This window comes from Corynebacterium qintianiae (genome assembly GCF_011038645.2).
GTDB lineage: Bacteria > Actinomycetota > Actinomycetes > Mycobacteriales > Mycobacteriaceae > Corynebacterium > Corynebacterium qintianiae.
On the sequence record NZ_CP064955.1, the window covers coordinates 1,360,354 to 1,821,726 of the forward strand.

The window sequence follows — 461,373 nt, forward strand, 5'->3', positions numbered from 1 at the left end:
AGGCCGACCGTGGCCACGATCGTCGCCTCCGCCGCCACCGTCGTCATCGGCGTCCTCTGCTTGCTGCTCTCCCACACCCCCACCACCCGCGCGCTCGGGGCGGCGGCGGCCTACGGCGTGGCGGTGGCGCTGTTCTTCGGGGCATTCGTCCTGCCGGGCATCCTCGTCCTTTTCGGCCGCTGGATCTTCTGGCCGAAAACGCCGCGCGAGGGCGACACCACGGAGCACCGCGTGTTTGACGCGGTCGGCGCCTTCGTCGCGGCGCGCCCCGCTGCGGTCCTTACGTCCTCGCTCGCGGTGCTCGGCGTGATGTGCATCGGCGCGCTGCAGATCACCACCGGCTTGACCCAGTCGGACCAGTTCATCGACACGCCGGAATCCATCGCGGCGGCCGACACCCTGTCCGAGGCGTTTCCCGACATGTCGGCTACCCCGGCCATCGTCGCAACGGGCGACGCCGAGGCCGCTACCGCCGCACTGGAGAGTGCCGGCCTGAGCGTGATGGGCTCGGACGACGGGACGTTGCGGGTCTCCGGCGGCACGACCGAGGAGATCCGGGGCGCGCTCGGCGGCACGGATGCGAAGGTGGGCGGGCTCGACGCCGAGCTCTACGATACGGAGCAGGCCGCGGCCGAGGATCGCGCCCTGATCTTTCCCGTCGTCCTCGCGCTGATCTTGCTCTCTTTGATCGTCCTGCTGCGCTCCCTCGTCGCACCGCTGGTGATGACGGCGTCGGTGCTGCTGACCAACGTCGCGGCGCTCGGCATCGGATGGTGGGTCTCGCACCACGTCTTCGGCTTCGAGCGGTTCGACTCCACCACTCCGCTCTACGCGTTCGTGTTCCTCGTCGCGCTCGGCATCGACTACACCATCTTCCTGGTCACCCGGGCGCGCGAGGACTCCGACGAACTGGGGACGCGCCGCGGCATCCTGTCGGCGTTGTCCACCACGGGCGGGGTGATCACCTCCGCCGGGATCCTGCTCGCGGCCGTGTTTGCGGCCCTCGGCGTCCTGCCCCTGGTGGTTCTCGCGCAGATCGGAATCGTCATCTGCCTGGGCGTCCTCCTCGACACCCTCATCGTGCGCAGCCTCGTGGTGCCCGCGGTGGTGCAGCTGCTCGGAGAGAAGTTCTGGTGGCCGGCGGCGCGGCGCGCGGAGATTTAGGGAGATCTAGCTGGCGGGGGCGTCACCGGTCATGATCACGCGATGCTCCGCGTCGCTCCAGGTGAACGTCGCGTAGTTCCGGCCCTTCGGGTCCGCGTTGGTGTCGCCCGGCTCGGGGTGGCGGAAGACAACGTCGATCGTCGAATCGTCCACCTGCGTTACCCCGGGGGCAAAGCCGAAGGAGTCGAGGGTGGCGGTTCCGAGATAGTCGCCTTTGTGGAACAGCATGATCTGGTACGGCGAGGACGCCGTGCCTCCCTCGATGGTGACCACAGCCCACGACAGATTCGCGCAGGGGTCGTAGCCCGCAAACGCGGTATCGGGATCCCACGGATGTTGCTCCTGCGGGAGCTTGCCGATGTTCGACCGGATCGCCGTCTCAGCGTCGTCGGACCCGCACTCCGCCCCGCCGGGCGCGGCCGCGGCGGTGGGGGTTTCCGCCGAAGGCGTGCCGCCTGTGGTGGCGGGCACCGTAGTGAACTCCGTGGTGGTCTTCGTCGTCACCGTCGGTTCCGCAGCGGGTTGCGCCCCGTCCTGCGCGGCCGAACACCCCGCTACACCGAGAACTGCAACCAACGCGCACGCTGCAGCGGGGGCCTTACGCCCCCGGCGTTTCGTAAACCCCACGCTCATCTCCCCTTGAAAATCAGTGCCCTGCGGCGACCAAGTCCCGTACCTTGCCCACGATCTCGGCGGCGGGAACCTCCAGGGTTTCCCCGTCGCGGATGCGCAGCTCCACGATACCGTCCGCGAACGAGCGGCCGAGGATGACGATGAACGGCATGCCCAGCAGCTCGGCGTCCTTGAACTTGACTCCGGGAGACATCTTCGGGCGGTCGTCGAACAGCACCTCGAGACCGGCCTCGTCGAGCTCCGCGGCAATGGTCTCGCCGGCCTCGAGCGCTGCGGCGTCCTTGTTCGCCACCACGACGTGGACCTGGTACGGCGCGATGGCGACGGGCCAGACCAGGCCCTTGTCGTCGTGGCGCTGCTCGGCCACAACCGCCATCATCCGCGAGATGCCGATGCCGTAGGACCCCATCGTGGGCACGGCGCGCTTGCCGCTTTCGTCCAGGATCTGCACGTCCATCGCCTCGGTGTACTTCCGGCCCAGCTGGAAGATGTGGCCCAGCTCGATGCCGCGGGCGAGCTTCACGGTGCCGTTGCCCGACGGCGAGGGGTCACCTTCGCGCACCTCGGCGGCCTCGACGAATCCGTCCACCTCGAAGTCGCGGCCCGCGACGAGCCCGACCACGTGGCGCTGGCTCTCGTCCGCGCCCGTGATCCAGGCGGAGCCGTCCACGACGCGCGGGTCGGCGTACACCGGCACCCCGTTGGCGATCAGCGCGCGGGGGCCGACATACCCCTTGACCAAGAAAGCGGAGTTCTTGAAGTCCTCCTCGCTCGCCAGCTCGAAGGTTGCCGGGGCGAGGGAGGCCTCGAGGCGCTTCTCGTCCAGCTCGCGGTCGCCCGGGATCAACACACCTGCCAGGCGCGGGCCGACGGGCTCGCCATCGTCGCCCACCAGGCGCGGGTCGTCGACCTTGACCACCATGCACTTCAGGGTGTCGGCGGCGGTGACGGGGCGGCCGTCGACAAGCAGGCCCTCGCTGTTGGCCCAGTTGACCAGCGCCTCGATGGTCTCGGACTGCGGCGTCTCGTACACGCGCGCCTCCGGCTGGCCGTCGATCGGCTTCGCCGAGGGGGCGACGGTGACCACGGCCTCGACGTTGGCGGCGTAGTCCCCCGCCGAGGAAATGACGAAGGTGTCCTCGCCGTTGTCGGAGTACGCAAGGAACTCCTCGGACGCCGAACCACCCATCGCACCGGAGGTGGCCTTGCAAATCTCGTAACTGATCCCCACGCGGTCGAACACGCGCTGGTAGGCCGCGCGGTGCTTGGCGTAGGACTCCTCGAGGCCCGCGTCGGTCATGTCGAAGGAGTAGGAATCCTTCATCACGAACTCGCGGCCGCGCAGGATGCCCGCGCGGGGACGGGCCTCGTCGCGGTACTTCGTCTGGATCTGGTACAGCGTGACGGGAAAGTCCTTGTAGGAGGAGAACATCGACTTCACCGTGGACGTGAACATTTCCTCGTGCGTCGGGCCGAGCAGCATGTCCGCGCCCTTGCGGTCCTTCAGGCGGAACAGGTCGTCACCGTACTCGGCCCAACGGTTGGTCTGCTCGTATGGCTCGCGCGGCAGCAGCGCGGGGAACAGCAGCTCCTGGGCACCCATCGCGTCCATCTCCTCGCGCACGACCGCCTCGATCTTGCGTAGGGTGCGCAGCCCGAGCGGCAGCCAGGAGTAGACACCCGGCGCGGCGCGGCGCACGTAGCCTGCGCGCACGAGCAGCTTGTGGCTGGGCACCTCGGCGTCGGCGGGGTCTTCGCGCAGCGTGCGCAGGAACAGCTCGGTCAGGCGTGTGATCATGCGCAACATCATATCCTTTAGGGTGGTGCGCATGCTGATCGTGCTGCCGCCTTCCGAAACCAAAGCTCCCGGCGGGTCGCAGGGGCCCATGCAGGTCTCGTTCCCGTCGCTCGATCCTGTGCGCAGCTCGCTTCTCGACGACCTGTCCACGCTCTCCCTCCCCGACATGATGTCGTCGCTGAAGCTGCCCGCCTCCAAGATCGAGGAGGCTCGGGAGAACCTGACGCTGCGCTCCGCTCCCGTCATGCCGGCCCTGTTCCGCTACACCGGGGTGTTGTACGACGCTCTGGGAGCCGACTCGTTGCCGCCGGCGGCGTGGTCGCGCCTAGCTATCGGGTCCGCCCTGTTCGGCGTCGTGCGCGCGGGCGACCTGATCCCCCGCTACCGGCTCTCCGGCGGTTCTAAAGTGCCGGCCCCGGGCGGTTCGATGCCGACGATGAAAGCGCGCTGGGGCGAGTTGATCACCTCGGCCCTGTCTGCTGAGCCATTCGTGGTCGATCTGCGCTCCGGCACCTACGAGAAGCTCGGGCCCGTGCCCGGCGCGGTGACTGTGCGCGCGGAGTCCGTGCTTGATAACGGCACCCGGAAAGTCGTCAGCCACTTCAACAAGCACTACAAAGGTGAGCTGGCGCGTGTCCTCGCGCTGGGGCCCGCGGTCTCGTCGGTGGATGATGTCGCTGACGTCGCGCGAGACGCCGGGATGACCGTCGAGGTGGCGGGCGCCCAGGTCACGTTGGTTGTGTGACGGGTGCCCCGATGGCGGCAAGCGCACAGGCCGCCCGGATGTCTCCGACGTATTGAGCCTCGTTGTTGAGCACGTCGCTAGGGCTGTGGCGGCGTACGAGGTAGCCGTCGTTAAGCAACCGCTTTTCGCGAACCCGTTCTTTGCGCAGGACGTCGTCGGTGCGGCCGTACGTTGCGCCGTCGTATTTAACATCGCCGTCGATCTCAGAGACGACCCGGTCACCGATCAACATGTCGACCTCAAACTTACCCACTGGCGCATTGACCCGGATCGGCCCAATCCGGTTCTGAATCAGGATCGCGCGCGCGTAACTTTCATACGGCGACCGGACGTTGCCAACCGCATGCGCCAGCGCGGCCCGCGCCCACCCAATCCCCTTGCGCCTGCCCAGCCGCGCGATCTCGAACTGGACATTCGCGCGCGGATGACGCCCCAACAGCCAGTCCATGGCGACGAGTCCCTCACGAAAACCGTTTCGGATCGCGATATCGATCCCGGTGCGAATTTCCGCAGTCACCCGCAGGCCATCGACCGTCTCAAACTCATCTACGCGGTAACTACCGCCGACGTACACGCATCCGCTCGGCCATTTGCTTGTCGACGGCCTCTTGCCCGTCGCTGGGATCAATTCAACGTCCTCCTTTGTCGTTGCGAGGACCGGCATTCCGATGATCCGTGCCGCCGACCTGCCACCTAACACGGCCTTCCTCACTGAGTTTCCGACCGCCCAAGCCCTGAGCCATTCCCGCTCATGCCGTTTGAGCTCCTGGAATGTAGAGCGCCTGCACACAAACGCTGACGAGATTCTGACTAAGTCTCCCCGGGCGATGGCCCGTAGCGCCGCGTGGTCGCTGTTCTTCATCGTTCGCGTGAACCCGATTTCCCCGAGCAGCTCGGTCTTTCGTTTGTTGTCCATGGTTTCAGGCTGGCGCAGCGTGGGCGTGTTTGCTGCCTTGGTGGCGCGGGCTGTGGATTGCGCCGGGTCTATCCACAGTTTTGGAGGGTTTTGCTGGGCGTCGGGAACCTGGGCCGGCCTCGTGCGGTCTAATTGGGTTTGGGGTGCTGCGTCTGGGGTGCTGCGTCTGGGGTGCTTAACGAAGCATCTTCAGGTTTCCGCGACCTGGGGTTTTGCGCCACACGCTCATCAACCTGAGCACTGCAAAACGAGCACCGCGGCCGGGTCGGGCGACGGTGCAAGAAAGGTATTCCCCGCAGAGTCGAACCAGTGCCCGGTTTCGGGTGCTGCGTTTGCAGTGCTCAACGAAACATCTCCGGGTTTCCGCGACCTGGGGTTTTGCGCCACACGCTCATCAACCTGAGCACTACAAACTGAGCACCGCAAACCGAGCACCGCGGAAGGAACCGGAGGGGCGTAAGGGGCGTAAGGGGTAGGCAGGCCAGGCACCAACCGCGGGATTATCAAATTATCAACCCGCACGGTTTATCAATTTATCAATCAGGTAAACTTACCCACATGCCCAACCCCTTCCGCCCCACCTTCGGAGCCAGCCCCCGCGTCTGGGCCGGCCGCGAGGCCGTCATCGACGAATTCCACCGCGCTCTGAAAAACGGCCCCGGTGACCCGCACCGCAGCGTCATCATTTCCGGTTCCAGGGGAATCGGCAAGACAGTGCTGCTCACCGAGCTGGAGGACGAGGCAAAGCGGCAGGGCTGGATCGTGGTCCGGGCGTCCGGGCGCGAAGGTATGGCCGAGACCCTGACGAACTCCGCGATCCCAGAGGCGATCGAGCGGCTCGATCCCGAATCAGACCGCAAGCTGACCGGCTTCAACATCGCCGGCCTGGGCGGGGTGAGAAGCGAGCTGACCGAGAAGGACTCAACCCCGCGTCTGGTCACGCGGCTGCACGAGCTGCTGGGCAAGCTCCACGGCACGGGCGTGCTCCTGACCATCGACGAGGTCCAAGACGCGAACCCGGACGAGCTCACCCAGATCGCGGTGGCCTACCAAGACCTGGTTCGCGACGACGCCGAGATCGCGCTCGCCATGGCCGGCCTGACCCAGGGCGTCAACAAACTGCTCGACCTGCCCGGCGCGACGTTCCTGCGCCGCGCGCGCCACTACGAGCTCGGACCGCTCACTCTCGACAGCGCCACCACCACCCTGCTGCAGACGGCCGGAGACGCGGGTCGCGTGTTCGAACTCGACGCGGCCCAGGCCGCGAGCCGCATCACGCAGGGCTACCCCTACCTGGTGCAGCTCGTCGGTTACCTCGCATGGGAGGAGGCGGACGGGCCAATCACGCTCGACGCGGTCGAGGCGGTGCGCGGCGAGGCCATTGCCAGGCTGGGCACGCAGGTCCACCAGCCCTCGCTTCGCGACGTCCCCCCGCGCCAGCGCGAATACCTCGACGCCATGGCGCACATCGAGGCTCAGACGGGCCGCGCCCAGATCACGTCGAAGGATTTGGGGGTGGCGTTGGACAGGCCGTCGACAAGCTTGTCTGATACCCGGGGGAAGCTGATCGAGCGCGACCTGATTGTGCCGGCCGGGTGGGGCGAAGTTGAGTTCGCGCAGCCGTATCTGGGCGAGTACCTGCGCAACCAGCAGAAACCGCGGCGCATCAGCTAGCGCGCAGCACTGTGAACTTGTCGTTGCGCGCGGCCTGGGAGACGCGGGCGAATCGCTTCTCGACGTCCCCGCGGTAGCGCAGGTGCGAGTTGTGCACGAGGTAGAGGGTGCCGCCGGGGGCGAGCAGGCGCGCGGCGGCGTCGAGAAGGTGCTGGACGAGTGTGGAGTCGACGGTGGTGCCGTCGTGGAACGGCGGGTTCAGCGCGATGGTGTCGAAGGAGGCGTCCGGGAACTGCGAGCCCGCGTCGTCCCAGGTGCAGTTCAGACCCAGGGCGCGGGCGGAGAGCACAGCGTCAGCGTCTGAGTCGGTCGCCGTGATGTCCCCGGTCAGCGCGCGGGAAACGGAGCCGTTGCCGCAACCAAGGTCGAGGAAGCGGCCCAGCGCGGCGGGAAGCGTAGCGCGTAGCAGTTCTCCGCCGAAGTCGGGCTTGGCGCCCGAGAACACACCACCGACCGCGACAAGCCCGTTCGACTCCACCGGGGTGTAGTTAACCGCGCGTGGCTCGGTGGCGACGAGGCAGCGGAACTTTCCGCGGCCCAGCGACGCGGCGACGTCGGTGAAGGACTCCCCCAGCACGGCGTTCGTGGACCGCGTGAGGTGCTTGTTGTTCGCCCCGAGGACCAGCGTTGCCGAGGAGTACCCGGCCCCCGCGATGGAGCGCGCGAGGTAGTCGAGCCGGCCCAGGGACTTCGGCATCTCGCCGACGGCGACGGCTGAGCCGGAGGACCCGGCGAGGAACTCGTCGAGGCGGGTGTCCCCCGCAATGCGGGCCCCGGCGTCCCGGGCGGCCATGCTGCGGTGGTAGTCACCGTCTAGGAAGAGGACGGGTTTGCCGGTCGCAAGAGCTGCGGAGAGCAGGTCGCCGGTGGGGTCGTCGCACACCAGGATTACATCGGCGTCCAATGACGCGACGGACAGGATTAGGCTATCGAGCGCGCGCAAGGCCGGCCACCTCCCCGATGACGTAGACGGCGGGGGCGGCGACGTGGTTGGCGTCCATCACGTCCGCCAGCTCCCCTACGGTGCAATAGAACGCGCGCTGCGCGGCGGTCTCGCCCTCCTGGATCACAGCGGCGGGGGTGTCCGGGGCAAGGTCCGCGGCGACCAGCGCCTGCGTGATGGCGCCGGCGTTGCGCACCCCCATGATCACCACGATCGTCCCGCCCACGCGCGCCAGCGCCGGCCAGTCCACCAGTGACGAGGGGTGTGACGGCGGCAGGTGCCCCGAGACAACCGTGAACGCGTGCGTCATCCCCCGTTGAGTCACCGGGATGCCCGCGGCTGCGGGAACGGAGATAGCGCTGGTCACGCCCGGCACGACCGAGCACGGCACACCGGCTGTCGCACACGCAGAGACCTCCTCGAAGCCGCGGCCGAACACGTACGGGTCACCGCCTTTGAGGCGGACCACGTTCCGGCCAGCCAGCGCGTGCTCAACCAGAAGCTCGTTGATGCGCTCCTGCGCGACTTGTTTGCCGTAGGGCAGCTTGGAGACGTCGATAAGCTCCTTGCCCGACACGTCGAGAAACTCGTCCAGCTGCGCAGCTGGCCCGAGGTGGTCGGTGAGGATGACGTCCGCGGCTTCAAGCGCACGCAACCCCCGGATGGTCAGCAGGTCCCAGTCGCCCGGGCCGCCGCCGACGAGGGTGACTTCTCCTGTGCTCATGGCCACCAAGTCTAGGGTGGAGTCATGTCAGCCCCTACGCTTGCCCACACGTTCGCCGAGAAACTTCCCGAGATGGCCGTCGAGGCGCGCGCCGCCGACTTCGCCGCGCCGAGGCTGGTCGTGCTCAACGAACCGCTGGCACGCGAGCTCGGCCTCGACCCCGATTGGCTGCGCACCGACGACGGTGTGGCCTGGCTCGCTGGTGCTGCCGGAGGGCACGCCACTGCCTACGCGGGCCACCAGTTCGGCCAGTTCGTGCCTCTGCTGGGCGACGGCCGCGCGCTCCTGCTCGGCGACCTCGGCGGTCGCGAGATCCAGCTGAAGGGCTCCGGACCCACCCCGTTTTCCCGTCCCGGTTCCGACGGGTTCGGCGCGATCGGCCCGATGCTGCGCGAATACCTCGTATGCGAGTTCATGCAAGCTGTCGGCATCCCCACCACCCGCTCCCTGGCCGTGCTCGACACCGGCGAGCGGGTCCTGCGCCAGCAGGGTTACGTCCCCGGCGGGATTGTCGTCCGCGTCGCCGCCTCGCACCTGCGGGTCGGTTCTGTGCAGTACGCGGCCACGCAATCTGAAGATCTGATCGCCGCGGTCGTCGAAGCGGCGGGCTTTGCGACGCCCCTCCGCATGCTCTCGGAGGTCATGGACCGCCAGCTTGAACTGGTGGTGCGGTGGATGCGAATCGGATTCGTCCACGGTGTGATGAACACGGACAACACGGCACTGTCGGGCGAGACGATCGACTACGGCCCGTGCGCGTTCACCGAGCGCTTCGTCGGCAGCGCACGGTTTTCTTCCATCGACTCAGCCGGCCGCTACGCCTTCGGCAACCAGCCCAACATCATCGCCTGGAACCTCACGCGCCTCGCCGAGGCGCTACTGCCGCTGACGGGAGAAGACAGCGCCCGCGAGGTGCTCGGCAACATTCAAAACCGGTGGGATTACTACTGGGAGATGCATTTCGCGGGCGTCGATAAGCAGTTGGCGACCGCCACCGACATCACCACTTTCAACAGGCAGCACAGCGAGGGCCCAATCTTCATCCCTCGCAACCAGATGCTGCAGCGCGCCATCACCGACGCCGAGCGCGACGGCGACTACAACCGCTACTTTGAGCTCCTAAACGCAGTAACCGACCCCTTCAACCCCGAGGCGGGCCCATGGTGGATGAAGGGGTCGGAAGGTGATGATCCGTTCATCACCTACTGCGGAACGTAAGCGCTAGTTCTCCTCGAGCTGAAGCGCCTTCTGCGTGTGCTCCCACTGGGACTGGTATGCGGCAGCGTCGCGCTTGAGGGAGGTGCCGTAGGTCGGGAACATCTCGTGGAGCTGGTCAGCCCAGTCGATCATGTGCTCGCCGAAGCAGCGCTCGAGGAGCTCGAGCATTGCAGCTGGGGTGATCGACGCGCCTGGGGAGGCGCCGAGGATGCCGGCGATTGTTCCGTCCTGGTCATTGACCAGCGCGGTACCGAACTCAAGGGAACCGAATGCCGGGGCACCCGCGGGCTTGATCACCTGCACGCGCTGGCCGGCGACGACGGTGTCCCAGTCCTTCCCATCGGCGGCCGGGAAGTACTCGCGCAGCACCTCGAGGCGGCCGTCGAAGTCCTTGAACACCTCCTCGACCAAGTACTTGACCAGACCGACGTTGGTGGCGGCGACACCCAGGTAAGACGGGATGTTGTCCGGGCGGATCGACTTGAACAGGTCGAGGTAGGAACCCTTCTTCAAGAACTTCGGGCTCCAGCCGCCGTACGGGCCGAAGAGCAGGGACTGCTCGCCGTCGATAACGCGCAGGTCGAGGTGCGGCACGGACATCGGCGGGGCTCCCACCTTGGCCTTGCCGTACACCTTGGCCTGGTGCTGCGCAACCAGCTCCGGGTTGGTGGTGCGTAGCCACATACCGGAAATTGGGAAACCAGCGTAACCGCGAACTTCGGGCACGCCGGCCTTGCGCAGCAGGTCAAGGGCGTAACCGCCGGCGCCGACGAAGACGAAGCGGGCGCGGACAACGTGCTTGTCACCAGTGTGGACGTTACGGACGGTGACTTCCCAGAACTTGCCGTTGCGCTTAATGTTCTTGACCTCGTGACCGTAGCGGACCACGGTGCCCTCTTCCTCGGCAGCCTTGAGGAACTGCTTAGTCAAAGAGCCGTAATCGATGTCCGTGCCCGTGTCGGTCCACGAAATGGCGACCGGTTCCGCCTCGAAGTCGCGGCCGTCAGCCATGAGTGGCAGCTTCTCTGTGAACTCGGCCTCGTCGCGGGTGAAGTGCATCTCCGGGAACATGTGGTTCGCAGAGAGAATGTCGTAGCGGCGGCGCAGGTAGTCGATCTGCTCCTCACCCTGCGCGAAAGAGATGTGGGGAACGCGGTTGATGAAGTCGTTCGGGGACGTCAGCACTCCGTGGTCCAGCTGGTGGGACCAGAACTGGCGCGAAAGCTGGAACTTCTCGTTGATCGCCATCGCCTTGGAGACGTCGATCTTGCCGTTCTTCTCAGGCGTGTAGTTCAGCTCGCACAGCGCCGAGTGTCCCGTACCTGCGTTGTTGAGGGGGTAGGACGACTCTTGGGCGGGCCCGTCAAGGCGCTCGTACACAACCTGAGACCAGTTCGGTTCGAGTTGGCGAAGCATCGCACCCAGGGTCGCACTCATGATTCCGGCACCGATGAGCAGGACATCCGTCTCATCGCTAAACCTCTTATTGCCTTGTTCAGACATCCATTCATCCTCTTCGACTAGGGCTTCAGTTGTTGCAGTGGGCGGGCTCGACGCGCTCACACAATTGTTCCCGGCATTTCTGGGCGCCACGTCCGCGCCGACCACAAATCCCGGCTTGACCCACCACCTTACGCTTTCCGGTAGCCCTACCGGTAACGTGGCTCGCCCCTCTTAGTGCTCACGCACGGATGGCCATGAGGGCGAGGCGAACCGCCTACTATCGAGGGCATGGAGAGCAATCCTGGGAAGTTTGACAATCTGGAGTGGTCCGAGGATCTCCTCGGCGCCGGTTACGAATCCACTACCTTGCAGTTCGGTGACGGTCAGGCGGTCCTCGTCCGCGCGCTGCCCGACGAGCCGACCGGCAAACCCGCGCTACTGTGGGTGCACGGCATGTCCGACTACTTCTTCCAGACACACGTTGCCGAGCACTTCGTGCAACAGGGGTTTCCGTTTTATGCCCTCGATCTCCGCGGCTGCGGCCGCGCGCGCACAGGTGACGAACGGTGGCACTACGCCACTGATCTGAGCCAGTATTTCCCGGAGATCACGCTCGCTACCGAGTTGCTCACTTCCCGGCACGGTTCCGTTATCCCGTTCGCTCACTCCACCGGGGGACTCATCATTGCACTTTGGGCCGACGACGTCCGCCGGAATGACCCGGCAGCCCACGCGAAGATTGCCGGGATCATTCTCAACAGCCCCTGGCTGGACATGCAGTACCCGCGTCTCGCGGTGGCGGTCATGCGCCCGGTGGTGAATTTCCTGGGCAAGCGGCTGCCTTCGATCCTGCTGCCGAACGCCGGGGGCGGCACCTACGGCGAGTCAATTTCCGCCACCGCCCACGGCGAGTGGGCCTTCGACACCACCATGAAGCCGGTTGAGGGCCACCCCAAGTATCTGGGCTGGCTGCGAGCAATCTTCGAGGGCCACAAGCGCATCCACACCGGCGTCAACACCGGTGTACCCATGCTCACACTTGTGTCGTCGCATTCATACCTGAGCAAGCCTTACTCCCCCGCCGCCGACACGGCAGACACCGTCCTCGACGTAGCTCAGATCCGGCGCTGGGCGCCTACTCTGAGCCCGGACAGTACCGTGGGGGTCATCGACGGTGCCCGCCACGACGTGTTCCTCTCAGAGCGCCATGCCCGCGAAGCCGCCTTCGCTGCGGCGGATACGTGGCTGGGTGACCTCCGCACGAAAACCGAAGAGGAGAATTGATGGCTGCCAATTACACCGCGGACGCCCACTACGACCTGATTATCATCGGCGCCGGATCGGGCAACTCGATCCCGACCCCCGACTTCGACAACTGGTCCATCGCCATCATCGAGGAAGGCAGGTTCGGCGGCACATGCATGAACGTGGGTTGTATCCCGACGAAGATGTTCGTGCTTGCTGCTGACACCGCGTTCGACGCCGCGAATTCGGAGCGACTGGGACTGTACACCGAGTTCAGGAGCGCGAACTGGCAGGCGATAAAGGAGCGAATCTTCACCAACCGCATCGACCTCATCGCCGCGGGCGGTGAGGAGTATCGCCGCAGCGAAGCCAGCCGCAATGTAGAGGTATACGACCGGCACGCGTCCTTTATCGCCCCGAAGACCCTGAAAACCGGCCAGGGCGGCGAGGAGAAAGTTATCACCGGTGACACCATCATCATCGCCGCCGGTGCCCGCCCTTTCGTGCCCGACTGGGCCGCCGATGTCCCCGTACACACCAGCGACGACATCATGCGTCTCGAGCACCAGCCGGAGAGCCTGACAATCGTCGGCGGCGGCTTCATTGCCATGGAGTTCGCGCACATTTTCAACTCACTGGGCACGAAGGTGCGTATCGTCAACCGCTCTCCCTTCCTGCGCGCTCTCGACGCGGACATCACCGCGGCATTCAACAGGATCGCGGACGACACCTACGAGGTGCACAAGGGGCGGACCGTGGTCAAAGCCGAGGGTGATGACAGCTCGGCCACGCTCACGCTTGACGACGGCTCCACCGTCACGTCTGAGAAGCTCCTCATCGCCACGGGCCGCGTGCCGAATGGTGATCAGCTCAACCTGGGCGCGGCAGGCGTTGAAACGAACGGGACGCAGGTCGCCGTGGACGAGTTCGGCCGCACCTCGGCCGAGGGCGTGTGGGCGCTGGGTGACATTTCCTCGCCGTTCCAGCTCAAGCACGTCGCTAACGCGGAGACCCGCGCGGTCCGCCACAACATCCTCCACCCGGACGACATGGTTGCGATGCCGCACCAGAACGTGCCGTTTGCAGTGTTCACCCACCCACAGATAGCCACGGTGGGACTCACGCAACAGGAAGCGGTCGACGCGGGGTTCGACGTGACAGCGAAGATCCAGAATTACGGCGACGTGGCATACGGATGGGGACTCGAGGATTCCACCGGCATTGTGAAGCTAGTTGCAGACCGCTCAACTGGCAAACTGTTGGGGGCCCATTATATGGGTCCGCAGGCATCCACGCTCATCCAGCAGATGATCACGGTCCTCGCGCACGGTATTGACTTGCGCACGATGCCGCGCGGACAGTATTGGATTCACCCCGCACTACCTGAGGTGACGGAAAACGCGATTCTCGGCCTGGATCTCAAGTTCCCTGAAGTCTAGTCACCCGAATAGGGGTAGCAAAGGGTGCCATTATTATTCATAAGAGATTGGGGACCTCTAGCCACTTCACCTGCGGGTTGAGACGTGTGTGAGATCCTGTTTGAGAACCGCAACTCGGATTGTAGCTTCCTGCTAATGATATCGAATTTATCTTATGCGTCCCTGATAAATATCCGTTAAGGTTCATCACGACACCGGGACGGAGTCCACAGGCTCGCGTTCGGTTTCGGCCCCACCGGCCGGTAGCGGCAACGTTTTCGCCCCGAGTTGTCTCGACAGGAACTATCAGAAAAGGATTTCGTTTCATGCGTAATTTCCGCAAGGCAGCACTCGCCGGCGCAACCGCCGCTGCGATCGCATTCGGCACCACCGCCGTGGCAACCGCACAGACCGAAACGGCGACCCCGGCCGCCACCACCACCGCCACCCCAATCAAGGAAGTCGAGCGCCCCGACACCAAGGCCACTGGTGGTTCCTCGACCAAACTTGGTCACGACCTAGAAGCATGGACGGTTGATGAGGACGGCAATGTCGTCGCCAATGGTGCAGACGGTCGCGCTCTCTTCGGCTCTTCCGACAACGCCCAGGGTGTCCCTTCTTTCGAGTCCCAGCCCGCGTGGGCTAAGGCGTTCTTCGGAGTCTCAATCTTCGCCGCCGTTTCCGCCCTCATCGGCCTCGTTGTCGGCCCGGCGTACAACTTCGTCGTCTTCGGTCCGTTCTGAACCGCGGATTTCCGCTAAACTCCCCACACCTCCAGAAAGAAGGACAATCAATGCGCAATCTCCGCACCGCAGCCATCGCCACCGCGACGGCAATGACCGTCACCCTCGGTGGCGTCGCCGCCGCTTCCGCAAAGGACGCAGCAACCACCACCGCCGACTCTGTCGTGTTCGCTGGTGAGCAGGACGGCGATAAGGCCTCCAGCGAGGTTTCCTCCGACGGCTTCGCAGGCCTTTCTAGCAACAATGGTTCCTCTAAGTTCTTCGACGATGAGCAGGATCCGTTCTTTGCCACCGACGCCTTCGGCAAAGAGATCGACGTGGCAGCTGTTCCGCAGTGGGCTCGCTACTGGATCGACTCCACCGTCGTTGCTGGCATCGGCGCCCTGATCGGCCTCGTGATCGCGGGCTTCAACTGGGCAGCTTTCAACGGCATCATCAAGATGCCCGCTCTTTAAGTTTCATCCGGGATGTGAATTCCTGCAGTCCTCCCTCTTTCCGAGGGAGGCTTTCCATTTTCTACTGACCCGCGAGATCACTCGGCAGGGTCAGGATCTCATTGCCGTTCTCCGTGATTAGAATGGTGTGCTCGAACTGGGCGGTGAACTTGCCGTCGTTATTCTGCACGGTCCAGCCGTCGTCCCAGACGGTGTACGGCAATTCTCCGAGGTTGATCATTGGCTCGATGGTCAGGGTCATGCCGGGCTGGAGCACATCGCGGTAGGCGTCGGAATCGTAGTGCAGAACGACGAGACCGTTGTGGAAGGTGGTGCCGACACCGTGGCCGGTGAAGTCGGTGACCACGGTGTAGCCGAAGCGTTTGGCGTAGGACTCGATGACGCGGCCGATGACGTTGATCTCGCGGCCAGGCTTGGCGGCCTTGATGCCGCGCATCATGGCTTCCTCGGTGCGCTCCACAAGCAGGCGATGCTCCTCGCTTACGTCACCGGCGAGAAATGTGGCGTTGGTGTCACCGTGGACGCCGTTCTTGTAGGCGGTGACGTCGATATTGACGATATCCCCGTCCTCAATCACGGTGGTGTCCGGGATACCGTGGCAGACAATTTCGTTCAGCGAGACGCAGCAGGATTTCGTGTACCCGCGGTACCCCAGCGTCGATGGGTACGCGCCGTGGTCGAGCATGTACTCGTGCGCAACGCGGTCGATTTCGTCGGTGGTCACGCCGGGGGCCACCGCCGCGCCCGCAGCCTGAAGGGCGTTGGCGGCGATGGCACTCGCCTCACGCATGCGCTCGATGTTCTCGGGAGTCTGGACGTGCGGTTCGCCCACGTTCTCCTGCACGGAGTCCTTCCACGCGTACTCCGGTCGCTCAATCGCATCCGGCACGGTGCGGATCGGAGTGGGTTTGCCTGGGCGGATCATTGCGCGTTGACTCATGCGCACCATGGTAGTCCCCGCCACCGCGGGCTTTTAACCGCCCGCTCCCCTGGCCTCGTCGATGCTACGGAGCATTCGGTCGGTGGCGGCAACGGCGGATTGCGAACCACCGCCTAGAACGATAAGCGTGGCAAACGCAATGTCGTCGTCTGCTCGGTATCCGGTGAACCATGCGTGCGACCCCTGGTTGATCTCAGCCTCACCGGTCTTGCCGCGGATGTCCCCGCCGGCATGCATGCCCGCAGCTGTGCCACCTGGCGCGGTGACGGCCGACATCATCTGCCGCAGCTTGGCGACGGCCTCCGGATCGGGCGCAGCCACGTCCTCAGTCTCGGTTGTTTCACCATCGATGAGGTACGGCACCGGCATGGTCCCGCGCGCGGCGGTGGCGGACACCAGCGCCATTCCGAAGGGGCTGGCGAGGTCGTGGCCCTGGCCGTAACCGGCCTCGGTGCGGTCGAGCGGCTCCTCGCCGACGGGGATCGAACCCGTGATGGTGTCCAGGCCGGGAATTGTCATGTCCACGCCGAGTCCGAATCGCTTACCGACGTCCGCGAGCTGTCCCGGCTCAAGCTTCGTGGAGATATCGGCGAACGTGGTGTTGCACGAGCGGGCGAAGGCTGTTTCCAACGGAACGTTGCCCAGTGCGAACCCGGCGTAGTTGGTGACCACCCTGCCGTAAATGTTCATCGTGCCCGGACACGGAACCGTCGAACCGGGATCTAACCCCTGCAGCTGCAGACCCGCGGCGGCAGTGATGATTTTGAACGTCGAACCCGGAGGGTACTGGCCCATCGTGGCGAGGTTTCCCTCGCGGTCAGCCGCTGGGGTCTGCGCGACGGCGAGTACCCCGCCCGTCGACGGCCGAATGGCCACGATAATCGCCTGTTGCCCCGCCAGCGGCTCGAGCGCCTTCTCGGCGGCTCGCTGCACAGTGTGGTCAAGGCTGATTTTCAGCGCGGGCGACGGCTCCGGATCCTCGCCCGCGATCTGCTCGAGGGCCGCACCGTGCTCGTTGACCACGCTGACGTTCCAGCCGGCCGCGCCCTCGAGATCGTCGCGAACGAGCTCTCCGACACGCGCCATGATGTCCGGGGCGAAGGTCGGGTCCGCGTTGACCATCGCGGCCTCCTCGTTGAGACGTACACCGGCGACGTCATCCAGAGCGTCAGTGAGTCGGGGCTGCGCGGTTGCGGGAACCACCGCGACCGAGTAGGTGCCGGTCGCAGCCGCCAGCTCGTCAGCAAGCTGCACCGCGTCGCGGGTGGGCACGGCGGGGTCGGCGTCGTGGGCGGAAGCCAAAGCTGCGGCGATCCGGTTTGCGGTGTCGCGCTCTGTGGTCATCGCAGCGGTATCGACAAGGATGCGGTGCGCTACACCGGGCGAGAGAAGCTCCGCACCGTCGGAGGACACGACACTTGCCTGCTTCGCAGGCTCGGCACGAAGCTCGAGGTGTTGGTGGGCGCCGAGCCGCGGGTTGAGAACGGAGGGCTGCCAACGCACGGTCCACTCCCCGCCCGTCTGGGTGAGCGTCATCTGGGCGTCGTAGGAGAATGCGCGATCCCGCGGCAGATCCCAGTTCACCGAATACCGGGCGGTCGCGAGGTTTTCTTGCTGGCTAACCTCGGTCAACGTGATGTCTGCTCCCTCGGCCTGGAGTCCCTCCCACGTTGCGCGGATGGAATCGGTTGCGTTGGAGGGGTCGTCGATAAGCGTGGCGAGCTCGCCGTAATCCTGCGCTGCGAGGGCCTCGAGGAACGAGCTCGCGGTGGGCTCGGCATCGTTCGGGCGCGGCGTGCAGGCCACCAACCCAGCGGTGCCTACCGCGAGAGCGGCGATAAGCGGGGCGGCGCGATTCATGCCAAGAAAATAGCAGCGCCGGTGTCAAATCCGGCGCTGCGACGCGGGAGGCGCGAAAGGTCTAGCGGGTGACCTTGACCTCCGCTTTGGTGCCCGCGATCTCCTCGAGCCCCTCCTCCTCGGCGATGCGCATGGCGTGCGCGATGAGCGTCTCCACGATCTTGGACTCGGGCACGGTCTCCACGACCTCGCCCTTGACGAAAATCTGGCCCTTGCCGTTGCCGGACGCGACACCGAGATCGGCGTCGCGCGCCTCACCCGGGCCGTTGACGACGCAGCCCATGACGGCGACGCGCAGCGGGAACTCCATGCCTTCCAAGCCAGCCGTAACTTCCTCCGCAAGCGTGTAGACGTCCACCTGCGCGCGACCGCACGACGGGCAGGACACGATCTCAAGCTTGCGCGGACGCAGGTTCATCGACTGCAGGATCTGGTCGCCGACCTTGATCTCCTCGACGGGGTCCGCAGACAGGGAGACGCGGATAGTGTCACCGATACCCTGGGACAAAAGGGCACCGAACGCCACGGAGGACTTGATGGTGCCCATCATCAGCGGGCCCGCCTCTGTCACGCCGAGGTGCAGCGGATAGTCGGTGACCTCAGCGAGCTGGCGGTACGCCTCTACCATGAGAACCGGGTCCGAGTGCTTCACTGATATGGCGATATCACCGTAGCCGTGCTCCTCGAACAACCCAGCCTCGTAGACGGCCGACTCGACGAGTGCCTCCGGGGTGGCCTTGCCGTACTTCTCCAGGAGTCGCTTGTCCAGGGAACCTCCATTGACGCCGATGCGAATCGGGATGCCCGCGTCCCCGGCCGCCTTGGCGACCTCCTTCACGCGGCCGTCGAACTCCTTTATATTGCCCGGGTTGACGCGCACCGCGGCGCAGCCGGCATCGATCGCCGCGAAAATGTACTTCGGCTGGAAGTGGATGTCAGCGATGACCGGGATCGGGGACTTCGCCGCGATCGCCGGCAATGCCTCCGCATCCACGGTCTTCGGGCACGCGACACGCACGATATCGCAGCCGGAGGTGGCCAGCTGCGCGATCTGCTGCAGGGTGGCGTTGATGTCGTGGGTCTTCGTCGTGGTCATCGACTGCACCGTGATCGGGTGGTCGGAGCCGACCCCGACGTTGCCCACCATCAGCTGGCGGGTGATGCGGCGCGGGGCGAGAGTAGGCGGCGGACCTTCAGGGATACCGAGTCCAATGGGCACGTTCATGGTTGCCCACTCTAGCACCGCTACCCGAAAAGCCTGACCGGGTTGACCACGTCGGCGACCATCACAAACACGCCGACCACCAGCAGCAGGCTGGCCATGAAGTACGTCACTGGCATCAGCTTCTCGTAGTTGACGGGCCCGCCCGGGCCGAGGCCGCGCACACGCCGAAAGGCGTCGCGGATCTTCTCGAAGAAGATGACCGCGATGTGCCCGCCGTCAAGGGGTGGCAGCGGAACGAGGTTGAACAGCGCCAGGAAGATGTTGAGCGAGGCGAGCATCATCCAGAACATCTCCCACATGCTGCGCTCCACCAGCTCCCCGCCAGCCCGGGAGGCCCCGATCACGCTGACGGGGCCGCTGACGTCGCGCTCGGCACCGAAGATGGACGCGACAACACCCGGGATCTTCCCCGGGAACGCGACCAGCCCCTCCGCCGTAGCCCGCATCATCTGGCCCGTGAACCTCAACGAGGCGGGAGCCGCCTCCAGCGGCCCGAACGAGGCCATCGCATCGTTGGTCAGGCCGATTGCACCCGCGGCGAACGTCTGGCCGCTCGTTGGGTCGATGCGTTGCACGGAATCGAGCGCGACCGGGATCGACAATTCCTCCCGTCCGCGGCGCACCTCGAGGTTGACGGTCTCACCGGGGCGCTCCATGACGTAGTCCCGCAGGTCGTAGAAGCTGTCGACGCGCTGCCCGTCGACCGCGATGAGCTCGTCCCCGACATGGACGCCGGCTCGGCCCGCCGGGCCCGTTCCGGTGCAGTCCGCGACGTTTTCGGCGTCGACCTGGTCGGAGGTGCACGACAGCTCCCCCACACGCGGGGTGCGGTCGGCGTACGGGTTTGGAATCGCGGCGAGGACAGCGACGAAGTACGTGATCACAATCGCGATAAGGATGTTGACGACTATCCCGCCCGACATCACGGCCACACGTTGCCACCACGGCTTCTTGTACATGGCCAGCGGGAGCTCCTCCGCGGTGAGCGGGTCGGTGGCGGTCATGCCGGCGATGTCGCAGAACCCGCCGAACGGCAGCGCCGCAAGACCGTACTCCGTGTGGCCGCGCTTGGTGGACCACAACGTCGGGCCGAAGCCGATGAAGTAGCGGCGCACGCGCATACCGAAGACGCGAGCGGTCACCAAGTGACCCGCCTCGTGCAAAGCGATCGACACCGCGATGCCGAGCGCGAAGATGGTGACGCCGAGGATTCCCACTAGATTCCCCCGGCGAGCGCGTCGACGCGGGTGTTCGCGCGTGCGCGGGCCTGCTTTTCGACGCCCACAACGTCCTCGAAAGTCACTCCCCGGCCAACCGGGTAACTGGCGAACTCGGACGCGCTGTCCAAAACGTCGGCGATGACGTCTACGATCTGCGGTAACCGGATGCGCCCGGCGAGAAACGCCGCGGCCGCCTCCTCGTTCGCCGCGTTGTAGACCGCCGGGTAACCGTCGCCGGCCGCCGCAACCTCCCGCGCGAGGCGGACCGCGGGAAACGCGGCGTCGTCAAGCGGCTCGAACGTCCAGCTCATGCAATCGCGGAAATCCAGAGCGGGCTGCGCCCCAGGCACCCGGGAGGGCCACGCCAGGGCGTGGGCGATCGGCAGCTTCATCGACGGCGGGGATGCCTGCGCGATCGTCGCGCCGTCGCCGAAGGTGATCATCGAGTGGATGATGGATTGCGGGTGCACGGTGACGTCGATAAGCGCGGGCTCGACTCCGAACAGCAGCGAAGCCTCGATGAGCTCGAGGCCTTTATTCACCAGCGTCGCGGAGTTGAGCGTGTTCATCTGGCCCATCGACCACGTCGGGTGCGCGGCCGCCTGCTCGGGTGTGACATCCCACATCTGCTCGCGCGACCGGCCGCGGAACGGCCCACCCGAGGCTGTGAGGACAAAACGGGCCACCTCGCCGCGCTCGCCCGCGCGCAGGCACTGCGCCATCGCGGAGTGCTCCGAATCCACCGGCACGATCTGGCCTGGCGCAGCGCGATCCAGCACCATCTCACCGCCCGCGACCAGTGACTCCTTGTTCGCCAGCGCAAGCGTGGCCCCGGTGTCAAGCACCGCCAGCGTCGAGGCCAGGCCCAATGACCCGACCAGTGCGTTGAGCACAGTGTCAGCCCTCTGCGACGCCACGAGTTCGACCGGGCTGGTCAACACGTCGCCACCGAGCGCGGCCGACACCTCCCGCGCGGCCTCGGGCCGGGACACCGCGACCTGGTGCGGCTTCAGACCCAGAACCCGCGCCTGCTTGACGACGTTTGCGGGAACGCTTCCCCCAGCCGCAATGCCCACCACCGCGAACTTGTCCCGGTTCGCCGCCACCACCTCGAGGGCCTGAGTGCCGATGGAGCCGGTCGAACCCAGGATCACAATCTCTTTCACCGCAGACATGGTTAGTCATTGTGGCAAAGAACGCACGTTTTAGGGTATTCAATCGCCAACTCTCACCCTCATGTGAGATGATTGGGGGCAATATCAGCAACGTGTAAGGAGAAAGCTGTGGCCACCCACGCGAAGGATAAGGCACCCCAGGTCTACAACGGCGTTTCCGAGGCGGACGTCCCCTCCGCCAAGTTCGGCTGGAGTGAGCTGAGCTCCGGCGCGATCCAGATCGCAGGCTGGATCTCTGTCGCCTTCCTGGTCGCCTACAATTTCGGCAACCATCAGGGCCATGTCGAGACCATCTGGCTCATCACTCTCGCTGTGCTCATCGCCCTCGGCCTCATCCTCTTCGCGGTGCGCCCGCGCCTCAACCAGGTCCGCACCGTCACCGCCCGCAACAAGCCGGTCGGTTACAAGGAGCGTGACTGGGCCTACGACCAGCGCACCCTTTCCGGCGCCTACGCCGACCTCGAAGACGACCACCTTCGCGCGCTAAACATCGACCCGTCACGCGTGAGCCACCTGCGCGCCGTAAAGAACCCGAACAGCAACATCGTTGCCGTTGAGCGCGAGGTCAGCGTGGTCAAGGACCGCTAGGCCCCGTCAAACTAAAACCGGCGCCCGCGGGGCGCCGGTTTTTTGCTGCCTACAGGAACCCCTGCCGGGCAGCTAACCTGTCTTCTCTTCCGCGGCGAGCTGTCCGCAGGCCGCCGCGATCTCCTGGCCTTTGGTGTCGCGCACGGTGCAGGTGACGCCCTGAGCGATGACGCGACGGACGAACTCGTCCTGCCGGGCGCGCGGGGAAGCGTCCCATTTTGACCCCGGGGTCGGGTTGAGCGGGATCAGGTTGACGTGCACTTTCGAGCCGAGCGCGTCGTGCAGTTTCCTGCCCAGCATGTCTGCGCGGAAGTCATGGTCGTTGATGTCGCGGATCAGCGCATACTCGATGGATACACGGCGGCCGGTCTGATCGGCGTAATACGCGGCCGCGTCCAACACGTCGGCGACGGCGAAGCGGTTGTTCATCGGCACCAGCTCGTCGCGCAGCTCGTCGTCCGGCGTGTGAAGGGAAACGGCGAGGGTGCAGGACAGGCCCTCGTCCGCAAGCCTGCGGATCTGCGGTGCAAGGCCCACCGTGGAGACCGTGACGTTGCGCTGCGAGATGCCGAAGCCGTCCGGTGACGGCTGGGTAATCTGGCGCACCGCCGAGACGACGCGGTTGTAATTCGCCAGCGGCTCCCCCATGCCCATGAACACGATATTGGACAGGCGCGATCCCTCTGCTTGCATGCGCGCGGCGGCCGCGCGTACCTGGTCGACGATTTCTGCCGTGGACAGGTTGCGGTCCAGACCGCCCTGCCCGGTCGCGCAGAACGGGCACGCCATGCCGCAACCGGCCTGCGACGAGATACACAGGGTGGCGCGGTCCGGGTAGCGCATCAGCACGGACTCCAGGAGGATGCCGTCGTGCAGACGCCACAACGTCTTGGTGGTGTCACCCTCATCCGTCTCCAGCGTACGGATCTCCGTCAGCAGCGTCGGAAACAGCGCGTCCTTTACCAGCTGACGCTGGCTCTCCGGGAGGTCCGTCATGGTCAGCGGGTCCGCTTCAAACTTACCGTAGTAATGGCGCGCGATCTGGTCGGCGCGGAACTTCGGCAGGCCGAGTTCCTTGAGCGCCTCGACGCGCTCATCCTTGCCTAGGTCGGCGAAGTGCTTTGGCGGCATCCCCCGCTTGGGTGCCAGCAGCTGGATCTTGGGAAAGTCGCTCATAACGTGCCCCAGTGTCCCACGCCGGGCGGGACTTTACTAATTGGGGCGCACCACGCCACCGCTAGAAGGGGTTCAAGAGGGCTGCGGCGTTGAGCAGGATGTACGTCGCGGACGCCGCGGGTAGCATGCCGTCGAGACGGTCCATGATGCCGCCGTGGCCCGGGAGGAGGTTGGACATGTCCTTGATACCGAGTTCGCGCTTGAACTGGCTTTCCACGAGATCACCCATTGTGGCGCACACGACCAGGGCCGCGCCGAGGGCGATGCCAACCCACCACGGCCCCTTGATCAGGTACGTCACAGCGAGCCCACCGGTCACCACACCGAACGCCAGAGAGCCTGCAAATCCCTCCCACGACTTGCTCGGACTGACCGCCGGTGCCATCGGGTGGGTGCCGAACATGACGCCGGCGACGTAGCCGCCGACGTCGGATGCCACCACGCACAGCATGAAGGTGAGGATGAACATGCTGCCCGCCAGCCCACCCTCGTTGATAATCGAGATCATCGCCGCAAACGAGCCGAACAGGGGAATCCAAACCAGCACAAAAATGCCGACTGCGGTGTCGCGCAGGTAGTTCTCCGGCTTTGAGTCAGCGCCCTTGTGGAACAACCGGTGGTACATCAGCACCAACACGGCGAACGCGAATCCGCCGAGCGCACCACCGGAGGCGAAGGGGAAGGACGCCCACAGGATTACCTGGCCGAGGATAACCAGGAGCGTACGCGGCTGGGCGTATCCCGCCTCGCGCAGTCTGGTGAGAACCTCCCACATGGCCAGGCCCACGGCGACTGCCACCAGCGGATACCACGCCAGCGGTCCGACAAGCAGAGCGATGACGACGAGTGTGCCCAGCACGACACCTGTCGTGATCGCATCACGCAAGTCACGGCCGGCGCTGTTTTTCGGCTTGGGTGTCCGGATCCGGAGGGACGAACCGCTCCTGTGCGGCTGCTGCCCGCTTGTCGACGTCACAAAGTCGGCTTTCTCGTTGATGGGGTTTGTCGGGTGGAGCGGGAAGATCTAAACCTCCATCAGTTCCGCTTCCTTCTTGCATACGAGCTCATCGACCTGGGCAACGTACTGCGCGGTGGTCTTGTCCAAGGTTCCTTCAGCGGTCTTGACCTCGTCCTCGCCCGCATCACCGTCCTTCTGAATCTTCTTCAGAGATTCCATGCCGTGGCGGCGGACGTTGCGGATGGACACCTTGCCCTCCTCACCCTTCTGCTTCGCCTGCTTCACCAGGTCGCGGCGGCGCTCCTCGGTGAGCTGAGGGACGGTGACGCGGATGACTTGGCCGTCGTCGGTGGGGTTGACACCGAGGTCAGAGTTGCGTATTGCATTGAGGATCTCGTTGAGCGTCGACATGTCGAACGGCTTGATCAGCAGCATGCGCGGCTCCGGGACGGAGATGGTGGCCATCTGGTTAATCGGCGTCGGCGCGCCGTAGAAGTCGGCGACGACACCGTTGAACATAGCCGGGTTGGCGCGGCCTGTACGGATGGAGACGAGCTCCTCACGGCTGTGGTCCACAGCCTTGGTCATGCGCTCTTCGGCGTCAAGCAAAACGTCATCGATCATGTCATTCAATCCTTGATTCTTCCTTTTCGACTGTTTGTGCATCCTAATCTACCAGCGCACCCGGCTATCCCCGGCCCCGTCACACCCCGCAGCTGTCGGGGATGGACTTCTCGCCCGCGAAGGATTGTTCGAGGGCGTCGCGCACAGCGTTTGCGTACTTCACCGCGCCTGGCGGATCGGGGTGAATCATGTCTGCGCGCAACACGCTCGGGTCCTCACGCGCTGCCGTGCACCAATCGGCGACGTGCACGTTGTCGTGCTGTCGCGCCGCCTCGAGCACCTCCTCCTGGGCGTCAGGCATATACCAGCGGTCGCCGTACGGAAGCACAATCACCAGGGTTCGGTCCTCCCCGATCCGGTCGATGATCTTGCCCAAAAGCACGGTATCTCCCCCGCCGTCGGAGGGGCCGTTGGTTCCGAACCCGAGGACGACATAGTTGCGCAACAAGCCTGATGCGTCCGTCTCGTCGAGAATCTGCGGCACCGATTCGTAGTGGCGCGAGACTGCCCCGTCCACATAAATGCCCGGGAACTCGGTTCGGAGGGCATCCGAAGAGGCCAGCATCACTGAATCGCCGATGGCGACGATGTTCGTTCCCGTCAATTCGTCGCGGCGGCGTTGCTCCTCGGCCGCCTCCTGCTCCGCTAGCAGCGCGGCATCGCGTTGAGCCTGGAGCTGCGCTTGCTGCTCCTCCTGCACCCGCCGTAGATCCGCTTCCAGGGCCGTCATCGATGGTGCGCTCGCCGCCGCGAGGCTAGCACCAAGCATGGTGGCGACCGAGACTAGGAACACCCCAATTCCGACCAGGGGTCGGCGGGCGTGCGCAGAGAACAGGCGACGTCCCACCTCGACGTACCCTTTCGTCGGAACGGTTCCTCGACGCATCGAAACGACACCTCGGCGAGCACGAGAGACAGGGCGAGAGCAACAAGCCCGGCCAACGCGGCGTCGCTAATCGACGACCGGACGAACACATATACCGGCCAGTGCCACAGGTAGAGCGAGTACGAGACGGCGCCCAGCTTACGCATCGGCCACAGTGTAAACAGCGTCGTTATGACGGGGTTGGACTTGATGGCACCGTGCAACATTGCGATCATGCAGAGCGATGCGCAGAACAACCCACCCTGGTACGCCGCTGGGTTATCACCGCGCAGGCAGGTGATTAGCATCGCAAACCCGACGAGGCCCACGAGCTCCACGGTCGTGGCCGCCCAGCGGCCGGCACCGGTGTGCGGGCGGGGCTGCCAGACGCGCTCGTCGTCACGCGTGCGGATAAGCCACGCGGCGAGCGCAGCACCGAGAAGGAGCCCGAAAGCGTGGGTGTCTGTGCCGTAGTAGACGCGGGTTGGGTCATCACCCGGGGCATAAAGCGCAACCATTCGCGCTAGAGAGGAGACAGCGCCGACCGTGCACGCAACCACGACTATACCCATGCGCCTGACCCCGACAGCCGCCAAAAGTGAAACCAAAACAAGCGGCCAAAGGACGTAGAACTGTTCCTCCACCGACAACGACCAGAAGTGCGCGAAGAGCTCTGGGCCGGCAAAGTACGATTGCGAGGCCGCGATCTGGCCCCAGTTGTTGACGAACAGCAAGCCGGTGAGCACCTGGCGGCCCAAATCGACGGTCACGTCACCCTGGAAGAAGCCAGCCACGGCCGCACACACAAGGAGAACGGTCGCCGCGGCGGGCAGGATTCGGCGAGCCCGCTTCTTCCAAAACGTTTTTAGACTGATCGTCCCCGTCAGCACCTTCTCCCGCAGCATGAGGGATGTGATGAGGAACCCAGAGAGGACGAAGAACATGTCGACTCCGAGGTACCCGCCCACCAAAGTACCGGGAAACAGGTGGAATACGACGACCGATTAAATAGCCAACCCGCGCAGCCCGTCAAGAGCGGGAACACGCGGAATGAGCGCTGGACGCCGCTGAAAAGAGGTAAGCACGAGAAGAGTGCACTTCTCCGTTGAGCGACACTTGGTAATAAAATACTACTTCACGAGTGTGCCAATTCGCTCACCGGCGACGGCGCGCGCAATGTTGCCTTCCTTGAGCAGGTTGAAGACCAGAATGGGCATGTCGTTGTCCATGCACAGGGAGAACGCGGTGGCGTCGGCAACCTTCAACCCCTTTTCAATCACCTCGCGGGGACTGACCTCGCTGTATAGCTTCGCCTCCGGGTTGGTGCGCGGGTCGTCGTCGTACACGCCGTCCACAGCCTTAGCCATGAGGAGCACATCGCAGCCGATCTCCAGCGCGCGCTGGGCCGCTGTGGTGTCGGTGGAGAAATATGGCATGCCCATGCCGGCGCCGAAAATGACCACGCGGCCCTTCTCCAGATGGCGGGCAGCGCGAAGCGGCAGGTAGGGCTCTGCGATCTGCGCCATGTTGATGGCAGTCTGCACACGGCAGTCCACGCCCTTCTGCTGGAGGAAGTCCTGCAGCGCCAGGCAATTCATCACCGTACCGAGCATGCCCATGTAGTCGGAGCGGGCGCGGTCCATGCCCCGCTGCTGCAGCTGGGCGCCACGGAAGAAGTTTCCTCCGCCGATAACGACTGCCACCTCGGCCCCGGTTCGGGCAACCTCCGCGATCTGGACCGCCACACTCTCAACGACATCCGGATCGATGCCGACGTTGCCGCCGCCGAACATCTCACCGCCCAGTTTGAGCATCACTCGCTTGTACCCGCCGTCGCGGGTCGGGGTCGGGGTTGCGTCAGTCACCTTCGTGGCTCCTTAGAACGAGGTTGAGTACCTAGGAATCGGCCATCGACGATCATAGTCGGCGCCTTGCGCGCCAGTGCGCATCGGTTGTGTTGGCCGCAGAGCTCGGGGTTTGGTGGAGCGGGATAGTCAAAGGGGGGAGATCCAAAACGGCACATTTCGGAAGACAGGACGCCCTCCCCTGCTCGGCTCACCGAAATATCCCCAGTTGAGTAACCCGCTTTGGCGTACATAACCCGCGCAATGGAAAAGCCCCGCCGAAGCGGGGCTGGTAGCGCAGGCAATTACGCCTGGCCGACCTCGAAACGGACAAAGTCGGTGATCTCGATTCCGGACTCATCCGCGTACTTCTTCACGGACTTCTTGGAATCGGACAGGGACGGCTGGTCCAACAGGACGACGTCCTTGAAGAAGCCTCCCATGCGACCCTCGACGATCTTGGAGATAGCAGCCTCCGGCTTGCCCTCGTTGCGGGTGATCTCCTCCTGAACAGCGCGCTCCTTCTCGATCACGTCTGCCGGCACGTCCTCCTGCTTGAGGAAGCGCGCCTTCATTGCGGCGATCTGAAGCGCAACCTGGTGCGCTGCCTCGGCGTTGTCACCGGTGTAGGCGACGAGCACGCCGACAGCCGGCGGCAGGTCGGCAGAGCGCTGGTGCAGGTAGACCTCGACGTTGTCGCCTTCGAGGGTGCGAGCGCGGCGCAGCTCGAGCTTCTCGCCGATCTTGGCGGAAAGTCGCTCCAGAACGTCGTGGGCGGTCTCACCGGAGACGTCAGCGTTGGCCAGCTCCTCCTGGGAGTTCGCCTTGGCAGCGGAGGCAGCCTTGGCGATCTCCTGTGCGACGTCCTTGAACTCGGCGTTCTTGGCCACGAAGTCGGTCTCGGAGTTGATCTCGACGATGGTGTTCTCGTGAACGGCGACGAGGCCCTCAAGCGCGTTGCGCTCGGCACGCTTGCCCACGTCCTTCGCACCCTTGATGCGCAGAACCTCGACGGCCTTCTCGTAGTCGCCGTTGGTCTCCTCGAGCGCCTTCTTGCAGTCGAGCATGCCGGAGCCGGTGGCCTCGCGGAGCTTCTTGACATCTGCAGCGGTGTAGTTCGCCATAGCGGGCGATCCTCCTCGTATCGGAACGATTGTCGTACCCGCGCCCCGAGGCGCGGATAAGTAATGAACGGTTTTACAGACTAGCGGACTTCCATGCCGGGGGCATGTCCAGCTGAATGACGCACAAATCCCCGCGCCCGGCTCGCGCCCAGAGCACACCCGTGAGGGGCGCGGACGTGAACGGGACGCGGGGAATCTGCAGTTGTCGCGTCTTTGAAGGCAACCGTGACGGGTGCCCTCATCAGGCGTTATGCCTGGGTGGCACCTTCGGTGCCGGAGACCTGGGAGGGCTGCTGCGCGTCGGCCTGCTCGGCCGCGCGCACTGCGTGCGGCTGCTCGACCGGGGCGACGACCTGCTCCTTGGAAGCCTCGGCTGCCGCGGCTGCTGCTGCTGCGTCGGCTGCGGAGACATCGTCGCTGGAAGCTGCTGCGGCAGCGGCCTCGGAGGCCTCTGCCAGGCGCTTCGCGTCGGTGTCACCAGCGGCCTCGCGCGCTGCGGCGAGCTGGCGCTCCTCGCGCTGCTGCTTGCCCTGGACGACGGCCTCGCTGACAATGCGGGTGAGCAGCTTGACTGCGCGGATGGCGTCGTCGTTGCCCGGGATCGGGAAGTTGACCACGTCCGGGTCGCAGTTGGTGTCCAGCACGGCGACGACCGGGATGCGCAGCTTCTGCGCCTCGGAGATTGCGATGTGCTCCTTGTTGGTGTCCACGATCCAGAGTGCGGAGGGAGCCTTGGTCATGTCGGCGATGCCGCCGAGAACGCGCTCAAGCTTGATGCGCTCACGGTTGAGCATGAGGACTTCCTTCTTGCCGCGGCCGGCGTAGCCCTCTTCGGCAGCGTCCATTGCCTGGAGCTCCTTCATGCGGGCGATGCGCTTGGACACGGTCTGGAAGTTGGTGAGCATGCCACCGAGCCAGCGGTGGGTGACGTACGGCATGCCGACGCGCTCCGCCTCCTCCTGGATGGGCTCCTGCGCCTGCTTCTTGGTGCCGACGAACAGGATGGTGCCGCCGTGTGCGACGGTCTCCTTGACAAACTCGAACGCCTCGTCGATGTAGGTCAGGGTCTGCTGCAGGTCGATGATGTAGATGCCGTTGCGGTCGGTGAAGATGAAGCGGCGCATCTTCGGGTTCCAGCGACGCGTCTGGTGGCCAAAGTGGACACCTGCGTCGAGGAGTTCGCGCATGGTTACAACTGCCATGGGAAGTTCTCCTTCGGAGAGAGATAGTTCGGTTTCTTGACAAGTCTTATGTGGGTTTTTATCCCGCATCCTGGCACCGCACCTGCCCGGCACCCAAGACAGTGGGACCGTTGCTGAGCTGGTGTTATCCGGCGCGCGAAGTCAGTCTATGCAGACTGCGAGGACAAATATACGCCCATGCGCGCCAAAAGCCTAATTGAGCTGCGAAGTTATTCACACTTACCCCATTTATCCCCAGGCATGCCGCTTCTCGACGCCCAGCCGACGCCGCCGGGGTTTCATGATCACATGCGAACTCTTCAGACTGCCCTGTTCACCGCCGCCATCACTCTCACCGCCACAGCGCCCGCCACCGCCTACGTCGACCCGACCACCGGAAAACCCTACGCCACCCGCATCACCCGTTCCGCCGACATTCCCGAGAAAGACTGGCTGCCCGGCCACCGCGGTGTCGACCTGGCTCTCGACATGGGCGCGGACGTCCTGGCTGCGGCAGACGGCACGGTCGCCTTTGCCGGCGTGGTGGCTGGCACACCGGTCGTGTCTGTCGACCACGCCGACGGCATTCGCACCACATACCAGCCGGTCTACGCCCTCGTCTCGACCGGCGACGAGGTCACCGAGGGCACAGTAATCGGCCGCCTCGCAGCCTCGCGCGAGCACGACGGGTTGCACTGGGGTGCGCGCACGGGCGGGGACGCCTACATCAACCCGTTGACCTTGCTGGACACCCCGTCCATCCGGCTGAAGCCAATGGTTGGATCCGGCTAGTTTACGCCCGTGGGTGCGCCTGGTTGTAGACGTTTTTCAGGCGCTGGGCGGAGACGTGCGTGTACATCTGCGTGGTCTGCAGGCTCGAGTGCCCGAGCAATTCCTGCACCACGCGCAGGTCGGCCCCGCCCTCGATCATGTGCGTCGCAGCACTGTGGCGCAACGAGTGCGGGCTCACCTCCCCCGCACCCACGCTTTTCGACGCCCTCTCTACCACGCGCCGCACCTGTCGCTGGTCGATGCGCCCCCCTCGCGTACCCACGAACAGCGCGCCGGTCTCCCTCGCCAGTTCCGGTCGGCCGCGGTCAAGCCACGCGGTGACGGCCCGGGCGGCTGAGTCACCGAAAGGCACCACCCGCTGCTTGTTGCCCTTGCCCGTCACCCTCGCCAACCCGCGAGCGAGGTCAACGTCGCCCGCATCGAGACCGGTGAGTTCCGCGACCCGCATTCCAGTGGCGTAGAGCAACTCGAGCATCGCGCGGTCGCGCAAACCCTCGGCCCCGTGGTCGTCGTCGTTGATCTCCGCCTCTACGAGATCACCAGCGGCCTCAGCACTCACGACCGTGGGCAGGTGGCGGTTGACCTTCGGCGCCATCAGACGCGCGGCGGGGTCGGTGTCGAGGTAACCCTGGTTGTAGGCCCACGATGAGAAAGCCCGTACCGCGGCCGTGCGGCGCGCGAGGGTGGAGCGCGCCAACCCGCGGGAGACGGCGTCCGCGAGCCAGGCGCGTAGCGTGGGCAAGCTCAGCTCCCCCAAGGTTAGCGCGAACGGTTCGAGGGTGGCCAGGTCGGAGCGGTACGCCTTCACCGTCGCGGGCGAGCGGCCGAGGACCAGCTCGGCGTGCTCGGCGAAGTCCTCGATCGCCGCAGCGAGCTGGCCCGAACCTGAATCGCTCATGCATGGGAGTCTAGCGCCGGCCTGCCCCACAGCGCCCCCGACCTCGACACGAGCCCCCGGCCCAGCAGATCGACGAGGATGTGCACCGTCAACCCCACCTTCAGCCCGGCGCGGGCGGCGATGTCCTCGGCAGCGGCGCCGGTTGGGGCTCCGGTGTCGTTGGTGGGGGCGTCGATTAGCGGAACGGCGTCGAAGACGCGCAGCTCGTTGCGGCTGAGTTTCTGCACCTCGTCGGCGGCGAAGTCGATCTCCATCTGCTGGGCCGCATCAACCTCGCCGACGCGGCTGAGGTGCGCGTGGACCTGCTCGGCGTTGAGCACCATCTCCGCGCGCCGGTCTTGGATGGCTAGGTTGGTCCCCAGCGAGCTCGGCCCCAGGATGGGACCGGGCACGGCCATCACGCGTCGGTTGTAGTAATGAGCCCAGGCCAGGGTATTGAGCGCACCGGAGCGGAACGCCGCCTCGACGATGAGACTGCCCTGGCTCAGCGCGGCGACGAGCCGGTTGCGGGTGAGGAAGCGGTGGCGGTCGGGGGTGACACCTGGCGGGTATTCGGTGATCACGGCCGTGACCCGGTTAAACAACTCCGCGTTTCGGCGGGGGTAGACCACACCGGGCCCACACGCGGCGATAACAATGGTGGGAGCGCGGTTGGCCAGAGCCGTCTCGTGGGCGACGGTGTCGATGCCCAACGCGCCCCCCGAAACGACCGTGTACCCGTAACCCGCCAGGCCGCTCGCCAGGTCGGTGGTGGCGTGGTGGCCGTAGGCTGTCGACGCCCGCGTGCCCACAATCCCCACCGAGCGCACGAGCAACCCGTCGAGCTCGGTGTCACCCTTGACCCACAGGGCGTGGGGCGCGACTCCGTCGGTCTTCTCGTCGGCGTGGTTCGCCCGGCTGGCTGCCACCCCGTCGATGAACGAGCCGGTGATCGCGTCTGCCGGCCAGCGCTCCGAATCAGGTGTGAGCAGGGTATACCCAGCGGATTGGGCATCCTCGAGGTCGCGTGCGGGCTGGTCCCAAGCGTGCCGCGACTCCGTCTCCCCCGCTAGGCCGCCGAGCCAGCTAGCGCGGGAGCGCACGCCCGCGGCGATCTCGTCCGCGTCGCGCCCCGCCGCGAGTAGGGCCTGCAGGTGCCGCGACGGCCCCTCCACGACGCGGCTGAGGTACGCCCAGGATTCCGGCGAGCTCATGCCATCACCTCACTGGCGGCCGGAGCACGCAGCTCGGAGGCGGCGGCGACGTGACCGAGATCCGGAATGGCCGCCCCGTCGAGGTCGGCGAGCGTCCAGGCTAACTTGAGCACCCTGTCCACACCCCGCTGCGTGAGCCGCCCGCTGGAAAGGTAGGCGCTGATCAACGCCATCGCCGACTCGTCGGCCGGGTGATCGCGGCGGATCAGGGTGGCGTCGACGCGGGCGTTGACCCAGTGCTCCGCCCCGGTGGTGGACCAGCGGAACGCCGCGCGCTCCCGGGCTTCCATGACCCGCTGCGCAATCTCCACCGACGGTTCCGCGTCTCCCCCGCCAATGACAGAACCGAGGGAGGTAGTGGCCAGCGAGATGTCGATGCGGTCGCGCAGCGGGCCGGAAATATTGCGCAGGTGATTTATCCGCTGGTTGGGGGTGCAGCGGCACGCGGCCGAGTTCTCTGCGCCGCACTTGCACGGGTTCGCGGCCAGCACGAGCTGGAAATCGGCCGGGTACACCACCTCGCGGCGGGCGCGGGTCAAACGCACCGCGCCCTTCTCCAGCGGAATACGCAGCGCGTCGAGGGACGCCGCCGGGATCTCGCTGGCCTCGTCGAGGAACAGCACCCCTCGGTGCGCCTGACTCACGGCCCCCGGTCGCGGATGGCCCGAGCCTCCCCCGATCAGTGCCGCGCGGCTCAGCGACGGGTGCGGGGCCACGAACGGACGCGCCGCAACCACCGCGCCCGTCGACGCGCCCGTCACTGAATGGATCGCCGTGGCCTCAATCATCTCGTCGATGGTCATCGATGGCAGGATCGACGGCAGGCGCTCCGCCAGCATCGATTTGCCTGAACCGGGCGGGCCCACCATGAATACGTGGTGCCCGCCCGCTGCTGCGACCTCGAGGGCGAACTTGGCCTCGGCCTGTCCCGCGACGTCGCGGAAGTCGGGCGCGGCCGCTGGAACGACGATGTGAGTGCCCTCGGCAGCGTCCAGGTCCTTGATGCCGAGCGCCCAATTCCAGACGTCGAGAAGCGAATCGGCGACGAGGATGCGTCCGCGGTTGACCAGGGCGGCCTCGGCGGTGTTGGCGCGCGGGATGATCACGGTGCCGAAACTCCGGGTGGTGAGCATCGGCAGGATGCCCTCGACCCGCCGCAGCGTGCCGCCAAGGCCCAACTCCCCAAGCACCAGCGTGTCAGAGAGCGCCTTTTGCACGCGCGGGTCCAGGCTGGCGAGCACCGCGAGCGCGATGGGCAGATCGAAGTGCGAGCCGTGCTTCGGCAGGTGCGCCGGTGACAGCGAGACCATGATTTTCGTGCGCGGCCACGGCAGCGTCGAGTTGGCCACTGCGGTGCGGATGCGCTCGCGGGACTCCTTTACTGCGGCGTCGCCAAGCCCAACCATGTGCATGCCCGGCAGGCCCGGTCCGACGTTCGCCTCCACACCCACCACGTGAGCGGTGACCCCTTCAACGGTGGCGGCAAACGTGCTAGCAAGCGCCATCGTCGACATCCTCAAATACGCGGATCTGCATCTGCTCACCCGCGACAAGCACCTCGGCGACATCGAAACGCACCGCCGAGTAAGGCTTTTCCGCCAGCCACTCCGCGGCGCAGCGGCGCATCGTGCGCAGCTTCTTCGCCGTCACCGCCTCCGCCGCCCCGAAACCCCGGCCGCGACGCGACTTGACCTCCACGAACACAATGGTTCCGTCCGGGTCGCGCACGATCACGTCGATCTCCCCGCACTTCGTGCGCACGCGGTTGTCAATCAGCTCGTAACCAAGCCCCTCGTAGAATCCGGCGGCGAAGCCTTCGCCCGCCACCGCCAGCAGATAATTCTCGGCGTAGGTTGACTGCGCCATGTCTCCCCCTCCAATTCAAGCAAATCAACAGTTGCTTCATTGGACTGGGAAAACTGCGGCCAGGTTCCCTCCGGCGGGAAAGTCGCAGGTCTACCGCTCGGGGAACGTTAGGTCGGGCTTGTCCAGCTCCTCGATATTGACGTCTTTGTAGGTGATCACTCGGACGTAGCGCACGAAGCGCACCGCGCGGTACATGTCCCAAACCCAGCAGTCGGACATGCGGACCTCGTAGTAAACATCCTTGCCCTCGGTGTGCGGGATGAGCTCGACGGCGTTGGCGAGGTAGAAGCGGCGGTCCGTCTCCACCACGTAGGAGAACTGGCTGACCACGTCGCGGTACTCGCGGTACAGGGAGAGTTCGACCTCTGCCTCGTAGTTGTCCAGATCTTCAGCGCTCATTGTGACCTCGTAAAGTAATCGTGGGCGGTTCTCACGTTCGCATAACTATAACGATGCTCGCGGCTCGCACCGTGGCGGCGCACCGCATCCATGTGCGCGGCTGTGCCGTACCCCTTGTGCGTTTCCACGCCGTAGTGCGGGAACTGCAGGGCCATCTCGGCAACGAGCCGGTCGCGCGAGACTTTCGCCAGCACGCTGGCGGCGGCGATGCAGCGCGCGGTGTAGTCACCACCGACAATAGGCAGCTGCGGCGCGGTTAGCCCCGGTACGAGGAATGCGTCGACAAGCACGTACCCGGGCTCGAGCTCCAGCTTAGCGACAGCCCGCCTCGCGCCATCCAGATTTGCCACCTGAATTCCCCGGCGGTCGATCTCGGCGGCGGGGATGTGCACCACTGCAAAAGCCGCGGCAACTCCCCTGATGGCGTCGAAAAGCTGGGCACGCCGGAGAGCGGTGAGCTGCTTTGAGTCAGTGAGCTCCTCCAGCTGGGCGATCGGGTGCGGCGGGAGAACGCACGCGGCGACTGTGACCGGCCCGAAGCACGCGCCGCGGCCTGCCTCGTCCACCCCGGCGACGGGACCGAAACCCGCGTTGTGCAGCGCGACCTCGTGCGTGCGCAGCTGCTTCAGGCGTCTGACGCGGGGCACTTACTGCTGTCGCTGGATGTCCGGGTCATCGACGCCGCCGAAACGGCTCAGCGGGAAGACGATGGCCGCAACCTTGCCGCGGAGGTTCTCCTCGGGGATCGTGCCCTGCAGCTCGTCACCCATGTGCGCGCGGGAGTCCAGCGAGTTGGTGCGGTTATCGCCCATCATGAAGTAGTGCCCGTCGGGCACAGTGACCGGGCCGAAATAGTCGCCGCCGCATTCCTTGGAACCGGTGGCCTCGTTGATTGGGTTGGCGGGCGGCTGGAGGGTGTAGGACTGGTCGATCGGCAGCCCGTCCACCATCACAGCCGGATCACCCGGCTGGCACGAGACCGTCTGTCCACCGGTGGCGACAATGCGCTTGACCAGGTTGTTCTCGTCCGGCGGAACAAGGCCGACCCAGGACCCGACGGTCTGCAAGCCAGCGATCAACGGGTTGTGGGAGCGGTTGGACACGTATGTGGTGTTCCAGGCGTCGGTGCCCTCGAACACGACGACGTCACCGGGCTTCGGGTCGGAGAAGTAGTAGCTGACCTTCTCCACCGCCACGCGGTCGCCCGAGCCGTTGAAACCGTGCAGCGTCGGCTCCATCGACGCCGACGGGATCACGTACATGCGCCCGATGAATGTCTGGATGATGAAGATGAACACCAGGGTCAGCGCAATCACCACCGGGATCTCGATGTACCACGGCATCTGCTTCTCCCCGTCCGCCTCCCGTTCGGTCTCGGCGGGGTTGACGTCGTAGCGCTGGTTCTTGTTCGTCACCCGCAACACTGTAGCAGCGGGCCCCGACATGGCCGTCGAACGGCAAAACGACACCCCGCCCACCGGGTGCGGTGAACGGGGTGTCGACAGGCGGAAGCGAGCTAGAACTAGCGGCGCTCCTTGATGCGGGCAGCCTTGCCGCGCAGCTCGCGCATGTAGTACAGCTTCGCGCGGCGGACATCGCCCTTGCGCAGAACCTCGATCTTCTCGATGTTCGGGGAATGCACCGGGAAGGTACGCTCGACGCCGATGCCGAAGGAGATCTTGCGCACGGTGAAGGTCTCGCGGATGCCAGCGCCCTGACGACGGACGACGAAGCCCTCGAAAAGCTGGGTACGGGTTACGGAACCCTCGATAACCTTGACGTGAACGCCGAGGGTGTCACCCGGGCGGAAGTCGGGGATGTCGTCGCGCAGCTGACCTGCGTCGACAATGTCAATGATGCCATTGCTCATGGAAGCAATCCTTTACGTTTAAGGACAGAGGACCCTAGCGGCTTCCCCTGGTCAGGGTGCTCGACTGGTTCGTGTCGCCTACAACAACCTGAGTGAGTTTACACAGGTCAGCGCCCCCGGCCAAATCCCGCCTGCTTCAAGGCGTCCGCCATGGAACCTCCCGCGGGCTTCGCTTCTCGACGGCTCGCCGAACGCCCCGGATCCTTCCGGGCCTGCCGTGGCTTCCGGGATCTTTGCTTGTCGGCCCCCGGTTCGTCGTCAAGCCTCAGACTCAGCCCGATGCGCTGGCGCTGGATGTCGACATCCATCACCTTGACCTTGACAACTTGCCCGGAGCGCACAACGTCGTGCGGGTCGGAGATGAACTTGTCGCTCATGGCGGAAACGTGGACGAGGCCGTCTTGGTGCACTCCGATGTCGACGAACGCCCCGAACGCGGCGACGTTGGTCACGGTGCCCTCCAGGATCATCCCGGGCGCGAGGTCGGAGACCTTGTTCACGCCTTCCTTGAACGTGGCGGTGGTGAACTCCGGGCGCGGGTCGCGGCCCGGCTTCTCCAACTCGGAAATGATGTCGGTGACGGTGGGAACGCCGAAGGTGTCGTCGGCGAAGTCCGCGGCGCTCAATCGCGTAAGAACTGCGGTGTTGCCGATCAGCGCCTGGGTGTCCAGGCCCGTCGACGCGGCGATGCGCTCGACCACCGGGTACGCCTCCGGGTGCACAGCCGAGGCGTCGAGCGGGTTAGCGCCGCCCTGGATGCGCATGAACCCGGCCGCCTGCTCGAAGGCCTTCGGCCCGAGGCGCGGCACCTTGGACAGCTCCTTGCGCGTGGCAAAGGCGCCGTGCTCGTCGCGGTACTCGACAATGTTGCGCGCCAGCGTGGCGCTGACGCCGGCGACGCGCTCGAGCAGCGGCACCGAGGCGGTGTTGACGTCCACGCCCACGGCATTCACGGCGTCCTCCACCACCGCGTCGAGCGCCCGGGCAAGCTCGACCTGGTTGACGTCGTGCTGGTACTGCCCCACCCCGATCGACTTCGGGTCGACTTTGACCAGCTCGGCGAGCGGGTCTTGCAGCCTCCTCGCGATGGACACCGCCGAGCGCAGCGAGACGTCCATGTCTGGGAACTCGGCCGCCGCGAGCTCGGAGGCGGAATAGACCGAGGCGCCGGACTCGGACACCATCACCGGCGTCGGCCGCGTACCGCCGGCGCGGGCGATGAGATCCGCCACCTCGCCGGCGAGCTTTTCCGATTCGCGGCTCGCGGTGCCGTTGCCCACCGCGATGAGCTCCGCGCGGTGGGCCGCCGCCATGGTGGACAGCTTCTCGACGGCCTCCGCCCAGCGCTTCTGGGGCTGGTGCGGGTAGACGATCGTTGTGTCCAGCACCTTTCCCGTGCCGTCGACCACGGCGCACTTGACCCCGTTGCGGTAACCGGGGTCTAGCGCGAGCGTGACGCGCTGGCCCGCCGGGGCGGCGAGCAGCACGTCGCGCAAGTTGGTGGCGAACACCTCGAGGGCGCCGGCTTCGGCCCTTTCCCGCAACCGGGTGCGGGTATCGAGGTTCGAGGAGACTTGCAGCTTGGTCCGCCACCCCCAGCGCACCGCCTTCGCCAGCCAGTCACTTCGTTCCACTGCGAGGTTGAAACGCCGCGCGATCATGCCTTCGTACACTGATTCCTCACCCGGATCCATCTCGAGGGTGAGCACCCCCTCGGCCTCGCCGCGCAGCAGGGCGAGAATGCGGTGGCTGGGCAGGGTCTCGAAAGGCTCGGAGAACGCGAAGTAGTCGCGGTACTTCGCCCCCTCGTTTTCCTTGCCCTCGACCACGCCTGCGCGCATCGTGCCGGTGGCGAAGAAGTGCTCGCGCACCTCTCCGACGAGATCGGCGTCTGTGGTGAAGCGGTCCACCAGGATCGCGCGCGCACCGTCGAGCACGGCTTTCGTGTCGGCGAAGCCCTCGGTGACAAACCGCGCGGCGGCGTCCTCCGGGTCGGTGGAGGGGGCGTCGACAAGCAGCTGCGTCAACTCATCGAGCCCTGCCTCGCGCGCGATGTCCGCCTTTGTCTGGCGCCGCTTCTTATAAGGCAGGTAGAGATCCTCCACGCGGGCTTTTGAATCGGCCTGTTCGATGCGGCGGCGCAGGTCATCGCTGAGCTTTCCCTGCTCAGCGATGACCGCGAGAACGGCTTCCTTGCGCTCACCGAGCTCGATCAGGTAGGCGTTGCGCTCCTCAATGTGGCGCAGCTGAGCGTCGTCAAGGCCGCCCGTCACCTCCTTGCGGTACCGGGAGACGAACGGGACAGTGTTGCCCGCGGCCATGAGCTCGATCGCGGCGGTGACCTGCTTCGGCGTGACGGCCAGTTCTGTCGCGATGATGTCTGCGATAAACGTCATTCGTGCGAGTCTAGTTCGTCTCGCGCGAGTGCCCCTCCCAGGTCCCGGGCATGCGCGCGGCCTTCGCCACCGCTTCGGTTGCCTCGCCGAGGCCTAACGCCGTGCGCCCGGTGACGCGGATTTCGCCCTCCGATACCTCAACGGCAGGATCCACAAAGCCGGCCGTGCGCAGCTCCCTGCGCATCCGCTTCGCCAGGTCCTTCGTGCGCGGCACGCCGCCGCGCACCACGGTGGCCACGCCGCGGCCGTGCAGCGCCACGAGATCTACGGTGTCGAGCTCGACTTCCGCGAGCAGATCGGGGCGCACCCGGGCGGTGCGCTGCAGAGCCTGGTCGCGGCGCCACCGCTCGACCTTGGCGTGGTCGCCCGAAAACAGCACATCGGGGGCGTCGAGGCCGCGCCAGCTGCGCGGCTTGGTGTAACTCGGCCCCTCCAGCAGCCCGTCGGAGAAGCTGTCCTCCTCGTGGCTTTCGGTATTGCCGAGCACTCCCGGAATAAGGCGCGTCACCGCCTCGGCGATGACCAGGGCGGCCACCTCTCCCCCGATCAGCACATAGTCGCCGATGGAGACCTCGCGCACGCGGTAGCGCCGCTGCGCGTCCGTGAACACCCGCTGGTCGATGCCCTCGTAGCGGCCGCACGCGATCACGATGTGCTTCTCGCGCGACCAAGCACGGGCGTCTTGCTGGGTAAACGGCGTACCCGCGGGCGTGGGGACCACAAGAAGCGGCTTGTCGGAAGCCGTACCGGGGCTGCCGTAGGGCCGCGGGGTGACGGCCACGACATCGTCGTGGCGAGGTTTATCGTTGCGGTGCGGGCTGGCTGAGCGCAGCTCGAACCCGGCGCGTCCGCTGGCGACGTCGTCAAGCGCGGGCCCCCACACCTCGGGCTTCATCACCATCCCCGGCCCGCCGCCCAGCGGCGGTGCATCGACCGATTTGTGGTTGCCCGTGGCCCAGTCGCGCAGGTTGTGGATTCCCACCGACAAGATGCCCTGCTCGATTGCCTTGCCCAGCAGCGCGTGCCGGAGCGGCTCGAGATACTCGGGGAAGATCGTCAGCACGTCCAGGCGAAGCTGCAGCTCAGACATCCAGCAAACCTTCTGGCGGGGTAATGGTGAGCGTTTTGGCCTCCAGGTCGATCTCGGGAACGAAATCCATGATGAAGGGGACGAGCACCTCTTTCCCGGCGTAGTCGATCTCGAGGATCTTCCGGTTCGGCGCATCCATCACCCCGGTGACCTTTCCCACGCGGCTGGCCTCGTGGATGACCTCCAGGCCTATCAGCTCGTGGTCGTAGTACTCCTCGGAATCCTCCTCGCGCTCCAGCGGCGCGGCGAAGAACTGCATCCCGCGCAGGCTGTCGGCCTGGGTTCTGTCGGGAACCTCCTCAAAGCTGATCAGAAGACGGTTCTGGTGCGGGCGCAGCGTCTTGATGGTCAGGTCGCGGTCCTTGCCGGGCTGGCGCCCGTGCAGCACTTCCCCGACGGCGTAGCGCTGCTCTGGGTCATCCGTGAGTACCTCGACGGCGACCTCCCCCTTGATGCCGTGCGATTTGACGACCTTGCCAATCAAAAGCTCCATGGCCGCTCAATCTACCAGCGGCTGCGCTCCGCTATGTGGAGGGCCGAGACAGCAAAAACTGCCCGGGGTGCGCCCGGGCAGTTTTTCAAGGGTGAGACGGTGGGAAACCCGCCGGAGACGCTAGTTCTCCTCGGCCGGAGCTTCCTCAGCCGCAGCCTCCTCCTCACCGGCGTCGGCGGCAGCGGCCTCTGCCTCGGCCTTGGCGGCAGCCTCTGCTTCAGCCGCAGCCTTAGCCTCGGCCTCCTCCTTGGCCTTCTTGCGCTTTTCGGTGATGGCCTCCGCGCTCGGGCCGTTGTTTGCCTCTTCGAGGGCCTGGTTGAACAGCTCAAGCTTGGACGGCTTCTCCGGTGCAACCTTCAGCGTGCCCTCGGCACCGTCGAGGCCCTTGTGCTTCTGCCAATCGCCGGTCACCTTGAGCAGCGCGAGAACCGGCTCGGTCGGCTGGGCGCCGACGCCGAGCCAGTACTGTGCACGCTCGGAATTGATGCGGATCAGCGACGGCTCCTCCTTCGGGTGGTAGATGCCGATGTTCTCGATCACCTTGCCGTCGCGGCGGGCACGTGCGTCGGCGATGACGACGCGGTACTGGGCGTTGCGGATCTTGCCGAGACGCTGCAGCTTAATCTTGACAGCCATGAAAAGTCCTTCGTGGTCACTGGGCAGTTCAGACACCCGCAGCTTGTCTGCGGGCCGGTTCAACCCTTTGGATTTACTTGCGTGTGACGGGCCGGTCGAGCGTACTCGGGTCCGGCGCTAACGCAGGGTGTGCGCACGCAGAGCGCTGCGCAACCTGCATTACCTTACAACCGGTCGGTTTCAGAGTCCAAAACGGGCCGGAGTAGACTACCCGTTGCTTACCTGCGCGGGAAGGAGGACGGCGATGGACAGTGGGAGGGCAGCCAGTAGCACCCCCCAATTCCGCAACGACCTCGAAGGTTTGCGCGGCATCGCCATCGCCCTCGTCGTGGTGTTCCATATTTTCGTGGGGCGCGTATCCGGCGGTGTGGACGTGTTCCTTTTCCTCTCGGGGTACTTCTTCGTCGGGTCACAGGTGCGCTACGCGCTACGCGAGAACCCCCGCGTAAATCCGTGGTGGCCCATGTGGCGCACCGCCCGCCGTCTCATACCCTCGCTGGTGGTGGTACTGGCGGCGACCGTCATCCTCGTGTTCGCGCTCGTTCCGGGACTGGTGAGCGGAGAACTCCTGCGGCAGTTCACCGCCACCATCTTCTTCGCCCAGAACCGCGAGCTCGCCGCCCAGGGCTCTGATTACGCCGCTGTGAGCCCGGAAGCATCGCCGCTGCAGCACTTGTGGTCCATCAGCGTTCAGGGGCAGTTCTATCTCGCCGCCATCCTGCTCGGAACGGTCATCGCAGTGCTTGTCACTCGGACGGGCATATCCCGAACCTGGGTGCGACGCGGGACCATCGCGTTGCTCGTGGTGGTGACCGTGGCATCGTTGAGCTGGGCATCGCGCTTCGGCCTTTTCGGCACGGAACCGAGCTATTACTCCTTCTTTTCCCGCGCCTGGGAGCTGACGCTGGGAGGATTGCTCGCCCTGGCCGCACAGGTGCAGATTCCGAGGCGGTTCAGCGCCCTCACCGCCGGCAGCGGTCTCACACTGATAGCGTTGACCGGTGTTGTCATTCCCACAACCCTGGCATATCCCGGACCGCTCACCCTGATGCCGATTGGCGGGGCTGCACTGATTGTGCTGAGCAACCCGGCCAATCCCGTGTCATCGATTCTTTCGTCGCGGCCGATTACCTGGCTCGGTTCCGTCGCCTATCCCCTCTATCTATGGCACTGGCCACTGTTGATCATCGCCGTCACCATAGGCTCGCATACCATTCCACCCCTGTCCGTCGGCCTGGGAGTTATCGCGCTTTCCATTGTCCTTGCCCAGGCAACGCACACGGCGGTCGAGGAGCCCTTGCGCATGCACGGCAAGCGCCCGACGAAACAAGACGCACCCGTCACGGCAGCGCTGGGTTCTCTGCGGCGGCCCGCGGGTGCCGCGCGGGCGGCGGGCGGTGTCCTCATCGCCACCAGCACGGCAGCGATCCTGTCGCTGTCACCGATGTGGGAGCGAAACGTCACCATCGCCGATTCCCCCTCCAGTGCGGAGCAGAATCCGGGGGCAATGGCTCTGCGCGGCGCCTCAGTTCCGGATGTGCCTGCTCAGCCGGCACCCATGCTGGCCTCCAGCATCACCACCCACATCTTCCGCGACGGCTGCGTGATTTTCCAGGATGAGCCGGGGGATGCCGCGCCGGAAGCAGATTGCGTCTACGGAGACCCCGAGGCCGAAACAACCGTGGCTTTGGTCGGCGGCTCCCACGCCGAAACATACGGTGTGGCACTCGACGAGCTGGGCAAGAAACACGGGTTTAAGGTCATCACTTTCATCCGCCAGACGTGCCCGATGGTGTTTACCCCCGGAGACCTGGTCAGCCACCGGTGCGCGAAGTGGTCGCTCAACACATTCAACGAGCTCGCATCCCTCGACCCGGCCGTGGTGGTCTCTACCTCGACACGCCCGGCCGGCTCAGCCGGAGAAGTGAGCCCATCCACGGATTCCGTTCCCCCGGAGTACGTGGAGGTGTGGGATGCCTTCGCCGAGGCCGAGATCCCGTTTCTCGGGCTCAGAGACAACCCGTGGATTTTCGATGCCGACGGGACCCCCTTGAACCCCAACGGCTGTGTAGTCAACGGCGGCTCGGTCGCCGAATGCAGCATGCCCGCCACGACGATGTACTCGCCCGAAGACCCGGCCGCCGACTACTCCGATGCGGACGCCATGCGCCACATGGTGGACACCTCCGGCTGGTACTGTCCCGACGGACTGTGCCCGCCCGTGATCGGAAACGTCACCGTCTACCGGGACCAGAACCACATCTCCAACGCTTACTCTCTCACTCTGGCACCGCTTATCTGGCACCACCTCGGCCCCCTCTTGGAGGAGACGGCCGGGAGTTGACGCGCTGACTTCCGGAGCGCGCGTAGACCTACTTCCCTTTCTTCCCCAGATTCTTCATCGCCTGGGAGAAGTCGAGGTTATTCAGGTCGAGGCCTTCCATGCCGGGTGGCATCTTCCCACCACCGGGCATACCCGGCACACCGCCGCCCGCACCGCCGAGCTGCTCCTGCATCTTCTGCAACTCCGCCATGTTGGGCATACCGCCCGGCATACCCGGCATAGCGCCGCGGTTCTTCACCGGCTTGCGCTTGCCGTTCTTGCCCTTGCGACCCTTGGGCTTCTTCTTCGTCGCGCTGCGGCCGCCACCCATACCCGGCATTCCGGGCAGGCCGAACTGGCTGGCCATCTGCCCCATCATCTTCTTCGCCTCGAAAAAGCGCTCAACGAGCTGGTTGACATCGGCCACGGCAACGCCTGAGCCGTTGGCGATGCGCTTGCGTCGAGAGGCGTTGAGGATCTTCGGGTCCTCGCGCTCTGCTGGGGTCATACCGCGGATGATGGCCTGGATGCGGTCAAGCTGCTTCTCGTCGACCATGTCGGCCATCTCGTTCATCTGCTTGCCGCCGGGCATCATCTTCAACAGGTTGCCGATGGGCCCCATGCGGCGGACCATCAACAACTGGTCGAGGAAGTCCTCCAGCGTCAGCTCACCGGAGCCGAGGCGCGCGGCGGCTTTCTCTGCCTCCTGCTCGTCGAACATGGTCTCGGCCTGCTCGATGAGAGAAAGCAGGTCGCCCATACCGAGGATGCGGCTGGACATGCGGTCGGGGTGGAATACGTCGAAGTCGTCGAGCTTCTCGCCGGTGGACGCGAACAGGATGGGTTTGCCGGTTACCTCGCGGATGGACAGGGCTGCACCGCCGCGGGCGTCACCGTCGAGCTTGGTCAGCACCACGCCGGTGAAATCCACGCCGTCGGCGAAAGCCTGGGCGGTGGTGACCGCGTCCTGGCCGATCATGGCGTCAATGACGAAGAGGACTTCGTCCGGGTTGACAGCGTCGCGGATGTTGCGCGCCTGGGTCATCAGTGTCTCGTCGATGCCGAGGCGGCCCGCGGTGTCGATGATGACCACGTCGTTTTTGTTGCGGCTGGCGTGCTCGATACCCTCGCGCGCCACTGCCACAGGGTCGCCATGGGAAGTACCCATCTCGTGCTGGTGGGAGTCCACGGAGGTGCCCGGGTCCGGTGCGAAGGTGGGCACCCCCGCGCGCTCGCCGACAATCTGCAGCTGCTGCACCGCCCCGGGGCGCTGCAGGTCGCAGGCCACCAGCATCGGGGTGTGGCCCTGCTTGGTCAGGTGGTTCGCCAGCTTGCCGGCGAGCGTAGTCTTACCGGCGCCCTGCAGCCCGGCGAGCATGATCACGGTCGGCGGGTTCTTCGCCATGTTGAGGCGGCGGGTCTCGCCGCCGAGGATGGCAGTGAGCTCCTCGTCGACGATCTTGATCACTTGCTGCGCCGGGTTGAGGGCCTCGGAAACGTCGGCACCGAGTGCTCGCTCCTTGACCCTCTTGATGAAGGCGCGGACCACGGTGAGGGAGACGTCCGCCTCCAGCAGCGCGAGGCGGATCTCGCGGGCGGTGGCGTTGATGTCGGCCTCTGTGAGCTTGCCCTTGCCGCGCAAGCCACCTAGGGCAGTTTGTAGGCGGTCGGACAGTGACTCAAACACGCGGGGTACGCTCCTTGAGGTTTTCGGGCAATAGGCTCGTTACAGCCTAGCGCGTGCCGCGGACAATCAGAACTTTCCGCCTACCCCAGGATGGCGTCGTCGTCAGTCTCACCGGTTCGCACCCGCACGACGCCTTCGACCGCGGTGACCCACACTTTGCCGTCGCCGACCTCGCCCGTGTAGGCACTGCGCACGAGCGTATCGACGGCCCCCTCAACCTGACTGTCCGTCACCAAGACCTCGATCTTGACCTTGGCGACGAACGGGGACGAGTATTTGGCGCCTCGGTAGTACTCCACGTTCGCTCCCTGACGCCCGCGCCCCTGGGCCTCAGTCACCGTGATGCCGCAGACGCCGATGGATTCGAGGGCTTCCATGACGTCGCTGAGGGTGAAGGGTTTGACCACTGCTGTGATGAGTTTCATGACTTCTCCTTATACCTTCGTTTGGGATGTGGCGGCCGGAGCATGTTGGGTGTGATGGAGGTGATCTTCGCGGGCTGCGTTGAGGCCGAGCTCGGCTGCAGACTTGTTGCCCGCCGGAACGCCGCCGGGGCGCATGCCCGGGCCCCCAAGGTCGTAGCCCGTCTCGCGGTGGACGGAGTAGTCAATGCCGTCGAACTCCTGCTCGCGGGTGACCCTCCAACCGACCGTGTACTTGATCGCCAGCGCTATCACGAGGGTGAGCAGACCCGCGAAGACCACGGATACCAGAGCAATGACTACCTGCACGGCGAGCAGCTTCCAACCTTCCGCTCCCCCGCCCGTGAGGATGCCACGGTCGCCCGCAAAAAACGCCAATCCGATAGTGCCCCACAGGCCGGCGACAAGGTGGACGCCGACCACGTCGAGCGAGTCGTCGTAGTTGAAGATGTATTTCAAGCCCACGCCGACGCAGGCGAGGATTCCTCCGATGAAACCGAGGATGAGGGATGAGACGGGGGCGAGATCGCCGGCGGCTGGGGTGATGGCCACCAGGCCGGCGACGAGGCCGGAGGACGCGCCGAGCGAGGTGGCGTAGCCGTCGCGAAGCTTCTCAATGAGCAACCAGCCCAGCATCGCCGCAGCCGCCGCCGCGGTCGTGTTGATCCACGCCATCCCCGCCAGACCGTCGGCAGCAAAGGCGGACCCGCCGTTGAATCCGAACCAGCCGAACCACAGAAGCGCCGCGCCGATCATCACCAGCGGCAGGTTATGCGGCCTTGAGTTCGACTTCGGGAATCCCTGGCGCTGGCCAATAACGAGGGCGAGGACGAGGGCCGCGGTGCCGGCCGAGATGTGCACGACGGTTCCGCCGGCGAAGTCGATGGGCGCGACTGCCGCTTCACCGTCAGCGTCGCCGAACATGCGTGAGGCGATCGACCCTTCCGCGTGGCCGAGCAGGCCTCCGCCCCACACCATGTGCGCCAGGGGGAAGTAGACCAGGGTGACCCAGATCGCGGCGAACAGCACCCAGGATCCGATCTTCACACGGCTGGCGACTGCGCCGGAAATGATCGCGGTGGAGATGACGGCAAAGGTGAGCTGAAATCCGATGTCGATGACGTTGGCGTATCCGCTGGCGCCTTCGATGTAGTTTCCGCCTGCGTCCACGATCGAGTTGCGCAACCCGAAGAATTCAAAGGGGTTGGCGAAGACCCCGCCGATCGATTGGCTGCCGTAGGACATGGACCATCCCCACAGGACGTACACCACCGTGACAATGCCCAGGGATGTGAACGACATCATCATCATGTTCAGTACGCTGCGGCGCGAGGACATGCCTCCGTAAAAAAGCGCGAGCGCGGGGGTCATCAGCAGCACCAGGGATGCAGAGATCAACATCCAGCTCGAGTTACCTGCAACGACGGCCGTTTGGTCTGTTATCACCGTTATCACCTCTCAGAAACCTATCGGTCGACAGTTTTGACAGAATGACTATAGAACGACAGGTATATTCCGTAAAAGTGTTGGCAGGTATGTGGGACGAACATCACAAAAACCCGCCTTCCACGGGGGAAGGCGGGTCGTTAGGGTGTCGCTGAGCGACGGGCGGCTACCCCAGCAGAGCGTCGACGAAACTCTCCACCTCGAAGGGCGCGAGGTCGTCCGCCCCCTCGCCCAGGCCCACGAGCTTGACGGGCACCCCGAGCTCTTCCTGCACCTGAAAGACGATGCCACCCTTGGCGGTGCCGTCGAGCTTGGTCAGCACGACACCGGTGATATCTACAACCTCGCGGAACACGCGTGCCTGGGTGATGCCGTTCTGCCCGACAGTGGCGTCGAGGACCAGCAGCACCTCATCGACATGAGACTTTTTCTCCACCACGCGCTTGACCTTGCCCAGCTGGTCCATGAGGCCCGTCGCGGTATGGAGGCGACCGGCGGTGTCGACAAGTACGACATCTGCACCCTGATCCACGCCGGTAGCGACGGCATCGAAAGCGATAGAGGCCGGGTCTGCACCCTCCTTGCCGCGGACCGTGGCGGCGCCGACGCGGCGGCCCCACGTCTCCAGCTGGTCCGCGGCTGCGGCACGGAAAGTGTCGGCCGCGCCGAGCACCACCGAGTGGCCCATGGACACCAGGACGCGCGCGAGTTTGCCCGTGGTTGTCGTCTTACCAGTGCCGTTGACTCCGACGACGAGGATGACCGCGGGCTTACCGTCGTTGGGCATGGCCTTGATCGCCCGATCCATCTCGGGGCGGCCCGCCTCAACCAGGGTTTCGCGCAGCATGGCGCGCGCCTCGGCCTCGCTGGCGACGCCGCGCTCGGCAATCTTCCCGCGCAGCGACTCGGTGACCTTCAGCGTCAGCTGCGTGCCCAGGTCCGCCATGATGAGGGTGTCCTCGATCTCCTCCCAGGCGTCCTCGTCCAGGTCGCCCGCGGTCAGGATACCGAGCAGGCCCTGGCCGATGGCGTTCTGCGAACGCGACAGCCGTCCGCGCAGCTTGCCGATGCGCCCAGCTGCCGGGGCGATGTCGTCCAGCGGCTCGCTGGTGGGGGGTGTAGCGACGATCGCGTCATCAGAGGCAACCGCCCCCTCCTGGCGCGCGGATTCCGCGACCTCCGCGGTGACGGCTGCAATTCCGGCGGCCTCCTCGGCTTCTTCTTCGACGACAGCCTGGTTCACCGGCGTCTCCGCGTCTTCAGCTTCAAAGGCCTCCTCGACGATGTCGCGGCCTTGGGGCGACAGGCCCTCCCCCACGGCGGGCTCCTCCAGCGGCGCTTCCGCCAGCTCAGCCTCGGGCTCGGTCTCGTTCTCGGGCTCGGCGGGACCTTCGTTGAGTTCATCGACGACGTCCGCCGCGTCGTGAGTCAGTTCGACCTGCGGCTCTTCCGCAGCAGTCTGCTCAGCGGAATGCTGCGCGAGTTGCTCGTTTAGCTTCGACATGGCGGTCGAACCTCCGGCGGCGGCGCTGTCCGAGGCCCTGTCAACGCGGACCGGTTCCGGCTGCTCCTTTGCAGGGGCCGCCTCTGCAGGGGCGAACGAGAACCCGCCCTTAGCCTGGTAATTGCCCGATTTCTCCTGCTGCGTCAGCTCCTTCGGCGCCTCCGCTTCCGACTTTTCGAAGGAGACGGTCTTCGATTTCTTGCGGTTGTTGCCCACCACCACAACGCCGATAATGATCAGGGCGATCACGGCGACGGCGATCAGGATCCAGAGAAGAGTCGTGTTCATGCCCTCCATAGTGCCAGCCGTTTAGGTACTTTTGTGCATGGTGTCCGCGCCCACCCGGTGTTTGAATCGAAGCCATGAACAGCAACCGGAAACTTTCTTTGGCACTGGGTGCCGGTGTCGCCATCTTCCTCGGCACGTGCTCCCCCGTCAGCAACGCCTCCGCCAGCTCCAGCAGCACCAGCATTTTTGGAGGCTTAATGAACTCACAGTCCCCCACGCCTGCGATCGTTCCGCTGCCCGCGGACGCCGTTCCCGCCACCGGCGGGGTGCTCGCCCGGGTGATGGACACTGAGTGGGTCCCCCAGCCCGCACACGGCAAGACGCGGGTCAGCTTCGCACCGCAGCACGGAACGGAGGGATTCAGGGTCGAGGGCGGGCCGTGCAACGGCTACGGCACCGTCATCCACCCCGATGCAGATTCGGGCCGCTACACCACGACCCCGTTGCCCGTTACCCGAATGGCGTGCGACTCCTTCGAGTACGAGGGGGCCATCACGCAGGCTCTCCAGGACGCCAACGCCTTCTACGTTGCCGGCGACGACACCCTCTACCTCGCAGGCAACAACGGCGCGCTGAAACTGGTCCGCGCCGACTAGGAGGCTGCCGGAGACGGGTTCATCCGCTGGGAAATCACCCGCGTGACCCCGTCGCCACGCATCGTCACCCCGTAGAGCACGTTGGCCACGTCCATCGTCGGCTTCTGGTGGGTGATTACGATAAGCTGCGAGTCCCGCCGCAACTCCTCCAACAGGGCGATGAGCCGGCGCAGGTTGACGTCGTCAAGCGCGGCCTCGACCTCGTCGAGCACGTAGAACGGGCTGGGCCGGGCACGGAAGATCGCCACCAAAAATGCGAGGGCGGTCAGCGACTTCTCCCCGCCCGAGAGCAGCGACAGCCGCTTGACTTTCTTGCCCGGCGGGCGGGCCTCAATCTCGATGCCTGTGGTGAGCATGTCATCGGGATCGGTGAGCACGAGCCTCGCCTCCCCGCCAGGAAACAGCGTGTGGAACACCGCCGGGAACTCCGCCTCCGCGTCCGCCCAGGCGTCGGTGAACAGTTTCAGAATCTGATCGTCTACGTCGTTGATCACGCCCGTCAGGTCCTTGCGCGCCTGGATCACGTCGTCGAGCTGGGTGCTTAAAAAGGAGTAGCGCTCCTCCAGTGCCTTGTACTCCTCGAGCGCGAGGGGATTGACCTTGCCCAGCGCCCGCAGGTCCTTTTCCGCCTGGGCGAGGCGCGCCTGCTCCGCAGCGCGGTCGAAGCTCCCTTCCGGAGCGTACTGCGCGAGCAGGTCGCTCACGGCGATGCCGAGGGACTCCGAGGCTTTGGCCTCGGCCTCGTCGATGCGCACCTGCGCCTGTTCACGAGCGATATCGGCGCTGTGGGCGCTGTCTGTCAGCCGCGCCAGCTGCTGGCGCGTGGCACTCACCTGTTGGCGCGCCTGCTGCGCCTTCGCCCGCAGGGCCGTGACCTCGCCCGAGAGCCGGTCGCGCTCAGACGCCGCGCGGGTGAGGGCGTCAGCGACCCGCTCGGCCACGTTGCGCGCGTGCGCGGCGACACTCGCCGCCAGCTCCGCCTGGGCCTTCTGCTTGGCGACGCCCGCCTCGAACCGCGCCTTCGCCGCCCGCTCATGCTCTGCTTGGCGACGCAGCGCGTCTCCCCGGCCGGCCGCCGCCTCCGCCGACTGCTGGGCCGTGCGCGACGCAAGCGTGGCCTCCATTTCCATGGACTTGACCTGGTTCAGGGCCGCCTGTGCACGGTCGCGCTCGGCGGTCGACGGCTCGGCCGACTCTGCGGTGTCCGCGTCGACGCGGGAGAGTCTGTCGCGTGTCTCCGCCAGGTCCTCCTGCTTCTGGCGCAGCCGGGCGTCCGCCTCGGTAGCACGCTGGGCGGCGCGCTCGTGCTCCCGTTTTTGGGCGTCGCGCTGTTGTGTGAGGCGCGCGAGGTCGCGCCGCCACGCCTCGAGGTGTGTGTCGTGCTCGCGCAACGCAGCTTTCGCCGCGGCAGCCGCGACGCGGGCGTCCTCAGCGGCGAGCTTTGCTCCCTCGAGTGTGCCGGATAGCTCGTCTAGGCCTTCACGCGCGCGGTCCAGTTCGGTGGACGCGCGCTCAATCCGGGCGTTGACCTCCACGGTTGTGGTCTGGCCGGAACCGGCGGCGACCCAGCCCTCCCCCACGAGAACTCCCGAGCGTGTGACGGCCCGCAGGCGTGGGTCGTTGGCGACGATGCGTCGGGCCTCCGCGGCGGTGTCGGCCAAGGCGACGTCGACAAGCATGCGGGTGACGGGACCTGTGACAGACGCATCGATGCGCACGTGATCGAGCAACCAATCGACGGGCGCGTCCGAGTCTAGGCGCCACTCGCTGCCGCCGGCGCGGTCAATAACAATGGTCCGCTCGGCCTGGGTGAGGGCGTCCGTGACATCCCCCTGGCCGACGAACGCCTCGGCGAACGGCCCGAGAGCCGCGGCCAGCGCCTTGTCCGCGCCACTATCTGCGGAAATTAGTCCCGCCAGCGGGCCGAACCCATCGCCCAGTACAGCGGCGGCGTCCTTCTTCGGGGCCTGCTCGGAGAGAGTGGCGATACGCGATTCCAGCGTGAATACCGCACGCTCGCGCTCGCGCTGGGCCGCACGCAGTTGGTCGAGGCGCTTCTCAGCGGCGTCGGACTCGGCGGCCGAGCGCACGTGAGAGTCGCTGAGTGGCTTGCGGCCGGTCTCCATGTCGGCCACTTTCTGGGCGATCTCGGCCGCCTCCGCATCCGCGCTCCGCGCGCGTCCGCGGGTTTCCTCCAGGGTTTCCGCGAACCGGGCGATCTCCGCTTGAGCCGCGACAACCGCCGCCTGCTGGCTTTCCTCCTGCGCAAGAAGACGCACTACACCCTCGCGCCGGTCTGCGATGGCGCGGACCTGCGCCAAGTGCTCACGCTCGACGGCGTCGAATACTTCTTGGCGCTGCGCGATCTCCTCGCGGAAGGACTCCAGCTTTTCCGCGGCTTCCTCGGCGCGTTCGAGGGCGTCGGCGTACTGCTCGTCGGCGATGCTGGCGCGGGCCAGCAGGTCGTCCGGGTCCTGCCCTTGGTAGGTGACCTGCCCGCCTGTGTTGGCAGCACGCTCGGTGGCGATGCGCACCGTCGCACTCACCCGTTCCGCGAGCGTGGACAACGCGAACCAGAGCTGCTGCGCTTCCTCCGCGGCGGGCTCGGCCTCGCGCTGGCGTTCCTCGATCTCCTCCTGCTGTCTTACCGCTGCTTCGAGAGCTGCGGTGACGGTGTCGACCTTCTCTTTGACTAGGGCGGCGTTGGCGGAGGCGTCGCTAAGCTTTGCGCGGAGGGTGAGGATCTGGTCCGCCGCCAGCGTCAGCCGCGCGCTGCGCAGCGTGGCCTGAACCGTGGCCGCGCGCTGCGCCGCCTCCGCCTGCCGTGCCAACGGCTTGAGCTGCTTGCCCAGCTCCTCGGTGAGGTCGGTGAGCCGGTCGAGGTTCGCCTGCATTCCCGTGAGCTTGCGCTGCGCCTTCTCTTTGCGGCGGCGGTGCTTGAGCACGCCGGCCGCCTCCTCGATGAACGCGCGGCGCTCCTCTGGACGCGACTCAAGGATCTCCGCAAGCTTTCCCTGGCCCACGATGATATGCATTTCGCGACCGATGCCGGAATCCGATAAGAGCTCCTGGATGTCCATCAGGCGCGCCTTCGAACCGTTGATCTCGTATTCGGACGCACCGTCGCGGAACATGCGGCGCGTAATCGCCACCTCGGTGTACTCGATGGGCAGGTGCTTGTCGGAATTGTCGAAGGTCAGCGTGACCTCGGCGCGGCCCAAAGGCTTGCGGTCGCCGGCGCCGGCGAAGATCACGTCCTGCATCGAACCGCCGCGCAGGTTCTTCGCACCCTGCTCGCCCATCACCCACGACAGGGCGTCGACCACGTTCGACTTGCCCGATCCGTTTGGCCCGACCACCGCGCAGATGCCGGGCTCGAATTTCATCGTGGTCGCCGACGCGAAGGACTTGAAGCCCTTGAGGGTCAGCGATTTGAGGTGCATTGTTCGGATTCTAGGGCAGGTGTTGCGGTTGGCGGGGGTTAGGCGGTGCGGCGGGGTGGAGCGTGGTGCGAGATGTCACGGTGAAGCATTTCTCGACCGTGACCGCCTGGGGTTTTGCGGCGGCGGTTTCGTTCACTGTGACATCTCTGCCTTGGAATTCCGCAACGCACGCAGCCTAGGTTCGATGTCACGGTGAAGCATTTCTCGACCGTGACCACCTGGGGTTTTGCGGCGGCGGTTTCGTTCACTGTGACATCTCAGTACGACACAGACCGCCGCGGCTAGCGCTCCTCGAACCCCTTCACATCCTTTGGTTCGGAATACTGCTCCACGACGGTGTCCACGCGTCCGGGTCGACCGGAGCGAGTGGGTTGCTCACGAAGCAGTTCCAATAAAGCGTCGACGTTCCCCCGAATGCCCTCGGCGACCACCTCGACGCGGCCGTCGTCAAGGTTTTTGGCGTAGCCCGCGAGTCCCAGCTCGAGGGCGCGTGACCGGGTCCACCAGCGGAACCCCACGCCCTGCACGTGGCCGTGGACGTGCGCGGTGAGCCTGGTGTCAGGCATCGTTGTCGGCCAGGGTCACCCGGTCTTCAATGCTGCGGCGGGTGACCGGGTCGGAACCGTCCCAGTACTCCACATTCTTCAGCTCCGGGAGCATGTCGCGGTGGAATACCGGATCAACGCCCTGGCGGCGCTGCTCGTTGAAGTTGCTCAGCAGCTTGATGGCCACGCCGCCGAGCGGAACAATCGCGATGATGTTAATGATGGCCAGGGTGCCCGCCATGGTGTCGCCAAGCGCCCACACCAGCGGAATCGAACCGAAGGCGCCGAAGAACACGAAGCCGAGAACGAGTACGCGGAACACCGTCATGACGGTCTTCGACTTAGTCAGGTATTCCACGTTCGCCTGGGCGAGGTAGTAGTTGCCGATGACCGATGAGAACGCCAGGAAGAACAAGATGAACGTGATGGCGTGCGCTCCCCATGAACCGACGGAGTCTGCCAGGGCAGACTGTGTCAGCGAGGCGCCTTGGATGTCCTCCAAGCCGTAGGTGACCGGGGGGCCGAGCAGAACGATGAACGCGGTGATGGAGCAGACCAGCAGGGTGTCGAAGTACACGCCGAGGGTCTGCACGAGACCCTGTTTGACCGGGTGAGACACGGTAGCCGTCGCAGCGGCGTTCGGGGCGGAGCCCATGCCGGCCTCGTTGGAGAACAGGCCGCGGCGCATTCCGTGTGCGAACGCCGCCCCCACGGTCGCACCGGCGACCTGCTGGAATCCGAGGGCGCTGCCGACGATCTGCGAGATCATCCGCGGGACCTCCCCGATGTTGATGATGACGACGGCGAGGCCGATAAGAATGTACGCACCCGCCATGAACGGCACAATGACCTGGGTTGCGGAGGCAATGCGGGTTACACCGCCGAAGATGATCGCGGCGGTGAGCGCGGCGATCACAACGGCGACAACGCCTTTCAACGTGTTGCTGTCGTTGCCCAGGGAGCCGCCGACAGCTTCCACGATCGAGTTCGTCTGGATCGCGTTGTAGACGAAGCCGTAGGTGAGCGCGAGGAACACCGAAAAAATGGCAGCGACGGGCTTCCACCCCAGACCGCGCGTCATGTAATACGCCGGGCCGCCGTGGTAGTTGCCTTCCTCGTCCTTCGTTTTCCACAGCTGGGCGAGCGTGGATTCGATGAAGGATGTCGCGCCGCCGACGAGGGCGATGATCCACATCCAGAACACGGCACCCGGCCCGCCGATTGAGATGGCGAGCGCAACACCGGCGATGTTACCGGTGCCGACGCGCGATGCCGCAGAGATGGTGAAGGCCTTGAACGCGGAAATGCCTCCGTACTCGGCATCGAGGTCGCGGCCCTCCCGGTCTTTGCCCTTCGGTGTTTCGGCGACGGCCTTGAACATGTCCGGCAGGAGGCGGATTTGGACGAACAGCGTGCGGAGGCCGAAATAAATGCCCGCCGCGATGAGGAACCAGGGAACGATGTCCCAGATGAACCCGTTGATCGCCCCGTCGACGATCTCGTATGCTTTTTCCATGCGGGGAAGCTTAATAGAGAGCTGGAAAGTTCGTGAAATGAATCACAGCTAAAGCGTCTGGCAACCAGGGCAAAAGGTGCTCGAGCGTCCGTTAATCACGACTTTCCGCAGATCCTCGCCGCAACGCAGGCACGGATGTCCTGCCCGCCCGTAGGCGTTCAGGGAGCGCGAGAAGTACCCGCTGGACCCGTTGACTTTGACGTAGAGAGAGTCGAAGCTCGTCCCGCCCTGCTCGAGAGCGCGGGCCATGACGTCGTGCGACTCCTGGAGCAGGCGTACGGCGTCGGACTGCCGCAGGGAACGCGCGCGGCGCGTCGGCTTGATGCCTGCGGCCCACAGTGCCTCGTCCGCGTAAATTGAGCCAATACCGCTGACCACCGCCTGATTGAGTAGCACGGTTTTCACCGCAGAGCTCTTGGCCCGAATGAGACGCGCCCGCTCGACCATATTGAAGGAGCCCTCGAACGGGTCGGGGGCGATGTGGCCAATGGTGTCGGGCACGCCGTCCTCCCCTACCCCGACGTGCTGCCAGGACCCGAAAGTGCGCTGGTCCACGAATGCCAGCTCGAGGTCCCCGAGGGTTGCTCTGATCCGCAGGTGGGGGCTCGACACCGAGCCCGGCTGGCCGACGAGCATCTGCCCGCTCATGCGCAGGTGGACCATGAGCGCGGCGCCGTCGCTAAGCAGAAGCCACATGAATTTGCCGCGCCGGCCCGTGCCGGTCACGGTCAACCCAGGAAGAACAGAAGCGAGCTCGACGCTGCCGCCACGCACCGCACGCGGGTGCAGCACCTCAACCGACGTGAAAGTGCGTCCCACCAGGTGGGTGTCCAGGCCGCGGCGCACAACCTCGACCTCGGGGAGCTCGGGCACTACTAATGCTCCGTCGGCGAGGGCGCGACAATCGACTCGGCGGTGTAAGCGACGGCCTCGGGGTGGTCGCGCAGGAAAGCGACAGCCTCCCGTGCGGCCTCCTGCTCCGCGAGCTTTTTGTTCGGACCGACCCCGCGGCCGCGGGAGTGCGCGCCGACAAACACGTCGGCGGTGAAAGTCTGGTCGTGATCCGGGCCTACGGAGGTGGCGCGGTACTCCGCGGTCGGGGCCTTGAGCTCGGCCAAACGCTCCTGCAACGCGGTCTTCCAATCCTGGTGGCGGCCCGTCGCGGTGGCGCTTTCCAATTTCTCGGCGAACAGCCGCAGAATCACGCCGCGCGCGGGCTCGAACCCGTGCTGGCGGTAGATCGCACCGAACAGGGCCTCGGTGGTGTCCGCCAGGATGGAGTCCTTGTCGCGGCCGCCGGTGACCTCCTCACCTTTGCCCAGAAGCACATGGGCGCCCAACCCGATCTCGCGGGCGACGTCGGCGAGCCCGTAGCGCGAGACGATCGACGCCCGCATCTTCGAGATGTCGGACTCAGGGCGCGAGGGGAACTGCTCGTAGAGCTTGTTGGCCACAGACAGGCCCAGCACGGCATCGCCGAGAAACTCGAGGCGCTCGTTGTTGGGCAGCGGACCGTGCTCGTTGGCGAAGGAACGGTGAGTCAGTGCCAGACGGAGCAAGTCAGTGTCCAGCTCGACACCGAGCGCGGCCATAAGCGGGGCGTGGTCGACAGCGGTGTACGCCGTATCCCAGGCGTCCTCACCTGTAATTTTCTTGCGGCGGGAGCGGCTCACAGGAACTTCTCCAGCCCTGCCCAGCGGGGATCGACCCGGTCCTCCTCACCGGAGACACCGTCCGGGGCCGGTACCTCGTCAGCGTCGGCGCACTCGGGCTCACACACCGGGTTGAACGGCAGCGTCATGCCCATCTCGTCCACAAAGGCCTGCTCGAGATCGACCATGTCGTCCACGACTGCCATGATCTCGTCGCCTGAGCCCCTGTCTTCGTCGTCCAGTTCGGCACCTACGATGAAATCATCGTCAGCGGAAAACACCTGGCTGACGGTCGCGGAGAACTCCGGGGTCAACGTCGCCAGGCAGCGGACGCACTCGCCTCTGAGGGTTCCGTTCGCGGTGGCGTCGACAAGCACTCCCGATCCTAGCGGGGTGATGGTGGCCTCGACGGTGACCTCCGCACCCTCAGGCAGCGCGATCATTTCCGGCCCGATGCGCGAGGGCGAAGGCCCCGTCTGGGTGGTGGTCACCGGAAGGCCGTCACCGTGGACAGCCTCGGAGACGTTGACAACAAAAGGATTAGCCATAACAGCCCCAACCCTACCGCGATTGGCCGGAACTAGTAATCGGCGTCCGCGGCGGGGTTTTCAGTGCGGGGGCGACGAACGCGCTCTCGACGCTCACCCCTGTCGACGCGCTCACCGCGCGGGGCGCGATCGTAGCGCTCGCCTGCGTTGACACCGGATGCACCGGCACCACGGCGCAGGGCCGAGCGGTCCGAGGACACAGTGCGTAGGACCGACGAGAGGGACTCCTCGAACTCCGCCAGCTTGGAATCGACGTAGCTGTCGCACTCCGCGCGCAGGCGGGAGGACTCGGAGTGCGCCTGCTCGACTAGACGGTGGGCCTCCTCGTCGGCGCGTCGCATGACCTCGGACTCGGAGATGAGTCGCTCCTGCTCCGCCAGGCCCTGCTCCACGGAGCGCTGGTACTCCTGGTTGCCGTTCTGGATGAGACGCTCCGCCTCACGCTGCGCGCCGGTGACGGCTGCATCGGCTTCCTCGCGGGCGCGGCCGATGGTCATTTCGGCGTCTTCCTCGGCGTTGGCCACGAGGAGGGTCGCGCGGGCCTGAGCGTCGGAAAGCATGTCTTCGGTGCGCGTGTGCACGTCGGACATGATGCGCTGCGCGTCATCCTCCGCGTCGCCCACAATGACGTCGGCGCGCTCCTGCGCTCCGCGGAGGATTTCGTCCTGGTTGTCCAGCACGTCTTGGGCGTCGTCGATCTCATCGGGGTATGCGTTGCGGATGTCGTCGAGAAGAGCGAGCACTTCGTTTCGGGGCACCATGCAGTTGGAGGTCATCGGCACGCCGTAGGCCTGCTCCACAATGTGGACGAGTTCATCGAGGGCTTCGAATACGCGGTACATGGTTCCCCAGCGTACTTTGCGTATCGACGCGAAAAGGTTCGGCGCGCGGTCACCCGCGCACCGAACCTTCTCAAGGGTCGCCTCCGTCGAAGGGGGCTACCCGCTGTTCAGAGGTGTTAGATCACGCCCTGCGCCAGCATGGCGTCGGCGACCTTCTTGAAGCCGGCGATGTTGGAACCGACGATGTAGTCACCCTCGCGGTCGTATTCCTTCGCGGTCTCATCCGACATCTTGAAGATGTTGGACATGATCGTGTGGAGTCGGCCGTCGGTGTAGTCGAAAGTCCAGGAGTCGCGGGAAGCGTTCTGCTGCATCTCGAGTGCCGATGTAGCCACGCCGCCGGCGTTGGCAGCTTTGCCCGGTCCGAAGCTGACCTTGTTCTCGCGGAAGACCTCGACGGCCTCCGGGGTCGACGGCATGTTTGCGCCCTCGGCGACGTACTTCACGCCGTTGGCCACGAGTTTCTTGGCGTGCTCGCCACCCAGCTCGTTCTGCGTCGCGCACGGCAGCGCCACATCCGCGGACAGGTCCCAGATGCTGCCGGCGTCGTGGAAGGAAGCGCCCTGAGTCTCGTCGACGTAGGCGGAGACGCGCTCGCGGCGGTTCTCCTTGACGTCCTTGAGTAACTCAACGTCAACTCCGTTCGGGGTCTCGACCCAGCCGGAAGAGTCGGAGAATCCGACGACGGTGGCGCCGAGCTCCTGGGCCTTCTCGATGGCGTAGATAGCCACGTTGCCTGAGCCGGAGACGATGACCTTGGCACCGTCGAGAGACTCGCCGCGCGCCTTCATCATCTCGTCGGTGAAGTACACGCAGCCGTAACCGGTGGCCTCGGTACGCACGAGGGAGCCGCCCCAGGTCAGGCCCTTGCCGGTGAGGACGCCGGACTCGTGCTGGTTGGCCAGGCGGCGGTACTGGCCGAAGAGGAAGCCGATCTCCCGGCCACCGACGCCGATGTCGCCGGCGGGCACGTCACGGTACTCGCCGATGTGGCGCCACAGCTCGGTCATGAAGGACTGGCAGAAGCGCATGACTTCACCCTCGGACTTACCCTTGGGGTCGAAGTCGGAACCGCCCTTGCCGCCGCCGATGGGCAGACCGGTCAGGGAGTTCTTGAAGATCTGCTCGAAGCCCAGGAACTTGATGATGCCTAGGTTGACCGAGGGGTGGAAGCGCAGACCGCCCTTGTAGGGGCCGAGCGCGGAGTTGAACTGCACGCGGAAGCCGCGGTTGACGCGAACCTGGTTGTTGTCGTCGGTCCAAGGAACACGGAAGATGATCTGGCGCTCCGGCTCGCAGAGACGCTCGATGAGGCCGTAGTCGGCGTAGTAGTTGTCCTTCTCTAGGACGATCTTGAGCGAGTCCAGAACCTCGGCGACCGCCTGGTGGAACTCCGGCTCACCGGCGTTGCGCTTGAGAAGCTTGTCGTAGTAGCTAGCTACTTCCTGTTCGATGTTGGTCATGCGAATCCCTTTCCGTGGATGTTCAGCCGTCAGAGGCCGGCTGCGGGAACCGTCCGAGCAATACCTAGTGTTCGGCAGGTTTCTACGCGCCCAACAATACAACCCACACGCGGATACGCAATACCGATTGCCCGATAATTTTTGATCGGGCCCGGTTCGGACATCTAAGCCCGGCGGATAAAATGGGCTCTCATCACGAGTTTCCGACCACCTTCCTCACGACACCCGAGGTCAACTATGACGCGCATCACGCCCGATTCCACCCGCTCCGCAGGTTTTTCCGTCCCCGCTCCCCCGCCCACCGTGGTGATCGCTCCCGACGCTTTCAAGGGGACCGCTACCGCCCAGCAGGCCGCGCAGTGGCTTGGCGACGGCGTGCGCAGCGTGATCCGCGACGCCCGCGTCATCGCCGTGCCCATGGCCGATGGCGGCGAGGGCACCTCGAGTCTCTTCGAAGGTCAGCGGATCACCCTGCCTACCACCGACGCCGTCGGCCGCCTGACCGAAGCCACCTACACCTTCGACGCAGCCACCCAGACCGCATACATTGACGTTGCCGCTGCCACGGGGTTGCCCGCCGTGGCGGACTCCCCCGCGCCCATGACGGGAGACACCTACGGAACGGGCGTGCTCGTCGCAGACGCGGAAACCCGCGGTGCGCGACGTGTCGTGCTGGGCTTGGGCGGGTCGGCCACCGTCGACGGGGGCACTGGCATTCTCGTCGCTCTCGGCATAAATCCGCTCAACCAGCAGGGCTACACGCTGACACCCGGTGGAGGCGCCCTCGGCGACCTCGCCGACTTCGATACCGCAAAGATGAACATTCCCGCCGCCTCCATGGAATGGATCCTGCTTGCCGACGCCCTCGTTCCCGCCACCGGCGAGCGCGGGGCCGCCCGCGTCTTCGGCCCGCAGAAAGGAGCCAGCGAGGCGGAGGTCGAGGCGCTCGACCGCGCCTTGGCGAAGCTGTGCGAGGTCACAGGTGTGGACGGCACCACGCCCGGGTACGGCGCGGCCGGCGGCATCGCCATCGGCGTGAGCTGGGTGTCCACCCTCCTGCATGGCACCGGCGACCACGTCAGAGTTCTGCCCGGCGCGAAAGTGGTGGCCGAGGCCAACGACCTGGCCGAGAAGGTAGCGGACGCCTCACTGGTGATTACCGGCGAGGGCCGTTTCGACTCACAGACCGCCGAAGGCAAGGTCGTCTCCACCGTGCTCGACATCGCCGCCGGGACAGACGCTGCTGTCGCCGTCGTGGCGGGCTCCTTCGAGGCCAAGGTGGAGTCCAGAAACCCCCTCATCACGGTGGCACTGGAAGGCCTCTCAGGCGAGGGCGACGTCCAGGAGCAGCTCACCCGAGCCGGCGCCGCCGTCGCTACGGATTACCTGCGGATCTCCACAACCCAGGGGTAGATCGACGGCTGCTCGAAGCGCGACTCCTGCGCCAGCGCCGCCGGGTCGCGCGGCAAGTCCGCCTTCGGGGTGAGGATGCGCGACAGGCCCATCGCCAGCTGGTTATAACTGGATACGCCCTCGGCAGTGATCAGATAGCGGTGCGGGAGCGCGCCGGCCTCGTCCGGGTCCTCGCCGCGGTCTGTCCTGTAGACGTCTTTGAGCTGTGCGTTGGTGGAGGCGTCGATAAGCGCACTGCTGTCATGCTCGACTGAGGCCGACTCGAGCATGCCGCGACGCACAAGGATGTCGAGCGCGCGGGAAAACGCCTCGCCGACCTCGGCGGCGGCGGCATCGGGGACGAGGACGTCGAACTGGATCACGGGCATGGACACAGGTTAGCTAATACGCTTAACCTCCATGACCTTCCCCGTGCACTCCTACCGCGACGCCCTGTCCACGATGGCCGACGGGACGATCAAGCAGATCAACCCCTTCTCGGGAACCGAGGTGTGGACGGTACCGGGGCGCGGCAACCGGCCCCTGTCGAGCCCGCCCAAGGACCCGAAGCCGCTCGCGCCGGAGGATTTCACTCACGCCTGCAATTTCTGCGAGGCGCGTCCCCTGGCCACACCACCGGAGAAGTCGCGCATGGTGCTCGATGACAGCACCGAGCTCGGTTGGCGAATCGAACGCAATCTGTTGCCCCACCAGCTGGGCGATACTCGCGCCGAGTTCCGCCGCGTGCCCAACTTGTTCGAGATCGTCTCCTACGACTACTGGAACAAGAATTACGACTTCGTAATGCCGGACGAGCAGCAGGATCATATGGAGAATTACCTCGCTGATCCCGCGGGCCGTAACCACGTTTTCGACATCGTGCGCACGCGCCTCAAGGCCAGCGGCAAGAACCCGGACGTGAGCGAGGAAGAGCTGCTCGGACTCGCTCCGGCTTACTTCGGCGGCGGCCACGACGTCATCATCGCCAGGCGGCACTTTACCGACGGTGCCGACAACACCTCGCAACTCGCATCCTCGGGCACGCTCACCCCCGACGAGCATTATGGATTCATCGCGTTCACGATCGATGCCATGCACGACCTATACGACCGCAACCGCTACGCGCCGTACGTCGTGGTGTTCCAGAACTGGCTTTCCGCGGCCGGAGCCTCCTTCGACCATTTACACAAGCAACTTGTAGCCATCGACGAACGCGGGGTGCAGTCCGAGATGGAAGTGGCGAAGTTGCGCCAGAACCTGAACATGTACAACGAGTGGGGCGTGAACTACGCCTTCTACAACAACCTCGTCGTCGCGGAGAACGACCACGCGATCCTCATCGCGGGCATTGGCCACCGCTACCCCACCATGAGCGTCTACTCCAAGGCCGCCTCCCCCGAGCCCTGGAACCTCAGCGCGGAGGAGGTACGCGGGTTTTCCGACCTGCTCCACGCCGCCCACGCCGCGACCGGCCCTAATGTGGCCTGCAACGAGGAGTGGCACCACAAGCCCGTCGACCTGGATGTACCTATGCCGCTGCGCGTCAACCTGAAGTGGCGCGTGTCCACCCTCGCCGGGTTCGAGGGCGGCACGAAGATTTACGTGAACACGCTCTCCCCGCATGACATCCGCGACAAGCTGGTGGTCAATCTGTACAAGCTTCGTGATGAAGGCGCTATCGCCGACGGCATCCGAATCTCAACGGAGTGCACCCCGGCGCGTAACGTCCTGCGCTACAACCCCCGCCTCGCCTGACTCGCAACACTAGTGTGGGTGATGCGACACTTTATGTATCCAGGCACCGACGTTGAGGAGTGATCACCCGAATGAGCGCGATCAGCGCAATCATTGACGGCTACGAGGTCGACCCGGTCTGGCAGCGCCGACTGTACGAGCTGCTCCACGCAAACCCCGAGCTGTCGATGCAGGAGGAGGAGACCCACCGCCGGATCCTCCACGAGCTCAAGCGCTTCGACTGTGAGGTGATCGCCCCCGTCGGGACTTACGGTGTGGTCGCTCTCTTCCGCAACGGGGACGGCCCGACCGTTCTCTTCCGCGCGGACTTCGACGGACTTCCGGTCACCGAGGACACCGACGTGTCCTACGCGTCGCACAAGACGATGACGGGGCCTGACGGTAAAACCGTGGGCACTATGCACGCCTGCGGCCACGACGTGCACACAACCGCGCTCATGAGCCTGTGCGATTTCATGGACAACACCCGAGACTCCTGGTCCGGCACCTTCATCGCACTGTTCCAGCCAGGTGAGGAGACTTCGGAGGGCGCCATGGCCATGGTGGATGACGAGCTGACCACCCGCGTGCCCCGCCCCGACGTGTGCTTCGGCCAGCACGTGATGCCCGGCCGCGCGGGCCAGGTGATGTCCAAGGCAGGCCCGCAGTTCGCGGCCTGCGACTCCATCCGCGTCACCATCCCGGGCCGAAGCGCCCACGGTTCGATGCCCCACAACGCGGTCGATCCCACGTTCACGGCCGCCATGATCATTACGCGCCTGCAGGGCATCGTCGGCCGCGAGGTCGACCCTAGCGATTTCGCCGTGGTCACCGTCGGCACCATGCGCGCCGGGTCGGTGACCAACATCATCCCGGCGAGTGCGGAACTGACTCTGAACTGCCGCTTCTACTCCGACAAGACGAAGGCCAAGGTCTACGCCTCCATCGAACGCGTCGTGCACGCGGAAGTCCTCGCCTCCGGCATCACGGACAAACCCGGCATCGAGTACTTCGCGCACGGAGAACTGCTCTCGAACGATGCCACCGTGTACAACAAGGTCCGCCCCGCGTTCGACGAGGTTTTCGGCAGTGACTCCGTCAATTCGCCGCGCAAGACCGTTTCCGAGGACTTCCCGTTTATCCCCATCGCCTTCGGCGCGCCCTATTTCTTCTGGCTCATCGGCTGCACACCGCGCGAACAATGGGAGGCTGCGGTGGCCTCCGACCGCGTCACCGAGGACGTGCCTGTCAACCACATGTCGACCTTTTTGCCGGAGTACGAACCGACGGTCAGTTCCGCTACCCGCGCTGCTGCGGCTGCTGTGCTGACATATCTGGCGCAGTAGCGCCATCCCGGTAGGCTCGGGAAGCGATTCAACACCCGACAAAAACGTGAGGCTACGACGATGACTGATTCTGCCCAACCCTCATTCACGCAATCCGTGCCCGGCCACGTCCGCGGTTTCTCCGGCGCGCGCCCCGAAAACTCCACCGTGAAGAAGTACTGGACGGGCTTGTCCGCGGCCGTCCTCGAGCGGATCGCCGACGACTGGGACGCCACGCGCAAGGCGTACGCCGCGACGCGCCGCCAAGCTTATTTCTCCGCCGAGTTCCTGCAGGGCCGCGCGCTGCTGAACAACCTGACCAACCTCGGGCTTGTCGACGAAGCGAGGCAGGTGGCAGCCGAGCACGGTTTCGAACTCACGGATGTGCTCGAAGCCGAGCACGATGCCGCGCTGGGCAACGGCGGCCTGGGCCGTCTCGCCGCCTGCTTCCTCGATTCCGCCGTCACCCTCGACTACCCGTTGACCGGCTACGGCCTGCTCTACCGCTATGGCCTTTTCCGCCAGGAGTTCGTCGACGGCTTCCAGAAGGAGCACCCGGACGCCTGGAAGGAATCTTTCTACCCGTTCATCGTGCGCCGGGGCACCCAGCAGCGCGTTGTCAGATTCGACGACATGAGCGTGCGCGCAGTGCCCTACGACATGCCGATCACGGGTTACGGCACCCGCAACGTGGGCACCCTTCGCCTGTGGGACGCCAAGCCGATGCACGAGTTCGACTACAACGCGTTCAACTCGCAGCGCTTCTCCGACGCGATTCTGGAGCGCGAGGCCGTGCACGACCTGACCCGCGTGCTCTACCCGAACGACACCACGTTCGCCGGCAAAGTGCTGCGCGTGCGCCAGCAGTACTTCTTCGTCTCTGCCTCGCTGCAGGAGATGATTGACAACTACATCGAGCACCACGGTGAGGACCTCTCCGGCTTCCATGAGTACAACTCCGTGCAGCTCAACGACACCCACCCGGTGCTCGGCATCCCCGAGCTGATGCGCCTGCTCATGGATGAGCACGGCATGGGCTGGGAGGATGCGTGGGAAGTGACCACCAAGACCTTCGCCTACACCAACCACACTGTGCTGGAAGAGGCGCTGGAGAAGTGGGACACCGCCATATTCAAGCAGCTGTTCTGGCGCATTTGGGAGATCGTCGTCGAGATCGACCGCCGCTACCGCATCGACATGGAGTCCCGCGGCATGGCGCCGCAGGACGCGCACCACTTCTCCCCCGTCCACGATGGACAAGTGCACATGGCGTGGATTGCCTGCTACGGTTCCTACTCCGTCAACGGTGTAGCCGCGATGCACACCGAGATTCTCAAACGCGAGACTCTGAGCTACTGGTACGGGATGTACCCGGAGCGCTTCAACAACAAGACCAACGGCGTCACCCCGCGACGCTGGTTGCGCATGTGTAACCCGCGCCTGTCTGCCCTGCTGGACCGCCTCAGCGGCTCCGACGCTTGGGTGACGGACCTGCCGAGGCTCAAAGAGCTGCGCCGCTACGAGGACGACGAGTCGGTGCTGAACGAACTTCGCGAGATTAAGGCCGCCAACAAGCGCGACTTCGCCGCGTGGATCTACGAGCGCCAGGGCATCGAGATCGACCCCGACTCGATCTTCGACACCCAGATCAAGCGCCTCCACGAGTACAAGCGCCAGCTGATGAACGCGTTGTACATTCTCGATCTCTACTTCCGCATCAAGGACGACGGTGAGCGCGACTTGCCGAAGCGCACCTTCATTTTTGGCGCGAAGGCCGCACCGGGTTACACGCGCGCCAAGGGTATTATCAAGCTCATCAACGCCGTCGGTGAGCTGGTCAACAACGACCCGGATGTGTCGCGGTACCTCACGGTGGTGTTCGTGGAGAACTACAACGTTTCCCCCGCCGAACAGATCATCCCGGCCACTGACATCTCCGAGCAGATCTCCACTGCGGGCAAGGAGGCATCCGGCACGTCGAACATGAAGTTCATGATGAACGGCGCGCTCACCCTGGGCACCATGGACGGCGCGAACGTCGAGATCGTCGAAGCTGTCGGCGAGGAGAACGCCTATGTTTTCGGTGCCCGCGAGGAGGACTTGCCGGAGCTCACACGCAATTACAACCCCGCCGCGCTGTACGAGACCGTCCCGGGCCTCAAGCGCGTCCTGGATGCGCTCGTCGACGGCACGCTTGACGACGCCTCCACCGGCGCATTCCACGACATCCGCGGTTCCCTTCTCGAGGGCCACGGAACCGCTCCCGACGTGTACTACGTGCTAGGCGACTTCGCGGACTACCGCGCCACCCGCGACCGCATGAGCGAGGAGTTCTACGCCGACCCGCAACATTGGGCGCGCATGTGCTGGATCAACATATGCGAGTCCGGCCGCTTCTCCTCCGACCGCACGATCAACGATTACGCCACCGAGGTCTGGAACCTCCAGCCGACCCCGATTCATCAGGGAAAGTAGATGGCGCGCGATCTTTTGCAGCGCGCGATCGACATCGCGACAGAATCCGCGTCGACCGACGGCGGGCCGTTCGGCTGTGTCGTCGTGACGTCCAGCGGGGGCGTCTACGAGGGACGAAATGACGTCGTGGCCGCCGTAGACCCCACCGCTCACGCGGAGATCCAGGCCATCCGCAAAGCGTGCTGCGCGGAGAATACCCACGACCTTTCAGGTGCCGTCCTCTACGCTTCGGGTGAGCCGTGCCCGATGTGTTTCGCCGCCATTCACTGGGCGCGCATCGACGAGGTTTACTTCGCCGCCACCCACGACCAGGCCGCCGCAGCGGGTTTCGACGACTCCTTCATCTCCGACGTCGCCTGTGGCCGCGTCGCGGACCCGTTGCCTTTCACGCACATGCCGAACAACCGCGATAACGCCCCGTTTGAAGCCTGGGAGTGCAACCCGGACAGGGTCGAGTACTGAGTTGATCCTTCTCGTTGACAACAGGGACTCGTATACCTTTAACCTGGCCCACCTCATTGCCGCTGCAGCGGGCCGGGAACCGGTGGTGGTGCGGGCGGACGACGTGGAAGCGTCCGCAGTCTGCGACCGCATCCGGGCAGGCGAGTTCACCCACGTCGTCATTTCCCCCGGCCCCGGTACGCCGGAATCCGAGACCGATTTCGGCGGTTCCCGCGCCGTCATCGAAGCGGCGCGCGACATTCCTGTCCTCGGGGTCTGCCTCGGCCACCAGGGCCTAGCCTGCCTCGCCGGCGCTCGCGTCGGCCGAACCACACCGCGACACGGTTACCTCAGTCGCGTTTCACATTCCGGGGAGGGCATCTTCACCGGCCTGCCCCAGGAGTTCTCGGTGGTGCGCTACCACTCGCTGCACATCGAGACGGGGGCGGATGCGGGCGTTGACGCAGAGACAACCGCTGGCGGGATCCGCATCCACGCCCGCAGTGAGGACGGGGTTGTCCAGGGCCTGGAAGTGGTCGGTCGGCCGCATTGGGGAGTGCAGTTCCACCCCGAGTCCGTGCTCACGGAGTACGGCGAGAACCTCATGCGCAACTTCCTGGCACTGGCACCCGCGCCCACCACGTGGCGGGTCGCCCACCGGCAGGTGGAGATCGACTTGGACACCGAGGCGACGTTCCGGGCGCTGCGCGGTGGAAACGGCGACGCGTTCTGGCTGGACTCCGCCACCGGGACCGGTTTTACCGTCATGGGCACCACCGCCGGTTCGCTCTCCCGCGCCCTTTCGTACCGCCGCGGAGAGGTAGACATTCTGAACCAGCTCGACGCCGAGCTCCGTGACGGCATCCTCACCGAAGGCCTGCCCGACATCCCCTTCACCGGCGGATGGGTGGGTTACCTCGGTTACGAGTGCGCGGCGCTGACCCTGCCCGGATTTTCCCCCGGCCACGCCAGCGCGCACCCGGACGCCTTCTTCATCCGGCCCCAGTCGTTCCTCGTATACGACCACGCCGCATCTCGCGCGCACCTCCTGGTGCTGCACCACGGTCAGAACGAAGGGAACAGCGAAACAGCAGACCTGATGAGGATCTTGCGCTCTGCCCTGCGGACGGAGGCGGCGGCGGCGGCGGGGGCGTCGATAAGCCAAGGCGCCTGGCGGCTCACGCGCGGCGAGTACCGGGAGCGCTTCGAGCAAATTAAGCAGGCACTGGCCCGCGGCGACTCCTACGAGGTGTGCCTCACCGATACTCTCGAGGCCGCAACCGACGCGGACGGGCTCGACCTCTACGCGCGGCTGCGACGCGCCAACCCCGCCCCCTACGCGGCCTATCTCGCCCTCGGAAATCTGGAGGTGCTCTCCAGCTCGCCCGAACGCTTCCTCACCGTGCGCGAGGGCACCGTCGAGACCAAGCCCATCAAGGGGACCATCCCGCGCAGCCAGCCGCCGTCGTTGCTTCTCGACGACCCCAAGACGCGCGCCGAGAACCTCATGATCGTCGACCTGCTCCGCAACGACCTGGGGCGCGTGTGCTTGCCCGGCACGGTGCATGTGCCCACGCTCATGGCCGTGGAAACCTACGCCACCGTCCACCAGCTCGTCTCCACGGTAACCGGGAAACTACGGCCCGAGACGAGCCTTATTGATCTCTTGCGGGCGACGTTCCCTGGCGGGTCCATGACCGGGGCGCCAAAGGAGCGGACCTGCGAACTTATCGACGCCCTCGAGGCCGGTCCGCGCGGGATTTACTCCGGTTCAATCGGCTATCTGGGTTTAGACGGCTCCGCCGACCTCAGCGTCGTGATCCGCACCGCCGTCAAGCACGGTTCCACCGTGACCGTCGGCGCCGGCGGGGCGATTGTGTGGGATTCGGATCCGGACGCGGAGTACGCGGAAATGCAGCTGAAAGCCCGGGCGGTGTTGCGGGGGCTCGAATGAACTCTTATCTGTGGAACAGCGAGTGGGTGCCGACAGACGCGCCTGCGGGCACCTTCGACCGCGCGGAATCGTGGCGCCACCTGCACGGGCGAGCCAGCGGGCTGGACGCACACATCCGGCGCTTTGCCGGGGCACCGGTCCCCGTTCCGCCCGGCATGTGGGAGGCTGCCGTGGAGTTGCTCGACCCGGCCCAGGACCTCTTTCCACGCGTCACGGTGTCCGGCAAATTGTTCCGCCTCGACATCCGCCCCGCCCCGCCAGCCCGCGCCACGACCTCACTCACTGTCACCGGCGCCCCTGATCCACGGAGAACTCCCCTGGTCAAGGGCCCCGACCTGGTCCGGCTCGCCGATCACCGCGCCCGCTACCTCGTTTCCGGCACCGATGATGTTGTCCTCGGGCGGTACGCCGAAACGACGACCGGCGCACTTGTGGGTTGGGAAGGTGATGTACTGGTCGTGCCCCAGGCGGAGCACCTGCCGTCTGTTACTCAGGCACAGGTCATGGAGCGGGCACGCCACGTCGGTCTGCGAGTGCGCATTGGAAACCTGGGCCCCACGATGCCCCTGTGGTTTCTGAACTCGGTGCACGGGATCAGTCCCGTTGACTGGGTTGTCACCCAGGAAGCGCGCGTCCGCGTTCCCGCACGCCCGGATTCTCCAAGGTGGGCGGCGTGGTGGTGGGACAGTTTCCAGCGCCCCTGGCTTAAGGGTTGAGGGTGTCCTCGCCGAGCTGGTGAACATGGATCGTGTTCGTCGTCCCCGAAACTCCGGGCGGAGTGCCGGCGACAATGACCATGGTGTCGCCAACGTTGAAGGCGCCGGTATTGAGCAAGTACTCGTCGACAAGCTTCACCATCTCGTCGGTGTTGCTCACCGGCGGGCAGAGGAACGTCTCCGCACCCCACGTCAACGCCAGCTGAGAACGCACTTGCTGGACCGGCGTGAACACGAGTAGCGGATGCTCCGGGTGGAGGCGGGCGACGCGGCGGGCCGTGTCACCCGATGTGGTGAAAGTGACGATCGCACGGGCGTTGAGGCGGGTGGCAATGTCGTGCGCGGAGTACGAGATCACGCCGCGCTTGGTGCGCGGAATGTGGTTCAGCGGCGGAACGTTGCCCATGGTCTCCGCCACGCGGACGATACGTCCCATGGTGCTCACCACGTTATGCGGGTCGACGCCGATAGAGGTCTCACCCGAGAGCATGACGGCGTCCGCGCCGTCGAGCACGGCGTTGGCCACGTCGGAGGCCTCGGCGCGGGTCGGGCGGGAGTTCTCGATCATGGAATCGAGCATCTGGGTGGCCACGATGACCGGCTTAGCGTTCTCGCGCGCGATCTGGATCACACGCTTCTGCACGAGCGGGACCTGCTCGAGCGGAATCTCCACGCCGAGGTCACCGCGGGCGACCATGACGGCGTCGAATGCGAGGATGATCGACTCGAGTGAATCGACCGCCTCCGGCTTCTCCAGCTTAGCGATAACGGGTACGCGGCGGCCCACCTCGTCCATGACCTCGTGCACCAAGTCGACATCCGAGGGTGAGCGCACGAAGGACAGGGCGATGAAGTCGACACCCAAGTTGAGCGCGAAACGCAGATCCTCAATGTCCTTCTCGCTCAGCGCGGGAACGGAGATGTCCATACCCGGCAGAGAGACACCCTTGTTGTTGGACACAGGTCCGCCCTCGGTCACCCGTGCGACAACGTCGTTGCCGTCGACTTCGGTGACAACGAGGGCGACCTTGCCGTCGTCGACGAGCAGGCGGTCGCCCGGCTTCGCGTCCTGGGCCAATTGCTTATAGGTGGTGGAGACTCGGTCATGGGTGCCCTCGACATCATCGACGGTGATGCGGACTTCCTCACCTGTGTCCCACTGGGTTTTGCCCTCAGAGAAGCGGCCGAGGCGAATCTTCGGGCCCTGCAGATCGGCGAGGATGCCGACAGCGTGGCCGGTTTCGTCGGTGGCCTCACGAACCCACCGGTAGTTCTGCTCGTGGTCGGCGTGGTCGCCGTGGGAGAAGTTCAGGCGGGCCACATCCATGCCGTCGCGCACGAGGCCGACAATGGCGTCTTTGCTGGCCACAGCCGGGCCAAGGGTACAAACAATTTTGGTTCTTCTGTCCACTCTATCCACAACGTCCACCAGCTTCGCTTCGCTACGGGGTTTTTCCGGGTTACTTTTCGTGCGGCTCGGAGCCGTCTTGCGCTTCCCTACCGTACCGCTTTGCGGGTGTGTTCGCCGATGAGGAGGACGCGGAGGCTGGGGAGGTGGCTGTGGCGGCCACGTTCCCCTGGCGCACCGCGACGGAACTGCGCCGCGGATCCACCTCGGACGGGTCCTCCTGGCCGCGCGGCAGACGCAGGAAAACGATCAGGGCGACGATGAACAAGATGGCGGAGACCCAGGTGTTCACTCGCAGGCCGAGGATGTGGTTCGCCTCATCGGCGCGCATGAGCTCCACGAAGAATCGGCCAAGAGCGTACCCGGCGAGGTAGAGGGCGAAAACGCGGCCGTGGCCGAGCCGCCAGCGCTTCTCCGCCCACAGGAGGAACACGAACACCACCAGGTTCCACAGCAGTTCGTAGAGGAAGGTCGGGTGCACGCTGGCAACAATTTCCCCGGTGGAACGGCCCGTCAACGGGGCATACCGCCCTGCTGCATCGACCCGGTAATAGATGTCGAGGGCCCACGGAACGTCGGTGGGCCGGCCGTAGAGCTCCTGGTTGAACCAGTTGCCCAGGCGCCCAATCGCCTGGGCAAGGATGATGCCGGGGGCGATGGCGTCAGCAAACGGCGCCAGCGGAACCTTCTTGTAACGGAACAGGGCCCACACCGCGAAAAACCCCAGCGCCACGGCGCCGAGGATGCCGAGGCCGCCGCCGGCAACGTTGAACGCCTGCCAAGGGTCTCGCCCCGGCCCGAAGTATTTGTCGTAATCCGTGATCACATGGTACAACCGGCCGCCGATGATGCCGGCCGGAATGGCGACGATAGCGGCGTCCCACACCACGTCCGGGTCCCCGCCCTTCGCCTTGTAGCGGCGCAGCGTCAGCCACAGAGCAATAATGATGCCTGTGATGATGCAGAGCGAGTAGGCGCGGATCGGGACGGGCCCGATGTGCCACACGCCCTGCGGCGGGGAGGGGATGTTGGCCAGGATCATGGTTTCCACGACCCATAGTGTGCCCGACTACGGGGCAGAACGGGAATTGGAACGCGCTAGCTCCGGGAGGGGCAGGCTGGGTGCTGGCCGGCAGCAGCGAGCCGGCAGGTGGCGGACTCGACGTCCTCGGAACTCATCACAGCCTCCGCGGCGAGGACGGCGTCGGCGCCTGAGGACGCGGCGTCGATAAGATCGCGGGCGGTGCGCACGCCGCCGAGGCTGATTTTGATCACTTCAGACGGCAACCCCGGCGCGATCTCTGCGAATGCGTCGGGGTTGAGCGAGTTGGTGTCGAACGTCCAGGAGTTCACAGCGATGACGGTGGCGCCGGCGCACAGCGCTCGGTCGGCTTCCTCACCGGTGCGTACCTCCGCCATCACCTCCATTCCTAAAGATTCGGCTCGGTCTAACAGGGCTTCCAGCCTGTGCTGATCGAGGATGCCCACCTGCAGCGGGATCATGTCCGCGCCGTAGCAGCGGGCCTCGTGGATCTGGTACGGGTCGACGATGACGTCGCGGCACACCATGGGCAGCTCTACGGCGTCGCGGGCATCGGCCATGTCGTTGAGGGAGCCGTCGAAACGCAGGCGCTCGGTCTGGCACGCGATGAGGTGAGCCCCACCGGCCTCGATGGCGCGGGCGACGTCTTCTATCTGGGTCTCGCTTTGAGCGAAAGGCGCGGTTGGCCCAAAAACGGGCGAGTTACGCTTGATCTCGACAATCACTCCGCAGCCGTGGCGTAGCAGGGCGGCACGGGCGTCGCGCGTCGGAGCCATCGCGCGGGAGCGCGCCTTGATGTCCTGGAAAGAAATGACGGACTCCCGCTTCCCCACGTCGCGAAGCACGGCTGCGACGACGCCGTCAACCACTCGTGCAGTATGCATGGCGCTCTCCCTTCCACCTGTCCCCAAGATTAACCGTGCGCTGCCAGGTTCCGGAAATCGCGCTCCGCTTAGATTCGCGTACCGGCGTTGCCCCCGGCAGGGTTCGAACCATCCGGCGAGGGGTCTGTCGGATCAATGTCCGCGTCGAGCGCGTCCCACAGCACGCGGCCGGAATCGGGATTCTCCTCTAAATCGGTACCGATCTTCTGCTTGCGCACGGCCTCCGTTTCGTACTTGTTCAACTTGGCGGAATCCCTGCCAGGACGCAGAGCCACCGCCGCGCCGCCCGCGATGGCGAGCGCGAAACCGAGCGTGGTCAGCGCCAGGTTTGCGGAATTGAGTTCCACCGACGTCAGCTCCGCCATGCCTGAGACGGACCCCGCACGCGCCTGGACGTCCTCTGCACCTGCGGTGAGGAGGACCCGGACGCGCTCCGGATCGGCGCCGCCGGTAAGCAAAGTCATGGGGGAAACCACCGCGACGGCGGCGGCGAGGGCGCAGATGGCTCCAATGACGCGTCGGGGAAGCCGCCGCAAAGCGAGAACCGCGATTGCGGCGGCGACGAGCAGAAGCGACACGGCCGAGACCTCTGTCGACCACTGTGCACCCGACAGGTCGCGAACCCCTCCCCCGACGCGGTCGTCGAAGTAGCTGACGTGCATCCACGGCGCGCGGGAAAATAATGCGACCGTGACGCCGCCGAGTCCAAGGCCGGCCGCACCCAAGCGCGACAGGCCCTTATCCACGGTTTGCTGTGCCATGCCCCGATCCTAGAGCAGCTGGTCGGCGTCGAAGCACGTGCGGTCCCCGGTGTGGCAGGCGCCGCCGACCTGTTTGACAGTCACCAAAAGGGTGTCCCCGTCGCAGTCCAACCGGACACCGGTGACCTCCTGGATATTTCCTGAGGTCAGGCCCTTGACCCAGTATTCGCCTCGTGAGCGGGAATAGTAAGCGCCCCGGCGCGTGGCCAAGGTGTAGGCGAGAGCGTGATCGTCCATCCACGCCATCATGAGCACTTCACCGGTTCCGTCAGCCTGAACGACCGCCGGGACAAGTCCCGCGTCGTTTCGCTTGAGCCTCGCGGCGATCGCGGGGTCGAGCTGGTAATCCGCCGGGGTGCTCAACGTACGGCCTGACCGGCGCCGCGCAGCGCCTCCTTGACCTCCGCGATGGACACTTCTCCGAAGTGGAATATCGAGGCTGCGAGCACGGCATCTGCTCCCGCCTCCACGGCGGGCGGGAAGTGCGCCGCCTCCCCAGCACCGCCCGAGGCGATGACCGGGATAGAAACTGCCGAACGGACTTTTTCGATGAGCTCGATATCGAAACCGGCCTTGGTGCCGTCGCCATCCATGGAATTGAGCAGGATCTCACCAGCACCCATCCGCTCGCCGGTGCGGGCCCATTCCACAGCGTCGATGCCGGCCGAGCGGGTGCCTCCGTGCGTGGTGACCTCGAAACCGGACGGCTGCGGCACGCCGCCTTCCGGCACCCGGCGCGCGTCGACGGAGAGCACGACGCACTGCGCGCCGAATCGCTGAGAGAGCTCGCGCAGCAAATTGGGATCCGAGATCGCCGAGGTGTTTACGCTGACCTTGTCGGCACCGGCGCGCAGCAGCTCGCGGACATCGTCCACACTGCGCACTCCCCCGCCGACGGTGAGCGGGATGAAGACTTGCTCGGCGGTACGGCGCACCACGTCGAGCATCGTGCCGCGGTCCTGTTTGGAGGCGGTGACATCGAGGAACGTCAGCTCGTCGGCGCCCTCCGCCCCGTAGCGCTTGGCCAGTTCCACGGGGTCGCCCGCGTCGCGCAGGTTCTCGAAATTTACGCCCTTGACTACGCGCCCGTTGTCCACGTCGAGGCACGGAATAACTCTGATCGCGACACCCATGTTGCAGCGCCCTTTCACTTGGAGGAGACGGATCTCATCGTACTGAGGGCGATCTTGTGCGCCCGCCGGGTGCCCGCGATGGCGCCGACGGCATCCATCGTCCACGGCTCTCCGTCCGGCCCCGTGACCACCGCACCGGCGCAGCGCGCGAGCAGTATCCCGGCGGAGTTGTCCCACAGGTGCGGTGAGAAACTCACCGCTGCCTGGTAGATGCCCTGGGCGACGAAGGCGAAGTCGACACCGACGGAACCGGAGATGCGCGGGCGTAAATCCGTGTCGGCCAGAGTGGCGATCATGTTGAGCCGCACGTCCGCCGGGTAGCGTTCGGAATCGGGCGAGCGGACGGAGCCGACACCCACCTGAGAAGCCGCAGTGGTGTCGGAGCCGATCCGCGGCAGGGCTTGGCCGTTGAGGTGGACGGCGGAGCCCTCCACCCCGGTCAGCCGCATATCCATGAGCGGGATGTCGGTGATCGCCACCGCCGGCTGTCCGTCGCGGATCAGCGAGACCAAGATCGAACAGTTCGGATTACCCGATGAGTAGTTCGACGTACCGTCGATAGGGTCGACGATCCAGCAGGCCGAGGAGTTCAGATCGCCGCCCTGCTCCTCGCCGTAGACGGGGATGCCGGTCTCCTGGGACAGGCGGGTGCGCATGAGGGACTCGATCGCGATGTCCGCCTCCGTGGCGAAATCCCCGGATGCTTTGAACAGTGCGGGCGCCGCGCCGAGATGGGAAATGAATAGCTCGCGCGCCGAAGCGACGACAGACTCCGCAATCTCCAGGTACTGCTCGTTGCTATCCATATCGCTACTTTAGCCGTAGTAGAACTCGCGGGTATCAGAACTCGCCGCGCATCGCCGAGTCGGCTGCCGCGTCGACCGCTTGCAAAACCTCGCGCAGAGTGAAGCGGTGCTCGTACAGCGCCTTGCCGATAATGACGGAATCAATGCCTTCGTCCGCGCAGCGCGCAATCTCGAGAACGTCGTCGATCGTGGAGACCCCTCCGCTCGCGGTTACGGAAGCGTCGGTGGCCGCCGAGACGTCCCGGAGCAGCTCGACGTTGGGCCCGGTCAGCGTGCCGTCGCGGCTGACGTCAGTGACCACGAAGCGGGCGCACCCGGCCGCGTCGAAAAACTCGACCACCTCCCACAGGTCGCCGCCGTCGGACGTCCAGCCGTCACCCTTGGTACGCCACTGGCCGTTCTCCTCGCGCACCGCGATGTCGACGGCGATGGCGTCGCCGTAGCGCTTGATCGCGTCCACCGTCCACTCCGGGTTCTTCAGCGCGGCGGTGCCGATGTTCACACGCTTCGCACCGGTTGCCAGCGCCCGCTGCAGCGAGACGTCATCGCGGATTCCGCCGGTCAGTTCTACGTTGATGCCGAGCGCGCGGGTGATTTGCGCCATGAGCTCGTGGTTGGACCCGCGCCCGAAGGCGGCATCCAGGTCCACGAAATGCAGCCACTGTGCGCCCTCGTCGCGCCACCGTTCAGCGGCTTCAAGAGGCGCGCCGTAGCTCTTTTCGGTGCCGGCCTCGCCTTGGTCCAACCGCACCGCCTGACCGTTGACGACATCTACGGCGGGAAGAAGTGTGAAACTCATGCGAACGAGTCTAACGGAGCGTACGGACCCAGTTTCGCAGAAGAGCCAAGCCCGCCTCACCCGACTTCTCCGGGTGGAACTGGGTGGCCCACAGTGGGCCGTTCTCTACCGCCGCCACAAAGCGATCCCCACCGTGCTCGGCCCACGAGACCGCCGGAGGCGCGATGAACTCGTCGGCCTCCATGTCCCACGACCGCACACCGTAGGAGTGCACGAAGTAGAAGCGGGTCTCAGGATCGCACCCGGCAAACAGCTCGGAGCCATCCGCGGCATCCACCGTGTTCCATCCCATGTGGGGCAGCACGGGGGCCTTGAGCTTATCGACGACCCCCGGCCATTCGACGAGCCCCTCCGTGTCCACGCCATGCTCGACCCCGTGCTCGAACAGCACCTGGAAGCCGACGCAGATCCCCAGCACCGGGCGCCCGCCCGCGAGCCGCTGCCCGATGGCGCGCGGGCCGTTCACCGCCCGCAGGCCCTGCATGCAGGCGGCGTACGCGCCGACCCCCGGGACAACGAGCCCGTCGGCCTCGACGGCGAGCTTCGGGTCGTCAGTGACGGTGACGGCAGCTCCGACGTGCTCCAGCGCGCGCTGGGCGGAGCGGATGTTCCCGGCGCCGTAGTCAAGTAGCACAACGGTGGGTGAAGCGGTCGCAGTCATAGTTGACCAGTCTAGCGCCCGGGCCGTTTGTGCTTGACGTTTCTCCGCAGCGTCTGCACGGCTCTCAGACGCACCGCCAAGTTGTTGACCTCCGTGACGCGGTGGCGTCCCAGCCAGTAGTCCGCCAAGGTGATCGCGACACCGACCGAGACGACGACGCCGGCCACGCCGAACATGGGCGCCATCGACATCGAGGCCAGCATCATGCCGTAGATGGTCGAACCCAGGCCCGTTCCGCTGTCGAAGGAAACGTTCCACATGGCGGAGGCTTCCGACGCCTTGGACTTGGGAAGGCGGTAGAACAACATGGTCAAAGACTCGTTCTGCACCGCGCCGAAGCCCGCGCCGTAGAGGAACGCGGCGAGCAGGAGCCACCACACAGAGGCCTCCATCCACAGTACGGCGGCGATGGTGAAGATGCCGATCGCGGCGCACACCTGGAACGGAATGAGCACCGTGCCGGGGATGCCGCGGCGGTCGAGCACCACTCCGGCGTAGTAGCGCGAGATCATCGCGGCGAAGTTCATCACGGCGAGCAAGATTCCACCGAAAGCCGCACCTGCTGTCGGATCAAGGTCGCGCACACTGACGGGCAGGAAGTTGGTCACCGCGCCGTAGGCGGTGGTGACGAGCGTGAGCGCCAGCATGGGCACCGCGACGAGGCGCCACAGGGGCACGCGCACCGAGGTCAAGTCCGCCATGTCCGGGTCGGCCTGGGGTACTTCCGGGATCTGGAGGCACACCGCGAGGCCGGCGAGACCGATGACGGTGGCGAGGATGTAGACCGGCTCGTACCCGACTTGCTCCGCCAGCGCGAGCCCGGAGGGCAGCGCGACCATCTGGGAGAACCCGACGCTGAGCCCGAAGATGCCCGTGGTGCGGCCGAGCAGGCGCAGGGGCACGAGCTCGGTGATGATGGCGGCCTCTGCCACGGACAGCGCGCCGAAACCGATGCCACGCACGACGCTGACCGCGAGCACGATCACCGGATCCATCCCCAGCGCGTAACCTAGCGCCGGCAGGCCAAGGAGCAATGAGGCAACCGCGATGACGGCGCGGTAGCCGTAGCGGCGCAAAAGACGGGGCACGAACAGCTGGGTGATCACGGTCGCCGCCATGAACGCGCCCGTCGACCCACCGGCGAGTGTCTCCGATCCACCGGAGTCGAGTACCGCGGTGGGCACGACCGGAAGCAGCAGCGCCCACGCGCCGAATGCCGCGGCCACCGCGACAAGTGTCGCCACGAGCCCGCGCGCTCTCCAGGGTGAGGTGACCGCGTCGACTTCCTCAGGCGTAAGCACGCCCCGAGCACGCTCTCGCGCCATCTATCCCATCGCTCCCGTCATGGACACCAGAGCCAGGCATAGAGCGAGCGCGGCAGCGAGGCCGAGCACCACGGTCAACAGCGTGTTCCCGTTCCGGTAGGCGGACCACACGCCGCCGATCAGCAGCCCCGCGACGAGGAAACAGACCAAAACCCACATGCCGCCGGCGACGCTAAAACCCTGCGGCATCTAGAGGGCTCCCTTCGTGGACGGGACACCCGAGATGCGGCCGTCGCGCTCTGCAGCCTGGCGCAGGGCTCGGGCGACCGCCTTGTACTCGGCTTCGGTGATGTGGTGCGGGTCGCGCCCGTAGCGAACGTTGAGGTGGAGTGTGATCCGGGAGTTGTAGGCCAGCGTCTCAAAGAAGTGCCGGTTGATCACGGTGGCGTAGTGGCCTCCAACGACCTGCCACTGCATGTGATCCGGCTCACCGTTCATGACGAAGTACGGGCGACCGGAGAAGTCGACGACGGACTCCACCAGGGTCTCGTCCATCGGCAGCAGCGCGGAACCGAAACGGCGGATGCCCTCCTTGTCGCCGACCGCTTCGGCGAGCGCCCAACCGAGTGTGATCGCGGTGTCCTCGACGGTGTGGTGAGCGTCGATGTGCGTGTCCCCCGTTGCGTGGACTGTCAGATCAAATGCACCGTGGGTGGCGAAGGCGGTGAGCATGTGGTCGAAGAACGGCAATCCGGTGGACACATCGACCCGGCCGGTGCCGTCGAGGTTGATCTCGACGGTGATGTCGGACTCGCTCGTGGCCCGTGAGGCGCTGCCCCGCCTGCCGTCCACCCTGTCGCTCACCCTGTCAGTCACCGATGATCTCCTTCGCAGCCCGCAAAAATTCGTTGTTCTCCTCATCCAACCCGATGGTCACCCGCAAGTGTCCGTCGACCCCGACGTCGCGGATCAGCACACCGCGCTCGAGGAAGGTCTGCCACGCGGCATGGGTGTCGTCGAAGTGCCCGAAGAACAGAAAGTTCGACTCGCTCGGCACTACATCGTAGCCCATTTCGCCCAAGGCCGCCTCAACGCGGGCGCGCTCGCGCGCTAGCTTGTCGACGCCCGCGAGCGTCTCGCCCGAGTGTCGCAACGCCACCCGGGCGGCGGCCTGGGTGAGAACCGAAAGGTGGTACGGCAGGCGCACGAGCATGACGGCCTCGATGAACGCCGGCGCAGCAACGAAGTACCCGAGCCGGGCACCCGCGAAGTCGAACGCCTTCGACATGGTGCGGCTCACCACCAGCGCGGCCGGGTACTTCTCCACCAGGCTCACGGCCGAGGGCGACGGGGAAAACTCGGCGTACGCCTCATCGACGATCACAATGCCGGGCGCCGCAGCGATAATGCGCTCGATGTCCTCGAGCGGGGTCACATCGCCCGTCGGGTTGTTCGGGGTGGTCACGAACACAATGTCGGGGCGGCGCTCAGCGATCGCGTCGAGTGCCGTGTCCATGTCGATGCGGAAGTCTGCTCCGCGGGGTACGGCAATGAACTCGGTCTGGGTGCCAGAAGCGAGGATCGGGTGCATGGAGTAACTCGGGGTGAACCCCATAGCCGTGCGCCCAGGCCCGCCGAAGGCCTGGAGCAGCTGCTGCAGCACTTCGTTGGAGCCGTTGGCGGCCCAGAGGTTGTCGCGTGTGACGGTGACCCCAGTCTGGCGGGACACGTAGGCCGCGAGGTCGGTGCGCAGCTCGACAGCGTCCCTCTCCGGGTAGCGGTTGAGGGTAGCGCCAATTTTCGCGATCTCGCTGACAAGGTCGTCGATAAGCTCCTGCGAGGGCGGGTACGGGTTTTCGTTGGTGTTGAGCGCCACGGGCACCTCGAGCTGCGGCGCGCCGTAGGCGGCCTTGCCGCGCAGCTCTCCGCGCAGCGGCAGCTCTGCGATCCCCGTGGCCGCGGCTACGGTGTTGTCCTCGAAATTCATGGGGCGCTCCTTAGATTCCGCGGGCCTTGATGGCCTCGCCGTGCGCGGGCAGCTGCTCGTCCTCGGCGAGCACGACGATGTGGGGGCCGATGTCCCTAAGCGCCGCTTCGTCGTACTCGATGAGGTTGACGGGCTTGAGGAAGGTGTGGGTGGACAGTCCCGCCGAGAAGCGGGCCGTGCCCGAGGTGGGCAGCACGTGGTTGGATCCCGCGGCGTAGTCACCCAGCGGCACCGGCGAGAAGGGGCCGACGAAGATCGCGCCCGCGTTGGTCAGGCGCTCCGCCACCTCGCGGGCGTTGGCGGTGTGCACCTCGGTGTGCTCGGAGGCGTAGGCGTCTGTGACCGCGATGGCGGCCTCGAGATCGTCGACAAGCACGATGCCGGACTGCTTCCCGCCCAACGCGGAGGACGCGCGCTCGGCGTTGAGGGTTTCCCCCGCAAGGCGCTCGACCTCGCCGTCGACGGCGCGGGCCAGCTCAGCGGAGGGTGTGATGAGCACGCTCGCGGCGTTCTCGTCGTGCTCCGCCTGGGAGATCAGGTCGTAGGCGATGAGGGTGGCGTCGGCTGAGGCGTCGGCAAGCACCGCGATCTCGCTTGGACCTGCCTCGGCGTCAATGCCGACGACACCGTTAACCAAGCGCTTGGCGGCGGCTACGAAAACGTTACCGGGTCCGGTGACCATGTCCACCGGTTCGAGCCCGTACTCGTCGTCGCCGTAGGCCATCAGCGCCACAGCCTGCGCGCCGCCGACGGCCCACACCTCCGTCACACCGAGCAGCGCGCACGCCGCGAGGGTGGTCGGGTGCGGCCATCCCCCGAACTCCTCCTGCGGCGGAGTGCACACCACCATCGTCGACGCGCCCGCCTCCTGTGCCGGAATGACGTTCATGAGCACGCTTGACGGGTACACCGCCTTGCCGCCGGGGACGTACAGGCCCACGCGGGAGACGGGGATGAACTTCTCAGTCACCGTCGCCCCGGGGCCGAGTTCGACGGTGTTGGCGCTCGGCTTCTGGGCGGCGTGGACGGCGCGGATGCGGGCGATCGCCGCCTCGAGGGCCTCGCGCACCCGCGGCTCAAGGTCGCAGAGCGCGTCACGGAGGCGCTCGGCGGGCACCACGACGGTCGCGGGACGGACGCGGTCGAACTTCTCGCCGTATTCCAGCGCCGCGGCCGCGCCGCGTTCCCGGACGTCTTCGACGATCGGCGACACGGTCGGCAGTACCGCGTTGATGTCCACCCCACCCCTGGGAAGTACGCGGCGCAGCTCGGAGGTCGAGGGGGCCCGGCCCCGGAGGTCAGTCAAGTGCAGCATGGCGGTCTCCTTTCTGTCGCCCTATTGTATTCCCCGGTAGACGCGCACGGCGCTTTACCCGGCGCACCGCACGGCTTATGCTCGACCTACGCGGCGGCCGGCCACCACGGCCCGCCGTTTCCGACTTGAGTTAGGGAGGTAGCCGTGGGCAAGCACAGCGCGTCTGACCACCCGCAGGAGGGCACAGGCCAGCCCGGCGAGGTCACCCTCGACCGGGTCACCGCGGCCCTGACCAGCTTGGGCCTAGACGCGGTGGAGACCGTCAGCCACCCCGACCGAATCGTCGTCCCCGCCTACGCCTTCGTGGCCACGCTGTGGATCTCCTACGACAAACCTCTCATGCTTGTCGCCGACTTTGCCGAGCGCATCCCCACCGACTTCGCCCATTCCACCTCACTGGCCATGTTCATCAACGAGTGGAACCGCGACAAGGTCGGTCCCACCGCGTCATTCAGTCTCATGGACTCGGGTGACGTGGGGGTCAGCCTGCGCTACGGGGTGAGAATCCGGTGCGGTCTGACTGACGATCAGATCATGGCGGAGCTTGCCGACGCCTTCGAACACGCCGCAGCATTTTCCACCCAGCTGCGGGAGAAGTTCCTTCCCGTCGAGTTCGACCAGCCGCTGCCACCCGCCCTCGCCCGAGCTCAGGACGCGGAGGCGCTCCTCGGCCGCCATCCGGCGGAGCGCCACCTGCCGCGCGGTGAGCACCGGGAGTTCGCCGACATCCATGACGTGCCGGACTTGTATCAGGAGCGTGATTGCGACCCGGTGGAGCCCGTGGACCTCGAAGCCCTTGCGGACTCCCTCGAGATGCTCGACTTCACGTTTTCCCTGGCCACGGAAGACATCATCACCACCGGGGTCAACGGCATCGCGTTCGCCGTGTGCATCGATGCCGGCCACTACGCCCGGGTCACCGCCATGTGGGACACCGGAACCGACGCCGACGAGGGCTTCCTCCCCCTGTGGCTCGTATGCAACGACCTCAACGAGCAGTCGGCCGGGTTACGCGCCTACATCCTGGACAACGATGGCGACCTCCACCTCCACGTGGAGACGACCTGCCTTGCCAGCGAGGGCCTCTCCCCCGACCAAAGGCACAACTACGTGATCACGTCGTTCGTCTCCATTCTCGGCGCGGTGGACCACATCACGACGCAGATGAAGGGGGACTCGGCCGTCCGGTGGCCCGGCGCGGGCGAAAGTTAGCCCTCAATTAGCGACGTTTGCGTTTTGCGGATCTCCTGTAGTTCTGCAATGACTGTCAGTAGGTAGAACGTAAGAGCCGCCACGAACGGGCCCGCCAGCCACCCCACCCCGGGCCGCAGGGGTGGAACGAACGTGAACGCCGCACCCCCCGCAAAGGGCGAGTTGAGGGCTGGGGCGTGGGGCGAGGCGTGTAAAAGGTCCGCGGACCAGCCGCCGAAAGTGACCACGGCGAAAGCCGCAGCCCCCGCGCAGGCGCTGACCCACAATAGGGTAGGCAATCCCGTCAGGCCGCGAAGGTGAGCCGCGGCCGCGATCAGCATCCCGAGGGCGGCGCTCAACAGCGCGAACCCGCCGAACGACGCGAACTCGACGTTTGCGGGGCTGGCGATCTGGTCAACCAGGTAGGAGCCCTCTGCGAGCTCTCCGACGTATCCGGGGCGCGTCAAACCCCATAGGGCACCCGCAACGGATCCGGCCACCAGCGCGATCACAAGCAGCTGAGCCCACGCACCGGGAGTGGAGGCTATTTTCACCGGAATGCGGGCCCTAGCTGCAGAGCTTCCAGCGCCCGTCTTCGCGTTCGAAGATCTGGACTTGGGTGTCCGTCCCGTTCTCGTTAGTCACGGTGGCGTTGGCTGAGGCGCGGTTGCCGTCGATCTTCACGTCGGTCACGGAGACGTCGCTCTTCGGCAGGCTGATACCCTGGCCAGCCTGCGCCTGCATGCGAGCCGCCTGTTCAATCTGGTCCAAGGTGTAGCCGGAGCGCTTCATCTCCTCCTGTGCGGGCTCCGTGACCTTTCGACAGGAGTTCTCTAGGAGCACGCGGGTCCACTTCTCCGGGCTCGGCGGGTTTAGCGAGGCGTACATGGTGTCCTGCATCTGCTGCCTGTCCGCCTCGGTGCCCGCGGTGCCGCTCTGCAGCGGCTCGTGGTTCGGGGGCTGGAAGTTCGGGTCCTCGAAGGGGTTCGACAGCGTCGCACCCGCCGCCGCAGCTCCCGCCGCCGGATCCTGCGGTTTATCACCCGCAGTCGTCGGCTCGTCGGTGGGACTGACGGAAGGCGCCGGCTCTTGGGCGCTCGAGGTACTGGTGTGGGTGGAGGTTTCAGTTGCGGTCGCGTTGACCACCGTGGTGTCATCCTTGTCGGACCCGCAGGCGGTGAGTGACAGCGCAAATGCAACCGTCGATACCGCGGAAACCGTTCTAGCACCGGTAGAAAACTTCACAGCCCATACTCTCCTTCGAAGGGCTACGGCAGAATGCCACGCCCTATCGCTTTTTTAATTCCCTCAATAATAACAGTGGCCCCCTTGGCAGGCTGTTGTCTGCAGGTGCAAATCTTCTGGGTACTCGCTGTGAGAAACGCGGGACCTTCGCACCGGTATCACCCGGTAATGTCTCCCTTATGCAACTGTCACGCGAGTCCATCAGTCGGGCTGCCCTAGGCATCCTCGACGAGTACGGCCTCGCCGACGTGACGATGCGGCGCGTCGCCTCCACCCTCGGAGTCGCACCGGGGGCGCTCTATTGGCATATCGAGAACAAGCAGGAGCTCATCTCGGCCATCGCGTCGCTCATCGTCAGCCCGCTTATCGACGCACCCGCTCACTGCTCCCCCGCAGAGCTATGTACGCGCCTCAGAGACACCCTCCTCGGGCATCGGGACGGCGCAGAAGTGGTCATCACCGCAATGTCGCAGCCAGGATCGGCGGTCGCGGCGTCTCTGACGCATCTCATGCGGGCGGCGGTCGAGCGGGAGCTCGAGGGCGCGGAGATGGGGGCGTCGACAAGCGATCGCCGCTCGGCAGCGGACGGGTTGCTCTACATGACACTGGGCGCGACCACCGTCCACCAGTCCGCATCGCAACTCGCCGAGGCCACCGGGGAGCTGCCGGCGGCGGGGCGGGTGGCCGGGCCCGAGGTAGGCCCGGCAGTCTCCTTCCTCGTGGCGGGGCTGCGGGGCGGCTCCGCCTAGAGCGGAGTGCAGCACGGCGCGAGCTTGGGGCGGGCCTGCTATACGATTAGGCCCCATGACTGACGTGAACGCACAACCCAGTGCATCAAATGTCGTGGTGTGGCCGGGATCGGCCTACCCGCTCGGATCGACCTATGACGGCGCCGGCACCAATTTCGCCATATTCTCCGCCGTCGCCGACAAGGTCGAGCTCTGTCTGATCGACAAACAGGGCGTTGAAACCCGCGTCGAACTCGAAGAACTGGACAACTTCGTGTGGCACGCCTACTTGCCGGGTGTGACCCCCGGGCAGCGCTACGGCTACCGCATCCACGGCCCATGGGACCCGCAGAGCGGCAAGCGCTGCGACCCCAGCAAGCTGCTCGTCGACCCTTACGCCCGCGCGTTCGACGGCGAGTTCGACGGCCATTCCTCCCTCTTCTCCTACGACATCAATGCGACGGAGCCCGGCACCGGCCGCAACGAGGAGGACTCGCTCGGCCACACCATGCTGTCGGTGGTGATCAACCCCTTCTTCGACTGGGGCGACGACCGCTCCCCGCGCATCCCGGACGAGGAGACGGTGATCTACGAATGCCACGTCAAGGGTATGACCCAGACTCACCCGGACGTGCCGGAGAGCATGCGCGGCACCTACGCGGGCATGGCACATCCAGTGGTCATCGACTACCTCAAAGATCTCGGAGTCACCTCCGTCGAGCTTCTGCCTGTCCACCAGTTCCTGCAGGACGACCGCCTGCGCGACCTGGGCCTGCGCAACTACTGGGGCTACAACACGTTCGGGTTTTTCGCCCCGCAGCAGGACTACGCCTATTCGGAGAAACCGAGCGACGTCGTCGCCGAGTTCAAGGGCATGGTGCGCGCCTTCCACGAGGCCGGTATGGAGGTCATCCTCGACGTGGTTTACAACCACACCGCCGAGGGCAACCACCTGGGCCCGACCATCGCGTTCCGCGGCATCGACAACGAGGCGTACTACCGGCTTGTCGACGGTGACAAGTTCCACTACATGGACTACACCGGCACCGGTAACTCCTTCAACGTGCGCGACCCGCACTCCCTGCAGTTGATCATGGATTCGCTGCGCTACTGGGTCTCCGAAATGCACGTCGACGGCTTCCGCTTCGACCTCGCCTCCACCCTGGCCCGCGAGTTCTCCGACGTGGATCGCCTGGCAACCTTCTTCGACCTGGTCCAGCAGGACCCCGTCGTATCCCAGGTCAAGCTCATCGCCGAACCGTGGGACGTGGGTGAAAACGGTTACCAGGTGGGCAACTTCCCCGCCCTGTGGAGCGAGTGGAACGGCAAGTACCGCGACACCATGCGCGACTTCTGGCGCGGTGAGCCCTCCACCCTCGGCGAGTTCGCCTCGCGCCTGACCGGTTCCTCCGACCTGTACCAGCACAACGGCCGCCGCCCGACGGCGTCGATCAACTTCATCACCGCCCACGACGGCTTCACCCTCAACGATCTCGTGTCCTACAACGAGAAGCACAACGAGGCGAACATGGAGAACTCGCGCGACGGCGAGAGCCACAACCGCTCGTGGAACTGCGGCGTCGAGGGCCCGACAGACGACCCCGAGATCGCGCAGCTGCGCGCCCAGCAGCGACGCAACTTCCTCACGACCCTGCTGCTGTCCCAGGGCACGCCGATGATCGCTCACGGCGACGAGTTCGCCCGCACCCAGGGCGGCAACAACAACGTCTACTGCCAGGACAACGAGATCGGCTGGATGAACTGGGACCGGCTCGAGGAAGCGGAGGAGCTGCACGACTTCACCCGCCGCCTCATCGCCATCCGCAAACAGCACCCGGTGTTCCGCCGCCGCCGCTTCCTCGAGGGTGGCGCGCTGGGCAACGACGTCATGCACCGCGAGATCGCGTGGCTGGTGCCGTCCGGCAAGCTGATGAAACGCGAGGACTGGGACTTTGCCTTCGGCAAGGCGCTCATGGTTTACCTCAACGGCGACGCGATCTCGGAGCCGGACCGCCGCGGCCAGCGCGTATCGGACGACTCCTTCATCCTCATGTTCAACGCCCATTTCGAAGACATCGGGTTCACGCTTCCCGAGAAGTGGCTCGGGTCCAAGTGGGAGGTTCTGATCGACACCACGGAGCCTCTGGGATACCCGGTGGACAAGGACGCGGTCGAGGCGGGTGCGACTATCGACGTCCCGGCGCGCTCAACGATCGTGCTCAAGCAGATCGAGCCCCCGGTGCTCGACACCGATAGCGAGCGCGCAGAGGTTGCACTCTAGCGCTCAAGGAGAGTGAATAAGTGGTTTCAGCAATTGCTGCACATGGCGTGACGGTGACGGCTGAGGGCTCCGCGCTCGTACTGCACCCGTCGGCCCTGTCGGCAGCGTTATCGGGTTCGTCCGAGGACGTGCGCATCGAGGCCGCGTCGGTGACCGGCGTGAGTGTGACGGAGGTAGACCCTTGGCGCGGCGCCTCCTGCGCGGTCACCCATAAGGAGGGTGTGCAGGTGGTGCGGTTCGCGCCCGGTGACACCTCCGGCCCCGTGCAGCTGGAGGCGCTTATCGACGCCGCCCGGCGCGGCGAGGCGCCCGCCCCATCCTCCCCGGCGGATCAGGGTACCGGTATTTCGGGGTTCGACTTCGTCGGATTCGACGTGGAGACCGCGAACCCCGCATGGGGCTCCATTTGCCAGATCGGCCTGGTGAAGGTCATCGGCGGCGAGGAAGTTGAACGCGCCTCGTGGCTGTGCACTCCCCCTCCCGGGCTCGAGGATTTCGACCCCTACAACGTCTCCATCCACGGGATCTCAGCAGATGCCGTGGCGGGTGCCCCGCCAGTGGCGCAGCGGGTGGATGAGCTCGTCGAGTTCGTCGGGGATTTGCCGCTGGTGGCTCACAACGCACAGTTCGACGCCACCGCGCTGCGAGACGCCTGCCGGGCGGTCGGCCGCGCGATCCCGACCGTCATGTTCGCGTGCACGTTGGCGCAGGCCCGGGCCGTGAAGCTGGACGTGGCCAATCACCGTCTGCCCACCCTCGCCAAGCATTTCGGCGTCGCCTTGGATAACCACCACGACGCGTGCGAGGACGCCGCAGCATGCGCCGGCATCATGATCGGCCTAGCGCGCGAGGCCGGGCACGAGGGCAGCCTCATGAACTTCGTCCACTCCACGGGATTCTCCCTTGGTGTAATTGGTGAGCAGCGGGTCACGCCCGTGTTGCGCGACCGCTCCGGCGCAACGAGGGCCATGCAAGCGAAGCTGGCCGGAGAGGGCGTAGTTACGCCCCGCGGAAGCAACCAACACGAGTCGCCGGTACCGGCGGGCGAGCCAGAGCCGGGACCCGCCCAGCAGGAGTCCGCCCGCCGTGGCCCCGCGCCGTGGCAGTCGGTGGCGACACCGGACTCTATTCCGGACCCGAACCCGAAGGCTGATCCCAACTCCCCGCTGTACGGCCACAATGTCACCCTCACCGGTGAGTTCGAGCCCTTTGACAAGGGCACGTTGTGGTCTGGCATCGCCGAGCAGGGTGGCCAGGTGGGCAAGAACGTGACCAAGAAGACGACCATCCTGGTCACCGGGGAATGGGCGACGATGACGTCGAAGGAGAAGCGGGCCCGCGAATTGATGGACAAGGGCCAGGAGATCGACATCTGGACTGCAGAGCGTCTTCTGTCCGTTCTGGGGCTGGACGAGCAACCTCCGTTTTAGAGGGAACCGTCGGCGCCGCGAGGCAGTCTAAGTAGGCATGCCAACTGTCATCGCCACCCGCGCGCCGCACGCTTCCGTCCATACTGCAGCGCCACTGGGTGATCTTTCCCTCAGCCTCGTCAGCCGCGCCGGGTTCCATAGCGGATCCCACCTGTGGCCGAGCCCGGCGTTCGGCTCGTCCACCGCCTACATCACGTTATCGCCCCAGCTGGCGTGCGTGCTTGTCGACGGCCAAGGGTGCCCGGCCAGCCACCAGCGAATCGGCGCGGCGGGACGCAGCGTGCACGAGGCGTGGAACACGGCCGCGCGCACCGTCGTCGCTGAGGCTGTCTCCGACGGCCGCGCCGAATTTTGGGTGCGCGACGCCCGCCACGTGCTAGGTGTCGACGCCCCCCGAGGGCTGCAGCTGCGCGAAGACGGGATCGCGCCCGCCGCGTGGCTGTCCCACCCGCAGCTGTTCAGTATCGTCCACTCCCATTTTTCCCACGTGATGCGGCCCCGGCACGAGCTGGGGTACGTCACCCGGGACTTTCGGGAGCTGTTCGTGTTCGATGCTTCCGCCCGCTCCCTCGCCCGCCGGTTCCCGTCCGGCTGCGCGATGCGCTACTCGGTGGGTTTCCCGGTGGTGGAGTCGAACTGAGGCGCCGGGCTTAGGCGAAGATGATTACGCTTGGAATGCGGAACTTGTCCGACCACCTATTTCCGAAAGCCCCAGGAGCACCGATGCGACGCCCGATTACCTCGACCTACCGCCTCCAACTCCGTGGCCCCCACGCAGATCCGACGGGAAGGCAGTTCGGGTTCGCTGAGGCGGCGGAGCAAATCCCCTACCTTCGTTCCCTGGGAGTGTCGCACCTCTACCTCTCCCCGATATTCACGGCGGTTAAAGAGTCGAACCACAATTACGATGTCACCGACCCGACTGTGGTCAACCCCGAGCTCGGCGGCATTGATGGTCTGCGCGAGCTCTCTGCCGCCGCCCATGAGGCGGGCCTCGGCATCGTGCTCGACATCGTGCCCAACCACTTGGGAGTTGAGACGCCGCGGCTGAACCGCTGGTGGTGGGATGTGCTGAAACTCGGACGGGCATCCGAATACGAGTCCTACTTCGACATCGACTGGCACGAGGACAACGGAGCAGATGGCCGCCTCGGTCTGCCCGTGCTCGGCGCGGAGGGCGACGAGGGCAAGTTCGAGCTTGTCCACCTCCCGGAGGTTGGCGAAGACGTTCTTAAATACTACGACAAGTACTTCCCGCTCGACCCGGAAAGCTACTCCTCGCTTGATGACGACCCTGTCGACGTCTACTCCCGGCAGCACTACCGCCTAATGTTTTGGCGCGACGGAGTCATCTCGTACCGCCGCTTCTTCTCCGTCAACGGCCTGGCGGGTATCCGCCAAGAGGATCCCCTGGTGTTCGAGCAGACGCACCGCATCCTGCGCCAGTTGATTGCGGAAGACCTCATCGACGGTATCCGCGTCGACCACCCGGACGGGTTGGCGGATCCTTTCGACTATCTCACCCGCCTGCGCGACCTGATCGGCGACGACCGCTGGTTGGTCGTGGAGAAGATCCTCGGCGTCAACGAGCCGCTGGATCCGCGGTTGGCCGTTGACGGCACGACTGGTTATGACGCCATGCGCGAGTTCGACGGTGTCTTCATCTCCCGCGAGTCCGAGGACGCGCTAAGCATGCTCGCCCTTCAGCAGTCCGGTTCGACATGGGACGAAGCTGCCATAGAGGCTGCGGAACACCAGCTCAAGCGCGATGTGGCATCCTCCGAGCTCGGTGCGGAGATCCGCAGGCTCACCCGTGCGATCCGCCGGGACAACTTCTCCACGGCCGGCCACACCGTCTCTGACGACGACCTAACGACGACGGTCATCGAGCTGGTGGCCGCGATCCCCGTCTACCGCGCAGATTACATCTCCCTGTCGCGCATCACCTCCTCTGTGGTGGCAGAGATGGCGCGCCGCTTCCCATCGCGCCGCGACGCCCTCGACCTCATCACTGCGGCGCTGCTGGCCAACAGCGAGGCCAAAACGCGCTTCGCGCAGGTCTGCGGCGCGGTGATGGCGAAGGGCGTAGAAGATACTCTGTTTTACCGCGCGTGCAGGCTCGTCGCGCTTCAGGAAGTCGGCGGCGCCCCCGGACGCTTCGGAGTCTCGGCCGCGGAGTTCCACCTCCTGCAGCAGGAGCGCGCGACCCTGTGGCCCCACGCGATGACATCGCTGACCACCCACGACACCAAACGCACGGAAGACACCCGCGCCCGCATTATCGGGATCACTGAGACAGCGAGCGACTTCGCGGAACTCGTCCGCCAGGTTAACGCGATCGTGCCCCCGCCGGATTCCGCCACCGGGCACTTCCTCATCCAGAACATTGTGGGCGTGTGGCCGCACGACGGCGAGATCACGGAGTCCCTTCGCGAACGCCTGCACGACTACGCGATCAAGGCCGTGCGGGAAGCGGGCGTGAAAACGAGCTGGTTCGACCACGACCCGGGATTCGAGCAGGCTATCACCGACTGGATCGACGCCCTGTTGTTCGGCCCGGTTACTTCGGCGCTCACCTCGTTCGCCGGTCGCCTGCACAATGGCGCGATCCAGGTTTCCCTCGGCCGCAAAATGCTCCAACTTGTCGGCCCCGGCATTCCCGACACCTACCAGGGCCAGGAATACTTCGACCTGTCGCTAGTGGACCCAGACAACCGGCGTTTCGTGGACTACACCCGTCGCGCGCAGACTCTCGAGCAGTACCTCGATTTCAAGTCCGGCACCGACCGCTCGCTGGCAGCGTATCTCGCGCTGGGCACGGAGAACAGCGCCGACGAGAGCGCTGAAGCCCAGGACATCCCCGGCCCATCGCTGTACCCCCACCTGCCGCGCATTATTGACCGCGCCAAGCAGGCCGTTGTGCGGGAGGCGCTCATGCTCCGGCGCGAGTACCCGGACGTTTTCCTCTCCGGCGAGCACCAGCCCGTCTTCGGCGTGGGCGAGGCCGAGTGGCACCTTGTCGGCATCGCGCGCGGCGACGGGGACGTCCACGGTGCGGCTGGGCTATCCGTCATAGCGCTCGCGACCCGCAGGCCACTACTTCTGGAGCGAAACGGCGGCTGGGGCAACACCACCGTCACCCTTCCGCGGGGCACGTGGGTGGACCGCATGTCAGGCCGTACCTACGAGGGCACCGTGCCTGTCGCAGACGTGTTGGGGGTCCTGCCCACCGCGTTGCTCGTCTCTTCTCGGCTCATCAACTCCGTCGCCTTGTAGGGGTAGCCTTGACCCCCGTGAGAAAGGACACGATCGCGCGACTCGGTTCGACCTACCACGCATGGGTCAATGCGCACCCGGACGCGGCAACGTCGTTTCAGCAGGCTCTGGTCGAGCTGCTCGGCGACGCCGGTGTCAACTTCGATCGCGTCGACGTGCGCATCAAATCGTGGCCGTCGCTCAAAGCGAAGGCCCGCAAGCAACGCGACGGCGAGCCGGTCTACCCCGACCCGTGGACAGACATCCGCGATGTTGTCGGGGCGAGGATTACGGTGCTGCACTCCACCGAGATCCCAGCAGTGCTGACGCTGTTGGCGGACGAGTTCGAGGTTCTGCGCAGTGTCGATAAGGCTCAGGAGACCCGGGTGGCAGGCGGGTTCGGGTACGGCTCCCACCACGTCGTGTTGCGCGTGACAGAAAAGTCGGAAAACCTCGAGTCACACGTAGGCACCCAATTCGAGGTGCAAATCCGTACTGTGCTGCAGCACGCGTGGGCGGAGTTCGAGCACGACATCCGCTACAAGCGCTCCGGCGAGGCCCCCGATCCCCAGATCGATCGCGCCTTCACCCTCGCGGCCGGGCTCATCGAGCTCGCGGATCAGCAGTTCGACCAGATCGCCAGCATCAACAACCCGCAGCACACCGTGGACACGGCTGTCGACGCCGAGCTCGCCCCCGAAACCCTGCCGGGTGTGCTCACGGTTTTGCTCGGCAGCCGATTCCCCCTGTCACGCCCGGGCGACTACCGCTTCCTCATGGAACTTCTGCGGGCGCATGACATTGAGGCCGTCTCCTCGCTCGCGGAGCTGGTCAACTCTGCTGACTTGGAAGCGGTGGAGAACGTGATGAATTACGCTTTCGTGCCCGGCCAGGTCCGCATTATCGACGACATCCTGCTCAACCGCTTCGGCACCGAGCACATCGAGCGCACCGCCGAGGCGGGCAACCGTCCCAAGCTGCGCCGCTCCCGCCTGGGGACCAGGCTCACAGCGCTGCGGGCGGGCGGGGACTGAAGCACCGGATTAGAACCCGCGCAGCCGGTCGATGGCGCGGCGGTCCTTTTTCGTGGGACGGCCGGCACCACGGTCGCGCACCGGTAGGGTGGCAAAGATGTCGCGCGGTGGCGGCGGCGGGGATTTGTCGACGTACATTGTGCGTGCGACCGGGGCGCCAACCCGCTTGCGCACGGTGCCAGTGACCTCGAACTCGAGGTAGCGGTGGTCCTTCCATACGCGCAGGTGGTCGCCCGGGACCACCTGCGCGGCAGGTTTAGCAGCGACGTCGTTGAGTTTGACGTGGCCGGCGCGTACGGCCTCTGCGGACTGAGAGCGGGTTTTGAAGATGCGCACCGCCCAAAGCCACACGTCGAGTCGGACGGGCGCGCCGTCGGAGTCTGACATGCGAACCTAGTAGTTGTCCTGGTGGTTGATGATTTTCTGCACCTTGCTGTAGTTCATGTACCCCCCGACGACACCGATAATGAGGCCGAGGATGAGGATGGTGAAGGAGAACGGCGAACCGAGCAAGAGGCCGAGGGCGACGCCACCGACCGCACCGCCACCGGCCCATGCCACGGCGTTGCGAGAGTATTTGCGCACAGCCTGCTTGCGCGCTTCGATCGGATTGTTCGGGCGGGGCTGCAAAGTCATGGGCCAAGTTTAACCCCGCAGCTCCACCTCCACCCAGTCATGTCCGGCCGAGGCCGTTTCGCAGCTTCCGCGGGTGGCGGCGGCCAGGAGGGCGTCGACACGCTCGCGCTGTCCGGGCTCGAACGCGAGCGTGTAGTTCGCCAGAGAGTCGTACTCGATGCTGGCCACTTCGATGCCCGCGCGGCGCAACTCCGATTCGATTCGGCCGGCCTCGGCGTGCGGCAGAGACACAGTGGCTAGCTCCTTGACCTGGCGGCGCACGCGCGGCACGCGCTCGAGGGTGTCGGATACGGCGTTGGAGTAGGCGTGGACGAGCCCTCCAGCGCCGAGCTTCACCCCGCCGAAGTAGCGTGTGACCACCGCGGCGATGTCGCGCATGCCGGAGCCGCGCAGCACGTCGAGCATGGGAGTGCCCGCGGTGCCCGACGGCTCGCCGTCGTCGGAGGAGCGCTCCACCGGGTTAACCGCGCCGCCGTCGACAATGAACGCGCAACAGTGGTGGCGCGCGTCGGGGTAAGCGGCACGTGCCCGGTCGACGAGCCCGCGCGCCTCGCCCTCGTCACGCGCGCGGGCAATCCAGGTGATGAAGCGCGAGCGCTTGACCTCCAGCTCGTGGACGGTCGTGCCGCCGACGGCGGGTAGAACGTAGGACGTCGGGGTGCTTGGCATGTCGGCTTCCGATGTTACTACTGTTGTTTGCATGTCTTCATCCGCACAGTTCGAGGTCTGGGCACCATTCGCGCACGAGGTTCGCCTGGTTGTCAACGATTCAGAGCACCCGATGTCCGACGACCCGCACCGCAGCGGATGGTGGGTCATAGACCCCGATATCGTCGCGCCGTCGGCGGGCCAGCGCTACGCGTTCCGCCTTTTCGACGGCACCGACTGGTCCAAGCCCCTACCCGACCCGCGCACCCGCGCGCAGCCGGAGGGCGTGCACGGCAAGTCCGAGGTCGTTGACGCGGACTTCCCGTGGACGGACAGTGCCTGGAGGGGCCTGCACCTGCGCGGGCAGGTGATTTACGAGGTGCACGTGGGCACATTTTCGGAGGCTGGGACGTTTGAGGGGGTCGCGGAGAAGCTCGACTACCTCCTCGAGCTGGGGGTGACCACCATCGAGCTCATGCCCGTCCAGCCGTTCGGCGGTGAGCGCAACTGGGGTTACGACGGCGTCGATTGGTTCGCCGTCCAAGACTCCTACGGTGGGCCGCTCGGCCTGAAAAAGCTTGTCGACGCCGCGCACGCCAAGGGCCTCGCCGTCTTCCTCGACGTGGTGTACAACCACTTCGGACCCGACGGCAACTACAACGGCATGTTCGGTCCCTACCTGACGGCCGGGCACACCGACTGGGGTGACGTGGTTAACTTGTCGGGCCCCGCGTCCGACGAGGTGCGCGCCTTCATCCTCGATGCCGTGCGCCAGTGGCTCGACGAGTTCCACATCGACGGCCTGCGTCTCGACGCGGTCCACGCCTACGACGACCGCCGCGCCTTCTCCATCATGGAGGAAATCCGCCGAGTCTCGGACTCGGTCGCCGAGAAGACCGGTATTCCCCGCACCATCATCGGGGAGACCGACCAGAACGACCCCCGCATTGTCAACGACGAGTCCGTCGGCGGTTACGGGCTGTCCGCGCAGTGGCTTGACGACATCCACCACTGCATCCACACCCTCGTCAGCGGCGAGCGTCAGGCGTACTACGTGGACTTCGGCACTGTCGAAATCCTCGCCGACACGTTGCGCCACGCCTACCGCTTCCGCGACACGTGGTCGGAGTACCGCCGCCGCACCCACGGTCGGCCGCTGGACCTGGCCGCAATCGGACCGTGGCGGATGATCACCTACACCACCACCCACGACCAGACGGGCAACCGGGCCGCCGGCGACCGGCCGTCGCAAAGCCTCACGCCCACCCAGCAGGTGCTCAAGGCCGCGGTGGTGCTCTGCTCGCCGTTTACCCCGATGCTGTTCATGGGCGAAGAGTTCGGGGCGCGCACCCCCTTCCCCTTCTTCTGCTCGCACACCGACGACGAACTCAATCGCCTGACCCGCGAGGGCCGCTTCCACGAGTTCGCCCGCCTGGGATGGAACCCCGATGAGGTTGCCGACCCCTCCGACCCGGAAACCTACGCGTCGGCGAAGCTGTCGTGGGAGTTCGACCGCGACCAGGACGAGATCTTCGAGGCCTACCAGGCCCTTCTCGGCCTGCGCGAGCAGTACAACTTCGCTCGCGAGGACCTGCGCGAGCTGCAGGTGGAAAACTCAGACACGTGGCTGACCATGGGCTACGAGGACGTCGTGCTCGCCGCGAACTTCAGCGCTGAGACCGTGACCGTGCCGGTGGGCGGCACTCTCCTCTACTCCTTCGGGGACCCCGAGGTCGCAGCGGAGTCCACGACGCTGGGCCCCTGGGGTTTCGCGCTCATCGAGCGCTAGGCTCGTCCCGTCGGCTTAACCGGCGACGATGAAGTCGTACTCCTTGGTGCCCGGCATGAGACGGCGGCAGTCGATAGGTGAATCGTCCATCCGTTCCATCAGCGGCTCCAAGTCGCGCGCGCGGGACAGCTCCAGACCGACGAGCGCGGTGCCGGTCTCTCGGTTGTTCTTCTTCAGGTACTCGAACAAGACGATGTCGTCGTCGGGGCCGAGGATGTCGGTGAGGAACGTGCGCAGCTGACCCGGCTCCTGCGGGAAATTCACCAGGAAATAGTGCTTGAGGCCGCGGTGCACAAGCGAGCGCTCCATGATCTCCGCGTACCGCAGCACGTCGTTGTTGCCCCCGGAGATGATGCAGACTACGGTGCTGCCCGGCTCAAACTTCACTCCGCTCAGCCCCGCGACGGAGAGTGCGCCAGCGGGCTCGGCAATAATCCCCTCATTTTGGTACAACCCCAGCATCTCGGTGCAAACCGCGCCCTCGTCAGCTGTGACCATGTGGATCCGGCTCAGGTTGGCGTCGATCGTCTCATACGGGAACGCGCCGATGCGCTTGACGGCCGCACCGTCGACGAAGGGGTCGATCGTTTCCAGCGTGACCGGACCGCCGTTAGCCATTGCCGCGTGCAGCGAGGCCGCTCCCTTCGGCTCCACCGCAATTACTGAGGTCAGCGGCGACATGTCCGCCAGGTACGACGTCACGCCGGCGAGCAGGCCACCACCACCCACGGGCACTGACACGCTGCCGAGTTCGCGGCCCAGTACGGTGAGCTGGCTGAGGATCTCGGCGGCCACGGTGCCCTGGCCGGTCACGGTGGCTCGGGCGTCGAAAGGCTCGACGACGGTGGCACCGCGCTCGGCGGCGTCGACACGCGCGGCCTCGGCGGCCTCGTCGAAGGTGTTGCCAACCACGACCAGCTCGATGGCCTCACCGCCGTGCACGAGGATGCGGTCGCGCTTTTGCTTCGGGGTGGGCTTCGGCACGAAGATCTTGCCGCGGATACCCATCGCGCGGCAGGCGTAGGCCACCCCCTGGGCGTGGTTGCCTGCCGACGCCGCCACTACTCCCGCGGCTTTCTCCTCCGGCGTGAGGTTGGCGACGTTGTAGTAGGCGCCGCGGATCTTGTACGAGCGAACATCCTGCAAATCCTCGCGCTTGAGGTACACATCCACCCCATGCAGCTGAGACAGGCGCGGGCAGTACTGCAGCGGTGTGGGCTCGATGACAGACGAAATTCGGGCCTGCGCCGCCTGGATGTCGGCTGCGTGCACGGGCTGGAAGTTCGTTGCTGCGTTCATGGACAGCCAGTTTATCCCGCCGCAGGCGGGCCCCCGGTAAAGCATCCCACCGGAGCTTTGTTTACGTGTCCTTCATCAGAGCGTCACCTGACCCTGCACCCGATTCAACCTTTGGGTCACCTTGGGAGGTTAAGAATTGTCTGTCAAGAACCATCGCACATGTTGAAAGGGTTTTTCCCTGAACCTCTCCCGCAACGGATCCATCGGCGTCGCCGCGTCCATCGCTCTCGCCACCGCCATCTCGCTGGCCGCGCCTGCCCAAGCGGCGATTGTTGCCAACCCGACCCACGACCAGGCGGCGAACTCCTCGGTGTCCATCACGGCAATCGGCTCCTACGAAACCGGCGTGTTCGACAAATCCGCCGCCGAAATCGTCGCGTTCCACGCGGAAAGCAACCGCGTACTCACCGCTAACGCGCAAGCCGGTAAGATTGACGTTCTCGATGTCACCGACCCCACAGATCCGAAGCTGCTCTTCCCGACATGGTGACCATCACCACCGACGGCAAGTACGCGCTCGTAGCCAACGAGGGTGAGCCCGCCGAGGATTACACCGTGGACCCCGAGGGTTCCGTTTCTGTCATCGCGCTGGGAGGCGAGCTGAAGGCCTCGGCCCAGGCGGATGTCCGCACTGCGGACTTCACCCGCTTCAACGCCGAGGGCGTCCTACCGGAGGGGGTGCACGTCTTCGGCCAGGTGGGCGGTTCGACCACCGTCGCCCAGAACCTGGAACCGGAGTACATCACCGTCTCCGGCGGCAAAGCGTACGTGTCCTTGCAGGAGAACAACGCTATCGCCGTGATCGACATCGCGTCTGCGAACGTCGATGACATCTTCCCAATCGGTTACCAGGACCGCACGACAGTCGCGTTCGACTCCTCCGATAAGGACGGGGGCATCAACTTCCGTACCTGGCCGATCAAGGGCATCCTCCAACCCGACGCGGTCGCTTCCTACAGCACCGGCGGCCAAACCTTCATCGTCACCGCAAACGAGGGCGACGCCCGCGACTGGAAGGCCTATTCCGGGGAGGAGCGCCTGAAGAACTTCGGCGACGATGGAGTCGCACCCGTTTGCGAGGATTTCGGCGGGTTGAACACGGATGCGATCGCCTTCATGCTTTCCGACGGTGGCGCCGGACGCCTCAACGTAACCACCGCGTTCGGTCTCGATAAGGAGCGCACCTGCTACGAGGATCTCTACGCTTTCGGCGGCCGCAGCTTCTCCATCTTCTCCGCCGACGGCACGCGCGTCTTCGACTCCGCTGACGATTTCGAGCGCATCACCGCGCGCGTCAACCCGGAGTACTTCAATTCCAACCACAACAAGGCCGAATTCGACAGCCGCTCCGATGACAAGGGGCCAGAGCCCGAGGGTCTCGCCCTCGGCACGATCAACGGCCGCACCTACGCCTTTATCGGTTTCGAGCGCGTCGGCGGTGTTATCGTCTACGACATCACCGACCCCAACAACGCGACCTACCAGACCTACCTCAACAACCGCGACTTCTTGTCGAACACCGGTGATCTCGGGCCGGAGGGGCTGACCTTCATCCCAGCCGCGGACTCCCCGAACGGTGAAAACCTTCTCGTCGTGGGCAACGAGGTCTCCGGCACCACCACCGTTTTTCAGGTCGACTCGCTCATCAACCCTCCAGCCGACGGCGGATCCACCGGCTCGACCGGTTCCGCAGACTCCTCAACCGGCGGTTCATCCCAGGGCATTATCGGTTTCGTGCTCGGCATTCTCGCTTCCCTGCTTGCCGCGTTCGGCGCTATTGCAGGCGCGGTGAACATGGGGATCATCCCGAATCCCCTTAACGGCTTCGAGGCAATCATGACGAAGCTGCGAAACTAACCGCCGTAGGCTACTGTAAATGCGACACCTGTCCGGTGCCTTGATATGAACAACTGGTCTGGCACCGTACCTGCCCGCTGCTCTCGCATCTCAGGAGTGAATACATGAACCGCTTCACCACATCAGCTGTAGCTGTTGCCACCGCTTTCGCCCTCGCAGCGACGCCGCTTACTGCGGATGCGGCACCCGCCTCGAGCAACTCCTCGGCAAGCAACGATGGTTCCAGTTACAACCAGCGCGCAGCAGTAATCGCTGGCACCGCCATTCCGGCTGCAGTGTTGACCATCGCGATCATTGTGCTGGCCAACCCCTCTGGCATTGATAAGATTGCCAAGCTGCTCGGACTGCCTGGCGTCCAGCTTCCCTTCTAGAACTCGCCGCTGAAAAAATCCGAAGGATAACCGTGATTCGTCGCATCACCGCCGCCACCGTGGCAACCGCCCTCGCTCTGGGCCTCGCCGTGTCCCCGGCACACGCCCAGAGCTCTAACGGCAGCTCCTCGCAGACGGCGTCGCCCACTACGACCCCGACGGCCGAGCCGACCACGGGGCCGACCGTTTCCGCATCGCCGAACCCGACTGAGCCACCGACCAAGGACCCGGAAGCTCCGAAGCAGGATTCCTCCAGCCTGGTCGAAGCAAGCTCGCTGTCCGAGGACGGTAAGACCTTCTTCATGGTGGTCAACGTGATCATCGCGGTCCTCACGGGTGTCGTGCAGGCTGCGGGAATGATTATCTCCGTCTCGCCGACTGCGCAGGCAATGATCCGGGACTTCTTGGCCAAGTAACCGGGCTTTCCCGCACCCCGCTGCGGCCCCGCCGGCGTGAGCTGGCGGGGCCGCAGTCGTCGACAAGCGAGAAAGCTCTAGCCCAAGATCCCGACGCCCATATTGGCCTTGAGGTCACCCATTAAGCTGGCGGAGCGCTCGACGCGCAAGTGGTCCCCGAGGACCATGAGCTGCGACTGGTCGCCGTGCACAAGGTTGAGGTACACGTCCGAATCCCCCGGGTTGGCGGAGAGCACCCCCTTGAGCTTGCGGATGTTGTCAACGGTGCACTGCTCCGTGCGCAGGGTCAAGCGCAGCGGCAGGCCTGCCCCGTTGCCCGGGCCCAGCTCAGGGACCTTCACGTCATCGCCGAACAGGCTCGTTCGGTCGTCTCGGATGGAGACGTGCGCCTTCGCCAGGATGATGTTGTCCTCCACGATCTGCGGGGCGACAAGGGCGTAGACCTTGTTGAACAGCAGGACATCAACCTGCGCGCCATGGTGGTCCTCAACGGTGACGATCGCCCAAGGCGAACCGTCCTTTTTGGAAAACCTGCGGTCCACGCTTGAGATTAGGCCACCGATGGTCACCTCAGCGCCGTTGCGCAGCTCACCGGAAAGGATGTCGGTGAGCTGAGTGTCGGTCTGGGCATCGATTGCCTCCTCGTAACCGTCGAGCGGGTGGCCCGAGACGTAGAGGCCGAGCATCTCGCGCTCGAGAGCAAGCAGGTGCTTTCGGTCCCACTCGTCGTCCGGCACCTCGATGGAAAACGCACCCTGCTCCGAGCCGTCCTCGCCTCCGAAACCCGCGAACAGGTCGAACTGCCCCTTGTCGGCGGCTTTCTTGGTGGTCAACACCGAGTCCACCGCGTCCTCCTGAATGAGCATGAGGCCCTTTCGCGGGTGGCCGAGCGAATCGAACGCTCCCGCCTTGATCAGCGACTCCGTGATGCGTTTGTTGCACGCAAGGAGATCGATCTTGTCCAGGTAGTCCGAGAAGCTGGTGAACGCACCCTTGGTGCGGCGGGTCTCCTTGATCGACTCAACGACCTCCACACCCACGTTGCGCACGGCGGCGAGGCCGTAACGGATGTCGTCACCGACTGCCATGAAGTTTTCCTCGGACTCGTTGATGTCGGGTTGCAGCACGCTGATCCCGAGATGGCGGCAGTCGGATAGATAGATGGCGGACTTGTCCTTCTTGTCTCCCACCGACGTCAACAGCGCCGCCATGTATTCGGCGGTGTAGTTCGCTTTCAGGTATGCCGTCCAGTACGACACCAGCGCGTAACCGGCGGCGTGGGATTTGTTGAACGCGTAGGATGCGAACGGCTCAATGGTGCCCCACAGTGCGTCCACCGCGTCCTTGGAGAAACCGTTGGAGAACATGCCCTCGGAGAACTTGGAGTACTCCTTGGCCAGCACCTCGGGCTTTTTCTTGCCCATCGCCTTGCGGAAGCCGTCTGCCTCACCGGCAGTGTAATTCGCCACCTTCTGCGAGATCCTCATGATCTGCTCCTGGTAGACGATGAGGCCGTACGTCTCACCCAAAATCTCCCGGAGCGGCTCCTCCAGCTCCGGGTGGATTGGGGTGATCGGCTTACGGCCGTTTTTGCGGTCCGCGTAATCCCAGTGCGCGTTGACACCCATCGGGCCAGGACGGTACAGCGCCAGCGACGCGACAATGTCGTTGAAGCCCGTCGGCTTCATGCGCTTGAGCAGCTCCTGCATGCCACCGGAATCGAGCTGGAAGATGCCGAGGGTGTCACCGCGGGACAGGAGCTCGTACACGGGGGCGTCGTCAATCTCGAGGGTCTCCAGGTCGATAGTCTCACCGCGGTTCTTCTCGATGTTCTCCAGCGCGTCGCCGATGACGGTGAGGTTGCGCAAGCCGAGGAAATCCATCTTCAACAGACCGATCGCCTCGCACGCCGGGTAGTCCCAGCCGGTGATGAGGGCGCCATCGGCGGGGCGCTTCCACATCGGGATGTGGTCCATCAGCGGCACCGATGCCATGATCACCGCGCAGGCGTGCACTCCGGCCTGGCGGACAACCCCCTCTAGGCCGCGCGCGGTCTCGTAAATCTTGGCCACGTCCGGGTCCGTCTCAATGAGGGAGCGGACCTCGGCAGCCTCGGAGTAACGGGAGTGGTCCGGGTCGGTGATGCCGGAGAGCGGGATGTCCTTCGCCATGATGGCGGGCGGCAGCGCACCGTTGATCCGGTCCGCCATCTGGAAACCGGGCTGGCCGAAGTTCACCTTGGCTGCGTCTTTGATCGCCTGCTTCGTCTTCACCGTGCCGAAGGTGATCACCTGGGCGATCTTGTCCTCGCCCCACCGGTCCGCAGCGTAGGTAATCATCTCGCCGCGGCGACGGTCGTCGAAGTCGATATCGATATCGGGGGCCGACGGGCGCTCCGGGTTGAGGAATCGCTCGAACAGCAGTCCGTGCTCGATCGGATCGATGTTGGTGATCGTCAGCGCGTAGGCGACGAGTGCACCAGCGGCCGAACCACGGCCCGGTCCGACGCGGATGCCGATCTCACGTGCGTGCTTGATCAGCTCGGCGACGATGAGAAAGTACGAGGGGTAGCCCTTCATGTCGATGACGTCGACCTCGTAGTTCGCGCGGTCGATGTACTCCTGCGGCACGTCTTCGCCCGGGAAGCGGTCTTCCAGGCCGCGGACGACTTCCTTGCGCAGCCACGTCGTCGGAGTCTCCCCCTCGGGGACATCGGCGATCGGCATCCGGTCGTGCGGGTGCTCCTCCCACAACTCGCCGTAGTCGCCCACGCGCTCGGCGATCCACAGCGTGTTGTCGCACCCGCCGGGCACCGTGGAATCCCACGTCTGGCGCATCTGCTCCGCAGACTTGATGTAGTAACCGGTGCCGTCGAACTTGAAGCGGTCCGGGTCGAGCAGCGTCTTACCGGTTTGCACACACAGCATCGCCTCATGCGCCGGTGCCTGCGATTCGAGGACATAGTGGCAGTCGTTGGTCACCAGCGGCGGCAGCTCGAGCATTTCCCCGATCTTGAGCAGGTCGTCGCGCACCCGGCGCTCGATGTGCAGGCCGTGGTCCATCAGCTCGAGGAAATAGTTGTCCTTGCCGTAGATGTCCTGCCACATTGCGGCAGCCTCGAGTGCGGCATCGAACTGGCCGAGTCGCAGGCGCGTCTGCACGTCACCCGAGGGGCAACCGGTGGTGGCGATAATGCCGTCGGCGTGTTCGGCGATGAGCTCCGCGTCCATGCGCGGCCACTTGCCCAGCTGCCCCTCATAGGAGGCGAGGGTGGAGAGCTTGAACAGGTTGCGCAACCCGGTGGCGTTCTCCGCCAGCATCGTCTGGTGGAGGTAAGCGCCCGAAGCGGAGACATCGTCGCCTTTTTGGTCCGGGGTTCCCCACAGCACGCGCTTCTTGTTGAAGCGGGATTCCGGCGCCATGTACGCCTCGATGCCGATGATTGGCTTGATTCCCGCGTCCACCATGCGCCGGTAAAACGCGTTGGAGCCGAACATGTTGCCGTGGTCTGTCATCCCCACCGCCGGCATCCCCTGGCGGATGACCTCCTCAGCGAGCAGGTCCACCTTCGCCATACCGTCCAACATCGAAAACTCGGTGTGGTTGTGGAGGTGGACGAAGGAGGAGTTGTTGGCCATGACGGTCATCCTAGCCCGCAGCCCGACACGACAAAAGCGGGCGAATGACAGGCCTGTAACCCGCCGCCGCTACTCGTAGCGCAGGGCGTCGATAGGCTGCATTTTCGCCGCCTTAGACGCCGGATAAGCCCCGAAGAAAACGCCAGTAGCCAGGGAAAACCCGAGGGACATCAATACTGCACCCAACGGCGGCAGGACAAAGGCGTCGAAAGCTGATGTCGCGATCATGCCAATGACCGAACCGAGGATGATGCCGATCACCCCACCGATGAGGCAGACCAGGATCGCCTCCACGATGAACTGGGTGCGGATGTCGCGCTGTGTCGCACCGAGCGCCTTGCGGATGCCGATTTCACGGGTGCGCTCTGTCACGGTGATGAGCATGATGTTCATCACACCAATCCCGCCGACGAGGAGGGAAATTCCACCGATGGCGGAGAGCACGGTGGAGATGATGCCGAATACGCTGGTGAGCTGTTCCAGACCGGCAGAGAGGTCGACCACGGTGATCTCGTAGCTCTCGTTGCGGTCGTACCAGCGGTTCAGGTAGTTCTGCAGCTCGGTTTGGAACGCCGCGGTTTCCTCGCTGGGTGCGGATTGAACGGAGAAGCTGTTCAGCGCGTTGATCTGGGTGCCCAGACGGTCCGCGGCGCTTATCGGGATGTAGATGTCCGCGAACGACTGCGGCCCGGCGAACATTCCCGCGTTGCCCTGGTCCTCCAGCACACCGACGATGGTGAACACCGCGGTGTGGCTACCGACGGTGACATCGATGCGCTCCCCGAGCGCCGCTTGGGCGTCCGAGTCGAACAATGCCTCCACGAGCGAGGCAGTGACAACGGTGACCGGCCTACCCTGCGCAATATCGTCGGCGTTGAGGCCCCGTCCGAACTCCACCGTCTGGTTGCGCATCGACAGGCTGTCGGTCATGGACGGGTAGACGGTCGCTGAGGAGGTCTTCTCCCCGGCCGAAACATCGCCGCTGCTCGAAATCGTATTGGGCACGTCGACGCCCCTCACGCGCGGCCCGAAGTGGCCACGCAGCTCGTCGAGCTGATCGAAGGACACCTGGTCCTGCTCCTCCGTCGGCGGCGCTGAGTTCATCTCCGCGTACGGGTCATCCGGGTTCGCGGCGTCGTCGCCGCGCTCGTGCACCATCACGATGTGGTTCGTAGCACCGACGCCCTCGAGGGAAGACATGACCTGCTTCTGCAGACCGGCGCCGAGTGTCATGATGATGATCACTGCCATGATGCCGATGATGATGCCTAGCAGGGTCAGCAGGGAGCGCAGCTTGTTGTTGTTGAGGCTGGAGGCGGCTAAGCGAAGGGACTCTTGGAAATTCACGGTCTAGGCCTTCCCTGCTCGCGCGACGTCAGGTCGGCGAATCTTGGAGACGTGGCCGTCCATCATCTCCACCACACGGCCGGTCTCCTCGGCCAGGTCCGGGTTGTGGGTGATGAACACGATGGCCTTGCCCAACTCCTCGTGGAGTTCGTGGAAGAGGTCCATCACCATCCGCCCAGTCTTCGAGTCGAGGGCGCCGGTGGGCTCGTCCGCGAGCAGTAGGTCCGGATCATTTGCGAGGCTGCGCGCGATGGCCACGCGCTGCTTCTGGCCGCCGGAAAGTTCGTTAGGCAGGTGGTTGAGGCGGTCTCCCATCCCCATCTTCTCCAACAGCGCCGCCGCCAGCTCCTCGCGCTCCCGCTTGTCCACGCCCGCGTACATCATCGGCATGGCCACGTTCTGCAACGCGTTGATGCGACCGACGAGGTTGAAATTCTGAAAGATGAAGCCGATGTTCTGGCTGCGGTAAGCGGCCAGCTCCTTGTCCAGCTTGGCGTACACCGGCTCCCCGTTGAAGGCGTAGGCGCCTTCCGTCGGCCGATCGAGCATGCCGATGAGGTTCATCAGCGTCGACTTGCCGCAGCCGGACGGTCCGACGATGGAAACGAATTCGCTTTGCTCGGTGTAGAAATCTATGCCGTGAAGGACGCGCACTTCGCTGGGTTCACCGGGGTTGTAGGTTTTCACGATCCGGCGCATGTCAATCAGCAGGCCGGAATCGGCCATGCTGGTCGCGTCAACGCCCGGGCTCACGGGGGTGTTCACTGAATTAACCCTTGTTCTCCTCGCGGGCGGCAGCGACGTCATCGGGGTTGAACTTTGTGTCGGAGATCGACACGTTCTCGCCCAGGCGGTCGCGGTACTGGTCCGGCCAGTTAATGACGATGTCGCCCTTTGTGAGCTCCCCGCCGGTGACGGCGACGTCGACCTCGTTCGCGGCACCGGTTGTCACCTTGCGCTCCTCGACGGCCCCGCGGCGCTCCCCATCCTCGGTGCTCAGCACAAGAACCTTCTTTTGTCCGCCGTCCTCGAATACCGCGTCGAGCGGAACCGAGAGCGAGTCCGAGTCTTCCTCGGTGATGATTTCCGCACGGGCGCTGCCCCCGAGCAGGAGACCTTCCTTGTCACCGGTAACCTCGATGTCCACAGGGAATGTGACGGCGGCCTGGCCTCCCTGCGGGTTGCCCTCCCCGGTTTTTCCCTCACCTGAGTTCGCCACCGGGGACACCCAGGACACTCGGCCCTCGAACTCCTTGTTCCCCGTGGCTGTAGAGGTGAACTTCACGCGGTTCCCTGGCGCAATGTCAAGCACATCACCCTCCCGCACCTGCGAGCGGATCAACAGGCGGGAGTCGTCCGCGATGGTGAGAAGTTTGCCCTGGGGAATGTCCCCCTCCTGCACGTCCACGCTGGTAACCAGACCGGCCATCGGCGCGTACACGGTGGCGGACTGAACCTGGTATTCCAGGCTGCCGTCACCGCTAGCGTTGCCCGCCGTCTCCGCCTGACGCCACGCTGAATCAACCTGGCGCTGGAGTTGGTCGCGCTCCTGGGCGGCCTGTGCGTACGCGACGTCGAGCTGCGCGTACGCCTGCTGCAGCGCGGCGTACGCCTGGCCGACGGCGGCCTGGTCTGTGGCCTGCTGCTGTCCCTGGGCCTGCTGCTGCGCCTGCGCCATCTGCTGCTCGGCCACTCGCTGCTGGATCATCTGCTGCTCGCGCTGCTCGGGGGAAGGAGCGGGAGACGGGGCGGGTGCGGGGTGTCCCCCCGACAGGATGTCGCCGGAGCTGATGTCATTGATGATGCGCTTGACCTGGCTAGCAGACGCGTCCATGGCCACCGCACCTTGGCCGGCGACCGCGGCGTCGTAGGCCGCCTGCGCCTGATTCACTGCCGCCTGCGCCTGGCCAATCGCGGGGTGGACACCGCGGTTGATCTGGTCCTGCACCGTGTTGAGCTGGGCCTGCGCGGCTTCAACACCATCCATCGCCTCCGCTTGCGCGTTGGCCTGCTGCTGTTGCTGCTGCGCCAGCTGGCGTTCGGCGGCAGACGAGTCCATCTCCACCAAGAACTGGTCAACGCTGACGCGGTCGCCCGCGGCGACAGCGAGCTTCTCCACCTTGGACTGCAGCGGGGTGGTGATGCTCATGGACCGAGCGGGGCCGATGTTGCCGTTGACGATGATGCTGTTGGTCACGTCATCTTCGCGCACCACGGTGTAATCGCCCGCGGCGAGACCGTCCTTTTTCTCGTTTCCCCCGCCACCACCGCCGATTCCGCACGCCGACGCGAAGATTATCGCAGCCGAAGCAGCAGCTACCGTGGCCTTCTTCAGGCCAGAACGTCGCTTGTGACTTGGCTGGCTGGCCTGACGGCCGTAGGGGGTGTCGATTCCGGGGACGGAAACCAAAGTTGCTCCTCACGGGCGGTACGGATCTAACTCGGAAAACTATACACGCCGCCCCCGACTTCCCCCCTGACTTCAGCGCGGCTTACCGGCCGGGCCTAACGGGTGTGACAGGGGAGATTCCGAATGAACCCCACCGGGCGTCGTCCGGGAGCGCCTCGACCGCGAACACGTCACCGCGCGCGGCGATCTCCCGCAGCACCGCGGGTTCGTCCCGCACGACGGCCCCGACCGGTTCCGCGTTCCGCTTCCCGGTCGCCGCGTGGAGGCGTCCCGCCTCGCGCACAATCACGTCGGCCCTGCCCTCCCCCGCCACAGGCTCGGGGATCGGGCGGGCCGCGGCATCGGGAAACACGACGGCGCTCACACGGTCGGCCGGTTCGAGCACCGCAGCGGCTTCGGCGGGGCTGAGCGCGCCGGAAAACGTCACCAGGGCCCATACCGGCCCCGTCTCCCCCGCGTCCCCGCTTATCGACGCCTCCGCACGCGCCTCGTACACCTCCGGCGTCTCCCCGGACTCCATGCCTAGCTGGTCCCCCTGGTAGGTGGGCGCAGGCTGTACTACCGTACCGAGCGCCCACAACCCAGCGATTCCCGCCGCCACGGCAACGGCGACGAGGGGCAAAAGTGCGTGCCGCCTCACCCGCGCAGGACCTCCAGAGCGTGCTGCAGGTCGGCCGGATATGCAGACTGCACCTGCATGTAGTCCCCCGTGCGGGGATGCGTGAACCCGAGTGTGGTGGCGTGCAACCACTGGCGGATCAGCCCGACGCGCTTGGACAACGTGGGGTCGGAGCCGTACATCGGGTCGCCGACGCAGGGGTGCCCCACCGCTGACATGTGCACGCGGATCTGGTGCGTGCGCCCGGTTTCGAGGCGGACCTGAAGCAGGCTCGCGTCCCGGAAGGCTTCGACAAGCTCGTAGTGTGTCACCGCGTGGCGCCCGTCCGAGGTCACTGCGAACTTCCACCCGGAGGAGGGGTGGCGTCCGATCGGGGCGTCGATAGTCCCGACGATCGGGTCGGGTAACCCCTGCACGACCGCGTGGTAGGTCTTGTCGACGGTGCGCTCCTTGAAAGCCCGTTTGAGTACGGAATAACCCTGCACGCTGTTGGCTACCACCATGACACCGGACGTGCCGACGTCGAGACGCTGCACGATTCCTTTGCGCTCGGGCGGGCCAGCATCGGGAAGGGTGAAGCCCATGGCCTGCAGCCCGCCGACGACGGTCGGGCCTTCCCAGCCGAGCGTGGGGTGGGCAGCCACCCCGACGGGCTTGTCCACAGCAATGACGTCGTCGTCCTGGTAGATAATGCCCAGGCCCTCAACTAGTTCGGCCTTCGGCTCGGGCGCCAGCTTCGGCTCGGGCAGCGTCACCTCAAGCAACGCCCCGGCGCGCACGCGGTCGGATTTGGTGACCAGGGAGGCGTCGATAAGCACACTGCCCTCGGCCACGATGTCTGCGGCCACGGTGCGCGACAAGCCGAAAAGCTTGGACACCGCCTGGTCCACCCGCATCCCGTCGAGGCCCTCGGGCACCGGGAGTGCCCTGAACTCACCCGGCATGGGCGGCCTTGCGCTCTGACGCGAACACTGCGAGCACGAAAATTGCGACACCGACGGTGATAGAGGCGTCGGCGATGTTGAATACCGCGAAGCTGCCCACGGAGATGTAGTCCACCACGTGTCCGAACCAGAACCCCGGCTCGCGAAACAGCCGGTCGACGAGGTTGCCCAGCGCTCCCCCGGCGATCATCGCGATCCCCAGGGCCTCCCAGCGGTCGCGGATCCGCGGCGCCGCAATGAGCGCACCAGCGACGAACGCGAGCTGGATCGTGGTGAACAGCCAGGTGGAGTTCTGCCCCATGGAGAACGCCGCACCAGGGTTGAACAGCAGGTAGAGGCGGAAGAAGTCACCGATGACGGGGACGGGCACACCCGGCTGAAGGAAGCTGAGCATGATCTGCTTGACCACCTGGTCCACCGCGGCGACGGCAACCATAATTGCCACGATGAACCAGGTCCACCGGTTCATCGTCCTCTTTTCGGTTGTTCTGTTCTGCTCCATCGCCTGACAACTCTAGCCGGAGGGCGTGCGGTAGGTTCAAGGGGTGAATATTCGGCATCGACTCCTCACAGTGGCCGGTGTGGCCCTCGCGGGCGCTCTCGCCGCCGGTTGCGGCCGGGCTGAACCTGACCCGGTTGCAGGCGTACCCGCCTTCGCCGTGGACGCCCCCGCCGTTACCCTCGTCGAGCCGGGTGAGAACCCGCAGGTGCTCTCGTTCGCCACGCCGGCCGAGCAGGACCCGTGGGAGACCGAGGTCCGTGTCTTCGGCGGGATCGACCAATCCGTGCAGTCCGCGGCCCAGGTGTCGGAGGAAGCGCCGGCGGGAGGCGATGTCAACAGCACAACCCTGCCCTTGGCCGTCACTTCCCAGCCCGCACCGGCTCCCAATGACGGCGAGAACACCGCCGACCGCCGCGTGGACTTCACGGTCGGTTCCGGCAGGCATTCGAACCTGAAGCTGGGTCAGGAGGTCGCCTCGGCGGAGGGGTTTGCGATGTCATGGCGCGCGGAAAACTCGGGACGGGTAGACACACTCAAGCTGCTAGCCCCTCCCGAGTCATCCACCACCGGGCGGGGCATCGTGGAGTCTTCGCTTCTCACCCTCATGTCCACCAACGTGGTCTTCCCCGCGGAGCCGGTGGGCGTCGGAGGCAGCTGGACGGTCTCCGGCCGCGTCACGAGCGACGCCAGCATGCTGCGCACGACGACCTACACAGTCGCGGGTATCAGCGGCGACACCGTCACCCTCAACGTCAGCGTGGAGGAACGGCCCACGCAGCAGGAGCTAACTATCGACAACGAGATCGCGGGCGAGCTCAACGGCGCGAACCTGGCCGTGGAGCATTCCGCGACCACGTCGGAAGGCGGCATCACGGTGGATTTGCGCCGCCCGATCCCAGTCGACGGACGCGTTTCCGCCACCACCCGCGTCATCTACTCCGGCCCGCAGCCCGACGTGCGCGTCGTCCAAGACATCACCAACGCAGTCGAGTACGGAGGCTAAACCATGGTTGCACCCCTGCACATCGGTCTCGAGGGCATCTCGTTTTCGTACCCGGGCGGGCACCGCGTGCTCACCGACATCTCGTTCGCCGTCCCCTCCGGTTCGGTGACAGGACTGATCGGGGAAAACGGGGCGGGAAAGTCGACGCTTCTTGGCCTCATTTCGGGCGAGCTCGCTGCGGGTTCCGGCACGCTTATCACCCCACCCACCACCGGCTTTATCGCGCAGGAAACGTCCCTGCCGTTTACCGAGCCCGCCTCCACGCTTATCGACGCCGCCGTCAACGAACTGCGCCAAGTCGAACGCGACATCACCGTCTTCTCTGAGCGGATGGCCACGGAACCGGATGACGAGGCGCTCGCCGCCGACTTCGATCGCGCGCTGGCCCGCGCCGAGAACTCCGGAGTGTGGGAGCTCGATGCGCGCATTGCTTCCATTCTGGCCGGGCTGGGCTTGGCTAACGTCGCGCTGTCTACGCCCCTCGGCGAAATGTCGGGCGGGCAGCGCCGCCGCTTCGCGCTGGCCACGTTGCTGCTGCGCCCGGTGGACGCGATGGTGCTCGACGAGCCGACCAACCATTTGGACGATGAGGCCGTCGACTTCCTCATCGGGGAGCTACGCGTGTTTTCGGGCCCTGTGCTGGCGGCCTCCCACGACCGCTACTTCCTCGATGAGGCCTGCGACGGTTTGGTCGATCTCGACCCCTCCCTCGGTGCGGAAGGCGGCTTCGGCGAGGACACCCGCCAGGGCGCGCGCTTCTCCGGCTCCTTCAGCGACTACCTCAGGGCGCGCCAGTCGCGCCGCGATCGCTGGGCCAGCGACTACGCCGCACAGGAGCACGAGCGGGCGCGCCTGAGGGCAGCCGCCGAACAGAGCGCCGAGGACGTCTTCCATTCCCAGGAGAACAAAACTGAAACCCGCGCGGCCGCAAAATTCTACGCCGACCGTGCGGCCAAGACCGTGGGCAACCGGCGCCGCTCCGCCGAGAACCGTCTGGACGCTCTGGAACGTTCCGAGATCCCCGCTCCCCCGGCGCGCCTGGAATTTCGCGGCCTGCCGCCGCACACTGCGACGAGCCTGGGGTTGCCGGCGGTCGTCGCAAAGCAGCTCAGCGTCGACGACCGCCTTGCGCCGTTGGATCTAAAAGTCCAACCAGGGGAGCAACTGCTCGTGGAGGGCCCTAACGGCTCCGGCAAGTCGACGTTTTTGAAGATCCTGGACGGCACCCTTTCCGGGTTCGACGGCGAGCTGGTCATGCCGGAGGAAATGTCCGTCGCGCGGCTCGAGCAGGACGATTCCTGGCAGGACCTTTCGCGAACGGCCGAGGAGGTTTTCTCTACCTTGGTCCCGGCTGGCAGCCCAACCCTGGTGGAGATGGGCCTGATGAACGAGGATCAGGCGGCGACCCCGCTCGCGGACCTCTCGCTCGGGCAGCGCCGACGCGTCTCCCTCGGTGTGATCCTGGCATCCCCGCCCGACCTGCTGCTTCTCGACGAACCCACCAACCACCTCTCCCTCATTCTCGCAGAAGAACTGGAGACGGCACTGCTGGACTTCCAAGGAACCGTGATAATCACCAGCCACGACCGGTGGCTGCGGCGCCGGTGGCGCGAGCGGATGTCCCGCGGGGATTCGCGCGCGAAAATCCTCACCCTGTCCACGCTGTGGACGGATGAGGTGTGGCGCGACTAGGGCCCTTCTCACTCCTGCTGCAGTGACAAAAGTTGCGTCAAGACCGCCACATTTGTCACTTTTCCCAGGTCGCGAGACGGCACCGTGTCACATTTGTCACTGGGTTCCGGCAAGAGAGTGGTCTAGAGCGCGGGAGCCGGTGCCCCGGCGGGATTCTCGGCTGGCGCGGGTGCCTCAGCCGGAGCCTCGGCGGGTGCCGGCGCCTCGGCAGCCGGTGCGGCCTGGCACATCGCGGGCAGCTGTTCCGGCGGCAGGGTGTGGGTAACCAGCGTGCAGGCCCAGGTCTGAGACAGCTTCCAGTAACCGTTCTCGAAGACGAACTCCACGTTGTCGGCCAGCTCGGTCGCCTGGTTCGGCTGCGTGAAGCTCACGGTGGCCAGGACGGTGTTGGGCTCGTAACCCGGCAGCACGGGGTCGACGACCTGGAAGTTGGCGCCGGACTCCTGCTGGGACTGGGCCATGACGTCGAAAAGCTCGGGCGCGGTCTCGCCACCCTGAACGGTGTTGATTCGCTCCTCCATCGGCAGGCTCGGGTCGGTCGCGCGGGCGAGGACCCCGTTGAGCTCGGCGGCGGTCGGGAGCTGAGTTGCGGGAGCCGCCTCGGTGGAACCGGGCGCGGACTCAGCTGCGGCCGTGGTCTCCGTGGTGCTGGGGGCGGTGTCGCCCTCGTTCGAGCATGCTGCCAAGCTCAGGGCCGCACCGAATGCTGCGACTGCGGCGGCGAGTTTCCTTGCGTTCACTTTTCTCTCACGTCTCCTTTGTGGGGGTGTAACCTGGCCGAGGTTACCGTTTCATAACAACAAACCCCAACCGACACTCTGGTATTCATGACTGTTCCTCAGCCCGGCGAGCCCTTCGCCCTCGTCATCTCCACCGGCGGCACGATCGCCTCCACCACCGATCCGACCGGAGCGCGCGTGCCCACCCTCACTGCCGAGGACCTGGTCATCAGCTGCGGTACCGACGCACCGGTGCGTGTGTATGACTCGGTGAGCCTCGATTCCTCGTCTATGGGCCTCGGGGACGTCGATACGCTGATCCAGCTCGTCGGCAAGGCGCTTGCCGACGCCCTCGTCACCGGCATCGTCATCACCCATGGCACCGACTCCATGGCGGAGACCGCGCTCGCACTCGACCTGGTGCACTCGGATCCGCGGCCGGTAATCTTAACCGGGGCGCAGCGCCCCGCCGACCACCCGCACGCCGACGGCCCGGAGAACCTGCGCCGCTCGATCGAACTCGCCGCCGACCCGCTGGCCCGCGGCCGCGGAGTGACCGTCCACTTCGGCGGCGACACGCTCGCCGCGCGAGGGCTGATGAAGAACGACACCGAAGCGCTGTGGGCTTTCGCTCTGACGGCACCGCTCACCCTGCCGCGCCCAGCAGCCGTCGCTCCTGCGCAGCTGGAAGGTCTGAATGTCCCCATCCTGCGCGCCTGGCCCGGCGCGGACGCTTCACTGGTGGACCACGTGGCGTCTTTGAAACCCGACGGCATCGTCGTGGAAGGCCTCGGTTCAGGCAATGTGTCCGCCGAGATGGGCGAGGCACTCGCGCGCGCTGCGGAGGATGGTATCCCGGTGGTGCTGACCACCTCGGTCCCCTACGGCGAGGTGTCCTTCTCTTACGGCGGCGCTGGCGGCGGAGCAACGCTCGGCGAGAGGGGCGTGCTACCCGGCGGGTGGCTACGCGCCGGACAGGCCCGCATCGCGCTTCTCACCGCCATCGCCACCGGCACCGACCCGCGCGCGCTGTTCTAAGCGATGCTGCTCCCGGGCGCTCGGCCTACGCGTGCTCCCCTCGCCCCGCGTGCGCTCCGCCTAAACCCAGACACCTAAACCCGGACGCCTAAACTTTCGGGTATTGCGCCTAAACTTCGAGCAATTTCGGGGTGTTGAGGTTTAGGGCGAAGCGCAGGTGTGGCAGAAAGCGCAGGTGTGGCAGAAAGCGCCGGCTCGACCAGGGCAACTAGATGCTCCGGTGCAGCCAATCGCCCCAGGCTAGTGAGTCCACCGGGTCGGCCGGGCGCAAGAGAGGGTCGTCGACACGCAGGTTGACCGTGCGGCCTGGGCCGGTCGCCCGTGTCTCGAAACGCACCGTCACCCAGCCGTGGCCGGTCCCCTGCACCCAGCCGTGGCCGTGCTCAGGATGAAAGACGTCTTGCGTCGCCCGCCACACGCCGGGCTTCTCCCCCGCTTCCGCGGTGAATTCCACCCCGGCGGCGGCAGCGTGGTCGCTTACCCCGGTTTCGAAGTCGGTGGCCGCGGGCCCGGGTTTGACAATGCGCTGGTCCAACTCGGGAAACAGCACGTCCTGCAGTGCGTCCTCCAAACCGGAGTAGGACACTCCGACGAGCCGAATCGGCCCAACCTCGTCCGGGTAGCGGACCAGCTTGAAGGCGGTGGCGAGTAGAGTGTCGGCGTCATCGGTGGCGTAGGGCAACGTGGCGGAGCGCGACTCGATGCGGAAATCCGCCATGCGCAGTTTCACGCTCACCGTCCGCGCCCCGCGGCCGTCCTTGAGCAGGCGGCGGTGCGACTCCTCGGCGGCCCGCCGCAGGGCCGCATCTACTTCGGGGGGCGCGGTCAGGTCCTGCGGGTAGGTGTGCTCCGAGGAAATCTGCTTCGCCTCGGCGCGGGGAGCGACCTCGCGGTCATCCACGCCGCGGGCGAGCCACCACAGCTGTTTGGCCACGGCCCCTCCCAGCGAGATTTCCACCTCTTTCTCGCTCAGGCGCGCGAAGTCTCCGATTGTCTCGATTCCCGCCGTGGCGAGTTTGGCCTCGGTCACCGGACCTACTCCCCACAGTTCGTTGACCGGCAGGGGATGGAGGATGTCGAGCTGCTCGGCGTGCGGGATGACGAACACCCCGTCTGGTTTGGCAAGGCCCGAGCCGATCTTGGCGTACTGCTTGCCGGAGCCCGCGCCTATCGACGCCGGCAACCCGGTCTCCTCTTTAATCTCCGCCCGCAACCGGTTCGACCATTCCCGCACCTCCTCCGACGTCACCCCGGCCAGTTCGGCGGGTTCCATGAACGCCTCGTCGATGGAGAGCTGCTCCACAATGTCGACGCGGCGTGAGATCAGCTCGAAAACGCGCCGCGACGCGGTCGTGTACACCGCCCTGCGCGGAGCCACCAGCACCGCCCTGGGCCCGACGAGGCGCGCTGCGCGGTGGGTGGGCATGGCGGAGCGGGCGCCGTACTTGCGGGCCTCGTAGCTCGCACCCGCGACCACTCCGCGCCCGGAGACACCGGCCACGAGCACCGGGCGGCCTTTGAGCGTGGGGCGGGTGAGTTGCTCGCAGGAGGCGTAGAACGCATCCATGTCGATGTGTAAGACCCAGCGCCGCTGAGGAATTGCCATACGGGACCTTTATTCCGCTGGCTTGCGCAACGCCACCGCCGAGACGATGAGCACGATGCCGATCATTTCTGCCGGGCTGAGCCACTGGCGCAGCACCAGCGCTCCCACGGCAGTGGCCACCAACGGCAGAATCGCCTGGAGCAGCGCGAATCCAGCGGGCCCGGCGAGACGCATGACGACCTGGTCCAGGGAGTACGGCAGCGCGGCCGAGAAGAACCCGAGGCCGAGCCACATCAGTGCGAGACTTCCAACCCCGACCTGGGGGTGGTCCGGCCACAACCAGACTGCGGCCGGCAGCGCGAGAAACGCAGCCCAGGCGAAGCCGACCGCGGTCGACGACTTCGATGTCCCGGGATCGGACGCGATACGGGAACCCGCCACGATGTAGGCCGCCCACAGCACACCCGCAGCCAGCGCCAGAAGGATGCCCGCGGCGTTGTCGGACCACGTGGCACCCGAGATAACCAGCACGCCAGCGGTCGCGAGGCCCAGCGCCGCCCAGTCGCGGGCCGTGCGCGAGCCGACTGCGGCGACGGCGACGGGGCCGAGGAACTCGATCGCCACCGCGGTGCCCAGCGGGATGAGAGCGATGGCGGCGTAAAACGTCATGTTCATCGCCAGCGTCGCTGCACCGTAGATCGCCGCCGTCCTGCCCGCGGCTCCGACAAAGAGGCGCGGGTGGGGGCGTCGAAAAGCGAGCAGGAGAAGGGCGGCCGCGGAGATGCGGAACCACGCGACGAGCGCGGGCGGGAAGGCGCCGAAGAGCCCGACCGCCACCGCCGCGCCAGCGTAGAGGGAGGTGCCGGAGACCACCATCAGCCCCGGCGCGGCCCACCTCTCTGCCCGGCCCACGGGCTAGCCGTTCTTCACCACGGTAGCGGTGACCCCGTCGAGGACCTGGTGGCTGCCACCGACCGGTTCCGTGGTGACGTCGAAGGACGTCGCCAGGGTCTCCGCGGCGATGTGGTCGGCGTGGCGGCGCGCCCACTCCTGTTTCTCGGCGGGCACGGCGAGCACGACGGCGATGCGGTCGGACACGGCGAGGCCTTCCTGCTTGCGGGCATCCTGCAGGCCGCGGATCACATCCGCTGCCCAGCCCTCGGCCTCGAGCTCCTCGGTGACTTCGGTGTCGAGGACGACGAGGCCGTCTTGGTTGGCCAGGCCGTCGACACGCGCGGTCGACTCCGGGTTCACGGCCACGAGACGCTCGGTGTAGAGCTCGGGCGTGAGCACAATGTCGCCGTCGACAACGACGTCCTCGCCACGGCGCTCGTAGTTGCCAGCCTTGACGTTCTTGATTGCGCGCTGCACGTCGCGGCCGAGGACGGGGCCCGCCGCCTTCGCGTTGACAACGACCTCGAACGAGCCCGCGGAGGCGACGTCCGGGGTGAGCTCGACGTCCTTGACGTTGACCTCATCGCGGATCACCGACACGAAGTCCTCCAGCTGCGCGGCGTTCGGCAGCGCCACCGTCAGCTTCGGCAGGGGCAGGCGGTTACGCAGTTTGTTGGACTTGCGCACCGAGCTTGCCGCGGAGCACACCGCGCGCGTGGCGTCCATCGCCTCGACGAGGCCGTGGTCCGCCGGGATCTCCTCGGCGCGCGGGTAATCCGCCAGGTGCACAGAGCGCTCACCGGTCAGGCCCCGCCAGATGACCTCGGTGATGTACGGCAGCAGGGGTGCTGCGACACGGCAGGTGATCTCCAGCACCGTGTAGAGGGTGTTGAAGGCCTCCGGGTGCGCCTCTTGGCCCTCCCAGAAACGGTCGCGCGAGCGGCGCACGTACCAGTTGGTCAGGGTGTCGGCGAACTGGCGCACCTCGTCGCAGGCGTCCGCAATGCGCGTGTCCTCCAGCGCTGCACCGACGCGCGCCACCAGGTCGTGGGTCTTGGCCAGGATGTAGCGGTCGAGCACGTCCGTCGAGTCCACCGACCACTGCGCGTCCTGCGAGCTGTAGAGCTGCAGGAAGGTGTATGCGTTCCAGATCGGCAGCAGCGCCTGGCGCACGCCGTCGCGGATGCCCTGCTCGGTGACAATCAGGTTGCCGCCGCGCAGGATCGGGCTGGACATGAGGAACCAGCGCATCGCGTCGGAACCGTCGCGGTCGAAGACCTCGAAGACGTTCGGGTAGTTGCCCTTGGACTTCGACATCTTCAGCCCGTCGGAACCCAGCACGATGCCGTGCGCGACGACCTTCTTGAAGGCCGGGCGGTCGAACAGCGCGGTGGACAGCACGTGCTGGACGTAGAACCAGCCGCGCGACTGGCCGGAATACTCGACAATGAAGTCCGCCGGCTGGCGCGCGTCGTGCTCTGCGACGTTCTCGAACGGGTAGTGGTACTGCGCGAACGGCATGGAGCCGGACTCGAACCAGCAGTCCAGCACGTCCGGCACGCGGCGCATGGTGGACTGGCCCGTGGGATCGTCCGGGTTCGGGCGGGTCAGCTCGTCGATATGCGGGCGGTGCAAACTTTGCGGGCGCACGCCGAAGTCGCGCTCGAGCTCGTCGAGGGAGCCGTAGACGTCGACGCGCGGGTACTCGGGGTTGTCGGAGACCCACGCCGGCACGGGCGAACCCCAGTAGCGGGTGCGCGAGATGTTCCAGTCGCGGGCGCCCTCAAGCCACTTGCCGAACTGCCCGTCGCGGATGTGTCCCGGGATCCATTCGATCTCCTGATTAAGCTCGACCATGCGGTCGCGGAACTCGGAAACCTTGACGAACCACGCCGGCAGCGCCATGTAGATCAGCGGCTCACCCGAGCGCCAGGAGTGCGGGTAGGAGTGCACGATGGTCTGGTCGCGCACCACACGCCCGGCAGCCTTGAGGTCGCGGATGATGTCGCGGTTGGCGTCGAAGACAAGCGAGCCCTGGTACTCCGGCACCAGCGAGGTGAATTTGCCGTCGGCATCGACGGGGATGACCAGCGGGATGCCATACCTCTCGGTGGTGGCCATGTCGTCCTCGCCGAAGGCGGGGGCCTGGTGGACAACACCCGTGCCGTCCTCAGTGGTGACGTAATCGGCCACCAGCACCATGAAGGCGTTCTCGGTGTCGGCGAAGTGGTCGAACACCGGCGTGTACTCGAGACCCTCGAGCTCGGCGCCGGTAAACGTTTCCACGACCTCGGCATCGCCGCCGAGCTCCTTGGCGTACGCACCCACCAGGTTCGAGGCGAGCAGCAGTTTCTGGCCGGTAAACCCGGCGGCACCGTCGTCGGCGACGCGCACGAGCGAGTACTCCACCTCGGGGCCGACGGCGAGCGCCAGGTTCGACGGCAGCGTCCACGGGGTGGTCGTCCAGGCGATGGCGGCGGCGTCGTGGAGCTCGGGATGCTCGGCCCAGGTTGTCTCGGCGGGGAATCCGGACCGCGCGCCGGTGAACGGCATGGTCACCGTCACCGTCGGGTCCTGGCGCTCGCGATAGGAGTCATCGAGGCGGGTCTCCTGGTTCGACAGCGGGGTGTGCTCGGCCCAGGAGTACGGCAGAACCCTGAAGCCCTGGTAGATCAGGCCCTTGTCGTAGAGCTCCTTGAACGCCCACATGACGGACTCCATGAAGTCCGCATCCATCGTCTTGTAGCCGTTGCCAAAATCCACCCAGCGCGCCTGGCGGTTGACGTAGTCCTCCCACTCGTCCGCGTAGTGCATGACGGACTTCGCGCAGTACTCGTTGAACTTCTCCAGGCCCATGTCCTCGATCTGGGCCTTGTCGGTGATGCCGAGCTGCTTCTCCGCCTCCAGCTCCGCGGGCAGGCCGTGGCAGTCCCAACCGAACACGCGCGGGACGTAGCGGCCCGTCATGGTGCGGTAGCGCGGCACGATGTCTTTGACATAGCCCGTCAGAAGGTGTCCGTAGTGGGGCAGGCCGTTGGCGAACGGCGGGCCGTCGTTGAAGACGTACTCTTCGCAGCCCTCACGGTTGCTTAACGACGCCTGAAACGTGCCATCCTCATCCCAGTACGCGCCAACCACGCGCTCCATTGCGGGAAAGTTGCTGCTGCCCCCGGTCATATCGACCTTGGGGTACACACCGCCGACCTCGGTCATGTCTCCTACTCCTTCACTCACGTCAATGTCGCTGGTGCAGGGACGCGGGTTACCGCGCGGTACCACCCTGCTTGGAGCGGGCCGAAGCCGACTCCCACTTCGTTGTGGTGAAGGAAGTGACGTCTTCCCGTAGACGTCCGGTTCTACTGGGCCCATTGGTGGGCCTTTCTTCCGGAAACGCTCCCCGGTGATGGCCGGATCAACGCGCGCGTTCGATGCGTATTGGGTGCGACGCATCGGCGACGGGGTTTATTCTAACCCGTCGGCCCGTATCGCGCTCAAGCGGTGCCGTCACCCGCCACCCCGGGGCGGTGAAAGGCGAACGCCCCCGCATCCCGGTGCGGGACGAGGGGGCGTCGACAAGCGGAGGGCTACTTCTCGCCTGCGTCTCCGTTCGGTGCGGAGGTGCCGCGGGACTCGAGCTCCTCGAGCTGGGACTGCAGCAAAGTCTTCAGGCGCGTGCGGTATTCGCGCTCGAAGGTGCGAAGCTCCGCGATGCGGTTTTCCAGGGCGGTCTGCTGCTGCTTCACCGTGTTCATGATCTCGGTGTGCTTGCGCTCGGCGTCGGCCTGCAGCTTCTGGGCCTTCTCCTCAGCCTGGCGAACCTGAGCCTCAGCGCGGGAGTTCGCGTCGCTTGTGGTCTCTGCGGCCTTCTTTTCCGCGTCGGACACGAGCTTCTGCGCACGGGTCTCCGCCGTGCTGGTGGTCTCGTTCGCCTTGGACTCCGCTTCCTGCAGCTGGCGCTCGGCGGCGCCACGGGCCTCGTCGAGCATGGAACGAGCCTCAGCCTGGGCGTCAGAGGTCAGGCGGTCAGCCATCTCCTGCGCCAGGCCGAGGACCTTGGCGGCCTGGACGTGGGTGTCGGCGGACGCCTCGGTCTTCGGCGCCGGCTGCGCGGAGACTGCAGCGGCCTGGGTGCCCTTCGTGTCCTTGTTCTCCTGGGCTTCCTTCGCCTGCTTGACTGCGCGGTCAGCCTCTTCGCGGGCGCTGCGGGCCTCTGCCTCGGCGCGGTTCTTTGCCTCTTCGGCAGCGCGCACCTTCTTGTCGTACTCCCCGCGCAGCTCTGCCTCGAGCTTCTGGCGCAGGGCCTTCTCATCAACCTGGGGTGCGTCAACCTTTGCCGCGGCAGGGGCGGGAGCCTGAGCTGCGCCACCGCGGCTGAGCTCCTCCACCTGGGCGCGCAGGTCGTCGTTCTCGTCCAAGAGCTGGGCGAGGGTGTCCTCTACCAGGTCGAGGAACTGGTCGACCTCGTCCTCGTTGTAACCCCTCTTGCCGATCGGCGGCTTGTTGAAAGCGACTTTGTGCACGTCTGCTGGAGTCAGCGGCATTAGAGTTCCCTTCGCGTTGATGTCGAGCTCACCTGCGTGAGCGCTTGGGTGCCCGCCCTCTAAAAGCGAACTCCCAAAATATATGTACGTTTTTTAATGAGTTAACACAGTGAGTGTAACCGAAGCACTCCCACGTCAAGTCATTTATACCTTCAATCTACCCCTGACGTTGACCTGTTACGCGCCGTTACACGCGCACGGGGTAGGAATTCCCGCCGCTTAGCGCAGGAACGGCAGCACCAAGAAGGCGTGGATGATGAACTGCAGCAGCGCAAGAATGAGAAAGAGCGCGATGACGCTGATGTCGATCCCGATTCCGTTTCCCAAGCGCAGCGGCGGAATAAGGCGGCGCAGCGCCTTCACCGCCGGGTCCGTGGCCACGAAGATATACTCTGCGGCGATCATAAACCAGCGGGGCGGGTCGAAGTGCTTCGAGAAGGATTGAATCATCTCCACGATGATCCGGATGACCACCATGAGCGAGTACAACCCGACGAGCGCGAAAAGAATTGATCCGAACAGAGCCACGGGGTGAAGCCTACCGGTGCCGGCCCGCCACCACTAATGCCCCGGCTCCGTGCGAGACGGAACCGGGGCATTGGCGCTCGGTGCTCGGCGTGTCTAACGCAGGTGAGCGGCGCGCTCGAGCTCCAGCGGTGCGATGCCAGCGTTCTCTGGGGCGATGGCGAAGACGCGGCGGTCGGTGTCGATGTTGCGGGAGAGGTTGTGCATCTTGCCGCGCAAGGCGAAGCACAGGCCGGCGGCGAAGTCGACGAGACGCTTCGCGTCGGCCGCGTCAAGGTCTGTCAGGTCCATGATCACGGCGTCGCCGTCGCGGAACGGCTCGCCGATCTCGCGGGCGTCGTTGTAGTTGCGCGGCGTCACCGTCAACACTGCCGGGGTGTGCACGCGGGTGGAGCCGTACGCGCGGGTGTCGCGCTCCGCAACCTCCCTGTCAATCCTGTCACCCCGGCCGTAACCGGTGTCCGCTGCGGCGTAGCGGCGCTCGTCGTCGTAGTAGTAGGCGTCATCTGCCTCGTTGACGTCTTGGACGCCTAGGCCGAAAAATTCCTTTGCGCTGCCGATGAAAGACATAAGTGGGTGCTCCTGCGGGTAGTTGCCGTCCGATGGGGCTAGCCTACGGGCCGCGCCCCAAACACCCCGGTTCCGACACGCACGATGTCAGACCCGCAAGCGACGGCTTCTGCGAAGTCGCCGGACATACCCGCAGACAGGAGCATCGCGCGGCCGTGTTTCTCGCCGAGGGCGTCGGCGCGGGAACGGGCCTGCGCGAATACGGCCGCGGCGTCGGACCCGAGCGGCGGGACGACCATCAACCCCGCCAGCTGGAGGTGTTCGGCGCGCTCGATCGCCTCCGCGACGTTGTCCAGCTGCGCGTACGGGATTCCTCCGCGAGCGGTGTCACCGTCCGCGGATACCTGAACCAGGCACGGTAGCGGCGCGGCGGTGCGGACGCCACGTTCGAGCGCGAGCGCCATGCCCCGGTCGAGCCCCTCGGCGAGCTTCACCGAGTCCACCGAATGCACCTCAGCGGCCCACCGTGCCACGGCATTCGCCTTCTTCGACTGAATCTGACCGATCATCGCGATGCCTACCGCGCAGCCGGCGGCGGCTAATTCTTCGGCCTTGCCACGCGCCTCCTGCTCGCGGTTCTCCCCCACTAGCTCCACGCCAAGCTCACCGAGGGTGGCGATGTCATCTACCGTGTGGAACTTCGACACCGGAAGCAGGCGCACGCTGCCTGCTTCGCGCCCGGCAGCGCGCTCGGCGTCGCGGATCTCCCCGAGCACACGCTCGAGGTTGGCTTTCAGCTCGTCTTTCCTAGTCGGTGCCGTCACTGCCCACTCCCGTCAACCAGATCACACCGGCCTGCCTTCCCGTTTGGCCGTCACGACGGTAGGAAAAGAAGTCCCCGTCGGTGACCGTGTCACGCGGGTCCGCGTCGATGTGGGTCACTCCGAGCCCCATGAGCTGGCGCACCAGCCCGGCGCGGATGTCGACACCGTCGGTACCGGCGCGCGTTCGGGTCCTTGAACCGGGAAGATGCTTTTCGACGTCCGCAGCCATGCCACCGGGCACCTCGTACGACTCCCCTGCCGCTGCGGGCCCGAGGAGGGCCTGGATGTTGCCGGGCCGCGCACCCTGCTCCACCATCGTCTCCACCGTCTTGCGCACGATACCGTTGCGGGCGCCGACCCGCCCGGCGTGCACGGCGGCGGCGACACCCGCGCCGTGATCCGACAGCAGGACCGGAACGCAGTCGGCCACGAGAACGCAGAGGGCGAGACCCGGCGTGGTTGTCACCACCGCGTCGGTGGCCTCCACCGGCTCGGGCCGGGGGCCGTCGACCACGGTGACGGTGTTGGTGTGCAGCTGCTCCATCCACACGAAGTTTTCGGGCGCAACACCAGTCACCTCCGCCAGGCGCCGCCGGTTGGCGCGCACCGCCTCCGGGTCGTCGCCGACATGGTCGCCGAGGTTGAAGGAACCGTACGGGGATGAGGACACCCCGCCTGCACGGGTGGTGAACACCATGCGGACGGGGCGGTCGTGTGTCGTGCCATAAGCCATGGCACCCAGGCTAGCGCCCTGAGCGGCGTGCGCGTTAGCGCAGGAAATCGGGGACGTCGACGTCGTCGTGTCGGTCGTCGTTTCGGTTGTCGTAGCGATCGTCAAAGCGGTCACTGCGGCGGGCATCCCGGCGCTCGTCCCGGTCGGTGAAAAGGCCCGGGCGGCGGTCGTCAAAACGGTGCCGGGCTTCGTAAGACTCGTCGCGCTCCGTCCGGTCGTCGAAAAGCGAACCGCGCTGCGGCGCGGGGGTCGCGGTCTCCGAGACCGGGGCCTGGTCGACGGTGACTGCGCGGGTGGAACCCTCGGATTGTCCCTGCTCCACCTGTTGGGAGTGGTCGGCGTCGGGACGCACGTTGGCCTTCTCGTCGAAGCCGGTGGCAATGATGGTGACGCGGACTTCGTCACCCAGGTTGTCGTCGATGATGGTGCCGAAAATGATGTTGGCGTCGTCGTCAGCCTTTTCCTCGACGATCGAGGCCGCGTTGTTGACCTCCATCAGGCCGAGGTCGGAACCACCGGCGACGGAGATGAGCACACCCTTGGCACCCTCCATGGTGGCCTCGAGCAGCGGGGAGTTGATCGCCTGCTCGGTGGCGGCCATGACACGGTTGTCTCCGCGGGCGGAACCCACGCCCATGAGTGCGGAACCGGCGTCGGCCATGACGGAGCGGACGTCGGCGAAGTCGACGTTGATCATGCCCGGGATGGTGATCAGGTTCGTGATGCCCTGGACGCCGTTGTAGAGCACCTCGTCGGCGGCGCGGAAGGCTTCCATCATTGACAGCTCGGCGTCACCGAGCTGCAGCAGGCGGTCGTTGGGGATGACGATGACGGTGTCGCAGACCTCTTTTAGGTTGGCGATGCCCTCCATGGCCTGGCGGGTGCGGCGCTTGCCCTCGAAGGAGAAGGGACGGGTAACAACACCGATGGTCAGCGCGCCCATCTTCTTGGCGATACCTGCGACGACCGGGGCCGCGCCAGTACCGGTTCCGCCGCCCTCGCCGGCGGTGACGAACACCATGTCGGAGCCCTTGAGGGACTCCTCGATCTCCTGCTTGTGGTCCTCGGCGGAGGTGCGGCCGACCTCGGGATTCGCTCCGGCGCCGAGCCCGCGGGTCGCCTCCCGCCCGATGTCGAGCTTTGTGTCCGCGTCGGTGAACAGCAGCGCCTGGGAGTCGGTGTTGACAGCGACGAACTCGACGCCCTTCAACCCTTCTTCAATCATCCGGTTGACGGCGTTGACGCCGCCGCCGCCGACACCGACAACGCGGATCATGGCGAGGTAGTTAGCGGGAGAGGTCATGTGAGATGTCTCGCCTTTCAGGTAACTCATGATTAGTGGGCCTTACGTGGTCTCCATCATGGGCGAGAAATTCCGCAATTCATGTTTTTAGTCCGGCGTGTCACTACCCTCAACCTCAACTTTAGGGTTGTGACCTGGGGATTTAACGGACGGTGACCTGCTCTGGGTTCGTGACGTTGAACTCGCCGCCTTCGCGTTGCAAAACGACGTCGAGCGCCAGCGCCTTGTTCGCGTTGTCCTCGTTCGCCCCCCACACCACGGTTCGGTCGTCGGTCAGGTGCAGCACGAAGATGTGGGGTCCGCGCGCCTCGAGCGATCGCACCGCCTCGCGCCCCTTTTCGCTTATCGACGCCGCCACCTCGACCGCCGCAGCCAGAACCCCGTCTTCGCGCGCCGCGTCGCCGGTGATCTCCACCGCGCCGGCCGGCGGTTCGTCGACCGCGAAGACGTCTCCCGCTGAGTTGATGAGGTGGCTGCCTTCCCCATCCCTGACGAAGGCCACCGCGACGTGCTCGGTGATCTCGACCTCGATGGTCGAGGGCCAACTGCGAGACACCGTGGCGGTTTTCACCCACGGCACACCCGCCACACCCACGGCGGCGTCGTGGGTGTTGACCGCCCCCATGGGCATGCCCAGCGAGATCCCGGTTGCCGAGACGATTTGCTCGGGGGTGACCTGCTGCGCACCCTCGACGGCGATCGACTTGACGGGGACGGCCTGGGTCCGGGGCAACACGAGCGCGGCGACGATGAGGAGGATCACCGCCAGCAGGGCGCCGGCGGCGAGGCGGCGTTTGTTTCGGAGCATGGTCTAGCTCCCCGCCAGGGCGGCAAGGATGTCGTCACCGAGCATGGTCACCGTGCCGGCGCCCATTGTCAGTACGAGGTCCCCGGGCCGGGCCAGTTCCGCGACCGTCGCCGGCGCCGCGGAGAAGTCCGGTTCGTAGCGCACCTCGGTTGCCGCATCCATCTTCTCGATGATGATGCGCGAATCGACGCCCTCCACGGGTTCTTCGCGGGCGCCGAAGATGTCGAGGACGACGGCGGCGTCGGCAAGCGAGAGAGCAGTAGCGAACTCGTCGACGAACGCGAGGGTGCGCGAGTACAAATGCGGCTGGAAGCACGCAACTACGCGCCCACCGTTGCCCTCCGCACGCACCTTGTCGCGCGCGGCGGTGAGCACCGCGGTGACCTCTGTCGGGTGGTGTCCGTAGTCGTCGTACACACGGATGCCAGCGTAGGCGCCTTGTGTCACCTCGCCCTTGAGCTCGAAGCGGCGCCGCACGCCTGTGAAACCGGACAACCCTTCTGCGAGCTTTTCGGGGTCGGCGCCCGCGAGGGTTCCGGCAACCAGGGCCGCGGCCGAGTTGAGCACCATGTGGTGGCCCGGGATGGTCAGGCTGTAGCGCACCGTGCGCTCGACGTCGCCCACGCGCAGCTCCACCACGGCGGAGGTCGCGTCAGAGGATGCGACCACAGCAGCCGCCGGGATCCCGGGGTGGCGCGCGGCCGCATCCGCGGTTCCGTAGCCGACAACGTTGATCCCGCGCCGTTTGGCGCGCTCACCGCACGCGGCCGCGTTGTCGTCGTCGAGGCACACCACAAGATGACCGCCCGGTTGCACGCGGTCGGCGAAGTCGTCGAACACCTGGAAGTACGCCTCGTGCGTACCGAAGTAATCGAGGTGGTCGGGTTCGATGTTGGTGATGACGGCGATGTCCGGCTTGTAGCGCAGCAACGACGCGTCGGACTCGTCCGCTTCGGCGACGAAAGCGTCTCCGGCACCCTGGTGCGCATTCGTACCGGCCAGGTTGAGCTGGCCGCCGATGGCGAACGACGGGTCCTCCCCCGCGGCCTGCATGGCAACCACCGTCATCGACGTGGTTGACGTCTTACCGTGCGTGCCTGCGAGCAGGATCTGGGTCGATCCCTCCATCAGCTCGGCGAGCAGATCCGAGCGGCGGAGGACTGCGATGCCCTCCTCCGCGGCGCGCACCAGCTCCGGATTGTCTTTGGGGATGGCCGCGAAACTGGTCACCACCGCCGTCGGCAACTGCCCGGACAGCTCAAGGTTGGCCCGGTCGTGGCCAACGGCGATCGTCGCACCCTGGCTGCGTAGCGCGCGCACCGGCCTCGAATCCTTCACGTCGGAGCCGGTCACCACGGCGTGGCGGCTCAACAGGATGTGGGCGAGCCCGGACATGCCGGAACCGCCGATCCCAATCAGGTGGACGCGGGACAGGTCGGTGCTGGTCATGGCGGTGCTGTTTCCTCCGAAATGAGTGGGGCGGGTTAGCGGGAACGCGCGGAACGGGCGGTACGGACAATACGCTGCGCCAGTTCCCGGGCCACGTCCCCGGCGCCCGAATTCTTCAGCGCCGCGCGCATCGCGGCGTGGCGATTGGGGTTGCCGAGGATAGCGTCCACCTCCTGCACCAGACGGTCGGGTGTGAGCTCGGTGTCCTCAATACGCACCGCGGCTCCCGCGTCCACCAGGTGCGCGGAGTTCAGGCCCTGCTCACCGTTGCCGTGCGGCAGGGGAACGTAGATCGCGGACAGGCCTGCCGCGGCGTTCTCTGCCACCGTCATCGCACCCGAGCGGCACACCACAATGTCGGCGACGGCGTAGGCCGCCTCCATCTCGTCGATGTAGGGCACGGCGGTGTAGTGCTCGCGCGGCTGCGGCGCGTCGTTCTTGCGGCCGTAGGCGTGCAGCACCTGCCAGCCGCGCGCCGTGAGCTTGTCGACGGCACCCTCTAGCGCCGCGTTGATGCTCGCGGCGCCCTGGGATCCCCCGGTGACCAGAATTGTCGGGCGCGCGGGGTCCAGATCCCACATATTGTAGCCGTGGTCAGCTTTCTTGCCCTCGGGATCGTCACCCACGCCGGGGCGCACGGGGATGCCCACAACTTCACCGGCCATGCCTGAGTTGGCCACGGCGTTGAAGCCGGTTCCCCCGAGGCGCACTCCGAGTTTGTTGGCCATGCCAGCCAGCGCATTCGTTTCCAAAACGAAGAACGGGATGCCGAGTGACCGGGCGGCGAGGTAGGCGGAGGCGGCGACGTAGCCACCGGTGCCGAACACCGCGTCAGCGTTGCTCCGCTGCAGAGCGCGGCGGGTCTGCCGCACGGAATTGGCCAGCTTCAACGGCACCCCGGGCAGCAGCCACGGCTTCTTGCGCGGAATAGGGACCGGGTCGACGAGGTGGAGTTCGAAACCGCGGGCCGGGACAATGGCGGTCTCCAAACCCTTGTCCGTTCCGAGGGCGCAGACGGTCACCCCGAACTCGTCGCGCAGCACCTCCCCCACAGCCAGCGCGGGTTCAATGTGTCCGGCGGTCCCGCCGCCTGCGACGACGACACTCAACTGGTCAGCCATGCGGAAAGCGACTCCCTTCTAGCTGGCGCGTCGGCCGCCGCGCCAGGAACTGTCTCTCCGGACATCGTAGCGCGGGCGGGATTGCCCGCGGTTGCCGGTGACGGGGCGCTGGAACTCCCGATCCTCCCGGGGCTCGCGGGGCGCTGCGGGGCGGGCCGTGACCGGTGCGCCGAAGCGCTCACGTCGTCCGGCGGCGGTGCGGACGGAGCGGCGCCCGCGCACCATCTGGCCGGGGGACTTCGGCTCCCCGATACCCAGGACCCGGTCGAAGGCGGGGCGGCCGTAGTTCTGCATCGAGGACACCGCGTCAGGCTCATGGCGGGCGACGGAGGCGAGCATGCCCATCGCTCCGAGCGTGATTACCGCGGACGTGCCGCCCGCGGAAAGCATCGGCAGCTGAATACCGGTGACGGGCAGCAGGCCGAGGACATAGGCAATGTTGATGAACGCCTGGGAGACCACACCTGTGGTCAGCGCGGCGGCGAGGAGTGCCTGGAACTGGTTGCGGGCGCGGCGGGCTGCGCGCAGACCGAAGAAACCCAACAAACCGAACAGCACGATGACCAGCGCCCCGCCCCACAGCCCGAGCTCCTCGCCGATGACGGCGAAAATGAAGTCGTTGCGCGCCTCCGGCAGGTAGAACCACTTGGCGCGTGACTGGCCGAGGCCGACACCGAACAGGGAGCCGTCGGCAAGCGACAAGAAGCCCTGGTGGGATTGGAAGGCGATGCCGCGCGTGTCCTCGAACCGGCCGAACAGCGCGTCGAAGTACACGTGGAAGCGGTTGGATCGGTAACCGCCGGAGAGGAAGACGAACACCATTCCGACGAGAGCGACGGCGCCTGCAGCCGCGATGAGCCGCCAGGAAATTCCCGCGAACAGCAAGATGAAGGCGACGACAATAGAAAATGACACGGCCATGCCGTAGTCGCCCTGCAGTCCAATGAGGCCGAGGCAGAGCACCGCGACGGCGATAAACGGTGCGAAACCGTTATCCAGGCGCGAGGGACGGTTGTAGTCCTTGTTCGCCAGGATGCTCGCACCCCAGATGGCGATAGCCACGCGCGCGAGCTCCGACGGCTGCAGGCTGGCCGGGCCGAGCACCAGCCACGACTGGGAACCCACCTCCTCGCGCCCCGTGCCCAGCGGTGTGAGCACCACCACGAGAAGAAGGACCGAAATCCCCATGATGACGTGCGAGAACCTGCGCAGCCGATCGGGCGACATCCTGAGCAGAAGCCAGAAAAAGAACAGGCCTCCGGCGACCATGATCGTCTGTCGGATCGCCTGGGACCAGACGGAGGCCGAAGAAGCGAAGGACGACGCCATCGACGAACTCATCACCATGACCACACCCAGTCCGGCGAGGACGAGGACGATCGTGCGGATCATCGTGTAGTCGGTCAGCGGGCGCGCCTCCATCGCGGCATCCGCGCGGCGGATGAACCGGGCGAGTGCCGACGACGGCGCGGGCTGGGAGGGCTGGGGCGCTTTCCTCGGCACGTGTGCGGTTACAGGCGCAGCCCCCTGCCGCGCCCCCGGGTGTGGTGGACGTCCGCGCCCACCTCGAGTCACCGTCATGAAAGCAGCCCCTTCGCCTCGACCGTCCCAAAAAACACCATTATCACTACAGCCACATTAGCCCCGAGAAGCACTCCGGCGACTGTAGCAACACGGGGTCGCGCTCGAATTACACGCAGTGTCGCACTGCTGCGGCCGCGAACGCGTCGCCACGCGCGGACATCCCGGAAAACATATCCAAACTCGCGGCGGCCGGTGCGAGGACGACGGTGTCTCCCGGCCGAGCGTTCTCGGCGGCGAACCTGACACACTCGTCCATCGCCCCTTCGGGGTCGGTGGACTCGCTGACGAAGACGGGCACGTCGGGAACAAGGCGTCGCAAAGCGTCGTGGAAGAGGCCGCGATCCACGCCAAGGAGCGCGACCGCGCGGAACAGCTGACCGTGGTCCGCGATCAACTGGTCCACGCTCGCGCCCTTGAGCTGGCCGCCGGCGACCCACACCACCGTGCCGGGCGCGCCCGCTCCCGCCAGCGCCGAATCTGCCGCATGAGGGTTGGTCGCTTTCGAGTTGTCGATCCAGTCGACCCCGTTCGCGGAGTGCACGACAGCGCCACGGTGACCCTCGACCCGGTACCCGGACAAACCGTCCTGGATCCGCTGCGGTTCCACTCCCTGCGTTACCGCCACCGCGGCAGCCGCCAGCGCGTCCAGCACGCCCGCCACCCCGGCCGGCTCGATGCCGTCGGCGCTGGCGATGTCCTCGAGCACTCCTCCGCGGTTGAACACGATCCGCCCGCCTACGACCCCGAGCTCGCTTATCGACGGCTCGCCCAACGTGAACCCGACGATGTCATCGCGCCCGGTGAGCTGCGCCAAGCGGGCCACCTCGGCGTCGTCGACACCGGCGACGGTTGACGGTGCCGCCAGCACCTTCGCCTTCGCCTGCGCGTAGGCGGTGAAGGAACCGTGCCAGTCGATGTGGTCGTCGGCAAGGTTGAGGAGGACACCCGCATCCGGGACGAGCTGGCTCGACCAGTGCAGCTGGAAGCTCGACAGCTCGGCGACGAGGACGTCGACCCGGGGGGAGGCGACGAGCGCGTCGCTCACCGCAACCCCGATGTTGCCGCACGCCTGCGCGCGCAGACCAGTGTCCTTGCTGGACTCATCCATAATGGCTGCGAGCATGCCCGTCGTCGTTGTTTTTCCATTTGTGCCGGTAACGACGAGCCAGATGCGCGGCGCACCGAACACCCCGGCGCGGTCGAGGCGGAAGCACAGCTCAACGTCGCCGATGACGTCGATTCCGGTTTCGCGGGCGGCGAGGAGAAGCGGTGAGTCGGGGCGCCAACCGGGTGAGGTGACCACGATGCCGAACTCGGCCAGCCGTTCGGCCACCTCTGCGGTGCTGAATGCGGCAGCACCTGCTTCTTCCTTGGCTCGCGCACGGTTGGCTGGGTTGTCGTCCGCGACGGCGAAGCTGACGCCGAGGGTGCGAAGCAGCTTCGCGGCACCGAGACCGGACACGCCCGCACCGGCGACGAGGACACCGCCCCGCAGCTCCGCGGGGATGGCAGCGGTGTTGATCTGCGCCGTCACGGCAGCGTCGCCCCGACCCTGGTCAGCCACTCACCGTAGAACAGGGCAAGGCCCGTCGCGACAGACATCGCCGCGATCAGCCAGAAGCGGATGACCACGGTCGTCTCCGCCCACCCGCCGTTTTCAAAGTGGTGGTGGAACGGCGCCATGCGGAACACGCGCTTGCCGGTGGCCTTGAAGGAGACAACCTGGATCACCACTGACGCGGCCTCGATGACGAACAGAGCGCCGATAATAACCATCAGCAGCTCCGTCTTGGAGGTGACGGACAGGCCGGCCACGAGCCCGCCAAGGGCGAGGGAGCCGGTGTCACCCATGAAGATCTTCGCCGGGGAAGCGTTCCACCACAGGAAGCCGACGCACGCGCCGAAGCCCGCGGCGGCCAGCACCGCCAGGTCGAGGGGGTCGCGCACGTCGTAGCACCCGGGGCCCGGCGCGGCCGCGCAGGAGTTGCGGAACTGCCAGAACGTCACACCGGTGTAGGCCGCCATGACGAGTGCGGTGGTGCCCGCCGCGAGCCCGTCGAGGCCGTCGGTGAGGTTGACGGCGTTCGACCACGCGGCGAGGAGGAAGTAGGCGAAGATGAGGAACATGATCGTCCCCACGACGCCTCCGACGGCGGCGAAGTTGATCGTGTCCAAGTCGCGCACAAAGCTCAGGTTCGTCGATGCCGGCGTGAGGCCGCTGTCATCCGGGAACTGCAGAACGAGGATGCCGAACGCGAGGGCGATGCCTAGCTGGGCAACGAGCTTCGCGGTTTTGTTCAGGCCCAGGTTGCGCTTCATAAACAGCTTGATGCCGTCGTCAGCGAACCCGACGGCGCCCAGAGCGAGGGTGAGCCCGAGAACGATGAGGCCCGAGGCGCTGAAGACGCGGTGGCCCGTCGACAACGACCACAGCCCCGACGCGAGGTAACCGAGCGTGATTGCGACAAGAATGGCGATGCCGCCCATCGTGGGCGTGCCGCGCTTGCGCGCGTGCGACTTCGGCCCGTCCTCGCGAATCTCCTGGCCCAGAGCTCGCCGGTTGAAGTACCGGATGAGCAGCGGAGTCACAAAGATTGCCACGAGGAACGCAACCGCTCCCGCGATGAAGATTTGAACCATTGTGCTTTAACGCTCCCCGTCTCCGAAGTTGCTCTCGAGATTTTTGTCGCCCCTCATGCTATGCCCCTCGAGCAAGCTGCCGGCTACCGCCCAGAGGCCGAGGGCGTTGGAAGCCTTGACCAGCACCACGTCGCGGACGTCGCGGTCGTACCAGCCCTCCTCCCCTGCGGGCGGCGCAGACAAGATGCCGTTCACCAGATCCGCAGCCTCCTCCACGTCGGCCGCGGCTTCGACACGGATCCCGCGGTCGCGCGCCCGGTCCTTCAGGGCTGTCATGGCGTCGTTGTCACCGACCGCGACCAAGTGCGTCACGCGGTAGCGGGCCAGCTCGTTGCCCAGTTCGTGGTGGGCGCTGACGGAATCGCTCCCGAGCTCCCCCATCTCGCCCAACACGGCGATGGACCGCGCTCCCGGTCTACCTGCCGCGGTGAAGCCGAGGGCGGCGATCCCGGCGCGCATGGAGTCGGGGTTGGCGTTGTAGGCGTCGTTGATTACGGTCACACCGTCGGCGCGGGTCTGCACGTCCATCCGGTTCCCCGACACGCCGTGTGCGCTGCTCAGGGCGCGCGCCACCGTCGCAGCGTCGATCCCCGACTCGATGCCGACGGCCGCGGCCGCCAGAGCGTTGGAGACCTGGTGGGCGCCGAACACGTTGAGGTTGACCCGCTGCGGGGCGTTGCCCGGCGAATGCAGGGTGAACGAGGCGCGGGTGACGTCATCAAGCGAGACATCCGTGGCGTAGTAATCGGCGCTGTTGCCCTCGGCCGAGAAGCGCACCACCCGGGCACCGGTGCGTGAATCCATGGCGGTCACCAGCGGGTCATCGGCGTTGAGGATAGCCACCCCGCCATCGGCGGCGGCTGGCAGGGCTTCGACAAGCTCGCCCTTTGCCACGGCGATATTCTCCTTCGACCCGAATTCGCCCAGGTGGGCAGAGCCGATATTGAGGACAACGCCGAACGTCGGGGGCGCGATCGTCGCCAAGTGGGCGATATGGCCGATGCCACGCGCCGACATCTCCGCGACGAGGAACCGGGTGGACTCCGTGCAACGCAGCACCGTGTACGGGTGACCGATTTCGTTGTTGAACGAGCCCGGGGGCGCGACGGTTTCTCCCGCGGCGGAAAGAACGTTGGCGATGAGGTCCTTCGTTGAGGTCTTGCCGGCCGAGCCGGTGATGCCGACGATGGATAGCCCGTGGTTGTGGGTGAGATGGTTGGCTACATAGCTCGCCAGTTTGGACATTCCCGCGACGACCCCGGCGGCCGAACCATCCGGGTCGTTCGCGGCGAGGTCGGAGTTGTCGCCGTCGCGTTTCGCGGCCTTCGGCACAACCACGGCGGGGACTCCCACGTCCTTGGCCGCGAGGACGCCGGCAGCTCCTTGCTCCACGGCGGCCGCAGCGAAGCTGTGCCCGTCAACGTGTTTTCCGGGGAGCGCGATGAACAGCCCTCCCGGGGAGATCTTGCGCGAGTCGAACTCGACGAACCCGTCGACAATGGCGTGCGGGTTCGCGCCGTCACTCAGCCGTCCGCCGGTGATCTCAGCGATCGTGGCTAATTCCAGAGGGATCATGTGCGAGCTGTCCTTACCTGCTTAGCGGCCCACGTTGCCGTGGGCGTCGTTTTCACCGTAGCCGTTTTCGGTCAGCGCCCTCCGCATCTCTTCGCGGTCATCGAAGTGGTGTGTCGTGTCTCCCACGGTCTGGCCGACCTCGTGGCCTTTGCCCACCACGACGACCGCGTCACCGGGCCGCGCCCACGCGACGAGCTGGTCGATGGCGTCCGCCCGCGAGCCGCTCTCCCTGATTTCTGCGGGGCTGCCGGTGGAGCGCGCGCCGTCGAGCACCGCCGCGCGGATAGTGGCGGGGTCCTCGGTGCGGGGGTTGTCGTCGGTGACGATCACTAGGTCGGCGCGCTTGGCCGACTCAGCCCCCATGATGGCGCGCTTGGAGGTGTCGCGGTCGCCGCCCGCTCCGACGACGATGCCGATCCTGCCGTCGACCTGGCCGCGCAGCGTCTGCAGAACTGCCGCGATAGCGGCGGGCTTGTGCGCGTAATCGACAACGGCAACAAAGCCCTGGCCGGCGTCGATACGCTCCATCCGGCCCGGCACGGCCGCACCCTCGAGCCCGCCGATGAACTTGCTCACGTCCGCACCGGCCGCGCGCGCGAGAGCGGTGGCCAGTGCCGCGTTGGCCACGTTGAAGGCGCCTGGCAAGGGCAGCGTGAATTCGTGGGTCTCCCCACCGAGCGCTAGCACGATGTCCTGGGCGCCCGTCTCGTGCACACCGACCATGCGGGCGCTGCAGTCGAGCCCGTCCTGGCCGCGCGTACCCACGCGCAACGGCCGGGCCGCGCGCTCGGCCATGCGCTGGCCCCACTCGTCGTCGACGCAGATGACGCTTGTCGACGCCGCCACCGGCGAGGCCGGGTCGAAGAACGTCGCCTTGGCCTCAAAGTAGTCCTCCATCGTCGGGTGGAAGTCGAGGTGGTCTTGGCTGAGGTTGGTGAATCCGGCGAGGTCGAACTGGGTGCCGCTGACGCGCCCGAGCATCAGGGCGTGCGAGCTGACCTCCATGACAACGTGCGTCACACCAGCCGCGGCCATGCGCGCGAACAGCGCCTGCAACGTCGGGGCCTCGGGGGTGGTCAGCGATGTCGGAACTTCCCTGCCGCGGATGCGCGTGCCCGTCGTGCCGATGAGGCCGACCTCGGCGCCCGCGGCCATGAGGCCGCGCTCTAGGAGGTAGGTCGTCGTGGTCTTGCCCGACGTCCCCGTCACTCCAATCAGAGTCATGCGTTGCGACGGGTGCCCGTAAACCTCGGCGGAGACGTAACCCAGGATGGCGCGCACGTCGTCGACCACCAGCACGGGCCGGGTGTCCGCCGCGCCGCGGAGGATGGAGAGGCCCTCCTCGTCAGTAAGAACCGCACGGGCGGGCGACTCGGAGGCGTACTGCGCGCCGTGGACGCGGGTCCCCGGCAGGGCGGCGAACAGCCCGTCGGAGTCGACTTCGCGCGAGTTCAGGCCAACCGAGCTGACGGTAACGCTCTCGGCGGCGCCAGCGGTGGCGTTGACAATCTTCGCGCCCGCGATGCGCGCCAACCCCGCGAGTGAGACAGGCTCCGGCGTTGTTCGGGGGTCTGCGTCCTGGCTGTCGTGGTTCACCGTCGTCCTCGCATTCTTGATTGTGCTTTTTGGTCCAAAACTAAGGCCTGCGCTTTACCGCTGTTCCAGAACGAACGGCTCTGCCGGTGGGCTCTGCGCAATATTCTCGCGGTTGATCAGCCAGGACGAAATCTCCCGGAACACCGGCGCCGCGGACTGCCCGCCCGCCCCGCCCTCGAGTGGGCCGCGCTGCGGCTCGTCGAGCATCACCGCCACGACGAACCTCGGGTCGTCGGCGGGCGCGATTCCGGCAAACGTGATCCAGAACTGGCTCTGGGAGTACGCGCCGGTTTCGAGATTCACCTTCTGCGCGGTGCCCGTCTTGCCGGAAAGCTGGTAGCCCTCAATGCCGTTGCCCTGCGCGGTGCCCGAGTTCACCCCCATCGGGTCCTGCTGGAAGGTGGACCGGAACATGTCCACCGTGGTGCGGGCAGTCTCCTCGCTAACCACGCGGGTGCGCTTGGCCGGTTCAGCCGGGACTTCCTGCCCATCCGGGCCGACCACTTCCGAGATAATGCGGGGTTCTACGCGCTCACCTCCGTTGGCAAGCGCCTGGTACACGCTCGCCATCTGCAGCGTCGTCCAGCTCATGCCCTGGCCGATGGGCAGGTTGGCGAAGGTGCCCCCCGACCACTGCTCCACTACGGGCAGCAAGCCTGGGGATTCGTTGGGCAGCTCGATGCCCGTGGTCTGCCCGATGCCGAAGCGGTCGAGGTATTCGGCAAACTTTTCTTCACCGATGCGCTGCGCGAGCTGCAGAGTGCCCACGTTGGAGGACTTACCGAAGATGCCGGCAGTGGTGTAAGGCGCGACATCGTGCACCCAGGCGTCTTTGACGGTCACACCCGCCATGTCGATCGAACCCGGGACCTGGTGCACCTCTTGGGGGTTCGTCAGCCCCTCCTCGATCGCCGCGGCGGCGGTGATGATCTTCGCCACGGAGCCCGGTTCGTACGGGTGGGAAATGGCGTAGTTGTCGAAACTGCGCCCTTGAGCCAGCTGCTTCTCCAGGTTGCCGTTCGGGTCGACGGTCCCGGTATTCGCCATGGCGAGCACCTCACCGGTGTGGGCGTCGAGCACGACAGCCTCAGCATCCTTGGCCAGGGAGTTCGCCTTCGCCTGTTCGAGCGTGCGCTGCACGAATGTCTGAAGGTCGACGTCGATGGTGAGCTTGACATGGGACCCGTCGACGGCCGGGACGGCGTCGCGAAGCGTGCCCGGAATCGACTGTCCGTCGGCGGAGACGTCCTCGGTGGAGCGGCCGTTGATACCGGTGAGGACGCTGTCGCTGGACGCCTCGAGGCCGAACTGGCCCTGTCCGTCCATGGACACCTTGCCCACGATGTTCTCACCGACCGCGCCGTTCGGATACTGGCGGATGTCCTGGTGGTCAGCGGCCACGCCGTGGAAATCCTTGGCCACCTCAGCGGCGACATCGGGGTCGACGTTGCGGACGAGGACCTCGTAATTGCTGTCGGCGTGGAGCTTGTCAAGGATGTCCTTGGAGCTCACCCGGTTTTCGCGGGCCTTTTCCCCGTCCTCGTCCTGCGCCCCGTTGACGGCGTGGGCGCCCTCGATCATCTTTGGGATCTCGTTCGCCATGGTCCGCAGCACATCCTCGACGCGGGCGTCGACCTGGGCGTCGATAGCTTCACGGGACAGCCCATCGACACTCATCTGCAGCTCCTGCTGCTCACGCAACTCCTTGCGCAGCAGGACCGGGGATACCGTCAGAGACCTCGCCTGCATCGTGTACGCCAGCTGGTTGCCTGCGCGGTCAACGATGTCGCCGCGGCGTGCCGGTTCGACATACACACGGGCGCGCTGCGCCTCGGCCTGCTGCTGCAACTCCGGACCCCAGGCGATCTGCACCCACGCGAGCCTGCCCACCAGCAGTGTCGCCGCGGCGAGGAATGCGGCCGCGATCAGCCGCGACCGGCGCCTCGTGACTGCCTTTTGCGACTCCGCAACGCGGGTGCTGGAATTGTTCACGACCCTGAAGTCACCTGCCTCGCTGTACTTTTACGTCCCGGGGACGATACTTGACGCACTACATATTGCCCGCTAGCGGGACCCGTCCCTGTGTCCGCCACACCAGTGGCGGCGACAAAGGCCCACTACTGCGCGGACGGGATACGCGGGGCGTAGGGGGCGAGGTTCTCCACCGGGGCGCCGGAGTTCGCCGGCGCAGCGGTGTCCCCGTTCTCTTGCCCGAGCACGTTGCCGCCCGGCAACTCGGTGAGGTTGCGGCCCACCTGCGCGGTGGCCGCGCGGTCGCTCGTTGCGCGGTCTTCCCGTGCGCGCTCGCCCTCGGCCGCGGTCACATCGGTCATCTTCTGCGTCGCCTCGGGGTTGAAGGCCCGCTCCTCGTGCACCGTTCCCTCCGCGTCGACGGCGAGAATCCCCGGTACGTGGGAAACGACCATTCCGGCCTGCGCGGCCTGTTCGGCGATGCCGGCCGATGACTGCAGGTTTTCCAGGTCGCGGTTGAGGGTTTCGACCTCATTGTTCAGCTGGCGCTCGCGTGCCTGGAGCTCCTGAACGGCGAAGGACTGCGTCGTGGACAACCCCGAGAGGTACATCGCAATGATGACACCGAGGATGAGGAGAGGAATAGCTATTGCGGTGACCGCGGAGAACTTCCTTTTAACCTCGTTGACCTCACCCACGCGGCGTCCGCGGACCGAGACGACCTGCCTCGACCCGAGACGCCCGGAACCCTGCGTGTTGCGCGGGTGCAGCGCATGCGGCGCATAGCGCCGGGGCGCCTGAACGGGCTGGTCCACCCCTGGGGTGCGGGGTTGGGCGGGGCGCGTCCTGCGCACGGCGGGCCGCTCGAGGGTGGTCGTGCCCGAACGGGCGCCTGCGGTGAGGTCTCGGCTTGCTCCCATGGCGTGTGTGCCTTTCATTGTCTGCGTTCGCTGCGGGTCGGTTACGGGCTGGGGTGGGAAAGCTTCTCGACGCCCCGGACACGCACCGGGGCAGCTCGAGAGTTCTGCTCGATTTCGGCCTCCGAGGCCTTCTCTGCCCCGCTGGTGATAGACCGGAACCCGGCTGCGGTGCCGGGGAGATCCATTGGCAACCCGGCCGGCGTGGTCGAGGTGCTCAGGGCGTTCAGCGCGGTCTTGACGATCTTGTCTTCGAGCGACTGGTAACTCATAAACACCACACGGCCGGATGAGCCGAGCGCGTCCGTGATCACGGGGATGACGTTCTCAAGCGCGTCGAGCTCCTGGTTGACCTCGATGCGCAGGGCCTGGAACGTTCGCTTGGCCGGGTGGCCACCGGTACGGCGGGTAGCGGCCGGAATCGCCTGGTAGATGAGCTCAACCAGGCGCCCGCTTCGCGTAAACGGTTCTTTCTCTCGTTCCTTGAGGACGTGGGACGCGATCTTGCCGGCGAAGCGTTCGTCACCGTAGGTTTTGAGGATCCGCGCGAGGTCACCGTGACTGTAGGTGTTAAGCACGTCGGCGGCGGTGATTCCGGTTGTGGGATCCATCCGCATGTCGAGGGGCGCGTCGACCCGGTATGCGAAACCGCGTTCCTCTTGGTCCAGCTGCATCGAAGAAACACCGAGGTCGAACAGTGCACCCGCGATACCGGCGGTTCGCGCCTTGTCGAACACGGGCCCCTTTCCCTCATCGATCGCGTTGCCGATCTCGTCGAAACGCGCCTGCACTCCCACGAACCGATCGCCGAAACGGCCGAGCCTGTTCGACGCGTCTCGCAGGGCCGCTGGATCGCGGTCCACGCCGATAACGCAGGCGAGGGGAAACGTGTCGAGGAAATGCTCGGTGTGCCCGCCGGCACCGAGGGTGCCGTCGACGATCACGGCGTCAGCGCCGAACGCCTCAATCGCTGGGGCGAGGAGGTCTGCCATGCGGTCGCGCATGACGGGGACGTGCCCATGGTTGGGCTTCAGCCCGAAGTCCATGTCCGCAATGCCGGATGTCTTGGACGCATCGTTGCCTGCTTGTGCCACCGGATCCACCCCCTTCAGTGTGCCGCCGCGCGTTGTTGTCCATGTGGGGAACGTATAGGGCCCTGCCCGAGGCGGCTGTTCTGATGTCGGGGAAGTACACCAGAACGCTTCACGCCCCGGACAGAGTCCGTACACGCTCTCCGTAGTCGTGCCTGCTTGTCGGGTAGTCAGTCCTACAACAGACCGGAGAGAATGTCGTCGTCATCGGCCGCCGCGAAGGCGGCCTCGGTTTCTTGCTGGTAGTCGGCCCAGGACTGCGCGTCCCAGATCTCCAAAAAATCGACTGAACCGATGACCACGCACTCCTTTGACAGGTGCGCATAGTCGCGGTGCGCAGGTGACAGCGTGATGCGACCGGAACCGTCCAGCGTTTGCTCATCCGCACTGGCAGCCAGATTTCGGATAAAGGCGCGCGCCTTGGGGTTCGTGCGCGAAGCTGCGGCCGCCTTACGGGCGCGTGCCGCAAACTCCTCGCGGGGATAGACCGCCAACGAGTGGTCCTGCCCCTTGGTCACCATCAACCCGTCCGCCAGGTCCTCGCGGAACTTGGCGGGCAGCGTCAGGCGCCCCTTGTCGTCGAGCTTGGGAGTGTAGGTACCCAGAAACATCCGGAGCCCACCTTCCTTCACTCTGCGACTACGGTTGTTCAATTTTCCGGGCGGCGATTCGCGTCAGCACGTAGTCAGAATGCCTCCACGCCTCTCCGCTACGCCCCACTCTATCCCACTTTCCCCCACTTTTTCCACACTAGGGCACACGTGTCCCCCAAATTTTAGAAAAACCGCAGGTTAACTCGCAAAATACTTGTGGGAGGCCGAACCAACCAGTGCTGTTTTCCCGCCACTTCGCGCACATCATTAACCCCATCGCACGATTTTTTCCTCAGCTAATTACAGAAAAAACACGTCGGACTCCACCGAGCGCAGAACTTGGTCATGGGCACGTACAAAGTAGGTGAAAGTGGGAGCGTCGGGTGGCGGAAAGTGGGGCACAAAAATACCCGCCCAGCGATACCGGGCGGGTTTAAGAGTGTGGTGGGGCGCTACTGCCCCTCGAAGCGACGCTTGAAGTTCTCCTCCATCTTGGAGGTTCGGGCGGATCGCTCCACCCGAGGTGCCGGACGCCCGGAGACGACTGGTCCGCGCGACGGCGATTTGAGGGCCATGACGCCGCCTGCGAACATGACGGCGAACCCGATTACGCTGAGGGCGACCAACCACACGTTGACTGTCGCCAAGGCGACACCACCGATCAGTAGCGCTAACCCGAAGATCATAAGCGCCGCACTGCGCATCGTCAGCTGGCCACCACCGTTTGGACCCGCCAGGCCAGCGCCGCTCGGCACTCGGTTGCCAAACTTAGGGTCCTCAGCGAGGAGCGACTGCTCAATCTCGCGAAGGGTGCGCTGTTCCTGCTCCGAAAGGGACACTGTGTTTCTCTCCAGCTCTACCGTTGGGGTGACTCAAGCTTTCTCTACACCTTATATAACGGAGAGTGTATCCAGATTGTTCCTGACCGTCGCGCGCTTCCCCGCAGACAGCACACTTCCGATCACGCCACCAGCGTTACCCCGGTCACCCCAGGAGTCGAGTCCTCCAGGAACTGGCTCGTCAACTCGATGAGAGTCCGGACCGCGTGAGGGTCTGGGTTGGCCTCGATACCGGAGACAACGCGGCCGCGTTCCCGGGAGTACGCCGAGAACGCCGCCGCCCATTCCTTACCGCGGTCCGAGGTTAGGGCGAGCTTCTCCCACGCGCTCGTGGGTAACCGCTTTCGCTTCTGTATGACTGGCGAATCGGCGTTGACCGACCCTGCCACCCGCAATGCCGCGCGATACGAATTCTCCAGGGCCACATCGAACGCCCCTAGGTCGAAATCCTCCTTCGCCTGGGCGAGAAGAGCGTACGCGGAACTAAGAAATGCGTCGCGCTGCGACATGCCGGCGCCGGAACCGAGAACGGAGTTGGTGGTTGCTGACACGATGCTGTTCATGGGGTTGCCTCCCAGCTTGTAGGTTTACTCTTTTGTTGGCCACAGACTAAAACGCACGTTCGACATGCAACACTCAGCGTTAGAACATATGTTCGCCTTTAGGTCCGATTCGCTGGAATCCGCACACCTAGGCGAGCGCGCGTGGTTCCATAGAGGCGTGACTGTGTCCATTCGCCGCCTCAGCGGGCCCGAGTTCGTTCTCCTAGCCCCCGACCTCGTCGACATCTACCTCTCAGCAATGGGTTACAACCCCGAGATCCGGATGCAACGAATTGCGGTGTGGCGCAGGGAAATTGTCTGGCCGGGGTTCACGGCAGTGGTGGCCGTCGAGGTTGACGGTGGCGAGGAGCGCATCGTCGGTATCGCGTACGGTTTCCTCGGTAGCAGAGACCGTTGGTGGGACCAGCAGCTACTGCAGGGCCTACGCCGTCACGGCGGCCCGACTACCCAACACCGGGAGATGATGAACAATTACTTCGAGGTAGCGGAGGTGCATGTGGACCCCTCCCGCCAGGGGGCAGGCATCGGACGATCTCTGCTTACCGAGCTGCTATGGAACGCTCCTGCGCGGTGGGCCCTCCTCTCCACGCCCGAGGTCCCCAACGAATCCAATAACGCCTTCGGCCTGTACCGCAAGCTCGGTTTCGCGGACATCCTGCGCGACTTCCTATACACAGGCGATGCCCGCCCATTCGCCATTCTGGGCCGCGAATTGCCGCTCGATCCTGCCGGGTAGGGTTGGTGTGGAACAATTCTGACGCTTGAAGGCACGTGGAGGTAGTCGTGGCCGTGAATCCGAGTCAAACCACGGAGGGTGCGTCGCGTCTGTCTGACATCCCCGCCCAAGTCGAGCGCGCGCTGGAGACATTCCTCGACGAACGCCGGCCCGACGTGGAGAAGATCGGGGCGCCCGTCGCCGAATCGGCCGCGCACCTGCGCGATTTCGTCCTCGGCGGGGGAAAGCGTATCCGCCCGCTCTACGCGTGGGCAGGTTTCATCGGCGCCGGTGGCACACAGTCGGAGGATCCGGCAGCCGTCCTTCGTGCGGTCAGCTCGCTCGAACTCATCCAGGCCTGCGCGCTAATTCACGACGACATCATCGACGCCTCCGACACCCGCCGCGGCAACCCCACCGTGCACCGCGCTATCGAGGCCAGCCACCGCAGCAGCAACCTGTTCGGCGATGCCGCAGTTTACGGCCGCAACGCTTCCATCCTCATCGGCGATCTCGCCCTGATCTGGGCGGAGGACATGTGGCGCTACTCGGGTGTGAGCGAGGCGGCTCTGCACCGCGCTGCGGAGCCGTGGCGCGGTATGCGCACCGAGGTCATCGGGGGCCAGCTGCTGGACATCGCCCTCGAGGCGGCAGCCGACGAGTCCGTGGATATGGCAGACAAGGTCAACCGCTATAAAACCGCCGCGTACACCATCGAGCGCCCGCTCCACCTCGGCGCGGCGCTCGCCGGGGCACCTGCGGCGACGGTCGAAGCCTTCCGCGGGTACGGCCGCGACATCGGGATCGCCTTCCAGCTTCGCGACGACCTGCTTGGCGTGTTCGGTGACGAGACCGTGACCGGCAAACCCGCAGGCGACGACTTGCGGGAAGGCAAGCGCACCGTACTGTTCGCCACAGCCCTGGCCCGCCTCGACTCCACCAATCCCGAGGCGGCCGAGTTGCTGCGCTCGCGCGTCGGCCGCGCGACGGACCCGGATGAACTGAACCAGCTGGCGGCGCTGGTGGAATCCAGCGGCGCTGTGGAGGACGTCGAAAAGCGGATAACGAGCCTGACCGCATCTGGTCTCGCGCGGATCAGCGAGGCGGGAATCGACGGCGCGGTTGCGGAGACGCTGCGCGACCTGGCCATCCGCGCCACCAAGCGCCGTGCCTAGATCCGTCTGGCTCGGGTTCGTCGCCGGGCTCATGGTTGCCATCGGCTCCTTCGGCGCGGGTGCCACCCGCAACCGTGGCGGGGTCCTGCGCGAGCTCGGCCTGGGCCACCTCATGTTCGGCCACGGCCGCTCGATCATGGACGTGATACTCACGGTCGGAATCGGCGGGCTCGTTGGGGCGTGGGTATGGCTCGGGCGCGACCTGACACGGCAGCGCGCGGCTTCGACTGCGGTCGAGCGCGCGACGTGGCTGTGGACGCTGGCGCTTGCCTTCGCCGCGCCGGTGCTCTCCCGCGACGTGTACTCCTACCTCATGCAGGGCGCGATGCTTCGCGACGGCTTCGACCCCTACACCGAAGGGGCCGCGGTCAACCCCGGCCCGTACCTCTACGAGGTCAGCCACGACTGGCGCAACACCACAACGCCCTACGGCCCGCTGCACTTGTGGATCGGTGAACGGGTCACCGGCATCGTCGGTGACAACGTGACGCTCGGCCTCGTCGTGTACAAGTTCATCACCCTCGCCGGGTTCCTGGCCGTTATCTGGGCCGTGCCGCGCATCGCGACCTCCCTCGGCGGCAACCCGGCCCTCGCCCTGTGGCTCGGGGTGGCCAACCCGGTGATGCTTCTACACATGATCGGCGGGATGCACAACGAGGCGGTCATGGTGGGCCTCGTCAGCGTCGGGCTGGTGTTGTGCCTGCGCAACCGCTTCGTCGCGGGAATCGCGCTGATCAGCCTCGCGGTGTCGCTGAAAGCCACCGCAGCGATCGCGCTGCCGTTCGTCGTGTGGATGGCGTACAACCGCCGCCGCAGCGAGCAGCACAGCCGGGCCCGCAACTTCGGAGTGTTCCTGCTCGTCGGCGCCGGGTCCGTGGCGTTGACCATGCTCGTTTTGGCTGCCGTGACTCTGCTCTCCGGTTCGTCCTGGGGATGGGTTGCGGAAATCTCCGGCAACTCCAAAGTGGTCAACCCCCTCGCAGGGCCGACCCTCGTCGCAGATGCGTTCACTCCATTCGCCCAGCTTTTCAACGAACACTTCCGTTACAACGCCGCGCTCACGCTGGCGCGCACGATCGGTTCCGTGCTCATGCTCGCGGGGCTGGCTCTGACGTGGTTTGTGTTCCGGCGCAAAGACCGGGAGGCGGTCGCAGGCATCGCGTGCGCGTACGCGGTCGCCTTCGTCACCAACGCGGTGACGTTCCCGTGGTACTACGCTTCGCTGCTGACGCTGCTCGGCACCTTCAGCACCCCGACGTGGGTGCGCAGGCTAACCGTTTTCCTCTCAGTTGTCACCGCGCTCGCGTTCACCGGCGGCGGCAACCACCGCTTCTACGACGGCTGGTTTCTTCTCGTGGCAGCCGTGTCCGCGTGGGTGGCGGCGGAATGGGTATACCCGCGGGTGGCGGCGGGCGCTAAAACGCCATCGCCTGCGCGCGCCTGATCACTTCGCGTGCGCCGTGCCCGTGGAGCGCGTCCACGGGCCGCCCGGGAAGTGATTCGTCCGGGGTGAACAGGTAGTGGAGGATCTCGTCTTCACCGTAGCCGCCGTCGTGGAGCACCATGATTGCTCCCCCGACGAACTTGGATAGCTCACCGCCCTCGCCGAGCAGCAGAGAGGGGACGTACTTGACACCGTCCCTGCGGTAGACCAGCAGCTTGTGGGCGCCGATGAGGTCGTGCACCTTAGTGACGGGGACATCGAGGTATTCGGCGACATCCGGCAAGGGCATGAGCTCTTCGTCGGCAAGCAAGCTATCTAGGTCAATGTTCGGCGTAGTCACATAGGACACCTTACCCGCGCGACGAATGCGGGTTGGCCCCCAGTAGTGTGCGTCGACCATACTGGACTACATGACTCAGCTCGCCGTGGGTGACTACCTGGACAACCGCTACGTGATCGACCGCCCGATCGCCCGCGGCGGCATGTCCACGGTGTACCGCTGCCTCGACGCGCGCCTCGGCCGCGAGGTCGCCGCCAAGGTGATGGACGAGCGTTACGTGCACGACCGCATCTTTCTCAGCCGCTTTCAGCGCGAGGCGCGCGCGATGGCTCAGCTGTCGCACCCCAACCTGGTCAACGTCTACGACTTCTCACACGAGGGCGACCAGGTCTTTCTCATCATGGAGCTCATCACCGGCGGCACTTTGCGAGAGCTTCTCGCGGAGCGTGGCCCGATGCCACCCCACGCTGCGGCTGTGGTGATGCGTGCAACGCTGACCGGCCTGTCCATTGCGCACCGCAAGGGCATGGTTCACCGCGACATCAAGCCGGACAATATCCTGATCAACTCGGACCACCGGGTCAAGCTCGCGGACTTCGGCCTCGTGCGCGCCGCGGCTGACTCATCTCACTCGACGGACCAGATCGTCGGCACCGTCAGCTACCTCTCCCCCGAGCAGGTCGACGGCAGTTCCATGACGCAGGCGTCCGACGTCTACTCAGCCGGCATCGTTCTGTTCGAGCTGCTGACGGGCACCGTCCCGTTCTCCGGGGACACCCCTCTGGCCCACGCGTACGCGCGCTTGAGCCGGGATGTACCGGCGGCGTCGTCACGCATTGAGGGTGTGCCAAAGCTTTTCGACGAGCTGGTGGCCACCGCCACCTCCAGAAACCCCCGCGATCGGTTCGAGGACGCCGCCGAGTTCCTGGCCGCGCTCGACGACGTTGCCCGGGAGTTGAACCTCCCCGACTACGTCGTCCCCGTCCCCACCAATTCGGCGGCGAACCGGGCCGCCGCTTACCCGACGTCGGTGACCGCGCTGAATACACCCCCGCCCGAGCCGGCTGCACGAGCGTTCGAGGAGCGCTTGTTTCCCGATGAACCCGCGGGAAGCACCCGGGTGGTGGGCGCGACCCCCGCGCCGCTGGCACCCCCTGTGCGGCCGGTAACCGCTCCCCCGGTTCCCGCGCGCGTTGCTCCGCGCGATCCGGCTCAGCAGGTCGCCCCACGGCCGGCACCTCCCAAGCCTGTAAGTAACCGCAATGCGCTGGCCACGACAATCTTCGTGGCAATCGCGGCGCTGCTCGTCGCGGCAGTCGCCGTCGGATCGTGGTGGTTTGGCTCGGGCAAGTACGGCGAACTCCCCGCCCTCATCGTGTGAGGCGGGGAGTTAGCGGGACCCGTTAGGCGCTAGTAACGCAGCATCTCGGCAACGAGGAAGGCCAACTCGAGGGCCTGCTCGGTGTTGAGGCGCGGGTCACAGGCGGACTCGTAGCGGCCGGGCAGATCCAAGTCGGTGATGTCTTGAGCGCCGCCGAGGCATTCGGTGACGTTTTCGCCGGTGAGCTCGATGTGGATTCCACCCGGGTGCGTCCCCAGCTCGCGGTGGACCTCAAAGAAGCCCTGTGCCTCGTCGATGATCTTGTCGAAATGGCGGGTCTTGTACCCGTTCGAGGCGGTGAAGGTGTTGCCGTGCATCGGGTCGGACTGCCAGACCACCTTGTGGCCCGACGCCTCGACGGCGTTGACGATGCCCGGCAGCACGCGGCGGACATTGTCGTGGCCCATGCGGATCACCATGGTCAGTCGCCCCGGCTCGCGGTTCGGATCGAGCTTGTCCGCATAGGCCACGGCCTCTTCGGGCGTCACCTTCGGGCCGAGCTTGATTCCGATCGGGTTGTTGATCATGGCGGCGAAGTTGACGTGGAAGTCATCCATGCCGCGAGTGCGCTCGCCGATCCAGAGCTGGTGAGCGGAGAGGTCGTAGAGCTTGGTCTCGCCTTTGCTGTCCTCAGCCAGACGGAGCATGGCACGCTCGTAGTCAACAAGCAGCGCCTCGTGGGAAGCGTAAATCTCACTGGTGCGCAGATGCTCGTCGTTGACACCGCAGGCGTTCATGAACGCGAGTGAGCGGGAAATTTCCCGGGCAAGGGCCTCGTAGCGTGCCCCGGCCGGCGAGGCCGCGACGAATTGGCGGTTCCAATCGTTGATGTGGTTCAGGTCCGCTGTGCCCGAAGACGTCAGCGCTCGAACCAGGTTCATCGCCGCGGAGGCGTTTGCGTAGGCACGGACCATGCGCGCGGGGTCGTGGCGGCGGGCTTCCGGAGTCGGTTCGACCCCGTTGACAATGTCACCGCGGTAATTGGGAAGGCCGTTAGCGTCTAGGTCGGACGAGCGGGGCTTGGCGTACTGGCCCGCGATGCGGCCCAGTTTCACCACCGGCATCGACGCACCGTACGTCAGCACCGCCGCCATCTGCAGCAGCGTGCGCACGTTGGCGCGGATGTGAGGCTCGGTGTTGGACTCAAAGGTCTCGGCGCAGTCGCCTCCCTGGAGGAGGAACGCCCTGCCCAGGGCGACGTCGGCAAGCTGCTCTTTGAGCACCTCGATTTCGGGCGCGAGCACGACGGGCGGGACGGACTCGAGGATCTTGCGGACGTAACCGGCCTCGTTCGAGTCCCATGTCGGCTGCTGCTTGGCGTCGCGCGAGATGACGTCCTGGAACCTCTCGTTCAGGTCTCCCGGCAGCGGAGGGAGATCAGGCAGAACGTCTTTGGGGATGTCGATAGTCCAACTCACCCCTTAAGTTCTAGCACGCGAGAGGGACATTTGAAACCCCAGGTCACGCGGAGACCAATTCACTGGGTGGAATCCTCCTCCCGCCGCGTGGAAACCCGGCCAGTCTTGTCCAAGGGTAAAATCTCGCGGCAGACCTTGAACTTCGCTAGGTTGTGGCGGGCGTCGACAAGCGCATCGTGGTTGCCTTTGGGCAAGCTCGGCAGCTTGGGCCTGCCCGCCATCTCCCAGTATTGCTTGAGCTCGCGGGTAAACCGCGGTAGCGCCTTGGGCAACCCGCTCATGTCACCCCACAGCTGGGCGAGCACGACGTGGTCGTACGCCCCCACCCACGCCCACAGCTCCGGCTCCCCCGTTCCCGCGGTCAGGAACTCCAGAACGTCCTGCCTGATCGCGGATGTCGATTTCCATTCCGCGCTTGCGGGGCTGGGGAGTTTGTCAAGCACGTTGTCGCGCACCCAGCGGTTGGCTTTCGGCGCCTCGAAGTCCGTGGACACAGCGTAGTACTCGCGTCCGTCCTCGGCCACAATGCCGATCGAGACCAGATCGATGGTCGTGCCGTCCTCGATGAACTCGGTGTCGTAGAAGAATCGCACCCGGCTCACGCCCGGTCGTTCCGGTCGATTGGGTCGGCGGGCGCAGCGTCGTGCCCGCCGCGATGGCGCGGCCAGAACATCACGACGGCCACGCCGACCACCGCGAGCGGGGCGACCACGTTCATGAAGCGCCCCGTCTGGGAGGCAATGAGCACGGCGGCGACGAGCACGCAGCACAGCGCGACGCGGGTGAGGAGATCTCGGTCCATGTCGAACAATCCTATTTACAATGCTTCGGGCTTCGCGCCTTCGGGGTAACCGCGGCCCTCCTCGAGGGACTTCTTTACCTCGGAGGCGTACATGTCCACGTACGGGTACCCGCTCAAATCCTGCAACTTTTGCATCACGAAGTCGGTGAACGGGCGCATCACCTCCCGCGAGTTCGGCTCATAACCGTTCTCCCGCGCCCACTCATGGGGGCTGATGCCCTCGCCGATTTTTATCCTCACCCGCCGTGGCCGCGGAATAAACGTGCCGATGGGGTTGGCCTCGCGCGTGTCAATCATGGCAACCGGGATGACATCCACGTTGTGCTTCATGGCGATGCGCGCCATTCCCGTCCGCCCCTTGTACAACCGTCCGTCCGGGGACCGGGTGCCCTCCGGATAAAAACCCAGCAGCCTGCCTTGGTCGAAGACCTCTTTGGCCGCGCGGTCCAGGTCGGCCGCGGCCGCGGCCTCTCCGCGGTCCACGGGGATCTGTCCCGCTGCGGTGAAAAAGAAGCGCTGTACCGCGCCGAACAACCCTGGCGAGGCGAAATACTCTTTTTTGGCAGGAAACGTTATCTGGCGCCACAACATTAGCGGAAGGTAAAACGAGTCCATTACCGCCTGGTGGTTAGAGGCGAGGATTGCTGAGCCCTTGCGCGGAACGTTGTGCGCGCCCTCAACAGTGGGGCGGTTCCACAGCAAAAGCGGGGGGCCCATGATTGCTTTGAACACCACGTACCACTTGTTCAGCATGCTTTGTCTCTTTCCTCAGCCAGTTCACGAGCCAAATCGGCCACACCGAGCATACCTGCATCGGGTCCTCGTTCGGCACACAAAAGCTTTGGCAGCGGGCGGTATCCAGCCCCAACGATGTCGTGGGCCATGGCTTCCCGGGCGCGGTCGAGGAAGAGGTCCGCGTCGCTGCTGACTCCCCCGCCTAGCACAATGAGCTCGGGGTCTAAGACATCCGCGACGATCGACAGGCCTTGACCGAGCCAATCCGCGAACGTAGCGACGGCCGCCCGGCCCAGAGGATCCCCGCGCCGCGCGGCCGCCATCACGTCGTGCCCGCTCGCCCGCTTGTCCACCACCGCACGGTAGAGCCCGCACCCCTTGTACCCGCCGGCCGAGGCAACCTCCACGGCGGTATCCACTAGGGCCGTGCCGGAAGCATAGCGCTCCAGGCAGCCGTGCTTGCCGCAGGAACACACGCGACCGCCCGGCACGACCGTTAAGTGACCAAACTCGGGCGCGGTGCCGAAAGAACCGCGGTAAATCTCACCGCGGTGCATCAGGGTCGCACCGATACCGGTTCCGACGGCGAAGAACACCCACGTATCGGCCTCGCGGGCCGCGCCGAAGCGGTACTCACCCCATGCCGCCGAGTTCGCATCGTGCTCGAGACGCACAGGAAGCCCGATCGCGTCTTCGAGGATGGCTTTAACCGGCGCGTCGTTGCGCCACGGCAGGTGCGGAGCGAAGCGGACCTTCTCGCAATCGGGATCGAGAAAGCCGGCGAGGGCGACACCCACCGCGGCCACCTTGTGGTCGCGGCGCAAATCCGCCACCAATCCCGTGATCGCTGCGGTCAGCTCATCCGCGTCGTGCGGAGTGTCGGTCGAGCGGGAGTCAATGATGTCCCCGTCGCCTGTCACCACCCCGGCGCGGGTATTCGTTCCGCCGATGTCGAAGCCGACCGTGAGCGGCGAGCCGTGGGATTCCGAAAGCATAGCCAACAATGTTAACCCGTCGGGCGCAGAAGACTGAACAACCTGTCACCCAGGGTCTCCCAGGAGAAGTTGCGCACCACATGCTCGCGGCCGCGCTCTCCCATCAGGCGGCGCCGCGCAGGGTCGCCCAGCAGCTCCGCAACCGCGCCTGCCACGGCCGATGCGTCCCGCCCGTCGACCACGATCCCGGTGTTCGGTGTCACCGTCTCCGGTGCACCGCCGGAATTACCGGCGACAACGGGCACCCCGCACGCCTGTGCCTCCAGGTAGACGATGCCGAGCCCCTCGACGTCCAGGCCCGCGCCCCTCGTGCGCGCAGGCATGGCAAATACATCCGCCGCGCCGACGATGTCGCGCAGATCCTCCCGCGGCACCGGGCCCGTAAACATCACCGAGTCCCCCAGCGCCTTGGCGCGTCGCCTCAAGAGACGCTCGTACGGGCCAGAACCCACGATAATGAGGCGCGCGGCGGGGAATTCAGCGAGGACGTCCGGGAGGGCGTCGATAAGCGTGTCTTGGCCCTTTCTCCGCACCAGCCGCGACGCGCACACCACAAGTGGATCCCCACCTACCCCGAGCTCCGCGCGTACCGCAACCCGCTCGGCGTTGTCGAGCGGACGGAAGAATCGCTTATCGACGCCCGATGGCAACGCCACGAACTCCACCCCCGCGCCGAACGCGCGGCGGAACCGGCGCAGGGTGTAGTCGGAGATGAAAGTCACGGTATCGGTGCCGCGACCGATGGCGGTGAGAACCTGGCGCGCCCCCGGCAGCATCGACCAACCCACCTCGTGGCCGTGCGTGGAGGCCACCACCAGCTCAGCTCCGGCGCGTTTCGCAGCCGGGCCCATCACGGCGAGCGGCGCGGCCGCTCCGAACCAGACCGTGTCTATGCCGTGTTCACGGATGATGCGCCGCATCCGCCTGACGGTGGCGGGCGTGGGCAGCATGAGCCGACGGGGCCAGCGCACCACGGTGTAAGGTGCCGCAGCGTCCCATTCTTCCGCGGCCTTCTCATCCTGCGTTGACGCGAACACAACCAGCTCGGCCGCGCCCGCGCGGCGGACGAACTCGTCGGCGAAGTCCCGCACGTACGATTGAATCCCACCCACGGTGGGCGGGAAATCATTGGTGACCAGCAGAACCGGCATGCTAGTAGCGGACTGCCCCTTGCACTGGCATCGAGTTCAAAGGCACGACCTGCACCGGGATTCCGTAGTCGGAGGCGTGCACGACCTGCCCGTTTCCGATGTACATGCCCACGTGGGTGACTCCCGGGTAGTACCCGATGATGTCACCGGGCTGCAGGTCTGACACCGGAACCGGAGTGCCCCCGGCGAGCTGGGCCTGGGAGGTGCGGGGAATGGACTTGCCGTTCTGCGCGTACGCCCACACCATCAACCCTGAACAGTCGAAGGAGTCGGGGCCCGCCGCACCCCACCCGTACGGTTTGCCCAGCTGCGCGAGCGCCGCGCCGGTAATTCCGGCACCGAACACGTTCGGGTCGAGCCGGTCTGACGAGATCGGGTTGGCCTGGTTCATCCAGGCGATCCGAGCCTCGGGCGAGAGCGCGTCGACACGACTCTCAACTTCCTGGATCCGCTTTTCAATATCCTCGCGCTCCGCCTCAAGCTGCTCGCGTTGAGCCTGCAGCTTCCCTCGAGTGTACTGCGCCTCCGCCTTCGCTACGTCGGCCGCACGGGCCGCCTCAATGACGTCCTGCGTAGAAGTACGCAGATCCTCAAGCTGGTTCTGGCGGCTGCGCGCGATGGACCCGAGGTACGAAGTTTTGTCGATTACTTCTTGCGGGGTGTCTGAGCCCAGGGTGTTCACAACGCTGTCAACCTGCAGGGTGCGGTAGGTCGAGGCGGCGACGTCGTTGACGCCCACCTGCTGAGCCTTGCGAGCGGATCGCGCCTCGTCCGCCTTCGCCTGCGCCTCGGAGACGGCTAGCGTGCTCTCGTCGAGCGCCCGCTGGGCATCCTCGATGTGAACTTCAAGCTCCTTGATCTCCTCCATCTTGGCGGTAGCCTCGTCGGAGACTGCGGAGAGTTCTTCGATCAGCGCCTCGACGTCCTCAGCATGGGCCGGTGTGAAGGTGGTTGCGACCACGGCGCCTGCGGTGGCCAGAGCGAGCGACGCGCGCGCGGCGCGCCTGCGCGGCGGGGGGGAGTGCTTTCCCACGGTGTCCTTCCGAAAATGACCTTTATAAAACTGTTACTTCACTATAGCGCCCCAGCCCGCAGATTCAAGCCGATCGAGCGGACAAAAAACCGGCCGCGTTGCCCGCTGCGGGGCCGCGGCCGGGGAGGAAGCGGGAAGCTTAGAAGCGAACCACGGAGTGGATCGGCATCATGTCCAGCGGGCGCTCACCGACTGGGATGCCGGAGTTCAGCGCGTCGATGATGGTTCCGTTGCCGGCGTAGACCGCAACGTGGGACGCGCCGCCGTAGTAGACGACGACGTCACCGGGCTGAATGTCGCTCAGTGCCACAGGCTGGCCAGCGGATGCCTGCGCCTGGGAGGTACGTGGGATGGACTTACCAGCCTGCGCGTGAACCCATGAGGTGAAACCGGAGCAGTCAAATGCGCTCGGGCCTGCGGCACCATAGACGTACGGGGAGCCGATCTTGGAGCGAGCGATGTCGACGATCTTCTGGCCGGCGGACGGCTCCTGGATTGCCGGAGCAACTTCCTCGATCGGCGCGGCTGCTGTGGCGGAGTACTGGGTCGCGGCCGGGGCGTAGCGGCTCTCCACGTCGGCAATGAACGCCGAGAAACCTGGGACGGAAGTAGCGCCCGGGATTGCCTTCACCGCAGCAATAGCGGCGGCAACGTCGCCGTCACTGTCCTGTCCGGACAGGGAGGGGATCCACATGTCGATACCCGGGATGGCTGCGATGCCGGGAACGTTTTCGATGCCCGGCACCTGGACGGAAACCGGAGAGTTAGGGATGCGGACTTCAGCCGCGTTGGCGGTGCCGGGGGCCAGAAGGGTTGCGCCGGCGATTACGGCGGAAGCCGCTGCGATATTACGTTTTGCGGACGAGATCTGGCGACGGTGCTGTGCCACGGGGATTACTCCATATCTTCTCTTGCCTACCGGGTTAGCTGTCGGGTGGGGCTTGAGAAAAGCCCTGCGCGCTCCTTGCCCCACAGAGTGGTAGGCATCCTCGCGAGCATTTACCCCAGGTGCGGCCCGAGGGCCGTTGCATTGGGTCCCCGGCTCCCCCATGTTCGCCCAGCCTTGTGCGGCGCGAACATGGGAGACTCGGCGTTATATGTTCTTGTCTGTCGTAACTTGCATCCAACGATCGTTGCCGCAATGTCTCGAGTAGGTTACGAAACTGCAACGGCCATTGTCCAATGCGACATCCGTTATCTCGCCGTTATTTTCTACTTTGGGAGAAAACCATCGTGGATCCGTCAACAAGCACGGCTCTAGCTGAGCCGCCATGTTGTAGGATTTCGTGCCCTTGACATGCCGCTACACCGTTCCGGCGGCAGACACCACACGGGTAGCGAAGAGTACGGTGTCCACCGCGAGGGTCGAGCAGTGATCTTCGACACATAGACAGTGTTATCCCCTCATATAAAAAGGAACCTTCCCGTCTGGGAAGGTTCCTTTTACTACTGCGAGCAGAAATCAGCCGTTAGTGACTGCGTCCATCGCGGGGTGTTGCGTCGCGGTCAGACGCGTCCTTGGAGGCCTCGAGGGCGCGCAGCGTCTCAACCTCCTCGTGGTGGTTTCGCTCCTCAGCTGCGCGGACGCGCTCGGTGACCCCAAGCTCCGCCGGGGAGAAGGTGCCGATGGTGTCGGAATCCGAGTAACCAAGCTGGTTCATCTGCTTTGGCACGCGGGCACCGGCGTAGTCCAGCGGGACTGGATGGCCGTGCTCGTCGACCGGTCCAAGCGGCTGGTGGATCTCCACGAATGCGCCGTTCGGAAGCTTCTTAATGACACCGGTCTCAATGCCGTGCTCCAGCACCTCCCGATCCGAACGCTGCAGACCAACGCAGATGCGGTAGGTGATGAAGTAGACCAGCGGAGGCAGGATGATCAGACCGATGCGGCCGAACCAGGTCATCGCGTTAAGCGAAATCTGGAAGAAGTGGGCCACGTGGTCGTTGCCGCCGGAAATCGTCAGAAGAAGGAAGAAGGTGATACCCATGACACCGATACCGGTGCGGACGGGCACGTCGCGCGGGCGCTGCAACAGGTTGTGATGCGCCCGGTCGCCGGTGACAGCAGCCTCGATGAACGGGTAGGCGAAGAGCAGCGCCACGAGAATGCCACACATGAGGGCCACCCAGAACGCACCGGGGATGGTGTAGTTGCCGAGGTAGAGCTCCCATGCCGGCATGACACGGGCGGCGCCATCCGTCCAGAGCATGTACACGTCCGGCTGGGAACCTGCAGAGACCTGGGACGGGTTGTAGGGACCGAGGTTCCAAATGGCGTTGATCGATGTCAGGCCCGCCATACCCGACAAGACGGCGAAAACCACGAACATGAAACCGATCGCCTTGACAGCGAAGACCGGCATGATGCGGATGCCTACGACATTGTTTTCCGTGCGACCTGGCCCGGGGAACTGGGTGTGCTTCTGGAACCAGACGAGCAACAGGTGAGCTGCGACGAGTGCCAGAATCAGGCCCGGCAGGATGAGCACGTGGAGGATGTAGAACCGGTCGAGCATAAGGTCCGACGGGAAGTCACCGCCGAAGATGGCCCAGTGCATCCAAGTGCCGATAATCGGGATGCCGACGATGATCGCGGACATGATGCGCAGGCCCACACCGGACAACAGGTCGTCCGGGAGGGAGTAGCCCATGAAGCCCTCGATCATGCCGACGAGGATCAGGGTTACACCGATGATCCAGTTCGCCTCGCGCGGACGGCGGAATGCGCCAGTGAAGAAGATGCGCAGCATGTGGGCGAACATAGACATCATGAACATGAGTGCGGCCCAGTGGTGCATCTGGCGGACGAAGAGGCCGCCGCGCACCTCGAAGGAAATATCGAGGGCCGTCGCGTACGCACGTGACATCTCGACACCGTTAAGCGGCAAGTAACCCCCGTCGTAGATCACCTTGGTAATCGACGGGTCGAAGAACAATGCTAGGTAGATACCTGTCAAGAGCAGGATAATGAAGCTATAAAGCGCCATCTCTCCGAGCATGAACGACCAGTGGGTCGGAAAGACCTTGTTCAGCTGGGGTCGCAGGAAACCAGAGACCGTGTAGCGCGAATCAATGTTGTCCGCGGCTTGTGCAAGTTTAGTGCTCATTAGGACTTACGCTCCCAGAATGCCGGGCCAACGGGCTCGATGAAGTTTCCGTTGGCAACGAGGTAACCTTCTTCGTCAACTGTCACAGGAAGCTGCGGCAGAGCACGCGCGGCCGGACCGAAGATCGGCTTGCCGTAGTGCAGCGCATCGAACTGGGACTGGTGGCACGGGCACAGGATTCGGTTGGTCTGAGCCTCGTACAACGACGTCGGGCAACCAATGTGCGTGCAGATCTTGGAGTAGGCGTAGTAATCGCCGTAGTGGAACGACTCTTGCCCTTCGCGCTCGACCACGCGCTTGGCATCATCCGTGCGGAGACGGATGAGCATCACCGCGTTGCGCGGCCCGTGCAGGGAGTGCATGTGGTTCTCGTACACGTCGCGCGTCGCCTCGTATGTATCGCCGTCATTGACGTCCTCCTCATAAAGGGGGAAGACGGTTTCCATCGATGCCGCGGCGAGATCCTCCGGGCGCATACGAACGAGCCTGGACACGCCAGCGGTGGTGTAGTGCTTACCGGCCTCACCCTCATGCAGCTCGGCGATAGCGCCGGTATCTCGGCCGAGGTAAATCTTGACGCCTTCCTCAAACTTGGTCCAACCGTGCGTCCACAAAGTGCCGTCACCGTGGTAGTTGAGCTCATGACGGGGGCGCCACGGGTTCTTGATCAGACCGCCCATCGGGGCGATGATGGTCAGGCCCGCCATGACGCCTGCCGCACCGAGCAGACCCTGCATGACCTTGCGTCGGCCGAGAGTGGAGGTCTCCCAAGCGTCGTTAAGCAGCGCGGTCGTCGTGCGGCGGTCGAGCTCGCTGGAGCGGCCGTCGTGGCGGCGCTGCACCGAGATTTCCTCGGGAACGAACTTCTTCACATACTGGATGATGGCGATGCCGAGTGATCCCAGGCCGAGCATGGAGGTAAGCCCCAGCAGCGGGGTGTAGAGCGTGTACATCCACAGGCCTTCGTCGCCGTGGAACTTCGGCTCCCACGGCCAGAACAGGTAGACGCCAAGGAAGGCGAGGCCCATGAGGACCGAGATAATCAGCCAGAGGTTGATGCCAGCTGCCGCCGACTTCTCGCGGGGATCGTCCTCTACTGGGAAGCGCTCCTTGCGGTAGGCGACGGTGACGTCGTCAAGCTCGGTGCCCAGGGCGGCAAGCTCCGCATTGTTCATGCGGTCAAGTTCCGCATCGGTGTAATTCTTCTTCACTTCATTGCTCATGAGCGCGATCCAATCCAGATTGCAGCGGCGGCGACAAGGGTGACGCCGATAATCCACATAGCCATACCCTCAGACACCGGGCCAAGTCCTCCGAGTCCCCAGCCACCCGGGCTCGGGGTTTCCTTCGAGGACTTGATGAAGGCGATGATGTCCTTCTTCTCGTCGGCGGTGAGCTGGCGGTCGGAGAACTTGGGCATGTTCTGCGGGCCGGTCAACATCGCCTGGTAGATCTCCTGCTCGTTAGCGGGATCCAGCTCAGGCGCGTACTTGCCGGACGACAGCGCGCCGCCGCGGCCGGTGAAGTTGTGGCAGGAGGCGCAGTTCAAACGGAACAGCTCACCGCCGCGGGCCACGTCGACCGCGTCGATCTGACCGTCGTAACTCTTGCCGCGCAGCTCATCCATGGCCAAGGAGCCGTCTTCGTTGTAAACGAGCTCCGGGCCACCGCCGTTGGCGGCGACATACGCGGCCATGGCAAGAGCCTGGGATTCGGTGTAGCGGGGACGCTTGCGCTCCGCCTGTGCATCGTTGGACATCATCGGCATACGTCCAGAGTTGACCTGGAAGTAGACGGCGCCCTCTCCGGTACCGATCAGGGACGGACCGCGGTCCTGAACGCCCTGGAGGTTCGCACCGTGGCAAGTGATGCAGGCGACATCGTAGATGTCCTTGCCTTCTTGAATCAGCGCTTGCTCGTCGCGCTGAGCTGTAGCCACCTGGGCATTGGGGGTCAGAGCGGTGGCCAGGAAGCCGGCACCGGTCAGACCGAAAGTCAGCGCGGCCGCGCCTGCGACAGTGCGCCGCATCTTGCGGCGGTTCCGCGTCTTCTTTGGGGTGTTTTCCATCATGTTCCCTTTAGCGACTATGAGTCAATTACTTGGCGTCTTCCCGCGGTGTAGCGAGCGACCGCCTACTGAACGAGGTACAGAGTGACAAAGACGCCGATCCAGATGACGTCGACGAAGTGCCAGTAGTAGGACGTCGCCATGGCGGCGGTTGCCTGTGCAGGCGTGAACTTCGACTTCGCAACACGCAGCATCACGACGACGAAGGCAAGAATGCCGGCGGTCACGTGCGCCATGTGGAAACCGGTGATGATGTAGAACACCGAGCCATACACTGACGCTTGCGGGGTGATGCCGTGGTGGACCATCTCACTCCACTCGAAGGCAACGAGGCCGAGGAACACGACGCCGAGGAGGATGGTCACGCCGAACCACTTACGCAGTCCGTACACATCACCCCGTTCCGCGGCGAATACGCCCATCTGCGAGGTCACGGAGGACAGCACCAGCACGATCGTGATGATCAGGCCGAACAGAACGTTCAGGTGCGAAGTCTGGTGCTCCCAGTCTCCGGCGGTCATGCCGTTGGCACGCGACGTGAAGTACATCGCGAACAGCCCGGCGAAGAACATCAACTCTTGGGCGAGGAACGCAATCGTGCCCACGCTGACCATGTTGGGTCGGTTCAGCACGGGGACACGATTCGACGGTGTCGCCATCTCTTGGTTAGTAATTGCGGTCGTCACGCATGCGATTATCGCCCTTTTCGGTCTGAAAGTCACCTCGGATACCCCCGAAAAGTCACTGCCAGAATCGCTGCAACCTGCCGTTATTTCTCTTGCACTTGTGCTATCGGAAATTCTGTTGCACCGCCGGGAACTTTCCAGCAGCCGCATCCGACCGTAATCGTTGCAGGTCATTCGGCCCACCTCTGCCCGCAGTGCCCGTCGGCCCCCACGGCAGAAGCTTGACGACGCCCCGATTCACGCATCCACCGGCCCGCCAAAGTTCCCGGGGGTGACGGTTCTCACACCTAGCAGTGCTCCCCCTGCGCGGTAACCAAACTTTCGGATGACCCCTGCCTCCGCGTCGACGGGAAATCGCCCCCGCACCGACGGGTGCAGGGGCGATTTGAAAAACGGTGAACGGCAGCGGCTAGTGCTTTTCGCGGGGAATACCGTACTGCAGGTTGAGCTGGGTGGTGGTCCAGATCAGGAGCACGGCACCGATCGCGGCGAGCCACAGCTGCCAGAAGGCGAGGCCGAGGCCGAGGAAGAGAATCGCGCTCGCCATGGCGAACGGCCAGATGGAGTGCGGCGAGAAGAAGCCCAGCACACCGGCGCCGTCCTCGATCTCCGCCTCCTCCCAGTCCTCGGGGACAATGTCCATGCGGCGTTCGGTAAAGTCGAGGTAAACGGCGAGCATGAACGCTAAGGCGGTGGCGAGGACGAGACCGACGCTTCCGACCCACTCGATACCGAACAGGTAAGCGTCATCGCCGATCCAGGTGGTGGCCAGGATGTAGAAGACTGCCATCAGGGCAAGGAAGGTGCCCAAGCCATAGAAAACTTTTGAGCCAGGTCCCATTGATCTTCTCTCGCTTTCTTAGACGTTCTGGTTAGGGTCGGTGAAGTTCTGGCCGGCGCGGGTGCCCGTGCGGTCAGAGTTGAACGGGCGCGTCGTTGTCGCGTACGGCTCCTGGCCGATAGATTCCAGCGCCTGCGCGTTGGTTGCGTCCGGGTTGTCGTTGCGGAACTCCATGTAGGCACGGAAGTCCTCCGGGGACACCGCACGCACCTCGAAGTTCATCATGGAGTGGTAGGTACCGCACATCTCGGCGCAACGGCCGACGAACGCACCCTCGCGATCGATGCGCTCGATCTGGAACGAGCGCTGCTGCTGGTTCGACTCCGGGTGCGCATATACATCTCGCTTGAACAAAAACTCCGGAACCCAGAATGCGTGGTTTACGTCGCCGGATGCGAGGCGGAACTCGATCGGCGTGTCGGTCGGGAGAACAAGAACAGGGATCTCGTCGGTGGTTCCGAGAGTCTCGATGCGGTTGTAATTCAGGTACGACTGATCACCCATAGAGGTGCCATGAATCGGGTTGGCATTCGGCATTTCTTCGGGATCGAGCTTGGTTTCCTCGGCGATTGCCTGGCGCTGCTCGTCAAGGCCATCGTACTCCTGGCCCGTCGGGGAAAGCTCCTCCCCGATCTGTGCGTAGCCGAACTTCCAGTTCCACTGGAATGCCGTGACGTCAACGGTGACTTCGGGATCCTTGTCCAAGGCGACTGCCTTGGTCTGCGCCTGGACCGTGAAGAAGAACAGGATGAAGACGATGATGATCGGCAGGATCGTCAGCCCAAGCTCGAGCGGGACGTTGTACTGCAGCTGCTTCGGGAACTCATCGCTGGTTTTCTTGGCCTGTGCCTTGGCGTTCCACTTGAAGATTGCCACCAGGAACAGGGCCCACATGATGATGCCGATGGTCCACGCGGCAGCCCAGACCCACACCCAGAAGTTGTACATCTGCACACCCTCGGGGGTGATCGGGTCGGGCCAGCCCATGTCGAGCACGTTAGCCAGCACTGCCGGAGGAGCGACCTCGCAACCAGTCAGTGCGAAGCTTCCGAGCAGGAGCGAGCCCGCTACGCCGGCCTTTTTGGCCAAGCTGCGGTTCTTTTCCTTTTCCACGTGTGTCTGCCTTCCTGTCCACACTTCAACCAACGAACGCTCACATTTATGCCAGAGCATTCCTACCCAGTCAGGATAGTTCATTGGCGCGGCCTATTCGGAAATCCTGCCTCGACCTCTCCCCTGCCGGTTGACCCAGGAAGTGGCCAGCTTGTGGTGCTCCACTTTCCCGCAGGTCTGGGGTCTTAACGGCTCAGCCACCAAACAGCACCCAGTACACCAAGGCACCGAGGTGAGGTGCAGCTCACAACCCCCCGAGTACCCCTCCACCGAAAGTTGGCCCCCATCCGGGGACGCGCCAAAGGATGAAACGATTATGCCTGCCCACCGGCCGGTCGGTTCGCACTCTCGGTCGGCGAAACCCTATTGTTGGGTAAAACACGTCGCACTCGCGGCGCGACCTTATATATAGGAGGACTTTGACGCATGTGCGGTCTCGTGGGTTTTCTCGCCGCAAACGGTGACGCATCGGACTTCGTCGGTGCCGTGGAGGAGGCATTACCCTGCATGTACCACCGCGGCCCTGACGCCGCCGGCACTTGGAACGACGACGACGCGGTGTTCGGCTTCAATCGTCTCGCCATCATCGACCTCGAGCACTCTGCTCAGCCGCTGCGCTGGGGTCCCGCCGAAAATCCGGAGCGGTACGCCCTCGTGTTCAACGGTGAAATATACAACTACATAGAGCTGCGTGAGGAGCTCTCGGCCGCGGGTTACAACTTCAATACCGAAGGCGACGGCGAGCCCATTGTCGTCGGCTTCCACCACTGGGGCGAAGAGGTGGTGGAGCACCTGAGGGGAATGTTCGGCTTCGTCATCTGGGACACAGAAACCCGCACCATGTTCGCCGCGCGCGACCAGTTCGGCATCAAGCCGCTCTTTTATGCAACCACCGGCCGGGGCACGGTATTCGCATCGGAAAAGAAGTCGATTCTCGAAATGTCCAAGGCATTGGGTCTGGGACTGGAGCTTGACCGTCGCGCCATCGAGCACTACGTCGACCTCCAGTACGTCCCCGAACCAGAGAGCCTGCACGCCCAGATCCGTCGCGTTGAGTCGGGCTGCACCGTCTCGCTCCGCCCCGGAGGCACGGTGGTTTCGCAGCGCTACTTCAAGCCCCACTTCACGTCGGCCCCTGTACCCAAAGGCGATGAGCAGAAGCTTTACGACGCCATCGCCCACGCGCTGGAGGACAGCGTGGAAAAGCACATGCGCGCTGACGTAACCGTCGGGTCCTTCCTCTCGGGCGGCATCGACTCGACCGCCATCGCGGCCCTTGCTAAGCGCCACAACCCCAACCTGCTCACCTTCACCACGGGATTCGAACGCGCGGGGTACTCCGAGGTCGATGTGGCTGCAGAGTCCGCCGCGGCCATCGGTGTGGAACACATCGTCAAGATCGTCTCCCCTGAGGAGTACGCCGCCGCCATCCCCACCATCATGTGGTACCTCGACGACCCGGTCGCGGACCCGTCGTTGGTCCCGCTGTATTTTGTTGCGCAGGAGGCGCGCAAGCACGTCAAGGTCGTACTGTCCGGCGAGGGTGCGGACGAGTTGTTCGGCGGCTACACCATTTATAAGGAGCCGCTGTCCCTGGCGCCCTTCGAAAAAATACCCGCTCCCCTCGCCCTCGGCCTGAACCGCCTGAGCCGTGTCCTGCCAGACGGGGTGAAGGGCAAGAGCCTGCTCGAACGCGGCACCACCCCGATTGAGGACAGATACTACGGCAACGCCCGCTCGTTCAACTTCGAGCAGCTCCAGCGGGTTCTGCCGTGGGCCGCACGCGAGTGGGACCACCGCGAAGTCACCGCGCCGATCTACGCCGCCTCCACCGCGATGGACCCGGTTGCCCGCATGCAAAACCTCGACCTGTTCACGTGGATGCGCGGCGACATCCTGGTCAAGGCCGACAAGATGAACATGGCCAACTCGCTCGAGCTGCGCGTCCCCTTCCTGGACAAAGAGGTCTTTGAAGTCGCTCAGACGATCCCGTTCGACCAGAAGATTGCGCACGGCACTACCAAGTACGCCCTGCGCAAGGCGATGGAGCAGATCGTCCCCGCGCACGTGCTGCACCGCAAGAAGCTCGGCTTCCCGGTGCCCATGCGCCACTGGCTCGCCGGGGACGAGCTTTACGGCTGGGCCCAGGACACCATCCGCGACTCCCAGACCGACGAGATCTTCAACAAACCGGAGGTTCTCGAAATGCTCAAGGAGCACCGCGACGGTGTCTCCGACCACTCGCGCCGCTTGTGGACGGTGCTGGCGTTCATGGTGTGGCACGGCATTTTCGTCGAGCACCGCATCGATCCGAACATCGAGCGCAGGGACTACCCCGTCAGGCTCTAACGCCCGCAAGCAGCGCCAAAAAATCGACGCCCTCGCGTACGCGGGGGCGTCGACTAGCTCGCGCGCTGGGCGCTAGTTGAAGGAGTCGCCGCAGGCGCAGGAGCCGCCGGCGTTCGGGTTGTCGATGGTAAAGCCCTGTTGCTCGATGGTGTCGGCGAAGTCGATGGTCGCTCCCATGAGGTACGGCACGCTCATCTTGTCGACGACGAGACGCACGCCACCGATGACGTCGTCTTTGTCGCCGTCGAGGTCGCGATCGTCGAAGTACAGCTGGTAACGCAGGCCGGCGCAGCCGCCCGGCTGCACGGCGATGCGCAGCGCAAGGTCGTTGCGGCCTTCCTGGTCGAGCAGTGCCTTGGCCTTGGCCGCGGCAGCATCGGTCAGCGTCACGCCGGTGGCGGAGGTGGGTGCAGTCATTGAAAACTCCTTGACAAACTGTGGAAGATCCTGCGGACCAGACTACCTACTGCCCGCGTCCCTCTGTGCAACGCCGACGGCTCGGCCTGTATTCCCGGAATGTCTGCCCAGCCTAGTAACCTTGAGGGCGTGAAACTTCCGTGGCAGAAACCCGAGAACCCCGAACATGCCGCTGGCTCCACCAAGGTCGAGCTGCCGCAGGTGACAGCTGAGTCTGAGGCCAAGTCCCATGCTCCTGAATCGACCCGCGGCACCCGTGAGGGGACGAAACTTCCGAAGGGTTACACGCCGCCGAAGGGCCGCCCTACCCCAAAACGCATTGAGCAAGAAGTTAAGCGCGGCGTTGTCCGTGACCCGGCCGCCCTGACCCCTGCGCAGCAGAACCAAAGGGACAAGGAGCTGAAAAAGTCCATGTCCAAGGAGGAGTGGAAGGCCTACAAGAAACGCCAGCGCGATGAGCGCCGCGCCTCCAACCGCGAGATGCAGGCGAAGATGGATGCAGGCGACGAGCGTTACCTCATGGACCGCGACAAGGGCGAGGTCCGTCGTTACGTGCGCGACTGGGTGGATTCGCGATACTTCATCAACAACTGGGTCATGCCGATTGCGCTGCTCATCCTGGTGCTCACATTCCTGGTCACCTTCGCGTCTCCGCAGGTCGCCAACATCATTTCATTCGTCTCCATGGCGTTCATGTTGACCATCATCGCGGAGGCGTTCATTATAGGCCGCTCGGCGAACAAGGCAGTGCGCCAGAAGTTCCCGGACACCGATGAGACTGGTTTCGGACTCGGCATGTACGCCTTCTCCCGCGCGACGCAGCCCCGCAAGTGGCGCTCACCGAAGCCGCAGGTTGTGGCAGGATCGAAGGTCGGCTGATGTTCGCGGCTGTGGATCTGCCCGACGAGGCAGCCGGCGCACGCGCACGCGAGGCCCTCGGCAGCTCGGTGCGCGGTCGCTCCCTCGGCCGTCTCCGCGAGATCGCGGCCTGGGTAGCCTCCTGCCAAGGCACCGAGACTCCCTCGCCGTTCGCCCGCGCGCGGGCCATTGTCGTCGCAGGCAACCACGCGGTCGCCGAGCGCGGGGTGTCAGCTTTCAAGCCGGAGGCCACCGCCGTGCAAGTCGAGGAACTCCGCGCGGGCGGGGGCCCTGCCCACCTCGTGGCACGATTGGCCGACTGCACTTTAAGGCTTGTCGACGACTTCGCCGACGCGCCACACGGCGCCATCGACGTCGAGGACGCTATGGCCGCGGAGGTCTTCGATCGGGCTGTGGCGCTGGGTATCGAGGTCGCCGACCAGGAGGTCGACGCGGGGACGGACCTCATCATTCCGGGCGACCTCGGGGTGGGTAACACGACGGTGGCGGCAGCGGTGTTCGGCACCCTGACTTACACCGAGCCCGTTGTCGCCGTGGGCCGCGGCAGCGGCATTAATGACGAGGTCTGGAAAGTGAAGGTCGCCGCCGTGCGCGACGCGATGTTCCGCGCCCGCGGTTTCCGCGACAACGTGCCCCAGGTGCTCCGCTCTGTCTCGGCCCCCGACTTCGTCACTCTCGTCGCCCTCATCGCGCAGGCTGCGGTGCGCCGCACGCCGGTGCTTGTCGACGGCGCATATGTCGCCGTCGCGGCCTACGTCGCGGAAAAGCTCGCGCCCGGCACAAAGCGGTGGCTCATCGCGGGCCAACTCAGCCCCGAGCCCTGCCACGCGGTGTGCGTGCAGGCGCTCGACCTGACTCCGGTGCTGGCGCTGGACATGTCCACCGGCCAGGCCGCCGGCGCCATGCTGGCTCTGCCCGTGATTAACGCGGCCGCCGAGCTCGCGGGAGAGGAGCTGGGCGGCCGGAGGGAGTAGCGCGGACTAGCTGGCGGGCGAATCCACTAGGACGTAGTTCCAGCCGTGGGTATCCTCCACCTCGCCCTCCTGGATAGCGCGAAGGCGCTTGCGCATCTTCATGCTCACGTCGCCGGCCTCGTTGCCGCCGATGATGAATTCGCCGCTGTTGGACATGACCTTGCCCACCGGGGTGATAACGGCCGCGGTGCCGCAGGCCAAGGTTTCGCTGATCGCGCCGGAAGTGACGCCCTCGCGCCATTCGTCCACGCTGATCCGGCGCTCCTCAGTGGCGTATCCGAGGTCGCGGGCGACCTGGAGCAGCGAACGGCGGGTGATGCCCGGGAGCAGGGAGCCGGATAACGCGGGGGTGACGATAGTGACACCAGAAGCGCCGTCCCCAGCGCCGTCTTCGGAACCGTAGACGAACATGAGGTTCATGCCACCCATTTCCTCGATGTACTTGCGTTCGATTGCGTCGAGCCACACGACCTGGTCACAACCCTTCTCCTCCGCCTGGGACTGCGCGAGAAGCGACGCGGCGTAGTTGCCTGCGAACTTGGCGTCGCCGGTGCCGCCCGGCGCGGCGCGGACGTAGTCCTCGGAGATCCACACCGACACGGGCTTAACTCCGCCAGTGAAGTAGGCGCCGACGGGCGAGGCGATGAGGTAGTAGGTGTAGGTGGACGAGGGCTTGACCCCGAGCGACGCTTCCGTCGCGATGATGAACGGACGCAGGTACAGGGAAGATTCCCCGCCCGCCGCCGGCACCCAGGCCTCGTCGATCGAGACCAGCTGACGCAGTGACTCCAGGAACAATTCCTCGGGCAGTTCCGGCATGGCGAGACGGCGCGCCGACGCCTGCAGACGCTGTGCGTTCTGGTCGGGGCGGAACGTAGTGATGCCACCGCCGCGGTTGCGGAAGGCCTTGAGCCCCTCGAAGATCGCCTGGCCGTAATGCAGCACGCTCGCGGCCGGGTCCAGGGCGATCGGCGCGTACGGGCGAACCTGTGCGTCGTGCCACCCGAGCTCTGGGTTCCAATCGATGGTGACCATGTGGTCCGTGAATACTTGACCGAACTTCGGGGCGCGCAACACGTCTTCGCGAGCGGCGTCCGTGGCTGCATTGGGGTTGTTCGTCACAGTGAATTCAGGCAAGTTAGGGGCGGTCATGCGGCATACTCTACTCCCCGCACCGGGTACGGTTGTGGGAAGCCGCTATTTTGAATTCCCGACAGAAAGGGTTGTCACCGACATGACGTTCGAGGTATCGCTTCCCGCCCGCGGAACGACGGTAGAGCTGGAGTTCGCCCCCGAAGTCCCGTCCGATCCGGGAGCTCTGCTCGTCCCCGTCGCCTGTGGTGATGGGCTAGAGCTACCTGTCACCGCGATTAGCGCCGAGACACTTCTCGAATCGCTGGAGAAGGTGGGGGCTACGGGCAAGCAGGGCGAGGTGACGCGCCTGCTTATCGACGACCACGTCACGCTGTCCTTCGGACTCGGCGATTCCGACGAAATCAACGAGGAAGCCGTCCGCCGCGCCACGGGTGTCCTCGCGCGTTCCCTGAAGGGGGTTGCGCACGCCACGATCACCTCCGAGCTTGGCATCCGCCCGATCGTTGAAGGGCTCTTGCTCGGCGGGTACTCATACGCGGGGTTGAAGTCCCACGGTCAGGACACGGACGCCTCCGTGGACCCCGTGCGCATCACTGTCGTCGGCGGTTCTGAGGACGCGCGCGAGGACTTCGACCGCGCCGTTATCGTGGCCGAGTCCGCCCTGCTAGCCCGCGATCTCGTCAACACCCCGGCAAACCTCCTCTACCCCGAGTCATACGCCCGCGTGATGGAGGAGGTCGCCGCGCAGTCCGGCCTCGATATCGAGGTCTACGACGAGGAGTACCTGGAGGCCAACGGCTTCGGCGGTATCGTCGCCGTCGGCAAGGGGTCCTCCCGCCCGCCGCGCCTGGTCCACCTCGTCTGGGACGCTGGCGAGGCCACCGCCAGCGCACGCAAGATCGCGCTCGTAGGCAAGGGGATCACCTTCGACACGGGCGGCATCTCTCTCAAACCCGCCCCGCAGATGGAGAACATGATCTCCGACATGGGCGGTTCCGCCGCACAGCTCGCTGCGATCGCCGCCGCAGCTCGCCTCGGCCTGCCCGCGCGCGTCGAGGCGTGGTTGCCACTGGCGGAGAACATGCCGTCGGGCACCGCCACCCGACCGGGCGACGTGATCACCCATTACGGCGGATTGACCAGTGAGGTGCTCAACACCGATGCCGAGGGACGGCTCGTTCTGGCCGATGCCCTGGCCCGCGCCTCCGAGGACGCGCCCGACTACCTCATCGAGGTCGCAACCCTGACGGGCGCGCAACTCGTCGCCCTCGGTGCGCGCACCACCGCGGTAATGGGTTCCGACGAGTTCCGCGACCGTGTCGCCGAGCTCGGCCGTGAAGTCGGCGAGAACGCCTGGGCGATGCCCCTGCTCGAGGAGCAGGAGGAGGAGCTGAACTCTCCCGTTGCCGACATGCGCAACGTCCACAACTCCCGCACCGGCGGCATGCTTTTCGCGGGCCTCTACCTGTCGCGCTTCATCCACGCGGACACCCAGTGGGTGCACATGGACATCGCGGGGCCGTCGTGGAACACCGATGGCGCGCACGGCTACACCCCGAAGCGTGCGACGGGAGCGCCTGCGCGCACCATTGTGCAGGCCCTGTGCGAACTGGCCGCGAACTCACCGGGCAGTAATTAACTGAAAGGGTTCTCGCCGCGCTCGAACTTGGCGCGGCGCTCCCGCTGTTCGGCGCGCTTGCGCAGAATGCGGTCCTGCTCCATCTTCCTGCGCATGCGTTCCGGGTAGCCGGTCTCCTCGACGTCGTAAAGCGAAATGCCCAGCAGTTGCGCCACTGCGTCGATGCCCTTCGGGCCGCCGATGCGGCGTCGGGTGAAGTTACCTGCTTCGTCGACAAGCACGACCGACATCTCATTGACCACCGTTTCCGGCTCAACGTAGCCCTCGACGAACGCGCGGCCGCTCGCCCACTGTGTGAGATGTTGCGCGTCGTCTGGACGGATCGTCTCACCCGGGCCCCTCGGGGGCTTCAGAGGGGAGGCCGACTTCCGCTTGCCGAAAATGTTGAACACGGCACCAATCTTACGACCCCCCACGAACGACGGCCGACAAGGGAAACGGGTAGTCTGAAGCCTTGTAGATCACGTCTTAACTTACCTGCGAGGAGACTAAACCATGGCGCATTCTGTCGAGATGCCCGAGCTGGGCGAATCGGTAACCGAGGGCACGATTACCACGTGGCTGAAAGAAGTCGGCGACACCGTCGACGTCGATGAGCCGCTGCTCGAGGTCTCCACGGACAAGGTCGACACCGAGATTCCGTCGCCCGTCGCAGGTGTGATTTTGGAGATTAAGGCCGAAGAGGACGACACCGTCGAGGTCGGTGAGGTCATCGTCGTCATTGGCGAGGAGGGCGAGAACACCGCCGGCGATTCCGCACCTGCCAAGGATCAGGCTGACGCCGCTGACGACTCCGCCTCCAGCGACTCCCCCTCGGAGGACGAGGCCGATGAGCCGGCTGAGAAGTCCGCGAAGAAGTCAGGCGGTGCTTCCGGTTCCGCTACCGACATTCAGATGCCGGAGCTAGGCGAGTCCGTGACCGAGGGCACCATCACCACCTGGCTCAAGGAGATCGGCGACGAAGTTGAGGTGGACGAGCCGCTACTCGAGGTCTCCACCGACAAGGTCGACACCGAGATCCCCTCCCCGGTCGCCGGCACCTTGCTCGAGATTCTCGCCCAGGAGGATGACACCGTCGAGGTCGGGGAGGTCATCGCGCGCGTCGGTGACTCCGACGCGGCAGGATCTCCCGCAGGTTCCGATAGCGAGGTCAACCGCGGCGAGGAGAACGTCGCCGACGAGGACGAACAAGTCACCGAGGACAACTCCGCCGCAGGCGAGGGCACCAACCCCGAGGACGCCCCGAAGAAGGACGCGGAACACAAGTCCTCCACCAACCTGAAGGGTTCCGGCAAGTCCACCAAGGTCGAGATGCCGGAGCTCGGCGAATCCGTCACCGAGGGCACCATTACCACCTGGTTGAAGCAGGTGGGCGACTTGGTCGAGGTGGACGAGCCACTGCTTGAGGTCTCCACCGACAAGGTCGACACCGAGATCCCGTCCCCAGTTGAGGGCACGATTCTCGAGATCCTGGCCCAGGAGGATGACACTGTCGAGGTGGGCGAGGTTATCGTCGTCATCGGAGACGCCGAGGCCGCAGCTTCCGGAGACTCTGCCGACTCCAACGAGTCCGGCTCCACCGAGGCCGAGGCAGCAAACGAGGATAAGGCCGAGGATAAGCCGGTGGAGAAGGAAGCCCCGGCGCCGAAGGAAGAGAAGGCCGCCAAGGGTTCCGCCGCCAACGAGCGCTCTGAGTATGACGCGAAGAAGGATGACGCCGAGGAGAAGGCTACCAACGCCTCCGCCGCCTCCACCAAGCTGGAGAACCGCGGCGACAAGGTCCCGTACGTCACTCCGCTAGTGCGCAAGCTTGCCGACAAGCACGGCGTGGACCTCAACTCCATCGAGGGCACCGGCGTTGGCGGCCGCATCCGCAAGCAGGACGTTCTGGCCGCGGCTGAGGGCGATTCCGTCGAGCCCGAGTCCGCGTCCGGTTCGGAATCCGCACCGGCACCCAAGGACCCGCGCGCGAACTGGTCCACCGCGGGCGTCGACGCCTCCAAGCAGGAGCTCATCGGCACCACCCAGAAGGTCTCGCGCATCCGTCAGATCACGGCCTCCAAGATGGTCGAGTCCCTGCAGACCACCGCGCAGCTGACGCACGTGCAGGAGGTCGACGTCACCGCCGTCGCCGCGCTGCGCAAGAAGGTGAAGCCGAAGTTCGTGGAAAAGCACGGTGTAAACATCACCTACCTGGCGTTCTTCGTCAAGGCCGCCGCAGAGGCACTTGTCTCCCACCCGAACGTCAACGCTTCCTACAACGCCGAGGCCAAGGAAATCACCTACCACGGCGACGTCAACATCGGCATCGCCGTGGACACCCCCCAGGGCCTGCTCGTTCCGGTGCTGAAGAACGTGGACAAGATGAACCTCGCCGACATCGCGAAGGGCATCGCCGACCTGGCCGACCGAGCGCGTAACAAGAAGCTGCGCCCGGATGACCTCTCCGGCGCGACCTTCACAGTGACCAACATTGGCTCCGCCGGTGCGATGCTGGACACCCCGATCCTCACCCCGCCGCAGGCCGGAATCCTGGGCACCGCAGCGATTGAGAAGCGCCCGGTTGTCGTGACCGAAAATGGCGTGGACGCGATTGCGATCCGCCAGATGACCTACCTGCCGTTCACCTACGACCACCAGCTGGTCGACGGCGCCGACGCGGGACGCTTCATCACCACCGTGCGCGACCGCATCGAGACCGGCAACTTCGAGGACGACTTGGGCCTCTAAACCCTCCTCAACTTCGCCTCCGGCCCCCTGGGATTCGCTTCCCAGGGGGTCCTTTGTGTCTAAAGCCACCAACTGGGCACGGCGGTGTCCGGGCACTCGTTAGACTGATGGGTATTACTGCACACCCATTCAAGGAGTACGCGTTGGAATTCATTTCCCGTCACGTTGGGCCCGACCAATCCGAGGAGCGGGAGATGCTCTCCGCCCTGGGCTACGACAGCCTCGACGCCCTGGTTGACACCGCGATGCCGCCCGGCATCAAGGCGCAGGAAGAGATCACTCTGCCCGCGCCGCTGACCGAGCAGCAGGCCCAGACTCGCCTGCGCGAGCTGGCGGACAAAAACGTCGTCCTCAAAGCCTTTTACGGCCAAGGCTTCTCCTCCACCCTCACCCCGCCGGTGATCCGCCGCGGCGTGGTCGAGGACGCAGGCTGGTACACCGCCTACACCCCGTATCAGCCGGAAATCTCGCAGGGCCGCCTCGAGGCGCTGTTGAACTACCAGACCATGGTGCAGGACCTCACCGGCCTGCCGGTCTCGAACGCGTCTCTTCTCGACGAAGCCTCCGCCGCCGGCGAGGCCATCGGTCTCATGTCGCGCGCGGTGAAGAAGGGCCGCCGAGTGCTTCTCGACGCACGCCTGCACCCGCAGGTCATCGCAGTGGCCTCCGAGCGCGCACGCGCCATCGACCTCGAGGTCGACGTGGCCGACCTGACCCGGGGAGTCGTCGGCGAGGACCTGGTCGGTGTCGTGATCGCCTACCCGGGCACGGAGGGCGACGTCGTCGACCCGCGCCCGATCATTGAGGCGATCCACTCCCGCGGCGGCCTCGCCGCCGTTGATGCCGACATCCTAGCGCTGACACTGCTCGAGTCCCCAGGCGAGCTCGGCGCAGACATCGCCATCGGCACCACTCAGCGCTTCGGCGTCCCGCTGTTCTACGGTGGTCCGCACGCCGCCTACATGTCTGTCTCCGACAAGCTGAAGCGGCAGATGCCGGGCCGCCTCGTGGGTGTGTCCGTGGACGCTGAGGGCTACCCCGCATACCGCCTGGCGCTGCAGACCCGCGAGCAGCACATCCGCCGCGAACGCGCGACGTCCAACATCTGCACGGCGCAGGCGCTGCTGGCCGTCACCGCGTCGATGTACGCGGTCTACCACGGCCCGCAGGGCCTCACCGCAATCGCCCGCGCGATCCATGAGCGGGCCGCAAGCTTCGCGGCGTCGATAAGCGAGGGCACCATCCGCCACGCAGCGTTCTTCGACACGGTGACCGTCGAGGTGCCGGGCCGCGCCGACGAGATCAAGCACTCCCTGGCCGAGAAGGGTTACCTCGTGCGCACCATCGGCGCCGACGCCGTCGTGGTCAGCTTCGGCGAGGACACCGAGGATGAGGACCTCGCTGTGCTGGTCGAGGCCTTCGGTGGCGCTGTCTCCGCAGGTGAAAACCGCCTGCCGGAGGAGCTGAAGCGCACCACGGACTTCCTCACCCACGAGACGTTCAACGCCGTCCACTCCGAGACCCAGATGATGCGCTACATCCGCAGGCTGGGCGACAAGGACCTCGCGCTGGACCGCACTATGATCCCGCTGGGTTCCTGCACGATGAAGCTCAACCCCACCGCGGGCCTGGAGTCCATTACCTGGCCGGGTTTCGCTAACGTTCACCCGTTCACGCCGGACGAGTACACCGCGGGTTGGCGCGAGCTGATCTCTGAGCTGTCCGACTGGCTGGTCGAGCTCACCGGTTACGCAGCCGTGAGCGTGCAGCCGAACTCCGGCGCGACAGGCGAGTTGGCCGGGTTGTTGGCCATCCGCCGTTACCACGTGGCCAACGGTGATTCCGAGCGAGACATCTGCCTCATCCCGGCCTCGGCGCACGGCACCAACGCGGCCTCCGCAACGCTGGCGAACCTGCGCGTCGCGGTGGTCAAGACCGCCGCGGACGGTTCTATCGACCTCGCGGACCTCGACGCCAAGCTGGAGCAGCACGCGGGACGTGTCGCCGCCATCATGCTCACCTACCCGTCCACCCACGGTGTGTACGAAGACACCGTCCAGACCGTGGCGGACAAGGTCCACGCCGCCGGCGGGCAGGTCTACATCGACGGCGCGAACATGAACGCCTTGACCGGCATCGGCCGCCCGGGAGACTTCGGCGGCGACGTCAGCCACCTGAACCTGCACAAAACGTTCACTATCCCCCACGGTGGTGGTGGCCCAGGCGTCGGCCCGATCGGTGTCGCCGAACACCTCGTTCCTTTCCTCCCGGCTGACCCGCAGATCTCCCGCGAGGACGCCTCCGAGGACGTCCCCGTCGGTCAGGGCGTGCCCATCTCCTCGACCACCTACGGTTCCGCCGGTGTCCTGCCCATCTCCTGGGCCTACATCGCCATGACTGGCGCGGAGGGCCTGAAGAAGGCCACCCAGAACGCGGTGCTCGCGGCGAACTACGTCGTCAACGAGCTGAAGGACTCTTACCCGATCCTCTACACCGGCAATGCAGGTCTGGTCGGCCACGAGTGCATCCTTGATCTCAACGGCATCGCCGAGGAGTCCGGCGTCACCGCCACCGACGTGGCCAAACGCCTGGTGGACTATGGTTTCCACGCTCCCACGCTGGCTTTTCCCGTCGCTGGCACGCTCATGGTGGAGCCGACCGAGTCCGAGGACCTCGCTGAACTCAAGCGCTTCGTTGAAGCTATGCGCAGCATCCGAGCCGAGATTCGGGAGATCGTCGATGGCAAGGTCGAGTACGAGAAGTCTGTCGTGCACAACGCCCCGTACACCGCCTACAGCGTGACCCGCAGCGAGTGGCCGTACGAATTTAGCCGTGAGCAGGCCGCTTACCCGGTCGACGGGCTGATCCACAACAAGTACTTCCCGCCGGTGCGCCGCATTGATGAGGCCTACGGCGACCGCAACCTGCAGTGTGCCTGCCCGCCGCCCGAGGCTTTCGATATAGAGCCCGAAGCGGTTGAGGAAGTCGATGTCGTCGTCACCGAAGAAAACAAGAAGTAAGGAAGGCTCGAACATGCCAGAATCACCACTCAAGTCCGCGCACGAGGCCCTAGGCGCGTCATTCACCGACTTTGGCGGCTGGACCATGCCGCTGAAGTACGGCAGCGAGCTCGAGGAGCACCGCGCCGTGCGCGGTGACGTGGGCATCTTTGACCTCTCCCACATGGGAGAGATCGACGTCAAGGGCCCGGACGCCGGTGCCTTCTTGGACTACGCCCTGATCTCCTCCCTGTCCACTCTGAAGGTGGGCAAGGCAAAGTACTCCATGATCGTCGCTGAAAACGGCGGCATCCTGGACGACTTGATCAGCTACAAGCTCGCCGACGACCACTACCTGGTCGTCCCCAACGCCGCGAACACCGACGCTGTCTGGCTCGCGTTCCAATCCCGCGTCGGTGACTTCGACATCGAGTTGTCAAACCGTAGCGAAGAGATTGCGCTCATCGCCGTGCAAGGCCCGCGCGCCCTCGAAGTGCTCGAGCCGCTTGTCAGCGGCGAACCCGGCGACTTGTCCTACTACTCCGCTGGCGAGATGAAGCTCGGGGAGGGTGCTAACGCCATCGACGTCATCGTCGCCCGAACGGGCTACACCGGCGAGGACGGGTTCGAGATCTACTCCAGCTTCGCTGACGCGACGACGGTCTGGCAGGCCGTCATCGGCCACGGCACCCCCTGCGGCCTCGCCGCCCGCGACTCGCTGCGCCTCGAGGCGTCCATGCCGCTTTACGGTCACGAGCTGTCCGCCGACATCACCCCGGTCGAGGCCGGCATGGGTCGCGCCTTCGCGAAGAAGGAAGCCGACTTCGTCGGTAAGGAAGCTTTGACCGGGCGCGAGCCCTCCGTCGTCATCGCAGGCCTGACGTCGTCGGAGCGCCGCGCCGCCCGCGAAGGCGCCGAGGTATTCATCGGTGACGAGAAGATAGGCGTGATCACGTCCGGCCAACCGTCGCCAAGCCTCGGCCACCCGATCGCTCTGGCGCATCTCGATCCGAACCGCGCGGACATCGGCACCGACGTCGAGGTTGACATCCGCGGACGCCGTTACCCGTTTACTATCAGTGAGACACCGTTCTACTCCCGAAAGGATTCCTAACCATGGCTAACGCGCTGCCCCAAGACTTTTCCTACTCCGAGGACCACGAGTGGATCAACGCGCCGCAGGACGTCGCGGAGGGCGCCGTCGTACGTGTCGGCATCACCTCCGTGGCCGCGGACCGCCTGGGCGAGGTCGTGTTCGCTGACCTGCCTCAGGTCGGTGACGAGGTAGCCGCCGGTGAGACCTGCGGTGAGATCGAATCCACCAAGTCCGTCTCCGACCTCTACTCCCCCGTCACCGGAACCGTCGCCGCCGTCAATGAGGAGATTGACGGCAACTTCGAGCTCATCAACAAGGACCCGTTCGGTGAGGGCTGGCTCTTCGAGGTCACTATCGCCGCTGTCGGCCCGCTGATGAACGCGGACGAGTACGCCGCGTCAAACGGCGTCTAATCAGCGACTAGAGTGTGGGGCATGACAGCCCCGCGCGAACCCTTCTTCCCGGCCCACGAGCCCATCCGTTCCTCGGGTGGGCCGTTGGACGTTCAGCACCTGGGAACCATCGACTACACCGAGGCGTGGCATCTGCAAGCCGATCTGGCTGCCAAACGAGCCGCCGGCGAGATCGGTGACACGGTGCTCGTCCTCGAGCACCCGTACACGTACACGGCAGGTAAACGCACCCAGCCAGAAGACATGCCGGAGGACGACGCTTCCGTGGTCCAAGTCGACCGCGGCGGCCGCATCACGTGGCACGGCGAGGGCCAGCTGGTGGTCTACCCCATCATCAAACTCGCCGACCCCGTCGACGTGGTGGACTACGTGCGCCGCCTCGAGGAGGCCATCATCCATACGGTGCGCGGCGCTGGTGTGACCACCGCCGGGCGTATCGACGGCCGCTCCGGCGTCTGGGTCCCCCACACCTCCCGCGCCGCGAGCCCTGAGGCTCCGGCTCGCGACCGCAAGATCGCGGCCCTGGGCATCCGCGTCACCCGCGGGGTGACCATGCACGGGCTCTCCCTCAACTGCAACAACACGCTTGATGCGTACCGCCACATCGTCGCCTGCGGCATCAATGACGCCGACGTGACAACACTGAGCCTCGAACTCGGCCGCGACGTCACCATCGGCGACATGAGCCAAACGCTTATCGACGCCCTGGATCGCGCCCTGTCGGGAGATCTCGCCGTGGAGAACCACACGTTCGCTTCCGCCCCGGATCCGTCCAAAGGACTGACCCGAATCCTGTAGCTACTTGACACGGCCTATACCCTGGAGGAGTGACTGTTGCACCTGAAGGCCGTAAGTTGCTGCGCGTGGAGAAGCGAAACGCGCAGACCCCGATCGAGGCGAAGCCGCGGTGGATCCGCAACGCCGTGAAGACTGGGCCCGAATACGAGGACATGAAGAAGAAGGTGGCGGGAGCGTCCCTTCACACGGTGTGTCAGGAGGCCGGCTGCCCTAATATCCACGAGTGTTGGGAGTCGCGCGAGGCGACCTTTCTTATCGGTGGTGCGAACTGTTCGCGCCGGTGCGACTTCTGCCAGATCAACTCCGCGAAGCCGGAGCCCCTGGACCGGGGCGAGCCGCTGCGCGTTGCCGAGTCCGTGCGCGAGATGAACCTCAACTACTCCACCATCACCGGCGTCACCCGCGACGACCTCGAGGACGAGGGCGCCTGGCTCTACGCCGAGGTGGTGCGCAAGATCCACGAGCTCAACCCGCACACGGGCGTGGAGAACCTCACCCCCGATTTCTCCGGCAAGCCCGACCTGCTCCAAGAGGTCTTTGAGGCACGCCCCGAGGTCTTCGCCCACAACGTTGAGACGGTGCCGCGCATTTTCCGCCGCATCCGCCCTGCGTTCCGCTACGAGCGTTCCCTTGACGTAATCCGCCAGGCGCGCGACTTCGGGCTGATTACCAAGTCCAACCTCATCCTCGGGATGGGCGAGACGCGGGACGAAGTCATGGAGTCTTTGAACGATCTCGTCAGCGCCGGCACCGACATCATCACCATCACCCAGTATTTGCGCCCGGGGCCGCAGTTCCACCCCATCGAGCGCTGGGTGAAGCCGGAGGAATTCATCGAGTACCGCGACGCTGCGTACGAGATGGGCTTCGGCGCGGTGATGTCCGGGCCGCTCGTGCGCTCGTCCTACCGCGCAGGCAAGCTGTACACGGAGGCAATGGAGCACCGCGGTCTCGAGCTGCCGGAGAACCTCAAGCATCTGGCAGAGACGTCGCAGGGTGACACGGCCCAAGAAGCATCCACCCTGCTGAGTAAGTACGGGCTGTCGAAGGACACGCCCGTCGTAACGCGCTAAACCTCCCCGCGCCCCGGGAAGACGTCAGCGCGTATACGTACCGGGTAACTGTCTGAAATGACGCTGAGATCTTCGACACGAAGACGTCAGCGTCATTTTGCGCGAATTTTGGGCATGAAAAAACGCTGAGATCTTCCGTGGGAAAATCTCAGCGCTTTTTGCGGCTGGTCAGACTTAGCTCAGATCGGTGCCGCCGTTGACCATCATCGGACGGTCGAGGACGACCTGCGGGATCTTGAAAGCGTCGACGAGCACCTCGGACCACGGAGCGAGGGAGTCGACCAGGTCGTTGACTGCTGCCTTCGCTGCCTTGACCCGTCCGGCCGGAAGCACGCCGTGCTCCTGGTACCAGTCGGCGTTCTTCACAATGGTCTCGAGAGCGAACAGGTGGCGCAGCTGCTCGAATACCTGGCGCGCGGGCGAGTTCTCCGGCAAGCGGTCCTCAGCGTCGATCATCGACTGGACCAGCATGCGGTCACCGTAGGCGATCGCGGTCTCGAGCAGGTGATCCTGGGCCCGGTTGATCACCTTTGCGGCGTCCTTGCGGTCCATCTTGCGCGCGACCTGGACGCGGCGAACCAGCGAGTTGAGGACGTGCTCTTCGCGCGACTGAACGACGCGAAGCTGGGTCTCGGCGTCGAACAGGGAACCCGTTCCCGCCACACGGTCCGAGATGGACTGCACGCTGGCGGCAATACCGGAGCGGCGCGTCAGGAAATCACCGATGTTGGAGACGACATACTTCGCCATTCCAAACGGCGACATCTCCGACATTTCCTTGCCGTACGCGGTGAGGAGGTTCTTGCCCACCAACTGGCGCAGGATCGTGTCGTCGCCCTCGAAGGTGGTGAAGATGTCCACATCGGCGCGGAAGGTCGTGAGCAGGTTTTCGGACATGTACCCGGCGCCACCGCAGGCCTCGCGGCATTCCTGGAGAGTCTCGTTGGCGTGTGTCGCAGTCGCGGACTTGAAGAACGCCGCGAGGGTTTCCGTCTCACGGCTCGCAAACGACTGCTGCTCCGTCGGGTTCGCCGGATCCCATTCACCGGCGTTCACGGCGTCGGTGTACTCCTGGAAGCGCTCCAGCAGGTTGTTCTGGAACATCGCGAGGGCGTAGGACTTTGCCAGCGGGATGAGGAGACGGCGACGGTGCTGGCGGTAGTCGATCAATCGCTCTTCCTGGCCGGGGTCACCCGCCTCGAACTGGCGGCGGATGTTGGCGTATTTCACCGCGAGGGCGAGGCCGGCGCGAGTTGCACCTGCGGCCGAGGCGCCCACTCCGAGTCGGCCTCGAACGAGCGTGCCGAGCATGGTGAAGAACCGGCGGTTCATGGAATCGATCGACGACGAGTAAGTGCCGTCCTCCGCGACGTCTGCGAACCGGTTGAGCAGGTTTTCGCGCGGGACGCGGACGTGGTCGAACGTGATCATGCCGTTGTCCACGCCGAGCAAACCGCCCTTGTGGCCGTGGTCGGACGTGGTGACACCCGGCGCGTCTGTCCCGTCCTCCTCGCGGATGCGGACAATGATGCAGTGCACGCCCTTGGACTCATCGGAGTCGGGGGTGTAGAGCTGCGCGAACACTGCCGCCCAGCGGCCGTCGCGGGCTGCGTTGCCGATGTACGCCTTCTTCGAACCTGGGGTCGGAGAGTTGATGACGAATTCCTGGGTCTCCGGGTCATAGGTCGCCGTCGTCTCGAGCTGCTGGACGTTAGAGCCGTGGCCCATCTCGGTCATCGCGAAGCAGCCGAGCTTGGACAGATCCATCGCACCCTTGGCGAACTCGATGTGGCGCTCGGTGCCCAGGGCGTCGATGGCGCCGCCCCACAGACCGAACTGGACACCCGACTTGATGCAGGTGGAGTTGTTCACCTGGGCGAGCAATTCGAGGGAGGACACGCCCGCAGACACCTGACCCTGGCCACCGTTGAGCGGGGAGAACGACTCCTGGATGCGGCCGTTCTCAGCCACGATCTTGACCTTTTCGAGGTTGTCGGCGCGAATCTCGTCGAGAGTGCCTTCCACGCGGGGCAGGAGGAACGGATCGTTGATTAGCTCGCGCAGGGCCTCCTTACGCTCCTTGAAGGGGCCGTCGAGAAGATCCGCGAGATCTTCGACCGCGTTGACATCCGGGGTCGAAGGCAGCACGGAGGGCTGGTTAGACTCCGGGTTGCCGCTGGCCTTGGTGGTGTCGGTGGCAAGGTGCTTGGCGTCTTTGACGTCTTCCTTCGTGGCATTGGGAAGAGACATGGGTTCAACCTTTCGTAGTGGGAGAATTTAGCGCTCAATGATGGCGACAACGCCCTGGCCGCCGGCGGCGCAGACGGAGATGAGGGTGCGGCCCCCGCCGTTCTCGACGAGTGTCTTGGCTGCGGATGCGAGAATGCGGGCACCGGTGGCGGCGAACGGGTGACCGGCTGCGAGCGAGGAACCCTTCACGTTCAGCTTGGAGCGGTCAATAGCACCGAGGGGAGCGTCGAGGCCGAGGCGCTCGCGGCAGTAGGTCTCGTCCTCCCACGCCTTCAGGGTGGCGAGGACCTGCGAAGCGAAAGCCTCGTGGATCTCGTAGAAGTCGAAGTCCTGCAGGGTCAAACCCTGGCGCTCGAGGAGGCGGGGCACGGCGTACGTGGGCGCCATGAGCAGCCCGTCCTTGCCGCTGACGAAGTCGACGGCGGCGAGTTCCGAGTCCACGATGTACGCCTGCGGCTCGAGGCCGTTCTCGCGGCCCCACTCCTCCGTGCCGAGGAGGACGGCTGCCGCGCCGTCGGTCAGCGGGGTGGAGTTACCCGCGGTCATCGTGGCGGTACCGCCGTGCTGGATAGCGTCCTTCTTGCCGAACACGGGCTTGAGGGTGGACAGCTTTTCGACGCTCGAATCCGGGCGCATGTTTGTGTCACGCTGGACGCCAAGGAACGGGGTGACCAGGTCGTTGAAGAAACCGGAGTCGTACGCCTTGGCCAGGTTGTGGTGGGATGCCACCGCGAGCTCGTCCTGAGCCTCGCGGGAGATCTCCATCTCACGGGCGGTGATGGCGGCGTGCTCACCCATCGACAGGCCGGTGCGGGGCTCGCCGTTCTGCGGCTGCTCCGGTGCCAGCTGGCTCGGACGGATGGAGCCGAACAGCTTGAGCTGGTCGGCCGGCTTCTTCGCGTTGGACGCCTTGATCAGGGTCTTGCGCAGGGTGTCGTTGACGGCCAGGGGCGCGTCCGAGGTGGTGTCGGTGCCGCAGCCGATGCCCGCGTCGATGCGACCCATTGCGATGGCGTCGGCGACCTGGATTGCGGACGTCAGCGAGGTGCCGCAGGCGTGCTGGAGGTCGAACGCGGGCGTGGTCGGTGCCAGGGCGGATCCGAGGACGCACTCGCGCACGAGGTTGAAGTCGCGCGCGTGCTTGAGCACGGCGCCACCAGCGACGAGGCCGAGCTCTTTGTCCTGCAGACCGTAGCGCGCGACGAGCCCGTCGATGGCGGCGGTCAGCATGTCCTGGTTAGATGCGTTCGCGTACTCCTTGTTGGAACGCGCGAAGGGGATACGGTTTCCACCGAGAATGGCGACTTTGCGGGGCTGGTTCACTGTGCTTTCCCTGCTTTCAACTGGAGGAAGGTGGTTGTTGAGGATATTTCTCGTTGTACCATACAACACAAAAGAGTAGTGCTGTAAGGTAAATCACGAACTTAACCGGCACACACCAGAATCCACAAGGAGTACACCGTGGCCAAGAAGAGCTTCCTCGAACAACTCATCAACTCCCCGCTTGCGGCCAAGGCGGGTGTCCCGCAGGGCTACCCCCTGCGCCGCTACAAGCAGGGCGAGCCACTACTGCACGCGCCCATCGTCGTCGGCGGCCAGGGCCGTCTCACCGACGCCCTCAACACTGTGCTCGAAGGGCCGTACAAACTACTCAAAGCCGAGGCAGACTCCCCGCGCGCAGGTATTGTCTTCGACGCAACGGGGCTGACCCGCCCCGAGGACCTCAACCAGCTGCACTCTTTCTTCCACCCCCAGATAAAGAAGGTCGCTGACAACGCGCGCCTCGTGGTCATCGGCACCACGCCCGAGCTTATCGACGACGCCGACGCACGCATCGCCGCTCGCGCCCTCGAAGGCTTCACCCGCTCCCTGGCCAAGGAAATGCGCAAGGCCGCCACGGTGCAGCTCGTCTACGTCGACCCGGCAATCGATTCCTCCAACTTCAGCACCGTTGAATCCACCCTGCGATTCCTGCTGTCCGGCAAGTCGGCCTACGTCGACGGCCAGGTCATCCGCGTCACCCCTGCACCCGCGGAGGCCCCGGCCGACTGGGAGAAGCCGCTCGCCGGCCGCTTGGCCGTGGTCACCGGCGCTGCCCGCGGCATCGGCGCGGTCATCGCCGAGACCCTGGCGCGAGACGGCGCCTCCGTGATCTGCGTGGACATTCCGCAGGCCGGCGAGGGACTGACCGCGACCGCCAACAAAGTCAAGGGCACCGCACTCCCCCTCGACGTCACCGACCCGGCAGCCGCGGACAAGCTCGCCCAGCATGCGCAGGAGCGCTACGGCAAGAAGATCGACGTGCTCGTCCACAACGCCGGCGTGACCCGCGACAAGCTGCTCGCCAACATGGATGACAGCAAGTGGAACATGGTCCAGAACATCAACCTGATCGCCCCGGTACGCATCACCGAGAAGCTGCTCGCCGCCGGCGCCCTGGGTGAGAAGCCGGCCGTCATCGGCGTCTCCTCCACCTCCGGCATCGCCGGCAACCGCGGTCAGACCAACTACGCCACCACCAAGGCCGGCGTGATCGGCTTCGTCGACTCCCTCAAGGACCGCCTCGCCGAGATTGGCGGCAACATCAACGCCGTGGCACCGGGCTTCATCGAGACCGACATGACCGCGGCGATGCCGACGGGCCCGCGCGAGGTGGGCCGCCGCATCAACTCCCTGCAGCAGGGCGGCCAGCCGGTGGACGTCGCCGAGACCGTGGCGTACTTCGCGTCCACCGCCTCCACCTCCGTCAACGGCAACACCGTCCGCGTCTGCGGCCAGAGCATGCTGGGAGCGTAGCCCGATGAGCGAGTACACAGTTCTCAACAGCGTCCCGGATCTGGACAAGGTGATGAACCAGATCAAGCTCGGCATGCTGCCCGTCGTGGGCACCACCCACGTGGCCGATGCGGACCCGAGCTCGCGCTCGGAGGTCCGTGGGGTGACGGTGGACGTCGACAAGCTCGCCGCCTACACCCGCGCGACGGGCCTGCGCCTGTCCGACGAAGTTCCGCCGACCTACTTCTTCGTGGTCACATTTCCCGTCATCATGGACCTGATGGCGCGCGAGGATTTCCCGTTCGCCCCGACGGGCGCGGTTCACATCGCCAACGAGATCACCCAGCGGCGCGCTCTGCGCGTCGGCGAGACCTACACGGTGCGCGCCCGCGGAGAGCGCCTCCGACCGCACCGCAAGGGCCTGCTGATCGACATGATCACCGAGGTCTACCTCGAGGGCGGCGAGGGTTCAGCGTACGGCGAGCCGGTGTGGACCCAGGTGTCCACCTTCCTCGGCCAGGGGCAAAAATTCGCCAAAGGCGCCCCCGTGTCTGTGACCACCCGCGGAATCGATGACGGACGCCGCCTCGGCTCCCCGGAGCTGCCCGATTTCGCAGCTAACGGCCACATCAAGGTCACCGGGGAGACGGTGTCGAACTACGTCGACGCGTCGGGAGACAAGAACCCGATCCACACCTCCAACATCGGCGCGAAGCTGTTCGGCTTCCCGGGCATCATCGCCCACGGCATGTACTCCGCCGCAGCGGCCTTGCGATTCTTGGAGGGCAAGCTCAGCGGCGCCCTGCGCTACCGCGTTGAGTTCTACAAGCCCGTCGTCATCCCCACCCGCGTCGCGGAGTGGGTCGTGCCCGACGAGGCCGGCAACGTCGACATCCAGCTGCGCAGCACCTCCAAGCCGGAGAAGCTCCACCTGAACGCGCGGGTTGAGTACCTGTAGCGTCGGCCGAGGCGTCGACAAGCGTCCTGCTCCCGAAAAGGAGCCGGGCGCTTTCCCCATTTCAACAACGTGGAATAGAGTGTGAGGCATGGCAGACCCGAAGGATAAGGTGGCTTCCAAGGCCGCCAAGCAGGAAGAGCGCGCGGCGAAGCGCGCGAAGCGCAAGAGCACCCGCGGCCAGATCTGGCAGGCGTTCAACCTGCAGCGCAAGCGCGACAAGAAGCTCATCCCCCTGATGGTGCTGTGCGTGCTCGGTATGGGCCTGCTTTTCTTCCTCATCGGCCTGCTGTTCAACGCGCAGTGGTTCTTGCTGGTCATCGGCCTGATCCTGGGTGCCGTGCTCGCCATGTTCCTGTTCTCCCGCCGGCTCGAGCGCTCGATGTACGACGAGGTGGGCGACACTCCGGGTGCGGCCGCGTGGACGCTGGAGAACATGCGAAACACCATGGGCATCGTGTGGCTGACCAAGTCCGCGGTGGCCGCGAACACGCACATGGACACCGTGCACCGCGTCGTCGGCAACCCGGGTGTCGTGCTGGTCGGCGAGGGCAGCCAGAACCGCCTGAAGTCCCTGATGGCGAAAGAGCACAAGCGCGTCGACCGCCTGCTCGCTGGCGTGCCGATCCACGAGGTCTACGTAGGCGACGGAGAGGGCCAGACCAGCATCCGCGACCTGCAGAAGACCCTGCTGAAGCTGCCGAAGAACTACAAGAAGGACGAGGTGTACTCCATCTCCGCCAAGCTCGACGCGATGGACGCCCGCACTCGTCCCGGCCAGCCCGCCGGGTTGCCGGGTGGGCCCATGCCGAAGGGCGCGCAGTCCATGTCCGGCATGAACCGCAGGATGCGGCGCATGCAGGAGCGCAAGGGCAAGTAGTCAGCTGCGGATCACGGTCGTGCCCGTGGCGCGGTCGTGCATCCCGCGGCCGTCGGCGTCGACCATGGCTGCGGGCAGGATAAAGCCGGTGAGCAGGGTGCGCACCGCGGCGCGCCAGAAGCCCACGCGCTGGCCCGGGGCGTCGACACGCGCGACGCCCATGCCGAGCGCCGCCATGCCCGGGGTGCGGGCGAGCAACCAGCCGCAGAGGATGCCGAGGACGAGCCAGAGGATGTAGGTCAGCGTGGCGACGTCGCCAAGCTGGTCGGTGAGCCTGACCGTAAAGCCGGCGATAGCCCAGCAGATGGCCCAGTCGATGGCGACCGCCCCTGCACGGCGGGCCACGGACGCCTGCGCTCCCGCTCCATTCTCAGGAAGACCCAGGCCTTGCCCAGGGTAAGTACCGATATCAGCCATGGCCCCAGATTACTGGGGGGCGCGCGGGCGACGTGAATCACGACGTTCGTGCCGATACGTGCCTGTAGTATGGACGTGTTAGCAGCCCACCCACCAAGGAGTAGCCCGTGGCCTTCGAAAACATCGAAGATGTCAAAAAATTCATCACCGATGAGGATGTCGAGTTCGTCGACGTCCGCTTCACCGACGTGCCGGGGACCGAGCACCATTTCTCTATCCCTGCCTCCATGTTCGACGAAGATGTCGTCGAGGAGGGCCTGGCGTTCGACGGCTCCTCCATCCGGGGATTCACCACCATCGAGGAATCCGACATGACGCTCATGCCGGATTTGGCCACCGCGAAACTTGACCCCTTCCGCGCCGCGAAGACCCTGAACGTGAAGTTCTTCGTCAACGACCCCTTCACGCACGAGGCGTTCTCCCGCGACCCGCGCAACGTCGCCCGCAAGGCCGAGGACTACCTGACCTCCACCGGCATCGCCGACACCTGTTTCTTCGGCGCCGAGGCCGAGTTCTACCTGTTCGACTCCATCCGCTACGAGGTGGAGGGCCACACGCAGTTCTTCGAGATCGACTCCGAGGAAGGCTGGTGGAACCGCGGCGCCGAGACCGAGATCGACGGCTCGCCCAACCTCGGTTACAAGAACCGCATCAAGGGCGGGTACTTCCCTGTTCCGCCGTACGACAAGACCGTGGACGTGCGCGACGCCATGACCCTGAACCTGGCGCAGGCCGGTTTCGAGATCGAGCGCTTCCACCGCGAGGTGGGCAACGGCGGCCAGCAGGAGATCAACTACAAGTTCAACACCATGCTGCACGCCGCGGATGATCTGCAGGACTTCAAGTACATCGTGAAGAACACCGCCAACCAGTTCGGGAAAACCGCCACCTTCATGCCGAAGCCGCTCGCCGGTGACAACGGTTCGGGCATGCACGCCCACCAGTCGCTGTGGAAGGACGGCAAGCCGCTGTTCTACGACGAGTCCGGTTACGGCGGGCTCTCCGATGTGGCCCGCTACTACATCGGCGGCATCCTCGAGCACGCTGGCGCGGTGCTGGCGTTTACCAACCCGACCCTGAACTCCTACCACCGCCTCGTGCCGGGCTTCGAGGCCCCGATCAACCTGGTGTACTCGCAGCGCAACCGCTCCGCCGCGATCCGCATCCCGATCACCGGCTCCAACCCGAAGGCGAAGCGCATCGAGTTCCGCGCTCCGGACCCCTCGGGCAACCCGTACCTCGGGTTCGCCGCGATGATGATGGCCGGCCTCGACGGCATCAAGAACCGCATCGAGCCGCACGCACCGGTGGACAAGGACCTCTACGAGCTCCCGCCGGAGGAGGCCAAGGAGATCCCGCAGGCCCCGACCTCCCTCGAGGCCGCCCTGGTGGCCCTGGAGCGCGACCACGACTTCCTCACCGAGGGAGACGTGTTCACCGAGGACCTCATCGAGACCTACATCAAGCTCAAGTACGACCGCGAGATCACCCCGTCGCGCCTGCGCCCGACGCCGCTGGAGTTCGAGATGTACTTCGACTGCTAGGCAGTCCCCCACCCGCGGACCCGGGTGCCCACAAACTGGTGTTGCGCTGACACTCCCCATGTCAGCACATTACCAGTTTTTTGTGCCAGCATGCTGGTTGAAAGTCGGGAGGGAAGCTGCCGGCAGTTAGAACACTTGACAATTTGTTGTGTTTATACAACACTTCTTTGCATGTCCCCTAAGAGAAAGCCCGCCGACCCGATTTTCAACCGGGTGCGGGTCCTGCGCACGGAGAGGGACATGTCCCGCACCCAGTTGGCCACAGAGGTCGATGTCAACCCACAAACAATCGGTGCCATTGAGCGCGGCGACCACTACCCCAGCTTGGACCTCGCCTTCAGGATCTGCGACGTGTTCCAGCTGCCGGTTGAAGCGGTATTCTCCCGCGCCGAATTCACCCCCATGTCGAGTGAAATCTACCGAAAGGCCTGAGCTCATGGCCTCCCGTCCCGTCCCCGAGTCCGTCACCCGCCGCAAGAGGATCATCCTGTTCACGGACATCTCCCTCGCGGTCATCATCCTCAGCATCGCGCTCCACGTCACGGTCCCCGGCATTTCCTACCTCATGTGGATGATCGGCGCAATCGCCGCGGCCGGCGGCACCCTCGCCCTGCGGCGCACCATCGACCAAGCGGACCTGCCCACGACCGAGCTCGACGAATACCGCCTGAAGCTGCACCTCGAAGCGAGGGAAGACGGCCTGCTCGGGGCACTCGCGCTCTCCATTTTGCTCTTCGTGGTTGCAGGTGCGATCGCGTTTGCTCTGCGGTTCTGGGTATGGGACGGGCCCACCGTGGCACTCCTTTTTGCCAAGATGGCTCACCTGCAACTTGTGTGGGTCCCGTTCATCGTCGCGCGCTCGCTTGCCGGCAAGTTCAACCGCGACGAGCTCGTATCCGCGCGCTAGCTACCGCGTGAGCGCCAACGCGTAGACCATATCCAGCAACGGCGTATCGACGCCCCCACGCCGCGCCATCCGCCGCAGCGCGCCCACCTGCGCATCCAGCTCGTTGGGCAGGCCGGCCGCGATGTCGCGGTGCATCGAACTCGTGGCCCCGGCGTACTGCGCGTCGCAGAACGCGAGGTTCTTCTCCACGGCCCCGTCCGCCAAATCCACGCCCAGCGCGCGGCCCGCGGCGGCGACCTCCTCCATCAACCCGCGCAGCTGCGGCCGCAGCTCGTCGCGCAGGTACCCCATCGGGCGCTGCGCCACAGCGCCCAGGACGCCGGTGGTGGCGACGAACATCGCCTTCATCCACACGTCGGTGAGGATGGTGCCGTTCTCGCCGTGATACTTCGAGCGGATCCCGGCGTCGCGCAGGGCGTCGACAAGCTCGAGCGCTGCGGGCGGTGTGTCGAAAACGCCCGGCAGGAGGCCGAAGTTCAGTGAGAGCGGACCCGGGTTGAGCGTAATTTCGGCGGGCGCGATGCGCGTCATGTAGCCGCGCACCACACCGGCGAGAACGCGCTCGGCACCGAAGATGTCGGCGGCGGTGAAGTGCACCTCGACGGAATTGTGGGTAGTCACGACGGGCACGTCGGCGAGCGTCTCGACGTCCGCGAACGTGGCGTTGCCGGGCAGCGCCTTCGTCGCCACAACAACGATATCCACGCCGCCCAGCTTGTCGACGACCTCCCCGGACGTCTCCCCCGCCACAAAACGCGTTACAGTGCGCTCGCCGTCCGGGCTTGTCAGGCGCAGGCCTCTCTCGCGCAGTGCCGCGAGCGTCTCGTCGCGCGCGATGAATCCGACGTCGTTGCCCGCATCGGCCAGCAAGCCGCCGAAGTACCCGCCCACGCCGCCGGCACCCACAAACAGAATCTTCATACTGCAACACTAGCGCCGAAGCTAAGTTTCGCCTCTCGCATGCTCTTCGCGCGAAGACGTCAGCGCGAAAATGAGCTATTTTGAGCACGCAAAAAGGCGCTGAGGTCTTCCAGCGAAGACGTCAGCGCGAAAAGGCGCTGTTTCCAGAGCGCAAAACGCGCCGAGGTCTTCCACACTAGCGCCGCGCGTTGAAATCCACGTCGCCGTCGTACCCCGGCACCCGCCCGCGCGAGGTGTACTGCCACATGGTGGGCGACTGTTTGCCCACGGCAGAGGGCCACGCCGCGTCACCTGGGTAGGAACCGGTGTCCGCGCCGTACTCCGCGAGCCACAGCGCGCCGAACCGCCGCGTGTCGGCACCGAGCATGCGCCAGCGCCACCACCGGCGCGAAGTGTAGATACCCGCGACGGGAACGCCTGCGGACGTGAAGAGGGAATGCGCGAGAGAGACGTCGTCAAGCGAAAGCCCCGCGGGGGTCTCGCAGTCGAGCCACAGTGGCGCGCGCAGCGATCCCAGCACCGCGAGGCTGGCCTCTACCTGCTCGCTTATCGACGTCCCCTCGGATGAATTGCGCAGGTAGTGGTACGTCTCCACCTCGAGCCCGGCCGAGAGGGCGTCGGCGAGATGGGAGGAAAAAACGCGGTCCCTGTACGTGCCGTCGGTGGTGCGCAGGACGACGAACGAGATGTCCAGGGACGACAACGCGAGCCCGTCCTGGTGCTCGGAGACATCGACGCCGAAGCGCATCAGCGTTTGGCCAGGCCCAAGCGCGGCGAGAAATTCGCGGGATGGCGGCGCTGCGAAGCGGCGTCGGCGATGGCGAGGCGCCATTTTGGGTCCGTCACCGGCATCGTGGAAATGGGGAACCAGCCGACGTCGACGGATTCGTCGTCGCCGACAACGGGCTCGGCGGCGGGGTCCACCGGCTCGAGTCTCAACTGCACCGACATGTACGAGGCGCGGTCGCCGTTGGAGTGCGTGATCGGGCCGACGGCACCGACGCCGAGGAGCGCCGCCGCCTCCGCGCGCACCCCGGTCTCCTCCAACACCTCGCGCGCGGCGGCGTGGTGCGGCTCCTCTCCCGGATCGCAGATGCCGGTGACGGGCGTCCACTCGCCGTTGTCGGCGCGCTTGACCAGCAGCACGTCGGGCACCGCCCACGGCGAGTCAGTCGTGGTGTCGCGCAGCACGATCGCCGCCACCGAGGGCAGCCACATGAGGTCGGTGCCAATCTTTTCGCGGGTGTGAACGATGAACTCGGGGATGGGCATGGTTCGAGTCTAACGGGCGGGCGGTGGACTAGGATTACCAACCATCATGACCGAGCAATCGCTTGACGACGCCCCCTCCGACGCTCCCGTCGACGCTCCCGTCGACGCCAACACCCGGCTCCTTCGCGCCCTGCCCGCGCCGGTGTTCACCGTCGCCTACGGCGCCATCGTGATTGCACTCATCGCCGGGGCCGTCGTGCTGGCGGACAACGCGAGCTCGCAGGAGAGCGCTGCGCCGGTCGTCGGCAAGCCCGCGCGACCGTTCTTTCCGGTTCAAACCGACGTCGACAACGTCGAGGCGTCCGTGCGCCCGTACCTGATTACCGACACCGCCTCTGCGCGCACCGCGTCGGGTGTGACGCTGACGGGCGCGATGACGGACCAGGCGGAGACGGATGTGAGCGAGTTCGCGGGACACGTCTCGCGCCTGCTCGAGCAGAACTGCGTGGACAACATGACTGTGCGCAGCCAGGACAACGTGCGCATAAACCTGTGGGGCTACTGTTACCACTCCCCCGGCGCGGCGGAGATTGAGACCTACGTCGAGGCCGCGCTGGAAAACTCAGCGGACTCCGTATCGTTCTCGTTCTACCCCGGGCTGCCGGTGGAGCACCAGGTGGCCCTGACGTGGTTCGAAGACACAGCCGACGATGCCGACGCCGCGATGGATTCCTGGGAGGATATCGAGCCGGTCGGGCGCATCCAGCAGGTCTCTCTATCTTCTTACGATCCGGCAGCGGTGCGCCAGAAAGACGTGTTCGCGGAACCGGACCAGTAAGCGGCTACCAGCTCTTCATTTCCCACTGGGCGTCCGGGATCACAGTGGTGATCACCTGCATCGTCTGGTCCACGTTGGAGTAGGACATGAGTCTGGGGTTGTCCATGCCCTCGTAGCACTCCTCTCCGGAGCGGCCGGCCTCCGTGCCGGAGACCACCCCGATGATGGTGGCGCGGCCGTTGACGTCCTGGAATACCGGCCCGCCCGAGTCGCCTTTCGCGGCGCACACCGCGGCGATGTCACCCTTGGTCTCGCGGGTGGCGTCGGAGTCGGTGGTGATGATCTGCACGCGGCCGGTCTCGCGGAACTGCCCGCAGGTATAACCCGTGGTGCCGCCGGTCTTGCAAATGTGGTCCGCGGGCACTGCGAGATCTTCGGCGATCCCGGTCTCGATGGGGTTGCCCACCAGCGTCATGTAGCGCTCGGGGTCGGTAATCTCGATCACCGCGACGTCAATGTCCGGGGCGCCCTCGCTGTACAGGCCGGAGTAAACGAAGTGGCCGACCTCGCGGGAATAATCCTGGGCGGTGGTGGCGTTGGTGGGCCACACCAGATCACCCTCGCGGCCGCAGTGGCCTGCGGTGACGGCGTAGTCCCGGCCCTCAGCGTCGCTGAACGAGAATGCCACCGTGCAGGACTGGGCGGTAAACGCCTCACCGGGCTGCGGGTAGTGGTCCGTCGACTGGATCAGGGTGCCAGGGGCCCACAGCGCGAAACTGGGCACACGCACCACGTTCGCGTCCTGGGGCACCTCGTGTGGGGCGTCCTCGGCCACGGGCGGAGAGACGTCCGCGCCCTCCCCCGGTGTCTGCACAGCCTCAAGCGCCTGGCGCTCCTGCACCGTCGCCGTGGGGATGCTTGTGGCGTTGAGACCGGCCCACACGACTGCCGCGATCGTGAACACTGCGACGGCCAGGATCGCCGTCCACGCACCGATACCTAAGCCGGGCGGGTGCGCTGGCACGCGGTGTCGGCCGGGGTTACTCGGATTGCTCACCAGCGTTGTCCGAACTTTCCTCGTAGGGCTGGTTCTTCAGGTCCCGGATAAACTTCTCCGGGTCGAACTCCGTGAAGTACTCCGGTTCCGCGAACTGCTCCTGTGCCATGGTGTGCCGCCTTACACGTCAGTGTTCTCGATGGACTGGGTGATGTAATCCTTCACCTTATCCGCGTCATTGGGCAGGTCAACAACGTGGCGCTCGGCGTCCATGACGTGGGCGAAGCGCTCGGGCACCTCGGGGGCGGTGCCGAGGGCCTCGATGATGGTCTCCGAGAACTTGACCGGCAGGGCGGTCTCCACCACCACGATCGGGGTCTCCACCTGTTCAGAAACGCCGCGGGCGACGAACATGCCGTCGGCGGTGTGCGGGTCAAGCAGGTAACCGTACTCCTCCTTGACTGCCTTGATGGTGGCGAGGCGGTCGGCGTGGGTGGACGTGCCGGACAGGAAGCCGAAGTCCTCGCGGATGCGGTCCATGCACTCCGGGTCTCCCAGCTCATCGGCGGCGAAACCGCCCTCCTTGGCCTTGACGGCGAACAGCTCCGCGGTCAGGTGGGCGTTTCGCCCGGTGGCGTCGAAAATGAAGCGCTCGAAGTTCGAGGCGCGCGAGATGTCCATCGACGGGCTCGACGTCGCGTGGGTCTCGGCCGCAGTGCGCGGACGGTAGTCGCCACCGGCGAAGAACTCGTGCAGCACGTCGTTCTCGTTGGTGGCCACGATGAGCTTGTCCACCGGAAGCCCCATCTGCTTGACCACGTGACCTGCGCAAATGTCCCCGAAGTTGCCCGTCGGCACGGAGAAGGACACCTTCTCGTCGTTGGACTCGGTGACGCGCAGGTAGGTGGAGATGTAGTAGACGGTCTGCGCCAGCAGGCGCGCCCAGTTGATGGAGTTGACGGCGCCGATGCGGTACTTCGTCTTGAAGGCCGCGTCCGCCGAGACCTCCTTGACCACGTCCTGGCAGTCGTCGAAGACACCGTCGAGGGCGATGTTGAAGATGTTCGGGTCGTCGAGGCCGAACATCTGGGCCTGCTGGAAGGCGGTCATGCGCCCGGCCGGGGTGAGCATGAAGACGCGGATGTTGTCACGGCCGCGCATGGCGTACTCCGCCGAGGAACCGGTGTCACCCGAGGTGGCGCCCAAGATGTTGATCTCCTCGTCGCGGCGGCCGAGCTCGTACTCGAAGAGCTCACCGAGCAACTGCATTGCGATGTCTTTGAATGCCGCGGTCGGCCCTTCGGAGAGATGCGCAATGAAGAGGTCGTCGGAAAGCTTGGTCACCGGCACGATCTCGTCAGTAGAAAAGACGGGGGTGCGGTAGGCGCGCGCCGTTATCTCCTCGATCTGCGCGGGCGGGATGTCGTCGACAAACAGCTTGACCACCTCAGCCGCAAGGGCGGCGTAGCCCTTCTCATTGAGGAGCGTGCGCCAGGCGTCGAGAAGCTCGGGCGTAATGCGCGGGTACACCGCCGGAAGGTAGAGCCCGCCGTCGGGCGCGAGGCCCGAAAGGAGGATGTCGGTGAACTTGGCCGGGGTCGCCTTGGTGTCGCGCGTTGAGATGTAATCCACGAGTGACCACTTTACAAGCACCGGCGGAGGAGTAACTTTCACTCGCATGACGACTCCCCATCCCCGCGACCGAGTAACCCGCCGAGCGATCGGGGTGTGGCTCGCTGCGGTGGCCGTCTACGTCGTCGCCATCACGGGCCGTACGTCGTTCGGGGTGGCGGGGCTCGATGCGATGGGGCGTTTCGACGTCGACGCCACCCGCATCGCCGTGTTCACATCTGTTCAGGTCGGCGTGTACGCGCTGGCCCAGATCCCGGTGGGACTGCTCATCGACCGCTTGGGCCCGCGGTTCATGCTGGTCGCTGGCGCGCTGGTGATGGCGTCGGGCCAGGCCCTTCTCGGGTTCACGGAGTCCTACCCTCTCGCGATCGGCGCGCGGGTGCTGATCGGCGCGGGCGACGCCACCGCGTTCCTCTCCGCACTGCGCCTGTTGCCCTACTGGTTCCCGCTCAAGCGCACGCCCCTTTTCACGCAGTTGACGGCGTCGATAGGCCAGGTGGGGCAGTTCCTCTCGGCGTTCCCCTTCATGGCGCTTCTGCACGCGCAGGGGTGGACGGCGGCGTTTGTCACCCTGGCCGCGGTGGGGGCGCTTGTCGGCATAGCGGCGTTCGTCGCCGTCGCCGACTCGCCGGACGAGGCGCCCGCCAAGGGTGAAGGCGCGCGCATGCCCGTCGGCAAGATTCTTACCTCCGTGCTGCGCTCGCCCCTGTGCTGGGAGGCCTTCACCATCCACGGTTTGGGCATGTTCTTCGCCATCAACTTCACGCTCTTGTGGGGTATTCCGCTGATGGTCCAAGGAATGGGGCTCACACCGGCCCAAGGGGCCACAGTGCTCACCGTTTTCACGCTGTCCACCATGATCGGCGGCCCGCTGCTCGCGCCGCTGTCGGCCAGGACTGGACCGAACCGGGACGTGGCCGCGGCGGTGATCGCGGCGGCGCACTGTGCCGCGTGGGTGTGGTTCTTCGCGTCCGGCGAGCCGCGCGGTTTCGCCGCCATCCTCGCTCTCGTGGTTGTCATGGGCGCGGCGACGCCGGTGTCGAACTTCGGCTTCGACACCGTCCGCGAGAAGATGCCGCGCAACATCGTCGCCTCCGGCACGGGCCTGGGCAACATGGGAGGGTTCACCTCCTGCATGCTCTCCGCTCAGCTCATCGGGATGATCCTGGATTCCGTAGCTCCGGCCGGCAATTACACGTGGGGGGATTTCCGCGTCGCCTGGATCGCGGTATTCGCGATTTGGGGCGCGCTGCTGGCAGGCATGTTCACCGCCCGCGCGTTCGTGAAACGTTAGCGCGGCGGCTCGAGCCGGCCGCTGAGGATGTCGATGACGGAGCGGATCGCGGCGTCGCCAAGCGGGGCGGTGCCCGACTCGCGCGCCGCGGGTTTCGTCCGTGTCGGGACTGCCGCGGCCGCGTCAACCTTCAACGTCAGGGTCGTGCCGTCCAGCTTGAGGGCGGCTCGCTTATCGACGCCCGCCACACGCGCCGCTTCCACCAGCGCCGCCAGATCCGCGAACGTGCCGTTGTCAAGGTCAATACTCAAGTTCATTGCCATGTTCGCGAGTGTATGTATGTCCGGGGCGGCGCACATCGGGGAAATCCCCTAATCGAACTCCAGCGACGGCACCTCTCCCCAGAACACTTCCTCCACCACCTGGTGGGCCCGGCGCGTCGTGCGCAGGTAGTCCTCCAGGAACTGCTGCTGTGCGTCGGGGTCGTAACCGGCCGATCCGGCGACCTGCGCCAGGTGGGGCCCCGGCGCAGGCAGCTGGTCGGTGCGCTTGCCAGAGACGAGCACGAGTGCGTTTCGCGCGCTCGTCGCCGCCAGCCACGCCGCGCGCAGAGTGCGCGCCTGGGAGCCGCGGATCACCTCCGGGTCGTCGAGCTCGTCGAGGTAGTCGAGTACCTCGAGGGTGGAGGTGTTGTGCATCTCCGGATGGTTGTGTGCGTGCATCATGGTCAGCAACTGCACGGTCCACTCGACGTCCGCGAGTGCGCCGCGGCCGAGCTTGGTGTGGGTGGCACGGTCGGCACCGCGGGGCAGGCGCTCGTCGTCCACGCGCGCCTTGATGCGCCGGATCTCGCGGATGTCTGCCTTTGTCGCGCCTTTGGCCGGATAGCGGAACGGGTCAATGGCCTGCAAAAACGCCACGCCGACCTGTTTGTCGCCGGCGACGTTGGTGGCGCGCAGCAGCGCCTGCTTCTCCCACACCTCACCCCACTGTCGGTAGTAGCGCTCGTAGGAGGCGATGGTGCGCACAACCGGCCCGGAGCGGCCTTCGGGGCGCAACCCCAGGTCCACCTCCAGGGGCGGGTCACCCGAGGGCTTGGACAGGCGGGTGCGCATCTGGTCGACGATTCGCGCCGCCCACGACACCGCCTCGGATTCGGCAACAGCGTCGGTGCCGCCGGCGGGCTCGGCGACGATCATCACGTCGGCATCCGAACCGTAACCCAGCTCCGCCCCGCCAAGGCGGCCCATACCGATCACGGCGATGCGCGCTTTCGGGGCGTCCTCCCCGCTAGCCAGCAGGTCGGCGCGGATCTCCGCGCGCAGCGCGGCCTCCAACACGGCCTCCCACACCCATGTGAGTTCGACGCAGACGCGGCGCACATCCATCAATCCGAGCAGGTCGGCGGATGCAATTCTCGCCAGGTCGGCGCGGCGCAGAGAGCGTGCCACCGCGACGGCCTTATCCGGGTCTTCGTAGCGCTTCGTTGCCGCGAGGATGGCTTTATACGCCTGGTCGGGAGCGACGTCGGGTAGCTTGGGCCCGTTCGACCCGTCGCCGAGCAGCGGCACCACGTCCGGGGCGGAGATGATGAGATCGGACGCGTAGGGAGACGTGCCCAGGATGTGCATGAGGCGTTGGCCGACCACTCCTTCGTCGCGAAGCATGCGCAAAAACCAGCTCTTGTCCTCGGCGGACTCGGAAAGCTTGCGGTAGTTGAGCAGGCCGGCACCGGGATCGGCGGTGTCACCGAGCCAGTTCATCAGGGTCGGCAGCAGGATGGCCTGCAACTTCGACTTGCGGGAGCTGCCCTTGACCAACGCACTCAGGTGCTCGTAGGCGCGCGCCGGGTGGCGGTAACCCAGTGCCTTGAGCTGCGCCTTGACCGTGTCGGCGGAAAGCGTGGCCTCGCCGACGGACAGGTCCACTACCGCGCCCAGCAGCGGGCGGTAGAACAGGCGCTCGTGCAGGTCGGAGACGGACTTGCGGAACGTGCGCAGCGTCTCCTCCATCCGCTCGACCGCGCTCTTGCGCTTGCCCGGGGTAAAACCGGCGGCGCGCGCGAGCCAGCGACGCGCGGTGTCGTCGTCGTTGGCGGGCAGCGTGTGGGTGCGTTTGAAGCGCTGCAGCTGGAGGCGGTGCTCCAGCAGGCGCAGAAACCCGTAAGCGTCGATGAGCTGGCGGGCGTCCTCGCGGCCCACGTACCCGCCGTCCATGAGCGCCTCGAGCGCTAGGACGGTGTTGCGCTGGCGCAGAGATTCGTCGAAACGCCCGTGCACCAGCTGCAGCAACTGGACCGCGAACTCGACGTCGCGCAGCCCCCCGTGGCCCAGCTTCAACTCGCGGTGGCGCATGTCCTTCGGCACGTTCTCCAGCACGCGGCGTCGCATGGCCTGGATGTCGTCGACGAAGGAGTCGCGCTGGCTCGCCTCCCACACCAGCGGGGCGAGCTTATCGACGTAAGCGTGGCCCAGGTCCATGTCGCCCGTCATCGGCCGCGCCTTGAGCAGCGCCTGGAACTCCCACGTCTGCGCCCAGCGCTTGTAATACGCCAGGTGCGAGTCGAGCGTGCGAACCAGTGCCCCGGACTTTCCCTCGGGGCGCAGGTTGGCGTCGACCTCGAAGAAGCAAGCTGAACCGAGTCTGATGAACTCGCTGGCCAGCTTTGTGGCGTTCGAATTGGCGGGCTCGGCAACGAAGATGACGTCAACGTCGGAGATGTAGTTCAGCTCACCGGCGCCGCACTTGCCCATCGCCAGGACCGCCAGCTGCGCATCCGCTTCCGCATCGTCGTAGACCACGCGCATCGCCACCGCCAGCGCGGCGGTCAGCGCCGCGTCGGCGCAGACGGTGAGCATGTGGGTGGTGGCGCGATAACCCAGCATCGGCTGTGTCTGCGGTCCGTCGTGGCCAGCCTTTGCCCCCCGCGGCACGGCATAGGTACCGGCGAGGTCCGCGGCGGCGAACCGCATGATCAGGCTCCGGTACGCCAGGCGCAGGGCGGCCCGGGCCTCCGTGCCGTCCGCGAACTTCTCCGCCGCGCGGTAGGTGCCGGCGGCGGTGCGCTCAGCGTTGGCTGTCGAGCCCTGTTCCGGCCGGGCGTCGACGGCTTCCAGCATGGTGCGCATGACGTCGTTCGGCTCGGGCAGATCCTCGGCCAGAAGGGTCCAATTCTCGGGGTGGGCCACGAGGTGGTCCCCGAGCGCCGTCGAACCGCCGAGCAGAGCGAACAGGCGCGTGCGCAGGGTCGCGTCCTTACGGATCTGGGCGCGCAGCTCGCCGTAACCCTCCCCCAGCGCATCCTTCAGGCGCAGCAGAGTGTTCTGCGCGAGGCCGGGGTCCGCCGCCCCGGCCAGGGTCGCGCGGACCTCAGCGTATTTGCCCCCGTCGAAACCGAGGGTTTCCAGATTCGACATGTCACAGGTCCAGGTGGTTGTCGATCTCCCAGGTGGTGATCTGGGAAGTGTAGTTGTGCCATTCGTCCCACTTGGAGCGCAGGAAGAACTCGAAGACTTGCTCGCCGAGCACCTCCGCCATGAACTCCGACTTCTCCAGGTGCCGCAGCGCCTGGTCCAGAGAGGTAGGCAAGTCCCGGTAACCCATCGCGCGGCGCTCCCGGCGCGTCAGCGAGAAGACGTCGTCACGCGTGGGCTCGTCGAGCTCGTATCCTCCCGTGATGCCCTTCAGGCCCGCCGCGAGCACGGCGGCGAACGCGAGGTAGGGGTTGCAGGCGGAGTCGAGGGAACGCACCTCGATGCGCCGCGAGTCCGCCTTGTGCAGACGGTACGTGGGCACGCGCACCATCGCGGAGCGGTTGGACACTCCCCACGTCGCCGCCGTCGGCGCTTCGGAGCCGAACTGCAGGCGCTTGTACGAGTTGACCCACTGGTTGGTCACCGCGGAGATCTCGTTGGCGTGCTCGATGATGCCGGCGATGAACTGACGGCCCGTCTTGGACAGGGAGATCTCGTCGTCCGGGTCGTGGAAGGCGTTCGTCTCCCCCTCGAACAGCGAGAAATGGGTGTGCATCGCGGAACCGTCCTTGTCCGCGAACGGCTTGGGCATGAACGTGGCGTGCACTCCGTTTGCCTCGGCGATAGTCTTCACGATGTATTTGAACGTGACGATATTGTCCGCCATGGTCAGCGCGTTCGTGTGACGCAGGTCGATCTCCTGCTGACCGGGCGAGGCCTCGTGGTGGGAGAACTCGGTCACGATGCCCATGTACTCCAGCGCGGAGATGGACTGGCGACGGAACTTCGGGGCCTCGTTGCGCTTCGCCTGGTCGAAGTAGCCGCCGTAGTCGGCCGGGCGCGGCATTGTCCCCGGCTCACCGGATTTGACCACGTAGAACTCGATCTCGGGGCTGGCCATGAACTCGAAACCGGCGTCGCGCGCGATCTGGATCTGGCGGCGCAACACCTGGCGCGGGTCGGCGAACAGCGGGTCACCGTCGGGCATGGTGATGTCGCAGAACATGCGGGCCGTCTGCAGGCCCTCGTCCTCGTCGAAGGGGAGCGCCTGATACGTCGACGGGTCAGGGCGCAGGAGCGTGTCGGACTCGGAAATGCGCGAGAAGCCTTCGATGGAGGATCCGTCGAAGCCTACGCCCTCGTCGAACGCGGCCTCGAGCTCGGCGGGCGACATCATCACCGTTTTCAGGGAGCCGAAGATGTCGGTGAACCACAACCGGATAAACGAAATGTCCTGTTCGTCGACCTTTTGCAACACGTTTTCCTGTTGACTGTTCATGGTGACCCACTCTAGCGCCCCGGTGGATGCATTCCCGGTAAACTCGGGCGCACGTACGTGCTCGACGAGTGCTCGAAGAAAGGCTGGTTCCCCATGTCGGAGAAGACCAACAAAGACGTAGAGACGTTCCTCGAAGTCGAGGTGAAGCTGGCGGTCGACGAGACCACCGGCATCCCCGACCTGACGCAACTGCCGGGCGTGGAGGAGATCCTGTCCACCGAGGAGCACAACCTCACGGCGATCTACTACGACACCGAGGATCTACGCCTGACCCGCGCGAAGATCACGATGCGCCGCCGCACCGGGGGCGACGATGACGGCTGGCACCTCAAGCTCCCGTCGGGTGCAAACCGCACCGAGATGCGTGCGGAACTGGACAGCCCCTCCGAGATCCCGGCCGAGCTGACGAACAACGTGCGCGCGATCGTGCGTACCGCGGAGCTCGCTCCCATCGCGCAGGTGGACAACCGCCGCGTGGTCACCTCCCTCGGCTCCGCCACCGGGGAGAAGGTCGCCGAGTTCTGCGACGACCACGTCACCGCGTGGTCGCTGCTGCCGGGTGGCGAACGCGCCACGTGGCGCGAGTGGGAAGTCGAGCTCAGCGACTTCACCGCCGGCACCGAGGCGGGTGCGGAGCTGATCCATCAGGCGACGAACTTCCTCATCTCCTCCGGCGCCCGCAAATCTTCCTCCCCGTCGAAGCTGTTCACCGCGCTGGGCGACTCGATCCACTCCGCGCCGCTGCCGCCGCACCTGCAGGAGACAGACCTGGACCCGGAGTCCCCGGAGGGCGCGGTTGTCGAAGCACTGCGCGGCCACCGCGACGCAATCGTGAACTGGGACCCGCGGGTACGCGCCAATGAGTGGGACTCCGTGCACCAGATGCGCGTGTCCACCCGCGAGATGCGCTCGCTGTTGGAAACGTTCGAGGGCATCCTCGAGGGCGACCAGCTGGGCCACCTCGAGTCCGAGCTGAAGGACATTGCTGCCACCCTGGGCGTGGCCCGCGACGCGGAGGTCGTGGAGGAGCGCTTCGTCGAGCTGCTCGAGTCCGACGAGACCGGTCTTGTCGACGCCGCCGCGGCCGAGCACATCCGCGGCGACATGCGCGCCGACTACGAGGCCGCCCACGCCGAGATCGTTGACATGCTCAACTCCGAGCGCTTCCTCACGCTTCTCGACGACATCGACGCCCTGCTGGCCGAGCCGCCGGTAAGCCCGGAGATCACCGCACCCGCCGAAGCGAAGAAGGGCGCGAAAGGCTCGAAGGGCTCGAAGGGCATCCTCTACGAACACCTCGCCGAGGGGTTCAAGAAGGTGGCCAAGCGCCACGCGAAGGTGCAGGAGCACTACCACGACACCGAGCTGCCGCTGCACGACCGCGAGGACTACGTCCACGACGTGCGCAAGGCCGCGAAGAAGTTGCGCTACGCCGCCGTCGCCGCCGAAGGCGCGGGTGTGAAGTCGGGTCGCCTGGCCAAGGCCTGCAAGACGCTCCAGTCCCTGCTGGGCGATTTCCAGGACGCCGTGACCTCGCGCGACCGCATCCAGCGCCTCGCCAACGAGGCCCGGGAACGAGGCGAGGACACCTTCGCCTACGGCATGCTGTACCAGCGCGAGCTCGCGCGCGGCGAGCAGGCGCTGGAGGGTTACGAGTCCGCGATCCGGGACGTGAAGAAGGCGTTTTCGAAGATCAAGGCGTAACTACTTTTCCCAGGAGGCCGGCTTGCCCCAGTTCGCGTCGGCCTCCTCGACGGCGTCGGCCTGCTTGTTGCGCTCTTTGGCGTTCTGGATAGCCGCTTCTGCCTCTTCACGAGTGGCGTAGGGGCCCATGCGCTCGTCCCAGGTGGCCTCCTTGCCCTGGGTGACCTCGCCGGTGGACGGGTTGTAGTAGAACTGCTCGTCAGCCATTTCTGCTCCTTATCTCTCTGTTGGGTAGAGCCCAGACTACCCGCCGCGGGCGTTGGTAGTCTGGGCCAAAACTACCTCTGAAAGTTAAGGGTGTATGTTCATGGCTGTGTGGTCCCCCGAATCCCCGTCCAGCGCAGAGCGCGCCGCGGCGCTGCATGAAAAGGTTACGGGCCGCGCCCCGGCAACGGTCGCCTCCGCGCCGGCGACGTGGGTGCTGATCGGGGAGAACGTCGACCACTTCGGCGGAGTCACCGTGGTCGGCTTGTCCCACCAGCGAGTCTCGGCGGCCGTGTCCCCGCGCCCCGACGACGTTTTGCGCGTGACGGTGCGCGCGGCCGGAGGCTTCTCGCTCTCCGAGGAGACCGCGCTCGCCTCGCTTGTCGACGCCCCCCTTCCCGCGCCCACCGCCCCCCTCGAGAACCGGGCGCTGCGGCGCGTTGCAGGGTTGGTACAGACCTTGACTTCCCGGCAAGTCTTACCCCGGGACACCGCGGGACTGGATATCACAATCGCCTCCGACATCACGGCCGGTGGCGGCCTCGGCGCCCTCTACGCCGGTGACACCGCGCTGGCCTTGGCGCTGGCGGACCTCGCCGGCGCCGACGAGCTCGACGAAGCACCCACCCGGGCCCGTCTCGCCGAGATCTGCTCCGCGGCCGCCAGCTCACATTCGTCCCTGTCCATCCTCCGCGCGCGCCACACCGCCGCGCTGCGCGGCCAGGGCGACTCCGTCTGCGTGATCGACTACGCGGACGGCTCCGTCACCCACGCCCCCCACCCGGGCAAGCTCGGCGTGCGCATTTTCTCCGTCGCCCGCTCCCTCGGCGCCCCGCACGGTGACCAGGCCGAGCGCATCACCGCCCGGCGCACCTTTATCGATGACGCCTGCACGAACTTCGGCGTGGCCTCCCTGCGCCAGTTGCCGAACGCCGTTGAGCGCGTCGTCGAGTGGGTCGAGGCACGCCGCGAGGTGTCCGGCCCAGACACCGCCCCCGATCCGGAGAAGGCCCGCGAGTGGGTGCGCTACTGCGAAACGGAGACGCTGCGCTCCCTCGCCGCGGCGAAGGCGCTGCGCTCGCGACGCAGCGACGAACTGTTCACCCTGCTCAACTCCCCGTCCGAGGCCCACGACATTGAGACCCCGGACGACCTGGTCGCGCTCGCGCTGGAGCGCGGCGCCGTTTCGGCCCGACCCGCCGCGGCCGGCATGTCCCAGGCTGTCATTGCGTTCGTGCCGTTGCGCGGCGCTGACGCGTTCTTAGAGGCGATGGGGGCGGACTTTGAGGTCGTGGAGGTCAGCCCGGGCGTTGTCGCGGGCGTCGATAAGCTTTAGTCCGCCGGCCAGGCGAAGGCAACCTCGCGTTCCTCGACGCTCGCGCGGATGAGGCTCACGCTCGTTTCGCCGCCCTCCTCCGGGCGGCCGAGGCACGGCGCGAGCACCGGGGGGTTGATGACGAATATGCGCGACTCGTCCTGCTGTTCCTGCGTCTTAAGCACAACGGCCTCGAAGTTGTGCCCGAGCCACGGCCTGAGCACCGTCGCCTCGGTGAGGTTCAGGCACGCGCGGTCGACCGTGTTGGCCAGCTGAGAGGTGCGCCCCATCGTCTTGACAACCTGGTTCGCCCCCTCCTTCACCCACGCGGGAGGCTCGGTGCCGGCGCAGATGGCGAGACAGACCTCGGTGGCGTAGCGGTCGATCAGCCTCCGCAGAGGCGCGGTGACGTGAGAGTAATACCCGCCGATGCCGGCATGGACCTCCGGTTCCTTCTCCTCCAGGTTGATGTACCCGGAGCCGCGCAGGAGCTTCTGCGCCTCGCGCATCACCGCCATTCCGCGCGGGGTGTCCGCATCCACGCGAGCGAGGAACTCGCCGACCGGCTCGTCGCCGATCGCGTAGCCCAGGTTGCGCACCTCGGTGCGGAACTCCTCCTCCGCGCCCTCGTTCGCGGGGCTCAGGATGCGCAGGAAACCCTTGCCCGCGTCCACCATCATCTGCCCGGCAACCATGCCTGTGAGCAGGGAAATCTCGGAGTTGTAGTCCATCACGGGGTGGCGCGGCTCGATGACGAGCTCGAATCGCCCGCCCTCGGTCTCCACCACGCGCACGCTGGGCAGGCGCAGGTTCACGGCCTCGCGCCGCTGCGAGCTCGCCTGGCGCAGCTTGCCTACCTCGGGCAGCTCGCTTATCGACGCATGCACCTCGCCCCGGTCAACCCCCTCCTGCACCTCGTCGTAGTCGAGGCGCGCCCGGCTGCGCACCAGGGCCCTCTCCACGAACGCACCGCTCACCTCACCTTTCGCGTCGAGGTGGAACGTCCACATCACCGCGGGGCGATCGACGTCGGGCAGCAGCGACGCCGAGCCCTCGCTCAGCTCCGGCGGGTGGAGTCGGGCCGGCTCGTCCGGGAGGTAGATCGTCTGGCCGCGCTTGAGTGACTCGCGCCTGACCTGGTTGTCGTCACCCTCCACGAACGCGGCGACGTCCGCGATGGCGTAGAGAACTGTGTAACCGTCCCCGGCCTTCTCGATGTACACCGCCTGGTCCAGGTCCATGGAACCGGGCGGGTCGATGGTGACGAACGGGATGCTCCGGGCGTCGGTACGCTCGCGCGCGTGCTTGTCGGTGAGCGCGGACGCTTCCTCGTGCAGTTCAGCGCTGAAATCCGTGGGCACGTCGAGCTCCCGCGCGATGTCTCGGAAGTTCAGGGGCGCCGCATACAGTTTCATAGCCCGCCATTGTTGCAAAGTTCCGCCCGGCGCGCAGGGTGCGGGTGCGCTGTCTTCTTCTCCACTCCGCCTCAACTTTTCCGGGTAAACTGTCTGCCCTTCCGCCTCAACTTTCTGCAATTTCGGGGTGGAATGGTTTAGGCGGAACCGGAATCGGGCCCCGGCGCGTTCTCCGGCGCGTCCCCCGGCCGAGCCCTGCGCGCCTGGCGAGCGCGCTCGATATCCCGCAACACCTCGTCCATGTGCTTGATCAAATCCTCCGGATACACGCGGATGAACACGTAACCCAGGTTCGTCAGCGCACGCTCGCGATCGCGTTCCCGCAACAGCACCTCCGCTGTGCGCTCGGCGTACTTGGAGCGGCCGTCGATCTCCAGGATCAGGAAGTCGTCGAAAAGAAAGTCGGGCCGGAAACCGCCGATCGTCCTCTGAAACTCCCACCCGGTGACCGCGCGCTGGATCAGTTCGGCGCGCATGAGGCTCTCGTACGGCGACTCGGACAGGCATGTCGCGTGCGCCACGCACACCAAAACGGTCTTTTTGCCCACGAACCGCCCCATGCGATGGACCTCCTGCAGGATGTGGTCTCGCTGGTAGCCCCGCGCAAGCAGCCAATCTGCGGCGATAATCCCCTCCCTGAAGCCGTGGTAGCGGGCGATGTCGATGAATGTCCTCACGTCGGTTGTCGTGCGCACCCCGTGCAACATAACAAGCTCGTCATCGCGGAACGTCGCTTCACGGTAGCGAACGCCGGGCATGCGCTTGCTTGCCGACGGCGTGCCCCCGCTCGGCAGCGCCACCTCCACCACCCCGCCGTACCGGTGGAGGATCCACATGCCACGCAGTGCGGCCGCGGCCCGTGACACGACCGCGCCTTTGTACATGCCGAGCCCGATGGCTACCGCGCGTAGGGCGTACGCGCGCCACGGTGCCAGCTCGTCGTAAACCTGCTTCGGCAGAACCCGTGTCGGCGCCAGGTAGACGTATTTTCCATCAGCGAGGTCTCGGCGGACCTCTAGGTCGTTTTTGCTCAGGGCGCGGGTGTTGCGGATCAGTTCCAGCAGCTCGTAGAAGTTTTTCTCCCCCATGCGCTACACCCTTGCACGTATTTCTGGCGGTGTCTCGGCCCGCGCGTGTGCCTGTGGACAACTTTTCCCCTAAACTTCTCCACCCCGAACTTGCTGCGAGTTTAGGCGGAGGGCGCCACAGTTTACCCGGAAAAGTTTAGGGCGAGCATCCACAGGCGCGCACGAGCGCACAGGCGCTCACGCGCAAACACAGGGCGAATGAGCCGGCCTATGAGCCGGATTCTGTCCCCGGCTACTGCCGGGCGGCGATCATCCATCTGGACCTCCCATCGCTGGGGGCCTCGAGCAGCTACCTTCGGACTGGGCGGGCCGCCTCGTCGCGTCCGACAACCTCCGCTCGCTAAAGCGGGGGCTCTTGCCTTGCTCCCGGTGGGGTTTACCTGGCCACGCGCGTCACCGCGCATGCCGGTGCGCTCTTACCGCACCCTTTCACCCTTACCCGACGAGCGGGCGGTCTACTTTCTGTTGCACTTTCCCGCGGATCACTCCGGGTTGCCGTTAGCAACCACCGTGCCCTGTGGAGTCCGGACTTTCCTCGACCCCCGCCTTGCCGCTGACGCGGCGGTTCGGGACGCCGCGATCACCCGGCCGACTCATTCGCGAAAAGAACTATACTCTACCGGTGGTGCGCGACGTCGTTTACGCAGCGTACAACGCCAAAGTCGCCGTAAAACTCGACCACCGACACGCTCGCCAGGTCGAGGAAGATGTGCTTGAACGCCTCCGCACCCACCCCGAGCGCCTGCCTAATCACGGACTTCACCGGCGTCATGTGCGTGACCACCAGCACGGTCCCGCCCTCGTACTTCTCCTGCAGCGCCAGCCGCGCGCGGGTAACGCGGCGGTGCAGCGCGGCCAGCGACTCCCCGTTCGGCGGGGCCGCGCTTGTCGACGCCTGCCACGCGTCAAACTCTTCCCCAAACCGCTCCACGCACTCAGCGCGCGACAAGCCCTCAAAGTCGCCGTAGTCCATTTCGCGGAACCCCTCGGCGGTCTCGACCTCGGAGACGGTGATACCGAGGGCGGCGGCGCACGCCTCGGCGGTCTGGCGGGCCCGGGTTTGTGGGGAGGTGACGATGGCATCGATGGAACCCATCGCGGCGACGGCCTGGGCGGCGCGCTCTGCCTGTTCCACGCCGACGTCGGTAAGCGCGGGATCTGAGGAACCGGAGTAGAGCTTGGCGGCGGAGTGCTCCGTCTGGCCGTGGCGCAGCAGGACAAAACGGGTGCGGGGGGCGTCCGTGCCCGACCAGTGCGCGGGGCCGGCGACGACGTGCTGTTTCCCCGGACTCGGAGCAGCCCCGACGACCCCGGGCTTGGCACCTTTCGCGGCGGCGTCCATCGCCACGTTGGACAGCTCATCGGCCTTCTTGTTCTTGGCGCGCGGAACCCAGTTGTACGACACGGAGCTGAAGCCGGCGGCCAGGCCGCGGGCGACTAGCGCGAGCTCCTTCATGTCGGGGTGCTTGATCTTCCAGCGCCCGGACATCTGCTCGACGACGAGCTCGGAGTCCATGTAGACCTCCACGGAGGTTGCGCCGAGGTCGCGGGCGGCTTCGAGGCCGCGCAGCAGGCCGTGGTACTCGGCGACGTTGTTGGAGGACTTCTGGCCCACCACGTAAGCAACCTCGGCGAGGGTCTCGCCGTCGGGCCCGTAAACAACGGAACCGGAGCCGGCCACGCCAGGGTTACCCCGCGAACCGCCGTCGGTGTAGACCTTTACCTGCATCGCCTACTCCCCCGGGGCCACGCGAACGAGCAGCGCGCCGCAGTTCGGGCAGGTGGGCAGCTCGTCGGCGTCAGCGGAAAGGACGTGGGAGCGCTCGGCCTGCGGCAGGGTGATGAAGCAGGAGTTGCAGGTGCGGCCGTTGAATGCGGCGGCACCGATGTCGTCGTAAAGCGAGAGGACGTCGGCGGGCAGCTTCGCGCGCAGCGCGTCCGTGTCAACCAGGACGGGTCCGGGCGCGGCGTCGGCGGCGCGGCGGGCAAGCTCGACCTTGCGGTCAATCTCGTCGAGACGCGCACCGTGGATATCGCGGTTGTTGCGCAGCGCCTTGACCTCGCCGTGAGCCTCCTTGAGCTCGTAGTAGAGGTCGGCCAGGCGCGACTTCGCGGCGTAGCGGTCGTGCTCCAGGTCCTTCCGGCGCTCCGGGTCGGTCTCGGCGGTGAGCTGGCGCTTGTCGTCCAGGTCACGCTTTTTCAGCTTGCGCTCGTCCTCCTGGATACGCAGGATATCCAGCTCGAGGTCGTCGACGGCCATCTGCGCCGCCGCGGCGGCGGATGCGAGGCGCTCACGCTGGGCCAGCAGATCAGCGAGTTCCTTCTCCTCCGGGCTCTGGCGCGTCGGGTGCGCCTGCGCTCGGTCGGCGTTTGCAAGCTCGAGCAGGACCTGCTGCAGGTCGGGCGAGAGGTTCACGGCGGTGCTCCTTTTAAGTTCGCGGGTGGGCGGAGACGGTCCAGGGGTCCGTGCGGATGCCGATGATCTCGGTCTCCACGTCCAAAGCCCCAACGATACCTTCCGCCTGCCTGGTCCACGGAAACTCCGAGGCCCAGTGCGCTGTGTCGATCACGGCTGGCCCGCCCGCGCGCAGGTGCTCGTCGACGGGGTGGTGGCGCAGGTCCGAGGTGACGTAGACGTCGACGCCGAGCTTGGCGACGTCCGCCAGGAACCCGTCGCCGGAGCCCGAGGACACCGCCACCTTCTGCACCATCTGCTCGGGGTCACCGGCGGCGCGGACTCCCCACGCGGTCTCCGGAAGGGCGTCGGCAACCTGTTGCGTGAACTCGCGCAGAGTCATGGGCGCGGGTAACGTGCCGACGCGCCCGAGCCCGGTCGCTTCCTCCGGCGCGGTGTCGTCCTCGAGCACGACGATGTCGAAGGCGGGTTCTTCGTAGGGGTGGGCGGAGCGCAGGGCGTCGATAAGCTTTGTGCGCAGGCGGGAGGGGGCGACGAACTCGACCCGGATCTCGGGCGCGACGGTGTGCTCGCCGACAGTGCCGTCGGCGGGATCCGCGCCTTCCCGGGGAGTGAAGCCGCCGCTGCCCTCCCAGCGGAAGGAGCAGCGCTCGTAGTCGCCGATCGCCCCTGCACCGGCGCGGAAGAGAGAGTCCATGACGCGGTCCGTGTCGGCGGGCGGGATGTAGACGCCCCACTTGTCGGTCGCCCTGCGGCGCGTGGGTCGGATTGGGCGGCCCGGCGAGATGCCCACGAGCTCGGCGAGCAGGTCCGACACCCCGGGGCGCGCCGAATCCGCGTTCGTGTGCGCCGCGAACAGTGCCACCCCGCCGCGCAGCAGGGTGTGGATGACCTTGCCCTTCGGGGTGTCGGCTGCCACCGAAGAAACCCCGCGCAGCAGCAGCGGGTGGTGCACCACAAGCATCTGCGCCCCCAGCTCCACCGCGCGCTCGGCGACGTCCTGGGTGCAGTCCAGCGCGAAGGCGACCTTGCGCACCTCGTCGGCAGGGTCGCCGCAGATCAGGCCCACCTGGTCCCAGTCCTCGGCAAGCTCGGGCGGGTAGGCGGACTCGAGAGCCGCCACGACATCAGCCACGGTTGTTTCAGTCATGCGTCCAGACTACAAAGCTGCCATGCTGGTGGGCATGCGCACCACTTTGTTGCTCGACGTCGACGGCACCCTCATCGACTCCTACCCCGGTATCCGCGAGGGGTTCCTCCGCGGGCTCGACGCGGCGGGTTGGGAGCACCCGGGTGAGGACTTCATCCGGCGCATCCCGGGGCCACCGATGACGGAGACGATGGCGTCGCTGGGCATGGACGCCGAAGAGAACCGGCGCGCGATGAACGCCTACAGCGAGTACATGGCCGGCGACGGGTGGCAGAACTTCACCGTGTTCGACGGGATGGCCCAGCTGGTCGCCGAGTGGAAGGCGGAGGGCTACGAGGTGGTCACGGCGACGTCGAAAGGCGAGGGTTTGGCGCGGATGGCGCTCGAGCGCGCCGGGATCCTCGACAACATCGATTTCCTCGGTGCCGCGCAGGAGGACGGGCCCCGTAAAAGGAAGGTCGACGTGATCCGGCACGTGCTGGACAACGTGCAGCCCGAGAGACCGCTGATGATCGGCGACCGGCACCACGATTTCGAGGGCGCAGCTTTTTTCGGAATCCCTTCAGTCGCCGTCACGTGGGGCTACGCTGACCCGAGAGAGTACGACCTAGCTACCTGTACCGCGACCACGGCCGACGAGCTGAAGGGAATAGTTCATGACTTCTGACACGCTGCACATCGACTTCGTCTGCACCGGCAACATCTGCCGCTCCCCGATGGCGGAGGTGATCGTCCGCGACAAGCTGGAGGATGCGGGACTGGGCAACCAGGTGCGCGTCAGCTCGTCGGGCATCGGCGGCTGGCACGTGGGCAACCCCGCCGACGAGCGTGCACTGCAGGAGCTCACAGACTACGGCTACGACGGCTCCCGCCACCGCGCCCAACAGTTCGGAGCGAGCCAGCAAGACGCGGACCTCATCGTCGCGCTCGACCCACGCCACGTCTCCGAGCTCGTCGCGCGCGGCGTGCCGGAGGCCAAGATCCGCCTGATCCGCTCCTTCGACCCGGACTCCCCGGAGGGCGCGGGCATCGACGACCCCTACTACGGCGGCGCGGAGGGTTTCACCACCACCCGCGAGCAGATCGAGGCGAGCGCGGACGGCATTATCTCCTGGGTGCGCGCGCAGCTAAACTAAAGTTCTATGCGGAAGACCTTCCTCTCTCCCGGGTGGGTGATCGCGGCGATCTTGATCGCCCTGTTCTCCTACTTCGCGTTCACGTTCCTCGCACCGTGGCAGCTGGGGAAGAACGAGCGCTTGGTGGAGCGCAACGAGCACATTGTGGAGGCTTTCGAGCACGACCCGGTGCCCTACTCCTCCGTCGCCCCGGGTGGCGCCGTCCCTCCGGAGGACGAGTGGACCCGGGTGACCATGACCGGCCACTACCTGCCCGAGGACGAGGTGCTTCTGCGCCTGCGCCCCGTGGACAAGACCCCGGCGTTCCAAGTCCTCACCCCGTTCGCCGTCGACGGCGGCCCGACGTTCCTGGTCAACCGCGGCTGGGTCCCCGCCGCCGACGGCGGCACCACCGTCCCCGACTTCGCCCCCGCGCCGACCAACCAGGTCACCATCACCGGCATGCTGCGTCTCGACGAAGGCCCCCACCCCTCCGCGCCCGTCACCGACCAGGGCCACGCAATGATCTACAGCATCAGCACCGACCAGGCCTCCGAGATCACCGGGGCGGACCTGGCGCCGTCATATTTGCAGCTGGCCGCCGGTGAACCCGGCGTGCTCGAGGCGATCCCGCTGCCGATGCTGGAAACCGGCAACCACCTCTCCTACGGCCTGCAGTGGATCGCGTTCGGCATCATGGCCCCGGCCGGGTTGATCTACTTCCTGTGGGCTGAGGTGCGCGAGCGGCGGCGCTTCCGTCAGGAGCAGGAAGAGCTGCTTGCCGACGCCCCCACGTCCGCGCCCCCCGAGCCCGCCACGGCCTCCCCATCGGCTCCCGCGCGCGGGCGCTACGGCCGCACCAAGCGCAACCCCTGGGCTTCGGCTTACGATAGGGAGCAAGAACGCTAGCGTAAGGGGATCGCTGTGAGCACCTATTTGACCGAATCCGACGAGTCGTTGCTGAACGCCAGCCTGACCGCGCTGGAGAGCGCGGGCGTCTGCTTGGTCGGTGACGTGGAGCTCGACGATGTCGAGGACGCGATTGTGGACGATATCGCCGCCTTCCGCGCCCGGCCTCTGACCACGCTCGCCGCACTCCGCGACCCTGAAGAGGCGCCCCTCTTCACCCGGGTCTGGTGCGACGCGTGTGTCGAGCCCCGCTCCACGCTGGAATCCCTCGAGGAGTGCGCCGCGGAGCTGTGCGCAATCGCCGGGACCGAGCTGCGCGAGTTCACCGTGTTCCCCGATCCGGATTCAGACACGACCGGCTCGGTGCGCCTACGCGTCGGCGAGTGGGACGTCGCAGACATGGGCTACGACCTCAGCACCGAGGGTGCCGAGCTGGACTTCCTCTCCGCGACGGTGCCCGCAGGTATCACGGCGGTGACTTTCGAGCACGACGAGCTCGACGCGCACTCCGTGACGCTGTTTCTCTCGTCGGGCGACGCCGCTGTGGAGCTCGTCGACGCGCTTGAGGCCGAGCTTTCGTAGCGATGCGTCACGCGCAGAAGACCTCAGCGCATTTGCACCCGAAATAACGGGGCGAAATCTCGCTGAGGTCTTCACTTTTCCAAAACTTGTGCGCCATGAGGGGCTCGAACCCCCGACCTACTGGGTGTAAACCAGTTGCTCTTCCAGCTGAGCTAACGGCGCGTGCCCACACACATTAGCACGAGCGCGATGACGCGACCAAAACTACTTTTTCGCACTCGTGCCGCTGAGGCAGGCGCCCTGCCACCCGCCGAAACGGTCGGACTTTGTCTGCACAAGGCCAGCGAGCTGCGCGGATTCCGCGATGTCGGCGGGCTGCACACCGCCGGGGGTGCGCGGCGCCGGGGTCATCAGCCATATGCGGCCACCCTCGCTGAGGTTTCGCGCGGCGTCGACAAGCGAATCGACGAGGTCACCGTCGTCGGAACGGAACCAGAGCAGGACGACGTCGCACAGCTCGTCGGTGTCCTCGTCGAGAAGCGGCTGCCCAATGGCGTCCTCGATGTCCTCTGAAATCGTCGTGTCCGCGTCCTCGTCCCAGCCGATCTCCTGGACAATGACGTCGCCGCCGATTCCGAGCCGTTCCGCGTAGTTGACAGCACCCGGGGCGCTCACCGTGCGAGTCCTCCTCTGTAGTCGTACACATACCTATTGATACCTGCAGAGTACCCGGTAGCGTGGCCCCTCGCGGTGTCCGCGCCGAAAAATCGCGGGTACTGTGGGTGTGGATTTGATATCAAAAATAACCAGGAGGTTTGACGTGGCTGACAACCCGAATCCAGTGGACCCGTACGGCGACGAGTCGAACAACTCGAACATCGAGCTCATCCGCGAGGGTGTCGCGTCGTACCTGCACGACCACGACCCGGAGGAGACCCGCGAGTGGATGGACTCCTTCGACGGGTTGCTCGAGTCTTCCTCCCCGGAGCGCGCCCGCTATCTGATGCTTCGCCTCCTGGAGCGCGCGTCGCTTAAGCGCGTGCCACTGCCCGCGCTCTCCTCGACCGACTTCGTCAACACCATCCCCACCGACCTCGAGCCGGAGTTCCCGGGTGATGAGGACGTTGAGAAGCGCTACCGCCGCTGGATGCGCTGGAACGCGGCGATCATGGTGCACCGCGCCCAGCGCCCGGGCGTCAAGGTGGGTGGCCATATCTCCACCTACGCCTCCGCTGCCGCGCTGTACGAGGTCGGGTTCAACCACTTCTTCCACGGCAAGGACGCCGAGAACGGCGGCGACCAGATCTTCGTGCAGGGCCACGCCTCCCCCGGCATCTACGCCCGTGCCTTTTTGGAGGGCCGCCTGAGCGAGGACGACCTCGACGGCTTCCGCCAGGAGCACTCCCGCCCGCAGGGCGGCCTGCCCGCCTACCCGCACCCGCACGGTATGCCGGAGTTCTGGGAGTTTCCGACCGTGTCCATGGGCTTGGGCCCGATGAACGCGATCTACCAGGCGCGATTCAACAAGTACCTGAAGGACCGCGGCATCAAGGACACCGCGGACCAGCACGTCTGGGCGTTCCTGGGCGATGGCGAGATGGACGAGCCCGAGTCCCGCGGCCTGATCCAGATGGCCACGCTGTACGGCCTGGACAACCTGACGTTTGTGATCAACTGCAACCTGCAGCGTCTCGACGGCCCCGTGCGCGGCAACGGGCAGATCATCCAGGAGCTGGAGGCCTTCTTCATCGGCGCCGGCTGGAACGTGATCAAGATCGCGTGGGGCCGCGAGTGGGACGAGCTGCTGGAGAAGGATGAGGACGGCGCCCTGGTCAACCTCATGAACTCAACCCGCGACGGTGACTTCCAGACGTTCAAGGCGAACGACGGCGCGTACGTGCGCGAGCACTTCTTCGGCCGCGACCCGCGCACCGCGAAGCTGGTCGAAGATATGACGGACGAGGAGATCTGGGCCCTGCGCCGCGGCGGCCACGACTACCGCAAGGTCTACGCAGCCTATAAGCGCGCGCTGGAGACCAAGGGTAAGCCGACCGTCATCCTCGCGCACACCGTGAAGGGCTACGGCCTGGGCCACAACTTTGAGGGCCGCAACGCGACGCACCAGATGAAGAACCTGACGCTGGATGACCTGAAGCTGTTCCGCGACACCCAGCAGATCCCGATCTCCGACGAGGATCTGGAAAAGGATCCGTACCTGCCGCCCTACTACCACCCGGGCGAGGACGCTGAGGAGATCAAGTACCTGAAGAAGCGTCGCGAGGAGCTCGGCGGGTACCTGCCGGAGCGCCGCACCACGTTCACCCCGCTTGTACTGCCGGATTTTGAGAAGACGTTCAAGGCCAGCTTCAAGGACTCGGGTAAGCAGCAGGTGGCCACCACGATGGCGTTGGTGCGCACGTTCAAGGCGCTGACCCGCGACGAGGAGATTGGCAAGCGACTCGTCCCGATCATCCCGGACGAGGCCCGCACCTTCGGCCTCGACTCCTGGTTCCCGACGTTGAAGATCTACAACCCGGTGGGACAGAACTACACCCCGGTGGACCACGACCTGCAGCTGTCCTACCGGGAAGCCGTCGATGGCCAGATCCTGCACGAGGGCATCAACGAGGACGGTTCCTCCGCGTCCTTCATCGCCGCCGGTACCTCGTACGCGACGCACGGCGAGCCGATGATCCCGATGTACATCTTCTACTCCATGTTCGGTTTCCAGCGCACCGGGGACAACTTCTGGGCCGCAGGCGACCAGCACACCCGCGGTTTCATCATCGGCGCCACCGCCGGCCGCACCACCCTGTTCGGCGAGGGCCTGCAGCACATGGACGGCCACTCCCACGTCATCGCGTCGACGAACCCGGCCGTGGCCTGCTACGACCCGGCGTTCGCCTACGAGATGCCGTACCTGGTGTCCAAGGGCATCGAGCGGATGTACGGTGAGAACAGCGAGAACGTGATGTACTACATCACCGTTTACAACCAGCCGACGCACCAGCCCGCCCGCCCCGAGAACCTCGACGTCGAAGGCCTGCACAAGGGCATCTACCTCTTCGACCGCGGTGTGGACAAGGCTAACCGCGTCTCCCTGCTGGCCTCGGGCGTGGGCATGCAGCAGGCGCTGCGGGCCCAGGAGATTCTGCAGGAGCGTTACGACGTCGGCGCGGCCGTCTACTCCGTGACCTCCTGGGTCGAGCTGGCGCGCGAGGGTGCCGCGCTGAACAAGAAGAAGCTGAACAGCCCGGGTGACGACTTCGGCGAGGCCTTCGCCACCAGCCAGCTCAAGCAGACGGAGGGCCCGTACGTGGCTACCTCCGACTTCTCCACCGCCCTGCAGGAGCAGATCCGCCCCTACGTTCCCGGCCAGTACATCGTGCTCGGTGCGGACGGCTTCGGTTTCTCCGACACCCGCGAGGCCGCGCGACGCTACTTCAACATCGACGCTGAGTCGATGGTGGTCGCCGCGCTGATGGGTCTGGCGAACGAAGGCAAGATCGACATGTCCGTCGCGGCTCAGGCGGCGCAGGACCTGCACATCGACGACCCGACCGAGCCGAACCCGAACGGTGGCACCGGCGACGAGGAGTAGACGCCTTGCAGCTCACGCGCTCGGTCGCTTCGCGCGGCGGGGCGCGTTTGTTATTTTCTCCAGCGCGTTCTCCACCAGCTGCGCGAGTGTGCCGTCGTTGACCTCCTTCCACCCCACCCGCAGCACGACCATCCCCCGGTTCAGGAGCTGTTTCTCGCGGTAGCGCTCCTCTTCCGTGACTCCGGGGCCGTGGAACTCTCGCCCGTCGCACTCGATGGCGACGACGTCGTTGACCACCAGATCGATCCTGCCCGTGCGCGGGTCGCCATACTGCCCCCTGTATTGGAACGCGACCTGCGCCCGGACAACCACACCCTCGATCTGCCGCACAATGTCACGCACCACTGTTTCAAGAGCGCTTTCGGACGTCCCCACCGACTCGCGCACCAGCTTCCTGAACCCGCGCAACCCTTTCGCGCGCGGCAACTCCTCCGCCAGCTCAAGCAGCCTGTCCACGGTCATCTCCGGCCACTTGTTCCGCGCTGACTCCAGCGTGACCAGGCCCGGAAGCCTGCCGTGGTAGCGGTAGGTGTCAAAAAGCATTACAATTACTTTTGTCACCCGCATCCCCTGCACCATCGCAGTCTGGCGCTCCGGCGTCTTGCCGTGGCGGAAGGTCCAGCTCTGCCCGCCCCGCGTTTTCGCGCGGGTTTTGCCCGGAGGCAGCACATCAACGTTGGTCACCCACGCCAGCGTCGCCAACCCCCACACGCGCGCGGCTGCCGGACCTGTCAGCGTCGCGCGGGGAAAACGGCGCGCCACTGCCGTGATGACATCCCATTCCCCCTGCTTGTCCACGTATCAGAGCATGGCGCTAATCGACGCCCCTGTCACGCACCTTCCCCCATACCTGTGGACTATCGCCCCGCTTGTTGACTCTTCACCAGAACCCTGTGGACAACCAGCACAGAAGACGTCAGCGCGTTTTTGCGCGCGTTTTGTGGCAAATTTCGCGCTGAGGTCTTCCCCGGGAAGACGTCAGCGCATTTTTGAGCGCGTTTTTTGGCGGATTTCGCGCTGAGGTCTTCCGGGGTGCTAAAGATGCTCATGCACGAGTCGCAGAATCGCTGTCGTCACAGCGCCTGGAGCGTCGAGAGGCGGCATGTGCCCGCTCTCCGGAAGCACCTGGACGTGTGCGCGGGGCCAGATCTCGTGCAGGCGCGCCGACTGGGACACAGGCGCCACGGTGTCGCGCTCCCCCACCAAGATGTAACCCGGAATGCCCGCGAGAACTGCGGACGCGGAAAGCTCGGAATGCAGCAGCAGATCGTCGAAGAATCCCGCGTAGGTGGCCAGCGGGGTGCGCCGGATCATCCGGGCGTGGAAGCGGATGAGGTCGTAACTGACGGGGCGGAAGTAAAAACCCATTGCGAGCAGCGGGGCGATCGCGCTGGTGATCACGCGGCGCATGCCCTCTGCGAAGCCCGGGGTGTACCTCAGTACTGCCTCGATGGCACGCCCTACCGGACCAGCGAGAATCTGTGGCAATCCCTGCATGGCGAATGGCTCGACGGCCGAGGAGATCTGCACGCTGCCTGCGACGTCGAGGTCGTGGCGGCGCATGAGCGACAGCGAAACGGGACCGCCGAGGGAGTGTCCGACAATGATGAACGGCCCTCGCGCGCCCAGGTGCGACAGCACCGCAAAAACGTCGTCGGCGGCGAGGTCCACGGTGCACAACCGGGGCGCGACGGAGGTGGTGCGTCCGTGCCCGCGGACGTCGACTAGCAGCTGGCGAACGGGCAGCTCAGCCAGAGCGTCGACCTGCATGAAAAACGACTCGGACGAAATATTGAAGCCGTGCACGTAGAGCACGGTCAAGGGCGCGTCGACGGGGCCGCGGTCGTAGAAACGCACGTCGACACCGTCGTGAGCTACGGTTCCCGTGCGGTCGTATCTCAACATGGCGTCAGTGTATATATAGGTGCATGGAGCTTTCGCAACGGTTAGACGTCAGCGCGCTGCAGCCGAAGGTTGCCAACGAGGTCGAGCGCAACGCCGACCGCAGTGCCGAAGCTCGCCTGGGCGAGCTCATCTCGCGCATCACCGGAGCCGAGGTTGACCCGGGCAAGACGCTCGCCGAGCTGGGCGTGGGTTCCCTCGACCGGATTGAGCTGGCGGTTCGCGCCGAGGAGGAGTTCGGCATGCAGATCGATGAGTCGCTCTACACCGATGCCCTCACCGTCGAAGAATTGGCTAGGGCATTCGCGCGCGAGACGTGAGTGTACTTAAGTACCCAAATCGCCCGCCCGGGTTTCGGTCGCGTGGAAGGCCCCTTAGGGCGACAGCTAGCTGCATCAAGTAGGAGGTCACGATGAAATACGCCCAAGCACTCACCGCGGTGTGCATCATCCTCGCCGCACTCAGCGCGGCAGCTGCGGTGCTGTTGGTTCCTGGGGCCGTCGATACGCCCACCGCCGCGCGGCTTGCGTGGATTGTCGGGCTCACTGTCGCCGCGCTCGTTTTCGCGGTTACGGCGCGGCGACTGCGGAGCTAGTTACTTCTCGTCGGCGACGTAGAAGCGCTGGCGATTGACGAATTCGTCGATGCCCAGCGGGCCCAGCTCGCGGCCGATGCCCGAGTTCTTCACGCCGCCGAAGGGCAATTCCGCGCCGCGGGCCTGCGGGATGTTGACGTGGATCATGCCGGTGACGATGCGATTGGCCACCTTCTTGGCGCGCTCCTCGTCGGTCGAGAACACGGCGCCGCCGAGGCCGTAGTTCGAGTCGTTGGCCACCTCGATCGCCTCTTCTTCGGAGGAGACTTTGTAAATCTCGGCGACGGGTCCGAAAAACTCCTCGTAGTAGGAGTCGGAGCCGACGGGGATGCCGGTGATCACGGCCGGGGTGAAGTAGGCGCCGTCACCGGTGAGCTCGCCGCCGGTGTGCAGGGTCGCGCCGGCGTCGACGGCCAGCTTGACCTGCTGCGCGAGCAGCTCGGCGGCGTCGCGGGAGGACAGCGGGTAGTACTGCCCCTTGCCCGGGTTCATCGGGTCGCCCTCGGTGAAGGACTCCGCAATGCGGACCATCTCGGCGACGAACTCGTCGTAAATGTCCTCCATGACGATGATGCGCTTGTTCGCGGTGCAGGCCTGGCCGGTGTTGCCGATGCGCTTCTTCCACGCGGTCTTCGCGGACTCCGCGACGTCGTCGGTGTCGAGGATGATGTAGGGGTCGGTGCCGCCGAGCTCGAGCAGGGCCTTCTTCAGGTTCTGACCCGCGGTGGCGGCGATGGAGCGGCCGGCACGCTCGGAGCCGGTGAGCGAGACTCCCTGCACGCGCTTGTCACCCAGCAGCGACGCGATCTGGTCGTGGGTGGCGTAGATGTTGGTGAAGATGCCCTCCGGCGCGCCTGCCTCGGCGAGGATGTCCTGGATCTTCTGCGAGGAGCGCGGGCAGATCTCGGCGTGCTTGAGCAGCACCGTGTTGCCAGCCATGAGCGTCGGCGCTGCAAAGCGCGCAACCTGGTAGTACGGGAAATTCCAGGGCATGACGCCGACGATCACGCCAAGCGGCACCTTGCGCATGACGGCGCTGCCGCCCTCGGTCTCCAGCGGCTCGTCGGCCATGAGCTCGGCGCCCTTGTCGGCGTAGTAGTTGAAAATCTCGACGATGTCGTCGACCTCGGCGTCGCCCTCGTTGAGCGCCTTGCCCATCTCTTCTGCGATGATTTTCGCCAGTTCGTCGCGCTGGGCGTCGAAAAGCGATGCGGCCTTGTGCAGGACCTGCGCGCGCTCCTCGAAGGAGGTGTCGCGCCAGGTTGTGTACGCTTCATCGGCCTTGGCGAGCGCGGTTTCCAGCTCGTCGTCCGTGATGAAGTCGAAGGTTTCGACGATTTCGTTGGTTGTAGGGTTTTGAACTCGGTACGGATTAGCCATGGCACCCATGGTAGGGAACTTATGCGACGCGGGTTGTGAGCTGCGCGTCAAAGCCCGCCCGTTCGGACAGCTCAGCCAGATTTTTGCGGAATCGCGCGAGGTCCGCTGCGGGTGCGTACACCAGCTCGCGGCAGCCGATCGTGCCGTCGGCGTTGCGGTGCCAGCGGGTGAACCAGTTGGTGTCCCAGACGTCGAAAAGTGAAAAGTCCAGCTGGTCCTGGGGCAGCTCGAGCAAGAGCTTTTCGACGTCCCCCCGCAGGCGAGCGGGCATGCCATCGATCGCGATGACGGCGGACGTGGTGGCGGCGAGTGTCGTGGTCATGGGGCTCCTCAGCTTTGGTGACGGCGCCGCGCGAAGCCGCCCGTGACTAGCGGGCAGCTGCGCGGCGAGACGAGGTTCGTCTTCCCCAACGGCCTCTGTTTTCTCCTGACCGATATTGCGTCACACGAACACCACGGGCAACCCTCAATAAGCGCTTGACACCCCTGTTTATTGAAGCTGACGTTTAGGTTTAAAACGCCCGCACCATGACGACGCCAAAGAAGATCAACACGAGTCCGGCAACCCGCACCACGCTCATGCGCAGGCGCTTCGCCCCGAACCACCCCATGGATTCCATGAGCTGGCCGCCCGCGATCGTCCCAGCGTTTATCGCAATGACAGTCGTGGCGGTGCCCAGAACGGGCGCGAGTGTGGCCCCGCCGATGACAAAAATCGCGCCGACGACGCCCCCGAGCCACATCCACCAGGGACCCGGCGCGGGCGCGGTGGCGAGCTGCCGCGGTGAGGTGGCGAGCGCGATCGCGAGAAGCAGCAATGCACCCACCGCAAGGTTGATCTCGGCCGCGTGCATGGAGGATCCCGCGCTTCCACCCAAGTAACCGTTGACGGTGGTTTGAGTTGCCGAGGCCATGCCAATGCCGACGCCGACCAAGCGCCACAGCCAGGGCCCACTCCCCTGCCGGTCACCCTGCCTGCCGAGGCGGAGAACGAGCGCGATGCCTGCCAGCACGACCACTGCACCGAGGATCCGGCCGATTCCGACGTCCATGTGGGGCGCGCGGAACAAACCGAACTGATCGATAAGCAGGCCCATGACGACTTGCCCGAGGATCGGCAGCACAACCGTCTGCACCGCGCCGATGCGGGGGAACAGAAGTATGTTGCCCATGACGAATGAGACACCCATCGCACCACCCGTCCACACCCACCAGGGCTCGCGCCCGACCGCGGCGAAGTCCGGCAGCGGCGCGCCGGTGATCACGGTTGTCGCGAGCGCAGACACCGCGAGGGCGACGGTGAACGACACCAGCGCGGACACGACTGGGAACCCGCCGACGCTGAGGCGCAGTCTGGAGTTGGCCGCAGTCTGGACTGGGACGATGGAGCCAATGGCGAGTGCGCTGAGGACGGGGAGCATGAGCGTTGAGGTTACTCCGGGTCTCGCAGTCCTGAGAGTTCGCGACCGCTCAGAAGACCTCAGCGCAAAACCGACGCCACAACAGCCTCAAAATCGCGCTGACGTCTTCTGCCCCGCCTCAAAAACTAGCTACCCTAAGCAAGGGTGGTGTTACCGGAACTTTCAAACGCCTAGGCGGCCGCACTGTCAGCGTTTGCTCCCTCGCGGGCTTTGTCCAGGTAGAGCGCCCTCAGTACCGTGACAAACTCGGCGTCGGACGAGTTCGTGATCGCGTCGGCGAGAGCATCGTCATCGAGATCGGCACCGCGGCGTTCGGCGAATTCGTTGCGCATCGCGTCGATCTCGCGGGACTCCACCTTCTTCGACGGCACGAACGCCCCCAGCCAGTACACCACCATGGCCAGAACCGAGCCGGCGACCGCGGCGGCAACCATGCCCACCGCGTCGCGGCCCGCGTGGTGGAATCCGAGCATGACAGCGGAAGCGAGGACCGCCGGGAACACGTACATCTTCTGCGACGTGAACAAGCTCGGGATCTTGCCCAGGATGACGTCGCGCGCGAACGAACCGCCCGTCGCCGTGACCACGCCAATGACGATGCACGAGATCCAGGGGAGGTCGTTGCTCACCGCCCGAGTCACACCAACGACCGCCCACACGCCGATGGTGACCACGTCCATGTAGAAGCGGAAGGTGGCCCATTTCTGCGCCTTGAAGTCCACGACGTAGGCAACCAGTGCCCCGGCCGTGGCCGCGGCCATGTATCCGGGGCTTTGCAGGGCGGCCGCGGGGCCGTCGCTAAGCATCGCGTCGCGGATGAAGCTGCCCGCGAGAGCCGACACGAGGGCGATGACGTAAAAGCCGACGATGTCCAAGTTCATTCGCTTAGCGACGGTCCCCCCAACCAACGCGGCGAGAAAAACGCCCGTGTACTCGAGTACGAAGTACAGGGTTTCAACATGGGCGGGAATCTGCGGAGTCATGCCGCCCACCATAAATGCGTTTAGTGTTATAAGCCCACTACCGCGGGCCGCGCACGTTGCTGCCGATAACGTCCGGGAGCACCGCGGGCGCCTCACCCAGGAGCGCTCGGAGATTACCCTGCCTCTCGACCGCGCTGGTGACCGCGCGGACCTTTCGATTGCGTGCACCACCACCCTGGTTGCCCGCGGCGCCGGTGCCCATCGGCCCGCCCATCGCGACGGCGCGGCCAGCGTTTTGCGCCCCGGCACCGGTTCCGGCCGCACCCGTCGCCGACGCGGGAACCACCGGCGCCGCACCCGTACCGATCGCCCCACCGGGCGCGCCGACCAAACCTCGGCCGAACCCACCCATCGCCCCGGCGGTGCCGGTGCCGGCGGCAGCACCCAGTGCGGACCCCAGCGCGGAACCCACCTCGGATTTGCGCTCGTTCCGGCGCGCCCCGGCACGGTGCGCGCCGCCGCCAGTCCCGAACGCTCCCGGCGCGAAACCCGCCGCCGTCGAAGCGGGGCTCACACCCTGCCCGTACGCGCCTGCGCCCATACCGCTTGTACCCAGCGATCCTGCGCCCAGCGAGCCTGGCCCGGATACCATCGGCGCGGACGGCAGCGTGGCCAGCGACGCGGCCTCTGTCGGTGTTGCCGCGGCGCTGATCGCGTCCATCACCTGCGGCGAGGCGTTGCCGAACTGCTCCACCACCTGCGCGGGCGTTTCCGCGTAAGCAATCTCTTCAAACCCGTTCGCCGACAGCGCCTCCTGCACGATCCGGGGAAGCGGGCTCCTGCTAAACGACGGTGTCGGCGGCGCTTCTACCCCCTCCGGCTGGTACGCCGTACCGGGCATCGCGTCCAGCGGAGGAAGCAGCTGGTTGAACGCCGGAACGGTGGGGATGAGCCCCGCGTTGAGGCGCGGCGTGAAGGCCGTCATGTACGCCTGCTCCAGAATTGGCTTCCCCTGCGGGGGCGCCGCGAGCCACGTCGAATACGCCGCGGCCGTCGCGATCTTCTCAGCACCCGCAACCGTGGCTAGGTTTCCGGTGTGCACACCCATCGCGGTCGCGTGCGCCGCATACTGGCCGCCCGCCCACTGGATGCGGTTGACCCGCTCGATGGCCTCGCGCACCCAGTCCGTTTCGGCCGATCCGCTTAGCGACGCCACCACGCCATGAAGCTCCGACACAATCCCCGTAATCTTCGCGGCCGTCGACTGCCACGCCGCCGCCTCGGAGGCCGCGCGCGTGGGGTCGGTGGCGTAGAACTGTCCGTTCAGGATCTGCAAACTTGGAACATATCCCGCCACCGGCTGGCCGAACATAAACGGGTTCGTGGTCGGGTTCTCCGCCTGTGCCATCCTCAGGTCCAGTTCCAGGTTCGCGGCATCGCTCCCGAACTGGTTGTCGAGCCCGATCCGCCCGACGAACCGCGAGATCGCCCCGTCCGCACCGACGACGTTGTCGAGGTTGGCTTGGAGGATGGTTGCGGCGTCGAGGAGGTGCGCTGCGAATGCCTGGGTTGATTCAGGTTGGTTAACGGTGGAAATTTTCCCATGCGAGATGCCAGATTGACTCAATCCTGTCACCGCGGAGAATCCCGCAAGACTCATTCGCGCCGAAGCAGCTACTACGTCTTGAATACGCGTCGCGGTATCCCGTAATTGTGTGACGGCATTCTCAACAGAATTGGTGTCTAGATTCAGAATCAATGTTTCCCCCACTGTAGTTTAACCTCGTAGACCCCTGATCCCTTTCGGCCCCCTCAGGAGATTCCCTCACGACACTAGTGGCGCTCTGAGGAGAGAGGTGGCGATCTACGCACATTAAAGTGACACTAGGGTTTCTGCTAGAGGGCGAATAGTGAAATGATCACATTCGCGGCGGTAGGGCACAATTCCGAAACGGCGTCCGTGGAACGCACGGTGGACACGCTTGCGGAGACAGTCCCGCGTCGCGTTTCGACAGCCACATCGCACATCGAAATTGAATCAACCGGAGATCCGAAAGCGAAAGCTTGCGGTAATTCGCTCACCTCAAAATCGAACACCGGCGACCCACTCTCGATTGCGTTTTTATCTAACGCGTTAGCTACCAGCAGGATCGAGAAATTAGTAGCGCCTGCATCTAGTGAACAGCTATTGATTGATGAATCGATCTGGTGGCCCGGTTGCTCTTGACGTTTCACCAACCCCGCCGCCGCGAACTCCGCATCCGAGATCTCTGTGCACGGGTCGAACAGATTGTCCTTCACATCTTCCGGGTCGAACGGCCCCAAGACCAGGTCACCGCTGTCGAAATGGAAGGCCGCGGGTTCCGCCGCGGCCGGCTGCGCGGGGCCCTCCGCAGCAGAGCCCGCGTCATCAGACTCCCCGACATCAGGCGCCGGTGGGCCCTCCAAAACCCCGCACCCGGAAAGCACAAACGCTGCGCCAACCACAACACCCCAGAACTGAAAACGCGCCACCCCGAAACCCCCCAAAGTCGCAAAGCAAACTAGGCACCCCGATCATGCCCGCGCGACGCACAACCGGCAACCGCAAAACCGGCAACCGCTACAGCTCCGCAAACACCGCCGCGTTCGTCTCCTGCCACAGCGGCTTCGCCCAGTCGCCGAAATCGCGGTCGGTCAGCACCACCATCGCGGTCCCCGCAGCGGGCGACGACGACCACGCCGGCACCACCCACAGGTACGTTCCCGACATCCCGAAATGCCCGACGGTATCGGCAGGCATATTCTCACCGGTCCAATGCGGCGCTTTCTCCCCCTTGATCTCAAATCCGAGGCCCCACGGGCACGGTTTCTGCATGCCATAACCAGGAACGACACCGCGTAGGTCTCCGAATTGGTTGGCAAAGGCGTCGCTAAGCGTCTCTTCGCTCAACAGCGATGGCGACGCGAGCTCGCGGGCGAACGCGCGCATATCGCTTAGCGACGCCCTCCCCTCGTGACCGGCCGAGCCATATATTTCGGCCGTCGACATGCCGAGCGGTTCAAACACGCCCAGGCGCGCGTACTCGCCCAGGCTCATCCCGGAGCACTCCGTGAGGAAGTCGTCCAGAATCTCGAAACCCGCCGAGGAATAGATGCGCCGCTCCCCCACTGGTTTCTGCGGCTCGCGCGAATCCAGCCCCACTCCAGAGGCGTGCGACAGCAGATGGCGTACGGTCGACCCGGTGGGCCCGCAGGCGTCGTCAAGCGAGAACGCCCCCTCCTCCACCGCCATGAGAAAGCTGTACGCGGCGAGAAGTTTGGTCACACTCTTGAGCTCGTAGACGCGGTCCTCGTCGCCGTACGATGCCTCGGTGGAACCAATCACCGCGGCGGAAACGTTGTCTACCTGCCACTGCCCCAGGTGTGTTGAGAGGTCCATGCGCCCGATGTTACTTGCGCCTGAGCCACCCCGAGTCGGAGTCCTTGTCCGTGCTCACGTACGCGCGGTAGAGCGCGTCGATGAACTCGTCGCGGGAGGGATCCTGGCTCAGCTTGTCCTGCACCGACTCGCGCGTGGGCGACTCCCGCAGATCACCGGTGTCCGCGCCCTCGATCGAGGCGAGTTCCTGGTTCTCCTCCTCGTCGATTTCCTCCATTTTCTCGTGGCGCCAGTTGCGCACCTCCGTAGGCTCGGCCTTGCGCGCGGCTTTGCGAAGCTGCTTCTCGACGCCACTAAACGACTGCCTCAGGTTCCACGCCAGGTCATTGACCGGGGCGAAGTCCTGCTTAGCCGGCACGTACCAACCCTTCCAGTACACGAGCATGGCCAGCAGGAACGCGACGACCGGCGAGGCGATCATGCCCCACGCGTCGTGCCCGGAGTGATAGAGCACGACGTTGAGGGTGCCCGCCACCACCGCGGGAATCACCGTCATCTGCTGGTTCTTCAGCACCGCCGGCACCTGCCCGCACATCATGTCGCGCAGGATGCTCCCGCCGGTCGCGGTGACCACGCCCATGAGGACGCAGCCCAGAGGCGAGACGCCGTGCAGCAGCGCCTTAGTGGAACCCGTCACCGCCCACACGCCCAGCACGGCCATGTCGGCGTGGTACTGGATGATCGTCCAGAAGAACCCGCGCAGCCGGGTCAGGTACGCCACCGCGGCGCCGGCCATGGCCGTCCACACGTACTCGGGGTTGTCCAGCGCCGCGATAAGCCCGGAATCGATCAGGGTGTCGCGCATCGCGCCACCCGCCAGAGACGAAACGATGGCCAGGAGGATAAAGCCGATGATGTCGAACTTCATCTTCCTGGCCACGGTGCCGCCGACGAGCGACGCGAGGAACACGCCGATCAGCTCAAGCACGCGGTAGACGACCTGCAGCATCGGTTCTAATTCGGTGGCATTCACACCGCGGATTTTAACCCGGTGGCGGCTTTCTACACCCAGCGCACCTCGACGCGGTAACCCGCCATGTTGGTGCCGTCGATGAGCACCTCTGCGTGGCTGCGCAGGAGTTCCTCCGTCCGGGTCTGGGCGCGCTCCAGCAACCCGCTATTCACGGCCTTGTCAACGGCGACTTTCTCCTGTTCCTCGAGGAACTCAGTTACATCCTCCACCTTGACCTGGTTGAGCGGATTCAGCGACTGGTCGTAAACAACGATGGTGGAAGGATCAATGGTGTTCTCCGTGACCTCCACGCGCGGCACGCCGACGGTCACGGACTGCGCCGCATCGTCCACATCCACCTTCACCTGCTCGGCGTCGCGCAGGCCCGCCTTCACCGAACCGTCGTACTGGACGAGGAAGTTGCGCCCGGTGAACGGCACGGTGCGTCCGACCACTTTGAACCCCTCTTGGTCGAAGGTGCCGACGTTGGAGTAGACGTACTCCTCCACCGAGAGCTCCGCTATCTGCTGGAACGACGCTCCAATCTCGCGCTGCGTGATCTTTTCGCCACCAAGCCCGAACAGCGCGGGCCGCAGCAGCGCCAGGGCAAGCGCCGCGATCGCCAGCAGCGCGATGATGCCCAGCACCACGCTCGCGCACCCTCCGCGCCGCCTGCTTCCAGTTTCCTGCACCGTGCTCATTTCTCTCCTCACGTTTCTCATACAGACCACAAGAGTTTCGCATACCGCGGTTACTTCGACATGCGCTTAGCGACGCCACTTCCCAGGGTCCCGCGCATAAGACCACCAGCCGGGTAGCCGAAAGCATCCACACCGCGTGGTGTCTCCCGGTGCGCCACGTGGCTCTACGGTCTGAGCCAGAACCGAAAATAGACACCTACGCCGAAATGGGGCCGAAATATTGAAAAATGCTGTTGAATGTCTACTTTAGACATTTGACTACTGTCCCTTAAGCACGTCCAGCGCCGGGAGCGAGCTCACCCTCGAGGCGAAGGCGACCGGGGCGGTTACTGCTTTAGCGCCCCGCCATGTCCGGGCGGTGGGTCACCTATTTGGATCAGGGAGGCAAATGGTTCACGGTGCTTAGGGGGCAAACTTTCAACCAGAGTTGCCGCCGTCAGCTGCTCGTGCTCTGATCGCTCCAGGGTCTTCAAAGCAGCTTTCCCCAGCTTCTCGTCCATTCCACCCGTGCTCATTTGCTGGGTGACCCACTGTTCCCACTGGTCCAAAGTCATCAGAATTGACTGTCGTCTCTCAAACTCGGCGGCCATATCAGACAGCGAATGCATCAGGGAGTCCTGCAGGTTTTCCGGCAGCAGGTAGAGCAACTGGTTCATTGAGAATTCTCTCTCATTATTCTCGGTCAAGATGTCGTCAAGCGCGTCTCTGATCGAGGTATCAATTTTCTTTTCCGAATGAAACCACCTGCGCCATTCGAACGCCGTTTGCTTTTCGGAGTCAGGTCCGAAGACGTCTTCGAGCCTACGTAACTCAATTTCCTCGGCGGCTTCTGCTATGTCCTTCTTGACTCGGCGAGGCAGCAGGCCCAAGAATTGGTCCGCCGTAAGGTGCTCTCCCACATGTTGATCGAGCACACTGTCGGCTTTCTCAGCACTTTTCTTGTCAATGTAGCTTTGTCCCATAAGCTCGAAAATCCAGGCCCTCCACTCCTTCGTGGATTGTGCGTTAGGGTCGACAACTTCGGCATCTATGTAGTCGCCGCCGTTTCCACTACTTTGCTTTCGCCAGCGCCCAAGTAACATCTTTTTCTCTTGAGCAGGCGCTTTGATGGCGGGTTGTGTGGCGTCCTCAGAGGACTTCTTTTGATTGTGCAGAATCATCTTGCGGTGGATTGCCGGGAGCGCCTTGTTCTGAGCCCAATTTGTGACAAGCGGTACTCCGATATCGACCACCGCGACGTAAACAAGCTGCGCGATCAAGTCCTCGCCAGGTTTAGCCGGGGGTTGCTTTATATCCCTCATCTTGGCGGGTCCTTTGAGCCGATTCGATGCAGTCAGGAGGTTGGCGTTTCTGCCATCCTTCGCGAGTTTCATTCCCTTGGGTACGAAAACCTGCTTCGTTACCCATTCGCCTCTTTCACCATGTGGAGCCATGTAGATATGTTGGCACGTTCATTTCCCACACGCGTAGATCCCTGGTTAAAAAAATTTCCGGGGTGCAGATTGGTTTAGTCTTGTCTGGATAAAGCCCTAACCCCCGAATGGAAGTGAACCAATGACTACGACACCGGAATCAAGTTCGGGCTCAACCGCTGCTGTTGTTCGAGAACCGGAAAATGCTTCACAAGGAGGCTTCCTCGGCGCCATCGAGAAGATCGGCAATAAGCTCCCCGACCCGTTCTGGCTCTTCGTCATCCTCTCCGGCGTTGTCGTCGCCGCATCCTGGATTGGCCACCGCATCGGCATGGCCGCCACCGATCCTTCGACCGGTGAGACCATCTCCGTCGAATCACTGCTGACTACCGAGAACCTCTCGCGCATCGTCACGGACGCGGTGAAGAACTTCATCTCTTTCCCGCCGCTCGGTGTCATCCTCGCGGTCATGCTGGGAGTGGCCATCGCGGAGTACACGGGCCTGCTGTCCGCGATGATCCGCGCGATGGTGGGCAAGGTCTCCCCCGCGATGCTGACGTTTATGGTCGCCCTCGCGGGTGTGACGGGTTCGGTCGCCTCGGACGCGATCTACGTCATCATCATCCCGCTCGGCGCGATGGCGTTCCACGCGGTCGGCCGCTCCCCGATCGTCGGCGCGATGGTCGCCTTCGCCGCCTCCAGCGCCGGCTTCAACGCCTCGCTCATCCTCAACATCACCGACTTGCTGCTGGCAGGCATCTCCACCTCCGCCGCGCAGATGGTCGACGAAACTTACGTGGTCTCGCCGCTGGCGAACATCTTCTTCGTCATCCCGTCGGCGGTCGTGCTCTCGCTTATCATCACCGCGGTCACTGAGTTCTTCGTGGACAAAAAGGCGCGCCAGCTTATTGACCACGACGAGGTCTCTTTCGAGCACGAGCGTATCGACGCCCCCACCAACGACACCGAAGACATCTCCCTCACCCTCTCCCCCATAGAGGCCAGGGGGTTGAAGGCCGCCGGCCTAGCTCTGCTCGCGTTTCTCGTGGCCTACTTCGCCCTCCTCTTCGTGCCCGCGTCCCCTTTCGCTCGTCCGGAGGAAGGCTTCATGCAGTCGCCGCTGATCCAGGCCATTGCGGTGCCGATTGCCCTGGCGTTCTTCCTGACCGGCCTCGCCTACGGCCTCGTCACCGGTTCGATCAAGACCTCCTCCGACATCCCCGAGATGATGGCCAAGGGCCTGCAGACATTGCTGCCCATGCTGGTGCTCTTCTTCGCGGTGTCCCAGTTCCTCGCCTGGTTCCAATGGTCGAACCTGGGCCCCTGGACGGCGATCCGGGGAGCCGAGCTGCTCCAGCGCTGGGACCTGCCCGCCGTGGTCCTATTCGCGGCATTCGTCGCCATGGTCGCCCTGCTCAACCTCCTGATTACCTCAGGTTCCGCGCAGTGGGCGCTGATGGCTCCGGTGGTCGTGCCCATGATGATGTACGTCGGTGTCTCCCCCGAGGTCACCCAGATGCTCTACCGCATCGGGGATTCTCCCACCAACATCATCACCCCGATGTCGCCCTACTTCGCCCTGGCCCTAACCTTCTTGCAGCGCTACTACCGGAAAGCCGGCGTGGGTACCCTGATGTCCCTTGCCCTGCCGTACGCCCTGTCCATGATTGTCGGCTGGTTCCTGTTCTTCCTGCTCTGGTACTTCCTGGGCATTCCGCTGGGTCCCGGCGCGCCGATGCACTACCCGGCGGGGTAGGTCGGTGTGGGCCTCACAATGCGCAGAGGCAGTCGGCACCACTAAGGTCAGTAGTACACAGAACTACAGGTGACAGAAATCACCTCACTCTGAGCAAGCGGGACTCACAGTTTGGGGGAAGACTGTCCTGGCACCACTCAGCCCCCCTAAAGGACAATCCATGAAGCGTCTCGCTGCCCTTTTCCTTCTCGCCTCCGGTTCTTTGACTCTCACTGCCTGCGGCGGCACAACCTCTGCGCAGACTCCCGCCACCGTCACCGTGACCGCGCCGGGAACGACGGTCACTGCGACCACAGTTGTAACCCACACATTGACAACAACGGAAACGGTTCAGCCTACCGTGGTGCAGGAACCAGCCCCTGAGCCCGAACCGGCGCAGGCACCAGCAGCAGATCCCGACACCCGGCCAATGGGCTTCGTAGCTCCTGCTCCTGCTCCTGCGGCTCCCGCGCAGTCTGCTTACTACGCGAACTGTACCGAGGCGCGCGCCGCAGGTGTGACACCGCTGTATGCCGGTCAGCCTGGCTACGCCAGCAAGCTGGACCGCGACGGCGACGGGGTTGCCTGCGAGTAGCTTCCTACCGCGCCCCCACCACAGCATCCGCCACCACCAGGTCCTCCCACGGCATGCCGACGGTCTTGAACACGGTCGGCCGCGCGGGGTCGAGAGCGACCGCGCCGGTGACCACGTCTTTCATTGGTAGCAGCGCCGACTGCGGAAGCGCCCCTTCCTCGATTGCGAGGACGACGTCCCCCGCCTCGCGCAGCGCGACCTCGATATCCTCGACAATCACATTCGCGGCCCCCATCAAATCGCTGGCCACCTCGCGCGCGTTGACGGTGTGCGACCCCACTGCGATGACTACCGCGTCGGGGCGGACGTCGGCAAGCGAGATCAGCGGGCTTGACGACGTCGTCGCGCACACCACCAGATCCGCCTCCGCTACCGCGTTCTGCGCTTCGGAGGATCCAGCTTGGACCCATCCCGGCAGGTCCGCCGGCCTGCGCGAGATGTAGCTGAATCGCGCGGCGCGTACGCCGTTGAGCACAGAAGCGATCGTCTCAGCGTGCCCGACACCTTGGGCGCCGGTGCCAAAGATCGCTACCTTCAACTCGCCCTCACCACGTGTGAGCAACGGCTTGACCCCCGCAATCGACACGGCCGGGGTACGAAGGGCTGTCAGCGCTGCGCCGTCGAGGACGGCGGCGGGAGCGAGGGTGGCGCCGTCGAAAAGCAGGTATTGGCCCTGGATGAGCGGCAGCGACGGGTCATGGTCCTCCGGTTGCAGGGTGAGCACCTTGATTCCTGAAACGCGCGGCAGCGACGACGGCATGATGTGCATCTGCCCGCGCTGAAGCGCAACCTTTTCCCGTTGTAGATCCGTGGCGGGATCGAACCCGGCCTTCAGCGCGGCGCGAAGGGCATCGACCGCAGCGGCTGGGCTTAGGCGGGCAAGAACGTCGTCGTGACTGAAAAATTCCATAGGCATAACGGTACGTTCAAAATCCACCCCCAGTTTAGGCTAATGGTGGTATTAAACCGCGCGCGGAAAGTGTGCATGTGTTTACTATCTCCCGGTGCGTAAAACTTGCATTTCCCTTGCCACCGCCTTTGCGTTGACTGTCACGTCCCTGTCGGTGGCCCACTCTCAAGAATCCGCGAATCTCTCCACCGCGGCCACTACGACCAAAGCTGCACCGGATGACTCTTCCTCCAGCTCGTCTACTTCAACGGAGGGTTCCAGCGAACTCTCCGACGGGGCGATTGCGGGAATCGCCGTTGCCAGCATCCTGGCCGTAGCGGGGCTGATTGCCGGCGGTGGGTTCTGGGCGATTCAGCAGGGGCTCATCCCCAACCCCCTGCCGGGAATCATTCCCGGGCCACCTGCTCCCGCGCCTGCTCCGGCACCGGCTCCTGCACCGGCGCCCGCTCCCGCACCCGCACCCGCCCCCGCACCTGCCCCGAGCGGTGCGTACTACGCCAACTGCACGGCAGTGTGGAACTCGCTGGGTCGGCCGATCCGCAGCCACGAAGCTGGTTACCGGCCCGCCCTGGATAGTAACGGCGATGGGGTCGGTTGCGAGCGCGACCCCCGCTAGACCGACTCATCCTCACCCTGTCCTGCCCGTGCGGGACAGGGTCTTTCCCTATCCCGTGCCGATAGGCGAGCTCCGCCAATGCCCACCCGCCACCCATCGAAACCCGTGTATTCTCGGAACTTACGAACTGTCCCCACCGATGGAGGAAACATGAGCGATCCGAAGCAGAACCCCGCCGAGCACGAGGAAGACACCTCCAAGCCGGGTGTCGGCAACGACGGCACTCTCGATGAAGACGAGCTTGTTGACGAGCAGATCGACGAGTCCTTCCCCGCCTCCGACCCGCCGGCTTCCTACTAGAACCCGGCTCCTCAGCCCGCCCAGAAGCAAGTTCCTGGGCGGGCTTTCCGCGTTCAGCACGCTTATCGACGTTTCCCCCAACGCCGTCGAAAGCGGCGCGGAACGACAGGTCGCGCGAACGTCCGCCTCCCCCCCGGGGTTGCGTCCTTTCGGGTGAACGTAGGTAATTATCCGACACGAACCGCGCAATTCTTTTAGCCTGAATCGTATGGCACATTTGAACGACCGTAAGGTCAACCAAGAGCTCGCGGTTTTCGGTGAGAGTGGCAGCGGCAAAACTGTTTTGGCAAGCGTTTTTTACGGCCGCGCCACGGATCCATCAGTTGAGTTTTCGGATCACTACACAGTGCGTTGCACCGACGCTACCCATCGAACAAAGTTGTTCAAGGACTACTTGGGGATGGCAAAGGAAGATACCCCGCCCCGCCCGGATAAGTTCCGAGCGTCGCAGTATCCTTTCCGGATCGCGCTGAAGTCACCGGAGGAAACCGGTGAAGTCACTCTGAAAAGTGTTGACCTCACATGGCATGACTACCCAGGAGAATGGTTCGAGCAAACCACCTCGGGCCCAGAAGAAGAGCGTCGACGGATCAATACGTTCAAAGCTCTACTCGAGTCTGACGTCGCACTGATTCTCGTCGACGCGGACAAACTCAATTCCTACCAGGGTGAAGAAGACCGGTATCTGAAAAGCCTCTTCGGTAACTTCCGGAGCAGCATCCAGAATCTCGAAGATGAGCTGCTGTCGGATGAGAAGAAGTTGGTCAACTTCCCACGGATTTGGGTCATCACGCTTTCCAAAGCAGACGTCATGCCTGAAATGTCCGCCATCGAATTCAAGGAATTGGTAGTTCTTAAAGCTGGAGATGAGCTCAATGAGCTACGGTCAGTTCTGCAAAAGTTCGCTTTAGGGGGCAAGGTGTCACTGGGCGAGGACTTCCTCCTGCTCTCATCCGCGAAATTTTCCCCCGGGGACGTGGATACTACGACAAACATTGGCTTGGATGTCATCGTTCCGTTGGCCACGTTGCTCCCGGTAGAGCGCTTTGCCAAGATCGAAAACCGAAAACTTGTCCCCGTGGAGAAGTTGGCAAGAGCGGCGAATGCGGTCGCGGCGCTGACGGAAGACACCCCTTCTGTGGTTAAGGCGATCGGAGCGGTGGCGGGGCGCTTGGCACGCGCATTGCCAATTCCGGTTCCGGGGTTTGCGGCACAACAGGCATTCCTCGAAGCGTTCCTCGCTGCGGCAACCTTCGGCGCTGAGCGGTTGCGAGAGCTAGAAGCCGAGGCGAGGCAGAACAAGAGTTATGCCCAGGCCGCTCTGCTCGGCATGCAGCGGGGCCTCGCCGAAGCGGAGGAAAAGGGCATTCTCTTGAGGGCAACCGAATGAAAGTGATCTGGGCGACGCGGGGCCTCAACTGGGGTTTCAGGTTCTTGCAAGATGGTGGCTTTGTAGACCCACTACTGGTCTACGAGGAATCTACGAGTTCTTTGGGGGCGACGTGCCCCGCTTTCTGCAGGTTGAAAGATGGTGTAGCATTCCGCATCGAGGATCCTGAGGGGCGAAAAGATCGTGCGGGACGACCTATTGAACACGACTTCGTGGTCTGGGGCGAATTCACCGGCCAGCTGAACTCGGCGGCCGACGCGGAAGAGTTTCTGTGGCCTTTCTTCGCCGACGAGTACGCGAGAGTTTGGGATGCCCCTGTCCCGTAATTGACCCCGAGCCCGTACCCCTCCCCGCTCACCCGAAGAACGCAACCCCGAACGGAGTGTCCTCCGAGGCAGGGAAAAGCATCAAGGCAACCACCCCGATGAGCACCGATGCCGCCCCCACCAGCGCCCAGTAACGTCGGCGAACGCCGAGGCCCTCGCACACTAGCCACCACGCTGAGGGCACGACCATCGCGAGTGCGAGAAGGGCAAACCCGAGCGTTCCGCGCTGCCCGTTCGGGGCCTGTGGCGAAATGATAAGCAGCACGGCACCGAACACCAGCCCCGCGCCCACCCACGACGCGGGACGGCCCGAAAACGGAACCTTCATTACGAGGGGAAGTTCCCGATCTCCTCAGGCGTACAGATCGGTGCCCGGTCCACAAATTCCTGCGGGGCGCCCTGCTCGTGCAGCTCGATGCCGTTGAAGCACCCCTGCTGCATTCCAGTGCTCTTCGTCCCGCGCGGCGGCAGCGCGTTCCAGCGCTCACCGTCGTGGTGGAAGAAGACACGCCAGTCCGTCTGGTTTGCGCCGGCAATCGCCCACTGGCCATCGCACCAGATCACGGACGTGCCGGTGAAATTCGGCCACCCCGGCACCACGGCATCAAAGTCCTGTGGCGCGCAACCTCCGCGAGGAAGATCTACCGGGAGCAGACCGGGAAACAATCCGGGATTGAGCCCCGCGCGCTCGACCCACTGCCCAACGGTGTTGGAACTCGTCTGGGAAAACGAGTGCACCGCGTGATCCAGCCCCGCCGACCCGGCCGCGGACGATTCCTGCGGAAGTTCGAAAGCGTTTGCCGTGACGGGCAGCCCGGAAAGGGCCAGCACGCTCGCGGCACTGAGTGCAACTAGTGAACGTCTCATGGCCCCGACCTTAGTCAGAAATGGCCGTCACCATCGCCGTGCCGTTAGCCGTTCTGCACCTTTGTCGCGCAGTCGATCTTGGCATAGCGTCGCCCGTTGTCATCCACCGACGTGAAGGCGTAGTTGCCGCCATAGGCTCGGCACCCCGTGTACGTGTCTCCGCCGCCACCCGACCCCGCTGGTGCGGCGGGTGCCGCCGGGGCTGCAGGCGCAGGGCGCGCGGCCTCCCTGCGTTGTTCCTCCGCGGCGCGCTCTTCCGCAGCGCGCGCTTCCTCGGCCTGACGCTCCTGTTCAGCCAACTCTGCACGCCTCGCCTCGTCCCTGCGATCTTCTTCTACCATGATCGCACTGTCGATCTGGCGCTGAGCTTTCGCGAGATCACCGCCCAGTCTCTCAACGTCCTGTTGGAGCTGGTCACCGTAGACGCCCTTCTGAAACTCGGATTGCCGCTCCGAGGCGCTGTCGAGCGCACGGAGCGCCTCTCGCACAGCCGTCAGACGGGCAGAAACCCGCCCGGCGCGCCCAAATGTGTAGTCATCGTCGAGGTCAGACAGCAGCGGAATGACAGCGGTGGCTTCGTCGTGGGCCGCCTGGGCATTGTTCAGAACCTCCGCGTCTTGCGGCGCGACGAGGCACTCCGGGCCAAGGGTCGAAATCCCCTTCCCGGCCGCAGCCGCCTCCTGCTCCGCCGAGAGAACGTCCGGGTAAAAGCGGTCATTGGGCGCAATGTTGACGGCGTGCCCTAAACCTTCCCGCGCAATCTCGGCGTTCACCAGCGATCCGTCACGGAACACACCTGCCAGCGTGCGGCCGTACTTGTCCTCCCGCTCCTCATCAAACGCGAGCTCCACCGTCGTTCCCACCGGCAGCAATGCAGCGAGGTAGTCGCGGGCATCCTCGGCCAGACACTCTGACGGCTTACCATCGCGGCCAATCTCCGGCGTGTTCACATTGAGCAGACGAATGCGCGTCGTCTCGCCTTCACGGCGGACATCGAGGGTGTCGCCGTCGACGATCTTTTCGACGCTCACCGGATCACCGGCCGAAACCGCCTGAACAACCATCACCGTGGCCAGAAGCGCCCCGGCCCATCCCAGCACTTTCCCAATGCCCATCACATTCTCCAACCCCTGCGCTGATACGTCCGAAATAGTGTGCCATTCCCCACGGAGTTCCTAACCCACCGCCACCCCGGCAGTAAACTCCCCGGCCCGCTGCCCCACGAACCACCCGGAGACAACAGGAGGCACCAGCACTAGGTTGAAATCTTGATTAACCATGGCGATCTCGATTCGACTCAGATAAACCGTAACGGGGTCAAGTCCTAGGTAGTGGTGTATTTGCTTTTCGAATCTGTGGTTAGTGTTGGGCTGGTTGTTGGGGACCGTCTCGGGGATGATAGCTGGTGGTGATCATGCTGGAATCTCTTTGTTGTCGGTAGGTTTGTCGTCGATGACCCCGGCGGTGTTGACCTCTTTGGTCTGGGTCAGGCTAGTTAGCGGCATGTAGCGTTTCTGCTGGATCCTTCTCACTCGTGTTGTTCCGCGAGCACGGCACCGACGAGTCGGATGACGGCATCACGGTTCGGAAAAATCCCCACCACATCGGTACGCCGGCGGATCTCCCGGTTGAGACGTTCGGTGGGGTTGTTTGACCAGATCTTGGTCCACGCACTCTTTGGAGCGTTCGTGAACGCTAGTAGCTCGTCGAGTGATTCCTCCAGGCAGTCAGCAACATGAGGGAATTTCTGCTGGCAGAAATCCACCACCTCACGGGCCTGGGCCGGGCCCGAACCCCGGAAAGTGGACACGGGGATTTAATCAAGATGCGATAGTAAGTGTAGCTGATTCGGCGGCTTCAAAGGCGTTCGGCAAGCGGTAGCCACACCACGAGTGCAACCGTTGGGTGTTGTACCGGATGCACCACTGGAACACGTCCCGGCGACACACCAGCTGACTGGCGAAAACAGGCTCGTCCTTCAGGACTTCCCGCTTCAACGAGGCGTTGAACGACTCCGCCAACGAGTTGTCCGCGCTCGTCCCGATCGTACCCATCGACTGGGTGACACCGAACCGCTCACATAACCTCCGGTACTGCTCAGAGGTATAGACACTGCCGTGATCCGAGTGAAAAATCGCCCCGTCAAGGCTACCTCGGACCCCGTGAGCCATCGTGAGGGCTTCTTCGACCAACTCGGTGCGCATGTGGTCGGCGATCGCGAAACCGGTCAACTGCCGCGAATAGCAGTCGATGACCGTGGCCAGGTACATATTCGACCCGTCCGCGATCGGCAGGTACGTGATATCGCCGACGTAGACCTTGTTCGGTTTCTCCGCGGTGAACCGGCGTTTCAGAAGGTCAGGGAATTTAGGCGCACGTTTCGCGGACACGGTGGTCTTCACCCGGCGTTTCCTGGTGTAGCCGAAAAGACCCATCTGCCGCATCAACCTGGCAGTGTGCTTGTGATTGAGACGGTCACTATTGCCCCGGTCGTTGACGGGATCGGCGTTGATGGCCGCAGTCACACGTTTCGCCCCGTAACAGCCGTTCTCGGCCGTGAACACGGCCTTGATCCTCGCTCCCAGCGCCGCGTCAGCGACGAGGCGTCGCCGGCGGGCAGGAGCAGCAGATTTCCATTTGTAATACGAGGACCGGTTGACCTTCAGGACCTCACATAACCGCTTGACCTCGTAGAAGTCTCGGTGGTCATCAACGAACTGAAAGCGGTTCACCAGTTCGTCTCTTTAAGCGAAATATTTGGCCGCCTTGCGCAGGATCTCTCGTACCTCCCGGAGCTTGACGTTCTCGCGTTCCAACACGCGGATCCGCTCGGCATCGGAGAGTCCTTCAGCCGGGGAGCGTTCGCTGTTGGCTGCGGCGATCGGGCTGGCGACTTTTTCACCGTGGGCGTTGGTTTTGGTGCCGGTGCCGAAGGCGTCGAGCCAGGTGCGCAGGGAGTTGCGGTTGACCCCGAGATCGGAGGCGATCGCGTTGATCGTGGCTCCGGGGGTCGACTCGTACAACGACACTGCGTCACGCTTGAACTGCTCGGTGTAGGTCTTGCGTGGCATGGTGGAAAGGTACCTCACTTTCCCAGCGAGATGCTGGTTTCAGCGTGTCCACCACCAAGGGGTCAGGTCCGAAAGAGCTCTCCTTGAAGTTTGTGGGGCGTTGAGGCCGTGTTAGGCGATGTGGTCGTAGATGGATAGGTCAGCGATGTCAACAGCGGTATCTGGCTGGAATCTCTCGCCCGCCGTAGCTAGGTCGCGGCGCATGGCGCGGGCAGTTTGGGTGTGGGCGGGGTCGGTGATGACCTTGTGCTGGCCCCAGTGGCGTGGGTGCACCGCGGCGGGTTCACCGGTGGCCCGGTCACGGCGATTTCATCAAGCGTGCTGCGCACAGTGACTAGTCGGTCAATGAATGTCGGATCCACGCTGTACTGGTTGGTGTCAACGGTGACGTAGTAGTTACGTGGCAGGCGCACCGCGGGCCTGACACCGAACACCGGCGGATACGGTGGCAAGGGGCGCATCGCCCACTGATCAGCTGCGAACAAGTCCGCCGGTGTGGCCTTCAACGTGGTGTGAACGCGTGCGTTGGCGATTGTGGTGAACCACTCATCAAGTTGGGCTTGCACATCCACCGGGTCGCTGAACCGGCGCCCGGGGAAGAAGGAACGCTTCATGTACCCGTTGGTGCGCTCGACGATGCCTTTAGATTCCGGGTCCCGCGGTGGGGTCTGAACGATTCTGCAGCCCAGCGCCCCGCCGAATGCGGCAACAGGCTCGCACAGCTTCGCCTTGCCAATCCCGGACTCGTGATCCCACACGAGCCGATCTGGTACCGCTTGGAAATCACGTGTTATCAACTGCCACATCCCGGCGATCAAGTCATCAGTCGTGCGCGAGGGAAGCACACACGCCGCAGCGAGAATGCGAGGCTGCCATCACCAACACCGGCAACGCGCGGTAGACCCCATCAGCATCAGGTAGTCCACCCGGTGCAAAAGTGAGATCACATTGGATCTCACGCCCCGGGGCGTGAGTAAGGGTATCGACTGGGTCGGCGGGCATATACTCAGGCCGGATCCTGGCAACGTGTTTGCGAAACCATGAATCCGAGCCTGTCCAGCCCACTCGCTGAGCCAACACCTTGGCATTAAGCTGCGGTGTTTCCGCGAGAAGTTCCCTGACCTGCGGTTCAAACGGATCGAAACTCGTGCCTTTGGCATCCCGTGGCTTGTAACAAGGCGGCGAATCTGAAGCCAAAGCCTTCTCCACCGTCTTCTTCGCACAGCCCACTTCGGCCGCGATCTTCCTCAATGACAGACCCTGCCCACGCAGGTATCGGATCTGCGCCCATTCCTCCAATGAAATCACCCATCCAATCTTTTCCGGGTGGGCTACTTTTCGAGGAGCGTTTTGGGCTACTTTTCAAAGAGCGCTGACAGTTAATGACTGTTTACCGCAGGCGAGTTGGCAGCGGTGCCGGACTCACTTCGCGAAGAACCTCTCCTCCATGGTGCCGAAAACGCAGTGGCCGACGTTGTCTGCGATGTTTCACACGATCTTCCAGCAACCCGACGCTGACAGTGTGTGGGCCCAGGCCCGTGAGGTGGTGGATTTCTGCCAGCAGAAATTCCCTCATGTTGCTGACTGCCTGGAGGAATCACTCGACGAGCTACTAGCGTTCACGAACGCTCCAAAGAGTGTGTGGACCAAGATCTGGTCAAACAACCCCACCGAACGTCTCAACCGGGAGATCCGCCGGCGTACCGATGTGGTGGGGATTTTTCCGAACCGTGATGCCGTCATCCGACTCGTCGGTGCCGTGCTCGCGGAACAACACGAGTGAGAAGGATCCAGCAGAAACGCTACATGCCGCTAACTAGCCTGACCCAGACCAAAGAGGTCAACACCGCCGGGGTCATCGACGACAAACCTACCGACAACAAAGAGATTCCAGCATGATCACCACCAGCTATCATCCCCGAGACGGTCCCCAACAACCAGCCCAACACTAACCACAGATTCGAAAAGCAAATACACCACTACCTAGGACTTGACCACGACGATCCTTTCGCCACTAACGCCGATGTTTACCCGTGCTTTGTGTCCCTCGCAGAATCACTTCTGGGGCTAGGTAACTGGCTCGACGGTTTTCAATGGCCCAATCCGCGCTATTAGCTCCGTTTGCTGCGGTGTGGCGACTCCAACGCTTGTACTCTCGGGACAAATAATAGGGATCATCGTCGCCGATAACTTCTCCGTCATGAAGCCAAATAGCACGGTTGCAGAAGTTTTCAATTGTCTCGGGAGAATGCGAAACCAAGAACAAGGTGCCCGAATCTGCTAGGAACTCTTCCATACGCTGTTCTGCTTTAGCACTAAAAGTTGAGTCGCCGGTCGAAAGCGCCTCATCGATAAGAAGAATCTCCCGAGGTACTGCCGTTGAAATTCCAAACACGAGCCGCGCCTTCATACCCGACGAGTAGGTGTTCATGGGCCTACCACCTGCTTCCACGAGCTCACACCACTCGAGCACCTTCGGAGTTAAATCGTTCACTTCGTACTTCTCTAAACCCAAGGCTAGTAACCCTAAACGGACATTTTCTCGTCCTGTCAGGTGCGGTTGGAGTGCGGGAGCCACACCCAAAAGCGTCGGCAACGACGAGACCCAGACTTCACCAGTACTGGGTCGCTCATTCCCTGCGATAATATTGAGTAAGGTTGATTTGCCCGAGCCATTTTGACCGATCAGTCCTATTGAATCACCGGAGCGCGCAACGAGCGAAATCGGGTGCAGGGCAGCAACTGCTGCAGAAGACTGATCCTGTCGAAACCATCCAAGCCCCCGAGCGTTAGCTAACTTGTATGATTTGCTTACGCCGGTAACGGCTACGGTAGTCTTTTCACTTGATTGAGGCATAGATTCCCTCTGCCCTCCACGCATACAACATCCCGGACAAGCCAAGAATAACCGCCCAAACTAAAACGTAAAGCCACTGCTCTAAAGGTATCGTTTCACCATAGAGAACGCAGTTGCGTGCAATGTCTAAGAACTGATATATCGGGTTTGCCTTCACGATAGATTCGAGTAGGGGATCTGCGTCGAAACGGTCCACCGTGAAAAATACACCGGACAAGAAAAAGAGACCCCGGACTCCGACGCTTACCAATTGTTTCAAATCCGGTAGAAAAGCAGTTGCTCGCGCAACCCATAACTGGGTCCCCAGAATAAAAATGTGAGCAAGGAAATACAGTGGCACGATGAGACCCAATTGAAACGGGATAGTCTCATTGAGCTGAAACGCCAGGGCGATCAAGATCGCAACCCCCATCGGAACGATGCCGTCCAGAAATTGCCGATAAGTTGAAGCGAGCGCCACCTCTAGTAGTGAAACTTTAAATGTGGATATTAGAGGATTGGCTTTCTGAACCATTCCCGCGGCTGACGTTATGCCTTTGGAAAATATGCCGAAGAACGTAGTACCGATTATCAAGAAGCCTACGAAATTCTCTACTCCGCGAACCGAGTCGAGAATCAACCCAAATACTATGACGTAAACTGAAGACTGTAGAAGCGGATCTAATATAATCCAAAACTTACCTAAAGCATTTCCTCTAGAAATACTAAATGCGTCGCTCCTAGCTTCAGCTACGATGAAGTTCCGACGTCTCCATGCGGAGCGCATATAGTGAGAAAAGGTCGGTCTAACCTCTACTCGAAACAATCCATTTGCTTCGATAACTACTTTTTCGTTGTTATGACTCATTCTGATGAGTATCTCCCTAACTCTCCCGCACGCAAATTCAAATTCTCGGATTGATGAGCTCCACGTATCGACCATTCGGATACGTACTGGACGAAATGCTTTTTCAACAAAAAGATTAGCAACGATGCAATAATCGAACGAGCGGGCCAGCTTAGGAGAGTTCTATTCAATATCGAAACAGAGGCTATTGCCCTTCAGCGAGTGTGAACTCCCCAGTCCGTTTAGATACCACTTTTACGCTGGCATCGTCGATTTCGCATTTCAATGAGATATCACCGGCCACTTCTGAAATGTCTATCGGAAATATCTCGTACTCACCCAAGGAAATGACCGTGAGCCATGACTGATCACCCCGTCGAGTTGGGAAGACTTCGAGAACGGAGGATGCTTCTTTTTCGCCGTAATGTGGTGAGTACCAGCCTTGCATTGGATCTTCGACACCACCAACTAAATCAAATCGGGGACGTTTCAACCAGCGCATCGACAGGTGAGCACCGTCGTTTACAAGGGTAACCGTTCTCATCCCAACCCTCACCTCAGTCTTGGGGTGGAAATGCCACAATTGATGAAAGTTGAGGGTTGAGTTCGGATCAATTTCCTTCGAATCTCTAGCAGAGTCGCTAATAACTAGGGCATCGAACTCCCGGAGATAGATTACTCGCCGCTCCAAGACGTAGCCATCGTACGCGTTGCTCGTTACAACGTATGACTCGCCATCTTCAGTACTAGAGTGGCCGGTTAGTACCGCACCTGTCGCATCAGGGTCTCGCTCTTCGGCAATGAGAAGGTTATGTGCCGACCGCCCCTTAAAGTATCGTCGCTCCTTTCCTCTTTGATAGGCGAACATTCCCGGATCGACAATCCAGGGGACCCCCTTTGAAAAGACGGTAACCGAACTCGCGTCATCATGTCCGTGAATAGCCTCTGTACCCCATCTCAGCGTGTAGAAACTCGAATCTCGGAATTGACACGGAGTCCGTCCCCACTCGCTTCTGCCCGCGGCGTACCCTGCATCCAATGATATGCTCTTTTTCTCGGGTGGCATTCCCTCCGATCCCCGAGACCGAGCAAATTTTGTAGTCTCTAGATCGTCATCCGAGAGCGGTCTGCCTGGCGGAGTATCGCCAATAGTTTCGAGATAGCCGTCCGGGCGAACAAAATGCGCTAAATTACCGCGCGACGTTTGCAATCTACTTGACACCTCAGGGCACGGAATGCCTTCAGCCTGCACCCGCTGAGCTGCAAGGTTCCACCAATGATAGTTCAGATCGTGGTATGCTAACGAGCCCTCCAAATTTGTACCCTGGGCGTCAAATTCATCCTCGAATAGAGCCGTTAAGTCACGTACAGCCTCCTCTTGAACTTGCTTGTTGCCAAGAAATGAAGCAACAACGAATAGGCCCTGAATCTGGTGGAGTCCATGGTTACCGCTTACTCGACGCGACTTGTCTCTCAACCTATCTTCGTGGAATTTGATCACGTCGGTGAACCATTCGAATTCACTTTCTGGAACTAAGGCAGCCCCCAAAGTGAAGGTGATCGCTCTCAGACCATCAGCCATGTCCATCCAAGCGAAGTCGTCCTCGGTTTCGAGGTTGTGCTTACACCAGTCGCGTACCGTGTCGTACCATGCATCGCCATATTGCTTGCGAAAACGATCATCTGAAAGCGCAACCCGCCTCAATGGATCTAACCATTTCATGGAGTGGAGCTGAAATCGCCAATTCTGCTGCTGGAAGGGGTCCGCATTCCAGCTGATTTCGCCATTAAAAAACCAAGAAGGGTGCGGGTCGAGTGTCAGATTTCCACTAACAATTTCTTCAGCGACCTTCAAGTCATCTGCCTTCGGGGTCCACCAAGTTCCTAGCTGCTGCCGTTTTGCTACCCCAATATCAACCATTGTTTCGCACCTCATTGACATGTTTATACGCCATTATTCTCCTCCGAGGCATCGCCCAGGAGTTGGTTGTATTCATACCCGTAAAGCGCACAAATTCCGCCTACTAGTTCCATTGCGCGGCGCCGTTCACCGGCTGAGACCCTCCGAAGTTTTTCTCCATACCAATTCCTAACGAAATTGGGAAGCTGGTGCTGCTTGTAAGCCTCAAAGATTCCGAGTTCCTTCAGTATTCGGACTTGCGCTCGTTCCATGGTATGACTTTTTGTAAAAAAGTCCTCTCCTACCTGGTTCGTCACCGAATCAGAACGTTCCGCGTAATAGATGAGGTAAGCCTCATCCGTAAAAACTGGCCTATTCGCACGCATTAGGACCTGCCAACCGTAAAGCGTGTCCTGACCAACAGCGTTCTCGATGAATGTCAGATTTTCACGCTTGAGAAAACGGCTGTTTATCACTGCCGCCTGCGTGGAAACCACCGGAAACTTTCCTTTTTCGAAGTATTGAGATCTCGGGTTGTCCACTGTGACAGCGCCACCTCGCGCATGCTTACCAGTAATCTTTACAGTCTCTCCAACCTTCAATTGGTATCCACTAACGAATTCGGTCGGCTCACCTGCAGCCCGATTACGTTCGAACGTAGCAATCAGAGAGTCATACCCGCCGGAACTAATCTCATTGTCGGGGTCCAGAAATGTAACTAGCTCAGTATCGGCCAGTTCTATTCCCTTGTTTCGGGGCCTAGAAGCACTCCCACTACCTCCGTCGCCGAAGTAAAAGGTCGAGATGTTCGAGTATAAGCTCTCTAATTCTTTAAGAATCGTAAGCGTTTCGACATCAGTTGAGCCATCGTCCACCACCAAAACTTTCATGCGGCTCCAACTGTCGTTACGCCGTAAACTCGGCAAACATTTAGCCGCTAGGAATCTACCGTTGTTGTACACGGGGATTATGACAGTAATAATCGGTGTGGACTCGAGTGAAGCATTACTAGTTTTAGCGTCCCATTCCGCGAATCCCACATCGTAAGAAGGAGTCTGGTACCCGCTGCCAGAAATAAATCCAACTCCACCACTAACAAAAGCAAAGGCGTCTGGATGATCCGTGGATACAAGGGTGAGCTCGCGCCTGTTAGCTAACTCGGTGTACTCATTAGCCACCGTCTTGCAAATGCTGCTCCCACTTGGATCATATTCTCCCGCTTGGGTCACGAAGTGGCAGTTCGTGTACACAAACGCCGCCATTTTACCTGCAAGATAGTGGCGCGAGTACGGAAATCTCGGGTCCATGAAAGTCACATAACCGTAACTGTCTAAGACGCTCGCGTCGAAATCGCATAAACCCATGACCGTTGCGGAAACCCCACTTTGTCCCTGGACCAGCTTGGTAATCTCCGCCAGCTGCTCATTCGGAGCGACTACCAATATTTCAGAATTACGATCCAGGGCCCGGGGAAGACCGCAGATTCTCGCCATTTCCCCCACAACCGCGTAGCTCGACCTTTCCAAAAACAGGGATGTGGCCATTCTATTAGCTACTTCGAGTTCCCTGATGTACTCGTTCTCATCATTAAAGAGCGACAGATTTGTCTCTTGGGGAACTAATCGAATCTCGGGAAACTTATTAAAGACGGATCTTGCGTAGTTGGATACGATAGGTAAACCTTGGGCCTGAAGTTCGTAAACACGCATCGCACACATGGTTGAACTGGATTTGATCGAATTGAAATTCAGGCTCACTTGAAAAAGTTTGTGGATTTTCTGTAAGCGCTCGTGGCTTACGGGTCCCAGAATGAACCGTTGGTACGCGCCTGGAAAATCGAAACCCTCGATGTCAAAGTTGCGATCGAGGATCACTAGTGAACCGTTTGTTTTAATCACGGAGTCAAAAACGGTCTGCATGTCTGCAGTCCGCTCAGCATACCGTTCGGGATATGATCCTGCAAAGAAAGCATAATTTAGCGAAACGCGTGAGTTTCCTATGGGATTATTAACGGCGGGGTTTGCGCCATACTCACCGTAGTACACCCTAGAGTGGCCAAGTTCGCGTTTGTAGCTTTCGATTACTTCTGCATCGCTCGTAAAAATAAAGTCGAATTTAGCGGCTACTGGCAGAAAGTATTCAAAGTTAGATGGGTCTTCTATGGACTGGAAAATCGTTGGGATCGAGTTTTTGTTAGCATATTCGAGAATCGCTTCTAGCGCCGCTTTGGGCCTCTCGCGGAACTTGACTCCTTTCCACTCATCATTGGCCATCCCCCGCCAGCAAGTAACATAAAGGATCGCATCTAACGGCACAGTATCGATAACTTTTTCGAAATTGCCAGGAGACAAGTAGATAGTTTCTTCGAATACATCCCGGTAGAAATTAAACATGTATTCGTCAGTTATGATTCCCACTCTGGCGGGAATAACACCGTGGTGGTGACTTCCGTTTGATGTCGGTAGGCCGGCAGCCATTGCCTCTAAGACACTCTTAACCAACGATTCGCGGTACTTTGATCTATCTGTCTCGGCGGTAGGGAACTGGGGGACATCATTTCCAACACTCTTCGTATCGCCTTTAGTTAAAGCCAAGACATCTGAAGCTGCATTCTTAAGCTTCTCGAGTGCATCCTCGAATTGAGCACTTCGACGTTTTCCGCCGAGGATATCGCTCGTAGGTTCTTTAACCTCGGCGATGCGGGTGGGCGAGGTAAGTTCAAGTTTCTCTGAGAATTCAAAGTGTAACGCGCTAACGCTGACTTCTCCGCTACCCGCGATGCGAATCGTAGGGAGGATAAAGGCTGTTTCATCTAAAAACTTGCCTCGCCACCACCCATTGGCTTTGAACTTCAGCTCGCCAATCCTGTTCCGATTTCCATCGAATTCCAAGAATAGAAGGGTTGGATACGCTTTGCCTTCCGCTCTCATCGCGGCTCTGATTTCAACCCCCTGAAATTCATCGACAGCAAAGCCCGAACCTTGCGAAAGCTTTCGGAAGTCCGCGTCGGACCCTTGTGCCACCAAATATACCGGTCCGTCGTCTTTCGTTGTCATGGTCGATAGGCCATGCTCTCTGACATGAATGACCGCGCTGCTTCCTTGTCGCAGGGTCCAAGAAACTTGTTGATCCGAGGGGCCTGAAACACTTTGCATTGAAAAAACCTTTCTGGGGAGTATGCGCCTATCCGGAATGGTTCTACGATCAGTGTCTACCGCGATGGTCGTGCGCAGGATTTTCTTCAAACGACTCTTGAACTTGTTTCTCATTCTCATCATTCTCGCATCTCACGTGAAATGTCGACAGTGTTGGAAACACCATGGTCGACTGCTTTGAACATAGGAATATCCATGCACGCTACCTTTAAACCATTTGAATCCCCTAGTGCAGCCAGCCTGTGCGTGAGCGCCTCATGCAACGGATTACTTTTGTCCGGATCAACGATTTTATCTACCGCATACGCTCCTAGCTGCCAATCAATATGACCGTAAATACCATCTCGATCGAAGAGTTCCAGTAACTTACGGGCGCCTTCACGGCTAACCATGTAGGCATCCGTCCCGACCCCGTTAACATTTCCACGACGATTGGACAAAACATGCCACGGGTCGACGGCCTGGTTTTCCGTATCGAGAGAAGAGCACAGGGACATACGTTCATTTATGAACAAAAGATCCCATGCTCCGGGTTCGAATTCCTCACTCGCGATGTGGTTCCACGTTACAAAAGGCACCGCATCATCTTCGAGAATTAGTGTAGGTCTTTCTAAGTTGCATGCTTTTTCCCAGCATTTTAAATGGCTTAAAGCCGTAGCTATCGCCGATATCCCCTGGCTTTCCATTACTTCTTGGTTAGCCGCGACCTTCTTTAAGGCAAAATAAGGAACGTTTCGCGCATCAATCGCTTCTATTCGCGTCGGTTGAAAACCACCTAGCTTAAGAAGCATTTCTGAGATTCGCCATTTCCTCGGCTCACGATTCAAATTAATGAGTAGCGTCTCATAGGGGAACGGCTCAGGTTTAACGCTCAGTCCTTGTGCGCGCCACGAAAGTGAAGCGCGAAGGCTCTCGTTCTTTTGCATATATTGTATGAACACCATTGCGTTATCGGGCAGCATCGCATCGAGAAGCAAGCTAGCCCACTGGGTCTTCCCCCACTCTCCATACTCGTAAATTAGCGCACTTTCTTCCGCGAGCGTCGAAAGCGCGTTCCGCCGCCCGACTGCTGCGAGCGATTGGCCATAGCGCAACGCAACAATCTCATTAGTGCGAAATTTGAAGTGAAGCTCCTCTAACAGTTCTGCGGCGAGAGTGTGAGCACCCCCAGCTTGGAACGAGGTCAACCAAGCGCTACTGACAGTTGCAGGATCTAACCCGCTGCCTATCAAACGGTGTCCTGTAGTTTTTACCGCTTCCGGCCCCCAATCCATGCGGATGATCTCGAAATATGCCGCCGTCTGCTCGGAGTCCGGGGCGAAACCTGCAACTACTTCCCTTTCAAACTCCTGATTTAGACTGGCGGCAAAGCTACGAAACTCGGGATCCTCCCAATTCTCGATTCGCGGTCGAACTCTTATCTGTTTTATTAAGCGGCGACATTGCTCGGTGGGCCATTTAGACACTGCTTCACTCTCCCTCGGGGTTACCCCGTTTGGTAAACATGAAAAGTTGCTTATATTGTTTAGACATCTGCGTTCGGGTTCTGGACTCGGCCCAACGTTTGCCGTCTTCCGACAACCTAACGGTGTTACGATACGCTAGGCAGATTGCTCTCGCTAGCTCACGAGGGTCGTCAGCCCTAAAGTAGTGTGCGATATTTCCCGTAATTTCGCGCACTGCAGGTAAATCTGAAGCCACAACAGGTACCCCCAAAGCTTGAGCCGGTAGGGCCTTCAACGGGGTAACGTGCCGGCACACTTCGACGTCACGTCTGGGAAGAACAAATATGTCGAGAGCTGCATACCATTTCCAAATCTCGCTGTATGGCTGTCGGCCCACGAACCACACGCGATCTTGGAAACCTTCGCGTTGGGCCAGCGCCTCCAGTTCAGGACGACAATCCCCCTCACCAACTATCAATACTTTCATATCTGAAGGTAAGTATCTCAGTGCTTTGATGAGAGTATCGAGACCTTCATACCCAACAACTGAGGTAACAGACCCAATCCATTGTCCGGATGGTAATCCGAGAGCTTCGCGAATGTCGCCCCTTTTGTAAGTGTGGCTGAAATAATGGTCGTCCACCGAATTCGGGATTACGCTGATCTTTGCTGAATCAATGCCGCGTCTACAGAGTTCTCCCTTTGACGTTTCACTCAATGCAATCACTTGAGCTGCAGCATGCATGCACTTCTCTTCGGCGCGACGAACCTTTTCATAGTATTCCGAATTTCGACGCTTGTCCCTACCTTTGCCAGATGCCCGCGCTACCCAGGTCTTCTCCATTTCCCCCCGCACCTCGTAAAACCAGGGCAGCCCACAAATCTTCGCTGCCTTAGCCACTACCGTCGCATTTTTGTAATCTGTCGTGGTGTAAAGAAGATCTGCGTTACATTCTCGAGCAGCTGCGCAGAGCGCCCGCACGGCCAAATTCTCCTTGGCCGCTCCGCTCGAACGAAAGACGAAAGGAATTATTCGGCGATATTCGATCCCGTTCCAAATTTCTCGGAGCTGTGAGGGAACCCTACCCACGATTAATGGGTAACCTACCCGAGTGATTGCGACGAACTCTAGACCCGTTTGCGACCAGGCCTTTAGTACATCTTGGGTACGAATTGAATATCCCGACTGCGTGTGAGGCATACTGCTCGTGAAAAAACCGAGAATCACATTCGCGTTCTCCCTCAGTTCCAGGCTTGCCTCTGGTTCCACGTCCAAACTGTCCAAGGTCTTACGACAGTTTGTTAGCTCTCCGCGGTACAGCACTCGCTGTAACAGTGGTAGAGACTCGAAGTAGGCAATGGCTGAGCTGATATCACCCGACAGCCTTCTGTCTGTGCCCTCGTTCGGAGATAATCGAATCCGCGAAAGAAACCTGAAGAAACTCGAAAGACGATTCAGTCCGTCTCCTCTTAGTCTTTCGCTTATTTTCGCAAAAAAACTCGAGGGATGCGCCAACATCATTCCAACCGAAGCCGTAATCAAATAGGAATAAATGGCCAGATTGGATACGCCTAGATTCCTTATTTTGAGCATTGGAGTACCGCCTCCATAGCCACTAGAAAGTTTTGTCGAGCGGTTACTTCCCTCTGGGACCGCACCCACTCCGCAGCTTTCTTATCAGGTTTGGAGAGCTGCGTTCTCGAAAACAAGTCGAGAAACATAACCGCCAATTGCTCGGGATTCTCTGGCGATACAGTAACTCCGGCTCCTAAAGCTTCGATCAATCCTTTTGTTTCGCCATCTACTACACCGGTTATATGGATACCACTTTCCATTAGCTCGTACGTTTTAGAGGGGACTGTCATTCGGAGCGCCGGCCAGTCGGTGAGATGAACTAGGGCCGTATCAGCCCATTGATAGTGTGAGCTTAGTTCCTTGTAAGACACTCTATCGGCCAATTCTATTGGAACATTGAAAATTTTTGCGGCTCTTGTCAAATCGTCTTTTCCAGCCCCATTTCCGACGAACCGAAGACGAACATCCGCTCCTTGGTCGATAGCCAGCGCAGCTGCTTCGATCGAATTAGCTAAGTTTTGCGCTCTACCGATTGTCCCTGCATAAAGCACTTTCAAAGATCCTCTATCACCTTCCCGGCGTTCAGAGAAGGTAATACTACTTTCCATTGGAAAAACGTTGCGAACTGTGAAAATCGGCGGACTTGGCTTTTCGGTACTACCCGAGAAGCGCTTCTCGAGATGTCTCTTGAAATCCTCAGATGTCACAATGATCGCTGAACTAGTTCGGAGAACACGGTTGAGCAGCCAAGATGTTAACGCTTTAACCACCTGTAATGGTCCAAACGACAGAACTCTCTCCCTGGCTGATCTCTTCCCAACCGCAAAATTCCATCGAGATGATTCTTTCAAAAGGTCAGGCCACGCGTCCCTGAGATCGATCACTAACGGTGCACCCAAGATTCGTGAATATGAGTACGCAACTATAGCGGTTGGAATCGCGGGAATAGTACCAACTACGACCAATTGGGACCGGTCTGGTATCGCAGACTTTACTCGCGAAATCGCAAACAGCTGATGCAAGGCTGTGATGCCCTGGCTAATAGCTTTGCTTGAGATAGAAGTGCCGGACTGGCGGCGCGCGGTTCTTACAACTCGGAACCCATTTTGATCGTGTTCTTCCACGGCACCGCAGCGATTACGCAGAGAACGGGTCCTTGCAAATAGGTTTCCTGTGCACTGCCAACTCTGGGACGGCGCCAATATCGTCACGTCATGGTTTTCATCTTTTAGGATCTTAGACAGCCATTTCCACCTCTGCAGTGGGACTCCTTCATCAGGGTCCCACAAATGAGTGACAACAAGAACATTCATAGAGTTCCTATCTGGAACTTTGCTATTTGCATCGTGAAACGCCTCAACAGTTCGAATGGTCTTAGTGTGGGGCCAGCGGGGCTCGAACCCGCGACCAGCGGATTATGAGTCCGCGGCTCTAACCGACTGAGCTATAGCCCCTTGAATGGCCGCGTGGTAATACCGGCCATTAGCTACTTGAGACAAACTCGTAGAAACATTACCGAAAATCTATCCAAAGTTCCAAACCCCTTTAGTGTCGATCACGGTTTTCGCTCCGATCATTGAAGGGTCGAGAGCCAAGAACTCCCTGTGGTTGACGAGCAACAGAACGATGTCCGAGTCCGCTACAGCCTCGTCTAAATCTTGCTTTCTAACATTCTTCAGCACTTTAAGATCGTTCGGTAACTCGCCAACGTTTGGCTCAACGACCCTGATTTCCGCACGCGGGTTTTCCTCTGCTAGCTGACGAACGATGTGCCTAGAAGGCGACTCGCGCAAATCGGCAATGTCATTCTTGAAAGCTATGCCCAAGGCTGACACCACAGGCTTTTCTAAGCTCTCGATAGCTTCGGTTACTTTATCGACAACCCATTGAGGCTTATCGTTGTTGACATTCCGCGCCATCCTTATTAGTTTCGACTCCTCCGGTGCGGAAGAAACTATAAACCACGGGTCCACCGCAATACAGTGGCCGCCCACACCTGGGCCCGGCTGAAGGATATTGACTCGCGGGTGATGGTTAGCGAGTTCGATAAGCTCCCACACATCAATTCCGAGACGATCGCAAATTAATGATAGTTCGTTGGCGAATGCGATATTCACGTCCCGGAAGGAATTCTCTGTGAGCTTGGCCATTTCCGCGGTCGTTGCGTCCGTGGTGAGCAACTCTGCAGTGCAAAACGTCGAGTAAAGGTCGACAGCCATCTGGGTACCACGAGGGGTCAAACCGCCGATAACGCGATCGTTCGACTCCATTTCTTCCATGATCCGCCCCGGCAGCACTCTTTCGGGACAGTGCGCGACGGATATTGCATTCTCGTCCCCGTCGTTAAGCGAGAGGTCCGGACGCCTCTCAATAATCAACTGTGCCATCTCACGAGTAGTTCCAGGAGGTGACGTGGATTCAAGCACAACCAATGCGCCCGGGGATAGATGCGGGGCCATAGCCTCTACTGCTGCGTTGATAAATTTAGTGTCGACCTCGTGGTTTTCCCCACGGACCGGTGTGGGTACACAGACGATGTAGGCATCCGCCGGAACCTGTGTCGACCGAGCGGTGAGCAAACCGCGTTCAACGACAGACCTAACGAGGTTGTCTAATCCGAGTTCGACGAACGGCACCTCGCCCCGGTTAATCCTCTCGACAAAATCAGGGTTCACGTCTACCCCTGTAACCTTGACCCCCTTTGACGCAATGAATGCCGCCGTCGGAAGTCCGATGTACCCCAAACCCACCACGCAGACGGTTTCGAATGTTGATTTATTTGGATTTTCCACCCTGAGTAATTCCTCTCGAATCCCGCCCATCGGAACTTCACCGATAAGAGTCGTTAATTGCTAAAGTTCGAATAAATTCGATTCTATAACGCGTGGCTTATTTTTGTCGCCATCTGGGCGTACTTCCCCGCGCCCAGATATACACATGAAATTTCTGCAAAAAGCAGGCCTCAAGCAGCCAATTTGTCCGCACTAATACTTGCGCTGTATAGTGACTATTCGTTGCACAGAGCATCAAAACATTCCTCCATAGCTCAGTTGGCAGAGCATTCGACTGTTAATCGAAGGGTCACTGGTTCGAGCCCAGTTGGAGGAGCTTTCAAGCCCGAGACTTAGAGTCTCGGGCTTTTTGCTACATAATGCCCGGTTCGAACTCCGGAAGCCTCTCTCCGACGCCTACGAGAAATCCGATCGCTGCAACCGCCCGCTTTGCCGCCTTACCGTCTCCGTATGGGTTAACGGCATTTGCCATCGCCTTGTACGCCGCCTCGGACTCGAGGAGCGTTGTAGCCTCGGCAACGATCAAGCCGCGATTGGTACCCACTAGCTTCACGGTGCCCGCCACAACCGCTTCGGGTCGCTCCGTGTTCTCACGCATGACGAGCACAGGCTTGCCGAGGGAGGGTGCTTCCTCCTGCACGCCGCCCGAATCCGTCAGAACAATATGTGCTCGGTTCATCAGGGCGACGAACTGGTCGTAAGGAAGAGGGTCAGTAATAACCACGTTTGGTAGGTGCTCTACTTCGGGGAGGACTTCGTCCCTCACCTTGGGATTGAGGTGCAGCGGGAGGGCGAACACGTGGTCAGGGAACGCCTTAGCCAGATCCTGAACCGCACCGCCAATCTCCTTCATTGCGGTTAGGTTCTCTCGTCGGTGTGTGGTGACCAGGATGAGTCGCTTTTCTGACTCAATTGCTTCTTTCAGCGTCTCATCCTCGAACTCCACCGTCCATTTAGAGGCAGCGATTAGGGCGTCAATCACGGAGTTTCCGGTGACCACGATGTCTTTCGACCGGAAGTTCTCTCGACGAAGGTTCTCGCGCGATTCGTTCGTGGGAGCGAGGTGCACCGTCGACACCTGGCCGATGATTCGGCGGTTAGCTTCCTCGGGGAATGGCGAGCAAATGTTGCCGGTGCGGAGACCCGCCTCGAGATGGACGATTTTTGCGCCACGATGGAACCCGGCTAGGGCTGCCACCATCGCGGTAGACGTATCCCCCTGGGAGATGATCACATCGGGATCCACTTCGTCGATGATGGTGTCCAGGCCCGCCATCGCACGGGAGACTAGCTCATTGAGACTCTGTCCCGGTTTCATCAGCGCCATGTCGTAATCCGGCTCGATTCCAAAGCGCTTATTCACCTGCTCGAGCATTTCCTTGTGCTGTCCCGTTGAAACGACGATGGACCTGAATCGCTCGTCTCGCTGTAGTTCGGTGATCACGGGAGCTACCTTGATCGCCTCCGGCCGGGTCCCGTAAACGGTCATGATTTTGGGTTTGTGCACGATTCCTCGAATTCGCCTCATAGTGGTGACACAACGTGTCCTTGTTGTAGCAAAGTTACTGTAATCCCAGAGGTTTCACAGAAGATAGGAATGAATCGGGGCTGGCGCTAACCCTGTACGATGTAGCGCATGATTCAATTCGTTGTCGGAGCCGCCGCCGGGTACGTGTTCGGCACGAAGGCAGGCCGCAAGCGCTACCACCAAATCGTCGATGCCTCACGCGCTGTGGCTAACTCCCCCATCACCAAACAGGTGGTCACCTCCACCCGCAAGGCGCTAGCGAACTCGCTCGATCCCGAGCCGCGCATGCGCGAGGTGGAGGATCTGAAATCCAAGCGCCGGCTGCGCGGGCGTAAAGATGCCTCCGCCACCGAGGTAACGGAAGACAAGATTTACGAACCCGACGAGGATTAGTTCGCAGTGCGCGAGAGGCCGGCCACGATACCGTCGAGGATGTCTTTCTCGCTAATGACGAAGCTGCGCTGAGCGGAGGCTTGCTCGATGGCGCTCATGATTTCCTCTACGACCACGCTGCCGGCAGCGATGACGTCGGCGCGGCCCTCGCTGATGACCGGGTTGGCGGCACGCTGCTCGGACGTCTGTGCGCGCAGCTGCTCGGTGATGCGGCGGACGTCAGCGAAGGCCACCTCCGACAAGTGGATGCACACGGGGTCATACTCCCCCAGGCCCTGGGTCAGCGCTGAGAGAGTGGTGAATGTGCCGGCGCAGCCGACAAAGATGCCGACATCGGCGAAGTCGACCACGCTGCGGGCTTCGGAGAGGCGCTCGCGGGTAAACACGCGGGCGTCGATAAGCTCGGGCTCCGTCGGCGGGTTGGAGCGCATGAAGCGCTCCGTCAGGCGCACGCAGCCCATCTGGGTGGAAATGGCGGCGTGTTCGGTGACGAACTCCGTGGAGCCGCCTCCGAGGTCGATCACACAGAAGGGGCCGCGGGCAGGGTCGATATCCGCGGTCGCGCCGGCGAAGGAGAGTGCGGCCTCCTCGTCGCCGGTGATGACCTCAGCTTGGGCGCCCGGCTGGATGCGGCCGAGGAGCTCGCGGGTCATGGCGAAGAAGTCATCGCGGTTGGACGCGTCGCGCGTGGCCGAGGTGGCCACCATGCGCACCCGCGAGACGTTTTCGTGGAGCATCTCGTCCACGTAGGCACTCAGCGCGCGACGAGTCCGCTCGATGGCCTCCGGGTGCAGGCGCCCGGTCTCGTCGACACCCTGGCCGAGGCGGACGATGGTGTTTCGGCGGGCTATTTCGACCTGGGTGCCGTCGGCGTGCTTGCGGGTGATCAGGAAACGGATGGAGTTCGTGCCGCAGTCCACGGCCGCGACGGTGCGGGTCCGCGTCACAGCAGTCACAGCAGCTCCTCCCCTGTCGCTTCCTGAACGGCCTGGTTGACGGCGTCCCGGATCCCGAGTTCTTCGGGGGTGGGCCACTCGGCGGGAATGGCGGTGCCTCGCAAGCCCCCGTGGTCGGCGGCGAGCGCGACGGCCTCGGTGCCCAAGCGGACGTGGTCCGGCCCCTCGGCAAGGGCGTAGGCAATGAGCACGTGGAGGCACTTCACGCGGTCGGGCATGCCGCCGCCGGAGAAGTCGGTGCCGAGGTCCTCGATGGCGTTGCGCTCGCGGAGGTAGTGCTCGTGGGCTGCCTCGTAGTTCTCCGCGAGGGCCGCGTCGGTGGCGAGGCGCTGCTCCATCCACTTCATCACCTGAGCGACTTCGAGGCGCGACGCCTCCGCGGTCAGGCGCGGGTCCGTGAGGTAGTAGAGGGTTGGGAAAGGGGTGCCGTCGTCAAGCTTGGGAGCGGTCTTGACCACCGCGGGCTGGCCGTCGGGCGTGCGGTAGGAGATCTCGAGCACGCCGCGCGGGGCGCGGCCGAGCTGCTCAGCGACTGTGGCGAGGTCCTCGGGGGTGGGGGTCATGGTTGGAGATGTTACCTGGGTACCCAGGTCTGCCCCACCCCGCTACTCGGCCTCGGGGTCCTTGCTCTTGCCCTGGCGAAACGGCAGTCGGGCCTTGCTCTTCCACGCGCTCGCGTTGTCCCTGACCGCGCCGGCGAGTCTCGCGGTGGCACTCGTCTTTACTTCCCCTGCTTCCTCGTCCGCTTTGGTGAGGTCCACGCCGAAGTAAGACACCCCGGATGTGCTGTGCGGGGCCGGAATTTCACGCAACGTGGACTGCAAGCGCCTAGATTCACTGCGGAGTGCCACGTAAGTCATTGATCCTCCAATCACTCCGCCGACCACCGGAACGACCTTGCCAGCAGCCCTACCCACACTGTCCCTCGTAATTTTCACACCCACCATGCGCAGGGTCTTCTTTACAATCGGGTACCAGGCCGTCTTGGTTAATGCCTTGCGGGCCAGATTTTTCTGGATTGCCGGGGCAGCCATCTGAACCATGAAGTTCCGGATACCGTTGGCGGCACCGCCGACGCCCAGCATTACACCGAGGAACGTAGCAAACTGCGCGAGGACCTCGTCGGAGACCTCATCCGACTGCTCGAAGAAAGACTTCCACCCGTAAACGTATGCCAGCTTTTGCATTACTCGGAAGGCGTGAACGTAGTACTGGACAAGGTCAGCGGGAAGTGAGCCCGCCATGACAAACACCCCACCTAGACCGGAAGCGAAAGACAAGGCGGAGGACTTACGTGTCTCAAAGTCGATCGCCGACTTGGCGATATCGTCGAGGATCTCTGGCTTGATCCCGGCTGTAACCACGTCCGTCGAGATAGCTCGTTCGATGTCCTCATCAGACACCCAGCGCTGCTTGAGCTCAGAGCGGAGAAACTGTTCTCGGTCGATTTTGACAAAGCGCAACCGGAGGACCTTCTTCAGGAAGGCAACGGCGACCTGTTCCGCCTGGCTATTCTGTTCCGCCACTATTTGCCGGAGGGATTTGTCTTCCACGTCCTCGGGGTTCACGTCGGGTGCCAGGATCTCTGCCTCGAGGATCTCTTCAACGTCACCGTGCTCTTCGACATCGAAGTCGAAGTTCTCGATCACCTTGGCTAGTTCTTCGTTGTCGAAGTTATCCGACGGGTTCTCGCTCATAATTCGTTCCTCACTGCGTTAAGGGTGTGTGCCTATACGGCAGAATAGTGCGCTCAGGGACAACTGGAACGGCGAATCGAACGTAGTTTCTTAACTATTGCGGAAGTGGGTTCTCGGTGGCTGGGGCCGGTGGCGCAGCCGGCACCTCGCGCAAGCTGTCCCACATGACCTCGGTCCAGGTGCGCTCGTCGGGGGCTTCCTCCGTGGTGATGTTCTCGCCGTGGGTCATGCGCGGGTCAATGATCCGCCACGCCGTCTCACCCGGCTCCATCACCCCGAGGCGGCGGCGGGCCTCCTGCTTGACGTACTCCGGGTCCTGGTACTTCGCGATGTCCGTCTCTAGGTCGGTCTTGCGCTGCTCAAGCGCAGCGATGGAGTCGTTGAGCCGCGCGATCTCGCTTCGGCCCTCGTAGTAGTTGCGCAGCGGCACTGCGATGGCGAGGAGCACCGCGAGAATCACCGCAATCAGGATCGCCCAGCTAGTGAGGTCTTGCTGGGCGAATAAACTCGTCCGCTTCTTCTGCTTAGCCTTCTGGCGCTCTTGCCGTTCGCGCTCGCGCGACACCACGGGAACCGTCGTCGTCCTGGGTCGACGGCGCGGCTGGTTCTCCGGGGGTGTGGCGCGTGTGGTCATAGTGACTATGGAGTGTAGTCGGTTGGGTTGTGTGCGCGTCGGTGCCACGGCGGGCCACGGGGCAGAACCGAGCGACGTCACGCACATGCAAAACGCAAACGCAAACTAGTACATGCGTGTTAGTCGAGTGCGGCCGGGATGTGGGGGCGGGATTACTCGGCTAACTTGCATGTACTAGTTTGCATTCGGCGCGCGCGGCGGGGGAAGGGTCGCGTCGTGGGGGCGTCGATAAGCGAGCTAGCGGGCGAAGCGCGGGAAGGCGCTGCGGCCGGCGTAGACGGCTACCTCGCCGAGCTGCTGCTCAATGCGCAGGAGCTGGTTGTACTTGGCCACGCGCTCGGAGCGGGCGGGGGCGCCGGTCTTGATCTGGCCGCAGCCAAGAGCGACGGCGAGGTCCGCGATGGTGGTGTCCTCGGTCTCGCCGGAACGGTGCGACATCATCGTGCGGTAGCCGTTGCGGTGCGCGAGGTCGACCGCATCGAAGGTCTCGGTGAGGGTACCGATCTGGTTGACCTTGACCAGCAGCGCGTTGGCGGCCTTCTTCTCAATCCCCTGCGCCAGGCGCTTCGGGTTGGTGACGAAGAAGTCGTCGCCGACGATCTGCACCTTGTCGCCGATCTGGCGGGTCAGCTCGACGTAGCCGTCCCAGTCATCCTCGTCCAGCGGGTCCTCGATGGAGACGATCGGGTACTGCTCCACCAGCTCGGCGTAGACCTTGATCATCTCAGCCGAGGAGTGCTGGCCGCCCTCGAAGTTGTACACGCCGTCCTCGTGGAACTCCGACGACGCGACATCGAGCGCGAGCGCGACGTCCTCGCCGAGGGTGTAGCCGGCCTTCTCCACGGCCTCGACGATGAGGTCGAGTGCGGCCTTGGTGGAATCGACGGACGGCGCGAAGCCGCCCTCGTCGCCAAGACCGGTGGACAGGCCCTTGGCCTTGAGCACCGACTTCAGCGCGTGGTAGACCTCCGCACCCATGCGCAGGGCCTCCTCGAAGGACTCCGCGCCGATCGGGGCGATCATGAACTCCTGGACGTCCACACCGGAGTCGGCGTGCGCGCCGCCGTTGAGGATGTTCATCATCGGCACGGGCAGGACGTGCGCGTTCGGGCCGCCGATGTAGCGGTACAGCGGCAGGCCAGCCGACTCAGCGGCCGCCTTAGCGACGGCCATAGAAACGCCCAGGATGGCATTCGCGCCCAGACGCGACTTGCTCTCGGTGCCGTCGAGCTCGATCATAGTCTGGTCGATGAGGCGCTGGTCATCGGCCTCGATGCCGGCGATCGCGTCGGCGATCTCCTCGTTGACGTTGTCCACGGCCTTGCGCACGCCCTTGCCGGAGTAGCGCTCGTCCTCGTCGCGCAGCTCGTGCGCCTCGTGCACGCCGGTCGACGCGCCGGAGGGCACGCCGGCGACGCCGTGGGCGCCGTCATCGAGGAAAACCTCCGCCTCGACGGTCGGGTTTCCGCGGGAATCCATGATCTCTCGTGCGAATGCGTGAATGATGTCAGCCACTTCTGCTCCTTTGTTTGTAAGCACTTTCGCTTCAATTGTTCCAGAGTTTGGGCGCTTCGTGGCGGGCGTGCGGCGCTTTAACGGTGCGCGGGCTGGTTCAACGCGTAATTCGCTGCGGCATCGCGGACTTTTAACACGTAATCATTGGATTGGTTGTAGGCGAAGATCGCGTCGCGCCACCCTTCCGGGGTAGACAGGTCGCGGCCGTCGGCGCACAGGAGGTTCGCTGAGGCGAGCGCGGCATCGTCGATCTGCTGCGGGTCCGTGGCGCCGTCGCCGTTGGCGTCGCGCCCGTAGATCTTCCACGAGCCGGGGAGGAACTGCATCGGGCCGACCGCGCGGTCGTGGGTGGTGTCGTTGTCGTACTCCCCGCCGTCGCTGTCGCGGATCTCGGCGAAATTCCCGGAACCGTCCAGCGCCGGGCCGATGATCGCGGGCTCCGCGACGCCGTCCTCGTTGAGGCGCCCGGCGTTGAACGCGTGGCCGGTGTAGGTGCCGTGGCGGGTTTCCACCCAGCCGATGCCGGCGAGCGTGTTCCAGCTCAAGTTACAGTTCGGCCAGGCCTCCTGGGCGATCAGCGCGGCGTTGCCGTACGCGCGCGCCGCCTGCGGGTCGATGGCCGTCTGCGCGGAAATCGGGCCCGCCCACTCGGCGAGGTTGTCGGAGGTCCGGCCCGGCGCGTGGACATCGATCTGCGGCGGCGCCTGCGCGGCTGCCGGGGGAACGTCGGCGGGCACGGGCTCGCGAGCCTGGGTGGGGCTGATGTCGGTGAAGATCGAGAAAATCCAGCCCGTCAGCGCGATGATGAGGACGATGGCGGTGACAACCATGACGATCCCCGCGCACCCGCACCCGGCGGCAATTTTGCCGGAGCGGTTGCGGTCCGGCACGTGCCGGGGCGGGCGGTAAGTCATGTCGGCCCATCCTACCGGGTGGGACGCGGGCGCCCTCGACGGGGACTTTTCGGTAACAATCTTCACTTTGTTCACATGCGTAACACTGGTTACGGGTATGGTGCTTAGCTGTCCCCCATTTTGTTATTGCAAAGGAAACTTCTTATGCGCCGTCTTTCTGCTGTCCTCGCTGCAGGCCTCGTCTCTACCGCCGCTTTGTCCACACCGGCTTTCGCCCAGACCAACGTCCTTGAGATTGCCAAGGTAGTCAACGGCGGCATCGCCACCGCCGACTGCGGCACCGTGTCCACCGGGCTGAAGGCCACCGGCCTCGTCGGCGCCGAGACCACCCGCGGCGAGCTCGTTGCCAGCCTGAACAAGGCCGTGGGCCAGGACTCCGCCCTGCGCCTCGTCGCAGCCCCGACCATCAACACCATCGGCGACCGCGCACTCGAGTGCGGCGTGGTCAAGCCGGACCCGGTCACCCCGCTGAACCAGGCCATCACCTTCGCATCCCAGCTGTCCTCGCAGGCCGGTCTGCCGGAGCTGCGCAACCTGCTGCCCGCTCTCTAAGCGCCGCCCCGGAAGACCTCAGCGCGATTTGCGCCTTATTTAGGCACTGATTTCGCGCTGAGGTCTTCCTTTTCCTTTTCTCGAGCTTTCCCCTCGGCCCAGAGGCGATCCTGCTCCTCGAGCGCGACGAGGCCGGTGGATCCGTCGAACAGGTAGGGCGCGCGGGAGCGCATCTTGTCCACGAACGCCTGGGCGACGTCCGCGAAATCGAAGTCCGAGGCGATTTCGGAGTGGAAGAGCACCTGCAGGAGGACGTCGCTAAGCTCTTTGCGCAGCTCGTGCGTGTCGCCCCCGCGCACGGCATCGGCGAACTCGCGCGCCTCCTCCGCCAGGTACGGCAACAGGCTCTCGTGCGTCATCGCGCGCTCCCACTCGCCGCGGCGCCGGGCGACGCTCATGGTCTGGGTGGCTGCGAGGACCGGGTCGCGGCGGCTCGGGACCTCGATGAGCTCCTCACCGGCGGCGATGCGATTTCGCACCAGGGGGTCGGTGGGATCCGTCGTGAGCAGCCAATTTCCGGTGTCGTCGGTGCTGTCGAGGGCCCAGCGGACAGAGACGGGGACCTCGCTGGTGAACTCGACGCGGCCACGGATCCGGATGTTCAAGGGGATCATGTCGGGCCAGCGGGGGTCGAGAACCAGGACAGTCATGGTGCCCCATCATATTGCCGCGATTCAATCTGCCACAATGGAGCGCATGACTTCCGTGAATGATCAACTGTCCCAGGTCGCCCCGACCGCCGAGGACGTCCTGAACGACACTTCCTCGTTCTCCCCGCGCCGCTGGAAGACAGGCTGGCCGCACCACCTCGGCCACGTGCCCCCGTACAAGGACGACGCGTTCGCGTCGCTGACCAGGCGCGACGTGTTCTCCTTCGCGGAGGACGTGCACGCCTCCGGGTTCGCCAAGGACGCGTTGATCGACTTCATCGGCGCCGCTTTCGCTTTCGCCGCCGGCAAGTCGCCGCAGACCCAGCTGAAGCTGCAGCAGTTCCTGCGCAACAAGGGCCAGGCCGCGTCGCTTCTGCGCTCGCTGCGCTCCCTTGAGGGTTTGACGCCGGCGGAACAGTACGAGGCCGTGAGCGCCACCGGGCTGCCGGGGCGCTTCGCGTCGGTGCTGGTGTACTTCCTGGCCGGGCCGCAGACAGGCGAGTCTGACGCGCCCGTTGTGCTGGCTGAGAAGGTCGCATCGGAGCTTCGCGTGTCGACCGAGGACTACGGGGCGTACCTCGCTGCGGTGACGGCCGCGCGCGACGAGTGGGACGCCTCCGCCGGGCTCGATGCCGTGGAGTACGCGCTGGGGCGCTCGGTCTAACTTGGGCTTCTAGCTCCCGGGGCGAAAGGCGCGGTTGTTCAGCTCTCGGCGCGCCGTCTCTAACGCAAGCAGGTCGGAGAACAGCGCGTTGTAGGCCTGCTCGTCATCGGACGGGCGCATGCGCTGCAATTGCGCCTTGAGCTGGGCGATCTGGTCGCCCACCCGGGTCTCCTGCAGGCGGGAAAGCACTGAGTCGGCGTACGTGGTGATGTCGTCGGCGTGGATCTCCTCCACCGCCAGCTCCGAGACAAAGTTGCGGCCAGCGAGGTCGCGCATCTCCCCCGCTACCGCGCTGAGCCAGCCCGCGCCGCTGCGGGCGGAAGCTGCGCCGCCGGCGGTGGTGATGGCGTCGCGGACCTGGCGGTAGGCGTCGTTGTTGAAGGCGTCCGGGTTGATGCCGTCGAAATAGTCGCCAGCGCAGTCCGGGTACTGCAGCGCAAGCTTCAGGGCTTCGCGCTGCGGCCAGAGCAGCGGCTCGTTCGCGGCAGGCGCCCTGAGCAGGGGCGCGTCGGTGCTCTGGGGCGTCTCGGACGCTTGGCTGCGGAAGGTGCGCTTCTCCTTCTTCGGCTTCTTCATCTCCGCGCGGACCTGCTGGATCACCTCATCCGGGTTCGGCCACCCGACCCAGCCGGCCAGGCGGCGCGCGTACTCGGTCTGCAGGACAGGGTCAGAGATGTCGGCGACAACGGGGACTGTGCGCTTTAAGGCTTGAAGACGCCCCTCCGCTGTGTCGAGGGAAAACGCCTGCAGGAGGGACTCGAGGACGAACTCGTACATGGGCACGCGGCTGGCCACGAGGTCGCGGACGGCGGAATCACCCTTGGCCAGGCGGAGATCGCAGGGGTCCATGCCCTCCGGCGCGACGGCGACGAAGCTCTGGCCGGTGAACGCCTGGTCGCCCTCGAACGCGCGCATCGCCGCCTTCTGGCCGGCCTCATCACCGTCGAAGGTGTAGATCAGCTCGCCGCGGAAGTAATTGTCGTCCAGCATGAGGCGGCGGATGATCGCCATGTGGTCCTTGCCGAAGGCCGTGCCGCAGGACGCGACGGCGGTCTTGACACCGGCCGCGTGCATGGCCATGACATCGGTGTATCCCTCCACCACCACCGTCTGGTGGCCTTCGGCGATGTGTTTCTTCGCCAGATCCAGGCCGAAGAGCACCTTGGACTTGTGGTAGAGCATCGTGTCCTGGGTGTTCATGTACTTGCCCATCGGGTCATCGTCGAAAAGCTTGCGCGCGCCGAAACCGATGACGTTGCCCGCGACGTCCTTAATCGGCCAGAGCAGGCGGCGGCGGAATTTGTCGATGGGCCCGCGACGTCCCATCGTCGATAAGCCCGCATCCTGCAGCTCTTGCACGTCGAAGCCCTTGCGCAGGAGGTGCTTGGTCAGGGTGTCCCAGCCGTCGGGGGCGTAACCGCACTCGAAATGGTTGACCGTGTCCCGGTCGAAACCGCGGTCGCGGAAAAAGTCCCGGCCTATCTGGGCCTCCGGCGTCTCCAGCTGCTGGCGGTAGAACTCGTGCGCCGCCTTGTTCGCGGCCAGCAGGCGCGCGCGGGTGCCGGGCTTGACGTCGCGCGCGCCCGTGGAACCGCCCTGGTAGTTGATGTGGTAGCCGATCTGCTCCGCCACAGCCTCGACAGCCTCCGGGAACGTCAGCTGCTCCATTTCCATGAGGAAAGAGAAGACGTCGCCGCCCTTGCCGGTGGAAAAGCAGTGGTAGTAACCGCGCGCCGGCCGGACGTGGAAGGACGGGGTCTTCTCATCCTTGAATGGGCTTAGGCCCTTGAGGGAATCGTGCCCGGCGGGCTTGAGCTGGACGTACTCGCCCACGATGTCCTCGATGGGCGCGCGCTCGCGGATCGCCTGGATGTCACTATCCGGAATCCTGCCCTTAGCCATGGCGCTCATCATAACCGCGCATGCGACATGTGGGACAATGCTGCTCATGTCTGACAAGTCGGGTCTGAACAACCGCTACCTCGGAGTGCTGCTCATCGGGCTCGTCGGGGCGTCGCTGGGCATGTTCGGGTTGCGAAATGCCGCCGAGGGCGGGCCGTCCGGGGTGCCTTTCTGCGCGCCGTCCGAGGTGCCGGCGCAGGCCTTCGAGACGATCGATCTGGTGGAGCAGGACGGGCCCTATCTGCACCCGGAGTCCGACGACAAGCGCTTCGGCAACTACGAGGGGGTCCTGCCCGACGAGGAGCTGGGGTACTACCGCGAATACACGGTGGAAACGCCCGGGCTGGGCCACCGCGGCGAGCGGCGCATTGTCACAGGTGGGGGTTCCGACGGTGAGGTCGATGAATGGTACTACACCGGGGACCACTACGAAAGCTTCTGCGAGGTGCCAGGGGTGTAGGTTGTGGAAAAACCGGGGTTTATGCACAGGGTGCTGGTCGGTTCGTTCATTGAGTGACGCAGGTGTGCGACTCTCAGCGCGTGTTTGATCAATTGATAGATGCTCGGAGGGTTGGAGCGGCCGATGCGCAGATGCGGGCGGCGCTGGCGGGCAGCAGCTTCATCCAGTTGTCGGCGTACCACTATTACCCTGCCCCCGCCTTTGCCGCTTTACGCTGGTACGAGCAACGCCGGTTGAGGGCGCTCGCTGCGGGAAAGTGCGCGCACCGAGCGGTATTGGCAGGCCGGTCGGCCGCGAGGTTGCTCGGGATGTGGACCATGAACTTCGGGGATTTCGAGCCCGTAGAGCTGATTCTGCCGTCAGGGAACGTGCCGGGACGCTCCCGAACTCCCACAGGAGTGCGATATCGGCGGTCCGTCCTGCGCCCCGATGAGGTCGTGCGGTTACACGGGGTCAGGTGTACGTCGTTAATCAGGACCTGCTTCGATATCGCCGCCCGGCACGGGTTCCGCGAGGGGCTGGTGGCGGCGGACTGGTTGCTATCGCACGGTGGGGTCACGCGTGCGGAGCTAGAGGGTGAGTTCGCTGTGACCGGGCGCTTCAAAGGCAAAGGCACCGTGCGGAAAGTGTTGAAATACGCCACCGGTTTGTCTGAATCCGCCTTCGAAAGCTGGTTCCGGGCTCTGCTCATTGAGCTCGGGTGGCCATTCGAGTTTCAGCCCTCTGTGGCCTGGTACCGCCCGGATTTTCTGATTCACGGTTTTGTTGCCGTGGAAATCGACGGCAACTCCAAGTACGAGGGCATGACTGAGGAGCAGCTACTGCGGGAGAAGAGGAGGCAGGACACACTCACCAACATGGGTCTTGTGTTCGCCCGCTTTGCGCCGATGGAGATAATCCGGGACGAGGAGCGCGTGCTGCGGACCATTCAGCTGCTGGTGGAGAACCGCGGCCGGCCGCAGCTGTCTGGCCAGAGTCCAAATGCCTGATTTTACCGGCCCGAGTTTAAATGCCTAATTTTATATGTCTACTTTAGGCACGTGATGGGCCGTTTTGGGCTCCGGAGCTCGTAGGAAGGGGCGTTCCCGTCTAAATTAGGCATCTGAAAATAGACATTTGCATAATGGGGGCGCTGGCTGGGCCCAAGGTCTGCATAAAGGGGGCGCTGGCTGGGCCCAAGGTCTGCATAAAGGGGGCGCTGGCTGGGCCCAAGTTCTGCATAAAGGGGGCGCTGGCTGGGCCCAAGGTCTGCATAAAGGGGGCGCTGGCCGGGCCCAAAGTGCAGAACGCTAGCCCATGAAGCCGTCGAGGCTGGCGGAGCGCTTCGCCAGGCGCTCCAGGCGCGATTCGGTGAGCGACGCGATCTGGTCGATGATCACGCGCTCGCGCTCCTGCTCAGACGACGCGGTGAGCCACCACTGCTGGAACATCGTGTCCAGGGTGCCGGGAGCGCCATGGGAAAGGTAGTCGTAAACGCGGTAGATGCGGTCGCGTTGGCGGTCCTGGCGCTTCAGGTGCGTGGGCATGTCCATGACGTAGAGCACGGCCACCGTCTTCAAGAGGCGGACCTCGGCCTCGGCCTCGGCGGGAATGATGAGGCGCCCGTGTTGGCGGCCGAGCGCGCCCGCCGGGTTTGAGTCCGAACGCAGGGCCTCCGGCTGGTTCCCCTCAAAAGCAAGAGTGGCGCTGGTGACGGCGCCGACGTAGCGCCCCACCAGCTCCGAGGTGAGCTGCTTGAGGCCGGCCCAGGAAGACAAGGTGTAGTTGAAGTCCGCCGCGGCGTTGATGGCGGGAAGGGCGCGGAGGCGATCGGCGGCGTCGATAAGCTCGTCGGCGGTACCGCCGAACGCGGCCGCGCCCTTGTCGACGAGCGCGGCGAGCTCCACGAAATCCCACAGGACCTGCAGCGACACGCGCCCGGAAACGATGCCGTCCTCCACGTCGTGCACCGAGTAGGCGATGTCGTCGGAGGTGTCCATCACCTGCGCCTCGATCGGCGGGGCCTCGTCGGCGTGGCCCTCGCGGAGCCAGTCCAGGATGTGCCGGTCCTCGTCGTAGGCTGAGTATTTGCTGTTGACGGTGCCGTCGACAAGCGTGCGGGTCCGGGGGTACTTGCAGGCTGCGTCGAGGGCGGCGCGGGTCAAGTTGAGGCCGAAAGATTCGCCGTCAACCAACACCTTCGGCTCGAGGCGGGTGAGGATGCGAAGGGTCTGCGCGTTGCCCTCGAAACCGCCGGCGCCGGCCGCCAGCTCGTTGAGCGCGACCTCGCCGTTGTGGCCGTAGGGCGGGTGGCCGATGTCGTGGGTCAGGCCCGCCATGTCGCAGAGGTCCGGGTTGAGACCCAGGCCCTCGCCGATGCCGCGCGAGATCTGCGCGACTTCGAGGGAGTGCGTCAGGCGGGTACGGGGCGTATCGCCGTCGCGGGGGCCGACGACCTGGGTCTTGTCTGCGAGGCGACGCAGCGCGGCGGAGTGCAGGACGCGGGCGCGGTCGCGGGAGAAGGCGCCGCGGTCGTCGGACGTCTGCGCCAGCTGGGAGCCCTTGGGGCCCTCGGGCGCGCGGCGTGCAACGTCGGCATCGCTATAGGGGTACACAGCGACTACCCTAGTACGCATGAAACCGCGCTACCTCCGCATCCTCCTCGCCGCCCCGCTCCTCGCCGCCGGTGTGGGCACCGCAGCCGCCCCCGCCGCGCTCGCGCTGACTACGTCTGTCGAGGCGCAGGCCACCGCGCTGAAGCCCGGCAAGCTTACCGACGTCGTCACCGACGAAGCCGGGGTCCTCTCCCCCGGCGAGGTGAGCCAGATCGAATCGGCGGCCCAGCAGGTCGCGGCCGAGAAGCAGAAGGCCGTGCGCGTGGTCTACCTGGACTCTTTTGGCTCCATGTCGGCCGAGCAGTGGGCGCAGGCGGCGGTTGACGCCAGCGGATCCAACGTCGCGGTGATCGCGATCTCGCCCACCGAGCGCACCTTCGCCGTGGACGCCGGTGACATGTGGACCCAGCGCGAGGTCGATGCGATGTACAACGCGGCCTACTCGCGGTTGACGCAGAACGACTGGTCGGGGGCCGCGCTTGCTGCCGTGGATGCCGCAGCTAAGGGCGGCTCCTCCGGCGCGGGCGGTACGGGCGGCGGCAGCGGCTCGAGTGACGCCGAGGGCATCGGCTGGGTCGCTGGCGGGCTGGGTGTGGCGGCGCTCGCGGGCGGCGGGATCTGGGCGGCGTCGCGGCGCAACACGAAGAAGACGAAGGAGCAGCAGGTCGCAGATGCGCGCGAGCTCAACCCGGGTGACACCGATTCGCTGGGTCGCCTGCCCACGCCGACGCTGGAAGAGCTCGCGCGCGACGCCCTCGTCCACGCCGACGAGTCCATCCGCCAGGGCAAGGAAGAGCTCGAGCTGGCCACCGCCGAGTTCGGCCCCGACCGCGTGCGCCCCTTCACCTCCGCGATGAACACCGCGAGCACGACCCTGCAGCGCGCGTTTTCCACCCACCAGAAGCTTTACGACGCCATCCCGGAAACCGAGCCGGAAAAGCGCGCCATGCTCATCGACATCATCTCGTCGTCCGGCAAGGCCAATGAGGCGCTGCAGGCGAAGTCGGCAGAGTTCAACGAGATGCGTGGCACGCTCATGCGCGCCGACGAAGAGATTGACAAGATCATGCAGCGCACCATCGACCTGCGGGCACGGCTCGAGCCGGCGCAACGCACGCTCGAGGACCTGCACGCGCGCTACTCCGGTGAGATGCTACAGTCCATAGCCCCGAACGTGGGCGTGGCCACCGACTCCCTCGACGAGGCGGAGAAACTGCTGGGCGAGGCCCGCACCGTGGCCGCGCAGCCGGCCGGCCGCCAGGGCGCGCTGATTGACCTGCTGGCATCCGCCTCCCACGCCATCGAAATTTCCGACACCAACCTCTCCGCCATCGAGCACGCCGACGGCAACATCCGAGACGCGAAGGCGAACCTGCCGTCGTTGATCAAGGAGATCGAGGACGAGCTGCGTGAGATCGAGAACCTCAAGGGCGCGCGCCAGCAGGGGGCGCAGATCGACGTCCCGGCACTGGACGCAATCTCCGCCGAGGCGCGCCAGGCGTTGGCGTCGATGGGCAAGCGTGCCGAGACGGACCCCCTCGCGCTCTACACCGACCTAACCGACCTGGATACGCGTATCGACGAGCAGATAGACCGCGCCCGCGGCGCCGCCTCCGACCAGAACCGCCAGCTGACCGTGTTGAAGCAGCAGCTGCAGGTGGCCGTGGCGCAAATCCAGACCGCGGAAGACCTGATCAACTCGCGCGGGCGCATCATCAGCTCCCACGCCCGCACCCTGCTCGCGGAGGCGAAGCGCCAGTACGCCGAGTCGCGTAACCGGGCTACCTCGGACACCCGCGGCGCGATCGACTTCGCGCGCACCGCGACCGAGACCGCGCGCCGCGCCGCCAGTGCCGCCAATGACGACATTCAGCGCTACCAGCAGCGGATGAACCAGCAGATGGCAGGCAGCATCGGCGGCAACATGGCCGATGCCATTATCTGGGGTTCCATCCTGTCCGGCGGGCTCGGCGGCGGGGGCGGTTTCGGCGGCGGCGGATTTGGCGGCGGCGGTGGAGGGTTCTCCGGTGGCGGGCCGATCGGCCGCGGAGGAATGTTCTAGTACACGGTGCGGCGCGCGGGCGCGTCGACAAACGTCAGCGCCCACGACATAAACACCAGGTCCAGCATCACCTCGGGGGCGAGGCCCGGTACCGGATCGACCTCGAGGTCCCCGCTCGCCAAACCGCGCGTGCGGGCGATCACGCGCCCGTCGGCGTCGAGGATTTCGCGGCGCTTCCCGCTCGTGCGGTGCAGGGCATAGGCGCGGCCGCCGCAGTCCGCGCGGTAGCGCGACACCGTCAGCCCAGCCTTGTGCAGGCGGTAGGCCGCGCCATCCGGAGCCACGGCGCGGATGTCGGCTGGGGAGCTCGTGTTCAGGCGCAGCGTCGACGAGCCGCACTGCAGCTCATTGGGGGTGGCTTCGGCGACGTTGGAGGGGCCGTCGATAAGCGAGCTGCCCTGCCAGATCATTGGATGAAAAAGACCGCGACGACGAAGATGGACAGGAAGATGAGGAACGCGATCAGCGCGGTCGAATTGAGCATCTTCTTCGTCTCCAGGACCTCGCGGGAGACCCACGCCAGGGCGGCGACATCTGTGGCAGGCAGCTGGGTGTCCCCCTCGAACTCGAGGATCGCGCGGCGCACGCCGTTGTGGTCCTGGGTGAACTGCGCCACCTTGTCCCCGTGAGCATCGTCGATGATCCAGTTCTTCGATGCCTCGTTGACCAGCGCGTAGCGGCGCCCCTCGACCTCCACGGCGATTGTCTTGTCCCGCTTGAGGCTGCCCAAAGCGCGCACGATCTCCTGGTCCTGCCGCGTGGCCACGGCCCCAGACTCCGGCGAGGCCACGAGCTCCCACTCCTCGCCCCCAACCTGCGCGCGCTCGTGCGTGAACACGCCGAGAACCTCGGGCCCGTCCTCGGCCAGAAGCTTCAGGTTTTCCTTGTCGCTGCGGTCCCAGCTGACGTAATGCACGTGCCCGCTCCCTTACGCGCCGATGAGGCGGGCGGCCAGGTAGGACTCGAGCTCGTCGATGCTCACGCGCTCCTGCTCCATCGTGTCGCGCTCGCGCACCGTTACGGCGTTGTCCTCCAACGAATCGAAGTCGAAGGTGACACAGAACGGGGTTCCGATCTCGTCCTGGCGGCGGTAGCGGCGGCCGATCGCACCGGAGGTGTCGTAATCGACGTTCCAGTGCTGGCGGAGGCGGTCCGCGAGTTCCTCCGCCGGCCCGGAGAGCTCCGGTTTCTTCGACAGCGGCAGCACCGCGACCTTAACCGGGGCCAGGCGGCGGTCCAGCTTGAGCACGACGCGGGTGTCCACGCCGCCCTTGGAGTTCGGGGCCTCGTCCTCGTGGTAGGCGTCGATGAGGAAGGCCATCATCGCGCGGCCCAGGCCGGCGGCCGGCTCGATGCAGAAGGGGATCCAGCGCTCGCCCGAGTCCTGCTCAAAGTAGCTCAGGTCCTCGCCGGAGGCCTCGGCGTGGGTTTTCAGGTCGTAGTCCGTGCGGTTGGCCACGCCCTCGAGCTCGCCCCACTTGGAACCGGCGAAGTTGAAGGCGTACTCCACGTCCACCGTGCGCTTGGAGTAGTGGGACAGCTTCTCCTTGGGGTGCTCGTACAGGCGCAGGTTCTCCGGGTCAATGCCCAGGTCGATGTACCACTGCAGGCGGTTGTCAATCCAGTACTGGTGCCACTGCTCGTCCTCGCCCGGCTTGACAAAGAACTCCATCTCCATCTGCTCGAATTCGCGCGTGCGGAAGATGAAGTTGCCGGGAGTGATCTCGTTGCGGAAAGACTTGCCCATGTTGGCGATGCCGAAGGGCGGCTTCATGCGCGCGGACGTCATAACATTCTTGAAGTTGACGAAGATTCCCTGGGCGGTTTCCGGGCGCAAGTAGTGCAGGCCTTCCTCGTCGTCGACCGGGCCGAGGTAGGTCTTCATCAGGCCGGAGAACGCACGCGGCTCAGTCCAGTTGCCGGGCTGGCCGGTCTCCGGGTCGTTGATGTCTGCCAGCCCGTTGGCCGGCGGGTGGCCGTGCTTTTCCTCGTACGCCTCCAGCAGGTGGTCGGCGCGGTAGCGCTTGTGGGTGTGCAGGGATTCCACCAGCGGGTCGGTGAAGACCTCGACGTGGCCTGAAGCCACCCACACCTGGCGCGGGAGGATGATAGAGGTATCCACGCCCACGGTGTCCTTGCGGGACTGAACCATGTGGCGCCACCACTGGCGCTTGAGGTTCTCCTTCAGCTCCACACCGAGCGGGCCGTAGTCCCACGCGGAGCGCGTACCGCCGTAAATCTCACCCGCCGGGTACACCAGACCGCGGCGTTTGCAGAGATTAACGACGGTATCAATGTTGCTGGAGGCCATGGACAACTCCTATAAATTCAGACGGCGGCAAAACTAGTTGCCCAGTGTAGCGGGTGGCTGCACCCCCCGGAGACGGTGGTCACTATAGGGTGGGTATGAGGCCGTTTTCAACTTCCGCGGACACGCGTCTAGTATATTCGGGAACATCATTGTCAAGAGGCATCCACGGGTATGCTAACGGCCAGAAAGGGGGTTAAGGCCATGGGAAACATGGAAGGATCGCCGCCTCCCGACCTCGAGCGCACCGCCGAGCTCGTCAGCGCCCTGGACTCCCCCCTGCGCCTGCAGATACTCCTGCTGCTCAACGACAGCCCCCACGTGGTGCACCAGATCGTGGGCAAGCTGGGCGAGTCCCAACCGCTGGTCAGCCAGCATTTGCGGGTGCTGAAGAAGTCCCGTCTCGTGGGCGCAACGCGCTTCGGGCGCGAGGTGGTCTACGAACTGGCGGAACCCGGCATCATCGACGTCATCTACGAGCTGGCCGACCTGGCCACACTCGAAGAAGCGCGCGACGAAGTCGCCGCGCGGCGCCGCGGCCGCACCGAACTGCGCTCCGGCTCCGGCGCGGCCGCCATCGTCGACCCGCCCAGCGACGTCCGCCCAGCCCGCGACCCCGGATTGCTGCCGCACACACCCGACCCCACGCACGATTAGGGTAGATGCATGGTCACCCCCCCATCTGCAGCCTCGTCCGCTTCCCCGCCGCGCCGCCGCACCCCTGCACCGAAGCTCGGCGTGCGCAACACCTGGCAGCGCACCGCAGTAGTGGAGGCGCTGCGGGACATGGACAAGTTCGTCTCGGCGCGCCAGATCCACGAGGCCCTCGAGCACCGCGGGGATAAAGTCGGCCTGACCACGGTGTACCGCACCCTGCAGTCGCTGGCCGAGGTCGAGGCCGTCGACGTTTTGCAGAACAAGGAAGGCGAATCCCTCTACCGCCACTGCCTCAGCGAGCACCACCACCACCACCTCGTGTGCGCGGAGTGCGGCCGCAGCGAGGAAATCGAGGGCGGACCCGTGGAAAAGTGGGCCCAGCTGGTGGCGCAGCGCTACGGTTACGAGCTCGTGGGCCACGACGCCGAGGTGTTCGGAGTGTGCCGCGCCTGCCAGGCCGCGCGGAAAAAGTAGCGCTTAGGCGTTGTGCTCGATCGCCCCGCCGAACCGGCGGTCGCGCTTGGCGTACTCCAGCACCGCGTCGAACAGGTCCTGCTGGGTGAAGTCCGGCCAGAGCTTCTCCTGGTAGACCATCTCCGCGTAGGCCGACTGCCACAGCAGGAAGTTCGAGGTGCGCTGCTCCCCCGAAGGGCGCAGGAACAGGTCCACGTCGGGCATGTCCGGCTGGTAGAGCCACTGCGAGAGCGTCTCCTCGGTGATGTCGCCGGGCCGAACCTGGCCGTTGGATGCGGCGTCGATAAGCGTGCGCACGCCGTCGACGATCTCCGCCCGCCCGCCGTAGTTGACGCACATGACCAGGGTGAGGCCGGTGTTGTGGCGAGTGAGCTCCTCGGCGGCCTCGAGCTCGCGGATTACGCTGCGCCACAGGCGCGGGCGGCGGCCGGCCCAGCGGATGCGGACGTTCTTCGCGTGGAGCTCGTTACGACGGTTGCGCAGCACGTCGCGGGAGAAACCCATCAGGAAGCGCACCTCGTCGGCGCTGCGGCGCCAGTTCTCCGTGGAAAACGCGTAGGCGGAGAGCCACTCGACGCCGCCGAGCTCAATGCAGGCGTCGACGCAGTCCATCAGCACCGCCTCGCCGCGCTTGTGGCCCTCGGTGCGCTTCAGACCGCGCTGCTGCGCCCACCTGCCGTTGCCGTCCATCACGACGGCGATGTGGCGGGGAATGAACTCTGGCGCGATGTCGGGTCTGGGGTGGGGGCTCGTCATGGCTTAATTATGCCTGCTCCATGATTCTCAAACTCTTCACGGCCGACTCCAGGTGCCACTGCAGGTGCGCTGTGGTCAGGCGGTGCACCTGCTCCACCGTGTCGGTCTGCGCCGGGCGGCCGTTCTGGATCAGCCACATCACGTGCAGCGTCTCCGGGTCCACGTCCGCGGAACCAGGCGGGCGGCAGCTGTTGCACACGGCCCCGCCCGCGGGCGCATTGAACGCCTTGTGCGGGCCCGGGGCCTGGCAGTTGGCGCAATCGAACAGGCTCAGGCCCCAACCGGCGCGCTCGGTGGCGCGGAGGATGAAGGCGTCGAGCACCAGCGTCGGGTGCTGGTCGGCGCGTTGGAGGTTGTCCAGGGCGGTGCGGGTGGCGTCGAAAAGCTCGCTGCCCTCGTCTGCGTTGGAGTAGCTCAGCTTCTCGGCGGTTTCCAGGATCGCGCAGCCGGCGGCGTAGCGGTCGAAGTCCTCGATGATGCGGCCGGCGAAGTACGCGACCGTGTCGGCGGCGGTGATGGTGGCGAGGTTGCGGCCGGGGTAGAGCTGGACGTCGATGTCCACGAACGGCTGGATGCGCGAGCCGAAACGCGAGCGGGATTTGCGAACTCCCTTGGCCACACTGCGCACCAAACCGTGGTTTTTGGTCAGCAGCACCACCACGCGGTCAGCCTCACCGAAGTCGTAGGTGCGCACGACGAACGCGCGGTCGCGGTAGCTCTGCCTCGAGGCCACCTTAGAACCCGAGGCGTCCCAGCGACTTCGGGTCCTGCTGCCAGTTCTTCAGCACCTTGATGCGCAGGTCCAGGAACACGTTCTGGCCCAGCAGCTCGATGATCTGCTTGCGCGCGCGGTGCACAATTCCGGACAGCCGCCGCCCGCCCGGGCCCTCGATGATCTTCTTCTGCCCCGGGCGCTCCAGGAACATCACCGCGTAGATCTTCAGCTTGTCCGGGTTATCCGGGTCCGGGAGCATCTCGTCGATCTGCACCGCCACCGAGTGCGGCAGCTCCTCGCGCAGGCCCTGCAGCGCCTCCTCACGGATGAGCTCGGAGATCCGGGTCTCGGTGTCCTCGTCCGTGACGTGGCCCTCGGGGTAGAACTGCGGGCCCTCGGGGAGGTTGTTAACCAGGATGTCGAGCAGGACGTCGAGCTGCACGCCGCTGGTCGCGGAGACCGGGACGACCTCCGCGTCCGGGCCGAGAAGCTCGTGGAGCTCAATGAGGCGCTCGCCGACGGTGTCTTTGCTTGTCTTGTCCAGCTTGGTGACGATGCCGACGATCGGCGCGTCCGGCTTCGTCTCGCGGATCTGCTCCAGGATGAAGCGGTCGCCCGGGCCGATCTTCTCGTCTGCGGGCACGGTGAAGCCGATGACGTCGACGTCGGCGAACGTGTCCCGGACAACGTCGTTCAGCCTCTCGCCCAGCAGCGTGCGCGGGCGGTGGACACCGGGCGTGTCAACGACGATGACCTGCGCGTCCTCGCGGTTGATGATGCCGCGGATCGGGTGGCGCGTCGTCTCCGGCTGGTCCGCCATGATGGCGATCTTCTCCCCCACCAGCGCGTTCGTCAGGGTCGACTTACCCGTGTTCGGGCGGCCGACGAAGCTGACGAAGCCGGAGCGGAAGCCATCAGGCGTGTTTTGTTCCATGGTGGCCCATCTTAGCCACGGGGGTCGCGATGCACACTATGGTGACACTTTCGCTTTTGCGTTCGAGAGTGAGGGATTTAAAATTGGGGGCACACGCATTCGAAACGAAAGGAGGGGACATGGGCAAGCTCGCCTCGCTTATCGACGTCTACACCGACGCCTTGGAGCAGCTCTGCGCCATCTTCGAAGACCCTTCTTCCGTTTCTTTGAATGACGTTCGCGGGGAGATGGAGCGCTTCGAAAAGGCTTCCTCCAAGAAGGCCTTCCTCGACGCCGCCTTCGCCCACGTGTGCGTCCGGGATAACGCCGGGCGACTCGTCGGCGGCAACTGGGCCAGCGACTATTTAGAGAAGGCGTTGGATATTTCGCGCGCGGAGGCCTTCCGGCGCATTGACCGGGGCAAGGACCTGTTCGATCCCGCCCCTCCCCCTCCTCCACCGCCGGGTGACGCAGATAGCCCTGGCGAAGACAATTCTGGTTTGTTCCCTCCCCGCCCCGGTGCAAAGCAGAAGGCGCGGGAAGACGCCCGGGAGGTCTCCGCAGAGAAGCAGGCCATCATTGACCGCGAACTGCGCCAGTTGACCAAGCACGCCGCCGGCGAGCGCCCCGGGATCTTCGCCCGGGCGATGAAAGAGGCGCTGACGCGCACGCCCGAGGACCTCCGCGGCGTAGTGCGCCGCATGGTCGACCGCGCCAACCGCAAGCACCGGCCAGTGAGTGACCCGAACGCGGGTTTTGACAAGCGCAACGTTTTCTTCTCCCCGAGGAAATCCGACGGCACCCGCACCATGAGCGTCTTGCTGACCGACGCCCATTACGCCCTAGTCAAAGCGCTGCTCGACCAGAACTCGGGTCCCGGTTCCAACGTGGACACCGAATCCACGGACGATTCCCGTTTGCCGGGCCAGCGGAAGTTCGACCAGCTGTGGAACATCATGATGCAGTACGAGCACGGCCGGCAGGCGAAGAACCGTGGCGCCGCCTCCGTGGTCGTGTCAATCACGCTGGATGACCTCGCCGAGGCCGACTACAACACCACGTTCATGACCAACACCGGCGTGGAGCTGACCTGCTTCGACCTCGTCCGCCTCGGCATGGGCGGGACCGAGGACTTTATTTTGCAGATCGACCGCGCCACCGGGGTACCCCTCTCACTGGGCCGCGTACGCCTCGCCAGCGTGGAACAGCGCATTGTGGCACTCGCCATCCAGGGGGTCTGCGCGTGGACCGGGTGCTCGGTGCCCACCTCCGAGGCCGAGATCCACCACATCATGTCCTACATCCGCGGCGGCCGCACCGACATGCACAACCTCGCCGCCCTGTGCCGGCGACACCACAGGTGGAACAACGACGCACGGGACGGCTCTCACGGAAGATCCCACGTCGACCGCGACCCGGTTACCGGGCGAATCGCGGTGGTCAACCCCGACGGCAGCATCGAGTTCAACGACACCGGCGGGTTCCACGAATCCTCGTGGGCGAAGCTGTTTGCGCGGGGACGGTTGAGCGGGCTCGACGACCCGGGCCAGCCGCCCGACCCGCCGATCTTTCCCGCCGCCTAGCGCCCGCACGCCCGCGTCCCTCCCCTGAGCCGGAAGGAGGGCGGCCGCGGGCTGCGCCGCGTGGGCGAGTGGGCGGGCTGCGCCGCGTGGGCGAGTGGGCGGACTAGAGCGCCTCGACGGTGAACTGCATCCGCGGCTCGGCGTAGGCATCCTGGGCCTCGACGAGGAGCAGTTCGCTTGAGTCGGCCTCGAAGGTGGTGGTCAGCAGGTCGAACACCGACGACGCGGTGCGCGCCAGGGCGTCGGCGGCGTCGCGGGTGCGGATGTAGTGGCCCGTGAAAAGCGCCGCGGCGACGTCGCCCGAGCCGTTGCGCTTGAACGGCAGGCGCGGGGTTGTCACGATCCACTTACCCTTGTCGTCCACCACGATCATTTCGAGGAAGTTCTCCGGGTCCGCCTCGGGGCGCTCAACGGACGTGACCAGCACGGCGCCCGGGCCCATCTCGCGGGCCGCGTCGACGGCGGCGAGGGTTGAGTCGAGGTCGGTGGCGTCCATCTCGGTGAGATAACCCAGCTCGAACTGGTTCGGGGTGATGATGTCGGCGACGGGGACCACGCGGTCGCGCAGCAGCGGCGGGATGGTGTCGGCGACAAAGCACCCCGACTTGACGTTGCCCATCACGGGGTCGCAGGCGTACAGCGCCGCGGGGTTCTGCTCCTTGACGCGGGCGACGGTGTCGATGATCACGCCGGCGATGTCGTCGCCGCCCTGGTAGCCGGACAGGACGGCGTCGACACGCGCCAGCGCACCGCGCTCGTCAATGCCGGAGATGACCGCGGCGACGTCGGCCGCCGGGATCATCGGACCCTTCCACGCGCCGTACCCGGTGTGGTTGGAGTAGTTCACGGTGTAGACCGGCCACACCTCGTGCCCGATGCGCTGCAGCGGGAAGACAGCGGCCGAGTTGCCCACGTGGCCGTAGGCGACGGCCGACTGGATGGAGAGGATGTTCATAACTGTCCATTGTGCACCACCGCACAACGGGAACTAGTCCTGGGCCTGGTACTCGTCGACGACGTCGGGGACGTCGATAAGCACGGAGCGGACCTTGACTCGGCCGCGGCGGTCCCGGCCGCCCTCGGCGGTGAAACGCAGCCCGGAAACCTCGACGGAGGAGCCCGGCAAGGGCACGCGGCCGAGGTCGAAGGACAGCAGGCCGGCGACGGTGTCCACGGAGTCCACAACCTCGTCGTCGAAGCTGAGCTCGTAGCCGATGTCGTCCTCCAAGTGATCCACCAGGTCATCCAGCGGCAAGCGGGCTTGGGCGCGGTAGCACCGCGCGCCGACCGACTCGATGGGCGCCATCTCGGCCTCGTCATACTCGTCGGTGATCTCGCCCACGATCTCCTCGAGCAGGTCCTCCATGGTCAGCAGGCCGGCGACGCCGCCGTACTCGTCGATAAGCATGGCGATGTGCGTGTTCACCTGCTGCATCTCCTGCAACAACACATCCAGCGGCTTCGACTCGGGGATGAACAGCGGCTCGCGCATGACGGCGGCGATGGGCGTCGCGGGGTCGAGCGGGCTGCCGTCCTGGGTGAACATGTCCTTGAGGTAGACCACACCGAGAATATCGTCGGCGTTCTCCCCGATCGCGGGGACGCGGGAGTGGCCGGAGCGCACCATGAGGCGCGTGGCCTGGCCGACCGTCTTCTCGGCCTCGATCCAGATCATCTCGGGGCGCGGCACCATCACCTGCTTGGCGTAGGTGGACGCGAGGTCGAAGATGTTCTGGATCATGCGGTGCTCGGTGGTCTCCACGACACCGCGTTCCTGGGCGATATCGACCATCTCGCGCAGCTCGATTTCCGTGGCGTAGGGCCCCTCGCGGAAGTCGCGGCCCGGGTGGAAGAGGTTACCCACCCAGATCAGCAGCCGCGCGATCGGCCCGAGCACCGTGTGGAAGGCCACGAGCCACTGGGCGGCGCGCAGCGAAATCGAATACGGGTTGCGGCGGCCCGCGGTGCGGGCGAACACGCCGATAATGCCGAACTGCAAAAGCGTCACCGCGAGAACCGCGACGAGGATGGCCCACGAGCCCGAGCCCAGCAGATCCATGGTGAACATCGCGGCGAACACCGCGGCCGTGACATCGAGCACGGTGCGCACCATGACCAGCATGTTCACCTGGTTCGCCCGGGCCTCGATCACCCGCAGCAGCGCGCGGGACCCGGAGACGTCGTCCTTGACCATGTTCTCCACTCGCGCCCGCGAGATGGGCGCAAGCGCCGACTCGACGGAGCCGAGCAGGCCCGACAGCAGCAGGCCGGCGAGCGCCACCAGCGCGTAAGTGACGGTAAATTCACCGAACTCCACTAGCTGTCCTTCATGCGGCGGTCGAGCTCGTCGCGGTCGGCGGCCGAGGGGAACGCCTGGGCGCCGGTGGGCTTGGGCTGGTACTCGACACCGCGGCGGGCGAGGCTGTCGTACCAGTCGGCGAGGATTTCGTTCTGCAGCGAAAACATCTCGCGCTCGTCCTCGGGCGCGACGTGGTCGTAGCCCAGCAGGTGGAGCACCCCGTGCACGGTCAGCAGCGCGAGCTCGTGGCCCAGATCGTGCCCGGCCACCTCCGCTTGGCGACGGTCAAACGCCGGACAGAGGATGATGTCCCCGAGCATCGACGGCCCGGGCTGCGCGGCGTCCGGGCGCCCGCCGCCGGGAGTGAGCTCGTCCATGGGGAAGCTCATCACGTCGGTGGGGCCCTCGAGGTCCATCCAGCGGACGTGGAGGTCGGCCATGGTCGCTTCGTCGACGAGCGTGACGGTCACCTCGGTCTCGGGGTGGACGTCCATGGCTGCCAGGGCGTAGGAGGAGACGTCGATAAGCATCTCCTCGTTGACGTCGCCCTCGCCCGACTCGTTCAAAACCTCGATGCTCACAAGCACTCCTCCTCGCGCTCGGCCTGCTTTTTCTCGTAGCGCGCCGCGTTGGAGGCGTCGTGGCGGTCGTAGGCCTCGACGATGCGGGAGATCAGGTGGTGGCGCACCACGTCCTCGGCACCGAGCTCCTCGATGTAAATGTCGTCGATGCCCTCGAGGATGCGGCGGGCGACGCGCAGGCCGGAGACCGTGCCGCGGGGCAGGTCCACCTGGGACACGTCACCGGTGACCACCATCTTCGAACCGAAACCGAGACGGGTAAGGAACATCTTCATCTGGCTGCCGGTGGTGTTTTGCGCCTCGTCGAGGATGACGAAGGCGTCGTTGAGCGTGCGACCGCGCATGTAGGCGAGCGGGGCGACCTCGATGATTCCGGCGTCAAGGAGCTTGGGAATCATCTCCGGGTCGAGCATGTCGCGCAGCGCGTCGTACAGCGGTCGCAGGTAGGGGTCGATCTTGTCGTTGAGCGTGCCGGGCAGGAAGCCGAGCTTCTCCCCCGCCTCGACGGCCGGGCGGGTGAGGATGATGCGCTTGACGTCCTTGGCCTGCAGCGCCTGGACCGCCTTCGCCACCGCGAGGTAGGTCTTGCCGGAACCGGCGGGGCCGATGCCGAAGGTGATGGTGTTGTCATCGATCGCATCGACGTAGCGGCGCTGGCCCGCGGTCTTGGGGCGGATCACCTTGCCGCGGCGGGCGACGATCTCGGCGCCGAGCATCTCGGCGACGGATTCGGGCGCCTCCGTTTCCATGATCCGGGTGGCGTGCACCACGGTATCGGGGCTGATGGGCACTCCGCGGCGCGCCATGGACTCCAGCTCCTCGAGCACCCGGGTGGCGTGCGCCACGGCCGCCACGGGACCGCGCAGCGTCACCGCGGTGCCGCGGGCGTGGATGTCCGCCCCGAGCTGCTGGTTGAGAACCCGGAGGTTCCCGTCATTGATTCCGAGCACCGCCTGCGCGTAGGCCGAGTCGAGCTCGACCTTGCGCGACACCAGTTCTTCCATAATGTGAAACCCTACCAGCGCCCTACCAGCGCGCAGTGAGAGCGCCGATCGCGCACAGCGCCGCGAACGCCGCCGAGGCGGTGCGCAGAACCTCGGGCCCGAGCCGCACCGCCTGGGCACCCAGCACCCCCAGTTCCTCGTCCCCGATCCCGCCCTCGGGCCCGACGATGAGAACCACTTCGGCCGCAAAGGAAATCTCCCGCAGCGGGGTCGCGGCGTCCTCGTGCAAAACCAGGGCCTGCTTATCGACGACCAGATCGCGCAGCTGGTTCGTTGTCACGGGCTCGGAAACCTGGGGCACCCACGCGCGCCGCGACTGCTTCGCCGCCTCCCGCGCGGCCGCCTGCCACTTCGCCACCTGTTTGGGCTGCTTGTCCGCCGGCCAGCGGGCGATGGTGCGCTGCGAGATCCAGGGCACGATCGCGTCGGCGCCGCCTTGGACCGCCAAGTCGACGGCGAGCTCGGCGCGCTCTGACTTCGGGATCGCCTGCACGACGGTCACGCGCGGGGTAGGCCGCGGCACCTCGGTCACGGAGACAACGTCACCGGCCAGATAATCCTTGCCGCGGACCTCGCGGACGACGACCTCGGCGGCGGTCCCGGTGCCGTTCACCAGCACGATGTGTTCGCCGGCCGCGATCCGCTTCACCGTGACCGCGTGGCGGCCCTCCGCCCCGTCGAGCACCCCGCGGGCGGGGTCCGCGGCGATGAAGTAGGGCAGGCTCATCGGCGGAAGCGGCCGCGCATCCGGCCGAAGAAGGAGTCGTCGCGCGCCTGATCCTCGCTGGACACGGAGGCGGTGTGCGCGTGGCCATCGCGCAGAGCTTCGAGGGCTTCGCGCTCGTCGTCGCCGAGCTCGGTGGGCACGACCACGTCGATGTGGGCGATCATGTCACCGGCCTCCTGGCTGCGCAGGCGCGGCATGCCGGCGCCGGTGAGCACCACGCGCTCGTTCGGCTGCGTGCCGGCGGGGACCTCGATGACGGTCTCGCCGCCGCCGAGGGTGTCCACCGGCACGGAGGCGCCTAGGGCCGCCTCGTACATCGGGACGGTCACCCGCAGGTGTAGGTTGTCGCCCTCCCGGGCGAAGACGGGGTGGGCCTCGGTGTGCACCTCCACGTAGAGATCGCCGGCGGGGCCGCCGCCGTGGCCGACCTCTCCCTGGCCCGCCATGCGGATGCGCATGCCGTCGGCGATGCCGGCCGGGATGTTCACGGTGAGGTCGCGGCGCGAGCGCACGCGACCGTCTCCGGCGCACTGGCGGCACGGGTCCTTGATCAGTTCGCCGAAGCCGCGGCACTTCGGGCAGTCGCGCGTGGTCATGATGTTGCCCAGGAAGGACTGCTGGATTTCCTCCACCGAACCGGTGCCGTGGCACTGATCGCATGTGACCGGCTTGGACTTCGACTCCGACCCGGTGCCTGTGCAGGCGTCGCACAGCACTGCGGTGTCGACGGTGACGTCCTTCTTCACGCCGGTGAAAGCGTCGTCAAGCGAGATGGCGGTGCGCAACAGCGCGTCGTTGCCGGGCTGGACGCGCGAGCGGGGCTCGCGGCCCTGGCCCTGGCCACCGAAGAAGGCCTCGAAGATGTCACCGAAGCCGCCGAAACCGCCGGCGCCGCCCGGACCACCGGGGCCCTGCTCCATCGGGTCCCCGCCGCGGTCCACGATGCGGCGCTTCGAGGGGTCGAGCAGCACCTCCTGCGCCAGCGAGATCTCGCGGAACTTCTCCGCCGCCTCCTCGGACGGGTTGACGTCCGGGTGGTACTTGCGCGCCAGCTTGCGGTACGCCTTCTTGATCTCCTGCTCGGTCGCCTCACGGTCGACACCCAGGATCCCGTAGTAGTCACGAGCCACTTTGTTAATCAAGCCTTTCTGTTATTCACCACGCAGGATCCGGCTGATGTAGCGGGCCACCGTGGCAACCTTCTGAATCGTACCGGGGTAGTCCATGTAGGTGGGACCCACCACCCCTAGACCGCCGAGCGCCTCCCCGGTTCCATATGCAGTTGTAACAATAGAGGCGCGCGAAAATTCCTCGTCCTCGTTCTCGCGGCCGATGCGCACGCTGACGCGCTCGAGCTCCTGGGCGCCCGCGAGCAGCTTGAGCACCACCACCTGCTCTTCCAAGGCCGCGATGACGCTGTGGAGGTCCCCGCCGCTGACGGCCAGGTGCGTGAGGTTGGCGGCGCCGGCGATCAGCAGGCGGTCGCTGGGGTTCTCCACCAACGTGTCGATGAGCACCGCCGTCGCCCGCTCGACGGCATCCGCGATCTGCGGCGGCGCACCGGCGGCGAGCTCCAACAGAGACGTCGACGCCTCCGCCATGGTGGCGCCTACCAGCACGGTGTTCAGGGCGTCGCGCAGCAGGCGCACCTCGTCGTCTTCCAGGGAAGCGGCGAGCTCGACGTTGCGCTGGTCCACCCGGCCCGAATCGGTAATCAGCACCAGCAGCAGCCGGGTCGGCGCGAGCGCGACCACCTCGCAGTGCTTGACGCGCGAGACCTCGAGGGTGGGCAGCTGCACGACGGCGGCCTGGTTGGTGATCTGCGCGAGCAGCTGCACCGAGCGCCGCAGCACGTCCTCCAAGTCGGTGCCGTTCTCCAAAAAGTCAAGGATGGCGTGGCGCTCCGGTGCAGACAGCGGCTTGACCCCGTGCAGCGCATCCACGAACGCGCGGTAGCCCTTCTCCGTGGGCACGCGCCCCGAGCTGGAGTGCTGCTGGGCGATAAAACCGTCGCGCTCCAGCACCGACATGTCGTTGCGGATCGTCGCCGACGACACGGTCAGGTTGTGCCGCTGCACCAGCGACTTCGAGCCCACCGGCTCCTGCAGGGCGATGTAGTCGGCCACGATGGCGCGAAGCACCGCCTGCCTGCGATCTTCTGCCCCACTCATGCCGCCTACCTTACCTGCCGCTATTCCGCGGCCAGGATGTCGGTGATGATGCCGTCGGCAAGCAGGCGGCCCTCGTCGGTCACCGCGACCCGCTCACCCACCGTGAGAAGCCCGGCGCGCGCATGCTTATCGACGACCCCCCGGGCGCGCTGCCCAATCCAGTCGCGCGGCACCCCCTCCTTGAGGCGCAGGCCGAGCATGATGGCCTCGAAGTGGCGCTGCTCAGGTGTCAGGGTTTCTTGGTCGGCGACGGGGAGCTGGCCGTCGCTAAGCAGCTGGCTGTAGCGCTCGGGGCGCTTGACGTTGTAGAAGCGCGTGTCGCCGATGAAGCTGTGCGCGCCGGGGCCCGCGCCCCACCACTGGCCGCCGCGCCAGTAGATCAAGTTGTGGCGGCACTGTCCACCCTCGCGCGCCCAGTTGGACACCTCGTACCAGCCGAAACCGGCCTCATCTAAGGACCGCGAGATAATCTCGTAGCGGTCGGCGTAGACGTCCTCGCTCGGGGCGGGCAGCTCACCGCGCCGGACCTTGCGCGCCATCGCCGTTCCGTCTTCGACGATGAGCGAGTACGCGCTGACGTGGTCGACCCCGGTGGAGAGCACGGCGTCAAGCGTCGCGCGCACGTCATCGTCCGTCTCCGTCGGGGTGCCGTAGATCATGTCGAGGTTGACATGCGTGAAGCCTGCGGCACGGGCCTCCGTGGCGGCGGCGACGGCGCGGCCAGGGGTGTGCATGCGGTCGAGCACCCTGAGCACGGGAGTGGAGGCGGACTGCATACCCAGCGAGACGCGCGTGAACCCCGCCTCGAGCAGGCCCTCGAAGTACGCGGGACTGGTCGACTCCGGGTTCGACTCGGTTGTCACCTCCGCACCGGGCGCGAGCCCCACGTGTTCGCGGACCATGCCCATGATGCGGCCGAGGCCTTCCGCACCCAGCAGCGAGGGCGTGCCGCCGCCGATGAACACCGTCTCCGCAGGCTGGGTCTTAGCCAGGGAGAGCTCCGCCTCCAGCGCGCGCAGGTACGCCTCGTGGGAGGTTTCCACCTCGGTGGGCGTGTAGGTGTTGAAGTCGCAGTAACCGCAGCGGGTCGCGCAGAAGGGGACGTGGATGTAAAGGCCGAACATGGCCCCCAAACTTACGCGCCGCGGCGGGAGCGTTTGGCGGCGACCTTGGCCACGATGGCGTCGATGCGCGCGCGCTCCGCCAAAAAACTCGGGGGGTTCGCACCGCGCATCGTGCGGGTGAACGCGGGGTGGTCGACGCAGACTGTTTCCATCCAGCCCTCGACGGCCGCCTCGACGAGGTCGCCGATGCGGGCGTAGAGGTGCGGCAGGCTCACCGCGCCAAGCTCGCGGGCGACCATGTCGGTCTGCTCGAGGGTGAAGTCGACGATCTCGGTGAGGTGCTGCACCGTCAGCTCCGTGCGGCCGGTCAGGGCGTCGTTCATCGTGCGCACCGAGAAGGGGGCGGTGAGAGGGAAGAGATCCTCGAGCCCCGCGGCGTCGAGAAGCTCGGGCTGCGGGATGCGCTCCTCCGCGCTGGCCGAGGCCGACAGGATGCCGGCGCGCATGCCGGAGGTCAGGGCCTGGCGCAAGCCGATGAGCTCACCGACGACGCGGCGGGCGTCCTGGCGGGCGTCGTCGACGATCTCGGAGAACTCGGCGAGGCAGTCGTCAGTGAGCTCCCCGTCGTAGTCCGCCACCGCCTCGGCGACGTGCTCGATGTACTCCGCGACCTCGTCACCGATGTTGTAAATCTCCTGGGTCAGCTCACGGTGGCGCAGGACCGCGGCGGTTTTCTGCACTTGTGAGCCCCCTTTGGATCTCCCCAACTTTCGGATTTGCTGGGAGGAATGTTAGCGCGCGGGCCCCGCCGAGCACCGGCGGCGCGCCGAGGAACTAGCGCTTGTACAGCTCCTCGATCTCCCGGGCGAAGCGCTTGGCCACAACATTGCGCTTGACCTTCATCGTCGGGGTCATCTCATCGTCCTTCTCGCTCAGGTCGCGCTCGAGGATCCGGAACTTCTTGATTGCCTCCGCACGCGACACCGTCGCGTTGGCGACGTTCACGGCGTCCTGCACCGCGGCGCGAAGTTCCGCGTCGTGGGCGAGCTGGCGCAGCGACTTGGACTCCGGCACGTTGTTCTCGGCCTTCCATCGCTTCAGCTCCTCCGCGTCGAGTGTGACCAGCAGGCCTACGAAAGGCTTGCCGTCCCCGACCACGAGAGCGTTGGACACGAGCGGATCCTGACGGATGATCTCCTCGAGCGGGCCCGGGGACACGTTCTTGCCGCCCGCGGTGACGATGAGGTCCTTCTTGCGGCCGGTGATGCGCACGAAGCCGTCGTCGTCGATCTCGCCGAGGTCGCCGGTATTGAACCAACCGTCGGTGACGGCGTTCTCGGTGGCCTCGGGGTTATTCCAATACGAGGTGAACACACCGTCGCCGCTGATCTCAATCTCGCCGTCGGCGCTGATGCGGGCGGCGTATCCGTTGACCGGTCGACCCACGGTGCCGATCCGGCAGTGCTCGCTGTTGTTCACGCACGCCGCGGCGGTGGTCTCGGTCAGGCCGTAACCCTCGTAGATGGGGATGCCCATGCCGCGGAAGAAGTGGCTGAGCTCCGCGCTCATTGCGGAACCGCCGGTGATCCCGTACTCCGCCCGGCCGCCTATGGCGGCCTTCACCTTCGAATACACGAGCTTATCGAACACCTTGACCTGCGCCTTGAGCAGCGGGCCCGGACCCTGCGGGGTATCCAAAGCGCGGGAGTAGGCAATGGCGGCGCGCTCCGCGGCGAGGAACACCTTTTTACCGATGCCCGAGCCGTCCGCCGCCTTGTTGTAGGCGGCGCCGCGCACCTTCTCAAACACGCGGGGCACACCGAGGACCATGTGCGGCTTCGCGCGCTGCAGCTCGACGGTCAGTGTGCCGGTGTCCCCCCAGTGGGATTGCGTCGCGCCGTGCATGGTCAGCGCGAGCGAGACCGCGCGCTGCAGCACGTGGGCCAGCGGCAGGAAGGTCACCACGTGCCTGCCGGGCTTTGCCACCGCGCCGATCGGGTTCGCCCCCAGCGCTGTTGCCTGGTGGTACCAGTTCAGGTGGGTGAGGTTCACGCCTTTCGGCCGGCCGGTGGTGCCGGAGGTGTAGACGATGGAGGCGAGGGTGTCGTGGGTGATGCCGGCCACGCGGGCGTCGACAAGCTCCTGTGAGACGTCGGCCCCTTCGGCCTTGAGCTCATCGAGCCCGCCCGAGTTGAACTCGACGATGCGCTGCAGCTGCGACGGCGACCCGCTCAGGCGCGGCTGCCCGCCCTCGCCGACGAGCAGGTGCTCCATGGCCGCTGTGTTGTCGCGGCTTTCGGTGAAGGCGAGCTTGGCCCCGGAGTCCTCGATGATCCACTGGATCTGGTGCGCGGAGCTCGACGGGTACACGGGCACGGTGGCGGCGCCGACGGACCAGATGGCCAGGTCTGCGAGCGTCCATTCGTACCGGGTGTTGGAGTGCAGCACGACTCGGTCGCCCGCCTCGATGCCGTTCGCGATCAACCCCTTGGCCAGGGCGCGCACCTCGGCGAGAAACTCGCTGGCGGTGACTTCGACCCAGTCGAACTTGCTGGGGCGGTGGAAGAGCACCAGGTCCGGGTTGGCCGTGCATAGGTCGATGATGGTGGACAGAGCATTCTCATCGGGGTTGAGGGTGAAGCCAGCCTCGGAGCGGTACGTGTTCGTAGTCATATTTTCGGATAATACCCGCCCACGTCACTCGGATATCCGACACGGGTGACTTTTGGCACAATGGCCTCTTGTGATGAACGTGGACCTCCTCAACGCCCTCGCCACCTCCTACGGGTTCGGGCTCAGCTACTGGGCATCGAACGGTCTGCTCACCGAGCCGCCGAAGACCTCCTACATCAAGCTCCTGCGCGCCCAAGGGGTGCCGCTTGGCGACGACCCCAGCGACGACGAGCTGGACTTCTACCTGCAGCAGCGCCGGGCCGAGATGGCGACTCGCCCGCTGCCGCCGTGCGTCATCGCCACCGCGGGCCAGGAGAAGCACTTCAACGTCCACGTCCACGACGGCCACACCGCCCACTGTTGGATCCGCCTCGAGGACGGCACCCCGCGCGACGCGTACCAGGACGAGAATTGGGCGACACCGTACACCGACACCGACGGCGTCACCTGGGGCGAGGCGACGTTCCACGTCCCCGGCGACCTGCCCCCCGGCTGGCATGAGCTGCACTTGGAGTCCGACAACCTGGACGCGGTGTGCACCCTCATCGTCGTGCCCAACACATTGCAGACCAGCCAGCGCTTCATCAAACAGCGCACCTGGGGCGTTATGGCGCAGCTGTATTCCGCACGCTCCTCACGCTCCTGGGGAATCGGCGACCTGGGTGACCTGGGCCACCTGGCCGAGGTCGTCGCCGCCGAGGGCGCAGATTACCTCCAGATCAACCCCGTTCACGCCGCCGAACCCGAGCCGCCGGTCGAGGATTCGCCCTACCTGCCCACCTCGCGGCGCTTCGTCAACCCCATCTACATCGCCGTCGAGGACGTGCCCGAGTGGGGCGCCCTCGACGCGGAGGTCCGCAGCGAGATCCTCGACGCCGCCGCTCCGCTGAAGGAGGCGAACACCTCCGCGGAGGCGATCGAGCGCAACGGCATCTTCGCCGTCAAGCTCGCGGCGCTGCGGGAGCTGTTCTACCTCGCGGAGCAGGACGGGGGGCGCCGGGAAGCGTTCGCCGCCTTCGCCGAGGACGAGGGGGAGGGCCTGCGCGAATTCGCCCGCTGGTGCGCCGAGCAGGTATCCAACGCGGGCCGGCATGCCGGTTACAGCCTGGAGCACGACGAGGAAGCAGTGCGTTTCTACATGTGGCTGCAGTTCGTCGCCGACGAGCAGCGCCGGCGCGCGCAGGAGCGTGCGAAGGCCGCCGGTATGGACATTGGCATCGTCACCGACCTCGCCGTCGGCGTGCACCCCGGGGGTGCGGACGCCCACACGCTTGCCGACGTCCTAGTCCAAGACGCCTCGGTCGGAGCCCCCCCGGACCAGTACTCCCAGCAAGGCCAGGACTGGTCACAGCCGCCGTGGGACCCCCGGGCTCTGGCGGAGCAGGGATACGCGCCGTGGAGGGATTTGCTGCGTACCGTGCTGCGCCACTCGGGCGGCGTGCGCGTCGACCACATCCTCGGCCTGTTCCGCCTCTTCTGGATCCCCCGCATGGAGTCCCCCACCGAGGGCGCGTACATGAACTATGACCACGAGGCGATGGTTGGCGTGCTCGCGCTGGAGGCGGAGCGCGCCGGAGCGATCGTGGTCGGCGAGGACTTGGGCACCTTCGAGCCGTGGGTCCAGGACGTGCTGCGCGACAAGGGCATCCTGGGAACCTCGGTGCTGTGGTTCGAGTCCTCCGAGCCCGAAGGCTCGCCGAAGCGCCCCACCCAGTACCGCAACCTCTGCCTGACCTCGGTGGGCACCCATGACCTGCCGCCGACAGCCGGCTACCTCAAGGGCGCGCACAACGAGCTGCGGGTGGAGCTCGACCTCGTGGAGGAAACGCTTGAGGAGCTCAACGCCTCCGACGCGGTGTGGACGGGCGCGGTGCTCGACACCGTGCGCGAGTCGGGCGCCTTCGACGGCACGGACCTGGCCGATAAGGTCTTCTCCGAGCTCGAGCCGGAGGACTTCGGTGACATCGAGGACCTGCTCGTGGGGTTGAACCGCTTCGTCGCCTCCACGCCGTCGGCTTTGACCTGCACCAACCTGGTGGACATGGTAGGCGACCTGCGCATCCAGAACCAGCCGGGGACGAACGCGGAGCAGTACTCCAACTGGTGCGTCCCGCTCGCGGACGGCGAGGGCAACGCCGTGCTTATCGACGACCTCCCCCACAACCCCCTGTTCAAGCGCGTGGCGGAGGCGTCGAAGAGAACTTAGGTCCTAGAGCAGGCTGGCGAGCGCGGCGAGGACTACCAGGGCGATCATGACGTAGAGGATCTGCGTCACGCGCGACTGGGGGTACTTGCGGCGCTCTTTCGGCAGCTGGGCGTCCTGCCTGCGCAGTTCTTCAGGGTTTGCCATGGTTGGCTAGCTTACTGATCCAGTCCACGACCCGCAGTATCGCCGCCGCCGCGACTCCGGCCAGCGGCATAACCACGGCAAGCACGATCGGCAGCTGAAACCAGGGAGAGAGCTCGTACATCTAGTGCTGCGTCCCCTCAAGGCCGCGGCGCAAAAGCAGCGGGCGGGTGTCCTTGTCGCGGCCGCGGAAGGCGCGGTACGCCTCGGCGTAGTCGCGCGCGGCGCCCCGTCCGAGAATGTTCTCGCGGAACTTGTCACCTGTGGCGCGGTTGATGCCCTCCTCTTCCACGAGGCCGTAACCGTCGGCGTCGAGCGCCTCGGCCCACAGGTAGGAGTAGTAGCCAGCCGAGTAACCGCCGGCGAAGATGTGGTTGAACCAGGTGGAGCGGTAGCGCGGCTCGAGCCCCTCGACATCCAGGCCGTACTCGGTGAGAACCTCGGCTTCAAAGGCGGCGATGTCAGCGGGAATTTCGTCCTCGCTGCCCAGCGAGTGCCAGGCGAGATCGATCGCCGCGGCGGCGAGGTATTCGGAGGTGTCGAACCCCTGGCCGAACTGCCTCGATGCGCGCACCGCCTCGAGCAGGCGTTCGTCGATGACTTCGCCGGTGTCTACGTGCCGGGCGTAATTGCGCACGATCTCCGGGGCAAAGGCGTAGTTCTCGTTGATCTGCGAGGGGAACTCCACCCAATCCCGCGGCACATTCGTGCCGGACAACGATGGGTAGCGCACGTCCGACAGCAGGCCGTGCAGCGCGTGGCCGAACTCGTGGAAGACGGTGGTGACCTCGTCGATGCTCAACAACTGCGAGCTGAGCGACATCACGTTGACCACCACCGCCTTCGTACCGGTGAGGTGCGCCTGGTCGACGAACGAGCTCATCCATGCCCCGCCGCGTTTCGAGGGCCTGGCCCGGTAGTCCGTCAGCAGCAGGCCGATCCCCGCCCCGCCGCGCTCTGGGGTGTCGGTGACCTCCCAGACGTCGACGTCGTCGCGGTAGCCGCGCAGGTCAGGGCGTCTGGTGACGGTGATGCCGTAGAGGAGGTTCGCGGCGTGGAAGACGCCGTCGACAAGCACCTGCTGAAGCGGAAAGTAGTTGCGCAGCTCCGCCTCGTTCAGGGAGAGCTCCTCCTCGCGCCGGCGGGCCTGGTAGAAGGGCCAGTCCGCGCCGTCAAGATCCGCGCCGCCGTCGAGCCCCGCGAGCTCACCCGCCAGCTTGCGCTCGGCCGACGCGTTGGCGGCGGCCGCCGGCGCGAGGTCCGCGATGAGCTGGCGCGCCGCAGCCGCCGTGCCCGCCGTCTCCTCGGAGATGACGTAGTTAGCATGGGTGTCGAAGCCCAGCAGCTGGGCGCGCTCGAGGCGCAGCTTGGCCGACTCCGTCACCAGCGGCGCGTTGGAGGTCGCACCGCGGGCGCGGGAGGCGTCGAAAAGCTTGCGGCGGGCGGCCGGCGAGGCGAGCTCGGCCTGCAGCGACTGCGTCGTCGGAAGCTCCAACGGCACCGTGTAGACGTCACCGTCGAGGTAGGACTCCTTCTGCTCCGCGCTCAGGCCCGCCAGGTCCTCCTCGGCGAACGTGACGGCCAACGCGCGAGTATCGGCGAGCAGGTTGCGGCCGAACTCCTCGGCAAGCTGGCTGAGACGCTGGTTGATCTCCAGCAGGCGCGTCTTGCCGGCGGCGTCGAGGCGCGCACCGCGGCGGGTGAAGCGGCGCACGAGCAGGTCGTGGAGGCGGCGCGATTCCTCATCGTCGGGCACTTCCACCCCCTGCAGGCGCGAGAAGAGCTGGTCGTTCTGGTAAATCGAGTCCATGTGCGCCGACAACCTGGGCACGATGCGGTCCGCCACCGCGTCAAACTCCTCGGTCGAATCGGTGCCCTGCAGGTTGAAAAACCATGCGGTGACGCGGTCGAGCTCCTCCCCCGAGCGCTCGAACGCCTCGACCGTGTTCTCCCACGTCGGCGCCTTACGCATGAGGATCTCCGAGATCTCGCGGGCGTGCCTGCTCACGGCCTCCTCGAAGGCGGGCTCGACGTGCTCCAGGCGGATCGCCGCAAAATCGGGCAGGCCGTAGGGCAGGGTCGAGGGTTCGAGCAAAGGATTCATAGGGGCCATCCTAGACGCTGCCTCGGATAGACTCTCTCCCATGACAACCGCGGAAGTGACCTGCCCGGCCGGTACGATCGTCGGCGTCCAGCGCGGCGCGGTGCGGCACTTCCACTCGATCGAGTACTCCCGCATCAGCGCCCCTTTTAACGACGCGCTGCCCGCCGAGCGGGGCCTGCTTATCGACGCCACCGTCCCGCGCCCCGAAAAAACCGCCCTGTCAGTCACCACCCCAGCGAATGCCACGGACGCAGACGACCTCCCCGTCATGGTGTGGATCCACGGCGGGCGCTTCGAAGAGGGCAACCACGCCGACCCTGACACAGGCGCGGAGGCCTTCGCCGCCCAGGACGTGATCCAGGTGCGCGTCGGCTACCGCAAGACGCTGCCCGGGCTGGTGCAGTTTCCCGATGACGACCCGTGCCATTTCCGCGCCGCCCACGACTGCCAGCTGGCGTTGGAGTGGGTGCAGCGCAACATCGAGGCCTTCGGTGGTGACCCCACCAACATCACCCTCGTCGGCCAGTCAGCCGGGGCGAACCTGGTGCTGTGGCTGGCCCGGCGCGACCATTACCGCGGGGCATTCCGCCGCGCCGTAGCCATGTCCCCGGCGTTCCCGCGCAGGACGTTTGCGCAGAGGAAGGCGTCGCTGCGGGCGTCGTTAAGCATGCCCCTGACCCGCGAGGCGCTGAACTCGGCCGACCCGCGGAAGTTGCAGCGCGGTTACCGGCGCTTCCGCACCCGCCACATCACCGACCTCGCGCTCGGGCCGGGCCCGCTCGAGCCGGGCGAGCTCGCGGACGTGGATCTCGTGGTCACGTCGACCCGGGACGAGTTCTACCGCTCCGGCGCGCGCACCGACGCGATGGGCACCGCACCGTTCGGCGTGCGCTTTGCGGGAATGTTCATGGACCTCGACCACTCCGAGGTGCGTGACTACCTCGCGGCGTGCCGGGAGATCGACCCGGACCACCTGCAGGGCCGCTTCATCTCCGACAGCCTCGTGCGCCGCTTCGTCGACCGCGTCGCCGAAGGCGCGCCGGGCCGGGTGTGGCAGGCGGAGTTCGTCTCGGAAACGGGCCAGCCCGCCCACCACTGCGACGACCTGCCCTCGCTGTTTGCGCAACCTCCCCACGCCGTGGGCGAGGGCCTCAACGGCTGGATGGCGCGCTTCTGCGCCGACGGAGAACCTGGCTGGCCGACCTACAAACCCGGCCGCCGCGTGCTGCGCACCGGCTTCTCGTGCGCGGCACCCGAGCTGGTCACCGACCCGCTGGGCTACCTGCGTAGGGCCTTCAAAAACTAGCCGCTCAGGTTGCCGGAGAACGTGACGTTTCCGATGGTGAAGTCGGCGTTCCATAGCCTGCCCGGTGTGACGTCAAAGGCGTACTTCGCGTTGACCGTCGCGCCCGGGCGCAACGGCTGGTCGAGGCCGATAATGTCCACGCCGGACGCCTCCGCCGATTTCGGCGCCGCGTTCTCGTTATTATTGCCGCTGGTGGCGTAGCTCAGCGTCGGCTGCTTCAGCGCGTCCACCGGCATCGGCACCTCGGAGTTGTTGGTCACCGCGACAACGACGACGGAGCCGCCGCCCGGCGCGGACGACGCGCCCTGCCACTTGTAGGACAGCTGCATCGCCGGGTCGTCGACACGCTCGCCGGTCAGTTCATCCGTGGTGAGCTTTTGCGTGTCCTCGGCCTGGAACTCCTCCTTCGGCGCCGCCGTCGGGGTGGTCACCTCGAGCGGCGTCTGCGTGCCGGTCGCGCCGCCGGTGCTCTCCCCCGCCGGCCCGCCGCAGGCGGAAAGGGGCAGCACGAGGGCGAGCGCTGCGGCAGCGAGGCGGGAGGGCCTGGGCGTCATGGGGTCTCCTTGGGGGACGTCGCGGTAGTTCTCCCCCACTCTACAACCCGGGTACGATCCATTAACCGTGCAACCTTTGATTCGCGTCCTGCGTAGCGCGTCGGCGCTGTGGCCCTTCTACCTCCTCGTTGTCGTCGTCTCCTCGGTGGTGGCGGGCCTGGGGCTGGTCACGCCGTTCATTCTGAAGCGCGCAACGGACACGCTCGTGTCCACCCTCGGTGACGGCGGTGGCGATCCCGGTGTGCCGGGGTTGCTGATCTGGCTCGCGCTCGCCCTGTTCGCCGCGGAAGCCGTGGCCTGGATGCTGCGCAATATCAGCGGTTACCTCGGCGACGTCATGGTGGCGCGGTTGCGCCAGATTCTGTCCACCCGGTATTTCGCAAAACTGCTCTCCTTACCGCAGAGCTACTTCGACAGCCAGGTCACCGGCACCATCATCGCCCGGCTCGACCGCTCCATCGCGAACATCACCATGTTCGTCCAGTCATTCGCCAACAGCTTCCTTCCCATGCTGCTGCAGGTGGCCGCCATCCTGGCCATTACGGCCTATTACTACTGGCCGCTGACCGTTCTGCTTGCGCTGCTGTTCCCGCTGTACGTGTGGCTCACGGCGCTGACGTCGAAACGCTGGCAGAAGTGGGAGACGTCGAAGAACGCCGAGGTGGACGAGGGCAACGGCCGCTTCGCCGAGGTGGTGGGGCAGGTGAAGGTGACCAAGTCCTTCCTCGCCGAGACACGCGAGCTGAACAAGTTCGCCAACCACTACGGCGAGACCGTTACCCTGACCAAGCCGCAGTCGCGTTGGTGGCACTCGATGGATTCGGTGCGCGGGTTGGCGATGAACCTGATATTCCTCGGCATCTACCTCATCCTTTTCGAGCGCACCCTCAACGGGCACTTCACGGTGGGCGACATGGTCATGCTCGTGCAGATGGTCACCATGGCGCGCCAGCCCGTGACCATGATGAGCTGGGTGGTCGACTCCGCCCAGCGCGCGGTGGCCGGCTCGCGCGACTACTTCAAGGTGATGGATGAGGACGTTGAGCCCACCGCCAACCGCGAGATCGTCGCGGCGACCACCTCCTCTGACGTGCCGCGCGTTAGCGAGGTGGCGCACGCCCCGCTCGACCCCCGCGAGCCCGTCATCGCGTTCGACGGCGTCAGCTTCGCCTACACCGAAGGTGAACCCGTTCTGGAGAACATCACCTTCACAGCCCGCGAGGGTGAGAAGATCGCGCTCGTCGGGGAGTCCGGCGGCGGCAAGTCCACCCTGGTCAACCTGCTGCTCGGCCTCTACCCTATCCAGCAGGGCACCATGACACTGTGCGGGCGCGACATCGCGGAGCTCGGCGTGGAGCCCCTCCGGGCGTCGACAGGCGTGGTGTTCCAGGAGCCCGCGCTGTTCTCCGGCAGCGTGCGCGACAACATCGCCTACGGCAAACCAGACGCCACCTTCGAGGAGATCGTCGAGGTGGCCAAGCGCGCCAACGCGCACGACTTCATCGTCGCCTTCAAGGACGGTTACGACACCGTCATCGGCGAGCGCGGCCTGCGCCTGTCCGGCGGGCAGAAGCAACGCGTCGCGGTCGCCCGCGCCATGCTGAAAGACGCCCCCGTACTCATACTCGACGAAGCCACCTCCGCTCTGGACACCAAGAGCGAGCGCGCCGTCCAGGCCGGGCTCGACGAGCTGATGAAGAACCGCACCACCATCATGATCGCGCACCGGCTCTCCACCATCGCGGACGTGGACACGATCATCACGCTTATTGACGGCCGCATCCACGAAATCGGCTCCCCCGCCGAGCTGGCGGTGTCAGGCGGCATCTACTCCGAACTGCTCGCTCTGACGGCTTCGTCGAGCGCCGCCGACCGCGCGCGGTTGAAGGAGTTCGGGTTCCGTGTCGACGGGGAGGACGAGGGCGATGCCGAGGGGACGGAACAGTAACGCTTCTACGGGGGAGAGACAAGCGCGAAATATATTTCCGTCCGCTCGCCTCACCGCAACTACCCTAGAAAACCATGAAGTTCCCCGACCTCGATACCCTGAAAGCCCGCGGCACCCGCAAGTGGACGCAGTACGATGACGACGTTCTGCCCTTGTGGGTGGCGGAGAGCGACTTCCCCACCGCCCCGGCCGTCAAGGCAGCGATCCAGCGCGCGGTGGATAGCGAGACTTTCGGCTACACCCCGGCCCCGCAGGCACAGGAGCTACCGAAGGTCCTGGCCGATTTCTACGAGGCGCGCTTCGGCTGGCGGCCCGACGAGGACAAGATCTTCCCCGTTCCCGACGTGGTGCGCGGCATCCTGCTCGCGATCGTGTACTTCACCGAGGGCGACGTCGTCGTGCCGGTTCCCGCCTACCACCCCTTCCTCGAGATCGCGGAGACGGCGGGACGAAACAAAGTCGAGGTCGGCAGCACCGGCGGGTTGGATTTGATGGAGGTCGATGCGGCGTTTAGAAACGGCGCGGGTTCGATCATCCTCACCAACCCCTTCAACCCCGGCGGCTGGATGTTCGAGTCCGAAGAGCTCGACCAGATCTGCGCCATCGCACGCAAGTACGGCGGCCGCGTTCTTGTCGACGAAATCCACGCCCCACTCGTCTTCGACGGCGCCCACGTCTGCGCCGCGAAGAACAACCCGGACGTGTGCATTACAGTGACCGCCACGTCGAAAGCGTGGAACGTCGCAGGGTTGAAGTGCGCGCAGATGATCTTCTCCAATAACGAGGATGTCGCCACCTTCCGGGGCCTGACCGGGGTGGCGAAGGACGGCACCGGCACCCTCGGCATCCTCGCTGCCGAGGCCTGCTACCGCGACGGCGGGGACTACCTTGACCAGGTCGTCGATACGCTCCGCGCGAACCGCGACTGGCTGGTGGAGAACCTCCCCGCGAAGATCCCCGGCATCACCTTCGAGGTGCCGGCCGCTACGTACCTGATGTTCCTCGACTTCTCGGGCACGAAGCTTGACGACGCCCACCCCGCCGCCTACCTGCTCCAGCACGCGAAGGTCGCGCTCAACGAGGGCGCGTCCTTCGGCTCAGGCGGCGAGCACAAAGCGCGGTTGAACTTCGCCACCAGTCCCGAGATCCTGCGCGAGGCGGTCGACCGCATCGCCTCAGCGGTCAACGCCATCTCACATTAAAGTTGGTCGGCATGGAGATGAGGACCGAAACCCCCCAGGCCACCGACTTCGTCCGCCCGGCGCCCGCCGAGCAGCCGTGGGAACGCCCCGACCCCGAGTGGTACAAGGATGCGGTGTTCTACGAGGTGCTTGTGCGTGCCTTCTACGACCCGGACGACACCGGCTCCGGCACACTCAAGGGCGTCGAGGAGAAGCTCGATTACCTGCAGTGGCTGGGTGTGGACTGCCTCTGGTTGCCGCCGTTCTACGACTCTCCGCTGCGCGACGGCGGCTACGATATCCGGGACTTCCGCAAGGTCCTGCCCGAGTTCGGCACTGTCGAGGACTTCATCTCGCTGGTGGACAGCGCCCACAAGCGCGGCATCCGCATCATTACCGATTTCCCCATCAACCACACTTCGGATTCCCATTACTGGTTCCAGCAGTCCCGCATGGACCCGGGCGGCCCGTACGGCGATTACTTCGTGTGGACGGACGACCCGACCGAGTACGACGAAGCGCGCATCATCTTCATCGACACAGAGGAGTCGAACTGGTCGTTCGACCCGGTGCGCAAGCAGTACTACTGGCACCGCTTCTTCTCCCACCAGCCGGATTTGAACTACGACAACCCGGCGGTGCAGGAGGAAATCCTCGAGGTTATCCGCTTCTGGCTCGACCTGGGCATGGACGGCATCCGCCTCGACGCAATCCCCTACCTCTTTGAGCGCGAGGGCACGAACTGCGAGAACTTGCCCGAAACCCACGGGTTCATCAAACGCGTGCGCACGCTTTTCGACGAAGAGTACCCCGGACGCTTCCTGCTCGCCGAGGCCAACCAGATGCCTGACGAGGTCGTGGCCTACTTCGGCGAGGGCGACGGTGACGAGTGCCAGATGGCGTTCCACTTCCCCGTCATGCCACGCATCTTCATGGGCATCCGCCGCGAGTCGGCCCAGCCAATCATTGACATCCTCAACGACACCCCGCCGATCCCTGAATCCGCCCAGTGGGGCATCTTCCTGCGCAACCACGACGAGCTCACCCTCGAGATGGTCACCGAGGAAGAGCGCGACTACATGTACAAGAACTACGCCACCGACCCGCGGATGAAGGCGAATGTCGGCATCAGGCGCAGGCTAGCGCCTCTTCTCGGCGGCCACCGCGACCGCCTCGAGCTGGCCCACGCGCTGCTGTTGTCGCTGCCTGGCTCGCCGTTCCTCTACTACGGTGACGAGATCGGCATGGGCGACAACATCTGGCTGCCCGACCGCGACGGCGTGCGCACCCCGATGCAGTGGTCCAACGACCGCAACGGCGGGTTCTCTAAGGCCGAGCCGGAGCGCCTGTACCTGCCGCCGATCCGCAACGACCAGTACGGGTTCCACATCGTCAACGTGGAATCGCAGATGAACCGCGACAACTCGCTGCTGCACTGGGTGCGCCAGCTCGTGCACATCCGCAAGCAGTACCGCGCGTTCGGCCGCGGCTCCTACACCCAGGTCGAGCAGGCCAACCCGCACGTACTGGCGTTTGTCCGCGAATACGACGGCGAGCGCATCCTGTGCGTGAACAACCTGTCCTCGCGCCCCCAGCCGGTGGAGATGCAGCTCGCCCACTTCAACGGAGTGAAGCCCCGCGAGCTCTCCGGCGGCGAGGAGTTCCCCGCCATCGGTGAGCTGCCGTGGCTGGTCACGCTGCCGCCGCACGGTTTCCTCTGGTTCGACATTTCGGAGTAAGCCGTGATTGATCTGAACGCAGAGCGCTTCTACGGCGCCAAGTCCGAGGCCATCGACAGCGTCGAGGTCGCCGCTTCCCGCGAGCTGGGCGACTTCACCTGGCAGCTTCTCGACGTCACTCACGGTATTGGCGGTACCGGCGGCACCGGCACGGCGGTGACCGACCGCTACCAGGTGCTCGTCTCCGCAGACGGGGAGCGTGACGCGCTGGCCACCGACGACGGCGCGCAGGCTTATCTCGAGGGGGTCGCGGAACTCGGCGAGGTGCACGGGGAGATTGGCGGGTCCGCAGCCCGCCCGATGGGTGCGGAACAGTCCAACACCTCTCTCGTGGTCGACGACAAATGGGTGCTCAAGGCGTTCCGCAAGCTCGAAGAGGGCGTCAACCCGGATGTCGAGCTGCTCGGCGCCATTGCGGACTGCCCGCACGTCGCGGGCGTGCGCGGGCACGTCTCCCGCGACGGTGCGACCCTTGCCATGCAGCAGCAGCTTATTACCGGCGGTAAAGACGGGTTCGACCTCGCCGTCGCCGACGACCTCGGTGACCCGGCCGAGCTGGGCCGCGCGATCAGGGTGGTCCACGAGGCGCTCGCCGAAGCCTTCGGCACCGAGGAGGTCAGCGGTGAGCAGCTGCGCTCGAGCCTGAACGCACACCTCGACGAGCTGGTGGGAAAGGCCCGGGAACTCGCCGAGTACGAGGGCGCGATCCGCGCGCTCTACCGCGCCATCCCCGACGGCCCGCACCAGATCCAGCGCGTTCACGGTGACCTGCACCTCGGCCAGACGCTCAAGACCGTCGCCGCCGAACATCCGCGCTGGTACCTCATCGACTTCGAGGGAGAGCCCGCCCGCCCGCTCGAGCAACGCCGCGCCCCCGACCACGCGCTTCGCGACGTCGCCGGGATGATCCGCTCTTTTGGCTACGCGCGCGCGGTGGGTGGCTTTGACACGGAGTGGGAGCAAGGGGGTGTCGACAAGCTTTTGCGCGGGTACGGAACCGAGAGTGCCGAGCGCGACGCGGTGCTCGCGGCGTACATCGTGGACAAGGCCGCCTACGAGGTGGTATACGAGGCAAACAACCGCCCTAGCTGGGTGAACATTCCGCTTGAGGCGATCCAGGAGCTCACCTAAATTCCACGGATTGGGACGATTTTTCCAAAAAAATTCACGTGGTGGTCGGCTGACGGGGTACTCTAAGGCGATTCCAGGATTGCTGGCACGTTACTTAAGGAGTATCCCATGGGCTCAACCGCCGTTTCCGGCGGGGCCACGGGCGCAAAGTCCCACGGCTCTACCACCGCGATCGTCGTTACCGCGCTCGCACTGTTCTCGATGTTTTTTGGCGCGGGCAACCTGATCTTCCCGCCGATGCTCGCCGTCCAAGCCGGCGACAACTTCTGGCCCGCCATCATCGGCTTCCTCGGCACCGGAGCCCTGCTGCCGGTCCTCGCCGTCATCGCCATCGCCCTGTCGGGCGCGAACGTGCGTGACCTCGCGCAGCGTGCGGGAACCGTCTTCGGCATCGTCTTCCCAGTCCTGGCGTACCTGTCCATCGGCGCGTTCTACGCTCTGCCCCGCACGGGCGCGGTGTCCATGGAAACCGCCATCACCCCGCTCTTCGGCGTCGAGGGGCTGGCCGCCTCCGCAATCTTCAACATCATCTTCTTCGGCATCGCGCTGGCCTTGTCGTGGAACCCGAACACCATCATGGAGAAGCTGGGCAAGTTCCTCACCCCGGCGTTGGTGATCCTGCTGGTGCTCATGATCGTGCTCTCGCTGCTGAAATGGCACGCTGACCCGTCCGCCCCGTCCGAGGATTTCGCCACCCGGCCGTTCACCACCGGGCTTCTCGAGGGCTACCTCACCATGGACTCGATTGCCGCCCTGGCGTTTTCCATCGTGGTCATCTCCACCTTGCGCTACAAGGGTTTTCCCGAGGGCACTCCCCTGGTGCGCGGCACCATCCTCGCCGGAGCAGGGGCGGGAATCATGCTCGGTATCATCTACCTCGGGCTGGGCACCATTGGACGCGTCATCCCCAACCCGGGCCAGTACGAAAACGGGGCGGGCCTGCTCGCCGACGCCGCTAACTTGACACTGGGCGGCGCCGGGCAAATCATCTTCTCCCTCGTCGTCCTGCTTGCCTGCATGACCACAGCCGTCGGCCTGATCACCGCCACCGGCGAGTACTTCTCCGAGCAGTTCCCCGGGACCTACAAGACGTGGGCGATCATTTTCACCGTCATGTCGACGGTGATCGCCACCCAAGGCCTCGACTTCGTCATGACGATCGCCGCTCCAGTCATCGGCTTCCTGTACCCGCCGGCGATCGCACTGATCTTCGTCACCCTCGTCGAGCCGCTCTTCCGCACCCGCACGCGCTTCACCTGGGCGTTCTTCCTTCCTATCTGGGTCGCCACCATCTGGTCCGCCGTTGAGACTCTCATCTCGCTGGGCTGGGGTGCGAACGCCCTCACGCCGCTCATAGCCTGGGCTCCGCTGCAGGCAGCCGGTTTAGGCTGGGTTGTGCCGGTCCTGGCCGCGTTCGCCGTTGGCTTGGTCGTCGATTTCATCCGGCCCAAGGCGCCGATGAAAGTGGGCACCGTCGAGACCGTCGACGGCGAGTACGTCAACGCCTAGCCCGCTCGGCCCGCTCGGGCAACGCGCGTAGCCTGGGTGCATGAACACCCCACTCGCGCTTCTCGACTTCTGCACCGTCTACCCCGGTGAATCCGTCGGCACCTCCATGGCACGCTCCGTGGAGTTCGCCCAACACGCGGAGAAGCTGGGGTTTTCGCGCGTCTGGTACGCCGAGCACCACAACATGAGCTCCATCGCGTCCTCCTCACCCGCGGTGCTCATCTCCCACATCGGCGCAAAGACGTCCTCCATTCGCCTCGGCTCCGGCGGTGTGATGTTGCCGAACCACGCGCCGTACGTCGTCGCCGAGCAGTTCGGAATGCTCGCCGAGCTCTATCCCGGCCGCATCGACCTCGGCCTGGGCCGCGCCCCGGGCACCGACCAGCAGACATTGGGAAGGGCGCTGCGCCGCGACCCGCGCGCCGCCGAGCACTTCCCCGAGGACGTCCTGGAACTCCAGGCGTGGCTGTCCGACGATTCACCTCTGCCCGGGGTCGTCGCCATGCCCGGCCAGGGCACCGACGTGCCGCTCTACATCCTGGGCTCCTCCATGTTCGGCGCCTCGCTGGCCGCCAAGCTCGGCCTGCCCTACTCCTTCGCCTCCCACTTCGCGCCCCAGCACCTCGAGCAAGCCACCACGTACTACAAGGAAAACTACGAACCGTCCGAACGCCACCCCGAGCCCTACGTCATCGCCGCCGTCAACGTCACCGCCGCCGAGACAGGGCAGGACGCCGAGCGCCAGCAACGCATTGTGCACCGCAACCGGGTTAAGGCGTTCATGGGCAGGCGCGGGCAGGTGCTTGACGACGCCCAGCTCGACGCCCTGGTCAACTCTTTCCAGGGCCAGCAAATCATCGACATGATGCGCTACACCGCACGCGGCACCGCCGACGAGGTTGCAAAGTACCTCGAGTGGTTCGCGGAACACTCGAAAGCGGACGAGCTGATGATCTCGCTGCAGAACGCCAGCCATGAGGAGGTTCTTTCGGGGATGGAGATCCTGTCACAACGCTGGATTCAGTGAGGTAATCTTTTCAGCCATGACGTCACGCAGGGCCGCCGGGGTGCTTCTCGCCGTCGCCGCGCTCGCCCCGCTCCCCGCCTGCACCTCCTCGGCTGACATCGCAGGCCGTAACGGCCAGCTGGTGGTAGCCACGCAAGCCCCGCCCGCAGGTCTGGACTTCACCACCACAGGCGGCGCCGCCGCACCTCAGGCGCTCATGGGCAACATCTACGAAACGCTCGTGCGTATCGACGACTCCGGGCAACCCCAGCCTTTCCTCGCCGAAAGCTGGGAGGAAAGCGCCGACGGCACCCAGTACGTCTTCCACCTCCGCGACGGTGTGACGTTCTCCAACGGCAAGGAATTCACCGCCGACGACGCCGCGTTTTCCATCGCCTACGTCCGAGACAACTGGACAAACGCGCTCAAGTCGCAGATGGCCCCGGTCGCGGACGTCGAGGCGGTGGACGCCAGGACGCTGAGGGTGACACTGGAGAGGCCGTCGAATAGCTGGCTGTGGTCGATGGGCACGCTGACGGGCGCAATGATGACGCCCGACTCAATCCCCCGCCTCGCCACCGACCCGCTGGGCACCGGCCCGTACCGGCTGGCGCGTTTCGACGTCGGCGAGTCTGTCTCCTTCGCCAAACGCGATGATTACTGGGGCGGAAACGTCACCCACGACGCGCAGATCCGCTACTTTGACGACTCGACCGCCGCCGTCAACGCGCTGCGCGTCGGAGACGCCGACGTGGTGTGGTCGATGCAGGCCCCGCAACTTCTGGACACTCTGCCCGAGGATATCGGCGTGGAGGTTGGCACCACCAACGGCGAGGTGCTGTTCTCCATGAACAACCGCGCTGCGCCCTTCGACGACCCCGCGGTGCGCCAGGCCGCCGCGCACGCAATCGACCGCGACGCCCTCAACCAGGTTGTCTACAACGGCCTGGCCACCGACACCGGTGGGGCGCCCGTGCCTCCGACCGACCCGTGGTTCACGGGCCGCGACTACTACCCCTTCGACCCGGACGCGGCGCGCGCGCTGCTCGCCGGGCGCACCCCGGAGGTCACCATCACCGTGCCGAACCTCCCCTACGCACAGACCGCGAGCGAGCTGATCTTCTCTCAGCTGCGCGACGTCGGGTTTCGCGTCAAGCTCGAAACCGTCGAGTTCCCTGCCGTTTGGCTCGGCCAGGTGCTCAAGGGCCACGATTACCAGGCGTCGTTGGTGGCGCACGTGGAGCCGCGCGACATCCCGATGCTGTTTGGCAACCCGGACTACTACCTCGGCTACGACTCGCCGCGCACCCAGGACCTGATTGCGGCCGCTGAGACCGGCGGCGTGAGCGAACAGGAGGCGAACATGGAGGCCGCGGTCGACCAGATCATGGCGGACACCGCCTCCCTCACACTGGTCAATGCGCCAAATATTGTGCTGCTCGCGCCGGGAGTGACCGGGGTGAACCCGAACGTGGTCACCGACGGGTTGCCGCTGCGCACCATCGAGGTGGCCAGATGATTGCCCGCACCCTGCTAAACACCCTGCTACGCGCGCTGGCCCGCTTCGCGCTGCTGCTCGTCCTAGCCAGCCTCATTATTTTCCTGCTGCTGCGCGCGGTGCCCGGCGACCCGGCGCGCGTCGCCCTGGGAGTGACCGCCACCGACGAGGCCGTCGCCGCGCTGGCTGCCCAGCTCGGCACCGACCGGCCTCTGCCCGCGCAATACCTTGACTGGATGGGCGGGTTGATCACGGGTGACTTCGGCGTCTCGCTTGCCAGCCGCACTGACATCACCCCGACCGTGATCGAGCGCGCCGGTGTCTCGCTGACGCTGACCGTTCTGGCGATGGCGCTCTCGCTATCCATTGCCGTGCCGCTCGGCGTCTACCTGGCCCGGCGCGGCGACCGCCCCGACGGGATCGTCGTCGCCGGGCTCACCCAGCTGGGCATAGCCGTGCCCAGCTTCCTCGTCGGCATCCTCGCCGTCGCACTGTTCTCGGTGCGCCTCGGCTGGCTGCCAGCCAACGGCTCGGGCACCGCCGCCCACCTCGTCCTCCCGGTGCTGGCGCTCACCCTCGTGCAGGCCGCTATCCTGACGCGCTACGTGCGCCGCGCGATCGTCGATGAAATGGGCAAGGACTATGTCAGGACGGCGCGGGCAAGGGGGGCGTCGCTAAGCAACGCCCTCTACCGCCACGCCTTGAAGAACGCCGCGCTGCCCGTGCTCACCGTCACCGGCATTCAGCTGTCCAGTCTGATCGTGGGCGCCGTCGTCATCGAGCGGGTCTTCGCCATCCCCGGCCTGGGCACCATGCTTCTCGACGCCGTGGCAAACCGCGACCTCACCACCGTGCAAACCGTGATGATGCTGCTCGTGGCGTTCACGCTGCTGGTCAACCTCGCGGTCGACCTGCTCAACGCGCTTATCGACCCGCGGATCCGGAGGAACGCATGACGCCGCCACGCAAGGCCGGGCTCGGCATCGTCGCGTTCGTGGTGCTCGCCGCGCTGCTGTCGACGGTGTGGACACCCTACGACCCGCTGCAGGCGGCGCCCGACATTCGGCTGCAGGGACCATCGGTTGCGCACTGGATGGGCACTGACCAGTTCGGCCGCGACATACTGTCGCGCGTCATGCACGGCGCACGCCTGACCTTGGTGGTCTCCCTAAGTGCGGTGGCGCTTTCTGCTCTCGTCGGCGTGCCGCTCGGGATCTGGGCCGGGATGCGCCGCGGCGCTGTCGAAACCCTGGTCATGCGTGCCAACGACCTTTTGCTGGCCTTCCCCGCACTGCTTCTGGCCATCGTGTTCACCGCCGTTTTCGGCGCCTCGATCTGGATTGTGGTCCTCGCCATCGGCATCGCCGGAATCCCCGGTTTTGCGCGCGTGGCCAGGGTGGGCGCCCTGCAGGTGATGAGCCAGGACTACATCCTCGCGGCGCGGGTGTCCAAGGTGGCGCCGTTGAAGATCGCGCGCACCCACGTTCTGCCCAACATCTGGCCAGTCGTCCTGGTCCAAATCTCGGTCGCGCTGGCCCTGGCCATTCTCGCAGAGGCGGGCCTGTCCTTCCTCGGTTTGGGCACCCCCGCGCCCTACGCGTCGTGGGGGCGGATGCTCCAGGCTTCACAGCCGTACTTGGCCACCAACCCGCACCTGGCACTGTGGCCCGGGCTGGCCATCGCGCTGACCGTGCTCGGTTTCAACCTGATCGGAGGCGGCCGTGATCAGCGTTAAAAGCCTGACAATCGACGGCATCCTCGACAACATCACCTTCGATGTCGCGCGCGGTGAGCGCGTCGGCATCATCGGCGAGTCCGGCTCAGGAAAGTCCATGACGGCGCTGGCCATCATGGGGCTTATCGACGCCCTCCCCGTACGCGGTTCCGTGACCGTCGACGGCACCGAGATGGTGGGTACGCCCGACCGCGTGCGCCGCCGCGTGCGCGGCGAGAGCGTAGCCATGATCTTCCAGGAGCCGATGACGGCGCTGGACCCGCTGATGACGGTGAGCCGGCAGGTCTCCCGCGACCAGGTGCGCGCCCGCGCCCTGCTGCAGGAAGTGGGCGTCGATCGGCCGGGGGCGTACCCGCACGAGCTCTCCGGCGGGCAACGCCAACGCGTGCTCATCGCCGCCGCTCTCGCCCAGGACCCCGATATCCTCATCTGCGACGAACCCACCACGGCCCTCGACGTGACGGTGCAGAAGCAGATCCTCGAGTTGATCGACCGCATCGTGGCCGCCCGCGGCATGGGGCTCATTTTCATCTCCCACGACCTCGCGGTGGTCAACCGCATGACCGACCGCGTCTTGGTGTTCAAGGATGGCCGGATCGTCGCGCCCGATTCGGAGTACGCCCACTCGCTGCACGAGGCCTCCCGCCCTGGCCCGCCTGCCACCCCGCGCTACCTCGGTGAACCGGTAGTCACGCTGACCGATGTCACACTGACCCGCGGCGCGACCCGCGCGCTTAGTTCTGTCTCGCTCTCCGTGCACCGCGGCGAGCGCCTCGGCATCGTCGGCGGATCCGGCTCCGGCAAGACCTCGCTGCTGCGCGTGATCGCTGGGTTGTCCGCACCTTCTTCTGGCACCGTGGCTGTCGACGGCGACGTGCAGATGGTGTTCCAGGACCCCTACTCGTCGCTTGACCCGCGCATGGAAGTGGGCGCGCAGATCCGCGAAACCGGCGTCGACGCCGCACGCGCCGACGAGGTACTCGGGCAGGTGGGCCTCGCTGACACGGGCACGCGGCTCCCGCGCGAGTTCTCCGGCGGGCAGCGCCAGCGCATCTCCATCGCGCGCGCCGCCGCAACCCGGCCCGCCATCACGCTCGCCGACGAGCCCGTCTCCGCCCTCGACGTCACCGTGCGCAGCCACGTGCTCGAGCTCATCGACGACGTGGTCGGCGACAACACGCTAATCTTCGTCTCCCACGACCTCGCCGTGGTGCGCGAGCTGTGCCCCACCGTCGCCGTGATCCACGAGGGCCGCATTGTCGAGCACGGCGCCACCGAAGAGATCTGGCGCAATCCGCAGCACCCGTACACGCGGGCGCTGCTGGAATCCGTGCTTTAGGACGCTCTAGCGCGTCACGTACAACATGAGCGCCGGGTTGAGCACATGCTCCTCCACCCGCTCTAAAACACTGGTCAGCTGGTCGAAGCTGTCCAGCTCAGCGTGGCTGAGCTCTACCTGTTCGCGGAGAAAAGGTGTCTGCATGTGCCTCATCATAACCCTGCCATGGACATGAGCGCGCCCATGACGTCCCGACCGTGCTTGCGCAGGCCGTCGTGCTGCCACTCGGATGTCTCGTGGACGCGCGCGCCGAGAATGTCGGCGGTCTCCAGGGACAGTTCACGCGGAACGTAAATGTCGTCGGTGTAGACCACTGCGGCCGCGCTGCCTGCCCGGCCCAGGCCCGGGTAAAGGTTGGGCCAGTCATCCTTCAGCGCCAATTCCTCCGCAACCTGCTTGAACGGGCGCAGCGCCGGGTCCTCGTCGAATTGGAAGGGGAAGATGTGCTCTCCGGTGAGGTAGAACTCGGCGTCGTCGGGCGAGGCGTCCGGTGCGAAGCCGTCCAGCGTCTCGGAGACGCGCTGCGCCGACCACGCCGTCGCGCCGGGGACCGTGCCGCCGTAGATGGACTCGTGGACCGCCGCGTAGAGCGGGGCTCGCTCGAAACTGACGTGGTCGCCCACCTCCGCGAGGAAGTCCGTGCGCAGCCGTCCGCTGGGGTGGAACGGCTCCTCCAGCAAATTCGCCAGTACCTCGAAGCCGTCCTCCCGGCCCAGGTTCGCGCCCACGGTGCGGAAGCGCCGGGAGCTCAACCGCTCGCCCGTGGGCAGTAACTCCTCGGAGTTGTCCAGGTGGCGGCACACCTCGCGGACCATCTTCTCCGCCCACGGTATTTCGGCGTAAAAGGCCAGGTGCCGCGCCCTGAGCTTGGCAAACGTCGCCCGGTACACCTCATCCACCCCGCGCGTCACCGTCGGGAGGCCGCCGGTGAAAAACGCGTGCCGCACGCTCTCCGGTTTCACCGCCAGGTAGTGGGTCAGGCAGAACCCCCCGAAGGATTGGCCGAGCACGTCCCAGCGCTCCACGCCGAGCTCTTGCCTGACCGCCTCGGCGTCGGCCACGATGTTGTCGGCTCTCAAGGAGCCGAGGGTGGGGGCGTCGATTAGCGAGGGCTCGGCCCTGTCAATGCGGGTGGAGCGGCCGGTGCCGCGCTGGTCGAGCAGCACCACCCGGTAGTGCTCGAGCGCCGCGGCAACCCACTCGAAGCGCTCCCGTGGGCTCGGAAAACCCGGCCCGCCCTGGAGAAACACGAGCGCCGGCTTGTCCTTGTCGCCAAGCACGCGTGCGAAGATAGTGAACCCGTCGCGCTGAATCTGCATGCGGCCGATGTTATAGGGTGGCGTTCGTGCCCCCTCCCACCGAGCTCCAGTACCACCGGGCCTCACGCGAGCCCGCGCTGCGGCGCAGCGGGTACAAGGCGTGGAAGCCCGCGTTGGAGATCGTTCTGGTGCTGGTGTTGTTCGTGGTGCTGCAGGCAGTGTTTGTCATCGGGTTTCTTCTCGTCGGGGTGGGCAACGGACTCGACCGGGACTGGTTCTCCGACACCATCGTGAGCGATCAGTCCGACACCAGCCCACTGAGCATGCTGTTTTACTACGGTGCGCTCGCGTTCTCGGGCTTGGGCGCGTTCATTGCCGCGTGGGCGGCGGGGCGCAAACCCGGTGCGCTGTTTTCGGTGGCGGGGCGCGTTCGCTGGCGTGTCATGGCGATTTCCCTGTGCTGGATTGGGCTACCCGCAGTGGGTTGTTTCGCTCTTGACGCCCTCGTCAACCGGGGTGTGCCTGCCCCTCTGGACCGCACGTTCTGGCTGAGCTCCCTGATTTGGGCCACCCTGATCCCGCTGCAGTGCACGGCCGAGGAGCTCATCTTTCGCGGTTGCCTCCCCCAGGCGTTGGGTGCCTGGATCCGCTCCCCGTGGGTCGTTTTCGCCATTTCCCTGCCGCTCTTTGTCGCCGGCCACGCCTACGGCCTCGCCGGGTTGGCCAGTGTCGCCGTGTTCGCCGCGCTCGCCTCGTTGCTAGTCCACCGCACCGGCGGACTCGAAGCGGCGATCGCGTTGCACTGCACCAACAACATGGCGATCTCCTACTCCGGCTTCTCCGGAATCGATTCTCTGCCGGAGGACAACAACCGGATCCTGATTACCGCGGCCGCGGTCTTGCTGCAGTACGCGGGTGCAGCGGTACTACTGTTTGTGTTGCGCGGGTACGCGCCCGCTCAGCCTTCGCACCCGCCCGGGTGGTTCCCCGGTACGGGGTGGTTCCGCGGATGGCCGCGGGTTGTGTTGCGCTTCCCGCCGACCGCCGTCGCTCATCGCCGGCGCCAATTACAGTCCTCCGGGCCCGGAGTAAGGTAGACCCCACCGCCGTACAATCCCGTCGCCCCGGTTCCTCCGGGAGCGGCTTTTTCGTGGTTGAGGGGCTGCCCATGAACGCTGATGAACGAACCCGCCGCGCCCTGGAGGAGGAGCCGCTTCCGCAGCGTCCCGATCCGTGGCGGCTGTTCACCGCGTACAACTCCTCCACCCCGCGGCTACCCGGCGCTCTGCGCGCAGCCATCGCAGTCACAGTTCCCGGCGCGCTCGCCTTGGCCCTCGGCCAGGACAACGCCGCAATCCTGATCGCGTCCAGGGGTTTCGTCGTTATCTACGGCGAAGGCCACCCTTACCGCTCGCGGCTGCGTGTCTTGCTCGCAGCCGCGGTGTTGCTCGTCGCCGGTGCGACGGCGGGGGCCTTCGTCGGTTCCGTCATGTGGGCTCAACTCACCGCCGGCGGCCCGCACGCTTGGTTCCTGCTCTCCGGGATCTACACGGTGCTCATTGCCACGGCGGGCGCGTACGTGCAAAACGCGCTGGGGTTGCGCCCGCCGGGTGTGTTCTTCGTGGTTATGGTGGCTGGCGGGTCGACGATGGTGGCTCGGCTCGGGCTGAACCCGCTCGAGGTCGGCGGGTGGGCGAGCCTCGGAGCGCTGTCGGCCGTACTCGTCGGCATGTCCGGGTGGCTGGTGCACCCGCACGGGCCGAAGCGCAACGCGGTGCGGAACGCGCAGGAGGCTGTCGCCAGCTACGTGGGCTCCCCCGCCACCGTCGGCCGGCGGCATCGGGCGCAGGCGGCCGTCGCGCAGGCATGATCCGCGCTGGGCGACGCGGGCGTAATCTCCGGCGGCCAGATCGTGCGGCCGGGCGAGCGCGATCTGGTGGAGCGCACCCTCGACGCTAATCGACGCCTCGTGCGACGCAACGCGGAGCCCGCTTCGCCGTCAACTTCGGGCTCGGACTCGCACCCGCTTTTCGACGCCCACCGCAGCGTGATCCCCCACACCAGGCCGTCGATGATGTACCGGCTGACGCGCTCCGACAACCGACACTCCCACACCGTGATCACGGCGGAAAAGGTCTTCCTGGCCACGCTCTTCGCGGCCGTCTCGGGTGTCGCACTCGGTTTCGACCGCCCCGACTGGGCGGTCGTTTCCGCACTGCTCATGCTGCAGTGGGGCCCGGACCGTATCCCGGGCCAGGTCCGAGGCCTGCACCGCCTCGTCGGCTCCTTGCTCGGCATCGCCCTGTTCGGAATCTTCCACCACTTCGAAGTCTCGGGGTTTTCGCTGCTGCTGGTCCTGGCGCTGTGTCAGTTCGGCGCCGAGTTCTTTGTCACCCGCAACTACGCCCTGACCGTCATCTTCACTACCCCGCTCGCGCTGCTCATGGGCGACTCGCTGGCCCAGCCGTTCGGCCAGGTCTTCACCGCCCGCACAGTCGAGGTTGTGCTCTCGATCGTTTTCGGATCTCTGTTTTTGTGGATCTGGAGGCCGCACGCCGAGCAGCGCCATCACTTCCGGCTTCAGATTCGCTGCCGCAAGGCGATGGGTTCGCTCCTCGGGGCGCTGCTGGTTACCCCACCAAGCGGGGCGAAGGAAGAGCGGCGCGACCTGCAGTACGAGCTGCTGGCGGAGCGCCAGGCCGTGAACTCGCTTGCACTGGACCACCCGGGCACTGCTCTGACAGTGTGGGCCGACCACGTGGAAATCCAGCGGGCCGGATACGCCATCTTGGACTACTGCAGCGCCCACAACGACGAGATGCTCACGGCCGCCCAGGTCGAGGCGCTGGCGGCGCACCTGAAAAGAGTGCTGTAGCTACTCCTCGTCGGTAGACAGCGCGGCGACGAACGCCTCCTGCGGAACCGTGACGGAGCCGATCGACTTCATGCGCTTCTTGCCGGCTTTCTGCTTCTCCAGCAGCTTGCGCTTGCGTGAGATGTCGCCGCCGTAGCACTTCGACAACACGTCCTTGCGCAGCGCGCGGATGTTCTCGCGGGCAATGATTTTCGAGCCGATCGCCGCCTGCACCGGCACCTCGAACTGCTGGCGCGGGATGAGCTCCTTGAGCTTCTTCGTCATCTTGTTGCCGTACCACTGCGCCGAATCGCGGTGGACGATGGCGGAGAACGCGTCGACGGGTTCACCCTGCAGCAGAATGTCCACCTTGACCAAGTCAGCCTCCTGCTCACCGGCCTCCTCGTAGTTCAGCGAGGCGTAACCCTTGGTGCGTGACTTGAGCATGTCGAAGAAATCGAAGATGATTTCGCCGAGTGGCATTATGTAGCGCAGCTCCACGCGGTCCTCGGAAAGGTATTCCATGTTCTTCATGGCGCCACGCTTGGACTGGCACAGCTCCATGGTCGTGCCCACGAACTCCTGCGGCACGATGATCGTCATGTTCACTATCGGCTCGTAGACCTCCTGCAGCTTGCCGCCGGGCCAGTCCGAGGGGTTGTGCACGTGGCTTTCGGTGCCGTCCTCGGCGACCACGCGGTAGGTCACGCTCGGCGCGGTGGAGATCAGGTCGAGGTCGAATTCCCGCTCCAAGCGGTCGCGGGTGATCTCCATGTGCAGCAGCCCCAGGAAACCGCACCGGAAGCCGAAGCCGAGTGCCACGGAGGTTTCGGGCTCCCACGTCAGGGAGGCGTCGTTAAGCTGGAGCTTTTCCAGGGACTCGCGCAAGTCGGGGAAGTCTTCCTGCGAGACTGGGAACAGGCCCGAGTACACCATGGGCTTGACCTCGGCGAAGCCGGCCAGCGGCTGCTCGGCGCCTTTCGCCGCCCACGTGACCGTGTCGCCCACGCGCGTCTCGCGCACGTCTTTCACGCCGGTGATGAGGTAGCCAACCTCGCCCGGGCCCAAACCCTTGGTCTTCTTCATCGTGGGAGAAACCACGCCGATCTCGAGGATCTCGTGCTTGACCCCGGTGTTCATCATCTGGACCTGCTGGTGCGGGGTGAGCCTGCCGTCCATCATGCGCACGTAGGTGACCACGCCGCGGTATGTGTCGTAGACAGAATCGAAGATGAGCGCGCGGGCTGGGGCCTCAGGGCCGAACTCGGACGACGGCGCAGAGACCAGCTCGACGAGCTTGTCCAGCAGCTCCGGCACCCCCTCACCCGTCTTGCCGGAGACGCGCAGCACCTCGTCGGGCTCGCAGCCGATGATGTGGGCGATCTCAAGCGAGTACTTCTCCGGGTCCGCGGCGGGCAGGTCGATCTTGTTCAGCACCGGGATGATCTCCAGGTCCTTGTCCATGGCCATGTAGAGGTTGGCCAGGGTCTGGGCCTCGATGCCCTGCGCGGCGTCGACAAGCAGGATCGCCCCCTCGCACGCCTCAAGCGCGCGGGAGACCTCGTAAGAGAAGTCGACGTGGCCGGGCGTATCGATCATCTGCAGGATCGTCTCCTGGCCCGCGCATTCACCAGACGCCGGGGTCCACGGCAGGCGCACGTTCTGCGCCTTGATGGTGATGCCGCGCTCGCGCTCGATATCCATGTTGTCCAGGTACTGATCGCGCATGTCGCGCGCGTCCACCACCTTGGACAGCTGAAGAATGCGGTCGGCCAGGGTGGATTTCCCGTGGTCGATGTGGGCGATGATGCAGAAGTTCCGGATGCGGGCGGGATCCGTGAACGTCGTTTCCGCAAAGTTGGTTTTCGAGGCAGCCATGATTGGCCCCACTTTACCGTCTCACATGGGCAAACCCAACACGCGGCCACGTTATTGAGAAGGCCACCACCACCCCCTAAAGTAGGTGCGAGTACCGCACCGAGCATCCTCAAGGGGGGTGAAGGGACATCTTCGTCCGCAGGATCAAGCGCCGCAAGGCTAAGGGCTCAGGCCCCTTGGAGGAAGGCCTCGCGCTGCTCAACGAGCGCCTCGGCTCCTCCCCACGAGCCCCGCGCGAAAGCAAAAAAGCCAGCGTGGCCAGGCTGATTGTCAAACCGACCTCGCGGGTGGCGCGCAGCATCTACTACGCGCCCGACATGGACGGCCAGGCGGAACCGGGTGAAGTTGTGTGGGTCACCGTGCCGTCGACCCCGCCGCGCGAGCGCTCTCTGCTCATCGTGGGACGCGAGCATCACGACGTCCTCGGGCTGCTCATCTCCCCCGACAAAGAACACGCCACCCACCCCGACTGGCTCGACATCGGCTCCGGCGACTGGGAAGCCTCCGGTGAACCGTGCTGGGTGCGCATGGACAAAACCCTGCTGGTCTCAGAAACCGACGTGCACCGCCGCGGCGCGTCCGTCCCGCCCCGGCGCTTCGAGCGGGTGGCCAACCGGCTGCGCGATGGCTTCGACTGGATCTAGCATGGTTTTGGCCGCAGGGTGCTCGACTGCTAGTTTGTAATGGTTGTCCGCATCCGGGAGCCACGGGTGCGCCGCGCTACGCGAGCAGGACCTTGGGCCCGCGTCAATGACCAAAGCACGGTGCGCATGACCCGCCTGGACGGTGACGTTCACTATCAACAACGCAATCAAGAGGTGCTTAGAAAATGGCAAACATCAAGCAGCAGAAGAAGCGCGTTCTCACCAACGAGAAGCGCCGCCTGCGCAACAAGTCCGTCCGCTCCGCCACCCGCACGGAGATGCGCAAGTTCCGCGAGGCCGTCGAGTCCGGTGACAAGGCTGCCGCCGAGGAGCAGCTGCGCGTCGCTTCCCGCAAGCTGGACAAGGCTGTGACCAAGGGCGTGTTCCACCGCAACGCCGCGGCGAACAAGAAGTCCAACATGGCCCGCGCCTTCAACCAGATGGCCTAGCTTTTACCCCGTGCCGCCCCGTCTCCCTTGCGAAGACGGGGCGTTTCGCTTGTCGGCAGTGACCAGCGGCGCGCTCACATTGTGGCGAGGATCCCGCGGAGAAACACCAGAGCGCCCACCGCGATAAAAAACCCGCCTGCGCCGATGTCTATGTAGGGCCCCGCGGCAAACAGCCGGCGCTGCACTCGCCGGGTTGACACGACCTGCGACAGCAGCGCGAAAACCGCCACGGTACTCAGCCACAGTGCGAGGATGACCACCGCCGCCGTCGCCGGGCTCGGGTTAGCCGGCAACAGCGGCGCGATCATTGCGGTCAGCGCGAACACGATCTTTGGGTTGGACACGTTCGTGGAAAGCCCCCTCACAAAGGACCTTCTCAACGTTCCCAGCCGCGATTCTGCCTCCGCGGCATCCATCGGCGGGTTGCGCCGATCCCGCCAGCCCTGCGCTACGTTGGCCAGCCCCATTGCCACAAGAACGAGCCCGCCGACGACTTGCAGCGCAGTAAGCATCCACGGAAACGCGTGCAACATGGCGGCGGCCCCCAGCACGGTGAGGGTGCACCACAGAAGCACGCCGACCAAAACTCCTGCAGCTACAGCGCGGGCGTGCCTGCGCGAGCGCGTCGCGGTCCGCGTCACCAGGACGACGTCGGGCCCGGGCGACGCTGCACCCACCAGGTTCAACCCGACGATGACTGCGAGGTCACCGGGGCTGATCAACCCATCTTCTCCGCAAGGTCCGCGCGCCCGAACATCTGCGCCGTGGCAATCGCGTCGGGGTGCCCAGCGCGCGGGTCCGCCCCCGCCTCAAGCAGGAGATCCACGATCGCGTCCTCTTTCTTAAAAATCACGCCAGCCAGCGGGGACTGCCCACGGGCATTGAGCTTATCGACGTCCGCCCCACGCTCCACCAAACCCTCTACGAGCTCGGCGTGCCCCGAGTAGGCGGCGAGCATGAGAAACGTGTTGCCGTCCTGGTTGGCCAAGTTCACGTCCACGCCGTTGTCCACGTACTCCAGCAACGTAACGTCACCGGTGCGCGCGAACTCGAAGAGTTTTCCCGCGAACTCCTGAATCTCCTCGGGCACCTGGTGGTTGTCGTGGTCGTTCATGCGCGCCAGTTTAGCGGGCGAGCTCAGCGATCCTGCGCACAGCGTGTTCGATGGCGTAGTCGGGGTCTCCTCCCTGGCCCTTGACCTCCGCGTCCAAGTCCGCGATCACGATCACTGCTTCAGAGACTGCGTCACCGGACCAGTTGCGGGCCACCTGCATCGTCTTTTTCGCCACAAACGGGTGCATCCCCAGCTCCCGCCCCAACTGGTCCGGGTTTCCCCGGGTGTTGTAAAGCTTGGCTATGTCGCCGACCTTCCGGGCCAGTGCAGCGGCGATGGCGACGGGACTGATGCCCAGCTGGAGTGCCCGGCGCGTCGACGCCAGCGCCCGATCCGCCCTGCCTGCGACGGCTTGGTCGGCGATGTCGAACCCGGAAACCTCCGCGACTCCCGAGTAGTAGGCATGCACGGATTTCACCGTGATCTCACCGTCGGTGTCGGAGACGAGCTGGCTCACCGCCGCGGCCAGCTCCCTCAGGTCGGAGCCCACCGACTCCAGCAGCGCGGCGATGACGTCCGGTGTCGGCCGCACCCCGTGTCGGCGGAACTCATTGCTCACCCAAGTGTGGCGGTCCTTGCCTTTCAGCGGGTCCGCGACGTGCACCTCTGCGGCCTTCTTGAATTTCGCCACCATCGCCTTCTGGCGACCGCCACCGGAATGCTGAATGATCAGCGTCATCCCCGGCGCGGGATCCACCGCGGCACGCAGCAGCAGCTCCGTCGGTTCCTTGCCCGCGAGCTCCGCGCCTGTGAACACTACGACGCGCTCTTCGGCAAAAAGTGACGGGCTCGTCGCCATGAGCAGTTCACCTTCCGAGACTTCGTTCGCCTTAAACGTGCTGACCTCGGCGGCCGGACCCACGGCGTCGATAATCGCCTTTGTCGCGCGCTCGGCGAGAAACTCGTCCTCACCGAGGACCAGGTGAACGGGATTGAGCATGCGCCCCATCTTAAAACCTCCCGCTCGCCGCGCGCTGCGTCCCGTCGGGGTAGAGCGTGACGCGCCCGTCGCGGCGGGGATAGAGCACCGGAATGCCGCCTTGCGTGATCACCGGCCTGTCATGCGCCGCGCCTTCCTCCATGACGACTACCACTTGGGAGTGCGCTGGCACGGGCTCCACCTCGCTTTCACGGGCGACAACGTGTGCGTTGAGGCGCGAGGTGTCGATAGGCGTTTGCCACCGTGCCCCCGACCCGCCCGCGGCGACCACCGTGACAACCGTGACAACCGCAGCGATCGTCACCCGCGGGCGGCCGAGGAGGAACCCCGCCAGGACCCAGCCGTAACACACCACAACGACGAGCGGGCTGCCGCCGACAGTGGACACGGGCAACCCGGCGCCCACTGCGGCAACGGTGTGGATCCATTCGGTCATCGGCTCAATCACCCACAGAACTGGTTTTTCTAACCCGCCCGGCAGCAACGCGAGAATGACAGCGAAAAGCCCGAGAACCGTCACCGGGGCGGCCGCGGGCGCGACGAGCACGTTAGCCACGACCGACACCAGCGACACCTGACCGGCCATGAGCGCCACGATCGGCATCGTTACCACGTCCGCGGCGATGGCGACCGCGAGCGCGCGCACCAGAATGTCGGGCCATCCCGTCGGCGCGAACGCCCGGCGGAGCACAGGGCTCAGCGCAACGATTCCGGCGGTGGCCGCCACCGACAGCGCAAAACCGTAGTTGACGGCCAGGTTCGAATTCACCAGCACGAGACCGATCACGGCCAGGCACAGGGCGTGAACGGGCTCCGCGACGGAGGACGAGAGCACTGCAGTCAGCCCGACTAGTCCCGTCACCGACGCCCGGAGCACGCTCGGCTCCGGGCCGACCAACGTTGCGAACACGGTGAGCGCTGCGGCGGCGACGGCAATGCGTCCGCGCAATCCAAGTCCGACCGCGCTGGCGAACACCGTGGCGGCCGCCGTGACGATCGCGACGTTGCTACCGGACACCGCGCTGAGGTGCGACAAACCGGTGTCGATGTACGCCTGCTCCTCCGCAGCGCTTTGCAGGGATGTGTCCCCGAGCACCATCCCGGGGATGAGCCCCTGCGAGCGCTCGCCCACCGTCTGCGCAACGGACTGCGCGAACACATCCTTGACGTGATTCGACCACGCGGCCATCCCCGTCGGCGGGGCAACAACCTCCACCTCGCCGTTGAGAACCATCTGGGTGGTCCCGGGCCGGGTCGCTTCGGCCGCGGATCCAACCACGCGCACGGTGGACCCCGGTTCGACGCCGTCGGGAATGGAGGGTACGAACGCGGGGACTTGACCGGGGTGGCCCGGGATGGACAGGCGGATGAGGAACCCGCCGCCGTCAATCTCCTTGGGTTCTCCTGACACGGAGCCGACAAGTTGGGTACCGAACTCCCACGCCCGGGACGTGGCCAAGCGCACGGCCGTGACGGCCGCGGCCACGCTACCGAGCCCTCCGACCAGGACCACCTGCCCCGCCTCACGGGCCAGCGCAACCACGCTGAGCACTACAGCCACAGTTGCCAGAGAGACCCACCCGCCCCAGACGATCCCCGCCAACGACGCGCCCCACACCACCAACGCGGCCGGGACGAGGCGGAGCTCGGACATTTACACGCTCACCAGATCCTTGAGCGCTTCGAACTTCGCCGGCCCGATCCCTTTGACGTCCATGAGCTGCTCAACGGAGGCGAAGGGGCCGTTGGCCTCGCGGTGCGCGACGATCGCGGCAGCAGTCGCCTCGCCCACGCCGGGCAGCGTGGTCAACTCGGTCGGTGACGAGGTGTTGAGGGAAACAAGACCCGGCGTACCGGGTCCTTCCTGTGCCCCTGGCGGCGGTGCCGCCCCGACGGCCTGGACGTGAATCTGTTGGCCGTCGGCAAGTAGCTGCGCCTGGTTGAGCGCGATGAGATCGGCGTGAGGGTATGGGGCGGCCGCTTTCAGCGCGTCGGCCACGCGCGCGCCCTGGTCGAGAGTCACAAGACCGGGGTTCGCCACCTCACCGACGACGGACACGACAACCTGCTCGGGAGCCGGAGCCGCCTCCGCGCCGGCTTCCCACTCCGGTTCGGGCGGCCCGGGACGCAGGAACACCCACCCGACAACGAGGGTGAGCACCACCGACACTGCCACCATGGCCTGAACCGGCTCCACGCGGAGACGGGGAGATGGGTGGACAACCATAAGGGAATCCTCTTCCCCGGTGGGCCGGAGCAGTTCTTTGATGCGGTCGGTGGTGCTCATACCGCTCACGCTAGAGAGGGGCAAAAGCTGGGGGAAGAGCCGTTGCGGAGATCTGTGGACAACTCCGTTGAAGCGTCATCTACACGGGTGAGTTCTCCACAAACCCCGACGAAAAGACGGCAGAAAGGCCGATGGCCCCGTCACCGGTGTGCACCGCGAGGGCGTCGACAAGCGGCACGACAAGTACGCGCGAGTCCTCCGGCAGGACGGCGGTGAGCGTGTCGGAGAGCGACTGCGCCGCCTCCTCGGCGCCGGCGTGCTGGATCGCCGCGAACACCGGTTTGCCGCCCGCCTTCTCCTGCACCAGCTCGGTCAGCTTGATGAAGGCCTTGGTTTGGGTGCGGGTCTTGCCTGCCAGTTCCAGTTTCCCGGAGTTGAGGTGCAGGATCGGCTTTGTCGCCAGCAGGGCCGCGGAGAGCACCGCGGTGCCCGTCGACAAGCGTCCGCCCTTGCGCAGGTCATCGAGCTGGTTGAGGTACACCCAGGTCTCAGCGCTGGCGAGCGTATCCTGCGCGATCTTTTCACAGGCGTCTAAATCCGCACCCTCGCGCGCCAGCGACGCCGCCGCCATGGCCGCTGCCCCGATCGCCATGCCGACGGTGTCGGTGTCCACCACGCGCACGGTGTCGGGGAAGACCGCCGAGGCGGAGACGGCCGCCGACCACGTCGAGGACAGATTTTTGGACAAGTGCAGCGCCACCACGCCCTCGTCGTCACCCCGCTCAAGCTGGCGCGCGTAGACCGCGGCGAGCTCGATGGCGGACAACCCGCTGGTGGAGCCGCCGTCTTGTTCCATGACGTGAAGCTCAGCGACGGTGATGTCGAGCTGTTTAATGATGTCGCTCGGTAGACCGGCAGACGAATCGACGACAATGCGGACGCCCATCAGTCGCTGAACCCCTGGTTCCAGGCGTCCAGGTACCACTGGACATCGGCCGGGGCTGTTGGGAAGGCTGCGGGCGCGGCGGCGCCTTCACGGTAGGCGGGCTGGGCGGTCAACCGCGAGGTGTTCGTATTTTTCAACCCTTTGAAAAGCGGGTACTGGCCCTCGTTGAGCCCGAGAAGGTTCGAAGTCAGCGCGGAAATCGTACCGCCGTGCGCGACGAAGAGAACGGCGGATTCATCCCAGTCTCCGTAGGTCTCCATCAGCTCGTCCACCACAGGGCGGGCCCGTTTGGCCACCTGCAACCGGCTCTCACCGGCCGGAGGCGCCCACGCCGCATTGTTGCGCCAGTGCGCGCGGATGCCTGCGCGCCGCGCATCAACCTCGGCGTGGGTCTTGCCCTGCCACTCCCCCAGGTTCGTCTCGCGCAGGCGGGAATCCTCGGTAATCTCGAGGCCGAGTGAGGCCGCGACGATCTCCGCTGTATGACGGGCGCGCGTCAAGTCGGAAGAGACGATCTTGGATACGCCGAGGCCCTTCATCAGTTGCGCCGCGGCGCGCGCCTGCTCCACACCCACCGAGGACAGGTCCGTGTCCAGCTGCCCCTGCATGCGGCGGGTAGCGTTGTACTCCGTCTGTCCGTGGCGCAGCAGAATTAGCCGTCGTCTCATCTCGCGCGCCCGGCTCTAGTACTCGTCGTCGCCCGAGCTGGGGCCCTCGCCCGCCAGTGGCAAGTCCTCGATTGTTTCCGCGCCGCGTACAGCGGACGAGTCACCAGCGCCGCCGAAATCACCGAACGCCGCCTCGCGCTCGTACGGCGGGACGCCCTCGACCTCGTAGACGGGGCAGTCGGCGTAGAGGCGGTCGAGCCCGTAAAAGTCCCGCTCGGCGTCGCGCTGGACGTGGACGACGATGCTGCCGTAGTCCAGCAGCACCCACCGGTTCTCGCGGTTGCCCTCGCGGCGCTTGGGCTCGAACCCCGCGTCGGTGAGGTCGCCTTCGATCTCCTCGACGATGGCCGCGGCCTGGCGCTCGTTGTCGGCGGAGACGATGACGAAAATGTCGGTGATCGCCATAACGTCCGAAACGTCGATCACGGCGATGTTGCGTCCGAGCTTCTCGTCCGCCGCCTTCGCGGCGATCTTCGCCTGGTCAATAGAGCTCTGCAGGGCAGTCAAATGCGTTGTGTCCTTTTGTTCGGGTGACGTTTCGTAGGTCAAAGTTCTCGCCCATTGTCACATGGATCGCGGGCAATGTGCTAGTCAGCCACGGTCTGCGCGGTAAAGGTCGTTCTTCGCGATGTACTGCACAACCCCGTCAGGCACCAGGTACCACACTGGCCGGTCTTCGCTGGCCCGCTCGCGGCAGTCCGTGGAAGAGATCGCCATCGCGGGGATCTCCACCAGGTGCACCCTCTCCTGGTGCTCGGCGGGAAGCATGTCCTCGCGCAGCTCGTAGCCCGGACGGGTCACCCCGACGAACTCGGCGAGAACAAACAGCTGATCCCACTCGTGCCAGGACATGATCGAGCTCAGCGCGTCCGCGCCTGTAATGAAGTACAACTGCTCCGCCGGGTACTCGGCGCGCAGGTCCTTGAGCGTGTCAATCGTGTACGTCGGCCCGCCGCGGTCGATGTCGACGCGAGATACGCAAAAACGCGGGTTGGAGGCGGTGGCGATCACCGTCATCAGGTAGCGGTCCTCGGAGTCGGACACCTGCCGGTCCGCCTTCTGCCACGGGTCACCCGTGGGCACGAAAACTACCTCGTCAAGGCAGAACCGGTCGGCCACTTCGCTCGCCGCGACGAGGTGGCCGTTGTGGATCGGGTCGAAAGTCCCGCCCATCACGCCGACTCTGCGCGGCGCGTGCGGTTCGGTTGCGTTCATAACCGAACAGTCTAGGCAGGGCGGCTAGCGGTAGCGGACCTGATCGACGAACCGGCCGAAGCTGTCGGAGACCTGGTTGTCCCACTGGGACGGAGCCAAGTAGTAGCGGCCGTGGTTTCCACCGTTGCCCTCGGAGCCGCGGAGAGTGGCGATGGAGAGATCGCACACGCCGTCGAGCGGCAGGCAGTAGTTCACGCGGTCGCTGGTCGCGGCAGCGGTCTTGGTGTTGAACGGCAGCAGGCCAAGAATTCCACCTGCGCCGCCGCCGGCTACCCCGACGGTGGACCAGTCGCCCGGGGCGGTGTTCGGGTTACCCATGTAGACGACACCTGCAAGCTGGCCGCGGCGGGCCAGCTCCTTCTCGTGCTCAAGCAACACCATCGCGCCCTGGGAGAAGCCAACCAGGACGTAACCCGGGTGGCAGCCGGTAGCACCTTCGTAGTCGTTGATGGCCTGCATCACACCCGCGCGGCCGACGTTGACGGAGTCGAGGAACTCGTTGCCGGCGCGGCGGGCGGTGTCCACTGCTGGTACCGCGTACTGGACGGCAAGGCCGACGGCCTGGGCGAGGGTGGCCGGCACGGCCACGGCCGGCGTGTCGAACGCGGGGTAGGCGGCCGGGTAGTACCGCGGCTCAAGGCCGATGACCTCGACGTCGTTCATCAGGGAGTTACCGCCGTGGGTCGCGCGGTAGCGGCCTTCGGCGTGGCGCAGGAAGGCGCTGATCGTCTCACCCTCCCAGCCGTTGGAGGTCCAGGATGCGCCAGAGGCGTAGGTGGTGCGGATGACCTGGGTGTTCTGGCCGGATCCGCGGGCAGCCACCACCGCGACCGCCGGGCAGCGCTGCTGGGCGCTGGCCTGGGGCAGGGAGGTGCCGGGCAGGCCCGCCACCGGGGCGATAACGGCCGTGGCGGCAGCCAGGAGGGAAGTGACGAGGATCAGCGCGCGGGCGCGCAGGGAGGAAGCTGGGGTGCGGGACACAATTCAGCCGTTTCTATGCAGTTGATGCTGACGTTTGAACGGCTAACAGCCTATACTACCGTCAATGAAATGTCTCGGCGGCATCACAGGCCGGTCACGGTCGCACGTGGCCCGCACCTTCAAGAATCCACTTCGTGCTGGTCAGCTCCGGTAGAGCCATGGGTCCGCGCGCGTGCAGTTTCTGAGTGGAGATTCCGATCTCGGCACCCATCCCGTACTGCTCACCGTCGGTGAACGCGGTGCTGGCGTTGAGCATGACGGCCGCGGCGTCCACCTCGTCGGCGAAGCGCTGCAGCGCGTGCGCGTCGCGCGACGCGATCGCCTCTGTGTGCCCCGTCGACCACCGCGCGATGTGGGCGATTGCTCCCCCGACACCATCGACAACATCCACGGCAATGTCCATCGACAGGTACTCGTCGGCCCAATCGCTCTCCTCCGCCGCCACAACGCCGCGAGCTCCGAGGGCCGCGAGCTTGTCGACGTCCCCGTGCACCGTCACCCCCGCGTCCTGCAGCGCCGTGATGACGCGGAGCTGGTCGGACGTGGACAAGTGGGCGTCGATAAGCGCGGTCTCGGTGGCGTTGCACACCGAGGTCCGCCGGGTCTTGCCATTGAGCAGCATCTGAATAGCGGAATCGAGGTCCGCACCGGCGTCGATGTAGAAGTGGCAGTTGCCCGTGCCCGTCTCGATCGCGGGCACGGTGGCGTTTTGAACCACCGCGTCGATCAGGCGCGCGGAACCGCGGGGAATGACGACGTCGACAAGCCCGCGTGCCGTGATCAGATCCTGGACCGACTCGTGCGTCTCGCACGGCAGGAGCTGAACGACCTCGCGGGGCAGGCCGTGCTCCGCAACAACGTCCTGCAGGATCTCGACGAGCTTTCCGTTAGTCACGCGCGCCGACTTGGAACCACGCAGCAGCGCCGCGTTGCCCGACTTCAAGGCAAGGCCGAAGGCGTCGACGGTGACGTTCGGGCGGGCCTCGTAGACCATGCCCATCACCCCGAGGGGAACGCGGACCTGGCGCATCCGGATGCCGTTGTCCATTGTTCTGCCCTGCAGAATCTCCCCCACCGGGTCACTCAGGCTCGCCACCTGGCGCAGCCCACCGGCAATGCCTTCGACGCGGGCGGAATCGAGCGCGAGCCTGTCGATCAGCGCCTCGGTCATGCCCGCGGCGCGGCCTGACTCGATGTCGGCGGCGTTCGCCTCGAGGATCTCGGCCGCGCGGTCCACGAGGACATCCGCGGCGTGGCGCAGCACCGCGTCCTTCTGCGGCGTCGGCAGCGTCGCAAGCACCGGGGCGGCCGCCTTCGCGGCTCGCGCTTTGCTCCGGACTTCATCGCGCTCGGCGGCGCGCGCTGCGGTTTGTGCGGTGTCTTCCATGCGAGCCATCCTAGTGGGCCGCTAGAGGCGCGTGGCGTAGTTGGACAGGTAGTCGGCGTGCACGACCGCGCGGCGCTGGTGCGGCTCGAGGTCGCGGGTGTTCTTGCCCAGCATGGTAGCCAGCTCGGCGGCGTCGTAGGCCACCTCGCCGCGCCCGACGGGCGCGCTGTCCGGGCCGAGAATCTCGACGATGTCACCCGCGTGGAAGTCACCCTCAACCGCGGTGATGCCCACGGCCAGCAGGCTGGTGCCGCCGCGCGTAACAGCCCGCACCGCCCCCTCGTCGAGACGCAGCACCCCCTCGGCGTCCGCCGCGTACAGCGCCCAGAACTTCCACGCGCTCAGCTTGGAAGCGGGCCGGGTGTGGAACACGGTGCCCGTGTCCGCGGCGTCGAGCGCCCGGGCGATCTCGCTTGCCGACGTCAACAGCACCGGCACTCCTCCCCGCGCGGCCAGGCGCGCCGCCGAGACTTTCGCCGCCATGCCCCCGGTTCCCAGCTCCCCTCCGTCGCCGGCGGCCACATCCTCCAGGTCCTTGCCGGAGCGGACCTCGGTGATCAGACGCGCACCCGGGTCGGAAGGGTTGCGGTCGTAGAGCCCGTCAACGTCGGAAAGCAAGTACAGCGCGTCCGCCGACACGAGGGTGGACACGATCGCGGAGAGCCTGTCGTTGTCGCCGAAGCGCATCTCGGTGGTGGCCACGGTGTCGTTCTCGTTGACGATCGGCACCGTGCCCAGTTGGCGCAGCTTGTCGATGGTGCGTTGCGCGTTGCGGGCGCGCTCGCGCTGACCCGCGTCAGCCTGGGTGAGCAGCACCTGGCCGACGGTGCGTCCGTAGCGGGCGAAGGAGCGCCCCCAGCTCTGCGCGAGGTGAACCTGCCCCACCGCCGCCGCGGCCTGCTTGGTTGCCAGGTCCCTCGGCCGGGCGCTCAGACCGAGCGGGGCCATACCCGCGGCGATTGCACCCGAGGACACGACGATGACGTCGCTGCCCGCGCTCATGCGGGCCTCGACGGCGTCGACGATCGCGTCGATCTTGTCCTGGCTGACGGAGAAGTCGGCGTCGACAAGCGAGCTCGTACCGATCTTGACCACGACCCGCTTGGCGGCCGCGATGTGGCGGCGCAAATCCTGTTCTTCCATCGCCTAACCTTGCCAGCGCTCGCGGTCGGCTTCCTGCCCGTCGCCGTAGTCGTATTCGTCGATGAGTCCGCGCCGCGCCTGGGAAGCGCGCTTGCGCTCCGCGGCGGAGGTGCGGTCGGTGCCGGCCAGGCGGGCGTCCTGGCCGCGCCCCGCCATCGTCGGGTCGCCGCCCAACGAGGGCTCCCAGTCGAAGGAGATCTCCCCGATGGTGACGGTGTCGCCCTCGTGGGCGCCCAACTTGCGCAACTGGTCCTCCACGCCCGCCTTGTTCAGGCGGTCCGAGAGGTAGCCGACGGCCTCTTCGTTCTCGAAGTCTGTCTGGCGGATCCAGCGCATTGCCTTCTCACCGGTGACAATCCAGCCCCCCTCGAACTCCGGGTCGGGCTCGACGCGGACGCCGTCCCTGCCGCCGGCGGCATCGACCGCACTTGGGCGAATAACCTGCACGTGGTCCCTGTCCACCGTGACTTTCGGGCGGGACTTGCGGGCCTTCTTCACAATCTCCCACAGCGCCCACTTCAACTCGTCCAGGCCCTCGCGGGTTGCTGTTGAAATGGTGAAAATCGGCCAGCCGAACTTCTCCGCGAGGTCCGCCTCGAGGAAATCGGCGAGCTCGCGGGCGTCGGGAATGTCCATCTTGTTCAACACGATCAGGCGCGGGCGATCACCCAAGTCGCCGAGCCCGGAATCGAGATCCAGCTCCGCGGCGTAGGTCGCGAGCTCCGCCTCGAGAGCCTCAATGTCGCTCAGCGGGTCACGCCCCGGTTCCATCGTCGCTGTGTCGACGATGTGGGCCAACACCGCCGTGCGCTCGATGTGGCGCAGGAAGTCCAATCCGAGACCCTTTCCCTGGCTCGCGCCCGGGATCAGACCCGGCACGTCGGCGATGGTAAACGTGTCGTTGTCCACGTTGACCACACCCAGATTCGGTTGCAGGGTAGTAAACGGGTAGTCGGCGATTTTCGGCTTGGCGGCGGACAGGACCGAGATCAGCGAAGACTTGCCTGCGGAGGGGAAGCCGACGAGGCCGACATCCGCCATGGACTTCAGCTCCAGAACGAGGTCGTGGGCCTCTCCGGGCTCCCCCTTGAGCGCGAAACCGGGGGCTTTGCGCTTGTGGGTCGCGAGCGACGCGTTGCCCAAGCCGCCGAACCCGCCCTCGGCGGCGATGAACCGCGTGCCCGGCACCGTCAGGTCTGCGAGGATCTCCCCGTCCGCCGTGCGCACGACAGTGCCGACTGGCACCTCGAGGACGAGGTCTTCACCGCGCGCTCCGTTGCGGTGGTCGCCGGCCCCGTTGGCGCCCCGCTTCGCCTTCAGGTGGGGGCGGAACTGGAAGTCCAGCAGTGTGTGCACCTGTGGTGACACCTCGAAAACGATGTCGCCGCCGTGCCCGCCGTTGCCACCGTCGGGGCCGCCGAGGGGCTTGAACTTCTCGCGGTGGACGGACACGCAGCCGTGCCCGCCGTCGCCCGCCTGCAGGTGCAGGAGGGCGCGGTCAACGAACTGGGCCATGGTGCCCGCCTTTCGTCGCGGATGGATTGTACTGTGGCGTCCACCTTACGTACCGCCGGTGGCCAATCCAAAGGAGAGTGCCGAGGCTGCAACGATTGCGCTTAGGCGGCGGAGACGGAGGAGTCCCCGCTGGCCCCAGAGATCATTCGGTAGATGTAGACCGTGCCCAGGGTGACGAGTGGAACGTACACGACCAATCCGAGGCCCAGTGTCACAAGAGCGACGGCGTATCCCGCAATCGACAACAAGATGTGGGCCCCCAGAACCTTCCAAAAGTTCCCCATGACGTCCCGGCGCGCACGGGAGAACGCGTCACCCACGCTGTACCCGTCCAGGATGTACATTTGCACGAACGTCAGAACCAGCACCACCGGGATCGATGCGACGAGCGCGATGACCGCCACCACCGCGACGAGCCATTCAACCACCTGGAACGCCAGGAACATCACCGCTGCGAGCAGCGCGTAAATCACCAGCATCGCTAGCAGCACCACGACGAACGCAAGGAGCATCCGGCCGATGGGTACCCCGCGGAATACAGTCCCCCATGTTTGCTCCTCGCCCCGCGTCTCCCGCAACGCTGCGTTGTACAGCAGCGCTGAGAAGTAGATGCTGGCTGCGATCATAAGCACATAAAAGACGACGAGTGAAGCAATCGAGCCCGCGCCGAGCTGCGGGTTCTCCTGACCCGCGGTGCGAATCGCGACCGGCGCGATGACAGCAGCGGTCAGCGCTGTCATACCGACCATGAAGAGAGCAGTCACACCGATCCACACGTGCCAGGTGCGGGAGAAGATGCGCTTGAAGCTGAAGGCGACGGGGTCTGTAACCTCCCACCGCGTCCGGGGCGAGGGCTGGTAGGGCGTGTAATTCTGCGGGTTCATAGTCACACGTGCATCATAGGCCCGAACGGGGCATACCGAAACAGGAGTGCACCCCTGGCCAACCTTGACCAGGGGTGCACGAAAGTATCCCGTTTTACGCGGTCGCGGTGACCTCGTCGACGGTGCCCTCTTCCACGACGCCCGCGGCTTCAGCGGCCTCGAGGACCTCGGCTGCGACGCCCTGGCCATCGGCCGGGACGATATTGACGATGCGGCGGTTGCGCTTGATGCCGAACTGGACGGCGCCAGCGGACAGAGCGAACAGCGTGTCGTCTCCACCGCGGCCGACGTTGTCACCCGGGTGGAACTTGGTGCCGCGCTGGCGGACGAGGATCTCGCCGGCCTTGACCTGCTGGCCGCCGAAGCGCTTCACACCGAGGCGCTTCGACTCAGAGTCACGACCATTCGAGGAGCTGGATGCACCCTTCTTGTGTGCCATTTCTGTATCTCCTTTTTAAGAAGTCTTACTTGATGCCGGTGATCTTGACGGTGGTCTGCGGCTGACGGTGGCCCTGGCGAACCTTGTAGCCGGTCTTGTTCTTGTACTTGAGGATGTCGATCTTCTTGCCCTTGCCGTGCTCGACGATCTCGGCCTCAACGTTGACCTTGGACAGTGCATCCGGGCCGGTGGTGACGTCTGCTCCATCGACGAGAAGAACCGGGGTGAGTGCAACCTTGTCGCCTGCTTCACCCTCGAGCTTCTCGATCCGGACCAGGTCGCCCTCGGCAACCTTGTACTGCTTGCCGCCGGTCTTGACGATCGCGTACATAGAGGGTTACCCCTTATCTATAACTCGCACGACTCCGGCATGCTTCGGAATCGCTTGGAACAGTGAATAAAGTGTTGCGGGGCCTGTAACCAGGCTTATCGTGCCTGCATGCTTGGGCTACGAGGCGCGCACGCCCCAAAACACGGACTGCCAAATCCTACTACGGACCCGCCCGCTTCTCCAAACCGCGGGCGGGAAGCGACTTTTCCCGGCTACTGCGAGCGACGGCGCACTGCCCTGCGCCGCCCACGGCCGGCCGAGGCGGTCCTTGCCTTCGCCTCCTGCTTGTCGACGCCCCCTTGTCGCGCATCGGGCGCGCCCTGCACGTCTCCCCTACGTGAAGACGTTTTCTCAGCCTCGGCGGCGGATGTCGAGCTGCGGCGCACCGCCCGCCGACGCCCGCGGGACCCACCTGGCTTGCGCTCCGTGGCGGCGGAATCAGCCTGGGACCTCTTTTCTGTCGCCTGCTGACGCTCCTCCTGCGGCTCCACCTGTCTCTGCTCTCGGCGCACCTTCTCGCCCTTCTTGCCCTTCTCTTGCTCAGCGGGCTCCGGGGTACCCCAGAAGTCCTCCGGCTTCGGGCGGATGTCGGAGCGGGAATTGCCCCGAGTGCGTCGCTTCCGGCGCGGGGAGTTCTCAAACTCCTCGACGGCCTGCTCGAAAGATTTCGCCGGCGGGTTCTCCTCCGGGCGCTCTATCGGCTTCTCCTCGGCGCTGTCGGATACAGTCTCGGCCGATCGTTCATCCGCACCACTGCGCCCGCGGCCCCGGCTTCCACCGCGACGCCCACGGCGCCGTCCCTTGGACTGGCCGGAGCGGTCGTCGGTTCCGCCTGTGTCACCGGTGTCGCGATCGTCGCTGTCGTCGCTGTTGTCGCTTCCGCTGCCGCCGATCACGGACGCGGCCAGCTTGTCCAACGCGTCCTCGTCGATTCCGATGGCGCGGTCATCCTCCCCAGCCGGTGCAGGGGCCGGGGTCCGCTTCCTCTCCGGTTTCGGCGCCATGTCCTTGTCAGCACCGCGGGCGGCATCTTTGTGTTCGCTCTTAGTGCCGGAACGACCGCGCGACGGTGCCGCGTTGTCGGCGCCTTCCTCGACGGGGTCCTCGGTGAGGATGATGCCCCTGCCCCCGCAGCAGTCGCATTGCGTTGAGAAGGTCTCCAGCAGTCCGGTCCCGAGGCGCTTTCGGGTCATCTGCACGAGGCCGAGCGAGGTGACCTCGGATACTTGGTGCCGGGTGCGGTCGCGGCCGAGCGCCTCCTTGAGGCGGCGCAGCACGAGCTCCTGGTTTTCGGGGAGGATCATGTCGATGAAGTCGACGATGATCATGCCGCCGATGTCGCGCAGACGCATTTGGCGCACGATTTCCTCGGCGGCTTCAAGGTTGTTGCGCGTCACCGTCTCCTCGAGGGAGCCGCCGGAGCCGGTGAACTTGCCGGTGTTGACGTCGATGACGGTCATCGCCTCGGTGCGCTCGATGATTAGGGTGCCGCCCGACGGCAGCCACACGGTGCGGGAAAGCGCCTTCTGGATCTGCTCGTCAATCCGGTAGGCCTCGAAGGCATCCTGGCCGTCGTGGTCGCCGCGCTCGTAGCGCACCAGACGCTCCTCAAGGTCGGGAGCGACGGAGCTGACGTACGCATGAACGGTGTTCCACGGGCGGCGGCCGTCGACAATCAGCTCGGAGAAGTCCTCGTTGAAAAGGTCGCGCACGACCTTGACAAGCAGATTAGGCTCCTCGTATAAGGTGACGGGCTTGGCACCCTTGGAGGATTTCTCCTTTTCGGCCTGCTCCTGGATCGCCTCCCACTGGTTGTGCAGGCGGGTGACGTCGGCGCCGATCGCATCCTCGGGCACTCCTTCGGCTGCGGTGCGGATAATCGCACCACCCTTGCCCGGCACCACCTTGGCCAGGATCTCCTTTAAGCGCTTGCGCTCCGGCGCGGGCAGTTTGCGGGAGATGCCCGCGCTGCGGCCGCCGGGGACGTAGACGAGGTAGCGGCCGGCCAGTGAGATTTGGGTGGTCAGGCGTGCGCCCTTGTGTCCCACCGGGTCCTTTGTCACCTGGACCACGACCTGGTCACCGGACTTTAGTGCCTGCTCGATGCGGCGCGATCGGCCCCCGAGCCCGGCCGCCTTCCAATCGACCTCGCCCGCGTAGAGCACGCCGTTGCGCCCCTGCCCGATGTCGATGAACGCGGCTTCCATGCTGGGCAGGACGTTTTGAACGCGGCCGAGGTAGATGTTGCCGATCATGGGGGCATTCTGGTCGGAGGTGACGAAGTGCTCCGCCAAAACCCCATCTTCGAGCACGCCGACCTGCGTGATCGTCCCATGGCCGTCGTGACGCGCGCGCTCGCGCACCACCATGGTGCGCTCGACGGATTCCCGGCGGGCGAGGAACTCCGCCTGGGAGACGATCTTGGAGCGCTTGCGGTCCTCCTCGCGCTTCTCGCTGCGGCGGCGGCGCTGCGCCTCCAGCCGCGAGGAGCCGCGGATGGCTTTCGGCTCCTCGATCACCTCTGTCTCGTCATCCGTCTCGACGGTCGGCTGTTCGACGGCCGGTGGGTTACTGGCAGTCTCGTTCTCGCTGGGCTCGCTTAGCGACGCCCTCTTCGCGCGCCGCCGCTCCGATCGTGACGGAGCCTTGAACAGCGGGACGTACGCGGGCGCTTCCGTCGTCTCGGGAGCAGGCGTGATCACGGGTTCGACGTCGGTCAGGAGATCGTCGGCGCCCTCGATGTCCTCGGGGTCGAGCAGAGCATCGTCGTCGCGGTCGTCGCTGTCGTCGGCCGCGAGCTCCCGCTCCACCTTCTCCTCGATCTGGTGAATCTCGTTCTCCACGTCCTTGCGCACGCGCTGGCGGATCTTCTCGTCGGCCTCCGAAGCGGCGTTTTCGGAATCGCCACCGGGGGGGTCCTGCGCGGGGTCGGAGAGGGCGTCGAGAAGCTTCTCGCTCTCGGCGCGGGTCAGCGAAGACTGGGCGACCTTGACCAGGCCCAGGTCAGTGAGAGCGACAATGAGCTGCTTCGACGGTACGCCGAGTGCCTTGGCGAGCTGGAACACGCGGGTCTTGTCGGTGAGCTGGCTGCGGTCGAACGTCGCCGCGGAGTGCTGGCGTTCCGAATTTTTGGAATTGTCGTCTGTGGCCACGGATGATCTCCATTCATAGGCCGAACCGGGCGGCAGCACCGGGCGCTGGCGATTCTTCCGTCGCCGCCGCCGCGCAGTGCCGCCTCCCGCATCGGGATGCGTTTTTAAGCTTCACAGCGCCGCCGCGTTATCCCCGGGCGGGGTTCAGCAACGCTTCGCACCCATTGTGGCACAGCGGGAGGCGGTGCGCCCCTTTAGACAGACGGTTTAGACGTAGCCTGCACCAGGGCGCCACGTGCGCGACAGTGCGAGACCCACGGCGGAATCCGGATTCTCGTAGTCTGCGACACGGTAGAACTCCATACCCACCTCGGCCGGACGGATCCGCGCCACAGCGTAACCGTGCGCGTCGAAGTCGACATGCTTGACCGCCGGGTTGAGCTTGCGGATGAAGCTCTCCGCCAGCAGGGACACCGGGTTGTCTTCGGGGTGGTAGACCTTGGTGTACGTCGTTACCGTGTCGCCGACATTGGCGGCGCTGATCGACGACGTCACAATCTCGCACCCGATTTCCTCCCCGTTGTGGACAATGGAGTTCGCCCACTCGGTGTGGATGTCGCCGGTGAGAAAGAGGACGTTTGCGTCGTCGGCGGCGAGCTCGTCGAAGAGCCGGTTGCGCGCCCAGGCGTAGCCGTCCCACTGGTCCGGATTGATCGGGATGCCTGACACCAGGCTCGAGAAGTCATCCAGCATGCGGTTGACCAGCCGAGCTTCGGAACTCGTCGGGGCGAGCGCGCCGAGCGTCAGCGGGGCGATCATGACGGAGTTGCCCATCACGTTCCACGTCGTGTTGGAGTTGCGCACGACGGAGGAGAGCCAGTCGAACTGCTCCGGGCCGAGCATCTCACGGCCTTCGCTGTTGCCCGCCAAACGGGAGGGCTCTTCGTCGCGGTAGGTGCGCAAGTCCATCATGGTGAGGTTAACCAGCGAACCGAACTGCAGGCTGCGGTAGATGTGACCCCCCTCCGACGGGCGGGTTGCGCGCACCGGCAGCCATTCAAAGTAGGCCTGCTGGCCCGCGTTCCGGCGGTCCATCCACGCACCCTCCTCGCCCGGCGTGTGGTTCTCCGCCCCATCGCGCCAGGAGTTGTTTGCGGTTTCGTGGTCGTCCCAGATCACAATCCACGGTACCGCGGCGTGCGCGCGCTGCAGCTGGAGGTCCTGCTTGTAGCGGCCGTGGCGCATGCGGTAGTCCGTCAGCGTGACCGTCTCGTTCTGCGGTGAATGGATACGCGACACCCCGCTCTTGCCCCCGTACTCACCGGTGGGGTACTCGTAGATGTAGTCGCCCAGAAAGACGACGGCGTCGAACTCGTCGCGCTCGGCGCGTTCCGCCATGTCGCGGTAGGCCGCGAAGTAACCGGCCTCCCAGTTAGCGCAGGATGCGAGGGCGAAAGTGACCTGCTCCACCGAGGCTTCGTAGGCGGGAGCTGTCCTGGTGCGGCCCACGGCGGAGTACGTGCCGTTGTAGGAGAAGCGGTAGAAGTAGACCGTGCTCGGCTCCAGACCGTTCGGATCGACGTGGACGGTGTGGTCCACAGCCGCCGAGGTCGTGACTGTCCCGGAGCGGACCACGTTCGCGAAATCGGGGGCAGTAGCGACTTCCCAACCGACGACCGCGTCCTCCCCCACGTTCGAACCCGGTGTGGCTTCCGGGCCGACAGTCACGCGGGTCCACAGGATCACGGATGTAGGTGTCGGGTCGCCCGAGGCGACGCCGTGCATGAAGTGGGAGTACTGCGACTCCGGCGCACCCGGCAGGGCGCGGCTGCTGGTGAGTGAGGAGCCCGACGAGGTGGATGAGAGCTGGGAAGAAAGCTGGGCGGAAGCGTGAGGAGCGATCGCGGCGGTCGCGGCGGCGACGCCCGTGCCGACGATGAATGAGCGGCGGGGCAAGGAGTTGTCAGACATACGCTCATGGTCAACTGGGCGCAGCCGTCCCGCAACACGGAAACGTAGTGTTACTCAACTCTTCCCCGACAATTCACGGGGATTTTACGCAGAAACGCCGCTCGCGCTGGGCGGGCGGCGTCGGCAAGCTCTCGTAGCTCGGGCGGCGACTACTTGTTCGGGAACCAGATCGCGATCTCGCGCTCGGCGGATTCCGGGGAGTCGGAGCCGTGGACGACGTTCTCACCGACGGTGAGGGCGAAGTCGCCGCGGATGGTGCCCGGGGTGGCCTTCTCCACCGGGTGGGTGCCGCCGGCCAGCTGGCGCCATGCCGCGATGGCGGACTCGCCCTCGACGATGCCCGCGACCAGCGGAGCGGAGGTGATGAAGTCAACCAGCTCGCCGAAGAACGGCTTGTCGGAGTGCTCCTCGTAGTGCTTCTCGGCGGTCGCGCGGTCCGCGGTGCGCAGGTCGAGCTCGACGAGCTTCAGGCCCTTGCGCTCAATGCGGGCGATGATCTCACCGACGTGGCCGTTGGCGACGCCGTCCGGCTTGATCAGGATTAAAGTGCGTTCAGTCATGGTTGCCAACACTACTAAATAAGGTCAGAGCCCGCGCACGACGCGGGCGGCATCCTCGGCGCTGGCGTAACGGAACCACATCTGCACCTGCCGGACCGCCAGCGGGGTATTTCCTTCCGCCTTCATCCGCCTGATGGTCGCCTCTTGCTCCCCATCCAGCGCGATCGGTTCCTCAACGCGGTTTTTGAACTGCTCGTAGAACCCGAGCAACAGGAACAACCCGGCAAGCACTATGGCCAGCACGGAAACCCATCCAGCGAGAGATAACCAGTTGCCCGCGAGGGCGACGAGGGAGAAAAAGGCGGCGAGGGCAAACCACAGGGTGCGCATAGTCTCCGAGCTTAGTCAACGTGAACAACGCGACACTTTCGTTCGCTACAAACTAGTTGCACAATTGTGCGACATGAGTCACAATGAGCGGTATTCACGATCCAGGCAACATGAATGGAGAACTTTCCCGTGTCTGACCAGAAAAACGCCACATTCCAGGAATTTCAGGGCATTCCCCTCGACCCCCGCACCGACTACTACCGCGTGTTTGCGGAGGTCGACGGCGAGGATCTCGAGTGGTGGAAGAAAGCCCGCGACTTCTGCGAGTTCGCCCGCCCGATGATCAACGATGCATGGGAGAAAGCGGAGTACAACATCCCCGGCGCCGAGGAAGCCGCGCGGCGCGGCCTGATCCGCGACGGCATCGACATCGAGGGCCAGCCCGCGATGAGCATCCGTGCGAAGCGGCTGATCGGCATGGAAGCCTCGCGCCTCGACGCCTCCACTGCCACCGCATTCGGTGTCCAGGCGGGACTGGCCATGCAATCCATCAACGCATTCGGCACCGACGCACAGAAGGAACAGTACCTCGCACCGATGTCTCGCATGGAGATTCGTGGCGCATTCGCGCTGACCGAGCCCGAGCACGGCTCCGACTCCATCGCCCTGGAGACCACCGCAGTCCGCGACGGCGACGACTGGATCATCAACGGCGAGAAGAAGTGGATCGGTCATGGCTCCGTCGGCCACATCACCGTCGTCTACGCACGCATGGAGGACGGCAAGGTCGGCGCCTTCATCGTGGACCAGGACCAAGAAGGCTACGACGCCGAGACGATCACCGGTAAGGCGTCCCTGCGCGGCATCCCGCAGGCCCAGATCAAGCTCACCAACGTGCGCGTCTCCGACGACCGCCGCCTCCCGGGCTGCAACTCTTTCCGCGACACCGCCAAGGTGCTCATGAGTACCCGCATCGGCGTGGCGTGGAGCGCACTCGGCCTGGCCATTGATTGCTATGAGAAGGCCTTGAAGTACGCCTCCGAGCGCCACCAGTTCGGCCGCCCGCTGATCAAAAACCAGATCATCCAGCAGCGACTGTCGGACATGCTCATGGATGTCACCGCTATGGCCCTGTATTGCAAGCGCCTCCTCGAGCTTGAGGAATCCGGTGAGGTCACCGAACAGCAGGCTGCGCTGGCTAAAGTGCACAACACCCGCGCCGCGCGCCGTGTCGCTGCCAACGCCCGCGACATGTTCGGTGGAGTCGGCATCTTGCTCGAGAATGACGTGATCCGCCACTTCACGGACATTGAGACCCTGCACACCTACGAGGGCACTGACACAATGCAGTCCCTCATCGTAGGCAAATCCATCACCGGCGTCGGCGCATTCACCAGCTAAGACGAGAAAGAAGCCAATTAATGCCCTACAGCAGCACGTTCCCCGACCTCGACATCCCCGAAACCGATGTTTTCACGCGGATCTTCGGCGAACTGACAGAGGAAGAGGGATCGCTCCCCGCTCTCACCGAGCTGACCACCGAAATGTCGGTGTCCTACCGCGGCCTGCGCGAAATGGCGGAGTCCGTCGCCGGCGCGTTGGCGCAGCGCGGAATCGGCAAAGGTGACGTCGTCGCGTTGCAGATCCCTAACTCCATCAACTACGTGGTCGCACTGCTGGGCATCATTCGCGCGGGGGCAACCGTCTCCCCGCTCGGCGTGCTGATGAACCAGGCCGACGTGGACAAGCTGATCAAGCTCTCTGGCGCGAAGCTCTACATCGGCCTGACCGACATCGAGGGACTGCCGCAAATCTGGAGCTACGAGATCCCCGCGCTCGCAGGTGCGGGTTACCAGGCCCCCGACGTCGAGGTCACCGCCGACGAAATCATGGCAATCCCCTTCTCCTCCGGAACCACGGGGCTCCCCAAGGGTGTGAAACTCAGCCACCGCAACATCGTCTCCAACATGGAGCAGTCGGGATTCATGGTCCGCGAGAACGGCATCACCGAGCGCACCAACTTCCTCTGCCCGCTTCCCTTCTCCCACATCTACGGCATGACGGTGCTCCTGCTCGCCCAGCTGGCCACACGGCACCATGTGTTCACCATGCCGAAGTTCGACTTGAACACGTTCATCGAGGCCCACCCCAAGCACGAGATCGGTTTCACGTTCATCGCGCCCCCGATGGCCGTCGCCCTGGCGAAACACCCCGCTGTGAAGGCGGAGGACTTCACTTCGTCGCGGATCATGCTCTCGGGCGCGGCTCCGCTGGACAACGAAATCGGCCGCGCTGTCGAGTCCAAACTGGGTGTCAAAGTCGTACAGGGCTACGGCATGACCGAGACCTCGCCGGTGACCCACGTCGGCGTGAGCGGTAAATCGGAGCCGGGATCGATCGGTTTCGTCGTTCCCAACACCGAGTTCAAACTGGTTGGCCTGGAAAGCATCACGGAGGTCGCCGAGGGTGAGATCGGCGAGCTGCTTATTAAGGGCCCGCAGGTCATGGTCGGCTACCTCAACAACGAGGAAGCAACCAACGAGGTTCTCATCGGCGACGGCTGGCTGCGCACCGGCGATGTCGCCCGAGTCGACGAAGATGGCACCACCTACATCGTCGACCGCGCCAAGGAAGTGATCAAGTACAAGGGCTACCAGGTCGCTCCCGCCGAGCTGGAGGCTCTCTTGCTCACCCACCCAGAGATCAATGACGCCGGCGTCGTCGGTGTAATCCGCGACGGCCTCGAAATCCCTCGCGCGTTCGTGGTAAAAGCGGAGGGCTCGAGCCTCACCGAGGAATCGCTCATGGAATGGGTCGCCGAGCGCGTTACGCCGTACAAGAAGGTTCGCGCAGTGGAGTTCGTCGACGAAATTCCGAAGAACGCGACCGGCAAAATCGAGCGCAAGAAGCTCCGCGAAATTCCGTTCGAGGGCTAACACGAGAAGAAGGCAGTGAACATGGTGAACACGTCCGATCAGACAAACGATCTCCTTTCCGCGAAAACCGACTACTACCAGGTTTTCGCCGACGTAGACGGCGATGATCTCAAGTGGTGGAAGGCCGCCCGTGAGTACGGTGAGTGGATCCGCCCGCACATCAACGAGGCGTGGGAGAAGGCGGAGTACAACATCCCGGCTGTCGAGGAGGCGGCGCGCCGCGGCCTTGTCCGCGACGCCATCGACATCGAGGGCGAGCGACCGATGTCGATCCGGGCGAACCGCCTGATCGAGCTGGAGCTCGCGCGTTGCGACGCCTCCACCGGCACCGCCGTCATCGTCCAAGCGGGCCTAGCAATGCAGTCCATCAACTTGTGCGGTTCCGAGGAGCAGAAACAGAAGTACCTCGGCCCCATGTCGCGGATGGAAATCCGCGGCGCCTTCGCGCTGACCGAACCGAACCACGGCTCCGACTCCATCGGGTTGGAAACCACCGCTACCCGCGACGGTGAGGACTGGGTCATCAACGGGGAGAAGAAGTGGATCGGCCACGGCTCCGTCGGCCACATCGCGATCGTATGGGCGCGCATGGACGACGGCGAGGTCGGCGGCTTCATCGTCGACCAGGACGCCGACGGGTACGTCGCGGAGACGATCCAGGGCAAGGCGTCGCTGCGCGGCATCCCGCAGGCCCACATCAAGCTTAACGACGTCCGCGTGCCCGACTCCCAGCGTCTCCCCGGCGCCCGCACGTTCCGCGATACCGCCGTTGTCCTCGGCGGCACCCGCCTCGGCGTAGCCTGGAGTGCTCTCGGCATCGCCATTGACTGCTACGAGAAGGCCCTGGCCTACGCTTCCGAGCGTGTGCAGTTCGGCCGCCCGCTGATCAAAAACCAGATCATCCAGCAGCGACTGTCAGACATGCTCATGGATGTCACCGCGATGGCTCTGTACTGCAGGCGGCTTCTCGAGCTGGAAGAATCCGGCGAGCTGACCGAGAAGCAGGCGGCGCTGGCGAAGGTGCACAACACGCGCGCCGCGCGTCGCGTCGCCGCCAACGCCCGTGACATGTTCGGCGGCATCGGCATTCTGCTGGAGAACGACGTGATTCGCCACATGCTCGACATCGAGTCCCTGCACACCTACGAGGGCACCGACACCATCCAGTCACTCATCGTGGGCAAGACAATCACTGGCGTCAGCGCCTACCGGTAGCTCCCCTTTCCGTGTAAAAACGGGTATGCAAAAGGGCCGCGCGGCCCGGGTTTTTTCCCGGGGGCCGCGCGGCCCTTTTGCGTTCGCGCTAGTTGTTCAGCGGCTTGCGGGTCTTCGCCATATGCTCGGCCCGGTCCGCGTTCTCCTGGCGAGCCAGCACGTCCGAGGCCGCGTTGACCTGGCGGTCAGCAAGCTCCGACTCGGTGGCGGTGCCCTCGCCGGCGTAGACACTGGCGAGCGCCTCACCGATGGCGGCGTCGGTCTCGCTGCCCTCCGTGTAGACGAGCTCCTCGGTGGTCAGCGGCAACTCCGCGTCCTCCGGGGCGGTATAGCCGTCAGCAAGCGCGCGCGCCAGATCAAGAGCCTGCTCCACAACGTGGTCGGGGCTCATGATCACGCGGTCGTGTGCGCGCCAGAAGTCGACGTTGACGGCCGGAACCGGCTTGACGTTGAGCAAGGCGTCGTAGGCAACCTTGTGGGCGTTCGGCACACCGAGCTCGAGCAGGCGCTCCAGCAGGCGCACTGGGCCGGACCACGCCGGGAACAAGCCCACGGATCGCTCCGGGAAGCCAACGCGGGTTTCGCCGTGGATAACGGAGGCGTCGGTGTGCAGAAGCAGCTCCATGCCGCCGCCGAGAGCGACGCCGCGGACGGCACCGACGACGGGGTACGGGGCACGGCGCAACGCGTGCAGGCCGTAGATGCCCTGGCGGATGGTGGCCTTGCGTGCGGCCTCGTCACCCTGGGGCCCGGAGATCTCAGCCAGGCGGGGCAGGTTTGCACCTGCGGAGAACGCGCGCTCTTCGTCGTTGGCCACGACAAGAGCCTTGAGGTCCCACTCCCCGGCGTGCGTGAACAGCTCGGTGACATCATCGGTCGAGGAGTTCATCGAGGTGGAGTAGACGAACACGCCCACACCGTCCTCGAGCTTGTACACAGTTGCGCCGGCGTTCTGAGCGATAACCTCAGCGCCCTCGACGAGGTCGGCGACGCGGACGACGCCCTCGCGCTGCGCGCGCTCGGTCAGCTGGCCGTCGGTGCCGAGCACCTTACCGTCGACGTAGAAACCCCCGGCTTTGCGGGCGGACTCGAGAAGCGTCGGGGTGGCGTCGAAAAGCGATGCGACATAGTCCAGTCCAATGGAGTCGGCCAACGCGAAGGGGCCCTTCTTCCAGCCGTAACCGAGTTCCATGGCGATGTCGATCTGGTCGACGGTCGCCGCGATTTCCTCGGCGGTGTCGCAGCAGTACTGCAGTGTGATGCGGAAGACCTCGCGGGCGTAGTTGCCCTCGGGGGTGCCAGACTCCATGAGCTCCTTCGGGTCCTTCGGCACCTCGTAAGACTGCTTCGGGCGGTAGTCGCCCGCCTCGAAGTCGTAGACCTCGCCGCGGCCGCGGTAGAAGCCGGACTCGGCGGTGCGGCCCGTGAAACCCTTCTCAAGCAGCTCTTTGAACTGCGGGGTGTCGGTTACGCCGTAGTCCTGCATTGCGTCGTCCGACGGCAGGGCCTTGAGCAGGGAGCCCCAGATGTGGGGAGCGACCTGCAGGCCGACGTAGTCGAACAGGCCGAAAACGCCGGTGCGCGGCACACCGAAAGGCTTGCCGAAGGCGACATCCGCCTGCTCCGGGGCGATGGACTGGTCGAAGGCAACCTGCGCGCCCACACCCATCCAGAAGGATCCAATGCGGTTGGCAATGAAGCCCGGGGTGTCGCGGCAGTCCACGACGACCTTGCCCAGGTCACGCTCGAGGACCTGGCGCAGCTTCTCGCCCACCTCCGGGCGGGTGTCCGGACCCTGCACGAGCTCGACCAAGCGCATGACGCGGGGCGGGTTGAAGAAGTGGGTGATAGCGAAGTCGGCCTTGAACTCCTCGCTCGACTCGGCCAGTAGGGTCTCCAGCGGAATGGTGGAGGTGTTCGAGGTCACCGGGGCACCCGGACGACGGTGGGCGTCGACCTTGGCGAAGGTATCGCGCTTGACGTTGATGTCCTCGAAGACGGCCTCAATGATCCAGTCGGCCTCGGCGAGACGGTCGAGGTGGTCCTCGGTGTTTCCCGGGGTGACGCGCTCGGCGTACTCCGGCCGGGTGAAACCTTGGCGCTTGACCTGGGTCTCGATGCCCTTGCGAGCGCGCTCGTCGCGGTCCTCCCCGTCGGCGGGTAGGTCGAGCAGGTGGACCTTGATGCCGCCGTTGGCTAGCAGGGCCGCAATACCGGCGCCCATGGATCCAGCGCCGAGAACTGCTGCGGTGGTGATGTCAGATGCCATGTGTGATTAAACCTCCAGAACGAGAGCGATACCCTGGCCGCCGCCGATGCAGGCGGTGACAAGTCCGAGGCCGCCGCCGGCGTCCTTCAGGGAGTGGATTGCTTTGGTGATCAGGATGACGCCGGTAGCGCCGATCGGGTGGCCGAGCGCAATGGCGCCGCCGTTGATGTTGGTTTTCTCGTTGTCGAATCCGAGCTGGTCGGACACGGCGATCGCCTGCGCCGCGAAAGCCTCGTTCGACTCAATGACCTTGATGTCGTCCAGCTTCAGACCGGCCTTGTCCAGCGCCTTCGGCACGGCGACTGTCGGGCCCAGGCCCATGTACTTCGGGTCGCAACCGGCCAAGCCCCAGGAAACGACCTTGGCCATCGGCTCCAGGCCGTAGTCGGACAAGCCAGCCTCGCCCGTCATCACGAGGGCGGCCGCGGCGTCGTTGATGCCGGAGGAGTTGCCGGGGGTTACGGAGCCTTCCTTGCTAAACGACGGTCGCAAGCCGGCGAGCTTTTCAGCCGAGGTCTGCCGCGGGTGCTCGTCGGTGGTGAAATCGCCCACGGGAACGATCTGCTCGGCGAAGCGGCCGTTGGCAATGGCGTCGGCCGCGCGGGTCTGCGACTGCAGCGCGAACTCGTCCTGGCGCTCGCGGTCGATGCCGTACTTGGCGGCGACGTTTTCTGCCGTGATGCCCATGATGCCGTTGCCCATCGGGTCGGTCAGAGCGCCCGTGAGCCAGTCAACGAGCTTGCCGTCGCCCATTTTGCGTCCCTGGCGCATTCCCTCGACGGAGTACGGCGCCTGGCTCATGACCTCGACACCACCGACCAGGGACAGACGTGCGTCGTTGGTGAGCAGCTGCTGCGCTGCGCTGATGGCCGCCTGCACGCCGGAACCGCACAAACGGTTCACGCCGTAGGCGTGGGAGCCCTGCGGCATCCCGGCCTCGAGAGCGACGGCGCGTGAGGTGTACATGTCGCGCGGGCCGGTGGTGACCACATTCGCCCACACGGAGGAGTCGAACTGATCCGCGGATACGCCGGATTCAGCGATGACGGCTTCCGCGACGTGCGCGCCCAAATCGATGGTCGAGAACTTCGACAGGGAACCGCCGAAGGTGCCGATGGGGGTGCGCTTAGCGTGCGTGATGTAGATAGATTCTGACATGCCACTCCTTAGAAAGTGTTGGCTCTGCGTAACAAGTCCTCCCGAGTTTAACGCACATCACACTTTCAGGTAGCGAAACTCTTTAGTTCTCTTCTGTGGTGTCCTCAGCGGTTCCCAAGTGCTGCGTGACAAGGTAACCGCGCTTCATACGCTCGAGCATGTCCGCGCGCAACCTAATAATGAAAAACCACACCACCCCGAACATGATGCCCACCGCTGTTACGGACCAATGGACGAAGAACCCGAAGATGAGCGGAATCTGCAGCGCAAGGTTGATCCACAGAGCACCAGGGATGCGCTGGAAAAATGCCATCACCACGTGGGCAAGGCCGATGACGGTGACGTAGAGCCAGTTGAAGGTCGTCCAGTGCACGCCACCGTCAACTTTGAGCACCACGAGCAGAATCAGGAGGATCGTCATCGCCTCCATAATGAGCGTCCCCGCTAATACGCCGTTTAAGCCTTTGAGGGGGTCCTTCACGGGCTCACGGCCGAGGCCGAGCGGGCTAGTTTCCGGTCTGCGGGCTTTGCTCGAGGTCATTGAGGTTCCTTTCCGAACATGGTGCGGGCCTCTCCCGCCGTGACAACAGAACCGGTGATGACAACCCCGGATCCGGATTGCACACCCACCTCGGCCAGCGCGTCCTCGGCCAGTTCGACGGCCAGCTCGTAAGCCTCAGCCAACCTGTCCGCGACATGCACGCGCTCGTCGCCGAAAATCTCCCGCGCTATCTCCGCCAGCTCGTACGCATCCAGCGCGCGGGGCGAGGTGTTCTGGGTGATCACAACCTCGGTGAGTACGGGTTCAAGCGCGGTAAGAATACCAACCGCGTCTTTGTCTCCCAGTACGGCGACCACTCCTATGAGACGGGTGAAGTCGAAATCGGCTGACAGGGCGTCGGCAAGCGCACGTGCCCCATGCGGGTTGTGGGTGGCGTCGATGAAGGTCGTCGGTGTGCCGCGTACGCGCTCTAGCCGCCCAGGGGATGCGACCTGGGCGAACCCCTCGCGCACCGTGTCGGCGTCGAGCGGGCGCTGAGAGCTTGCGCCGTGGAACGCTTCGACCGCGGCGAGTGCGACGGCCGCGTTGCGGGCCTGATGTGGGCCGGACAACGGCAGGAAGACCTCCCCATACTCTCCACCCAGGCCCCGGAGGGTGAGATTTTGCCCACCTACCGCGACGGTCGCATCAGCCACGCCAAACTCGCTGCCCAGGCGAGCGACTGCTGAGCCTGCCTCGACGGCGGCCTCCAGCACCACGCGCATCGCGTCCTCCTCCTGATCCGCCACGATCGTCACAGAGTCGGAGTTCGTGATTATGCCCGCTTTTTCCCCGGCTATGTCGGCGATCGTGTCTCCGAGGTACTCCGTGTGGTCGAGGGCGATCGGCATGATCACGTTGACATCGGCCTGCACGACGTTGGTGGCGTCCCAGCGCCCGCCCATGCCGACCTCCACCACGGCGACCTCGACGGGAGCATCAGCGAACGCGGCGTATGCAATGCACACCAGTGCCTCGAAGTAGGACAACCGTTGGCCACCCTGCCGCATCGACTGTTCGTCGGCCATCGCCATGTACGGGGCTATCTGGTCGTAGACGGCGACGAAGTCGGCGGGGTGAATCGGGGCGCCGTCGATGCCGACACGCTCGGTGATCGACTGCAGGTGGGGGCTGGTGGTGCGGCCCACGCGGTGGCCGAAAGCGCGCAGGAGGGATTCAATCATTCGCGTCGTTGACGTCTTGCCGTTGGTGCCAGCGACGTGGATGGTGCGGAACGACTCCTGGGGCTCACCCAGCAGGTCCATGACCAGCCGGACTCGCTCGAGGGTTGGGTCAATTTGCGTTTCACCGAAGCGTTCCAGCAGTTCGGCCTCGACACGCCTCAACTCCACCATGTCGCGCTCTGTCACAGGGCGCGGCCGCGGCGCGTCCTCCACCCCAGACATGTCGGATGCGTCCAGCGAGGCCTCCCCTAACGCGTCCAAGTTGAGTTTCAACCCGGTGTCCTCGAGCGTGATGTCGTACTGTTCCGGCAACTCCGGTACGTCTCTGTCCATCTACGCCTCCGGGAGGGATTCCAGGCGTGCGGTGACGCGCTCGAACTCCTCCTGTGCGATGTGCCGGCGAGCCTTAATCTTCTCAATGACTTGCTCGGGCGCTTTGGCCAGAAACGACTCGTTGCCAAGCTTTTTGCCGGTGGTCTCCAGCTCTTTCTCGGCCTCGGCGAGCTCCTTGAGCAGGCGCTTGCGCTCCGCGACGATGTCCACGGTGCCGGAAGTGTCCAGTGCAACATCGAGGGTCGTACGGCTGAGACGAACCTCCACGCTCGCCGATGCCTGGAAATCCCCCACGGGGGCCTCCAATTTGGCGATGTTGCGGACGAGCTCCTCCTGCCCCGCAAGATCCGCCGAGGAGAAATCGAGGCGGGCCGGAACCTTCTGCGAGGGCTTGACACCCTGGTCAGAACGGAAACGGCGGAGCTCAGTGATCAGCTTAACCGCGTCCTCGATGCGGCGCCGCGACTCCGCATCCGCCGCCACCCCACCGTTGGTGTCGGCGGCTGTCGGCCACGGTGCAAGCGTGATGGTCTCCCGCTCCGTCAGCGCCGTCCAAAGGACCTCTGTAACAAACGGCATCGTTGGGTGCAGCAGACGCAAGACGACGTCAATGACGCGCCCGAGCACGACCCGCGTGCTGCGGCCGCGGGACTTCTCAACCTCGCTCGCGTCCGCGTCGTCGCGCGGGATCTGGGTTTTCGCAATCTCCAGGTACCAGTCGCACAGCTCATCCCACGCGAAGTGGTACAACTCCTCGTTGGCCTTGGCGAACTGGTAGTCGTCGAGGTAGTTGTCTACAGAGGAGCGCACCGCTTCGGCACGGTCCAGAATCCAGCGATCCGCATCAGTGAGCTCCTCGCGCGCGGGCAGCTCTGCGACGGCGGCGCCGTTCATCAACGCGAACTTGGTGGCGTTGTAGAGCTTGGTGGCGAAGTTGCGGGCGGACTGCGCGTGGTCCTCACCGATCGGCAGATCGATACCCGGGTTCGCACCGCGTGCCAGAGCAAAGCGCAGCGCGTCCGCTCCATAGCTGTCCACCCAATCCATCGGGTCGATGCCGTTGCCCAGAGACTTGGACATCTTTCGGCCCTTCTCGTCGCGGACGAGGCCGTGCAGGAAAAGGTCGGTGAACGGCACCTGCGGGCGGCCGTTCTCACCCTTCCCGAGCAGTTCCGGAGTCTGGGTGGCTGCGAAGGTTCCGAACATCATCATGCGGGCCACCCAGAAGAACAAAATGTCGTAGGCAGTGACCAGCACGGACGTCGGGTAGAAGGTCTCCATTTCCGGGGTCTTGTCCGGCCACCCCATCGTGGAGAAGGGCCACAGTGCCGAGGAGAACCAGGTGTCCAGCACGTCCGGGTCCTGCGTGTAACCGGCCGGCGGCTCCTCGTCGGGTCCGACGCAGACAACCTCGCCGGCGGGGCCGTACCAGATCGGAATGCGGTGGCCCCACCACAGTTGTCGCGAGATGGTCCAGTCGTGCATGTTGTCCACCCAGTCGAAGTACCGCTTCTCCATCGACTGCGGGTGGATGACCGTGTCACCCGAGCGCACCGCGTCGCCCGCCATCTGGGCGAGCTCGTCAACCTTGACAAACCACTGCAGCGACAACCGCGGCTCGATAGCCTCGCCGGAGCGCTCCGAGTGCCCGACGGAGTGGACGTATGGGCGGATTTCCTTGACAATGCGCCCCTGCTCCGCCAGCGCCTCGCGCACTGCCGCGCGGGCATCTTCACGCGTCATGCCGTCGAACTGGGTGCCCGTGTCCGCAATGCGACCCGTTTCGTCCATGATGATCGGCATGTCCAGGTCGTGGCGCAGCCCCATCTCGTAATCGTTCGGGTCGTGGGCCGGGGTGATCTTCACCGCGCCCGTTCCCAGCTCCATGTCCACGTAGTCGTCGGCAATGACGGTGAGCTTCAGATCCTCGCGGAACGGGTGATCGAACTCTTGGCCGACGAGGTGCGAGTAGCGTTCGTCATCCGGGTGCACTGCAATTGCGACGTCACCGAGCATCGTCTCCACACGCGTGGTGGCGACCACCAGGTGGGGCTCGTTGTCGTCGAGGGAACCGTAGCGGATGGAAACGAATTCGCCCTCAACGTCTTTGTACACGACCTCGATGTCGGAGACCGCGGTCTCGAGAACCGGGGACCAGTTGACAAGGCGGTAGTCGCGGTAGATCAACCCAGCGTCGAAAAGCTGCTTGAAGATGGTCTGCACCGCGCGCGACAGCCCGCTGTCAAGTGTGAAACGCTCCCGCGACCAATCGACGCTGTCGCCGATCGCCCGCATCTGCGACGCGATTGTCCCTCCGAAGTTCTCTTTCCACTCCCACACCCGGCCGATGAATTCCTCTCGGCCGTAGTCGTAGCGATCCTTGCCCTCCTCCTGCTTGAGCTTGGCTTCGACCTTGGTCTGGGTGGCGATGCCGGCGTGGTCCATGCCTGGTAGCCACAGCACCTCGTAGCCCTGCATGCGCTTGCGGCGCACGAGCGCATCCATCAGGGTGTGGTCGAGCGCGTGGCCCATGTGCAGCTGGCCGGTGACGTTCGGGGGCGGCAGAACGATGGAATAAGCGGGCTTGCCCGAGGACGGGTCCGCCTCAAAGTAGCCCTTCTCTACCCATGCCTCGTACAGTGCGCCCTCGTGCTCGCTCGGCTCCCAGGCCTTGGGGAGCGCATTGGCGCGGTTGATTCCTGCCAGCTGGCCAGTCTGCCCGTTTTCTTCAATCACGCGCTTCAGTCTAGTCGTGCGCTACGACACGCTAGAAAAGGCTGTCGGCCACGGCAGCTTCCTCGCGCAGCGCCGCGATGTTGCGATCGATGCGCTCGCGCTGGAACTCCGCCAGCTCGAGGCCCTCAACCACACTCCAGCGACCGTTGACACCTACCGTCGGAAAACCGAAAACCAGACCCTTATCCACGCCGTACTCGCCTGTCGACGGCATCGCCACCGTGGTCCAGCGGCCTCCGGTGCCCTGCACCCAGTCGCGCATGTGGTCGATGGCCGCAGACGCCGCAGATGCCGCCGAGGACGACCCGCGGACGTCGATAATCTCCGCCCCCCGCTTGGCCACGCGGCCGATAAACTCGCCGACGTACCAGTCCCGGTCAATCTGATCGCCCACTTGGTGCTGCGCCGCGCGGAGGAACTCGATGTCCGGGAACTGAGTGTCGGAGTGGTTGCCCCAGACGACGAGACCGTCGAGGTCACCGACCGGTACGTCGAGCTTTTTCGCGAGAAGCGACGCCGCGCGGTTGTGGTCGAGGCGCATCATCGCGTTGAAGCGCTCGGGCGCGATATCCGGTGCCGATTTGGACGCAATGTAGGCGTTGGTGTTCGCGGGGTTGCCCACCACCAGAACCCTGACGTCGGACGCGGCCCCGCGGTTGAGCGCCTCACCTTGCGCGGTGAAGATGCGGCCGTTGGCGGACAAAAGGTCCTCGCGGGACTCCCCCTTGCCGCGCGGCTTGGCGCCGACGAGAAAGGCCGCGTTGGTCCCGTCGAACGCACGGGTTTGATCGTCGGTGACGTTGAGCGTGTTGATGAGCGGGAATGCGGAGTCGGCGAGCTCCATCGCCACCCCCTCAGCAACCCGCACGGCGTCGGGGATCTCGAGCAGCGTCAGGTTGACCTTCTGTTGCGGGCCCCACACCTCGCCGGCGGCGATCCGCCAGAGCAGCGAGTAGGCGATGTTGCCGCCTGCGCCGGTAACGGTGACGTTGACCGGCGTTGTGGCGGTACTATGAGCGCTCACGGGTTCGAGCAGGCTGTCCATGACGAGAAAGTCCTCCCTGTAAGTGTCCTTTCCTCCGGAGTATAACCCTCCGCGCGACAGTCTGGGGCACCCCCGATACAGTCGGGTATCGCGAAGGTGAGACGCGCTCCACCCCCCGTTTGAGGTCGATTTACCGTGGCACGAGAGGTATTCCGGGCACGAGCCAACATTTCCCGGACGTTTCGTGCACCATGAGAGGAGCACATTGCCCGCCGTCGCCGAAAGGAGCACCCTTGGCAGACTCGCCACGCGGTACCTCTCCCTCCGGTGCATCCGGCGTTTCAGGCTCGGCCCGCGCGGAGTCAAAGACGGTCGACTACCTTAAAGAAATTTACGGCGAGTCAGTGGAGCCGGTCTCCGGGGCGGTTTCCAGCTCTGACCTCGGGGGCGTGGCTACCGAGGAAATGTCCCACGTGGTCGATGTTGCGATCGCGATGTTCGCAGCGGAGGGTTTCGCCGCAACCAAGCTTGAGGCGATCGCTAAAAAGTCGGGCATGACGAAGCGGATGATTCATTACCACTTCACGGACAAAAAGGGGCTCTACCGCAAGGCTCTCGTCCGCGCGATGGAGCGAATCACTCCCCCAGCGGAGGTGCTCAACCGCTCCCATGCCGTGCCCGTGGAGGGCATGCGCCGATTCATCGACGCAATCTTCTACCGGTTCCAGGACAACACGGACGCGGTGTCACTCATGCTCCGCGAAAACTTGGACAATGTGCTCGACACCAGCGAGGTGACCACTCTCAACGGACACGCCGACGCGGTGCTGCACATGGAGCGTCTACTCCTCCTCGGCCAGGACTCAGGCGCGTTCCGCCCGGGTATCTCCGCAGCCGACGTGCTGCTCCTCGTTTCCTCTGTTTCCGTGTTCCGCATCAGTAACCACAGCGCCTCGCTGGCACTCGGCCAGATCAAGCTGACCAACCAGCGCAACACCGAGGGACTGCGCCGCATGACCATCGACATGGTCCTGGGGTTCCTCACATCGAACATTCCTGACTCGGGGTACGCGAGCTACCTCGAACCAACGGCAAAGCCGGAGCAACCCAGCCCCACCCCCGCGGATCTGTACACCATTGAGGAACCGGAGATTTACTGAGGCCGCTAGGCGCTCTTCTTCTCCTTGGCCACAACGTATTCCGGCTCTGCCTCGCCGCGCACAACCTCGGCGCCGATGACGACCTCTTTAACGTCCTCGCGGTCCGGCAGCTCGTACATGACGGGGACCAGCAGCTCCTCCATGATGGCCCGCAGGCCACGGGCGCCTGTCTTTCGTTCCGCCGCGAGGTCCGCGATCTCGCCGAGTGCCTCGGCAGTGAGGGTCAGTTCCGCCCCGTCCATTGCGAACAGGCGAGAGTACTGCTTCACCAGGGAGTTCTTCGGCTCCGTGAGCACACGCACTAGGGCGTCGCGGTCGAGATCCTCCACATTGGCCAAAATGGGCAGACGGCCGATGAACTCGGGGATCAAACCAAACTTCACTAGGTCGCCCGGCAGCACCTTTGCCAGCAGGTTCGACTCGTCGCGCTCGCTCTTGGAATCAATCTCGGCACCGAAGCCGATGCCCTTCTTCCCCACCCGTTCCGCGATGACTTTATCCAGGCCGGCGAAAGCGCCTGCCACGATGAACAAGATGTTCGTCGTGTCAATCTGGATGAACTCCTGGTTCGGGTGCTTTCGCCCACCTTGAGGCGGAACGGAAGCAACCGTGCCCTCGAGAATCTTCAGCAGCGCCTGCTGCACACCCTCACCGGACACGTCGCGGGTAATGGAGGGGTTCTCCGACTTCCGGGAGATCTTGTCCACCTCATCGACGTAGATGATGCCGTGCTGCGCGCGGTCGACATCGAAGTCCGCGGCCTGGAGGAGTTTGAGCAGAATGTTCTCCACATCCTCACCCACATAGCCCGCCTCAGTGAGACTGGTCGCGTCTGCGATGGCGAACGGAACATTGAGCATCCGCGCCAGGGTCTGCGCTAAGTAGGTCTTACCGGAACCCGTGGGGCCGAGCAGAAGGATGTTCGACTTGGCGATCTCGACCTCCTCCTCCCGCTTGCGCCCGCCCATCGAGCCGGGCAGCTCCGCACGCGTGCGCTTGTAGTGGTTGTACACCGCCACCGCCAGGGTGCGCTTGGCGGAGTCCTGGCCAATCACGTACTGGTCCAGGAACCCCACAATTTCAGACGGGCGGGGAAGCTTCTCACCATCGCCTGAGCTCGACTCCTGCGCGCCGGCGAGCTCCTCCTCGATGATCTCGTTGCACAGTTCGATGCACTCGTCGCAAATGTAGACACCGCCGCCGGCGATGAGCTTGCGAACCTGCTTCTGGCTCTTTCCGCAAAAAGAACACTTCAGCAGATCGGAACTGTCCTGAGTGACTGCCATGTGGGTAACGCGCTCCCGTTCTACTTCTCGGCGAAATCGTCTGATCTGGTTCGGGTTTTGTGAAAGTGTAATCGCCCCGCCACCCAACGACGGCAACGGCTTGTTTACCATACTGTTTCAACATACTGGGCTCATTGGACATTCCAGTCTATGTGCTTGTGATGGCTTGTCGTTTTGACAGCGTTGAAGCAGCAATGAGGGTAGTGGCCGGCACCGCCAAAGTGAGCCCCAGCGCGCCCACCGCGGAACGGACAAGCTCGGTGGCGACGACGTCGGAGGTGAGTACCTGCATCAACGGGCGGTCCACCACGGACAGCAGCAGAGTCATCGGGAGCGCCGCGCCAATATATGCGAGCACCAGCGTGTAGACCATCGAGGCGATATGGTCCTGCCCGACCCGCATTGCCGAGGCGAACAGTCCCTTCGGGCGCGCCGCGGGGTTCGCCTCAACGAGCTCGGCAACGGTCGAGGCCTGTGCAACCGTCGCGTCGTTTAACGCACCCAAGGTTCCGATGATGAACCCCGCGAGCATCAGCCCGGCGACGCTCACGGTAGGTAGGTATAGCTGGATTAGCAGATTAGAGTCGTCGCCAAGCCCGCGCACATGCGTCGTCCCGATCGCGGCCCACGCCAGAACCGCGGATGCCACCAGAGAAACTAGAGTGCCACCCAGGGCCGATGCCGCCTTCCAATTGGCACCGTGAACGAGAAAGATCACCGGGAAAAGGATGGCGGCTCCGGCTACCACCGCGAGCATGACTGGTGGGCCTCCCCGCACAAGTGCCGGGACGAGGAACATGCCTATTACCGCGAGAGTGAACACGAGCCCTACGAGAGCGCGAGCGCCCCGCCACGCGGCCGCGGCGATGACACCCAACACGGTGCTTGCGATCCACACCCACAGCGGCACGGCACGATCGACATCCAAGAACGTGTACGTGGAAGCACCGTCCGGGGACTCGCTCCGCGCCAAGAGGATTTTGTCGCCTTCCGCCAAGTGCGGGTCACCGGGGCTTCCCGCGTTCTGCAGCGTTGTCATGCGACCCTCATCGGGACCTACGGTGATTCGCACTTCAGATACCGAGCAACTCCCGCCTTCCACGAAACCGGGCTGAGCTCGGGTTAACCGCGAATCCGTCGCAGGCAAATGATTACATTCTGCGGGGCTGGTAGATACAACTACAGCCGAGATCCCCTCCGCCGCTACGGATTGCGACTCGCGGAACCCCGCCTCGGGCGCGGGCGCGCCGCCGCGTGGCCACAGGAGGACGAGACCGATCACCGTGAGAACAAAGGCAGTGGCGAGTGAGCCCGCCAGAACCCTTTGGACCAGGCCCGATCCCCCATTTTCGCGGTGCTTATCGACGCCCGCAGCATGACGCCCCATTTTTTCAGCCTCTCTCCTGGGAAGTTCCCCGTGGTAGATTGAGGCTCAATGGTACGACTTAAAGGCGCCGAAAGGAAACGCGCTCGCCGCCTAGCGGTTGAGCTTGCGGTAATCGAAGACCTGGTCGATGATGCCGTACTCGACGGCCTCTTCGGCGGTGAGGATCTTGTCGCGGTCGGTGTCGATGCGGACCTGCTCCGCCGTGCGCCCGGTGTGCTCCGCCAGGGTGGTCTCCATCAGGCGTCGCATGCGCTCGATCTCGGCGGCCTGGATCTCCAGGTCGGACACCTGGCCCTGTGTGCCCTGGGTGGCGGGCTGGTGAATGAGAACGCGCGAGTTCGGCAGCGCCGCGCGCTTGCCTGGTGCGCCAGCCGCGAGGATCACGGCCGCGGCCGAGGCGGCCTGGCCGAGACACACAGTCTGCACGTCAGGCCGAACGTACTGCATCGTGTCGTAAATCGCCATGAGCGCGGTGAAAGAACCACCCGGTGAGTTGATGTACATGGTGATGTCTCGATCCGGGTCCTGGGATTCCAGCACGAGCAGCTGCGCCATGACGTCGTTGGCGGATGTGTCGTCGACCTGGGTACCCAGGAAGACGATGCGCTCCTCGAAAAGCTTGCCGTAGGGGTCGATCTGCTTGGTGCCGAAGGAGGTCTCCTCCAGAAACTGCGGCAGAACGTAGCGGGAGTTGGGCATCTGGAAAGTCATATTTCGTGTCTCCTGTTCTGCTTAGTTGCCGACGGTTCCGTCGGTGGCCTGGCGCGCGTCCTCGATAACGTGGTCCACGATGCCGTATTCCTTGGCCTCCTGTGCGGTGAACCAGCGATCGCGGTCGGAGTCCTTGGTGATTTGCTCGAATGTCTGACCGGTGTGCTCCGCGATCAGCTCAGCCATCTCACGCTTGGTGGCGGCGAACTGTTCGGCCTGGATGGCGATATCGGCCGCGGTGCCCCCCACGCCGGCGGACGGCTGGTGCATCATGATGCGCGCGTGTGGCAGAGCGTAGCGCTTGCCCTTGGTGCCTCCGGAGAGGAGGAACTGACCCATCGACGCCGCCAGGCCCATGCCGTAGGTGGCGATGTCGCACGGCGAGTACTTCATGGTGTCGTAGATCGCCATGCCCGCCGTGACGGACCCGCCCGGCGAGTTGATGTAGAGGGAAATATCGCGCGTCGGGTCCTCCGCGGAGAGCAGAAGAATCTGGGCGCAGAGCTTGTTAGCGATTTCGTCATCCACCTGCTGGCCAAGGAAGATGATACGTTCGCGCAGCAGCCGCTCGTAAACGGAGTCGCCGAGGTTCATCCCGGGATGCGGAGAAGTCATGTTGGCTCCTTAAGTTAAAGGTGTTTCGCGGTCAATGCCACCACACTACTAGCCGGTTTCGGCATGCGAGGCCGTGTTCGCTATGGGCGTACTCCGCATACACGGACCGCGCCATCCCCTCCTGCTAGAGAAGGCCTCGGTGTCAGGGGGAATCCTCGGCAATCGCCCTCGTTCATGATTTCCCGTCAAGTACGGTGTGGGGTTGCCTGCCATTCGTAGACGGCCTGAACCCTGCTTTAGGTAACCTTCCAGACTGGTTCTGGGATGCGCGATGGTGCGCAGTATGCCAAGACCTATTCCCCACATAGCTCGCCGTGCATTCTCTATGAATTTGGCGTGCGGCATCTCCACTGGCAGGGGTTGCAACTTGCCAGAAGGCAGCAATTCGGTTGACCTTAACAGGCGTTGTATTCGTCGCCTGCAGCGACGGCCCGATCATCCGCCACAGCTTGAAGCAGCCCCACTACGACGCTCAAAACAGTCGCGACAGCCAGCGAAGACCGCCGCATTTCTTCCCGACCCCCATCTCCCCGATTCCCATTCTCTGACGAGAAACTGAAACTATTTTCAGTCAACTAACATCTTTGAAGATTCTACTGTGGCCATTGCACGCAACCAGTAGCCTAAGGGCAGTCAGAGCACACCACAAAGCAAGGGATCCACGGGATTCAATAAAACTGCAGGTAAGAAATGGATCATGGCCATGCCCGTCGTTGGCCGACTGCTAACTATCAAACCCCTAGTCGGCCAGGCACTTACTTCGTTGAAGTGATTAACCTGAGACTGTCTGTTCCTTCTTGGGGGTATAAGGGGCAGTATGGTGGCTTGAGGTTTGCCTTGGGGCGCTACGAATGTCCTCAGTACAACTACTATTCGGACCTGTGCTCTTTCCCCGAAGTGGTAGAGGACCAAACCACAATCGATCGACCGTGATGATTGGCAGGATCCATGTTCTATAGTCCGTTTTGGGAAGACTTCTGCACCAGTCAGGGCATTTCATCCTTTCGCGAGTGCAGCGACCCTCTTAGAGAGGGAGTCTTGGGCACCCTGCTGAAGAGAAACATGAGCTCGGTCGTATCCTACGACTGCGTGTTCTCGGATCCACCGAATCACCCCGCAGAACATCTCCACGTCGAGGCTCACCCGGGACAATCGGACTACTCGATCTACCTCAACGGTGTGTTCTGGTGGCATATCGGACCCACAGTCGAGGACGGCACAGTCGTTCCTGTCAGGGTGCTCAATCCCGGGCCGGGAGATCCTCACTCGCTCCTCCTTCCTGGTTCCTTTCCGGAATTCTGGGGGGAGACGTGGAACGACCAACGGTCGTATTTCTATCCCCGCTCGTTCACGTGGGCTCAGGATCGCTACCTGCGCATCATCAGTTACAGCGATCACGATTTCGCCCGCATCGGACGATGGCATGAGATGGTCATAGACACGCGATTTCACGTTGTCATTTTGTACGCGGGCCACTTTAACGAAGGTCACTACGACGTTTGGCGCATGACCCGGTTAACGCAGAGGGACAACATTGAATACGACCAGGTACTGGGGGAGACGTATAAGTGGGCAGCTCTAGATTAGAGGAACCTACCACGGCCTCGGCCACCCGGGACGAGTCCGGACCTGACCCCCGGAAAGTGAACTGCTTCCCGTTTGTTGGACAGCTGCGGCGAGCAGAGCGACCTCTGAGTCCAGAATACGTCGCCGAACGTTCGTCGTTCCCGGCCAAACTCTTTTGGTAACGTCGCGTGCCCTGCAGTTACGCGGTAACCGGAATCATCCCCACCCACATCTATCACTCGATACTCACCGAGGTGTTACTAGATACGATCGCTAAACATTCGACACCGCCGATGATGGCATTCGGAAAACACTGCATCGCCGGTGGATTGGCACCAATCCACCGGCTCAAACTGGTTGGCGATCGGCGCGATTTAGGACTCGTTGGCCTCGGACGCGGTGCTTTCCTCAGCGGACTCGTCCTCGATCTCGCCGAAGTACTCGTTCGGGTCGACAGAGTTGCCCTCTGAATCGGTGACCGTGGTGCGTGAGATGGCGGCGGCGAGAGCCTTACCGCGGCGCACGTCGGAGAAGAGGTTCGCAATCTGACCGGACTGCTGCAGCTGCATCACGAACTGGTTCGGGTCCATGCCGTAGGACTGAGCGGTGAACAAGATGTGGTCGGTCAGCTCCTGCTGGGAGACCTCCGGCTGCTCCTGCTCGGCGACGGCGTCGAGGAAAAGCTGGGTCCGCACGGACTCTTCGGCCTGCTCGCGGGTCTTGGTGTCGAACTCTTCGCGTGTGGTGCCCTGGGCCTCGAGAAGCTGTGCGAACGCGTTCTCGTCGTGGGCCATCTGCCCGAGAAGCTGGTGGAGCTGGTTGTGGGCCTGCTCCTCCACGATGGACTCCGGCAGCGCGAATTCGGACTGGGCGAGGGCGGCCTTGAGAACCTCGTCGCGGATCTCCGCGGCCTGCTCGGCCTTCTTGGATTCCTCGAGCTGGGACTTGGTGGACTCCCGCAGCTCCTCAACGGTGTCGAACTCGGAGGCCATCTGGGCGAACTCGTCGTCCAGATCCGGGAGCGTGCGCTCCTTGGTCTGCTGGACGCGGACCTTGACGTTCGCTTCCTCGCCCTTGTGCTCGCCGTACTCGATGGTGGCGGTGAACTCGGCTTCCTCCTCCGACTTCAGACCGCGCAGCGCCTTATCCAGGCCCTTGATCAGGTCGTCGGAGCCGACCTCGTAGGACAGGCCCTCCGTGGATGCCTCATCGATCGTCTCACCGTCAATCTCGGCGGTGAGGTCGATGACGGCGAAGTCGCCGGTCTTGAGCTTGCGCTTGGTGTCCTTCAGCTCACCGAAGCGGGCGCGCAGACCATCGAGCTCAGCGTCGACAGCTTCGTCGTCGATGGTCAGCGCCGGGACGGTGACAGAGATGGCGGAGAAGTCCGGCACGGTAATCTCCGGGCGAACGTCGACCTCTGCGGTGAACTCGACGACCTCGTTGTCCTCGATCTTGGTGATGTCGATCTGCGGCTGGCCGATCGGGTTCAGCTCGTGCTCCTCGACGGCCTGCTCGTAGCGCGACGGCAGCATGTCGTTGACAACCTGCTCAAGGAGTGGGCCGCGTCCGAAGCGGGCGTCGATAAGCTGGCGCGGAGCTTTGCCGCGGCGGAAACCGGGGATCGTGACCTGCTGGGCGATCGCCTTGTAGGCCTGGTCGATTTCGGTGCCGAGCTCGTCGAACGGAACGTTGACTGTCAGCTTCACGCGGGTGTCGCTGAGCTTATCGACGGAAGTCTTCACGGATATCTCCTGTAGTAATTCAAGTGTGCGTAGTCGTCAAAAGTTCGTGCACGGACAATCTCCCGCCCGCCGGCTGACTGTCCATTGTCGGGGCGACAGGATTTGAACCTGCGACCCCCTGCTCCCAAAGCAGGTGCGCTACCAAGCTGCGCCACGCCCCGTCCGACTACCGCGAATCAATCTGACTCACGGAAAGCGATTGTAGCGTGGCCGATTTCCACCCCGGATCATAGGGGCTGACTTGGCGGCGCCGCGCATGAAAAAACCGGCCCATAGAGCCGGTTGCAGTGGAGGGAATGACGGGAATCGAACCCGCGTCTTCAGCTTGGAAGGCTGAGGTATTAGCCACTATACGACATTCCCATGCGGTAACGCGGGTCAAAGTCTAACCCACAACCGCGCCGCCAGACAAAAAGGGAACTAATCACAGGGCCCACACGTTGGAAAATGGTGAACCCTACTACATAGAGAGGTCTACCCGTGTCACTTCTTCTCCTGCTCGCCGTCGTCGGCGGAGCCGTGTTCCTTTTGAGCAACCGTACCGGCGGTGGCTCGCGCAAGCAGCTCGAGCAAGAACAGCTTGACGACGCTTTGGCCGACGCGAAGCGCTGGACCGACCGCCTCGGCTCCCAGGTGCTCAGCCTCGCGGGAAGCGACACCGCTTCCACCCAGGCGATGGCTGACGCCTCCGAGCGTTACACCGCCGCCTCCGCCGCGCTCGCCGACGCGCGCACCGTCAAACAGGCGCACCTCGCCCGAGAGTCCGCGCTTGAAGGCCTGCATTACGTCAACGCGGCCCGCGAGCTCATGGGCATGCCCGCCGGCCCGCCCCTGCCCGAGTTAGAGGGCCAGCGCCGAGCCGGCCGCGTGACGGAGCAGCGCACGATTACCCAGGAGGACGGCACGACGGTGACCGCCTCCCCGCACGCCAGCGAGCAGACCCCGCACTACTACCCCGGTGGCGCCGTTGCCGGCCGCCCCGTCCCGGCCGGTTGGTACTCCGCCGCATGGTGGGCCCCGGCGATGATGACCGGCATGTGGGCCGCGAGCTCCATGATGTTCTACTCCGCGATGTTCGCGGGAATGGCGGGCACCCCGTCCTCCGAAGAGTTCGCGGCAGGCGACTTCGGCGACGCCGGCGGTGACATGGGGGACGCGGGCGACATGGGCGGCGACGCCGGTGGAGACGTGGGGGATGCCGGCGACATGGGCGGTGACTTCGGTGGAGGTGACGGAGGGTTCTTCGGCGGGGGCGACGGTGGCGGGTTCGACTTCGGGGGCTTCGACTTCTAGCCGCCGCCCGCGGCCGGTAGACTCCACGGCAGCTTTGCTTGGAATGTCTATCTAAAGGAGAAGCGATGCGAATTGCCGTATTGCTCAAGGAAGTCCCCGACACGTACAGCGATCGCACGATGAATCTGGAAACCGGCCTGACGGACCGTTCCGGCGACGTAGTGGCTGACGAGGTCGGTGAACGCGCCGTCGAGGCCGCGCTCCGCATTGCGGGGTCCGCGGGCGAGAGCCAGGTGGACATCCTCAGCGTCGGGCCAGAGACATCCGTCGGTTCGATACGTAAAGGTATCGCCATGGGTGCGACCGAGGCGTACCTGGTCTCGGACAGCAAGCTCGTCGGCGCTGACCTGACGCTGACGGCCGAGGTTCTTGCGGCGCTGGTCAAGCGGAACGGCTACGACCTCGTGGTCGCAGGCTCCTCCTCCTCGGACGGGGCAAGCGGCGTCATCCCGGCAATGGTGGGTGAACTGCTTGACTACCCCGCGCTGACGAACCTCACCGACCTGCGGGTAGAGGGCACGTCCGTCGCCGCCACCCAGGCGAGCGACGGTGCCGTGGTCGAGCTGGCGTGCGAGCTTCCGGCCGTGGCCGCGGTCTCCGACGAGTTCCCGGACGCGCGCTTCCCCAATTTCAAGGGCCTCATGGCCGCGAAGAAGAAAGAAATCAACGCGGTCACGCTCGCCGATCTCGACGTGGACCCGGAGGATTGGACCCACGCCCGCGCGATCGTCGTCGACATTGCCGAGCGCCCCGCGCGTGAGCGCGGCGAGATCGTCGACGGCAACTCCCAGGCCGCCTCCAAGCTCGTCGATTTCCTGGAGTCCAAGAACCTCACGGCCAAGGAGGCACGCTCATGAGCGACATCCTCGTCGTCATCAATCCCACCCACGACGGCTCTCTTGACCTCGCGGCGGCGGAGCTCATCGGCGCAGCCAGCGCGGCCGGTTCCCCTGTCGCCCTCACGACCAGCGCCGAACACGCCGAGGCTCTGGGCGGATACGGCGCACAGCGCGTCTTAGTCGCCGAATCAGCGGCGCTTGTCGACGCCACGTCCGCCGCGTTCGACCTCCTCTACCCCGCCGCCGTCGTGTTCGCGCACAACGCCCGCGGGCGCGAAACGGCGGCCCGATTCGCCGTGCGCAGCCGAAAGGCACTGCTCACGGACGCAACCGGGTTACGCCGTGACGCCGAGGGTGTTGTCACTGACCATTCCAACTACGGCGGTGCCTACACAACCGTCGCTGCTGCGACGCACTCGGCGCCGGTGGTAACGCTGCGCCCCGGCTCCGTCGATACGCGAGCTGAAGCCGCGGTGCCGGTTGTGGAGACCCTCGAGGTCGAGGAATCCTCGGCCCGTGACGCGGAGGTCGTTAGGGTGACCCCCATCGAGCGGACCAGCCCGCGCCCCGACCTGGTGACCGCCGACAAGGTCGTCGCCGGGGGCGTCTCACTTGGCTCGGAGGAGATGTTCGAGGAGCTCATCGGCGGACTTGCCGACGCCCTCGGCGCCGCCGTCGGTGCGACAAGGTCCGCCGTGGACGAAGGCCAGGTGCCCTATGAGGCGCAGATCGGTCAGACGGGTGTGCTCGTTTCCCCGAAGCTGTACATCGGAGTCGGCATCTCGGGCGCCGTGCAGCACCTCGTGGGAATGCAGACCTCCGACACCATAGTGGCCATCAACAACGACGCTGACGCCCCCATCTTCGAGGTGGCTGACTTCGGCATCGTCGGCGACATCTTCGACATCGTCCCGCAGATCATCACCGAGCTCGAGTCTCGGAACTAGCCAGGAAGCAGGTACCGATGCAGACTCCGCTCCGCCGTGGCCTCCCCCGAGTTGAGGGTGGCGAGCCCTGGCCTCCGGCCGGGTCCTTCGCCGAGCTCAATGTGCCCGACACCGCTGCTGCTGACACGAACGCCTCAGACACGACTGCTGCAGCCGCGGTTCCCGAGCCGGAGTCGGAGGAACTGACCGCCGTTGCCGTGCGCCGCGGCCTGCCACGCGTGCCGGGCGGTGACGCATACCCCCCGGTGACAGAAACGCTGCTCCCCGTGCCCGCCGCGGCGCAGAAAGACACCGCCCCAGTTACTGTGGCGCCTCCGGTCGCCGAGCGGGTCGCGCCAGCGAAGGAAAACGTCGCGGTGGGCGTCGAGAAGCAAGAAGTTGGCCGCGACTGGGGCCGTTGGCTGACCGCGGCCGTCTCACTCGGTTTCGCCCTGGCTCTGGGCGTGCTGCTCGCGCGCTTTATCGCCGGCACCGAATGGGGTGCGGATTTCCTCGCGCGCTACGACGGTAACCAGCCGCTGCCCGAGGGCACACCGGTGGGCCTGCCCGCCTGGTTGAACTGGGCGCATTTCTTCAACATGTTCCTGCTAGCACTGATCGTCAAAACCGGGCTGGCGGTGCGCTCCGAGCGCAAGCCAGAGGCGTTCTGGGCGCCAAAATCCAACCCGCGCGCCAAGATCTCCTTGACGCTGTGGCTGCACCTCATGCTGGACATCGCGTGGGTGGTGCTGGGCGCGGTCTTCTACGTCCTGCTTTTCACCACCGGCCAGTGGGTGCGTATCGTGCCCACGAGCTGGGACACCTTCCCCAACGCCATCTCCGCCGGGTTGCAGTACCTCACGCTGGATTGGCCGGTGGAGAACGGCTGGGTCCACTACAACGCCCTGCAGGAGTTGACATACTTCGCAGTGGTGTTCGTCGCGGCACCGCTGGCCATCATCTCCGGCGCGCGGATGAGCCCGTGGTGGCCGAAAGGCTGGTCGTTCGTGTCCATGAAAGCGGCGCGCTCGATCCACTTCCCCACGATGATTTTCTTCGTCGTGTTCACCGTCACTCACGTGGGTCTGGTGCTGCTTACCGGTATGCGGCGTAACCTCAACGCCATGTTCGCGGCGCGTGGCGACCTCGACCCCGCCACCTACGCCACGGACTGGACCGGAACGCTCGTGTTCCTCGGCGCGTTCGCGCTTCTCGCGCTGGCGTGGTTCGCCGCGCGGCCCATGTTCGTGGCCCCGCTGGCCCGCCTCACGGGCCATGTGTCTAACCGGTAAAACAAATAGCGAACACTTCTGTGCGTTAATTTCGGACCCGCTGTTGTGCGCGGGTTCCGGGCGGGTTTAAGGTATGCCTTAACTTAGTCCGGTTCCCCACGGAGCCTTCCAGAAAGATCCCCGCACATGTTCCTCGCCGCATTCCTCGTGGGCCTGCGCGAAGGCCTCGAAGCCTCGCTCATCATCGGCATCCTCTTCGCCGCCGTCAACCGCAGAAACGCCACTCACGCCCGCTCTGCAGTCGTGTCCGGGGTGGCCCTCGCCTCCGTCATCTGCATCGCCCTCGGAGCGCTGTTCACGTTCGGCCGCTACGGTTTGAGCTTCCGCACCCAGGAGGCCATCGGCGGAACCCTCTCGCTTGTCGCGGTGGTCATGATTACCGGGATGGTCCTGTCTATCTCCAACTCCCGCGGCGGGATGCGCCGCATCCTCGACGATAAAACCGGGGCCGCCCTGGAGGCCGGGACCCGCGCCGTCTTCGCCCTAGCGTTTATCGCGGTGGCCCGCGAGGGACTTGAGCTCACCCTGCTCATGTGGGGCTGGGTCGTTCAGCCGTCAGCCGTAGTCGGCGCTTTCGGCGGCATCGCGGTCGCGCTCGCCCTCGGCTGGCTGATCTACAAGGGGGCCCTGTCAATCCGCATGTCGCTTTTCCTCGCCGTCTCCTCGGCGTTGCTCATTGTCGTTGCGGCGGGGATCCTCGCGTACGCGGTGCATGACCTGCAGGAGGCGCAGATCTTCCCCGGCCCGTTCTCCGGCGCGCCGATCGCGCCGACCCACCCGCGCACCGGTGAGGTGCTTACCGGTTTTGCCACGTACCCGTTCTGGATGGCCTCCTTCCCCTTCGGCTGGGCGTTCAACGTCGAGCACGTGGTGAACCCGACGGGGTTCGTGGCGACCTTCCTTCAGGCGCTGACCGGGTTCCAGCCGAAAATGAGCTGGCTGCAGGTCGTCGCCTGGGTCGCGTATGTCGCCGCCGTGGTACCTGTGTTCCTTCGCCACCTCCGCCACACCGAGCCGGACGGGGAACCAACCGCCGGAACTGAACCAGCCACATCTCCAACCCGGGAGCGTGAGCCCGCGCTCGCCGCCGTTGCCCCCACCAACCGAAAGGTCTCCCCGTAGTGAAGAAGTTCGTCATCGCCCTCGCAGCAGGCGCCACCGCCTTATCGCTTACGTCCTGCGTGGAAAACACCGCCGGTGAAGACACGATCGCCGTCACGGCGAACGCGCAGAACTGCGACGTGTCTGCGGACAGCGCCGAGAGCGGCCACCGCACCTTCGCAATCACCAACAAGGGTGAACAAGTCACGGAGTTCTACCTCTTGGCGGATGACGGCTTGCGCGTCGTTGCGGAGCGCGAGAACATCGCCCCGGGTGAAACTGCCGAGCTCGCCGTATCGTTGGCGCCGGGCAACTACTTCACCGCCTGCAAACCGGGTTTGCGCGGGCCTAACGTGGGACAGGCCGCTTTCACCGTCACGGGCGATGCCGTCGCGGTGGACGCGAGCGACCAGGAACGCTTCGATTCAGCCGTCACCTCCTACACCCAGTTCGTGCAGCAGGAAGTCGCCCAGCTTGTCCCGCAGGTGGAGCAGTTCGCAGCCGCGTACGCCGCCGGTGACGACGCGAAGGCCCGGGAGCTCTACCCGCTGACGCGTGTGCACTACGAGCGCATCGAGCCGATCGCGGAGGCGCTGGGCGTGCTCGACGCCAAAATCGACTACCGCGAGATCGACTACCTCGCCGAGGCAGACGACCTTGCTTCGCAGGACCCGGGATTTACCGAGTGGCGCGGCTTCCACCGCATGGAGAAGGATCTGTGGCCCCCGGCCGACGAGGATGTCAACGCCGACGGATCCCCCGCCCGACTGGACTGGGCGCCGTCCTCCCCGCAGCAGCGCGCCGAGATTGCGGACAAGCTGGTTTCCGACGTCGAGGAGCTCGAGAGCGTGGTCAACGACCCCGCTTTCGCGTCCGCCAACGATGTCACCATCGACACCGTGTCCAACGGAGCGATCAGCCTGCTGGAGGAGATCGCCACCAATAAGGTCACGGGCGAGGAGAACTGGTGGAGCCACAAGGACCTCTACGACTTCCAGTCCAACCTGGAGGGCTCCCGTGTCGCCTTCGACCTCGTCGCGCCGATCGCCTCAGACAGGGGTGGGGAGGGTGCGAAGCTTGTCAGCGACATCACCGCGCGTTTCGACGACGTTCAGGCCCTGCTGGACAAGTACGGCTCCGTGGAAGGCGGGTTCACCGACTACGACAAGGTCGACGCCGGCCAGCAAGCAGAGCTTACGCGCGCGATCGACGCGCTGCGCGAGCCCCTGAGCCAGCTCACGGGAACCGTTCTGGGCATCTGAGGGGGCACATGAACATCAATCGAAGGCACTTCTTCACTCTTGGAGGCAGCCTCGCGGCAGGCGCAGGGCTGACGGCGTGCGCACGCGGGTCGGACACGGCCGCCGTCCCTGCCTCGCCCGAGGAGCTCATCGTGGAGTTCGCGGGTGAGCACCAGGCCGGGATCACCACCCCGATGCAGAACAACCTGCATTTCGCGGCGCTCGACCTAGCCGAGGACGTCGACCGCGATGACGTGATCGCGCTACTCACGCGATGGACCGACGCGGCACGCCGGTTGACGCTGGGCGGCGATGTCTCCGCAAAAGGGGCGTTCGGCGGCGGCGAGAACTTCCCGCCCGACGACTCGGGTGAGGCGTTCGACCTCGGCCCCGCCGGGCTCACCTTGACCTTCGGGTTCGGCCGCTCCTTCTTTCGCCAGCAACTCGGCCTGGATTCCGCGCTGCCTGGTGAATTCACGGCCATGCCGACAATGACGAACGACTTCCTCAACCCGGCGGCGTCCGAAGGCGACCTCTGCGTTCAGGCCTGCGCTAACGACCCCCAGGTAGCAAGCCACGCGGTACGTAACCTGACGCGGCTGGCGGTCCCCACCGCGTCGCTGCGTTGGTCCCAAATCGGTTTCGGCAGGGCCGGCGCGACCACGGGCGACCAGGCCACCCCGAGAAACCTCTTCGGCCAGAAAGACGGCACGGCGAACATCCGCGCGGAGGATAACGCTGCCTTGGACGAACACGTCTGGATCCCGTCAGTATCATCCCAGCCGTGGGCCGCCGGGGGCACTTACATGACGGTTCGGCGTATACAAATGAACATCGAGGTTTGGGACACCCTGCGCCTGCGTGAGCAGGAGCGCGTCACTGGTCGCGACAAACCGGTGGGTGCTCCCCTGAGCGGGACCGATGAGTTCGACGAACCCGACTTCAACGCGGTTGGCCCCCGCGGGCTCCCGCTCATCGATCGCAAGTCCCACCTCTACAACGTGCACCCCGCGCAAAACGGCGGGATCCGGATGCTGCGCCGCCCGTTCAACTTCGTCGACGGCTCGACTGAGCAGGGGCGGATGAACGCGGGGCTGTTCTTCGTCGCCTTCACGCGGACTCCGGACCGCTTCGCCACCGTGCACCGCTCGATGTCGCGCGACGAGATGTTCACCGAATACCTGAAAACGACCGGCACCGGAACCTACCTTGTCCCCCCGGGGGTCGGCGCTCAAGGCTACGTCGGCGAGACGTTGTTCGCCTAAGGCCAGGGCCTTCTCGGCCAACGCGGGAGCGCCGCTAGGGCGTTCCGGTGCGTTGCCAGGTGGCGTCGATAAGCTCGATGGCCCCGTCGGCGGCGAATTGCTCGAGCCAGCCCCCCATCGGGTAATCGCCCCACTTGGAATGGAAGTAGGCGGTGTTGGCGAGGATGTCGTCGAGGTGCTCCCACGGCGGCGAGGACACCGGGTGGTGCTGGTGGAAGGCGTGCGCGCCACCGACCCAGTACAGCTCGACGCCGTGGGCGGCGAGGTTGCGGGCGAAATCCGTGTCCTCGCCGCCGTAACCGGCGAACCCCGTGTCGAAGCCGCCGAACTGCGCCTCGATGCGCTGCCAGGTCTGCGCTCGCATGGCGAAGGACAGCGACCAGAACAGGTTGTAGTCCGCCGCTTTCTCGAGGTGCCCCGGCGCGGGGTTCGGCCGCGCGGGGTGCGGGTCCGGGGCGACGGTGCGCAGCTCACCGGGTTTCATGTAGGTCACCGGGCCGCTGACGACGGACTCGGGGCGAGCTGCCAGCGCCTCAACGTAGTGGTTGACCAACTCGTTTGAGGCGACGCAATCGGCGTCGAGGAAAATTAGTATCTCCGCGCCGCGCTCGATGGCGGTGCGGGCGCCGAGGTTACGGGCGGCGGCGAGGTTGCGCTCGCCCGCCACGACGTGGGATTTGGGCACCGCCTTGCGCAACACGTCCGCATCCGCCAGCGCCACCGTAATGTGCTGCGTGCCCTCCGGCTTGAGGTTGACCTGGTGGGTGAGGTGCCCGGCGCGGGAGGCGTCGGCAAGCGAGATAATCGCGATCGTGCTTGTCGACGCCCCGTTGGCCGCCCCGGCGATCACCTCCGCGGCCCTTAGTGCGGCGCCCTCGGTCTCCCAGCGCAACCAGTCCGCGCCGAGCGCGGCGGCGCGCTCGAGCAGTCCGGGCCACTCGGCGGGTGCGGGGAAGGACTCCGCGACGACGGCGAGCCCGGCACCGGCGATCTGGCGCGCGTTGAGCTTCTGCTCGATAAAGGGGCGCGGCTGGGGCAGGAGGATCGCAGGGGCTCCGGTCACTGCGATGTCGGCGATGGAGTTCTGTCCTCCGGCGGTGACGACCACGCCCGCGGTGCTGAGCAGCTCCGTGGGGTCGTCGACGCGGTTTTCACCCGCGAGGTAGGTGAAGCGGTAGCCGGGGCAGGCCTGCTCGACCGCGTCCCAGTCCTCCGGGCCCCAGGTGGAGCCGCCCTTGCCCGCCATAACCACGACATGATTCGGGTCGCGCTGCGCGCCCACGAGCGGCCTCAGCCGCGAAATCCCGCCGACGGCGTGCACGCGGCTCGCGTGGGCGGCGAGATGGTCTGGCAGCTTCACCCACGACGGCCACGCGGCGATGATGGCGTCGGCCTGCGTGTACGCGAGCTGGTGGGGCGCGTCGTCGCGCAAGCCCGGCATGGCGAGGGTGGCCACAGGCACGCCCATGAGGCGCACGAACGCGCCGACTTCGACGGAGACGTCGACGTAAAAGGCCTTCGGGTCATTCGCGGCGACCCACTCGGCGATCGCGGCGAGGCGGTGCCGCAGGCCCGCGTTGCCGTAGGGGGCGTAGTGCAGCGTGCCACCGGCCGTCATCGCGCGGCCGTGCGGGCGCGCGGCATCGTCTATGCCGTCGTCCGCGATGACCACGTCGGCGCCTTCAGAGGTTGAGAGGATGACGGACTCCTCCCCTAGCTCGGCCAGCTGACGTTGGATCTGCCGGCAACGCTGGATGTGCCCGGAGCCGTGGTGGTGCGCGTAGATTCCTATCATTTCACCATCACCTCTCGGTAGAGATCTGTGTACCTGCGCGCGGTCTGGATTAGCGAGTGGTTGCCCACCACCCACTCGCGCACCTTTGCGCGCTTGATGTGCAGCGCGATGTGGATCGCCTGGGCGAGCGAGACAACGTCGTCAGGCGCGGCCAGCGCCGCCGGCGCGTGGGCGAGCAGCTCGCCGAGCCCGCCGCGGGCAAACGCGGCCACGGGGGTGCCGCAGGCCATGGACTCGAACGCCACCAAGCCGAACGGCTCCTCCCAGCGCGGGGTGACCACCGTGACGGCGCAGCTCCCCACCAGGGCGCGCAACCCCGCGTGCGAGAGCTCGCCCAGCCAGCGGATGCTTTCGCCGTTGAGGCGCGGGGCGATTTCCTCCTGGAAGTACCGGTGGTCCCCTTTGCGTCCTGCCAGCAGCAGGGGAAGACCGAGCAGGCGGCAGGCGTCGATAGCCAAGTGCGGGCCCTTTTCCGGCACGAGGCGGCCGAACCACACGGCCGATGCCCCGCCGGGGCCGGGAAACCAGTCGGAGACGTTGACCCCGTTCGGGATTACCGCGATCGGGTGCGGGGTGGACCAGTCCGCGGCGGTGACGTGGCTCACGGCGGCGAACGCGCCGGCGGCGTCACCCGCTCGGGCGATCACGTCTTGTAATTCGTCGATAAGCGGAGTGTGGAGGGTGGTCACCATCGGCAGTTCCTCCGGCGAGTCCTCGGACGGGAACATCCACGGGCTGAGCGAATTGTTGTGAACGATGTCGTAACCTCGGCGCACCAGCAGCTGACGCAGCGCGATGAACGCGCGGTCCTCGCGCTCGCGCTCACCGTCGGGATAGCCAGTGTCGGTGGCGAGCTCGGGGTTCGCGCCCCAGTTCACCCCGGGCAGCTCGAGCTCGGGGCAATTGCCGTCCGAGCCTTTCGCCGCGAAAAAGTCCACCTCGTGGCCCTCTTGACGCAGCGCCTTGACCATAGTGTGGCAGAAGGCTTCGAGACCGCCAGCGTAAGGTTCGCGAATCGGGTAGCGCGCCGGCGCGACGAACGCGATCTTCAGCCCGGGCGTGCGGCGCAGCGCCGGGCCGCTCGGCATCGTAATTGTCATCGGCTCAGCACCTCGCGGTAGACGTCCGCGTGCACTTGGCGCACCTTCCCCAGCTGCCTCCCCCTGTCACCGCGATACGGCACCGGCCCCCGGGCGATGAGGGTGCAGGCAGCCTCGGCCGCGCTGGCCGGGTCGCCAAGAGCGTAGGTCTCGACAGCCTCGGGGGCGTCGACCTGCCCCGCGTAGCAGCCGATGTCGGGTACCGCCACGGTCGTGCCCAGGTCGCGGCACATCTCCAACCAACCTGAGTGCGTGCCCCGCGTGTACGGCAGGATGCACGCGGTGAGTTTGGCCACCTCGCCGTGCAAGGCGGCGTCATTAAACGGGTCGTGCACGACGAGCTCGACCTTGCCGCGCAACGCATCACGTAGGTCGCGGGTGGCGTCGACGTCGTGGGCGAAGACGCGCAAGGGGACGCGCCGGCCAATGGCGAGGTAGAACTCCGGGTCCGCCACCACGTTGGAGCGCAGCGACTTCACAAACACGCCGGCGATTTCCTCGCGCTGCTGAGCCGCGGGCTCCGCCACGACCGCGGGGTGCGGGACCACCCGCACATCGTTGGCGCCGAATTCGCCGCGCAGCCTTCGCGCCGCGCACTCCGTCAGCGTCAGCACCGCGTCCGCGGCGCCCACGAGGATGCGAAGACGCTCGTGGTGCTCAGCCTGCTCCTCCAGGTGCGGGTTATCCAGATCGTGCACGGTCAGTACGAGGGGCACAGGCACGGCGCGCGCGAGCTCGTCGATCTGGGCCGGCGAGCGGTGTTCGAAGCCGAAGTGGATGTGCAGAATATCCGCCTCGGGGGGCTGGAGCCAGAACCCAGCCTCCAGCGCGGGGTGCGGCCACCAGTTCCCGTCAATGTCCGGATCCGGCAGGTACGCCACACCGGCAGGGCGAATTGCCTGCGTATAGGGGTGTTGGGCGGGGATAGACAAAACCCGCACGTCGCGTACGTGCTCAGTCACCCTACCAATATAAACAACCCCGCATTTATGTGCGCCAATGCGCCCGCTCTAATATATGTGCCCCGCTGGTTGGTATCTTGGGGCCATGCCCACCCTCACCGTCGTCGGGAATTGCCAGGCGGAATCGACCCGCAAGCTGCTGATGAGCAGCGGAAAGTTCGAGTCTGAACGCATCAAACCCGTGCACGAGCTCGCCGCCGAGGACATGGGGTGGTTCAACGAGCTGCTCGCGCGCACCGACGTCCTGGTCACCCAGCCCATCCGTGACGGTTACCGCGGCCTGCCCGTGGGCACGTCGCAAATGCTCGCGCAGCTGCCCCAGGGTGCGGTCCACGCGGTGGTGCCGGTGCTGCGTTTCGACGCGCTGATGCCGTACCAGGCAATCATCCGCGACCCGGCGGAACCGTCGCTGAGCCCACCTGTGGTGCCTTACCACGACCTGCGCATACTCGCCGCGGCCGCGAACGGGCTCGACGAACCGGTGGACGCTTCCCCGTCGCCTGCGGCGTTGCGACGTGCGGCGACGATGTCGGTGGCCGAGATCCGCTCCCGCGAGCAACGCCACTTTTCGGTGGTGATTTCGGATTACCTCGAAACGATCCCCGTGTGGCACACCGTGAACCACCCCGACAACGCGACCCTTCGGGTCCTCGCGCAGCGCGTTCTTTCCTCCCTCGGGATCAATGGCGAAGTAACCTCCCCGGATTACGAGATGCTCGGCGAGCTCGACGCCCCTATTGAGCAGGCCTCCGCAACAGCGCTTGGCGTGCAGGTGGCGGGCCGCACCCAATGGGTTCATCGGACAAAGGGAGCAATCTCTCGCGAGGAAATACAGTCGCAGCAGCTCGAGTTTTACCGCCGGCGCCCCGCACTCGTCGCCCACGGAATGCAGCGCCACGCGCAGCGCCTGACCAACCTGGGGCTGGCATGAAGCACCTTATCGTCGGCCCCGACGGCCACGGCGTGACCGACTACGCCCTGCAGCTCGCCAAAACCCTCGGTGTAGTTGGCACCGATGTCGTCCGGGAGGAAACCTTCTCCGATACAGCGCTGCCTGACGGGCCGATCCACGTCACGTTCACCGACCACATCTTCGGGGCGTCGCCAAGCGAGGCCGTCGACGCCCTGCTCGCGCGCGTGGGCGAGCGCCCGCTGTCGGTGTCCTTTCACGACATCCCGCAGCGGGAGGAAGGCGCCGAGCGCTACCAGCGCCGCGCCGACGCGTACCGGCGCCTCGCCGGCGCGGCCGCGCTGGCCACCGTCAACTCCGAGCACGAGGCAGCGTTCTTTGACGACACCGCGACCGTCATCCGCCTGCCCGTCCCCCGCGTCGACTCCTCTTTCAACCCGGAACCAGGCACCGTCGGCATTCTCGGTTTCCTCTACCCGGGCAAGGGCCACGAAGACCTCATCGCCGCTCTGCGCGGCACCGGTTACCGGCTCCGGTTCCTCGGTTCGGTGTCTGCCGGCCACGAAAAATGGGCGCGCGGGCTGGAAAAGGACGCTGAGATCACCGGCTGGCTGAGCGACGGTCAACTAGCCCGGGAGATCGGGCGCACCGCGGTTCCGGTGTGCGCCCACCGCCACTTCTCCGCCTCGGGTTCGCTGATGACCTGGCTCGGCGCGGGCCGAAACGTACTGGCCAGCGATTCGCCGTACACACGTGAGATCGACGCCTGGCTGCCCGGACGCATCACCCTGGTCAGCGACGGCGACTGGTGCCGCGCCGTGGACAACTTCACCCCGCGCACCATGGAACCCCCGCGCTACGGCTGGGATGAGGTCGCCGCGGCGTGGCGGGAAGCGTGGGCGGCATGTGGCCTGACGTAAGCGTCATCATCCCCTATTACGACAACCCAGAGGGCCTGCGGGAGGTGCTCGCCGCCGTGCGCGCCCAGGACTACCAGGGGCGCGTAGAGATCATCATCGCCGACGACGGTTCCCCCACGCCTGCCTCCCAGGAGCCTTCGCTTGCCGACGCCCTGTCCAACGTGGTCCTCGTCCGCCAGGACGACCTGGGGTTCCGCGCCGCCGCCGCCCGCAATCTCGGCGCCGCAGCCGCCACCGGCGAGGTGTTCGCCTTCATCGACGGCGACACGGTGCCGCAGCCCGGTTACCTCACCGCCGCAGTCGCCCACGTGCAGCGCAACCGCCGGGCGGTGATCGTCGGGAAGCGTCTCACCGGCCCTGGCCTGACCGAGCCCCGGTGGCTTACCGACGCATGGGCGGCCACCGGCAACATGTCCCGCGCTGACTCCACCAGCTGGCGCTACGTCATTTCGGCAGTGCTGACGTGCTCGGCGAATTTCTTCCGGCACATCGGCGGGTTCGACGCGGACTTCGTCGGGTACGGCGGGGAGGACTGGGAGTTCGGGTGGCGGGCTTGGAACGCGGGCGCGCAGCTCGTGCACGAACCCGGCGCGGTCGCCCACCACCCGGAGGAGGACTTCGGCGGGCGCCACCGCGACGTGGCGGAAGAGACGCGGGTGAAAAACATCGAGACTCTCGCTCTCGCTCGCCGAATCACCCACCCCATCGCGCGCCCGGCTGGCGTCGTCTTTGACATGGCGGACGTCGCGATCGTGGTCCCCGAGTTCGATCAGCCCGGTGCGGCCGAGGCGGTCATTGCCTCGTGGCTGCGTATTGACGCCCACGTCTACGCGCCGGAAAAATCCGCGCTATTCGCCTCTGATCCACGCGTGTCCACGGGTCCGCCCGGCGCGGAACGCATCCGCGTCACGTTGACCGAGGCGTGGGCGTTGGCCGACGCTGAGATGTTCTACCGTCGCGCCACCGACCGCTTTTTCCAGCTGCCCGACGGCACTGAGGTTGCCACCGCGCGGGCGCTCGCCCTGACCTCTCCGCGGACGCGGGCCTCGGGTGCGTGGCTGGGCCTCGCATTCCTCGACGACCCGCAACGGCTGGAACGGGTTTTCGCGGGCTGGTAAATGCCCCGCTACGCCTCCGGAAGCTCCGGGGCGACACCGGTTTTCTCGTACTCGGCGAGGATGTCGATGCGCCGCTGGTGGCGCTGCTCGTTGGACCACTCCTGCCCGATGAAGGCGTCGACGATGGCGAGCGCCTCCTCCTCGGTGTGCATACGGCCGCCGATGCCGATGAGCTGGGCGTTATTGTGCTCGCGCGCGAGGCGGGCGGTCTCCTCCGACCACGCCAGGGCGCAGCGCGCCCCCTTGACCTTGTTCGCCGCGATCTGCTCACCGTTGCCGGATCCGCCCAGCACGATACCGAGTGAGCCCGGGTCGGCGACGGTGCGTTCGGCGGCCGCGATACAGAAGGCCGGGTAGTCGTCTGCGGCGTCGTACTCGTGAGCGCCGCAGTCCGTCACGTCGTGGCCAGCTGCCTCGAGGTGAGCCTTGATCTGGTTCTTCCGCTCGAAACCGGCGTGGTCTGCTCCAAGATAAATGCGCATGCTCGTTACTGTACTTGCCTAGACCCGCGGGTCCTCGGTCCGGGAGCGCTTGATCTCGAAGAAGTGGGGGAAGCCGGCCAGCGTGACGGAGGCGTCGAAAAGCTTGCCCGCCTCCTCCCCCGTGGGCACGCGGGTGATGACAGGCCCGAAGAACGCGGTGTCGCCGAGCTTGAGTACGGGCGTGCCCACATCGTCACCGACGGCGTCCATCGCAGTGGCGTGGTAGCCGCGCAGCAGGTCATCGGCATCGGTAGTGTCTGCGACCTCGGCGCAGGTTGCGGGCACCCCGACCTCATCCAGTGCTGCGGCGACGATGTCGCTGTACGCGCCGTAGCCCTTCTTCCCGCCCTGGTGTTGGGCGTGGATCATGGTGCCCATCGCGGTGTAGAGCTCGTCGACCTTCCCGGGATGTTCCTGCTTGACCTTCGCGAAAACACGGGCCGGGCCCCAGGCCGCCTCCATCGCGGAGAGGTAATCCGATGGCAGGTCGCGGCCGTCGTTAAGCACGCTCAGCGACATAGGCACCCACTCAACCTCGATGTCGCGCACCTTCTCCACCTCCTTGATCCAGCGGGAGGTCTGCCAGCAAAACGGGCACGTCGCGTCGAACCAGAAAGTCACTTGCTCAGTCATGCACCCCAGCCTAGTGAAATCGGGAACCGGAGTAGCGTGGGTCACTATGAAGACGAACCTTTCGCGTATCGACGCCCAGGCCCGCGCCGCCCTCATCTCGGGTGTGCACTACGACATCGCCCTTGACATCACCGGCGAGGACACGTTCACCTCCACCACCACGGTGCGGTTTAGCTCCCAGGCGGGCGAGACATTCTTTGACCTCGTGGCGGACAGCTTCAGCGCCACCCTCGACGGCGCGCAGCTGAACGGGCGAGAGATGGCGCTCACGGAGGGCGAGCACGAGCTGGTGGTCACCGCCACCTCCGCCTACAACCGCACCGGTGAGGGCCTGCACAAATTCACCGACCCGGTCGACGGCAAGGACTACCTCTACACCCAGTTCGAGCCGGCGTACGCGATGAAGGTGTTCGCGTGCTTCGACCAGCCGGACATCAAGGCCACGTATTCCGTGGCCGTCACCGCACCCGAGCGCTACGTGGTGGTGCTCAACGAGAAGGCGCATCGCGACGGCGATACCTGGTCCTGCGAAATCACCTACCCGCTGTCAACCTACCTCGTGGCCGTTTGCGCCGGCGAGTACGTCTCCGTCCACGACGCCTACTCCGACCAGCACAAGGACATCGAGCTGGGCCTGTACGCCCGCGCGAGCCTAATCCAGCACATGGATTCCGACCGCCTGTTCCGCCAGACCAAGGACGGGTTCGCCTACTACCACGAAAACTTCGCCACCCCGTACCCCTTTGGCAAGTACGACCAGATCTTCTGCCCCGAGTACAACATGGGCGCGATGGAGAACGCCGGCGCGGTGACTTTCCGCGACGAGTACATCTTCACCTCCGAGCCCACCCCGCACAAGGTGGAGCGCCGCAACGACACGATCCTCCACGAGATGGCGCACATGTGGTTCGGCGACCTCGTGACCATGCAGTGGTGGGACGACCTGTGGCTCAATGAGTCCTTCGCCACGTGGGCGTCGGCAATCGCGCAGACCGAAATCGGTGAGTACCCCAACGCGTGGGTCACCTTCGCGGCCATCGAGAAGGCGTGGGCGTACTCCCAGGACCAGCTCCCGTCGACCCACCCGATCGCCGCGGACGCCCCCGACATCGAGACCGCGGAGCAGAACTTCGACGGCATCACGTACGCCAAGGGCGCCTCGGTGCTCAAGCAGCTGCAGGCGTACGTGGGCCGCGACGAGTTCTTCGCCGGCGTGCGCGAACACTTCCGCAACCACGCGTTTTCCAATGCCACCTTCGCTGATCTGCTCCGCGCGCTCGAGGCGGCCAGCGGCCGGGACCTTTCACATTGGTCCGAGCAATGGCTGCGGACTACGGGCGTGTCGCGCCTCTACCCCGAAATCACCGCCGACTCCTTCACCGTGGTGCAGGAGTCCGACGTCCAGCGCAGCCACCGCGTCGGCGTGGGGCTGTACTCGCTTATCGACGGCCAGGTCACCCGCACCCACCACACCGAGATTTTCATCGAGGGTGAGCGGACCCCGGTTCCAGAATTCGCCGGGGTCGAGCACGACCTCGCCTTGGTCAACGACGGCGATCTCACCTACTGTCTCATGGGGTTGACAGAAGAGCACATGGCGTTCGTGCTGAAGCACCTAGGCGCGATCGCGGACCCGATGGCGCGCACCCTGTGCTGGTCGGCGGCGTGGGAGGCAACCCGCGACGGCCGGTTGCCGGCACGGGAGTTTGTCAAGCTGGTCGCCGCCAATGCCGCGACCGAGGATCAACCGACGGTGCAGGAGCGCCTGCTCAACCAGGCCGTCACCGCCGCAACCCTCTACGTCGCCCCCGAGTGGCGCGATGAGGCCACCGACATCCTCAACAACGCATTCCGCGGCGCCGAGCCAGCTCTCATCTTCGACCGCGCGCTGAGCCGCCTCCCGCTTGACGACGCCTCCGCGGCGCACCTCTCCGGGTTGCTTGAGACCTCTACCAACCAGGAGCTGCGCTGGTTGGCGCTGACCGCCCTCATCGCCCGCGGCAGGCTGGGTGTCGAGGCCGCCGAGGCCGAGACCGACCCCTCATCCGAGGGCGCCGTGTCGCGTCTGCGCGCCAGGGCCGTCGCCGACAAGCGCTGGGCGTGGGAGGAGATCACCACCGGCGAACGCTCGAATCTCGAACTGCGGTACTTGATGGACGGACTGACGTTCAACAACACGGGGCTGGAGGGGCTCAGCGACGAGTACCTCCGGATCGCGCCTGAGCTGTGGGACCGCCTGTCTAACGAGATGGCCCAGCGCACCCTCGAGGGTGTGTACCCGATGTGGGACATCTCCCGGGAGGCCGTGGAGAAGGCCACTGCGCTGCTTGCCCGCGAGGACCTCACCTCAGGCCTGCGCCGCGTGTTGTCCGAAGGCCAGGACCGGGCTGTGCGAGCGCTGCGCGTCCAGGCGGTCGATGCGGCCGCCGCCGCTGCCGCCGCCGCTGCCGACTCTGTGTCAGAGCGAAGCTAGGAGGCGACGCGCAGCAGGGCGGCGTCAGGGCGCAGCACAATGGTGGCGAACGCCACCGTATCCTGCCCAACCAGCACCTGCCGGGCAACGCGCTGCAGTGGGGTGCTGACGGACAGCTGCAGGTGCCCGCGCTCCGCGTCAGAGGCGACGGACGGGGTAATGATGTCTTCGCAGCCGTGCTCACCCTCCATCGATTCGCACCGCAGGCTGCTACCGGCCACGCAGTCCTCCCGCGCAGGGCGGACGAAGACGGTTTCAAAGAATGCCGGGGCACCGTCGGCGTAGTGCAAGTACTCGCGCGCGGCCACGGCGCTTTCCTCTCCCAATCCGAACGCCACGGCGGCGATGCGCGGGGGGATCCGCTCCCCGGCGTAGATCTCCTCGGAGCGCACAGCGACACCGTGGTCCTCCAGCTGGGCGAGCAACCCACGCTCGCCACAGAGATTGACCACGGGCGGGAGGGCGCGGGCGAATGTTCCCCCGGCGCGTCCGCGGCGACGGTCGATCATCCCCTCGGCCTGGAGTAGGTCGAGGGCGTGGCGGACGGTCATACGCGCGACACCGAACTCCTCAACGAGCTCCCGCTCCGGAGGCAGCCTGTCGCCGGATTTCAGCTCTCTCGCCTCAATTCGTCGACGGAGTTCCTCCGCGATCACGACGTAGGTCGGCTTGCGTGCCATCCGCTCCTCCTCTTGAATGCCGCTCAACTACGCATAAACATTAGTGCATACCTACGGCAAAGGAGGTGTTCCCCGGTCTTACAACTGCGCGAGCGCATGCTCCAGGTCGGCGATGAGGTCCACCTCGTCCTCGATGCCCACCGAGATGCGCACGAGTTCGCGCGGCACTGCCAGCGCAGATCCCTCCACGGCGAGGTGGGTCATGGTGGCGGGGTGCTCGATGAGGCTCTCGACGCCGCCGAGTGACTCGGCGAGACAGAACAGCTTCGTCGTCCGGCAGAACGTCGTCGCCTGCTCCTCGGTGCGGAAAATGACCGAGACCATACCCCCGAAACGCGTCATCTGCTTCGCGGCAACCTCGTGGTTGGGGTGCGATTCGAGCCCCGGGTAGCACACGCGCGCAACCGTCTCGTGGCCCTCGAGGAACCGCGCCACTGCCTCGGCGTTGTCGCAGTGACGGTCCATGCGCACACCCAGCGTCTTCAAACCCCGGGCGGTGAGGAAGGCGTCGAAGGGAGACGGGATCGCACCGACCCACCCGAAGAAGAACCGCAGCTGCTCCTCCAGTTCCTGGCCTCGGGCGCACACCACGCCCCCGATGACGTCCGAGTGCCCGCCGATGTACTTCGTGGTGGAATGCACGACTAGGTCGGCGCCCAGCTCGAGGGGCTTCTGCAGATACGGTGAGGCGAAGGTGTTATCCACCACGAGGCGAGCTTCGCCCTTGATGTCGGCGATGGCGCGGATGTCGGCGATGGCCAGCAGCGGGTTAGTCGGGGTCTCCACCCAAATCGCCTTGGTGTTGTCCTGAACCGCGGCCTCAACTGCCGCGACATCGGTGATGTCCACCACCGAGTTGGACACACCCCACAAGGTGAACACCTGCTGGATCAGGCGGTACGTGCCGCCGTATGCGTCGTTGCCGATGATGATGTGGTCGCCGGGCTTGAGCAGGACGCGCAGCACGCTATCGATCGCGGCCATGCCGGACGAGAACGCCACGGCGAAGTCGGAGCCTTCGAGAGCCGCGACGGTGTCCTCGAGCGCGGTGATCGTCGGGTTGCCCACGCGCGTGTACTCGTAACCGTTGCGTGTGACCGCAAGGTCGTCCTGAGCGAACGTCGTGGAAGCGTAGATCGGAGTGTTGATGGGCCCGTACAGGCTGTCGGGCTCGTAGCCTGCGTGGATGGCAGCGGTGGAGAAACCGGAGGGCACTGGGATTCCTTTCCTCGGCGTAGATATGCTCCCGCGATACTAAACCACATCTAGACCAAGCTGTTCATTATGGCCGATTAATATGCACGTACACTCGTGCCCATATGAGTTGGTTACATTCTGCTTCTGTCGATCTCGCCGCTACCGCCACAGTGAACGAGGCCGTCGATTCCGTCAACACGTGGTGGCAGGACCCCGCGACCCAGGAGAATCTGCTTGAGCGCCCTCTGAAGATTGCCCTCATCCTCATTGTCGCGTTCGCTGTCCACTTCGTCCTCTCCCGTGTGATCAAACGCGCCGCGAACCGCAGCATCCACAAACCCGGTGGAACGCTGGGTTTGCGTCGGACCGCGGTCCGAGAGGACACCCCTCAGGCCCGCGCGCAGGAGGGGCGTCGTCAAGCACGCATCCGTACCCTCTCCAACGTCGGGCGGTCGGCAGCCGCGATCGTCATCTGGGTGTGGGCCGCCCTGGCCATCCTCAGCGAGATGGACGTCAACGTCGCGCCGCTCATCGCCTCCGCCGGTGTCGCCGGTGTCGCCCTCGGTTTCGGCGCGCAGTCGCTGGTCAAGGACTTCATCTCCGGCATTTTCATGCTCCTGGAGAACCAGTACGGCGTGGGCGACTCGGTGAGCGTGAATGGCGTCCAGGGCACAGTGGAGGACATGACCCTGCGGGTGACCACGCTGCGCGACATCGACGGGGTGCTCTGGTACATCCGCAACGGCGACATCAACCAGGTGGGCAACCAGTCCGACACCTATTCCGTGGCCCGGCTGGAGATCCCGGTGTCCCTCGCCGCGGACCCGAAGCGGGCCGCCAAGGTCATCCTCACCGCGGCCCGGGCATCCGCCAACGACCAAGCGATCCGGCCCAGCGTCATCTCCGAGCCCGAACTACTCGGTGTGAGCACCTTCGCCACGGACCATATGACGTACCGGGTCACCCTCAGGACCATGCCGGGTGACCAATGGAGCGTGGCGCGGTCCATGTACGAGGACATTTTGGAAGCCTTGCACGAGGCCGGGGTCACACTTCCAGGAACCCAGCCCGTGGTAATCAAGTACCATCCGGACAATCACGGCGCAGGCACGAGTCGGAAGGAGCTGCCCGAACATGGAGATCACGCGACCGGGACAGGAAAGCGATAAGACCCTCTACGATGAGCTCGGGGAGGACTTCTTCGCGCGCCTCGTCAGTGGCTTCTACGCAGGTGTCAAGGAAGACGATCTGATCGGCCCGATGTACCCGGAGGGCGACTGGGAAGGCGCCGAGGACCGGCTGCGCTGGTTCCTCGTCCAGTACTGGGGCGGGCCCCACACATTCAACGCGGAGCGCGGCCGACCCATGCTGCGCAAGCGCCACTTCCCCTTCTCCATCGGTGAGGCGGAGGCGGAACGCTGGCTGGCGCTCATGGAGACCTCCCTGGACCAGTTCGGACCCGATGAGCTCAGCGAACAGCACCGCGACATGCTGTGGAATCACATGCAGCGAGTCGCCTACATGATGATCAACCGCTAGTACTACTTTTTTGGCCAAAACCGCCCCGCACCGGTGGCGCGCTTTTTAACATGTGTCCATGCCAACCGCATCAACCATGCCAGCGCCCCATCTCATCGAGCTTCTGCCCCGCCTGCTCGCCTCCGGTGAGACAGTCGCCCCCTGCGCCGTCGTGGACGTCAGCGCCTTCGACCACAACGCCGCTCGGATGCGCGAGCGGTCCGTCGGCCTGCCGATTCGCGTCGCCTCTAAGTCGATCCGCAGTGTTGCGGCGTTGCGCCGCGCGTTAGAGCACGACGGCTACCGGGGGATCCTTTCCTACAGTGTTCCGGAGGCCATCTGTCTCGCCCGCGAGGGATTTAACGACATCGTTGTCGCTTACCCGTCCGTAAACACGCTAGCGCTTAGGGAACTCGCCGCAGATGCGCACCTGCGCCGCGAGATCACCGTCATGGTGGACTGCACCGCTCACCTCGACCTCATCGAGGCAGCCGCCGCCGGGGCCGGTCCCGTGCGCGTCTGCATCGACATAGACTGCACCCTGCGCCTGCCCGGGCTGGTCATCGGACCGCGCCGCTCGCCCGTGCGCACGCCGGAGCAGACACGCGCCCTTGCCGAGGAAATCCTGCGCCGCCCGCAACTGCGCCTTGTCGGGCTGATGGGGTACGAGGGACAGGTCGCCTCCGTCGCTGACGCCGAGATGGGCGCCGCGGGCGCGATCAAACGCCTGCTTCGCGGCACTTCCATGGCGCAGCTCGTACCGCGCCGCGCCGACTGCGTGGCCGCAGTGCGCGAGATCGCCGACCTGGAGTTCGTCAACGGCGGCGGCACTGGCTCGCTCGACGTGAGCGCCCGCGATGATTCCCTGACCGAGCTCGCCGCCGGCTCCGGTTTCTACACCCCGGTCATCTTCGACCACTTCGACGACATCGACCACGTCCCGGCCACATTCTTTGTCTGCCAGGTGGCCAGGATCCCCGGGCAGCGGTGGGCGACGGTGAATTCCGGCGGTTGGATCGCCTCGGGCCCGCCAGCACCTGACCGCGCACCTGTGCCCGAATACCCGGCAGGCCTGAAGTACTCGGCCACCGAGGGCGCCGGGGAGGTGCAAACCCCGCTGCACGGCAGCGGCGCAAAGGACTTGAGCATCGGCGATCCGGTGTGGTTCCGCCACGCCAAGGCCGGCGAAATGACCGAACACGTCGACCGCATTGTCGCGGTCAACTCCAACAGCTCCTACGAAGAGTGGGACACCTACCGAGGAAAAGGATGGACCCTACGATGAGCCGCACTTTAAAGACTGGAAAGTTCCGGAACTGGTCCGGATCGGTTACCACGTCACCCGATGCCGTCCACTACCCCACGACCATCGACGACGTCTCCGAAATTGTGCGTTCCCTGCCGGCCGGACGCACCCTGCGCCCCGTCGGTAGCGGACATTCATTCACCCCGGTCGCCGCGGGTAACCACGCCATGATCAGCCTCGACAACATCTCGGGCGTGGTCAACGTCGACCGTCAACGCAAGCGCGTCCGCTTCCTGGCAGGCACCCGCCTGCACCTGATCCCCCAGCTTCTCGCTCCCTTCGGCCTCGCGCTGGCAAACCAGGGCGACATCGATGTCCAGTCCGTCGCGGGCGCCATTTCCACGTCGACGCACGGCACGGGCATCAACTGGACGGGCTTCGCGGGCACAGTGACGGGCATGACGCTTGTCGACGCCTCGGGCGACGCCCGCACCTATTCCATCGACGACGATCCCGAGTTGCTGCGCCTGGTCACCGTGTCGTTGGGTTCGCTCGGCGTGATCGTCGAGGTGGAGATGCAGTGCGTCGACTCGTTCGACCTTCTGGCCGTCGAGGGCGCGGAGAAATTCGACGACGTCCTGGACACGTGGGAGGAACGCACCCGCGCCGTCGACCACTTCGAGGCGTTCTGGTTCCCCCACACCGACCGCGCGATGGTCAAGAGCAACACGCGCCTCGCCCCGACCGCTCCCGCGCCCGGCGGGGAGCCGAAGGCGCGGACCTGGCTGACGCGCACCATAGAGGAGGAGGTCATCGGCAACGGCGTCTTCGCCGCCTCCATCGCGTTCACCCGCCGAATGCCTACAGCAATTCCCCTGCTCAACACCTTGTCCGCTGGGGCGATGGGGGCAAGCTCCTACCGCTCCCGCGCCCACGAGGTGTTCGCATCCCCGCGCCGCGTCCGCTTCCATGAGATGGAGTTCGCGGTTCCGCTTGGCGACGGCCCCTCAGTGGTGCGAGAGCTCCGCAGCGAGATCGACAGACGCGGCTGGCTCATCCCTTTCCCCTTCGAGCTGCGCTCCACCGCGGCCGACGACGTCGCTCTGTCCACCGCCACGGGCCGCGAGTCCATGTACATCGCCATCCACGTACCGAGGGCGACGAACCCTTCTGACTACTTCCCGTACCTGGAGTCCATCCTCCGCGCCGCTGGCGGACGGCCGCACTGGGGCAAGATGCACACCATGCGCCGCGAGGACTTTTCCGCGATCTACCCGCGTTTCGACGAGTTCTGCGCCCTGCGCGAGGAGATGGACCCGACCTGGAAGTTCGGCTCGGATCACCTCCGGAAGGTTTTCGGCTAGAGAAGTGCTACTGCGTTAGACGAACAAACCGAGGGACGTCGTGTGGTAGACCGTCCCGAACGGGGCGTCGACACGCACCCACCGGCCCGCAGTCGAAACGCGCAGATGGCGCGGCACATCCACCGGGGCGGCGAATCCCGGAATCAGCCCGAGCGCGGTGCAGGTGAAGATCATGCGCATCGGGATCTCCACGGGCTGTCCCGCAGCGGACTCCGCGTCGGCCGTCAGTACCGTCTGATTCAGCAACGAGGCAGGCGGCCCGAGGGGGCCGGAGAATTGGCGGGCCAGCGCGCGACCGTCGTCGGCAAGCTGCCGCACCACCGTCACCGGAACGACATCGCGTTCGGTGAAGCCGCTGCGCGGGGGCAGTGCCCCGGGCCAGCTGGGGTCGCGGGGCGAGCCGACCTGGGTGGACCCGGTCTGCAGAGCGTTGAGGAGGTCGCTAGCCGCGACAGCTGCCCCGTCGCGGGAAACCTCCCCGCGGATGCGGCGCGAGGCGACGCACTCGAACGGGGTGGTCACGAACACGTCAACGGATTCGCTGTCGAACTGGGCGAAGCGGGCTGTGGCCGATGCGTCGAGCCCGACCGCCCGTCCGACCAGCGAGATGAGCCCTGGCCCCCCGCCAATGACGCGGAGGGACTCGGGCGTCACTCTCCTTCCCCGGTTCCACCGCTGGTGAGAATCCCCAGCTCCTGCTGAGTGATCGCGCGCGGGGTACTGGTTTTTGTATCCACCACGACGAGGACGCTGGTGACGGTGCAGCACACGCTGCCGTGCCGGTCAATAATGTCCTGGCGGGTCGTGAACGAGGTGTTGCCCACCTTAATCACTTCGGTGCGCACCCGGACGTCGGTTGTGTCCGGCATGATCGGGCGGTTGTAATCGGCCTCAATGTGGCGGACGAACACCGGCAGTGAGCCCGCGGCGCCGAAGAACTCGTTGGAGAAGGCAATGCGCGCCTCCTGGGCGTACTCAACGTAGACGACGTTGTTCACGTGCCCGTAGCGGTCGAAGTCGTCCCATCGCACCGGCAAGGTGATCTCGTGTGTCTTGTGCGTTGCGGTCTCTGCCATGCTTTTCTCCTAACGGGTGAGTCGACGGTGGGTCACGCGCGACGGTTTCGCGGCGTCCTCGCCCAGTCGCTCAATCTTGTTCTTTTCGTAGTCGCCGAAGTTGCCCTCGAACCAGAACCACTTCCCTTCTTCCACGTTGCCCTCCCAGGCCAGGATGTGGGTGCAGGTGCGGTCAAGGAACCAGCGGTCGTGCGAGATGACCACGGCGCAGCCGGGGAATTTCTGCAGAGCGTTCTCCAGCGAACCGAGTGTCTCCACATCCAGGTCGTTGGTCGGCTCATCGAGCAGGATCAGGTTTCCACCCTGCTTCAGTGTCAGAGCCAAGTTAAGGCGGTTGCGCTCGCCACCCGAAAGCACCTTGGACGGCTTCTGCTGGTCAGGGCCTTTGAAGCCGAACGCGGACAGGTAGGCGCGCGACGGCATCTCGTTCTGGCCGACGTGGATGTAGTCGAGGCCGTCGGAGACAACCTCCCACACCGTCTTCTCCGGGTCGATGTTGGCGCGGTTCTGGTCCACGTAGGACAGCTGAACGGTCTCACCCACGTCGACGGCGCCAGCGTCCGGCTGTTCCAGACCGACGATGGTCTTGAACAGGGTGGTCTTGCCCACGCCGTTCGGGCCGATGACACCGACAATGCCGTTGCGCGGCAGCGTGAAGGACAGGTCGTTGATGAGGACACGCCCGTCGAAGCCCTTGACCAGGTTCTTCACCTCGACGACCTTGTTGCCCAGGCGCGGCGGCGTCGGGATCTGGATCTCCTCGAAATCGAGCTTGCGGTACTGCTCAGCCTCGGCAGCCATCTCCTCGTAGCGCTCGAGGCGGGCCTTGTTCTTCGCCTGCCGGGCTTTCGGTGAGGAACGCACCCAGTCGAGCTCGTTCTTCAGGCGCTTCTGCAGCTTCTGGTCCTTCTTGCCGCTGACTTCGAGGCGCTCCGCCTTCTTCTCCAGGTAGGTGGAGTAGTTGCCCTCGTACGGGTAGAGCTTTCCGCGGTCGACCTCGCAGATCCACTCCGCCACGTTGTCCAAGAAGTAGCGGTCGTGGGTAATCGCCAGGACGGCACCCTTGTAATCCTGCAGGTGGCGCTCCAACCACAGCACGCTCTCGGCGTCGAGGTGGTTGGTGGGCTCGTCGAGAAGCAGGAGATCCGGCTCGGACAGGAGGAGCTTCGCCAGCGCGACGCGGCGGCGCTCACCTCCGGAGAGGTGGGACACGGGGGCGTCAGACGGCGGGCAGCGCAGCGCTTCCATGGCCTGCTCGATCTTCGAGTCGACCTCCCACGCGTCGGCCGCGTCGAGGGCCTCCTGCAGCTTGCCCATCTCCTCCATTAGTTCGTCGGAGTAGTTGGTGGCCATCTCCTCAGCGATCTGCTCGAAGCGCTGCTTCTTCTCGAAGATGTCGCCGAGACCCTCCTCGACATTCTCGCGAACCGTCTTCTCCTCGTTCAGCGGCGGCTCCTGGAGCAGGATGCCCACGGAAGCGCCCGGATCGAGGAATGCCTCGCCGTTGTTCGGCTGGTCCATGCCAGCCATGATCTTGAGCAGCGACGACTTGCCGGCGCCGTTGGGTCCGACGACACCGATCTTGGCGCCGGGGTAAAAGGCCATGGTGACATTGTCAAGAATGACCTTGTCACCGATGGCCCTGCGAACGTTCTTCATCGTGTAGATGAACTCAGCCACTTGAGATATCCCCTTATGTGCCCTGTGTTGGAAAGAATTCTCCACACAGGGTACATCACGGCCACGTCACCACCCCGCTAGAAGGGAGCTTCCCCCGCCTGCGCACCGGCCTCGGCGAAACCGGGTTCGCTCCCGGATTTTTCGGACGGCGCCTGCGGGGCCATGTCCTCGGCGCTCGTCCGCCTCAGAGTCGTTTCGGGGGCGAGGTCGGCGCCGGTCTTGAGGGCTACCGGCTCCATCCCGTTCGGCGTGTTCGACTGGTTGGAGGTCCGCTGCGAGGACACCTGGTAGTTGCTCAGCTCGAACGAGATCTTGGCGGCCTTCAGAACGATCTTCTGGCGCGTGGCTGGCCTACCCTCCGCGTCCAGCTGCGACTGGTCCGCCCAGGAATCGGTGACAAGTGAACCGATGACTACCACTGGCGCCCCCTTAAACAAAGACGCTTTGGCGTTGATCGCCAGCTGCCCCCACACCTCGACGTCGAGGAAGAGCAGGTCCGTTTCCTGCCAAACTGGCTTCCCGTTCTCACCTGCCTCCCCGGTGCGGTAGTTGCGGGACGACGCGAGGCGGAATTTGGTCAAGTATTTATCGGAATCGAAGTGGAGCATTTCCGGATCGTGGATCAGGTTGCCGGTGACGGTGATATTCATGTGGCTCATTCGCGAGCCCCCCTTTTGTCGAATGGTTGTGGTCGGTTCCCGCGGCATGTGGGCCGCAGTGGTTGCACCATCGCACGCGAGGTCGACGTGGACGGGGAATCGTCGATAAGCCTGTGGACAAACCCCCGTTTATCCACAGATCCAGAACAATTTTCGGCCTTTACTTGCGTTGTGACGGCCCGGCCGAGTAGTGCGACAGCATCTCGTTGTAGCGGCGCCACTCCTCGTCGTCCGTCTCGTCGGCGCGCCTGTCCAGCTCGCGCGTCTCGGCGCGGTCCTCGCGCCACCACAGGTAGAACAGCATCCCGAAGACCACGGTGAGCGGGAAGGACCCGGACGCCCAGGCGATGCCGCCGCCCGTTTTCTGATCGGCAAGCAGGTTCGGGTCCCAGGGCAAGTTAAGCGAGTTGTAGAAGTCCTCGCCCATGACAATGTTGAGCTGCATGAGGTAGACACCCATGAACAGGTGGACGGGCATGGACACCCAGAGCCAGGCGAGACGCACCTTCGCGCTGGCGCGCCCCTCAATGTGGTCGGGCCCGATGAGCTCCCAGAAGTAGAAGTACCCGGAGAGCAGGAACACCCCGTTCATGATCACGTGGCCCGCGTGCTCGGAGATCATCAGCTCGTAGAGCGGGATGGAGATGTAAAGGATGTAGAAGAAGAAGACGAACTGCGCCAGCGACACCGGCGGCCACGTAATCACGCGCAGAAACCGCGAGCGCTGGAAGGATTCCACCCACATGCGCGGGTTGAACTCTCCGGCCGGGTACGCGGCCGCAACCAGGGTCAGCGGCGCGCCGAGCACGAGCAGAACGGGCACGGCCATGGACAGGATCATGTGCACGATCATGTGCGCGGAGTACGACGCCGGCATGTGCATGCCCACGCCCGAGGACAGGGTGACCACGATCGTGGCGCAGCCGAGGAGCCACCACGCGGTGCGCGTGTGGCGCCAGCCGTCCACGCGGCGGACAAGGTGCAGGTAGTAGAGCGCGAACAGCAGCGCGATGACGCTGTAGAGCAGCTCGAAGCGCCACTGGCCCAACCAGTTAGTCACGGTTAGCGGCTCGGTGAGGTTGTAGCCCATCTGCAGCTCCATCTCGCTTAGGTCGATGGTGCGCGGCGGGGGCGGCGGCGTGCGCCCGAGGGTGACGGCGACGCCGGTCACGGCGGCCATGACGAGCACCTCCACTGCGGCGAGGCGCGTGAACGCGCCACGGTCTGTGCCCAGGCGCGGGATGGTGATCGAGCGGTGCGCGTAGCCGAGCAGCCCCAGCACCAACAGTGCGACTGTCTTGGCGATGAGCACAAGCCCGTAGTTGTACTGCAGCAGGTCCTCGGGCCGCACGCGTATCGACGCATTAATCAAACCCGAGATCAGCATGACCAAGAAGGAAAACAGCGCCACCTGCGAGTAGCGGCGCGCGGCGCTTTCCAGGTGCGGCCCCAGCCGACGCCCGTAGGCGACGAGCGCCATGAGCGCGCCGATCCACAGCAGCATGAACACCAGGTGCCAGAGGAAGGAGTTCGTGCCGTAGTCGTGGTCGCCGCCGGTGGCGGAGTGGCCCGTCAAACCCAGCGGCATAATCGTGACCAGAGAGCCGATCAGCAGCGCAACCTGCGCCCACCAGGAGTGGGCGGTTAGGGCGACGACGCCGACGACACCGGCGATGGCGGCCACGCCGAGCCACACCTGCGCATCGGCGACCTGCTCGAGCGCGGTCGCCCACGCCGACGGCGCGAACAGGACCTGGCTCAGCGGGGTGCCGGAGACGTCGGAAAGCACGAGCGGAATCATGAGCAGCGCAATCAAGCACACGCTTAACGACGCCCACCCCGCCGTGCGCGCCGCAATCACCCCGTCGACGCTGAGCCGTGCGCCGTTGAGGTCCTCGCCAGTGCGCCGCGGCGGGATGAGAAATGCCGAGAAGAGGAACGACCCCGCGGCCAGGGCGGCGCACATCCACGCCGTGGCGCGCAGGGCGGGTAGGCCGAAGATGGTCACGATTCCGGGGTCCGGGATGCCGAGCGCGGCGAGCGAGTCGTTGGAAAATAAAGTCGCCACCGTTCCAGCCACGAGCGCAGCGACAAGCAGCGCCGCCCCGTAGAAGGGCCACGCGACCTTGACCGCCGCCGTTGACTGCCTCGTGTGCGACCCGTTGTGTGACATACCTTCACACCATACTTTCGATGGAGGTCGCGGCATAACCGGAAGCAGGACACACCGGCGCGCTGCGCTATACTCTTTAACTCGCACGCTGGGGCACACCCGGGCCGTGCGCTGCCCCCATAGCTCAGTGGATTAGAGCATCCGGTTTCTACCCGGCTGGTCGCGGGTTCGAGTCCTGCTGGGGGCGCTTTTGTCCTCAGTCGCGACATGCTTGACCAACCGGCGCGTGGAAATAATTTTCGTGGGCCGGTTTTTGCTTGTCGAAGAGCTGCCCCGCCGCACCCCAACCCCCCAAACGCGCGATACGTATTCCACGGAGTAAAATCCACATCCCATAAAACGAGAAGAACCGCATAGTGAAGGGATTGGGATTGTGAGTTCAACCGTCGGCACGCACGCGTCCACACCCGCGGTGCCCCAGCAGGCAAGCGCGGCGGAGCGCGCGAAAGTGCGCCTGGCCTCGACCATTGGCACCACCATTGAGTTCTACGACTTCTACGCCTACGCCACCGCAGCCGTTGCCGTATTTCCCTTTTTGTTCTTCCCCAAAGCCGAAAGCGACACCGTCGCACTACTGCAGTCCTTCGCCACCTTCGGCCTCGCGTTCATCGCCCGGCCCCTCGGCTCGATCGTCTTCGGCCACTTCGGCGACCGCGTCGGGCGTAAAGCAACCCTCGTCTTTGCACTTCTCACCATGGGCATCGCAACCTTCATCATCGGCCTTCTGCCCACGTACGCACAAGTGGGCATCTGGGCCCCGGCGCTGCTCGCGCTGATGCGCTTCTGCCAAGGCCTCGGGCTCGGCGGCGAGTGGTCGGGGGCGGCGCTTCTGTCCACCGAAACCGCCGCGAAGGGCCGCCGCGCCTGGGCCGCGATGTGGCCGCAGCTGGGAGCACCGTTCGGATTCCTGCTCGCCAACGGGTTCTTCCTCGTGCTGGTCACCTGGCTGGGCCACACCAGCGGGGACCTTGAAGGCGCGTTCATGTCGTGGGGCTGGCGCATTCCCTTCCTCATGTCCGCGGTCATGGTCGCCGTGGGGCTGTGGGTTCGCCTGAGCATCGAGGAAACCCCGGTGTTCCAGCACGTACTGGCTAATGACAAGAAGGTCTCCTCCCCCATCGCCGAGGTGTTCTCCACCGCGTGGCGCCCGCTGATCCAGGGCACGCTCGTGATGGTGGGGTGCTACACCCTGTTCTACCTCGTGACCACGTGGTTTCTGTCCTACGGCATTGGCTCCGCCGCCGAAGGGGTTGGCCTGGGTATCCCCTACGTCGACTTCCTCAAGCTCCAGCTCGTCTGCATCTTCGGCTTCATGCTCGGCATCCCGGTTGCCTGCCGCCTGGCAGACACCTACGGCCGGCGCCCCGTGCTTGGCCTGACCTCCGTGGCCATCATCATCTACGGCCTGAGCTTTGGCTGGCTGCTCAACCCGGAGAGCTTCACCATGGTCTCCCTCGGGGTGTTCCTGTTCCTCGGAATGGTCCTGATGGGGATGATTTTCGGGCCGATGTCCGCCATCCTGCCGGAGCTCTTCCCGTCCAACGTTCGCTACACGGGATCGGGCGTTTCCTATAACGTCTCGTCCATCCTCGGCGCTGCCATCGCTCCCTTTATCGCCACTGCGCTCAACGCCTCCTATGGCCCACAGGCCGTGGGTATCTACCTCGCCGTGGTGACCGTGATTTCGCTCGCCGCCATCGTCTGGGCACCCGAAACGGTGAACAAGGAGATGCACGAGATCTAGACAGCTAAGGCCGCTTCCCCTATAGTTTCCAGTATGGAAAACAAGGATGCCGCTGTAGCGCTCGAGACCGTCACCCGCGTCCAGACCACCGCTCACCGCACCCAGCCCGCTAACAGAGTGCGCTGGGTCTACGGCGCCCTCATCGGCGCCGCAGCAGGTTTCTGTGTGTACGACTCCCGGTGGGGTGTCGTGGTGGCCCTCGGCCTCCTCGCGGTGGGCATCGCACTCGCCGCCCTGCGCCCCCGCGCTACAGGCGTGCGCCAAGCGGTGCGCCAACCCACCAGTCAACAGCCGAAACCCTCCCCCGTGATGTGGATTCTCCCCCTGCTCCTCCTCGGCTCGATGCCCCTGATCCCGAAAGGCAACGCCGTCTGGGCTGTCATCTTCGGCGTCGCCGCAGCCGTACTAGTCACGGTGACGATGCTGATGGAGGACCGCCGTGCCGCTTGACCCCACCATTCATCCGATCAACCGCCTCACAATCTGCGCGGCGCTGGCCGCCGCGGGAGCGACCGAAAACGACGTGCGCTACGACATGCGCTTTTCCAGGCTCCGCGAGATCACTGAGCTCTCCGACGCCTCCCTGTCCAAACAGCTCACCGCGCTCGAAGAGTCCGGCTATATCACGCGCTTTCGCGAGTACGGTTCCAGCCGGGCGAAAGACACCGTCTGGGTGACCCTGACCGCACGCGGGCTCGAGGCGTTTAACGGCCACGTCGAAGCGCTGCGCGAAATCGCCGCACAGTAGATAGCGCAGTGAAAAGCCCCCCGCTAGCGCGACTTCCTGGGCAGCCCTGCATGCAGATTCTCCACCGTTAAGTACTGCGCGTTCCACAGCACCGCGTTTTTGAGACTCTGATCGTGGCTGAGGCCGTCGACTAGCGTGCGCTTCGTGCCTTCAAGCGCCTTCGGCGGTAGCGCCGCGAGCGCCTCGCCCAGCTCTTCGGCGCGCGCCAAGAGCGCATCTGGGCTGTCCAGCACCTCGGTGACAAGCCCCCAGGATTCGGCGGTGCGGGCGTCGATAGGCTCGCCGGTGAGCGCCAAATTGGCTGCGCGGCCGCGGCCAATGATGTGCGGGAGCCGCTGCAGCCCGCCGAGGTCCGCGGTGATTCCAAGCTTGACTTCCGGCAGGCTGAAGCGGGCATCGAAGCTGCACAGGCGGATGTCCGCGGCCGCGATGAGCTCGAGGCCCGCGCCGATGCACCACCCGTTGACGGCGGCGATCACTGGGATAGGCAGCGCGGCCACCCCTTCCGTCACGGCGTGCATCCGGTCGACAACAGCGGCGAACTTTTCGGGGTTGCCCAGCGCCGGCACAATCTGCTCGGCACTTTCCTTGATGTCGAGGCCGGCGCTGAACACGGCTTCACCGCGCAGCACGAGCACACGGGCATCGCTCAGGCTGGCCAGCACCTGCGGGACTTCCTCCCAAAACGCCTGGCCCATCGCGCCCATTTTGGAGGTGATGGTCAGCGTCGCCACAGCTGCGTTGCGCTCGAGCTTTACCGTCGTTGTATCCACGCCCCTACCCTACAGTTTCTGGCACCTAACTACGTCGCTTTTCAGGCGCACGGCGTCCGGCGTGCGGGTTCACTCTGAAACGGGCTTGGCCACCCCCGCCGACTGTTAAACTGCCCACCATGACAAGCCCCTACCCCCACCTGTTTGAGCCCCTTGACCTCGGATTTACCACCCTGAAAAACAGGGTGATCATGGGATCGATGCACACCGGCCTCGAAGAGGTGGAGCACGGTTTCGATCGCCTCGCAGCCTTCTACGCCGAGCGCGCACGCGGCGGCGCGGGCCTCATTGTCACCGGCGGCATCGCGCCTAACGACGCCGGGCGCACCGTCCACCACGGCGCGCGGATGGCCACAGAGGAAGATGCGCAGCAACATCGCCGGATCACGGACGCCGTGCACGCCGAGGGCGGCAGGATTGCAATGCAGATTCTGCACGTCGGGCGCTACGCCTACCACGACAAGATGGTCGGCCCGAGCCCAATCCAGGCGCCGATCGCGCCGTTCGTCCCGCACGAGCTGAGCGACGCGGAGGTCGAGCAGACCATCGAGGACTTCGTCCGCGCCGCCACCCTGGCCCGCTCCGCAGGCTACGACGGCGTGGAGATCATGGGCTCCGAGGGCTACCTGATCAACCAGTTCATCGCGCGTCACACCAACAAGCGCACGGATCGCTGGGGCGGGTCTTACGAAAACCGCGTCCGCTTCGCCCGCGAGATCGTGCGCCGCGTCCGCGAGGCCGTGGGGGCCGAGTTCATCATCATCTACCGGCTTTCCATGCTGGACCTGGTGCCGGACGGGTCGACGCTGGACGAGGTCATCCAGCTCGCGGCGTGGATCAAGGAAGACGGCGCCGATATTTTGAACACCGGCATCGGCTGGCACGAGGCGCGCGTGCCCACGATCGCCACCTCGGTGCCGCGCGGTGCGTGGGCGTGGGTGACGCGGGAGCTGATGAAGGCCCGCAAGCAAGGCGCTTTCCACCTCCCCCTGGTGACCTCGAACCGAATCAACACCCCCGGCAAGGCGGAGGAGCTGCTCGCACAGGGCTACGCCGACATGGTCTCCATGGCTCGGCCGTTCCTCGCAGACGCGGAGTTTGTCAGCAAGGCCGCCGCCGGCAAGGCCGACATGATCAACACCTGCATCGCCTGCAACCAGGCGTGCCTAGACCACACCTTCTCCATGAAGGTGGCGACGTGCCTGGTCAACCCGCGTGCGGGCCACGAGACCGAGCTGGATATCGCCCCGACCGAGTTGCCAAAGCGCATCGCGGTCGTAGGCGCTGGACCAGCCGGGCTGTCGTGCGCCGTCACCGCCGCGCAGAGAGGCCACGCCGTCACGCTTTTCGACGCCTCCCCCAATGTCGGCGGCCAGCTCAACGTCGCCAGGCGGATTCCCGGCAAGCAGGAGTTCGACGAGACCGTCCGCTACTTCACCAACATGCTTGCAGCCGAGGGCGTGGACGTGCGCCTGAATACCCGCGTGAGCGCCGACGACCTTGAGCGCTACGACGAGGTCGTCGTCGCAACCGGCGTGACCCCGCGGGTACCGGACATCGAGGGCCTTGATCACCCAAAGGTGTTGAGCTATCTAGAGGTCCTGCGAGAGCGCGCGGAGGTGGGCGAGACGGTCGCGATTTTGGGCGCGGGCGGCATCGGCTTCGACGTCGCGAGCTTCCTCACTGAGCCCGAGCGCGACACTAGCCGGGACCCGGAGGCCTTCTTCGACGCGTGGGGCGTGGACACGGACTACACCACCCCCGGCGGGCTGAAGGCGCCCGAACGCACCCGCCCGGCACGGCGTGTGGCGCTCATGCAGCGCAAGACCTCCAAGGTCGGCGAGAACCTGGGCCGCACAACCGGCTGGATTCACCGCGCCGAGCTGAAGTTCCGCGGGGTGGAGATGCTACCCGGCGTGACCTATCGCCGCATTGACGACGCCGGCCTGCACATCACGGTCGACGGCGAAGAGCGCACGCTGGACGTGGACAACGTAGTGATCTGCACCGGCCAGGAGTCGCTGCGCGAGCCCTACGACGAGCTGCTCGCCCGCGGTATCACAGCCCACCTGATTGGTGGCGCGGACGTGGCCGCGGAGCTGGATGCCAAGCGCGCGATCGACCAGGGCACCCGGTTGGCCGCGTCGCTGTGACGGCGGCGTGGGCTGGGCGTCGCTAAGCTTGAGCGCATAACCCGACTAAGGAGGCTTGACCATGACCGAGAAGAACACCCCGAATAACGAAGACAGCATCAACGATCTCACCGATCCGGACGCCGACGCGCAGTTCCAGGAGGAAGTCTCCACTGAGGAGGAGAAGTAGATGGCTCAGGATTCTGACCGCAGCCAGTCGTCGGAGAAGGAGAAGCTTCTCGACGCCGCCGTGACGCGCATCGGCAACTCCCCGACGAACTTCAACTCCGTCGACGACTTCGAGAACGCGGAGAACGAGACCGCGACCACTGACGAGGGCCACCTCGACGAGCACCCCAACACGGAAGCGCGCACCGGGCAGGTTGAGGAAGGCCTCGACGACGGTAACAACCGCTCCCAGCTGTAAATGCGCGGCCCGCAGGTTGATGCAGCTCGCGCGCGTGAAGCGCTCGACGCCTTAGAGAGCATTCGCCGCCGGGCCACCCGCCGCCCCTCATCGTGGGCATGGGTGGTGCCGGCGGCGCTGTGTTTCGGTCTGGCCGTGTTCCTGGCTATGCAGCGCAGCGTGTGGGCCCTAGTGCCCGCCCTCCTGGCGCTGGCGCTGGCTATTGGCCTCGAGGTGACCCGGCGTCGCAGGCCGGTGCGGGCGGCTTTAAAGCAGCCGGTCCGGCCGGATCCGCCCTTTAGTTGGCGCCTCGTGGCGTTGTACTTGGCGGCTTATGCACTTGTTCTCGCTGTGCCTAAGGGCAACGTGCTGGTCTCGGCGGTGGTGGGCTGTGTGGCGACGGCGGCCACGCTGGCGGCGGGCTGGACGTCGAGGCCGCGCTGAATTTTCCTTCTCCCCCTTGCACGCATATCGATTTACGATATTATCGAATTGCGACAATATCGATTGTCGATACACCCTTTCTGTCAAGGAGGCATCATGGCCCAAACCGCCCACCCCGCAACCCCAGCCACCAAGAGCTTTAAAGAAGCGCTCATCGCCGTCGCCTTCGTCGTCATCCTCTGGTGCATCCCGGAGATCTACCAGATGTTTTCTAACGGGATTGTCATCACCCGCCTCTCTCCCGCGCTGTCCGACGGGTTAGCCGTGGCGGCACTTCCGCGCGCTATTGTCATCGCCTACGTCGTTGCCTTCGCGCTCAAATACGCCTCGCTCATCGCCATCGCCGCATTCCTCATCAGGGCGTTTGCCTCAATGCTTCGCGGCACACTGTTTTCCACCACCGTGACCAAGTCGCTGCGCTTCGCCAGCTACGGGATTGTCGTCTGGATCATCGCGCGCCTCGGCATCGAAGGCCTGGCCAACAACCACGCGGCCTTCGTCCTCGGAGTCGATTCGTGGTGGAACACCGGATCGGGCACACCCCTGTCTGACCTCAGCCCCGCGATCATCCTCATGGCTACGCTCATCGCATTCGAAGCTGTTCTCCAGCGTGGCAAGGCTCTCGAAGAGGAGGTTGACGGCCTTGTCTAAGACACCCCGCGTCGTCTGCCGCCTCGACGCCCTCATCGAGGCCCGCGGCATCACCGGTGCCGCGCTCGCCGAACAGGTCGGCATCACCCCGGTCAACCTCTCGGTGCTGCGCAACAACCGGGCGAAGGCGGTTCGCTTCACCACCCTCAGCGCCCTGTGCGAAGCCCTCGACTGCCAGCCCGGCGACATCTTCGAGGTCGTCTACGACTAGTACTGTGGGCAGCATGACTTTCCCTGCCCCGTCCATCGACTCCTATGCGCTGGTCACCGGCGCGTCGCAAGGCATCGGCGAAGCCATCGCCCGCTACCTTGCCTCCGCCGGCTACAACCTCATCCTTGTCGCGCGCCGTGAGGACGTGCTCATGCAGCTTGCCGACGCCCTCTCGGCCCGCCACGGCGTCAACTGCGACGTCTTCGCCGCCGACCTCTCAAAGGAACGCGACGTCACGGCCCTTATCGAGCACATCCATAACCGCACGGTAACCATCTGCGTCAACTCCGCGGGCATCGCCTCGTTCGGACCGTTCATGTCGGCCGACTGGGATTACGAGGTCAACCAGTACAACCTGAACGCCACCGCCGTGTTCCGCATCACTAAAGCTGTACTCGACCAGATGGTGCCGCGCGGCGAGGGCGCGCTGTGCAACGTCGGCTCCGCCGCCGGCAACATGCCGATCCCGAACAACGCCACTTACGTGTTCACCAAGGCTGGGGTGAACACGTTCACCGAGTCGCTGCACTACGAGCTCAAGAAAACCGGTGTGCACTGCACCCTGCTCGCACCCGGCCCCGTTCGCGAGGCCGTCGTTCCGGACGAGGAAAAGACAATTGTTGACAGGGTTGTGCCCGATTTCCTTTGGACCACCTACGAGTCTTGCGCGAAAGACACCCTGGCCGCCATACGCCGCAACAAGCGCCGCGTCGTGCCCGGACCACTGTCGAAGGCGATGGACGCCGTGTCCACCTACACCCCACGCGGGTGGCTGTCGCCGCTGATGGGCAGCTTCTACGAGAAAATGGGAGACGAGTAGATGGCCTCCGAGATCGCCGCGAAGAACGACCGCATTGTCTGGGTCGACCTCGAAATGACGGGGCTCGATCCCTCCAAGCACGTCATTGTAGAAGTTGCCGCCCTCGTGACCGATGCGGAGCTAAACATCCTCGGCGAGGGCGTCGACATCGTCGTCCACGCCACCGAGGCCGAGCTCGCGGAGATGGATGAGGTCGTCGTGTCCATGCATACCGACAACGGCCTGCTCCCCGAGATCGAGTCCTCTACGGTCACCCTCGCGGAGGCCGAGGAAGCGGTGCTGGGGCTCGTCGCCAAGCACTGCGACCCCGCCCACCCCGCGCCGCTCGCGGGCAACTCCATCGCCACTGACCGGGCGTTTATCCGCGAGCACATGCCGCGTCTCGACGCCGCGCTGCACTACCGCATGATCGACGTCTCCACCGTTAAGGAGCTATCCCGGCGCTGGTTCCCCAAGGCCTACTTCAACCAGCCCGCGAAGGGGATGGCGCACCGCGCGCTGGCGGACATCGTCGAGTCGGTTCGCGAGCTCGACTACTACCGCCGCTGCGTCTTCGTCGCTGCCCCGGGGCCCGACTCGCAGGAAGCAACCGAGGCGTCCACCGCCGCGCGCGACGCCTACCAGCGGTTTTTGTAATAACCGGGGCGCATACTAATGTAGAACCCGCTGCAAAAACAGCGATGGTGGCTGTAGTTCAGCTGGTAGAGCACCAGGTTGTGATCCTGGGTGTCGCGGGTTCGAGTCCCGTCAGCCACCCCAGATTAATGCCCCGGCCCGCACGTTCGCGAGCCGGGGCATTCTAGTTCGACGCTCTCCCCCCGTTACGAGCCGGCGGAACGAAAGTCTCCACCCGCACGAGGGCTTTTGCAGTTAAAGTGCCGCAACCTGCGTGTGGAATGAATACTCTCCTCAAGTTATGGGACGTTTCCGAGATCACGTGTTCAGGTCGGCCGCGGTTATCGCCGTTTCCGGTGTCCTCGCTGCCGCGGTACCCGCAACGGCAGCCGCGGACACTGCAGGTGCCCCCGCGGGTACCAGACTCATGCACCGCGACCTCAATTCCACGGACAGCGTCCCGTGGTCCGGCCCGCGCACTCCGCATCTCGCGTCGTGGTCGGTGCCGGGGGCGACCTGTTCGACGCTGTTCCAGGGTTCGGACGGGATGGTCGTTGGACTGTGCACTAAGTACGTCGGCGTCGAGCACGGCCTCAACGTGGTCGTCCCCTCTGTCGCGCTGTTCCATCCCCAATCAGCCCAGATGCTGGCGTCGCGTGAACTGCGCAAAGACGGCCTCTTGGGCGGAGTGTACGGCTACTTGGATGAGGACAACCGGGTGGTTATCGCAGAGGGCCACGACATTCTGCGGATCGGTTACCACCAATCTGGAAAAGGCTGGGTGCTAACGGAAGATGAGCGCACCCCGCTGCCCGACTTGGGAACGGATGCCGCGGTAGCGGGGGTGACGCCCGATGATGCCGGGCGCGTATGGTTCGCCACCAAGGATTCCGTCGTGGGGGTGATTGACCACGACGGCCGCGTCACCACGACGCGCCTGGGTACTCAGACCGACGGTGGAGAAAGTATCGCAAACGGGCTCACCGGACGACCGGGTGGCGCAAGTGTGCTCACCACACACGCCCTCTACGACGTCGCGCTTGTGCCCAACGGGGAGATCTCGACACTCTGGAGGCGCGAGTACGACCGCGGCTCGGGGCGCAAACCAGGCCAGCTCTCCTGGGGCTCCGGAACCACCCCAACCGTGTTCGGAGACAACGGCGAGTGGGTCGCAATCGTGGACAACGCCGACAATTCACCCCGCCTCTTTGTTCTCGACGCCGCAACCGGCAAAGACGTCTGCAGTATCGCGGCGTTCGAGTCCAGCGGGCCGGGCACCGAAAACAGTGTCATGGCCTCGGGCAACTCGTTGTGGATCCCGTCGACCTACGGCTTCGACTACCCCCCGTTCGCAGTCGGCGAGCCGAGCGTGCCTGCCGACGCCCCGTTTTCCGGCGGGCTGACCAAAATTAACGTCGTCCCGCGCGCCGATGGCGGAGCGGAATGCGTGCGGGAGTGGGAAAACAATACGCGCATTGCCACCCTGCCGATGCTCACCGCTGCGGACAACCGTATCTGGGCATTGACCACCGGCGATTCAGCGGGCAGGAATGAACATGAGGTCAGCTTGCTGGGAGTAGACGCCTCGACCGGAAACGAGGTGGCCCGTCTTCCCCTCGGCGTGTGGCCTTTCGACGCCCCGCTGCAGCTCACGGGCATGATCACGCCGGAGGGTGAAGTCTGGCAGGCAACCGCCACGCGTCTGCTGCGGATCGGAGCTGAGGGACAAAGCGAGCAGACGAGCTCCTACCCGTTGTCGTCGGGCCCGTCCTCGTTGATCTCGTCCCAGCTCAAGTTCCAATAACCGAGTCCGTCCCAACCCGGGAGTGTCTCACCGTCGGTGTTGACCACCTTCACTGGGTCGCCGCGCTTAACGGTTTCCTGGTACCACTTCGCGTCCTCCGTGCTGGCGTTGATACAGCCGTGGGACTGGTTGTACTCGCCCAACGCGCCAGCCGCCCAGGGCGCAGCGTGCACGTAGATTCCGGAATAGGAAATCTGGGTCGCGTACTTCACCGGCGTCTTGTACCCGCCGGCATCGAGGCTGAGACCGTACGTGGTGGAGTCCATCACCATGGACTCGTTCTTGTCGCCCACGACATAGGTACCGTTCGGGGTCTCCCAACGCCCCGAGCGTCCGAGGGAGACGGGGAACGAGCGGAGGACCTCACCGCCGCGGGTCACGGTCAGCATCTTCGTTGCGTTGTCGACCGTGGTGAGTACTTCATCGCCCACCGTGAACGACATTTCGGATGACTCGGCTCCATAAACCCCGCCACCGAGATCCCGGCCGTAAATGTCGGCCTTGACGGTAACCTCTGTCCCGGGCTCCCAAAACTCCTTCGGCCGCCACAACACGACGTTGGAACTCTGCCAGAAGAATCCACCCTCGGTGCCGTTGGACGTCTCCACCTCGATGGCGTCCTGCGCCTTCCGCTTGTCCGAGGGCGCGTAGCTGAAGTGGATCGGGATAGCTTGGCCGACGCCCACCTCGGCACCGTCCTGGAGCGCGAAGTAGACGGACGTCTGCGCATTCGGCACGACCGTAGTGAACGTGCGGTCGATGGGGTTGTCGGCGCGGTCGTGGCCGGTCAGGGTGTAGGTGCGTCCATATCCGAGGGGCTCGGCGGTGGTCCACTCGGTCATGTCGTCATTGAACTCGCCTTTGACGATCTTGCCCGACTCGTTCTTCAGCTGCACCGCGCGGATGCCGGCCTCAGCTGAGACCACGATAGGTTCGGATGGGGAGACCTTGGTCGCCCCATCGCTGACGGAGACTTCGGGAGCCGGGTATTCGGCAACCGGCTCGGTAGTAATGCCTTCGGCCTTCTTTCCGGCAGCCTCATGCACTTGCCCGATCGAGCACGCGGTCAAAGCGAGCCCAGTCAAAGAGAGCCCAAGGGTCACAACTGTCGCGACGCCCGCAACGCGGCGCGCGGCTCCCGGCAACAAACTCATGTACTTCCTGCTTTCCCGCCCGACACCTGTCGGAGAATTGCGATGCCCTGAACACCTTAACGCTTCCCACGACGAAACGTTAAAAATCGACACACTACCCCCCAACAGACGTCGTGAACTGCGGATTTCACCCCGTATCTACCTGGGTGCTATATTTCTCTTCGTTGCAAAAACAGCAGCGGGGCAAGCCCAGAGGGGTTTTCCACAAACAGAATATGCGCCATTAGCTCAATTGGTAGAGCAACTGACTCTTAATCAGTGGGTTCGGGGTTCGATTCCCTGATGGCGCACCACACCACAGGCCGGCGAGGGTTTCCTCCCGGCCTGTTGCCGTCGGCGGGTACATTGTCCCTATGACTACCGCATTAGTGATCGTGGACGTGCAGAACGATTTCTGCCCCGGCGGCAGCCTTGCCACGGCGCACGGCGACGAGGTCGCGAAGAGGATTTGGCAGCTCGTCGAGGGTGACCACGGGTACGCCCACATCCTGGCCACCCAGGACTGGCACATCGACCCGGGCGCGCACTTCTCTGACTCCCCCGACTTCGTCGACTCTTGGCCAGTGCACTGCGTCGCCAACTCCGTGGGTGCGGAGCTTCGCGCTCCCCTCAACCCCGGACTCATCAGCGCTTTCTTCCGCAAAGGAGAGTACTCGGCGGCTTACTCGGGCTTCGAGGCCTCTAACGGTGAGATGGGGCTCGCTGACTGGCTTAACGACGCCAACGTGCAGGCCATCGATGTCTGCGGCATCGCGACGGACCACTGCGTCCGCGCCACGGTCATCGACGGTCTGCGGTCGGGCTTCCACGTCCGGGTGCTCAGCGACCTGTGCTCGCCTGTCGACGACGCCCGCGGTCGGGCCGCCCTCGCGGAAATGCAGGCTTCCGGCGCGGAACTGGTGTAAACCGAACGCCCCCTGAAAAACCCAGGCAGGTCAAGGGGGCGTCGATACGCTGGCGCGTACTAGCGGCGCGCGAGCAGGCGCTGAAGCTCCTTGAGCTCCTTCTTGCGCTTGCGGCCGTTGAGCACCTTGATGCCGACGAGAAGAGCGACGCCGACACCGATGCCAGCCAAGACCTTCTGCACGGTATCGTCCTGCAGGAAGCCAGCCGCCTGGTCCTTCGCATTGTCCGCGATCGTGGACGGGTTGGCGCGGTGGGCGAGCTCGTCGAGAGTGCTGGCGAGCTGGTTGCGGGTGCGCTCGATGTCGCGCTCGATGTCGTTGATATCTCGTGCCACGGTGGTGATCTCCTACGGTTCTCGGTTTTTACCTAAACAATCTTGCTCCCACATTAGTGTAAAAACGGGGAGCATGACCGAAAACACTCGTTTGCACAAGGGCGAGACCGCGCCCGCGTTCAGCCTCGTCAACGACGAGGGCAAAACTGTCTCGTTGTCGGACTACGCGGGGCGCAAGGTCCTCGTCTACTTCTACCCGAAGGCCAACACCCCCGGCTGCACGACCGAGGCGTGCGACTTTAGCGACAAGCTCAGCGACTTCAACGAGGCCAGCGTCGATGTCATCGGCATCAGTCCGGACACACCCGAAACGCTGGCGAAGTTCCGTACCGACCACGACCTGAATATCGAGCTTCTCTCGGACCCCGAGAAAGCTGTCATGAAGGCATGGGGCGCGTACGGCGAGAAGCAGAACTACGGCAAAACCGTCGTCGGAGTTATCCGCTCAACGTTCCTCGTCGGGGCGGACGGCACAATTGAGGAACTGCAGTACAACGTGCGCGCCGCCGGCCACGTCGGGCGCATTCTGCGCGACTGGCCGGTGTAGCCCCGGCTCTAAAACAACCCCATCGCAGAGGAAGTCAGCGCCGATAGGGGCGCAGACGACTGAGACAGCGGGCCGATGATGCGGGTGACAAAGTCGATGATGGGGTCCCACAGCTGCGGGGGGAACAGAACGGCAAGTTGAGAAGACATGTAACGGTTTCTTTTCTTCTCCTGAATAGTTGGATGTATCACTTAAGTGATTTCCTCCCACCACGATTTCGTTACACGAGAGAGACGGGCCCATGACATCTTCCCTATCGTCCCTTCCGGTGCGCCCCTGGCAGCGAGCGGGCATCGTGGCCGTCTGCGCTACGTTGCTCGGCATCGCCACCGCGCCCCGCGCTACCGCTCAGAGCTCACAGGACGGTGGAGTGTTCTCGGCTCTGTCGTCCGGCTCCTCCCAGCCTGCGGGCAGCCCCAGCGGATCATCGGGGTCGGATGAGCCCCTGGTGACGCGGGACCGCCCGGCGCCCCAGGCTGCGGCCGTCCGCCTCGGCGACGAAGTCCTCCGCCAACCCACCGAGGACGAAGCCCGCGCGATCGAGCTCAACCCCGGTGTGGAGTACGCCGAAGCGTTCTCGCCGGCAATGAACATGGAGGTCAACATGCTCATCGCACGGCCGCAGGACCCCGCCCTCCGGGAGAACGCCCCGACGATTTACCTGCTCAACGGCCTCATCGGCGGCACAGGCTGGTTCGAGTTCACCGACGCGGCGGCGTTCTACACCTCACGCGGCATAAACGTGGTCATGGTCACCTCGGGGGCGTTTTCGTACTACACCAACTGGATACAGGGCAACGACCAGTGGGACACCTTCCTCGGTGCAGAGCTCCCGCTCGGCATCGAGCCGCGCCTCGGCGCCAACGGCAAGAGAGCGATCATGGGAGTGCCCATGTCCGCCACTTCGGTGCTCTCCCTCGTTCAGAACAACCCGGGAACGTACGACGGGGTGGCGTCCATCTCCGGGTGCGCCTCGACCACTAGCCCGCTGGGCAAGCTAGCCGCGGACAGGGTCTTCGATTCCGCACACATCCCTCTGACGTTTGAAGATGTGTGGGGCGACCCAACCGGTGACTACGCCCGCTACTACGACCCGATGCTCAACCTGAACAAGCTCTCCCCTGCGTTCCAGGGCAAGGACGTCGCCATCTTTATCTCGTCAACAAGCGGTTTGGCCGGTGACGAGTCGCTGGCCACCACGAACGACGTTGCTCCCGGTGACGTGGATGAGGCGATTAACTTCGTCACTGTGGGCGGCCCGATCGATTTCGCCGCGAACGTCTGCACCCACGTCCTGCACCAACGCCTCAACGCCCGCGGCATCGACCATGATGCGAGGTTCTACCCGCAGGGCACCCACAACTGGAACTCGTTCAAGTGGGCGCTGCCCGATTCGTGGCCGACGCTCGCACCTGCTCTCGGCCGACCGGTGGAATGGCTAATCCCACAGTCCCCACTGTGGGGCGGGTGACAACCGCTCCTCTTCGGACTTGTCGCTGCACAGTGGGAAGACCTCAGCGCGAAATCGCACCCGGATTCGCCCTAAAATCTTGCCTGAGGTCTTCCCTGGTCCTAAAAGAGTGCGCCCGGGGAGACTTGAACTCCCACGTCCGAAGACACTGGAACCTAAATCCAGCGCGTCTGCCAATTCCGCCACGAGCGCGTGCGAAACAACATGTTACATGTCCACCCTATTCGGACGGAATCATGCCGTGGGCACCGAGGAAGTCGAGCATCTCCGCGGCGATACGTTCGCGGTTGTGGCGTTTAAGGAACTCGTGGCCCTCGTCCTCGAACAGCAACAGGCGAGTCGGCACTCCGCGGGCATCAAGCGCTTGCTTCATCTGACGCGACTCGCTCGGCGGCACGTTTGTGTCATGCTCGCCGTGGATGAACATGACAGGGGCGGTGACGCGGGCAGCGTCGGCAAGCGGCGAGAAACACTTCAGCAGCTCGGCGTCCTGGATCGGGTAACCGTATTTCGGGTATGCGGCGCTGGCGATCCACGGCTCGGTGTCGCGGTAGAACGTTTGGATGTCACTCATGCCACACGCCGCGATCCCGCAGCGGAACAGCTCGGGAAACGCTGTCATCCCCTGCAGGGTGAGGAAGCCGCCGTACGAGCGGCCAGACACCGCGACCCGCCCCGGGTCCGCGAGCCCGATGGACACCAGAAAGTCGACGGTGTCCTCCAAATCCCTGATACCGGCGAAGCGCCCGTAACGGTTGTCGGCGTTGACGAAGCTGCGCCCGTAGCCGGAGGAACCGCGCACGTTGGGGGTGAATACGCTGATCCCGGCGCGCATGACCTCGGTGAGCACGTCGTGGTACTCGGGCCGGGACTGCCCCTCGGGCCCGCCGTGGAGGTGAACCAGCATCGGGCGCTTTTCTTCCGGGTGACGCGCGCGGTAGAACCAACCGGACAGCTCGAGACCGTCGCGGGCCGTGTAACTGACGTGGTCGGGGGCGTTATCGGTGATCTGCGCACCCCGCATCACCTCGCCAAGCGCGATCTTCGGCCGGAACACCTTCACCTGTGGCTTAACGTCCGGGCCCTGCACCGTCAGGGCGAGGAGGGAGCCGTTGCTGGTGACGGAGAGGTTGGAAGCCACCATGCCGGGCAGGTCGATAGAACGGCGCGCGGAGATCTTCAGCAGCGGCGACATCACCATCACCTCCAGCTTGGACACCCCGTTACGGCACCATAGGACGGCGGCGACACACTTGTCGCGGCTGAACACGATCTGCTCCACGTCGGCGTCTCCGTATTCGGCGATGACGGTCATCTCCGGCAGGCCGCCGGTGAAATCGATACGCATGAGGCGACGCCGGTTCGCACCCCAGTCGCCGTGGATGACCAGGGACGGCGGGCCCTCCTGACCCTCGTCGAGCGGGAGCACCACACCCCCATCCACTGTGGCGCCCGGGTCCGGCGGCAGAAGCGGCTGCCACGTCCCGTCTGGGTGGATGAGCAGCAACTCCCGATTGCCGCGCGGTCCGACGCGCATGAGTGAGTACCCGCCCTCGCAGTCCACGAGCATGGAGTCGGCGCGGCGGTCGAGCACCTTGTGCGTGCCGGCGAAGGGGTCGACGAGGCGGGCCTCGGTCACACCGTCGTCCTGGAACGCGGCGACGGCGAGGTACTGCTTATCCCACTCCACGATGCGCACTCGCACGTCCCCGGGCATGTTCACGCCGGTGGCGGAGGAGTCGTCCGGGTCGGTGGTGACCAGCCAAATCTCGGAGCGCTCGGAACCGTGCGGAGCGGCCTCGCAGGCGAGCCACTTGCCGTCGGGCGAGTGGAGCACCCGGGTGACGGGGCCGTCGACGGGGATGCGCACACGGCGCTCCCGCCCCACCGCGCCGTCGGCCTCGATCTGGGCCTGGACGGCGTAGGGGTAGGCGTCGTCACGCACGATGAACGCTATCTCCGAGCCGTCGGGGCTTAGCGACGGCCCGTAGGTGAAACGGGTGTCACCCTTACTCGAGCGCACTACTGACGTCCTCCCGTGACAATCCAGGTGTCCTTTCCTCCGCCGCCTCGCGACGAGTTGACCACGAGCGATCCGGCCGGGGCCACCCGCGTCAGCCCGGCGGGCGCCGTTGCCACGCTAAGGCCGTCGCCGTTGCCCCGCAGGTGCGTGAACACGCGCAGGTCCACGTGCCGCGGCTGCATCGCCGCCCCGTCGAAGGTCGGCAGCGTCGACAGCGACACTACCTCCTGGGCCACGAACTGCTCGGGCTTGACCATTAGCTCCCGTCGGCGCTCCTCCAACTCCTCGTCGCTCGCCTCCGGTCCGATGGTGATCCCCGAGCCGCCGTAGCCGTCGATGGGCTTGACCACGAGCTGGTCCAGGCGTTTCAGTACCTCGTCGCGTTGCTCCCGGATTGCGCAGAGGTACGTCGGCACCGAGTCGAGGAGAGGCTTCTCTCCCAGGTAGTACTCGATCATCTGCGGCACGTAGGCGTAGACGGCCTTGTCGTCGCCGACGCCGTTTCCCAGCGCGTTGGCGATGGCGACGTTGCCCGCAGTAATCGCACGCAGGATCTCGTAGCGCAGCTCGCTGCCGTCCGCCCCGCGCGACGAGAGGAACATGTCCTCGTCCATGCGCAGGTACACCACGTCGATGCGGTGCCGGGTGCCGGGGGTGACCTCCCACAGCACGTTGCCTTCGACGAGCAGATTCTGCGGCAACACCAGGTCAATCCCGGCGGCCTCGGCGATCTTGACCTGCTCAAAGTAGCTGCCGTCTTCCTTGCCGCGTGTGACCACCACGATCCGCGGGTCGTCCTGCGGGTGGGGCGGCAGGGCCGCGGCGAGGGTCTGGCCCATCATCGCGTAGCCCTCGGCCGGGTCGTTCAGGGGCTGCGGTGCCGCGGCGAACAGCGCCGGGTAGTTGCGCCGCATCATCTCGCGCGCCTCCACTGCGAACGCGATGCCGGAGGGCTGGCGCACGTTGTCTTCCAGGATCTGCCACCCGGTCTCCGAAAAAATCAGGTCGGAACCCGAGACGTGGTTGCGCACCGTGCCACGCCACGCCGCCCGCCCGGTCGAGCGGTAACCCGGCGACTTTTCCAGGAGGTCGAGGCCCACAATGCCGTCGCGCACGATGTCCTGGTCGCCGTAGATGTCACCGAGAAACGAGTTGAGAGCTTTGGCACGCTGCTCCACCCCGGCGGTCAGGTGCGCCCACTGGTCGGGGGTGATGATGCGCGGGACCATGTCGAGCGGGAAAGCCTGCTGCGTGTCCATCCCCGTCGCGCGGAACGTCACTCCGGCGGCGCTGAGATCGCGGTCAGCCGCCGTCTGCAGGTTCCGCAACTCCACCGGACCGAGCTCACCCGCGGCGCCGAGCACACCGGCGTAGGCGGGCCGCGCGGTGCCGCCCTTGTCGACGGCCTCGTCAACGTAGTCGCCGTGCGCCCACGCATTCGGGCGGTACGCGCCGAACAGGGACCCCTCCGTGCCCTCATATTCAGTTAGCCAGCCGACGGTTTCGGAAAGGAGCTGGTCCACGACGTCGTCGAGGCGGCCGCGGCTGCGGTAGGCGCGCCGCTGCCGGTAGGCGCTGGTGCCGGTGCGGATGATGCCCTCGACAAATCGGCGCACCATCTCCAGGTCGCCGCTAGCGGCGAGCTCGTCTGCCAGCTCATCGACCACCGAGTGCAGCACTTCGGCGGCCGGTCTGGGCGCGAGGGAGTCGGGGCAGATCAAGTCCCCTTCCAACCCGGAGCGCGAGGCGCGCCACATCATCGCCCGGTGCACGGCAGGGTTGTGCGGGGGCGTCGGCGTGCAGGCGTCGACAAGCGAGGCTTCGCGGGCCACCATCGCGCGGAACAGTGCCGCGATGGTGGAGATCGCGTCCACCGACGGGCAGGAGTCGCACACGCGAAGCTCGAGTGAGCCGTCGCTTATCGACGGCCCCAGGCTGAAATACATCATGCCCGCATCCGCGATCACCCCGGCCGTGACGAGCGTATCAACGAGTGCGTCGTATTCAGCGGCGTCGCGCACGGGAGCGAACGGGCCGCTCGTGGGCCAGCGCTGGCCCGTCAAGTCGCGCGAGCTAGCGTAACCGGTGTCGCTCCCCTCGACACTAAACGGAGAGGACGCGGAGAGCGCCAGTAAAAGGGGCAGGTGGCGGCTGATGCCCGGCGACACCGCGACGGCCTGGTCCCGGTCGCGCACCTCGGCGTGGATCTCCGCGCTGCAGATCAGCTGTTCCCGGGCCAGCAGCGCGTAGTCGGCGCTCATCTCCATGTAACGGCTGCGCGGGGTGATGCCCAGGCTCCCGCGGTGCGCCAGAGGCATGGTGCCCGCCGCTGCGATGGCCAGCCCCAGCGGCTCTGCGGCCGCACCGACGGTCGCGCGGAGGTGGAGCAGTTCATCGCGCAGCGCTGTGACGTCTGCGTGGGATCCGCTTTCCACCCGGAGCATCGAGTTTTGGATCGACGGCGCGAAAGACTCGCCCTCCAGCTGCCCGAGAAGCACGTCCGCTTTCGGAGCCAGCCGCCGCGTCTCGGTGTCCACCAGCTGGAATTCCTCGAGAACCCTCATCTGTCGCGTAGTCATGTCCCCACGATAGTGGAGTCGGGGATTCTCAAACTTTCGATGGGGGTTGCTACACTCGGCCGGTGTGAGTGAACCACACGAGCCCCAGAAGCGTTCCCGTATTCGGGTCCGCGCGTGGCACATTGTGCTGCTCACCCTCGCCGTCATCGCCTCCCTGCTTCTCGCCTACTGGCAGTGGACCCGCTACCAGTCCGGCGCGGGCACCTTCCAGAACCTGGGCTACGCCCTGCAGTGGCCGTTTTTCGGCGCGTTCTTCGTCTACGCCTACCGCGTGGGGTTGCGCATGGAAAACGACAAGATCGACGCCGTCAATGCCGGTCAAGCCCTAGACGAACTCTACGAGGCGGACCTCGCCCGGTACGGGGGCGCCTCTGAGGAAAACCGGCGGGTGACGGAGATCGACGAGGAATTCCTGCCCCCGCGCCCAGAGCTCGACGTCGAGGAATTCAACGCCCTCAACCAGCTGCGCCGCGGGCAGCGCGCCACCGAAGAAAGTTAGCGAATGACTACCGCAGATTCCACTACGCCCCGTGTCCATCCCGAGCGCCAGCGCCGTGTGAAGACCGCGCTGAACCTGTTCTCCGGCACCGCCTGGGTTACCGGCTTCCTGCTGCTGCTCCTCGTCATCCGCATGGTCATGCAGTACCTGCTGAATATGGACGTCAGTGCCTTGGATTGGGTCGCGCGCGTGCACGGCCTCGCGTTCATCGCCTTCCTCATGGCGTCGCTGAACCTGGGAACGAAGGCGCGGTGGTCCGCCGTGGAGTGGCTGACCACCGCGCTATCCGGTGTTATTCCGCTGATGTCCTTCATCGTGGAGGCGAAGCGCCGCCACGACGTGAAACGGACGTTCCAGCTCGTCTAGGCGTTACCTGGCGGCCGTGCGGGTAAGAACGATGGTGCCGAAGCCCTCAGCCTGGCCGTTATCCGGGCTCAGGGTGAGGGAGTCGCCGTTGAGCTGCGCGTTGTAGTTCAGGTCCCGGCCCGTCTTCGGGTCCACGAATTGGAATTCGTCTCCGTCGCGCTCGCACTTCGCGTCGTGGGTTTTGCCGTCCGCCTCGGTGACTGTCCACTTGCAATCGCCGCCGTCGAGGGCGATCACGGCGGTGGCCTCCCCCTTGGCAGCGTCCGCCGGGGTGGCCGTGCCTGACCAGCTCCCGTCGTAATCGCTCGAGGAACCGCACGCGGCCAAAAGCGCACCGGAAGTGAGAATTGTTGCTGCAGCAATCTTATTAGAGTTGATCATTCTTTCACTTTAGCCTCAACCAGTGCCGCGAGGTGGGGTGCAAGCTCGCGCAACGCACGGGCCCGGTGGGAGCGGGCGTTCTTCTCGTCTGCGTCAAGCTCGGCCGACGAGCGGCCGTCAACGTCACCCGGTTCGAAGATCGGGTCGTATCCGAACCCGTTCTCACCCCGCGGAGCGCGGAGCAACCGACCCTCCCAGCGCCCCTCCGCTGTGAACTCGTCCCCCGCCGGGGTCACCAGCGCGCAACACGACACGAACGCCGCATCGCGCAACCCGATGTCCGCCATCTGGGCCAGCAGCAGGGCGTTGTTCGCCTCATCGTCTCCGTGGGTGCCGGACCAGCGCGCCGAGAGCACTCCGGGCATGCCCTTGAGCGCCGTCACCGCAAGACCGGAGTCATCCGCCACACAGGGCAGCCCGGTGGCGGCCACCCCGGCGCGGGCTTTGAGCAGTGCGTTGTCCTCGAAGGTCAACCCATCCTCGACCGGCTCCGGGTAGGGCGCAACGTCGCGTATGGAGACGAGCTCGACCCCGGTGATCCCCAGGTCCAACAGAACTGCCTCTAGCTCGCGCAGCTTCTTCGCGTTTCCCGAGGCGACAAGCACTTTCACCACCCGAGCGCCGCCTTCTGGGCGTCGATAAGCTCGCGGCAACCCTTCTCGGCGACGGTGAGCATGGCGTCAAGCTGCTCGCGGCGGAACAGGCCATGCTCACCGGTGCCCTGGATCTCCACAAAGTCCCCGTTGTCTGTCATGACCACGTTGAGGTCGACCTCGGCACGGGAATCCTCCTCGTAGGGTAGGTCGAGGGCCACGTGGCCGTCGATAAGCCCGGCGGAGACAGCCGCGATGGGCGGGAGCAGGGGCTCGCCCGGCACAACACCGCGCTCGGTGAGAAAGGCGATCGCGTCGGCGAGGGCGACGTACGCGCCAGTGATCGACGCCGTGCGGGTTCCACCGTCCGCCTGCAGCACATCGCAGTCGAGCTGGATCGTGTTTTCGCCCAGCTGCGACAGGTCCACGGCGGCGCGCAGCGACCGGCCCACCAGGCGAGAGATTTCGTGCGTGCGGCCCTTGACCTTGCCCTTCGTCGACTCGCGCGGCATGCGCTCGTGCGTGGCCGACGGCAGCATCGCGTACTCGGCCGTGAGCCAGCCCTCGCCGGAGTCCTTCTTGAACCGCGGCACCCCGACCTCCACCGAGGCGGTGCACATGACACGGGTGGCACCGAACTCCACCAGCACGCTGCCTGCGGGGTTGGAGGTGAATCCGCGGGTGATGCGCACCGGGCGCATCTCGTCGAAGGCGCGGCCGTCTGAACGGGTGAACACAGTTTCAGTCATGCACGCCAGGGTACTAGAGGTCGAACACGTCCCCCGCAGCGCCGAGGAGGATCTTGCCGTCGAACTCGCTGCGCGCCGCGGCGAGCGTGGCCTCCTTGTCGGCCCACGGCTGAATGTGGACCAGCACCAGGGTTTTCACGCCGGCGCGGCGCGCGATCTCCCCCGCCTGGTCGCCGGACAAGTGCATGCCATCGGGCTTGCCCTCCGCCGACGGGCCCCACGCGGCCTCACAGAGGAAGACGTCGGCGCCACGGGCGGCGTCGACAAGCGTGTCCGTCATCCCTGAGTCACCCGAGAACGCGACGACCCTGCCCGTCGCCCGCTCCTCGACGCGCAGCGCGTGCGACTCCTTCGCGGTGTGCGCCACCGGCACCGGGGTGACGGTGACGTCGTCAATCTCGACCGGCTGGTTGGACGTCCACGGTGTGAAGTCGAAGGTGTCGGAGATGTCATCGACCTCGTCCGGGCCGTCCGCGCCCATCCGGCCCAGGTGCAGCGCGGTGTACGAAGGTCCGAACATGAGATGGCGGCAAGCGGCTGGCGCCGTCGGGTGATAGCGGCGCCAAATAATGAGTGAGGCTGCGTCCGAGCAGTGGTCGGCGTGCAGGTGGCTGAAAATGACGTGGGCGTTCGCTGGGTCGTCGACCTCCTGCAGGGCAGCCAGCGCCCCTGGACCACAGTCCATCATGATGCCGGGACGACCCGGCACCGTGATGAGGTAGGACGATCCGGGGTTGCCGGGCGCGCCGAGGCTTCCGGAACATCCGAGAATGGTCAGTTTCATGGGAACACCATGCCACGAAACCCCTGCGGAATCTAACCGGAAGGGCGGGGCAGGGTTAGAGGCGCCCGACGGCGCGGACCTGGGGGCCGAGGAAGCGTTCAGAGAGCCGGTTGAATACCTCCGGGTCCCCTGTGGACTCGAAGACCCGCGTCGCACACGCGCCCTGGGGGGCAAGCATGTTGCGCTCGGTGAGCACGCGCAGGACGTCCTTGGCAGTCTCCTCTGCCGAGGACACCAGGGTGACGTTGTCGCCCATGGCCAGCTGGATAATGCCGGAGAGCAGCGGGTAGTGCGTGCACCCGAGCACGAGCGTGTCCACACCCGCGGCCTGCAGCGGCTCGAGATAACCCTGCGCCACGCCGAGCACCTGCCGGCCCGACGTGATGCCGCGCTCCACGAACTCGACAAACGCCGGGCACGCCGTCGCCGAGACCTCGAGGCCGGGCGTGAGCGAGAACAGGTCCTGGTAGGAGCCCGAGTTGATGGTCCCGATCGTGCCGATGACTCCGACGCGGTTGTTGCGGGTGGTGGCGATCGCGCGGCGCACGGCTGGGCGGATCACCTCGACCACCGGGACGTCGTAACGCTCGCGGGCGTCATGCAAAAACGCCGCCGACGCGGTGTTGCAGGCGATGACCAGCATTTTCGCGCCACGGTCAACCAACTCGTCGGCGATGCGCTGCGCATGCGCTCTCACGTTAGCAATCGGCTGCGGGCCGTACGGGCTGTTGCCCGTGTCACCGATGTAGATGAGGGATTCGTCGTGCAGCTGATCCATCAACGCGCGCGCCACGGTGAGCCCGCCGACTCCGGAGTCAAAGACACCGATGGGGGCCGGATTAGGCATGCCTGCGCCCCTCCAACGCGCGGCGCTGCTCGCGCCTGGCCTTGAGCTCGGGCGGGTCGTCGGAGGTAATGAGCATGCCCGCCACAATGCCACCGATAGCGCCGAACAAGTGGCCCTGCCAGCTCACACCCGGGGTACCCGGCAGGACTCCCCAGATCAGGCCAGAGTAGAAGAAGCCGAGAATCACGCCGAGCGAGATCTGCTGAACAGAGCGATTGAAGAAACCGCGAACGATGAGGTAGGCCAGCCAACCGTACACAAGTCCGGAGGCGCCGATGTGGTTGGTGCCGATGCCGCCCATGAACCAGGTGCCCAGCCCCGCGATCACCCCGGCAATGAGCGTGACTTCCCAGAACACGCGCGACCCGGAGTAGCCGATGAGGAAGCAGAAGATCGCGCCGGGGATGGAGTTGGAAATGATGTGGTTGACATCCGCGTGGAGAAGAGGCGCCGCGAAAATGTGCGGCAGCGCGGTGACGTCGAGCGGGTGGATCCCGAAATTATTGAGGACACCGCCAAAAAGCACCGCATTGAGGATGAACACCGCCCAGATCACCGCGAGGTATCCGAGGGCGAAGCGGAAACCGGTGGCGCGCTTCTGCCCGCTGGACTTCGTGTACTGCTGCGGCGGCGGGGCGAGGGGCCCGCCCATCGGAGGCCGGCCGTAACCGGGCGTGCCGTAGCCCGGAGTGCCGTACCCGGGAACGCTGTATGGGTTTTTCTGAGTCATCTCGGTCGAGTCTAGTGGTTTAACGCGCAATGTCGCGCCAGGCCGTGACACCGTAGGCGGCGGTGGCCGCAGTCACCGCGTCCACGATCGCGGCCTGGACAGCATCAGCGGCCATTGCACAGAGAGCAGTGAGCTTATCGACGCCCACCCCACGCCCCACTTCCTCAACGCCAGCAGAGGAAACAGCAAAGAGAGTGTCGCCGTCGAGGGGCGAGTGGGAGGGGCGCACCGCGCGGGCGAGCCCATCGTGGCCCGCCATCGCGAGACGCTTGAGCTGCACCGGCGGCAGTGGGGCATCGGTGGCCACGACGCCGATGGTGGTGTTCAGCTTCGGTGCGGGGCGTTTTAATGTACGGAACCGATCGAGATCGACCGCGGGCCGGGACGGGTCGCCGTACAGCAGCCCCGTCGCCTCGTCGATGACAGCGCCCACCGGGTTGGCCACCACCGCCGCCGCCACGGTGAAACCCTCCGCGCGCACACGCGCCTGGCCGAAACCGCCGCGCAGCACACCTGCCGTCGCACCGCAGCCGGCACCGACGCTGCCGGCACACTGTTCGGAGGTGCCGGGCTCGGAGGTGCCGCCCAACGCCGCAGCAACCGCCGCCGCGCCGTCGTCCGGGCCGGGCCGGTGGTCGGGGGAGCCCACGGCCAGGTCGAAAATCACTGCCGCGGGGATGATCGGGACGCGTAGACCCGGCGCGTCCTCGCCGAAGACGGGGAAACCGATCCCGCGCGACTCCAGTTCCCGCATCGCCCCGTCGGCGGCCGCAAGCCCGAAGGCGGAGCCGCCCGTCAACATGATGGCGTGCACCCGCTCAACCGTGTTATGCGGCGCCAGCAGATCCGTTTCCCGGGTGCCCGGTCCCCCACCGCGCACGTCCACGGCGACGACCATCCCCGCCGGGTCGCGGGAGACCACCGCGGTGACCCCGGTGTCACCCAAGGATGCGTGGCCGAGGGCGATCCCCGGAAGCATTGCGGAGCGTGCGGAGGAAGGGTACGTGGTCATGGCAGACAGTGTAGGACGTTCCTTGCAATCCGTTCCTCCGGTTGCGCGCTCCCGTGGCCGGTTGCATAGTGAGTGCGGATTTGTTGACCCATGACTCCGAATCCCTGCCGCTTCCCCCACAGAAGGTGAGTTGCCATGACACAAAATGTAACCGAGGTGCGCCAGCACCCGAACCGCAAGGAAAGCCCGCAAGCCGACTCCGACACACTTGCCCAGGAGGAGGCGTCGAGCCCGTGGCTCAACGCGATTTTCGGCGTCCTCTTGTTCACCGCGGTCGTCCTCTTCTACTTCTGGGCTCGCGCGCAGATCGGCCCGGGCAACCACACCATCCTTCTCATTGTCACGATCCTCCTCGGCATTTTCATGGCGTTCAATATTGGCGGCAACGACGTCGCCAACTCCTTCGGCACGTCCGTCGGCGCCGGCACGCTGTCGTTGCGCCAGGCACTGCTCGTCGCCGCGGTATTTGAGGTAGGGGGCGCAGTCCTCGCCGGAGGTGAGGTGACGGAAACTGTCAAATCGGGCATTGTCGACCTCAACGGCGTGAACATCCAGCCGATGGATTTCGCTTACGTCATGATGTCCGCGCTGCTGGGCGCGGCTGTCTGGCTGCTGCTCGCAACCCGTCTCGGCTGGCCCGTCTCAACGACGCACGCGATCGTCGGCGCGATCGTCGGCGGCGCGATCACGCTCGGCTACCTCACCGACATCACCGGTGACAAATCGCCGTGGAGCATGGTGCAGTGGGACGAGATTGTCAAGATCGTCATCAGCTGGTTCCTTTCTCCCCTGCTCGGGGGCATTGTCGCGTACCTGCTGTACCGCCTCATCCGAGACTCGATCTTGGTCTACAACGACCGCGCCGAGCACCGCCTGGAGGATCTGCGGGAAAAGCGCAACCGGCACCGCCGGGCTTTCCGCGACGAGTTCGCGGGGCTTCCGGAATCCGAGCAGATCCGGGTCAACGGGGCGATGGCCCGCGACGCCGTGACGTCGACAAGCGATGACATCGAGCTCGAAGACCTCGAATCCGACTACTACCGCGACCTCTACAGGATCAACGAAGAGGCCGAGGACATCGACGCCCACCGGGCTCTGGTCCGGTTCGTCCCGCTCGTCGCGATGGTCGGCGCCGGCATCATCACCGCCATGATGCTGTTCAAGGGCCTGAGCAACACGGGTATCAGCCTCGACAGCCTCGGCACATTCCTCATCATCTTGATGGTGTCGGCTGCGGTGTGGATGGCCGTGTACATCTTCGCCCGTTCGATGCGCGACACCAGCCTGCAGCGCTCCACGTTCGTCCTTTTCTCCTGGATGCAGGTCTTCACCGCCTCAGCCTTCGCTTTCTCACACGGGTCAAATGACATCGCGAACGCGGTCGGCCCCTTCGCCGCAGTGATCGACGTGTTAAAAGAGGGCAAGATTATCGACGAAGCCCCGGTGCCGACCGCACTCCTCGTCACCGCCGGAGTGGGCCTCGTGGTTGGCCTGTGGTTTGTCGGCCGCCACGTCATCACGACGGTGGGCACCAACCTCACCGAGATTCACCCGGCGTCGGGCTTCGCCGCCGAACTGTCCGCCGCCGCGGTGGTGATGAGCGCCTCACTTCTCGGCCTGCCTGTTTCCTCGACGCACATTCTCATCGGCGCCGTCCTCGGCGTGGGCCTGGTCAACCGCAACGCCAACTGGGGGCTCATGCGGCAGATCGGCGTGGCCTGGGTCATCACCGTTCCCGTCGCCGCCGTCTTCGGCGCCGTTGGGCTGATGGGAATCAGGGCAATCTTCGGCTAACCCATCATTGCCTGCAGAAGCGAGTCCTGGCAGAAGGCCAGCCAATCCAGCAGGGTCTCGCGATCCTGCACCTGGGACTCGCCTCCGCGGTCGTCCTCGGAGACGTACAGGCGCATGTCATTGAGTGCGGCGATGAAACGGTGCGCCTCGTCCTCGTCGATCGAGACGTCGACGCCGCCCGTCGGTCCTAAGGCCTCGTTGATCACCTGCAGGTTCATCAGCTTCGCCTTGATGATGTCGTTCTCGTGCAGGCTGCGCAGCAGGCCGTTGTCGCCCTCAAACTCCTCGTCGCCCTCCATTTCGAAGTCGGGCAAGAGGCGGCGCAGCTTCGGATCTTCCGGCGCCTCCGAGTGGCCCGACGACAACCCCATCATCTCGGCGAACTCGTCTTTCGGCGCGGACTGAGCGCGGGCGATGAGCGCCTCCGACACCGTCGCGGTGAGGTCCCCGATGACCTCGCGCTCGAGCGGGTCGAACCGGGTGCTGAACTTGGCGCCCGAGCGCATCAGGCCCTTCTTGCGCTTCCACTGCTCCATAAGACCCCCCTTACCCGGCCTGCTGCATCGTGGCCCACAACCCGGCCGTGTGCAACTTCTTCACATCGCCTTCGACCTTGTCCTTCTCACCCGAGGACACGACGGCCTTGCCCTCCGTGTGGACCTGCATCATCAGCTCGTTGGCGCGCTTTCGGTCATAGCCCAGCACGGTCTGGAAAACGTAGGCAACGTAGCTCATCAGGTTGACCGGGTCATCCCACACAATGCACATCCACGGCAGGTTCTCGCTCACGACGACATCGACGTCGAGCTGCTCGTCGAGTTCCGGGGTCGCCATCGGCGATCCCATCGCTTTCGGATGTGGCGAGCCTGAACAAATCATGCCGACAACTTTACCCGCAACCCGTTCTACCCGCGCAGGTGGCGGGTACGCTGTGGACGCATGACCGACATTGAGGCCCACTCGCACCACTCGACGGCGTTTCTCACCGACATGTACGAGCTGACCATGCTCGACGCCGCGTTCAAGGACGGCACCGCGCACCGCCAGTGCACCTTCGAAGTGTTCGCCCGCAGGCTTTCCGACGGCCGCCGCTACGGCGTGCTCGCTGGTACCGCCCGCGTGCTGGATGCGATCTGCCAGTTCCGCTTCACCGAGGAACAACTCGCCATGGCCGACTTCCTTTCCGTGGAAGCCAGGGACTACCTGCGCAACTACCGCTTCTCCGGGCAAGTGGACGGCTATCGCGAAGGGGAAATTTACTTCCCCTATTCCCCGCTGATGACGGTGCGCGGCACCTTTGCCGAGTGCGTCATCCTCGAGACTGTGATCCTGTCCATCCTCAACTCTGACTCCGCCGTGGCGTCCGCGGCCTCGCGCATGGTCACCGCCGCCGAAGGCCGCCCGATTATGGAGATGGGGTCGCGCCGCACGAACGAGCGCGCCGCGGTCTCCGCGGCCCGCGCCGCCTATATCGCGGGGTTCTCCTCCACTTCCAACATGGAGGCGGCCATGCGCTACGGCATCCCGGCGGCGGGTACCGCAGCCCACTCGTGGATGCTGCTGCACGTGGACGAGAACGGGGTGCCAGATGAGAAGGCCGCCTTCCAGGCCCAGGTGGACCGGCTGGGTACCGACACGACGCTACTGGTTGATACCTTTGACATCACCAAGGGCGTCGAGAACGCCCTCGAGGTCGCCGGTCCGGAGCTCGGCGCGGTCCGCATCGACTCCGGCGACCTCGGTATCGTCTCTCGCCAGGTGCGGAAGCAGCTTGATGACGCAGGCGCGGTAAGCACCAAGATCATCGTCTCCTCCGATCTCGACGAGTTCGTCATAGCCGGGTTGCGCAGTGACCCCGTCGACGGTTTCGGCGTAGGCACCTCCGTGGTCACCGGCTCGGGCGCTCCCACCGCCGGAATGGTGTACAAGCTGGTGGAGGTTGAAGGCCACCCGGTGGCGAAGCGCTCCCGCGGCAAGATCACATACGGTGGCACCAAGTCCGCGCTGCGTGCCTACCGCGCCTCCGGTGTCGCCGTGTCCGAGCTCGTCCACCCGGCAGGCGCGGATATCAGGCGCAAAAAGTCGCTGACTTACCGCGAGATGGTGATCCCGCTGGTGCGCGACGGCCAGATTCTGGACAATCTCAACGACCTCGAGCAGACCCGCGAGCACCTGGCCATCGCGCGCACCACCCTGCCATGGGAAGGTCTCGCGCTGTCCCGCGACGAGCCCGCTATCCCGACCCACTTCGTCGGGTTCCCCGAGCCGGCGGAGTAACGCCGGGTAGTTCTGCCCGGCTCCGGGACCTAGACTGTCTCTCCGTGAGTGACCAGCCCCTGATTCAGCCGACTACCGACCTCCTGGCCGCCGCCGTTGCGGCCCTCGGGGGTGCGGAACGCCCCGGCCAGGTCGCGATGGCGAAGGCCGTAACCGCGGCGCTGGAGCAGGAACGCCACCTGGCTGTCCAGGCGGGCACCGGCACCGGAAAGTCGCTCGCCTACCTCGTGCCGGCGATCCGGCACGCGCACGCCACCGGGGGCACCGTGGTGGTATCCACTGCGACGATCGCGTTGCAGCGCCAGCTCATCGAACGCGACCTGCCCCGGCTTGCCGACGCTCTCGAGCCCCTCCTTCAGCGCCGCCCCACCTTCGCCATCCAGAAGGGCCGGAATAACTACGTCTGCCTGCACAAGCTCTCGCTTCCCGGCGACGTACCTGAGGCACTCATCGAGGAAGACGACATTTCCTGGCTGGGCCGCCACGTCAAACGTGTCAACGAGTGGGCGCAGGACACTGAGACCGGGGACCGCGACGACTTGGAGCCTGGCGTGCCGGACCTCGCGTGGCGGCAGGTATCTGTGACCTCCACAGAGTGCCTCGGGGCATCGCGCTGCCCGCACGGTGAGGAATGCTTCGCGGAACTTGCACGTGAGCGCACCCGCGAGGTGGACCTGGTGGTGACCAACCACGCGCTCCTTGCCATTGACGCGCTCTCCGACACCGATGTTCTGCCCGAGCACGACGTTGTGATCATCGATGAGGCCCACGAGCTCGACGGGCGCATCACGTCGGTGGCAACGAATGAGATTTCGGCCAGGGCGCTGACCATGGCGTCGAGACGCGCCGACAAGCTCGGCGCGAAGAAGGGCGAGCTGGAGGCAGTCGTCGATGACTTCACCGCCGCCATGGATCTCGAGGAGCCCGGCCGGTGGGAGAATATCTCGGAGGCCGCCCGAGGCGGTTTCGTCGCCGTGCGCGATGCGCTGTGGCGCGCCCGCGAGGCCATCGCGAAGAGCCCCGAGGGCGAGTCGCAGAACCAGCCGGAAACCTTCGCCGAGCGTGAGAACCTGAAGAACCACCTCACCGACCTCCATGACGCCATCGTGCGCATCCTCGGCGTCTTCGACGAGGACGACCCTACGAAGCACACCGACGTGGTGTGGCTGACCCGCTCGGAGCGCCACGGTGACTCCGTCTCCGTCGCGCCGCTGTCTGTGGCGGCCCTGTTGCGCGAGCGTCTTTTCAGCGAGCACACAGTGGTGCTGACATCGGCGACTCTGACTATCGGTGGAAACTTCAAGGCCGTGGCCGCCGCCTGGGGCCTGCCCGACGGCGCGTGGGACGGTATGGACGCAGGCACGCCGTTCAACCCGCGTGCCTCCGGCATTCTTTACACTGCCGCCCACCTGCCCCCGCCGGGCCGCGACGGCCTCGCCCCGCAGACTCTCGACGAGATCGCGGCGCTGATCACCGCCGCCGGGGGGCGCACACTCGGTCTCTTTTCTTCCCGCCGCGCCGCCGAGCAGGCCGCGGAGGAGATGCGCGGTCGGTTACCGTTCGACATCCTCGTGCAGGGGGAGGATTCCACCGGCGCGCTGGTGAGCAAGTTCTCCGCCAGCGAAAACTCCTGCCTTTTCGGAACACTGTCCCTGTGGCAGGGCGTTGACGTGCCCGGCACTTCGCTGTCGCTGGTCCTCATCGACCGTATCCCCTTCCCCCGGCCCGACGACCCGCTGCTCCAGGCGCGCGCCAAGGCCGCCGATGCCGCCGGGCGCTCCGGTTTCATGGAGGTTTCCGCCACCCACGCAGCTCTGCTGATGGCGCAGGGCGCCGGGCGCCTTCTGCGCTCGGTGACAGACAAGGGCGTCGTGGCCGTATTGGACAACCGGCTTGTGACGAAGCGCTACGGTTCTTTCTTACGCAAGAGCCTGCCCGACTTCTGGGAAACGTCAGACCCCGAGACCGTGCAGGGGGCTTTACGACGCCTCGTGGCCGCCGCGCGTTAGTACTCCACAGCGACCGCAGTCACGGACCCGGGAGCAACCTCTGTGAAACCCGCATCGACGACGGGAACCGCGCCGTCTTTGCCCACCCAGCGCTGGAACTCGTTCCCGGACACTTCCCGCACACCCAGGGGGTATCCGTCACCGGCCCACCGGCGTACCCACTGCCGGGAGCGCTGTGCCGCCAACAGCATGGAGGCGTGGCCGACCTGGGCCGCCGCCTTTCCCGCAGTCATCCCCAGGTCGCGATTGACCAGGATCGCGGGCGAAGGGGCGTCGGCAAGCGGGCGCCACTCGCCGGGCGGCAAGTCCGTTCCCCGAACCTGGAGCTTTCTGACCACCTTCGGCACCTCTCCCGCCGCGCACGGAACGAAGGCGCGGGCGCTGCCGACCGTCACTCCCGGCACGTCCTGCACCGCCCTCCACGCGGTGTTGCGCGAGCGACGCGCAACCTTTCTGATCCTCCCGCCGTACCAGCGCGCGAGCGACTCCACCCACTCGGCCTCCGGCTCCAGGCACAGCGTGACGACGGCCCGGGCGACGTCCTCATAGACCACCTCGCGCCCCGGCGGCTCGACCGTCGGCAGGTTGAGCGCGATCTGCATCGCCACCACCGCGTCCGGATCCACCGGGTCCTGCCGGTCCGCACCGTCAACACACGCCCGTAGCGCGAAGTGCGCCGCCCCCAGCGAATCCACTAGTCCAGCGCAACCCGGCCGTCGATGCCCGCAGCCTCATTGGCGTAGTCGATTTCTTCGCGCGGGATACCCAAGATGTAGAGCACTTCGTCGAGGAAGGGGTGGTTCACGCTCGCATCTGCGACTTGCTTCAGCGCCGGCTTGGCGTTAAAAGCAATGCCTAGACCGGCGACGCCGAGCATGTCGATGTCGTTCGCGCCGTCGCCGACGGCCACCGTCTGCGACATTTTCAGACCCGAGTCCGCGGCGAACTCACCGAGCAGGCGCGCCTTCGCCTGCCTATCGACGACCTCTCCCACCACGCGACCGGTCAACTTACCGTCAACCACCTCGAGCGTGTTGGCCCGCACATAATCCAGGTCGAGCTCCGCGGCTAGGCCCTCCAGAACCTGAATGAACCCGCCGGAGACCACCGCGGTGCGATACCCCATCGAGTTGAGTGTGCGGATGGTGGTACGCGCGCCCGGGGTCAGTTCAATGTCCGCGGCGACTGCGTCGATCACGGACGCGTCAAGGCCCTCCAAGGTGGCCACCCGCTCGCGCAGCGATTGCTCGAAGTCGAGCTCGCCGCGCATAGCGCGCTCCGTCACCGCGGCGACCTCCGCTTCTTTGCCGGCGTGCGCCGCCAGCATTTCGATCACCTCGCCGGTGATGAGTGTCGAGTCACAGTCGAAGCACACGAGACGCTTCGCTCGGCGGTGTAGGCCGGCGTTCTCCATCGCCAGATCCACGCCGAGCTCGTTGGACAACTCCGCCAGCGCCTCGCGCACCTCGCGGCCGGCGCCCGGGCTGTAATCGGGTAGGGTCACCCGGAATTCCAGGCCCGTCACCGGGTAGTTTGAAATGCCGTTGATGCGGTCGATGTTGGCACCGTAGCTGGCCAGCAGCGCACCTAGGCGCGATACCTGCTGCGCTTGGACGGGGTTGCCCAGCATCACGATGACGTGGGTCGAACGCGGCCGGGACACTTCACCGGCGGCTGAACCGGTCTCGATTGTAACTCGCTGGCCGAACTCCCAGAGGCCGGCACGCAGCTCGCGCTCCAGATCCGTTAGCGTGAGCGGGTCCATGCCCACGAACGTGGATAACATCAGCCGGCCGCGGAAGTCCACCTGTGAGACATCGAGAAGCTGAACGTCGTGGTTCGCTAGCGCCGTGAAGAACGCGGCAGACACTCCCGGGCGATCGGGCCCAGATGTGGTGATGACGGCGTGCTTGAGCCCTCGTTGGAGCTCGACCTCGAATGCGGGCATTGCAGTGTAATCCTTGGTGTCGGCGGCAGCTACATGTACCCGGCACATGCTACCCAATTGCCCGCGGCCGCCCACCCTCGACCGCAGACGCGCGAAGCCCCCGCCCGAAGGCGGGGGTTTGGCGGTGTCAGTCAGAATCTCGCGCGCTCAGCGCTGATCCTTACGCAGGGTGTCAACAGCCTCTTGCGCTTCGGCTTTGTTGCCCGGAGAGTCGAACTCGTGGCTCGAACCCTTGTAGGTCGCGGCGGTGTCGTCACTGTGGCCGGTGTGGGCCTCGCGGCGCAGGCGGCCAACCATGTGCGGGTAGTGCAGCTCGAACGCGGGACGCTCGGAGCGGATGCGCGGCAACGCGGTGAAGTTGTGGCGCGGCGGCGGGCAGGAAGTGGCCCACTCCAGGGAGTTACCGTAGCCCCACGGGTCATCGACGGTGACAACTTCTCCGTAGCGCCAGGACTTGAACACGTTCCAGATGAACGGCAGCATACCGATACCCAGGATAAAGGCGCCGACGGTGGAGATCTGGTTCAACAGCGTGAAACCGTCGGTGTCGAGGTAGTCAGCGTAGCGGCGCGGCATGCCCATGTTGCCCAGCCAGTGCTGCACCAGGAACGTCATGTTGAAGCCGATAACCGTGAACCAGAAGTGGATCTTGCCCAAACGCTCGTCGAGCATGCGGCCCGTCATCTTCGGGAACCAGTAGTACACGCCGGCGGTGGAGGCGAACACGACGGTGCCGAAGAGAGTGTAGTGGAAGTGCGCAACCACGAAGTAAGAGTCGTGCAGGTGGAAGTCCAGCGGCGGGGATGCGAGCATGATGCCGGTCAGGCCGCCGAAGAGGAAGGTGAACAGGAAGCCCATTGCCCACAGCATCGGCGTTTCAAACGTGATGTGCCCGTTCCACATGGTGCCGACCCAGTTGAAGAACTTCACGCCGGTCGGCACGGCGATGAGGAACGTCATGAAGGAGAAGAACGGCAACAGAACTGCACCCGTGGCGAACATGTGGTGTGCCCACACGGCCATGGACAGGCCGGCGATAGCCAGGGTGGCGAAGACGAGACCGATGTAGCCGAAGATCGGCTTGCGGGAGAATACCGGGATGATCTCCGAGATCACGCCAAAGAACGGCAGTGCGAGGACGTACACCTCAGGGTGTCCGAAGAACCAGAAGAGGTGCTGCCACAGGATGGCGCCGCCGTTGGCGGTGTCGTAAATGTGGCCGCCGATGAGGCGGTCGAAAAGCACGCCCATTGCCGCAGCGAGAAGCAGCGGGAAGATCATCAGGGCGATGATCGAGGTGACAAATATCGTCCAAGTGAACACCGGTAGACGGAACATGGTCATGCCGGGCGCGCGCAGGGTGAGCACGGTGGTGAGCATGTTGACGGCAGAAGCCACCGTGCCGACACCAGTGGCGCCGACGCCGATGATCCACAGGTTGGCGGACACAGACGGCGTGTGCGTCGCGTCAGCGAGCGGCATGTACATCGTCCAGCCGAAGTCGGCTGCACCGCCCGGGGTGAGGAAGCCCGCGAGCATGGCGAGGACGCCCACCTGCGTAACCCAGAAGCCGAAGGCGTTCAGGCGCGGGAACGAGACATCCGGCGCGCCGATCTGGAGGGGCAGCACGTAGTTGGCGAAACCCCAGACGATCGGTGTACCGAAGGCCAGCAGCATCACCGTGCCGTGCAGTGTGAAGAGCTGGTTGAACTGCTCGTTGGACAGGAACTGCAGACCCGGGCTGAACAGCTCCGCGCGGATAAGCAGTGCCATAAGGCCGCCGACGAAGAACCACACGAAGGACAGGATGATGTAGAGAATGCCCAGTTCTTTGTGGTCGGTCGTGGTCAGCAACTTGTAGAACTTGGAACCCTTCCGGGGGTTACCCGTGGGCTCCGGACGAGTCGGCGGGACATAGCTGTCCAGCCTTGGCGCCACTGCGGTCATGCGATCCTCCTGACTGACGGCGCCGGCAGCCCACCCCGCCCAGTCTCCCGGACGGAGGCAAACCACTGGTGCCACAACTGATACCGAATCATCATAAGCCACGAGCACATGGAATTTCCAGCCCTCACAGCTCGAGCCAAACCCGCGGGCCCCCCGGTCGCTACCGCGCCGCGAATCCACCCTGGGCCAGAAGGCTTTTCCCCTGCTCCCCCGCCGCCCGGGCGCACCCGCCTGTACCGTGGGCACGCCCGCAGAAATCCACCCCGTTTGTGTTAGTCCGGCGACGCTTATCGACGCCTCCCCCGACTGGTTAGAAGTCCCAGTCGTCGTCCTGCGTGTCCTCCGCCTTACCGATGACGTAGGAGGAGCCGGAACCGGAGAAGAAGTCGTGGTTCTCATCAGCGTTCGGCGACAACGACGCCAGGATCGCGGGCGAAACCCTCGTCTCGTCCTGCGGGAAGAGGCTCTCGTAGCCGAGGTTGTTGAGTGCTTTGTTGGCGTTGTAGCGCAGGAAGCGCTTCACATCCTCAGTCCAGCCCAGCGGATCGTAGATGTCCTCGGTGTATTGGGTCTCATTCTCGTAGAGGTCGTAGAGCAGGTTGAAGGTGTAGTCCTTCAGCTCGTCGCGCTCAGCCTGGCCAAGATCTGCTTGCCCACGCTGGTACTTATAACCGATGTAATAGCCGTGCACGGCCTCGTCGCGGATGATCAGCCTGATGATGTCGGCTGTGTTGGTCAGCTTCGAGTGGGAGGACCAGTACATCGGCAGGTAGAAGCCCGAGTAGAAGAGGAAGGACTCCAGAAGCGTAGACGCGACCTTCTTCTTGTGCGGGTTGTCCCCCTCGTAGTAGCTGAGGATGATCTTCGCCTTGCGCTGCAGGCTCTCGTTCTCCTCGGACCACCGGAATGCGTCGGTGATCGCGGGTGTGTCAGCCAGCGTCATGAAGATGTTGGAGTAGCTCTTCGCGTGCACAGACTCCATGAAGGAAATGTTGGTGTACACCGCCTCCTCGTGCATAGTCTTTGCGTCCGGCAACAGCGACACGGCGCCGACGGTGCCTTGGATCGTGTCCAGGAGGGTCAACCCGGTGAACACGCGCATGGTCGCTGTCTTTTCGTAATCGTTCAGCGTGCGCCACGACGGGATGTCGTTCGACACAGGGATCTTCTCGGGTAGCCAGAAATTGCCGGTCAGTCGGTCCCAGACCTCAAGATCTTTGTCGTCCGGGATCGAGTTCCAGTTGATCGCTTTGACGGGGGCACCGTGCGATTCAAGGTAATTGTCATACTCTTCAGTCACGCACCCCATCCTAGCCGGGAAGAATTTTGGAGTGGCCGAGTGTTAACGCCGGGGAAAAGAATCAATATAGAGAATAGTGATATGTAAGCAAATTAGGCTTACCCGAAACTCCCACCGAGGTTGACATTATGACTCGCGCTTCCGAGAACCCTTCCGCCTCCGCAGAGCCGCTCTTGATGAACGTGCTTGACACGCTCGGGACGGAGATTATCTCCGGCATCCTCGAAGAGGGGCGCACGTTCACGCTCCACGACCTGTCCACCCGCTTCGGAATCTCCCGCACGGTGGCCCGGGAGGTCATGCGCGCCCTCGAGCAACTTGGCCTGGTCCTGTCATCGCGGCGCGTGGGCATCAAGGTTCTTCCCTCGAGCGAGTGGGACGTGTTCGACAGCGCCGTGATCGGCTGGCGGTGGAAGGCCGACTCGGAACGTCAGCTCAAGGAGCTCAGCGAGCTGCGGTTCTCGGTCGAACCTGTCGCCGCGGTGATCGCCGCCCGCTGCGCGAGCGAAGCGGAGGGCGCTGAGTTGGTCGCCATGGCTGAGGAGATGTCGGAACTGGTGAAGGCGGGAAAGCGGGAGGACTTCCTCGCGACCGACCTAAAGTTCCACACCCTAATTCTTAAGGCGTCGCGCAACGACATGTTCCATGCACTTGCACCGTCAATCCTGCACGCGTTGGAGGACAGCGCACACCACGACCATCAGGGCACGGGCTTGGAGAACGACGCAGTGGAGGCCCACCTAGCGCTGGCTGAGGCCATCGTGGCGCGCGACCCGGATGGCGCAGAACGCGCCTCGCGAGCGGTCATGTCCGACTTCACCCCCTGCTGCTGCGCGTAGCAGGAGGGGCGTCGTCAAGCTCGCGCTCCCCCCGGGCCTAGAGCATGCAGGAGACGCAGCCCTCAACCTCGGTTCCCTCGAGAGCCATCTGACGCAGGCGGATGTAGTAGAGCGACTTGATGCCCTTGCGCCACGCGTAGATTTGCGCACGGTTGATGTCGCGGGTCGTGATGGTGTCCTTGAAGAACAGCGTCAGCGACAGGCCCTGATCGACATACTTGGTTGCCACCGCGTAGGTGTCGATGATCTTCTCGAAACCGATCTCGTATGCGTCCTTGAAGTAGGACAAGTTTTCGTTGTCCATGTGGGGCGCCGGGTAGTAGACGCGGCCGATCTTGCCTTCCTTGCGGATCTCGATCTTGGAGGCGATCGGGTGAATCGAGGACGTGGAGTTGTTGATGTAGGAGATCGAACCGGTCGGCGGCACGGCCTGCAGGTACCGGTTGTAGATGCCGTCGCGAGCCACATCGGCCTTCAGCTGGGCCCACTCCTGCGCCGTCGGCGCGGCGACCGAGGAGTCCGCGAATAGTGCCTTGACCTTCTCCGTCTGCGGCTGGAAGCTGGCCGGGTCGTAGCGGTCGAAGAACTCACCGGTGGCGTACTCGGACTTCTCGAAACCCTTGAACTTCTCCCCCTTTTCTACCGCGATCGCGTGCGAGGCCTTGATCGCCTCGTACATCACGGCGGCGAAGTAGGCGTTGGTGAAGTCGAGGCCCTCCTCGGAGCCGTACTCGATGTGCTCGCGTCCGAGGTAACCGTGCAGGTTCATCTGGCCCAGGCCGATCGCGTGGGAGGCGTCGTTGCCGTCGCGGACCGGGGGGACGGAGTCGATCGAAGTCTTGTCGGCCACGGCTGTCAGGCCACGGATCGCGGTTTCCACCGTGCGCGAGAAGTTGTCGGAGTCCATCGTCTTCGCAATGTTGAGCGAGCCCAGGTTGCAGGAGATGTCATGGCCGACCTCCGCGTAGCTCAGGTCCTCGTTGAGAACGGACGGCGAGTTGACCTGTAGAATCTCGGAACACAGGTTGGACATGTTGATGCGGCCGGTCTTGACCGGGTTCGCACGGTTCGCCGTGTCCTCGAACATGATGTACGGGTAGCCGGACTCGAACTGGATCTCGGCGATGGTCTGGAAGAACTGGCGCGCGTTGATCTTGGTCTTGCGGATCCGCGGGTCCTCTACCATCTCCTCGTACTTCTCGGTGACGGAGATGTCGGCGAACGGCAGACCATAGACGCGCTCGACGTCGTACGGGGAGAACAGGTACATGTCGTCGTTGCGCTTGGCCAGGTCGAACGTGATATCGGGGATGACCACGCCGAGCGAGAGAGTCTTGATACGAATCTTCTCGTCCGCGTTCTCGCGCTTGGTGTCCAAAAAGCGCAGGATGTCGGGGTGGTGCGCGTTTAGGTAGACCGCACCGGCACCCTGGCGCGCGCCGAGCTGGTTGGCGTACGAGAAGGAATCCTCGAGCAGCTTCATCACGGGGATCACGCCGGACGACTGGTTTTCGATGTGCTTGATCGGCGCGCCGGCCTCGCGGATATTGCTCAGCAGCAGCGCCACGCCTCCACCGCGCTTGGACAGCTGGAGCGAGGAGTTGATTGCGCGGCCAATGGACTCCATGTTGTCTTCGATGCGCAGCAGGAAGCAGGAGACGAGCTCACCGCGTTGCGCCTTGCCCGCGTTGAGGAACGTCGGGGTGGCGGGCTGGAAGCGGCCCGTCATAATTTCATCGACAAGTGCGGAGGCGGTCTCCTCGTTGCCGCTGGCGAGGAACAACGCGGTCATGGCGACACGGTCCTCGAAGCGCTCGAGGTAGCGGCGGCCGTCGAAGGTCTTGAGAGTGTAGGAGGTGTAGTACTTGTACGCGCCGAGGAACGACTGGAAGCGGAATTTAAAGGAGTAGGCCCGCTTGAAGGTGTCCTTCACAAACTGCCAGTCGTAGGCCTCGATGACCTCTGGCTCGTAGTAGTTGTTCTTCACCAGGTAGTCAATCTTCTCCTCCAAGTCGTGGAAGAAGACGGTGTTCTGGTTGACGTGCTGGATAAAGTACTGGTTCGCGGCCTCGCGGTCCTTGTCGAACTGGATCTCACCGCTCTCGTTGTAGAGGTTGAGCAGCGCGTTGAGCGCGTGGTAGTCGAGCTGCTCGGCCTTGGACACGGGCTCTGCGACATTCTTGCCGAGGGTTGGGGAGGACACGGTTATAGCTCCTATGCTGTTTTTTGTTGTTTGTGGCGGCCGTACTTGCTGCGCAACTTAGCTAGCCTCTCGGCCGCTTCGTCTCGCGCGGCTTCATCGAGGGCTGCGAGCTTATCGACGTCCTCCAGACGCGGCGGGACCAGCCCCAGCCGTTCGGCGTTATCGACGAGCTGGGTGCGCACGCGATTTACGTCCGTCTCGTCACCCATGAGCTCGAAGCGGTACAGGTGCGGCACGCTGCACTTGCGGGAAATGACCTCCCCGGCGAGACAGTAGTCCGGGCCGAAGTTGGAGTTGCCGGCAGCGATAACACCGCGGATGAGGGAACGGTTCTGCTCGTTGTTGAGGAATCTGACGACTTGCTTCGGCACTGGCCTGGTGTTCTCACTCGTCAGAGAAGCTCCCCCGCCGTACGTGGGGCAAATGAGGACGTAGGGCTCGTGGACCATGAGCGGGTCCTCGGCGCGGTAGAGCGGAATACGGGCGGCGGGCAGGCCCACCTTTTCCACGAAGCGTTTCGTGTTTCCGGTGGCCGACGAGAAGTAGACGACAAGCATCTCTTCCGCTCCCCCTGCTCGATCTGCGCCGCTCGATTTACGCTGCCTGAGCCAAGCCCTGGATGCGCTCCGGGCGGAAACCGGACCAGTGCTCACCGCCGACCTCGACTACCGGGGCCTGGAGGTAACCCAGCGCCATGACGTAGTCGCGGGCCTCGTCGTCGACGGAAATGTCAACGAGCGTGTACTCAAGGCCAGCCTTGTCGAGGGCCTTGGTGGTGAAGTTGCATTGGACACAAGCGGGCTTGGTGTAAACGGTGATGGACATAACCTGTGCGCTCTTCCTCGTTGAATTCCGGTTGTTCTGGCGGGCTCCGATCCCCATCGGAGTGACACTCACAAACACTATACTTTGTGGCCAGATAAGGCAACCGATACTATATATAGTAGTTACAACGTTGAAATTACCAGGATAGCAACCGGGACCCACCCACATGTAGTCCATAAGACCAGCGGGAGGGATTACACCACTGAAATTCTTCTCCGGAACGACAAAACCGCCCCGCCCCCGAGTCCTCGGGGTGGCGGAGCGGTTCTACGATGGAACCTGCGACTAACCCTGACGGGCCTTGAAGCGCGGATCCTTCTTGTTGATCACGAACACCTTGCCGTGGCGGCGCACAACCTGGGCGCCCGGCTTGTTCTTCAGCGACCGAAGCGACTTGCGAACCTTCATCGGGCGCTCCTTTCTTCTCTCGGTTTCCTCAGACGACCCCCGGAAGGGAGTCGCGACACGGTCACAAAGGTTACCGCACCTGGACCCGATAACCAAAACCCTGCCGGGTAGGTGATCTACGATGACTCCCATGACTGGAAACAACGGTAACCTGCAGGACACCATCATCGCGCAGCTCGGGGTCAAACCCTCGATCGACCCCGCGGCCGAGGTCGCCAAGCGCGTGGACTTCCTCGCCGACTACCTCCGCACCGCGCACTCGAAGGGCTTCGTCCTCGGCGTTTCAGGGGGCCAGGATTCGACGCTGGCCGGCCGGCTCGCGCAGCTGAGCGTCGAAAAGCTTCGCGCGGAAGGCACGGAGGCCACTTTTACCGCTGTGCGGCTCCCCCACGGCGTGCAGGCCGACGAGGCCGACGCGCAGCTCGCGCTTGAGTTCATCGCGCCGGACGAGCGCGCCACCGTCGACATCGAGCCCGCCACAACCGCAATGGCCGAGAGCGTAGCCAAAGGCCTCGCGGCCGGTGAGATCGGCGACTTCAACAAAGGAAACGTCAAGGCGCGGATGCGCATGATCGCGCAGTACGCCATCGCGGGCGAGCGCGGAATGCTGGTCATCGGCACCGACCACGCCGCCGAAAACGTCACCGCGTTCTTCACCAAGCACGGCGACGGCGCTGCGGATCTTCTACCGCTCGCCGGGTTGAACAAGCGCCAGGGAGCCGAAATACTCGATTACCTCGGCGCGGACAGGCGCCTGTGGGAGAAGGTGCCCACCGCCGACCTGGAGGAGGACCGCCCGGCACTGCCCGACGAGGTCGCACTCGGCGTGACCTACTCGCACATCGACGACTACCTTGAGGGCAAGGACGTTCCCGACACCGCCCGCGAGCGCCTCGAGTACCTGTGGCGCGTAGGCCAGCACAAGCGCCACCTGCCTCCCGGACCCGCCGAAACCTGGTGGCGCTAAACGCCCAGCACGCCCAGCGTCTCCTCGGCAGCGCGCTCGAGCGCCCCGCCATAACTCGGACCGTGCGTGTAGGCGTGCACGGCCAGCGGGTGGAGCTGGTGGACCGGTATTCGACTGCGCCAGTTAGCGCCCAACTCGCCCTGTTCTAGATACCCGTCGACGACCGCGTCTAGGTGTGGTGCGCCGAACAGCTCGAGCATCGCGATGTCCGTGAGGGGATGCCCACCGTGTGCCGCCGGGTCAATGAACCGCGGCCCGTTCGGGGAGAACAGCAGGTTGCCCGACCACAGGTCGCCGTGGATGCGGGCCAGCGGCGCGTCCTCGTCCTCATCCAGCAGGGCCCGGCACGCGCGCTTGACCGCGTTGAGCCCCGAGCTTGGGAGGTTACCCACCTTATTGGCTTCCTCCGCAAACGGGAGGACCCGCTGGTGCACGTAAAAGTCGGCCCACCGCTGCGTCGGCGTGCATTCCTGCTCGGCGCGGCCGATGAAGTTCGGGCCGTCCCACCCGTTGGCCGGTGCGCCGAATGCGCTAGCTCCCATCGCGTGGATCTTCGCCAGCTCGCGGCCCGCCGTCCGCGCCGCGTCTCGCGTCGGGTGGGCGGAGGCCACGTGCTCGATGGTAAGGGTGTTCGCTGCGTCGTCGAAGTCGAAGACTTCGACCACCGCTCCGCTACCCTCGCGCAACCACCTCAGGTACGCAGCCTCCGCGGCAGCCGACCGCGGGGCGCTCCCCTTCTTAATAAATACTTCAGGCACGAGTTGCCTCCAGGTCAAGTAACTGCCGTTTGATGTCGAGCCCGCCACGGTACCCGCCGAGAGAGCCGTCGCTGCGCAGCACCCGGTGGCAGGGCGCAACAATGGGCAACGGGTTCGTGCCGCACCCCGTGCCTACGGCGCGCACGGCTTTCGGATTGCCTAGTCGGTGCGCGATCTGGGAATACGTCTCGGTTCGGCCATAGACGATGCCGAGGAGCGCGCGCTGCACTCTGCCTCGGAACCCGGTGCTGAGGCACCAGTCGAGCTCGAGGTCGAACACCGTGCGCTCCCCGGTGAAATACTCGGCGAGCTGCGCCTGGACGCCAGCCAACTCCCCCTGGACGAGCCTCTCCCCTGTGCTGTGCTCTACATCGCGGCGGACAGTGTCAAAGCCCTCGCACTCGAAGGCCACGCGCACCAAACCATTCGGCGAAGCGGCGAGAAGCAGCTCTCCGATCGGAGTATCAGTAGTGGTCCAGGTCAGGGTCATGCCGTCCAAGTCTACGGAACAGCTTCATTGGGCTCTTGAAACCGCAAGGCCGACCTTAGAAACCAGTTCACGGAACCCGGAACCGAAAACTCCCCGGCCCGCGCGGGCCGAGGAGAAAAAGGGTGGAGCTAAGGGGATTCGAACCCCTGACCCCCACACTGCCAGTGTGGTGCGCTACCAGCTGCGCCATAGCCCCTTGAAAACGTATGAAGTTGTGAAAGTGGAGCTAAGGGGATTCGAACCCCTGACCCCCACACTGCCAGTGTGGTGCGCTACCAGCTGCGCCATAGCCCCAGGATATGGGTGCCGCCCCAGGACAAACCCTGCGGACAACTCCGCTCAATATACACCCGGCTCCGGAGAGCGACCAAATCCCCAGCACGCGAAAGGCCCCGCCTTCACTGCTTCGAAGACGGGACCCTCCCCCTGACTTTTTAGGAGGCGGCTGCGCCGACCCAGTTCTGAATCTCCTGGCCCTCAACGAGGTCTTCGCCGTCACGCATGACGCGCGGGGTGTAGGCCTCCCCGGTCTTCTCGTTCTGGTAGTCGTAGTTGGCCGTGCCCACGGCTTGCGCGGTCTCCTCGAACGCCCCGTCGCGGATGTCCTGAACAGCCTCCGCGCTGGCACCGAACTCCTTGGCGCGGTCCGCGAGATCGTCGTAGTCGACCTTGTTGTAGACACTTTGCTGGTTTTCAAAAAGCATGGCGCGCAGGTTCCACAGTGCCTCGGCGTCACCGTGGGCGGCGAGTGCGAGCTCGGCGGCGAGCGCGCGGGTCGAGTGGCCGACCTGACCGCCCTGGCCGTCGAGGAAGTTCATGGGGTGCACGTTGACAACGAGCTCGCCTGCCTGGATTTTCTCCAGCGCGTCCGCGTCCGTGGAGGTGGCTAGGTCCGCGCAGTGGGAGCAGGAGAAATCTTCGAAGAGGTCCACCGAGGGTGCATCGGCCCCGCCGTCGGCCGCGGCGAGCGTAAACGAGGGGTCCCCCTCGTTGTAGCTGACCACGAGGTTTTCTACCGGAATCATCTTCTCGGCCATGGCCTCACTGCGCTGCGAGCGGCCGTTGAAGAAGATGAGGCCGATCACGACAGCCGCAATGGCGATGACGGCGACAAGTGCCCAGAGGAATCCTGCCCCGCCCTTGTCGTTGGGATTTTGCACCTTACGCGTGGTCACGTCTTTCCACCCTTACCTTGATTTCGATGACTTGTACACAATTGCCCCTCAGTCTAGGGGTAGACCGCCCACTTCTTAAACGGGCGGTAGATCATAAACAACGTGATGGCGATATAGAACACGTCGCGACCCATCGTCGCCAGAATGTTCGTCCCCGTCTCCGTGGGATCCGGGCTGAAGCATCCGCAGTCAATTATCAACCCCCGCGACCACGCTGAACCCAGGCCGATGACAAAAAGCATGAGCACACCGATGGACACCCACCCGGCCGGCCGCAGCTTGATACCCAGTAGGAGGAGTAACCCACCGGCAAGTTCGAGCGGACCGATGATGCGCGCTAACAGGTCGGACCATGCCGGGGTGAAGATCTCGTAGGCCTGGATCGTCTGGGTGACGTCCATGTGCGCGCCGATCTTCGACCACCCAGCGGAGATCCAGATGTAAGCCATAAAAAACCTGGCGGCCGCGGAGAGAATGTCGAGCACCACCTCGCGGGTGCCGCCAACCTCGGGGGGATCGAGGATACCGTGCTTCGTTGTCACTGTTAGAACCTTAGCCGAGGTGCGCTCCCGGGGATACCACGGCAACTGTGAGCTACTCCCCAAGAACCTCGGAAACCAGTGCTTGCGCTTCTTTCTGCACCTGGGCCAAATGCTCGTCGCCCTTGAAGCTTTCGGCGTAAATCTTGTACTTGTCTTCCGTGCCGGACGGCCGGGCGGCGAACCAAGCATTCTCGGTGGTCACCTTCAACCCCCCGATGGCTGCACCGTTGCCGGGAGCCTCGGTCAGTTTAGCGGTGATGGGCTCGCCGGCCAGCTCGGTCGCGCCCACCTTTTCAGGTGAGAGCCGCTTCAGGGTGGCTTTCTGCTCGCGGTTGGCGGGGGCGTCGATACGCGCGTACGCGGGCTCGCCGAACTTCTCGGCTAGTTCGCGATAGCGCTGCGACGGCGTCTTTCCCGTCACCGCCGTGATCTCGGCCGCGAGCAGGTCGAGGATGAGCCCATCCTTGTCTGTCGACCACACGCTCCCGTCGAAGCGGAGGAAGGAGGCGCCCGCGGATTCCTCGCCGCCGAAACCGATGGTGCCGTCGATAAGCCCGGGCACGAACCACTTGAAGCCGACGGGAACCTCGACCAGCTCGCGGCCGAGGGAAGCGACGACGCGGTCAATCATCGAGGACGACACTAGGGTCTTGCCCACCGCGGTCCCCTCACCCCAACCCGGGCGGTGCGAGAACAGGTACTCGATCGCCACGGCGAGGTAGTGGTTCGGGTTCATCAGCCCGGCGTCGGGGGTGACGATGCCGTGACGGTCGGCGTCCGCGTCGTTGCCGGTTGCAATGTCGTACTTGTCGCGGTTGTGTACCAGGGAGGCCATGGAGCTCGGGCTGGAGCAGTCCATGCGGATCTTGCCGTCGGTGTCCAGCGTCATGAACCGCCAGGTCGCGTCCACCTGCGGGTTAACCACGGTCAGGTTCAGGTTGTGGGTGTCGGCAATGGCCTGCCAGTAATGCACGGACGCGCCACCCATCGGGTCGGCACCGATGCTCAACCCGCTCTCCCGAATCGCGTCGATGTCCCCCACGTTCGGCAGGTCCGCAACGTAGGAGCCCATGAAGTCGAACTTTCCGGCCCGTTCATCGAGCACGCCGCTTATCGACGCCCGCTCCACGCCCTCCAGACTGCGGGCAATGTAGGAGTTCGCGCGCTGCGCAATCCAGTCCGTTGCATCCGTATCTGCCGGGCCGCCGTTCGGCGGGTTGTACTTGAAGCCGCCGTCGCGCGGCGGGTTGTGCGAGGGCGTGATCACAATGCCGTCGGCGCGCTGCGGGTCGGTACCGGTGACTCCGCCGGGCAGTTGCGCGTTGTGCTTGAGAATGGCGTGGGATACCGCGGGGGTCGGGGTGTAGGCGCCGGCGGCGTCGACAAGCACGTCGATACCGTTGGCGACGAGTACCTCGAGCGCAGAGACCATCGCCGGCTCAGACAGCGCGTGAGTGTCGCGGCCGATGTAGATCGGGCCGCCGATGCTGTTCTCGCGGCGGTAGTCGACAATCGCCTGGGTGATTGCCCAGATGTGCTGCTGGTTAAATGCGTTGTCCAGTGACGATCCGCGGTGGCCTGAGGTTCCGAACGCCACCTGCTGGTCTGCGTCCTGCGGGTCGATGTCGCGCGTGTAGTACGCGGTGACAACCTCGGCAATGTCGATCAGGTCGTTCGGCTGTGCGGGCTGGCCCGCGCGTTCGTGTGCCATCTCAGGCTGCTCCTTAGCGTCACGGATGTCGTTGGTTTACTCTCCAATCATTCCCGCGCATGGGGGTTTTCGCCACGGTGCGCGACATTCGGGGGATAAACTGTCCCGTTGTGCTGACCGAATCCTTGAAAGTCGGTGCCGGCGCCGTGCTGGGGGCGCTGGCACGGTACGCGATCGTGTTCGCCCTGTCTGCGGTGACCCCCGCGGAGGTATTCGGCATTACACTCACCATGAACGCTGTCGGCTGCCTCGCCATGGGGTTTTTCGCCCCTGGGAAGTTCTGGGGCACGGGCTTCTTGGGCGGTTTCACCACTTTTTCTGCGGTTTCTTTGGCCGCCGCGCAGTCCTCAGCCATACTGGCCCTCGCGATCATGGCGGCATCCTTCGGCGCATGCGTCGGAGGGTGGCTAATCGGGGACGCTATGCGGAGACCGGCGGGGAGGTCCGCATGATTGCCGCTTTCCTTTCTGTCGCACTGGGCGGTTTCCTCGGGGGCATCGCCCGATGGGCCTTAAGCCGCAGCCCCGGTGGCACGGCGGGCACGTGGGCGGCCAACGCCGTCGGCTCCGCGGTTCTCGGCTTCACTGTCGGCATGCCCGGCATCTGGCCGCTGCTGTTGGGAACTGGTTTCGCAGGGGCACTTTCTACGTGGTCGACGCTGTCTCGAGAGCTCGGGCTCATGATCAAGCAGCGCCGGTGGAGGGAGGTGGCGCGCTACGCGCTCGCCACCGTGGTGGCCGGCCTCATAGGAGCGTTATTCGGGCTGCGCTACGCGGCCCGCGCCTTCGGCTCTTAGTCTGAGATCGCGTCCAGCGGGGGCGTCTTTGCCGCGCGCTGGGCCGGCCACAGAGCCGCCAAGATTCCGACGACGATAGAGCCAGCCAGCATAACTCCTACCAGCGTCCACGGGATATCGATGTTTTTCAACCCCTGATCCGCCAGAACGGTGAGAAACGCCCATCCCAAACCCAAGCCCATGAGGATGCCGAACAACGCGCCGAAGATCGCCATCTGGACGGATTCTAGGATGATCATCGTGCGGACCTGCCCGCGCTTTGACCCGACGGCGCGCAGCATTCCGATTTCCTGGCGGCGTTCAATAACCGAAAGCGTCAGAGTATTCACGATGCCGAGAATCGCGATAATCACCGCGAGCGAGAGAAGGGCGTAGAGGATGAATAGCATTTGGTCGATCATTCCCATGACCTGCCCGCTCATTTCATCCGTGGAGCGAACCTGCACGATGATGTCAGGTTTGACCTCCGCCTCGAGGTTGGCCCGGAGCTGGCCGGCGTCGGCTGTTCCGTCGCCGTTGACACCCACCATGTTGATCTTGACCGTGCTGGATGGCACGAGCTTCATCGCCGTGTCAAGACCGACGGCGGGCGCCTTGATGACGTTCGACTCCGCGAAGATGCCGCCGAGCGTCGCCTCCACGGTCTCGGGAGAGATCCCCGGTGCGGAAATAGTTACGGTGTCGCCCACTGACCACCCACGCTCCTTCGCCCACGCCTCGGGCGCGATCACGGTGTCGCCCTCGAGCTTAGACGTGCCATCCACCATCTCCAGGCTCAGCAACTCCGCAGGGTCCCCGGAAAACACGGGCGAGGCCCCGTACGGCCCGAACTGGTAGCCGAACTCGTCGTTGACGGCGATCGGCACCTCCGAGTAGGAGACGACTTCACCGACACCCTCAACCCCCGGAAGGCGTCCGGGCAGATCGGCGGGCACGGGGAATGCGCCGGTGTCGGGACCCGTAAGCACATACTCTGCGGTGATCTCGTTTTTGGTCAGATCGGCAACGGACTGCTTCATCGACGCCCCCAGCATGCCGATCACAGTCACCAGCGCAATGCCCAGCATGAGGGCGAAAGCGGTTGCCGACGTTCGCCGCGGGTTTCGGCGCGTGTTCGTCGACGCGAGCCGGCCCATTGCGCCGAACGGCGCACCGATGAGACGGCCCAGAGGCGGCACCACAGGCAGAGAGAAAGCCGGGCCCGCGAGGAAGACACCCGCGATAACGCCGACCGCTGCAGTCCCGACGAGAATCGCACGGTTGGCGGTGGTCCCCTCCTCCCACGACACTCCTGTTGCGGCCGCCACGGCGGCGACCGCAATTATTACGACACCGGCAATGGTTCGCGCCCTCAGCGGTTGCGGGGACGCCGACTCGCTCGAGCGCATCGCCTCGACGGGCTGAACCTGCCCGGCTTTTCGGGCCGGTGCCCATGCAGACAGCAACGTGACAACGACGCCCACCACAATGGGCACCCCTACTGCCTGCGCTGACAGGCCGAGTCCGCCGTCAGGAAGCGGCATGTCATTGGCCCCCATCACGGCCTTAATGATTGCAACGAGACCGGCGCCCGCGATCACACCGAGCACCGATCCGAGCAGGCCAACGATAAACGCCTCCACCGATACAGACCGGGTGATCTGGCTTTTCGACGCCCCAAGCGCACGCAGCAGCGCGAACTCCTTCGTCCGCTGCGCAACGATCATTGAGAACGTGTTGGCAATGAGGAATGTGCCCACCAACAAGCCGACCAGGCCGAAAGCGATGAGGAAGTAGCTGACAAAACTCAGTGCGTCGCGTACCTGCTTTGTCGCCTCCTCCGCGAGGACCTCACCGGTATCGATTTTGAGTTCGGGGTGCGCGGCTCGGAGGTCGTCGACAAGCTGCTGCGGGGCGATCCCCTCCGCAGCTGAAAGGGAGACCCTGGGAACCGTGGCCCCGTCGGTATAGAACTCGCGGAAGGACTCCGGGCTAATCTGGAACGCCAGCGACGCGCTCTGCGCGACCTCGTCGTTGTAGAAGCCGACCACGGTGTATGTTTGACGCCCAGCCTGATCCACAATCGTCAGCTGCTGGTCGAGAGAAATGCCGTATTTGCCGGCCGCGTTCTGGTTCAGAACGGCCTCCCCCACAGCATCGGGCGCGCGGCCGTCGACAATCTCAGCTGCCTGCCCCACCGACTCATCGGCCGGGTAGTAAATTGTCGCGGTTGAACCACCCTGTCCCGTCTGAATGGGGTCTCCCTCGGTGGTCGCCGCCACCACGGTCGCGCTCCCCTCGATGTTGAGCTTGTCGACGCCCGGCGCATCACGCAGCTCATCAACCACCTCGTTCGGGAGAGCCGCCATATTCTCACCCGGGCCCGCAACCGCATCAACACCGTCAAACTGCGAGCTCACCGCACTGCTGAACGTCCGATCAAGCATGTTTGTGAACATGAGCGAGCCCGCAATGAACGCGGTGCCGAGCACAACCGCAAGAATTGTAAGAGCGAGGCGAAGCTTATGGGCGACGATGTTGCGCATTGACACCCGAGTCATTGCGGAACGCATCTAACCCTCAATCCCGGACATCACCTGGAGGATCGACTCCATCGTCGGATCCCATAGCTCATCAACAATCTGGCCGTCGCGCAGAAAAATGACGCGGTCGGCGTAGGACGCGGCACGCGCGTCATGGGTGACAATCACGACCGTCTGCCCATCCTGGTCGACGGCGGTGCGCAAGATCTCGAGCACCTCACGCGAGGAGTTGGAATCTAAGTTGCCGGTTGGCTCGTCACCGAAGATGATCTCTGGTCGGCTGACCAGGGCACGGGCGCAGGCGACGCGCTGCTGCTGCCCGCCAGAAAGCTCGCTTGGACGGTGCGACAGGCGTTCTTTGAGGCCGAGGCGCGTGGCAATCTCGTCAAACCATCCTAGGTCCACCTCCCTGCCCGCGATATCGGACGGGAGCGTGATGTTCTCAGCAGCCGTAAGGGTGGGCACAAGGTTGAAGGATTGGAAAATGAAACCCAAGCGGTCCCTGCGCAAATCAGTGAGGTGGCTGTCCTTCAGCTCAGCTAGAGAAGTATCCCCGATGAAGGCTTGCCCGCCAGAGAAAGAATCGAGACCCGCCATCGTGTGCATGAGCGTCGACTTTCCAGAACCCGAAGGGCCCATAATAGCGGTGAACTGGTTCCTCGCGAACTCGACGGTTACGCCGTCCAGCGCCACCACCTGGGCGGAGCCCTCGCCGTACGTCTTAACCAAGTTGACCGCGCGCGCCGCTGCCTGAGGTTCTGGGGCGCGATGCCGTCCAGTTGCCGTGCTACCCATAAACACGATCACTCCGTCCTTGTTCCACGTATCTCTCCACAACACCGTACAGGGCCGGTCTGACATTGCCGAGATGGGAGTTGGACAACCCGAGGAATGACCGCACCTCCCAATTGCGCGGGCAGGATCGACGACCAAGAGCTTGGAATCGAAACGGCTAGAGCGCATCCCGGCCACGCCCCTCGGGCTACTTGTGTGCGTAGCGGATGCCAAGACCGAACAGGGTAACAGCGGAGTTGCTGAGGGGGTTGGCAGGGGGACACCGTGGACTCCGCGACGGCCGACACTGTTGTTGACCCGGACGAACTCTGAAAGACCGGAACGCCGGGGCGGTTACACTCCGCATTGCGGAGTACCTCCGGTCGGACCGGTTGTTTCCGCAGGAACTCTGAAACGGAGGAGTCTGCATTGCGGAGTTCCGGCCCGGACCACCGATGGGGCTAAATGCCCAGGAACTCTGCAGCGGCAGAGTCTGCCGTCGGAGTCTGAGTCCGCATTGCGGAGTACACACGGCGCGCCCGATTCGATGTTTTCGCAGGAACTCCGCCGCGGCGGAGTCCGGTGTCGGAGGCGGAGTCCGCATAGCGGACTTTCTTATGTCCGGTCCGTTGTTTTCGCAGGGACTCTGCCGTGGCGGAGTCTGGAGTCGGGGCGGAGTCCGCATTGCGGAGCACACAGCGGCCCCAACCGGTTGTTTCTGCAGCAGGTCCGCTGTGGCGGTGTCCGCATTGCGGAGTTTCTTGTGTCCGATCCGTTGATCTCGGTGGGCCACTACGTCCGCATTGCGGAGCTTCTCCGGCCCGGTCTGTTGTTTGTGCAGGAACTCTGCCACTGCGGGGTCCGCATTGCGGACTTTGTCGTGCCCAGTCCGTTGATCTCGCGGCAATTGTGCCGTGGCGGAGTTTGGTGACGGAGTCTGGTGTCGGGCCCGGTGTCCGCGTTGCGGAGTTTGGATGTCGGCTTACGTCGGTGGGGGTTTGATTGTCGGTCGTTGTTGCCCACGGTGTGGGTTGTTGGTGGGGTGCTGAAAGCCCGCAACCGGTCCACCGTGGTGGTGGGGGTTGCGGGCTTTGGTGTTGATGAAGTTGTTGGGTCGGCGGTAACTTACTCTCCCACCCCCTCCCGGGGGCAGTACCATCAGCGCGGGCGGGCTTAGCTTCCGGGTTCGGAATGGGTCCGGGCGTTTCCCCGCCGCCATCAACCACCGACACATCTTTTAAGGTGTGTCGCTTGTGTGCGACAAGTATGTTGTTGTTGTGGTCCACTTGTTTCCACCCGTGTGGGTGGTTTGGTGGTGGTTGTGTGGTGTGTCAGATACTGCATAGTGGACGCGTGCGGCTTTTATTGTTGAAACACTGTTGTGTTTTGTTTGGGCCGTTGATTCGTTGTTTTTTGTTGGTGTATTAGTACCAGTCACCTCCGGTAGTTGCCTACTGTCCAGATCTGGCCTATCAACCCCATAGTCTGTGGGGAACCTCAAAAGAAACCTCATCTTAAAACAGGCTTCCCGCTTAGATGCTTTCAGCGGTTATCCCTTCCGTACGTAGCCAACCAGCGGTGCTCCTGGCGGAACAACTGGCACACCAGAGGTACGTCCGTCCCGGTCCTCTCGTACTAGGGACAGCTTTCTTCAAGTTTCAACGCGCGCGGCGGATAGAGACCGAACTGTCTCACGACGTTCTGAACCCAGCTCGCGTGCCGCTTTAATGGGCGAACAGCCCAACCCTTGGGACCTACTCCAGCCCCAGGATGCGACGAGCCGACATCGAGGTGCCAAACCATCCCGTCGATATGGACTCTTGGGGAAGATCAGCCTGTTATCCCCGGGGTACCTTTTATCCGTTGAGCGACACCACTTCCACACGTTGGTGCCGGATCACTAGTCCCGACTTTCGTCCCTGCTCGACATGTACGTCTCACAGTCAAGCTCCCTTGTGCACTTACACTCTTGCACCTGATTGCCAACCAGGCTGAGGGAACCTTTGGGCGCCTCCGTTACTCTTTGGGAGGCAACCGCCCCAGTTAAACTACCCACCAGGCACTGTCCCCAACCCAGATCATGGGCCAAGGTTAAGGTATCCACTACGGTCAGAGTGGTATTTCAACAACGACTCGGCCACCACTGGCGTGGCGGTTTCATAGTCTCCCACCTATCCTACACAAACCGCACCGAACACCAATACCAAGCTATAGTGAAGGTCCCGGGGTCTTTTCGTCCTGCCGCGCGAAACGAGCATCTTTACTCGTACTGCAATTTCACCGGGCCTGTGGTTGAGACAGCAGGGGAGTCGTTACGCCATTCGTGCAGGTCGGAACTTACCCGACAAGGAATTTCGCTACCTTAGGATGGTTATAGTTACCACCGCCGTTTACTGGGGCTTAAATTCTCCGCTTCGGTATCACTACCTAACAGGTCCTCTTAACCTTCCAGCACCGGGCAGGCGTCAGTCCGTATACATCAACAGTATGTCTTCGCACGGACCTGTGTTTTTGATAAACAGTCGCTCCCCTCTATTCTCTGCGACCCCCACCCGCTGCCGGCCGTTAAAGGCCTTCACCGGTGAAGGTCCCCCTTCTCCCGAAGTTACGGGGGTAATTTGCCGAGTTCCTTAACCACAGTTCACCCGACCGCCTTAGTATTCTCTACCTGACTACCTGTGTCGGTTTCGGGTACGGGCCGTGCACACACTCGCTAGAGGCTTTTCTCGGCAGTACAGGATCACCCACATCACCCCAAAGGGGCTACGCGTCACGCCTCACACATATGAACCGAAGCATTTCACTCACAGTTCGTGCCACACGCTTGCACCACAATCCAATAAGTGGCTGAGCTACCTCACTGCGTCACCCCATCACTCGGCTACTACGGATCAGGCCCCACGCATCACAACAACCCACACGTCAAAGACGCGCATGGTTGCCGATCAGGGTGGTTAGTATCACCGATTCACCCTTGGGCGCGTATGCACGGGTACGGGAATATCAACCCGTTAACCATCGACTACGCCTGTCGGCCTCGCCTTAGGACCCGACTCACCCTGGGAAGACGAACTTGACCCAGGAACCCTTAGTCATCCGGCGGATAAGATTCTCACTTACCACTCGTTACTCATGCCTGCATTCTCACTCGTGCACAGTCCACAACCCCTTACGGTACTGCTTCACCCCATACACGACGCTCCCCTACCCATGCTAAAAGCATGCCGCGGCTTCGGCGGTGTACTTGAGCCCCACTGAATTGTCGGCGCGGAACCACTCGACCAGTGAGCTATTACGCACTCTTTCAAGGATGGCTGCTTCTAAGCCAACCTCCTGGCTGTCTTCGCGATCCCACATCCTTTTCCACTTAGTACACCCTTAGGGGCCTTAACCGGCGATCTGGGCTGTTTCCCTCTCGACTATGAAGCTTATCCCCCACAGTCTCACTGCCATGCAACACTTAAACCGGCATTCGGAGTTTGGCTGACATTGCTAAGATGATAGTCCCGCTCAACCAACCAGTAGCTCTACCTCCGGCAAGCTCACATAACGCTGCACCTAAATGCATTTCGGGGAGAACCAGCTATCACGGAGTTTGATTGGCCTTTCACCCCTACCCACAACTCATCCCCTCAGTTTTCAACCTAAGTGGGTTCGCGCCTCCACAACCTCTTACAGCTGCTTCACACTGGCCATGGGTAGATCACCCCGCTTCGGGTCCAGGACATGCCACTACAACACCCTCTTAGGATTCGCTTTCGCTACGGCTACCCCACCAGGGTTAACCTCGCGACATGCCGCTGACTCGCAGGCTCATTCTTCAAAAGGCACGCCATCACACACACGAGGTGCTCTGACGGATTGTAAGCGCACGGTTTCAGGAACTATTTCACTCCCCTCCCGGGGTACTTTTCACCATTCCCTCACGGTACTATCCACTATCGGTCACACTGAGTATTTAGGCTTACCGGGTGGTCCCGGCAGATTCACAGCAGATTCCACGAGCCCGCTGCTACTCGGGACACAATCAACACGCTGCCATGCATTTTCACGTACAGGGGCTCTCACCCACTACGGCGCACCATCCCAAGTGACTTCCGCTAACACACAACACACGCGCACAAAGTCGACAGCCTTCGTACAAATCGCATCCCACAACCCCACACACGCAACCCCTGCCAGGTATCACACGCACATGGTTTAGCCTCATCCACGTTCGCTCGCCGCTACTAGCAGAATCATATTTTATTTTCTTCTCCTGCGGGTACTGAGATGTTTCACTTCCCCGCGTCACCCCCACACAAGCTATGAATTCACCTGCGGGTAACACCACATAACTGGTGCCGGGTTTCCCCATTCGGACATCCTCGGATCAACGCTTAGTTGGCAACTCCCCGAGGCATAACGCAGCCTCACACGTCCTTCATCGGCTCAGCATGCCAAGGCATCCACCGTACGCCCTTAATAAAAAACACACAAAACACTAAGGCACACACACAAAACACAATTTCAAGAATAAAGATGCTCGCGTCCACTATACAGTTCTCACACACCACACCCACACCCACCGCACGCGCCCCAACAAGGAACACACACGACACAATGCAGGCCACACGGTAACAACACATCTGCTGCACCAGAAACCCAACAGCATGCCAACACACCACAATCATTTTTTGCCTGCAACCATCAATTGCACACCAGCGCGACACAAGCACAACCATTTCCAACGATCATGCCGGCATGCATCCACCCGGATTTCATACTTCGGCGGCAGTCACACACACGGCGACTCAACCACCCACGCACACCACACACCACCACCAACAACTGTCAGCAGCACACAATGTGACTCACAAAAACAAAAGCTCCTTAGAAAGGAGGTGATCCAGCCGCACCTTCCGGTACGGCTACCTTGTTACGACTTCGTCCCAATCGCCGATCCCACCTTCGACAGCTCCCTAACAAGTTTGGGCCACTGGCTTCGGGTGTTACCAACTTTCATGACGTGACGGGCGGTGTGTACAAGGCCCGGGAACGTATTCACCGCAGCGTTGCTGATCTGCGATTACTAGCGACTCCGACTTCATGGGGTCGAGTTGCAGACCCCAATCCGAACTACGACCGGCTTTCAGCGATTAGCCCCACCTCACAGTGTCGCAAACGCGTTGTACCGACCATTGTAGCATGTGTGAAGCCCTGGACATAAGGGGCATGATGATTTGACGTCATCCCCACCTTCCTCCGAGTTAACCCCGGCAGTCTCTCATGAGTCCCCACCATCACGTGCTGGCAACATAAGACAAGGGTTGCGCTCGTTGCGGGACTTAACCCAACATCTCACGACACGAGCTGACGACAACCATGCACCACCTGTACACCAACCACAAGGGAAACCGTATCTCTACGGCGATCTGGTGTATGTCAAGCCCAGGTAAGGTTCTTCGCGTTGCATCGAATTAATCCACATGCTCCGCCGCTTGTGCGGGCCCCCGTCAATTCCTTTGAGTTTTAGCCTTGCGGCCGTACTCCCCAGGCGGGGCGCTTAATGCGTTAGCTACGGCACGAACCCCGTGGAAGGGACTCACACCTAGCGCCCACCGTTTACGGCATGGACTACCAGGGTATCTAATCCTGTTCGCTACCCATGCTTTCGCTCCTCAGCGTCAGTTACTGCCCAGAGACCTGCCTTCGCCATCGGTGTTCCTCCTGATATCTGCGCATTTCACCGCTACACCAGGAATTCCAGTCTCCCCTACAGCACTCAAGTTATGCCCGTATCGCCTGCAGTCCCACAGTTAAGCCGTGGACTTACACAAACGACGCGACAAACCACCTACGAGCTCTTTACGCCCAGTAATTCCGGACAACGCTCGCACCCTACGTATTACCGCGGCTGCTGGCACGTAGTTAGCCGGTGCTTCTTTTCCAGGTACCGTCACTTACGCTTCGTCCCTGGCGAAAGGAGTTTACAACCCGAAGGCCGTCATCCCCCACGCGGCGTCGCTGCATCAGGCTTGCGCCCATTGTGCAATATTCCCCACTGCTGCCTCCCGTAGGAGTCTGGGCCGTATCTCAGTCCCAATGTGGCCGTACACCCTCTCAGGCCGGCTACCCGTCGACGCCTTGGTAGGCCATTACCCCACCAACAAGCTGATAGGCCGCGAGCTCATCCTATACCGCAAAAGCTTTCCAACCACACACCCACATGTGATTCCTATCCGGTATTAGACCCAGTTTCCCAAGCTTATCCCGAAGTACAGGGCAGATCACCCACGTGTTACTCACCCGTTCGCCACTCGAGTACCCCGCAAGCAGGGCCTTTCCGTTCGACTTGCATGTGTTAAGCACGCCGCCAGCGTTCATCCTGAGCCAGGATCAAACTCTCCACAAAAACATTTCAGCAGAAACATCCAGGCGTGAAAAGCCCAAACCCAACCACAACAAAAACCACACCACCAACCCCACAACAACAACCGCAGGGCCAGCAGCACTGGCACAAAATCCTAAAATTTCACTAGCAAAAACTAGCCACCAGCCCTCACAATCCGACGAGGAAAAACCAAGAGCCAGCAAAAAACGCGATCCGAAAACCGCACACCATGGCAAAACCACGAAGCAATGCCGCCATCAAAGGTTCACGACACCACCACCGGCACACACCCACCCACACACAACACAACGTCACACGCAGGCAGACACACCACAATGCACAACCAACAAACCACAAACAAAAAACAAAAAAGTACATTGGCACACTATCGAGTTCTCACACAACACACGCACACCCAACCAACCACGACAACCATCGCAGCCAATCAAAGGAGGCACCAACGGTAGTTTTCCTGTCCGCCATCTCACCAGAATCACTCCGGCGGGGCGTTGTCGGTCTCGCTGACTCACACAAAGTTACACACCCCCACCACCAAACACAAACCCCCAGCTAAAACCCACAAAACGCACCCGGGAGCTAACGCCCTTCTGCGCGGGTTACCGTTGCGCCAAGCTGAACCAAGTTTTCCACGAAATTGGGGTAACCGCGGTCGATGTGGGCGACATCGTGCACTGTGGTGACTCCGTCAGCGACAAGCCCGGCGAGCACTAGGCCGGCACCGGCGCGGATGTCCGAGGCCCAGACGTCAGTTGAGGAAAGCGTGTCCACTCCGCGAAGGACAACATGGTGTCCGTCCACGTTGGCGTCGGCACCCAATCGCAGCATCTCGTCCACGAAGCGGAACCGGGCTTCGAAGACGTTCTCGGTGATGACGGAAACACCTTCGGCGATGGAGGCGATACCGATAGCCATGGGCTGGAGGTCCGTCGGGAACCCGGGGAACGGCAGCGTTTGGTAGTCCACGGCCTTCGGGCGGCCGTTCTGGCGAATGCGGAAACCGTTGTCGTAGGTTTCGATCTCCGCTCCGGCGGTCTTCAGCTTGGCCAACGCGAGGTGGAGGTGGCGCGGAGCGATTCCGCCCACTGTGATGTCTCCCTGTGTCATCGCGGCGGCATACGCCCAGGTGCCTGCCACAATGCGGTCCCCAACCACCTCGTGCTCGGTCGGGCGCAGGGAGCTCACACCGTCAATGGTGATCGTGGACGAACCCGCCCCGCTAATGCGGGCGCCCATCGAATTGAGCATGTCGCACAGGTCTACGATCTCTGGCTCGCGGGCCGCGTTCTCCAGGGTCGTTCGGCCGTCGGCAAGCGCGGCAGCGGTGACGATGTTTTCGGTCGCTCCCACGGACGGGAAGTCAAGCGAGATCGATGCGCCGGTGAGCCTGTCGGCGCGTGCGACTACCGCGCCGTGCTCGATGTGAGTGGTGGCGCCGAGTTTCTCCAATCCGGACTGGTGCATGTCGAGGGGGCGAGAACCGATGGCGTCACCGCCCGGCAAAGCGACGTATGCCTCCTTGCACCGCGCCACGAGCGGGCCGAGCACGGCCACGGAGGCGCGGAACTGCCGCACAGCCTCGAAATCCGCGTGCGGAGAAACCGTGGCCGGGGTTGTGATTGTTACGACGGATCCGTCGATCTCAACCTCGCAACCGAGCCCCACGAGGACATCGCGCATAAGCGGGACATCGAGAATCTCCGGGCAGTTGTGAAGCGTCGTCGTGCCCTCGGCAAGCAGAGCGGCCGCCATGAGCTTGAGCACGCTGTTCTTGGCGCCGTCGACACGCACCGTGCCCTGCAGTTTTGTTCCACCGTGGACCAGAAAACGTTCTTTCACGCCCACAAGCGTACAGAAACAGACTCAGGGCAGAGCACCGATACGGCGCGCCGCGTTGACCGCCTCATAACGGGTGTGGGCACCCAGTTTCCGCATGACGCTGCGCAGGTAAGACTTGACGGTTTCGGCACCGATACCCATTTCCTCGGCCGCCTCAACGTTGGTGTGGCCGAGAGCCACGCAGGAGAGGACGTCGAGCTCGCGCGCTGACAGCTTGGTCGTCTGCTTGATACGCACCGGCGACACCATCTGGTCGCACAAGTGCTCGAGCTCCTTGCGCAGCTCCTCATCGGACACGCGGTTCGCAAGCATGCGCAGCTTGGAGTGGGTGGAGCGAACCTGCTCCCATTCCGCACTGTTCATGACGCGCCCGGACTTGACCGCGCCCTTGCCCCCTTCGGCCTGGCGCATCGCGCCGTTGACTGCGAGGTCCTGTTCGAGGCACCGCGCGGTCATGGTGACTTCCTCGATGACTTTGTCCCCCAGCCTCACCGGCGAGTGCACACCCACGTACAAGACGCCGCGGATCTCCCGCTGCACAATGACGGGCACGGCGACGACAGAGTGGAGCCCCTCGTCCTGGATTTGGCGGTCGTACTCGTGGGAGATGACGTTGGCGCGCGTGTAGTCGGAGATACCGACAGCCCGACGGGTGGTTACCACTCGGCCACCGACCCCCGCACCCGGCTCGATCACCAGGTTCTGAAGCGCCGGGGTGCGCAACCCGATCCACTGGGTGATCTGGATCCGATTGTCGGCGAGGAGGGTACCGTACATCGCCACAGGGATCCCGGTGGCGGTCTTCAACGCTGTGAGGGCGGCGCGGATAGCGTCGTCCTCGTCCCTGATCGTTTGCGCGTCCATTACATTCCTTACGGCTCTCCCCTATTTAAGGTCTACCCCTGTGGGTGTCCCCGCGGGGGGAGTTTCCTGCCTCAAGTTGACGTTTAACCCTTCTCACCATATCGCACTTCTGGGGGTGGCCAAATTCCAAAACGGCAGCGGATCACCGCAAAGTTTACCCATACAGACTTGTCCATTAACAACATACTGGCTTGTCTACCTGTGCCGTGTATGCTGAACAGTGAATTACAAACGTCAGGGGATTCGCATCCCCGTCACCCCCAACCAAGGAGCAATCATGGCAAAGATCGCAGGTAACGTACTTGACCTCGTGGGCGGTACCCCGCTCGTCGAGCTGCAGCGCATTTCCAAGGACACCGGTGCTCGCGTACTGGCCAAGCTGGAGTTTTACAACCCGGCAAACTCTGTGAAGGACCGTATCGGCAAAGCCATCGTCGAGGCCGCCGAGAAGTCGGGCGATCTCAAGCCGGGCGGAACCATCGTCGAGGCCACCTCCGGCAACACCGGCATCGCACTGGCGTTGGCGGGCGCTGCCAAGGGTTACAAGGTCATCCTCACAATGCCGGAAACCATGTCTACCGAGCGTCGCGTAGTTCTTCGAGCTCTGGGCGCGCAGATTGAGCTGACACCGGGCGCCGCCGGCATGAAAGGCGCCGTGGAAAAGGCAAACGAGATCGTGGAGCAGAACGAAAACGCAATCTTGGCCCGCCAGTTCGAGAACGAGGCCAACCCGCAGATCCACTACGAGACCACTGGTCCGGAGATTTGGAACGACACCGACGGCGAGGTCGACATCCTCGTCGCAGGCGTGGGCACCGGCGGAACCATCTCCGGCGCAGGCAAATACCTGAAGGAGCGCAAGTCTGACGTCAAGCTCGTCGCCGTCGAGCCTTCCGCGTCCCCGCTGCTGTCCAAGGGCGAGGCTGGCCCGCACAAGATCCAGGGCATGGGCGCCAACTTCATCCCGGGCACCCTCAACCGCGAGATCGTGGACGAGATCATCACCGTCTCCAACGAAGACGCCTTCGCCACCTCCCGTGAGCTGGCGCGCGAGGAGGGCATTCTCGGCGGCATCTCCACGGGCGCAAACCTGAAGGCGACCCTTGAGGTCGCTTCCCGCCCGGAGAACGCCGGCAAGACGATCGTGTTTGTCGTCTGCGACTTCGGAGAGCGCTACATCTCCACCCCGCTTTACGAGGACATCCGCGACTAGTTACAAGCTTTCGCTTATCGACGCCCCGTTGGCCAACAGGCCGGTGGGGCGTCACCGCGTTTACGCGCCCTGAATCAAATCCAGTCGGGCGGGCAGTGGCCGTCGCGACCGCTGATAAGCTCGGCAACCATGATTGAGGAGCTGAGAACGATGAGGGCGACGATCAAAGACGATCTTGAGAACGCCCGCCTGCATGACCCCGCCGCCCGCGGCGACGTCGAGAACGCCATCGTCTACTCGGGGCTGCACGCCATTTGGATCCACCGCCTCTGCCACCTGATGTGGAAGCGCGGTTGGAAGGGTCCGGCACGCATTCTGGCGCAAACTAACCGCTTCCTCACCGGTATCGAGATCCACCCCGGTGCGACAATCGGCCGCCGGTTCTTCATCGACCACGGAATGGGCATCGTCATCGGCGAGACCGCCGAAATCGGCGACGGCGTGATGCTTTACCACGGCGTTACCCTCGGTGGGCAGGTGCTCACACAGACCAAGCGCCACCCCACCATCGAAGACAACGTGACCATCGGTGCCGGTGCGAAGGTGCTCGGACCGATCACAATCGGCGAGGGCTCCGCGGTGGGCGCCAACGCGGTCGTGACAAAGTCAGTGCCCCCGCACTCCATCGCCACGGGGGTCCCCGCCAAACACCGCAAGCGGATGCGTGACGAGAAGACGCACCTAGTCGACCCGGACAATTACGTCGACCCCGGCAGCTACATGATCTAACGGCTACTGGGCGACGAGGTCGCGGTAGTTCTCGTTCTTGCCCAGGAAGTGCTCCACGGCTGAGCACGTCGGAATGATCTTTTTGCCCTCGGTGCGGGTGGCATCGAGTGCCTCTTGAATGAGCGGCGTGGACAGTCCCTGGCCACGGTATTCCGGCTGGACAACAGTGTGGTTGAAATCGCGGACACCGTCGACGTTCTCGCGAAACGCGGCGAAACCGGCCACCTGGCCGTCGACAAGAATCTCGTAGCGGCTCAGACCTTCGTTCAGCTTGACTTGGTTGTCGGACATCGTTCGATCCTTTCAGTCGGGATAGCGTCCCACCACCCTAGCCGTCCACGTGGCACCAGGGTGCCGAACGCACGAAACCCCTCCACCGCAGTGAAGGGGTTTAAGTGTGGCCAGAGCCAGGATCGAACTGGCGACCCCACACTTTTCAGGCGTGTGCTCTACCGACTGAGCTATCTGGCCAGAACCGCTTGAGACAAGCTGTTCTGCGACCCTGACGGGACTTGAACCCGCGACCTCCGCCGTGACAGGGCGGCGCGCTAACCAACTGCGCCACAGGGCCAGATTTTTCATTTATTCGCGCCTCCCGCGGTGTTCGCAACCGCGTTGTGCACGAGATGTCACTTTACACAGAGCGCGTCGGCGAGTACAAATCGCCAGTTAAACGCCTCAATTGCACAAACGAAAAACGGCCGCGGATTTCTCCCCGACCGTTTTTAACTTGCGACCCTGACGGGACTTGAACCCGCGACCTCCGCCGTGACAGGGCGGCGCGCTAACCAACTGCGCCACAGGGCCATATCCTCTTCCGTTTCGAACCGTGGGGCTCGAGTACCCCCAACGGGATTCGAACCCGTGTTGCCGCCGTGAAAGGGCGGAGTCCTAGGCCTCTAGACGATGGGGGCCTAGACAGCCTGCTCATCATAAACCAGCGCGCAAAGATGGAACAAACCTGCAGGCCATGTAGAGTTTTGCTTATGAACACGCCCGACCGAGAGCACAGACACGGTTACAGTCATGACAAGGATCGCTACTCCGCGCGCCTGAAGCGCGTCGAGGGCCAGGTGCGTGGCATTCAGCGCATGATCGAGGAGGACCAGTACTGCATCGACATCCTCACGCAGATCACGGCGATCACGTCCGCGCTTGAGAACGTGGGGCTATCGCTTCTCGACGAGCACCTGAAACACTGTGTCGCCGGTGCCGTGCACAGCTCCGCCGATGGCGCTAGCGGTGACGCGCACACAGCGGTCGACGCTAAAGTGGAGGAAGCAATGCAGGCAATCAAGAGAATGGTGAAGAGCTAATGGCTGAAGCAAAGATCTACGACGCAGAACTCAACCCCACCAAGGACGCGATCGCCGCTGCGTATTCCCCCATCGTGAAGCAGCTCGGTTCCTACCGCGCTGTCGACTCGGCCGGCAAGGTGGGTATCGAAATTATCGTTGGCGAGGACAGCGAGGGAAACCTGACCCAGCTGGGGGTCTCCTACCGTGAGGCCGCTGAGGCGCTTGACGACGCGTTGACGCCCCTATCCCACTCGGAGCTCGGCGAGCGCTCGGTGGCGTACCTTACCGCCGATCCGGTCGCCGTTCGTGAGCTCATCGCGCTCATTGTGTCGGGCGAGCACGGTGCGGACTTCTCTACTGGTGAGCCTCTTTTCGACGTCCGGGGAACCGGTACCGACTCGGAAGCCGCCGTTACCGCGGTTGACATCCAAGAGCACAACTCCTACACCTCCATCGGTGAGGCCACCATCGACGGCGAGGAGAATAAGTTCCAGCTACGACTCCAGAGGAAGGTGGTGGCGCAGCAGCAGGCGGGCGACGACGAGCTCGCCCTCGTTCGCACGGACGACAACGTCACCTTGATCCGCCTGGAGCTCTGGAACTAGCGCACGTACGGCACAATTCGTGCCTGCGCCTCGGCGGTGGTGACGATTCTCTTGCCGAAGGGGAAGCAGGTCACAGGGATCAGCTTCACGTTCGCCCACGCGAGCGGGATTCCAACGATCGTCGCTGCCTGGACTACCGCGGTAAGCAGGTGTCCGAGAGCGAGCCACAACCCGGCAATCAGGAACCAGATGACGTTGCCGATTGCGCTCAACGCCCCCACATTGTCCTCCACCACCTCCCTACCAAACGGCCACAGCACGTAACCGGCGATGCGGAACGACGCCAGCCCGAACGGGATTGTGATGATGAAGATACATGCGACGACACCAGCGAGCATGTAGCCGAGAAACAGCCAGATCCCGGCAGTGAGAACCCAGATGACGTTGAGAATAAAACGCAGAATACCCATGGCCTCAGCGTAGCCCGCGGGGTGGAGATGAGCTCGGGGAGAATGGCAGAGCGCCGCTGACATGACTCAACGGCGCTATCGGTGGGCCCTCCGGGGCTCGAACCCGGGACCTGCGGATTAAAAGTCCGTAGCTCTACCAACTGAGCTAAAGGCCCGACGCACACATGATAGCCGGTAGCGTTGGCGCTTTCGAAATCGGGTTGGGAATTATCAGAGCCCTGCTCCCGTGGCGGGAACAGGGCTCGACTAAGAGGCTTTTAGCCCTCGGCCTTCATGGTTCCGGTCTCAAGCGAGCGGATATGGAAGTCGAAAGCGTGGCGCAGGTCGTGCGGGGTCTGCTGGAACTTGGACTTCGCGGCGCGCTCAACGTACTCCTCGAGCAGCGGGCGGTACGACGGGTGGGCAATCGAAATCATCTTGGCCACGCGGTCGCGGGGGGCGAGTCCACGCAGATCGGCGACACCGTACTCGGTGACGAATACCATCGCGTCGTGCTCGGTGTGGTCGACGTGGGACACAAACGGGACGATCGCGGAGATCGCGCCACCCTTGGCCTCCGACGGGGAGATGAACGAGGAGATGTACGCATTGCGCGTGAAGTCGCCGGAGCCGCCGAGGGCGTTCATCAGGCGCGAGCCGTTGATGTGGGTGGAGTTCGCGTTGCCGTAGATGTCCGCCTCGATCATGCCGTTAGAGGCGATCAGGCCGGTGCGGCGGATGACCTCGGGGTGGTTCGAGATCGACTGCGGGCGCAGGATGATGGAATCGCGGTAACGAGAGGCTTCATTGTTCATTTTCTCCGCGTACTCGGGCGAGAGGGAGAAAGACGTGGCGGAGGCGACGGTCATCTTGCCGGCGTCGATCAGGTCGACCATGCCGTCCTGGATTACCTCCGTGTAGGCCTGGATGTTTTCGAACTTAGAGTTCATCAGGCCCGCCATCACGGCGTTTGGCACGTTGCCCACACCGGACTGCATGACGTAACCGTCGTAAGCTAAACGACCAGCCTGGACCTCGCTCTCCAGGAAGTCGAGGAAGTGGCCCGCGATCTGCTCTGAAACCTCGTCCGGAGCTTTGAACGGGGCGTTGCGGTCGGGTGCGTCCGTTTCCACGACGGCGACAACTTTGGACGGGTCGATCTCGATGTAGGTGGTGCCGATACGGTCGCCCGCCTTGGAGATCGGGACCGGGATGCGGTTCGGCAGCGAAGGCACGAGCCAGATGTCGTGCATGCCCTCGAGCTCCTCGGACTGCCAGGAGTTGACCTCGATAATGATCTTCTTCGCGGCGTTGAGGAACTCCACCGAGTTGCCGACGGAGGACGACGGCACGATGTTGCCGTCCTCGGTAATGCGTACGGCTTCGACAATGGCGACGTCCAGTTCCCCGAAGAAGCCCTGTTCCACCATCATGCCCGAGTGGGACAGGTGGATGTCTTGGAACTTCATCGCGCCTTCGTTGATCTTGCCGCGCATCTGCGGATCGGACTGGTACGGCATGCGGTAGCGCAGGGCGTCGGCCTCGGCCAGCACGCCGTCGCACTCCGGCGCCGTGGAGGCGCCTGTGAACAGGTCGATCGAGTAGTCCTGGCCGTTGCCGTGGGCGTCCTTGGCCTTCGCGGCGATGACACCCGGCATAGCCTTCGGGTAGCCCGCACCGGTGAAGCCCGACATTCCGACTTTGTCACCGTGGTTGACGAACTGAGCTGCCTCCTCTGCGGACATCACCTTGTCGCGCAGCTGGGCGTTAGCGATACGGTCGCTCATAAAGAATCCCTCACTAGAGTTTGTTGGCTTGTACGTCTCCACCTTATTGGGAGCGTGGTTACAATGCCAGACACTTGTTTCGGCCTACTAAATTTTACTGTAATAAGCGTCCCCGCGCACTCTCACCCCCCAATAAGATTGGACTGTTCCAACTCTCACGTGGACAATGGTCCCTACTATGACTCAGGTACTGTCCGCGCAGGATTCGACCGCCGCGTTGCGCATCGGGGACTACACACTCGACTCCCCCGTGATCCTCGCCCCGATGGCCGGGGTGACCAACATGCCGTTCCGCGTGCTGTGCCGGGAGATCGAAGAAGACCTCGCCGGATCATCGTCCGGGCTGTACGTCTGCGAAATGATAACCGCGCGGGCGTTGGTCGCCCGCAACGAGAAGACATTGCACATGACGACCTTCGCGGAAGTTGAGAAACCGCGCTCCATGCAGCTCTACACCGTGGACCCGAAGTTCACCTATGAAGCGGTGCGCATGATCGTCAATGAGGACATAGCCGACCACGTCGACATGAACTTCGGCTGCCCTGTACCCAAGGTCACCCGTAAGGGCGGCGGTTCGGCTATCCCTTACAAGCGCCGCTTGTACGCCAACATCGTCTCAGCCGCGGTGCGCGCCACAAAAGGTTCCGGGATTCCCGTGACCGTGAAGTTTCGTATCGGCATCGACGACGAGCACCACACGCACTTGGACGCCGGCCGCATCGCCGCGGATGAGGGAGCAGCGGCCGTTGCGCTGCACGCTCGGACCGCCGACCAGCGCTATTCCGGACAGGCTCACTGGTCGGAAATCACCCGCCTCGTGAAGCACATGGAGGGCACGGGCGTGCCGGTCATCGGCAACGGCGACATTTTTGCCGCAGACGACGCAGCCCGCATGATGGAGCTCACCGGTTGCCATGGCGTCGAGGTCGGCCGCGGGTGCCTGGGGCGGCCATGGCTGTTCGCGCAGCTCGGTGCCCAACTGCGAGGCGAACCGATTCCCCCGGAGCCAACCCTCGGTGAAGTTTCCCGCATCATCTACCGGCATGCCGAACTTCTCGCGCTTCACGACGGCGAGGAGCACGCGTGCCGGGACATCCGCAAACACACAGGCTGGTACCTGCGCGGGTTCCCCGTCGGGGGTGAATTCCGTAAGGACCTGGCAAAGGTTGAATCGCTCGCGCAGCTGTCCAGTCTGCTTGACACCATTGCGGATTCCGGCGAATTCGCGGAGCACGCCGACGACGCGCGGGGCCGCCAAGGGTCATCCTCCAAAGTTGCACTTCCCGACGGCTGGCTCGACGACCCGGAGGACGACGCGGTGCCTGAAGGCGCCGAGGTCGAGAATAACGGCGGATAGGCGGATTCCAGAACTATGACAGACAAGGCCCTTGTAAGGTGACCCATATGCGCACTATTTACCGTGAGCACCTCGACGCTTTCTCGCGGGACCTCATTGAGATGTGCAACAACGTCCGCGAGTTAATGGATAACGCAACCATCGCGCTGCTGACGCAAAGCCTCGACCACGCTGAAGACGCCCTCTCCTCCACCGACGCCTTGGACGTGATCCGGCAGCGCTGCGAAGTGCGGAGCATGCAGCTGCTTGCACTGGAGAGCCCAGTTGCCTCAGACCTGCGCCAGGTGGTCTCCTCGATCTATATCGTGGAGGATTTCGAGCGGATGGGTGCGCTGGCTACGCACATCGCCAAGCTCGCGCGGCTGCGGCATCCCCACCCTGTAGTCCCCGAGACGATGGTTGCCCTCGTCGATGAGCTCGTGCGCCTTGCGCGTGAGTTGGGCACGCAAACCGAGGAGCTTCTCTCCGACCCGGACCCCGACGCCGCCGTCACCCTCCGCGACGCGGATGACGAGGTCGACACGATGACGAGCTACATCCTCAACGTGACCACGAACCAACAGTGGGAGCACTCCGCCCGCGAGGCCGTCGATCTAGCGCTGCTGTGCCGCTACTTCGAGCGTTATTCCGACCACTGCGTCAACGTAGCCGCCCGCACTGTCTTTCTTGCCACGGGCATGAAACCTGAGGCATATCTGGAGCACCGCCGTTCAGGCGACGGATTCGACATGGACGAGCGCTTCGCCGTAATTGAGAAGCGTTTCGACCGCCGCTCGAGGATAAACCCCGGACACCCCCTCGTATGAGGGAGCACCCGGGGCGGTCGATGGCGGCGGCTTAGCCGAAGCGGCCGGCGATGTAGTCCTCGGTCTCCTTGCGGTCGGGGTTCTCGAAGATGGTGGTTGTGTCGTTGAATTCGATGAGCTGGCCCGGCTTGCCGGTCGCCTCCAGGGAGAAGAACGCGGTCTTGTCGGACACGCGGGCTGCCTGCTGCATGTTGTGGGTCACGATGACGATTGTGTACTGATCCTTCAGCTCGTGGATGAGGTCCTCCACTGCGAGGGTGGAAATCGGGTCGAGGGCGGAGCAGGGCTCGTCCATGAGGAGAACCTCAGGGCGCACAGCGATCGCGCGGGCGATGCAGAGACGCTGCTGCTGGCCACCGGAAAGGCCGCCGCCCGGCTTGTCAAGGCGATCCTTGACCTCTTCCCACAAGTTGGCGCCACGCAGGGACTCCTCCGCAACAGCCTTGAGCTTCTTGCGGTCGCGCTCACCGGAGAGCTTCAGGCCCGCGACAACGTTGTCCTCGATGGACATGGTCGGGAACGGGTTGGCCTTCTGGAACACCATGCCGACGGTGTTGCGCACCGACACGGGGTCGATGTTCTTGCCGTAGATGTTGTTGCCGTCGAGAAGAATCTCGCCCTTAACGGTCGCGTTCGGGATGACCTCGTGCATGCGGTTGAGGGTGCGCAGCACGGTGGACTTTCCGCAACCGGACGGGCCGATGAACGCGGTGACCGCCTGTGCGGGGATGTTCATGTTGACGTTCTGCACGGCGTGGAAGTCGCCGTAGTAGATGTTGACGTCGTTGAGTACGAGCTTAGACAACAGTTTCCTCCTGGGAATGTGGGGGTAAGAATTGGCGACGTTTACTTCTTCACCGAGAACTTCGACGCGATGAAGCGTGCGATGAGGTTCAAGGTGACGACCATGATGACGAGGGTGAAAGCAGCGCCCCAGAGTCGGTCGTTGGCCGGACCGGTGGCGCCGGACTTCCACATGTCGAGCATGAAGAGTGGCAGCGAGGACTGCGGCTGGTCAAACATGCCGAACCAGTTTGTGACCGGGGTGGATCCGACAAGGATGAGCACTGGCGCGGACTCTCCCATAACGCGGGCGACGGCGAGCATGACGCCGGTGACAATGCCGGAAAGCGCGGTCGGGAGAACGATGCGGGCGATGGTCTTCCACTTCGGAACGCCGAGGGCGTAGGAAGCCTCACGAAGATCCATGGGCACGACCCGGAGCATCTCCTCGGTGTTGCGGACCACGATGGGGACCATGAGCAGGATCAGCGCGAGCGCGACGGCGAAACCGGAGCGCTGCTGGCCCAGGACAGTGATCCAGAGGGCGTAGATGAACAGCGCGGCGACAATAGACGGAACGCCAGAGAGGATGTCAACCATAAAGGTGGTGAGCTTGCCGAGACGGTTTCCGTTGGAGTACTCCACAAGGTAGATCGCCGTGAAGATACCCACCGGGATTGAGAACAGAGACGCGACAAGTGTCTGCATGATCGTGCCGGCGATAGCATGCAGCGCACCGCCGCCTTCACCGCGGGCGCGCACGCCGAGCATGTCCTCTGTCCACCAGCTCGGATCGAAAACGGCTCCAGCACCGCGGGAAACCACGGTCAAAAGCAGCCAGAGCAGCGGGATGAGAGCGACGATCATGCACGCCCACATCAGCAGGCCCATGATCTTGTTCGTGGTCTTGCGGCTGCCGGAGATGTCAGCGAACGGGGTGTCGTTGCCCGTGGCGACCGCATTCGAGGAGTTCTCGGTGCGGACGGACGTCGCCGTGGTGGCGGCGGTGTCCGGGCGGCCGGAGCCGTTATTCGGTACTGCGGTACTCATAGTGGCCTCTGCCTCCTACTTCTTGTTGACGATCGCGCGGGCGATCGAGTTGACGACAAAGGTCAGGATGAAAAGCACCAGACCCGCGGCGATGTAGGCACCGGCACTGGTCGGATTGTTGAACTCGGCGGACGCGTTCGCGATGTGAGTTGCGAAGGTCGAACCGCCGTCGAAAAGCGACGCGCGGAAGAGCGGCGACGGCGAAACCACCATGTACAGGGCCATGGTTTCACCAAGCGCACGTCCGAGACCGAGCATGGAGCCCGCAATGTAGCCCGACATACCGAAAGGGATCACCGTCATGCGGATGACTTCCCATCGGGTTGCACCGAGGGCGAGGGCCGACTCGATTTGTCCCGGGGGAGTCTGAACGAACACTTCGCGTGCGGTCGCGGCGATCACGGGGAGGATCATAATTGCGAGGACGATGCCGCCGGTGAGCATATTCCGGCCGGTGTAGTACGAGGGGGTGTTTGGGTACACCGCAAAGAGGAAGAAGTCCCCTGCCCACGAATGAAGCCAGTTGTAGAACTTGCCCAGGAAGGGACCCAGCACCTGCGCACCCCAGAGGCCGTACACAATGGAAGGGATCGCGGCGAGCATGTCGACGAGGGTTCCCAGCGGGCGAACCAGCTTCTTTGGCGCGTAGTTCGACAGGAAGAGAGCAATGCCGAGGGCAATCGGCATCGCGATGATCAGAGCGATCAGCGAAATTGTCACCGTAGCGAAGAACAGGTTCGGAATACCGAACTTCATTGCGTCCAGGTTCGCTGTCTGCCACGGCCCGGAATAAGTGAAGAACCCGGGCAGTCCACCGTCGTTACGCGCGAGAGGCGGAATTGCCTGCAGCAGAAGGAAGATGCCGATGGCAGCGATGATCAGTGTGATGAGCGCCGCAGATGCAGTAGAGAGAAGTTGGAAAACTCGGTCTCCCGGACGGATGACACCCGCGCCGTTCGAGGCCTCACCCGCGACCGGGGTGCCTTGGGTAGCGGGGTCTTGCCCCTTGGAAATGGGAGTGCCTGTCGACCCCGGAATAACCGGCTCCGACTTCGTCGCGGGGCCAGCCCCGCGGTCGTCGCGGCCGGTAGCAGGCAGTTCGTTATCAGCCATGTTCACGAATCCTTTAATTGAATTGCCGTAAGGGAAAAGAACAATTCCCCAAATAAACCTTCTGGCCACGCTTTACACATGTCGTGTTAACCGGGCTCATGAATGGGTTTGCCCCCCATTCGGCCTGAACCGGGCGGGGGGCAAAGAATTCCCTGGGGAACTGCAGCGTTACTAGCTGATGGCGTTGACGGCCTCGCGCAGGCGGTCAGCGTGGGCGCCGGAAACCGGGATGAAGCCCTCAGCCGCGAGCTCGTCATCCTGGGAGTCGAGAGCGACGTTCAGGAAGTCCTTGACCATGTCGCGGGTCTGCTCGTCGTAACCTTTGGAGCAGACGATCTCGTAGGTGGTCAGAACCAGCGGGTAGGTGTCCGCGCCGTCCATGGTGAAGAGCTTCTCAGCGTCGACGACCATGTTGTGGCCCTCGGTCTTGAACTCCAGGTTGTCCAGAGCCTTGCCCACGGTCTCGTCGGAGAGCTCGACCGGGCCGTTGCCGAAGTCGATGTTTGCGGCCTTCTCAGCGAATCCGGCCTCGACGTAGGTGATGGCGCCCGGGATAGCGTTGACCTGCTCGGCCACGCCGGTGGAGCCGTTCGCACCGGCGCCAACCTCCTGCGGGAACGCCTTGCCCTTACCCTCCCACTTGCCGTCGGAAGCGGCGGCGAGGAACTTCTGGAAGTTGTCGGAGGTGCCGGACTCGTCGGAGCGGTAGATCACAGAGATGTTCTCGTCCGGAAGCTTCGCGTCCGGGTTGGACTCTGCGATAGCCGGGTCGTTCCACTTCGTGATCTTGCCCTGGAAGATGTCAACGATGTTGTCGACGGTCAGGTTCAGCTCATCGACACCGTCAAGGTTGTAAGCGATGGCAACCGGTCCGACAACCATCGGGAGGTGCCATGCCTCGTTGCCGCCGCAGCGGTCTGCAGCCGGCTGGATCTCTTCATCCTTCAGCGGGGAGTCAGAACCTGCGAACGCGGCCTGGTTGCCGATGAAGTTCTTGACACCAGCACCGGAGCCGGTGGCGTTGTAAGCCAGGTTTGCGCCCGGAACAGCCTCAGAGTAGCGGGAGCCGAAGTAGTCCATGGCGTTCTGCTGGGAAGTTGCACCCTCAGCGACCAGCTGGCCCTTGGTGCCGGTCAGCTCAGCACCGGAAGCGGCAGCGCTGGTCTCGGTTTTGGTCTCGGTAGCGGTCTCAGCGACGGTGGTGTCGTTGGAGGAAGCGTCGTTGGAGTCACCGCAAGCGACGAGGGTTGCGGAGGATGCTGCGACGACACCGATGATGGCGGCGGTGCGCTTGAAGTTGCGAATCACGGGGTACCTTTCCGGTGCGAATTCAGATTAAGAGTTCGAGCATCGGATCCTGGTGGATTATGAGGCCCGCCTGAAAGGATCCAGACAGACTTCATCCGATTACTCACAATTGGCTAAGGTACGTGTCAACGGTTAACCGGCGGTGGCCGGGGCGGTGAACAGTAGGTTAACTTTTAAGCGGTCTCACATTTTCCCAGGTAGATCTAAGTTTCGCGGTAAACGACGTGGCGCTCGGCTGTGACGAAGCCCAGATTTTCGTACCGCTTTACTGCAGGCCCGTTGTCCGCCTCGACATACAGCTTCACCTGGGACGATCCCCGCCCGGCGAGGAATTCGAGCCCGATTCGCAGTAGAGGGTCACCCAGACCTTTCCGGCGGTAACTCGAATCCAATCCCACCACATACACCTCACCCGTGCCGTCCGGGTGCATCTTCGTCCAGTGAAACCCTGCTAGCGATTCCCCCTCGTAGAGGAAACGGACACCTTCGGGGTCGAACCACTCCGCCTCCATCGCGCGGTGAAGTCTCTCCTCGTCCCATCCGCCCTGTTCCGGGTGCCATTCGAAAGCTTCATTGTTCGCCCGCAGCCACGCGCTCTCCACCCCGGCGCGCCCCCACCGAGCCACCGCATCGCTGTAGCTCAGCGCTTCGAACCCCTCGGGGATAGTCGCGTGGGCGACCTCCTCCAAGGCCGCCCCGCTGATCTCCATGACGAGCAACTCACGGGTGGGCGAGAGCCCCCGCCGCGCGGCCAAAGCTTGAGCGGCGGGGAGATCCCCGTGCGCCCAGAAGCCCGCGCCCGGCGCGTGCTCGAACACGGCAGCCATGAGCGCGGACCCGATACCGCCGCGGCGGAAGTCAGGATCGACGGCCATTTCCACGGAGGAATCGCCTGCGATGGCGGCGATTCCTACCAATTGATCCCCCGCCCGGTGGGTGAGGTGGGTGTGCGCCACGCGGGCGTCGTTAAGCCCGGCCAAAAACTGCTCAGAGAAGGCTGCGACCTCATCTCGGTCCTCCACCTTGGCCAGGAGGCGGCGGGCTTCGTCGCCGGGCAGCGTCTCAATTTTAATCGGGTTCGTCATGTGGCCAGGTTACGGTAGTAATAGAGGAATGAGGTTACGTTCACGGGCCGCGGTCGCCGCCGGTGTGGCTGCTGCACTGATCGGCGGGGCCGTTCTCGTGGACACCGCCGCCGCATCGCGGGCGGAGAGTGCATTATCCGAACGAACGGAGGCGGACACGCGCCTCTCCACCGCTCCGGACGTCTACATCGCCGGCTTCCCCTTTTCCCAGGTGGCCGTGACAAAGGAGGTTCCCCGAGTTTCGGTCTCCACCCTCGATGTCGACGTCGCGGGACTGGGGGTAGTCAACACGGGTGCGGAAGCCTTCGATATCGAGGTTCCCGTAGAACGCGCCGCCGAGGGTGATTTCGTCGGCTCCCCCGCAGCCATGGTGCGCCGCAAGGTCCGCCTCGATGGCGTGGCCTTCGGTGAGCTCCTCGGCATGACGGATCTGGACATCGCCAACCCATACGACATCTCCCCCGGCGGCGGTGTCGCCAGCGAGGCCCAGCTCACCGGCACCGTTCCCGGGACCGAGAAGCCGAGCACGGTGATTGTCACCCTCCGGCTTGATGGCGGCACGTTCCGGATGAGGCCGAGCCTGCTTGTCGACATCCCCTCGGGCGCCGAGGATGAGGTCCTCGCGGCCTACACGCTCGACCGCGATACCCGCGACTTGCCGCTTGGCGGCCCCGCCGACATAGTCCAGCTGTCCGGCGGATCCATCGAGTTCATACGCCAGCGCTACAACGTCGTACTCGATGAATCCGACCTGGCCCCTCTCCCGCCGCAGTAACGGCAGGACGGTACGGTTGTGGGCATGAGCGAGACCCCCAACACTCCAGGCACCACCGACGGCGCCCGGCTCGACGGCAGCGAGGCCGTCAATCTAGCCGCGGAGCAGTCGAAGAACACCGCCCACCGCAACATTCCCGGCTTCGGGTTCGAGGGGGTGCCGCTGGAAGTCGACACCGCCAACCTCCGCCAGGGCCCGTCGCTTCACGACGGCCTCCTCGCCCTGCTCCCCCTCGTCGGCGTCTGGTCCGGTGAAGGCCAGGCCAACGACGGTGGGGTCGAGTACTCGTTCGGCCAGCAACTCGTGATCTCACACGACGGGGAGAACTACCTGCGTTTCGAGTCCCGCCTCTGGCGCCTCGACGACAACGGTCAACCGCAGGGCGCGGACCAGCGCGAAGTTGGGTTCTGGCGCATCTCCCTCGACGACGAAATCGAGGTCACGCTGACGAACTCGCGTGGGTTGGTGGAGATCCTCTACGGGGAACCGGTGAACGAGCGCGCCTGGCAGATCACGAGTGCGTCCACGATTGTCACCGCCACCGGCCCGGAGAAGCACGGCCCGGGCAAGCGCCTTTACGGGTTGATGCCCAACAACAACCTCGGATGGGTGGACGAACGCGCGGTCGACGGCGAGTTGGTGCCGTACATGTCGGCGGAACTTACACGTCTCGCTGGCTAAGCAGGGCCAATTCCACCAGCTCGCGGATGTCCGCGTCGCGGCCCGGCTCGGAAAGCACGCGTCCGTCGAGCTCGGTGACCCGCACCGCCTTGCGCACCGAGCTAACCAGCCATACCGACTCGGCGCTCAGCAGGTCGTCGACATACAAGTCCTTGGCCTTGCAGCGCCAGCCCTGCTCGGCGGCGTACTCGAAAATCGCCTGCTGGGTGGTTCCGGCGAGGATCTCGGATCCCGGGGCCGGGGTGCGCAGCTTCTTGTCCTTGCGCACGATGATTACGGTGGACGTGGTCGCTTCGAGGACGCGGCCGTCCTCGTGGTCGACGTAGATCACGTCGTCGCAACCGTGCTTCCGAGCCCAGCGCAGCGCCGCCATGGACGCCGCGTAGTTCAGCGTTTTCGCACCTACTTTCAGCCAGGGCGCTGCGGTCGCGCCGCTCGTAATGGTGTACCCGCGCGGAGCCGTCACCGTCTTGACCCCGGTTTCCCGCTGCCGCAGGAGCAATGGGTCCACGGGCCGCACCGTCAACCACGCGGTGGGTACACCGGTGGTTTCCCGGCCGCGCGTCATGGTCCACACGCACTTGGCCTCGGCGCTGGTGTCGTCGATTTCTCCCCGCTCGCGGTAATAGTCAGCCACAGCCTCTCGTGTGGCTTTGACCCAGTGGTCCACGCCCGGGTCCGGCAGGTCGAGCGCCTCGGCGGAGCGGCGGAAGCGCGCGAGGTGCTTGGCCAGGTTGACGGGCGCGCCGTCGTGAATGAGCAGGGTCTCGAAAATTCCGTCGCCGCGAGTGACTGCGGCGTCGTCCCAGTAGACGTGGGCGATGTTGGCGTTCTGCCTACGGATCGAGCCTCCGAAGGGTTCAACTAGGTAAATGACCGGCTGCGGAGGGATGAGCGAGGAAGCCATGACGCCCCATTATGCACGTAGGATGGGGCGCATGGAAACCGCAAGCCAGTATCGTTCTCCCCTGTTGAGCAGCCCGGCAGCGGTTGAATTGACCGATGCGGACACGTCGCTTATCGACGCCCGAGGCGTCGCGTGGCACTACGGCAACCCGCTCGGCGAGCAGCGCGCCCTCGCCGAAGGATCGGTCGTGATTGACCGGTCGCACCGCGCAGTAATCAAGGTGTCCGGCGCGGACGCGGCAGTGTTTTTGAACAACCTGTTGTCACAGAAGCTGGTGGACGTCACTGAAGGATTTGCCGCCGCAGCGCTGGACCTGGACATGCAGGGCCATGTCCTCCACCACGCCGACGTCACCTTCACCGACGGGGTCTTCTACCTCGACTTCCCTGCCTACCAGCATGAGACGTTGACCACCTTCCTGAACAAGATGGTGTTCTGGTCCGAGGTCACCATTGAGGATGCCGACCTCGCGGTACTCACCATTCTGGGGCCCGGACCCGAGTTCGCCGGGGCCAGCGAAGCCGTCGTCGCCCGCGCAGTGCCGTGGCCCACCACCCCGCGTACCGATGTGCTGGTGGAGCGGGAAAGCGTGCTGGGGGTCGTCGATAAGCTCGGTGCTCAAGGCATCCCCCTGGCCGGCCTGATGGCGTTCACCGCGGAGCGGGTCAAGGCTGGCGAGCCGGAGCTGCGCGCTGACATGGACGAGAAGTCCATCCCGCACGAGGCCCCGTACCTTATCAACCGGGGCGCTCACCTCGGCGCCGTTCACCTCGATAAGGGGTGCTACCGCGGGCAGGAGACCGTCGCCCGCGTCGAAAACCTCGGCCGCTCCCCCAGGCTGCTCGTCATGGTGCAGCTCGACGGGTCCGCGCCGGTGGACCCCGCACCGGGCGCCGAGCTAAGCCTCGCCGGTCGCAGGGTCGGCCGTCTGGGCACCGTCGTCCACGACGCCGACTACGGTCCGATCGCACTCGCGCTTGTGAAGCGCTCGGCCCTCTCCTCCGGAGATCTGACCGCCGAGGGAGACACCCCCGTCTCAGCGTCCATTGACCCCGACTCGCTGCCCGATGACGAGGGGGAGAAGGCCGGCCGTAGGGCAGTCGAAAGGTTGAGAAGCTCCAAGTAGCTTGTGGCGTCATCGCAGCTCAGAGGGCGGTTAAGAATTTTTTCGCCCGACAGGCTATAGTGTCCCACAGGACTATACTGATACGACATTGAGAGGTCGCCCGCTAGTGCGGGCCGCCCAATGAACCACCTCAAGGGGGTCACGCCATGGGTCGCGGACGCGCCAAAGCAAAGCAGACCAAGGTTGCTCGCCAGCTGAAGTACCACACTCCTGACATGGATCTCGATTCGCTCCAGCGCGAGCTCGCGGGCCAGTCCCCGGCACGCAGCTGGAGCGACTCTGATGACGAGGTGGATGACCAGTACGCCGACTACTCCGACTGGGATTCGGACAGGCGCTAGCTTCCCTACAGAACAACAGCACCCGGCCCCCTCATGGGGCGCGGGTGCTGTTGCGTATTAAAACTGGGGGTGGGTCCCGGCCAAAACCGCCCGGGACATGTCAGCGTCGGTCGCGGCGCGGACCTCACCCAGAACCCAGCTGTTGATGTGGCGGGCGGCGAGAATAGCTAGCGCACGATCCCTGTCCTCCGGGGCGACAATGGCGACCATGCCGACACCCATGTTGAAGGTTTTCTCCATCTCCTCCTGAGGTACGTTTCCCACAGACTGGATGTAGCGGAAGATCGGGCTCGGGGACCACGTGGAGCGGTTCATGTCCGCGACCTTGCCCTCGGGGATGATGCGCTCCATGTTGCCGACCAGCCCGCCGCCAGTGACGTGGCAGAAGGTGCGCACCGAGCACTCGGACGCGAGCGCGAGGCAGTCGAGGGCGTAAATCCGCGTCGGTTCGAGCATTTCCTCGCCCAGGGTGCGCCCGAGCTCGTCGACATAGCCGTCGAGCGGCAGGCCCGCGCGCTCGAGCAGGACGTGGCGCGCCAGCGAGTATCCGTTGGAATGCAAGCCGGACGACGCCATGCCGATGATGACATCACCGTCGCGCACCCTGTCCGGGCCGAGGAGTTCGTCGGCCTCCACGACACCGACGGCCGTTGCCGAGACGTCGTAGTCCTCCGGGTTCATCACACCGGGGTGCTCCGCCGTCTCTCCGCCGAGCAGGGCGCAACCGGCCTGGACGCAGCCCTCGGCGATACCGGCGACGATCTGCGCGACCTTCTCGGGCACGACCTTGCCGATCGCGATGTAGTCCTGCAGGAACAAAGGTTCCGCACCGCAGACAACAAGGTCGTCCACGCACATGGCTACGAGGTCAATGCCGATGGTGTTGTGCTTGTCCATCGCCTGCGCGACGGCGAGCTTGGTGCCCACACCGTCGGAGCCCGCGGCCAGGAGCGGCTCGCGGTACTTGCCAAGCGCGAACAGGCCGGCGAACCCGCCCAGCCCGCCGCGCACCTCGGGCCGCGAGGCGCGTTTCGCCAGTGGTGCGAAAAGCTCGACCGCCTTGTCACCGGCCTCGATGGAGACACCGGCGGCCTCGTAAGAAACGGGCTCAGTGGTGGTGTTCTGGTTCGTCGTCATGACTAGTGGTCACC

General features: G+C 64.7%; 425 protein-coding genes, 16 tRNA genes, 3 rRNA genes, 1 other RNA gene, 4 pseudogenes and 1 riboswitch (2 of these 450 cut by a window edge). Of the genes and pseudogenes, 154 read left to right on the forward strand and 295 right to left on the reverse strand.

All coding sequences use genetic code 11. From position 1 onward, the window contains the following. A protein-coding gene (locus G7Y29_RS06705; RefSeq protein ID WP_165002532.1) for an MMPL family transporter crosses the window boundary here: on the forward strand, positions 1-1,164 show its 3' portion. It extends 756 nt beyond the left edge of the window; 1,164 of the gene's 1,920 nt are visible here — the last part of the coding sequence; the start codon falls outside the window, past its left edge; the stop codon is at positions 1,162-1,164. A 6-nt stretch (positions 1,165-1,170) separates the two neighbouring features. Here G7Y29_RS06705 and G7Y29_RS06710 read toward each other — a convergent pair whose 3' ends face one another. Both G7Y29_RS06710 and G7Y29_RS06715 read right to left on the reverse strand, forming a co-directional pair. Next, on the reverse strand, positions 1,171-1,668 hold the full coding sequence (locus tag G7Y29_RS06710; protein WP_235933428.1) for an LppP/LprE family lipoprotein: 498 nt from the start codon (positions 1,666-1,668) through the stop codon (positions 1,171-1,173). 142 nt (positions 1,669-1,810) lie between these two features. Further along, positions 1,811-3,595: a proline--tRNA ligase gene (locus tag G7Y29_RS06715; protein ID WP_165002534.1), complete on the reverse strand. Its 1,785-nt coding sequence runs from the start codon at positions 3,593-3,595 to the stop codon at positions 1,811-1,813. Between the two features lie 31 nt (positions 3,596-3,626). Between G7Y29_RS06715 and yaaA the strand changes: the two genes are divergently transcribed. Further along, entirely contained in the window at positions 3,627-4,340 is a 714-nt protein-coding gene (gene yaaA / locus G7Y29_RS06720; protein WP_165002774.1) for a peroxide stress protein YaaA, read from the forward strand. Here the strand turns inward: yaaA and G7Y29_RS06725 are convergent. After that, positions 4,324-5,256 carry a hypothetical protein gene (locus tag G7Y29_RS06725; protein WP_165002535.1) on the reverse strand — a complete coding sequence of 311 codons (933 nt, stop codon included), beginning with the start codon at positions 5,254-5,256 and terminating at the stop codon, positions 4,324-4,326. The genes yaaA and G7Y29_RS06725 overlap by 17 nt on opposite strands. Before the next feature lie 558 nt (positions 5,257-5,814). Between G7Y29_RS06725 and G7Y29_RS06730 the strand changes: the two genes are divergently transcribed. Continuing rightward, a complete protein-coding gene (locus G7Y29_RS06730) occupies positions 5,815-6,930 on the forward strand; it encodes an ATP-binding protein (RefSeq protein ID WP_165002536.1) in 1,116 nt (371 codons plus the stop codon). Here G7Y29_RS06730 and G7Y29_RS06735 read toward each other — a convergent pair. Next, entirely contained in the window at positions 6,923-7,873 is a 951-nt protein-coding gene (locus tag G7Y29_RS06735; RefSeq protein ID WP_165002537.1) for a class I SAM-dependent methyltransferase, read from the reverse strand. The two genes, G7Y29_RS06730 and G7Y29_RS06735, sit on opposite strands and share 8 nt — an antisense overlap. After that, positions 7,857-8,597, reverse strand: a complete 741-nt coding sequence (cobA, locus tag G7Y29_RS06740; protein WP_165002538.1) for a uroporphyrinogen-III C-methyltransferase — start codon at positions 8,595-8,597, stop codon at positions 7,857-7,859. Before cobA ends, G7Y29_RS06735 begins: the two co-directional genes overlap by 17 nt. A gap of 24 nt (positions 8,598-8,621) precedes the next feature. On the opposite strand from cobA, the gene G7Y29_RS06745 reads away from it, so the two are divergent. Then, positions 8,622-9,815: a protein adenylyltransferase SelO family protein gene (locus tag G7Y29_RS06745; protein ID WP_165002539.1), complete on the forward strand. Its 1,194-nt coding sequence runs from the start codon at positions 8,622-8,624 to the stop codon at positions 9,813-9,815. Positions 9,816-9,818: 3 nt separating this feature from the next. On the opposite strand, the gene mqo is transcribed toward G7Y29_RS06745, so the two are convergent. After that, positions 9,819-11,318 carry a malate dehydrogenase (quinone) gene (gene mqo, locus G7Y29_RS06750; protein WP_165002540.1) on the reverse strand — a complete coding sequence of 500 codons (1,500 nt, stop codon included), beginning with the start codon at positions 11,316-11,318 and terminating at the stop codon, positions 9,819-9,821. Positions 11,319-11,546: 228 nt separating this feature from the next. Here mqo and G7Y29_RS06755 point away from each other — a divergent pair, with 228 nt between their 5' ends. The 4 genes from G7Y29_RS06755 to G7Y29_RS06770 all read left to right on the forward strand — a co-directional run bounded on the left by G7Y29_RS06755 (position 11,547) and on the right by G7Y29_RS06770 (position 15,119). After that, positions 11,547-12,542 (forward strand): alpha/beta hydrolase, encoded by a 996-nt coding sequence (locus G7Y29_RS06755; RefSeq protein ID WP_165002541.1) that lies wholly within the window; start codon positions 11,547-11,549, stop codon positions 12,540-12,542. Further along, complete coding sequence (mtr, locus tag G7Y29_RS06760; RefSeq protein ID WP_165002542.1) at positions 12,542-13,942, forward strand: mycothione reductase; 1,401 nt, start codon at positions 12,542-12,544, stop codon at positions 13,940-13,942. The genes G7Y29_RS06755 and mtr overlap by 1 nt, the downstream gene beginning before the upstream one ends. Positions 13,943-14,247: 305 nt before the next feature. Then, entirely contained in the window at positions 14,248-14,664 is a 417-nt protein-coding gene (locus G7Y29_RS06765; RefSeq protein WP_165002543.1) for a hypothetical protein, read from the forward strand. A 50-nt stretch (positions 14,665-14,714) separates the two neighbouring features. Further along, positions 14,715-15,119, forward strand: a complete 405-nt coding sequence (locus tag G7Y29_RS06770; RefSeq protein WP_165002544.1) for a hypothetical protein — start codon at positions 14,715-14,717, stop codon at positions 15,117-15,119. 61 nt (positions 15,120-15,180) lie between these two features. On the opposite strand, the gene map is transcribed toward G7Y29_RS06770, so the two are convergent. The 5 genes from map to dxr all read right to left on the reverse strand — a co-directional run bounded on the left by map (position 15,181) and on the right by dxr (position 21,539). Further along, positions 15,181-16,068 carry a type I methionyl aminopeptidase gene (gene map / locus G7Y29_RS06775; protein WP_413228007.1) on the reverse strand — a complete coding sequence of 296 codons (888 nt, stop codon included), beginning with the start codon at positions 16,066-16,068 and terminating at the stop codon, positions 15,181-15,183. Between the two features lie 24 nt (positions 16,069-16,092). After that, positions 16,093-17,919, reverse strand: coding sequence for a penicillin-binding transpeptidase domain-containing protein (locus G7Y29_RS06780; protein WP_165002546.1), 1,827 nt, complete (start codon positions 17,917-17,919; stop codon positions 16,093-16,095). Positions 17,920-17,980: 61 nt separating this feature from the next. Beyond that, positions 17,981-19,144, reverse strand: coding sequence for a flavodoxin-dependent (E)-4-hydroxy-3-methylbut-2-enyl-diphosphate synthase (gene ispG, locus G7Y29_RS06785; RefSeq protein WP_165002547.1), 1,164 nt, complete (start codon positions 19,142-19,144; stop codon positions 17,981-17,983). A gap of 20 nt (positions 19,145-19,164) precedes the next feature. Continuing rightward, positions 19,165-20,361 (reverse strand): M50 family metallopeptidase, encoded by a 1,197-nt coding sequence (locus G7Y29_RS06790; RefSeq protein ID WP_165002548.1) that lies wholly within the window; start codon positions 20,359-20,361, stop codon positions 19,165-19,167. Continuing rightward, a complete protein-coding gene (dxr, locus tag G7Y29_RS06795) occupies positions 20,361-21,539 on the reverse strand; it encodes a 1-deoxy-D-xylulose-5-phosphate reductoisomerase (RefSeq protein ID WP_165002549.1) in 1,179 nt (392 codons plus the stop codon). The genes G7Y29_RS06790 and dxr overlap by 1 nt, the downstream gene beginning before the upstream one ends. A gap of 108 nt (positions 21,540-21,647) precedes the next feature. Here dxr and G7Y29_RS06800 point away from each other — a divergent pair, with 108 nt between their 5' ends. Next, entirely contained in the window at positions 21,648-22,127 is a 480-nt protein-coding gene (locus G7Y29_RS06800; protein WP_165002550.1) for a DUF2631 domain-containing protein, read from the forward strand. 72 nt (positions 22,128-22,199) lie between these two features. Here the strand turns inward: G7Y29_RS06800 and rlmN are convergent, their stop codons facing one another. The 8 genes from rlmN to rpsB form a co-directional block, all read right to left on the reverse strand. Further along, the gene (gene rlmN, locus G7Y29_RS06805; RefSeq protein ID WP_165002551.1) at positions 22,200-23,303 is read right to left on the reverse strand and encodes a dual-specificity RNA methyltransferase RlmN; all 1,104 of its coding nucleotides are present in this window, start codon (positions 23,301-23,303) and stop codon (positions 22,200-22,202) included. Between the two features lie 61 nt (positions 23,304-23,364). Continuing rightward, entirely contained in the window at positions 23,365-24,279 is a 915-nt protein-coding gene (locus tag G7Y29_RS06810; RefSeq protein WP_165002552.1) for a phosphatidate cytidylyltransferase, read from the reverse strand. A 48-nt stretch (positions 24,280-24,327) separates the two neighbouring features. Further along, positions 24,328-24,885: a ribosome recycling factor gene (frr, locus tag G7Y29_RS06815; protein WP_165002553.1), complete on the reverse strand. Its 558-nt coding sequence runs from the start codon at positions 24,883-24,885 to the stop codon at positions 24,328-24,330. A gap of 79 nt (positions 24,886-24,964) precedes the next feature. Further along, entirely contained in the window at positions 24,965-25,654 is a 690-nt protein-coding gene (locus G7Y29_RS06820; RefSeq protein ID WP_165002554.1) for an SGNH/GDSL hydrolase family protein, read from the reverse strand. Between the two features lie 14 nt (positions 25,655-25,668). Then, entirely contained in the window at positions 25,669-26,694 is a 1,026-nt protein-coding gene (locus G7Y29_RS06825; protein ID WP_165002555.1) for an acyltransferase family protein, read from the reverse strand. Between the two features lie 186 nt (positions 26,695-26,880). Continuing rightward, positions 26,881-27,564 carry a UMP kinase gene (gene pyrH / locus G7Y29_RS06830; RefSeq protein ID WP_165002776.1) on the reverse strand — a complete coding sequence of 228 codons (684 nt, stop codon included), beginning with the start codon at positions 27,562-27,564 and terminating at the stop codon, positions 26,881-26,883. A 335-nt stretch (positions 27,565-27,899) separates the two neighbouring features. Then, on the reverse strand, positions 27,900-28,718 hold the full coding sequence (gene tsf / locus G7Y29_RS06835; protein WP_165002556.1) for a translation elongation factor Ts: 819 nt from the start codon (positions 28,716-28,718) through the stop codon (positions 27,900-27,902). A gap of 248 nt (positions 28,719-28,966) precedes the next feature. After that, positions 28,967-29,920, reverse strand: coding sequence for a 30S ribosomal protein S2 (rpsB, locus tag G7Y29_RS06840; protein WP_165002557.1), 954 nt, complete (start codon positions 29,918-29,920; stop codon positions 28,967-28,969). Positions 29,921-30,208: 288 nt separating this feature from the next. Between rpsB and G7Y29_RS06845 the strand changes: the two genes are divergently transcribed. Next, positions 30,209-30,691 (forward strand): M23 family metallopeptidase, encoded by a 483-nt coding sequence (locus G7Y29_RS06845; RefSeq protein WP_165002558.1) that lies wholly within the window; start codon positions 30,209-30,211, stop codon positions 30,689-30,691. Between the two features lies 1 nt (position 30,692). Here the strand turns inward: G7Y29_RS06845 and G7Y29_RS06850 are convergent, their stop codons facing one another. The 12 genes and pseudogenes from G7Y29_RS06850 to rpsP form a co-directional block, all read right to left on the reverse strand. Beyond that, positions 30,693-31,589, reverse strand: a complete 897-nt coding sequence (locus G7Y29_RS06850) for a tyrosine recombinase XerC (protein ID WP_165002559.1) — start codon at positions 31,587-31,589, stop codon at positions 30,693-30,695. Further along, complete coding sequence (locus G7Y29_RS06855) at positions 31,586-32,782, reverse strand: DNA-processing protein DprA (protein WP_165002560.1); 1,197 nt, start codon at positions 32,780-32,782, stop codon at positions 31,586-31,588. The genes G7Y29_RS06850 and G7Y29_RS06855 overlap by 4 nt, the downstream gene beginning before the upstream one ends. Continuing rightward, the gene (locus tag G7Y29_RS06860) at positions 32,779-34,287 is read right to left on the reverse strand and encodes a YifB family Mg chelatase-like AAA ATPase (protein ID WP_165002561.1); all 1,509 of its coding nucleotides are present in this window, start codon (positions 34,285-34,287) and stop codon (positions 32,779-32,781) included. The genes G7Y29_RS06855 and G7Y29_RS06860 overlap by 4 nt, the downstream gene beginning before the upstream one ends. Then, positions 34,274-34,648: a YraN family protein gene (locus G7Y29_RS06865; RefSeq protein ID WP_165002562.1), complete on the reverse strand. Its 375-nt coding sequence runs from the start codon at positions 34,646-34,648 to the stop codon at positions 34,274-34,276. The genes G7Y29_RS06860 and G7Y29_RS06865 overlap by 14 nt, the downstream gene beginning before the upstream one ends. A 90-nt stretch (positions 34,649-34,738) precedes the next feature. Beyond that, positions 34,739-35,047, reverse strand: coding sequence for a DUF2469 domain-containing protein (locus G7Y29_RS06870; RefSeq protein WP_165002563.1), 309 nt, complete (start codon positions 35,045-35,047; stop codon positions 34,739-34,741). After that, complete coding sequence (locus G7Y29_RS06875; RefSeq protein ID WP_165002564.1) at positions 35,044-35,694, reverse strand: ribonuclease HII; 651 nt, start codon at positions 35,692-35,694, stop codon at positions 35,044-35,046. The genes G7Y29_RS06870 and G7Y29_RS06875 overlap by 4 nt, the downstream gene beginning before the upstream one ends. Beyond that, a complete protein-coding gene (gene lepB, locus G7Y29_RS06880) occupies positions 35,695-36,390 on the reverse strand; it encodes a signal peptidase I (protein WP_413228008.1) in 696 nt (231 codons plus the stop codon). It abuts the gene before it with no gap. A gap of 179 nt (positions 36,391-36,569) precedes the next feature. Continuing rightward, positions 36,570-36,917 (reverse strand): 50S ribosomal protein L19, encoded by a 348-nt coding sequence (gene rplS / locus G7Y29_RS06885; RefSeq protein ID WP_165002566.1) that lies wholly within the window; start codon positions 36,915-36,917, stop codon positions 36,570-36,572. Positions 36,918-37,024: 107 nt separating this feature from the next. Further along, positions 37,025-39,313 carry a Tex family protein gene (locus G7Y29_RS06890; protein ID WP_165002567.1) on the reverse strand — a complete coding sequence of 763 codons (2,289 nt, stop codon included), beginning with the start codon at positions 39,311-39,313 and terminating at the stop codon, positions 37,025-37,027. Between the two features lie 262 nt (positions 39,314-39,575). Continuing rightward, positions 39,576-40,403 (reverse strand): annotated as a pseudogene (gene trmD / locus G7Y29_RS06895) (tRNA (guanosine(37)-N1)-methyltransferase TrmD); the annotation flags it as partial. Beyond that, positions 40,396-40,896 carry a ribosome maturation factor RimM gene (gene rimM, locus G7Y29_RS06900; protein ID WP_165002569.1) on the reverse strand — a complete coding sequence of 167 codons (501 nt, stop codon included), beginning with the start codon at positions 40,894-40,896 and terminating at the stop codon, positions 40,396-40,398. The gene rimM and the pseudogene trmD, both read right to left, overlap by 8 nt. A gap of 120 nt (positions 40,897-41,016) precedes the next feature. Further along, positions 41,017-41,532, reverse strand: a complete 516-nt coding sequence (rpsP, locus tag G7Y29_RS06905) for a 30S ribosomal protein S16 (protein WP_165002570.1) — start codon at positions 41,530-41,532, stop codon at positions 41,017-41,019. Positions 41,533-41,776: 244 nt separating this feature from the next. Here rpsP and G7Y29_RS06910 point away from each other — a divergent pair, with 244 nt between their 5' ends. Beyond that, a complete protein-coding gene (locus tag G7Y29_RS06910; protein WP_165002571.1) occupies positions 41,777-43,876 on the forward strand; it encodes an acyltransferase family protein in 2,100 nt (699 codons plus the stop codon). A gap of 28 nt (positions 43,877-43,904) precedes the next feature. On the opposite strand, the gene ffh is transcribed toward G7Y29_RS06910, so the two are convergent. The 4 genes from ffh to ftsY form a co-directional block, all read right to left on the reverse strand. Beyond that, positions 43,905-45,542, reverse strand: a complete 1,638-nt coding sequence (ffh, locus tag G7Y29_RS06915; protein WP_165002572.1) for a signal recognition particle protein — start codon at positions 45,540-45,542, stop codon at positions 43,905-43,907. Between the two features lie 80 nt (positions 45,543-45,622). Next, positions 45,623-45,967 (reverse strand): P-II family nitrogen regulator, encoded by a 345-nt coding sequence (locus G7Y29_RS06920; RefSeq protein ID WP_165002573.1) that lies wholly within the window; start codon positions 45,965-45,967, stop codon positions 45,623-45,625. 9 nt (positions 45,968-45,976) lie between these two features. Further along, entirely contained in the window at positions 45,977-47,410 is a 1,434-nt protein-coding gene (locus G7Y29_RS06925; RefSeq protein WP_165002574.1) for an ammonium transporter, read from the reverse strand. A 166-nt stretch (positions 47,411-47,576) separates the two neighbouring features. After that, the gene (gene ftsY / locus G7Y29_RS06930) at positions 47,577-49,211 is read right to left on the reverse strand and encodes a signal recognition particle-docking protein FtsY (protein WP_165002575.1); all 1,635 of its coding nucleotides are present in this window, start codon (positions 49,209-49,211) and stop codon (positions 47,577-47,579) included. 65 nt (positions 49,212-49,276) lie between these two features. Between ftsY and G7Y29_RS06935 the strand changes: the two genes are divergently transcribed. Further along, positions 49,277-49,798: an META domain-containing protein gene (locus tag G7Y29_RS06935; RefSeq protein WP_165002576.1), complete on the forward strand. Its 522-nt coding sequence runs from the start codon at positions 49,277-49,279 to the stop codon at positions 49,796-49,798. Here the strand turns inward: G7Y29_RS06935 and smc are convergent. The 8 genes from smc to gdhA all read right to left on the reverse strand — a co-directional run bounded on the left by smc (position 49,795) and on the right by gdhA (position 59,807). Beyond that, positions 49,795-53,241: a chromosome segregation protein SMC gene (gene smc, locus G7Y29_RS06940; RefSeq protein ID WP_165002577.1), complete on the reverse strand. Its 3,447-nt coding sequence runs from the start codon at positions 53,239-53,241 to the stop codon at positions 49,795-49,797. The genes G7Y29_RS06935 and smc overlap by 4 nt on opposite strands. 281 nt (positions 53,242-53,522) lie before the next feature. After that, positions 53,523-53,807, reverse strand: a complete 285-nt coding sequence (locus G7Y29_RS06945; protein ID WP_165002578.1) for an acylphosphatase — start codon at positions 53,805-53,807, stop codon at positions 53,523-53,525. Then, positions 53,800-55,302 carry an alanine/glycine:cation symporter family protein gene (locus G7Y29_RS06950; RefSeq protein ID WP_165002579.1) on the reverse strand — a complete coding sequence of 501 codons (1,503 nt, stop codon included), beginning with the start codon at positions 55,300-55,302 and terminating at the stop codon, positions 53,800-53,802. The genes G7Y29_RS06945 and G7Y29_RS06950 overlap by 8 nt, the downstream gene beginning before the upstream one ends. A gap of 48 nt (positions 55,303-55,350) precedes the next feature. Next, positions 55,351-56,175: a bifunctional DNA-formamidopyrimidine glycosylase/DNA-(apurinic or apyrimidinic site) lyase gene (gene mutM, locus G7Y29_RS06955; protein ID WP_165002580.1), complete on the reverse strand. Its 825-nt coding sequence runs from the start codon at positions 56,173-56,175 to the stop codon at positions 55,351-55,353. Positions 56,176-56,177: 2 nt separating this feature from the next. Next, the gene (rnc, locus tag G7Y29_RS06960; protein WP_165002581.1) at positions 56,178-56,975 is read right to left on the reverse strand and encodes a ribonuclease III; all 798 of its coding nucleotides are present in this window, start codon (positions 56,973-56,975) and stop codon (positions 56,178-56,180) included. After that, the gene (locus G7Y29_RS06965; RefSeq protein WP_165002582.1) at positions 56,972-57,502 is read right to left on the reverse strand and encodes a YceD family protein; all 531 of its coding nucleotides are present in this window, start codon (positions 57,500-57,502) and stop codon (positions 56,972-56,974) included. The genes rnc and G7Y29_RS06965 overlap by 4 nt, the downstream gene beginning before the upstream one ends. A gap of 32 nt (positions 57,503-57,534) precedes the next feature. Beyond that, positions 57,535-58,344 carry a DivIVA domain-containing protein gene (locus G7Y29_RS06970; RefSeq protein WP_165002583.1) on the reverse strand — a complete coding sequence of 270 codons (810 nt, stop codon included), beginning with the start codon at positions 58,342-58,344 and terminating at the stop codon, positions 57,535-57,537. A gap of 116 nt (positions 58,345-58,460) precedes the next feature. Continuing rightward, positions 58,461-59,807 (reverse strand): NADP-specific glutamate dehydrogenase, encoded by a 1,347-nt coding sequence (gene gdhA / locus G7Y29_RS06975; RefSeq protein WP_165002584.1) that lies wholly within the window; start codon positions 59,805-59,807, stop codon positions 58,461-58,463. 237 nt (positions 59,808-60,044) lie between these two features. Between gdhA and G7Y29_RS06980 the strand changes: the two genes are divergently transcribed. Beyond that, positions 60,045-61,220 carry a glycerate kinase gene (locus tag G7Y29_RS06980; RefSeq protein WP_165002585.1) on the forward strand — a complete coding sequence of 392 codons (1,176 nt, stop codon included), beginning with the start codon at positions 60,045-60,047 and terminating at the stop codon, positions 61,218-61,220. Here G7Y29_RS06980 and G7Y29_RS06985 read toward each other — a convergent pair. Next, positions 61,190-61,588 carry a hypothetical protein gene (locus G7Y29_RS06985; protein WP_165002586.1) on the reverse strand — a complete coding sequence of 133 codons (399 nt, stop codon included), beginning with the start codon at positions 61,586-61,588 and terminating at the stop codon, positions 61,190-61,192. The two genes, G7Y29_RS06980 and G7Y29_RS06985, sit on opposite strands and share 31 nt — an antisense overlap. Before the next feature lie 31 nt (positions 61,589-61,619). On the opposite strand from G7Y29_RS06985, the gene G7Y29_RS06990 reads away from it, so the two are divergent. The 6 genes from G7Y29_RS06990 (at position 61,620) to G7Y29_RS07015 (ending at position 69,844) form a co-directional block, all read left to right on the forward strand. Further along, entirely contained in the window at positions 61,620-62,954 is a 1,335-nt protein-coding gene (locus tag G7Y29_RS06990) for a DUF4921 family protein (protein WP_196820130.1), read from the forward strand. A gap of 71 nt (positions 62,955-63,025) precedes the next feature. Continuing rightward, positions 63,026-64,279 carry an amidohydrolase gene (locus G7Y29_RS06995; protein ID WP_165002587.1) on the forward strand — a complete coding sequence of 418 codons (1,254 nt, stop codon included), beginning with the start codon at positions 63,026-63,028 and terminating at the stop codon, positions 64,277-64,279. 60 nt (positions 64,280-64,339) lie between these two features. Beyond that, positions 64,340-66,733, forward strand: a complete 2,394-nt coding sequence (locus tag G7Y29_RS07000) for a glycogen/starch/alpha-glucan phosphorylase (RefSeq protein WP_165002588.1) — start codon at positions 64,340-64,342, stop codon at positions 66,731-66,733. Then, positions 66,734-67,195, forward strand: coding sequence for a nucleoside deaminase (locus G7Y29_RS07005; protein ID WP_165002589.1), 462 nt, complete (start codon positions 66,734-66,736; stop codon positions 67,193-67,195). A gap of 1 nt (position 67,196) precedes the next feature. Next, complete coding sequence (gene pabB / locus G7Y29_RS07010; RefSeq protein WP_165002590.1) at positions 67,197-69,128, forward strand: aminodeoxychorismate synthase component I; 1,932 nt, start codon at positions 67,197-67,199, stop codon at positions 69,126-69,128. Then, complete coding sequence (locus tag G7Y29_RS07015) at positions 69,125-69,844, forward strand: aminotransferase class IV (protein ID WP_165002591.1); 720 nt, start codon at positions 69,125-69,127, stop codon at positions 69,842-69,844. The genes pabB and G7Y29_RS07015 overlap by 4 nt, the downstream gene beginning before the upstream one ends. Here the strand turns inward: G7Y29_RS07015 and pyk are convergent. The 14 genes from pyk to hisD all read right to left on the reverse strand — a co-directional run bounded on the left by pyk (position 69,834) and on the right by hisD (position 81,905). Next, on the reverse strand, positions 69,834-71,255 hold the full coding sequence (pyk, locus tag G7Y29_RS07020) for a pyruvate kinase (protein WP_165002592.1): 1,422 nt from the start codon (positions 71,253-71,255) through the stop codon (positions 69,834-69,836). The genes G7Y29_RS07015 and pyk overlap by 11 nt on opposite strands. 49 nt (positions 71,256-71,304) lie before the next feature. Then, entirely contained in the window at positions 71,305-72,303 is a 999-nt protein-coding gene (lgt, locus tag G7Y29_RS07025) for a prolipoprotein diacylglyceryl transferase (protein WP_165002593.1), read from the reverse strand. A 47-nt stretch (positions 72,304-72,350) separates the two neighbouring features. Beyond that, complete coding sequence (locus G7Y29_RS07030; RefSeq protein ID WP_165002594.1) at positions 72,351-73,178, reverse strand: indole-3-glycerol phosphate synthase TrpC; 828 nt, start codon at positions 73,176-73,178, stop codon at positions 72,351-72,353. A gap of 68 nt (positions 73,179-73,246) precedes the next feature. After that, a complete protein-coding gene (locus G7Y29_RS07035; protein WP_165002595.1) occupies positions 73,247-73,939 on the reverse strand; it encodes a TIGR02234 family membrane protein in 693 nt (230 codons plus the stop codon). A 9-nt stretch (positions 73,940-73,948) separates the two neighbouring features. After that, positions 73,949-74,302: a phosphoribosyl-AMP cyclohydrolase gene (gene hisI, locus G7Y29_RS07040; protein WP_165002596.1), complete on the reverse strand. Its 354-nt coding sequence runs from the start codon at positions 74,300-74,302 to the stop codon at positions 73,949-73,951. Next, positions 74,299-75,072: an imidazole glycerol phosphate synthase subunit HisF gene (gene hisF / locus G7Y29_RS07045; RefSeq protein ID WP_165002597.1), complete on the reverse strand. Its 774-nt coding sequence runs from the start codon at positions 75,070-75,072 to the stop codon at positions 74,299-74,301. Before hisF ends, hisI begins: the two co-directional genes overlap by 4 nt. Positions 75,073-75,086: 14 nt before the next feature. Continuing rightward, a complete protein-coding gene (locus G7Y29_RS07050) occupies positions 75,087-75,878 on the reverse strand; it encodes an inositol monophosphatase family protein (protein WP_165002598.1) in 792 nt (263 codons plus the stop codon). A 34-nt stretch (positions 75,879-75,912) separates the two neighbouring features. Beyond that, entirely contained in the window at positions 75,913-76,677 is a 765-nt protein-coding gene (gene priA, locus G7Y29_RS07055) for a bifunctional 1-(5-phosphoribosyl)-5-((5-phosphoribosylamino)methylideneamino)imidazole-4-carboxamide isomerase/phosphoribosylanthranilate isomerase PriA (RefSeq protein ID WP_165002599.1), read from the reverse strand. 10 nt (positions 76,678-76,687) lie between these two features. Continuing rightward, positions 76,688-77,338: an imidazole glycerol phosphate synthase subunit HisH gene (gene hisH / locus G7Y29_RS07060; RefSeq protein ID WP_165002600.1), complete on the reverse strand. Its 651-nt coding sequence runs from the start codon at positions 77,336-77,338 to the stop codon at positions 76,688-76,690. A gap of 11 nt (positions 77,339-77,349) precedes the next feature. Next, the gene (locus G7Y29_RS07065) at positions 77,350-78,663 is read right to left on the reverse strand and encodes an MFS transporter (RefSeq protein WP_165002601.1); all 1,314 of its coding nucleotides are present in this window, start codon (positions 78,661-78,663) and stop codon (positions 77,350-77,352) included. Continuing rightward, on the reverse strand, positions 78,664-78,852 hold the full coding sequence (locus tag G7Y29_RS07070; protein WP_165002495.1) for a hypothetical protein: 189 nt from the start codon (positions 78,850-78,852) through the stop codon (positions 78,664-78,666). It abuts the gene before it with no gap. Next, positions 78,853-79,479: an imidazoleglycerol-phosphate dehydratase HisB gene (gene hisB / locus G7Y29_RS07075; RefSeq protein WP_413228004.1), complete on the reverse strand. Its 627-nt coding sequence runs from the start codon at positions 79,477-79,479 to the stop codon at positions 78,853-78,855. It abuts the gene before it with no gap. After that, positions 79,472-80,590 (reverse strand): histidinol-phosphate transaminase, encoded by a 1,119-nt coding sequence (locus G7Y29_RS07080; RefSeq protein ID WP_165002603.1) that lies wholly within the window; start codon positions 80,588-80,590, stop codon positions 79,472-79,474. The genes hisB and G7Y29_RS07080 overlap by 8 nt, the downstream gene beginning before the upstream one ends. A 10-nt stretch (positions 80,591-80,600) precedes the next feature. Continuing rightward, positions 80,601-81,905 carry a histidinol dehydrogenase gene (hisD, locus tag G7Y29_RS07085; RefSeq protein ID WP_165002604.1) on the reverse strand — a complete coding sequence of 435 codons (1,305 nt, stop codon included), beginning with the start codon at positions 81,903-81,905 and terminating at the stop codon, positions 80,601-80,603. Positions 81,906-82,049: 144 nt separating this feature from the next. On the opposite strand from hisD, the gene G7Y29_RS07090 reads away from it, so the two are divergent. Next, positions 82,050-83,117 carry a YbjN domain-containing protein gene (locus G7Y29_RS07090; protein WP_165002605.1) on the forward strand — a complete coding sequence of 356 codons (1,068 nt, stop codon included), beginning with the start codon at positions 82,050-82,052 and terminating at the stop codon, positions 83,115-83,117. Here G7Y29_RS07090 and G7Y29_RS07095 read toward each other — a convergent pair. Next, positions 83,114-83,650, reverse strand: a complete 537-nt coding sequence (locus tag G7Y29_RS07095) for a hypothetical protein (protein WP_165002606.1) — start codon at positions 83,648-83,650, stop codon at positions 83,114-83,116. The genes G7Y29_RS07090 and G7Y29_RS07095 overlap by 4 nt on opposite strands. 13 nt (positions 83,651-83,663) lie before the next feature. Further along, positions 83,664-84,341 (reverse strand): hypothetical protein, encoded by a 678-nt coding sequence (locus G7Y29_RS07100; RefSeq protein ID WP_165002607.1) that lies wholly within the window; start codon positions 84,339-84,341, stop codon positions 83,664-83,666. A 179-nt stretch (positions 84,342-84,520) separates the two neighbouring features. Here G7Y29_RS07100 and G7Y29_RS07105 point away from each other — a divergent pair, with 179 nt between their 5' ends. The 6 genes from G7Y29_RS07105 to G7Y29_RS07130 all read left to right on the forward strand — a co-directional run bounded on the left by G7Y29_RS07105 (position 84,521) and on the right by G7Y29_RS07130 (position 93,069). Next, a complete protein-coding gene (locus G7Y29_RS07105; RefSeq protein WP_165002608.1) occupies positions 84,521-85,090 on the forward strand; it encodes a TetR family transcriptional regulator in 570 nt (189 codons plus the stop codon). A 55-nt stretch (positions 85,091-85,145) separates the two neighbouring features. After that, positions 85,146-87,350, forward strand: coding sequence for a glycogen debranching protein GlgX (glgX, locus tag G7Y29_RS07110; protein ID WP_165002609.1), 2,205 nt, complete (start codon positions 85,146-85,148; stop codon positions 87,348-87,350). A 20-nt stretch (positions 87,351-87,370) separates the two neighbouring features. Further along, positions 87,371-88,780, forward strand: a complete 1,410-nt coding sequence (locus tag G7Y29_RS07115; RefSeq protein ID WP_249399715.1) for a 3'-5' exonuclease — start codon at positions 87,371-87,373, stop codon at positions 88,778-88,780. A gap of 37 nt (positions 88,781-88,817) precedes the next feature. Continuing rightward, positions 88,818-89,420 (forward strand): hypothetical protein, encoded by a 603-nt coding sequence (locus G7Y29_RS07120; RefSeq protein ID WP_165002610.1) that lies wholly within the window; start codon positions 88,818-88,820, stop codon positions 89,418-89,420. Between the two features lie 83 nt (positions 89,421-89,503). Then, positions 89,504-92,056 carry a malto-oligosyltrehalose synthase gene (gene treY / locus G7Y29_RS07125; protein WP_165002611.1) on the forward strand — a complete coding sequence of 851 codons (2,553 nt, stop codon included), beginning with the start codon at positions 89,504-89,506 and terminating at the stop codon, positions 92,054-92,056. Between the two features lie 17 nt (positions 92,057-92,073). Beyond that, on the forward strand, positions 92,074-93,069 hold the full coding sequence (locus G7Y29_RS07130; RefSeq protein WP_165002612.1) for a GTP pyrophosphokinase: 996 nt from the start codon (positions 92,074-92,076) through the stop codon (positions 93,067-93,069). 9 nt (positions 93,070-93,078) lie between these two features. Here G7Y29_RS07130 and G7Y29_RS07135 read toward each other — a convergent pair whose 3' ends face one another. The 3 genes from G7Y29_RS07135 to G7Y29_RS07145 are packed head-to-tail and all read right to left on the reverse strand — an operon-like array spanning position 93,079 to position 94,374. Beyond that, positions 93,079-93,456, reverse strand: a complete 378-nt coding sequence (locus tag G7Y29_RS07135) for an RNA-binding S4 domain-containing protein (protein WP_165002613.1) — start codon at positions 93,454-93,456, stop codon at positions 93,079-93,081. A 6-nt stretch (positions 93,457-93,462) separates the two neighbouring features. Beyond that, positions 93,463-93,705 carry a hypothetical protein gene (locus tag G7Y29_RS07140; RefSeq protein ID WP_165002614.1) on the reverse strand — a complete coding sequence of 81 codons (243 nt, stop codon included), beginning with the start codon at positions 93,703-93,705 and terminating at the stop codon, positions 93,463-93,465. A gap of 9 nt (positions 93,706-93,714) precedes the next feature. Next, entirely contained in the window at positions 93,715-94,374 is a 660-nt protein-coding gene (locus G7Y29_RS07145) for an IMPACT family protein (protein ID WP_165002615.1), read from the reverse strand. Positions 94,375-94,405: 31 nt separating this feature from the next. Here G7Y29_RS07145 and treZ point away from each other — a divergent pair, with 31 nt between their 5' ends. Further along, positions 94,406-96,142, forward strand: coding sequence for a malto-oligosyltrehalose trehalohydrolase (treZ, locus tag G7Y29_RS07150; protein ID WP_165002616.1), 1,737 nt, complete (start codon positions 94,406-94,408; stop codon positions 96,140-96,142). Positions 96,143-96,157: 15 nt separating this feature from the next. Here the strand turns inward: treZ and ilvA are convergent, their stop codons facing one another. Both ilvA and G7Y29_RS10865 read right to left on the reverse strand, forming a co-directional pair. Next, a complete protein-coding gene (gene ilvA, locus G7Y29_RS07155; RefSeq protein ID WP_165002617.1) occupies positions 96,158-97,441 on the reverse strand; it encodes a threonine ammonia-lyase IlvA in 1,284 nt (427 codons plus the stop codon). A gap of 129 nt (positions 97,442-97,570) precedes the next feature. Beyond that, positions 97,571-97,762, reverse strand: a complete 192-nt coding sequence (locus G7Y29_RS10865) for a hypothetical protein (RefSeq protein ID WP_249399716.1) — start codon at positions 97,760-97,762, stop codon at positions 97,571-97,573. On the opposite strand from G7Y29_RS10865, the gene G7Y29_RS10870 reads away from it, so the two are divergent. The 4 genes from G7Y29_RS10870 to G7Y29_RS07170 all read left to right on the forward strand — a co-directional run bounded on the left by G7Y29_RS10870 (position 97,752) and on the right by G7Y29_RS07170 (position 100,085). Beyond that, a complete protein-coding gene (locus tag G7Y29_RS10870; protein ID WP_249399717.1) occupies positions 97,752-97,931 on the forward strand; it encodes a hypothetical protein in 180 nt (59 codons plus the stop codon). The two genes, G7Y29_RS10865 and G7Y29_RS10870, sit on opposite strands and share 11 nt — an antisense overlap. Further along, positions 97,925-99,298 carry a choice-of-anchor I family protein gene (locus G7Y29_RS07160; RefSeq protein WP_249399718.1) on the forward strand — a complete coding sequence of 458 codons (1,374 nt, stop codon included), beginning with the start codon at positions 97,925-97,927 and terminating at the stop codon, positions 99,296-99,298. The genes G7Y29_RS10870 and G7Y29_RS07160 overlap by 7 nt, the downstream gene beginning before the upstream one ends. Positions 99,299-99,402: 104 nt before the next feature. Further along, positions 99,403-99,669 (forward strand): hypothetical protein, encoded by a 267-nt coding sequence (locus G7Y29_RS07165; protein ID WP_165002618.1) that lies wholly within the window; start codon positions 99,403-99,405, stop codon positions 99,667-99,669. Positions 99,670-99,701: 32 nt separating this feature from the next. Continuing rightward, positions 99,702-100,085, forward strand: a complete 384-nt coding sequence (locus tag G7Y29_RS07170) for a hypothetical protein (RefSeq protein ID WP_165002619.1) — start codon at positions 99,702-99,704, stop codon at positions 100,083-100,085. 77 nt (positions 100,086-100,162) lie between these two features. On the opposite strand, the gene dnaE is transcribed toward G7Y29_RS07170, so the two are convergent. The 7 genes from dnaE to lspA all read right to left on the reverse strand — a co-directional run bounded on the left by dnaE (position 100,163) and on the right by lspA (position 109,545). Continuing rightward, the gene (dnaE, locus tag G7Y29_RS07175) at positions 100,163-103,723 is read right to left on the reverse strand and encodes a DNA polymerase III subunit alpha (protein ID WP_165002620.1); all 3,561 of its coding nucleotides are present in this window, start codon (positions 103,721-103,723) and stop codon (positions 100,163-100,165) included. 69 nt (positions 103,724-103,792) lie between these two features. Next, the gene (locus G7Y29_RS07180) at positions 103,793-105,070 is read right to left on the reverse strand and encodes an ABC transporter permease (protein ID WP_165002621.1); all 1,278 of its coding nucleotides are present in this window, start codon (positions 105,068-105,070) and stop codon (positions 103,793-103,795) included. 3 nt (positions 105,071-105,073) lie between these two features. Next, on the reverse strand, positions 105,074-105,796 hold the full coding sequence (locus tag G7Y29_RS07185) for an ABC transporter ATP-binding protein (RefSeq protein ID WP_165002782.1): 723 nt from the start codon (positions 105,794-105,796) through the stop codon (positions 105,074-105,076). Positions 105,797-105,839: 43 nt separating this feature from the next. Then, entirely contained in the window at positions 105,840-107,480 is a 1,641-nt protein-coding gene (locus G7Y29_RS07190) for an efflux RND transporter periplasmic adaptor subunit (protein ID WP_165002622.1), read from the reverse strand. Between the two features lie 82 nt (positions 107,481-107,562). Continuing rightward, a complete protein-coding gene (locus G7Y29_RS07195) occupies positions 107,563-108,120 on the reverse strand; it encodes a hypothetical protein (RefSeq protein ID WP_165002623.1) in 558 nt (185 codons plus the stop codon). Then, positions 108,117-109,043, reverse strand: a complete 927-nt coding sequence (locus tag G7Y29_RS07200) for an RluA family pseudouridine synthase (protein WP_165002624.1) — start codon at positions 109,041-109,043, stop codon at positions 108,117-108,119. Before G7Y29_RS07200 ends, G7Y29_RS07195 begins: the two co-directional genes overlap by 4 nt. After that, positions 109,033-109,545, reverse strand: a complete 513-nt coding sequence (gene lspA / locus G7Y29_RS07205) for a signal peptidase II (protein ID WP_165002625.1) — start codon at positions 109,543-109,545, stop codon at positions 109,033-109,035. Before lspA ends, G7Y29_RS07200 begins: the two co-directional genes overlap by 11 nt. Positions 109,546-109,588: 43 nt before the next feature. Here lspA and G7Y29_RS07210 point away from each other — a divergent pair, with 43 nt between their 5' ends. Both G7Y29_RS07210 and G7Y29_RS07215 read left to right on the forward strand, forming a co-directional pair. After that, on the forward strand, positions 109,589-110,548 hold the full coding sequence (locus tag G7Y29_RS07210; protein ID WP_165002626.1) for a DUF6263 family protein: 960 nt from the start codon (positions 109,589-109,591) through the stop codon (positions 110,546-110,548). A gap of 3 nt (positions 110,549-110,551) precedes the next feature. Beyond that, positions 110,552-112,240: an ABC-F family ATP-binding cassette domain-containing protein gene (locus G7Y29_RS07215; RefSeq protein WP_165002627.1), complete on the forward strand. Its 1,689-nt coding sequence runs from the start codon at positions 110,552-110,554 to the stop codon at positions 112,238-112,240. 122 nt (positions 112,241-112,362) lie between these two features. Here G7Y29_RS07215 and G7Y29_RS07220 read toward each other — a convergent pair whose 3' ends face one another. After that, positions 112,363-112,980 (reverse strand): WKL family lipoprotein, encoded by a 618-nt coding sequence (locus G7Y29_RS07220; protein WP_165002628.1) that lies wholly within the window; start codon positions 112,978-112,980, stop codon positions 112,363-112,365. 87 nt (positions 112,981-113,067) lie between these two features. On the opposite strand from G7Y29_RS07220, the gene G7Y29_RS07225 reads away from it, so the two are divergent. Further along, entirely contained in the window at positions 113,068-113,997 is a 930-nt protein-coding gene (locus tag G7Y29_RS07225) for an asparaginase (protein ID WP_165002629.1), read from the forward strand. Between the two features lie 208 nt (positions 113,998-114,205). Here the strand turns inward: G7Y29_RS07225 and G7Y29_RS07230 are convergent, their stop codons facing one another. From G7Y29_RS07230 to G7Y29_RS07340, 23 genes are all read right to left on the reverse strand, one after another. Next, the gene (locus G7Y29_RS07230) at positions 114,206-115,603 is read right to left on the reverse strand and encodes a DNA polymerase IV (protein WP_165002630.1); all 1,398 of its coding nucleotides are present in this window, start codon (positions 115,601-115,603) and stop codon (positions 114,206-114,208) included. Between the two features lie 9 nt (positions 115,604-115,612). After that, entirely contained in the window at positions 115,613-116,419 is an 807-nt protein-coding gene (locus G7Y29_RS07235) for an EamA family transporter (protein ID WP_165002783.1), read from the reverse strand. 39 nt (positions 116,420-116,458) lie between these two features. Then, entirely contained in the window at positions 116,459-119,650 is a 3,192-nt protein-coding gene (ileS, locus tag G7Y29_RS07240) for an isoleucine--tRNA ligase (protein ID WP_165002631.1), read from the reverse strand. 371 nt (positions 119,651-120,021) lie between these two features. Beyond that, a complete protein-coding gene (gene wag31 / locus G7Y29_RS07245) occupies positions 120,022-120,978 on the reverse strand; it encodes a DivIVA-like cell division protein Wag31 (protein ID WP_165002632.1) in 957 nt (318 codons plus the stop codon). A 219-nt stretch (positions 120,979-121,197) separates the two neighbouring features. Next, entirely contained in the window at positions 121,198-121,506 is a 309-nt protein-coding gene (locus G7Y29_RS07250; protein ID WP_165002633.1) for a YggT family protein, read from the reverse strand. A 93-nt stretch (positions 121,507-121,599) separates the two neighbouring features. Then, positions 121,600-122,073 (reverse strand): cell division protein SepF, encoded by a 474-nt coding sequence (locus tag G7Y29_RS07255; RefSeq protein WP_165002634.1) that lies wholly within the window; start codon positions 122,071-122,073, stop codon positions 121,600-121,602. Between the two features lie 38 nt (positions 122,074-122,111). Then, positions 122,112-122,837 carry a YggS family pyridoxal phosphate-dependent enzyme gene (locus G7Y29_RS07260; protein WP_165002635.1) on the reverse strand — a complete coding sequence of 242 codons (726 nt, stop codon included), beginning with the start codon at positions 122,835-122,837 and terminating at the stop codon, positions 122,112-122,114. After that, complete coding sequence (gene pgeF / locus G7Y29_RS07265) at positions 122,821-123,570, reverse strand: peptidoglycan editing factor PgeF (protein WP_249399719.1); 750 nt, start codon at positions 123,568-123,570, stop codon at positions 122,821-122,823. The genes G7Y29_RS07260 and pgeF overlap by 17 nt, the downstream gene beginning before the upstream one ends. A 34-nt stretch (positions 123,571-123,604) precedes the next feature. Then, the gene (ftsZ, locus tag G7Y29_RS07270) at positions 123,605-124,873 is read right to left on the reverse strand and encodes a cell division protein FtsZ (protein WP_165002636.1); all 1,269 of its coding nucleotides are present in this window, start codon (positions 124,871-124,873) and stop codon (positions 123,605-123,607) included. A gap of 142 nt (positions 124,874-125,015) precedes the next feature. Beyond that, complete coding sequence (locus G7Y29_RS07275) at positions 125,016-125,681, reverse strand: cell division protein FtsQ/DivIB (protein ID WP_165002637.1); 666 nt, start codon at positions 125,679-125,681, stop codon at positions 125,016-125,018. 3 nt (positions 125,682-125,684) lie between these two features. After that, the gene (gene murC, locus G7Y29_RS07280; RefSeq protein ID WP_165002638.1) at positions 125,685-127,130 is read right to left on the reverse strand and encodes a UDP-N-acetylmuramate--L-alanine ligase; all 1,446 of its coding nucleotides are present in this window, start codon (positions 127,128-127,130) and stop codon (positions 125,685-125,687) included. A gap of 35 nt (positions 127,131-127,165) precedes the next feature. Next, positions 127,166-128,251 (reverse strand): UDP-N-acetylglucosamine--N-acetylmuramyl-(pentapeptide) pyrophosphoryl-undecaprenol N-acetylglucosamine transferase, encoded by a 1,086-nt coding sequence (locus G7Y29_RS07285; protein ID WP_165002639.1) that lies wholly within the window; start codon positions 128,249-128,251, stop codon positions 127,166-127,168. An 18-nt stretch (positions 128,252-128,269) separates the two neighbouring features. Next, a complete protein-coding gene (locus tag G7Y29_RS07290) occupies positions 128,270-129,673 on the reverse strand; it encodes an FtsW/RodA/SpoVE family cell cycle protein (protein WP_165002788.1) in 1,404 nt (467 codons plus the stop codon). Positions 129,674-129,941: 268 nt separating this feature from the next. Further along, positions 129,942-131,369 carry a UDP-N-acetylmuramoyl-L-alanine--D-glutamate ligase gene (gene murD / locus G7Y29_RS07295; protein WP_165002790.1) on the reverse strand — a complete coding sequence of 476 codons (1,428 nt, stop codon included), beginning with the start codon at positions 131,367-131,369 and terminating at the stop codon, positions 129,942-129,944. Next, complete coding sequence (gene mraY, locus G7Y29_RS07300; RefSeq protein ID WP_165002640.1) at positions 131,366-132,475, reverse strand: phospho-N-acetylmuramoyl-pentapeptide-transferase; 1,110 nt, start codon at positions 132,473-132,475, stop codon at positions 131,366-131,368. The genes murD and mraY overlap by 4 nt, the downstream gene beginning before the upstream one ends. Before the next feature lie 6 nt (positions 132,476-132,481). Continuing rightward, positions 132,482-134,050 carry a UDP-N-acetylmuramoyl-tripeptide--D-alanyl-D-alanine ligase gene (locus G7Y29_RS07305; RefSeq protein WP_165002641.1) on the reverse strand — a complete coding sequence of 523 codons (1,569 nt, stop codon included), beginning with the start codon at positions 134,048-134,050 and terminating at the stop codon, positions 132,482-132,484. 21 nt (positions 134,051-134,071) lie between these two features. Next, complete coding sequence (locus tag G7Y29_RS07310) at positions 134,072-135,646, reverse strand: UDP-N-acetylmuramoyl-L-alanyl-D-glutamate--2,6-diaminopimelate ligase (RefSeq protein ID WP_413228006.1); 1,575 nt, start codon at positions 135,644-135,646, stop codon at positions 134,072-134,074. Positions 135,647-135,700: 54 nt separating this feature from the next. Beyond that, entirely contained in the window at positions 135,701-137,638 is a 1,938-nt protein-coding gene (locus G7Y29_RS07315; protein WP_165002642.1) for a peptidoglycan D,D-transpeptidase FtsI family protein, read from the reverse strand. A gap of 125 nt (positions 137,639-137,763) precedes the next feature. After that, positions 137,764-138,537: a cell division protein FtsL gene (gene ftsL / locus G7Y29_RS07320; protein ID WP_165002643.1), complete on the reverse strand. Its 774-nt coding sequence runs from the start codon at positions 138,535-138,537 to the stop codon at positions 137,764-137,766. Positions 138,538-138,578: 41 nt separating this feature from the next. Next, positions 138,579-139,580, reverse strand: coding sequence for a 16S rRNA (cytosine(1402)-N(4))-methyltransferase RsmH (gene rsmH / locus G7Y29_RS07325; protein WP_165002794.1), 1,002 nt, complete (start codon positions 139,578-139,580; stop codon positions 138,579-138,581). 221 nt (positions 139,581-139,801) lie between these two features. After that, complete coding sequence (gene mraZ, locus G7Y29_RS07330; RefSeq protein WP_165002644.1) at positions 139,802-140,236, reverse strand: division/cell wall cluster transcriptional repressor MraZ; 435 nt, start codon at positions 140,234-140,236, stop codon at positions 139,802-139,804. A 434-nt stretch (positions 140,237-140,670) separates the two neighbouring features. Continuing rightward, a complete protein-coding gene (locus G7Y29_RS07335; protein WP_165002645.1) occupies positions 140,671-141,057 on the reverse strand; it encodes a DUF3040 domain-containing protein in 387 nt (128 codons plus the stop codon). A gap of 122 nt (positions 141,058-141,179) precedes the next feature. After that, entirely contained in the window at positions 141,180-141,620 is a 441-nt protein-coding gene (locus G7Y29_RS07340; protein WP_165002646.1) for an SAV_6107 family HEPN domain-containing protein, read from the reverse strand. A 157-nt stretch (positions 141,621-141,777) separates the two neighbouring features. Here G7Y29_RS07340 and G7Y29_RS07345 point away from each other — a divergent pair, with 157 nt between their 5' ends. Genes G7Y29_RS07345 through G7Y29_RS07355 form a run of 3 tightly spaced genes read left to right on the forward strand, consistent with a single transcriptional unit; the run spans position 141,778 to position 144,954 of the window. Continuing rightward, positions 141,778-142,356, forward strand: coding sequence for a GNAT family N-acetyltransferase (locus tag G7Y29_RS07345; protein ID WP_165002647.1), 579 nt, complete (start codon positions 141,778-141,780; stop codon positions 142,354-142,356). 47 nt (positions 142,357-142,403) lie between these two features. Then, on the forward strand, positions 142,404-143,510 hold the full coding sequence (locus tag G7Y29_RS07350) for a polyprenyl synthetase family protein (protein WP_196820131.1): 1,107 nt from the start codon (positions 142,404-142,406) through the stop codon (positions 143,508-143,510). Further along, positions 143,503-144,954, forward strand: coding sequence for an alpha-(1->6)-mannopyranosyltransferase A (locus tag G7Y29_RS07355; protein WP_165002648.1), 1,452 nt, complete (start codon positions 143,503-143,505; stop codon positions 144,952-144,954). The genes G7Y29_RS07350 and G7Y29_RS07355 overlap by 8 nt, the downstream gene beginning before the upstream one ends. On the opposite strand, the gene G7Y29_RS07360 is transcribed toward G7Y29_RS07355, so the two are convergent. After that, a complete protein-coding gene (locus G7Y29_RS07360; protein ID WP_249399720.1) occupies positions 144,926-145,294 on the reverse strand; it encodes an Rv2175c family DNA-binding protein in 369 nt (122 codons plus the stop codon). The two genes, G7Y29_RS07355 and G7Y29_RS07360, sit on opposite strands and share 29 nt — an antisense overlap. A 70-nt stretch (positions 145,295-145,364) precedes the next feature. Here G7Y29_RS07360 and G7Y29_RS07365 point away from each other — a divergent pair, with 70 nt between their 5' ends. After that, complete coding sequence (locus G7Y29_RS07365) at positions 145,365-146,615, forward strand: protein kinase domain-containing protein (RefSeq protein WP_165002650.1); 1,251 nt, start codon at positions 145,365-145,367, stop codon at positions 146,613-146,615. Between the two features lie 29 nt (positions 146,616-146,644). Here G7Y29_RS07365 and G7Y29_RS07370 read toward each other — a convergent pair whose 3' ends face one another. The 14 genes from G7Y29_RS07370 to ctaC form a co-directional block, all read right to left on the reverse strand. Then, positions 146,645-148,033 carry a class II 3-deoxy-7-phosphoheptulonate synthase gene (locus tag G7Y29_RS07370; protein ID WP_165002651.1) on the reverse strand — a complete coding sequence of 463 codons (1,389 nt, stop codon included), beginning with the start codon at positions 148,031-148,033 and terminating at the stop codon, positions 146,645-146,647. A gap of 59 nt (positions 148,034-148,092) precedes the next feature. Further along, positions 148,093-148,626, reverse strand: a complete 534-nt coding sequence (locus G7Y29_RS07375; RefSeq protein ID WP_165002797.1) for a polyadenylate-specific 3'-exoribonuclease AS — start codon at positions 148,624-148,626, stop codon at positions 148,093-148,095. 5 nt (positions 148,627-148,631) lie between these two features. Next, positions 148,632-148,835, reverse strand: a complete 204-nt coding sequence (locus tag G7Y29_RS07380) for a hypothetical protein (protein WP_165002652.1) — start codon at positions 148,833-148,835, stop codon at positions 148,632-148,634. Positions 148,836-148,850: 15 nt separating this feature from the next. After that, positions 148,851-149,588 (reverse strand): lysophospholipid acyltransferase family protein, encoded by a 738-nt coding sequence (locus tag G7Y29_RS07385; protein WP_165002653.1) that lies wholly within the window; start codon positions 149,586-149,588, stop codon positions 148,851-148,853. Beyond that, complete coding sequence (locus G7Y29_RS07390) at positions 149,582-150,565, reverse strand: ROK family protein (RefSeq protein ID WP_165002654.1); 984 nt, start codon at positions 150,563-150,565, stop codon at positions 149,582-149,584. Before G7Y29_RS07390 ends, G7Y29_RS07385 begins: the two co-directional genes overlap by 7 nt. Before the next feature lie 11 nt (positions 150,566-150,576). Continuing rightward, a complete protein-coding gene (locus G7Y29_RS07395) occupies positions 150,577-151,716 on the reverse strand; it encodes a glycosyltransferase family 4 protein (RefSeq protein WP_165002655.1) in 1,140 nt (379 codons plus the stop codon). Between the two features lies 1 nt (position 151,717). Continuing rightward, a complete protein-coding gene (locus tag G7Y29_RS07400; protein WP_165002656.1) occupies positions 151,718-152,749 on the reverse strand; it encodes a C40 family peptidase in 1,032 nt (343 codons plus the stop codon). Positions 152,750-152,888: 139 nt separating this feature from the next. Next, positions 152,889-153,638, reverse strand: coding sequence for a C40 family peptidase (locus tag G7Y29_RS07405; protein WP_165002657.1), 750 nt, complete (start codon positions 153,636-153,638; stop codon positions 152,889-152,891). Positions 153,639-153,650: 12 nt separating this feature from the next. After that, positions 153,651-153,852: riboswitch (cyclic di-AMP (ydaO/yuaA leader) on the reverse strand. A gap of 366 nt (positions 153,853-154,218) precedes the next feature. Next, positions 154,219-155,856, reverse strand: a complete 1,638-nt coding sequence (qcrB, locus tag G7Y29_RS07410; protein ID WP_165002658.1) for a cytochrome bc1 complex cytochrome b subunit — start codon at positions 155,854-155,856, stop codon at positions 154,219-154,221. Then, positions 155,856-157,079 carry a cytochrome bc1 complex Rieske iron-sulfur subunit gene (gene qcrA / locus G7Y29_RS07415; protein ID WP_165002659.1) on the reverse strand — a complete coding sequence of 408 codons (1,224 nt, stop codon included), beginning with the start codon at positions 157,077-157,079 and terminating at the stop codon, positions 155,856-155,858. Before qcrA ends, qcrB begins: the two co-directional genes overlap by 1 nt. Continuing rightward, positions 157,076-157,924, reverse strand: a complete 849-nt coding sequence (qcrC, locus tag G7Y29_RS07420) for a cytochrome bc1 complex diheme cytochrome c subunit (RefSeq protein ID WP_165002799.1) — start codon at positions 157,922-157,924, stop codon at positions 157,076-157,078. Before qcrC ends, qcrA begins: the two co-directional genes overlap by 4 nt. A 65-nt stretch (positions 157,925-157,989) precedes the next feature. Next, positions 157,990-158,610 (reverse strand): aa3-type cytochrome oxidase subunit III, encoded by a 621-nt coding sequence (gene ctaE / locus G7Y29_RS07425; RefSeq protein WP_196820132.1) that lies wholly within the window; start codon positions 158,608-158,610, stop codon positions 157,990-157,992. 409 nt (positions 158,611-159,019) lie between these two features. Continuing rightward, the gene (gene ctaF, locus G7Y29_RS07430) at positions 159,020-159,451 is read right to left on the reverse strand and encodes an aa3-type cytochrome oxidase subunit IV (RefSeq protein ID WP_165002660.1); all 432 of its coding nucleotides are present in this window, start codon (positions 159,449-159,451) and stop codon (positions 159,020-159,022) included. An 18-nt stretch (positions 159,452-159,469) separates the two neighbouring features. Next, entirely contained in the window at positions 159,470-160,564 is a 1,095-nt protein-coding gene (ctaC, locus tag G7Y29_RS07435; protein ID WP_165002661.1) for an aa3-type cytochrome oxidase subunit II, read from the reverse strand. Positions 160,565-160,990: 426 nt separating this feature from the next. Between ctaC and asnB the strand changes: the two genes are divergently transcribed. After that, positions 160,991-162,913: an asparagine synthase (glutamine-hydrolyzing) gene (gene asnB, locus G7Y29_RS07440; protein WP_165002662.1), complete on the forward strand. Its 1,923-nt coding sequence runs from the start codon at positions 160,991-160,993 to the stop codon at positions 162,911-162,913. A 72-nt stretch (positions 162,914-162,985) separates the two neighbouring features. On the opposite strand, the gene G7Y29_RS07445 is transcribed toward asnB, so the two are convergent. Next, positions 162,986-163,330 (reverse strand): HesB/IscA family protein, encoded by a 345-nt coding sequence (locus tag G7Y29_RS07445; RefSeq protein ID WP_165002663.1) that lies wholly within the window; start codon positions 163,328-163,330, stop codon positions 162,986-162,988. Between the two features lie 129 nt (positions 163,331-163,459). On the opposite strand from G7Y29_RS07445, the gene G7Y29_RS07450 reads away from it, so the two are divergent. Continuing rightward, positions 163,460-164,209 (forward strand): DUF3043 domain-containing protein, encoded by a 750-nt coding sequence (locus G7Y29_RS07450; RefSeq protein ID WP_165002664.1) that lies wholly within the window; start codon positions 163,460-163,462, stop codon positions 164,207-164,209. Continuing rightward, complete coding sequence (locus tag G7Y29_RS07455) at positions 164,209-165,183, forward strand: nicotinate-nucleotide--dimethylbenzimidazole phosphoribosyltransferase (RefSeq protein WP_165002665.1); 975 nt, start codon at positions 164,209-164,211, stop codon at positions 165,181-165,183. Before G7Y29_RS07450 ends, G7Y29_RS07455 begins: the two co-directional genes overlap by 1 nt. 6 nt (positions 165,184-165,189) lie before the next feature. On the opposite strand, the gene G7Y29_RS07460 is transcribed toward G7Y29_RS07455, so the two are convergent. Continuing rightward, positions 165,190-166,335 carry a branched-chain amino acid aminotransferase gene (locus G7Y29_RS07460; protein ID WP_165002666.1) on the reverse strand — a complete coding sequence of 382 codons (1,146 nt, stop codon included), beginning with the start codon at positions 166,333-166,335 and terminating at the stop codon, positions 165,190-165,192. A gap of 82 nt (positions 166,336-166,417) precedes the next feature. On the opposite strand from G7Y29_RS07460, the gene G7Y29_RS07465 reads away from it, so the two are divergent. After that, positions 166,418-167,917, forward strand: coding sequence for a leucyl aminopeptidase (locus G7Y29_RS07465; protein ID WP_165002667.1), 1,500 nt, complete (start codon positions 166,418-166,420; stop codon positions 167,915-167,917). Here the strand turns inward: G7Y29_RS07465 and G7Y29_RS07470 are convergent. After that, entirely contained in the window at positions 167,914-168,309 is a 396-nt protein-coding gene (locus tag G7Y29_RS07470) for an oxidoreductase (protein WP_165002668.1), read from the reverse strand. The two genes, G7Y29_RS07465 and G7Y29_RS07470, sit on opposite strands and share 4 nt — an antisense overlap. 103 nt (positions 168,310-168,412) lie before the next feature. Here G7Y29_RS07470 and sucB point away from each other — a divergent pair, with 103 nt between their 5' ends. The 6 genes from sucB to lipA all read left to right on the forward strand — a co-directional run bounded on the left by sucB (position 168,413) and on the right by lipA (position 177,026). Then, a complete protein-coding gene (gene sucB, locus G7Y29_RS07475; RefSeq protein ID WP_165002669.1) occupies positions 168,413-170,647 on the forward strand; it encodes a 2-oxoglutarate dehydrogenase, E2 component, dihydrolipoamide succinyltransferase in 2,235 nt (744 codons plus the stop codon). Positions 170,648-170,790: 143 nt separating this feature from the next. Beyond that, the gene (gene gcvP / locus G7Y29_RS07480) at positions 170,791-173,667 is read left to right on the forward strand and encodes an aminomethyl-transferring glycine dehydrogenase (RefSeq protein ID WP_165002670.1); all 2,877 of its coding nucleotides are present in this window, start codon (positions 170,791-170,793) and stop codon (positions 173,665-173,667) included. A 13-nt stretch (positions 173,668-173,680) separates the two neighbouring features. Then, a complete protein-coding gene (gcvT, locus tag G7Y29_RS07485) occupies positions 173,681-174,760 on the forward strand; it encodes a glycine cleavage system aminomethyltransferase GcvT (RefSeq protein ID WP_165002671.1) in 1,080 nt (359 codons plus the stop codon). A 2-nt stretch (positions 174,761-174,762) separates the two neighbouring features. Next, positions 174,763-175,155 carry a glycine cleavage system protein GcvH gene (gene gcvH, locus G7Y29_RS07490; RefSeq protein WP_165002672.1) on the forward strand — a complete coding sequence of 131 codons (393 nt, stop codon included), beginning with the start codon at positions 174,763-174,765 and terminating at the stop codon, positions 175,153-175,155. Positions 175,156-175,176: 21 nt separating this feature from the next. Next, the gene (gene lipB / locus G7Y29_RS07495; protein ID WP_165002673.1) at positions 175,177-175,953 is read left to right on the forward strand and encodes a lipoyl(octanoyl) transferase LipB; all 777 of its coding nucleotides are present in this window, start codon (positions 175,177-175,179) and stop codon (positions 175,951-175,953) included. Positions 175,954-175,982: 29 nt separating this feature from the next. After that, a complete protein-coding gene (lipA, locus tag G7Y29_RS07500) occupies positions 175,983-177,026 on the forward strand; it encodes a lipoyl synthase (RefSeq protein ID WP_165002674.1) in 1,044 nt (347 codons plus the stop codon). Positions 177,027-177,200: 174 nt separating this feature from the next. Here lipA and G7Y29_RS07505 read toward each other — a convergent pair whose 3' ends face one another. Both G7Y29_RS07505 and G7Y29_RS07510 read right to left on the reverse strand, forming a co-directional pair. Continuing rightward, positions 177,201-179,276, reverse strand: coding sequence for an acyl-CoA dehydrogenase family protein (locus tag G7Y29_RS07505; RefSeq protein ID WP_165002675.1), 2,076 nt, complete (start codon positions 179,274-179,276; stop codon positions 177,201-177,203). 27 nt (positions 179,277-179,303) lie between these two features. Then, positions 179,304-180,599, reverse strand: a complete 1,296-nt coding sequence (locus G7Y29_RS07510; protein ID WP_165002676.1) for an acetyl-CoA C-acetyltransferase — start codon at positions 180,597-180,599, stop codon at positions 179,304-179,306. 138 nt (positions 180,600-180,737) lie between these two features. On the opposite strand from G7Y29_RS07510, the gene G7Y29_RS07515 reads away from it, so the two are divergent. The 3 genes from G7Y29_RS07515 to G7Y29_RS07525 all read left to right on the forward strand — a co-directional run bounded on the left by G7Y29_RS07515 (position 180,738) and on the right by G7Y29_RS07525 (position 183,886). Then, positions 180,738-182,072, forward strand: a complete 1,335-nt coding sequence (locus tag G7Y29_RS07515; RefSeq protein WP_165002677.1) for a 3-oxoacyl-ACP reductase — start codon at positions 180,738-180,740, stop codon at positions 182,070-182,072. 4 nt (positions 182,073-182,076) lie between these two features. Further along, positions 182,077-183,009 (forward strand): MaoC/PaaZ C-terminal domain-containing protein, encoded by a 933-nt coding sequence (locus G7Y29_RS07520; protein ID WP_165002678.1) that lies wholly within the window; start codon positions 182,077-182,079, stop codon positions 183,007-183,009. Positions 183,010-183,097: 88 nt separating this feature from the next. Beyond that, positions 183,098-183,886 carry a DUF4191 domain-containing protein gene (locus tag G7Y29_RS07525; protein WP_165002679.1) on the forward strand — a complete coding sequence of 263 codons (789 nt, stop codon included), beginning with the start codon at positions 183,098-183,100 and terminating at the stop codon, positions 183,884-183,886. Here the strand turns inward: G7Y29_RS07525 and G7Y29_RS07530 are convergent, their stop codons facing one another. Then, positions 183,887-184,303, reverse strand: a complete 417-nt coding sequence (locus G7Y29_RS07530; protein WP_165002680.1) for an RDD family protein — start codon at positions 184,301-184,303, stop codon at positions 183,887-183,889. A 107-nt stretch (positions 184,304-184,410) separates the two neighbouring features. On the opposite strand from G7Y29_RS07530, the gene glnA (G7Y29_RS07535) reads away from it, so the two are divergent. From glnA (G7Y29_RS07535) to G7Y29_RS07545, 3 genes are all read left to right on the forward strand, one after another. Beyond that, entirely contained in the window at positions 184,411-185,847 is a 1,437-nt protein-coding gene (gene glnA, locus G7Y29_RS07535; RefSeq protein WP_165002681.1) for a type I glutamate--ammonia ligase, read from the forward strand. A gap of 171 nt (positions 185,848-186,018) precedes the next feature. Further along, on the forward strand, positions 186,019-186,279 hold the full coding sequence (locus tag G7Y29_RS07540; protein WP_165002682.1) for a helix-turn-helix transcriptional regulator: 261 nt from the start codon (positions 186,019-186,021) through the stop codon (positions 186,277-186,279). 4 nt (positions 186,280-186,283) lie between these two features. Beyond that, positions 186,284-186,754, forward strand: coding sequence for a hypothetical protein (locus G7Y29_RS07545; RefSeq protein WP_165002683.1), 471 nt, complete (start codon positions 186,284-186,286; stop codon positions 186,752-186,754). Here the strand turns inward: G7Y29_RS07545 and G7Y29_RS07550 are convergent, their stop codons facing one another. The 3 genes from G7Y29_RS07550 to G7Y29_RS07560 form a co-directional block, all read right to left on the reverse strand. Continuing rightward, the gene (locus tag G7Y29_RS07550; RefSeq protein WP_165002684.1) at positions 186,755-187,675 is read right to left on the reverse strand and encodes a 2-dehydropantoate 2-reductase; all 921 of its coding nucleotides are present in this window, start codon (positions 187,673-187,675) and stop codon (positions 186,755-186,757) included. It lies immediately after the preceding gene. A gap of 175 nt (positions 187,676-187,850) precedes the next feature. After that, the gene (locus G7Y29_RS07555; protein WP_249399721.1) at positions 187,851-188,507 is read right to left on the reverse strand and encodes a glycoside hydrolase family 25 protein; all 657 of its coding nucleotides are present in this window, start codon (positions 188,505-188,507) and stop codon (positions 187,851-187,853) included. Continuing rightward, on the reverse strand, positions 188,423-188,947 hold the full coding sequence (locus G7Y29_RS07560) for an NUDIX hydrolase (RefSeq protein WP_165002685.1): 525 nt from the start codon (positions 188,945-188,947) through the stop codon (positions 188,423-188,425). The genes G7Y29_RS07555 and G7Y29_RS07560 overlap by 85 nt, the downstream gene beginning before the upstream one ends. A 46-nt stretch (positions 188,948-188,993) precedes the next feature. On the opposite strand from G7Y29_RS07560, the gene G7Y29_RS07565 reads away from it, so the two are divergent. Further along, entirely contained in the window at positions 188,994-189,725 is a 732-nt protein-coding gene (locus G7Y29_RS07565) for a hypothetical protein (RefSeq protein WP_165002687.1), read from the forward strand. A gap of 4 nt (positions 189,726-189,729) precedes the next feature. On the opposite strand, the gene G7Y29_RS07570 is transcribed toward G7Y29_RS07565, so the two are convergent. The 3 genes from G7Y29_RS07570 to thrC are packed head-to-tail and all read right to left on the reverse strand — an operon-like array spanning position 189,730 to position 192,294. Further along, a complete protein-coding gene (locus G7Y29_RS07570) occupies positions 189,730-190,722 on the reverse strand; it encodes a trypsin-like serine protease (RefSeq protein WP_235933434.1) in 993 nt (330 codons plus the stop codon). Then, positions 190,706-190,831 (reverse strand): hypothetical protein, encoded by a 126-nt coding sequence (locus G7Y29_RS10945; protein ID WP_268896799.1) that lies wholly within the window; start codon positions 190,829-190,831, stop codon positions 190,706-190,708. Before G7Y29_RS10945 ends, G7Y29_RS07570 begins: the two co-directional genes overlap by 17 nt. Before the next feature lie 11 nt (positions 190,832-190,842). Further along, complete coding sequence (gene thrC, locus G7Y29_RS07575; RefSeq protein WP_165002689.1) at positions 190,843-192,294, reverse strand: threonine synthase; 1,452 nt, start codon at positions 192,292-192,294, stop codon at positions 190,843-190,845. A gap of 46 nt (positions 192,295-192,340) precedes the next feature. Here thrC and G7Y29_RS07580 point away from each other — a divergent pair, with 46 nt between their 5' ends. After that, on the forward strand, positions 192,341-193,588 hold the full coding sequence (locus G7Y29_RS07580; protein ID WP_165002691.1) for an MFS transporter: 1,248 nt from the start codon (positions 192,341-192,343) through the stop codon (positions 193,586-193,588). Here G7Y29_RS07580 and G7Y29_RS07585 read toward each other — a convergent pair. Genes G7Y29_RS07585 through glnA (G7Y29_RS07595) form a run of 3 tightly spaced genes read right to left on the reverse strand, consistent with a single transcriptional unit; the run spans position 193,585 to position 198,280 of the window. Beyond that, positions 193,585-193,851, reverse strand: coding sequence for a hypothetical protein (locus tag G7Y29_RS07585; protein ID WP_165002693.1), 267 nt, complete (start codon positions 193,849-193,851; stop codon positions 193,585-193,587). The genes G7Y29_RS07580 and G7Y29_RS07585 overlap by 4 nt on opposite strands. A 48-nt stretch (positions 193,852-193,899) precedes the next feature. Further along, positions 193,900-196,944, reverse strand: coding sequence for a bifunctional [glutamine synthetase] adenylyltransferase/[glutamine synthetase]-adenylyl-L-tyrosine phosphorylase (locus tag G7Y29_RS07590; RefSeq protein WP_165002695.1), 3,045 nt, complete (start codon positions 196,942-196,944; stop codon positions 193,900-193,902). Position 196,945: 1 nt separating this feature from the next. Beyond that, on the reverse strand, positions 196,946-198,280 hold the full coding sequence (gene glnA, locus G7Y29_RS07595; RefSeq protein WP_165002697.1) for a type I glutamate--ammonia ligase: 1,335 nt from the start codon (positions 198,278-198,280) through the stop codon (positions 196,946-196,948). A 93-nt stretch (positions 198,281-198,373) separates the two neighbouring features. On the opposite strand from glnA (G7Y29_RS07595), the gene G7Y29_RS07600 reads away from it, so the two are divergent. Continuing rightward, positions 198,374-199,984 carry a CYTH and CHAD domain-containing protein gene (locus tag G7Y29_RS07600; protein ID WP_165002699.1) on the forward strand — a complete coding sequence of 537 codons (1,611 nt, stop codon included), beginning with the start codon at positions 198,374-198,376 and terminating at the stop codon, positions 199,982-199,984. Here the strand turns inward: G7Y29_RS07600 and G7Y29_RS07605 are convergent, their stop codons facing one another. Continuing rightward, the gene (locus G7Y29_RS07605; RefSeq protein WP_165002701.1) at positions 199,985-200,191 is read right to left on the reverse strand and encodes an SPOR domain-containing protein; all 207 of its coding nucleotides are present in this window, start codon (positions 200,189-200,191) and stop codon (positions 199,985-199,987) included. 100 nt (positions 200,192-200,291) lie between these two features. Between G7Y29_RS07605 and G7Y29_RS07610 the strand changes: the two genes are divergently transcribed. Continuing rightward, entirely contained in the window at positions 200,292-201,524 is a 1,233-nt protein-coding gene (locus G7Y29_RS07610) for a galactokinase family protein (protein WP_165002703.1), read from the forward strand. On the opposite strand, the gene G7Y29_RS07615 is transcribed toward G7Y29_RS07610, so the two are convergent. The 6 genes from G7Y29_RS07615 to G7Y29_RS07640 all read right to left on the reverse strand — a co-directional run bounded on the left by G7Y29_RS07615 (position 201,521) and on the right by G7Y29_RS07640 (position 207,572). Continuing rightward, positions 201,521-202,918: an RNB domain-containing ribonuclease gene (locus tag G7Y29_RS07615; RefSeq protein WP_165002705.1), complete on the reverse strand. Its 1,398-nt coding sequence runs from the start codon at positions 202,916-202,918 to the stop codon at positions 201,521-201,523. The two genes, G7Y29_RS07610 and G7Y29_RS07615, sit on opposite strands and share 4 nt — an antisense overlap. A 137-nt stretch (positions 202,919-203,055) precedes the next feature. Then, positions 203,056-204,006, reverse strand: a complete 951-nt coding sequence (locus G7Y29_RS07620; protein ID WP_165002707.1) for an endonuclease domain-containing protein — start codon at positions 204,004-204,006, stop codon at positions 203,056-203,058. 195 nt (positions 204,007-204,201) lie between these two features. Next, positions 204,202-204,602: RNase P RNA component class A (rnpB, locus tag G7Y29_RS07625), an RNA gene on the reverse strand. 20 nt (positions 204,603-204,622) lie between these two features. Continuing rightward, positions 204,623-205,735 carry a bifunctional RNase H/acid phosphatase gene (locus tag G7Y29_RS07630; RefSeq protein ID WP_165002709.1) on the reverse strand — a complete coding sequence of 371 codons (1,113 nt, stop codon included), beginning with the start codon at positions 205,733-205,735 and terminating at the stop codon, positions 204,623-204,625. A 3-nt stretch (positions 205,736-205,738) separates the two neighbouring features. Then, complete coding sequence (locus tag G7Y29_RS07635) at positions 205,739-206,422, reverse strand: zinc ribbon domain-containing protein (RefSeq protein ID WP_165002711.1); 684 nt, start codon at positions 206,420-206,422, stop codon at positions 205,739-205,741. 13 nt (positions 206,423-206,435) lie between these two features. Beyond that, entirely contained in the window at positions 206,436-207,572 is a 1,137-nt protein-coding gene (locus tag G7Y29_RS07640) for a Nif3-like dinuclear metal center hexameric protein (protein ID WP_165002713.1), read from the reverse strand. Here G7Y29_RS07640 and G7Y29_RS07645 point away from each other — a divergent pair. The 4 genes from G7Y29_RS07645 to G7Y29_RS07660 are packed head-to-tail and all read left to right on the forward strand — an operon-like array spanning position 207,571 to position 210,178. After that, on the forward strand, positions 207,571-208,239 hold the full coding sequence (locus tag G7Y29_RS07645; protein ID WP_249399722.1) for an HAD-IA family hydrolase: 669 nt from the start codon (positions 207,571-207,573) through the stop codon (positions 208,237-208,239). The genes G7Y29_RS07640 and G7Y29_RS07645 overlap by 2 nt on opposite strands. Continuing rightward, positions 208,229-208,708, forward strand: a complete 480-nt coding sequence (locus G7Y29_RS07650) for a low molecular weight protein-tyrosine-phosphatase (protein WP_165002715.1) — start codon at positions 208,229-208,231, stop codon at positions 208,706-208,708. The genes G7Y29_RS07645 and G7Y29_RS07650 overlap by 11 nt, the downstream gene beginning before the upstream one ends. 6 nt (positions 208,709-208,714) lie before the next feature. After that, positions 208,715-209,596 carry an SURF1 family cytochrome oxidase biogenesis protein gene (locus G7Y29_RS07655; RefSeq protein WP_165002717.1) on the forward strand — a complete coding sequence of 294 codons (882 nt, stop codon included), beginning with the start codon at positions 208,715-208,717 and terminating at the stop codon, positions 209,594-209,596. Between the two features lie 15 nt (positions 209,597-209,611). Beyond that, a complete protein-coding gene (locus G7Y29_RS07660) occupies positions 209,612-210,178 on the forward strand; it encodes a hypothetical protein (protein ID WP_165002719.1) in 567 nt (188 codons plus the stop codon). An 89-nt stretch (positions 210,179-210,267) separates the two neighbouring features. Here G7Y29_RS07660 and G7Y29_RS07665 read toward each other — a convergent pair. Both G7Y29_RS07665 and G7Y29_RS07670 read right to left on the reverse strand, forming a co-directional pair. Continuing rightward, positions 210,268-210,340: transfer RNA gene (locus tag G7Y29_RS07665), tRNA-Val, on the reverse strand. Between the two features lie 42 nt (positions 210,341-210,382). Continuing rightward, entirely contained in the window at positions 210,383-210,793 is a 411-nt protein-coding gene (locus tag G7Y29_RS07670) for a DUF3052 domain-containing protein (RefSeq protein ID WP_165002721.1), read from the reverse strand. 145 nt (positions 210,794-210,938) lie between these two features. Between G7Y29_RS07670 and aceE the strand changes: the two genes are divergently transcribed. Further along, positions 210,939-213,719, forward strand: coding sequence for a pyruvate dehydrogenase (acetyl-transferring), homodimeric type (aceE, locus tag G7Y29_RS07675; RefSeq protein WP_430393274.1), 2,781 nt, complete (start codon positions 210,939-210,941; stop codon positions 213,717-213,719). A 12-nt stretch (positions 213,720-213,731) separates the two neighbouring features. Here aceE and G7Y29_RS07680 read toward each other — a convergent pair whose 3' ends face one another. Further along, a complete protein-coding gene (locus tag G7Y29_RS07680; protein ID WP_165002723.1) occupies positions 213,732-214,517 on the reverse strand; it encodes a hypothetical protein in 786 nt (261 codons plus the stop codon). 237 nt (positions 214,518-214,754) lie between these two features. Continuing rightward, positions 214,755-215,624: an alpha/beta fold hydrolase gene (locus G7Y29_RS07685; RefSeq protein WP_165002725.1), complete on the reverse strand. Its 870-nt coding sequence runs from the start codon at positions 215,622-215,624 to the stop codon at positions 214,755-214,757. Between the two features lie 23 nt (positions 215,625-215,647). On the opposite strand from G7Y29_RS07685, the gene G7Y29_RS07690 reads away from it, so the two are divergent. Next, positions 215,648-215,941, forward strand: coding sequence for an acyl carrier protein (locus G7Y29_RS07690; RefSeq protein WP_165002727.1), 294 nt, complete (start codon positions 215,648-215,650; stop codon positions 215,939-215,941). A gap of 92 nt (positions 215,942-216,033) precedes the next feature. After that, complete coding sequence (locus G7Y29_RS07695; RefSeq protein WP_165002729.1) at positions 216,034-216,216, forward strand: hypothetical protein; 183 nt, start codon at positions 216,034-216,036, stop codon at positions 216,214-216,216. Here G7Y29_RS07695 and G7Y29_RS07700 read toward each other — a convergent pair whose 3' ends face one another. From G7Y29_RS07700 to G7Y29_RS07745, 10 genes are all read right to left on the reverse strand, one after another. Further along, entirely contained in the window at positions 216,217-217,596 is a 1,380-nt protein-coding gene (locus tag G7Y29_RS07700) for an NAD-dependent succinate-semialdehyde dehydrogenase (RefSeq protein ID WP_165002731.1), read from the reverse strand. Positions 217,597-217,615: 19 nt separating this feature from the next. After that, a complete protein-coding gene (locus tag G7Y29_RS07705) occupies positions 217,616-217,918 on the reverse strand; it encodes a hypothetical protein (RefSeq protein ID WP_165002733.1) in 303 nt (100 codons plus the stop codon). A gap of 190 nt (positions 217,919-218,108) precedes the next feature. After that, entirely contained in the window at positions 218,109-219,017 is a 909-nt protein-coding gene (locus G7Y29_RS07710) for a DMT family transporter (protein ID WP_165002735.1), read from the reverse strand. A gap of 170 nt (positions 219,018-219,187) precedes the next feature. Continuing rightward, positions 219,188-220,000 carry a TRIC cation channel family protein gene (locus G7Y29_RS07715; protein WP_165002738.1) on the reverse strand — a complete coding sequence of 271 codons (813 nt, stop codon included), beginning with the start codon at positions 219,998-220,000 and terminating at the stop codon, positions 219,188-219,190. A 37-nt stretch (positions 220,001-220,037) separates the two neighbouring features. Then, entirely contained in the window at positions 220,038-221,600 is a 1,563-nt protein-coding gene (locus tag G7Y29_RS07720) for a hypothetical protein (RefSeq protein ID WP_165002740.1), read from the reverse strand. A 236-nt stretch (positions 221,601-221,836) separates the two neighbouring features. Then, positions 221,837-222,454: a DUF3558 family protein gene (locus tag G7Y29_RS07725; protein WP_165002742.1), complete on the reverse strand. Its 618-nt coding sequence runs from the start codon at positions 222,452-222,454 to the stop codon at positions 221,837-221,839. Between the two features lie 88 nt (positions 222,455-222,542). Further along, positions 222,543-223,361, reverse strand: a complete 819-nt coding sequence (locus G7Y29_RS07730; protein WP_165002744.1) for a serine hydrolase domain-containing protein — start codon at positions 223,359-223,361, stop codon at positions 222,543-222,545. 10 nt (positions 223,362-223,371) lie between these two features. Further along, positions 223,372-224,334, reverse strand: coding sequence for a trimeric intracellular cation channel family protein (locus G7Y29_RS07735; protein WP_249399723.1), 963 nt, complete (start codon positions 224,332-224,334; stop codon positions 223,372-223,374). A gap of 29 nt (positions 224,335-224,363) precedes the next feature. Beyond that, the gene (locus tag G7Y29_RS07740; protein WP_165002745.1) at positions 224,364-225,014 is read right to left on the reverse strand and encodes a DUF4230 domain-containing protein; all 651 of its coding nucleotides are present in this window, start codon (positions 225,012-225,014) and stop codon (positions 224,364-224,366) included. A gap of 326 nt (positions 225,015-225,340) precedes the next feature. After that, on the reverse strand, positions 225,341-226,387 hold the full coding sequence (locus tag G7Y29_RS07745) for a hypothetical protein (protein ID WP_196820133.1): 1,047 nt from the start codon (positions 226,385-226,387) through the stop codon (positions 225,341-225,343). 181 nt (positions 226,388-226,568) lie between these two features. Between G7Y29_RS07745 and G7Y29_RS07750 the strand changes: the two genes are divergently transcribed. Continuing rightward, complete coding sequence (locus G7Y29_RS07750) at positions 226,569-228,182, forward strand: AbgT family transporter (RefSeq protein ID WP_165002749.1); 1,614 nt, start codon at positions 226,569-226,571, stop codon at positions 228,180-228,182. Positions 228,183-228,342: 160 nt separating this feature from the next. Next, on the forward strand, positions 228,343-228,756 hold the full coding sequence (locus G7Y29_RS07755; protein ID WP_165002751.1) for an excalibur calcium-binding domain-containing protein: 414 nt from the start codon (positions 228,343-228,345) through the stop codon (positions 228,754-228,756). Between the two features lie 4 nt (positions 228,757-228,760). On the opposite strand, the gene G7Y29_RS07760 is transcribed toward G7Y29_RS07755, so the two are convergent. Continuing rightward, a complete protein-coding gene (locus G7Y29_RS07760; protein WP_165002753.1) occupies positions 228,761-229,666 on the reverse strand; it encodes an ornithine cyclodeaminase family protein in 906 nt (301 codons plus the stop codon). 94 nt (positions 229,667-229,760) lie between these two features. Here G7Y29_RS07760 and G7Y29_RS07765 point away from each other — a divergent pair, with 94 nt between their 5' ends. The 3 genes from G7Y29_RS07765 (at position 229,761) to G7Y29_RS07775 (ending at position 231,972) form a co-directional block, all read left to right on the forward strand. Continuing rightward, positions 229,761-230,282, forward strand: a complete 522-nt coding sequence (locus tag G7Y29_RS07765) for an excalibur calcium-binding domain-containing protein (protein WP_165002755.1) — start codon at positions 229,761-229,763, stop codon at positions 230,280-230,282. Between the two features lie 150 nt (positions 230,283-230,432). Next, a complete protein-coding gene (locus tag G7Y29_RS07770) occupies positions 230,433-230,582 on the forward strand; it encodes a hypothetical protein (protein WP_165002757.1) in 150 nt (49 codons plus the stop codon). Positions 230,583-230,790: 208 nt separating this feature from the next. Continuing rightward, the gene (locus G7Y29_RS07775; protein ID WP_165002759.1) at positions 230,791-231,972 is read left to right on the forward strand and encodes a TRAFAC clade GTPase domain-containing protein; all 1,182 of its coding nucleotides are present in this window, start codon (positions 230,791-230,793) and stop codon (positions 231,970-231,972) included. Between the two features lie 354 nt (positions 231,973-232,326). Here G7Y29_RS07775 and G7Y29_RS07780 read toward each other — a convergent pair whose 3' ends face one another. From G7Y29_RS07780 to G7Y29_RS07810, 7 genes and pseudogenes are all read right to left on the reverse strand, one after another. Then, positions 232,327-232,626 (reverse strand): hypothetical protein, encoded by a 300-nt coding sequence (locus tag G7Y29_RS07780; RefSeq protein ID WP_165002762.1) that lies wholly within the window; start codon positions 232,624-232,626, stop codon positions 232,327-232,329. Continuing rightward, positions 232,626-233,165 (reverse strand): hypothetical protein, encoded by a 540-nt coding sequence (locus G7Y29_RS07785; RefSeq protein WP_165002764.1) that lies wholly within the window; start codon positions 233,163-233,165, stop codon positions 232,626-232,628. Before G7Y29_RS07785 ends, G7Y29_RS07780 begins: the two co-directional genes overlap by 1 nt. A gap of 44 nt (positions 233,166-233,209) precedes the next feature. Next, on the reverse strand, positions 233,210-234,280 hold the full coding sequence (locus tag G7Y29_RS07790) for a thermonuclease family protein (protein ID WP_165002766.1): 1,071 nt from the start codon (positions 234,278-234,280) through the stop codon (positions 233,210-233,212). 297 nt (positions 234,281-234,577) lie between these two features. Continuing rightward, positions 234,578-234,948: pseudogene (locus G7Y29_RS07795) on the reverse strand (transposase); the annotation flags it as partial. 37 nt (positions 234,949-234,985) lie between these two features. Further along, positions 234,986-236,236, reverse strand: a pseudogene (locus G7Y29_RS07800) (IS3 family transposase). 188 nt (positions 236,237-236,424) lie between these two features. After that, positions 236,425-236,994, reverse strand: a complete 570-nt coding sequence (locus G7Y29_RS07805) for a Mu transposase domain-containing protein (RefSeq protein WP_249399724.1) — start codon at positions 236,992-236,994, stop codon at positions 236,425-236,427. Between the two features lie 64 nt (positions 236,995-237,058). Then, positions 237,059-237,544 carry a hypothetical protein gene (locus tag G7Y29_RS07810; RefSeq protein WP_196820136.1) on the reverse strand — a complete coding sequence of 162 codons (486 nt, stop codon included), beginning with the start codon at positions 237,542-237,544 and terminating at the stop codon, positions 237,059-237,061. A gap of 82 nt (positions 237,545-237,626) precedes the next feature. Between G7Y29_RS07810 and G7Y29_RS07815 the strand changes: the two are divergent. Then, a pseudogene (locus G7Y29_RS07815) lies at positions 237,627-238,135 on the forward strand (transposase); the annotation flags it as partial. Between the two features lie 115 nt (positions 238,136-238,250). On the opposite strand, the gene G7Y29_RS07820 reads toward G7Y29_RS07815, so the two are convergent. The 9 genes from G7Y29_RS07820 to wecC all read right to left on the reverse strand — a co-directional run bounded on the left by G7Y29_RS07820 (position 238,251) and on the right by wecC (position 250,787). Next, positions 238,251-239,093, reverse strand: a complete 843-nt coding sequence (locus G7Y29_RS07820; RefSeq protein ID WP_165004646.1) for an ABC transporter ATP-binding protein — start codon at positions 239,091-239,093, stop codon at positions 238,251-238,253. After that, positions 239,077-239,940: an ABC transporter permease gene (locus tag G7Y29_RS07825; RefSeq protein ID WP_165004644.1), complete on the reverse strand. Its 864-nt coding sequence runs from the start codon at positions 239,938-239,940 to the stop codon at positions 239,077-239,079. Before G7Y29_RS07825 ends, G7Y29_RS07820 begins: the two co-directional genes overlap by 17 nt. Before the next feature lie 184 nt (positions 239,941-240,124). After that, positions 240,125-241,840, reverse strand: coding sequence for an alginate lyase family protein (locus tag G7Y29_RS07830; protein ID WP_165004642.1), 1,716 nt, complete (start codon positions 241,838-241,840; stop codon positions 240,125-240,127). A gap of 23 nt (positions 241,841-241,863) precedes the next feature. After that, positions 241,864-244,875: a glycosyltransferase gene (locus tag G7Y29_RS07835; protein WP_165004640.1), complete on the reverse strand. Its 3,012-nt coding sequence runs from the start codon at positions 244,873-244,875 to the stop codon at positions 241,864-241,866. Positions 244,876-245,093: 218 nt separating this feature from the next. After that, positions 245,094-246,440, reverse strand: coding sequence for a glycosyltransferase family 25 protein (locus tag G7Y29_RS07840; RefSeq protein ID WP_165004638.1), 1,347 nt, complete (start codon positions 246,438-246,440; stop codon positions 245,094-245,096). A 4-nt stretch (positions 246,441-246,444) separates the two neighbouring features. After that, positions 246,445-247,689: a glycosyltransferase gene (locus tag G7Y29_RS07845; protein ID WP_165004637.1), complete on the reverse strand. Its 1,245-nt coding sequence runs from the start codon at positions 247,687-247,689 to the stop codon at positions 246,445-246,447. A 311-nt stretch (positions 247,690-248,000) separates the two neighbouring features. Beyond that, complete coding sequence (locus tag G7Y29_RS07850; protein WP_165004635.1) at positions 248,001-248,702, reverse strand: glycosyltransferase; 702 nt, start codon at positions 248,700-248,702, stop codon at positions 248,001-248,003. A 673-nt stretch (positions 248,703-249,375) separates the two neighbouring features. Then, positions 249,376-249,449, reverse strand: a tRNA-Ile gene (locus tag G7Y29_RS07855). 69 nt (positions 249,450-249,518) lie between these two features. Further along, entirely contained in the window at positions 249,519-250,787 is a 1,269-nt protein-coding gene (gene wecC, locus G7Y29_RS07860) for a UDP-N-acetyl-D-mannosamine dehydrogenase (protein WP_249399725.1), read from the reverse strand. A 243-nt stretch (positions 250,788-251,030) separates the two neighbouring features. Between wecC and G7Y29_RS07865 the strand changes: the two genes are divergently transcribed. Continuing rightward, a tRNA-Asn gene (locus G7Y29_RS07865) sits at positions 251,031-251,103 on the forward strand. Between the two features lie 36 nt (positions 251,104-251,139). On the opposite strand, the gene wecB is transcribed toward G7Y29_RS07865, so the two are convergent. Further along, on the reverse strand, positions 251,140-252,294 hold the full coding sequence (gene wecB / locus G7Y29_RS07870) for a non-hydrolyzing UDP-N-acetylglucosamine 2-epimerase (protein WP_165004632.1): 1,155 nt from the start codon (positions 252,292-252,294) through the stop codon (positions 251,140-251,142). A 129-nt stretch (positions 252,295-252,423) separates the two neighbouring features. On the opposite strand from wecB, the gene G7Y29_RS07875 reads away from it, so the two are divergent. Next, positions 252,424-252,708 (forward strand): hypothetical protein, encoded by a 285-nt coding sequence (locus G7Y29_RS07875; RefSeq protein ID WP_165004630.1) that lies wholly within the window; start codon positions 252,424-252,426, stop codon positions 252,706-252,708. Here G7Y29_RS07875 and G7Y29_RS07880 read toward each other — a convergent pair. From G7Y29_RS07880 to G7Y29_RS07905, 6 genes are all read right to left on the reverse strand, one after another. Continuing rightward, positions 252,705-253,655: a Ppx/GppA phosphatase family protein gene (locus G7Y29_RS07880; RefSeq protein ID WP_165004672.1), complete on the reverse strand. Its 951-nt coding sequence runs from the start codon at positions 253,653-253,655 to the stop codon at positions 252,705-252,707. The genes G7Y29_RS07875 and G7Y29_RS07880 overlap by 4 nt on opposite strands. Before the next feature lie 5 nt (positions 253,656-253,660). Beyond that, the gene (locus tag G7Y29_RS07885) at positions 253,661-254,227 is read right to left on the reverse strand and encodes a DUF501 domain-containing protein (RefSeq protein ID WP_165004628.1); all 567 of its coding nucleotides are present in this window, start codon (positions 254,225-254,227) and stop codon (positions 253,661-253,663) included. A 42-nt stretch (positions 254,228-254,269) separates the two neighbouring features. Continuing rightward, positions 254,270-255,361: a hypothetical protein gene (locus tag G7Y29_RS07890; RefSeq protein WP_165004626.1), complete on the reverse strand. Its 1,092-nt coding sequence runs from the start codon at positions 255,359-255,361 to the stop codon at positions 254,270-254,272. A 94-nt stretch (positions 255,362-255,455) separates the two neighbouring features. Continuing rightward, positions 255,456-255,995, reverse strand: coding sequence for an FtsB family cell division protein (locus tag G7Y29_RS07895; RefSeq protein WP_165004624.1), 540 nt, complete (start codon positions 255,993-255,995; stop codon positions 255,456-255,458). Positions 255,996-256,232: 237 nt separating this feature from the next. Then, complete coding sequence (gene eno / locus G7Y29_RS07900) at positions 256,233-257,510, reverse strand: phosphopyruvate hydratase (protein ID WP_165004622.1); 1,278 nt, start codon at positions 257,508-257,510, stop codon at positions 256,233-256,235. Between the two features lie 77 nt (positions 257,511-257,587). Continuing rightward, on the reverse strand, positions 257,588-258,373 hold the full coding sequence (locus G7Y29_RS07905; protein WP_430393288.1) for a lytic transglycosylase domain-containing protein: 786 nt from the start codon (positions 258,371-258,373) through the stop codon (positions 257,588-257,590). Positions 258,374-258,568: 195 nt separating this feature from the next. On the opposite strand from G7Y29_RS07905, the gene G7Y29_RS07910 reads away from it, so the two are divergent. After that, positions 258,569-258,976: a hypothetical protein gene (locus tag G7Y29_RS07910; RefSeq protein ID WP_165004620.1), complete on the forward strand. Its 408-nt coding sequence runs from the start codon at positions 258,569-258,571 to the stop codon at positions 258,974-258,976. Between the two features lie 35 nt (positions 258,977-259,011). On the opposite strand, the gene G7Y29_RS07915 is transcribed toward G7Y29_RS07910, so the two are convergent. After that, entirely contained in the window at positions 259,012-259,626 is a 615-nt protein-coding gene (locus G7Y29_RS07915) for a MazG nucleotide pyrophosphohydrolase domain-containing protein (RefSeq protein WP_165004618.1), read from the reverse strand. A 46-nt stretch (positions 259,627-259,672) separates the two neighbouring features. Here G7Y29_RS07915 and G7Y29_RS07920 point away from each other — a divergent pair, with 46 nt between their 5' ends. Next, positions 259,673-260,290: an 8-oxoguanine DNA glycosylase OGG fold protein gene (locus G7Y29_RS07920; RefSeq protein WP_165004616.1), complete on the forward strand. Its 618-nt coding sequence runs from the start codon at positions 259,673-259,675 to the stop codon at positions 260,288-260,290. 9 nt (positions 260,291-260,299) lie between these two features. On the opposite strand, the gene dnaG is transcribed toward G7Y29_RS07920, so the two are convergent. Then, positions 260,300-262,192, reverse strand: coding sequence for a DNA primase (gene dnaG / locus G7Y29_RS07925; protein ID WP_165004614.1), 1,893 nt, complete (start codon positions 262,190-262,192; stop codon positions 260,300-260,302). Positions 262,193-262,229: 37 nt separating this feature from the next. Here dnaG and G7Y29_RS07930 point away from each other — a divergent pair, with 37 nt between their 5' ends. Both G7Y29_RS07930 and G7Y29_RS07935 read left to right on the forward strand, forming a co-directional pair. Next, entirely contained in the window at positions 262,230-262,652 is a 423-nt protein-coding gene (locus G7Y29_RS07930; protein WP_165004612.1) for a guanyl-specific ribonuclease, read from the forward strand. A gap of 80 nt (positions 262,653-262,732) precedes the next feature. Beyond that, positions 262,733-263,641: a PDDEXK family nuclease gene (locus tag G7Y29_RS07935; protein ID WP_165004610.1), complete on the forward strand. Its 909-nt coding sequence runs from the start codon at positions 262,733-262,735 to the stop codon at positions 263,639-263,641. A 300-nt stretch (positions 263,642-263,941) separates the two neighbouring features. Here the strand turns inward: G7Y29_RS07935 and G7Y29_RS07940 are convergent, their stop codons facing one another. After that, entirely contained in the window at positions 263,942-265,246 is a 1,305-nt protein-coding gene (locus G7Y29_RS07940; RefSeq protein WP_165004608.1) for a deoxyguanosinetriphosphate triphosphohydrolase, read from the reverse strand. Positions 265,247-265,265: 19 nt separating this feature from the next. Between G7Y29_RS07940 and G7Y29_RS07945 the strand changes: the two genes are divergently transcribed. Continuing rightward, complete coding sequence (locus tag G7Y29_RS07945; RefSeq protein ID WP_165004606.1) at positions 265,266-267,308, forward strand: TPM domain-containing protein; 2,043 nt, start codon at positions 265,266-265,268, stop codon at positions 267,306-267,308. On the opposite strand, the gene G7Y29_RS07950 is transcribed toward G7Y29_RS07945, so the two are convergent. The 3 genes from G7Y29_RS07950 to G7Y29_RS07960 are packed head-to-tail and all read right to left on the reverse strand — an operon-like array spanning position 267,305 to position 269,619. After that, positions 267,305-267,718, reverse strand: a complete 414-nt coding sequence (locus tag G7Y29_RS07950; protein ID WP_165004604.1) for a hypothetical protein — start codon at positions 267,716-267,718, stop codon at positions 267,305-267,307. The genes G7Y29_RS07945 and G7Y29_RS07950 overlap by 4 nt on opposite strands. Next, entirely contained in the window at positions 267,715-268,224 is a 510-nt protein-coding gene (locus G7Y29_RS07955; protein ID WP_165004602.1) for a hypothetical protein, read from the reverse strand. Before G7Y29_RS07955 ends, G7Y29_RS07950 begins: the two co-directional genes overlap by 4 nt. A 12-nt stretch (positions 268,225-268,236) precedes the next feature. Further along, a complete protein-coding gene (locus G7Y29_RS07960; protein ID WP_165004600.1) occupies positions 268,237-269,619 on the reverse strand; it encodes a glycine--tRNA ligase in 1,383 nt (460 codons plus the stop codon). 201 nt (positions 269,620-269,820) lie between these two features. On the opposite strand from G7Y29_RS07960, the gene G7Y29_RS07965 reads away from it, so the two are divergent. Continuing rightward, complete coding sequence (locus G7Y29_RS07965; protein ID WP_249399728.1) at positions 269,821-270,273, forward strand: ArsR/SmtB family transcription factor; 453 nt, start codon at positions 269,821-269,823, stop codon at positions 270,271-270,273. A gap of 9 nt (positions 270,274-270,282) precedes the next feature. Continuing rightward, positions 270,283-270,747: a Fur family transcriptional regulator gene (locus G7Y29_RS07970; protein WP_165004598.1), complete on the forward strand. Its 465-nt coding sequence runs from the start codon at positions 270,283-270,285 to the stop codon at positions 270,745-270,747. 3 nt (positions 270,748-270,750) lie between these two features. Here G7Y29_RS07970 and G7Y29_RS07975 read toward each other — a convergent pair whose 3' ends face one another. From G7Y29_RS07975 to era, 3 genes are read right to left on the reverse strand one after another with little or no spacing between them, the layout of a single operon-like run. Next, complete coding sequence (locus G7Y29_RS07975) at positions 270,751-271,503, reverse strand: isoprenyl transferase (protein WP_165004596.1); 753 nt, start codon at positions 271,501-271,503, stop codon at positions 270,751-270,753. A gap of 7 nt (positions 271,504-271,510) precedes the next feature. Next, complete coding sequence (gene recO, locus G7Y29_RS07980) at positions 271,511-272,236, reverse strand: DNA repair protein RecO (RefSeq protein WP_165004594.1); 726 nt, start codon at positions 272,234-272,236, stop codon at positions 271,511-271,513. 1 nt (position 272,237) lies between these two features. Then, complete coding sequence (gene era, locus G7Y29_RS07985) at positions 272,238-273,152, reverse strand: GTPase Era (protein WP_165004592.1); 915 nt, start codon at positions 273,150-273,152, stop codon at positions 272,238-272,240. A gap of 119 nt (positions 273,153-273,271) precedes the next feature. Here era and G7Y29_RS07990 point away from each other — a divergent pair, with 119 nt between their 5' ends. Then, on the forward strand, positions 273,272-274,714 hold the full coding sequence (locus G7Y29_RS07990; protein ID WP_165004590.1) for an HNH endonuclease signature motif containing protein: 1,443 nt from the start codon (positions 273,272-273,274) through the stop codon (positions 274,712-274,714). 103 nt (positions 274,715-274,817) lie between these two features. Here the strand turns inward: G7Y29_RS07990 and pdxY are convergent, their stop codons facing one another. The 10 genes from pdxY to G7Y29_RS08040 form a co-directional block, all read right to left on the reverse strand. Further along, a complete protein-coding gene (gene pdxY, locus G7Y29_RS07995) occupies positions 274,818-275,669 on the reverse strand; it encodes a pyridoxal kinase PdxY (RefSeq protein ID WP_165004589.1) in 852 nt (283 codons plus the stop codon). Positions 275,670-275,702: 33 nt separating this feature from the next. Then, positions 275,703-277,031 carry a hemolysin family protein gene (locus G7Y29_RS08000; RefSeq protein WP_165004587.1) on the reverse strand — a complete coding sequence of 443 codons (1,329 nt, stop codon included), beginning with the start codon at positions 277,029-277,031 and terminating at the stop codon, positions 275,703-275,705. Then, positions 277,031-277,594 (reverse strand): rRNA maturation RNase YbeY, encoded by a 564-nt coding sequence (gene ybeY / locus G7Y29_RS08005; RefSeq protein WP_165004585.1) that lies wholly within the window; start codon positions 277,592-277,594, stop codon positions 277,031-277,033. The genes G7Y29_RS08000 and ybeY overlap by 1 nt, the downstream gene beginning before the upstream one ends. Next, positions 277,591-278,598, reverse strand: coding sequence for a PhoH family protein (locus G7Y29_RS08010; RefSeq protein ID WP_165004583.1), 1,008 nt, complete (start codon positions 278,596-278,598; stop codon positions 277,591-277,593). Before G7Y29_RS08010 ends, ybeY begins: the two co-directional genes overlap by 4 nt. A gap of 22 nt (positions 278,599-278,620) precedes the next feature. After that, the gene (locus G7Y29_RS08015) at positions 278,621-279,325 is read right to left on the reverse strand and encodes a 16S rRNA (uracil(1498)-N(3))-methyltransferase (RefSeq protein ID WP_165004581.1); all 705 of its coding nucleotides are present in this window, start codon (positions 279,323-279,325) and stop codon (positions 278,621-278,623) included. Then, positions 279,322-280,455 (reverse strand): molecular chaperone DnaJ, encoded by a 1,134-nt coding sequence (dnaJ, locus tag G7Y29_RS08020; RefSeq protein WP_165004579.1) that lies wholly within the window; start codon positions 280,453-280,455, stop codon positions 279,322-279,324. Before dnaJ ends, G7Y29_RS08015 begins: the two co-directional genes overlap by 4 nt. 21 nt (positions 280,456-280,476) lie before the next feature. Further along, the gene (gene hrcA, locus G7Y29_RS08025) at positions 280,477-281,496 is read right to left on the reverse strand and encodes a heat-inducible transcriptional repressor HrcA (protein ID WP_165004577.1); all 1,020 of its coding nucleotides are present in this window, start codon (positions 281,494-281,496) and stop codon (positions 280,477-280,479) included. A 20-nt stretch (positions 281,497-281,516) separates the two neighbouring features. Then, positions 281,517-282,620: a radical SAM family heme chaperone HemW gene (gene hemW, locus G7Y29_RS08030; protein ID WP_165004575.1), complete on the reverse strand. Its 1,104-nt coding sequence runs from the start codon at positions 282,618-282,620 to the stop codon at positions 281,517-281,519. Positions 282,621-282,631: 11 nt separating this feature from the next. Beyond that, positions 282,632-283,300, reverse strand: a complete 669-nt coding sequence (locus G7Y29_RS08035; RefSeq protein WP_165004573.1) for a hypothetical protein — start codon at positions 283,298-283,300, stop codon at positions 282,632-282,634. Positions 283,301-283,394: 94 nt separating this feature from the next. Beyond that, positions 283,395-285,233, reverse strand: a complete 1,839-nt coding sequence (locus G7Y29_RS08040) for an AMP-dependent synthetase/ligase (protein WP_165004571.1) — start codon at positions 285,231-285,233, stop codon at positions 283,395-283,397. Between the two features lie 70 nt (positions 285,234-285,303). On the opposite strand from G7Y29_RS08040, the gene malQ reads away from it, so the two are divergent. After that, positions 285,304-287,439: a 4-alpha-glucanotransferase gene (gene malQ, locus G7Y29_RS08045; protein ID WP_165004569.1), complete on the forward strand. Its 2,136-nt coding sequence runs from the start codon at positions 285,304-285,306 to the stop codon at positions 287,437-287,439. A gap of 3 nt (positions 287,440-287,442) precedes the next feature. Here malQ and G7Y29_RS08050 read toward each other — a convergent pair whose 3' ends face one another. After that, positions 287,443-287,583 carry a hypothetical protein gene (locus G7Y29_RS08050; RefSeq protein ID WP_165004567.1) on the reverse strand — a complete coding sequence of 47 codons (141 nt, stop codon included), beginning with the start codon at positions 287,581-287,583 and terminating at the stop codon, positions 287,443-287,445. Between the two features lie 121 nt (positions 287,584-287,704). Further along, complete coding sequence (locus G7Y29_RS08055) at positions 287,705-289,693, reverse strand: M3 family metallopeptidase (RefSeq protein ID WP_165004565.1); 1,989 nt, start codon at positions 289,691-289,693, stop codon at positions 287,705-287,707. Positions 289,694-289,724: 31 nt separating this feature from the next. On the opposite strand from G7Y29_RS08055, the gene G7Y29_RS08060 reads away from it, so the two are divergent. After that, positions 289,725-290,990, forward strand: a complete 1,266-nt coding sequence (locus G7Y29_RS08060) for a carboxylesterase family protein (RefSeq protein ID WP_165004563.1) — start codon at positions 289,725-289,727, stop codon at positions 290,988-290,990. Here the strand turns inward: G7Y29_RS08060 and G7Y29_RS08065 are convergent. Next, positions 290,987-291,544, reverse strand: a complete 558-nt coding sequence (locus G7Y29_RS08065; RefSeq protein WP_165004561.1) for a hypothetical protein — start codon at positions 291,542-291,544, stop codon at positions 290,987-290,989. The two genes, G7Y29_RS08060 and G7Y29_RS08065, sit on opposite strands and share 4 nt — an antisense overlap. A gap of 67 nt (positions 291,545-291,611) precedes the next feature. On the opposite strand from G7Y29_RS08065, the gene G7Y29_RS08070 reads away from it, so the two are divergent. From G7Y29_RS08070 to G7Y29_RS08115, 10 genes are all read left to right on the forward strand, one after another. Beyond that, positions 291,612-293,492: an ABC transporter ATP-binding protein gene (locus G7Y29_RS08070; protein ID WP_165004559.1), complete on the forward strand. Its 1,881-nt coding sequence runs from the start codon at positions 291,612-291,614 to the stop codon at positions 293,490-293,492. A 74-nt stretch (positions 293,493-293,566) separates the two neighbouring features. Continuing rightward, on the forward strand, positions 293,567-294,694 hold the full coding sequence (locus G7Y29_RS08075) for a MalY/PatB family protein (protein WP_165004557.1): 1,128 nt from the start codon (positions 293,567-293,569) through the stop codon (positions 294,692-294,694). Positions 294,695-294,705: 11 nt separating this feature from the next. Next, positions 294,706-296,412, forward strand: a complete 1,707-nt coding sequence (gene treS, locus G7Y29_RS08080) for a maltose alpha-D-glucosyltransferase (protein WP_165004555.1) — start codon at positions 294,706-294,708, stop codon at positions 296,410-296,412. A gap of 3 nt (positions 296,413-296,415) precedes the next feature. Beyond that, positions 296,416-297,543, forward strand: coding sequence for a trehalose synthase (locus tag G7Y29_RS08085; protein WP_165004553.1), 1,128 nt, complete (start codon positions 296,416-296,418; stop codon positions 297,541-297,543). A gap of 108 nt (positions 297,544-297,651) precedes the next feature. Further along, complete coding sequence (gene brnQ / locus G7Y29_RS08090; RefSeq protein WP_165004551.1) at positions 297,652-299,052, forward strand: branched-chain amino acid transport system II carrier protein; 1,401 nt, start codon at positions 297,652-297,654, stop codon at positions 299,050-299,052. Positions 299,053-299,092: 40 nt separating this feature from the next. Beyond that, on the forward strand, positions 299,093-300,079 hold the full coding sequence (locus G7Y29_RS08095) for an LLM class flavin-dependent oxidoreductase (protein ID WP_165004550.1): 987 nt from the start codon (positions 299,093-299,095) through the stop codon (positions 300,077-300,079). Between the two features lie 16 nt (positions 300,080-300,095). Next, positions 300,096-301,577, forward strand: a complete 1,482-nt coding sequence (locus G7Y29_RS08100; RefSeq protein ID WP_165004548.1) for an ABC transporter substrate-binding protein — start codon at positions 300,096-300,098, stop codon at positions 301,575-301,577. After that, entirely contained in the window at positions 301,574-302,512 is a 939-nt protein-coding gene (locus tag G7Y29_RS08105) for an ABC transporter permease (RefSeq protein WP_165004545.1), read from the forward strand. Before G7Y29_RS08100 ends, G7Y29_RS08105 begins: the two co-directional genes overlap by 4 nt. Then, positions 302,509-303,291 carry an ABC transporter permease gene (locus G7Y29_RS08110; RefSeq protein ID WP_165004543.1) on the forward strand — a complete coding sequence of 261 codons (783 nt, stop codon included), beginning with the start codon at positions 302,509-302,511 and terminating at the stop codon, positions 303,289-303,291. Before G7Y29_RS08105 ends, G7Y29_RS08110 begins: the two co-directional genes overlap by 4 nt. Then, the gene (locus G7Y29_RS08115; protein WP_165004541.1) at positions 303,278-304,630 is read left to right on the forward strand and encodes an ATP-binding cassette domain-containing protein; all 1,353 of its coding nucleotides are present in this window, start codon (positions 303,278-303,280) and stop codon (positions 304,628-304,630) included. The genes G7Y29_RS08110 and G7Y29_RS08115 overlap by 14 nt, the downstream gene beginning before the upstream one ends. Before the next feature lie 6 nt (positions 304,631-304,636). Here the strand turns inward: G7Y29_RS08115 and G7Y29_RS08120 are convergent, their stop codons facing one another. Both G7Y29_RS08120 and G7Y29_RS08125 read right to left on the reverse strand, forming a co-directional pair. After that, entirely contained in the window at positions 304,637-304,774 is a 138-nt protein-coding gene (locus tag G7Y29_RS08120; protein WP_165004313.1) for a hypothetical protein, read from the reverse strand. An 8-nt stretch (positions 304,775-304,782) separates the two neighbouring features. Then, a complete protein-coding gene (locus tag G7Y29_RS08125; RefSeq protein ID WP_165004539.1) occupies positions 304,783-305,949 on the reverse strand; it encodes an alpha/beta fold hydrolase in 1,167 nt (388 codons plus the stop codon). Between the two features lie 26 nt (positions 305,950-305,975). On the opposite strand from G7Y29_RS08125, the gene G7Y29_RS08130 reads away from it, so the two are divergent. The 3 genes from G7Y29_RS08130 to G7Y29_RS10880 all read left to right on the forward strand — a co-directional run bounded on the left by G7Y29_RS08130 (position 305,976) and on the right by G7Y29_RS10880 (position 308,764). Beyond that, positions 305,976-306,986: a CPBP family intramembrane glutamic endopeptidase gene (locus tag G7Y29_RS08130; protein WP_165004537.1), complete on the forward strand. Its 1,011-nt coding sequence runs from the start codon at positions 305,976-305,978 to the stop codon at positions 306,984-306,986. A 71-nt stretch (positions 306,987-307,057) separates the two neighbouring features. Beyond that, complete coding sequence (locus G7Y29_RS10875; RefSeq protein WP_249399729.1) at positions 307,058-307,759, forward strand: hypothetical protein; 702 nt, start codon at positions 307,058-307,060, stop codon at positions 307,757-307,759. A 42-nt stretch (positions 307,760-307,801) separates the two neighbouring features. Next, complete coding sequence (locus G7Y29_RS10880) at positions 307,802-308,764, forward strand: FUSC family protein (RefSeq protein WP_249399730.1); 963 nt, start codon at positions 307,802-307,804, stop codon at positions 308,762-308,764. Here the strand turns inward: G7Y29_RS10880 and lepA are convergent, their stop codons facing one another. Next, a complete protein-coding gene (gene lepA, locus G7Y29_RS08140; protein WP_165004535.1) occupies positions 308,765-310,621 on the reverse strand; it encodes a translation elongation factor 4 in 1,857 nt (618 codons plus the stop codon). Between the two features lie 176 nt (positions 310,622-310,797). Between lepA and G7Y29_RS08145 the strand changes: the two genes are divergently transcribed. Then, entirely contained in the window at positions 310,798-311,265 is a 468-nt protein-coding gene (locus G7Y29_RS08145; protein ID WP_220184691.1) for a type II toxin-antitoxin system PemK/MazF family toxin, read from the forward strand. 185 nt (positions 311,266-311,450) lie between these two features. Then, entirely contained in the window at positions 311,451-311,714 is a 264-nt protein-coding gene (gene rpsT, locus G7Y29_RS08150; protein WP_165004533.1) for a 30S ribosomal protein S20, read from the forward strand. A 74-nt stretch (positions 311,715-311,788) separates the two neighbouring features. Here rpsT and G7Y29_RS08155 read toward each other — a convergent pair whose 3' ends face one another. The 20 genes from G7Y29_RS08155 to G7Y29_RS08250 form a co-directional block, all read right to left on the reverse strand. Next, positions 311,789-312,436 (reverse strand): LysE family translocator, encoded by a 648-nt coding sequence (locus G7Y29_RS08155; RefSeq protein ID WP_346727125.1) that lies wholly within the window; start codon positions 312,434-312,436, stop codon positions 311,789-311,791. Beyond that, entirely contained in the window at positions 312,433-312,828 is a 396-nt protein-coding gene (locus G7Y29_RS08160; protein ID WP_165004531.1) for an ankyrin repeat domain-containing protein, read from the reverse strand. Before G7Y29_RS08160 ends, G7Y29_RS08155 begins: the two co-directional genes overlap by 4 nt. A 10-nt stretch (positions 312,829-312,838) precedes the next feature. Then, entirely contained in the window at positions 312,839-313,777 is a 939-nt protein-coding gene (gene holA, locus G7Y29_RS08165) for a DNA polymerase III subunit delta (protein WP_165004529.1), read from the reverse strand. A 1-nt stretch (position 313,778) separates the two neighbouring features. Next, the gene (locus G7Y29_RS08170; RefSeq protein ID WP_165004527.1) at positions 313,779-315,422 is read right to left on the reverse strand and encodes a ComEC/Rec2 family competence protein; all 1,644 of its coding nucleotides are present in this window, start codon (positions 315,420-315,422) and stop codon (positions 313,779-313,781) included. Beyond that, positions 315,423-316,055, reverse strand: coding sequence for a ComEA family DNA-binding protein (locus tag G7Y29_RS08175; RefSeq protein WP_165004525.1), 633 nt, complete (start codon positions 316,053-316,055; stop codon positions 315,423-315,425). A 79-nt stretch (positions 316,056-316,134) separates the two neighbouring features. After that, the gene (locus G7Y29_RS08180) at positions 316,135-316,941 is read right to left on the reverse strand and encodes a DegV family protein (RefSeq protein WP_165004523.1); all 807 of its coding nucleotides are present in this window, start codon (positions 316,939-316,941) and stop codon (positions 316,135-316,137) included. Further along, entirely contained in the window at positions 316,941-317,609 is a 669-nt protein-coding gene (locus G7Y29_RS08185) for a histidine phosphatase family protein (RefSeq protein ID WP_165004521.1), read from the reverse strand. Before G7Y29_RS08185 ends, G7Y29_RS08180 begins: the two co-directional genes overlap by 1 nt. Before the next feature lie 15 nt (positions 317,610-317,624). Next, positions 317,625-318,116 carry a ribosome silencing factor gene (rsfS, locus tag G7Y29_RS08190; protein ID WP_165004519.1) on the reverse strand — a complete coding sequence of 164 codons (492 nt, stop codon included), beginning with the start codon at positions 318,114-318,116 and terminating at the stop codon, positions 317,625-317,627. An 84-nt stretch (positions 318,117-318,200) separates the two neighbouring features. Further along, complete coding sequence (gene nadD, locus G7Y29_RS08195; protein WP_165004517.1) at positions 318,201-318,824, reverse strand: nicotinate-nucleotide adenylyltransferase; 624 nt, start codon at positions 318,822-318,824, stop codon at positions 318,201-318,203. A 24-nt stretch (positions 318,825-318,848) separates the two neighbouring features. Next, positions 318,849-319,805, reverse strand: a complete 957-nt coding sequence (locus G7Y29_RS08200; RefSeq protein WP_165004515.1) for a hypothetical protein — start codon at positions 319,803-319,805, stop codon at positions 318,849-318,851. Positions 319,806-319,899: 94 nt separating this feature from the next. Continuing rightward, positions 319,900-321,192: a glutamate-5-semialdehyde dehydrogenase gene (locus G7Y29_RS08205; RefSeq protein ID WP_165004513.1), complete on the reverse strand. Its 1,293-nt coding sequence runs from the start codon at positions 321,190-321,192 to the stop codon at positions 319,900-319,902. Positions 321,193-321,213: 21 nt separating this feature from the next. Then, complete coding sequence (gene proB / locus G7Y29_RS08210; protein WP_165004512.1) at positions 321,214-322,335, reverse strand: glutamate 5-kinase; 1,122 nt, start codon at positions 322,333-322,335, stop codon at positions 321,214-321,216. Positions 322,336-322,338: 3 nt separating this feature from the next. Next, positions 322,339-323,850: a GTPase ObgE gene (obgE, locus tag G7Y29_RS08215; RefSeq protein ID WP_165004510.1), complete on the reverse strand. Its 1,512-nt coding sequence runs from the start codon at positions 323,848-323,850 to the stop codon at positions 322,339-322,341. A gap of 101 nt (positions 323,851-323,951) precedes the next feature. Continuing rightward, the gene (locus G7Y29_RS08220; RefSeq protein ID WP_165004508.1) at positions 323,952-324,740 is read right to left on the reverse strand and encodes a hypothetical protein; all 789 of its coding nucleotides are present in this window, start codon (positions 324,738-324,740) and stop codon (positions 323,952-323,954) included. A gap of 88 nt (positions 324,741-324,828) precedes the next feature. Continuing rightward, a complete protein-coding gene (gene rpmA / locus G7Y29_RS08225; protein ID WP_165004506.1) occupies positions 324,829-325,173 on the reverse strand; it encodes a 50S ribosomal protein L27 in 345 nt (114 codons plus the stop codon). Positions 325,174-325,198: 25 nt separating this feature from the next. Continuing rightward, a complete protein-coding gene (rplU, locus tag G7Y29_RS08230) occupies positions 325,199-325,504 on the reverse strand; it encodes a 50S ribosomal protein L21 (protein WP_165004505.1) in 306 nt (101 codons plus the stop codon). 212 nt (positions 325,505-325,716) lie between these two features. Next, positions 325,717-328,656: a translation initiation factor IF-2 N-terminal domain-containing protein gene (locus tag G7Y29_RS08235; protein ID WP_249399731.1), complete on the reverse strand. Its 2,940-nt coding sequence runs from the start codon at positions 328,654-328,656 to the stop codon at positions 325,717-325,719. A 207-nt stretch (positions 328,657-328,863) separates the two neighbouring features. Next, positions 328,864-330,567, reverse strand: coding sequence for an alkaline phosphatase D family protein (locus tag G7Y29_RS08240; RefSeq protein WP_165004501.1), 1,704 nt, complete (start codon positions 330,565-330,567; stop codon positions 328,864-328,866). Between the two features lie 149 nt (positions 330,568-330,716). Then, positions 330,717-331,127: a nucleoside-diphosphate kinase gene (gene ndk / locus G7Y29_RS08245; protein WP_165004499.1), complete on the reverse strand. Its 411-nt coding sequence runs from the start codon at positions 331,125-331,127 to the stop codon at positions 330,717-330,719. Positions 331,128-331,151: 24 nt separating this feature from the next. After that, positions 331,152-331,457 (reverse strand): hypothetical protein, encoded by a 306-nt coding sequence (locus G7Y29_RS08250; RefSeq protein WP_165004497.1) that lies wholly within the window; start codon positions 331,455-331,457, stop codon positions 331,152-331,154. Between the two features lie 129 nt (positions 331,458-331,586). Between G7Y29_RS08250 and G7Y29_RS08255 the strand changes: the two genes are divergently transcribed. The 3 genes from G7Y29_RS08255 to G7Y29_RS08265 are packed head-to-tail and all read left to right on the forward strand — an operon-like array spanning position 331,587 to position 335,548. After that, positions 331,587-332,798 carry an acyl-CoA dehydrogenase family protein gene (locus G7Y29_RS08255; protein ID WP_235933578.1) on the forward strand — a complete coding sequence of 404 codons (1,212 nt, stop codon included), beginning with the start codon at positions 331,587-331,589 and terminating at the stop codon, positions 332,796-332,798. A 20-nt stretch (positions 332,799-332,818) separates the two neighbouring features. Next, complete coding sequence (locus G7Y29_RS08260) at positions 332,819-334,333, forward strand: AMP-binding protein (protein ID WP_165004495.1); 1,515 nt, start codon at positions 332,819-332,821, stop codon at positions 334,331-334,333. 21 nt (positions 334,334-334,354) lie between these two features. Next, positions 334,355-335,548, forward strand: a complete 1,194-nt coding sequence (locus G7Y29_RS08265; RefSeq protein WP_165004493.1) for an acyl-CoA dehydrogenase family protein — start codon at positions 334,355-334,357, stop codon at positions 335,546-335,548. Positions 335,549-335,636: 88 nt separating this feature from the next. Here G7Y29_RS08265 and G7Y29_RS08270 read toward each other — a convergent pair whose 3' ends face one another. From G7Y29_RS08270 to G7Y29_RS08295, 6 genes are all read right to left on the reverse strand, one after another. Then, positions 335,637-337,817 (reverse strand): 3-hydroxyacyl-CoA dehydrogenase/enoyl-CoA hydratase family protein, encoded by a 2,181-nt coding sequence (locus G7Y29_RS08270; protein WP_165004491.1) that lies wholly within the window; start codon positions 337,815-337,817, stop codon positions 335,637-335,639. 6 nt (positions 337,818-337,823) lie between these two features. Beyond that, positions 337,824-338,975 (reverse strand): acetyl-CoA C-acyltransferase, encoded by a 1,152-nt coding sequence (locus G7Y29_RS08275; protein ID WP_165004489.1) that lies wholly within the window; start codon positions 338,973-338,975, stop codon positions 337,824-337,826. Between the two features lie 82 nt (positions 338,976-339,057). Continuing rightward, on the reverse strand, positions 339,058-339,516 hold the full coding sequence (locus tag G7Y29_RS08280; protein ID WP_165004487.1) for a DUF4233 domain-containing protein: 459 nt from the start codon (positions 339,514-339,516) through the stop codon (positions 339,058-339,060). Further along, positions 339,513-341,033 (reverse strand): bifunctional tetrahydrofolate synthase/dihydrofolate synthase, encoded by a 1,521-nt coding sequence (folC, locus tag G7Y29_RS08285; RefSeq protein ID WP_165004485.1) that lies wholly within the window; start codon positions 341,031-341,033, stop codon positions 339,513-339,515. The genes G7Y29_RS08280 and folC overlap by 4 nt, the downstream gene beginning before the upstream one ends. Then, a complete protein-coding gene (locus tag G7Y29_RS08290; RefSeq protein ID WP_249399732.1) occupies positions 341,034-343,769 on the reverse strand; it encodes a valine--tRNA ligase in 2,736 nt (911 codons plus the stop codon). It abuts the gene before it with no gap. 31 nt (positions 343,770-343,800) lie between these two features. Continuing rightward, positions 343,801-344,814 carry a malate dehydrogenase gene (locus tag G7Y29_RS08295; protein ID WP_165004483.1) on the reverse strand — a complete coding sequence of 338 codons (1,014 nt, stop codon included), beginning with the start codon at positions 344,812-344,814 and terminating at the stop codon, positions 343,801-343,803. Positions 344,815-345,047: 233 nt separating this feature from the next. Here G7Y29_RS08295 and G7Y29_RS08300 point away from each other — a divergent pair, with 233 nt between their 5' ends. Further along, complete coding sequence (locus G7Y29_RS08300) at positions 345,048-345,914, forward strand: TetR/AcrR family transcriptional regulator (RefSeq protein ID WP_235933580.1); 867 nt, start codon at positions 345,048-345,050, stop codon at positions 345,912-345,914. A gap of 5 nt (positions 345,915-345,919) precedes the next feature. Here the strand turns inward: G7Y29_RS08300 and clpX are convergent, their stop codons facing one another. From clpX to G7Y29_RS08320, 4 genes are all read right to left on the reverse strand, one after another. Next, positions 345,920-347,200 (reverse strand): ATP-dependent Clp protease ATP-binding subunit ClpX, encoded by a 1,281-nt coding sequence (gene clpX, locus G7Y29_RS08305; protein ID WP_165004481.1) that lies wholly within the window; start codon positions 347,198-347,200, stop codon positions 345,920-345,922. A gap of 148 nt (positions 347,201-347,348) precedes the next feature. Further along, the gene (locus G7Y29_RS08310; protein WP_249399733.1) at positions 347,349-348,239 is read right to left on the reverse strand and encodes a YibE/F family protein; all 891 of its coding nucleotides are present in this window, start codon (positions 348,237-348,239) and stop codon (positions 347,349-347,351) included. Positions 348,240-348,677: 438 nt separating this feature from the next. Beyond that, positions 348,678-349,298, reverse strand: a complete 621-nt coding sequence (locus G7Y29_RS08315) for an ATP-dependent Clp protease proteolytic subunit (RefSeq protein ID WP_165004477.1) — start codon at positions 349,296-349,298, stop codon at positions 348,678-348,680. Between the two features lie 21 nt (positions 349,299-349,319). Continuing rightward, complete coding sequence (locus G7Y29_RS08320; protein WP_165004475.1) at positions 349,320-349,913, reverse strand: ATP-dependent Clp protease proteolytic subunit; 594 nt, start codon at positions 349,911-349,913, stop codon at positions 349,320-349,322. A gap of 1,062 nt (positions 349,914-350,975) precedes the next feature. Here G7Y29_RS08320 and G7Y29_RS08325 point away from each other — a divergent pair. After that, the gene (locus G7Y29_RS08325; RefSeq protein WP_165004473.1) at positions 350,976-351,500 is read left to right on the forward strand and encodes a hypothetical protein; all 525 of its coding nucleotides are present in this window, start codon (positions 350,976-350,978) and stop codon (positions 351,498-351,500) included. Positions 351,501-351,853: 353 nt separating this feature from the next. Here the strand turns inward: G7Y29_RS08325 and tig are convergent, their stop codons facing one another. From tig to G7Y29_RS08340, 3 genes are all read right to left on the reverse strand, one after another. Further along, positions 351,854-353,224 carry a trigger factor gene (tig, locus tag G7Y29_RS08330; protein ID WP_165004471.1) on the reverse strand — a complete coding sequence of 457 codons (1,371 nt, stop codon included), beginning with the start codon at positions 353,222-353,224 and terminating at the stop codon, positions 351,854-351,856. Positions 353,225-353,311: 87 nt separating this feature from the next. Beyond that, positions 353,312-353,385, reverse strand: a tRNA-Pro gene (locus G7Y29_RS08335). Between the two features lie 127 nt (positions 353,386-353,512). Then, positions 353,513-353,587 (reverse strand) — tRNA-Gly (locus G7Y29_RS08340). A 117-nt stretch (positions 353,588-353,704) separates the two neighbouring features. Between G7Y29_RS08340 and G7Y29_RS08345 the strand changes: the two genes are divergently transcribed. From G7Y29_RS08345 to G7Y29_RS08375, 7 genes are all read left to right on the forward strand, one after another. After that, positions 353,705-354,517 carry a DUF1542 domain-containing protein gene (locus G7Y29_RS08345; protein ID WP_165004469.1) on the forward strand — a complete coding sequence of 271 codons (813 nt, stop codon included), beginning with the start codon at positions 353,705-353,707 and terminating at the stop codon, positions 354,515-354,517. 65 nt (positions 354,518-354,582) lie between these two features. After that, positions 354,583-355,374 carry an electron transfer flavoprotein subunit beta/FixA family protein gene (locus G7Y29_RS08350; protein ID WP_165004467.1) on the forward strand — a complete coding sequence of 264 codons (792 nt, stop codon included), beginning with the start codon at positions 354,583-354,585 and terminating at the stop codon, positions 355,372-355,374. Continuing rightward, positions 355,371-356,303 (forward strand): electron transfer flavoprotein subunit alpha/FixB family protein, encoded by a 933-nt coding sequence (locus tag G7Y29_RS08355; RefSeq protein WP_165004465.1) that lies wholly within the window; start codon positions 355,371-355,373, stop codon positions 356,301-356,303. The genes G7Y29_RS08350 and G7Y29_RS08355 overlap by 4 nt, the downstream gene beginning before the upstream one ends. A 17-nt stretch (positions 356,304-356,320) precedes the next feature. After that, positions 356,321-357,574, forward strand: coding sequence for a cytochrome b/b6 domain-containing protein (locus tag G7Y29_RS08360; protein WP_165004463.1), 1,254 nt, complete (start codon positions 356,321-356,323; stop codon positions 357,572-357,574). Between the two features lie 126 nt (positions 357,575-357,700). Next, on the forward strand, positions 357,701-358,696 hold the full coding sequence (locus tag G7Y29_RS08365) for an FTR1 family iron permease (RefSeq protein ID WP_165004461.1): 996 nt from the start codon (positions 357,701-357,703) through the stop codon (positions 358,694-358,696). Continuing rightward, positions 358,696-359,937, forward strand: a complete 1,242-nt coding sequence (gene efeO, locus G7Y29_RS08370; protein WP_165004459.1) for an iron uptake system protein EfeO — start codon at positions 358,696-358,698, stop codon at positions 359,935-359,937. Before G7Y29_RS08365 ends, efeO begins: the two co-directional genes overlap by 1 nt. 8 nt (positions 359,938-359,945) lie before the next feature. After that, a complete protein-coding gene (locus G7Y29_RS08375; RefSeq protein WP_165004457.1) occupies positions 359,946-361,181 on the forward strand; it encodes a Dyp-type peroxidase in 1,236 nt (411 codons plus the stop codon). 34 nt (positions 361,182-361,215) lie between these two features. Here the strand turns inward: G7Y29_RS08375 and G7Y29_RS08380 are convergent, their stop codons facing one another. Genes G7Y29_RS08380 through G7Y29_RS08390 form a run of 3 tightly spaced genes read right to left on the reverse strand, consistent with a single transcriptional unit; the run spans position 361,216 to position 365,038 of the window. After that, entirely contained in the window at positions 361,216-362,976 is a 1,761-nt protein-coding gene (locus G7Y29_RS08380; protein ID WP_165004455.1) for a glycosyltransferase, read from the reverse strand. Then, complete coding sequence (locus G7Y29_RS08385) at positions 362,973-364,076, reverse strand: glycosyltransferase (RefSeq protein WP_165004453.1); 1,104 nt, start codon at positions 364,074-364,076, stop codon at positions 362,973-362,975. The genes G7Y29_RS08380 and G7Y29_RS08385 overlap by 4 nt, the downstream gene beginning before the upstream one ends. Further along, the gene (locus G7Y29_RS08390; protein WP_165004451.1) at positions 364,073-365,038 is read right to left on the reverse strand and encodes a glycosyltransferase family 4 protein; all 966 of its coding nucleotides are present in this window, start codon (positions 365,036-365,038) and stop codon (positions 364,073-364,075) included. Before G7Y29_RS08390 ends, G7Y29_RS08385 begins: the two co-directional genes overlap by 4 nt. A gap of 85 nt (positions 365,039-365,123) precedes the next feature. On the opposite strand from G7Y29_RS08390, the gene G7Y29_RS08395 reads away from it, so the two are divergent. The 3 genes from G7Y29_RS08395 to G7Y29_RS08405 are packed head-to-tail and all read left to right on the forward strand — an operon-like array spanning position 365,124 to position 367,986. Next, positions 365,124-365,969: a WcbI family polysaccharide biosynthesis putative acetyltransferase gene (locus G7Y29_RS08395; RefSeq protein WP_165004449.1), complete on the forward strand. Its 846-nt coding sequence runs from the start codon at positions 365,124-365,126 to the stop codon at positions 365,967-365,969. Then, the gene (locus G7Y29_RS08400) at positions 365,966-366,868 is read left to right on the forward strand and encodes a glycosyltransferase family 4 protein (protein WP_165004447.1); all 903 of its coding nucleotides are present in this window, start codon (positions 365,966-365,968) and stop codon (positions 366,866-366,868) included. Before G7Y29_RS08395 ends, G7Y29_RS08400 begins: the two co-directional genes overlap by 4 nt. Then, positions 366,853-367,986 carry a glycosyltransferase family 2 protein gene (locus G7Y29_RS08405; protein WP_165004445.1) on the forward strand — a complete coding sequence of 378 codons (1,134 nt, stop codon included), beginning with the start codon at positions 366,853-366,855 and terminating at the stop codon, positions 367,984-367,986. Before G7Y29_RS08400 ends, G7Y29_RS08405 begins: the two co-directional genes overlap by 16 nt. An 8-nt stretch (positions 367,987-367,994) precedes the next feature. Here the strand turns inward: G7Y29_RS08405 and G7Y29_RS08410 are convergent, their stop codons facing one another. After that, positions 367,995-368,468 carry a ribose-5-phosphate isomerase gene (locus tag G7Y29_RS08410; protein WP_165004443.1) on the reverse strand — a complete coding sequence of 158 codons (474 nt, stop codon included), beginning with the start codon at positions 368,466-368,468 and terminating at the stop codon, positions 367,995-367,997. An 18-nt stretch (positions 368,469-368,486) separates the two neighbouring features. Further along, complete coding sequence (locus G7Y29_RS08415; RefSeq protein WP_165004441.1) at positions 368,487-369,101, reverse strand: DsbA family protein; 615 nt, start codon at positions 369,099-369,101, stop codon at positions 368,487-368,489. Between the two features lie 46 nt (positions 369,102-369,147). Between G7Y29_RS08415 and pepN the strand changes: the two genes are divergently transcribed. Then, complete coding sequence (pepN, locus tag G7Y29_RS08420; RefSeq protein ID WP_165004440.1) at positions 369,148-371,574, forward strand: aminopeptidase N; 2,427 nt, start codon at positions 369,148-369,150, stop codon at positions 371,572-371,574. Here pepN and G7Y29_RS08425 read toward each other — a convergent pair. Continuing rightward, positions 371,571-372,254, reverse strand: coding sequence for a GntR family transcriptional regulator (locus G7Y29_RS08425; protein WP_165004438.1), 684 nt, complete (start codon positions 372,252-372,254; stop codon positions 371,571-371,573). The genes pepN and G7Y29_RS08425 overlap by 4 nt on opposite strands. A 78-nt stretch (positions 372,255-372,332) precedes the next feature. Further along, positions 372,333-373,469, reverse strand: a complete 1,137-nt coding sequence (locus tag G7Y29_RS08430; RefSeq protein WP_165004436.1) for a cystathionine gamma-synthase — start codon at positions 373,467-373,469, stop codon at positions 372,333-372,335. A 104-nt stretch (positions 373,470-373,573) separates the two neighbouring features. Between G7Y29_RS08430 and G7Y29_RS08435 the strand changes: the two genes are divergently transcribed. The 4 genes from G7Y29_RS08435 to G7Y29_RS08450 are packed head-to-tail and all read left to right on the forward strand — an operon-like array spanning position 373,574 to position 377,579. Beyond that, entirely contained in the window at positions 373,574-374,620 is a 1,047-nt protein-coding gene (locus G7Y29_RS08435; RefSeq protein WP_165004435.1) for a mechanosensitive ion channel family protein, read from the forward strand. Continuing rightward, entirely contained in the window at positions 374,586-374,990 is a 405-nt protein-coding gene (locus tag G7Y29_RS08440) for a globin (RefSeq protein WP_165004433.1), read from the forward strand. Before G7Y29_RS08435 ends, G7Y29_RS08440 begins: the two co-directional genes overlap by 35 nt. A 58-nt stretch (positions 374,991-375,048) precedes the next feature. Further along, positions 375,049-376,254, forward strand: a complete 1,206-nt coding sequence (locus G7Y29_RS08445; protein WP_165004431.1) for an alanine racemase — start codon at positions 375,049-375,051, stop codon at positions 376,252-376,254. Continuing rightward, complete coding sequence (locus G7Y29_RS08450) at positions 376,251-377,579, forward strand: D-arabinono-1,4-lactone oxidase (RefSeq protein WP_249399734.1); 1,329 nt, start codon at positions 376,251-376,253, stop codon at positions 377,577-377,579. Before G7Y29_RS08445 ends, G7Y29_RS08450 begins: the two co-directional genes overlap by 4 nt. A gap of 15 nt (positions 377,580-377,594) precedes the next feature. Here the strand turns inward: G7Y29_RS08450 and G7Y29_RS08455 are convergent, their stop codons facing one another. The 5 genes from G7Y29_RS08455 to G7Y29_RS08475 all read right to left on the reverse strand — a co-directional run bounded on the left by G7Y29_RS08455 (position 377,595) and on the right by G7Y29_RS08475 (position 383,167). Beyond that, the gene (locus G7Y29_RS08455) at positions 377,595-378,233 is read right to left on the reverse strand and encodes a DUF8185 domain-containing protein (protein WP_165004427.1); all 639 of its coding nucleotides are present in this window, start codon (positions 378,231-378,233) and stop codon (positions 377,595-377,597) included. Beyond that, complete coding sequence (locus tag G7Y29_RS08460; RefSeq protein ID WP_165004425.1) at positions 378,230-378,655, reverse strand: acyl-CoA thioesterase; 426 nt, start codon at positions 378,653-378,655, stop codon at positions 378,230-378,232. The genes G7Y29_RS08455 and G7Y29_RS08460 overlap by 4 nt, the downstream gene beginning before the upstream one ends. Before the next feature lie 9 nt (positions 378,656-378,664). After that, positions 378,665-380,335 (reverse strand): energy-dependent translational throttle protein EttA, encoded by a 1,671-nt coding sequence (gene ettA, locus G7Y29_RS08465; protein WP_165004423.1) that lies wholly within the window; start codon positions 380,333-380,335, stop codon positions 378,665-378,667. A gap of 77 nt (positions 380,336-380,412) precedes the next feature. Then, a complete protein-coding gene (locus tag G7Y29_RS08470) occupies positions 380,413-380,994 on the reverse strand; it encodes a single-stranded DNA-binding protein (protein ID WP_165004421.1) in 582 nt (193 codons plus the stop codon). Positions 380,995-381,154: 160 nt separating this feature from the next. Next, positions 381,155-383,167: a bifunctional copper resistance protein CopD/cytochrome c oxidase assembly protein gene (locus G7Y29_RS08475; RefSeq protein ID WP_196820137.1), complete on the reverse strand. Its 2,013-nt coding sequence runs from the start codon at positions 383,165-383,167 to the stop codon at positions 381,155-381,157. A 113-nt stretch (positions 383,168-383,280) separates the two neighbouring features. On the opposite strand from G7Y29_RS08475, the gene G7Y29_RS08480 reads away from it, so the two are divergent. The 4 genes from G7Y29_RS08480 to G7Y29_RS08495 all read left to right on the forward strand — a co-directional run bounded on the left by G7Y29_RS08480 (position 383,281) and on the right by G7Y29_RS08495 (position 385,659). Then, positions 383,281-383,354, forward strand: a tRNA-Arg gene (locus tag G7Y29_RS08480). 186 nt (positions 383,355-383,540) lie between these two features. Further along, positions 383,541-384,911 carry an MFS transporter gene (locus tag G7Y29_RS08485; protein ID WP_375542961.1) on the forward strand — a complete coding sequence of 457 codons (1,371 nt, stop codon included), beginning with the start codon at positions 383,541-383,543 and terminating at the stop codon, positions 384,909-384,911. A gap of 33 nt (positions 384,912-384,944) precedes the next feature. Then, entirely contained in the window at positions 384,945-385,361 is a 417-nt protein-coding gene (locus G7Y29_RS08490) for a hypothetical protein (RefSeq protein WP_165004418.1), read from the forward strand. Continuing rightward, positions 385,351-385,659, forward strand: a complete 309-nt coding sequence (locus tag G7Y29_RS08495) for a transcriptional regulator (protein ID WP_249399735.1) — start codon at positions 385,351-385,353, stop codon at positions 385,657-385,659. The genes G7Y29_RS08490 and G7Y29_RS08495 overlap by 11 nt, the downstream gene beginning before the upstream one ends. A gap of 23 nt (positions 385,660-385,682) precedes the next feature. Here the strand turns inward: G7Y29_RS08495 and G7Y29_RS08500 are convergent, their stop codons facing one another. After that, positions 385,683-386,432 (reverse strand): enoyl-CoA hydratase-related protein, encoded by a 750-nt coding sequence (locus G7Y29_RS08500; protein WP_165004416.1) that lies wholly within the window; start codon positions 386,430-386,432, stop codon positions 385,683-385,685. 119 nt (positions 386,433-386,551) lie between these two features. Between G7Y29_RS08500 and G7Y29_RS08505 the strand changes: the two genes are divergently transcribed. The 9 genes from G7Y29_RS08505 (at position 386,552) to G7Y29_RS08545 (ending at position 393,515) form a co-directional block, all read left to right on the forward strand. Continuing rightward, the gene (locus tag G7Y29_RS08505; RefSeq protein ID WP_165004415.1) at positions 386,552-388,585 is read left to right on the forward strand and encodes an NADPH-dependent 2,4-dienoyl-CoA reductase; all 2,034 of its coding nucleotides are present in this window, start codon (positions 386,552-386,554) and stop codon (positions 388,583-388,585) included. 169 nt (positions 388,586-388,754) lie between these two features. After that, positions 388,755-388,991, forward strand: a complete 237-nt coding sequence (locus G7Y29_RS08510; protein ID WP_136652871.1) for a hypothetical protein — start codon at positions 388,755-388,757, stop codon at positions 388,989-388,991. 102 nt (positions 388,992-389,093) lie between these two features. Continuing rightward, entirely contained in the window at positions 389,094-389,414 is a 321-nt protein-coding gene (locus G7Y29_RS08515) for a hypothetical protein (protein WP_165004413.1), read from the forward strand. Between the two features lie 96 nt (positions 389,415-389,510). After that, on the forward strand, positions 389,511-390,065 hold the full coding sequence (locus G7Y29_RS08520; protein ID WP_165004410.1) for a hypothetical protein: 555 nt from the start codon (positions 389,511-389,513) through the stop codon (positions 390,063-390,065). Next, positions 390,049-390,276 carry a helix-turn-helix domain-containing protein gene (locus G7Y29_RS08525; protein WP_165004408.1) on the forward strand — a complete coding sequence of 76 codons (228 nt, stop codon included), beginning with the start codon at positions 390,049-390,051 and terminating at the stop codon, positions 390,274-390,276. Before G7Y29_RS08520 ends, G7Y29_RS08525 begins: the two co-directional genes overlap by 17 nt. A 13-nt stretch (positions 390,277-390,289) precedes the next feature. After that, complete coding sequence (cmrA, locus tag G7Y29_RS08530; protein WP_165004406.1) at positions 390,290-391,096, forward strand: mycolate reductase; 807 nt, start codon at positions 390,290-390,292, stop codon at positions 391,094-391,096. Further along, positions 391,097-391,732, forward strand: coding sequence for an oligoribonuclease (gene orn, locus G7Y29_RS08535; RefSeq protein ID WP_165004404.1), 636 nt, complete (start codon positions 391,097-391,099; stop codon positions 391,730-391,732). Between the two features lie 47 nt (positions 391,733-391,779). Beyond that, positions 391,780-391,855 (forward strand) — tRNA-His (locus tag G7Y29_RS08540). Between the two features lie 157 nt (positions 391,856-392,012). Next, entirely contained in the window at positions 392,013-393,515 is a 1,503-nt protein-coding gene (locus tag G7Y29_RS08545) for a hypothetical protein (protein WP_196820138.1), read from the forward strand. Here G7Y29_RS08545 and G7Y29_RS08550 read toward each other — a convergent pair. Continuing rightward, positions 393,458-394,669, reverse strand: coding sequence for a L,D-transpeptidase (locus G7Y29_RS08550; protein WP_165004402.1), 1,212 nt, complete (start codon positions 394,667-394,669; stop codon positions 393,458-393,460). The two genes, G7Y29_RS08545 and G7Y29_RS08550, sit on opposite strands and share 58 nt — an antisense overlap. A gap of 217 nt (positions 394,670-394,886) precedes the next feature. On the opposite strand from G7Y29_RS08550, the gene G7Y29_RS08555 reads away from it, so the two are divergent. Both G7Y29_RS08555 and G7Y29_RS08560 read left to right on the forward strand, forming a co-directional pair. After that, a tRNA-Lys gene (locus G7Y29_RS08555) sits at positions 394,887-394,962 on the forward strand. A gap of 60 nt (positions 394,963-395,022) precedes the next feature. After that, positions 395,023-395,574, forward strand: coding sequence for an isochorismatase family protein (locus G7Y29_RS08560; protein WP_165004400.1), 552 nt, complete (start codon positions 395,023-395,025; stop codon positions 395,572-395,574). A 59-nt stretch (positions 395,575-395,633) separates the two neighbouring features. Here the strand turns inward: G7Y29_RS08560 and G7Y29_RS08565 are convergent, their stop codons facing one another. Beyond that, positions 395,634-395,909, reverse strand: a complete 276-nt coding sequence (locus G7Y29_RS08565) for a DUF3618 domain-containing protein (protein ID WP_165004398.1) — start codon at positions 395,907-395,909, stop codon at positions 395,634-395,636. Between the two features lie 73 nt (positions 395,910-395,982). Here G7Y29_RS08565 and bcp point away from each other — a divergent pair, with 73 nt between their 5' ends. Further along, positions 395,983-396,456, forward strand: coding sequence for a thioredoxin-dependent thiol peroxidase (gene bcp, locus G7Y29_RS08570; protein ID WP_165004396.1), 474 nt, complete (start codon positions 395,983-395,985; stop codon positions 396,454-396,456). Between the two features lie 8 nt (positions 396,457-396,464). Here bcp and G7Y29_RS08575 read toward each other — a convergent pair whose 3' ends face one another. Continuing rightward, the gene (locus G7Y29_RS08575) at positions 396,465-396,605 is read right to left on the reverse strand and encodes a hypothetical protein (protein WP_165004394.1); all 141 of its coding nucleotides are present in this window, start codon (positions 396,603-396,605) and stop codon (positions 396,465-396,467) included. A gap of 92 nt (positions 396,606-396,697) precedes the next feature. Between G7Y29_RS08575 and G7Y29_RS08580 the strand changes: the two genes are divergently transcribed. Then, positions 396,698-397,927, forward strand: a complete 1,230-nt coding sequence (locus tag G7Y29_RS08580) for an alpha/beta hydrolase (protein ID WP_165004392.1) — start codon at positions 396,698-396,700, stop codon at positions 397,925-397,927. A 110-nt stretch (positions 397,928-398,037) separates the two neighbouring features. On the opposite strand, the gene G7Y29_RS08585 is transcribed toward G7Y29_RS08580, so the two are convergent. The 3 genes from G7Y29_RS08585 to G7Y29_RS08595 form a co-directional block, all read right to left on the reverse strand. Further along, a tRNA-Leu gene (locus G7Y29_RS08585) sits at positions 398,038-398,119 on the reverse strand. 28 nt (positions 398,120-398,147) lie between these two features. Continuing rightward, positions 398,148-399,950, reverse strand: coding sequence for a S9 family peptidase (locus G7Y29_RS08590; RefSeq protein ID WP_165004390.1), 1,803 nt, complete (start codon positions 399,948-399,950; stop codon positions 398,148-398,150). Then, entirely contained in the window at positions 399,950-402,529 is a 2,580-nt protein-coding gene (locus tag G7Y29_RS08595; RefSeq protein ID WP_249399736.1) for a YbdK family carboxylate-amine ligase, read from the reverse strand. The genes G7Y29_RS08590 and G7Y29_RS08595 overlap by 1 nt, the downstream gene beginning before the upstream one ends. Positions 402,530-402,593: 64 nt before the next feature. On the opposite strand from G7Y29_RS08595, the gene G7Y29_RS08600 reads away from it, so the two are divergent. Together G7Y29_RS08600 and G7Y29_RS08605 are read left to right on the forward strand one after the other, a co-directional pair. Beyond that, positions 402,594-403,028 carry a hypothetical protein gene (locus tag G7Y29_RS08600; RefSeq protein ID WP_165004388.1) on the forward strand — a complete coding sequence of 145 codons (435 nt, stop codon included), beginning with the start codon at positions 402,594-402,596 and terminating at the stop codon, positions 403,026-403,028. Between the two features lie 3 nt (positions 403,029-403,031). Further along, the gene (locus tag G7Y29_RS08605; protein WP_165004386.1) at positions 403,032-403,394 is read left to right on the forward strand and encodes a DUF3817 domain-containing protein; all 363 of its coding nucleotides are present in this window, start codon (positions 403,032-403,034) and stop codon (positions 403,392-403,394) included. A 3-nt stretch (positions 403,395-403,397) separates the two neighbouring features. Here the strand turns inward: G7Y29_RS08605 and G7Y29_RS08610 are convergent, their stop codons facing one another. The 7 genes from G7Y29_RS08610 to G7Y29_RS08640 are packed head-to-tail and all read right to left on the reverse strand — an operon-like array spanning position 403,398 to position 408,490. After that, on the reverse strand, positions 403,398-403,775 hold the full coding sequence (locus tag G7Y29_RS08610; RefSeq protein ID WP_165004384.1) for a hypothetical protein: 378 nt from the start codon (positions 403,773-403,775) through the stop codon (positions 403,398-403,400). Further along, entirely contained in the window at positions 403,772-404,389 is a 618-nt protein-coding gene (gene rdgB, locus G7Y29_RS08615) for an RdgB/HAM1 family non-canonical purine NTP pyrophosphatase (RefSeq protein WP_249399737.1), read from the reverse strand. Before rdgB ends, G7Y29_RS08610 begins: the two co-directional genes overlap by 4 nt. After that, on the reverse strand, positions 404,383-405,117 hold the full coding sequence (gene rph / locus G7Y29_RS08620) for a ribonuclease PH (protein WP_165004381.1): 735 nt from the start codon (positions 405,115-405,117) through the stop codon (positions 404,383-404,385). The genes rdgB and rph overlap by 7 nt, the downstream gene beginning before the upstream one ends. Before the next feature lie 13 nt (positions 405,118-405,130). Next, positions 405,131-405,901, reverse strand: a complete 771-nt coding sequence (locus G7Y29_RS08625; RefSeq protein ID WP_165004379.1) for an MBL fold metallo-hydrolase — start codon at positions 405,899-405,901, stop codon at positions 405,131-405,133. A gap of 55 nt (positions 405,902-405,956) precedes the next feature. Next, positions 405,957-406,748 (reverse strand): glutamate racemase, encoded by a 792-nt coding sequence (gene murI, locus G7Y29_RS08630; protein WP_165004377.1) that lies wholly within the window; start codon positions 406,746-406,748, stop codon positions 405,957-405,959. Continuing rightward, on the reverse strand, positions 406,741-407,478 hold the full coding sequence (locus G7Y29_RS08635) for a rhomboid family intramembrane serine protease (protein ID WP_165004375.1): 738 nt from the start codon (positions 407,476-407,478) through the stop codon (positions 406,741-406,743). The genes murI and G7Y29_RS08635 overlap by 8 nt, the downstream gene beginning before the upstream one ends. A gap of 19 nt (positions 407,479-407,497) precedes the next feature. Next, positions 407,498-408,490, reverse strand: a complete 993-nt coding sequence (locus G7Y29_RS08640; RefSeq protein ID WP_430393275.1) for a P1 family peptidase — start codon at positions 408,488-408,490, stop codon at positions 407,498-407,500. A 135-nt stretch (positions 408,491-408,625) separates the two neighbouring features. On the opposite strand from G7Y29_RS08640, the gene G7Y29_RS08645 reads away from it, so the two are divergent. Next, a complete protein-coding gene (locus tag G7Y29_RS08645) occupies positions 408,626-410,284 on the forward strand; it encodes an inorganic phosphate transporter (RefSeq protein ID WP_165004373.1) in 1,659 nt (552 codons plus the stop codon). Here G7Y29_RS08645 and G7Y29_RS08650 read toward each other — a convergent pair. Next, complete coding sequence (locus tag G7Y29_RS08650) at positions 410,281-410,820, reverse strand: DUF2017 domain-containing protein (protein WP_165004371.1); 540 nt, start codon at positions 410,818-410,820, stop codon at positions 410,281-410,283. The two genes, G7Y29_RS08645 and G7Y29_RS08650, sit on opposite strands and share 4 nt — an antisense overlap. Positions 410,821-410,830: 10 nt before the next feature. Next, positions 410,831-411,118 carry an ATP-dependent Clp protease adapter ClpS gene (clpS, locus tag G7Y29_RS08655; RefSeq protein ID WP_165004368.1) on the reverse strand — a complete coding sequence of 96 codons (288 nt, stop codon included), beginning with the start codon at positions 411,116-411,118 and terminating at the stop codon, positions 410,831-410,833. Positions 411,119-411,223: 105 nt separating this feature from the next. On the opposite strand from clpS, the gene G7Y29_RS08660 reads away from it, so the two are divergent. Both G7Y29_RS08660 and G7Y29_RS08665 read left to right on the forward strand, forming a co-directional pair. Continuing rightward, positions 411,224-412,561, forward strand: a complete 1,338-nt coding sequence (locus tag G7Y29_RS08660; RefSeq protein WP_165004366.1) for a nicotinate phosphoribosyltransferase — start codon at positions 411,224-411,226, stop codon at positions 412,559-412,561. Between the two features lie 44 nt (positions 412,562-412,605). Then, on the forward strand, positions 412,606-414,570 hold the full coding sequence (locus G7Y29_RS08665) for an ATP-dependent DNA helicase (protein ID WP_165004364.1): 1,965 nt from the start codon (positions 412,606-412,608) through the stop codon (positions 414,568-414,570). Here G7Y29_RS08665 and G7Y29_RS08670 read toward each other — a convergent pair. The 4 genes from G7Y29_RS08670 to nrdF all read right to left on the reverse strand — a co-directional run bounded on the left by G7Y29_RS08670 (position 414,567) and on the right by nrdF (position 419,774). After that, positions 414,567-415,265 (reverse strand): aminoacyl-tRNA hydrolase, encoded by a 699-nt coding sequence (locus G7Y29_RS08670; protein ID WP_165004362.1) that lies wholly within the window; start codon positions 415,263-415,265, stop codon positions 414,567-414,569. The genes G7Y29_RS08665 and G7Y29_RS08670 overlap by 4 nt on opposite strands. Further along, positions 415,265-416,518 (reverse strand): phosphoserine phosphatase SerB, encoded by a 1,254-nt coding sequence (gene serB / locus G7Y29_RS08675; protein ID WP_165004360.1) that lies wholly within the window; start codon positions 416,516-416,518, stop codon positions 415,265-415,267. Before serB ends, G7Y29_RS08670 begins: the two co-directional genes overlap by 1 nt. A 147-nt stretch (positions 416,519-416,665) precedes the next feature. After that, entirely contained in the window at positions 416,666-418,465 is a 1,800-nt protein-coding gene (gene ctaD / locus G7Y29_RS08680; protein ID WP_165004358.1) for an aa3-type cytochrome oxidase subunit I, read from the reverse strand. Between the two features lie 310 nt (positions 418,466-418,775). Continuing rightward, complete coding sequence (gene nrdF, locus G7Y29_RS08685) at positions 418,776-419,774, reverse strand: class 1b ribonucleoside-diphosphate reductase subunit beta (protein ID WP_165004355.1); 999 nt, start codon at positions 419,772-419,774, stop codon at positions 418,776-418,778. 119 nt (positions 419,775-419,893) lie between these two features. Between nrdF and G7Y29_RS08690 the strand changes: the two genes are divergently transcribed. Continuing rightward, on the forward strand, positions 419,894-420,604 hold the full coding sequence (locus tag G7Y29_RS08690) for a FadR/GntR family transcriptional regulator (protein ID WP_165004353.1): 711 nt from the start codon (positions 419,894-419,896) through the stop codon (positions 420,602-420,604). A 37-nt stretch (positions 420,605-420,641) separates the two neighbouring features. Here the strand turns inward: G7Y29_RS08690 and nrdE are convergent, their stop codons facing one another. The 4 genes from nrdE to ykgO form a co-directional block, all read right to left on the reverse strand. After that, positions 420,642-422,807, reverse strand: a complete 2,166-nt coding sequence (gene nrdE / locus G7Y29_RS08695; protein WP_165004350.1) for a class 1b ribonucleoside-diphosphate reductase subunit alpha — start codon at positions 422,805-422,807, stop codon at positions 420,642-420,644. 11 nt (positions 422,808-422,818) lie between these two features. After that, positions 422,819-423,364 carry a class Ib ribonucleoside-diphosphate reductase assembly flavoprotein NrdI gene (gene nrdI, locus G7Y29_RS08700; protein ID WP_165004347.1) on the reverse strand — a complete coding sequence of 182 codons (546 nt, stop codon included), beginning with the start codon at positions 423,362-423,364 and terminating at the stop codon, positions 422,819-422,821. A 37-nt stretch (positions 423,365-423,401) separates the two neighbouring features. Continuing rightward, positions 423,402-423,632 (reverse strand): glutaredoxin-like protein NrdH, encoded by a 231-nt coding sequence (nrdH, locus tag G7Y29_RS08705; RefSeq protein WP_165004344.1) that lies wholly within the window; start codon positions 423,630-423,632, stop codon positions 423,402-423,404. A gap of 285 nt (positions 423,633-423,917) precedes the next feature. Continuing rightward, a complete protein-coding gene (ykgO, locus tag G7Y29_RS08710) occupies positions 423,918-424,040 on the reverse strand; it encodes a type B 50S ribosomal protein L36 (RefSeq protein ID WP_012732041.1) in 123 nt (40 codons plus the stop codon). A gap of 130 nt (positions 424,041-424,170) precedes the next feature. Here ykgO and nadE point away from each other — a divergent pair, with 130 nt between their 5' ends. Beyond that, positions 424,171-425,007, forward strand: a complete 837-nt coding sequence (nadE, locus tag G7Y29_RS08715; RefSeq protein WP_488153993.1) for an NAD(+) synthase — start codon at positions 424,171-424,173, stop codon at positions 425,005-425,007. Here the strand turns inward: nadE and G7Y29_RS08720 are convergent. From G7Y29_RS08720 to pgm, 7 genes are all read right to left on the reverse strand, one after another. Beyond that, positions 425,004-425,765 (reverse strand): fructosamine kinase family protein, encoded by a 762-nt coding sequence (locus G7Y29_RS08720; RefSeq protein WP_165004338.1) that lies wholly within the window; start codon positions 425,763-425,765, stop codon positions 425,004-425,006. The genes nadE and G7Y29_RS08720 overlap by 4 nt on opposite strands. Continuing rightward, positions 425,758-426,255 (reverse strand): methylated-DNA--[protein]-cysteine S-methyltransferase, encoded by a 498-nt coding sequence (locus G7Y29_RS08725; RefSeq protein WP_165004335.1) that lies wholly within the window; start codon positions 426,253-426,255, stop codon positions 425,758-425,760. The genes G7Y29_RS08720 and G7Y29_RS08725 overlap by 8 nt, the downstream gene beginning before the upstream one ends. A gap of 123 nt (positions 426,256-426,378) precedes the next feature. Then, positions 426,379-426,451: transfer RNA gene (locus G7Y29_RS08730), tRNA-Ala, on the reverse strand. Positions 426,452-426,476: 25 nt separating this feature from the next. Next, positions 426,477-426,549 (reverse strand) — tRNA-Ala (locus G7Y29_RS08735). Positions 426,550-426,689: 140 nt separating this feature from the next. Then, the gene (locus tag G7Y29_RS08740) at positions 426,690-427,430 is read right to left on the reverse strand and encodes a DsbA family protein (protein ID WP_165004331.1); all 741 of its coding nucleotides are present in this window, start codon (positions 427,428-427,430) and stop codon (positions 426,690-426,692) included. 53 nt (positions 427,431-427,483) lie between these two features. After that, positions 427,484-427,972 (reverse strand): MauE/DoxX family redox-associated membrane protein, encoded by a 489-nt coding sequence (locus tag G7Y29_RS08745; protein ID WP_268896820.1) that lies wholly within the window; start codon positions 427,970-427,972, stop codon positions 427,484-427,486. A 52-nt stretch (positions 427,973-428,024) separates the two neighbouring features. After that, complete coding sequence (pgm, locus tag G7Y29_RS08750; RefSeq protein ID WP_165004328.1) at positions 428,025-429,683, reverse strand: phosphoglucomutase (alpha-D-glucose-1,6-bisphosphate-dependent); 1,659 nt, start codon at positions 429,681-429,683, stop codon at positions 428,025-428,027. A 110-nt stretch (positions 429,684-429,793) separates the two neighbouring features. Between pgm and G7Y29_RS08755 the strand changes: the two genes are divergently transcribed. Then, positions 429,794-430,135: a CrcB family protein gene (locus tag G7Y29_RS08755; RefSeq protein WP_165004325.1), complete on the forward strand. Its 342-nt coding sequence runs from the start codon at positions 429,794-429,796 to the stop codon at positions 430,133-430,135. Further along, positions 430,132-430,479, forward strand: coding sequence for a fluoride efflux transporter FluC (locus G7Y29_RS08760; protein ID WP_235933588.1), 348 nt, complete (start codon positions 430,132-430,134; stop codon positions 430,477-430,479). The genes G7Y29_RS08755 and G7Y29_RS08760 overlap by 4 nt, the downstream gene beginning before the upstream one ends. Here the strand turns inward: G7Y29_RS08760 and G7Y29_RS08765 are convergent. The 7 genes from G7Y29_RS08765 to ramA all read right to left on the reverse strand — a co-directional run bounded on the left by G7Y29_RS08765 (position 430,476) and on the right by ramA (position 442,869). Then, positions 430,476-433,031, reverse strand: coding sequence for an ABC transporter permease (locus tag G7Y29_RS08765; protein WP_165004319.1), 2,556 nt, complete (start codon positions 433,029-433,031; stop codon positions 430,476-430,478). The two genes, G7Y29_RS08760 and G7Y29_RS08765, sit on opposite strands and share 4 nt — an antisense overlap. Further along, positions 433,032-433,796, reverse strand: coding sequence for an ABC transporter ATP-binding protein (locus G7Y29_RS08770; protein WP_165004316.1), 765 nt, complete (start codon positions 433,794-433,796; stop codon positions 433,032-433,034). Positions 433,797-434,887: 1,091 nt separating this feature from the next. Beyond that, positions 434,888-435,005 (reverse strand): 5S ribosomal RNA (gene rrf / locus G7Y29_RS08775). 174 nt (positions 435,006-435,179) lie between these two features. Then, positions 435,180-438,250, reverse strand: a 23S ribosomal RNA gene (locus G7Y29_RS08780). A 401-nt stretch (positions 438,251-438,651) separates the two neighbouring features. Further along, a 16S ribosomal RNA gene (locus G7Y29_RS08785) occupies positions 438,652-440,169 on the reverse strand. The 16S, 23S and 5S rRNA genes sit together here, the layout of an rRNA operon. Positions 440,170-440,745: 576 nt before the next feature. Beyond that, the gene (gene murA / locus G7Y29_RS08790) at positions 440,746-442,005 is read right to left on the reverse strand and encodes a UDP-N-acetylglucosamine 1-carboxyvinyltransferase (protein ID WP_165002218.1); all 1,260 of its coding nucleotides are present in this window, start codon (positions 442,003-442,005) and stop codon (positions 440,746-440,748) included. Positions 442,006-442,029: 24 nt separating this feature from the next. After that, positions 442,030-442,869, reverse strand: a complete 840-nt coding sequence (gene ramA, locus G7Y29_RS08795) for an acetate metabolism transcriptional regulator RamA (protein WP_165002219.1) — start codon at positions 442,867-442,869, stop codon at positions 442,030-442,032. A 277-nt stretch (positions 442,870-443,146) separates the two neighbouring features. Between ramA and cysK the strand changes: the two genes are divergently transcribed. Together cysK and epsC are read left to right on the forward strand one after the other, a co-directional pair. Then, positions 443,147-444,082: a cysteine synthase A gene (gene cysK / locus G7Y29_RS08800; RefSeq protein WP_165002220.1), complete on the forward strand. Its 936-nt coding sequence runs from the start codon at positions 443,147-443,149 to the stop codon at positions 444,080-444,082. Positions 444,083-444,211: 129 nt separating this feature from the next. Then, the gene (gene epsC, locus G7Y29_RS08805; protein WP_165002221.1) at positions 444,212-444,811 is read left to right on the forward strand and encodes a serine O-acetyltransferase EpsC; all 600 of its coding nucleotides are present in this window, start codon (positions 444,212-444,214) and stop codon (positions 444,809-444,811) included. Between the two features lie 3 nt (positions 444,812-444,814). On the opposite strand, the gene G7Y29_RS08810 is transcribed toward epsC, so the two are convergent. The 5 genes from G7Y29_RS08810 to G7Y29_RS08830 all read right to left on the reverse strand — a co-directional run bounded on the left by G7Y29_RS08810 (position 444,815) and on the right by G7Y29_RS08830 (position 445,725). After that, entirely contained in the window at positions 444,815-445,102 is a 288-nt protein-coding gene (locus tag G7Y29_RS08810; protein ID WP_165002222.1) for a GNAT family N-acetyltransferase, read from the reverse strand. 107 nt (positions 445,103-445,209) lie between these two features. Beyond that, positions 445,210-445,282 (reverse strand) — tRNA-Phe (locus tag G7Y29_RS08815). A 26-nt stretch (positions 445,283-445,308) separates the two neighbouring features. Further along, positions 445,309-445,382 (reverse strand) — tRNA-Asp (locus G7Y29_RS08820). 162 nt (positions 445,383-445,544) lie between these two features. After that, positions 445,545-445,618: transfer RNA gene (locus tag G7Y29_RS08825), tRNA-Asp, on the reverse strand. A 34-nt stretch (positions 445,619-445,652) separates the two neighbouring features. Continuing rightward, positions 445,653-445,725: transfer RNA gene (locus tag G7Y29_RS08830), tRNA-Glu, on the reverse strand. A 72-nt stretch (positions 445,726-445,797) separates the two neighbouring features. Here G7Y29_RS08830 and G7Y29_RS08835 point away from each other — a divergent pair. Continuing rightward, positions 445,798-446,127, forward strand: a complete 330-nt coding sequence (locus G7Y29_RS08835; protein WP_165002223.1) for a metal-sensitive transcriptional regulator — start codon at positions 445,798-445,800, stop codon at positions 446,125-446,127. Next, positions 446,127-446,714, forward strand: coding sequence for a CG0192 family protein (locus tag G7Y29_RS08840; protein WP_165002224.1), 588 nt, complete (start codon positions 446,127-446,129; stop codon positions 446,712-446,714). The genes G7Y29_RS08835 and G7Y29_RS08840 overlap by 1 nt, the downstream gene beginning before the upstream one ends. Here G7Y29_RS08840 and G7Y29_RS08845 read toward each other — a convergent pair. From G7Y29_RS08845 to scpC, 3 genes are all read right to left on the reverse strand, one after another. Continuing rightward, positions 446,711-447,124: a YccF domain-containing protein gene (locus G7Y29_RS08845; protein ID WP_165002225.1), complete on the reverse strand. Its 414-nt coding sequence runs from the start codon at positions 447,122-447,124 to the stop codon at positions 446,711-446,713. The two genes, G7Y29_RS08840 and G7Y29_RS08845, sit on opposite strands and share 4 nt — an antisense overlap. Positions 447,125-447,206: 82 nt before the next feature. Then, positions 447,207-447,279 (reverse strand) — tRNA-Lys (locus G7Y29_RS08850). Positions 447,280-447,381: 102 nt separating this feature from the next. Next, the gene (scpC, locus tag G7Y29_RS08855; protein WP_165002226.1) at positions 447,382-448,890 is read right to left on the reverse strand and encodes a succinyl-CoA:acetate CoA-transferase ScpC; all 1,509 of its coding nucleotides are present in this window, start codon (positions 448,888-448,890) and stop codon (positions 447,382-447,384) included. A gap of 178 nt (positions 448,891-449,068) precedes the next feature. On the opposite strand from scpC, the gene dusB reads away from it, so the two are divergent. Then, positions 449,069-450,247: a tRNA dihydrouridine synthase DusB gene (gene dusB / locus G7Y29_RS08860; protein WP_249399738.1), complete on the forward strand. Its 1,179-nt coding sequence runs from the start codon at positions 449,069-449,071 to the stop codon at positions 450,245-450,247. A 47-nt stretch (positions 450,248-450,294) separates the two neighbouring features. Beyond that, complete coding sequence (phoU, locus tag G7Y29_RS08865) at positions 450,295-451,053, forward strand: phosphate signaling complex protein PhoU (protein WP_165002227.1); 759 nt, start codon at positions 450,295-450,297, stop codon at positions 451,051-451,053. A 31-nt stretch (positions 451,054-451,084) separates the two neighbouring features. On the opposite strand, the gene pstB is transcribed toward phoU, so the two are convergent. The 5 genes from pstB to mshD form a co-directional block, all read right to left on the reverse strand. Beyond that, positions 451,085-451,858, reverse strand: coding sequence for a phosphate ABC transporter ATP-binding protein PstB (gene pstB, locus G7Y29_RS08870; RefSeq protein WP_165002228.1), 774 nt, complete (start codon positions 451,856-451,858; stop codon positions 451,085-451,087). A gap of 41 nt (positions 451,859-451,899) precedes the next feature. Continuing rightward, positions 451,900-452,727 (reverse strand): phosphate ABC transporter permease PstA, encoded by an 828-nt coding sequence (gene pstA, locus G7Y29_RS08875; RefSeq protein ID WP_249399848.1) that lies wholly within the window; start codon positions 452,725-452,727, stop codon positions 451,900-451,902. 174 nt (positions 452,728-452,901) lie between these two features. Next, positions 452,902-453,999 (reverse strand): phosphate ABC transporter permease subunit PstC, encoded by a 1,098-nt coding sequence (gene pstC, locus G7Y29_RS08880; RefSeq protein ID WP_165002229.1) that lies wholly within the window; start codon positions 453,997-453,999, stop codon positions 452,902-452,904. Positions 454,000-454,170: 171 nt separating this feature from the next. Further along, on the reverse strand, positions 454,171-455,307 hold the full coding sequence (gene pstS, locus G7Y29_RS08885; RefSeq protein ID WP_165002230.1) for a phosphate ABC transporter substrate-binding protein PstS: 1,137 nt from the start codon (positions 455,305-455,307) through the stop codon (positions 454,171-454,173). A gap of 203 nt (positions 455,308-455,510) precedes the next feature. Continuing rightward, positions 455,511-456,392, reverse strand: a complete 882-nt coding sequence (gene mshD, locus G7Y29_RS08890) for a mycothiol synthase (RefSeq protein ID WP_165002231.1) — start codon at positions 456,390-456,392, stop codon at positions 455,511-455,513. A 28-nt stretch (positions 456,393-456,420) separates the two neighbouring features. Here mshD and G7Y29_RS08895 point away from each other — a divergent pair, with 28 nt between their 5' ends. Together G7Y29_RS08895 and G7Y29_RS08900 are read left to right on the forward strand one after the other, a co-directional pair. Beyond that, positions 456,421-457,167: an LmeA family phospholipid-binding protein gene (locus tag G7Y29_RS08895; protein WP_249399739.1), complete on the forward strand. Its 747-nt coding sequence runs from the start codon at positions 456,421-456,423 to the stop codon at positions 457,165-457,167. 24 nt (positions 457,168-457,191) lie between these two features. Beyond that, the gene (locus G7Y29_RS08900; protein WP_165002233.1) at positions 457,192-457,848 is read left to right on the forward strand and encodes a heme-binding beta-barrel domain-containing protein; all 657 of its coding nucleotides are present in this window, start codon (positions 457,192-457,194) and stop codon (positions 457,846-457,848) included. On the opposite strand, the gene G7Y29_RS08905 is transcribed toward G7Y29_RS08900, so the two are convergent. Beyond that, complete coding sequence (locus tag G7Y29_RS08905) at positions 457,829-458,755, reverse strand: aminodeoxychorismate lyase (RefSeq protein ID WP_165002234.1); 927 nt, start codon at positions 458,753-458,755, stop codon at positions 457,829-457,831. The two genes, G7Y29_RS08900 and G7Y29_RS08905, sit on opposite strands and share 20 nt — an antisense overlap. A 31-nt stretch (positions 458,756-458,786) precedes the next feature. On the opposite strand from G7Y29_RS08905, the gene ygfZ reads away from it, so the two are divergent. Together ygfZ and G7Y29_RS08915 are read left to right on the forward strand one after the other, a co-directional pair. After that, a complete protein-coding gene (gene ygfZ, locus G7Y29_RS08910) occupies positions 458,787-459,881 on the forward strand; it encodes a CAF17-like 4Fe-4S cluster assembly/insertion protein YgfZ (RefSeq protein ID WP_235933532.1) in 1,095 nt (364 codons plus the stop codon). Positions 459,882-460,027: 146 nt separating this feature from the next. After that, positions 460,028-460,222: a DUF3073 domain-containing protein gene (locus tag G7Y29_RS08915; RefSeq protein ID WP_165002236.1), complete on the forward strand. Its 195-nt coding sequence runs from the start codon at positions 460,028-460,030 to the stop codon at positions 460,220-460,222. 57 nt (positions 460,223-460,279) lie between these two features. Here G7Y29_RS08915 and purM read toward each other — a convergent pair whose 3' ends face one another. Then, entirely contained in the window at positions 460,280-461,359 is a 1,080-nt protein-coding gene (purM, locus tag G7Y29_RS08920; RefSeq protein ID WP_165002237.1) for a phosphoribosylformylglycinamidine cyclo-ligase, read from the reverse strand. 2 nt (positions 461,360-461,361) lie between these two features. Continuing rightward, positions 461,362-461,373, reverse strand: the 3' end of a protein-coding gene (purF, locus tag G7Y29_RS08925) for an amidophosphoribosyltransferase (protein WP_165002238.1). The gene runs 1,488 nt beyond the window's last position; only the last 12 of its 1,500 coding nucleotides appear in the window; its start codon lies off the right edge, out of view — the gene reads right to left on this strand; it ends in the stop codon at positions 461,362-461,364.

Coding starts and splice junctions, on each gene's coding strand:
- G7Y29_RS06715 (WP_165002534.1), bottom strand. CDS start 3,595: ATGATCACACGCCTGACCGAGCTGTTCCTGCGCACGCTGCGCGAAGAC.
- yaaA (WP_165002774.1), top strand. CDS start 3,627: ATGCTGATCGTGCTGCCGCCTTCCGAAACCAAAGCTCCCGGCGGGTCG.
- G7Y29_RS06725 (WP_165002535.1), bottom strand. CDS start 5,256: ATGGACAACAAACGAAAGACCGAGCTGCTCGGGGAAATCGGGTTCACG.
- G7Y29_RS06730 (WP_165002536.1), top strand. CDS start 5,815: ATGCCCAACCCCTTCCGCCCCACCTTCGGAGCCAGCCCCCGCGTCTGG.
- cobA (WP_165002538.1), bottom strand. CDS start 8,597: ATGAGCACAGGAGAAGTCACCCTCGTCGGCGGCGGCCCGGGCGACTGG.
- G7Y29_RS06745 (WP_165002539.1), top strand. CDS start 8,622: ATGTCAGCCCCTACGCTTGCCCACACGTTCGCCGAGAAACTTCCCGAG.
- mqo (WP_165002540.1), bottom strand. CDS start 11,318: ATGTCTGAACAAGGCAATAAGAGGTTTAGCGATGAGACGGATGTCCTG.
- G7Y29_RS06755 (WP_165002541.1), top strand. CDS start 11,547: ATGGAGAGCAATCCTGGGAAGTTTGACAATCTGGAGTGGTCCGAGGAT.
- mtr (WP_165002542.1), top strand. CDS start 12,542: ATGGCTGCCAATTACACCGCGGACGCCCACTACGACCTGATTATCATC.
- G7Y29_RS06765 (WP_165002543.1), top strand. CDS start 14,248: ATGCGTAATTTCCGCAAGGCAGCACTCGCCGGCGCAACCGCCGCTGCG.
- G7Y29_RS06770 (WP_165002544.1), top strand. CDS start 14,715: ATGCGCAATCTCCGCACCGCAGCCATCGCCACCGCGACGGCAATGACC.
- map (WP_413228007.1), bottom strand. CDS start 16,068: ATGGTGCGCATGAGTCAACGCGCAATGATCCGCCCAGGCAAACCCACT.
- G7Y29_RS06780 (WP_165002546.1), bottom strand. CDS start 17,919: ATGAATCGCGCCGCCCCGCTTATCGCCGCTCTCGCGGTAGGCACCGCT.
- ispG (WP_165002547.1), bottom strand. CDS start 19,144: ATGAACGTGCCCATTGGACTCGGTATCCCTGAAGGTCCGCCGCCTACT.
- dxr (WP_165002549.1), bottom strand. CDS start 21,539: ATGTCTGCGGTGAAAGAGATTGTGATCCTGGGTTCGACCGGCTCCATC.
- rlmN (WP_165002551.1), bottom strand. CDS start 23,303: ATGAGCGACTTTCCCAAGATCCAGCTGCTGGCACCCAAGCGGGGGATG.
- frr (WP_165002553.1), bottom strand. CDS start 24,885: ATGATCGATGACGTTTTGCTTGACGCCGAAGAGCGCATGACCAAGGCT.
- G7Y29_RS06820 (WP_165002554.1), bottom strand. CDS start 25,654: ATGCTTGGTGCTAGCCTCGCGGCGGCGAGCGCACCATCGATGACGGCC.
- G7Y29_RS06825 (WP_165002555.1), bottom strand. CDS start 26,694: ATGTTCTTCGTCCTCTCTGGGTTCCTCATCACATCCCTCATGCTGCGG.
- pyrH (WP_165002776.1), bottom strand. CDS start 27,564: ATGCTCAAACTGGGCGGTGAGATGTTCGGCGGCGGCAACGTCGGCATC.
- tsf (WP_165002556.1), bottom strand. CDS start 28,718: ATGGCGAACTACACCGCTGCAGATGTCAAGAAGCTCCGCGAGGCCACC.
- rpsB (WP_165002557.1), bottom strand. CDS start 29,920: ATGGCAGTTGTAACCATGCGCGAACTCCTCGACGCAGGTGTCCACTTT.
- G7Y29_RS06845 (WP_165002558.1), top strand. CDS start 30,209: ATGCGAACTCTTCAGACTGCCCTGTTCACCGCCGCCATCACTCTCACC.
- G7Y29_RS06850 (WP_165002559.1), bottom strand. CDS start 31,589: ATGAGCGATTCAGGTTCGGGCCAGCTCGCTGCGGCGATCGAGGACTTC.
- G7Y29_RS06855 (WP_165002560.1), bottom strand. CDS start 32,782: ATGAGCTCGCCGGAATCCTGGGCGTACCTCAGCCGCGTCGTGGAGGGG.
- G7Y29_RS06860 (WP_165002561.1), bottom strand. CDS start 34,287: ATGGCGCTTGCTAGCACGTTTGCCGCCACCGTTGAAGGGGTCACCGCT.
- G7Y29_RS06865 (WP_165002562.1), bottom strand. CDS start 34,648: ATGGCGCAGTCAACCTACGCCGAGAATTATCTGCTGGCGGTGGCGGGC.
- G7Y29_RS06870 (WP_165002563.1), bottom strand. CDS start 35,047: ATGAGCGCTGAAGATCTGGACAACTACGAGGCAGAGGTCGAACTCTCC.
- lepB (WP_413228008.1), bottom strand. CDS start 36,390: ATGCCGTGGTACATCGAGATCCCGGTGGTGATTGCGCTGACCCTGGTG.
- rplS (WP_165002566.1), bottom strand. CDS start 36,917: ATGAGCAATGGCATCATTGACATTGTCGACGCAGGTCAGCTGCGCGAC.
- G7Y29_RS06890 (WP_165002567.1), bottom strand. CDS start 39,313: ATGACGTTTATCGCAGACATCATCGCGACAGAACTGGCCGTCACGCCG.
- rimM (WP_165002569.1), bottom strand. CDS start 40,896: ATGGAGCTTTTGATTGGCAAGGTCGTCAAATCGCACGGCATCAAGGGG.
- rpsP (WP_165002570.1), bottom strand. CDS start 41,532: ATGGCTGTCAAGATTAAGCTGCAGCGTCTCGGCAAGATCCGCAACGCC.
- G7Y29_RS06910 (WP_165002571.1), top strand. CDS start 41,777: ATGGACAGTGGGAGGGCAGCCAGTAGCACCCCCCAATTCCGCAACGAC.
- G7Y29_RS06920 (WP_165002573.1), bottom strand. CDS start 45,967: ATGAAACTCATCACAGCAGTGGTCAAACCCTTCACCCTCAGCGACGTC.
- ftsY (WP_165002575.1), bottom strand. CDS start 49,211: ATGGAGGGCATGAACACGACTCTTCTCTGGATCCTGATCGCCGTCGCC.
- G7Y29_RS06935 (WP_165002576.1), top strand. CDS start 49,277: ATGAACAGCAACCGGAAACTTTCTTTGGCACTGGGTGCCGGTGTCGCC.
- smc (WP_165002577.1), bottom strand. CDS start 53,241: ATGCACCTCAAATCGCTGACCCTCAAGGGCTTCAAGTCCTTCGCGTCG.
- G7Y29_RS06945 (WP_165002578.1), bottom strand. CDS start 53,807: ATGCCTGACACCAGGCTCACCGCGCACGTCCACGGCCACGTGCAGGGC.
- G7Y29_RS06950 (WP_165002579.1), bottom strand. CDS start 55,302: ATGGAAAAAGCATACGAGATCGTCGACGGGGCGATCAACGGGTTCATC.
- G7Y29_RS06965 (WP_165002582.1), bottom strand. CDS start 57,502: ATGGCTAATCCTTTTGTTGTCAACGTCTCCGAGGCTGTCCACGGTGAC.
- G7Y29_RS06970 (WP_165002583.1), bottom strand. CDS start 58,344: ATGTACCGCGTATTCGAAGCCCTCGATGAACTCGTCCACATTGTGGAG.
- gdhA (WP_165002584.1), bottom strand. CDS start 59,807: ATGACCAACATCGAACAGGAAGTAGCTAGCTACTACGACAAGCTTCTC.
- G7Y29_RS06980 (WP_165002585.1), top strand. CDS start 60,045: ATGACGCGCATCACGCCCGATTCCACCCGCTCCGCAGGTTTTTCCGTC.
- G7Y29_RS06985 (WP_165002586.1), bottom strand. CDS start 61,588: ATGCCCGTGATCCAGTTCGACGTCCTCGTCCCCGATGCCGCCGCCGCC.
- G7Y29_RS06990 (WP_196820130.1), top strand. CDS start 61,620: ATGACCTTCCCCGTGCACTCCTACCGCGACGCCCTGTCCACGATGGCC.
- G7Y29_RS06995 (WP_165002587.1), top strand. CDS start 63,026: ATGAGCGCGATCAGCGCAATCATTGACGGCTACGAGGTCGACCCGGTC.
- G7Y29_RS07000 (WP_165002588.1), top strand. CDS start 64,340: ATGACTGATTCTGCCCAACCCTCATTCACGCAATCCGTGCCCGGCCAC.
- G7Y29_RS07005 (WP_165002589.1), top strand. CDS start 66,734: ATGGCGCGCGATCTTTTGCAGCGCGCGATCGACATCGCGACAGAATCC.
- G7Y29_RS07015 (WP_165002591.1), top strand. CDS start 69,125: ATGAACTCTTATCTGTGGAACAGCGAGTGGGTGCCGACAGACGCGCCT.
- G7Y29_RS07030 (WP_165002594.1), bottom strand. CDS start 73,178: ATGCATACTGCACGAGTGGTTGACGGCGTCGTCGCAGCCGTGCTTCGC.
- G7Y29_RS07035 (WP_165002595.1), bottom strand. CDS start 73,939: ATGGCACAGCAAACCGTGGATAAGGGCCTGTCGCGCTTGGGTGCGGCC.
- hisF (WP_165002597.1), bottom strand. CDS start 75,072: ATGGGTGTCGCGATCAGAGTTATTCCGTGCCTCGACGTGGACAACGGG.
- G7Y29_RS07050 (WP_165002598.1), bottom strand. CDS start 75,878: ATGGATAGCAACGAGCAGTACCTGGAGATTGCGGAGTCTGTCGTCGCT.
- priA (WP_165002599.1), bottom strand. CDS start 76,677: ATGAGTTTCACACTTCTTCCCGCCGTAGATGTCGTCAACGGTCAGGCG.
- hisH (WP_165002600.1), bottom strand. CDS start 77,338: ATGACTGCGACCGCTTCACCCACCGTTGTGCTACTTGACTACGGCGCC.
- G7Y29_RS07065 (WP_165002601.1), bottom strand. CDS start 78,663: ATGGCGCGAGAGCGTGCTCGGGGCGTGCTTACGCCTGAGGAAGTCGAC.
- G7Y29_RS07070 (WP_165002495.1), bottom strand. CDS start 78,852: ATGCCGCAGGGTTTTAGCGTCGCCGGCGGCATGTGGGTTTTGGTCTGT.
- G7Y29_RS07080 (WP_165002603.1), bottom strand. CDS start 80,590: ATGAATTTCGAGGACAACACCGTAGCCGCGGCCACGGGGATCGCAGAG.
- hisD (WP_165002604.1), bottom strand. CDS start 81,905: ATGCTGCACTTGACTGACCTCCGGGGCCGGGCCCCCTCGACCTCCGAG.
- G7Y29_RS07105 (WP_165002608.1), top strand. CDS start 84,521: ATGCAACTGTCACGCGAGTCCATCAGTCGGGCTGCCCTAGGCATCCTC.
- glgX (WP_165002609.1), top strand. CDS start 85,146: ATGACTGACGTGAACGCACAACCCAGTGCATCAAATGTCGTGGTGTGG.
- G7Y29_RS07120 (WP_165002610.1), top strand. CDS start 88,818: ATGCCAACTGTCATCGCCACCCGCGCGCCGCACGCTTCCGTCCATACT.
- treY (WP_165002611.1), top strand. CDS start 89,504: ATGCGACGCCCGATTACCTCGACCTACCGCCTCCAACTCCGTGGCCCC.
- G7Y29_RS07135 (WP_165002613.1), bottom strand. CDS start 93,456: ATGTCAGACTCCGACGGCGCGCCCGTCCGACTCGACGTGTGGCTTTGG.
- G7Y29_RS07140 (WP_165002614.1), bottom strand. CDS start 93,705: ATGACTTTGCAGCCCCGCCCGAACAATCCGATCGAAGCGCGCAAGCAG.
- G7Y29_RS07145 (WP_165002615.1), bottom strand. CDS start 94,374: ATGCCAAGCACCCCGACGTCCTACGTTCTACCCGCCGTCGGCGGCACG.
- treZ (WP_165002616.1), top strand. CDS start 94,406: ATGTCTTCATCCGCACAGTTCGAGGTCTGGGCACCATTCGCGCACGAG.
- ilvA (WP_165002617.1), bottom strand. CDS start 97,441: ATGAACGCAGCAACGAACTTCCAGCCCGTGCACGCAGCCGACATCCAG.
- G7Y29_RS07160 (WP_249399718.1), top strand. CDS start 97,925: ATGGTGACCATCACCACCGACGGCAAGTACGCGCTCGTAGCCAACGAG.
- G7Y29_RS07165 (WP_165002618.1), top strand. CDS start 99,403: ATGAACCGCTTCACCACATCAGCTGTAGCTGTTGCCACCGCTTTCGCC.
- dnaE (WP_165002620.1), bottom strand. CDS start 103,723: ATGGCCAACAACTCCTCCTTCGTCCACCTCCACAACCACACCGAGTTT.
- G7Y29_RS07185 (WP_165002782.1), bottom strand. CDS start 105,796: ATGGCCGATTCCGGCCTGCTGATTGACATGCGCCGGATCGTGAAAACC.
- G7Y29_RS07200 (WP_165002624.1), bottom strand. CDS start 109,043: ATGCCGGGTGAGTTCAGGGCACTCCCGGTGCCCGAGGGCCTCGACGGG.
- lspA (WP_165002625.1), bottom strand. CDS start 109,545: ATGGAGCAGAACAGAACAACCGAAAAGAGGACGATGAACCGGTGGACC.
- G7Y29_RS07215 (WP_165002627.1), top strand. CDS start 110,552: ATGGTTGCACCCCTGCACATCGGTCTCGAGGGCATCTCGTTTTCGTAC.
- G7Y29_RS07225 (WP_165002629.1), top strand. CDS start 113,068: ATGACTGTTCCTCAGCCCGGCGAGCCCTTCGCCCTCGTCATCTCCACC.
- G7Y29_RS07230 (WP_165002630.1), bottom strand. CDS start 115,603: ATGGCAATTCCTCAGCGGCGCTGGGTCTTACACATCGACATGGATGCG.
- G7Y29_RS07235 (WP_165002783.1), bottom strand. CDS start 116,419: ATGGTGGTCTCCGGCACCTCCCTCTACGCTGGCGCGGCGGTGGCGGTC.
- ileS (WP_165002631.1), bottom strand. CDS start 119,650: ATGACCGAGGTCGGCGGTGTGTACCCCAAGGTCGATATGACCGGGGGC.
- wag31 (WP_165002632.1), bottom strand. CDS start 120,978: ATGCCGCTGACTCCAGCAGACGTGCACAAAGTCGCTTTCAACAAGCCG.
- G7Y29_RS07255 (WP_165002634.1), bottom strand. CDS start 122,073: ATGTCTTTCATCGGCAGCGCAAAGGAATTTTTCGGCCTAGGCGTCCAA.
- pgeF (WP_249399719.1), bottom strand. CDS start 123,570: ATGGCTTATGGCACGACACACGACCGCCCCGTCCGCATGGTGTTCACC.
- ftsZ (WP_165002636.1), bottom strand. CDS start 124,873: ATGACCTCTCCCGCTAACTACCTCGCCATGATCCGCGTTGTCGGTGTC.
- G7Y29_RS07275 (WP_165002637.1), bottom strand. CDS start 125,681: ATGCTCCGAAACAAACGCCGCCTCGCCGCCGGCGCCCTGCTGGCGGTG.
- murC (WP_165002638.1), bottom strand. CDS start 127,130: ATGACCAGCACCGACCTGTCCCGCGTCCACCTGATTGGGATCGGCGGT.
- G7Y29_RS07285 (WP_165002639.1), bottom strand. CDS start 128,251: ATGGCTGACCAGTTGAGTGTCGTCGTCGCAGGCGGCGGGACCGCCGGA.
- G7Y29_RS07290 (WP_165002788.1), bottom strand. CDS start 129,673: ATGGAGGCGCGCCCGCTGACCGACTACACGATGATCCGCACGATCGTC.
- mraY (WP_165002640.1), bottom strand. CDS start 132,475: ATGGTTCAAATCTTCATCGCGGGAGCGGTTGCGTTCCTCGTGGCAATC.
- G7Y29_RS07305 (WP_165002641.1), bottom strand. CDS start 134,050: ATGATCCCTCTGGAATTAGCCACGATCGCTGAGATCACCGGCGGACGG.
- ftsL (WP_165002643.1), bottom strand. CDS start 138,537: ATGGGAGCAAGCCGAGACCTCACCGCAGGCGCCCGTTCGGGCACGACC.
- rsmH (WP_165002794.1), bottom strand. CDS start 139,580: ATGGACTTCGGGCTGAAGCCCAACCATGGGCACGTCCCCGTCATGCGC.
- mraZ (WP_165002644.1), bottom strand. CDS start 140,236: ATGTTTCTGGGTACCTACACTCCCAAGCTCGACGACAAGGGGCGCCTG.
- G7Y29_RS07340 (WP_165002646.1), bottom strand. CDS start 141,620: ATGAACAGCATCGTGTCAGCAACCACCAACTCCGTTCTCGGTTCCGGC.
- G7Y29_RS07365 (WP_165002650.1), top strand. CDS start 145,365: ATGACTCAGCTCGCCGTGGGTGACTACCTGGACAACCGCTACGTGATC.
- G7Y29_RS07380 (WP_165002652.1), bottom strand. CDS start 148,835: ATGGACCGAGATCTCCTCACCCGCGTCGCGCTGTGCTGCGTGCTCGTC.
- G7Y29_RS07385 (WP_165002653.1), bottom strand. CDS start 149,588: ATGCTGAACAAGTGGTACGTGGTGTTCAAAGCAATCATGGGCCCCCCG.
- G7Y29_RS07390 (WP_165002654.1), bottom strand. CDS start 150,565: ATGCTTTCGGAATCCCACGGCTCGCCGCTCACGGTCGGCTTCGACATC.
- G7Y29_RS07395 (WP_165002655.1), bottom strand. CDS start 151,716: ATGCCGGTTCTGCTGGTCACCAATGATTTCCCGCCCACCGTGGGTGGG.
- qcrB (WP_165002658.1), bottom strand. CDS start 155,856: ATGAGCACTAAACTTGCACAAGCCGCGGACAACATTGATTCGCGCTAC.
- qcrA (WP_165002659.1), bottom strand. CDS start 157,079: ATGAGCAATGAAGTGAAGAAGAATTACACCGATGCGGAACTTGACCGC.
- qcrC (WP_165002799.1), bottom strand. CDS start 157,924: ATGGAAAACACCCCAAAGAAGACGCGGAACCGCCGCAAGATGCGGCGC.
- ctaF (WP_165002660.1), bottom strand. CDS start 159,451: ATGGGACCTGGCTCAAAAGTTTTCTATGGCTTGGGCACCTTCCTTGCC.
- asnB (WP_165002662.1), top strand. CDS start 160,991: ATGTGCGGTCTCGTGGGTTTTCTCGCCGCAAACGGTGACGCATCGGAC.
- G7Y29_RS07445 (WP_165002663.1), bottom strand. CDS start 163,330: ATGACTGCACCCACCTCCGCCACCGGCGTGACGCTGACCGATGCTGCC.
- G7Y29_RS07455 (WP_165002665.1), top strand. CDS start 164,209: ATGTTCGCGGCTGTGGATCTGCCCGACGAGGCAGCCGGCGCACGCGCA.
- G7Y29_RS07460 (WP_165002666.1), bottom strand. CDS start 166,335: ATGACCGCCCCTAACTTGCCTGAATTCACTGTGACGAACAACCCCAAT.
- G7Y29_RS07465 (WP_165002667.1), top strand. CDS start 166,418: ATGACGTTCGAGGTATCGCTTCCCGCCCGCGGAACGACGGTAGAGCTG.
- sucB (WP_165002669.1), top strand. CDS start 168,413: ATGGCGCATTCTGTCGAGATGCCCGAGCTGGGCGAATCGGTAACCGAG.
- gcvT (WP_165002671.1), top strand. CDS start 173,681: ATGCCAGAATCACCACTCAAGTCCGCGCACGAGGCCCTAGGCGCGTCA.
- gcvH (WP_165002672.1), top strand. CDS start 174,763: ATGGCTAACGCGCTGCCCCAAGACTTTTCCTACTCCGAGGACCACGAG.
- lipB (WP_165002673.1), top strand. CDS start 175,177: ATGACAGCCCCGCGCGAACCCTTCTTCCCGGCCCACGAGCCCATCCGT.
- G7Y29_RS07505 (WP_165002675.1), bottom strand. CDS start 179,276: ATGTCTCTTCCCAATGCCACGAAGGAAGACGTCAAAGACGCCAAGCAC.
- G7Y29_RS07520 (WP_165002678.1), top strand. CDS start 182,077: ATGAGCGAGTACACAGTTCTCAACAGCGTCCCGGATCTGGACAAGGTG.
- G7Y29_RS07525 (WP_165002679.1), top strand. CDS start 183,098: ATGGCAGACCCGAAGGATAAGGTGGCTTCCAAGGCCGCCAAGCAGGAA.
- G7Y29_RS07530 (WP_165002680.1), bottom strand. CDS start 184,303: ATGGCTGATATCGGTACTTACCCTGGGCAAGGCCTGGGTCTTCCTGAG.
- G7Y29_RS07540 (WP_165002682.1), top strand. CDS start 186,019: ATGTCCCCTAAGAGAAAGCCCGCCGACCCGATTTTCAACCGGGTGCGG.
- G7Y29_RS07545 (WP_165002683.1), top strand. CDS start 186,284: ATGGCCTCCCGTCCCGTCCCCGAGTCCGTCACCCGCCGCAAGAGGATC.
- G7Y29_RS07550 (WP_165002684.1), bottom strand. CDS start 187,675: ATGAAGATTCTGTTTGTGGGTGCCGGCGGCGTGGGCGGGTACTTCGGC.
- G7Y29_RS07555 (WP_249399721.1), bottom strand. CDS start 188,507: ATGGCGCCTCGCCATCGCCGACGCCGCTTCGCAGCGCCGCCATCCCGC.
- G7Y29_RS07560 (WP_165002685.1), bottom strand. CDS start 188,947: ATGCCCATCCCCGAGTTCATCGTTCACACCCGCGAAAAGATTGGCACC.
- G7Y29_RS07565 (WP_165002687.1), top strand. CDS start 188,994: ATGACCGAGCAATCGCTTGACGACGCCCCCTCCGACGCTCCCGTCGAC.
- G7Y29_RS10945 (WP_268896799.1), bottom strand. CDS start 190,831: ATGGCACAGGAGCAGTTCGCGGAACCGGAGTACTTCACGGAGTTCGAC.
- G7Y29_RS07580 (WP_165002691.1), top strand. CDS start 192,341: ATGACGACTCCCCATCCCCGCGACCGAGTAACCCGCCGAGCGATCGGG.
- G7Y29_RS07585 (WP_165002693.1), bottom strand. CDS start 193,851: ATGGCAATGAACTTGAGTATTGACCTTGACAACGGCACGTTCGCGGAT.
- G7Y29_RS07590 (WP_165002695.1), bottom strand. CDS start 196,944: ATGTCGAATCTGGAAACCCTCGGTTTCGACGGGGGCAAATACGCTGAG.
- glnA (WP_165002697.1), bottom strand. CDS start 198,280: ATGAACAGTCAACAGGAAAACGTGTTGCAAAAGGTCGACGAACAGGAC.
- G7Y29_RS07600 (WP_165002699.1), top strand. CDS start 198,374: ATGTCGGAGAAGACCAACAAAGACGTAGAGACGTTCCTCGAAGTCGAG.
- G7Y29_RS07605 (WP_165002701.1), bottom strand. CDS start 200,191: ATGGCTGACGAGCAGTTCTACTACAACCCGTCCACCGGCGAGGTCACC.
- G7Y29_RS07610 (WP_165002703.1), top strand. CDS start 200,292: ATGGCTGTGTGGTCCCCCGAATCCCCGTCCAGCGCAGAGCGCGCCGCG.
- G7Y29_RS07615 (WP_165002705.1), bottom strand. CDS start 202,918: ATGAAACTGTATGCGGCGCCCCTGAACTTCCGAGACATCGCGCGGGAG.
- G7Y29_RS07620 (WP_165002707.1), bottom strand. CDS start 204,006: ATGGGGGAGAAAAACTTCTACGAGCTGCTGGAACTGATCCGCAACACC.
- G7Y29_RS07630 (WP_165002709.1), bottom strand. CDS start 205,735: ATGCAGGTAAAGGTCTACACCGACGGCGGTTCGCGGGGTAACCCTGGC.
- G7Y29_RS07645 (WP_249399722.1), top strand. CDS start 207,571: ATGCGTCCAGACTACAAAGCTGCCATGCTGGTGGGCATGCGCACCACT.
- G7Y29_RS07640 (WP_165002713.1), bottom strand. CDS start 207,572: ATGACTGAAACAACCGTGGCTGATGTCGTGGCGGCTCTCGAGTCCGCC.
- G7Y29_RS07650 (WP_165002715.1), top strand. CDS start 208,229: ATGACTTCTGACACGCTGCACATCGACTTCGTCTGCACCGGCAACATC.
- G7Y29_RS07655 (WP_165002717.1), top strand. CDS start 208,715: ATGCGGAAGACCTTCCTCTCTCCCGGGTGGGTGATCGCGGCGATCTTG.
- G7Y29_RS07685 (WP_165002725.1), bottom strand. CDS start 215,624: ATGTTGAGATACGACCGCACGGGAACCGTAGCTCACGACGGTGTCGAC.
- G7Y29_RS07690 (WP_165002727.1), top strand. CDS start 215,648: ATGGAGCTTTCGCAACGGTTAGACGTCAGCGCGCTGCAGCCGAAGGTT.
- G7Y29_RS07695 (WP_165002729.1), top strand. CDS start 216,034: ATGAAATACGCCCAAGCACTCACCGCGGTGTGCATCATCCTCGCCGCA.
- G7Y29_RS07700 (WP_165002731.1), bottom strand. CDS start 217,596: ATGGCTAATCCGTACCGAGTTCAAAACCCTACAACCAACGAAATCGTC.
- G7Y29_RS07705 (WP_165002733.1), bottom strand. CDS start 217,918: ATGACCACGACACTCGCCGCCACCACGTCCGCCGTCATCGCGATCGAT.
- G7Y29_RS07710 (WP_165002735.1), bottom strand. CDS start 219,017: ATGCTCCCCGTCCTCAGCGCACTCGCCATTGGCTCCATCGTCCCAGTC.
- G7Y29_RS07715 (WP_165002738.1), bottom strand. CDS start 220,000: ATGACTCCGCAGATTCCCGCCCATGTTGAAACCCTGTACTTCGTACTC.
- G7Y29_RS07720 (WP_165002740.1), bottom strand. CDS start 221,600: ATGAGTCTTGCGGGATTCTCCGCGGTGACAGGATTGAGTCAATCTGGC.
- G7Y29_RS07730 (WP_165002744.1), bottom strand. CDS start 223,361: ATGGACCTCTCAACACACCTGGGGCAGTGGCAGGTAGACAACGTTTCC.
- G7Y29_RS07740 (WP_165002745.1), bottom strand. CDS start 225,014: ATGAGCACGGTGCAGGAAACTGGAAGCAGGCGGCGCGGAGGGTGCGCG.
- G7Y29_RS07745 (WP_196820133.1), bottom strand. CDS start 226,387: ATGAAACTCGCGAAGGATGGCAGAAACGCCAACCTCCTGACTGCATCG.
- G7Y29_RS07750 (WP_165002749.1), top strand. CDS start 226,569: ATGACTACGACACCGGAATCAAGTTCGGGCTCAACCGCTGCTGTTGTT.
- G7Y29_RS07755 (WP_165002751.1), top strand. CDS start 228,343: ATGAAGCGTCTCGCTGCCCTTTTCCTTCTCGCCTCCGGTTCTTTGACT.
- G7Y29_RS07760 (WP_165002753.1), bottom strand. CDS start 229,666: ATGGAATTTTTCAGTCACGACGACGTTCTTGCCCGCCTAAGCCCAGCC.
- G7Y29_RS07770 (WP_165002757.1), top strand. CDS start 230,433: ATGAGCGATCCGAAGCAGAACCCCGCCGAGCACGAGGAAGACACCTCC.
- G7Y29_RS07775 (WP_165002759.1), top strand. CDS start 230,791: ATGGCACATTTGAACGACCGTAAGGTCAACCAAGAGCTCGCGGTTTTC.
- G7Y29_RS07780 (WP_165002762.1), bottom strand. CDS start 232,626: ATGAAGGTTCCGTTTTCGGGCCGTCCCGCGTCGTGGGTGGGCGCGGGG.
- G7Y29_RS07785 (WP_165002764.1), bottom strand. CDS start 233,165: ATGAGACGTTCACTAGTTGCACTCAGTGCCGCGAGCGTGCTGGCCCTT.
- G7Y29_RS07790 (WP_165002766.1), bottom strand. CDS start 234,280: ATGGGCATTGGGAAAGTGCTGGGATGGGCCGGGGCGCTTCTGGCCACG.
- G7Y29_RS07820 (WP_165004646.1), bottom strand. CDS start 239,093: ATGCCTCAATCAAGTGAAAAGACTACCGTAGCCGTTACCGGCGTAAGC.
- G7Y29_RS07825 (WP_165004644.1), bottom strand. CDS start 239,940: ATGAGTCATAACAACGAAAAAGTAGTTATCGAAGCAAATGGATTGTTT.
- G7Y29_RS07830 (WP_165004642.1), bottom strand. CDS start 241,840: ATGGTTGATATTGGGGTAGCAAAACGGCAGCAGCTAGGAACTTGGTGG.
- G7Y29_RS07835 (WP_165004640.1), bottom strand. CDS start 244,875: ATGACAACGAAAGACGACGGACCGGTATATTTGGTGGCACAAGGGTCC.
- G7Y29_RS07875 (WP_165004630.1), top strand. CDS start 252,424: ATGATTCAATTCGTTGTCGGAGCCGCCGCCGGGTACGTGTTCGGCACG.
- G7Y29_RS07885 (WP_165004628.1), bottom strand. CDS start 254,227: ATGACCCCCACCCCCGAGGACCTCGCCACAGTCGCTGAGCAGCTCGGC.
- G7Y29_RS07890 (WP_165004626.1), bottom strand. CDS start 255,361: ATGAGCGAGAACCCGTCGGATAACTTCGACAACGAAGAACTAGCCAAG.
- G7Y29_RS07895 (WP_165004624.1), bottom strand. CDS start 255,995: ATGACCACACGCGCCACACCCCCGGAGAACCAGCCGCGCCGTCGACCC.
- G7Y29_RS07910 (WP_165004620.1), top strand. CDS start 258,569: ATGCGCCGTCTTTCTGCTGTCCTCGCTGCAGGCCTCGTCTCTACCGCC.
- G7Y29_RS07915 (WP_165004618.1), bottom strand. CDS start 259,626: ATGACTGTCCTGGTTCTCGACCCCCGCTGGCCCGACATGATCCCCTTG.
- G7Y29_RS07920 (WP_165004616.1), top strand. CDS start 259,673: ATGACTTCCGTGAATGATCAACTGTCCCAGGTCGCCCCGACCGCCGAG.
- dnaG (WP_165004614.1), bottom strand. CDS start 262,192: ATGGCTAAGGGCAGGATTCCGGATAGTGACATCCAGGCGATCCGCGAG.
- G7Y29_RS07930 (WP_165004612.1), top strand. CDS start 262,230: ATGCTGCTCATGTCTGACAAGTCGGGTCTGAACAACCGCTACCTCGGA.
- G7Y29_RS07945 (WP_165004606.1), top strand. CDS start 265,266: ATGAAACCGCGCTACCTCCGCATCCTCCTCGCCGCCCCGCTCCTCGCC.
- G7Y29_RS07950 (WP_165004604.1), bottom strand. CDS start 267,718: ATGATCTGGCAGGGCAGCTCGCTTATCGACGGCCCCTCCAACGTCGCC.
- G7Y29_RS07960 (WP_165004600.1), bottom strand. CDS start 269,619: ATGGCCTCCAGCAACATTGATACCGTCGTTAATCTCTGCAAACGCCGC.
- G7Y29_RS07965 (WP_249399728.1), top strand. CDS start 269,821: ATGGGAAACATGGAAGGATCGCCGCCTCCCGACCTCGAGCGCACCGCC.
- G7Y29_RS07970 (WP_165004598.1), top strand. CDS start 270,283: ATGGTCACCCCCCCATCTGCAGCCTCGTCCGCTTCCCCGCCGCGCCGC.
- G7Y29_RS07975 (WP_165004596.1), bottom strand. CDS start 271,503: ATGACGAGCCCCCACCCCAGACCCGACATCGCGCCAGAGTTCATTCCC.
- era (WP_165004592.1), bottom strand. CDS start 273,152: ATGGAACAAAACACGCCTGATGGCTTCCGCTCCGGCTTCGTCAGCTTC.
- G7Y29_RS07990 (WP_165004590.1), top strand. CDS start 273,272: ATGGGCAAGCTCGCCTCGCTTATCGACGTCTACACCGACGCCTTGGAG.
- pdxY (WP_165004589.1), bottom strand. CDS start 275,669: ATGAACATCCTCTCCATCCAGTCGGCCGTCGCCTACGGCCACGTGGGC.
- G7Y29_RS08010 (WP_165004583.1), bottom strand. CDS start 278,598: ATGGAAGAACTGGTGTCGCGCAAGGTCGAGCTCGACTCGGCCTACGCG.
- G7Y29_RS08015 (WP_165004581.1), bottom strand. CDS start 279,325: ATGAGCCTGCCCTACTTCATCGCCGCGGACCCCGCCCGCGGGGTGCTC.
- hrcA (WP_165004577.1), bottom strand. CDS start 281,496: ATGAGTGGGGCAGAAGATCGCAGGCAGGCGGTGCTTCGCGCCATCGTG.
- hemW (WP_165004575.1), bottom strand. CDS start 282,620: ATGTTCGGCCTTTACATCCACGTCCCCTTCTGCGCGACCCGCTGCGGT.
- G7Y29_RS08040 (WP_165004571.1), bottom strand. CDS start 285,233: ATGACTACGAACACGTACCGCTCCGAGGCTGGCTTCACCCTCAACCCC.
- G7Y29_RS08050 (WP_165004567.1), bottom strand. CDS start 287,583: ATGGCAAACCCTGAAGAACTGCGCAGGCAGGACGCCCAGCTGCCGAAA.
- G7Y29_RS08055 (WP_165004565.1), bottom strand. CDS start 289,693: ATGGCCCCTATGAATCCTTTGCTCGAACCCTCGACCCTGCCCTACGGC.
- G7Y29_RS08060 (WP_165004563.1), top strand. CDS start 289,725: ATGACAACCGCGGAAGTGACCTGCCCGGCCGGTACGATCGTCGGCGTC.
- G7Y29_RS08065 (WP_165004561.1), bottom strand. CDS start 291,544: ATGACGCCCAGGCCCTCCCGCCTCGCTGCCGCAGCGCTCGCCCTCGTG.
- G7Y29_RS08075 (WP_165004557.1), top strand. CDS start 293,567: ATGAAGTTCCCCGACCTCGATACCCTGAAAGCCCGCGGCACCCGCAAG.
- treS (WP_165004555.1), top strand. CDS start 294,706: ATGGAGATGAGGACCGAAACCCCCCAGGCCACCGACTTCGTCCGCCCG.
- brnQ (WP_165004551.1), top strand. CDS start 297,652: ATGGGCTCAACCGCCGTTTCCGGCGGGGCCACGGGCGCAAAGTCCCAC.
- G7Y29_RS08095 (WP_165004550.1), top strand. CDS start 299,093: ATGAACACCCCACTCGCGCTTCTCGACTTCTGCACCGTCTACCCCGGT.
- G7Y29_RS08100 (WP_165004548.1), top strand. CDS start 300,096: ATGACGTCACGCAGGGCCGCCGGGGTGCTTCTCGCCGTCGCCGCGCTC.
- G7Y29_RS08105 (WP_165004545.1), top strand. CDS start 301,574: ATGATTGCCCGCACCCTGCTAAACACCCTGCTACGCGCGCTGGCCCGC.
- G7Y29_RS08110 (WP_165004543.1), top strand. CDS start 302,509: ATGACGCCGCCACGCAAGGCCGGGCTCGGCATCGTCGCGTTCGTGGTG.
- G7Y29_RS08120 (WP_165004313.1), bottom strand. CDS start 304,774: ATGCAGACACCTTTTCTCCGCGAACAGGTAGAGCTCAGCCACGCTGAG.
- G7Y29_RS08125 (WP_165004539.1), bottom strand. CDS start 305,949: ATGCAGATTCAGCGCGACGGGTTCACTATCTTCGCACGCGTGCTTGGC.
- G7Y29_RS10875 (WP_249399729.1), top strand. CDS start 307,058: ATGAACGCTGATGAACGAACCCGCCGCGCCCTGGAGGAGGAGCCGCTT.
- lepA (WP_165004535.1), bottom strand. CDS start 310,621: ATGGCTGCCTCGAAAACCAACTTTGCGGAAACGACGTTCACGGATCCC.
- rpsT (WP_165004533.1), top strand. CDS start 311,451: ATGGCAAACATCAAGCAGCAGAAGAAGCGCGTTCTCACCAACGAGAAG.
- G7Y29_RS08160 (WP_165004531.1), bottom strand. CDS start 312,828: ATGAACGACCACGACAACCACCAGGTGCCCGAGGAGATTCAGGAGTTC.
- holA (WP_165004529.1), bottom strand. CDS start 313,777: ATGGGGCGCATGCTCAATCCCGTTCACCTGGTCCTCGGTGAGGACGAG.
- G7Y29_RS08170 (WP_165004527.1), bottom strand. CDS start 315,422: ATGTCCGAGCTCCGCCTCGTCCCGGCCGCGTTGGTGGTGTGGGGCGCG.
- G7Y29_RS08175 (WP_165004525.1), bottom strand. CDS start 316,055: ATGAGCACCACCGACCGCATCAAAGAACTGCTCCGGCCCACCGGGGAA.
- G7Y29_RS08180 (WP_165004523.1), bottom strand. CDS start 316,941: ATGGGCGTCCGCATTGTCGTCGATTCGTCTGCCGGTCTACCGAGCGAC.
- G7Y29_RS08185 (WP_165004521.1), bottom strand. CDS start 317,609: ATGAGACGACGGCTAATTCTGCTGCGCCACGGACAGACGGAGTACAAC.
- nadD (WP_165004517.1), bottom strand. CDS start 318,824: ATGAACGCAACCGAACCGCACGCGCCGCGCAGAGTCGGCGTGATGGGC.
- G7Y29_RS08205 (WP_165004513.1), bottom strand. CDS start 321,192: ATGGAAGACACCGCACAAACCGCAGCGCGCGCCGCCGAGCGCGATGAA.
- proB (WP_165004512.1), bottom strand. CDS start 322,335: ATGGAAGAACAGGATTTGCGCCGCCACATCGCGGCCGCCAAGCGGGTC.
- obgE (WP_165004510.1), bottom strand. CDS start 323,850: ATGGCCCAGTTCGTTGACCGCGCCCTCCTGCACCTGCAGGCGGGCGAC.
- rpmA (WP_165004506.1), bottom strand. CDS start 325,173: ATGGCACACAAGAAGGGTGCATCCAGCTCCTCGAATGGTCGTGACTCT.
- rplU (WP_165004505.1), bottom strand. CDS start 325,504: ATGTACGCGATCGTCAAGACCGGCGGCAAGCAGTACAAGGTTGCCGAG.
- G7Y29_RS08240 (WP_165004501.1), bottom strand. CDS start 330,567: ATGTCTGACAACTCCTTGCCCCGCCGCTCATTCATCGTCGGCACGGGC.
- ndk (WP_165004499.1), bottom strand. CDS start 331,127: ATGACTGAACGCACTTTAATCCTGATCAAGCCGGACGGCGTCGCCAAC.
- G7Y29_RS08250 (WP_165004497.1), bottom strand. CDS start 331,457: ATGCGCACCCTGTGGTTTGCCCTCGCCGCCTTTTTCTCCCTCGTCGCC.
- G7Y29_RS08260 (WP_165004495.1), top strand. CDS start 332,819: ATGCCCTACAGCAGCACGTTCCCCGACCTCGACATCCCCGAAACCGAT.
- G7Y29_RS08265 (WP_165004493.1), top strand. CDS start 334,355: ATGGTGAACACGTCCGATCAGACAAACGATCTCCTTTCCGCGAAAACC.
- G7Y29_RS08270 (WP_165004491.1), bottom strand. CDS start 337,817: ATGGCATCTGACATCACCACCGCAGCAGTTCTCGGCGCTGGATCCATG.
- G7Y29_RS08275 (WP_165004489.1), bottom strand. CDS start 338,975: ATGTCAGAATCTATCTACATCACGCACGCTAAGCGCACCCCCATCGGC.
- G7Y29_RS08280 (WP_165004487.1), bottom strand. CDS start 339,516: ATGACCTCGAGCAAAGCCCGCAGACCGGAAACTAGCCCGCTCGGCCTC.
- folC (WP_165004485.1), bottom strand. CDS start 341,033: ATGGACAGAGACGTACCGGAGTTGCCGGAACAGTACGACATCACGCTC.
- G7Y29_RS08295 (WP_165004483.1), bottom strand. CDS start 344,814: ATGGACAGCCTGCTCGAACCCGTGAGCGCTCATAGTACCGCCACAACG.
- clpX (WP_165004481.1), bottom strand. CDS start 347,200: ATGGCAGTCACTCAGGACAGTTCCGATCTGCTGAAGTGTTCTTTTTGC.
- G7Y29_RS08310 (WP_249399733.1), bottom strand. CDS start 348,239: ATGACAACGCTGCAGAACGCGGGAAGCCCCGGTGACCCGCACTTGGCG.
- G7Y29_RS08315 (WP_165004477.1), bottom strand. CDS start 349,298: ATGACTTTCCAGATGCCCAACTCCCGCTACGTTCTGCCGCAGTTTCTG.
- G7Y29_RS08320 (WP_165004475.1), bottom strand. CDS start 349,913: ATGACTTCTCCGCATCCCGGGATGAACCTCGGCGACTCCGTTTACGAG.
- G7Y29_RS08325 (WP_165004473.1), top strand. CDS start 350,976: ATGAGCTCGGTCGTATCCTACGACTGCGTGTTCTCGGATCCACCGAAT.
- G7Y29_RS08350 (WP_165004467.1), top strand. CDS start 354,583: ATGCGAATTGCCGTATTGCTCAAGGAAGTCCCCGACACGTACAGCGAT.
- G7Y29_RS08355 (WP_165004465.1), top strand. CDS start 355,371: ATGAGCGACATCCTCGTCGTCATCAATCCCACCCACGACGGCTCTCTT.
- G7Y29_RS08360 (WP_165004463.1), top strand. CDS start 356,321: ATGCAGACTCCGCTCCGCCGTGGCCTCCCCCGAGTTGAGGGTGGCGAG.
- G7Y29_RS08365 (WP_165004461.1), top strand. CDS start 357,701: ATGTTCCTCGCCGCATTCCTCGTGGGCCTGCGCGAAGGCCTCGAAGCC.
- G7Y29_RS08375 (WP_165004457.1), top strand. CDS start 359,946: ATGAACATCAATCGAAGGCACTTCTTCACTCTTGGAGGCAGCCTCGCG.
- G7Y29_RS08380 (WP_165004455.1), bottom strand. CDS start 362,976: ATGATAGGAATCTACGCGCACCACCACGGCTCCGGGCACATCCAGCGT.
- G7Y29_RS08385 (WP_165004453.1), bottom strand. CDS start 364,076: ATGACAATTACGATGCCGAGCGGCCCGGCGCTGCGCCGCACGCCCGGG.
- G7Y29_RS08395 (WP_165004449.1), top strand. CDS start 365,124: ATGCCCACCCTCACCGTCGTCGGGAATTGCCAGGCGGAATCGACCCGC.
- G7Y29_RS08400 (WP_165004447.1), top strand. CDS start 365,966: ATGAAGCACCTTATCGTCGGCCCCGACGGCCACGGCGTGACCGACTAC.
- G7Y29_RS08405 (WP_165004445.1), top strand. CDS start 366,853: ATGTGGCCTGACGTAAGCGTCATCATCCCCTATTACGACAACCCAGAG.
- G7Y29_RS08410 (WP_165004443.1), bottom strand. CDS start 368,468: ATGCGCATTTATCTTGGAGCAGACCACGCCGGTTTCGAGCGGAAGAAC.
- G7Y29_RS08415 (WP_165004441.1), bottom strand. CDS start 369,101: ATGACTGAGCAAGTGACTTTCTGGTTCGACGCGACGTGCCCGTTTTGC.
- pepN (WP_165004440.1), top strand. CDS start 369,148: ATGAAGACGAACCTTTCGCGTATCGACGCCCAGGCCCGCGCCGCCCTC.
- G7Y29_RS08425 (WP_165004438.1), bottom strand. CDS start 372,254: ATGGCACGCAAGCCGACCTACGTCGTGATCGCGGAGGAACTCCGTCGA.
- G7Y29_RS08435 (WP_165004435.1), top strand. CDS start 373,574: ATGAGTTGGTTACATTCTGCTTCTGTCGATCTCGCCGCTACCGCCACA.
- G7Y29_RS08440 (WP_165004433.1), top strand. CDS start 374,586: ATGGAGATCACGCGACCGGGACAGGAAAGCGATAAGACCCTCTACGAT.
- G7Y29_RS08445 (WP_165004431.1), top strand. CDS start 375,049: ATGCCAACCGCATCAACCATGCCAGCGCCCCATCTCATCGAGCTTCTG.
- G7Y29_RS08450 (WP_249399734.1), top strand. CDS start 376,251: ATGAGCCGCACTTTAAAGACTGGAAAGTTCCGGAACTGGTCCGGATCG.
- G7Y29_RS08460 (WP_165004425.1), bottom strand. CDS start 378,655: ATGGCAGAGACCGCAACGCACAAGACACACGAGATCACCTTGCCGGTG.
- G7Y29_RS08470 (WP_165004421.1), bottom strand. CDS start 380,994: ATGAGCCACATGAATATCACCGTCACCGGCAACCTGATCCACGATCCG.
- G7Y29_RS08475 (WP_196820137.1), bottom strand. CDS start 383,167: ATGTCACACAACGGGTCGCACACGAGGCAGTCAACGGCGGCGGTCAAG.
- G7Y29_RS08490 (WP_165004418.1), top strand. CDS start 384,945: ATGGAAAACAAGGATGCCGCTGTAGCGCTCGAGACCGTCACCCGCGTC.
- G7Y29_RS08505 (WP_165004415.1), top strand. CDS start 386,552: ATGACAAGCCCCTACCCCCACCTGTTTGAGCCCCTTGACCTCGGATTT.
- G7Y29_RS08510 (WP_136652871.1), top strand. CDS start 388,755: ATGGCTCAGGATTCTGACCGCAGCCAGTCGTCGGAGAAGGAGAAGCTT.
- G7Y29_RS08520 (WP_165004410.1), top strand. CDS start 389,511: ATGGCCCAAACCGCCCACCCCGCAACCCCAGCCACCAAGAGCTTTAAA.
- cmrA (WP_165004406.1), top strand. CDS start 390,290: ATGACTTTCCCTGCCCCGTCCATCGACTCCTATGCGCTGGTCACCGGC.
- orn (WP_165004404.1), top strand. CDS start 391,097: ATGGCCTCCGAGATCGCCGCGAAGAACGACCGCATTGTCTGGGTCGAC.
- G7Y29_RS08545 (WP_196820138.1), top strand. CDS start 392,013: ATGGGACGTTTCCGAGATCACGTGTTCAGGTCGGCCGCGGTTATCGCC.
- G7Y29_RS08550 (WP_165004402.1), bottom strand. CDS start 394,669: ATGAGTTTGTTGCCGGGAGCCGCGCGCCGCGTTGCGGGCGTCGCGACA.
- G7Y29_RS08560 (WP_165004400.1), top strand. CDS start 395,023: ATGACTACCGCATTAGTGATCGTGGACGTGCAGAACGATTTCTGCCCC.
- bcp (WP_165004396.1), top strand. CDS start 395,983: ATGACCGAAAACACTCGTTTGCACAAGGGCGAGACCGCGCCCGCGTTC.
- G7Y29_RS08575 (WP_165004394.1), bottom strand. CDS start 396,605: ATGTCTTCTCAACTTGCCGTTCTGTTCCCCCCGCAGCTGTGGGACCCC.
- G7Y29_RS08580 (WP_165004392.1), top strand. CDS start 396,698: ATGACATCTTCCCTATCGTCCCTTCCGGTGCGCCCCTGGCAGCGAGCG.
- G7Y29_RS08595 (WP_249399736.1), bottom strand. CDS start 402,529: ATGACTACGCGACAGATGAGGGTTCTCGAGGAATTCCAGCTGGTGGAC.
- G7Y29_RS08605 (WP_165004386.1), top strand. CDS start 403,032: ATGACTACCGCAGATTCCACTACGCCCCGTGTCCATCCCGAGCGCCAG.
- G7Y29_RS08610 (WP_165004384.1), bottom strand. CDS start 403,775: ATGATCAACTCTAATAAGATTGCTGCAGCAACAATTCTCACTTCCGGT.
- rph (WP_165004381.1), bottom strand. CDS start 405,117: ATGACTGAAACTGTGTTCACCCGTTCAGACGGCCGCGCCTTCGACGAG.
- G7Y29_RS08625 (WP_165004379.1), bottom strand. CDS start 405,901: ATGAAACTGACCATTCTCGGATGTTCCGGAAGCCTCGGCGCGCCCGGC.
- murI (WP_165004377.1), bottom strand. CDS start 406,748: ATGCCTAATCCGGCCCCCATCGGTGTCTTTGACTCCGGAGTCGGCGGG.
- G7Y29_RS08635 (WP_165004375.1), bottom strand. CDS start 407,478: ATGACTCAGAAAAACCCATACAGCGTTCCCGGGTACGGCACTCCGGGC.
- G7Y29_RS08640 (WP_430393275.1), bottom strand. CDS start 408,490: ATGACCACGTACCCTTCCTCCGCACGCTCCGCAATGCTTCCGGGGATC.
- G7Y29_RS08645 (WP_165004373.1), top strand. CDS start 408,626: ATGACACAAAATGTAACCGAGGTGCGCCAGCACCCGAACCGCAAGGAA.
- G7Y29_RS08650 (WP_165004371.1), bottom strand. CDS start 410,820: ATGGAGCAGTGGAAGCGCAAGAAGGGCCTGATGCGCTCGGGCGCCAAG.
- clpS (WP_165004368.1), bottom strand. CDS start 411,118: ATGGCGACCCCGGAACTCGACGAGCAGCTCGACGTCGATGTCGTCGTG.
- G7Y29_RS08660 (WP_165004366.1), top strand. CDS start 411,224: ATGACCGACATTGAGGCCCACTCGCACCACTCGACGGCGTTTCTCACC.
- serB (WP_165004360.1), bottom strand. CDS start 416,518: ATGCCCGCATTCGAGGTCGAGCTCCAACGAGGGCTCAAGCACGCCGTC.
- ctaD (WP_165004358.1), bottom strand. CDS start 418,465: ATGACCGCAGTGGCGCCAAGGCTGGACAGCTATGTCCCGCCGACTCGT.
- nrdF (WP_165004355.1), bottom strand. CDS start 419,774: ATGGGGTGCGTGACTGAAGAGTATGACAATTACCTTGAATCGCACGGT.
- G7Y29_RS08690 (WP_165004353.1), top strand. CDS start 419,894: ATGACTCGCGCTTCCGAGAACCCTTCCGCCTCCGCAGAGCCGCTCTTG.
- nrdI (WP_165004347.1), bottom strand. CDS start 423,364: ATGCTTGTCGTCTACTTCTCGTCGGCCACCGGAAACACGAAACGCTTC.
- nrdH (WP_165004344.1), bottom strand. CDS start 423,632: ATGTCCATCACCGTTTACACCAAGCCCGCTTGTGTCCAATGCAACTTC.
- ykgO (WP_012732041.1), bottom strand. CDS start 424,040: ATGAAGGTTCGCAAGTCGCTTCGGTCGCTGAAGAACAAGCCGGGCGCC.
- nadE (WP_488153993.1), top strand. CDS start 424,171: ATGACTGGAAACAACGGTAACCTGCAGGACACCATCATCGCGCAGCTC.
- G7Y29_RS08725 (WP_165004335.1), bottom strand. CDS start 426,255: ATGACCCTGACCTGGACCACTACTGATACTCCGATCGGAGAGCTGCTT.
- pgm (WP_165004328.1), bottom strand. CDS start 429,683: ATGGCACACGAACGCGCGGGCCAGCCCGCACAGCCGAACGACCTGATC.
- G7Y29_RS08760 (WP_235933588.1), top strand. CDS start 430,132: ATGATTGCCGCTTTCCTTTCTGTCGCACTGGGCGGTTTCCTCGGGGGC.
- G7Y29_RS08765 (WP_165004319.1), bottom strand. CDS start 433,031: ATGCGTTCCGCAATGACTCGGGTGTCAATGCGCAACATCGTCGCCCAT.
- G7Y29_RS08770 (WP_165004316.1), bottom strand. CDS start 433,796: ATGGGTAGCACGGCAACTGGACGGCATCGCGCCCCAGAACCTCAGGCA.
- ramA (WP_165002219.1), bottom strand. CDS start 442,869: ATGGACGCGCAAACGATCAGGGACGAGGACGACGCTATCCGCGCCGCC.
- cysK (WP_165002220.1), top strand. CDS start 443,147: ATGGCAAAGATCGCAGGTAACGTACTTGACCTCGTGGGCGGTACCCCG.
- epsC (WP_165002221.1), top strand. CDS start 444,212: ATGATTGAGGAGCTGAGAACGATGAGGGCGACGATCAAAGACGATCTT.
- G7Y29_RS08810 (WP_165002222.1), bottom strand. CDS start 445,102: ATGTCCGACAACCAAGTCAAGCTGAACGAAGGTCTGAGCCGCTACGAG.
- G7Y29_RS08835 (WP_165002223.1), top strand. CDS start 445,798: ATGAACACGCCCGACCGAGAGCACAGACACGGTTACAGTCATGACAAG.
- G7Y29_RS08840 (WP_165002224.1), top strand. CDS start 446,127: ATGGCTGAAGCAAAGATCTACGACGCAGAACTCAACCCCACCAAGGAC.
- G7Y29_RS08845 (WP_165002225.1), bottom strand. CDS start 447,124: ATGGGTATTCTGCGTTTTATTCTCAACGTCATCTGGGTTCTCACTGCC.
- scpC (WP_165002226.1), bottom strand. CDS start 448,890: ATGAGCGACCGTATCGCTAACGCCCAGCTGCGCGACAAGGTGATGTCC.
- dusB (WP_249399738.1), top strand. CDS start 449,069: ATGACTCAGGTACTGTCCGCGCAGGATTCGACCGCCGCGTTGCGCATC.
- phoU (WP_165002227.1), top strand. CDS start 450,295: ATGCGCACTATTTACCGTGAGCACCTCGACGCTTTCTCGCGGGACCTC.
- pstA (WP_249399848.1), bottom strand. CDS start 452,727: ATGGGCCTGCTGATGTGGGCGTGCATGATCGTCGCTCTCATCCCGCTG.
- pstC (WP_165002229.1), bottom strand. CDS start 453,999: ATGGCTGATAACGAACTGCCTGCTACCGGCCGCGACGACCGCGGGGCT.
- mshD (WP_165002231.1), bottom strand. CDS start 456,392: ATGACGAACCCGATTAAAATTGAGACGCTGCCCGGCGACGAAGCCCGC.
- G7Y29_RS08895 (WP_249399739.1), top strand. CDS start 456,421: ATGAGGTTACGTTCACGGGCCGCGGTCGCCGCCGGTGTGGCTGCTGCA.
- G7Y29_RS08900 (WP_165002233.1), top strand. CDS start 457,192: ATGAGCGAGACCCCCAACACTCCAGGCACCACCGACGGCGCCCGGCTC.
- G7Y29_RS08905 (WP_165002234.1), bottom strand. CDS start 458,755: ATGGCTTCCTCGCTCATCCCTCCGCAGCCGGTCATTTACCTAGTTGAA.
- ygfZ (WP_235933532.1), top strand. CDS start 458,787: ATGGAAACCGCAAGCCAGTATCGTTCTCCCCTGTTGAGCAGCCCGGCA.
- G7Y29_RS08915 (WP_165002236.1), top strand. CDS start 460,028: ATGGGTCGCGGACGCGCCAAAGCAAAGCAGACCAAGGTTGCTCGCCAG.
- purM (WP_165002237.1), bottom strand. CDS start 461,359: ATGACGACGAACCAGAACACCACCACTGAGCCCGTTTCTTACGAGGCC.